Below are 384,324 nucleotides of genomic sequence, written 5' to 3' on the forward strand. Positions count from 1 at the left end.
CCACTCGTCAGCGGGAGCAAGCTCCCCTGTTACCGTTCGACTTGCATGTGTAAAGCATGCCGCCAGCGTTCAATCTGAGCCAGGATCAAACTCTTCAGTTCAATCTTTGCAAAACTGGCTGACGCAATTCTCAAAAGAACTTCTGAAAGTTCTTCCTTGACTGTGTAAGCCTTGCTTTTCAGCAAGCGCCTACACTTATCGGTTGTCTGTTTTGTTAAAGAGCGTTTTTCCGAACTGAATCAGCTACTTGCTGCTTCGTTCGGCGCTGCGTCGTGCAGCGAGGAAGCGAACTATACGTCCGCCCCTCTCTTCCGTCAACACCCGTTTTCCGCTTTTTTGTCACCGATTCGGCAAGTCGTTGAGAGAAAAAGGCTTTGTTTCAGCCTCAACTGCGGTAGTCGGCGTTGATGCGCACGTAGTCATAGGAAAAGTCGCAAGTCCACACCGTCGCCGACGCCTCGCCGCGGTTCAGTTTCACCCGGACGGTGATTTCCGGCTGGTTCATCACCCGCTGGCCGTCTTCTTCCCTGTAGGCCGGATTGCGCCCGCCGCCGGTCGCGACCAGGACGTCGTCCAGATACAGGTCCAGCCGGTCCACATCGAGGTCGTCGATGCCGGCGTAGCCAATGGCCGCCAGCAGCCGGCCCAGGTTCGGGTCGGAGGCGAAGAAGGCAGTCTTGACCAATGGTGAGCGGGCAATGGCATAAGCGACCTGCTTGCATTCGGCCCGGTCGTGACCGCCTTCGACGGTAACGGTCATGAACTTGGTCGCGCCTTCGCCATCACGGGCGATGGCCTGGGCCAGTTCGATGGCCACGTCACGGACTGCATCATGCAGTTCGGCGTAGCCGGCTGCAGAGTCCGCATCAATAGTCGCATTGCCGGCCTGTCCGCTGGCGATCAGCAGGAAGCTGTCATTGGTCGAGGTGTCACCATCGACGGTGACACAGTTGAACGACTGGTCGGCAACATCGCGCACCATCTGCTGCAATGCCTGTTGTCCGATATCCGCGTCGGTGGCGATAAAGCCCAGCATGGTGGCCATGTTCGGATGAATCATGCCGGCGCCCTTGGCAATGCCGGTCACGGTCACGGTCTTGCCGTTGACCATGACCTGACGCGAGGTCGCCTTCGGCATGATGTCGGTAGTCATGATCGCCTCGGCGGCATCCAGCCAGTCGGCATGCTGTCGTGTCGGCAGGGCGGCGATGATGCGGTCGGCCGGCAGCGGTTCCAGGATGACGCCAGTGGAGAACGGCAGGACCTGTTCGACATTGACACCCAGTTCCTCGGCCAGCGCCGCGCAGATGGCACGGGCACGCTGGCGGCCGTCCTCACCGGTCCCGGCATTGGCATTGCCGGTATTCACGACCAGCGCCCGGATCGGCTGGCCACTGGCCAGGTGCGCTCTGGACAGAATCACCGGCGCGGCACAGAAGCGGTTGCGGGTGAAAACCCCGGCCACCCGGCATGCCGGCGCCAGCTCCAGCACCAGCACGTCTCGTCGCTTTGCCTGTTTGACACCGGCCTCCGCGACCGCAAGGGTCACGCCGGGAACAGGGAAAAGCCGGGAACGGTCTGGTTGCTGCAGATTGACGGGCATGATGGCTCCAAAAGGTCTGACTTACAGAAAAGCGACCCATTGTAGCGTTTATCGGTCATGCGGCCAGCGTTGTTTCGTCATACAGCCCGCCGGGGACTACTGGTCGGAAAACTCGGCGATCACCGTCAGCAGGTCGTCGCCATAGCGCGCCAGCTTGCTGCCGCCAACGCCATAGACCTGGCGCAGGCCATCTTCGCTTTGCGGCCGTTGCTCGACCAGCTCGCGCAGGGTGCGATCGGAGAACACCGCGTAGGCCGGGACGTTGTGTTCGTCGGCCATTCGCTTGCGCCAGCTGCGCAGTCCCTGCCACAGCCGTTCTTCGCGTTCGGTACGCAACCAGCGTTCGGCGTCCTGACTGCCGCTGCGCGGGGTCTTCTTGTCTTCCCGCAGCGGGCGCAGCCACACCTGTTCCTGGCCTTTCAGCACCGGCCGGCACTTGTCGGTCAGGCGCAGCGCCTGGTAGTTCATCACGTCGACCTGCAGATAACCCTGTGCCACCAGCTGGCGCACCAGCGAGCGCCAGCCGCGTTGCGACAGTTCCTTGCCGACGCCATAGGTCGACAGGTGCTGGTGGCCACGGCTCATCACGTTCGCCGTTTCGCGCCCGAGCAGGATCTCGATCACATGGTTGGCCGCTGCGCGCTGGCTGACGCGATAGATGCACGACAGCAGCTTCTGCACCTGGGTGGTCATGTCCTGGGTCACAGGCGGATGCAGGCAGTTGTCGCACTTGCCGCACGGCTCGATCTGCTCGCCGAAGTGGGCCAGCAGCAACTGGCGGCGGCAACTGGCGGTTTCGCAGTAGGCCAGCATCGCATCCAGCTTGCCGAGTTCGACGCTGCGGCGGGTTTCGTCGACGTCGCCATCGAAGATCATCTGCTGCAGCTGGACCATATCGCTCAGTCCGTAGCACAGCCAGCTGGTCGCCGGCAGTCCGTCACGGCCGGCGCGCCCGGACTCCTGATAGAAACCTTCCGGGCTTTTCGGCAGGTCGAGATGGGCGACGAAACGGACATCGGGCTTGTCGATGCCCATGCCGAAGGCGATGGTTGCGACCATCACCACATTGTCCTCGCGGATAAAGCGGGTCTGGTGCTGTTCGCGGGTGCGTGCATCGAAGCCGGCGTGATACGGCATGGCGTCGATGCCGTTTTCGCGCAGGAAGGCGGCGGTATCTTCCACCCGCTTGCGCGACAGGCAGTAGACGATGCCGCTCTGCCCGGCATGCTCCTGCTGGATAAAGCGCAGCAACTGCTGCTTGGCCTGGTGCTTTTCGATGACGTGATAGGTCAGGTTCGGCCGGTCGAAGCTGGACAGGAAGACCCGCGCCTGTTCCAGCCGCAGGTAATGGCGGATCTCCTCGCGGGTATCCGGGTCGGCGGTGGCGGTCAGGGCAACGCGCGGCACGTTCGGGAAGCGATCGGCCAGTACGCCGAGTTCCCGGTATTCCGGACGGAAGTCGTGTCCCCACTGGCTGACGCAATGCGCTTCGTCAATGGCGAACAGGCCGATTTCCATCGACGCGATCCAGTCGAGAAAGCGCGGGCTGAGCAAGCGTTCCGGTGCGACGTACAGCAGTTTCAGCGTGCCGGCACGCGCGGCGCGCGCCACGGTGCGTGCCTGCTCGGCGTCCTGGGTCGAATTGAGGAAGGCCGCGGCGACGCCAAGTTCGGTCAGTGTGGAAACCTGGTCCTGCATCAGTGCGATCAGCGGACTGATGATGACGGCCAGTCCGCTGCGCATCAGCGCGGGAATCTGGAAGCACAGGGACTTGCCGCCACCGGTCGGCATCAGCACCAGCGCATGCTGTCCTTCGGCAACGTGGCAGACGATGTCGGCCTGCGGGCCGCGGAAATCCGGGTAACCAAATACGTCGCGCAGGATCTGGCTGGCGTGGGAAAGAGTGGTCTGGGGCGTGTTCACCGACCGGATTGTAAGCAAAAGCGCGCACCTTTGCCGTGCCGGTCGATGCACTGGGGCCGTCGCTGTGCCAAACTTGCAACCATTCTGTCCTTTTCATCGACTCAGTCATGACTGCTATCCGCCCGCTTATTGTCGCGTCCCTCCTCAGCCTGCTGGCCACCGGCTGCGCCACCCAGTCCGGCAGCACCTCGTCGCCGGGCAAGTCCGGCACGTCCACGGCGGTGCAGGACGCCGAATGGAAAAACCTCGGCGTGACGCCGAACGGCAATGTGATGAACGAGATCGACACGCTGTCGATCCAGCGTCGCGGTTCGCTGGTCACATTCCGCGACCGCAAGACGCTGTTCAATCCGAAGAAGGAAAACCTCGGCGACACGCCGCTGCACAAGCGTTCGATCAATACCTGGCAGATCGACTGCCAGTCGCAGACCTACCGGCTGGTGGCCATGCGCCTGTATGACGACGGGGGTCGCCAGATCGCCAGCTATTCGTACAATGACAAACAGATCAAACCGGCGGCGATCATTCCCAATTCGGCGAGCTATCAGCAAATGCAGTTCGTCTGCGGCAGGAAATAACGCCGACTACTGTCAACGCGCCCGGTCCGCCCCGGGCGTTTTTCATGCAGGTTCAACGGAGGACGCGGTATGGCGGCCATCAAGCGAGTCGTTTTCAATCAGAAGGGCGGCGTCGGCAAATCGACCATCGCCGCCAATCTTGCCGCGGTCGCGGCACATGCCGGACGCCGGGTACTGGTCATCGACCTCGATCCGCAAGGCAATCTGACTCACTACCTGCTCGGCACCGGGGCCGATACCGTCTCACCGACGCTGTTCGACTGGTTTGACCAGCAACTGAACTTCAGCCTGTTCTCGAAAGAGACGCGCGACTTCCTGCATGCCACGCCGTATCCGGGCCTGACGCTGATGGCGTCGCATCCGGAGCTGGGCGAACTCGCCGGCAAGCTCGAATCCCGCTACAAGATGTACAAGCTGCGCGACCTGCTGGTCGAGCTGGCGGCTGATTTCGACGAGGTCTGGATCGACACGCCGCCGGCGCTGAACTTCTTTACCCGCTCGGCGCTGATCGCTGCCGACCGCTGCCTGATTCCGTTCGACTGCGATGCGTTCGCACGTCAGGCGCTGTACCAGTTGCTCGCCAATGTCGATGAAATCCGTGGCGACCACAATCCGGGGCTGACGGTGGAAGGCATTATCGTCAACCAGTTCCAGCCGCGCGCCACCCTGCCCGGCCGCATGGTCGACGAGTTGCTTGCCGAGGGCCTGCCGGTGCTGGATGTCCGCTTGCAGCATTCGATCCGGGTACGCGAATCACACGAGGCGGCACGGCCGCTGATCCATTTCGATCCGCGTCACAAGCTGACCCAGGCATTTACGTCGCTGTATCAGCAATTGGCTGCGGCACCGGCAGTTCGCTGACGGTACGCACGGCCGGAAAGAAAAACGGGAGCCTGACGGCTCCCGTTTTTTGTTCCGGAGTGCCTTTTACAGGCGGAAGCGGCTGAACGCCTGCTGCATGCTGCCGGCCAGCCCGGTCAGCGTATCGAGCGTCCCCTTGGCCGATTGCAGCGCCTGATCGCTGTCGACGATGCGCAGATTGATGCTCTCGGTGCTCTGCGCCATGGCCAGTGCGGCCTTGTGCTGTTCACCGGTCGACAGCGCGATCGATTCAATCTTGCTCTCGACCTCGCGCATGGTGTCGCTGATGCGGCCGATGCGGTCGCTGGCTTCTCGGGTCAGCGCCACACTCTGGCTGACCGCCCCGCTGGTGACCTGCATATTGCCGGTCGCGCGCGTGGTCTCGCTCATGATGCTGCCGATCATGGCGCTGATCTCGATGGTCGCCTTGCCGGTGCGCTCGGCCAGCTTGCGCACTTCGTCCGCCACCACGGCGAAACCGCGTCCCTGCTCGCCGGCACGCGCCGCCTCGATGGCAGCGTTCAGTGCCAGCAGATTGGTCTGGTCGGCGATGTCGCTGATCACATTGGTGATCTGGCTGATCTGCTGCGAGCGCTGTTCCAGCGACGACAGCAGGGTCGACAGGTCATCGACCGCCGACGAGGTCTTGTCCATATCCGTGGCGATGCGCTCGATATGCAGTGCCCCTTCATGCGACGCGTCACCGGTTTCATGCACCATCGCGTCGGTATCGCGCGCGGCGTCGGCAATCTGCGAGATGCTGACCGACACCTGTTCGATGGTTGCGGCGTTGGCGCTGGATATATCGGCCAGCGCGCGCGAATCCCCCGCCATCTTGTCGAATGCGCCGCCCAGCGATACCACGCCGCCGGCCAGTTGCACCGCATCGTCGCGCAGTTCGCGGAACATGCCGTTCAGACGCTGGATGAACTGGTTGAATGCCTGTGCGGTCTCGGCCACTTCGTCTTCGCCCGGCACGTCGATCTGACGAGTCAGGTCACCCTCGCCGGCAGCAATTTCGCGCATCGCGTCGCGGACCTGGATCAGGCCACGCAGCAGGCGCTGCAGATAGCCGGTCACGAAACCGGTGCACAGCAGCAGCACCAGCAGCGTGGCGCCGACCATGGCACCGACCAGTTTGAGCAGCGGTCCGGTCAGCACGCTGCGGTCCATCACCATGCCCAGCACCCAGTCGGTCCCGGGCACATCGACCAGTCTGACCAGCGATGGCACGCGTTCGACCGTCATGTCGGTCAGACCCGGCTCGGCCAGCAGGGACTGGATCCGCGCCGCGTCCAGCCCTTCGGCCACTTCGGCGACGTCTTTCAGTTCCATGCCTTCGTGCGGATAGGCAATCAGCTTGCCCTCGCGCGTCATCAGGAAGGCAAAGCCGTCGCCCGGCAGCGCCACGGCACGGACCGATTTGACCAGCTGGCCGATGACGATATCGCCGGCCACCACTTTTTCACTGCCGTCGACCCGGTGCGCGATGCTGACCACCAGTTCCTTGATGTCGGCACTGGCCGGCTTGTACGGCGAGGTCACGATGGTGTCGTTGCCGGCACGGGCGCGCTTGAACCACTCACGGCTGGCCGGATCGTAGTCGGGGCTTGGCTTCTGCTTGCCCGGAATGGAGTAGACCATGTCCTTGCTGGCTCCGTCCCCGACGAACATCTGGGTAAAGCCCCCTGCGGCCGCCAGCGACTGCAGCGACGAGGACACATCCGGCGAGGTAGCGTGGCGCAGGCCGGCTTCGACCACCTGCTTGCGCACGTCGATCCATTCCTCGACGAAGTGACGCTGGCTGACTGCCACCAGCTCTACCTGCTGTTCCAGCCCGGTACGCAGATCGCCGCGCAGTTTGAAGAAGGCGACCAGCGTGACGCTGACCGTCGCGACAACGATGGCAACCGCCACCAGCACGATCAGCTTTGTCTTGATGGATTTCATGATCCTGATGCGACGCAAATTCGATTGGGATCGGGATTATGTCAGATCCTCTCAGCCATTTAGTGATTCATATCGTCGGGAGGAGCTTGTTATGTTCATAACGAATAAATCCATATTTTGTATGGGGTTATTCGTTTTCCGTCAGCGCGTTGGCAATGGCGGTTCCGGCTTTAACCGCACTTTTTCCGGTCCGGCATGCATTTTCCCGGACAGCAGGCTGGCGGCAATGATCAGCCCGCCCCCGATCCATTCCTGCAGGCTCATGCGCTCGGACGCGAGCAGGTAGGCCGACACGGCGGCGAACACCAGTTCGGTCAGCATCAGGGTCATGACCTGGTTCGCCGGCAGCAGGCTGACGCCATGCTGGGACACGATGCTGGTCGCCAGCAGGCAGGCGGCGATCAGCACGATTTCCACGCCGATGACCGGCGTCAGCAGGCGGATTTCCCCCATGCGGCCGGACAGGGTCAGCGTGACGGCGGCAAAGCCGGCCACACCGAGCCAGATGCAGGCCGACTTGACCGGCAGCGCCAGCGATTGTGCGCGCCGCGACAGTACGGTGCCGAGCGAGTAGGCGAAGCCGGCGGTCAGCGCAAACCATTCATAGCGCTCCGACAGCATCGCCGAGCCACTCCACAGGCCCGGCCGGTACAGGGTGATCGCGCAGCCGAGCAGCGACAGGCCGATCACCGCCAGCCCGGCACGGGTCAGCGTTTCCTTCAGGATCAGCCAGGACAGGAAGGCAGTCCACAACGGTGACAGGTAGAACAGCAGCATGACCCGCATCACCTGGCCTTCGGTCACGGCCCAGGTGTAGCCAAGATTGGTCCAGCCGAAGATCACCATCAGGACCAGCAGGCGGAACTCGGGGCGGAAATAGCGCTTGAAGTCGCGCCAGAACAGCGCAATGCCGACCGTGGCGCACAGCAGGTAGACCAGCATCGATGTCATCGACGCCGAGATGCCCTGCTCGGTCAGAAAACGGAACGGATACCACAGCAGCCCCCACACCAGCGCGGTGGTCAGGGTACAGAGGATGGGGAGGATTTTCAGACTGCGCATGACGGTGGGCACCAGCGGTTTTTGGGGGATCGGTGCAGGTCCGACGGAGACGGGAAACGGCCGGGCGCGGCATCGCTCCCCGTTGTGGTGGGGAGACCCCGCTGCGTGCTTCCGTTCGGCATGGTGTGATTTACGGACGGCCTGAGGATTTTCTGCTTGGCGGATGGCAGGGCGGGCTTTTAGTATCCAGTGTTTTGCAGTCGCACAAAATGAATCCGCCGCGATGAATCCTCACCTAGAGCGCCTTGAACCTTACCCGTTCCAGAAGTTGCGCGACCTGTTCGGCGAACTGAGCCCGAATACGGAATATTCTGCCATCAACCTGTCGATAGGCGAACCCAAGCACCCGACACCGGCGGTCATCAAAGAGACACTGGCCGCGGCGCTCGAGTGTCTGGGTGAGTATCCGCCGACGCTTGGCGGCCTGCCGCTGCGCGAAGCCTGTGCCGACTGGCTGGTTCGCCGCTACGGCATTGCCCGCCCCGATCCGGCCAGCCAGGTGCTGCCGGTGCTTGGCAGCCGCGAGGCGCTGTTCTCGTTTGCGCAGGCGGTCATTGCACCGCGCGCCGACGGCCAGCGGCCGGTGGTGATTTCGCCGAACCCGTTCTACCAGATCTATGAAGGCGCGGCGCTGCTGGCCGGTGCCGAGCCCTGCTATGTGAACTGCACGGCCGCCACCGGCTTCGTCCCGGACTGGGACAGCATCCCGGCCGAGGTCTGGGCCCGGACCCAGCTGGTCTTCGCCTGCAGCCCGGGCAACCCGACCGGCGGCGTGATGGGACTGGACGGCTGGCGCAAGCTGTTTGCCCTGTCCGACCGCTACGGTTTTGTCATCGCTTCCGACGAGTGCTACTCGGAAATCCATGCCGGCCAGCCGCCGCTGGGCGGGCTGGAAGCCGCAAGCCGGCTGGGCCGTACCGACTTCCGCCGGCTGGTCATGTTTACCAGTCTGTCCAAGCGCTCGAACGCCCCCGGGCTGCGCTCCGGCTTCGTCGCCGGCGACAGCGCCATCCTCAAGGGTTTCCTGCTGTACCGCACCTACCACGGCAGCGCCATGAGCCCGGCAGTGCAACTGGCCAGCCGCGCGGCCTGGAACGACGAAGCCCATGTCGACGACAACCGCGCGCGCTATGCGGAGAAGTTCACTGCCGTCACGCCGATCATCAGTCGCGTGCTCGACACGCGCCGGCCCGATGCCGGTTTCTACCTGTGGGCAAAAGTGCCCGGTGGCAGCGACACGGCTTTCGCCCGCGAGCTGTATGCGCGCTACCACGTCACTGTGCTGCCGGGCTCGTTCCTGGCCCGCCACGCGCACGGCATCAATCCCGGTGCCGGCTATGTCCGCATTGCGCTGGTCGCGCCGCTCGATGCCTGCGTCGAGGCGGCGTGGCGCATCGTCGATTGCGTGCATACTGCCACTAATTGAATTTTCGACCCCTTTTGCCATCCGATTGAAAAGGCCTGCCCCATGAATCCGAATCAAGCCCTGATCGAAGAAGCGTTTGAACGCCGCGCCGACATCTCTCCCGCCACCGTCACCGCCGAAGTGAAAGCCGCCGTCGACGCGGTCATCGCCGAACTGGATGCCGGCACGCTGCGCGTGGCAGAGAAGCTCGACGGCGAGTGGATCACCCATCAATGGCTGAAGAAGGCGGTGCTGCTGTCGTTCCGCATCCGCGACAACGCCGTGTCCGACGATGGCGTGAACCGCTTCTTCGACAAGGTCGATACCAAGTTTGCCGACTGGGATGCGGCACGCTTCCAGGCTGCCGGTTTCCGCGTGGTACCGGGTGCGGTCGCGCGCAAGGGCTCGTTCATCGCCCGCAATACCGTGCTGATGCCAAGCTATGTGAATATCGGCGCCTATGTCGACGAAGGCACCATGGTTGATACCTGGGCCACGGTCGGCAGCTGCGCGCAGATCGGCAAGAACGTCCACCTGTCCGGCGGTGTCGGCATCGGCGGCGTACTCGAACCGCTGCAGGCCAATCCGACCATCATCGGCGACAACTGCTTTATCGGCGCCCGCTCGGAAATCGTCGAGGGCGTGATCGTCGAAGAAGGTTCGGTCATCTCGATGGGGGTGTATATCGGCCAGAGCACCAAGATCTATGATCGCGAAACCGGCGAAGTCAGCTATGGCCGCGTGCCGGCCGGCTCGGTGGTGGTGTCGGGCAACCTGCCGTCGGCCGATGGCAAGTACAGCCTGTACTGCGCCGTGATCGTGAAGAAGGTCGATGCCAAGACCCGTGCCAAGACCAGCATCAACGAGCTGCTGCGCGGGATCTGAGCCCGGCCGCGACAGCAATATGACAATGCCGCCCCCCTGATCAGGGGGGCGGCATTTTTTGTGTGAACGCGGCCAGGTGGAGCGACCGCCACGCTACGGGGCGTCAGTGCGCCGGCGCCACCGCCCCCATCCACGGTGTGCCCAGCACCCGCGAGCGGAACCAGCCGATCGCCATCACCACCATGGTCAGCAGCGCGGTGCCGAATACCTCGATCCGGTGCTCCGGACGAATCAGCATCATCACCAGCACACCGCAGATGAACAGGATCACGCCCCAGGTCAGCCACGGATAGCACCACATGCGCAGCGTCAGCGGCTTGCCGCGCGCCAGCAGTTGCTTGCGCATCCGCAGTTGCGACACGGCAATGACCAGGTAGACCAGCAGCGCAATCGCGCCCGAGGTCGCCAGCAGGAAGGCGAACACTTCTTCCGGTACCAGGTAGTTGGCGATCACGGCGCCAAAGCCGACCACCATCGAGCCGATCACGGCCATCTGCGGCGTGCCGTTGGCGGCGGTGCGCTTGAAAATGGTGAACGCGTCACGACGCACCGACAGCGAGTACAGCATGCGCGATGCGGTATACAGCGCCGAGTTCAGGCAACTGGCGACCGACACCAGCACGATGACGTCGACGATGGCCTTGGCGTTCGGGATGCCGACCAGTTCCAGCGTGCGCTGGTAGGAGCCGACCAGCGGCAGTTGCGGATCGTTCCAGGCCACCAGCGCGATGACGATGAAGATCGAACCGAAGTAGAACAGGCTGATCCGCCAGATGACCGAGCGGGTAGCGCGGACGATCTGCTTTTCCGGGTCTTTCGACTCGGCGGCGGCAATGGTGACGATTTCGGTACCGAGGAAGGTGAACATGCTGGTCAGCATGGCGCCGATCACCGCGCCGAAGCCGTTGGGCATGAAACCGCCGCTGTCGAACAGCCGCGACACGCCGCTGACGCCGCTGCCGGGAATGAAGCCGAAGATGGCGGCCGCGCCGAGCGCCAGGAAGGCGACGATGGCAATCACCTTGATCAGGGCAAACCAGAACTCGAACTCGCCGTAATTCTTGACGCTGAACAGATTGGTCAGGGTCAGCAGGAAGGTGATGGCCAGGGCGAACGACCACATCGGCACACCTTCGAACCACGCATGCAGGATGGTGGCGGCGGCATTGGCCTCGAGCGGAATGACCAGCACCCAGAACCACCAGTACAGCCAGCCGATGATATAGCCGGCCCAGTGGCCGATGGCGCGGTCGGCATAGGTGGAGAACGAGCCGGTATCGGGATCGGCCACCGCCATTTCCCCGAGCATGCGCATGACCAGCACGACCAGCAGCCCGGCGAAGGCATAGGCGAGGATGACGGCGGGACCGGCTTCGGCGATGGCGTGACCGGAGCCGACGAACAGACCGGCGCCAATCACGCCGGCAATGGACAACATGGTGACGTGACGCGGCTTGAGCCCGTGGCTCAGCCCGGCGGAAGTGGACATGGCGGATTTTCCTCTTTCTCTGCGCCGCCACCCTGCGGCGGGGCGCGCTTTGTATGGTCCGCGGCGACTCGTCGACGCGCGGCTTTACTTTTTTCTTGCTTTTTTATGCAAATGAACTAATTGCACTTAAGCTCAGTTTAAGCAGCAATTGGCTGTAGAATGAGAGCCAATCCTGTTTTTTTGCTGGAGCCAATCCGGCAGCAAGTCCTTGTCACCATGACCAAACGCCCCAAGCCCGCCAGCACGCGCAGCCCGTCGATGCTGGTCGACCTGATCCAGCTTCGCTTCCTGCCGGGCAGCACCGAGTCGGACAATCAGCAACTTTATCGCCTGCTGCGCGACGCCATTCTCGGTGAGGAATTGCCGCACGGCCTGCGCCTGCCGTCATCGCGACAGCTGGCGGCCGAACTGGGCATTGCCCGCAATACCGTGATCCATGTTTACGAGCGACTGGCCGCCGAAGGCTATGTCAGCGCGGGCGTCGGCCGCGGCACCTTCGTGTCGGATACCCGGCCCGACCGCATTCCGCACCCGGCCGCGACGCGGGAAACCGCACCGGTCCCCGCCTCCCGTCATGCGTCCGGCGTGTCGCAGCGCGGCGCGGCACTGATGGCCCGGGCCGGCGCCGGCGAGCGCCAGTGGGGCGCCTTCATGCCGGGGGTACCGGAAGTGCGGGCGTTCCCGGCCCGGACCTGGATGCGGCTGCAGAACCGGCACTGGCGCCGGCCGCCACCGGACCTGCTCAGTTATGGCGTCGGCCTGGGTTATCCACCGCTGCGCGCCGCACTGGCCGACTATCTGCGCTCATCACGCGGCGTTCTCTGCGATCCGGAGCAGATCGTCATTACCAGCGGTACCCATACCGCCTTGCAGCTGATCGGCCTGATGCTGTGTGATCCCGGCGCCCGCGCCTGGGTCGAGGACCCCGGTTACTGGGGCGTGCACAGCGTCTGGCGCGCCAACGGTATCGAGACCGTGCCGGTGCCGGTCGACGACGAGGGGCTGGATGTCGACCGCGGCGAGGGCCGGCCGCGTCTGGTCTTCGTGTCCCCGTCCCACCAGTACCCGCTCGGCTCGGTCATGAGTCTGGCGCGCCGGCGCCAGTTGCTGGCCTACGCCAGCCATCATGGCGCCTGGATCGTCGAGGACGACTACGACAGCGAGTTCCGCTATGGCCGCCCGCCGCTGCCCTCGCTGCAGGGCCTCGATACCGACGGGCGGGTGCTGTACCTTGGCACCTTCTCGAAGGTGATGTTCCCGGGACTTCGGCTGTCATACATGGTGGTGCCGGCCCCGCTGGTCGATGCTTTCCGCGTTGGCCTGTCCGAGGTCTATCGCGGCGGTCAGTCGCTGACCCAGGCGGTACTGGCCGACTTTATCGTCGACGGCCATTTCGTGTCGCATATCCGCCGCATGCGCAATCTGTATGCGGCACGGCGCGAGGCGCTGCTGTCGGCCATCGCAACCGGCTTTGGCGATTCGCTGCCGATCCATGACGGATCGGCCGGCCTGCATCTGGTGCTCGGCCTGCCCGGCCGGGACGATCGGGCCATCGCCCGGGATGCGCTCGGACACGGCATCATCACCCGGGCACTGAGCCGCTATTACCGCGCGCCGGCCAGCAGCGCCTCCGGCCTGCTGCTCGGCTATTCCCATGTCGACGAGGACGAGATCAGTCGCCATTTCGCCACGCTGGCAGGCTGCATTGCCGATGCGCCGGGCTGAATCGCTCAGACTTCACTAAGATGGAATGGGCATAGTCGGTTGACACCTGTTCCGTCATTTCTCTTGCATTTAGTCCTAACACGAACTAAATTCCCGCCATGCACTCCCGAGTGCCACTGGAAGTCCACGCATGACCGCCACACCTGCACACCGTTTCCTCCCCGTGATTCGCGAGCTCGCCCGCACCTACCAGGTGTTCGAGCAGCTGTCCGGCAACCATATCCGCGAACTGGGACTGACGCCGCCGCAATTCGACGTCATTGCCACGCTCGGCAACACCAGCGGCATGAGCTGCAAGCTGCTGAGCGAGAAAACCCTGATCACCAAGGGCACGCTGACCGGCGTGGTCGACCGGCTGATCGACAAGGGGCTGGTCAGCCGTCGCATACCGGACGAGGACCGCCGCAGCGTGTTCATTGCGCTGACAACGGAAGGCGAAGCGCTGTTTGCCCGGGTGTTCCCGGCTCATCTCGACCATATGCAAAAGCTGTTCGACACCTTCAGCGAGACGGAGCTCGAGCAGATCCAGCACATGCTGGCCCGCCTGCGCACCGGCCTCGATACCGCACGGAAAACCGCATCATGAATACGTCCCCCCGCTACCACGGCCTGTCCATTGCCCTGCACTGGCTGATGGCGCTGCTGATACTCGCCGCGATCGGCGTCGGCCTGTCGATGGGCGAAATGTCGCTGTCGCCGCTGAAGATCAAGCTGATCAACTGGCACAAATGGGTCGGCATCACCGTGCTCGGCCTGGCTGCCGTGCGCCTGCTGTGGCGGATGTACGCCCGGCCGCCGGCACTGCCGGCCACGCTGCCGGCCTGGCAGACCGGCGCCGCGCATGCGATGCACCTGCTGCTGTATGTACTGATGTTTGCCATCCCGCTGTCGGGCTGGGCGATGAGTGCCGCCAAGGGCTTCCCGGTGGTCTATCTCGGCCTGTTCCTGCTGCCGGACCTGGTGGCACCGGACGAAGCGCTGGGCGACACCCTGGCCGATGTCCATTCCGCACTCAGCTATGGCCTGATCGCGCTGCTGGTCGCCCATGTCGCCGCCGCCCTGAAGCATCACCTGATCGATCAGGACGACATCCTGTCGCGCATGCTGCCGGCCTGTCGTCGTCCCCGCTGACCCTCTCTGGAGAACCCCATGCGCCGTACCCTGTTACCGCTTGTCGTCGCCGCCGCGCTGGTCGCCCCGCTGACCCAGGCGCAAGCCCCGGTCAGCAACAAGAGCCGCATCGGCTTTGTGTTCAAGCAGTTCAATGTGCCGGTCGAAGGCCAGTTCAGCGCCTTCAAGGGCGATATCACTTTCGACCCGGCCAGACCAGAGGCCGGCCATGTCGACCTGACGCTCGACATCAACAGCCTGCATCTGCCAAGCAAGGAAGCGACCGGCGAAGCCCGCAAGAAGGAATGGTTCAACGCCGCCGGCTTCCCGACCGCTCGCTTCGTCTCCACCCAGATCAAGTCGCTGGGTGGTGGCCGCTACCAGGCTGACGGCAAGCTGACCATCAAGGGCATCACCCGCGACGCGTCGGCGCCGCTGACGCTGCGCGAGGAAGGCCCGCTGCGCATTGCCGACGGCGCGCTGACCATCCGCCGGCTCGATTTCAATATCGGCGAAGGATCCTGGCGCGACACCGACACGGTGGCCAATGACGTCCAGATCAAGTTCCGCGTCGCCCTGCCCAAGTAAAACCCGTTCATCCCAGGAGAAAACCACATGAAAAAACTGCTGATCGCTTCCGCCCTGAGCGCACTGGCCGCCTCGGCCTTCGCCGCCCCGGTCACCTACGCCATCGACCCGACCCACACCTATGCCACGTATGAAGTCAGCCACATGGGCTTCTCGACCCAGCGCGGCACCTTCGCCAAGACTGACGGCAAGGTCGTGCTCGATGCCAAGACCAGGAAGGGTGAAGTGGACATCACCATCGACAGCAGCTCGCTGCAGACGCTGAACGCCAAGCGCGACGAACACCTGAAGGGCCCGGATTTCTTCAATGCCGAGAAATTCCCGTCCATTACCTTCAAGTCGACCAGCCTGCAGTTCAGCGGTGACAAGCTGACGGCGGTCAAGGGCAACCTGACCCTGCTCGGCGTGACCAAGCCAGTGACGCTGAAAGTGACCCGCTTCCATCATGGCAAGCACCCGATGATCGGCAAGGACACCTATGGCGCCGATGCCGAAACGGTCATCAAGCGCAGCGAATTCGGCATGAATACCTATGTGCCGGCCATCAGCGACGACGTCAAGCTGGTGGTTTCCATCGAAGCCATCGACGCCCAGTAAGCGCTGATCCGCAGGCCCGGCGCGCCACCGCGCGCCGGGCCTGCGGTCGCGGCAGTCACGACAGCAGTGCGTTTTGCTACCATCGCAGCATGACTGCCCCGATTTCCGCTCCCCCCACCACGCTGAAGAAGCTGGCCAAGCTTGGCATCCACAGCCGCTTCGACCTCGTGCTGCACCTGCCGCTGCGCTATGAGGACGAAACTCACCTGACGCAGATCCGCGATGCCCGCGCCGGCACGCCGGTCGTGGTCGAGGGCACCATCACCGATGCACAGGTACAGTGGAAACCGCGCAAGCAACTGATCGCCACGCTGGAAGACGACACCGGCCAGCTGCAGTTGCGCTTCCTGCATTTCTATCCGAACCACATCAAGCAACTGAGCAAGGGCGCACGCATCCGCGCGCTTGGCGAAATCCGCCACGGCTTTCACGGCGACGAGCTCGTGCACCCGAAGGTGCGCGAAGTGGTCGACGGCACGCCGCTGGCCGACCACCTGACCCCGGTCTATCCGGCACTGCAGGGCATTACCCAGCCGATGCTGCGCCGGCTGGTCAGTCAGTCGCTCGATGACCTGATTCTGGCCGACACGCTGCCGGACGCGCTGCGCGACAGCCTGCACCTGCTGCCGTTTCGCGACGCGATCATGACCCTGCACCGCCCGCCGCCCTCGCTGTCGGTCGCCCAGCTGTCCGACGGCGCACTGCCGGCATGGCAGCGACTCAAGTTCGACGAGCTGCTGGCCCAGCAACTGTCGATGCGGCTCGCCTACCGCGCCCGCCGCGCGCACAACGCGCCGGTACTGACCGGCACCGGCACGCTGACCCGCGCCTTTCTGGCGCAGCTGCCGTTCTCGCTGACCCGGGCCCAGGCACGGGTCATGGCCGAGATCAGCCATGATCTGGCCGAATCCCATCCGATGCACCGGCTGCTGCAGGGCGATGTCGGCAGCGGCAAGACCGTGGTCGCCGCGCTGGCGGCACTGACCGCGATCGAGGCCGGTTACCAGGCCACCCTGATGGCACCGACCGAAATTCTGGCCGAGCAGCATCATCTGAAGCTGGCCGCCTGGCTGGAACCGCTGGGCGTACACGTCACCTGGCTGACCGGCAGTCTGAAAAAGTCGCACAAGCAGGCCGCCATCGCCGATATCGCCGCCGGCGTCACCCGGCTGGCGGTCGGCACCCATGCGCTGTTCCAGGACGATGTCGCCTTCGAGCGCCTCGGTCTGGCCATCATCGACGAGCAGCATCGTTTCGGTGTCGGCCAGCGGCTGGCGCTGACCGACAAGGGCGCCGCACCGCACCAGCTGACCATGTCGGCGACGCCGATCCCGCGCACGCTGGCCATGAGCTATTACGCCGACCTCGACGTGTCGGTCATCGACGAACTGCCGCCCGGCCGTACGCCGATCACCACCAAGCTGATTTCGACCGCGCGCCGGGGCGAGGTGGTCGGCGCCATCCGCGCCGAGATCGCCCAGGGCCGACAGGCGTACTGGGTCTGCCCGCTGATCGAGGAATCGGAGACGCTGGAACTGCAGAATGCAGTCGCGACCTTCGAGGCCCTGCAGCAGACCCTGCCCGAGCTGCGGGTCGGCCTGGTGCACGGACGGATGAAGGCGGACGACAAGGCCGCGATGATGGCGGCCTTCCAGGCCAACGAGGTCCAGTTGCTGGTGGCGACCACGGTGATCGAGGTGGGTGTCGACGTCCCCAATGCCACGCTGATGGTCATCGAACACGCCGAGCGCATGGGACTGGCCCAGTTGCACCAGTTGCGCGGCCGCGTCGGCCGCGGCGCGCATGCCAGCCGCTGCGTGCTGCTGTTCGAGGAGCCGTTGTCCGAACTGGCCAAGGCGCGGCTGAAAGTGATCTACCAGCACACCGACGGTTTCGAGATTTCCCGCCAGGACCTGCTGATCCGCGGCCCCGGCGAGTTTCTCGGCGCCCGCCAGTCCGGTGCGCCGCTGCTGCGCTTTGCCGATCCGGAGCAGGACGATGCGCTGCTGGAAGCGGCCAAGGACTGGGCGCCCCGCTTGCTGTCGGACTACCCCGAATACGCCGAGCGCCACCTGGCACGCTGGCTGTCAGGGCGCGAGCAGTTCCTCAAGGCCTAGGCGCCGCTGAATACCTGCCACAGCAGCACCATGTTCAGCGTAACGATCACGCCGGCAATCAGCCACGCCAGCCACTGCAATGGCCCGCTCAGCCGCCACTGCCCCATCAGTCCGGCACTGGAGGCAAAGCGGACCAGCGGGATCACGGCAAACGGCAGTTGCAGGCTGAGGATGACCTGACTCAGTACCAGCAGCGACGTCGTCTCGCTGTCGCCGCCGAGAATGGCCACCGCCATTGCCGGGATGATGGCCAGGCTGCGGGTCAGCAGTGCCCGCTGCCAAGGCTTGATGCGCAGGTTCAGGAAACCTTCCATCACCGCCTGCCCGGCCAGCGTCGCGGTAATGGTCGAACTCAGGCCGCAGGCGAGCAGCGCGCCGGCAAACAGCAGGCCGGCCCAGTGGTTGCCGAGCAGGGGCGACAGCAGCCGGTGAGCGTCGCCCAGCGACTCGACGTCGGCATAGCCGTGATGGTGGAAGACGGCGGCGGCAAGAATCAGCAGCGACGCATTCAGGCAGAACGCGAAAGCCAGCGACAGCGAGGTATCCCAGTGCGTGGCCCGCAGCGCCTGCTTCATGTGCTCGACCGTGCGCGAGGCCATGGCCTGGCCGCGCGTGCGCAGCAGGTTCGAGTGCAGATACAGATTGTGCGGCATCACCGTCGCGCCGAGGATGCCGCAGGCAATCCACAGCAGGCCGGCATTGGCGATGATTTCACTGCGCGGCACCAGCCCCTGCGACGCCGCATGCCAGTCCGGATTGGCCATCGCCAGCTGGGCGATGAAGCAGCCGCCGGCGAACAGGATCATCGCGGCGACGACGCTTTCCAGGCTGCGCTGGCCGATCAGCTGGATGGCGAGCATCGCGAACGCCAGTGCACTGGCCAGCAGCACCCCGACCGGCAGCGACACGCCGAACAGCAATTGCAGTGCGACCGCGCTGCCGATGATCTCGGCCAGATCGGTCGCAACGATCGCCACCTCGCACAGCAGCCACAGCGCCAGCGATGTGCGCCGACCGTAGCGGGCACGGCACAGCTGGGCCAGATCCTGGCCGCTGACCAGCCCGACCCGGGCGGCAATCCACTGCAGGAACAGCGCCATCACGCTCGACAGCAGCACCACGCTGAGCAGCGTATAGCCGTAGCGCGCCCCGCCAGCGATGGCGGTCGCCCAGTTGCCCGGATCGGTATAACCCACCGCAACCAGGCAGCCGGCGCCGACAAAGCCGAACCAGCGTCGTGGACGACGGCCCGGTTTCGGGGGATCCGCCATTTTGGCGGCGGTCATTTCGGCGGACAGGCTGGACATGATGGCTCCTGCAACAGTAAGGCGATCAGTTCATAATAATCATTCTCATTTGATGTTTACAATGGAATTTTGTCATCCCGACGATTGGGCGACGCAATCGCTAACGGCTACGCCGCTGCCCGCAATCGCATCCCGTCATAAGCAAGTTCCACCCCCGGCGGGCACAGCGCATTGGTTGCGTGGTATTCCAGTTCGTGGGTCATGTGGATCAGCACCGTACGCCGTGCGCCGATGCGTGCAGCGGCTTCCAGCGCCTGGTGGAAACCGAAGTGACTCGGATACGGCGCCATTTTCAGGCAGTCCAGCAACAGCAGGTCCAGTCCGTCCAGCAGGCCGTAGCTGTCGTCGGGAATGGTCGACACATCGGTCAGATAGGCGAAGCGGCCGACGCGCCAGCCGAGGATCGGCCAGCGGCCATGAATCAGTGGTACCGGCGTGACCTCGATGCCGGCAATCACGACCGGCACGCCGGCCTCGACCGTATTCGGCACCAGCACCGGCTTGTCCCAGAACGCGCCCGGCGGCAGCAGGCAGTAGCCGAAGCGCTCTTCGATATTGCGCATCATGAACGCATTCCCGTACAGCGGGATCGGCCCCTGCCGGACGTAGCAGAAGGCGCGCAGGTCGTCGATGCCGTTCAGGTGGTCGGCATGCGGGTGGGTGTACAGCACGGCATCGACATTGCTGATGCCTTCGCGCAGCGCCTGCTGGCGCAGGTCCGGCCCGGTATCGATCAGCAGCGTCTTGCCGCCCACCTGCAGCAGCGAGCTGGCGCGGGTGCGGTGATTGCGCGGGTCTGTCGAGCTGCAGGTGGCGCAATGGCAGCCGATCGCCGGCGTGCCCGAGCTCGATCCGCAGCCAAGAACGGTGACATCAATGTGCATGCCGTGCCTTTGCAAACAGGCGGTAGAAGTTCTCCGTGGTCGCCTCGGCCAGCGCTGCCAGCGTCATGCCCCGCAGCTCGGCAATGTGCTCGGCCACGTGGCGCACATAGGCCGGTTCGTTCTGCTTGCCGCGATACGGCACCGGCGCCAGATACGGCGAGTCGGTTTCCACCAGCAGCCGGTCGAGCGGGCATTTCTGCGCGACGTCCTTCACCTGCTGCGCATTCTTGAAAGTGACGATGCCGGAGAACGACAGGTAAAAGCCGAGGTCCAGCGCCTGACGGCCGATCTCCCAGTTTTCGGTAAAGCAGTGCATGACGCCGCCCGGCTGGTCGGCGTGGGCTTCGCGCATCACGCGGACGGTATCCTCGGCCGACTCGCGGGTATGAATCACCAGCGGCACCCGGGCACGGGTGGCGGCACGGATATGTCGCCGGAAGCGTTCACGCTGCCATTCGAGATCGCCCTTGCACCAATGGTAGTCGAGGCCGGTCTCGCCGATACCGATGATTTTCGGGTGCGCGGCCTCGGCGACCAGAAAGTCCTCGTCCATGTCCGGCCCATCCTCGACATCGGGATGGACGCCGACCGTGGCCCAGAACATGTCGTGCTCCAGCGCCAGTGCCCGGACTGCCGGGTAATCGGGGACATTGACGGAGATCACCAGCGCCCGGTCGATGCCGTTGGCGAGCATATTGGCCTTGACCTCGTCGATGCGGCTGGCGAGGTCGGGAAAATTGATGTGGCAGTGCGAATCGATCAGCATGATGGCCTGCGCGGCGCCATTGGCCGCGTGATATTCGGTTTCAGGGAGGGTCAGCGCGTGCCGGCAAACAGTTGCTGATAATCGAACAGCAGCTTTTCCACCTGCAGGCGCACGTTCAGCGTGTGCTGCCCGTACGGTGCCAGCGCCACGATCTCGTGGTCGAAGCGGGCAAAGCGCACGGCAGGCGCACGGTGCGACAGGCGCTCGATGGCCGCCGCATGGTCCGGATAATAGCGGACCGGCGACGCGGTGCCGGCGGCCAGCAGGTCGTGCAGCCATTTGCGCAGCCAGTCCAGCGGCTCGGCCAGTGCCAGTTTGGCGCGGTCCAGCTCGCCGGACAAGGTCAGGATGGCCTGGGCATCGGGATGGGCCAGTACGGCGGCAAATTTCTCCCGCAGCGGTACCCGCGCCCCGTCGGTCAGCGCGAATGGCGCACCGCCGGCCCGGGCCAGCTCGATCTCCGGGTTGTCGACGCCGGCCGTTTCCAGCCATGCCAGCGCCACGTCGGCCGCCGGCGGGGTCAGCGGGAAAGCGCGGCAGCGGCTGAGTATGGTCGGCAGCAGGCGGTGCGGACGGTGCGCCACCAGCACGAAGTGCACGCCTTCCGGCGGTTCTTCGAGGATTTTCAGCAGTGCGTTGGCCGAGGCCAGGTTCAGGGTTTCGGCCGGCTCGACCAGCACCACGCGCCGGCCGCCACGGTGGGCCGACAATTGCGCGAACTCGATGATGTCACGCACGGCTTCGACCTTGATCAGCAGCAGCTTGCGCGTCGGCTTGTCGTCATCGCGTTCGTCGTCCGGAGCCAGCAGGCGGTAATCGGGGTGGTTGCCGGCCAAGAACCAGCGGCAGGCCTCGCACTGCCCGCACGCGGCGTGGTCGGCTGCCGGTGCCTCACACAGCAGCGACTGGGCGACAAAACGGGCGAAGCGATCCTTGCCGATGCCCTGCGCGCCGGTCAGCAGCAGGGCACCGGGCAGGCGGTCGAACTGCTGGGCAAGTCGTGCCCAGTCGGCTTGTTGCCACGGCAGCAGCATCAGCGTCGCTCCAGCAGGCGGCCAAGGTCGCGGGCCAGTTCGGCCTGCAGGGTTGCCACCGGCAGTTCGGCATCCAGCACGCGTATCCGTTCGATATCGGCCTCGGCCCGGCTCAGGTAGGCATTGCGCACCCGCTGGTGGAATGCCTCGCGCTCGCGCTCGAACCGGTCCAGTGTCCGCGTGGCCGACATTCGTGCCCGCGCCACGTCGGGCGAAATGTCGAACAGGAAGGTCCGGTCCACCTTCAGGTCACGCTGCACCCAGCGCTCCAGTTCAGCGATCCGCTCGAACGGTACGCCCCGGCCACCGCCCTGATAGGCGAACGTCGCGTCGGTAAAGCGGTCGGACAGCACCCAGCGACCGGCAGCCAGCGCCGGACGGATCACGCCATCGACATGCGCCTGGCGGGCGGCAAACATCAGCAGCGTTTCGGTATCGAGCGAGATGTCCGACTTCACGTCCAGCAGCAGCGTGCGCAAGGCTTCACCCAGCGGCGTCCCGCCCGGCTCGCGGGTGACGACGACGTCGATGCCGCGCGCGGTCAGCCAGTCGCGGATAAAGTCGACGTGGGTGGATTTGCCGGCACCGTCGATGCCTTCAAGAGTCAGAAAGAGTCCAGTCACTGCGATTCCGTTCCGGGCGCGGCCACGCGCCCAATGCTATTTCTTGCCGAGAATGTATTCATGCACGGCGCTGTTGTGCTCGTCCAGCGTTTCGGAGAAATGCGACGAGCCGTCGCCACGGGCGACGAAGTACAGCGCCTTGGTCGCCCCCGGGTTGGCCGCCGCTTCCAGGGCCGCCCGGCCCGGCAGGGCGATCGGCGTCGGCGGCAGGCCGGCACGGGTATAGGTATTGTAGGGGGTGTCGGCACGCAGTTGCCGCCGGTTCAGCGGCCCGCGAAAGTCCGGGCTGACACCGTACATGACGGCCGGGTCGGTCTGCAGGCGCATGCCGATGCGCAACCGGTTGATGAACACGCCGGCAATCTGCGGCCGGTCCTCGACATGGCCGGTCTCTTTCTCGACCAGGCTGGCCAGGATCAGCATCTCGTACGGTGACTGGTATGGCAGGTCACCGGCGCGGATCTGCCAGCTGCGTTCCAGTTCGGACTGCATCTTGTCATAGGCGCGCTTCAGCACGTCCAGGTCGCTGGCCCCCTTCAGGAAATAATAGGTGTCGGGGAAGAACAGCCCTTCGGCGTGGCTGCCGTCCGCGCCCAGCTTCTGCAGGATGCGTTTTTCCGACCAGCCGGCGGTGTCATGGCGCAGGGCCGGATGCTGCTGCAGCATGGCGCGGAACTGGCCGAAGGTGAAACCTTCGGGAATCGTCACCACGTACTCGCTCTTCTCGCCCTTGCGCAGTTTGGCCAGCCAGTCGAGCATCGACAGCGGCTTGATCATCCGGTAGTCGCCAGCCTTGATTTCACTAGCTGCGCCGCTGACCTTGGCCAGCAGCAGGAACAGCGTGCCGGAGCGCACGGCGCCGGCACGGTCCAGCGATGCCGCGACGGTGGACAGCGACTGGTTCGGCGCGACTTCGACCGTAACCGGCAACTGCGCCGGCCGGTACGGCGCGACGATCAGGCAGGCCAGCACGGCAACGGCAACGAGCGCCAGCAACACGAACGCACGCAGGCGGTGGCGGGACGCAGAAGGTTTCTTGGGCATGGGGGAGAAGGCGCGGAAAAATCGTCAGATGATAACGGCGCACCGGGTGCACCGCGTAGCAAAAACGAAAAAAAGCCGCCTGATGGCGGCCTTTCTTGAATGGGAGCGAACGGAATCAGGCTTCCGGGCTCACCACGATCTGGACTTCGACCAGCACGTCGTGATGCAGCGCCACTTCGACGCTGTATTCACCGATGGCCTTCAGCGGGCCGTTCGGCAGACGCACTTCAGCCTTGACCACTTCGACGCCATGGCCGGCCTTGATCGCGTCAGCGATGTCGGCGTTGGTCACGGAACCGAACAGACGACCGTCAACGCCGGCCTTCTGCGAGATGGCGATCACGGCACCAGCCAGCTTCTCGGCGCGAACTTGCGCGTCGGCGAAGATCTCGGCCTGCTTCGCTTCCAGCTCGGCGCGGCGGACTTCGAATTCCTTCAGGTTGACTTCCGTCGCGCGCTTGGCCTTGCCTTGCGGGATCAGGAAGTTGCGGGCGTAGCCGTCCTTGACCTTGACGACGTCACCCAGTTGACCCAGGTTGGCCACTTTTTCCAGCAGAATGATTTGCATGATTTGGCGGCTCCCGAATTAATGCTGGTCGGTGTACGGCATCAGAGCCAGGAAGCGAGCGCGCTTGATGGCGGTCGACAGTTGGCGCTGATAGCGGGCTTTGGTACCGGTGATGCGTGCCGGGATGATCTTGCCGTTTTCAGCAACAAAATCCTTCAGCAGATCAACAGCCTTGTAATCGACGACCTTGATGCCTTCGGCAGTAAAGCGGCAGAACTTGCGACGCTTGAACAGTTGGCGTGCCATGTTTAAACCTTTATCAATTCAACGTGTTGCACATGCAGGACCAGGCGGGGATTGCGCAGGCTTTTCGCGGCGAGGAAACCGTCAACGCGGACGGTGTTTCCTTCAAGCTGCGGGGCCGTTTGCGGGGCTTCGGTTCCGACCATCTGCGCACTGATGACACAGTGCACGGCGCGTTCGAAACCACCGGCCTGCTGTTTCGATTCGTGTTCGAGCTCAAACGACAGAACCGGAATGCCGGCCGGGGTGTAGCGCACAGGTTCGACCCGGCGCGCAACGCCCTCAATCCTTACCTGATTTCGCAATTAGGCGGCGGCGACTTCACCAGCATCCGATTGCGGGGCGAGCAGGTTTTTGGCCTTCTCTTCCTTCATCATCGGCGACGGTTCGGTCACGGCTTCATCCATCTTGACGGTCAGGTGACGCAGCACGGCGTCGTTGAACTTGAACGCGTGTTCGATTTCTTCCAGCGCTTCCTTGCCGCACTCGATGTTCATCAGAACATAGTGAGCCTTGTGGATCTTCTGGATCGGGTAAGCCAGTTGACGGCGGCCCCAGTCTTCCAGGCGGTGGATCAGACCTTGCTGGCCCAGAACCATGCCCTTGTAGCGTTCGATCATCGCCGGCACCTGCTCGCTTTGATCAGGATGCACGATGAATACGATTTCGTAATGACGCATGTTGACTCCTTTTGGATGACAGCCTTCCGCCATGCGCTCGCGGGAAGGCAAGGGTTTAAAGGGGGAGGATTATACGGAGAACCGGGGGTGTTGACAAACCCGATTGCGCTGCAGAAAAGCGAAAGGCCGGCGTTTGCCGGCCTCTGCGGGGAGATCCCACCATATGGGCTTGCTGCCGTCAGGAGTTTTCCTGTCGGTACAGTGACACGATCAGCTCGGCCTCGGCGCGGGTCAGGCCGCACTGCCTGGCGACTTCGGCCGCCAGTACGCCCCGGCGCACCAGTTCGATCGCCTGGTTGTAAGGCGAGCCACCGCCAGACCGGCCACGACCCATATTGTCCTCGACCGCTGCACGCCGCAGCGCCTGCAGCTCGGCGGACAGCTGCCGTACCTGCAGCCCGAGTTCCGCCAGTTGCGTCCGCACTGGCGCCAGCTCGTTGCGCGCATCGCGCAGCCGGCGCCGCCAGTCGCGCACCAGCGCGACCAGAACCAGTACACCCACCAGCGTCACGCTGGACAGGGCCAGCCACAACGTCGGCAGCGTGACCTGTGACGCTCCCATGATCCCCTCTTCTTCCCAATGCCTGCGCATTGCAGTCTAGCCAGCGGTGGCGCATCCCGCCATGCCGGCGCGACGGGCGATCAGGTCAGCTGAAATAGGCGCGGTTGATGCGCACCTGCTGACGGCCGCTGGACATCAGTCCATCGATTTCGACCTGGCGCAGCCGCATCAGCGTCTCCAGACGCTGGCTTTGCTGGTAGGCCTCGTTCAGTTGCTGGCGCAACGCTTCCGGCACCGGCACGGCAAGCTGCCAGGCAGCGACCAGTTCCGGCTCGATCTGGTCGCGCCGGGCGATGCAGTCGATCAGCGCGTCCCAGTCGCCGGCGTCGGCCAGCGCCAGGCTCTCGGCGGTCAGGCCGCAGTACGCATCCAGCCGGGCGGCCAGCGTGGGCTCAGACGGCGATGCCACCATTGCGGCCCCCGTTGCTCCCCTTGCTGCGGACATCGCGGCCGATGATTTCCCAGGCGCCGCGAATCTCGTCAAGCTGGCTGATGACTTCGGTCAGCGCAGCCTGGTCATTGCTCAGGCCGGCATCCATCAGGCGCCGCTTCCAGTAGTCGTACAGCGAGGCCAGCTGGCTGGAAATCTGCCCACCGGCCTGGTGGTTCAGCGCCATGTTCAGGCTGCCGATAATGTCGGTCGCCTTGTTCAGTTGCTGGCTCTTGCGGGAGAAGTCCCCACTGGCAATGGACAGTGCCGCCTCGTGCAAGGAATCGATCGCCCCCCGGTACATCAGCTCGACCAGCTCGGCCGGATTGGCGCCCAGCACTTTCGCTTCCAGCGCGTCGGACTGATACGCCTTGACGAACTGCTGCATGTTTCTCGACACAGACACGTTACTTCCTTCCGCTACGGCAATGCCGGCGGAAACCGCCGGCACGTCGCCGTCTAGATCAAAAACCGTATGCTATCAGCTAATGCCCAGCATGCTCTTCATGTTGGCCAGAGACGACTGCATTTTGGTCAGCGAGGCATCCAGCGCGCCGTACTGCGCGCGCAGCCGCGCCTCGGTCTTCACCAGTTGCGCCGACATCAGCTCCTGCTTGCTGCTGTTCGCCTTCACGTTCGCATCGAGCGTGCTCTTGCGGTTGGTCACCAGGCCCTTGTCCGGATCGGTCAGGGTATTGACCGTGCCGGTCACGCCTTCCGCATTGCTGGCAAACGCCGCCTTGACCCCGTCAGCATCCTTGGCCAGCGCCTTGGTGAAGTCGGTCTTGTTGAACACCAGGCTGCCGCCGACACCGAGCTTGATGCCGAGACTGGCCAGCGGCGAATAGTCCGCCGGGCCCGGAGCGGCATTGGTCTTGTCGGTCGGCGCGGACACAGCAGCGTACAACTGATCCTTGACCGAGCGCAGCAGACTGTCGTTGCCGAACGAACCGCTCTTCATCGATGTCAGTTGCGAGACGACGGCATTGTACGAGGTAACGAAATCGTCGACCTTCTTGGCGATCGCATCATCATCGCGCCCCACCGTCACCGATCCAATACCTTCTTTTTGCAGGGTGAAGGTCAGGCCGCCGATCACGCCCGAAACACTGTTGCTCTGACTGACGGCAGAGATGCCGTTGATGGTGAATTCGGCATTTTTCGGTGCCTTGGAGTCAGTCGCGTTCAATGCGGCACTGCCGCCGGTCAGCGAGGCAAAGCTGGTCGTCCCGATTACGCCGTCGATCGCGCCAGTCTTCTGACCGCTGATCACCAACCGTTGCTGGCCGGTCTTGTCGGTAATCGGCATTGCGGTCGCGCCGACACCGGCGCCATTGATTTTCGCCGCCAGCTCGGCCGGGGTCAGCTTGACCTCGCCGGTGCCGAGATTGACGGTCTTGCCATTGACAGTGATGGTCGCCGGGTTCGTGCCTGCGGCACCGAACGTCAGCTTGCCGTCGGTCATCCCCCCCAGGTCGTACACGTCGGCCTGCGCGCTGGCCATCTGCGTCGTCTGGATCGCATAGGTGCCGTTGCTCGCCGTACCGTCGGCCTTGACCGTGATTGCGGTCAGGTCACTGCTGGTTGCCGTGTTTGCATCGAGAAAATCGTAGCTGGACAGTTTCTGCGCAGCCGTCTTCAGGCTGGACAGTGCGGACGTCAGCTTGCCGATATCCGATACCTGCGTGTTGTACTTGCTTGCCTGCGTCTGCAGTTTGGTCAGCGGTTGCCGTTCAACCGACATCAGACCACTGACGATGCTTTCGATATTCAGGCCGGAGCCCGCGCCGGCGGCGGTAATGGAAGCCACGTTATTTCCTCTCGACTAGCCGCATGTCGTGCGATATGAACCGGCCGGACCTCGCCGACCGGACAGCCCGACATACGATCGGACCCGGCACGCCTGCATGATGAATGATGATATCCCGGATCAAGCCTTGTCCGAGAGCAGCAGCCCGCGCAGTTCGTCAAACACTTTGGCGAACTGGACGATCTGCTCATTGGGTATCTGGCGAATCACTTCATTGGTTTCGCGATTGACGACCTTGACCAGACGCATCTTGGTGTCTTCATCGACCGAGAACTCGAGATCGCTCTGCATGAGTTGCATGGTCTGATTGAACTGCTGGACCGACTTCTGCAGCGCATCCGGCTTCTGCTGGTCCTTGGCGCGAGCGGCATCGGCGTCATTGCGCAAACTCTCGGCACCATGAACAGGCGCAACGGCGGTGCTGGTCAGCACGGGCGTCGCGGGCGCATGGCCGGCAAACTGCGGCAATGTGGACGGTTGTCGCGCGTCTGCGACAGCCGGCTGTATGGGTGTTGCCGAGGGGTTGATCTGCATGGATCTCTCCTGACGTCAATAGGCCCCGGACACAGACTGGCTGGCCGGGGCCCCGTTCACGCTACGGGGATCAGATCCCCGTTACCGAAATTACTTCAGCAGGGACAGCGCGGTCTGCGGCAGCTGGTTGGCTTGCGACAGCATGGCGGTACCAGCTTGCTGGATGATCTGGTTACGAGTCATCGTAGCAGTTTCCGAAGCGAAGTCGGCGTCAACGATACGGCTCTTCGAAGCCGAGATGTTTTCAACGTAGTTTTGCAGGTTGCTGACCACGGCGCTGAAGCGGTTTTGCGTGGCACCCAGGTCGGCGCGAGCGTTGGCCAGGGTCTTCAGGTCGTTGTCAAACTTGGTCAGCAGGGCGCGAGCGTTGGTGTTGCTGCTAAGGGTGGCAGCGCTAGCAGCTTGCGAGAAGGCCAGTTTGGCGATGGTCACCTTGATCTGGTCGTTGGCCGAGCTGTTGGCACCTACCTGGAAGTTGAAGCTCTTGGCGGAAGCAGAGCTAAACAAGGTCTGGCCGTTGAATTTGGTGCTGGACACCAGACGCTTGTTTTCCGCGCCCAGGGCATCCATTTCCTTCTTGATTTGTTTCAGGTTAGTTGTCGACACGGTGCTGTTCGACGCTTGTACAGTCAATTCGCGCATACGCTGCGTGTTTTCCTGGATTTGCGACAGCGCGCCTTCAGCGGTTTGCGCCAGCGAGATGCCGTCGTTCGCGTTACGGATAGCCTGGTTGCTACCGCGAACTTGCGAATCCATGCCCGAAGCGATGGCCAGACCGGCGGCATCGTCCTTGGCGCTGTTGACGCGCAGGCCCGACGACAGGCGTTGCAGCGAGGTAGCCAGTGCGCTGCCCGAGGTGGTCAGGTTACGTTGCGCATTCAGCGACGAAATATTGGTGTTGACGTAGATTGCCATGATGATCTCCAAGCAGGCGACGGTTGTTCGGTGGGTTGGGTGCCGGTACTTCCTTCCGGGTCACAAGCTTTATCGGAGCCAGTTGCGTTGGCTTTAGGGGTCTTTTGCAAATTTTCTAGTTGGGCATCAAATTTGATTGCAACAGGCCGATAGAGTGACGGAACATTCGATCGGCACTGTCAGCCGAATCCGCCATAGAATGCCTTCCGGGTGAGACCATCTATATAGGTTTTACGCGCACACTCCACTCCTGACCGAGAACATGATGTCCAACTGCAAGACCCCCGCCCCGACAATTTCCGATCTCGCCATCCTGAAAACGACCGCCGACCTGGCCGAACAGGGCCAGCTCCCTGAAGCAGAGGCCTTGCTGCACGAGCAACTGGCACAGGACCCGGCCGACCCGGTGGCCTTGCTCGGGCTGGGGCAACTGGCGGCGCATGCCGGACTGGTGGATGACGCGCACGTGATTCTGGAAGCCGCACTGATGGAAACCCGTGCCCGCTGGCCGGATCAGGGCAATGCGCCGCTGCAGGCGGAAATCCAGCGCAGCATCGCCCGCACCCATGACAGTACCGGCCAGATCTACCGTGGCGTGTCGCACTGGCTGGACAGCCTGGTCTGCGAAGACACGGCGGAAGCCCGCGAAGCGCTGGCGCGCGCGCGCCAGGTCGACGACTCGAACAAGACCACGCTGTTCAAGGACATTCAGGCACCGGCCGGTCTGCTGGAGCAGGCCGGGCGGGTGTGTGGCGAAGAGCTGGCCCGCCAGCCGGACGATGCCGAAGCCAGTTTCCAGCTCGGCAACGTCAAGCTGCTGCAGAAAAAATACGATGAGGCGCTGCCGCTGCTCGAACGTGCCAGCCAGCGCCTGAGCGAACGCGCCGATGTGTTCTACAGTCTGGCGCTGACGGCCATGGGTCTCGGCAAGACCGAGGCTGCCCGCACCGCCCTGCTGCGCAGTCATGAGCTGGCGCCCAGTCTGGACACCTGCCTGGAACTCGGCATGTACTATGCCGCCCGTGGCGAACACGCCGAGGCCATCGACATGCTGCGTCTTGGTGCCCAGGACCATCCGGACGGTGCCGCCCTGCTCGCCGGTCTGCTGTCACGCGAACGCCGCTATGACGAAGCAATCGCAGTGGCACAGTACATCTGCGACAAGTTCCCGACCTCGGCGCGCTGCTGGGTGCTGCTCGGCCGCGCGCATTACACCGCCGGCGATCCCGAGCAGGCAATGTATGCCCTGATGTTCGCCATCCACCTGGCACCGGACGATGACGATATCCATACCGACCTCGGTTCGCTGCTGAGCAAGCTCAACGCCCATACCATGGCCGAAGTCGCCTACCGGCGCGCCATGGCACTGAATCCGGAAAACCTGTGGGGCTATACCTCGCTGATCGCCTGCCTGTCGCAGCAGCAGAAGTACGATCAGGCGCACGATGTTTTCGATCAGGCCGAAAGCAAGTGGCCGGACAACCCCGAGCTGTACCTTAACGTGTCGGTGGTCGAGTGCGAACAGGGCGATATCGAGAAGGCGTTCAGCTCGGTCCACCATGCCATCGAACAGAAGCTGATCGAACTGGCCGAATTGCCGCCGGAGCAGATGTTCGAGGAGAAGAAGGAACAGTACATGGTCGTCCATGACGCCCATGTCGCCCTGCTGGCCGCCCACGAGACCCTGACCCGGGCCGGGGTGCCGTTCTTCCTGATCGGCGGCACGCTGCTCGGCATCATCCGCGACGGCGACCTGCTGCCGTTCGACAAGGACATGGACTTCGGCCTGTGGTCGGACGTGTCGCGCGAAGCCATTGTCGGCGCCTTCAACGACGATCCGGACTTCATGGTGCCGGACACCATGCTCGCCCCGAACGCCTGGGTGTCCGCGCTGCACCACAAGCCGACCGACATCATCATCGACATGTTCTTCTTCCACCGCGACGGCGACAGTTGCCTGGAGGGCTTCGACCGGGGAGCCATGAAGCTGCGCTGGCGCTACCGCGGTTTCGAACTGAAGCCGCTGCCCTTCCTCGGTGTCGAGTTCCTGGCACCGGAATCGCCGGAACGCTTCTTCGAAGACATCTACGGCAGTGAATGGCGGATTCCGGACCCGGGCTTCGATGCCGTGGTCGCCGGCTACTGTCTGACACCGGAATCGAAGGACCTGTGCAGCTTCTATGGCTACGAGCGGCTGTTCTCGGCATTGCGTTCGCGGCGCTGGGCCAAAACGCTGTCCTACGCGAAGCAGATCCGCAAATGGGGCCCCCATCCGATTCTGGACCAGGTCGAAGCCTTTATCCGCGAACGGGATCTGGCATGAAAACGGTCCTGACCTACGGCACCTTCGATCTGTTCCATATCGGTCACCTGCGCCTGCTGGAACGCCTGAGTTCGCTCGGCGACCGGCTAGTGGTCGGGGTGTCGACCGACGAGTTCAACGCGACCAAGGGCAAGGCCACCTTCATTCCCTACGCGGAACGCGCCGAGATTGTCGCCAATATCCGCTGCGTGCACAGCGTGATCCCGGAAAACGACTGGGCGCAAAAGCGCCACGACATTGTCCGGCTGAAGGCTGACGTGCTCGGCATGGGGGACGACTGGGTCGGCAAGTTCGACGAGTTGAAGGACGCGTGCGAGGTCATCTACCTGCCGCGCACCGCCGGCATTTCCAGCACCACGATCAAGGACACGCTGAAGGCAGTCGACAGGGACAACCTGCTCAAGATCAAGGATGCGCTGGGACTGCTGGAAAGCATTGTCAGGAATTTCGAGTAACCCTGCGCAAGATACCGTCCCGCACTGGGAAGTACGCAAAATATCAAATCCAAGGTAGCGCTATGCAGTTGAATGTTCTGGAGTATCTGGAAGAGGGAGCCCTCAAGCACTCGCCTGACCGGATTGCGGTCATTGATAATGCGCGAGAGTATACATTCCGTGAGCTTGAGCAACGGGCCAAGAGCTGCGCATGTCAGATCATGAAAGCAGCAGACCAGATCGGGCGTCCCATTGCGGTATTCCTGCCCAAAGGGGCCGGCACGATCATTGCCAATTTGGGCATACTCTACAGTGGCCATTGCTATACCAATCTCGACAGCAAGTCTCCGGTTCAACGACTGGAGAAATTGCTGGCCAATCTTGATCCGGTATTGATCATCACGGATGCCAGCATGGCGGCGGCCCTGCTGGCCATAGGCATCGACAGACAGAAGCTGATTTTCATTGATGAAATATTGACGTCTGCCCCGCAGCATGATGCAGAACAGCTAGCAGCCCGGCGTCATGCCGTCATTGATACGGATCCGGTTTGCATCATCAATACATCGGGATCAACAGGCACGCCAAAAAGTGTCGTGATGCACCATCGCAGCATCATTGACTTCATCGACTGGTGCCTGACGCGTTTTGAATTCAGCTCATCCGATGTTATCGGGAGCCTCTCTCCGTTTTATTTCGACATTTACTCCCTGGAACTCTACGTTAGCCTGGCTCGGGGTTGCACCATCGCCATCATCCCGGAGCATTTGGCCGCATTCCCGGCCAAGCTGGCACAATTTCTGGAAGACCAGCAAACTACATTCTTGTTCTGGGTACCCACCATCATGGTGACCATGGCAAACATGAATTTGCTGGAAAATCGGAATCTGAGCTGCCTGCGTCGCATATTTTTTGCCGGAGAGGTTTTCCCGACAAAGCATTTGAATTACTGGCGAAAAAAACTGGTCAACGCTGAGTTCGTGAATCTTTATGGCCCGATTGAAATCACGGTCGATTGCACGTATTTTGTTATTGATCGTGACTTTTCCGACGACGAGTCAATCCCTATCGGGTTGCCTTGCCGGAACTCCGACATCCTGATTATCAAGGAAAACGACACGCTCGCCTCGGGCAGCGAGCAGGGTGAGCTTTGTGTGCGTGGCAGCTCTCTCGCGCTTGGCTATTACAACAACCCGGAACAGACGGCAAGGGCTTTCACGCAAAACCCGTTAAACCCGCATTATCCGGAGCGGATTTATCGAACCGGTGACCTGGTTTATAAAAACGAGCATGGCGAGATCATGTTTGCGGGTCGCAAGGACTACCAGATAAAGCATCTGGGCTACCGCATCGAGCTTGCAGAAACAGAATCTGCAGCACTCGCCATTACAGAAATAAAAAATGGTTGTGTGCTATACAATGCGCCCAAAAAAGAGATTACTCTGTTTTTTGAATCTGACATTGCGCTCTCCCCGGCTCAAATCCGTACCAAACTTGTAGCACGTCTGCCCAAGTACATGATACCGACCGCATTCCATCAACTCGGTGCACTGCCAATGAATCCAAACGGAAAAATTGATAGAAAAAAACTGGCTGACTCGTACTTTGGTGAATGATGAAACTACTGACTACCCCGCAGGAGGTTCAGCTGATTATCAGTGAGGGCAAGCGGTCGGCTACTCACTACATAACGAATTTTTTCCCATCACGGGAAAAGCTGGACATGTGGCTGAAAAACGAAGAACTCTTTGAAGCTTCGCGGGGAGCTGCTGCTCTCATTCTGAGAAAAAGCGACGATTTCTTCCATGTCCATTTTTCAGCCGGTGCGCCGGCCGAGCTACAGGCAGCGTTGCAGGACTTGCCGGCAGAAAATCTCCTGGTGTGCGACCTTGTTGGATCCAGCGAGGCCACCGCAGAACTGGTCAGTGTCTTTGAGCAGGCAGGTTTTTATAAATACAGAAACCTGCGGCGATTAGTACGGGTAAACAGCAGGTCAACACCATCCATCAGAGACAAGACCGTTGCTGTCGCTCGCGAGGATGAGGCGAATGCTGTTCATGCTATTTTGCAGCATGCATTTGACCGACATAGCGAGCAAATCCCCGCTTTTGATGAATTGCAGGCAGCAGCACGACAAGGGGAGATTTTTGTTGTTCGAAAGAACAATGACCTCGCCGGTTTTCTTTATTTTCAGCAACAAGGTGTGACGGCAAGTGTTCGCTACTGGTTTGTGGACGAAAGATACAGAAATGAAGGCATCGGTTCAAAATTGATGCATGCATTTTTTGATCACACTGCCACGGCCAAAAGAATTTTACTATGGGTTGTCGAGGACAATGAAAATGCAATTGCCAAATATGAACACTACGGCTTTGCCCCCGACAATCTGATTGATCAAGTCATGCGCAAGGATGCGGCCAAATGAAAAATCGGATTATTGAAATTCTCATTAATATCAGACCCGAATCTGACTTTACCCAATCGACCGATTTCATTTCAGATGGCTTGCTGGATTCGTTTGACATGATCATGCTGGTTTCAGCCCTTGATAAAACCTTTGGCATCTCCATTGATGGTGCAGATATCGTGCCAGAGAATTTTTCCCAAACGGAAGCCATTGAAGCCTTGCTGATCAGAAGCGGGGCCATTTAATGGACTTCAAATATCACGACAAGACCTGCTCAGGCCTGCTGCTCGTTCTTCCCGCGAACGAGCGGACTTTTGTCGATGACATGAAGCAGTTCAACTTCCCTGAGTCGCGCTCCATGAAACTCAAGGAAGTCATGGGCTATGATCGTCACCGTGTGGTGGATGACAATACTTGCGCATCTGATCTTGCCGTGTTTGGCCTTGAGCACCTGTTCAGCAATGGCCTGCTGGGCAAGGAAGATTTCGATGCCATGATCGTCGTGACCCAGTCGCCCGACTACCTCATGCCATCGACCAGCAGCGTTATTCAAGGCCGCCTGAAACTCAAGCAGGATCTTTTTTGTCTGGATATCTGCCAGGGATGCGCCGGATTCCTTGTCGGCTTGATGCAGGCCTTCATGATGCTGGAGCAAGACAGCATCCGCCGCGTCGTGCTGATAAATGTTGATGTTCTCAGCAGAAAAGTCTCTCCAAAGGACCGTAATAGCTACCCGCTTGTTGGCGATGCTGCCTCTATTACCCTCGTGGAGAGAGGGGGGCAACAAGATATTTTCGCCAATCTGAAAATGGATGGCACCGGCCGCGAGGCACTAATGATTCCTGCAGGTGGATTCAGGCTTCCGTCATCCAGTGAAACAGCAGCACTGGAAGATGTCGGCGACAACAATCTTCGTGCCAAAGATCATTTGCGGATGGATGGTAGTGCTGTTTTCAATTTTGTGCAGGTAGAAGTCCCCCCAATGATTGAATCGTTGCTGACTTCAGCCCAGGTGTCGCATGATGACATCGACTATTACGCATTCCACCAACCCAATCGCTTCATGCTGGAAAAATTGGCACACAAGATTGGCATCCCGTTTGATAAAATGCCAAGCAATATTGTGGAAAATTTTGGCAATAGCAGCGGCGTGACCATTCCTGCCGTACTGGCTCACAACCTCAAGAACGAACTGCTGAATGGTCAGCTTCGCCTTTGCCTGGCAGGCTTTGGTGTCGGGCTGACATGGGCCTCAATGTACATGCGCATGGGCAACCTTCGCTTCTGCGACACGATTGATTACCGATAAGAAAGATCAAGATGAACACACTTTATGCAAAATTGGCTGAAATTCTTGAAGTCGGCATTGAGGAAGTCAGCGCAGATGCCGTTCTGCGTGATTTCGAGCTGTGGGACTCGCTGACGGTGCTTAGCATTCTGGCCATGCTTGACCAGGATTACCATGTCAATATTCTGGCCACGGATCTGGTGCCCGTCATTACGGTCGGAGATCTGGCTGCGCTGGTGCAGAGTCGAGCCAAATAATGGCAAGGGGTGAAGGGGATTTCTGCCTTGTTACCGGGGCTTCATCCGGTATAGGGCGAGCCCTGGCAGTGCGCCTGTCAGAGGAACGCAGGCTCATTCTCCATGGCCGCAATGTCGCCCAGCTGGAAGAAACGCGGCAGCTTTGTCATGGTGACGACCATTTGATCTGGGCCCATGACCTCAGTCATGCAGATGATCTGGGCCAGAGCCTTGCCGATTTTCTGGCAGAAAACCAGATCGCGGCAGACAGCTTTGTTCACTGTGCAGGCATCGTGAAAATCTTGCCAGCCCGCAGCCTGACCCATGCTGCAGCCCAGGAAATAATGACAGTCAATTTCACGTCGGCCATGGAAATAACAGGTGTGCTGACCAGGAAAAAAGTCAATCAGGGAAAGCTCAGAAACATATTGTTTGTTTCCAGTATATGGAGCCAGTTCGGCGCAAGAGGCTACACGCTTTATTGTGCCAGCAAGGGCGCGCTGGATTCAGCGATGCGGGCGCTCGCCGTTGAATTGGCGCCTGCGGTCCGGGTCAATTCCATGGTACTGGGGGCGATTGAAACGCCACTGGCAAAAATGGCATTTTCCGACCCCCAAATCATGGCCAATCTGGCCCAGCAATATCCGCTAGGCAGCGGAAAGCCGGAAGACCCCGCCGCCGCCGCCGCCTTCCTGCTTTCCGATCAGGCTCGCTGGATCACAGGGCAGCAAATTGTAGTGGATGGCGGCCGCACTGCAAATATGTCTTTGAAGTAATTATTTTAATATGTTCTGGAATAAATGAATGAAAAGCCAAAGATTATTCAACAGTAATGGCTGCTGGCTAACCCGAGGCGACCTGCTGGAAGCGCTAAAAGCAGTCGGAGCCAATGACTGCAAGATTCTTTATATGCATTCCGCATTGTCATTCGGCACACCCAACCCGGAATTGAAACGTTCGGCGCTCCTGCAGGCACTGTATGAAACCCTGCAAGAACTTGGCGTCGAAACATTGTGCGTGCCCACGTTCACATTCAGCTTCTGCAATGGCGATGTCTATGATGTCGAGAAAACGCGCTCGCACATGGGCGCCCTCAACGAATACATTCGCCAGCGCCCAGAAGCCATTCGCTCCGTCGATCCCTTGATGTCGGTGGCGATGGTAGGACGCGATCGGGATCTGGTAGAAAATCTCGGCCACGACTCTGTCGGCAAGAACTCCACATTCGACAGATTGAGCAACAAGGATGGCGTCAAATTTCTTTTCCTTGGCGTAGATCTGGGCGACTGCTTCACCTATATGCACTATCTGGAATGGCTTGCACAGGTTCCATACCGCTACCAGCGGAATTTTAACGGCACCATTATCGAGAACGGCACATCTATCGAAGATACTTATTCGCTATTTGTACGTTATAACAATGTGACGGCTAACGAGGCAAGCTATACATACGGTCGAATGTTGACATCCAGGGGCTTGCAACGAACGGTGCCATTCGGCGACACCACGATTGGTTGTGTCAGCGAGCCGGATGCAAAGCAGCTTTACCTGGCGCTGCTGAAAGACAATCCGGATTATTTCATTCACGAATGTTTTTCGGAAATTGTTCCTGACCCGACATTTGTCCCCCGGAAGATGGTGGCACTCTGATCATGAAAATCGAGCTTATCGACATCGATTCAAAGGTTCTGGGCAGAAATGTCCTCTCCCTGCAGGACCTTGTCGTCGATGACAATTTTGCCGCAGAAGAAGCTGCTTACCAGGCTCAATTCCAGCCGATCTACGTTTCTTGCCGGGTGGGAATGGAGAATTTGCCGCTTATTCATTTACTGGAAAGAAACGGGTTCAATTTTGTCGAGTGCCAGATAAAATCCAGCATCAGATTCACGCGGCAGCATGACGTTTCTCGGTTTCCTTATCAATACCAGCGCGTCACAAGCGAGGAGATGTTGTCCTCTGTTCTGGATATTGCAGGCAAGACGATTACCCATGACCGGTACACAACGGACGTCAATATGGCCCCGGGTGTATCAGGCACCCGCTATCGCGAGTATGTACTGAAATCCTTCAACAGTGCCAGTGAAGAAGTCTGGCGCCTGTATGATCCGGTATCGGGCACCACGCTCGCCTTCAGGACCCACTGCCATACGGCCCCCGGTGAAGTACGCCTGCTACTTGGTGGCGTTCACCCTGATTACAAAACGCTTGGCCTTGGCGTCATCTCGTCTTACTACTGTTTCAATCAGATGCTGGCCGATGGTATCCGCCGTGCAACGACACATATCTCTGCCATCAATTACGCAGTGTTCAATCTGGAGATTGGAAAGTTAGGATTTCGGGTGCTGGAAACCTATGCAGTGATGAGGAAATTGTACCAGTAGTTTTTGATTGACAGATATCGCAACCCTAGCCAGATCAATGATGAGTGGTCATTAAAATGAATAATGCAAAAATTGAGTTTAACCGTCCTTACATGACAGGCAAGGAATTTGAGTATATCACTCAGGCCAAGCTCAACAATGCATTATCAGGGGATGGGCCGTTCACCAAGCGATGCCATCATTGGATCGAAGAGAATACGGGCTGCAAGAAAGCGCTATTGACCCACTCTTGCACGGCGGCACTGGAGATGGCAGCACTGCTGCTGGACATCTGCCCCGGAGATGAAGTCATCATGCCCTCTTACACCTTTGTGTCCACAGCCAATGCATTTGTGCTTCGGGGTGGCGTTCCCGTTTTTGTTGACATCCGGCCTGACACTCAAAATCTGGATGAAAATCTGATTGAAGATGCCATCACGCCAAAAACCCGGGCCATTGTTGTGGTTCATTATGCCGGGGTTGCTTGTGAGATGGACCGCATCATGGAAATTGCGCGTACTCACAATCTGAAAGTGGTGGAAGATGCCGCACAAGGATTGATGGCGACCTATAAAGGGAAAGCCCTGGGCAGCATCGGTGATTTTGGCGCATACAGCTTTCACGAAACGAAAAATGTCATTTCAGGAGAAGGTGGCGCTTTACTGCTAAATGATAGCGCCACGGTCCTTCGCGCGGAAACCATCCGTGAAAAAGGAACGGATCGCAGTCAATTTTTCAGAGGTGAGGTAGACAAATATACCTGGCAGGAAGTCGGCTCCTCCTTCCTGCCTGGTGAGCTTGTTGCCGCTTTTCTGCTGGCACAACTTGAAGAAGCCCATGCCATCACGGATCATCGGCTTGCCATCTGGGATCGTTACCATGCCGCATTTGAGCACCTTGAATCAAAGGGCAGACTGCGCAGACCTTGCATCCCGGAATCTTGCCAGCACAACGCCCACATGTATTACATATTGCTTGCCCCTGAAATCGACCGGCAGGGCGTTATCGCACAGTTAAAGCAGCACAGCATTCACTCGGTTTTCCATTATGTTCCCTTGCACAATTCGCCGGCAGGCAAGCGCTACGGCAAGGTTCATGGAACGCTGGCCGTTACTGACAGCAATTCGGAATGCCTTCTGCGATTGCCTCTGTGGGTGGGGCTCAGTGAAGCACAGCAAGAGGTTATTGTGGACGTATTGACTAGCGCGATAAGCTGATCAATTCAGAAAATTACGCGCAATCATTTCAGTCAGGAAAATAATGAGCACCTTCAAGAACGATATTGAGTACATGTTGTCCCTTGCTCACAGGGACAATATTGACGCGATCAAGTCTTTATTTTTTACCATCATATCCAGCCCCAATGAGTTTTCACTGGATGAAATGGCAAAAATATATTACACAACTTATCGCATATGGTTTTCTCTGAGTCAGGAAAACAGCTTTGATGATCAAAAAATATTGATGTACAAAGCTTATGAAACACTATTTATCCGGAGTGAACGGCTAGCCTGCAGCGATGCGCCGCCTCCATGCAGGGCTGCAGAAAAGAATACGGCTGATATTGTTGTACTCACGGGCCAGTTCCTTGACTCCCAGCATGCCCCGACCATTGCGGCATTGACTCACTGCATCTATCTGAAAAAACTCGGCTTCAACCCCATCATTATAAATTGCGACACTTATTGCATCCCCGACCCTTTTTTCTCCGGGCTTTTTTACGCCACTAATATCCCGCAATTTTCAAATGCCGGGATTGATATAAACCTGCACACCGGAATGGGCTTCACACTGCAGGAAAATGGCAGTCAGACAAGCCAGGTCATATTTGAAGATAACCAGTTCGAATTCTACCAACTGGCAGGAAGTCTGGAAGAGAAAATCAGCAACTTCAACGGAATTTTCCAGGACATAATCGCTCAGAATGTTGATATCATTTCTGTTGGTGATGCCAATATATTCGCCGACCTGCTGGCAAGAACCAACAAATGCATTGTTTATCACACCTCAGTAGAAACACCTGTTGCCTCTGTCCGTGCCCCGGCCATTTTCCCCAAAAAACTGAACAACAATGAGCACGCACTGCTGGAGAAGCTTGGTGTAACAGACAATGTCATCGAAGTTGAAATTCCTCTATTTCATCACATGAAGAATGCCAACCGCAGCAATAATCTTGACATGCGGGAAGACGAAATTGTTTTTGCCATTGTTGGACGGCGTTTGGCGCGAGAGGTCAACAAAAACTTCATCCTGCTGATGCGGAAGATAAAAAACACCATCAGCAATGCCCGTTTTGTTTTTGCGGGCGAAGCACTGGATGAGAATATATTGAACTATGCTGACGAGCATGCCCTGCTCGACTGCATGACACAGATCGGCTTTGTACCAGACACCGCAGAGATGTACCGCTCGGCTCACTTTTATGTCAATCCTTCGCGGCGAGGTGGCGGCTCGTCTGCGTTTGAAGCGCTCTATCAGGGCGTCCCTGTCATTACCTACTGCTATGGGGACGTCCACAGCATTGTTGGCTCTGATTTTTCATTTGAAAGCGATGAAGATATCCTGGCCTATCTGAGTACCTGCATCAATGACCAAGGGTTTTACCTGCAACAAAAGAAACTGGCCAAAAAAATAGCGGCAGAAAAAGATGGCAGCAATGACGCGTACAGAAAATTCCTCACCGAGATTGGAATTCCTTCTTTGGCCTGATCCAGTCCTTGTCTGCCGCACAAGAAAAACCCCGGTCAGCAACTGCTGACCGGGGTTTTTCATTGACTGCAGATTACTGGTATTCGCTCATCGGCGGGCAGCTGCACACCAGGTTGCGGTCACCATACACATCGTCGATACGGTTCACGAACGGCCAGAACTTGTTCTCTGCCACATACGGCAGCGGGAACAGGCCCTGTTCGCGCGGGTACGGGCGCGTCCATTCGCCGGTCACGTCGGCAATGCTGTGCGGCGCATGCTTCAGCGGATTGTCGTCACGCGGCCATTCGCCATCGCCGACCTTGCGGATTTCCTCGCGGATCGCCAGCAGCGCGTCGATAAAGCGTTCCAGCTCGGCGCGCGATTCGCTTTCGGTCGGCTCGATCATGATGGTGCCGGCCACCGGGAAGCTCATGGTCGGCGCGTGGAAACCGTAGTCCATCAGCCGCTTGGCGACGTCGACTTCGGTGATGCCGGTTTCCGCCTTCAGCGGACGCAGGTCGACGATGCACTCGTGGGCGACACGGCCGTTCGCATCGCGGTACAGGATCGGGTAGGCCCCTTCCAGCCGCTTGGCGACATAGTTCGCGCTCAGCAGGGCAACCTGGGTGGCGCGACGCAGGCCGGCGCCCCCCATCATGCGGATGTACATCCAGCTGATCGGCAGGATCGAGGCGCTGCCGAACGGCGCGGCCGACACGGCACTCTGGCCTTCCGAGCCATTGGCGATCGGCGTCACCGCATGGTTCGGCGCGAACGGCGCCAGATGCGCCTTCATGCCGATCGGGCCCACGCCCGGGCCGCCGCCGCCGTGCGGGATGCAGAAGGTCTTGTGCAGGTTCATGTGCGACACGTCGGCGCCGATATCGGCCGGACGCACCAGACCGACCAGGGCATTCAGGTTGGCACCGTCGAAATAGACCTGACCGCCGTGCGCATGCACGGTGTCGATAATGTCGCGGATCGCCGCCTCGAACACGCCGTGAGTCGACGGGTAGGTCAGCATCAGGCAGGCCAGCGTGTCGCGGTACTGCTCGGCCTTGGCCTTCAGATCGGCAACGTCGATATTGCCGTTGTCGTCGCAGGCGACCGGTACCACTTCCATGCCCATCATCTGCGCGCTGGCCGGGTTGGTGCCGTGGGCCGAGGTCGGGATCAGGCAGATCCTGCGCGCCTGTTGACCCTTGCTGTCCAGATAGCGGCGGATGCACAGCAGACCGGCATATTCACCCTGGGCACCGGAGTTCGGCTGCAGGCTGATGGCGTCGAAACCGGTTATGGCCTTCAGCTGTTCGGACAGGCCGTCGACCAGCTCCAGATAGCCCTGAACCTGTTCGCGCGGGGCGAACGGGTGCACGCCACCGAAGGCCGGCCAGGTGATCGGCGTCATTTCGCTGGCGGCGTTCAGCTTCATGGTGCAGCTGCCGAGCGGGATCATGGCGTGATCGAGTGCCAGGTCGCGGTTCTGCAGTTTCTTCAGGTAACGCATCATTTCGGTTTCGCTGTGATGCGAATTGAAGACCGGATGCGTCAGATAGGCCGACTCGCGCTTCAGCGCGGCCGGGAACTGGTCGGCGACGCGGGCGTCCAGTGCGGCCACATCGACCGTCTTGCCGGTAATGAAGCGCACCAGTTCGACCACATCGGCGCCGGTGGCGACTTCGTGGAAGGCGACGGCAACGGTGCCGGCATCGACACGGCGCAGGTTGTAACCGGCGGCACGCGCGGTGGCGAGCACCGATTCGGTGGCGGCGCCGGTCTGCACGCGCACGGTGTCGAAGAAGGTCTGGCTGGCGACATGGCCGCCGCTGGCGCGCACGCCATCGGCGAACAGGCAGGCCAGGCGGTGCACGCGCGCGGCGATGCGCTTGATGCCGGCCGGGCCGTGATAGGTGGCGAAGAAGCCGGCCATATTGGCCAGCAGCACCTGCGAGGTGCAGATGTTCGAATTGGCTTTCTCGCGACGGATATGCTGTTCGCGGGTCTGCAGTGCCATGCGCAGGGCGCGCTTGCCCTTGGCGTCGATCGACACGCCGATCAGGCGCCCCGGGGTCGAACGCTTGTGTGCGTCGCGGCTGGCGAAATAGGCAGCATGCGGGCCGCCAAAACCCATCGGAATGCCGAAGCGCTGGGTGGTGCCGACGGCGATGTCGGCCCCCATTTCGCCCGGCGACTTCAGCAGCGCCAGCGCCAGAATGTCGGCCGCCACGGTGACGATGGCGCCCTTCTGCTGCGCCGCCGCGATATAGGCGCTCAGGTCGCTGACTTCACCGTCAGCGCCCGGGTACTGGAACAGCGCGCCGAACAGCTCATGATTGACCGCTTCTTCCGGATGACCGCTGACCAGCTCGAAGCCGAATTCGGCCGCACGCGTCTTCAGCACATCGAAGGTCTGCGGCAGCACCTGGCTGTCGACAAAGAACACCTGCCCGCGTGCCTTCGACACCCGGCGCGCCATCGCCATCGCTTCGGCGGCGGCCGTGGCTTCGTCGAGCAGCGAGGCATTGGCCAGTTCCAGCCCGGTCATGTCGATGACCATCTGCTGGAAGTTCAGCAGCGCTTCCAGCCGGCCCTGGGCGATTTCGGCCTGGTACGGCGTATAGGCGGTGTACCAGCCGGGGTTTTCCGTCACATTGCGCAGAATCACGTTCGGCGTCAGCGTCGGGTGGTAGCCGAGCCCGATAAAGGACCTGGCCAGGACATTCTTGCCGGCGATGCCGGCCAGCTCGGCGAGGGCGACATGCTCGGGGATGGCGCCGGGCAGCGGCAGCGGATCGGCGCGCAGGATGTCGGCCGGCACGGTCTGGGTAGTCAGCTGGTCCAGCGAATCGAGGCCGAGGACGGCGAGCATGGCGCTCACGTCAGCATCGCTCGGGCCGATATGCCGCGCGACAAAGGCGTCGGTGTGTTCGAGTTGTTGCAGCGTAGTCATGGCGGAAACAGTACGTTCGTGGTCGGGGCAATCGTGCGGGCAACGTGCAACGGGCCGTGCAACAGCACGGCCCGCCAGGCGTTTTAGCCCACTTCCTTCGCGTAAGCGTCGGCGTCGAGCAGCGCGTCGACGTCGGCGGCATTGGCCGGCTTCATCTTGAAGAACCAGCCTTCGCCATACGGGTCGGTGTTGGCGGTGTCCGGCGCGCTTTCCAGCGCGGCGTTCACTTCGATCACTTCACCGGCCAGCGGGCTGTACACATCGCTGGCGGCCTTGACCGACTCGACCACGCCGGCGCCGGCGCCATCGGCCAGCACGCTGCCGACGGCCGGCAGCTCAACGTAGACGATGTCGCCCAGCAGTTCCTGTGCGTGATGGGTGATGCCGATGGTCACGGTGCCGTCGGCTTCGCGACGGATCCACTCGTGACTGGCAACGTACTTCAGATCGGCGGGGATGTGGCTCATGGATAACTCCGTTAGATTCGATTTTCGACCGGCGGGTACTGCCCGCCCGCCATACTGACAAAAAAGGGGGCGCCGTGACAGCAGTCACGGCAGAGACAGCAAAACGGCGCCGTCACCGGCACCGTTTCCGTTTATTCGCAGACTTTCTTGCCGTTGCGGACGAACGGCATTTTCACCACCCGGGCCGGCACGCGCTGGCCACGGATATCGACCGCCACCGTGGCACCGGTCGCGGCCGGCACGCGGGCAATCGCAATCGACTGCTTCAGCGTCGGCGAGAAGGTCCCGCTGGTGATCACGCCCTCGCCGAGGCCGTCGACCAGCACGGTCATGCCTTCGCGCAGCACGCCACGGCCCTCGAGCATCAGGCCGACCTGCTTCAGCTTCGGGCCGGCGGCCTTCAGCGCCTCGACCGGCTTGCGGCCGACAAAGTCGCGCGCCGGGTCTTTCAGGTCCAGCGTCCAGCCCATGCCGGCTTCGAGCGGACTGACGTTGTCGTCCATGTCGTGGCCATACAGGTTCATGCCGGCTTCGAGACGCAGGGTGTCGCGAGCGCCAAGACCGGTCGGCTGCACGCCGGCTGCCAGCAGATCGCGCCACAGGCCGGCGGCTTCGGCCGCCGGCAGGATGATTTCCAGTCCGTCTTCGCCGGTATAACCGGTACGGGCGATAAACCAGCCATCCGCGCCATTGTTGAACGGCAGGCCCTGGAACACGCTCAGCGCGCGGACCCGCTCGGCCATGGCCGGCTGAGCGGCACAGAAGCGGTCGATGGCGGTCGGGCCCTGGACGGCGAGCATCGCCAGGTCCGGGCGTTCGGTCAACGTGGCGGCATAGCCTTCGATCTGGCGGCGCATCCACGCCAGATCCTTGTCGTGGGTGCCGGCGTTGACGACCACGCGGTAGCCCCAGTCGGTCAGATAGACGATCAGGTCGTCAATCACACCGCCGGCTTCGTTCAGCATGCCGGCGTACAGCGCCTTGCCGACCGGCGCGAGTTTGTCGATGTCGTTGGCGATCAGGTGACGCAGGTAGTCGCGCGCGCCCTCTCCGGTCAGGTCAACCACGGTCATGTGCGATACGTCGAACATGCCGGCATCCTGGCGGACGATCTCGTGCTCCTTGAGCTGCGAGCCGTAATGGATGGGCATGTCCCAGCCGGCGAACGGAACCATTTTGGCGCCGGCTTCGATATGCAGGGCGTGGAACGGGGTGGTGAGGAGCGATGCGGTCATGTCGGGCCAATATCAAAGGGGCAATGGACGATTGACACCCCTCTGTCCCGGCACCTGAGATTTTCCGGCGGGGCGAACCGTTTTCAGGTCCGGCGTCCCGTCGTTAGCCCCTTCGGTGTGCGCCGTGCTGGCGGCGCCGCTCTCCAGAGTGATTGGCACAATGCAGCCGTGCCGTGCATGCAGTCCATTTGCCTGAGCGATTGTGCGGGTGCGCTTGCGCCTTCGGCGGTGGTCGTGTTTCCACGCCACACTCTCCTGCATGCCCGCGCATTATCGGGCCGGTCCGGTCGCGATGCAACCGTCTCAGTGCGCGGCGGCGATCTGCTCGAAAAAGTGCTGCATGGCGGCCTGCTGCTGCGCGTATTGCCACGGTCCGAGCTGGCTGGCCAGCGCCAGCGCCCGGGCCTCGGACCCGGCCTGATCGGCAACCGAATCACGTATTGCCTCGGCCCAGCGTGTGCTGTCGGCAGCCGGCAGGATGCGCTGCTGCCATTCAGGGGTAGCCGGCAGCAGCTCGGACGCGCCGACATGGTCGCCAAGCAGCACCGGCGTACCGCAGGCCATCGCCTCCAGCGCCACCAGACCGAACTCCTCGATATGGGCCGGCAGCACGAACAGGTCCAGCGCCGGATACAGCATGGCCACATTGTCCATGACCGGCGAGTGGATGACCCGGTTGCCGATGCCGAGCCGCTCCGCCTGCTGGCGGTAGCTGTCGAAGCGGTCCTTGCCGACCACCAGGAAGCGCCAGTCCCGGTCCGGCGCCAGCGCCACCAGTTTCGCCGCTGCGTCGATAAAGCCGGCAACATTGCGCTTGCTGAAGTCACCGGACGTCACCAGCCCGACCAGAGTGGCCGACGGATCGACGCCGACTGCCGCACGCCCGGCCAGACGCCGGGCCGCGCGATCATCGGTGTTGAACTGCCCCGCGTCATAACCGGGGTGGAATACCCGGACCTTGTCGGCGGGGATGCCGTAGCGACGGATGACCTCGTCGCCCATCATCCGCGAATTGACGCCGATAACGTCGAACGCCTGCGCCGACAGGATGCGGTCGTGCAGCAGCGCAACCTCGTGCCCGGCCGGCAGCGGCTTGCCGTGAATCTTCTGCGAGGCCAGATGCACGCAGTTGTGCAGGAACAGTACGTTCGGGGTTTCGGCATCGCCATGACTGATCAGCAGGTCGGGGTGATGACGGCGGCACCATGCCTGCACGCGCCGATTGAACCACTGGCGGCGAAAGGCACCGCGCAGCGGCCAGCGCCAGAGGCGAACCAGTTCGCAATCGCGCTCGGCCACCAGCGCCTCGTTGGCGCGTTCGGCCAGCAGGGTCACCCGGTAGCCCGCCTGTCGCAGCAGCGCCGCCTGTGAAAAGGCAACCCGGCTGGCGCCGGTGTTCTTCTCCAGCTGGCGAATGGCGATGACGGCGTGTCTGGCGGACATGGTGTGACCCGGTAAAGAGTGGAATGCGGCGGTGATTCTAGCACCCGGGAAACAAAAACCGCGCCAGCAGGCGCGGTAAAGAGGTCAGCCAGGATAGGCCGGAAGGTACTTAGTAATACTCGATGCCGTCGATCTCGGTCGTCACGATGGTGCCGGCCTGACCCTCGACGATCTTCTCGATGTCCTCAAGCGCACCGATAACCGCGCGCTTGCCGGTCATCGTGGCGAACTCGGCGGCGGCTTCGACCTTCGGCCCCATCGAGCCGGCCGCAAAGCCGAGCTTGATCAGCGCGTCCGGGTTCGCACGCTTGATCGCCTTCTGGTCCGGCTTGCCCCAGTTGATGAACACGGCCTTCACGTCGGTTGCGACCACAAAGTAATCGGCCTCGACTTCACGCGCCAGCAGCGACGATGCCAGGTCCTTGTCGATCACCGCTTCGACGCCTTCCAGTTTCTTGCCGCCTTCGTCGTACATGGTCGGAATGCCGCCACCACCGGCCGCGATCACCACCACACCCTTTTCAATCAGCCACTTGATCGGGCGCATTTCGAAAATGCGCTTCGGTTTCGGGCTCGGCACCACGCGACGGAAGTATTCGCCATCGGCCTTGACCGTCCAGCCATTCGCGGCGGCGACCTTGTCCGCTTCTTCCTTCGAGTACACCGGGCCGACGAACTTGGTCGGGTTGGCGAAGGCCGGGTCTTTCGGATCGACCTCGGTCATGGTCAGGATGGTGGCCAGCGGCACTTCGAACGGCAGTTCGTTGCCCAGCTCCTGTTCCATCATGTAGCCGATCATGCCTTCGGTCTGGGCACCGAGCACATCGAGCGGATACGGCGTGACCTTGTCGTCGACGTGACGGGCATAGGCCTCGTTCTGCAGCCCGAGCAGGCCGACCTGCGGCCCGTTGCCGTGGGCCAGGACGAGCTCGTGGTGCTTGGCGACCTGCGCCAGTTGCTTGGCGGCGACTCTGACGTTCTTCCGCTGGTTGTCGGCGGTCATTACCTCACCGCGGCGTTGCAGGGCGTTACCGCCCAGTGCGACCACAACTCTGCTCATGTCCAACTCCTTTGTCGAAGGGCAACGATGCCCACCTGTCCGTCACCGCACCGGCTGGTGCGGGAAAGGCTTGCGGAAACCGGCCCGTCGGCGGTTGTCTGCCATACCCTGAACGCATTCTAGGGGGCGCCGGCCGACTCCCGGCAGGCCGGCCGCGACAATCGCTTGTCCCGGCGCGACACTGGCCGGATCACCGGCGTTCTGCCCCCTCCCGACCGTTTCCGGTCAGGCGCCGAGCGTGGCCACCATGATGGCCTTGATGGTGTGCATGCGGTTCTCGGCCTGCTCGAACGCAATGCACGCCGGGCTTTCGAACACGTCATCGGTCACTTCAATGCCCTTGGCGAACTCCGGGTACTGCTGCTCGATCTGCTTGCCAACCTTGGTCTCGGTGTTGTGGAAGGCCGGCAGGCAGTGCATGAATTTTGTCTGCGGATTGCCGGTCGCTTCCAGCAGTGCCTTGTTGACTTGGAACGGCTTCAGGATCGAGATGCGCTCGCCCCATTTTTCGATCGGCTCGCCCATCGACACCCAGACGTCGGTGTGGATAAAGTCAACGCCCTTGACCGCGGCTTTCGGGTCATCGGTCACCAGCAGGCGCGCGCCGGTTTCCTTGGCGATTTCCCTGGCCCTGACCACCAGTTTTTCGTCCGGCTGCAGATCCTTCGGGCCACCGATGCGCACGTCCATGCCCAGCAGGCAACCGATGATCATCAGCGAATGGCCCATATTGTTGCGGGCATCGCCGACATAGGCGTAAGCGATCTGCGACAGCGGCTTGTCGCTGTGCTCGGTCATGGTCAGCACGTCGGCCAGCATCTGGGTCGGGTGCCATTCGTCGGTCAGGCCGTTGTAGACCGGCACGCCGGCATAGTCGGCCAGTTCCTGCACCAGTTCCTGGCTGAAGCCGCGGTACTCGATGGCATCGAACATGCGCCCCAGCACGCGGGCGGTGTCCTTCATCGACTCCTTGTGGCCGATCTGCGAACCGCTCGGTTCGAGATAGGTCACATTGGCGCCCTGGTCATGGGCCGCCACTTCGAACGCGCAGCGGGTGCGGGTCGAGGTCTTTTCAAAGATCAGCGCGATGTTCTTGCCCTTCATGCGCGGCTGCTCGGTGCCGTTGTACTTGGCGCGCTTCAGGTCGCGGGCCAGGTCGAGCAGATAGCGAATTTCACGCGGGGTGAAATCGAGTTCCTTGAGGAAGTGGCGATTGCGCAGATTGAAAGCCATGTTGTTTCTCCAGAATGAGCGGATGGGCGGGATATGCCGCGATGCCGCGGGCAGCGGCAATCGCGGCAGGAGTGCCGGAAATCAGAAGTTGACCGGATCGCGCACGATCGGGCACGTCATGCAGTGGCCACCACCACGGCCGCGGCCGAGCTCGGATGCCGGGATCTCGATCACCTCGACACCGGCGTCGCGCATCAGCCGGTTGGTATAGGTGTTGCGATCGTAGGCAACCACCACGCCGCGATCCAGTGCCACGACGTTATTGCCGTCGTCCCACTGTTCGCGCTCGCGCTGGAACGCGTCGCCGCCGGTCGCCAGCGTCTTCAGCTTGCCGATGCCGAGCGCACTGGCCACCACGTCAAGGAAGGATTTGCCCTCGTGACGTTCGAAACGGATCTCGCCCGGCTTGTCGCCGGCGTACATGCTGGTGCAGACGATTTCGTCGACCACGTCCGGGAACACCGACACGAAATCGTAGTCGAGGAAGCTGAACACGGTATCGAGGTGCATGGCACCGCGGCTCTTGGCCATCTGGCAGGCGATGACGCGAGTCGGGCCGCCGGGTTGCCCCAGTGCATTCTTCGCCACCTGCACCACGGCCTGCGGGCTGGTGCGCTCGCCCATGCCGATCAGGGCGACCCCGTTGCCGATCGGCATCACGTCGCCGCCTTCCAGCGTCGCCGCGCCATGATCCTTGTCGCTGTCGCCCCACCAGACGCGGACCTTGCCGGCGAAGAACGGATGGAACTGGTAGATCGCCTGCATCAGCAGGGTTTCCTGACGGCGGGCCGGCCAGTACATCGGGTTCAGCGTCACGCCTTCGTAGATCCAGCAGCTCGGGTCACGCTGGAACAGGCTGTTCGGCACCGGCGGGAACACAAAGTCGGACTGGTCGAGATAACCGCCGAACAGCCCCTTCGGGTCGAACGGCAATTCGGAACGGGCAATGCCGCCGACCAGGTGTTCGGCCAGTTGCTGGGCCGGCATCTCGTCCAGCCAGCGACGCAGATCGCCGAGCATGCCGACGCCGACATAGTCCGGCTTGATCTTGTGGTCGAGAATCCACCCGCGAGCGGCCCGGTCCTCGAGCAGCTTGGTCAGCAGATCGTGAACCTCCAGCACCTCGATGCCGCGCGACTCCATCTGGCTGACGAAGTAGGCATGGTCCTTCTGGGCGCGCTCGACCCAGATCACATCGTCGAACAGCAGGCTGTCGCAGTTGCCCGGGGTCAGTCGCTTGTGGGCCAGGCCGGGACGGCACACCATCACCGTTCGCAGCTTGCCGCATTCGGAATGAACGCCAAACTGGGACATGGAGAACTCCTTCTCTGAGTGCTTTTCAGCGGGGACAAAAAATAGCGCCGGGGCGGGGACCGCCGACAGCGCTATCTGGTGGACTCATCTCGTTGCCGCACGACGCAGCCAGCCGCCGTGACGCCGTGACACGACGCGGAACGGACGGGGGTGGCGGGCATGTTCCCGCCGGGGCTGGACGTTCTGAATTCTGCTCTCATCACGCCACGGTATAGAACACCCGCCCCGCTCCGTAAAGGGCCATCCATCGCGCGAGCCCCCCGGCAGCAGGACGCAAAACACCCCGGAAAGTTACTTCCCGGGGTGTTTTGTTGACGGCCCTCCCCTTCGCCACGAAGCACGGACGAGCGAAGCGAGGTTTCCCCGCGGCGGCGGGGACGGAAGGGGCAGGATTCAAACAGGCAGACTGCCGTGCTCACGACCGATCCTGTCAGTCGGGCGTGCACCGACGCCACGCTGACCGCCGGTGCCCACCTTTGCAAGCACTCCCCTTCGCCACGAAGCACGGACGAGCGCAGCGAGGTTTCCCCGCGGCGGCGGGGACGGAAGGGGCAGGATTCAAACAGGCAGACTGCCGTGCTCACGACCGATCCTGTCAGTCGGGCGTGCACCGACGCCACGCTGGCCACCGGTGCCCACCTTTGCAAGCAGTCGACAAAACACCCCAGAAGGATGCCTTCCGGGGTGTTTTGCGCAACCCGCCGCAGGGCGGGTGGCAGACCTTACAGCGACAGTGCGCCGGTGCCCAGTTCGTATGCGGCGTAGGCGCCGAGCACGAGAACAATGGCAGCCAGGATGCCTTCCAGCGACGTGAACGGACGTTCCTTCTGTTCACGTCGGGCCCAGAGGTAGAACGGCAGGCCAACCGCGTACAGGATCATCGACAGGAACAGGTACTTCGGACCTGCTGCGTACACCAGCCAGACACCGTAGACGGTAGCGACCAGGCCGATGACGATGTCTTTCAGACGCTTGGAGTCACCCGCCTCATAGCCATCGGACTTCAGCACGATGATCAGTGCATACAGCGCGCACAGGAAGTACGGGATCAGGATCATCGACGTTGCCAGCGACAGCAGCGCCAGATAGCCCGCCGAGTTGAACAGCGTGATGATCAGGAACACCTGGATGCAACCGTTGGTCAGCCACAGGGCATTGGCCGGCGAACCGTTCTTGTTCAGACGACCGAAGGTAGCCGGCATGGTGCCGTCCTTGCCCGCCAGGTAAGCCGCTTCACCTGCCAGCAGCGTCCAGGCCAGCAGCGCGCCACCCACCGAGATCACCAGGCCGATGTTGATCAGCGCAGCACCCCAGTCACCCACGGCAGCCTTCAGCACGCCAGCGGTAGACGGGTTCTTCAGTGCAGCCAGTTCCGGTTGCGTCAGCACGCCCATCGACAGCACCGACACGGCGACCAGCAGTACCATCACCAGCAGGAAACCGATCACGGTTGCCTTGCCGACGTCGGCCATCTTCTCGGCACGGCCGGAGAACATCGACGCGCCTTCGATACCGATGAACACCCACACCGTCACCAGCATGGTGCTCTTGACCTGGTCAACCACGCTGCCCAGCGTCGGCGAGCCCCAGAAACCCAGGTTGAAGGTTTCGACGTTGAACGCGAAGATCACGATGCCGATGAACAGTGCCAGCGGGACCAGCTTGGCCACGGTGGTCACGGTGTTGATGAACGCCGCGCCATGCACGCCACGGCAGACCATGAAGTGCAGTGCCCACAGCAGGATCGATGCGCAGACCACGGCCGGCATGGTGTTGCCGTCACCGAAGAAGCCCAGTGCATCGAACGCGCCCAGCGCCGAGAAGAACACGACGAAGTACGACACGTTGCCGATCCACGCCGAAATCCAGTAGCCCCAGGCCGAGTTGAAGCCGACGTACGGACCGAAACCGGCACGTGCGTACCCGTACACGCCGCCTTCGATTTCCGGCTTGCGGAAGGCCAGCGTCTGGAACACGAACGCCAGGGTCAGCATACCGAAGAAGGTAATGACCCAACCGATAATGATGGCGCCGGCACCTGCACCCGCTGCCATATTCTGCGGCAGCGAGAAGATCCCGCCGCCGATCATGGAGCCGACGACCAGCGCAGTCAGTGCGCCGAGCTTCAGCTTTTGCGAACCAGCTTGAGTCCCGTCAGACATTTTGACTCTCCGTAGGTTAGTTAATTAAGGAATTCTTATTCTTGTTTATCGCAAAACGACAGCCCCTTGTCCAAACCTGCCAGCTGTCGCCTTTGATTCAGATCAAGCAGAAAATCCACAATGAATGTTCCATGCCGCAGGGACTACGTTTTGGGTGAACGGAACGCGAAACCTACCGCGAACCCCGCCTGGCAAATCACGCTGATGCCATTACGGGTTAGCCCACCCTTACGCGTATTGCAACGATAAATGTTCGTATCGTTGTCCTAAAAAAGGCGCCAAAAGCGCCTTTTCCAGGAGTCAAACGATCAATACCACTCGATGCCGCTGGCTTCGGTGCTGATGATGGTGCCGGCTTCGCCTTCGACGATCTTGGCAATATCACCCAGCGCGCCGATCACGGCACGCTTGCCGCTCTTGCGGGCAAACTCGCAGGCTGCTTCGACCTTCGGGCCCATCGAACCGGCTGCGAAGCCGAGTTTTTCGATTTCGTCCGGGTGAGCGCGCTTGATCGCCTTCTGATCCGGCTTGCCCCAGTTGACGAACACGGTCGACACGTCGGTGGCGATGACGAAGTAGTCAGCATCAACTTCGCTGGCCAGCAGCGACGAGGCCAGGTCCTTGTCGATCACGGCTTCGACGCCAACCAGCTTGCCGTCTTCATACATGGTCGGGATGCCACCGCCGCCAGCGGCGATCACAACGGCACCCTTTTCGATCAGCCACTTGATCGGGCGCATTTCGAAAATGCGCTTCGGCTTCGGGCTCGGCACCACGCGGCGGAAGTATTCGCCGTCAGCCTTGACCGTCCAGCCGTTTGCAGCGGCCAGGGTTTCGGCTTCTTCCTTGGTGTACACCGGGCCGACGAACTTGACCGGGTTGGCGAACGCCGGATCCTTCGGATCGACTTCGGTCATGGTCAGAACAGTGGCCAGCGGCACTTCGAACGGCAGCACGTTGCCGAGCTCCTGTTCGATCATGTAGCCGATCATGCCTTCGGTCTGCGCGCCGAGCACGTCGAGCGGGTACGGGGTCACGGCAGCATTGACGTGACGGGCGTAGGCATCGTTCTGCAGGCCGAGCAGGCCGACTTGCGGGCCGTTGCCGTGGCACATGACCAGGTTGTGACCCTTCTTGGTCACTTCCGACAGTTGCGCGGCAGCGATTTTGACGTTGTTACGTTGGTTTTCGGCGGTCATTGCTTCACCGCGACGTTGCAGGGCGTTACCACCCAGGGCGACTACAACACGCATGATCTATTTCCTTCAAGCGGCAGGAATTCGGAAACAAAAGGGGCCGGTCGGTCTTCACAGCCGACCGGCCCCTGAGAGGGGACGCGACGTAACACGTCGCGACGGGCTACTCTTCGAGGCGCAATGCGGCTATCAGGCCAGCGTTGCCACCATGATTGCCTTGATGGTGTGCATGCGGTTTTCCGCTTGCTCGAAGGCCACGTTTGCCGGGCTTTCGAACACTTCTTCCGTCACTTCGATACCGTTGGTGAATTGCGGATACTGTTCCGAAATTTCCTTGCCAACCTTGGTTTCGCTGTTGTGGAAGGCCGGCAGGCAGTGCATGAACTTCACGCTCGGGTTCTTCGCGGCAGCCAGCAGCGCCTTGTTCACCTGGAACGGCGACAGCAGCTTGATGCGTTCTTCCCAGACTTCCTTCGGTTCGCCCATCGACACCCAGACGTCGGTGTGGATGAAGTCGGCGCCGTCAACGGCAACCTTCGGGTCGTCGGTCAGGGTCAGACGAGCGCCGGTTTCGGCAGCGATCTTCTGGCATTCTGCGACCAGCCATTCTTCCGGCCACAGGTTCTTCGGGCCGCCGATACGGACGTCCATGCCCAGTTTGCAACCCACAACCATCAGCGAGTTGCCCATGTTGTTGCGTGCGTCACCCACGTAGGCGTAGGCGATTTGCGACAGCGGCTTGTCGCTGTGTTCGGTCATGGTCAGCACGTCGGCCAGCATCTGGGTCGGGTGCCATTCGTCGGTCAGGCCGTTGTAGACCGGCACGCCGGCGTAGTCAGCCAGTTCCTGAACGATGTCTTGCTTGAAGCCACGGTATTCGATCGCGTCATACATGCGACCCAGCACGCGGGCGGTGTCCTTCATCGATTCCTTGTGACCGATTTGCGAACCCGACGGCCCGAGGTAGGTCACGTTGGCGCCTTGATCGTGCGCAGCCACTTCGAACGCGCAACGGGTACGGGTCGAGGTCTTTTCGAAGATCAGGGCGATATTCTTGCCGGTCAGGCGTTGCTGTTCGGTGCCGTTGTACTTGGCACGCTTCAGGTCGCGGGACAGGTCGAGCAGGTAGCGGATTTCACGCGGGGTGAAGTCGAGGAGCTTCAGATAGTGACGGTTCTTCAGGTTGAAGGCCATGATGTGTTGTCCTTGGTCGTACTTTGCGTAACTTCAGGATGTCCCGGCCAGCTGCTGCCAGCCGGGATGTTCTTTCAATGCGTCAGGTCGATTACAGCTTGACTTCGTCGCGAACGATCGGGCAAGTCATGCAGTGACCACCCCCACGGCCGCGGCCGAGTTCGGATGCCGGGACTTCGATCACTTCCACACCACGGTCACGCATCAGCTTGTTGGTGTAGGTGTTGCGGTCATAGGCAACCACGACACGACGGTCCAGAGCCACGACGTTATTGCCGTCGTCCCACTGTTCGCGTTCACGCTGGAATGCGTCGCCGCCGGTCTTCAGCAGTTCGATGCTCGGCAGGTTCAGTGCCTGGCGCACGACTTCGCTGATATGCACGCCGTCGTGACGTTCGAAGCGGATTTCGCCTTCCTTGTCACCGGCGTACATGCTGGTGCAGACGATTTCGTCGACCACGTCCGGGAACACCGACAGCAGATCGATGTCGAGGAAGCTGAACACGGTATCCAGGTGCATGGCGGCACGCGACTTCGGCATCTGGCAAGCGATAACGCGGTTGGCGCCACCCTTCTTGCCCAGCACGCTCTTGGCCACTTGCACGACAGCTTGCGGGCTGGTGCGTTCGCCCATGCCGATAAGCACGACGCCATTGCCGATCGGCATCACGTCGCCGCCTTCCAGCGTAGCCGGACCGTGGTCCTTGTCGCTGCCACCCCACCAGATGTTGGCCTTGCCGGCGAACGTCGGGTGGAAGCGGTAGATGGCTTCCAGCAGCAGGGTTTCCTGACGGCGAGCCGGCCAGTACATCGGGTTGACGGTCACACCTTCGTAGATCCAGCAGCTCGGGTCACGCTGGAACAGGCTGTTCGGCACCGGCGGCAGCACGAAATCGGACTGGTCGAGGTAGCCACCGAACAGACCCTTCGGGTCGAACGGCAGTTCGGACTTGGCGATACCGCCGAACATGTGTTCGGACAGTTGGGCCGACGGCATTTCTTCCAGCCAGCTGCGCAGATCGCCCAGCATGCCGATACCGACGTTGTCTGCCTTCACCTTGTGGTCCAGCAGCCAGGCACGAGCGGCCTTGTCGTCCAGCACCTTCGCCAGCATGTCATGTGCTTCCAGCACTTCGATGCCGCGAGCGCGCATCTGACTGACGAAGTAGTCATGGTCTTTCTGAGCCCGTTCAACCCAGATCACGTCATCGAACAGCAGGCTGTCGCAGTTTGCCGGGGTCAAGCGCTTGTGAGCCAGACCCGGGCGGCAAACCATCACCGTGCGGAGCTTACCGCACTCAGAATGAACACCAAACGTCGTCATGATGACTTCCTTTCCATAAAGAGACTTGGTCGCACTTGTCAGTGCGCTGCCGAGAAGTGAGAGCAACCCGGCCAGCCGTTAATGAACGCTGATCGCTTTGTGCATCAGCGTTCTTGAGTTGAATTATATTAGCGCACACTCATATTGCAAGCCGCTACTATTCCATCCAGATCAGTATTGGCGCTGCGCCGCCTCGTCATAAAAATTAGAAAACAGTGATAAACCTTTTGGGATCAAGGTCTTAGTCCGCTTTCCCGCCCTGGCGCCCCGCTTCGCACCATGACACGCAAGCCTTTGATTCAAAATGGTTTGGCTGGGAACCGACACCGATTTATGTAAAACGGCCCGAGGGTCGGAAAGCATCAATTCCGGCCGAAAAGGCCTCAATAAAGAGAAGGCCCGGCATTCGCCGGGCCTTCTTTTCGGGGTGTCTGCGGTCGCAGGCACCCGCTGATCGCCACCGTCAGCCGAAGAAATCCTTCAGCTTGTCCATGAACGACTTCGCCTTCGGGTTGTGCGTACCCGGCGCATCGAGGCTGATCGACTCGAACTCGCGCAGCAGTTCCTTCTGCCGCTCGGTCAGCTTGACCGGCGTCTCGATCAGCACATGGCACATCAGGTCGCCATGCTGGCTGCCGCGCAGCGCCTTGATACCCTTGCCACGCAGGCGGAATACCTGCCCGGACTGGGTTTCCGGCGGAATGCGGATCTTGGCCGCCCCATCCAGCGTCGGGATCTCGATCTCTCCCCCCAGCGCCGCGCTGGTGAACGAGATCGGCATTTCGCAATGCAGGTCGGTGCCGTCACGCTGGAATACCGCATGCTGGCGGATCTGCGTGACCACGTACAGGTCGCCATGCGGGCCGCCATTGGTGCCCGGCTCGCCTTCTCCGGCCAGGCGGATGCGGTCACCATCGTCGACGCCGGCCGGAATCTTCACGTTCAGCGTCTTCTGCTTCTTCACCCGTCCGGCGCCATTGCAGGCACGGCACGGATCGGTAATCTGCTTGCCGCTGCCATGGCAGGTCGGGCAGGTCTGCTGGATCGAGAAGAAGCCCTGCTGCATGCGCACCTGGCCCACGCCGCCGCACGTCGAGCAGGTCTTGGCCTCGGTGCCCGGCTTGGCGCCGCTGCCGTGGCAGACATCGCACTCATCCATGGTCGGAATGCGGATCTGCTTCTCGCAGCCGCGCGCCGCTTCTTCCAGCGTGATTTCCAGGTTGTAGCGCAGGTCGGAGCCGCGGTACACATTGCTGCGCCCGCCGCCACCGCCGCCGGCACGTCCGCCACCGAAGATGTCGCCGAAGATGTCGGCAAAGGCATCGCCAAAGCCACCGAAGCCGGCACCGCCCGCCCCGCCAGCCTGCGGGTCGACCCCGGCGTGGCCATACTGGTCATAGGCCGCGCGTTTCTGTCCGTCGGACAGGATCTCGTACGCTTCCTTGGCTTCCTTGAACTTCTCTTCCGCTTCCTTGCTGTCCGGATTGCGGTCCGGGTGATACTTCATCGCCAGCTTGCGGTAAGACTTCTTGATTTCTTCTTCTGACGCATCCCGGTTCAGGCCCAGTACGTCATAGCAATCTTTTTTCGCCATCGCTTCATTCACCACGGAGTCACGAAGCGCGTGCTGTCGCTCCATGCATGAGATTGACCAACAAAGAAAGGCACAGAGGCCGGGACCAACGACCCCGAGACTCCGTGCCTCTTTGACTCGGACAAGATCAGTTCTTGTCTTTTTTCACTTCTTCGAACTCGGCATCGACCACATTGCCGTCGTCATTGTGACCGGCTTCGGCCTTCTCCGCACCCGGCGCACCGGCGCCTTCGGCCTGGGCCTGGGCGTACATGAGTTCGCCCAGCTTCTGGCTGGCCTTGGCCAGGGCTTCAGTCTTGGCTTCGATCACGTCCTTGTCGTCGCCACCGGCCACGGCTTCGGTTTCCTTCAGCGCGTCCTCGATCTTGGCCTTTTCGTCGGCGGCGATCTTGTCACCGTATTCGGTCAGCGACTTCTTCACGCTGTGGATCAGGGCTTCGGCCTGGTTCCTGGCCTGCACCAGCGCCACCAGCTTCTTGTCTTCCTCGGCGTTGACCTCGGCGTCATTGACCATGCGCTGGATCTCTTCCTCGGACAGACCCGAGCTGGCCTGGATGGTGATCTTGTTTTCCTTGCCGGTCGCCTTGTCCTTGGCCGATACGTGCAGGATGCCGTTGGCGTCAATGTCGAAAGTGACTTCGATCTGCGGCATGCCGCGCGGTGCCGGCGGAATGTCCGACAGGTTGAACTGACCCAGCGACTTGTTGGCACCGGCCTTTTCGCGTTCGCCCTGCAGCACGTGGATCGTCACCGCGTTCTGGTTGTCGTCGGCGGTCGAGAACACTTGCGATGCCTTGGTCGGAATCGTGGTGTTCTTCTGGATCAGCTTGGTCATCACGCCACCCAGCGTCTCGATGCCGAGACTCAGCGGGGTCACGTCCAGCAGCAGCAGGTCCTTGCGGTCGCCCGACAGCACCGAGCCCTGGATCGACGCACCAACGGCAACGGCTTCGTCCGGGTTCACGTCACGGCGCGGTGCCTTGCCGAAGAAGGCTTCGACGGCGTCGATCACCTTCGGCATGCGGGTCTGGCCGCCGACCAGGATCACGTCGTCGATGTCGCTGACCTTCAGGCCGGCATCCTTGATCGCCACGCGGCACGGTTCGATCGAGCGTTCGACCAGCTCTTCGACCAGCGATTCGAACTTGGCGCGGGTGATCTTCATCGCCAGGTGCTTCGGACCGCTGGCGTCCATGGTCACGTACGGCAGGTTGATTTCGGTCTGCTGCGAGCTGGACAGTTCGATCTTGGCCTTTTCCGCCGCTTCCTTCAGGCGTTGCAGCGCCATCACGTCCTGCTTCAGGTCGACGCCCTGTTCCTTCTTGAACTCGGTCACGATGTAGTCGATCAGGCGCTGGTCGAAGTCTTCGCCACCGAGGAAGGTGTCACCGTTGGTGGCCAGCACTTCGAACTGCTTTTCACCGTCGACATCGGCGATCTCGATGATCGACACGTCGAAGGTGCCGCCGCCGAGGTCATACACGGCGATCTTGCGGTCGCCCTTCTCGTTCTTGTCCATGCCGAACGCCAGCGCGGCAGCGGTCGGTTCGTTGATGATGCGCTTCACGTCCAGACCGGCGATGCGGCCGGCATCCTTGGTCGCCTGACGCTGGCTGTCGTTGAAGTAGGCCGGCACGGTGATGACCGCTTCGGTGACTTCTTCACCGAGGTAGTCTTCGGCAGTCTTCTTCATCTTGCGCAGCACTTCGGCGCTGATCTGCGGCGGTGCCATCTTCTTGCCGCGCACTTCGACCCAGGCGTCGCCATTGTCGGCCTTGACGATGGAGAACGGCATCAGGCTGATGTCCTTCTGCACTTCCTTTTCTTCGAACCGGCGACCGATCAGGCGCTTCGATGCGTAGATGGTGTTTCTGGCGTTGGTGACTGCCTGGCGCTTGGCCGGGGCGCCGACCAGGATTTCGCCATCTTCCATGTAGGCGATGACCGACGGCGTGGTGCGTGCACCTTCGGCGTTCTCGATCACCTTCGGCTGGCCGTTTTCGACCACCGACACGCAGGAGTTGGTGGTGCCGAGGTCAATACCGATGATTTTGCCCATTGTTCGATCCTTCCTAGAATTTTGCTTTTGGTACGGCGCCATGCGCGCCGCATCTCATTAACCATGTTCGGGATATGGGGAGGCGATTTGCGCTTTCAAGCCCCCCGCTGGCGGGACATTGCGCCGTTTATGCTTTCGGTCTGGCGACAATGACCATTGCCGGGCGCAGCACGCGGTCGGCGATCAGATAACCCTTCTGCATCACGCGCACCACGGTGTTCGCATCCTGTTCGCTGTCTTCCATGCTCATCGCCTGGTGACGGTGCGGATCGAGCTTCTCGCCCACTTCCGGGTTGATGTCGATGATCTGCGCCTTGTCGAAGGCCGTGACCAGCTGTTTCAGCGTCATGTCGACGCCCATCTTCATCGCTTCGATATTGCCCGACGTGTCGAGCAGTGCCATTTCCAGGCAGTCCTTCACCGGCAGCAGTTCGACGGCAATCTTGCCAACGGCGTACTTGCCGGCGGCGGCCACGTCCTCGGCGGCGCGGCGGCGCATGTTCTCGGTATCCGCCTTCGCGCGCAGGAACTGGTCCTTCAGCTCGGCGATCTGGGCTTCCAGTTCAGCAATGCGGGCGTCCGGTTGCTGCGTGCCCTCGTCGGCGGCGGTGTTGTCCACGAGTTCTTCCGGCGTCACTTGATCCTGGTTCTGCATGATTCACCTCAAATCGGAAAGTCGCACCCTAAGTAGGGACATCCCCGCCGCTTTCAAGCCCCGCCCGGGCCGCGCACTGCAACAATCGACAGCCGGACAGTCGCCATCCCGCCCGCCGCCGCCCTGGCGGCAGGGTTCGTTTACGACCGCCTGCCCGGCTCCTTTCCGCGCATGACTGGTCGTGAGCAACCCATTAAAAGTCCAAGATTTTTCACTTGCGAACAGAAGGCAAAAAGGGTTTGCTGCATTGCACACAACTATGCTTGAATCATTTGCACATCCCCACCGGGAGCGTGCCAGCGCCGGCAAAAACGGCCGGTTACGCTCCCACCGGCGCATCGCTATCCGCGGTGCGCCCACCCGCCCCGCCGGAACCGGCGCGGGTGCATGGCGAAGGCCAGGGAGACGGGGTCACCCCGCCGGACGTACAAAACATAATAGAGGTCAAACTGTCATGACGACTCGCGAACAACGCATTGCAGCCATCGAAAAAGAATGGGCCGAAAACCCGCGCTGGAAGGGCATCAAGCGCGGCTACTCCGCCGCCGACGTGGAGCGTCTGCGCGGCTCCTTCCCGATCGAGTACACGCTGGCACGCCGCGGCGCGGAAAAACTCTGGAACCTGGTCCACGACGAACCGTTCATCAACTGCCTCGGCGCCCTGACCGGCGGTCAGGCGATGCAGCAGGTCAAGGCCGGCATCAAGGCCATCTACCTGTCCGGCTGGCAGGTCGCCGCCGACAACAACAGCTACATGTCGATGTACCCGGACCAGTCGCTGTACCCGGTCAATTCGGTACCGGCCGTGGTCGAACGCATCAACAACACCTTCAAGCGCGCTGACGAGATCCAGCATGCCAAGCAGATCGCCGAAGGCGACAAGGGTTACACCGACTACTTCGCCCCGATCGTGGCCGATGCCGAAGCCGGCTTCGGCGGCGTGCTGAATGCCTACGAACTGATGAAGTCGATGATCAAGGCCGGCGCGGCCGGCGTTCACTTCGAAGACCAGCTCGCCTCGGTGAAGAAGTGTGGCCACATGGGTGGCAAGGTGCTGGTGCCGACGCAGGAAGCCGTGCAGAAGCTGATCGCCGCCCGTCTCGCCGCCGACGTGCTCGGCGTGCCGACACTGATCCTGGCCCGTACCGATGCCGAAGCCGCCGACCTGTGCACCAGCGACGTCGACAGCAACGACAAGCCGTTCATGACCGGCGAGCGCACGGCCGAAGGCTTCTACAAGACCAAGAAGGGTCTGGAACAGGCGATCAGCCGCGGCCTGGCCTATGCCCCGTATGCCGATCTGATCTGGTGCGAAACCGGCACGCCGGACCTCGAGTTCGCCCGTGCCTTCGCCGAAGCGATCCACGCCCAGTTCCCGGGCAAGCTGCTGGCCTACAACTGCTCGCCGTCGTTCAACTGGAAGAAAAACCTCGACGATGCGACCATCGCCAGGTTCCAGCGCGAGCTCGGCGCCATGGGCTACAAGTACCAGTTCATCACCCTCGCTGGCATCCACAGCATGTGGTACAACATGTTCGATCTGGCACAGGACTATGCGCAGCGCGGCATGTCGGCCTATGTCGAGAAGGTGCAGGAGCCGGAATTCGCCGCTCGCGATCGTGGCTACACCTTCGTGTCGCACCAGCAGGAAGTGGGCACCGGTTACTTCGACGACGTGACCACCGTGATTCAGGGCGGCGCCTCCAGCGTGACCGCACTGACCGGTTCCACCGAGGAAGAACAGTTCCATTGAGAGTGGCATAGTTCGGGTACCGGCGGTGCGTGCGCCGCTGGAACACGCCCGACGTAGTGTAAGGGGGCTGCCGGGAACGGTAGTCCCCTGTTTCATTTCAGCCTCTTTGATCACGAAGTTCACATCCTTCGTGTTTTTCATTCGCGCCGGCGCACACCTTTGTCGTGGGAAAGTGACAGCAATACCGATGAAACCTGCTCCGGATAGTCCACGCGTTCCCTCCCCCCGCATCTGGCATCACGCCGGCCAGTGGGAGCTGCGCGATGTCAGCGATTCCGCCGCCTGCTACGCCCCACATGTGCACGACACGTTCTCGCTGGGACAGATCGTGGCCGGCGCCAGCCAGTGCCTGATCGACGGCCTCGTCCGTCCGATTGCGGCCGGAGCGGCGGTGCTGGTCCGCGCCGGTGACGTGCATGCGTGCAATCCCGATCCGGGCCGGCCGTGGAGCTACCGGATGCTGCATGTCGACCCGGCCTGGCTGGCGCGTCTGGCACTGAACGAACCGGCATCGGCCCTGCAGCCGGACGCGCCCGGCATCCACGATGGCTTCCAGCAACTGGTCGCCGCGCTGGAACGGCAGGACAGCGTGCTGGCCATCGACGAGATCCTGTATCGCCTGCTGCGGCCACTGGCGCCCGCCGTCCCGTCGCGGCCTCGCGACCAACCGCACCAGGTCGGCCGCGCCTGCGATTACCTGCACGAACATGCGTGCGATGCGGTCGATCTGGCCACGCTGGCCGATCTCGCCGGCCTGAGCCCGTGGCAGCTGATCCGCGCGATCCGTCGCCAGACCGGGCTGACACCGCATGCACTGCAACTGAACCTGCGCATCCAGCGCGCCCGGGTCTGGCTGCGCCAGGGCATGGCGCCGGCCGACGCCGCCCAGCAGGCCGGTTTTGCCGACCAGAGCCATTTCACCCGCCAGTTCAAGCGCCAGACCGCCCTGACCCCGGGGGGCTACCGCCAGGCCTTGCGCACGGCCTGAACGCGCAATTTCGTTCAAGACCCGCAGCAGCCGCCATCACACACTGGGCACCCCTTGTCCTTCCGATGGCGGTCCCGATGCATGAATTCCTGTTGATGGCGCTGGCGCACTGGCTGGCACTGCTCAGCCCCGGTCCCGATTTCCTGTTGCTGAGCCGCACCACGCTGCGCCACGGCTTTCGTCCCGGCACCCGGGTCGCCGCCGGCATCGCCGTCGCCAACGGCCTGTGGATCGTGCTGGCGCTGTCCGGTGTTGGCTACCTGCAGCGCTGGCCGGCGGCCACCCGCATCATGCAGACCGGCGGTGCGCTGTTCCTGCTGTATGTCGGGTGGCATTTCCTGCGCGCCCGCCCGGATGGCAGTGACGAGGCCACGCCGCTCGCCGCGCCCGCGTCGCCCGCACCGTTCCTGCTCGGCCTGGCATCCGGTCTCGGCAATCCGAAGAACGGGCTGTTCTACACCGGCCTGTTCTCGATCGGTATTGCCGCCAGTACGCCGTCATGGCAGCAGGCGCTGTACGGGCTGTGGATGTTCGCACTGGTCTGGGTGTGGGATGTCGGCATGGCGTGGCTGATCGGCCGGCCGGCCAGCCGGCGCGGCCTGCACCGCTGGCAGTGGAAGCTGGAGCGGCTGGCCGGTGCGCTGCTGATGGCGCTCGGCATCGGCCTGCTGCTCGGCTGAGGCAAGAAGCCCTTGCCACCCCCGGCGGGCAGCGGCAATGATGCTGACCTTTCCGCCCCTCTGTCACGGTCTCATGTCCCCGATCCGCAAACCGCTTGATGGCACCGCCATCGGCCTGATGATTCTGCTGTGCGCCTGCTGGGGCATGCAGCAGGTAGCGATCAAGGCCGCCTCCCCGTTCCTGCATCCGGTGTTGCAGAACGGGCTGCGCTCGCTGATTGCCGCGCTGCTGATCATCGGCGTCATGCGCTGGCGACGGCAGGGCTTCTCGTTCCGCGACGGCCGTTTCTGGCCGGGCATTGGCGCCGGGCTGCTGTTCAGCGGCGAGTTTCTGCTGGTCGCGCTCGGTCTGTTGCACACCACGGCCTCGCACATGGTGGTATTTCTCTATACCGCACCGATTTTCACCGCGCTCGGCCTGCACCTGCTGGTGCCCGGAGAGCGGCTGTCGTTCAGCCAGTGGAGTGGCGTGCTGCTGGCTTTCTCCGGCATGGCGCTGGCGTTCTCCAACGGTTTTTCGACCGGCGTCGACCCGAACACGCTGCTCGGTGACGCGTTCGGTGTGGGTGCCGGCATGCTGTGGGCCGGCACTACCGTGCTGATCCGCGCGTCAGTGCTGTCCGAGGCGCCGCCGACACAGACGCTGCTGTACCAGCTCGGCGTCGCGTCGCTGTCACTGCTGGCCACCAGTGCCATCATGGGTTACTGGCGCGGGGCGGACATGAACGGTATCGCCTGGGCCAGCCTGCTGTTCCAGGGCTTCGTCATTGCTTTCGCCAGTTTCCTGGCCTGGTTCTGGCTGCTGCGCCGCTATCTGGCATCCAGACTGTCGGCGTTCTCGTTCCTGACCCCGCTGTTCGGCGTCGCCCTCGGCGTGCTGCTGATGAACGACCCGCTGGACCCGCGCTTTGTCGCCGGCGCGGTACTGGTGTTCGCCGGCATCGTGCTGGTCAATCTGCGCCGCGGTTGAGCGACGGCCACTGCAGCCGTTCGATCAGCGCGGTGGCGGCATCCTCCATGTCCTGCCGGCCGTCACCGGCCAGTGTCTGCCGGTCGTCGCTGGACATCGGGCTGGCGCCGCCGGCGGTCACGCGCAGGGTCATCACCCCGACCCGGACCGGCTCGCGATAGTCGCCCGGATAACCGAGACCGGCGCCATAGCCCCAGCCACCTCCGCCACGCCAGCCGCCGTAACCACCGTAGACGGTGGGTGCCGGCACCGAACGCCAGGCGGTTTCGCTCTGCAGACCGAAGCACAGGCTGACTGCCGGATGCGCGTTGTCCTCGCGCCAGCCACGCAGTGCCAGCCGGGTCTTGATCCATTCGCCGAACTGATAGCCGGCCGACGGCGCGCAGCGCAGTGCATAAGTCGGTGCCCCGCTGTCGGCAGCGGCCACTCCCGGCAGACCGGCCAGCAGACCCGCCAGCAGCAGCCAGCCATATCGCTTGCTTCCCATGGTTTCAGTCCCAGTAGTCCGGGTCGGCATAGACCGCCCGCAAATGATCGACAAAGGCGCGTACCCGCTGTGGCAGGAATTTGCGCTGCTGTACCACGGCGCAGACCGGATAGTCGGGTGACGAGTAGGCATCGAGTACCGTCATCAACCGCCCGTCGGTCAGGTCGTCCTTCACTTCCCACAGCGAACGCCACGCCAGCCCGTAGCCCTTCAGCGCCCAGTCGTGCAGTACCGCGCCATCATTGCATTCGAGCCGCCCCTGAACCCGCCAGTTCACCAGCCGGCCGTCTATCATGAAGGTCCAGCCCCGGGCACGGCTCGAGCCCAGGGTCAGGCAGTCGAACTGGTCGAGATCGGCCGGCGAGGCCGGAATGCCGCGCCGCGACAGATAGGCCGGTGACGCCACCACCACCCGGCGGTTTTCCGCCAGCCGCACCGCGACCAGGCTGGAGTCGGCCAGGTCGCTGATGCGGATGGCGACGTCGACGCGCTCGGCCACCAGGTCGACCAGCCGGTCGGACAGGTCGATGGTCACGCGCACGTCCGGATTCGCCTGCTGAAAGGTAGCCACATGCGGCGCAACATGCCGTCGACCGAACCCGGCCGGCGCGCTGACGCGCAGATGGCCGCGTGCGCGGCTGGAACCGCTGGCGACGGCCGCCTCGGCCGCCGCCAGTTCACCAAGCAGGCGCTGGCAGTCTTCGTGGAAAGCGCCACCTTCCTGCGTCAGGGTGACCCGGCGCGTGGTGCGCACCAGCAACCGGACGCCGAGGCGTTCTTCCAGCGCGTCGATGCGGCGGCCGATGACGGCCGGCACGACGCCCTCGGCCCGCGCCGCCGCAGACAGGCTGCCGAGGTTGACCACGTCGACAAAGGTCTGCATCTGGCGAAAATCACTCATTAGCTACTTAAAAGTAAAAAGTGTGATGCGATTCTAGCCATTTTTCTGTACTCGCCATAGCTATAGACTGCATTCATCGCATCACAGCGCCCCGCACCGACTGTCTGACCGGTTCCCCGCCGCTGTGCATGCGCCAATACGACTACAACAGGAGAAAGTGTCATGTCGCAATTGCCCGCAGGCGTGGAAGTCCTTGCCGAAATCACCCCGGCCTATGCCGAGATCCTGACCCCCGAAGCGCTGGCCTTCATCGCCAGCCTGCATCGCCAGTTCGAAGGCCGTCGCCGCGAACTGATGGCTGCCCGCGATGTGCGCCAGAAGGAACTCGACGCCGGCAAGCTGCCGGACTTCCTGCCGGAAACCGCCGCCGTCCGCGCCGGCGACTGGACCATTGCGCCGCTGCCGCATGACCTGCTCGACCGTCGGGTGGAAATCACCGGCCCGGTCGAACGCAAGATGATGATCAATGCGTTCAACTCCGGCGCCAAGAGCTTCATGGCCGACTTCGAGGACTCGAACTGCCCGAGCTGGGACAACCAGCTGCAAGGCCTGATCAACGTCCGTGATGCGTATCGCAAGACGATTTCCTTCACCTCGCCGGAAGGCAAGGTCTACAAGCTGAACGAGCAGATCGCCACTCTGGTGCTGCGCCCGCGTGGCTGGCACCTGACCGAGAAGCACATCAAGGTCGACGGCGAGATCATCTCCGGTTCGATCTTCGACTTTGCGCTGTCGTTCTTCCACAACATCGACTATCTGGTTGCCAACGGCTCCGCCACTTATTACTACCTGCCGAAGATGGAAAGCCATCTGGAAGCCCGGCTGTGGAACGACATCTTCGTCGCCGCCCAGGACGCGCTCGGCATCAAGCAGGGCACCATCAAGGCCACGGTGCTGATCGAAACCATTCTCGGCGCGTTCGAGATGGACGAAATCCTGTACGAACTGCGCGAACACAGCTCGGGCCTGAACGCCGGCCGCTGGGACTACATTTTCAGCTGCATCAAGAAGTTCCGCACCAACCGCGACTTCTGCCTGGCCGACCGCGCCAGAATCAACATGACCGTGCCGTTCATGCGCGCCTATGCGCTGCTGCTGCTGAAGACCTGCCACAAGCGCAATGCGCCGGCGATCGGCGGCATGGCCGCGCTGATTCCGATCAAGAACGATCCGGTCAAGAACGAAGCCGCCATGGCCGGCATCCGTGCCGACAAGAACCGCGACGCAACCGACGGCTACGACGGCGGCTGGGTTGCCCACCCGGGCCTGGTGCCGGTGGCGATGGCCGAATTCGACGCCGTGCTCGGCGACCGTCCGAACCAGATCGGCAAGCAGCGCGACGACATCAATGTCACCGCCGCCGAACTGCTCGACTTCCGTCCGGAAGCCCCGATCACCGAAGCCGGCCTGCGCATGAACATCAACGTCGGCATCCAGTACATCGGTGCCTGGATCTCGGGCAACGGCTGCGTGCCGATCCACAATCTGATGGAAGATGCGGCCACGGCGGAAATCTCCCGCTCGCAGATCTGGCAGTGGATCCGCTCGCCGAAGGGCAAGCTGGAAGACGGTCGCAAGGTCACCACCGAGCTGTTCCGCGAACTGCTGGCCGATGAAGTGGCCCAGCTGGAAGTCGCTTACGGCGCCAAGTGGACCAAGCAGTACCAGGACGCCGCGCGGATGTTCGACCTGCTGACCACGGCGGATGACTTCGTCGAGTTCCTGACCCTGCCGGGCTACGAATACATCGACTGATACCGCCTAACGGTTCTGGACGACGCCCGCTTGCGCGGGCGTTTTTGCGTCCGCCTTTTCCGCACAATGGCCCCGGCCGTAGGCCAGGTTCCTGATGATCAGCGCCGGCAGCGCCACCACTTCGTCATCGAAACCCGGCTCGACGTCAAACGGACCGGCGTACACGCTGCCAGGCACCCGCCACTGTTTCGCCTCGGACACCGATGCCGCGTCCTTCGGACGCTGCCTGCCGTCACGCCCCCATGCGCCATGCCCGTTCGGGCCATGCGAGATCAGTGCCGCCGCCACCGTGACCGGCGTGTAACTGGCGGGCTCCGGCAGCGGCCGGAACCGGATCGAGGCGGCCGGCTTGCCGTGCAGTCCGCCCGCTTCGGCATACGCCGGACTGACCACATAGCTGTACAGATTGCCATGCCGGTCATGACCATACGGCAGCCCCAGCGTCCTCCACGGCAGGATGCCGATACCGGTGCATGCCCCCTTGTCCTCCGTGCCGGCTGCCCCCCCCGCACGGGCCGGGCACGGCAGCCGGCACGCCTCGATTGCGAACTGCTCCAGTGCAGCCACCGCGTCGTCCGCGCGCAGACTGAACGCAGCGGTACCGGTCCGGTGCCGCAGCAGGTTCAGCGCCGGCAGGGCAAACATGCCGAGCAGCAGACCGACGATGGCCAGGCTGATCGCCAGCTCGATCAGCGTGAAGCCGCGCGGGACCGGCTCAGCAGGGCGTGCCATCGTGCCCCAGCCGATAGTTTCCCGCCGCCGGCCCCGACCAGCGCGCCGCCGTGCCGTCCTCCGCCTGCAGCGTATAGCGGCGACGGCAGCCCTTGAAGCGGAAGCCGTCCTGTCCGGCGACCTCCTGCAGCGTGTCCCGCCACGCCAGTGGCCACAGGCAACCGCGCCCCGGCTTGTTGCTCCCCTGTTCCTGATCAGTGCGGCACGACGCTGGCAGCGCGGCCAGCCACGGCTCGCTCCGGTCTCTGGCGACGGCATCCAGCCAGGCGTCATAACCCTGCCCGTCAACGCAGCCGCGCGGCTTGTCCACCTGTTGTGCCGCCCAGTTGCGGCAGGCGACCAGCGCCGCAGCTGCCGCATCGGCCATCGGTGTCAGCGCGGCCAGGTACTCGTGGCGGCGGATCACCGCCCAGCGGCCGGACGGCGGTGCCAGCTTCCTGCCGATCTCCAGCCCTCCAGCCCGACTGGCCCAGTCGGGAATGTCGCGCGCGCCCAGTTTCCGTTCATGAATGCCGGTAGGCTGCTGGTCAATCACCAGTACGACCATGGCGTCATCGATGCCATGGTCGGGCAGTTGCAGGGCCGGTGCCTCTTTCACCGCCTGCGCGGTCAGCACGATGTCACCCGGCGTCCTGACCAGCATGCTCACCGCCGCATACCAGACCGTACGTCCGCTGCCGGGACGGGCAGACGGCGCCAGATCGGCCAGCGGATACAGACCCAGCCCGAACGGGTAAGGCGGCTTGTAGAGATTGTGGCTGCAGTCCTGCCGCGCCCCCGAGACCAGGCAGTTGCCGCCGACATAGGGCCGCCGCAGCCAGCCGGACCAGGTGCGCTTCTCCAGCGTGCTGCCGCCGCGCACCACATCCAGCAGTCGCTGGCGCAACATGCCCAGCAGCCGCGCATCGTGGAGGACCGCCGCCCGGCGCGCCTCGCCGGCAAGCGCGTACAGCCATGATGTCGCCAGCGTGACCAGCAACACGAACAGCATCGGCAGCAGCACCTGTCCGCGCTGCCGCCGGACAGGGTCGACGTGCATGACTGTCTTCCTGGAACGGGACCACACCATCATGCCCGGATGGCGACGACGGCAACGACCTGCCCACGCCGCCGGGCCGCCCGCGTGGGCGAAATACCACAGCCGGCGGGCCTTTCGACCCACTTGCCGGTAGAATGCCGGCCTCATTACTTCGATCCGCCCGGCCAACCCGAAAGGTGGCCGGCGTTGCTTTCTATTTACGGAATCCGTGCATGAACGCCGTTGTCATTGCCGTTGTCGTCATGCTGGCGCTGAGTCTCGCCCGCGTGAATGTCGTTATCTCCCTTATCGTCGGCAGTCTGGTCGGTGGCCTGACCGGTGGCCTGACCATCGCCCGCACGCTGGAAGCCTTCAACGCCGGCATCGGCGGTGGTGCCGGCGTGGCGCTGTCGTATGCGCTGCTCGGCGCGTTTGCCCTGGCGCTGGCACAGTCCGGCCTGCCGCATGCGCTGGCCGACTGGCTGCTGGGCAAGGCTCGCCACGGTCGTGGCAGCGGACTGAAGTGGGGGGTGCTCGGCTCGCTGACCCTGCTGGCGATCTCGTCGCAAAACGTCCTGCCGATCCACATTGCCTTCATTCCGCTGGTGGTGCCGCCGCTGCTGTATGTGTTCGCCCGTCTCCGGCTCGACCGCCGCGCGGTGGCCTGCGTGCTGACCTTCGGTCTGATTACGCCGTACATGGTGCTGCCGGTCGGTTTCGGTGAAATCTTCCTCAAGCAGATCCTGCTCGGCAATGTGGCCAAGTCCGGGCTCGACGTAACCGGGCTCGATGTCAGCCAGGCGATGCTGATCCCGGCGCTCGGCATGCTGGCCGGCCTGCTGATTGCGCTGTTTGTCAGCTACCGCAAGCCGCGCGACTACGACGAGGCGCGCATCCGCGATGTCGAACGCGAAGATATCCGTTACAGCCGCCGCTCGCTGACCGTGTCGCTGCTGGCGGTCGCGGTCGCCTTCGGCGTGCAGTTGTGGGTCGACTCGATGCTGATCGGCGCCCTGGCCGGCTTCCTGGTGTTCGTGCTCGGCGGTGTGGTCAGCTGGCGCGAAGCCGACACGGTGTTTTCCAACGGCATGAAGATGATGGCGACCATCGGTCTGGTGATGATCGCTGCTGCCGGCTTCGCCGAAGTGCTGAAGGCGACCGGCGACATCCAGTTGCTGGTCGAGCAGTCGGTGTCGGTGATCGGAAACAGCCGCGGGCTGGCCGCGCTGCTGATGCTGCTGGTCGGTCTGCTGGTGACGCTGGGCATCGGCTCGTCGTTCTCGACCGTGCCGATTCTGGCCGCGATCTATGTGCCGCTGGCGATGGCACTGGGCTTCTCGCCACTGGCCATCGTCAGTCTGGTCGGCACTGCCGGCGCGCTGGGCGATGCCGGCAGCCCGGCCTCGGACTCGACCCTCGGCCCGACCTCCGGCCTGAATGTCGACGGCCAGCACGACCACATGTGGGACACCGTGGTGCCGACTTTCCTGCACTACAACCTGCCGGTACTGGTGGCTGGCTGGATCGCCGCCATGGTGCTGTAGGCCGGGACGGGCACAGCGCCAGTCCGGCTCAGTCTTTGTCGCGCGGCTGCCAGTAGCGCGGCGCGCGCTGCCGCCAGGCGCTGACCCCGACCTCGCGCCCGAGACGGATGTCGATCGCACCGTGGCGGTCGGTGCGCCAGCGGGTCATGCCGTGATCGGCATAGCGTTGCCAGACAGCGGCCTGCGGATGGCGATAGCGGTTCAGATAGCCGGCGCTGACCACGACATGCTGCGCCGCCACGGCGGCCAGAAAATCGTCGCCGGACGAGGTGCGGCTGCCATGGTGTGGCGAGATCAGCACATCGGCGCGCAGCGGCAGACCGAGCAGCGCCGCCTCGCTGGCGCGACCGATATCGCCGGTCAGCAGTATCGACCGGCCCGTCGCGCCGGTCACTTTCAGTACGCAGCTGGATGCATTGGTTTCCAGCGCCGCCGCGTCGTTCCCCGGCCAGAACACCTCGAAATCGACCCCGTCCCAGTGCCAGCGCTGCCCGGCCCGACATGCGCCGCAGGGCCAGCGCGCGTCCAGCGCTTCCGGCTGGCTGACCTGGCACTGGCTGTGCGGCCAGCGCGGCGCCAGCGCCGGCCAGCCGCCGGCGTGGTCGGCATCGGCATGCGACAGCATGACCCGGTCCGGTGCGGTGATCCCGCGTCCGGCCAGATACGGCAACAGCGTGCTGTCGGCCACATTCCAGTCGGCGTTGCCCGGCCCGACGTCATACACCAGCACATGGCGCCGGGTTTCCACCACCATCGCCAGTCCCTGACCGACATCCAGCACGGTCGCCCACACCTCGCCCGGTGGCGGCCGCTCGGCGCGCGCCAGCAGCAACGGCAGCCAGCACGGCAGCAGCAACAGCCGCAATGGCCACAGCGGCAGCAGCATCAGCAGCGCGGCAATGCCGGCCAGCCAGAGGGTCCAGACCGGCGGCGTCGGCAGTGTCCACGGCGGCCACTGCGCCAGCCAGTCCAGCGGCGACATCGCCAGCCCGATCAGGTCCGCAGCCCAGCGCAGTGGCGGGTCGAACGGCTGGGCGACCGCCAGCAGTGACAGCGGGGTCAGCAGCAGGCCGATCAGCGGCAGCTCCCAGGCATTGGCCAGCGGCGACATCCATGGCAGCTGGCCGAACCAGCCGGCCAGCAGCGGCACCGACAGGACACTGACCGCGCCCTGTGCCTGCAGGTTTCCCGCCAGCCAGCCGGGGCGACACAGGCGGCCGCTGCCGGCCAGCAGCAAGGCAGCAACCAGACCGAACGACAGCCAGAAACCCGGCTGGGTGACCGCCCACGGGTCGGCCAGCGTGACCAGCGCCAGCGCGCTGAGCCAGATTTTTCGCGCCGGCCAGCGCGACCGCAGCGCCAGCGCCAGCCCGCAGGCAGCCAGCATCAGCAGCGCCCGCTGCGCCGACACGCCAAAACCGGCCAGCAGTGCATAGACGCCGGCTGCCGTCAGCCCGGTCGCGCAGGCAAGCAGTCGCGGCGGCCACCGGCCACGACCAAAGCGGCGAGCCAGTCGCAGCGCGGCCCAGGCGGCCAGCGCGGCGACAAAGCCCAGGTGCACGCCGGAGACGCAGACCAGATGGGTGGTGCCGGTACGGGCGAACACGTCCCACTGTGCACGGTCGATGCCGGTCCGCTCACCGAGCGTCAGCGCCATCAGCACGCCGGCTGCCGGATGGTCGCCCAGCACGCGGGCGAACCGGTCGCGCAGGCGCTCCCGCATCTGCCCGATGCCGGCCTGCAGCGACGACCGTGCCGGCAGCGCCCTCCGTTGTCTGACACTGCAGTTCGCCAGCCGCCGCTGGGCGATCAGCCAGCGCTCGGTATCGGCGGCATGCGGATTGGCATACGCATGCAGGCGCTTGCAGCGCAGTTCGGCACGCCAGACCGAGCCGGCCGGCCAGGCCCGTCGCTCCCGGTCGGCGACCGAAAAGGTGGCCGGCAGCGCGGCGTCCGGCGTATGCAGCTGCAGCCGCTGCGCATCGAAGCGGGTCGAGATCAGGCCGTAATGGGCCAGACCGATTACCTGCAGCTCGACCGACTGCGAGCGGTTCTCCCAGGCCGGCGGCAGCATGTCATCCAGCCGCAGCCGGATGCGCAGCGCGCTCAATGCCAGTCCGGCGCACAGTGCGACCAGCAGGCCGGTGCGCCAGCCAGGCCAGCGACCGGACAGCGCCAGTACGGCCACGGCGGCCGGCGCGTGCCACGGCAGCGGTGCCGGCAGCCACGGCGGGATGGCCATGCCGAGCGTGAACAGCAGCAGGGGATACATGCCGTGCTCCGGGCAGAAACATCGCTCCATTTCACGCCAGCGATCGCCGCCCGCCTAATCGGCTTTGCCTGCACTGTGGCTTTCCCGTCACAATGCCGGCCTTACGCCATTCCCGCCTCCCCCATCATGTTCCACGGTCTGTATGCCCTTCCCGACGCCGACACCGCGCGCGCCGACGACCTCGCCGCCCGCTTCGCGCTGCCGCGCCTGAGCGCGCCGCCCGCCGACGGCTACTGGCTGGCGCTCGGCGACACGCGGCTGGAACTGGTGACGGCCCATGGCCATGGCGCGGTCTACGCCGATTTTGTCGAGGGTGCCGCCCGGCACCGGCGCGAGCACGGCGGCGGCAGCGGCCAGCCGGTGGCGCGGGCGATCGGCATCAAGGGCGGAAATCGTCCGAGTGTGGTCGATGCCACTGCCGGTCTTGGCCGCGACGCGTTCGTGCTGGCCACCCTGGGCTGCGAGGTCACGCTGCTGGAACGTTCACCGGTCGCCGCCGCACTGCTCGACGATGCGCTGTCGCGCGCCGCCGCCGATCCGGCTACCGCCGCGATCGCGGCGCGCATGCGGCTGGTGCATGCCGATGCCGCCGACTGGCTGGCCGCGCTGGACCCGGCGGTGCGCCCCGATGTGGTCTACCTCGATCCGATGTTCCCCGATACCGGCAAGAGCGCGGCGGCCAAGAAGGACATGCAGGCCTTTCAGGTCGTGATCGGTGACGATACCGATGCCGGCAAGCTGGTCGCCGCCGCACGCGGCGCGGCGAAAAAACGGGTGGTGGTCAAACGGCCGCGCCTCGGCGTGCTGCTCGGCAACGACAAGCCGTCAACGCAGCTGGTCGGCAAGAGCACCCGTTTCGATCTCTATACGCCGTCGCGCTGAACCGTCCGACCGACGCGGTCGAGGCGGAATGATGCCAGCGCCCAGGCCCACAGCTCGTCCAGCCCGGCGCAATCGGCCGGCGGCCGGTGATTCAGCCGGCACAGCGCCCGGCGCAGCTCGTCCGCGGCATGGTCGATGGAAATGGCCGGCGCCAGCGTCTGCTTGGACAGTTTCTCGCCCTCGGTATTGCATACCAGCGGCAAATGGGCATGGCGGGGTCGCGCATGGCCGAGCGCGTCGATCAGCACCAGCTGACGCGGTGTCGAATCGAGCAGGTCGGCCCCCCGGACCACGTCGGTCATGCCCTGTGCGTGGTCGTCGACCAGCACCGCAAGCTGGTAGGCCCAGAAACCGTCGGCACGCTTGAGCACGAAATCGCCGACCTCCTGCGCCACGTCCTGCCGCTGCAGGCCGAACACGCGATCCTCGAAGCTCACCTCGCCCGCCGGCACCCGCAGCCGCCAGGCGCGCGGCTGGCGACCGGCCGGCAGCCCGTCACGGCAGGTTCCGGGATACACATGACCGTCCACGCCGCGTCGGGCGACGGCGGCAATCTCCTTGCGCGTGCAGGCGCACGGATAGGCATCGCCGCTGGCGACCAGTTGCGCCAGCGCAGCGGCGTAGCGCGGATGGCGGTCATGCTGGTAGACCACTTCGCCATCCCACTCGAAGCCGAAGGCTTCCAGCGTGCGCAGGATGTCGGCGCTGGCACCGGGCATTTCGCGCGGCGGGTCGAGGTCTTCGATCCGCACCCACCACTCGCCGCCCTGGACGCGGGCATCGAGGTAGCTGCCGACGGCGGTCAGCAGGGAGCCGGCGTGCAGCCGGCCGGTCGGGCTGGGGGCGAAACGCCCGCGGTAGGCGGGCGTCATCGGCTGCCGCCCCCGTTCACCCGGGGACGAAGGCAACGGCAGCCGCCACACGGGCGGCTACACTGTCTGGGAAGGTGAGTCACTTTAGTTGTTCCGGTCACGGCGTGCGGCAGGATGCCCGCACGCGAGAACGTAAAGGATACGCAACCATGGCCTATATCGTCACCGAAGCCTGTATCCGCTGCAAGTACACCGACTGCGTCACGGTCTGTCCGGTCGACTGTTTCCACGAAGGGCCCAATTTCCTCGTCATCGACCCGGACGAGTGCATCGACTGCATGCTGTGCGTGCCGGAATGCCCGGTGGACGCCATTTATGCCGACGACGATGTCCCGGCCGACCAGCGCCACTTTATTGCGCTGAACGCCGAACTGGCCGCCAATCCGAAATGGAAACCGATCACGCTGCAGAAGCCGCCACTGCCCGACGCCGCGCAGTGGGCACAGGTCAGGGACAAGTTCGACCAGCTCGATCGCGGCTGAGACTCACCGGCCGACAGTGAACGGCAGGCGGTATTCGTGCCCGTCTACCACGAAGCTGCCGATCCAGTCGCTGGAGCCGGTCACGCAGACCGGCAGCGTGATCCTGGCGCGCCAGCGACCGTCTCCCGCCGGCACGAAGCGGTAGCGGGCAACGCCCATGCTCATGCCGACCATGTCGAAACCGGCGGTCGGCGTCGCGTCGGCGCCGGCGATCTCGACCACGAACGGCGCGCTGTGCTGTGGCGGCGACACGAAGGTCAGGGTTGCGCCGCTGTCCCCCAGCGCACAGGCCTGCGCAAGATCCGGGCAGCGCAGTTCGACCGCAGCGACCGTGTCGGTGCGGTTGTGCCACCAGTACCAGGCGACACCGGCCTTGATCAGCGCCAGCACGATCAGGGCCAGCGCGACCAGCAGCAGTTTGCGTCTCGGAACCGGGCCGCTCATCGCCAGGCACTCCGCATGCAGGCGACGCCGTGCGCGCCCGCTTCGCGGGCACGATCGAGGTCCGTGACGGACAGACCGCCGAGCGCGTAGACCGGCAAGGGCCAGCGGCCGCCGGCCAGTTCGGTGAAGCGGTCCCAGCCCAGCGGCGGCAGGTCCGGGTGCGAGGGCGTCGGCAGCACGTGGCCGAGCATCACGTAGTCCAGTCCCAGGCCGACAGCCTGTTCGATATCGGCCTGACCGTGTACCGAGGCGCCGACCCAGTCACCGGCCGGACGCGCGTCGAGCGCATGCAGCTGGCGGCTGTTCAGGTGCAGGCCGTCGAACGGCCCCGCATCGCTGGCCCCGGCCAGCAGCACCCGTCCGCCGTGCGGGCGGGTCAGGGCGGCCAGCTCGGCGGCCAGTGCATGCTGCTGTGCGGTACTCCAGCCGGGTTCGCGCACCACGATCAGCCCGAATGCGGCCGGGTCGGCCGCGACGCGGGCAATCACGGTGTCACGGCCAAGTTCCTGCGCGCAGGTGATCGCCAGCGTGGCCGGCAGCGACAGCGCGCGAAAAATCGGCGTATTGGCCGGCAGCACCGGCGACACGCTCAGCGCATCGGCTGCCCGTTGCCAGGCCCAGGTCTGCCTTTCGCGCGCCTGCGGCTCGCCGCTCCAGCCGGTCACCCGGTGGAAGTCGAGCCGGACATCGGCGTGTTCATAGTGAAAATGCTGGGTCAGCCACGGTGTGGCGTGGGTGACGGTCAGGCCGAGTTCCTCGTCCAGCTCGCGGCACAGCGCCGCGTACGGGGTCTCGCCGGCTTCGATCTTGCCGCCGGGAAACTCCCAGTACCCCGCATACGGCTTGCCTTCGGGGCGGCTGGAAAGAAAAAAGCCGCCGTCGGGCCTGACCAGCACCCCGGCGACGACCTGTGTCCATTTGCGCATGCTGCTTACTTGCCCTCGAGCCGGCGGCGCTCGTATTCGCGCAGCCGCAGGTAAACCGGTTCCGGCACGTACTGGTGGATGACGTCTTCCCAGCCCTTCGGGCCGACCAGTCCGCGCACCATGGTCGAGCTGACCTCGGCGTATTCGCGCGGCGGCAGCAGGAAGATGGTGGTGATGTTCGGATACAGGTCCGAATTCACATAACGCATCGCACGTTCGTATTCGTAATCGCTTGCGGTACGGATGCCGCGCACGATGTAGTTGGCACCGATGGATTGTGCGTAATTGACCAGAAACTGGTTGTCGAACAGCTCCACCCGCAGGTTGTTGTACTGGCGGGTGGTCTCGCGCAGCATGGCCGCGCGGTCCTCGGCGCTGAACGTGCAGAACTTGTCCGGGTTGACCCCGATGGCAACGACCAGTTCGTCAAACAGCTCGACCGCCTGCTCGATCATCCACAGGTGACCATTGGTCACCGGGTCGAAACTGCCCGCATAGACGGCGCGCTTCAATGGACGCTTTCCTTTATGTGACATACGCAACAATCTGCAAAATGTAATCGCTTCACAGGGTCAGCGGCAAAGAATTTTTTGCATTGCGTCATAAGACGCCAGCCGGAAAACCCGAAAGGAATGCCGTCAGCCGCGCCGCAACGCGGCACGCAGGGCGGGAGAATCGGGAAAGGCCTGGTCCTGGGACGGCAGCGACCACCAGGCCCCGCGACGTTCCAGCGCCACAACGAGGCGGGCGCCGACCTGCGGCGCGCGATCACCGCCGAAGCCGCTGATCTGGATCACGTCCCCGCGCCGCAGCGGCGCGCGAAAGACTTCGTCCACGGTCGCCCAGATCGTCCATGACGGACCGTCGCGGCGAACGGCATCGAGGCGGACGGCCACGACGGCGTCGGCGCCGACATTGAGCAGCTGCCCCGCCTGCGGTGGCGGCAAGGCCTGCGCCGGCAGGGCCAGCCCGCCAGCCAGTGCGGCAATCAGCAGCATGAATCGGGCGCGAGTCGCTATCATCGATCAATCTCCGGGGGACGTCAGGGTCGTGCCGGCAGTTCCCGGCGACGACGGATTCCGCATTATCACGGAGGACGCGGATACAGACAAAGCAGGCTTCCGGACTGCTCATGGGCAGGAGGCAGGTGGTCAGCGCAGCGCCGGGACTCGGGATGGCGTGCAAACGGCAGCCCGCCGGATGGAATTCCGTCCTTTCCGTCCCCGCCGTCGCAGGGCCAGGACCAGTCCGGACCGGCGCTTCCCCCCTGCCGTTTTCTGCTGACGGTGACCCGGCTTCACGCAAAGGGTAGGCAGTCGCGTCATTTTTCACCACAATCCGTCTCTGTCCGATGCGGTCGCCCTGAACACAGGCCTCATCCCATGACATTATCGTGACAAATCCGTTCCGCGCCCGGCACTCTGGAGGAAAGCTATGTTAGATGTCTCGCAGGCCATGCGACGCTGTTGTCTCGCCGTCCTGTCGACTCTGTCCACCCCGGTTTTCGCCGACGATTTGTCCACTGCCCCCCTGACCACATGGATCTCGCTGTCCGCCGTTCTCGCCCTGCTGCTGGCCGCCACGCTGCTGTACCTGCGCCACCAGGGGCAGCGGCTGGGCGATTTGCAGACCAACCATGACGCGCTGATCGAGCAATCGCTGGCCGGCATCTACATCGTGCAGAACGAAATTGTCGTCTACTGCAACCCGCGCGCGGCCGACATGCTCGGCTATACCCAGGACGAAATGACCGGCCTGCCGACTTCCGCGCTGCTGGACGCGGAAGAGCGCGAACGGGTCCGCCTCCAGCTGCAGCGCCGCCGGCGGGACCAGATCATCGACATGCGCTTTCAGCTCCGCCTGCGTCATCGCAATGGCCGCCGCATCGACACCGAGGTCCACAGCCGGCTCGCACCATACCGCGGCGCCGACGCCACCATCGGCATCATGATCGACGTCAGCGACCGGACCGAGGCCGAGCACAAGCAGCGCCTGTCCGACATCGTGTTCGACAACGCCGCCGAAGGCATCCTGCTGACCGATGGCGATGCACGCATCATCGCCGTCAACCGCGCATTCACCCGCATTACCGGCTACGAGGCCGACGAGGTGGTCAACCGCCGTTCGCGCCTGTTCCGCGTCGACCACATGGGCCGGGCGATCAACCGCCAGATGCTGCAGTCCCTGGATGAGCAGGGCTGCTGGCAGGGCGAGTTCCTCGATCGCCATCGCAATGGCCGCCTGTATCCGGTCCGGCTGTCGATCAGCGCCGTGCATGACCCGGAAGGCGAGCTGATCAACAACGTCTGCGTATTCAACGACATCAGCCAGCACAAGGACGCCGAGGACCGGCTGGTCTTCCTCGCCACCCACGACCCGCTGACCCGGCTGACCAACCGCGCCGAATTTCTCACCCGGCTGCAGACCACCTGCGAAGGGACATCGGCCACGGCATTCGCCCTGCTGTTCATCGATCTCGACCGCTTCAAGCTGGTCAACGACGGCTTCGGCCACAGCGGCGGCGACGACCTGCTGCGCGTGATCGCCGCCCGGCTCAACTATGCGGTCGGCAAGGATGCACTGCTGAGCCGGGTCGGCGGCGACGAATTCACCGTGCTGACCAATACCGGCGATCGCGCGAAGCTGGCGCTGCAGGTCGAGCACCTGCTGGACGAACTGGCCCAGCCCAGCGTGCTCGACGGCAAGGAACTGACCGTCACCGGCTCGATCGGCATCGCCGTCTACCCCGAGGATGGCCACAACGCCCAGACGCTGCTCCGCCATGCGGAAGTGGCGATGTACCGTGCCAAGACCGCCGGCAAGAATACCTATGCGTTCTTCAATGCCAGCATGGTCAGCCAGGCCAGCGAGCGGCTGACCATGGAAAATGCGCTGCGCAACGCCATCACCCGCCAGCAGCTCGAACTCCACTACCAGCCGCAGGTCGATCCGGACTCCGGGCTGATCGTCGCGGTCGAGGCGCTGGCGCGCTGGCACCACCCGGAATGGGGCATGATCCCGCCGTCGCGCTTTATCCCGCTGGCGGAAGAAACCGGTCTGGTGCTGGTGCTCGGCCACTGGGTGATCCGTGCCGCCTGCGAACAGATCGCCCGCTGGGACGCCGCCGGCATTCGCGTGCCCCGGGTGGCGGTCAACCTGTCCGCACGCCAGTTTGCCGACTCCTCGCTGTGCCAGGTCCTGACCGACGCGCTGACCAGTGCCGGCATCGCCCCGCAGCGGATCGAGCTGGAGGTGACCGAAAGCGCGCTGATCGAACAGCCCGACGCGGCGGTCGCCCTGCTGAACGAATTGAAAGCACTGGGCGTGCATCTGGCACTGGACGACTTCGGTACCGGCTACTCCAGCCTGTCGCAGCTGAAGAACCTGCCGCTCGACGCGCTGAAAATCGACCGGACCTTTATCGACGGCGTGCCGAACGACCCGAACGATGTCGCCATTACCGAGGCCATTGTCGCCATGGCCCGGAAGCTGGCGCTGACCGTCGTGGCCGAGGGGGCGGAAACCATCGAACAGCGCGATTTCCTCGCCGCCTGTGGCTGCGACCTGATCCAGGGTTTCTACTACAGCCGGCCGCTGCCGCCGGAAGCGCTCGCCGCCTATATCCGCAGCGGCACCTCGCGGCACAGTGCCACCCGGATGGATCTCTGAGCAACGGCCAGCCGCAGCACGTACAATGCCGGCTTTACCGCCCGGCGGGGCCCCGCCCCGCCGGCCATCACGCAGGATCGTCCGCCCATGTCGCAGAAAAAACTCATTCACGGCTTCCACGCCGTCAACGCCCGGCTGTTCCAGTCGCCGAAAAGCCTGGTCGAGCTGTTCGTCGCCGCCGGCCGTGACGACCGTCGCATGCAGGACGTGCTCGACAAGGCCGCCAGCGAGAACGTGCGCGTGATCAGCGTCGATACCGCCCGGCTCGACGCCATGACCGGCCGCGCGCGCCACCAGGGCGTGGCAGCGGTCATCGACGTCAGCCACCGCATCGTCAATGTCGACGACGTGCTCGACACGCTGAACGAACCGCCGCTGCTGCTGATCCTCGACGGCGTGACCGACCCGCACAATCTCGGCGCCTGCCTGCGCGTGGCCGATGCGATGGGCGTCCACGCCGTCATCTCGCCGAAAGACCGCTCCGCCGGCCTGAACGCCACCGTCAGCAAGGTGGCATGTGGCGCGGCCGAGGTCGTGCCGTACGTGCAGGTGACCAATCTGGCCCGCTGCCTGCGCGACATCAAGGACCGCGGCATCTGGATCGCCGGCACCGACATGGACGCCAGCACCGACCTCTACCACTGCGATGCCGCCGGTCCGCTGGCCTGGGTCATGGGCTCGGAAGGTGAAGGCATGCGCCGCCTGACGCGCGAACATTGCGATCTGCTGGTCAGCATCCCGATGTTCGGCACGGTGGAAAGCCTGAACGTGTCGGTCGCCACCGGCATGGTACTCAGCGAATCGCGCCGGCAGCGCGTACTGGCCGCCGGCTGAGCCATACTGAAGCCATGAAACGCCTTCTCGATCCCGTCATGCTGCTGGCCGCCATCGTGTGGCTGGCGGCGCTGGCCATCGCGCCCGACGCGTTTGCCGGCATGCAGCCGATGCCCCGCGCATCGGTGTCGACGCAGATCGGGCACCCCCAGGCCGCCGGCCGCTGCCACAGCCCGTCGGCCATGGCGGCGGACGACACCACGCCGTCATCCTGCGCGACCCATGCCGGTGGCGGCACCCACGCCTGCTGCCCGCAGGCGGTACCGATGGCGGGCGGCATGGCCGTCTCGCTGCCCTTCACCCCGCAGCGGCGCACGGCCCCGACCCCGCCGCTGCGCTCGCGCGCGCTGCCGCCGCCGGACGAACCGCCCCGCGCCTGATCTTTCCTGCCTGCCACTGCCTGCCGTCCTGACGGCAGGGATTCGACTCTGAAAGGAATGATCATGCAAAGACGCACTCTCCTCGCCGCCCTGGCGAGCGCCCCGCTGTGGCCGCTGGCCGCCCGCGCCAATCCGCACGCCGGTCACGGCATGCCGATGCACGACAGCATGCCGATGAACGGCATGACCGCCATGCATGCCCCCTCGTCGTCGCCGGACGCCCTGCCGCCGGCGGGGCAGCCACTGGCTACCCTGCCCCGGCTGGCCAACCGCAGCACCGAGGCCGGCACGTTCAGCGGCGTCATCGATATCGCGGAAACCCGGCATGCACTGCTGCCGGGTGCGCCGACCCGGCTGTGGAGCTACAACGCCGGGCCGCTTGGCCCGCTGATCGAGCTGAATGCCGGCGACCGGGTCGCCATCACGCTGAACAACCGCCTGCCCGAAGAAACGACCGTGCACTGGCACGGTCTGCCGGTCGATCCGCGCGTCGATGGCCATCCGCGCGATGCCATTGCACCGGGCGGCTCGTTCCGTGCCGGATTCACCCTCCCCGACGACCTGTCCGGCACCTTCTGGTATCACCCGCATCCGCATGGCCTGACTGCGCGCCAGGTAGCGATGAGCCTGGCCGGTCCCGTCATCATCCGCCATCGCAACGATCCGTTCGCCGGCCTGCCGGAGTCGCTGCTGGTCATCAGTGACCAGCGCTTCGATCGCGACAACCAGGTGGCCGCGCACACGCCGGCCGACTGGATGGACGGCCGCGAAGGCGAAGTGGTGCTGGTCAACGGCCAGTACCGGCCGCGACTCGATGTCGCGCCGAACGAAACCCGCCGCCTGCGCGTGCTCAATGCCTGCGCGGCACGCTATCTGCTGCTGTCGCTGCCCGGCGCGACCCTGACCCGGGTCGGCACCGATGGCGGCGCGCTGGCCCGGCCGGAAACCGGTCTGTCGCAGTTGCTGCTGACCCCGGGCGAACGCACCGAACTGCTGGTGACCTTCCCGGCCCGGGTCGGCCAGTCGCTGCAACTGGTTTCGCTGCCGTATGCGCGCGGCAAGATGATGCAGCCGGAGCAGACCGCGGCACTGCCGCTGATGACCGTCGCCGTCGCCGACCGTGCACCGGCAGCGGCCTTCAGCCTGCCGGCGCAGCTGGCGACGATCGTGCCACTGGGCCGGCCGGACATCCGCCGCCGCGTGGTGCTGTCGGAGCGGCCGATGGACCACCGCATGGCCGGTGGCGGCATGATGGCCATGATGAAAAACATGTTCCTGATCGACGGCAGAACCTACGACATGAACCGTGTCGACCTGAGCGGCAAGGTCGGGCAGATCGAGGAATGGGAAGTGGTCAATGACAGCCATATGGATCATCCGTTCCATCTGCATGGCGGCCAGTTCCAGCTGATCGCCCGCAACGGCAAGCCACAGCCGCCGAGCTGGCGCGATACGGTCAATCTGGCACCGCGCGCCAGCCTGACCCTGCGCGTGCGCTTCGACACCCCGGGCGAGCGCCTGTACCACTGCCATATCCTCGAACATGAGGATCTCGGCATGATGGGCACACTGGCCGTGCACGCGTAAACCGGAAACGGCTGAACTTCCCCGCGCGGGAGTCGATAAACTACCGGGAAGGCCGCCTGCGCGGCGGCCTCTCCCGATACCCGTCGTCCGCCCCGGGGTTAGCCGCGGACCGCCCGGACCAGTACAATCCCGGCACCTGACTCTGACCGCCCGCCATGCTACCGATCCAGCCCACCCTGACCATCCGGGACTTGTCCCCGGGCCAGCTCGGCCAAGTCCTTCGCGACGTCCGGCCGATCCTGGAGGTCAATCCGACGCCGGCCCGCCTGCCCGACCTGAAGCCGGGCGAGCAGGTATCGGCACGCGTGGTGGACAACCTCGCCGGCAACCGTTTCCTGGTGCTGGTCAAAAACCAGTTACTGACCCTGAACCTCGGCCGCGGCCAGATGCTGGCGGCCGAACCGGGCGCCACGCTGAAACTGACCGTGGCGCAGGTCACGCCGCGGCTGTCATTCCGGCTGGAAAGCGAACCGGTCCAGGAGCAGAGCGACCGCCAGCTGTCGCGGGTGACCCTGTCCGGCGCCTCGCGCTATCTGGGTGCCCTGCTGACCCAGGCCAGTCGTGGCGCCGAGCCGGTGGTGCGCGAACCGCTGTTGCCGCAACCGGGCCAGCGCCCGGCGGCCGGCGGCGCCAATGCCGCGCCAACGCCGGCAGCCTCGCAACTGGGGCCGATCATGCTGGCCAACGGCCAGGTCAACACCCGGGCACTGGCCGGCGCGCTGCAGCAGATGCTGTCCGGCAGCGGCACCTTCTACGAGGCGCATCTGGCCGAGTGGGTGCAGGGCAAGCGCACGCTGGAGCAGGTCCGGGCCGAGCCGCAGGCGAAGCTGGAACTGCCAAAGGCCACACTGGCACTGCTGCACCAGCAACGCACAGACGACGATCCGGCCCAGGCCACCGGCAAGGCCGGCGATGAGGTCGACAGCGCCCGCCACCAGAACGCCAATGCCGCACTCGGGCAGCTGGTCGCACGCCAGCTCGACACACTGGAACACCGCCAGGTGCTGATGCAGGGCGCGGCTTGGCCGGAGCAGCCGTTCGAGTGGCTGATCGAGGAAGACAAGACCGCGCCGGACCGCGAAGCCGACGGCCGCGAGGAGGCCCCGCGCCGCTGGGTCAGCCGGCTGGCACTGAACCTGCCGTCACTCGGCGCCATCGAGGCACGCATCACGCTGGACGGTCAGGGTGTACAGATCCGCATGGATGCGCTCGACCCGCGCACGGCAGCCCGCATCGCCGCCGAGCGCGACCGCCTCCAGCATCAATTGAGCGAAACCGGACTTACCCTGCTGCAGTACTCCGTGAACCGGGAGGCAACATGAGCCGCCGCGACGCCGAACGCCAGAGCGCCGTGGCGCTGGCCTACCGCCAGGGCTCGGTCGCGCCGCGCGTGGTGGCCAAGGGCCGGGGCGAGATGGCCGCCCGCATCATCGAACGCGCCAGGGCGTCCGATGTCTTCGTCCACGAGTCGCCGCAACTGGTCAATCTGCTGATGCAGGTCGATCTCGACAGCCAGATCCCGTCCGAGCTGTACCAGGCTGTGGCGGAAGTACTCGCCTTTGTCTACTACCTGGAACGGCAGGCGGCCGGTGCCGACGAAGAAAACCCGCCGCAACTCCCCGACTGGATATCTCCGCCGACGACCCCATGATGTACTGGTCCGATGCGCGGTCGCGGGCGACCGCATCGGTATAATCCCCGCTTCGTCCGCCCCACCCGGTCCAGAATCGCAGCCCATGTCGTCAGTCCTTCCCGTTCCCGGTCAGAAACACTCCCTTGGTCATCTGCCTCCCGGCGCCGACAGCGCCCGGCTGGCGGCCATCGCCCGCGATGGCGGGCGCCCGCTGCTGGTCCTGACCGCCGACGCGCACAGCGCACGCCGGCTGGCCGACGAAATGCTGTTCTTCGCGCCGTCATTGCGGATCGCCTATCTGCCGGACTGGGAAACCCTGCCGTACGACCACTTTTCGCCGCACGCCGACCTGGTGTCGGAGCGGCTGGCGACACTGTGGAAGCTGCGCCAGGGCCAGGCCGACGTGGTGGTCGCCTCGGCGGCCACGGCGATGATGCGGCTGTCGCCGTTCGAATACCTGGCCGGACGCACCTTCTTCCTCAAGGTCGGCGACACGCTCGATGTCGAGCGCCTGCGCGCCGATCTGACGCGGGCCGGCTATACCCATGTGACCCAGGTCTATGCACCGGGCGAGTTCTCGATTCGCGGCGGGCTGGTCGACCTGTTCCCGACCGGCAGCAATCTGCCGTACCGCATCGACCTGTTCGGCGACGAAATCGAAACCCTGCGGACCTTCGACGTCGATACCCAGCGCACCGTCTACCCGGTGCAGGATATCCGCCTGCTGCCGGCGCGCGAGTTCCCGACCGACAACGATGGCGTCACCACCTTCCGCCAGCATTTCCGCGAGACCTTCGAGGGCGATCCGTCGCGCTGCCGGCTGTACAAGGACATCTCGGCCGGCAGCGTGCCGGCCGGCATCGAGTACTACCTGCCGCTGTTCTTCGACACCACCTCGACGCTGTTCGACTATCTCGGCGACAACGCCGCCATCGCCATGCACGCCGACACGCTGGCGACCGCCGAGGGCTTCTGGCGCGAGGTACAGAGCCGCTACGACCTGCTGCGCGGCGAAACCGCCCGCCCGTGCCTGCCGCCGGACCAGCTTTATCTGCGCCCCGATGCACTGATGAGCGCGCTGAAGCCGTATCCGCGGCTGGCCATCGACACCGAAGGCGCGCTGCCGGACGATGTCGCCCTGCTGCCGGACCTGAACGTCGACCGCCGCGCCGACGTGCCGGTCGCCCGCCTCAAGCAGTTCGTCGACAGCACCGACACCCGGGTACTGCTGATCGCGGAAAGCCTGGGCCGGCGCGAAACCATTTACCAGTTGCTGGCCGAATACGGGCTGAAGCCGACCCCGCTGGACAGCCTGGCCGACTTCGTCGACGGCAACGTCCGTTGCGCGCTGCTGGCCGGCACGCTGACGCGCGGCTTTGTCGACCGCGCGGCCGGTCTGTCCTTCATCACCGAATCCGACCTGTACCAGACCGTGGCACGCACGCCGCGCCAGCAGCGCAAGCGCAGCAACACCGACGCCATGCTGCGCGATCTGGCCGAGGTCAAGGTCGGCGATCCGGTCGTGCATGAAACCCACGGCATCGGCCGCTACCTGGGGCTGGAGTCACTCGATCTCGGCGAAGGGCTGACCGAGATGATGACCATCGAGTACGCCGACAGCGCCAAGCTGTACGTACCGGTGGCGCAACTGCACATGATCAGCCGTTACGCCGGCTCGGCCAGTGACAATGTCCAGCTGACCCGGCTCGGCAGCAGCCAGTGGGACAAGGCGCGCAAGCGCGCGGCCGAAAAGGCGCGCGACACCGCGGCCGAACTGCTGAATCTGTACGCCCAGCGTGCCGCCCGCGCCGGCCACGCCTTCACCATCAGCCCCAACGACTACGACGCCTTTGCCGCCGGCTTCGGCTTCGAGGAAACCGCCGACCAGCAGGCCACCATCGAGGCGGTCATCGCCGACATGAGCGCGGAGAAGCCCATGGACCGGCTGGTCTGTGGCGACGTCGGCTTCGGCAAGACCGAAGTCGCGTTGCGCGCCGCCTTTATCGCCGCCATGGCCGGCCGCCAGGTCTCGGTACTGGTACCGACCACGCTGCTGGCCGAACAGCATGCACAGAGCTTTGCCGACCGTTTTGCCGACTGGCCGGTCAAGGTCGCCGAACTGTCGCGCTTCCGCTCGGCCAAAGAGCAGAAGGCCACCCTGGCCGGGCTGGCCGACGGCTCGGTCGACATCGTCATCGGCACCCACCGGCTGGTCCAGCCGGACGTGGTGTTCAAGCGCCTGGGGCTGGTCATCATCGACGAGGAGCACCGCTTCGGCGTGCGCCAGAAGGAACAGCTGAAACGGCTGCGCGCCAATGTCGACGTACTGACGCTGACCGCAACGCCGATTCCGCGCACCCTGGCCATGTCGCTGGAGGGGCTGCGTGACTTCTCGGTCATTGCCACGGCGCCAAGCCGCCGGCTGTCGGTCAAGACCTTCGTCAGCCCGCTGTCCAATGGCGTGATCCGCGAAGCCGTGCTGCGCGAACTCAAGCGTGGCGGCCAGGTGTTCTTCCTCTACAACGAGGTCGAAACCATCGAGAACATGCGCGAGAAGCTGGTCGAGCTGCTGCCCGAGGCCCGGGTCGGCGTCGCCCACGGCCAGCTGCGCGAGCGCGAGCTGGAACAGGTGATGCGCGACTTCAACCAGCAGCGCTTCAACGTGCTGCTGTGCTCGACCATTATCGAAACCGGCATCGACATCCCGAATGCCAACACCATCCTGATCCACCGCGCCGACAAGTTCGGTCTGGCGCAGCTGCACCAGCTGCGCGGCCGGGTCGGCCGCTCCTACCACCAGGCGTATGCCTACCTGCTGACACCGGAGAACATCAGCCGCGATGCGCAGAAGCGGCTGGAGGCGATCCAGGCGATGGAAGACCTCGGCAGCGGCTTCTACCTGGCCATGCACGATCTGGAAATCCGCGGCGCCGGCGAAGTGCTCGGCGAAGGCCAGTCCGGCGAAATGCAGGAAGTCGGCTTTGGCCTGTACACCGAAATGCTGAAGGCGGCGGTCAAGGCGCTGAAGAAGGGCCAGGAGCCCGATCTCGACCAGCCGCTGGGCGTAACCACCGAGATCAATCTGCACGCGCCGGCACTGCTGCCGGACGACTACTGCCCGGACGTTCATGAACGGCTGGTGCTGTACAAGCGGCTGGCCAGCTGCGACACCGGTGCCGACATCGACGAAATCCACGAGGAGCTGATCGACCGCTTCGGCCTGCCGACGCCGCCGGTCAAGCTGCTGATCGACAGTCACCGCCTGCGCCTGCTGGCGCGCGATCTCGGCGTCAGCCGCTGCGACGCGTCGGACACGGCAATCCAGCTGACCTTCTCCAGCCAGACGCCGGTCGAGCCGATGAAGATCATCGGTCTGATCCAGAGCAAGCGGAACTACAAGCTCGCCGGCCAGGACAAGCTGCGGGTCGAAGCCACGCTGAACGACCCGGCCATGCGTGCGGTGCGGGTCAAGGAACTGCTGAAGGAGCTGGCAGCGTAACGCCACCAGCGCCCTGCACGGCTACGCCGCCGCAAACACCCAGCAGTCGTTGGCCGGAAACTCGACCCAGTACTCTCCGGCCTCTCGTGGCGTGTGGCCAAAGGCGCGGAAGCGCAGGTCGCCACGGTCGAACAGATACTCCCAGCGGTCGCCGAGGTACATGGCCGTCACCAGCCGGGCGCGGACCCGGTTGTCTCCGGGGCCGTCGGCCACGCTGACACGTTCGAGCCGGATCACCGCCTGCGCACCGGCGCCGACGGTGACATGGTCGATCGCCTGCCCGGCCAGTTCCCAGTCCGCGCCGGCTATGCGCACCCGGCGGCCGTCGACCGCGACCACCCGTGCCGCCAGCTTGTTGTTGCTGCCCATGAACTCGGCGCTGTACAGCGATTTCGGCGTGGCATACAGCTCGGCCGGCGTGCCCTCCTGCTCGATGCGGCCGTTCTTCAGCAACAGGATGCGATCGGACATCGCCATCGCCTCGGTCTGGTCATGGGTCACGCACAGCGCCGACAGCCCGAGTTCGATGATCAGCGCGCGCAGCCAGGCACGGGCCTCCTCGCGCAGCTTGGCGTCCAGGTTGGACAGCGGCTCGTCGAGCAGGATGACCGGCGGGTTGTAGACCAGCGCACGGGCAATGGCGACCCGCTGCTGCTGGCCCCCCGACAACTGGAACGGAAAGCGCCCGGCCAGTTGCGCCAGCCCCAGCTGCGTCAGCACCTGGTCGACGCGCTGGCGGATTTCGGCCGTGCCGACCCGGCGCAGTTTGAGGCCATAGGCCACGTTGTCGAATACCGAACGGTGCGGCCACAGCGCATAGGACTGGAACACCAGCCCGAGTGCGCGCTGCTCAACCGGCAGGTTGTGCGCACTGGCGCCGTCATACAGCAGTTTGCCATCGAGCAGGATCTTGCCATCCGACGGTTGTTCCAGCCCGGCCACGGCGCGCAGCAGCGTGGTCTTGCCGCTGCCGGACGCGCCGAGCAGCGACACCACTTCTCCGGCCTTGAGCTGGAATGACACACCATTGAGAATCGGATGGGCGTCGTAGCTCAGGTGCAGATTTTCGACAACAAGCTTAGTCATGAAGTTTCACTCCGAAACGCAGGGCGACCGCCAGACCGGCGCCGACCATGGCAATGTTGATGACCGACAGGGCAGCGACCTGATCGACCGCGCCGGTTGCCCACAGCGACACCAGCAGCGAACCGATCACCTCGGTGCCCGGCGACAGCAGATAGACCGCCGTCGAGTATTCCCGCTCGAAAATCATGAAGATCAGCAGCCAGCTGGCTAGCAGCCCGTAGCGGATCAGCGGCAGCGTGATATCGCGGCTGGTTCGGCCGCGGCTGGCGCCGACGCTGCGCGCGGCCTCCTCCAGTTCGGGCCCGACCTGCATCAGCGCGCCCTGGACCAGCCGCATCCCGTAGGCCAGCCAGACCACGGTGTAGGCCAGCCAGATCGAGAACATCGAGTTCCGCAGCTCCTTCAGCCCCGGCACGAACAGGAACACCCACAGGAAGGCCAGGCCGGCGAGGATGCCCGGCACTGCGCGCGGCAACAGCACGATGTAGTCGAGCAGCCGGCTGCCGCCATCGGCACGCCGGTGGCCGGCAAAGCCGATCGCGGTATACGCGGCCACCGCCACCAGCCCGCCGATCACGCCGACCCCCAGGGTATTGGTGATGGCGCGCACCATATTGTCCTGCTCGAACAGGTCAGTGAAATTGGACAGCGTCAGCGAGTCGAGCAGCGATACGCCATCGCCCCAGTGGCTGACGAAAGCGCGCAGCACGATGCCGGACAGGGGCACCAGCACGGTCACTGCCAGCCACAGGCCGATGATGGCGAATGCCAGCCAGCGCCAGTTGCCGAGCGGCAGCGGCTGCTGGCGTGCGGCCTTGCCCTTGATCGACACATACTTGCTCGCGCTGCGCAGCAGCCGGCGCTGCAACAGCACCAGCGGGAAAGTGGCCGCCACGATGCACATCGCCACCGCCGCCATCAGGTGATAGGACGGAATGCCGAGCTTGTTGGTCAGCTTGTACAGATAGGTCGCCAGCACCAGGTGCCCCTCGGGGTCGCCGAGCACCAGCGGCAGGCCGAAAATCTCGAAGCCGAGGAAGAACACCAGCACGCCGGAGAACATCAGCGAGGGCATCACCATCGGCAGGCTGACATCGCGCGCCACCCGGAACGGCGTCGCTCCGGAGATTCTCGCCGCCTCCTCGACATCGGCGCCAAGATTGCGCAGCGCGGCCGAGGCATACAGGTACACGTGCGGAACATGGGTCAGGCCGGCGATCAGCGCGATACTGGACAGGGTGTAGATGTTCCACGGCACATCGCCGAACAGATTGCGCCACCACAGCGAGTAGAAGCCGACCGGACCGGTGGCGACCACATAGCCGAATGCCAGCACCATCGGCGACACGAACACCGGCGTCAGCAGCAGGGGTTCCAGCCAGCGACGGCCGGGCAGATTGGTGCGCACCATCAGGAAGGCCAGCAGCCCGCCCAGCGGCACGGCGATGACCAGCATGCCGGCGGCAATGGCGACCGAATTGCCCAGCGCCGACCAGAAGTCCGGGTCATCGAAAATGAAACGGTAGGCATCGAGACTCAGTGTCTTGTCCGGCATGAAGAACGGTGCGGACAGCAGGCTCTGGTACACGATCAGCGACAGCGGCATCAGCACCGCCACCAGCACCAGGCCGATGGTCAGCCAGCGCGAGGGGGTCAGCCGCCGCAGAACGGGCGGCAGGCGCAGCGGGGCCTGCGCAGGCGCCAGGGTCGGCGCCGACGGGAGAGGGGAAGTCATGGGTGTGTTCCTGGTGGACGCCGCCGCGGACATCCGGCCGCGCGGCGGGCGTCGATCGGTGTTACTTGGCGAGAGCCTGCTTCCAGGTCTTCAGGAATTCCAGACGCTTGGCCTGATCCAGATACACCAGCAATCCGGTGCCGACCTGGATCGGCTTGAGGCTGTTGCCAAGCTGGCGCGTCAGGCCCGCCATCGACGTCTCGCCGGTCACGTCGGCACGGATGGCAAACAGGTCGGCCTGGTTGGCGAGCAGGGTCTGTCCGCGCTTCGACAGCAGGTAGTCGGTCCACAGCCGCGCCGCATTCGGCGAGCGTGCGCTCTTTGAAATCACCGACAGCCGGCTGACCACCAGCGTGTAGTCCTTCGGATACACATAGCCGATCGACGGGTCCTTCTTGGCCTTGGTGAACGCATAGGAACCGATGATGTTGTAGCCGATCAGGTTCTCGCCGGACGAGATGCGTTCCAGCATCGCCCCGGTACTCGACTGCACCTTGAGACCGGTCGCCCCCAGCGCGCGGATCAGATCCCAGGTGGCATTGCCGGCCACGCGATAGTCCTGGGTCAGGTAGTTGAAGCCGACGCCGGACTTCTCGATATCGTAGGTGGTGACCTTGCCGGCGAATTTCTTCGGATTGGCACGGACGATGCGGGCCAGATCGGCATGGGTCTGCGGAATTTCGGCAGCGGTCAGCAACCGCTTGTTGTAGACGATGGCAATCGGCTCGAAGGTGGTGCCATAGGCAAGGCCCTGGTAATGCGCCCAGCCCGGCAGGTTCGCCACTTCCGGTGACGCATAGCTGGCGGCAAAACCGTCATTGACCAGCTTGACCTGCAGGTCCATCGCCGAGCTCCACAGCACGTCGGCGGAGCCGCCGCCTGCGGCAGCCTCGCTGATGAAGCGGTTGTACAGCTCGGTGCTGTTCATATCGTTGTATTCGACCCGGACGCCCGGATAGAGCGCTTCGAAGTCCTTGATCAGCGGACGGACGGCGGCGGTATCGGTCGTCGAGTAGACCACGACCTTGCCTTCCTTGCGCGCGGCGGCGATCTGGTTGCTGTAGCTGGCCGGATAGCCGGGCGGCAGCGGATCGGCCAGGGCAGTGGCGGCGGTACAGGCCAGCGCAGCGGCCAGCGCGAGTTGCTTGAATCGCTTCATGCAGAATCTCCTTGTGGGCTGACGACCGGCCGCCGTTGTGCCCGGCGATCGCGGCCCCGGCGGCACCAGCGCCGCCCGGAATGTCAGTTGTGTGACACGAGAATAGGCAGTCGCCGCTTTCGATTCGCTTTCAACCCGGCCCGCCTGCGGATTATTTTCATTGTGCATTGCGGGAGTCGCTACACTGGATTTCCCGTTTTTCCATCGCTCCGTCACCATGCGCATCCTGCTTGTCGAAGACCACCTGCCACTGGCCGAATCGCTGACCCGCGCCCTGACCCAGGCCGGCTTCAGCGTCGACTGCATGCACAACGGCGCCGACGCCGACCATGTACTGCACACCCAGGACTACGCACTGGTCATCCTCGATCTGGCGCTGCCGCGGCTGGACGGCTGGGAAGTGCTGCGCCGGCTGCGCGCACGTCGCAACCGGGTGCCGGTCATGATCCTGACCGCACACGGCGCGGTCGGCGACCGGGTGCGCGGGCTGGACCTCGGTGCCGACGACTACCTGCCCAAGCCCTTCGAGCTGGCCGAGCTCGAAGCGCGCGCCCGGGCACTGATCCGCCGCAGCCATGGCCAGGAAAGCAATGTCCACCACTGCGGCCCGCTCAGCTACGACAGTGCCGGCCGCCAGTTCACGCTGGCCGGTGAGCGACTGCAGCTGACGCCGCGCGAACATGCGGTACTGGAAGTGCTGATCCTGCGCGACGGCAAGGCGGTCAGCAAGGACACGCTGTCGGAGAAGATCTTCGGACTGGACGAGTCCAGCAGCGCCGATGCCATCGAGATCTACATCCACCGGCTGCGCAAGAAACTCGGCCACGCCCCGGTCGCCATCGTCACCCTGCGCGGCCTCGGCTATCTGCTGGAAGCGAAATGACACTGTCCAGCCTGCGCCTGAAGCTGGCGGTCTGGCTGCTGCTGCCGCTGCTGGTCCTGCTCGGTTTCGACGCCTGGCTGACCTACCAGCGCGCCATGGGCACGGCAAACATGGCTTTCGACCGTACGCTGTTCACCTCGGCCAAGGCCATCGCCGAAGGGGTGCGGCTGGATGGCAACCGCCTGCAGGTCGATCTGCCCTATCTGGCACTGGAGCTGTTCGAAGCCAATTCCCAGGGGCGGGTGTTCTACCGGGTGGCCGAGGACAACGGCAGCACGCTGACCGGCTACGCCGACCTGCCGCTGCCGGCCGGCAACGGTCCGCCCGACTTCCGCCCGCAGTACTACGAAGCCCCGTTTCGCGATGACACCCTGCGCCTGATCGCGCTGCGCCAGCCGGTCTACGACGTCAGTCGCGGCAGCCACCGCAGCGTGTGGGTGCTGGTCGGCGAAACCCCGGAACTGCGCCGCCAGCTCGCGCGCGAAATCCTGATCGGCTCGCTGCAGCAGGAAGTGGTACTGGTCTCACTGGCGCTGGCCATCGTGCTGTTCGCCATCGGTCATGGCCTCAAGCCGCTGGACCGGCTGTCGGCAGCGCTCGGCGCGCAGCGGGGCGACAGGCTGCAGGCACTGGACACCCGCGATCTGCCGACCGAAATCCGCCCACTGGTCACCGCGCTGAATCGGCATGTGGAACGGATGCAGCAGATGCTGAGCGCGCGCCGGCGCTTCTTCGACGATGCTGCCCACCAGCTGAAGACACCGCTGGCGGTCATCCAGGCCCAGACCGAACTGGCACTGCGCGAATAGGACCCGGCCGTGCTGCATCAGCGGCTGCGCGGCCAGCTGCACACGCTGCATCAGGCCTCCCACGGCGTCCAGCAACTGTTGTCGCTGTCACGACTGGAGCCGGACAGCGGTCTGGTGGCCACCAGCGAGCCGGTCGATCTGGCGGCGCTGGCGCGCGACGTGGCACTGGAATGGTCGCCGGTCGCCCGCCGGCATGGCATCGACCTCGGCTACGACGGCGCGCAGCACGCCTGGATGGAGGGCCAGCCGGCCCTGCTGCAGGAAATGATCGGCAACCTGATCGACAATGCCATCCGCCACGCCGGCCCGCGCCTCACCGTCGCCGTCACCACCAGTTCCGACGGGCCCCGGCTGGCCGTGATCGACAACGGCCCCGGCATCGCGCCGGCCGAACGCGACAAGGTCTTCAGCCGTTTCTACCGCGTGGCCGGCACCCGGGCCGACGGCAGCGGACTGGGGCTGGCCATCGTGCGCGAAATCGCCCACCGCCATGCGGCCCGCATCCGGCTCGACGATACGCCAGGCGGCGGGCTGACGGTGCACGTCAGCTTTGCCGGTCATCCTGCGCCGCCCTGACCCCTGCGGCCGACAATGGCAATCGGCATGCAATCCGGCCCGGACATGACACAATGCGCGGACCTCAATCCAAAAGTCATTGCGCCATGCGCCGTCTGCTCGCCATTGTCCTGTTCGCCACCTGCCTGATCCGCCCCGCGCTGGCCGCCACGCCCAGTGTCGAGTCCATCGACACCCTGCTGGATGTCACCGGTGCCAGACAGCTGGCCGTGCAGATGTCCGACCAGGCCGGCCAGGTGCTGGAAAACATCAACCAGGAGCTGATCACGGAAATGCAGCTCGATGCCGACCAGCAAAAGGCGCTGCGCCTGTATGCCAGCAAGTCGCTGGAAACGATCCGTACCGAACTGAGCTGGGAGGCGCTGCGCCCTGGCTATGTGAAGCTGTACCAGGAAGTGTTCACCCAGGACGAGATCGACCAGCTGATCGCCTTCTACCGCACGCCGACCGGCAAAATGCTGACCACCAAAATGCCGGAAGTCTCGAAGCGGACCACGGCGCAGATCCAGGAGCGCATGAGCGTCATCGTGCCGCGCCTGCAGGCCGCGCTGGCCGAGTCGGTCAAGCAGATGCAGGAAGACAAGGCCGCCCGCAAGCACTGAGCGTCATCGCCGGCCCACGCAATAACGCCACCCCGAGGGGTGGCGTTTCTGTGTCAGGACATGGCAGTTGCCCGCTTACACCTTGTCGTACAGCTTGCCGCCGCCCTTCTTGAACTCGATGGCCTTGGTCTCCATGCCCTGGCGCAGCGCGTCCTGTTCGGCGATACCCTGACGGGCGGCGAAATCGCGCACGTCCTGGGTGATCTTCATCGAGCAGAAGTGCGGGCCGCACATCGAGCAGAAATGCGCGACCTTGGCACTGTCCTTCGGCAGGGTTTCGTCATGGAACTCGCGGGCGCGGTCCGGGTCGAGGCCGAGGTTGAACTGATCTTCCCAGCGGAACTCGAAGCGGGCCTTGGACAGCGCATTGTCGCGGATCTGCGCGCCGGGATGGCCCTTGGCCAGGTCGGCGGCGTGCGCGGCGAGCTTGTAGGTGATGATGCCTTCCTTGACGTCGGCCTTGTTCGGCAGCCCCAGGTGCTCCTTCGGCGTCACGTAGCACAGCATCGCCGTGCCATACCAGCCGATCTGCGCGGCACCGATCGCCGACGTGATGTGATCGTAGCCGGGGGCGATGTCGGTGGTCAGCGGGCCCAGGGTGTAGAACGGCGCTTCGTCGCACCATTCCAGCTGCTTGTCCATGTTCTCCTTGATCAGCTGCATCGGCACATGGCCCGGGCCTTCGATCATCACCTGCACATCATGTTTCCAGGCAATCTGCGTCAGTTCGCCCAGAGTCTTCAGTTCGGCCAGTTGTGCCTCGTCGTTCGCATCCCAGACCGAGCCCGGACGCAGGCCGTCGCCAAGACTGAAGCTGACGTCGTAGGCCTTCATGATCTGGCAGATATCGTCGAAGCGGGTGTACAGGAAATTTTCCTGATGGTGGGACAGACACCACTTGGCCATGATCGAGCCACCGCGGCTGACGATGCCGGTCATGCGGTTGGCGGTCAGCGGCACGTGGGCCAGGCGCACGCCGGCGTGGATGGTGAAATAGTCGACCCCCTGCTCGGCCTGCTCGATCAGCGTGTCGCGGAACAGCTCCCAAGTCAGGTCCTCGGCTTTGCCGTTCACCTTTTCCAGCGCCTGATAGATCGGCACCGTGCCGATCGGCACCGGGCTGTTGCGGATGATCCACTCGCGCGTTTCGTGAATATGCTTGCCGGTCGACAGATCCATGATGGTGTCCGCACCCCAGCGGATGCCCCAGGTCATCTTGTCGACTTCCTCGTTGATCGACGACGTGACGGCCGAATTGCCGATATTGCCATTGATCTTCACCAGGAAATTGCGGCCGATGATCATCGGTTCGACTTCCGGGTGATTGATGTTGGCCGGGATGACGGCGCGGCCGCGGGCGATCTCGTCGCGCACGAATTCCGGCGTGATCTCGGCCGGAATGCTGGCGCCGAAGCTTTCGCCCGGGTGCTGGCGGGTCATGAAGGCCGCCATCTTTTCACCCTGCGGGCCGCTGGCGCGCAGGCTTTCCAGATACTCGCGGCGGCGCAGGTTCTCGCGGATGGCGACGAATTCCATTTCCGGGGTGACGATGCCCTGGCGCGCATAGTGCATCTGGGTGACATTGCTGCCGGCGCGGGCGCGGCGCGGCGTGCGCACCAGTTCGAAGCGCAGCGGATCGAGACTGGCATCGGCCAGCCGGCTGCGGCCGAAGGCGCTGGTCAGTTGCGCCAGCCGCTCGGTGTCACCGCGCTCGTCGATCCACGGTGCGCGCAGCTCGGGCAGCCCCTTGCGGATATCGATGCGCGCATCCGGATCGGTATAGAGCCCGGACGTGTCATAGACCGTCACCGGCGGATTGGCTTCGACGCCACCGTTCAGCGTGGTATCGGTCAGGCTGATCTCGCGCATCGGCACGCGCAGGTCGGGACGCGAGCCCTGCACATAGATTTTCTTCGACGCGGGCAGCGGCTGGATGGCGGCCTGGTCGACATGGGCGTCGTCGGCACGGAAATCGCGGGCGGTCATGGGCAGTTCTCTCTCGGTTTCTGGGTGGCGTTCAGGCCACCCGGTTTGCAGACGCCAGCAGTTCGCGATGCGCTGTCGCGCGGCCGGCCGGGCGTCGGAATGGCGTTACCACCAGGCATGGAAATGATGGACCGGGCCGATACCGTGTCCGACCTGCAGCCGGTCGGCCGCTGTCAGCGCCTCGGTCAGCCAGTGCTTGGCGTCGTGAACGGTCTCGGCCCAGTTGCGTCGCTGCGGCCGCAGCGCCGTCAGCGCGGCGGACAGGGTGCAGCCGGTACCGTGGGTATTGCGGGTGACAACGCGTACCGCCGGGAAGCGTTCGGCGCCATCGCGGGTCACCAGCCAGTCCGGGCTGTCCGCCGTGTTCTCCAGATGACCGCCCTTCATCAGCACCGCGTCAGCCCCCAGCGCCAGCAGGCGCTCGGCCTGGGCCAGCATGCCGTCCTCGTCGCGCACCACCGGCTCGCCCAGCAGCGCGGCGGCCTCCGGCAGGTTCGGGGTGATCAGCGACGCCAGCGGCAGCAGTTCGTCGCGCAGCGCCGCCACGGCATCGGCGGCCAGCAGCGGATGGCCGCCCTTGGCGATCATCACCGTATCCAGCACCAGCCACTTCGGCCGGTACTGGCGAACGCTGGCAGCAACGGCATGGATGATGTCGGCCGTGGCCAGCATCCCGCACTTGGCGGCGTCGATGCGGATATCGCTGAACACCGCGTCCAGCTGGGCGGCGACAAAAGCCGGCGGCACCGCGTGCACGCCGGTGACACCGCGCGTGTTCTGCGCGGTCAGCGCGCTGATGACCGACAGGCCATAGGCGCCAAGCGCGGAAAAGGTTTTCAGGTCGGCCTGGATACCCGCGCCGCCGCCGGAATCGGAGCCGGCGATGGTCAGGGCATGCGGAATGAAGGCGGGATGTTCGGGCAGGGACATCAGGACTCGCTGGCGGACGGGATGACGGGAACGTGGCTCAGCGCCCGCAGGGCGGCGGCAGCGGCACGCGGGTCGGCAGCGGCACAAATGGCCGACACCACGGCAATGCCGTCGGCACCGGCCGCATAGACGGCAGCAGCATTCGCGGGGCCGATGCCGCCAATGGCGACCGCCGGCAGCGTTTTCTGCCGCATCAGTTCGCCAAAACCGGCCAGGCCGATCACCGGCGACGCATCCGGCTTGGTGCCGGTCGGGTAGACCGGACCGACGCCCACATAGTCGACCACCCCGGCGTCGACGGCGGCCAGCTGGGCGGCGTTCGACGCCGACAGGCCGACAATGCGCGACGGACCGAGCAGGCGCCGGGCTTCTGCCGCAGGCAGGTCCTGCTGGCCGACATGGACGCCGTCGGCGTCGACCGCCAGCGCCACATCGACCTGGTCATTGATCAGCAGCGGGACATTGGCACAGCGGCACAGCGGCAACAGCGCGCGCGCGGCGTCGACCCACTGCCGTTTCTTCCACTGCGGCGCACGCAGCTGCACCAGGGTGACGCCGCCTTCCAGCGCGCTCTCGGTCACCCGGCACATGCCGTCGATGCCGCCGCACAGGTCGGGGTCGAGTACCAGATAGACGGTCAGATCGAGTTCGCGCCTCATGCCGGCAACCTCCGTTCCAGGGTCGGGGCATCGAGTCCGGCCAGCGCATCGAGCAGCGCCACGGCGAAACTGCCGGGACCGGCGGCCTGTTCGGCAGCCTGTTCGCCGGCAATGGCCATCCATGCGCAGGCACTGGCGGCGGCATGCAGCCGGTCCGGCGCCCCGGCCATGCTGGCGGCGACCAGCGCCGACAGCGAGCAGCCGGTACCGGTCACCCGTTGCAGCAGCGGGTGGCCATTGGCGACCGACAGCAGTCGTTCGCCATCGGTAATGTAGTCGGTGGCACCGGTCACCGCGACGACGGCGCCGGTCCGGCGCGCCAGTGCCACGGCGGCACTGACCGCCTCGTCGCTGCCGGCGGTGCTGTCGACGCCGCGGCCGCCATGACCGAGTCCGGCCAGCGCGATGATTTCCGACGCATTGCCGCGGATTGCCGCCGGCGCAAACGCCAGCAGCTCATGGCTGAATGCCGTGCGATAGGCCAGCGCGCCCACAGCGACCGGGTCCAGTGTCCACGGCGTACCGGCCTCGGCAGCGGCGCGAACCGCCAGCAGGATCGCCTCGGCCTGGTGCGAATCCAGCGTCCCGACATTGACCGACAGTGCCGAGGCCACGGCGGCGAACGCGGCAACCTCTTCGCGGGCAACCACCATGGCGGGCGCACACCCGCACGCCAGCAGCACATTGGCGGTAAACGGGGTGACCACGGAATTGGTCAGGCAATGGACCAGAGGCGCCGCGGCGCGGACACGGACGATCTCGTGCGCGGCACGGGAGGAAGTGAGTGGCGTCGATTCCGACATGCGGTCCCTTCGGGCAGCATGACAGCGGAAGCGCGAGCGGCGCACGGGCGAAAGCCGGCGCGGCATCGTGACCTCCCTACGCTGGCATGACCCAGATCAGGTGATTGCGGGACTATCTCAGCCGACGGCAAACGCCGTCGACACCCCGAGTCACGGTTGAAACGAGCGCCGATTGTGCGGCCAGCGGCGCGGGCCGTCAATGCACTGCCGGCGCCGGCCGTCGTCGCAGCGGCCTCAGTCGGCCGGGCTTTCCAGCGCTTCCAGATCGATGCGGATGCGGATGGTGTCACCGACGAAGGGCAGGCCATACTTCATGCCGAACGCCGAGCGCCTGAACTCGGTCGTGACCTTGGCGCCACAGGCATTGCGGCCCCAGTACGGATGCCGGCCGCAAGTCAGCCGCTCGATTTTCAGCGCAACCGGCAGGGTGATGCCGGTCAGGGTCAGCTCGCCGTCCGCGGCCACCGGCTGATCCTTGTCGAAGCGCAACTGCGTGGAATGAAAGCGCAGCACCGGATACTGGCTGACCTGGAAGAAATCCTTGCTGCGCAGTACGGTATCGCGCGCCGGCAGGCCGGTGTCGATCGACGCGGCGTCGATGCTCACCTCGATCTCGCCGCGCTGCGCCTCGCGGTCGAGCACGATAAAGCCCTGGGTCCGGTTGAAGCGCCCGATCAGTTCGGAAAAGCCGAAATGGCTGACGGCGAAAGTCGGATAGCTGTGCGTCGATTCGATGTCATAGCGCACCGGCGCGGCCGCGGCCGCGGCCGCCAGTGGCAGCAGGCAAAACAGCAGCGCGTATTTCATGATGGCCTCCGGGCGACAACGATAAGTGAGTTATACCGTTGCCGCCCGCTGCCTGTCAGCGCATGGCGAAAAATTCGCGATGGAAATGCGCCGGAGGCAGGCCAAGCGCGGCCAGTCCGTTCTGCAGCTGCTCGGCAAACGGGGCCGGTCCACAGAACCAGACCGGCGGCCGCTCGCCATCCCGCCAGCCGCTGGCGATATGCGTGGCATCCAGCCGCTGACCGTCGCCGGCAATGCACAGGTGCAGGTTCACGCCGGCAGCCCGGCAACGCGCATCGAGATCCGCCGGCCACATCTGTTCGCGGCTGCGGCAGCAATAGTAGAAATCGACCACTCCCTGACTGCCGCCTTCGCGGGACAGCGCCTCCAGCCGTGCCAGGAACGGCGTGATGCCCACGCCACCGGCCACCCACACCTGCCGGGCCGGACCGCTGAAATCGAAGCCGCCATACGGGCCTTCGACCTCGACCGGCTGGCCGGGGCGAATCCGGTCCGACAGTGTGCCGGTGTAGTCGCCGAGCGCCTTGATGCCGAAGCGCAGCCGGCCGTCCTCACGGGTTGCCGATGCAATCGAGAACGGGTGAGCACCCTCGGCCGGATCGAAGGTCACGAAAGCGAACTGACCGGCCGCGTGAGCGAATGCCTGCGAGTCCAGATCGACCTCGACCTCCAGCATGCCGGCCGCCGGGGCATGCCGCACCGCGACCACCTGGCCGGCATGACGACGCTGGCGGCCGATACGGCCGGACAGCGACAGCAATGCCGCCACCGAGCCCGCCAGCGCACAGGCCAGCGTCCACAGGCCGGCCGGCTGGCTCCACCACGCCGACGGCATCAGTTCAAGCCCGTGCAGCACGAAGGCAATGAACACCAGCGGAAACACCTTGTGCACGTAGCGGAACCAGCGGTACGGCACCAGCTTCAGCAGCGCGATCAGCAGCAGGGCGGCAACCAGATACAGGCCCCACTCGCCGATGCCCTTGGCCAGTTCGTGCAGCAGCGCTGGTTCGCCACCGCCGCCCTTTTTCGCCGGACGGAACAGCCAGCCGGCCTGCACCATCCACTTGGGAAATTTTTCCGCGCCCCAGTGCAGTAACAGCAGCACGGCACAGCCGATGCCGGTCCACTTGTGCAGCCGGTAAATACGGTCCAGCCCGCCGACCTGGCGCTCGAGCCAGCGCGAACGCACGGCCAGCACCAGGCTGAAGGCCATGGCGGAGAACAGTACCAGTCCGCTCAACAGCACCGCCTGCTTGCGCCAGGCCCAGAAATCAGCCGCCATCAGCACGGACCAGTCCACACTGCCCGCCCACATCGCCACACTGATGGCGATCAGTCCCGCCAGCCACTTGCCCATGGGATCCTCCCGTCGGTCATCTCATTGTTGATGCCGACATTAACGCGCGGGGGATTTAACCATGGATTAATCGCGCGCCGTCTCAGCAGCCGGTCAGACCTGCCATGTCCAGCAGATTGAAGCCGGACGGGGTATCGACTTCGACCTTGGCCGTGACCGTGCGCGCCTTGTCATCGACGATCCCGGTCGGCGTCAGCGTCAGGTGGACGCTGACCATGCCGGTTGCATCGACGAACGACTGCCGTTCGCGCTGACCACCCGGCAGCGTGTCGCCGTCAGCCGACTTGCGCTTCAGCTTCAGCAGTTCCTTGCCCAGACGGATGCGCGCATCCCCGCTCTGGCTGACCACGAACAGCGTGCCGCCCTTGGGCTGGGTCAGCGTCAGCCCGCAACCCTTGACATCGATGTCCTTCGCCGCCAGCGGCATCACCTGCGCGGAAGGCCCGCTGTCGGGCGTGCTGGCGCAGGCGCCCAGCAACAATACGGTCAGGGACAGGCAGATTCGCGATAGCGGCTTCATGGACAGCTCCGGTTTGACAGCAAACCCGGATTTTCGCACAGCCGGGAAACGAAGAGCAGACGAGCGAAGCGAGGTTTCCCCGCGGTGGCGGGGACGGAAGGGGCAGGATTCAATCAGGCAGACTGCCGTGCTCACGACCCATCCTGTCAGTCGGGCGTGTACCGACGCCACGCTGACCGTCGGTGCCCACCCTTGCCAGCAGTCTGAAACGAAGAAAGCCCCAGTCGGAGGCTTTCCCAGACTGCCCGCGAAGAACGGACGAGCGAAGCGAGGTTTCCCCGCGGCGGCGGGGACGGAAGGGGCAGGATTCAAACAGGCAGACTGCCGTGCTCACGACAGATCCTGTCAGTCGGGCGTGTACCGACGCCACGCTGACCGTCGGTGCCCACCTTTGCAACCACGAAGCACGGACGAGCGAAGCGAGGTTTCCCCGCGGCGGCGGGGACGGAAGGGGCAGGATTCAATCGGGCAGACTGCCGTGCTCACGACAGCTCCTGTCAGTCGGGCGTGCACCGACGCCACGCTGACCGTCGGTGCCCACCCTTGCCAGCAGTCTGAAACGAAGAAAGCCTCCAGTCGGAGGCTTTCTCTGTACTGCCCTGCCGCCTTACTTGCCGGCGGCGGCTTCCCTGGCCAGATACAGCCAGGTTTCGACCACGGTATCCGGGTTCAGCGAGATGGTCTGGATGCCTTCATCCATCAGCCACTTGGCCAGATCCGGGTGATCGGACGGGCCCTGACCGCAGATGCCGACATACTTGTCCAGCTTGTTGCAGGTGCGGATCGCCATCGACAGCATGGCCTTCACTGCCGGGTCGCGTTCGTCAAAGGTCGACGCAATCGGGCCACCGGAGTCGCGGTCCACGCCCAGCGTCAGCTGGGTCATGTCGTTCGAGCCGATCGAGAAGCCGTCGAAATGCTCGAGGAACTGTTCGGCCAGCACGGCATTGGTCGGCAGTTCGCACATCATGATCAGGCGCAGGTCGTTCTTGCCACGCTCAAGGCCGAAGCCCTTCATGATGTCGACCACGGTCGACGCTTCATTCAGCGTGCGAACGAACGGGATCATGACTTCGACGTTGGTCAGGCCCATCACGTCGCGCACCTTGCGGATCGCACGGCATTCCAGCTCGAAGCAGTCGCGGAATTCCGGAGCGACGTAGCGTGCGGCACCGCGGAAGCCCAGCATCGGGTTTTCTTCATGCGGTTCGTAGCGGCTGCCGCCGATCAGGTTCGCGTACTCGTTCGACTTGAAGTCGGACATGCGCACGATCACCTTCTTCGGGTAGAACGCGGCAGCGATGGTGGCGATGCCTTCGGCGATCTTGTCGACATAGAAGTCGACCGGGCCGGCGTAACCGCCGATGCGATCGGTGATGGTCGCCTTCAGGTCAGCCGGCAGGCTGTCGAATTCGAGCAGCGCCTTCGGGTGGATGCCGATCTGGCGGTTGATGATGAATTCCATCCGTGCCAGACCAACGCCATCGTTCGGCAGCTGGGCGAAATCAAACGCCAGTTCCGGGTTGCCGACGTTCATCATGATCTTGACCGGGCTCTTCGGCATCGAATCCAGTGCCAGATCGATGATTTCGATGTCGAGCAGGCCGTCATAGATGTTGCCGGTGTCACCCTCGGCGCAGCTGACCGTCACCTTCATGCCTTCCTTCAGCACGCTGGTGGCGTCGCCGCAGCCGACCACGGCCGGGATGCCGAGTTCGCGGGCGATGATCGCCGCGTGGCAGGTACGGCCGCCACGGTTGGTGACGATGGCGGCGGCACGCTTCATGACCGGTTCCCAGTCCGGGTCGGTCATGTCGGTCACCAGCACGTCGCCGGCCTTGACGCTGTCCATTTCGGACGCATCGCGCACCAGACGCACCACACCCTGGCCGACCTTCTGGCCAATGGCGCGGCCTTCGACCAGCACGGTGCTCTTGTTCTTCAGGCGATAGCGGCGCAGCGTATCGACACGGCCTTCCTGCGACTTCACCGTTTCCGGACGGGCCTGCAGGATGTACAGCTTGCCGTCGATGCCGTCACGGCCCCACTCGATGTCCATCGGACGACCGTAGTGTTTCTCGATGATCAGCGCGTAACGGGCGAGTTCTTCGATCTCGGCATCTTCCAGCGAGAACACCGCACTCTGTGCCGGATCGACATCAATGGTGCGCACCGAGCGGCCGGCCTGCGACGCATCGGTGAATTCCATCTTGATCAGCTTGGAGCCGCGGTTCTTGCGCAGGATGGCCGGGCGGCCGGCGCGCAGCGTCGGCTTGTGCACGTAGAACTCGTCCGGGTTCACGGCGCCCTGCACCACGGTTTCGCCCAGGCCATACGACGACGTGACGAACACGACGTCCTCGAAGCCCGATTCGGTGTCGATGGTGAACATCACGCCGGCGGCGCCACAGTCCGAACGGACCATGCGCTGAATGCCGGCCGACAGCGCGACCACGTCGTGGGCAAAGCCCTTGTGGACGCGATACGAGATGGCGCGGTCGTTGTACAGCGACGCGAACACATGCTTGATGGCGTCCATCACGTGTTCGAAGCCACGGATGTTGAGGAAGGTTTCCTGCTGACCGGCAAACGAAGCGTCAGGCAAATCCTCGGCAGTCGCCGACGAGCGGACAGCGACCGAGATGTCGCTGCCGGCATCTGCCAGCATCTTTTCGTAGGCGGCCCGGATCTCGTCTTCCAGCTTGGCAGGGAACGGGGTGTCGACGATGAGCTGACGGATCTGCTTGCCAACGCGAGCGAGCTCGGTCACATCATCCACATCCAGTTTGGCCAGCGTCTCATTGATGCGATCGGACAGGCCGTTATGGGCGAGGAAATCGCGATAGGCCTGTGCGGTCGTCGCAAAACCACCGGGGACACGCACGCCGGACTCCGCCAGTTGGCTGATCATCTCGCCAAGCGACGCGTTCTTGCCGCCAACGTGTTCGACGTCGGTCATGCGCAGCTTGTCGAACCAGACAACGTAATTCTCTGCCATTACTGAAAATTCCTGTTGGGAGGGGTGGGAATCGGTAAAGGCCGGATTCTAGCCGAAAGATGACAAAAAAAATATTGCTCTGCCGCAGCGCAGCACGTTCGCGGCGACAGGCGTACAGTCCGGCCCAGCACAATGACGACGTTCTGACCGCCGCCGGCAACATGCATCGCTAGCGTTTCGCGGCGCACGGCGTTCGTTATACTCCCGACCATCGCCACACGGAGATTGTTTCCATGCCGCACCGTCGTTCCGCCTTCTTCATCTCCGACCGGACCGGTATTACCGCGGAGTCCCTGGGCAATGCCCTGCTGACCCAGTTCGACATGCTGGAGTTCAAGCGCGAGACCATACCGTTCATCGACACGATAGAAAAAGCCGAAGAAGTCGCCCGCCATATCTGCGCACGGGCGGAGAGCGACCAGCACCAGCCGATCGTGTTCATCTCGGTGGTCAATGCCAAGGTGCGCAGTTCGCTGCACGTCGAGGACAGCGCGCTGGTCATCGATTTCTTCGACTCGTTCATCGGTCTGCTGGAAACCGAGCTGGGTCACAAGGCCACGCAGACGGTCGGCAAGAGCCACGGCATCGTCGACAACGAGCAGTACGACCACCGCATCGAGGCAGTGAATTTCTCGCTGAACCACGACGACGGCGTCAAGCTCAAGGACCTCGACGAGGCCGACGTGATCCTGGTCGGCGTGTCGCGTTCGGGCAAGACCCCGACCTGCCTGTATCTGGCGCTGCAGTACGGCGTCAAGGCCGCCAACTACCCGCTGACGCCGGAAGACCTGGACAGCCCGACGCTGCCGCGCATCCTGCTGCCGTTCAAGCAGAAGATCTTCGGCCTGACCATCGATCCGCAGCGCCTGCACCACATCCGCAGCGAACGCCGGCCTGACAGCCGCTATGCGTCGATCGACAACTGCCGGCGCGAAGTCAACGAAGCCGAGTCGATGTTCCGCCACCACGGCGTGCCGTTCATCAGCACCACGCACAAGTCGATCGAGGAGATCGCCAGCACCATTCTGCACAAGACCGGCATCTCCCGTCGTTTCTGACGGTTGACAAGCCGGCCGGCGGGCGCGACGATGCGGCCATGACTACCGCATTGCAACGCACGTTCCATTGGTGGCGCCGTCCCTGACAGCGGCGTGCGTTTTCGTGCATCAAAAACCATGCCGCCGCGAAAGGCGGCATTGTTTTTTTCCCCTCTCGCGGCGGCTCCCCCTTTCTACCCGGAGCAAGCCCATGACAGATTCCCGCCCCATCGTCCTGACCGGTGACCGGACCACCGGCCCGCTGCACCTCGGCCACTACATCGGCTCACTGGTCAACCGCGTCGCGCTGCAGGACAGCCATCGCCAGTTCCTGCTGCTGGCCGACGCGCAGGCGCTGACCGACAACATGGGCAACTACCTGAAAGTGCGCGACAACGTACTGCAGGTCGCGCTCGATTACCTCGCCGTCGGCATCGACCCTACCAAAAGCACGATCTTCATCCAGAGCCTGGTGCCCGAGCTGTCCGAGCTCGCGTCGTACTACCTGAATCTGGTGACCGTCGCCCGTCTGGAACGCAATCCGACCATCAAGGACGAGATCCGCCTGCGCGGCTTCGAGCGCGACATCCCGGCCGGTTTCCTCACCTACCCGGCGGCACAGGCCGCAGACATTACGGCGTTCAGGGCCACCGTGGTGCCGGTCGGCGAGGACCAGATCCCGATGATCGAGCAGACCAATGAAATCGTGCGCCGCTTCAATGCCAGTGTCGGCCAGGAAATCCTGGTCGAGTGCAAGGCCGTGGTGCCCAGGGTCGGCCGCCTGCCCGGCTTCGACGGCAAGGCCAAGATGAGCAAATCGCTCGGCAATGCACTGCCGCTCGGCGCCAGCCCGGATGCGATCCGCCAGGCAGTGAAGATGATGTACACCGACCCCAATCACCTGCGGGTCGAAGACCCGGGCCAGGTCGAGGGCAATGTGGTGTTCACCTATCTGGACGCGTTCGAACCGGACACGGCCATGGTCGAGGACCTGAAGGCACGCTACCGTCGCGGCGGCCTGGGCGACATGGTGATCAAGAAACAGCTCGAAGCCCGCCTGCAGGCACTGCTGGAACCGATCCGCACCCGCCGCGAAGACTATGCGCGCGACCCGGCCCAGGTGATGGCCATCCTCAAGGACGGCACCGCCCGCGCCCGCGAGGCCGCCGCGCAGACGCTGGGCGACGTCAAGCGCGCCATGGGACTCAACTACTTCTGAGCCAGCGCTTTCAGCCCTTTGCAGTGACCGGCGCCACGGCGCCGGTCGGGCTGTCATACACCGCCAGATCCAGTTCACCCTCGCTGCGGGCGACCAGCACCGCGGCCAGGGTATCGCCGGAAACATTGGTCGGGGTATTGGCCATGTCGATGATGCGGTCGACGGCCGCAATGGCGGCGATGACTTCCAGCGGCAGCCCCACCGAGCCCAGAACCATGCTCATCACCACCAGCCCGGTGCCGGGCACGCCGGCCGCACCGATGGCCGACAGGGTGGTGGTCAGCACCACGGTCACCTTCTGCATCAGACTCAACTCGATCCCGTAGGCATTGGCGGCAAAAATCGCCACCGCCCCCAGATAGGTCGCCAGCCCGTTCATGTTGATGGTCGCCCCCAGCGGCAGCACGAAGGACGCAATGCTGTTGTGGACGCCGAGCCGCCTTTCCGCCGTGTCCAGCGCCAGCGGCAGGGTCGCGTTCGAACTGGTGGTCGAGAAGGCGAACAGCTGCACCGGCAGCATTTTCTTCAGGAACGGCCAGGGCCGCAGTCCGGCCAGCATCAGCAGCAGGCTGTAGCACACCGTCAGCAGCAACAGGCAGGACAGCCAGATCGAGCCGACCAGGGCCGCCAGTTGTTCGATGACGGCAAAGCCGTTGTCCGCGGTCACATAGGCCATCAGCGCGAAGACGCCGTAGGGCGCAAACGCGAGCACCATGCTGATCAGCCGGAACACGACCTGGTTCAGCGAATCGAACAGGCGCCGGACCGGCTCCCCCGCCTCGCCGGACAGGTTGATCGCCATGCCGAAGAACAGCGCAAACACGATCACCTGCAGCACATTGCCGTCGACGAAGGACTTGAACGGGTTGGCCGGAAACAGGTTCAGCATCGTGTCGAGCATCGACGGCGGCGTCGGTACGCTGCCGGCCGTGCTGCCGAGGCTGTAGTTCAGCCCGGCGCCGATATTGAGCAGATCGGCCAGCAGCATTGAACTGCTGGCCGCGAACGCCATGGTCAGCATGTACAGGAACAGGGTCTTGCCGGCCACGCGCCCCATCTGGCGCACATTCTTCATCGCCGTCACGCCACAAACCAGCGAGACGAAAATGACCGGCATCACCACCATGCGGATCAGGGTGATGAATATCGTGCCGACCGGCTGCAACAGCCGGGCCGACTCGCCCAGCGCCAGGCCGGCCAGAACGCCCAGCAGCAGCCCGATCAGGATCTTGTGCCACATCTGCAGCGGAAAGGGGATACGCGCGACCATCTGCCTCCGGAAGTATCAATTGCGAACAACCGGTAATTCTTTGGTCAAAAACATCGCCAAGTCAAACAACAACAGTTTAATTTATTGCATTCGCGCATTTTTTAACGAATTTGCACCGAATCAATACAAAAAAGGAGGCCGAAGCCTCCCTTGTGTGCAGGAGCGGGTCGAACCCGCCCGGCTGACCGGTCCTACTTCAGCTTGATCTCCGACCACATGCGGTTCAGGTCGCGACGCTGCTTGGTGTTCAGGTCCTTCAGCTGCTGCAGGCGCCCCAGCGATGCCTTGTCCGGGAAGATGGCCGCGGTTTTCGCCAGGTCCTTCTTCACATAGGCCATCGCTGCCTGGTTCGGCGAACCGGTGCCCATCTCGTTCGACAGCTCGGCGCCGTTCTTGCCTTCCAGCATGAAGTTGATGAACTTGTACGCCAGGTCCTTGCGCGGCGCGTCCTTCAGCACCACGAAGTTGTCGATCGACATCGTGTTGCCTTCCTTCTGCAGACCGAAGCCGATCTTGAACGGGCGCCGGGCCTTCAGCGCATCCTGTTCCGCCTGGTACAGGTCGTTCGAGTAGCCGAGCGCGACCCACATGTTGCCAACCGTCAGTTCCTTGATATAACTCTGGTTGTTGAACGCGGCCCAGTACGGCTTCGCCTTCAGGATCACGTTGCGGGCAGCGGCCCAGTCCTTCGGATCGGCCGAGTTGGCCGACTTGCCGAGATACATCAGCGCAGCAGCCATCAGTTCGCGCTGCGAATCGAGCACGATGACCTTGCCCTTGATCTTCGCCAGCACCGCCGGATCGAAAATCAGCGCCCAGCTGTTGACCTTGTCGGCCACGCCGGCCTTCTTCAGCGCGGTTTCGTTGTAGCCGAGCACCGTGGTCGTCACTGCGTACGGGATCGAGTACTGGTTCTTCGGATCGAAGAAGCCGCCCAGATAACCCGGGTTCAGGTTCTTGAAGTTGCTGATCTGCGCACGGTCGAGCGGTTGCGCCGCTCCCTTGCCGATCAGCGTCTGCACCGCGAAGCCGGTCGGCACGACCAGGTCGTAGCCCTTGGCGCCGGCGGCGAGCTTGGCGAGCATTTCTTCATTGTCGCCGTAGTAGTCCTGCACCAGCTTGCACTTGCACGACGCCTCGAAACGCTTCGCCGTCGCATCGGACAGGTAGTTGTTCCAGTTGTAGAGATGCAGTTCGTTCGCGGCAAAAGCAGTCGAGCTTGCCGCGAGCGACGCGGCCATCACCAATTTTTTCCACATGTACATTTCCCCCTTGCATTGGGTGGAAGGAAAACCGCGCGGCGTCGTGGCCGCCGCACGGGGCGACAGCGGGCCTTTTTCACCCCGCGCCCGTCAGGGGCGAAGCGGCTTGTTGTGACGATCACCGGTTTCCCGACGCTCGCGTTTGTAGCGGCCCTTGAAAACGGGGTGTCCTGTCTGGCCACCCCGTGTACTGCACCGGCCCGCAGCGGGGCCGAATCGTCATCCGTCAGGCGTTGGTCTTCATGGCCGACGGAGACAGTTTGGTCGCGATTGCAATCAGCGCCAGCGTCAGCAGCATCAGCAGCGTGCTGATCGCGTTCACTTCCGGCGTCACGGCAATCTTGATCATCGAGTAGATCTGCAGCGGCAGCGTCGAGGCACCGACCCCGGCTACAAAGAAGGTGATGACGAAGTCGTCGATCGACAGCGTGAACGCCATCAGCGCACCGGCGATGATGCCGGGCAGGATCTGCGGCAGCGTGATCAGCCGGAACGCCTGCCACGGCGACGCGCCGAGGTCGCGTGCAGCTTCGACCAGGCTGTCATCCATGCCCTGCATCCGCGCCCGCACCACGATGGCGACAAAGCCGATGCTGAACGCCACGTGGGCAATGATGATCGACACCAGGCCCAGTGTCATGTTGATCAGCACGAAGAAGATCAGCAGCGACACGCCAGTCAGCAGCTCGGGAATCGCAATCGGCGTCAGCACCAGGAACGGCAGCAGCCGCAACCTGAAGCGATGCATGGCGATGCCGGCCAGCGTGCCGAAAATGGTGGCGAAGAAGCTCGACACCAGACCGATCATCAGCGAGTTGCCGGCCGCCTTCAGCATGGCCGCGTCCTCGAGCAGCATCACGTACCACTTGGTAGTGAAGCCGACCCACTCCGCATTGAGCTTGGAGTCGTTGAACGAATACACGACCACGATCACCAGTGGCAGGTACAGGAACAGGTAGGCCGCGAACGCCGCGCCCCACAGCCATAGCGATTGCTTTCTAGCCATGTTTCTTCTTTCCTCCGCGCGCCACCGCCATGCCCAGCCCGGCGATGACCAGCACGCCGACCGTCAGCATGATCGACAGCACCGAACCGAATGGCCAGTCACGCGTTTCCAGGAACTGCTGCTTGATCAGGTTGCCGATCATGATGCCTTCGGTACCGCCAATGATGTCCGGAATGGCAAACATGCCGAGCGCCGGAATGAACACCAGCGCCCCGCCGGCATACACGCCGGGCAGGCTCAGCGGCCAGGTGATGCGCCAGAAGCGCTGCCAGGCCGACGCCCCCAGATCCTGCGCCGCATCGAGCAGCGCCATGTCGTGCTTTTCCAGATTCGCGTACAGCGGCAGCACCATGAACGGCAGGTGCACGTAGACCAGGCAGAGGATCACCGCGAACGGCGTGAACAGCAGCGACACCGGTCCGGCGCCGAATACTGCCAGCACGGCATTGATCGCCTTGGTGAACGCCGACGACGGGCCAAGGATGATCATCCACGCATAGATGCGGATCAGGAAATTCGACCAGAACGGCAGGATCACCAGCAGCAGCAGCAGGTCGCGGTATTTCTTCGAACTGCGGGCGATCAGCCACGACAGCGGATAACCGATCACCACGCATGCCACGGTGGTCACGGCAGCGTACAGCGCCGATTTCAGGAACAGCTCCAGATACAGCGGTTCCTCGAACAGCCGGCTGAAGTTGTCCAGCGTGAAGAAGTCGTGCCAGTTGTCGCGGTTGATCAGCACGGTGGTCACACCGGCGTCGTCCGTGCTCCACAGCGGATACAGCCCGCCGTAGTCGCCCGGCCAGCGGAATGCCGCCAGCGCCATGATCACCGACGGGACCAGGAAGAACACGACCAGATAGACGAGCGGCGGCCAGCTGAGCAGCCACTTGCCCAGATTCCTTTTAACCCAGTTCATTGCTTACTCCGCCAGGAAGCTGCCGGCGTCGTAACGCCAGGTGATCTCGACCGGATCGTCGTCATCAAACAGTTTGGCCAGGCCGGGTGCCGAGTTCGGCAGCATGGCCTCGATCTTCACGCCATCCCCGACCTCGACGATGTAGATGGTCACGTCGCCAAGATACAGGCAGTCATGCACGCGGCCCTTGAAGTGCGCTTCGCCATCGACGCCGCCCGGCAGTTCGCGGTCGAGCTTGATCTTTTCCGGGCGCATCGAGAACCAGCCCTTCTGGCCGACGGTCAGACCGTCGCGGGCCAGGGCCTTCATTTCCCCGCAGCCGTTGATGGCGATGGTCATGGTGCCATCACCGTGCAGGGCGACGATCTCGCTGGCCAGCACGTTGCACTGACCGATAAAGTCGGCCACGAAGCGGTTGTTCGGGTACGAATAGATGGTTTCCGGGATGTCGAGCTGTTCGACCTTGCCGGCGTTCATCACCGCGATCCGGTGCGACAGCGCCAGCGCCTCGCCCTGATCGTGGGTCACGTAGACGAAGGTCACGCCGACTTCCTTCTGCAGGTCGATCAGTTCGATCTGCATCTGCTCGCGCAGCTTGGCGTCCAGTGCGGACAGCGGCTCGTCGAGCAGCAGCAGGCGCGGACGGTCGACCAGGGCACGGGCGATCGCCACGCGCTGACGCTGGCCACCGGACAGCTCGTGCGGGAAACGGGCGCCAAACTGGGTCAGGCGCACGTCCTCCAGCAGTTCGTCGACCTGGGCCTGCAGCTTGTCGGCCGGCCACTTGGCCATCTTGAGCGGAAAGGCGATGTTGTCGCGCACCGTCATGTGCGGAAACAGCGCATAACTCTGGAACACGGTATGCACCGGGCGCTTTTCCGGCGGCACGGTCGACACATCCTGGCCGTCGAGCAGGATCTGCCCGGCATCGGGTTGTTCAAAGCCCGCGAGCATCCTCAGCAAGGTGGTCTTGCCACATCCCGACGGACCCAGCAGCGTGAAGAATTCGCCCGCTTCCACCGAGATGCTGACGCCATTGACTGCAGTAAAGTCGCCAAACCGTTTGACGACGTTGCGGATCTCAAGCAGAGCCATGTTTTCCCCCGCCCAAAAAGGTCGAAATTGTAGGCAAAAACCCCCGCGGATGAAACCGCAAATTTATTGCAATTCCATTGATTTACACTTTATTTTCCCATTACCCCATGGATTCGCACATTTTTCCTGCCGCGACACCCTGCCGGACGACGCCAGAGCACGAATCGCAGGCCGGAAATGCACGGCGTGCTCAGCCCTTTTCGTACAGCGGCCGGCCCGCCTCGATCCAGCCACCGGCCTGGCGCATGGTCAGCCGGTACAGTGCACAGTTGTGCTCGCCCAGCCGCTCCAGGTCCGCGCGCGCCATCCGCTCGAACGCCGCACGGTCCTGCGCCGGCACCGCCACCTCGTCCACCGCCTGCGACAGCGCAACGCGGTCGCGCACCACCCTGCGCACGACCTCGCCGGCCTGCTCGCGGTACCCGGCCCGGAACGGGTCCGGCTGGCCGATGGCAGCCATCAGGGCCGCATACTTGCGAATCGAACGACGATAACTGCGGGTGAACAGCTCGCCAGCGGCGGACGGGTCCTGCTGCTCGCGGATCGCCACCATCGCCTGCGCGTAGTCATGCGGGGCCACGTCCAGAAACGCCTGCGGCGCACAGTTGCACAGCATCAGCGGGATATTGGCGGCCAGCCGGCTGGTACGCTCGTTGCCATCCTCGAACGGCAGCAGATAGGCCAGCGACACCCAGAGGAAAAAGGCGGCTTCCACCGGGTTGCGGGTACGCCGCGCCTTTTCCAGGATCTGCTCGAACATCTCGCCGAGCAGCAGCGGCGCATGCGACGGAATGTACACGCTATCGCCGATGCAGATCACTTTCTCGCGAATCGTGCCGAGCCCGTCCTCGTCGGCCAGCAGCCCCTGCATCAGTACCGCGTGCAGATTGCGCACCACCAGCGTGGTCATGCCGTAGCGCGGGACGCTGTCGACCAGGAACTCGATGGCCGCCTTGTGGTTGAGCAGCATGATCGTGTCGCGATCCAGCACGTCGGGCCGGACCGCCCGGAACAGCGCCTCCGTGGCCGGCAGCGTGTGCCGACCGCCATCGAGCCGGGATGACGAGCAGGACAGATCGGTCAGCAGCGGACCGAGCACGGCGCTGGCATAGGTGCCGGCCGGCTGCCGCCCCGTCAGTCTCGCCTCGTCGTACAGGGTGCCGGCCAGGCTTTCCGGCAGCAGGAAGGTCTGGTTAGGCTGGTAGTCGTCGATAAAGCGCCGCTGGAAGGCGACCGGAGCGTGCGCACCGGGCGATGCCGGCAGGCGGTAGCGGGTCGCCGCAGTCCGCCCGTGCCGTTCGACCAGGCCCTCGTCGACCAGGCGGTCGAGATAGCGGCGAACCGTCGCGGCGGATGCGCCGACCTGGAAAACGATTTCCCGGGGCGTGACATCGGGATGGCCTGCCGACGCCAACTGGTGCAGCAGACCGAGGATCGTGTTACGGAGATGGGCCTTGGCCATTATTCACTCGAAAATGATGCAAAACCGGCGCGACCCCCATCCTAAACCAGAAAGCATGAAAAACAAAAAATTGCTGCAAACCTGAGCGAAAATTGAGCGCAGATTGCCGCAACAGGAAAAGTGCCGGGCGGCGACATGACGCTGCCCGGCCGGTCCGGTGGCTCAGCCGTCCCACTCGCCGGTGGTAAAGAAGCGCTGATAGCGCTCGACCCACGGCGCAATGTCGATCCCCTGCGCGGCCAGCCAGTCCTGATTGAAATAGCTGTCCAGATAGCGTTCGCCGGAGTCGCAGATCAGCGTCACGATCGCGCCTTCACGTCCGTTGCGGTGCATCCCGGCCGCCAGTTCGCAGACGCCGAACAGGTTGGTGCCGGTCGACCCGCCGCATTTGCGCCCGAGCACCGACTCGAGAAAATGGATGGCACCGTAGCTGGCCGCATTGCGCACCTGGATCACCCGGTCGACGACTTCGGGAATGAACGATGGCTCGACGCGCGGCCGGCCAATCCCCTCCACCCCAGAGCCGCCTTCGCAGGTCAGGTGGTCGTCGCCGGTGTAGTAGCTGTCGTAGAACACCGAATTTTCCGGGTCGACCACACAGATCTGCGTCGAACACTTCTGGTAGCGCACATAGCGGCCAAAGGTCGCCGAGGTGCCACCGGTACCGGCGCCACAGACGATCCAGTCCGGCACCGGGTGCGGCTCCAGCGCCATCTGATGGAAGATGGTGTCGGCGATATTGTTGTTGCCGCGCCAGTCAGTAGCGCGTTCGGCATAGGTGAACTGGTCCATGTAGTGGCCGTTCAGTTCCTGTGCCAGCTGGCGCGAGACGGCGTAGATCGACTTCGGATCGTCGACCAGATGGCAGCGCCCCCCCTGAAACTCGATCGCCCGCACTTTCTCCGGCGAGGTGCCGCGCGGCATCACGGCAATGAACGGCAGGCCGAGCAGCCGGGCGAAATACGCCTCGGAAACTGCCGTCGAACCGCTCGACGCCTCGATGATGGTCGTACCTTCGCGCACCCAGCCATTGCACAGCCCGTACAGGAACAGTGAGCGCGCCAGCCGGTGCTTCAGGCTGCCGGTCGGGTGGGTCGACTCGTCCTTGAAATACAGGTGGATGCCCGGCAGCGCCGGAATGGCGAGCGGAATCAGGTGCGTATCGGACGAACGGTTGAAATCCGCTTCGATCTTCGACAGCGCGGCATTGACCCAGGCGTTCATGATTCAGCGTTCTCTTATATTTCAAAAAACGCTATTCTAATACCCGCCAACGCAATTGGTAGTAATGAATGCACGCCGTTTGTCCGACGTCGTGCCGGCCGCCGGCCGCTGGCGGTCAGCCATAAAAAACGGCGCAGGAATGCGCCGGAAAGGACAACACGAGAGGAACCGAATATTCGGTTGGCGGACCGGCGCAAGGCCGGTCCAGGGCGGTGTTTGGCGAGCATTGCGAACAGGTCCGGCAGCCCACCGTCCCTGTCCTGTCGCCGGCACCGCCGTTGAATCAGAACTTCATGCCAACGCCGAGGCCGAACACCCACGGGTTGATGTCCAGGGTGCCGAGCTTGACGCCATTGATCGCGCCGCTGGTGCCACGCACGTCGGTGCTGATCCACAGCTTCTTCACGTCGACGTTGATGAACACATTCTTGGCGATCGGGAAGTCGGCACCAACTTGCAGTGCACCACCCCAGCTGTTGCGGTCCACGTCAACGCGGCCCACTTCGGTGTTCAGGCCGACATTGTAGAAGCGGGTGTAGTTCACACCGGCGCCCACGTACGGACGGAACACATCGTGTTGCGGCATGAAGTGCCATTGCAGGGTCAGGGTCGGCGGCAGCACGCTGACCTTGCCGATATCGCCGCTACCACCACCAAGGGCGGTACGGTTGGCCGAAACCTTGTGACGCGACGTACCCAGGATCAGTTCGGCGCCGATGTTGTTGGTGATCATGTAGGTGAAGTCGAGTTCCGGGACGGTTGCGTCCTTGACATCGGCATCAAGCGGGTTGCTCAGCAGCCCGGAGGTGCTGACGTCCGGGTTCACATTGATCGCACGGAAACGGGCAATGATGTCGCCCGCATCGGCCATCGCCACCACCGGCGCGAACGCCGCCCCCACCAAAAGCGCAATCGCCAGTTTTTTCATGGCTTTATCTCCAGGATAAGTCTGCAAAAAAAGAAGTGTCGTGCCGTCGCAAAACGGCTTTTTTCTTAATATTCGCGCAATCTACCCCATGGTTTTCAAAACGGAAACATCCCATGCGCACATCATGGTCCTGATCTGCGATTGTTCTGATCCCAGTCAAATACAATTCTGTTTTCCGGCGCTCCGCCTGCCGATTTCTGCCTTCGCCGGATGTGGCTGGATAAGGCGTGAATTGACACACCCGTGCCCGAACGCCTAGCCTCCCGCGCATTCCGGAACGACACCATTCTCATATAAGGTTCGGCATGCAATACCGTGATCTGCGCGACTTCATCGCCACGCTGGAACAGCGCGGCGAACTCAGGCGCATCAGCCACCCGGTCTCTCCGCGACTGGAAATGACCGAAATCTGCGACCGCACCCTGAAAGCCGCCGGGCCGGCGCTGCTGTTTGAACAGCCGACGCATGACGGCCGGCGTTACGACTTCCCGGTACTTGGCAACCTGTTCGGCACGCCGCAGCGGGTGGCGCTGGGCATGGGCGCGGACAATGTGCTGGCGCTGCGCGAGATCGGCAAACTGCTGGCGATGCTGAAGGAGCCGGAACCGCCGAAGGGGCTGCGCGATGCGTGGGACAAGTTCCCGCTGTACCGGAAGGTGCTCGACATGGCACCGAAGCAGATCCGCCATGCGCCCTGCCAGCAGATTGTGGAAGAAGCCGGCGACGTCGATCTCGGCCGCCTGCCGATCTGGCACTGCTGGCCCGGCGATGTCGCTCCCCTGGTGACCTGGGGCCTGACCGTCACCCGCGGCCCGCACAAGAAGCGGCAAAATCTCGGCATCTACCGCCAGCAGGTCATCGGCCGGAACCAGTTGATCATGCGCTGGCTCGCCCACCGCGGCGGCGCACTGGATTTCCGCGACTGGCGCCGGGTGAATCCGGGCCAGCCGTATCCGGTCTCGGTCGTGCTTGGCTGTGATCCGGCAACCATCCTCGGTGCGGTCACGCCGGTGCCGGACACGCTGTCGGAATACCAGTTCGCCGGCCTGCTGCGCGGCGCACGCACCGAGCTGACCACTTGCATCGGCAATGACCTGTCGGTACCGGCCTATGCCGAGCTGGTGCTGGAAGGCGCGCTGACCCCGGCCGAACCCGGCCATGCCGGTGTCAGCGAGCACGGCATTCCGGTCAAGGAAATCGACGGCTATCTGCATGCGCTGGAAGGCCCGTACGGCGACCATACCGGTTACTACAACGAGCAGGACTGGTTCCCGGTCTTTACCGTCGACCGTATCACCCGGCGCGAGAACGCGCTGTACCACAGTACCTATACCGGCAAGCCGATCGACGAGCCGGCCGTGCTCGGCGTGGCGCTGAACGAAGTGTTCGTGCCGATCCTGCAGAAGCAGTTCCCGGAAATCGTCGACTTCTACCTGCCGCCGGAAGGCTGCAGCTACCGGATGGCGGTGGTATCGATCAACAAGCAGTATGCCGGCCATGCCAAGCGGGTGATGATGGGCTGCTGGAGCTTCCTGCGCCAGTTCATGTACACCAAGTTCATTATCGTGGTCGACGACGACGTGAACACCCGCGACTGGAACGAAGTGATCTGGGCCATCACCACCCGCATGGACCCGGTCCGCGACACGGTGCTGGTCGACAATACGCCAATCGACTATCTGGACTTCGCCAGCCCGGTTTCCGGCCTGGGGGGCAAGATGGGACTGGACGCGACCAACAAGTGGCCGGGCGAAACCGCGCGCGAATGGGGCACGCCGATCGTCATGGATGCGGCGGTCAAGGCACGGGTCGACGCCATGTGGCGCGACCTCGGCCTCTGAGCTACAGCATCAGCCGCGCCCCCGAGTGCGGATTGTGCTTTTTCATCGCCGGCACCATCGCTGCCAGGTCCAGGCCAACGGCAGCGCCGGCGGCCTGCGCCCGCTCGGTCAGCGCATCGAAGCGCAATGCATTGCCGGAAAGGCCACCCAGCGCGAAGGCGACGATATTGCCGTGCGTTTCTGCCGGCAGCGTCAGCACCTTGCCGTCGAACGCCAGCCGCATCGCCTCGACATGCTCGTGGAAGCGCGGATGGCGGCTCCACAGGTTCACCGCCAGCACCCCGCCTTCGCGCAGCGCCATGCGGCAATCGTGCAGGAACGGCTCCGCCACCATGGCGGTAATGATGTTGCGACCATCGAAGGCATCGATAACGATGACGTCGAATGCCTGTGTCTGCCGGCTGACATAGTCGATGCCGTCGTCCACCACCACCTGCATGCGCTCGTCGTCCGGCAATGCGAACTGCGAGCGGCACAGTGCCACCACCTGCGGATTGATCTCGACCGCGACGTTCTCCGCCCGCGGCAGCCTGGCATGGCAGAAACGCGGCAGCGAGCCGCCGCCGAGCCCGACATGCAGGATGCGGCGCGGATCGGGCTGGAACAGCAGGAATGCCATGGTCGCCCGGGTATAGGCCAGCACCAGATCGCACGGGTCCTTGACCCGCATGGCCGACTGCATGGTGTCGGAGCCGAGATACATCGCCCGGATGCCGTCGGCCTCGCTGACCATCACCTCGGCCAGGTCCGCCTGCGCGGGGCGCGCCTTGCGCCGCCGCAACGCCAGGAAATCACTCACCACAGCCCCCGGCAACGCGCGTATCGAGAATATTGATGACCGGCCGGCGCACGGTGGCCGGCGCCGCCTCCTCGTCATCGAACACCGGAGCGGTCGGATCGCTGAAGGTTTCGCTGTCGAACGCGGTGTCACCGCCCTCGTCCGGCAGGGCTGCGCCGACACACAGGCCGGCGAAATCGTACAGCCGGGTATCGGCCAGATGCGAGGGCACCACATTGCGCAGGCTGCGGAACATGTTCTCGATCCGGCCGGGGAAGCGACGGTCCCAGTCGTTGATCATGTCGCGGATCACCTGCCGCTGCAGGTTCGGCTGCGAGCCGCACAGATTGCACGGGATGATCGGGAACGCCTTCTGCTCGGCGTAGCGGATCAGGTCCTTCTCGCGGCAGTAGGCGAGCGGGCGGATGACGATATGCCGGCGGTCGTCGGAAATCAGCTTCGGCGGCATCGCCTTCAGCTTGCTGCCGTAGAACATGTTCAGGAACAGCGTGTGGACAATATCGTCGCGGTGATGGCCGAGGGCGATCTTGGTCGCGCCCAGCTCGTCGGCCACCCGGTACAGGATGCCGCGCCGCAACCGCGAACACAGACTGCAGGTGGTCTTGCCTTCCGGCACCAGTCGCTTGACGATGCTGTAAGTGTCTTCCTCGATGATGCGATACTCGACCCCGAGCGATGCCAGATAGCGCGGCAGCACGTCTTCGGGGAAGCCCGGCTGCTTCTGGTCGAGGTTGACCGCCACCAGCGAGAAATCGATCGGCGCGGACTTCTGCAGCCCGAGCAGGATGTCGAGCAGCGCGTAGCTGTCCTTGCCGCCGGACAGACAGACCATGACACGGTCGCCCGGTTCGATCATATTGAAGTCGTTGATTGCGTCGCCGACTTCGTGCCGCAGCCGTTTAGCGAGTTTGAGCGCGTTGCGCCCGGCTTTCTGCGCCGGCGTGTCCGCCGCGGAGAGTGAGGTATCAGTCATGTCCAGCCACCAGCAAATTCAGCGAATTGCGCGATTTTACCGTGAAACCGCTGGTCGCGCCGGACCGTTCCCCTTGACGTCGACGACGGCTGCGCGCCTAATTTCGGGTATCATCGAATAATTACTCTAATTTTCTCCTTGCCAAGAAGACCTATGACCGAGACCCCGTTATCCCCGTTGGTACTGAAAAGCCATTCGCTCAAGCCCGTTGTCCAGGGGGGCATGGGGGTGGGTATTTCCGCCCACAGGCTGGCCGGTACCGTGGCGCGGGAGGGTGCGGTCGGCACCATCGCCAGTGTCGACCTGCGTCACCTGCACGAGGACCTGGTCGAGGAATCGAAGCATGCGACCGGTACCGAGGACTATGACCGTCTGAACCTGATTGCGCTCGACCGCGAGATCAAGCAGGCGCTGACCCTGGCCGACGGCAACGGCATGGTATCGGTCAACGTGATGAAGGCGGTCGACGCCCACGCCAAATACGTGCGCCAGGCGTGCGAGTCCGGCGCCCAGGCGATCACCATGGGCGCAGGGTTGCCGCTGGACCTGCCTGACATGACCGCCAACCACCCGGACGTCGCCCTGCTGCCGATTCTCAGCGAATCGCGCGGCATCGGCATCGTGCTCAAGCGCTGGATGAAGAAGAACCGCCTGCCCGACGCCATCGTCATCGAGCACCCGGGCCACGCCGGCGGTCACCTCGGCGCCGCCCGCAAGGAAGACGTCAACGACGCCCGCTTCGATTTCGCCCGCGTGCTGGAAGAAACCTTCGAAGTGTTCAAGAGCCTCGGCCTGGAACGGGAAAAAGTCCCGCTGATCGTCGCCGGCGGCATCAACAGCTTCGAGAAGGTCAAGCACTACCTCGGCCTCGGCGCCAGCGGCGTCCAGGTCGGCACCGCCTTCGCCGTCACCACCGAGGGCGATGCGCACGACAATTTCAAGAGCGTGCTGGCCGGTGCCAAGAAGGAAGACATTGTCGAATTCATGAGCGTGGCCGGCCTGCCGGCACGCGGCGTGATGACGCCGTTCCTGAAAAGCTACCTGAAGCGCGAATCGACCCTGCAGGCCAATGCCAAGGCCGATCCGGCCCGCTGCACCCAGGCACTGAACTGCCTGTCGGTGTGCGGCCTGCGTGACGGCCTGTCCAAGGTCGGCCAGTTCTGCATCGACCTGAAGCTGGCCGCCGCCTACCGCGGTGAAGTCAGCAAGGGCCTGTTCTTCCGCGGCTCGGAAGCGCTGCCGTTCGACAGTGCAATCCGCTCGGTCAAGGAGCTGCTCGACTACCTGACCACCGGCCTGCGTCCGGCAGACCTGCCGCAGCGGGCCTGAGCGCCAGATACCGGGGGGGGGCTGGCGCACGTTGAGAGTGGCTTCCGGCCTGGCTCCGGCCCCTGCCGTCCCCGCTGCAGCAAAGAGAGCTTGCTGACGCTTGCCCATGCCTGGCCGCAAGATTTGCGGACGGTCGGAAAGACGCCCCTGGCGTCTTTTTTCATGCCCGCGCCCATGGATTCCCCCTCCCCGCGATGGCGGCGGAACGGTACACTTTCGGCATGGAATTCCTAAGCTGTGATCCGTCGACCGGCGAAACGGTCTACACCCGCCCCGGCTGGTCTGTCGACCGGCTGCAACAGGCGATATCCCGACTCCGGCAACACCAGCACGCCTGGCGCGGCCGGCCGATTGACGAGCGCGTCGCGCGCATCCGCCGGCTCGGCGAACTGATCGAGGCCAATGTCGACCGGCTGGCGCCGGTGATCACGCTCGAAGTCGGCAAGCTGATCCACGAGGCGCGTGCCGAGCTGGAAAAGACCGCCCGCCTGTGCCACTACTACGCCGATCTGGCCCCGACCCTGCTGCAGCCGCAGACCATCCCGACCAGCGCCAGCCGCTCCGGCGTCAGCTTCGAGCCTCTGGGACTGGTATTCGCGGTCATGCCGTGGAACTACCCGGTCTGGCAGGCGCTGCGCTTCGCCGTGCCGGCGCTGGCCGCCGGCAACGGCTGCCTGCTGAAGCCGGCCCCGACCGTGCCACAGTCGACCGCGCTGCTGCTGGAGCTGATGCAGGAAGCCGGCATCCCGGTGTTCGATGTGGCATGGATCGATGTCGATGCGGTCGAGACCGCCATCGCCGGCTGCGATGCCGTCGCGTTCACCGGTTCGACCCGCACCGGCCGCCTGATCGCCAGCCTGGCCGGCAAACACATCAAGAAGACCGTGCTGGAACTGGGCGGCAGCAACCCGGTGCTGATCCTGCGCGATGCCGATCTGGCCACGGCCGCCCAGGAATGCGCAATGAGCCGCTTCCGCGATGCCGGCCAGTCGTGCAATGCCGCCAAGCGCCTGATCGTGGTGCCGGAAATCGCCGACGACTTCCTGCAGGCGTTCATGGCCGAAGTCACCCGGCTGACGCCGGGTGACCCGCGACTGCCCGGCACCACGCTGGCCCCGCTGCACCGCGCCGATCTGCGCGCCCAGCTGCATGACCAGATCACCGATGCCTGCCGGCACGGCGCCCGCTGCCTGAGCGGGGGACAACTGCCTGACGGCCCCGGTTTCTACTATCCGGCCACGGTGCTGGACCACGTCAGCCCGGCCTGCCGCATCTATCATGAAGAAGCGTTCGGCCCTGCCGCCAGCATCCTGCGCGCCGAGAACGAAGCCGATGCGGTCCGGCTGGCCAACGATACCCCGTTCGGCCTTGGTGCCGCCGTCTATAGTCAGGATCTGCCCCGAGCCGAACGACTGGCACGCGATATCGAGGCTGGCAGCGTGTTCATCAACCGCCATACCAGCTCCGACCTGCGCCTGCCCTTTGGCGGCGTCAAGGCGTCCGGCTACGGGCGGGAGCTGTCCGAGTTCGGGCTGTATGAATTCGTCAATGTAAAGACATTCTGGCAACGATGAGCACTCTGACTCGCGCGGCCGATATCGTCGGCGCCGCCCATCTGCTGACCGACACGGCCGATACCGCCGCCTATACCACCGACTGGCGCCAGCGCTTCCATGGCCGGCCACTGGCAGTCGCCCTGCCCGCCACCACCGGGCAGGTCGCCGCCCTGGTGCAGCTGAGTCGCGACACCGGCACGCCGCTGGTGCCGCAGGGCGGCAATACCGGTACCGTCGGCGGCGCAACGCCGGATGCCAGCGGCCGGGCCCTGGTCATCGCACTGCGGCGCATGAACGCCATCCGCGCCGTCGACCGCGACAACGCGACCGTGACTGCCGAGGCCGGCTGCACGCTGGCCGAGGTCCAGGCCGCCGCCGCCGGACACGGCCTGCTGTATCCGCTGAGCCTCGCCAGCGAGGGCAGCTGCCAGATTGGTGGCAATCTTGCAGCCAATGCCGGCGGCCTGGCCGTGCTGCGCTACGGCAACACCCGCGAGCTGACGCTCGGTATCGAGGCGGTACTGCCTGACGGCCAGGTCATTCATGCCCTGAAGGGGCTGCGCAAGAACAACAGCGGCTTTGACGCCAAACAGCTGTTTATCGGCACAGAAGGCATTTTCGGCATCATCACCGCAGCCACACTGAAGCTGTATCCGCAACCGAATGCCCGTGCGACCGCACTGGTCGGTATCGACTCCCCGGCAGCGGCCGTTGCCCTGCTGCACGAACTGCATGATCGCTTCGGCGACCGCCTGACCACCTTCGAGCTGATTTCCGGCCAGTGCCTGAGCCTGGTCGCCCACCATGTTCCGGAAGTGCGGCTGCCGTTCGATTGCGCCTGGTCAGTGCTGTTCGAACTGTCCGACGGCGGCGAGCAGGCCGCGCTCGACGCACAACTGTTCGACTGGCTCGATGGCCGCGACGCCTTTGTCGATGCCGTGCTGGCGCAAAGCGGGCGGGAGCGGCGCGAACTGTGGCGGCTGCGCGAGGAGATTTCCGAAGCACAGCGGCGCGATGGCCCAAGCATCAAGCACGATATCGCCGTGCCGGTTTCGGCAATCCCCGCCTTTCTCGACAGTTGCGGCCGGCAGCTGGAAACGGCTTTCCCCGGCTGCCGCATCGTCACCTTCGGCCACCTCGGCGACGGCAATCTGCACTACAACATCAGCCACACCCGACCAGGCAACACCGCGCTGTTCGACGACGAGCAGCGCGTGAACGAAATCGTCTTCTCGTGTGCCTATGCATTCGACGGTACGCTGTCGGCCGAACACGGCGTCGGCCAGTTGCGCCGGCACTGGCTGGCCCGCTTCCACGACCCGGCCTCAATGAGCCTGATGCGCACGCTGAAAACCGCGCTCGACCCAGCCGGCCTGATGAACCCCGGGAAACTGCTATGAACATGTTGCGCTGGCCCTACCCGCACCTGATCGCCCATCGTGGCGGCGGGCGCTTCGCGCCGGAAAACACCGCCGCCGCCCTGCTGGCCGGCTCGGTGTTCGGCTACCGGATGGCGGAATTCGACGTCAAGCTCAGCAGCGACAATATCGCTTTCCTGCTGCACGACGATACGCTGGACCGCACCACCAACAGTTGCGGCCCGGCGGCAGACTGGCGCTGGGCCGAGCTGGCCACCCTTGATGCCGGCAGCGGTTTCGATCCCCGCTTTGCCGACGAGCCGCTGCCGACGCTGGCCGATGCCGCGCGCATCTGCCTTGAGCACGGCATCCACGCCAATGTCGAGATCAAGCCCTGCCCCGGCCGCGAAGTGCAGACCGGCAAGCTGGTCGCCCAGGAATGCCTGCGCCGCTGGGGACGCGCCACCATCCCGCCGCTGCTGTCGTCATTCTCGGCTGACGCACTGTCAGCCGCGCGCGAGGCCGCGCCACCGCTGAACTATGCCTGGCTGATCGAGGACACGCTGCCGTCCGACTGGCTCACCACTGCGCAACAGCTCGGCGTGATCGCACTGGACATCGACCACACCCTGGTCGATGCCGACCTTGTCACAGCCATCCACGACGCCGGGCTGGCCCTGATGTGCTGGACCGTGGACGACCCGGCGCGGGCCGCCAGCCTGTTCCGGCTGGGCGTGGACGCCATCTGCACCGATGCGCTGGATGCACTGCAGCCCTGAGAGGGCATCGCCATTCCCTCCGAAAGCAAGAGCGCTGCCCGGCCAAAACCGGACAGGCTTGATATGCTGTTCATTTCACCCCCGACAGACAAAGCAGACTAGTGAAACTCGCCACCTGGAACGTCAATTCCCTGAAAGTGCGCCTGCCGCACGTCATCGACTGGCTCGCCGACAACCCGGTCGACGCGCTGTGCCTGCAGGAGCTGAAGCTCGACCAGGACAAGTTTCCGGTCGCCGAACTGGAAGCCGTCGGCTATCACGCCGCCTGGTCCGGGCAGAAGACCTACAACGGTGTCGCCATCCTCACCCGCGCCCCGCAGCAGCCGCAGGACGTGATCGCCGGCATTCCCGGCTATGACGACCCGCAGCGCCGCCTGCTCGCCGCCACCGTCGGCGACGTGCGCGTCATTTCGGCCTACTGCGTCAATGGCGAGTCGCTGAGCAGCGACAAGTATGCGTACAAGCTCGACTGGTATGCACGGCTGGCAGATTTCGTTGCCGACGAGCTGAGCCGGCATCCGCGGCTGGCGCTGGCCGGCGACTTCAATATCGCACCGGACGATCGCGATCTGTACGATCCGGCCGGCTGGGCCGGTCAGGTGCTGTGTTCGGACGCGGAGCGGGCCGCCTTCCAGCGCCTGCTCGGTCTGGGACTCAGTGATGCGTTCCGGCAGTTGAACGACGAGGCCGGCTGCTACTCGTGGTGGGACTACCGCCAGGGCATGTTCCGCCGCGACAAGGGGCTGCGCATCGACCATGTGCTGCTGTCGGCGCCGCTGGCGGCCGGACTCGACGCGTGCGTGATCGACAAGACGCCGCGTCGCTGGGAGCGCCCCAGCGACCACGCGCCTGTCGTCGCCTCGTTCTAGCGGAACAGGGCGAAGTCGATGCCGGCCGGCCGGCCACTGATGATGTCGGCCAGCAGGCGGCCGGACCCCGGGCCCTCGGTCCAGCCGAGCGTGCCGTGGCCGGTATTCAGGAACAGGTTGCCATAGCGGCGCACCCGGCCGATCAGCGGCACATTCGATGGCGTCGACGGCCGCAGTCCGGTCCAGTACTGCGGCCGGGTGTAGTCCGCCGCATCCGGGAACAGCGCCTGCGCCCGGGTGGTCAGCGCCGCGCAGCGCACCGGGTCAAGGTGACTGGAGTAACCGCTGAGTTCTGCCGTGCCGGCCACGCGCAGGCGGTCGCCAAGCCGCGAGAACACGATATGGTGGGATTCGTCGGTGATGCTGAGCTGCGGCGCCCGCGACGGGTCGCTCACGGCAAAGGTGGCCGAATAGCCCTTGGTCGGATACACCGGCAGGTGCACGCCCAGCGGCTGCGCCAGCAGCGGTGAATGGCTGCCCAGCGCCAGCACGTAGGCATCGGCATGTTCGCTGCGATAGAAGCCGTCCGGCCCGGTCACCGACACGCCGGTCAGTTGCTGCCCGTCATGCTCCAGCGCATTGATGCGGGTGTTGAACAGGAAGCGGACCCCGTTGTCGGCACACAGGGCAGCCAGCTTGCGGGTGAACAGACCGGCGTCGCCGCTCTCGTCGTCCGCACAGTAGGTCGCGCCGGCCAGGGTCGGTGCAACGTTCGCCAGCGCCGGGTCGAGCGCGGCCAGTTCCCCCGGTTCGACCAGGCGACGGTCGATGCCGAACGGGCGCATCCACTCGGCGCATTCGGCGGCGTGGTCCAGTTCCTTGCGGGTCTGGTACAGGCAGACAATGCCCCGGGTGCACTGGTCATAGTGGATGCCGGTTTCCTCACGCAGCGCCTGCAGGCTCTGCCGGCTGTACAGGCCGAGCGCCAGCATCTGGCTCATGTTCCGCCGCAGGCGGCTGTCGCGGCACTCGAGCAGGAAGCGCACGCCCCAGTCCCACTGCCGCGGGTCCGGCTTCGGCCGGAACAGCAGCGGTGAATCAGCCCGCCCCAGCCAGCGCAGGATCTGCAGCGGCGCGTCCGGCGAGGCCCACGGCACCGACTGGCTGACCGAGATCTGGCCGCCATTGGCAAAGCTGGTTTCCAGCGCGGCGTCGCCCTGGCGGTCGATCACGACCACCTCGTGCCCGGCCCGGGACAGATACCAGGCTGTGCATACGCCGACCACGCCGGCGCCCATCACGATGACTTTCATTCCTTGTCCGTAAACCTTGTCCGCGTTACCGGGGGGCACTGCCCGCCGCCGGCTCCAGCGAATACACGGTCTTGCCGCGCAGACGGAAGCGCGGATTGGCCTGGTGGAAATTCTCCGAGTGGCCGACAAACAGCAGGCCATCCGGGCGCAGCAGCGGCGCAAACTTGTTAAGGACTTCCAGCTGGGTCGCGCGATCGAAATAGATCATCACGTTGCGGCAGAAGATGGCATCGAAGCCGCTCTTCAGTCCCCAGCTCACCGGTGATTCGATCAGGTTGATGCGGCAGAAGCGCAGGCGCTCGCGCAGCGCCGCCTTTGCCTTGCCACGGCCATCGGGCAGGCGGTCGAAGTAGCGGGCCGACAGCCCCGGCGGCAGCTTGGCCAGCACGTCGGCGGCATACACGCCTTCCGCTGCCGTCTTCAGCACCTGGGTATCCAGGTCAGAGGCGACCACTTCGATGCGCGGCGCCCGCGCCATGCCGGAGACGGCTTCCAGCGCGGTGATGGCGATCGAGTACGGTTCCTCACCGGTCGACGCCGCGCTGCACCAGATGCGCAGCTCGGTGGCGCCGGCGGCCGCACGGGCCTTCAGGTGTTCGGCCAGCAGCGGGAAATGATGCTCTTCGCGGAAGAAGTAGGTCAGATTGGTCGTCAGCGCGTTGACGAACAGCTCCAGTTCGCTACGACCGGCCGGCGATTCCAGCAGATCCAGGTAGACGGCAAAGCCGCCGAGCCCGAGGCTGCGGATGCGCTTGACCAGCCGGCCATAGACCATGTCCTTCTTGCTGACGTTCAGCGAAATGCCCGCATAGTGGCGAATGGCGTTGCGGATGCGTTCGAAATCACGCTCGGTAAAATCGAACTCACGCGAAAAAGCGGACGAGGCGGACGGCAGGGAAGAGGCATTCATACAGGCGGTTCGATCCCGGTTAGACAACGATCACAAACGAAAAGCCCAAGCAAGCTTGGGCTTTGCTAAAGGGAATATCGACCACGAATGATATCCCCTTGATGTCCAGTCAGTAAGAGGCTTACACCGAGAACGACGACCCGCAACCGCAGGTCGAGGTGGCATTCGGATTCTTGATCACGAACTGCGAGCCCTCGATGCTTTCCTGATAATCGATTTCCGCGCCGACCAGATACTGGTAGCTCATCGGATCGATCAGCAGCGTGACGCCACCCTTCACGAACTGGGAGTCGTCTTCGTTGGCGATTTCGTCAAAAGTGAAACCGTACTGAAAACCGGAGCAACCGCCGCCGGTCACGAAGACGCGCAGCTTCAGATCAGGGTTGCCTTCTTCTGCGATCAGTTCGCTCACCTTGGACACCGCGCTGTCGGTAAAAACGAGCGGCAGCGGCATTTCGGTTACAGCGTTCATGTGTTCCATCTCCAGTAAACGTCAAGATGGATTATCCGCTGTCGATCTGGCAAAAGCAACGAGGCCGGCAGTAGGGTTTTGCCATCAGGACAACGGCTTAGCGCCGTAGCCCCGATGGTGCCCCGGCTCAGGGCATCAGCGGCACGATATCCAGCCCGGCCGCCTCGTCGAAGCCGAACATCAGGTTCAGGTTCTGCACTGCCTGCCCGGCCGCGCCCTTGACCAGATTGTCGATGACGGACAGCACCACCACGGTATCCCCGCCCTGCGGCCGGTGCACGGCAATGCGGCACAGGTTGGCGCCGCGTACCGAACGCGTTTCCGGGTGACTGCCGGCCGGCAGTACGTCGACGAACGGTTCATCGTGATAGCGCTGCTCGAACAGTGCCTGCAGGTCGATGTCCCGGTCCAGCCGGCCGTACAGCGTGGCGTGGATGCCGCGCACCATCGGCGTCAGGTGCGGCACGAAGGTCAGCCCGACCGGCGCGCCCGACACCCGCGACAGGCCCTGACGGATTTCCGGCAGGTGGCGGTGCCCGGCAACGCCATAGGCCTTGAAGCTGTCGGTCGACTCGGCAAACAGCGCGCCGACCTCCGCCTTGCGCCCGGCGCCGGACACGCCGGACTTGCAGTCGGCGATCAGCGTCGCGGTATCGATGACGCCAGCCTCGATCAGCGGCAGGAAGCCCAGTTGCACCGCCGTCGGGTAACACCCCGGGTTGGCAATCAGCCGCGCATCGCGGATGGCCTCGCGGTTGACTTCCGGCAGCCCGTACACGGCCTCGGCCACCAGCGACGGCGCAGCATGCGTCATGCCGTACCACTTTTCCCATTCAGCGATGTCGCGAATGCGGAAGTCGGCAGCCAGGTCGATCACGCGCACGCCGGCATCGAGCAGGGCCACCGCCTCGTTCATGGCGATGCCGTTCGGCGTGGCGAAGAACACCACGTCGCACTGCGCCAGCCCGGCCGACTCCGGCGCCGAAAACGCCAGATCGACCCGGCCGCGCAGGCTCGGGAACATGGCATCGACTCGCAGGCCGGCTTCCTTGCGCGAGGTAATGGCTTTCAACTCGACCCCGGGGTGCCTGGAAAGCAGGCGCAGGAGTTCGACTCCGGTATACCCGGTGCCGCCGACGATGCCGACCTTGATCATCTGATGTCCTTGAAAAGTAAATTTGCGTCGTAAAAAAGCAATAGTAACGCGCAATCGGCAATGAAAAAAGCCACCCGGAGGTGGCTTTTCTGGTGTCCCGCATTCTGCGAGCGATTAACGCTTGGAGAACTGTTTGCGGCGACGGGCCTTGTGCAGACCGACTTTCTTCCGTTCAACTTCACGAGCATCGCGAGTCACGAAGCCGGCGGCCGACAGGGTCGGCTTGAGTTCGGTCGAGAAGTCGATCAGAGCACGGGTGATGCCGTGACGCACAGCACCGGCCTGACCGGTTTCGCCACCACCGACGACGTTGACAAGGATGTCGAACGAGTCGAGATGTTCGGTCAGGGTCAGCGGCTGGCGGATCACCATGCGGCCGGTTTCGCGGGCGAAGTATTCGTCAACCGGCTTGCCGTTGACGGTGATCTTGCCCGAACCCTTGATCATGAACACACGTGCTACCGCGCTCTTGCGGCGGCCAGTGCCGTAGTAGTATTTGCCGTTCATTTACTGAGCCTCAGATTCAGATTGCCAGCGCCTTGGGCTGCTGCGCGGTGTGCGGGTGCTCGGTACCAGCGTACACCTTGAGTTTCTTGATCATTGCGTAACCAAGCGGACCCTTCGGCAGCATGCCCTTGACGGCTTTTTCCAGAACGCGCTCAGGGAACTGGTTTTGCAGTTCGGTGAAGTTGCGCTCGTAGATGCCGCCCGGGTAGCCGGTGTGACGGTAATACTTCTTGTCGAGTGCCTTGTTGCCGGTCACACGCAGCTTGTCAACGTTGACGACTACGATGTAGTCGCCGGTATCGACGTGCGGAGTGTATTCCGGCTTGTGCTTGCCACGCAGGCGGTGGGCGATCTCGGCGGCCAGGCGGCCGAGCACCAGGTCAGTAGCGTCGACGACGAACCAGTCGCGCTTCACCTCATGCGGCTTGGCAGAGAAGGTCTTCATGGATCTCTTCCAGTCGAAATTCTTGAAAGCTGCCGATTCTATACAGCCGTCCTGCCACTGTCAAACCGCGACGAGAGAAGGAAACAGGGAAATTGCCCGAAAAATCGCGGGCTTGCGGGCGATCGCCCGTCAACGCCGCCCGCTGGGCGCTTTCGCGACGCAACATCGTCGATACCGCAGCATGACCGCCCCGGAATGGCGGGAAAAAAAAGCGCAACCGGCGTTGCCAGCTGCGCATAAGTTCCACCTAAATAAGGAGGATGGAGGAGACAACACCAAAACGCCATATTGCATGGAACGTCTTGATGCACTGCAAATTATGGTAATGCCTTACGCACTTGGCAAGGCTTTTTTGTGCAGTGCAGTATAACTGTCTCCGTTTCACCGGATTCGTGCCCTTTGCCGGCTCAGACCCGCCTGGCCTCCAGCACGCCGGGCACGTCCTGCACCCGCGCCAGCACCCGTTGCAGATCCGCCACCTGCCTGACTTCCAGCGTGAACCGCATGCGGGCGTGGTGGTCGCGGCTCAGCGTGTTGACCGCGGTGACATTGAGTTTTTCGCGCGACAGCACATCGGAAATGTCGCGCAGCAGGCCGGAGCGGTCCATGGCCATGACTTCGAGGTCGATGGCGAACACGCTGCCTTCCTGACGCCCCCAGTCGGCGGCGATCAGCCGCTCGGGCACGCTGGCCGACAACCGCTTCAGGGTGACGCAGTTGGCGCGATGGATGGACACCCCGCGTCCGCGGGTCACGAAGCCGACCACCGGGTCCGGCGGAGCCGGCTTGCAGCATTTGGCCAGTACCGTCATCAGGTTGTCGACGCCCTCGATCAGGATGCCGCCGGCGTCATGCTCGGCCCGGCTCTTGTGCACCAGGTCTTCCGGCGCCATCTCGCCCGGCGTTACCGGCACGAAGGCATTGATCGCGTTCTGCACCGCGCGCATCGACAGCTCGCCATGGCCGAGCGCGGCGTACATCTCTTCCGGATGGGCAAAATTCAGCCGGTCGGCCACAGCCTCGATATTCGGGTTGACCGCCGGCGGCAGCTTGGACAGTTCCTTCTCGAACAGCGTGCGCCCGGCGTCGATCGCCACGTGCGCGTTCTGCTGGCGAATGTACTGACGGATCTTGCCGATCGCCTTGGAGCTCTTGACCCAGCCATCGTGCAGCCAGTTGATCGATGGTCCGCCTTCCTTGACCGTCATGATCTCGATGCGCTGGCCGTTTTCCAGCGGCGTCGACAGCGGCACGATCTGGCCGTCGATCTTCGCTCCGCGGCAGCGGTGGCCGAGGTCCGAATGCAAGGCATAGGCAAAGTCGATCGGCGTCGCACCGGCCGGCAGGCTCAGCACCCGCCCCTGCGGGGTCATCACATAGATGGTGTCGGAGAACAGCGCAGTCTGGAAGGCATTGGCCAGCCCTTCTTCCTTCTCGCCGACTTCTTCCCGCCAGTCGAGCAGCTGGCGCAGCCAGGCGATCTTGGCCTCGTACTGCGCATCGCCCTGCCCGCCCTCCTTGTAGCGCCAGTGCGCAGCCACACCGAACTCGGCATGCTCGTGCATGTCGAAGGTCCGGATCTGCACTTCGACCACCTTGTCCTGCGGGCCGATCACGGCGGTATGCAGGCTCTTGTAGTCGTTCGCCTTCGGGTGGGAGATGTAGTCGTCGAACTCGCCGGGAATCGGCTGCCAGATACTGTGAATAAGACCGAGCACGGTATAGCAGTCGACGGTACGGTCGACCAGCACCCGCACGGCGCGGATATCGTACAGCTCGCTGAAATCCAGATGCTTCTTGCGCATCTTCTTCCAGATCGAATAGATGTGCTTCGGCCGCCCGGCGACGTCGGAATGGGTAATGCCGGCCTTCTGCAGTTCCTGCCGCAGGGTCGACAGCACATCCTCGATATACTGGATGCGCTCGACCCGGCGCTCGTCGAGCAGCCGGGCGATCTTCTTGTAGTTGTCCGGTTCCAGGTGACGGAAAGCCAGATCTTCCAGTTCCCACTTGATCTGCCAGACCCCGAGGCGGTTGGCCAGCGGCGCGAAGATATCGTAGGTTTCCTGGGCGATCAGCCGGCGGGAACGTTCGTCCGCCACTTTGGACAGCCAGTGCATGGTCTGGGTGCGCCAGGCCAGCTTGATCAGCACGATGCGGATGTCGGCCACCATCGCCAGCAGCATCTTGCGCATGACCTCGGCCTGCTGCGAGCGCGCCTCGGGCGACACGTGCTCGTCGCGGCGGCCCAGCTCGGCAATGCGCGACAGGCGGCCGACACCGTCGACCAGATCGGCAATCTCCTTGCCGAATTCCCGGGTCAGCCATGGCAGGCAATCGTCGCGATACTGGGGTGCACCGGCCAGCAGGGTGGCGGCGATGGTCGAGGCCGGCAGGTTGAGGTCGGCGATGATCGCGGCGGACGACACCGCATGACCAAAGGCATCCTCACCGGTCAGCGGGATGATTTTGCCGGCGTACAACTCGCGGGCGGCGCGGAAGGCGCGTTCGAGGACCACCAGCTCGTCGGGAGACAGTCCGGACTTGACTCCGGCCAGCCAGGCGTTGGGATCGGCGGCATCGGCTAAAGAATCTGCAAGCGGGCGTGTGACGGAAACCATAGAGTGCTTATGCGTATCCTGCGCAAGTCAGGCATTGGCCCTGGGTACAACGCAGCCGGCCGGTGCGGGCGCCGTTTCCGGTCGCGCCGCAAGCCCACCACGTTAGGTAAAAAAGGTTGCCATTGTAGGACGGGAATCCCGCTTCCGGCAGTTTAATCCCTTTGGCGGTTCATGGCCCGCACCAAGCCAGACGGTGTCAAAACAGCGTGCCGGATGGCGCATCAAGCAGGCGGCGTACCGGCGCCGGCAGGCCCATGGTCAGCGCTTCCGCCGGCAGGAACCAGCCCTGCCGCCCATCCTGCCGTTCTCCGTGTGCGGCAACCCGTACCGGCAGCGGCAAGGCCAGCAGGCGGAAATGGGTGAACACATGCTCGATTTCGTGCCAGGCCGGTTCGATCTGATCGACTTTAAAATCATACTGCGCGGCGGCTGCGTCGACGGCATCGCTGGACGCCAGCTCCGGCAGGCTCCACAGCCCGCCCCAGATGCCACTTTCAGGCCGCCGTTCCAGCAGAACGCGTCCGCTGCTGTCCCGCGCCAGCAGCCACACCGCATCCCGTGTCGGCTGCGCTTTCTTCGGTCTGGGCGTCGGCAGGCTGCCGACCCGGTCATCCCGCAGCGCGACACAGTCGGCCGCCAGCGGACAGCGGCCACAGGCCGGCTTGCCCCGGGTGCAGACCAGGCTGCCCAGGTCCATCAGGCCCTGGGTATAGGCCACCATATCGGCCGATGCCGCAGGCAGCAGCGACTCCGCCAGCGTCCACAGCCGGTTTTCGACCGCCTTCCCGCCGGTAAAGCCTTCGATGCCGCCCCAGCGTGCCAGCACGCGACGAACGTTGCCGTCCAGAATCGCGCGCCGCTCACCCCGGGCAAACGCGCAGATCGCCGCCGCGGTCGAACGGCCGATGCCCGGCAGATCGAGCACCTGCTCGAAGCGCTGGGGAAACACGCCATCATGTTCGGTCACGATGCGCTGCGCCGCCTTGTGCAGATTGCGTGCGCGGCTGTAGTAGCCGAGTCCGCTCCACAGCGCCAGCACTTCGTCCAGTGCCGCACGGCCCAGCTCGCCCACGGTCGGGAAGCGCGCCATGAAACGCGGGTAGTAATCGAGTACGGTTGCAACCTGGGTCTGCTGCAGCATGATTTCCGACACCCAGACCCGGTACGGGTCGGCGACCTGCCATGGCAGCCCGCTGCGGCCGTGCCGGCGCTGCCAGTCAACAAGACGGGTGGCGAAGGCGCTCATGATTCAATCCCCAGTGCGCGCAACAGGCCGCGCGCCTTGTGCCGCGTCTCGTTCAATTCACGTTCCGGATCGGAATCGGTGACGATGCCGCCGCCGGCCCGGAAGCGCAGCCGGTCGCCTTCGCGCATGAAGCTGCGGATCAGGATATTGCAGTCGAGGCTGCCGTCACGATTGATGTAGCCGAGACTGCCGGTATAGGCGCGGCGCGGCGCGGTTTCCAGTTCGCGGATGATCTGCATGCAGCGCACTTTCGGGCAACCGGTGATGGTGCCGCCGGGAAACAGGGCGCGAAATACGCCGGCCGGTCCGACCGCATCACGCAGGCGGCCGCGCACGCTGGATTCAATATGGTGGACAGTCGCGTAACTGGCCACGCTCATCAGCTCGTCGACCTCGACACTGCCCGGCACGCAGACCCGGCCCAGGTCGTTGCGTTCGAGGTCAATCAGCATCACATGCTCGGCGCGCTCCTTGCGGTCGGCAATCAGCCGCGCCTTCAGCGCGGCGTCCTCGACCGGATCGGTCGCGCGCGGATGAGTGCCGGCAATCGGCCGGGTGTCGATGACCCGTTGCGGCGACACCCGAGCCAGCCGTTCCGGCGACGAGCTGACGATCTGCCAGTCGCCAAAATCGGCCAGTGCCGAGAATGGTGCCGGATTGGCCTGGCGCAGCGCGGCGAACACATCGGCGGCACTGGCGTCAGCATTCAGGCGGGCGCGCCACTCGCGCGACACATTGACCTGGAAGACATCACCTTCACGAATATAGTGTTTGATGCGTTCGACCGCATCGACATAACGCCCCGGCGCATCCTCCTCCAGCGCCAGCAGCTGCAGCGGGGCGGGCTGCCAGGCTGGCGCCGCGTCGACCTGTGCGGCCAGCTCGGCCAGTTGCGCAGCAGTTTCCGCCACCAGCGTCGCCGTGCCGGCGGCACGGTCGACCACGATGGCGGCAGGCACACGTACCAGCGCTGCCAGCGGGAAGGCATCGGCAATCGGTGCCGGCACGCGGGGCTCGAAGGTGTGCAGCATTTCGTAGCCGAGATAGACGAACCAGCCGCCGACAAACGGCAGGCGCGGGTCCGGCCGTTCGATCGCCCGCAATTCCAGCGCGGCCAGATCGGCGAGCAGGCGGGCGCCGTCACCATCAAAATACAACTGCTGCGCCTGCGGCAATGCGAACAGAATATCGAAGCCGCTGTCGGCGGACGACTGCAGCAGGAAAGGAAATGACTGCGGTGCGCCAGCGGTCAGCGCGAGCAGGTCCGGCACGGCCGGCAGAGAACGGGTAAGCAGCATGTCCTCATCCACGATGGCAGGCCCTGAAGAAAACGGCCGAGCCTATCATGGCATGCGCTGCTGTCAACGGCTGCGGACGCATGCCGTCAAGGCAAACGGCACCACAAAGGGTGCCGTCAGTCTGCCCGCACCTCCCGCGATGAAGAGCGGACGGGCGAAGCGGGGGCGGAGGGTGCCGGGGTCACGGTGCCCCCGGCGCCCGCCTTTATCCGCTTACAGGCCGGCGTCGGCGCGCAGCGCGGCGGCCTTGTCGGTCGCTTCCCAGGTGAATTCCGGCTCTTCACGGCCGAAGTGACCATAAGCGGCGGTCTTGGTGTAGATCGGGCGCAGCAGGTCCAGCATCTGCACGATGCCCTTCGGGCGCAGGTCGAAGTGGCGCTTGACCAGTTCGACGATCTGCTCGTTCGGAATGCGGCTGGTGCCAAAGGTGTCGACCGAAATCGACGTCGGCTGGGCGATGCCGATCGCGTAGGACACCTGGACCTGGCACTGGCGGGCCAGACCGGCGGCGACGATGTTCTTCGCCACGTAGCGACCGGCATAGGCGGCCGAGCGGTCGACCTTGGACGGGTCCTTGCCCGAGAACGCGCCGCCACCGTGCGGCGCAGCGCCGCCGTAGGTATCGACGATGATCTTGCGGCCGGTCAGGCCGCAATCCCCCATCGGGCCGCCAATGACGAAACGGCCGGTCGGGTTGATCAGGAATTTGGTGTCGCGGGTCAGCATTTCAGCCGGCAGCACCGGCTTGACGATGTCCTCGATAACCGCTTCGGTCAGCATGGCATGATCGATATCCGGCGAGTGCTGGGTCGACAGCACCACGGTGTCGATCGACTTCGGCAGGCCGGTCTCGCTGTCATAGACGCAAGTGATCTGGCTCTTGGCATCCGGACGCAGCCACGACAGGCGGCCGTCCTTGCGCAGTTCGGCCTGACGCTGCACCAGACGGTGCGCGTAGTAGATCGGGAACGGCATCAGCGTTGGCGTTTCGTCGCAGGCATAGCCGAACATCAGTCCCTGGTCACCGGCACCCTGGTCGAGATCGAGGCCCTGGCCTTCATTCACGCCCTGGGCGATATCGGGCGACTGCTTGTCGTAGGCGACCAGCACCGCGCACCCCTTGGCATCGAAGCCGAGATCCGAGCTGTTGTAGCCAATGCGACGGATGGTGTCGCGGGCGACCTGGATATAGTCGATGTTCGCATGCGTGGTGATCTCGCCGGCCAGCACTACCAGCCCGGTATTGACCAGGGTTTCGGCCGCGACACGCGCGTGACGGTCCTGGGTAAAGATCGCGTCCAGGATCGCATCGGAAATCTGGTCGGCGACTTTGTCCGGGTGTCCTTCGGAAACGGATTCAGAGGTAAAGAGGTATTCGCTCACAAGGATTTCCTGAAATCGGGAGATCGGAACGTTTAGAATACGTGGTTTGATTCGTATCCGTCACGCTCCCCTATCATGTCAAACCTGCTCTCTGCCCTGGTCTGGCTGATCAGCCGTCTCCCGCTGGGTGCGCTTCAGCGCATCGGTTGGGTCAGCGGAAGACTGGCACTCGTCCTCTCTCCGCGCTTCGGACAGAAAACCCGCAACAGTCTGAAACTGGCGGGTTTCGCAGAAAATGCGCCCGATTATAGGCGTTTAATTCGCGACAGTGCAGCCCATACCGGCATGTCGGCGCTGGAGCTGGCAGCGGCCTGGTGCCAGGACACGCGCCGGGTCGCCGGCATGGTCCGTGCGTGCCAGGGCTGGGACGCGGTCGAGGCGTCGATCGCCGCCGGTCGCGGTCTGCTGTTCATCACCCCGCACCTCGGCGCCTACGACATCGCCGGCCGCTATCTGGCCAGCCGGCTGCCGGTGCCGCTGACCGCCATGTTCCGCCCGCCCAAGGTCAAGTGGCTGCAGCCGCTGATGCAGCGTGGCCGGATCCGCGACAACGGCAATACCGCACCGGCCACGCCGGCCGGCGTGCGCCAGATCATGAAGGCGCTGAAGCACGGCGAGGCGACCATCGTGCTGCCGGACCAGGTGCCTGGCAGCGGCGAAGGTCTGTGGGTGCCGTTCTTCGGCCAGTGGGCCTACACCATGACGCTGGCCTCGCGCCTCGGCGAGATGAAAGACGTCGACACCTATTTCTTCTACGGTCGCCGGCTGCAGATCGGCGAAGGCTTCGAGGTCCGCATCCGGCCGCTGAGCGTGCCGTTCACCGGCGACCGCTACCAGGACACCCGCCGCATCAATGCCGAGGTCGAGGCGCTGGTGCGTGAAGCGCCCGAACAATATTTGTGGGGCTACAGTCGTTTCAAACACCCGGCCGGCGCCGACGAGCGCCCGACCACGGACGTCCCTCTGGAGTAACCGCCACGTGCGTTTTGCCTTTTTCATTCTCTGGCTGCTGCATTTTCTGCCGCTGTCCGCCATCAATGCCATCGCCCGGCCGGTCGGCTGGCTTGCCTACCACCTGGTCGCGCCGCGTCGCCGCGTCGGCCGCCGCAACCTGGAGGCCTGCTTTCCCGACTGGACCCCGGCTGCACGCGACCGCCTGCTGCGCGATCACTTCCACGCCATGGCGCGCTTCATGCTCGAATACGGCATCGTCTGGTACTCCCCCGATGCACGCTTCAGGGAACTGGTCAGCTACAAGAACCTGCACTACCTGACCGACCTGAAGGACGAGAACGTCATTATCCTGTACCCGCACTTTGTCGGTTTTGAAATGTGCGTCTACCGGCTGAACCAGGATGTGCCGCTGGTCAGCATCTACGCGCGGCAGAAGAACGAAGTGCTCGACCGGCGCATCTACCAGGGCCGGCAGCGCTTCAGCAACGCCAAGATCATTTCCCGCACCGAAGGGCTGCGCCCGCTGCTGAAGGCGATGAAGGACCACACGCCACTGCTGTACCTGCCCGATCAGGACATGGGCGCCAAGGAAGCGGTTTTCGTGCCATTCTTCGGCGTACCGGCAGCCACCATTACCGCGATGAGCCGCATCGCCCGCCTGACCCGGGCCAGGATCGTGCCGGTCATCCCGCGCCGGGTCTCGCCGGACCGGTACGAACTGGAAGTCTTCCCGCCGTGGGACGACTTCCCGTGCGGCGACGAGACCGAGGACGCCGCCCGCATGAATGCGTTTATCGAAGCGCGCGTCCGCGAGCAGCCGGAGCAGTACTTCTGGCTGCACAAGCGCTTCAAGACCCGGCCGGACGGCGACAAGCCGTTCTACTGACATCACGCCCCGCGAAACGGAAGCCGCCATGATCGACCTGTACTACTGGACCACCCCGAACGGCCACAAGATCACCCTGTTCCTCGAGGAAACCGGTCTCGACTACACCATCAAGCCGATCAACATCGGCGCCGGTGAGCAGTTCGCGCCCGACTTCCTCGCCATCGCCCCGAACAACCGCATTCCGGCCATTGTCGACCACGCACCGGCCTTCGGCCGCGGCCCGGTCAGCGTGTTCGAATCCGGTGCGATCCTGATGTACCTGGCGGAGAAAACCGGCCAGCTGCTGCCGGCCGACCCGCACCGGCGGCTCGCCGCGACCGAATGGCTGTTCTGGCAGATGGGCGGCTTCGGGCCGATGCTTGGACAGAATCACCATTTCAGCCAGTTCGCACCCGAGAAAGTGCCGTACGCCATCGAGCGCTACCAGAAGGAAACCGAGCGCCTGTACGGCGTTCTCAACCGGCGTCTGGCACTGCACGAGTTTCTGGCCGACGAGTTCTCGATCGCCGACATCGCCTGCTACCCGTGGGCCGTGCCGCACCAGAAGCAGCACATCGATCTGGCCGACTATCCGCACGTGCAGCGCTGGTTTGACGCCATCGCCGCCCGACCGGCCACGGCCCGTGCCTACGCCCTGGCCGAAAAGGTGAATCCCGCCCGTTAGCTCTTGTATTCAAACCCGATAAGTGGCTATTGAAAACCGTTCTCACTCATGCAAGAATGAGAACGTATTTCATTCACTGGGTGACCTCCATGTACGTGTGCGTGTGCAAAGCGGTAACCGATCGCCAGATACACAGGGCAGTCGAGAACGGTGCGTCCACCTTGCGCGAACTGGCCCAGGATCTCGGCGTCGCCACCCAGTGTGGAAAATGCGCGAAATGCGCCCATTCGGTGCTGTGCGAAGCGAAAGCGCAACAGCAATCGTCACGCCAGACTGTTCTGCTGCAGCCCATGGGCGCCCGCCTGCCACTGGCTGCCTGATCCCGCCCGCCCCCCCATTCCTGTGCCCGCACTGACCCTTCGTGAGTGCGGGCATGGCTGTGTGTGCCGTAATGACTGATAATGCATGCTGGATTTCCGGATGGGAGAACACTATGCAAGGCAACCCGCAAGTCATTGCCGCCCTCAACGGCGTGCTCAAGTACCAGCTCACGGCGATCAATCAGTCATTCCTGCATGCCCGCATGGGCCGCAACTGGGGCTACAAGCTCCTCGACCGCGCCGAATACAAGTGGTCGATCAAGGCGATGAAGCACGCCGACGAAGTGATCGAACGCATCCTGTTCCTCGACGGCCTGCCCAACCTGCAGGAACTCGGCAAGCTGTTCATCGGTGAAACCGTGCCGGAAATGCTGTCCTGTGACGAGAAGCTGATCCACGGCGGCCTGGCCGACATGCGCAAGGCGATCGCACTGGCGGAAAGCGAGCAGGACTACGTGACCCGCGACATCGTGACCGAGCTGCTGGAAAGCGAAGAAGAGCAGCTGGACTGGACCGAAACCCATCTGGGCCTGATCGGCGCCGTCGGCCTGCCGAACTTCCTGCAAAGCCTGACCGGCGACAACGAATAAGGAGAACACCATGCAAGGCAGTGCAAAAGTCATTGGCGCCCTCAACCACCTTCTGGTTGGCGAGCTCGCCGCACGCGACCAGTACTTCATTCACTCCCGCATGTATGAGGACTGGGGCTACGGCAAGCTGTTCGAGCGCATCGAGCACGAAATGCAGGAAGAAACCGAGCATGCGGCCTGGCTGATCCGCCGCATCCTGTTCCTTGGCGGCACGCCGGCCATGGTGCCGTCGGCACTGAATATCGGCAGCGATGTGCCGTCGATGATGAAAAGCGACCTCGAACTCGAATATCAGGTCGTCCGCGATGTCCGCGCAGCCATGGGGACCTGTGAACAGGAACATGATTACGTGAGCCGCGACATTCTGCTGAAGATGCTCGACGATACCGAAATGGACCATGCCCGCTGGCTGGAACAGCAGCTGCGCCATATCGACCAGATGGGTCTGGAAAACTATCTGCAGTCGAAGATCTGAAACGCAGTCACGGAAAAAGCGCCCCGCGGGGCGCTTTTTTCAATTCCGCCAGAGGCGGACGGGTCAGCCCAGGCGCATGCCACGGCGGTGCCAGAAATGGCGACCGACAAAGCCCGGGAAAGCGAACACCAGGAACAGCGCCAGATTGGTTACATAGAACTGCCAGTTCTGCGGATGCACGGCCGATTGCCGGGCCTCGAGACCGTAGGCCAGCACGGCGACCACGCCGAACATCACCAGCAGTTCCAGCGCCTGCCAGCCGGCATGCTTGGCCCTGGCCAGCGTCACGACGCCGAACAGTTTCCTGGAGACAAAGGGAAGATTCGCCGCCAGAAAGGCAACCAGCAGCAGCGCGACAACGTTCCAGTTCATCGGGGGCAGCCCAAAATGAAAACAGCCGCCATCATGCCATAGACGGCGGCGTTCGGTGAGACGGGATCAGGCGGCGCCGAGGTTGCGGCCACCGCCGACAATGCTCTGCTTGCCGCCATCGCGGCCATAGGACAGCGTGCTGCCCTCGGACGACATCAGCGCCGAAAGCGCCTGATTGACATTCAGCAGGCGATCCGAGATCAGCTTGCCGTTCAGGTCATTGGCGGCACGGGCTTTTTCCGACACCAGTTCCAGGTGCTGCCAGATCGACAGCAGTTCCAGCCGGTCGGACAGCCAGCGGTACAGTGCCGTACGGCTGTCGATGCCGAAGGCGCGCAGTGCCTCGGCACGCAGACGGGCACTGTGATCGATCTGCTCAAGCAGCTCCAGCTTGCCGGAGGCGAACTTCTCGATATCGGCGATGTTGCCGCCGATCAGCGCACGCTGCTCTTCATCCAGCAGTTCGAGCATCTGTTCGAACTGCCGGGTTTCGGCAACGACCAACTCGGTCAGTGACTGGATCTGGGTATCGGTCATGAAGTGGACAACTTACAAAAAACGGAACGCTGTCAGCCCTGACTCTGCGTGGACAGCAGTTCCTGCGAGCTGCGGACCAGACCGTCGGCAATGCCTTCCGGATTGATCTTGTACTCGCCATTCGAAATGGCGGCTTTCAGCGACGCAACCTTCGCAGCATCAAAAGTTATTTCGCCGGCGCCGTCCTGGGCCAGCGACTGAATCTGGCTGGCAAGCGGGTTGATGGCCACACTCTCGCCGGCAGCAGACGGCGTCGTCAGCGACGGCTTGACCGGCTTGCTTCCGGCGTTGCCGCTCGGGGGTGCAGTATGCACCATGTTGGATTGGATTTTCATCGCATTGAGTCCGTGTATCGCCCTTGTTACAGCAGTTATCGGCGGATTGTCATCCAGCTTTAGCCTTTATTGTCTTGCCGTTACACAGTAGATCATTTCTTCAATACCTGATGGCAACGCTGCCGTCCGCGCGTGCCGTCCCGCGCAGAATCCGGCCGTTCGGCATGCGCACACCGACCGACTGTCCCTCGCTGCCGGCGGTCATTGCCACCCCCTGCGCGGACACATTGAATGCCGGGTTGTCCGCCACGATGCGGACCGGCTGCCCCTGGCGAACGACCAGCGGCAGGGCCAGCATTTCCCGCCGCAGCATGAGGCCCGGCACGACCGTGCGCGCCATCGGCTTGCCGACCACGTCCTCGATCCGGGCGAACGCACCGAGCGGCACATTGCCGTCGCGCGATTCGACCAGTTCCAGATCCTCGGCGACCAGCTTCTGCCCGGTGGCCACCGTACGCTTGATCATGACCACGGTCTGGCTCGGAATCGCCCGCACCGGCAGCCGGATCGACCACTTCGGTGACACGCAGGAAATTTTCACTCCGCGGGCGGCCTCGCGGCCGGGACCATCCCAGGCATAGACCGGCGACGGGCAGGCAGGCAGGCCCAGCCTGCGGTCAAGCTGACCGTAGCTGAGCCGCACCGCCGCGCCCTGCCAGCCCTGCAGCGCGAACGCGCGCGCCTGCGCCTCGATCAGGGCGATGTCCTGGCGCGAGGCCAGGACCGGAAGTGCCGGGAAAACCGACAACAACAGAAACAGCGACAATCTGGACATGCGCGGATTGTAGCGTTCGAGCCGCCGCAGACTCAAACCCGCGACGGCCGGTCAGGCGTCGATGTGTTCGGACAGGTAGCGCTTGATCAGCTCGGCACTGGCATCGACCACCTCGACCCGCTTCGGCAGGGCTTCGATATTGTCCAGCCCGGCCGGTCGAGCCGGCTTGCGCCCCAGCGCCTCGACGATGGTGTCCTCGAACTTCGCCGCCTGCGCGGTTTCCAGGCACACCATCGGCACGCCGTCCTCCCGCCATTCCTCACCGACCTTCAGCCCGTCGGCGGTATGGGTGTCGATCACCACGCCATAGCGGGCATCGGTGCGACGAATGGTCTCCAGCCGGTCGGCATGCGTGCTCTTGCCGGACTGGAAGCCGAAGTCGGCAATGCGCGCGAATGCCGGTGTGCCGGCCAGATCGAACCCTTCACCGGCATCCACCCGCGCCCACATCCCGGCTACGGCCTTCGGATCGCGGCCGACCAGATCGAACACGAAGCGCTCGAAGTTGCTGGCCTTGGAAATGTCCATCGACGGGCTGGACGTGATATGGGTATCGGCCGTGCCACGCGGACGGTAGCGGCCGGTACGGAAGAATTCGTCCAGCACGTCGTTTTCGTTGGTGGCAACCACCAGGTGGCGGATCGGCAGCCCCATCATCCGCGCAATGTGACCGGCGCAGACATTGCCGAAGTTGCCCGACGGCACGCTGAAGCTGACCTGCTCGTCGTTGCCGGCCGTGGCGGCGAAATAGCCCTTGAAGTAGTACACCACCTGCGCCACGACCCGCGCCCAGTTGATCGAATTGACCGTGCCGATCTTGCGCCGGGCCTTGAACACGTGATCCCGGCTGACGGCCTTGACGATATCCTGGCAGTCGTCGAACACGCCGCGCACCGCCAGATTGTGAATGTTGTCATCCTGCAGGCTGTACATCTGCGCCTGCTGGAACGGACTCATCAGACCGTACGGGCTGAGCATGAACACGCGGATATTGTGCTTGCCGCGCATCGCGTACTCGGCGGCCGAACCGGTGTCACCGCTGGTGGCGCCGAGAATGTTCAGCGACTCGCCGCGCTGGCCGAGCACGTACTCGAACAGGTTGCCGAGGAACTGCATCGCCATGTCCTTGAACGCCAGAGTCGGGCCGTTGGACAGTTCGAGAATGCACAGGCCCGGTTCCAGCACTTTCAGCGGCGTGATGTCGGCCGAGCCGAACACGTCTTCGCGGTAGGTGTCGAACACGAGGCGGCGCAGGTCGTCGGCCGGAATGTCGTCGGCAAACAGGCGGATGATCTCGAAGGCCAGTTCCGGGTAGGACAGCGCACGCCATGTGTCGAGCGTCGCCCGGTCCACTTGCGGGTAGCTTTCCGGCAGGACCAGCCCGCCATCCGGGGCCAGGCCCATCAGCAGGATGTCGGAGAAAGGGGCCGGCGCCATGCCGCCACGGGTGCTGATATATTTCATGATGTCTGACTAAGGTTTGGGCTGCGGCAGCGCCAGCCCGAGGATGACGAGCGAACGGCGGACACCATCGAGTTCCGCCACATCGGGAAAGTGACCCCAGGTACTGAAGCCCCGGCGCTCGAACAGCGCCATGCTGGGGGTATTGTGCGCGAAGATGAAGCCGAGCAGCGTGCGGATGCCGAGCGCCGGACAGGCTTCGAGCGCGTAGTCGAGCGCCAGCCGGCCGAGACCGCGGCCGCGCGCGCTTTCGGCCAGATAGATGCTGACCTCGGCCGTCGCCGCGTAGGCCGGCCGGCCGTAGAACGCGCTGAGGCTGATCCAGCCCAGCATGACGCCGGCGGCGTCCTCCAGCACCCACAGAGGATAACGCGCCGGCGAATGGGCGTCGAACCACGGCTCGCGCGATGCGACCGTCACCGGCTCGGTATCCGCCGTCACCTGGCGGGACGGCACCGTGCTGTTGTAGATGTCAACGATGCCGGGAAGGTCGGCACGCACCGCGTGCCGGACACGCATCCCGGCGCCGGTGTCAGCCATTGAGCGCCTCCATGCGCAGCCGCACCACCTTGTCGGTCACGCTGGCGAGCGCCTCGATGCGCGCAATCGCCGACTGCACGCGTCGTTCGACCACGCGATGGGTCAGCAGCACGATCTCCGCCTGGCCGTCACGCTCGCTGCCCTTCTGGATCAGCGCTTCGATCGAGATCGACTCGTCGGCAAGGATATGGGTCAGTTCGGCCAGCACGCCCGGCTTGTCGATCACGCACACGCGCAGGTAATAGCTGCTTTCGACAGCCTCGATCGGCAGCAGCGGCAGGTCGGCGATCCGGTCCGGCTGGAAGGCCAGGTACGGGACGCGGTGTTCCGGGTCGGCCGTGGCCAGGCGGGCGATGTCGACGATATCCGCCACCACCGCGCTTGCGGTCGGCAGGGCGCCGGCGCCGGCGCCGTAGTACAGGGTCGGGCCGACTGCATCACCCTTGACCAGCACCGCGTTCATCACGCCATTGACGTTGGCGATCAGTACGCTTTCCGGAATCAGCGTCGGGTGCACGCGCAGCTCGATGCCGGCAGCGGTACGGCGGGTGATCCCCAGCAGCTTGACCCGGTAGCCGAGTTCCTCGGCGTAGCGGATGTCCTGCGCGGTCAGCGTGCTGATGCCTTCGAGATAGCACTTGTCGAACTGCATCGGGATGCCGAAGGCCAGCGCCGCCATGATGGTCAGCTTGTGGCCGGCGTCATGGCCCTCGATATCGAAAGTCGGGTCGGCTTCGGCATAGCCGAGGCGCTGTGCCTCGGCCAGCGCATCGGCGAACGGCAGCCCCTTCTCGCGCATCTCGGTCAGGATGTAGTTGGAGGTCCCGTTGATGATGCCGGCGATCCATTCGATATGGTTTGCCGCCAGCCCTTCGCGCAGCGCCTTGATGATCGGGATGCCGCCGGCCACCGCGGCCTCGAACGCGACCATCACGCCCTTTTCGCGCGCCCGGGCAAAGATTTCGTTGCCGTGCTCGGCCAGCAGCTTCTTGTTGGCCGTGACCACGTGCTTGCCATGATCGATGGCGGTCAGCACCAGGTCCTTGGCGATGCCGGTACCGCCGATCAGTTCGATCACGATGTCGATATCCGGATGGGTCGCGACCACGCGGGCATCGCTGACGATCTCGATGCCGTCGCCGACAATTTCGCGCGCCCTGGCAATATCGAGATTGGCCGCCATTTTCAGCACGATCGCACGCCCGGCACGCCGGCTGATTTCTTCCGCATTGCGTTTGAGAACGGTCGCGGTGCCGCCGCCGACCGTGCCGACGCCCATGATGCCTACATTGATCGGCTTCATCGTCACTCCTGCTATCGATTGTATGTTCCGGGAATAGTCGCCGAATATGCCACACATTGGGCATGTCGCGCAGTGCAGCACACGCCCCCGTTCGCCAAATTGTGCAAAAGGGTGGCGCGGTTCCGGAACGATCGATCAGGGGGCTAGGACGGGAAGCCCTTGAACGGCTGGCGCCGCAAGCGGTCGCGGTAAGCGCATTCGCGCTCGTAGATGGTGCGGTTGTGGACGTCCTTGATCTTCTTCACCAGCACGCGGCCGCTGAGGGTGAAGTAGTAGACCTTGCGCGGATAGCAGTCGAGCAGGTCCTCCGCCAGCACCGGAACGCTCTCCTCGGCAAGAAAGCGCCGGACGAAATCGACATTGCGCTCGCCGATATTGGATTTCAGCATCCCGCGCAGCACGCTGCCGCCGCCGAATACCTTGGCCTCGAAGCGCCGCCGGTCGCCGCCGAGCCGCACCATTTCGTCGATCAGCACTTCCATCGCATGCTGGCCATAGCGTTCGGGCAGATTGGTCAGCGCGTCCTGATCGGACACGCCATCGGGCAACGAAAAGTGATTCAGCCCGGCCACGCCGGCCACCGGATCGCGCAGGCACACCGACACGCAGGACCCCAGCACCGTCACCAGCAGCATGTCGCGATTGGTGGCAATGAACTCGCCCGGCAGCACCTTGGCCGCCTCGAGCTGGAAATTGGCGTCGTAGTAGGAGGCTCCTGGCATGGCTGCACTGGTCTTGGTATTGCCTGTGTTCATGGTGGTCTCGCATGTGGCCGCAAGCGGACACCGGGCCGGAGACCGGTCCGCGGCTGCGGGAAGAACGGTCACTGCCGCCCTGCCGGCAAGGCAATGACATCCGTATGTCTTGTCTAGATATAGACCAGTGGAATCCCGCTGCGCGATCCCTTCGCGGTGCCCGCTTGCATTCAGTCGTCGGCCAGCGGCAGGGACAGCACGAAACACGCCCCCGGTGCATGGCGCGCATCCAGCCGCAACTGTCCGCCCTGCTGCTGCGCCACCCGGGCAGCAATGGCCAGCCCGAGACCGGTACCCTCGCTGCGCGTGGTAAAGAACGGCTCGAAAATGCGCGAGGCGATCTCGGCCGGCACGCCCGGTCCCTGGTCGCTGACGGCGAATTCGACGCCGGCCTCTCCGCGGCGGACCGCCAGTGAGACCTCGCTGCCCGGGGACGAGTAGGCGAACGCATTCTCGATCAGGCTGACCAGAGCGCTGACCAGCGCCCTGGCATCGGCCCGTACCCGCGTCACGCCCGTGTCCTGCCGGCAGGCAAACGTCACGGCGCGGGCGCGGGCTCCGGCCAGCACCGCATGCTCGACCTCGTCCAGCACGTCGGCCACGGCGACGTCGTGCAACTCGAACGCCTCGCCGCGCACATAGCCGAGCGTGTCGCGGATCAGGCCTTCGAGCTGGCGCAGACGGTCCAGCGCCTTGCCGGCAAAGCGCTCCCGGTCTTCCCGGCCCAGTGGTTCGCGGGCCAGATTGGCGGTGTAGAGCATGGCGGTGGCCAGCGGCGTGCGCAGCTGATGCGCCAGCGATGCCGCCATCTGCCCCATCGCCACCAGTCGCTCCTGATCGGCCAGTTGCCGCGCCAGCGCCTGCTGGCGCGAGATGTCATGCAGCAGCACGATGGTCGAACCGTCCGGCAGCGGACGCTGCTCGACAATGACTTCACGCGGCGCGGCCCCGGATGGCAGCAGCCAGGCGTCGCCGACATCCGCCGGTGTCATCGCGGCCGATACCTGCGCCCAGTCCAGTCCGGTCCAGTCGGCCCCGGCCATGTCCTGCGCCGCCGGATTCTGCCGCAGCACGGTGCCGTCTGCCGCCAGCTCGACCACGCCGGCCGGCAGCGCGTCGAGCAGCAGCGCCAGCCGCTCGGCCAGGCTGGCACGCTGCGCGCTCTGGCTGGCCAGCGCCAGATTGGCCATCTCCAGTTGCGCCGACAGGGTCGCCAGTTGCTTCTGCAGATCGGAGTACGCGTGGATCAGTTCACCGGACGCGCGGCTGAACAGACCGAACGCCTCTTTCAGCTGCTGCACGTCAGGAGAATTCTCCTGTGGACCGAGTTGATGATTCTCATGGCTCATGGCAGCCCCTATGACAGCACTAAGGGAAATGTGGTAGTAATCTACTCAGGAAATGTTCCGCACAACTGCGAGAAAAATCCTAACGAACGTCTAGAGTCACTTATGATTCTGCAGTTGTTGTCGATAGTATTCCTGACAGCCCCCCGGGCTGGCGATTTGAATTTGCAAAGATGAGCGGAGCACCTTGTGTCTGAACTACTGAAAAGCATTGACGCGCGAACCAAACTCGCGGGTGCAAACAAGCTGGAGATCCTGCTTTTCTCGCTAGGGGTCGACCAGCGGACCGGCCGTAAGGAAACTTACGGCATCAATGTATTCAAGGTCCGTGAAGTGATGCGCACCCCCGAGATCACGACGGCGCCGGAAATGGCCAGCTCGGTCGAAGGCATGGTCAGCCTGCGCGGTCACCTCGTTCCGGTCATCGACCTGGCGAAGTATACCGGCGTGATCACCGAGAAGACCCCGGAAGTCATGATCGTGACCGAGTACAACGGCCACACCCAGGGCTTCCTGGTCGAGGCGGTCGATACCATCCTGCGCCTGGACTGGTCGGCGATGCGCGTGCCGCCGGAAATGATCTCGAACCGCATGGGCGGTCTGGTCACCGCCGTGACCGAGCTCGACAACAATAATCTGGTGATGATGATTGACGTCGAGCGCGTACTGGCCGAGACCACCGATATCGACGACTCGTTCCAGTTCGTCAATATCGAGCCGATCAAGGAATCGCGGATGGTGTTCTTCGCCGACGACTCCGCCGTGGCCCGCAAGCAGATCGAGAAGACGCTGCAGGCGATGAACGTGAATTACGCATACGCAATCAACGGTCGCCGCGCCTGGGAAGAGCTGCAGCGCATGGCCAGTCAGGCCGAGCAGGCAGAGAAGCCGTTGAAGGATATGGTGAACCTGGTGCTGACCGACGTTGAAATGCCGGAAATGGACGGGTTCCTGCTGACCAAGATGATCAAGAGCGACCCGCGCTTCGCCGGCATTCCGGTGCTGATGCACTCGTCGCTGTCTGGTCAGTCGAACCAGCGTTTAGGCCAGTCGGTCGGTGTCGACGACTATGTGTCGAAATTCGAGCCGCAGAAGCTGTCGCTGAAGATGCGCGAATTGCTGAAGCTCTGACCCTGCTACGAGAATAATGGCCATGCAAGACATATCCCTGATCGATAACATCGATGCGCGCACCAAGCTCGCCGGCTCGAACAAGATGGAAGTCCTCCTGTTCTCGCTCGGCACCCGCGAAACCTTCGGCATCAACGTGTTCAAGGTGCGCGAAGTGTCGCAGACGCCGGAAATCACCAAGTCGCCGAACATGCCGTTCGGTGTCGAGGGCGTGATTTCCCTGCGCGGCAACATCATCCCGGTCATCTCGCTGGCCCGCTTTACCGGCGCGCAGGATGCGGACACCCACAAGTACGAATCGATGATCGTCACCGAATTCAACAAGAGCACGCAAGCGTTCCTGGTGGAGTCGGTCGACCGCATCATCCGCATCGACTGGGACCGGATGAAGGCGCCGGACAACATGATGCCGCAGGGACAGGCCATGATTACCGCCGTCTCCGAACTGGACGACGGCAAACTGGTTTCCATCCTCGACGTCGAGCAGATCCTGGCCAGCGTCGTCGGTGAAACCCGCATCCCCGACATTCCCAAGGCCGGCACCGGCAGCGACGAATTCATTTTCTTCGTCGACGACTCGGTGGTCGCCCGCAAGGAAATCACCCAGGTGCTCGACAAGATGGAAGTCAAATACCATCAGGCCACCAATGGCCGCGAGGCCTGGGAACGACTGCAGGCCTTCGCCAACCGTCCGTGGATGGATGGCGCCACGCTGCACGACACACTGAAACTGATCCTGGTCGATGCCGAAATGCCGGAAATGGATGGCTACGTTCTGACCCGGCACATCAAGGGCGACAAGCGCTTCGCCAATATTCCGGTGGTCATACACTCGTCGCTGTCGTCCAATGCCAACCGGGCGATGGGCTCGAGCGTCGGCGTCGACAACTACGTCGCCAAGTTCGAACCCGCGCTGCTGGCGGAAACGATGTTGCCGTACCTGCAACGCTGAGCGCAGCATTCGCAGTGAGCGCCGCCATCGTTACGATCCGGCTCGACCCACGGTCTACCAGACAGAACCGGCTCCGGGCCCATGACCGGCAGCTTTGACAAAGCCACACATACGCAGGACAACGCCCCATGATCGAGGCAGCAGACAAGAACACACGCTTTCTGGTCGTCGACGATTTCTCGACGATGCGACGCATCCTCCGCAATCTGCTCAAGGAGTTGGGTTTCACCAACGTCGATGAAGCCGAGGACGGCCAGGCCGCGCTGCACAAGCTCAGAAGCCAGACATTCGATTTCGTCGTGTCCGACTGGAACATGCCGAACATGACTGGCATCGAGCTTCTGCGCAATGTACGCGCCGACGCCCAGCTCAAGCATCTCCCCTTCCTGATGATTACGGCGGAGGCGAAGCGCGAGAACATCATCGAAGCGGCCCAGGCCGGCGCTTCGGGCTACATCGTCAAACCCTTTACCGCTGCCACATTGGAAGAAAAGCTGGGCAAAGTCTTCCAGAGCGTGGCCAAGTAAGCAGAAAACCGAGGGAGGCTACGTGCCGGATAATCACTTGGAAAACGGCGATTCGCCCGAACTCGAGGCCCTGTTCGATCGTGTCGCTCACGACACGCATGTACAGGAAGCCCCGGCCGCGCCGATCGCTGCCGTCGTGCCCGCCCCATCAGCAGATGGCGACAGCGCCGAATTGCAGGCACTGTTTGACAGTGTCGCCGCCGCACCCGTTGCGCCACCCGTCGTACCGACGCCCGCCCCCGACCTGAGTGCCGCCGGCGACAGCCCGGAACTCGAAGCGCTGTTCGACAGCGTGGCCGCCAGCGTGGCCCCGGTCGCGCCCCCGCCCCCGGTCGTCGCGCAGGTGACCGCCGCCGGCGACAGCCCGGAACTCGAGGCGCTGTTCGACAGCGTGGCCAGCCAGGCCGCGGTCAGCGCAGACGCGCCAGCCGCTGCGGCACCCGTTGCCTCCGCTGACAACATGTATTCGCGAGTGGGCCAGCTAACCCGCAAGCTGCATGATGCGCTGCACGAACTCGGCTACGACAAATCCCTCGAACGCGCCGCCAGTGCCATTCCCGACGCGAAAGACCGGCTGTCCTATATCGCCACGCTGACGGAAAACGCCGCCGAGCGCGTGCTGAACGCCACCGACCGCGCGCAACCGCACCAGACCCGTCTGGAGAGCGGCGCCGCCGCCCTCGCCAGCGACTGGGACAAGGTGTTTGCCAACCAGTCGTCGCTGGAAGCCTTCAAGGCACTGGCGAAGTCGACGCGCGGCTACCTGGCCGAAGTGCCCGAACATACGCATGCCACGTCTTCCGAGCTGATGGAAATCGTCATGGCGCAGGACTTCCAGGATCTGACGGGTCAGGTGATCAAGAAGGTCGTGGAGATGGTCCAGCACATGGAGCAGGAACTGCTGTCGTTCCTGATGGAATACCAGCCGGAAATCAAGCCGGACCCGACCGAGCTCCACTCGCTGGAAAACGGCCCGGTCGTCAATCCGGCCAACCGCACCGACGTGGTAACCGACCAGAAGCAGGTCGACGACCTGCTGGCAAGTCTGGGTTTCTGATGCATACTGCATACACAACACTTTTCTCGCAGAGGCTGTCATGAGCGACTTCGCCGGAATGGAAGAACTGCTTCAGGATTTCCTGACAGAGTCTCTCGAATTGCTGTCCGATGTGGACAACAAACTGGTTGAACTGGAAAAGCGTCCCAACGACAAGGGACTGCTGAACGACATTTTCCGGGGCTTCCATACCATCAAGGGCGGTGGCGGTTTCCTGAACGCCACCCCGCTGGTGAATCTGTGCCACCGCACGGAAAACCTGTTCGACAAGCTGCGCAATGGCGAGCTGACGCTGTCCAGCGAGATCATGGACGTGATCCTCGACGCCACCGGCGTGGTTCGCGACATGTTCAGCTACATGGCGCAGGGCCGCATGCCGTCGCCGGCCGATCCGGCCATCCTGTCCAATCTCGACGCCGCACTGGCCGGACAGACGCCTGCCGTTGCGGCAGCAGCACCGGCAGCGGCCCCGGCAGCGCCGGCCGCCCCGGGCGAGCCGAACTGGCAGCAGCTGTACCAGGCCGTCGTCGTACCGGCAGACAGCGTCGCGCAGATTGCCGGTGGCGGTACGGCCGTCGTGCCGACCTCGGCCCCGGTGGCGCCAGCCCCCGCTCCGGCACCAGCCCCGGTGCCGGCCGCCCGCGATCGTGCGCCGGCCAAGGCCAATACCCAGGTCGCCGCACCGCAGGAAACCACCATCCGGATCGATACTCACCGTCTCGACCAGGTGCTGAACCTGTCCGGTGAAATCGGCCTGACCAAGAACCGCCTGACCACGATCCGTACCGAGATCATGCAGGGCAACCTTGGCACGAACACGCTGCGCGCACTTGACGAAGCGGTCAGCCAGCTCGACCTGCTGGTCGGCGACCTGCAGAACGCGGTCATGAAGACGCGGATGCAGCCGATCGGCCGCCTGTTCCAGAAGTACCCGCGACTGGCCCGCGATCTGGCCCGCCAGCTCGGCAAGGAAGTGGAACTGGTGCTGTCCGGTGAGGAAACCGAACTCGACAAGACCATGATCGAGGATCTGAACGATCCGCTGGTCCACCTGGTGCGCAACGCGGTCGACCACGGTACCGAATCCACCGAGGAGCGCATTGCCGCCGGCAAGCCGGTCAAGAGTATCGTGCAGTTGTCCGCCCGTCAGGTCGGTGACCACATCGTCATCGAAATCGTCGACGACGGTCGCGGCATGCGTGCCGACATGCTGCGCAAGAAGGCCGTCGACAAGGGCCTGATCGACAGCGAAACCGCACAGGCACTGGACGACAAGCAGGCTCTGCAACTTATTTTCCTGCCCGGCTTCTCGACCAAGGACCAGATTTCCAGCGTCTCCGGCCGTGGTGTCGGCATGGACGTGGTGCGGACCAACATCCAGCGCCTGAACGGCCGCATCGACATCACCTCGGTGCCGGGCGAAGGCACCCGCCTCAGCGTCTCGCTGCCGCTGACGCTGGCCATCCTGCCGGTGCTGGTGGTCAAGGTCTGCCAGCAGGCCTTTGCCGTGCCGCTGGCCATGGTGCGCGAGATCATCCCGATCGACCCGAACAGCATCCAGGAAGTCTCGGCCCGCCCGACCATCGTCGTCCGCGACGAGATCCTGCCGGTGCGCGGTCTGGCCGACCTGCTCGGCTGGCCGGCAACCCAGGAGCCGGCATTCGGCGTACTGATGCAGTCGGCGGAGAAGACCTTCATCCTCGCCATCGACGCTTTCGTCGGTCGGGACGATGTGGTGATCAAGCCGCTGCAGAACATCCGTCCGAAGGGGGTGGCCGGTGCCACGCTGTCCGGCGATGGAGCCGTGGTGCTGGTGCTGGACATGGAAGGTCTGCTGTCGGCCGAGTCCAAGGAAAAGGGCGGCCATCTGAGCCCGGCCCTGCTCGACCTGGCCATCTGACCGGCCCCGGGAGATCACCGCTTCACCGGCGATCTCCCGGCCGTTTCCCCGTCCCGCACCGCTGCGGGACGCTGTCGTTTGCCTTCCCGTGATTTCAGCAGAGTCGCCATGCAACCCTCCCCGGCCTTTATCGGTCGCCAGCCGGTCCTGAACCGGAACCAGCAGATCATCGGTTACCAGTTGCTGTTCCGCCCGGTAGCGACCGGGTCGATGCCGGCGGCCGACGACGAACCGGCCAATGGTGCCCACGTGCTGGTCAACACCCTGTCCAGCATGGATGCGGCGGCACTGATCGGCAACAAGTTCGCCTTCATCAAGGTCGGACAGGGTCTGCTGGTCAGCGAATTCCTGGAACTGCTGCACCCGCGCCGCGTCATTCTCGAGCTGTGCCCGTCGCTGCCGGCCAGCGCCGAAATGCGCCGCCGCGTCATGCATCTGCGGCAGCACGGCTTCGGGCTGGCACTGGACGACTATCAGCCCGGCGGCGAGCAGGACAGCTTCCTGCCGGCCATCAATTATGTGAAGCTGAACCTGGCGAGGCTTGGCCAGGAACGGCTGGAAAAGACCGCCGCCACGCTGCGACAGCACCCGGTGATCCTGATCGCCGAGCAGGTCGAGAGCCATGATGACTTCCGCTGGTGTCGCTCGATCGGCATCGACGGTTTCCAGGGCCACTACTTCACCCGCGCCGAAACCCTGAACAACCGCAGCGTCCACCCGCAGCTGGCCAATATCATCAACCTGCTGAACATGCTGCGCGGCAACGCCGACCTGGACGAGATTGAACTCGGTTTCCGCCAGGACGTGGCAATGAGCTACAAGCTGTTCCACTACATCAATTCGGCCGGCTTCGCACTGGTCAACGAAGTCGCTTCGTTCCGCCAGGCCGTCACCCTGCTCGGCTACCAGAAGCTCTACCGCTGGCTGACATTGCTGCTGGTCACGGCCAGCGAGGAAGTCGGCGCCCCGTCGGCCCTGCTGAAAACCGCTGTCACCCGTGGCCGTTTCATGGAGCTGCTGACGCGCAATATCGGCCACGGTCATGAAAGCGACAACGGCTTTATCGTCGGCATGTTCTCGCTGATCCATGTCCTGCTGGAAATGCCGCTCGAGTCGGCACTCGACAATCTGCTGCTGCCGGAAATCGCCCGCCATGCGCTGCTGGAACAGTCCGGCTGGCTGGGTCAGCTGCTGCAGCTGGTCATTGCCTGCGAAGATCCGGCGCTGCGCGATGTGCAGGTGCTGGCCGAAGCGCTCGGCCTGTCGGCCCAGACCCTGAGCAGCGCCCATGTCGCCGCGCTGGGCTGGGTGGAAGAGCTGCGGATTTAACCGGACAGGTGCCGGGGCCGGCGAGCCGGGCCGGCAATGTGCTACGCTACGCGCTGTCCGTCATCGCCACACACACGTCCCTGTGCCCTGCGGGACGTTTTCGTTTCCACGCGGCCGGCCCGACCGGCGGCGTTCTGTTCAGCTGCCCCGATAATGAATCTGATCGCGCTCGATACCTCGACCGAATACCTGTCCATCGCCGTCCGTTTTGACGGCGTGGTCCACGCCCACCACAGCCATGTCGGCCAGAAACACGCCGAAGCAACCCTGCCGCAACTGGCCGAACTGCTGGCTGAAGCCGGACGGCCGCTGGCCGACGTCGATGCCATCGTGTTCGGTCAGGGACCGGGCTCGTTTACCGGACTGCGCATCGGCTGCGGCCTCGCGCAGGGACTGGCCTTTTCCTGTGCCAAATCGCTGATCGGCATTCCGACGCTCGACGCACTGGCGGCAACGGTCGACGCGCCGTGCGTGCTGGCCTGTCTGGATGCGCGGATGGGCGAGGTCTATGCGGCCGGTTACGACCGCCGCGACGGCAGCCAGCCGATCCCGATGGGCCTGTATGCCCCGGATGCCCTGCCGGTGATCGACGGCATTCGCTGGGTCGGCGCCGGCAGTGGTTTCGATGCCCATGCCGAAGCGCTGGCAAGCCGGCTTGGCAACACGCTGGCGGCCGTCGAGCCCGGGCGTCAGCCATCGGCGCTGGCCATGCTGGCACTGGCCGACAGTGGCCGCTATCCGCTGGTTCCGCCCGAGCGGGCCGAACTGCTGTACCTGCGCAACAAGGTGGCACTGACCACCCGCGAACGGGAAGCGCGATGAATCCGCAGTTCCGGCCGGCGACCGATGCCGACACTGAGCGGCTGGCAGCCATTGCCGCCGGCGCCCGGGACGGCGCCTGGACGCGCGGTCAGATCGCCGGCTCGCTGCACGGTGGCAGCCAGGTGCTGGTGGCACAGATTGACGCCGACATTGTCGGTTTCGCCGTGCTGCAGACCGTGCTCGACGACGCCGAGCTGCATGAAATAGTCATTGCCCGTGACTGGCAGCGCCGCGGTCTCGGTCGTCAGCTGCTCGATACCGTACTCGCCGCAGCCCGCACGGCAGGGGCGACCCGACTGCTGCTTGAAGTCCGCGCCGGCAACGGTGCGGCACTGGCGCTGTACACCGCCCGCGGCTTTGTCCGCTGTGGTGTGCGCCGCGACTACTACCGTACCGATAACGGCCGTGAAGACGCCATCCTGATGGAGATCGCCCTGTGAGCCGCCGCGACTTGCTGTTGAAGGAACTGGGACTGACGGTGTGGCGCCAGCGCCCCGGCTGTGCCGCCACCGCTGCCGAGCCGGATGACGACGTGCAGCCGGACGCCATCGGCACGCCCGCGCCGGTCGTTACGGCCGCTGAAACCGCCATGCCCGCCGCGCCCGCAGAGGTCCCCGACCTCCCGGTCATGCCGGAAACCCGGCACGAAGCGCCGGCCCTGCGCGACTGGGCAGAGCTGGAGCAGCAGGTGCCGGCATGCCAGCGCTGTCCACTGAACGAAACCCGCACCCGGACCGCGCTCGAGCGCGGCAATCGGCAGGCTGCGTTGATGATTGTCGGTGAAGCGCCCGGCGAACAGGAAGACCGCCTTGGCCAGCCGTTCGTCGGTCCGGCCGGCAAGCTGCTGGACGCCATGCTGACCGCCACTGGCTGGGACCCGGAGCGGGATGTCTATATCGCCAACGTGCTGAAGTGCCGGCCGCCAGGCAACCGCAACCCGCAGCAGGCGGAAATGGTTGCCTGTGTCGATTATCTGGCCGACCAGTTGCGGCTGGTCCGGCCAAGGCTGATCCTGTGCGTCGGCCGCATTGCCACCCAGGCACTGCTGGACAGCGAACAGGCGATCTCACGGCTGCGCGGACAGGTTCACCACTGGCACGGCGTGCCGCTGATCGTCAGCTACCACCCGGCCTATCTGCTGCGCAACCTGCCGGACAAGGCACGCGCCTGGCAGGACCTGTGCTTTGCGCGCAAGACCCTGGCCGGGTTGATGGCCGCCGGCTGACGCGCCCGGCTCAGTCCAGCGTCGGCAGCACGTCCGGCGCCAGCATCACCTGATTCTTGCCGCCGACCTTGGCCTTGTACATGGCATGGTCGGCGCGCTCGATCAGGTCGAGCTCGTTTTCACCCGGCATCCAGCGGGCGACGCCGGCCGAGAAGGTGATCACCACATGGTCTTCATGGGCCATGAAGAAGGTCTTGGTCAGTTCGCGCTGCAGGCGCTCGATGATTTCACAGCCGCTTTCCGCGTCGGTCCCCGGCATCAGGATGATGAATTCCTCACCGCCGAAGCGCGCCACACCGTCACTGGGGCGCACGCGCGACTGCACCACCGATACCACATGTCGCAGCGCATCATCGCCGACCAGGTGGCCGTAGTGGTCGTTCAGCTGCTTGAAATTGTCGATATCGATCAGCGCCAGCGACAGCGGCGAGCGTTCGCGCTGCGCCCGGTCACTTTCGCGCGAGAACAGCTCATCCAGCCCGCGCCGGTTCAGGGCGCCGGTCAACTGGTCTTCCTTGACCCGGGCACTGGCTTCGACCAGCTCGCTTTCCAGCTGGCGGATGCGTTCGTTGACCACGCCGACCTGCAGCCTGGCGTCCACCAGCTCGTCACGGGCATTGACCAGGTCGAGGTGGACAGCACGCGTGTCGGCCATCAGGCTGTCGACGATGCCATGCAGCGCCAGCGGGTCCCGGCTGGCATTGATCGCTTCGGCATAGCCGCTGAAGCGGGTCTGGTATTCATCAGTGTTTTCGGACAGCAGGCTGACGCGGTGGATAAAGCTGTCGAGCATGTGCCGCATCGAATCGGTCGCCTCGTCGAGGCTGTGGCGCAGCAGGCCCTGGCGATAGACCGCTTCCTTCAGTCCGGCCTCGACCTGATACAGCTTGCGCATCGACACCGGCGAATCGGCCAGCAGCGCACGCACGGCGCTGATCTGGCCCTGCACGTGCGCGTCGGAGCCGATAAAGTCGACCAGATTTTCCAGCAGCAGGTCCAGAATGCGGGTAATGGCGGTGGTCAGCCGCTCGTCCTGCTGGGTCGCCAGTTCCAGCCGGATCCAGAAACGCTTGAGCCGGCGCGACACCATGACCAGATCCTCGTCGCGCTCGCCACTGTCCAGTCCCTGCGCCAGCTGGACCAGTTCATGCTGCAGCTCCGGATAACCGGCCAGGCGCGGATGCACCCCCAGCGTCAGCGCTTCGCGCAGCGCGGCCAGACAGGCCTGCACGGCCGGGCTCGCCTCGGTGGCCGCTCCGCCGGCAGCCGGCACCGCATCGATGGCGTCGAACAGCAGGTCGCCATCGGCGCTCTGCACTGCCGCGCCCATGCTCCAGCTGCTGACCAGTCCCTGCAGCTTGTCATACAGCTGCGCCGGCCGCGCGCCACGGCTGGCCAGCACCCGGTCCAGCGTATCGCGCTTGTGACTCTGGGTCACCGCCAGCGGCATGTCCCAGGCCCGGATCAGACCGCGCAGCAGCGCGCTCCAGTCCTGGCCGGCCAGTTGCTGCTCGATCAGCATCTGCATCAGTTCGAGCAACTGGTCTGCTGCTTCATCCCACTGCTGCCGTTCGATCTGCTGCTGCAGGCGGCTGAAGCGCGGCGCCAGATCGATGGCACCGGGCAACAACTCCATGCGGGCCAGCAATGGCGCCGACAGCGGAGCCACCGGCGCCGGAAACTCGCCGATTTCGTCGTAGACGCGCTGATAGTTTTCCGGCGTGGGCGGAAGCTTGCGCGCAGCAAGCGTCAGCAGGGTTTCACGGGCTAGCTCGGTAGGCGTCATTAACGGAAAATTTCACAAGCATGTGGACAGACGATTATAGGGGAGTGTCTTCATGCAAAGCGGTTTCCGACAGCGAAAAACACTCTGGCGCGACGGACTGCAGCAAGAGACTCAACGTCCGGACGGACGGCCCAGCACCTGGAAAAAGACTTCGCCGGGCTTGACCATGCCCAGCTCGTTGCGGGCACGTTCCTCGACGGCTTCGTGCCCCTGTTTGAGGTCGCGGACATCGGCCGCCATCGCCGTATTGCGCGCGAGCAGCCGCTCGTTCACCGTCCGTTGCTCGGACAGCTGGCTTTCGATCTGCATGACGCGGATCCAGCTGCCCTTGCCGAACCACATGGGCCACTGCAGGACGAGGATGCCGACGACAAGAATGAGGGTGACGGAGCGCATGGGCATTGAAGAGGCACCACCGTATTCCGGTGGTGCCTGCAGTGACATTACTTCAGATGATAGAACGCGGCGCGGCCCGGGTAGTACGCGGCAGCACCGAGTTCCTCTTCGATGCGCAGCAACTGATTGTATTTCGCCATGCGATCGGAGCGCGACAGCGAGCCGGTCTTGATCTGCATGCAGTTGGTCGCCACCGCCAGATCGGCAATGGTGCTGTCTTCGGTTTCACCCGAGCGATGGCTCATCACGCTGGTGTAACCCGAACGCTTGGCCAGATCCACCGCCTTCAGCGTTTCGGTCAGCGAGCCGATCTGGTTGATCTTGACCAGCAGGCTGTTGGCGATGCCCTGGCGGATGCCTTCGCCGAGGATCTTCGGGTTGGTGACGAACACGTCGTCGCCGACCAGTTGCACGTCACGGCCCAGCTTGTCGGTCAGGATCTTCCAGCCGGCCCAGTCGTGCTCGCTCATGCCGTCCTCGATCGAGATGATCGGGTAGTTCGATGCCAGGGTGGCCAGGTAGTCGGCGAAGCCTTCGCTGCTCAGTTGCAGCCCTTCGCTGGCCAGATGGTACTTGCCGTCCTTGTAGAACTCGGAGCTGGCGCAGTCGAGTGCCAGCAGCACGTCTTCGCCCGGCACATAGCCGGCCGCATCGATCGCGTCGAGCACCATCTTCAGCGCGTCTTCATTGCGGGCCAGGTTCGGTGCAAAACCGCCTTCGTCGCCAACGGCGGTCGAATGGCCGGCCTTGTTGCACAGCTTCTTCAGCGCATGGAACACTTCGGCGCCGCAGCGCAGCGCTTCGCGGAAGCTGCCGGCGCCCACCGGCATGATCATGAATTCCTGGATGTCGAGCGTGTTGTTCGCGTGCGCGCCGCCATTGATGACGTTCATCATCGGCACCGGCAGGCTCATCGGACCGGCGCCGCCGAGGTAGCGGTACAGCGGCAGCCCGGCTTCCTGGGCTGCGGCCTTGGCGGTCGCCACCGAGACGGCCAGGATCGCGTTCGCGCCGAGGCGACCCTTGTTGTCGGTGCCGTCCAGCGCCAGCATGGTCTGGTCGATATAGCCCTGGTCGGCGGGATCGAGGCCGATCAGCGCTTCGCAGATTTCACCGTTGACATGCTCAACCGCCTTCAGCACGCCGCGGCCGAGGTAGCGTCCTCCGTCACCGTCGCGCAGTTCGAGCGCTTCCTTCTCGCCGGTCGAGGCACCGGACGGCACCGCCGCACGGCCCATCACGCCGCTGTCGAGCCATACATCGCACTCGACAGTCGGATTGCCGCGCGAATCCAGCACTTCCCGGGCGATCACATCAACGATCGAACTCATCAAGACTCCCCTTCAATTTCGGACGTAGTTGTAGAGCAACACAGTATTTGCGGCAGCCGCCCACCCGGAGTGGTACAGGCTGCCGCATCAGCAAACGCCCTCGCAAACGCGAAGGCGGAGAATACAAACCGGCCGGCATGACGCCGGCCCGTTCCGGTATTGCCGACCGGCAACACCCTGATACCCGATTACAGACCGGTCTCGGCCAGCGGACGGGACTTGACCAGGCGGTCAAGCTCGACCAGCGTGGCCAGCAGTTCATACAGCCGCGGCAGCGGCCAGGCGTTCGGCCCGTCCGACATTGCCCTGGACGGCTCCGGATGGGTTTCCATGAACAGCCCGGAGATGCCGGCCGCAACGGCGGCACGCGCCAGCACCGGCACGAACTCGCGCTGACCGCCGGAACTGGTACCCTGCCCGCCCGGCAACTGCACCGAGTGGGTCGCGTCATACACGACCGGGCAACCGGTATTGCGCATGATCGCCAGCCCGCGCATGTCGGACACCAGGTTGTTGTAGCCGAACGACGCACCGCGTTCGCACACCATCACCGTATCACCGTCATGGCCGGCTTCACGCGCCGCGTGACGGGCCTTGGCCACCACATTCAGCATGTCGCCCGGGGCGAGGAACTGCCCCTTCTTGATGTTGACCGGCTTGCCGGTCGCAGCGACGGCGCGAATGAAGTCGGTCTGCCGGCACAGGAAGGCCGGCGTCTGCAGCACGTCGACCACGCTGGCGGCGATCGGCGCCTCGGCTTCGGTATGCACATCGGTCAGGATCGGCACGCCAACCTGCTTGCGGACCTTCTCCAGAATGCGCAGCCCTTCGTCGATGCCGTAACCGCGGAACGACTGGTCCGAACTGCGGTTGGCCTTGTCGTAGCTCGACTTGTAGATGAACGGAATGCCGAGGCTGTCGGCAATTTCCTTGATCTGCCCGGCTGTGTCGATGGCGAACTGCTCGCCTTCGATCACACACGGCCCGGCAATCAGGAACAACGGCTGGTCGAGGCCAGTTTCGAATCCGCACAGTTTCATGGATAGCGTCCTTGTCGGTACGGCACGGCCGCCTCGCAGTCGAGAGCGGCCCCGGGGTGCCGGATTAGCGGTTCTTTTCCGCCTGGTAGGCCAGTGCGGCTTCGATGTACGCGGTGAACAGCGGGTGGCCGTCACGCGGGGTCGAGGTGAACTCGGGGTGGAACTGGCAGGCGAAGAACCAGCGGTGATCCGGCAACTCGACGGTTTCCACCAGTTGCTCGGCACCGGTCGAACGGCCACTGATCTTCAACCCGGCGGCTTCGAGGCGCGGCACGTAGTAGTTGTTCACTTCGTAGCGGTGGCGATGACGTTCGACAATGGTGTCGGCGCCGTACACCCGTGCCGCCAGCGAGCCCTGCTCCAGCCGGCATTCCTGCCCGCCCAGACGCATGGTGCCGCCGAGGTTCGAGTTTTCGTCGCGGGTTTCGACCTTGCCGTCGTGGTTCACCCATTCGTCGATCAGCGCCACAACCGGGTATTCCGTTTCCGGATCGAACTCGGTCGAATTGGCACCGGCCAGGCCGGCCTTGTCGCGTGCGTATTCGATCAGCGCGATCTGCATGCCGAGACAGATGCCGAGATACGGGATGTTGTGCTCGCGGGCGTAACGGACCGCCTTGATCTTGCCTTCGACACCGCGCTTGCCGAAACCGCCCGGCACCAGGATCGCATCCATGCCGCGCAGTGCGGCGCAGCCGTCGCGCTCGACTTCTTCGGAGTCGATGTAGTTGATGTTCACTTCGCTGCGGGTGTGGATGCCGGCGTGCTTCAGCGCCTCGGACAGCGACTTGTACGATTCGGTCAGGTCGACGTACTTGCCGACCATGGCAATATTGACCGAACGCGACGGGTGCTCGATCGCATCGATGATGCGGTCCCAGGCCGACAGGTCGGCCTTCGGCAGATCGAGCTGCATGTGCTCACAGATGATGTCGTCGATGCCCTGGGCATGCAGCATCGCCGGCACCTTGTAGATCGAATCGGAGTCGTAGCAGCCGATGACGGCGTTTTCTTCCACATTGCAGAACAGCGCGATCTTGCGCTTTTCGTCGTCCGGCAGCTCGCGGTCCATCCGGCACAGCAGGATGTCCGGCTGGATGCCGATCTCGCGCAGTTCCTTCACCGAGTGCTGGGTCGGCTTGGTCTTGATTTCGCCGGCGGTGGCAATGAACGGCACGTACGACAGGTGGACGTACAGCGTGTTCTTGCGGCCGAGATTCGAGCGCATCTGGCGGATGGCTTCCAGGAACGGCAGCGACTCGATGTCGCCGACCGTGCCGCCGATTTCGACGATGGCGACGTCGACATTGCCGGCGCCTTCGCGCACCTTGAGCTTGATCTCGTCGGTGATGTGCGGGATCACCTGCACGGTCCCGCCGAGATAGTCACCGCGGCGTTCCTTGCCGATGACGGCCTCGTACACCTGCCCGGTGGTGAAGTTGTTCGACTTGCGCATCTTCGACTTGATGAAGCGCTCGTAGTGGCCCAGATCAAGGTCGGTTTCGGCCCCGTCCTCGGTCACGAACACTTCGCCGTGCTGGAACGGGCTCATCGTGCCCGGGTCGACGTTGATGTAGGGGTCCAGCTTCAGCATGGTGACTTTGAGACCACGCGATTCGAGGATAGCCGCAATGGACGCGGCGGCGATGCCTTTACCCAGTGAGGAGACAACGCCGCCGGTAACAAAGATGAACTTGGTCATGGGAATACAGACTCAACGGAATCCGGGATTGTAGCCGTAAAGCGCGGGCCACTCAATTGACAGCTGGTCAACACATTGACTTTAGACGACAATCGGAACCGCCCGCGCGTCGTGTTGCGAACCGCCGGGCTGCAGTCCCCGTCCCGAGACCCCCGCCGCAACACCTGCTCTGGCAAAGGCTTGAGCAGGCAGGTCTTTTTATGCTATAAAGCCCGCTTTTACCGGATTCTGGAGATTTAACATCATGGCGCGAGTTTGCAAAGTGACCGGCAAGCGTCCGATGGTGGGCAACAATGTTTCCCACGCCAATAACAAGACCAAGCGTCGGTTCCTGCCGAACCTGCAGTACCGTCGCTTCTGGGTTGAGAGCGAGAACCGCTGGGTTCGCCTGCGCGTGTCGAACGCTGCGCTGCGCACCATCGACAAGGTCGGCATCGAAGTCGTGCTGGCCGATCTGCGCGCTCGCGGCGAATTCTGATTTCGCCTCTCCCCAAGTTTAGTTAAGGAACGCCACCATCATGCGTGACAAGATCAAGCTGGAATCGACCGCTGGTACCGGTCATTTCTACACCACGACCAAAAACAAGCGCACCATGCCGGAAAAGATGGAAATCAAGAAATTCGATCCGGTTGCGCGCAAGCATGTGATCTACAAGGAAACCAAGCTCAAGTAATTGAGCGGGTTGCCGAGTGGATTCGGCTCACACCACCTCTCGGCAGGTCACGCCCATTCGTTGGGAATTGCCCGGCCGGTCGGGTAAGAAAAACCGCCCCTGCAGCGATGCGCGGGCGGTTTTCATTTTGTGCGGTGACGGACGGCTCAGTGCCCGGCCTCGCGGCGCTTGACCGGGCGATGCTCGCGATAGATGGCGGCCCGGCTTCAGGCAGCTCCAGTGGGTCATGGCGGCCTACACCCTCGCCATGACCACCATCCTGATGGCCGCCGGGACGCTGGCCGACCGCTATGGCCGCAAGCGCCTGTTCCTGACCGGCATCGTCGCCTTTGCCGCGACATCGCTGGTATGCGGCCTGACCGCAAGCGCCCCGGTCCTGATTGCCGCACGCTTCCTTCAGGGCCTGAGCGCGGCACTGATGCTGATCTGCCAGGTCGCCATCCTGTCCAGCCAATTCCGGGCCAGGCGCGAGCGTGGCCGGGCCTTCGCCTGGTGGGGCATCATTTTCGGCATCGGCCTGGGCTTCGGCCCGATCATCGGCAGTGCCATCCTGACGCTGGCAAACTGGCGATGGGTCTTCCTGGTCCATGTCGTTCTGGCCGTCGTCACGCTGTTCCTGGCCCGGGCTGGCGTGCGTGAATCGCGCGACCCGCACGCCCTCAGTCTGGACCTGGCCGGCATCATCAGCCTGTCGGCCGTGAGTCTCGCCGGCATCGGCCTTGGCCTGACCAACACACCGGTCAGCAACACCATTACTGCGGCAGTACGCAGCGAGCGCGCGGGCATGGCGTCCGGCGTGGACATGAGTGCACGCATGACATCGCTTGCCTTCAACATTGCCCTGATCGGGTTCATTCTGGTGGAGGACGCCATGAGCAGCCTGCGCGACACGCTGAAAATGCAGGATGACGCCGGACCGCGCCTGTTCGCGGAAATGATCCTCGCGGCCGCCGACCCGACGGCACAGGCCGCACTGCTGGCGCAGTCGACGGTCCCGGCCGACGCCATTCACGCCGCCCTGGCATCCGGCTTCGGCTGGGTCATGAGCTATGGCGCCGGCAGCGCCTTCCTGCTGTCACTGGGCAGCCTCATCCTCTTTGCGCGAAGAACGGACGAGCGCAGCGAGGTCCCCTCGCGGCGGCGAGGGCGGAGGGTGGCGGGGTGAAACAGGGGACTGCCGTGCTCCACCGCCCCCGCAATCAGTCGGGCGTGCACCGACGCCACTCCCCTCCCCCGCGCTCATCAAAGGAGGCAGTCAAAACCGGTACTGGCCCTTGACCCACCAGGTCCGGCCCGGCTCATTGACACGGCTGGTCTGCTCATAGCCGGCCACCATGGCACCGGCCTTGCTGACCGACTCGGCATAAGTGCGGTCGAACAGGTTGTCGATGCCGGCGGTCAGCTGCAGGTTCTTCAGCGGCTTGTAGCCGGCATTGATCGACAGCGTGGCAAAGCCCGGCGTCGTGCCCAGGTCGCGGCCGATGATGTTGCCGGTACCGATGTCGACCCGGTCCTGCGCCGACACCACCCGCCACAGGCCACCAGCCGACCAGCGGTCATTGTCGTAGTTCAGCGTCACCCGACCTTCCAGCGGCGGCGTCTGCCCCAGCGGGCGGCCTTCGCTGTCGTTCTCGGCCCAGACATAGGCCAGCGCACCACCCAGCGTCCAGCCGGGCAGGAAGCGCCATTTCACATCGGCCTCACCGCCACGACGGTTGGCGTCGACATTGCGTGCCGTGGTCTTGGCCGCGCGATAGTCGACCAGGATGTAGTCATCGATGCGGCCGGCAAACAGCGACAGCGACGCGGACAGACTCTCGCCCTGCCACAAGGCGCCCACGTCGAGCTGGTTCAGCGTTTCCGGCTTCAGGTTGAAGCGCGCATTGCGTTCCCAGTAGTCGGCGCCGCGCTCGGCGTGACCAAAGCCGGCATACAGCGTCAGCGGATCGGTGAAGCGCTGTTCGAGACGAATGAAGCCGCTGTCCAGATTGTTGCGCTGGGTCACCCCGTAGTTCGGATTGGCCGTGCCATTCACAAGCTGCTTGTCGTCGCGGGCCTCGTCGCGATCGCGGCGCAGGCCGGCGATCAGCCGGGTCCGGGTGGCCAGCGGGTACGACAGCTCGCCATACACGCCGCGCCGTTCCAGCGACATGTCGGCCGCGTACGGCTTGTCGTGGTAGTCGGCGCCCATCATGCCCATGCGGCTGCGGTGCTGGTCATCCTGCCAGTCAAAACCGACATCCAGTTCGCCATCGCCAACGGCAAACTGGGTATAGGCGCGGCCACCGGTCACGGTGCGGTCCGGATTCATCGCCGCCTGCTTCATCTTCGGCGTGCTGCGGAAAGTGTAGTTGTCCATCACGTGGTCGACGTAGCTGCGGAACACCTGCACCCCGACCTTGTTCAGCCAGCTGGTGAGGTTGCGCTGTTCGAACTTGAGATTCCACGCATTGCGATCGAATTTGCTGCCGTCCATGCCACGGTCGGCATAGGCGGCCTCGGCGCGACTGATGTCGTAGCTGGCTTCCAGCGTGGTGTTCTCGGTCGGCGTGATGCCGATCGTCAGCGAACCGGCGCGGCGCTTGCTCTCGCTGTGCACCGCATTGCCGTTGCCGTCGTGATAATCGTCGCTGTCATTGGTCTGGGTGCTGATGCGCACATAGGCCTGCGAGCTGCCGGCGGAGAAGTTCAGCCCGGAGTCGACCCGCCCGTCACGACCGACCAGCAGACTGGCCTGCCCCTCGATGCCCGGCTCGACAAACGCCGGCGCTTCGCGCTCGAACAGCACCGTGCCGGCAAAGGCGACCGGCCCGTGCTTGACTGTCTGCGGCCCTTTCAGCAGCGTCACGCGGTCAAACGTTTCCGGGTTCAGGTACGCGGTCGGCGGGTCCATGCGACCGCCGCAGCCGCCATACAGGCCGGTGCCGTCGGCCTGGATATCCAGCCGCCCGCCACCAAGACCGCGAAACAGCGGGTCACCGCCGCTGCCGCCCTTGCGGGTGACGTTGAAGCCGGGAATCGCTTTCAGCAGGCCGGCGCCATCTGCCGCCGGCGCCGGCTGATAGGTCGCTCGCGGGTCCAGCGTCACCGTCAGCGGTGCCGTGGTTGGCGCGGCCGTCACCACGACCTCGTCCAGTTGCGTCGCCGCCCCCGCCTCGGGGGAATTTGCAAAAACAGCCGGCGAAACAGCCAAGCCGATAAGAATAGTTTGATTCCGTAAAAACATGACGACATCAATCCGAATAAGAACGGCCGCATGGTAAGCCCATGCGGCCGTTCATCCCTGCGACATAGCGTCGCAGCCGGACCGGTTTCATGTCATTGCGTTGACCGGCATCAACCGGGTTACAGCCCGAGCCGCTGGCACAGCGTCGACACGCTGCCGGCGGCATTCAGCGTATAGAAGTGCAGGCCCGGCGCGCCATTCGACAGCAGCCGGTCGCACAGCTCGGTCACCACATCCAGCCCCAGCGCGCGGATCGAGGCGACATCATCGCCATAGGCCTGCAGCTTCAGCCGCAGCCAGCGCGGAATTTCGGCGCCGCACAGGTCGGAGAAGCGGGCCAGCTGGCTGAAGTTGTAGATCGGCATGATGCCCGGCACGATCGGGATGTCGACGCCGCGCGCGCTGGCTTCGTCGACGAAGGCGAAGTAGGCGTCGGCATTGAAGAAATACTGGGTGATCGCCGAGTTGGCACCGGCACGGACCTTGCCGGCGAAGGCATCGAGGTCGGCACGGGCATTGACCGCCTGCGGGTGATAGTCCGGGTAGGCCGCCACCTCGATATGGAAATGATCGCCGTGGGTATCGCGGATAAACGAAACCAGCTCGTTGGCATAGCGGAACTCGCCGACTTCGCCCATGCCGGACGGGATGTCACCGCGCAGCGCCACCACGTGGCGGATGCCCTTCTCGCGGTATTCGTCGAGGATGGAGCGGATATTGTCCCGGGTCGAGCCGATGCAGGACAGGTGGGGGGCGGCGGCATAGCCGGCGTCACGGATATCGAGCACGGCACGCAGGGTGCCCTCGCGCGTGGTGCCACCGGCGCCAAACGTCACCGAGAAGAAGGCCGGCTTGAAGTGGGCCAGCTGCTTGCGCGCCGTGGCCAGTCTGGCATGCCCTTCTTCGGTCTTGGGCGGAAAGAACTCGAAACTGATGGTGGGTTTGACCGACGACATACCTGAATCTCTGCGAATGATTGCACTTATCCTGAACTGTGCCTAAAGCGCCCGCCATAGACAAGGCATCCGTTCGCATAACGATATGGCAGGCCGACGCAAAAACGCCCGCGGGAGCGATCCCGCGGGCGTCTGTCGGTTGCTGGCAGCGCTTACATGCCGCCCAGCGACTGGCGCATGGCTTCCAGGCAGGCGGCGTACAGGCCGTTCGGCAGCACGCCGAGGACCAGCAGGGCCAGGCCGTTCAGGCCGAGCACCAGTTTCATGTCGCCACCGATGGTGAGCTTGTCGCCACTGCTGGTGTCGGTCGCGTCGTCAAAGTAGACCACCTTGACCACCCGCAGGTAGTAGAACGCACCGATCAGCGACATCATCACGCCGACCACGGCCAGCCACAGCAGACCGGCGTCGACGGCAGCCTTCAGCACCGCAAACTTGGCGTAGAAGCCGACCATCGGCGGAATGCCGGCCATCGAGAACATGGCAAACAGCACCAGCAGCGCGTACCAGGCATTCTTCTGGTTCAGACCCTTGAGGTCATCCATGGTTTCGCATTCGAAACCAGCCCGCGACAGCGCCACCAGGATGCCGAAGCTGGCCAGCGCGGTCAGCATGTAGGTGATCGCGTAGAACAGCGCGGCGGTGTAGCCGGACGGGCTGGCCGCCAGGATGCCGATCAGCAGGAAGCCCATGTGCGAGATGGTCGAGTAGGCCAGCATGCGCTTGATGTTGGTCTGCATGATCGCGGCCAGGTTGCCGAGTACCAGCGAGGCCACGGCCAGGATGACCAGCATCGGCTGCCATGCCACCGCTGCCGGCGCCAGGGCCTGGGCCAGGAAGCGGAAGGTGAACACGAAGGCCGCCAGCTTCGGCGCGGAGCCGATCAGCACGGTGACCGCCGTCGGCGCCCCCTGGTACACGTCCGGCACCCACATGTGGAACGGCACGGCGCCGAGCTTGAACGCGAGGCCGGCAATGATGAACACCAGACCGAAGCTGACCAGGGTGGTATTTGCCTGACCGGCGCCGATGGCGTGCGCCACGTCACTGATCTGCAGCGAACCGGTTGCGCCGTACACCATCGAGATGCCGTACAGCAGCAGGCCGGACGCCAGCGCGCCAAGCACGAAATACTTCATCGCCGCTTCGGTGGCCGGAATCGATTCGCGCGACATGGCGATCATGGCGTACAGCGACAGCGACAGCAGCTCCAGACCGATGTACAGGGTCAGGAAGTGGCTGGCCGACACCATGACGAACATGCCCAGCAGCGAGAACAGCCCGAGGGTAAACAGTTCGCCCTTCAGGAAGCCGCGGTCATGCGCATACTGCCGCGCATAGACGAAGGTGGCACCCACGGCGACCAGCAGCCCCAGCTTGGACAGGCTCGACACCGGGTCGGCAATGTACATGCCGCTGAAGGTCAGCACCGGGTACGGGACCCAGGACGCGACCACGGCGACGGCGGTGCCGATCAGGGTCAGCATCGACAGTGCATAGGTGACGCCGCGGCGTTCGCTCTTCACGAACAGGTCGATGATGAGGATCGCCAGCGCCGCGCACAGCAGCACGATCTCCGGCAAGGCCGGCATCAGATTCAAATCAGCCCAACTCATTTGATGTGTTTCCTTGTTGCGGGTTGGCGACTTACATCAGCTTGCTCTGAGCCACGTGGCTCAGAAGATCGTTGACGCTGGTGTGCATCACCTCCACGAACATCTGCGGATAGAGGCCCATGCCGAGCACCGCGATGGCCAGCACCGCCAGGATCAGGAACTCGCGCTTGTTCACGTCTTTCAGCTCGGCCACCTTTTCGTTGGCAACGTCACCGAAGATCACCCGCTTGTACATCCACAGCGTGTAGGCAGCGCCGAAGATCAGCGTGGTGCCGGCGAAGAACGCGAACCAGAAGTTGACCTGCACCGCGCCCATGATGACCATGAACTCGCCGACGAAGCCCGACGTGGCCGGCAGGCCGGCGTTGGCCATCGCAAACAGCAGCGCGAACGCGGCATAGATCGGCATCTTGTTGGCCACACCGCCGTAGTCGGCGATATTGCGGCTGTGCAGGCGGTCGTACAGCACGCCGATGCTCATGAACATGGCGGCGGACACGAAGCCGTGCGAGATCATCTGCACCAGCGCGCCTTCGACTGCCCACTGGTTCAGCTGGCCGTCAGGCGTGAACATGAAGAAGCCCAGGGTGACGAAGCCCATGTGCGCGATCGACGAATACGCGACCAGTTTCTTCATGTCGGTCTGCACCAGCGCCACCAGGCCGATATACACCACCGCAATCAGCGACAGCACAATCATCAGCCACTGCAGTTCGCGCGCGGCATCCGGCACGATCGGCAGCAGGAAACGCAGGAAGCCGTAGGCGCCGAGCTTCAGCGTGATGGCGGCCAGCACCATCGAACCGCCGGTCGGGGCTTCCACGTGCGCGTCCGGCAGCCAGGTGTGCACCGGGAACATCGGCACCTTGACCGCGAACGAGAAGAAGAAGGCCACGAACAGCAGGATCTGCGCCGTCATCGACAGCGGCACCATGTGGAACTTCAGGATCTCGAAGCTCCCCTGGGCCTGGAAGTACAGGTAGATGAACGACACCAGCATCAGCAGCGAGCCGAGCAGCGTGTACAGGAAGAACTTGATCGACGCATACACGCGACGCGGTCCGCCCCATACGCCGATCACCAGGTACATCGGGATCAGCATCGCTTCGAAGAACACGTAGAACAGCACGGCGTCCAGTGCGGCGAACGCACCGTTGATCAGCCCGGACATGATCAGGAAGGCGGCGAAGTACTGCGCGACGCGCTTCTCGACCACCTGCCAGCCGGCCAGCACCACCAGTACGGTAGTGAAGCTGTTCAGGATGACCAGCCACATCGAGATGCCGTCGACACCCAGATGGTAGTTGATGTTAAGACTGGCGAACCACGGGGTGAACTCCTCGAATTGCATGCCGCCATGCAGCGGCGTGAAATCGAAGTACAGCGGCAACGACAATGCGAAGCCAGCCAGTGCACCGACCAGCGCGATGACTCGCGCCAGCGATGCGTTCCGGTCCCCTCCGGTAGCCAAAGTCAGCAACCCGGCCACGATCGGGACCCAGATCACCAGACTGAGCAGATTCTCACTCATTTTCGAACCTAGCTTTTCTTTCTAAATCGTCTACAGGTCTTAGAAGCCGACCACGAATAGGGTGAGCAGCACCAGCACGCCGATGACCATGGCGGTGGCGTAGCTGTAGATGAAGCCCGTCTGCACCTTGCGTACCACCGCGGCCAGCGAACCGACCACGCGGGCCGAGCCGTTGACGATCAGTCCGTCAATCAGGGTCTGATCGCCGATCTTCCAGAAGCCGGTACCGAGCAGGCGCGAGCCCTTGGCGAATACGGCAAAGTACAGATCGTCCATGTAGTACTTGTTGTCCAGCAGGGTGTAGATCGGGCTGGCGGCTTTGCGGATCGCGGCGGGAATCTGCGGCGCGACCATGTAGAACACGTAGGCAGTTGCCACCCCGGCGATGGCCAGCCACAGCGGCAGCGTCGACAGGGCATGCATGCTCATCGCCGCCGCGCCATGGAACTCTTCGGCGATGACGGACATCGCAGGGTGGAGTTCGGCGTTGACGAAGATGGCCTGCTTGAAGAAGTCGCCATACAGCATCGGTTCGATGGTGAAGTAGCCGATCAGCAGCGACGGGATCGCCAGCAGCACCAGCGGCAGCGTCACGACCCACGGGCTTTCATGCGGCTTGTCGTTCGGGCCCAGACCGTGGTGATGCTCGCCGTGGTCGTCGCCATGATGGTCATGGTGGCCCTTCTGCATCCAGCGTTCCTTGCCATGGAAGACCAGGAAGTACAGGCGGAAGCTGTAGAACGCGGTGACGAACACGCCGGCGATGACGGCGAAGTACGCGAACTGCGCGCCCGGCAGCGTCGAGGCATGCACGGCCTCGATAATCGAGTCCTTCGAGTAGAAGCCGGAGAAGAACGGGGTGCCGATCAGCGCCAGCGAACCGATCAGGCTGGTGATCCAGGTAATCGGCATGTACTTGCGCAGGCCACCCATGTTGCGCATGTCCTGATCATGGTGCATGCCGATGATCACGCTGCCGGCGGCCAGGAACAGCAGCGCCTTGAAGAACGCGTGCGTCATCAGGTGGAACACGGCGACGTTGTAGGCCGAGGCGCCGAGCGCGACGGTCATGTAGCCGAGTTGCGACAGCGTCGAGTAGGCGACGACACGCTTGATGTCGTTCTGCACGATGCCGAGGAAGCCCATGAACAGCGCCGTGATCGAGCCGATGACCAGCACGAAGGACAGCGCGGTATCAGACAGTTCGAACAGCGGGCTCATGCGGGCGACCATGAAGATGCCGGCCGTCACCATGGTGGCGGCGTGGATCAGCGCCGAGATCGGCGTCGGACCTTCCATCGAGTCAGGCAGCCACACATGCAGCGGGAACTGGGCCGATTTGCCCATCGCGCCGATGAACAGCAGGATGCAGGTCACGGTCATCAGCGACCAGTCGGTGCCAGGGATCAGCTGGATGGTCGCGTCCTTCAGTACCGGCGCGTTGGCAAACACTTCGGTGTAGTTCAGCGAACCGCCGAAGTAGTACAGCACCATGCCGATGCCGAGCGCGAAGCCGAAGTCACCGACCCGGTTGACCAGGAAGGCCTTCAGGTTGGCGAAGATCGCGGTCGGACGCTTGAACCAGAAGCCGATCAGCAGGTAGGACACCAGGCCCACCGCTTCCCAGCCGAAGAACAGCTGGACGAAGTTGTTGCTCATCACCAGCATCAGCATCGAGAAGGTGAACAGCGAGATATAGCTGAAGAAGCGGTTGTAGCCGGGGTCTTCCGCCATGTAGCCGATGGTGTAGATGTGCACCATCAGCGACACCGAGGTCACCACGACCATCATCATCGCCGTCAGCGAGTCGATCAGGAAGCCGACCGAATAGGTATGGCCGGCAACGGTCAGCCAGGTGTAGACGTCACCGTTGAACGGTTGCGCGCCGTTCAGGATGCCGCTCAGAACGCTGATCGAACCGACGCACGACACGGCCACCCCGAGGATGGTCACCATGTGTGCGGCGCGCCGACTGATCGCCCAGCCGAACAGGCCGGCAATCGCGGAACCCGCGAGAGGCGCCAGCGCGATCAGCAGATAGAGGCTTTTCATGTCCATTTTTTTGTCTCTATTCCCTGTGTGCTTAGCCCTTCAGGCTGCCCAAGTCTTCAACGTTGATCGTGTTCAGGTTGCGGAACAGCACAACCAGAATCGCCAGACCGATCGCGGATTCCGCCGCGGCCACGGTCAGGATGAAGAACACGAAGATCTGCCCTGCCGTATCACCGAGGTAATGCGAGAAGGCGATGAAGTTGAAGTTGACCGCGAGCAGCATGAGTTCGATCGCCATCAGCAGCACGATCACGTTCTTGCGGTTCAGAAAGATGCCGAGCACGCTTACCGCAAACAGAACCGCGGCCAGCACGAGGAAGTGCGTCAGTGTGAGCATGTGTTTTTCCTCCCTTTCGCGCCTTAGGCGTTGTTGTCGGTTGTCGGCGCGTCTTCGGCGTCGTCGCGCTTTACGGCCGCCATCTTGACGAGGCGGACGCGGTCATCGCGTTTGACCACTACCTGGGTAGCCGGATCGACCCACTTGGTTTCCTTGCGCTGGCGCTGGGTCAGCGCAATCGCGGCAACGATACCGACCAGCAGCAGCACGGCGGCCAGCTCGAACGGATACAGGTAGGTGGTGTACAGCTGCAGGCCGATGTCGCGGACGTTGCTGTAGTCGGCAGCCAGCGGCGCCGGCGCTTCGAGTCCGAGCTGGGCATTCGGGCCGCCGAGCACGTAGACCATCTCGGCGATCAGCACGACGGCCACCACCAGCGCGAACGGCAGATGCTTCCAGAACCCTTCACGCAGCTTGTCGAAGTTGATGTCGAGCATCATGACCACGAACAGGAACAGCACCATCACTGCGCCGACATAGACCAGCACCAGCGCGATGGCCAGGAACTCGGACTGCAGCAGCAGCCAGTGGCCGGCGGACACGAAGAAGGCGAGCACGAGGTTGAGCGCCGCGTGCACCGGGTTTTTCGAGGTAATGACCCTCACCCCGGCGAACAGCAGCAGCGCGGACAGCGCGTAGAACAGAATCAGCTGGAACGACATGCTTTCCCCTTAGCGGTATTTCGCGTCGAGTTCGCGGTTCTTGGCGATCTCGGCCTCGTAGCGGTCGCCGACGGCGAGCAGCATCGGCTTGGTGTAGTAGAGGTCGCCGCGCTTTTCGCCATGGTATTCGAGGATGTGCGTCTCGACGATGGAGTCCACCGGACAAGATTCCTCGCAGAAGCCACAGAAAATGCACTTGGTCAGGTCGATCTCGTAGCGGGTGGTACGGCGCGTGTTGTCCTCGCGCTTTTCCGACTCGATATTGATCGCCATCGCCGGGCAGACGGCTTCGCACAGCTTGCAGGCAATGCAGCGCTCCTCACCGTTCGGGTAGCGACGCAGCGCGTGCAGGCCGCGGAAACGCGGGCTGATCGGGGTCTTTTCTTCCGGGTACTGCACGGTGATCTTGCGGGAGAAGAAGTGGCGGCCGGTAACCGCCAGCCCCTTCACCAGTTCCGTCAGCAGGAAGGTCTTGAAAAAGTTCTTGATCATGGTCTTTTCTCCCGCCTCAGTTCCAGATGGACAGCGGGCTCATCATCCACACACCCACCAACACCAGCCACACCAGGGTCACCGGGATGAACACTTTCCAGCCCAGACGCATGATCTGGTCATAGCGATAGCGCGGGAAGGTGGCGCGGAACCACAGGAAGCAGAACAGGATGAATGCGATCTTTAGCACCAGCCAGTGGAAACCGCCAGCGCCCAGGAACGGAACCGATGCCGGGAACGGCGACAGCCAGCCGCCGAGGAACATCAGCGAGGTCAGCATCGCGATCAGGATCATGTTCGCGTATTCGGCCAGGAAGAACACCGCGAAGGCCATGCCCGAGTATTCGACGTGGAAGCCGGCAACGATTTCCGATTCGCCTTCCGCAACGTCGAACGGCGCGCGGTTGGTTTCGGCCACACCCGAGACCAGGTAGACCACGAACATCGGGAACAGCGGCACCCAGTTCCACGACAGCAGCGAACCGCCTGCCATGCCGTGGCCCTGCTGGGTAACGATGTCGACCAGGTTCAGCGAGCCGGTCACCATCAGCACGCACACCAGGGCAAAGCCCATGGCGATTTCATACGACACGATCTGCGCCGCGGAGCGCATGGCGCCGAGGAATGCATACTTCGAGTTCGAGGCCCAGCCGGCCACGATCACGCCGTACACGCCGATCGACGTGATGGCCATGATGTACAGCAGGCTGGCGTCGATATTGGCCAGCACCAGTTCCGGCGAGAACGGGATCACCGCCCAGGCGGCCAGTGCCGGTCCGATCGACAGCAGCGGACCGAGGATGAACAGGCCCTTGTTGGCCTTGGTCGGGAAAATGATTTCCTTGGTCAGCAGCTTCAGCGCATCGGCGATCGGCTGCAGCACACCCTTGATGCCGACGCGGTTCGGGCCGATCCGCAGCTGCATGTAGCCGATGACCTTGCGCTCGGCGAGCGTCAGGTAGGCCACGCAGCCCATCAGCGGCAACACGATGACCACGATCTTCAACAGCGTCCAGGCGGCCAGGCCGAGGTCCTGACCGAGCAGGCTTTGCAGGAGTTCCACGGCTTACCCTCGCTTCAGTTCAATGGTGTCGAAGAAACCGCCGAGCGCGGCCGTTTCCGCCAGCGCGGCCGCCAGGCGGACCACGCCGGGCGGGACGCCGGCATCGGCCTCGATCGTCACCCGGGCTTCGCCACCCTGCTGGACCGCCAGCGCTTGCGCGCCGTGTTCCAGACCGAGTTGCGCCAGCGTGTCCGGATGGACGCGGGCCAGGGCGGCTTCGCGCGCTTCGCGGGTCTGCTGCAGGCTCGGGGCGCGGCGGACCAGCGCATCGGTCGCATACAGCGGCACGTCGGCCAGGCGTTCCAGCCCCGCCGCTGCCGGCACGGCCAGCGACACGGCAACGCCGTTCACGCCATTGTTCAGGCGGGCGGCGAGGTCGCCGGCGACTTCGAGCGCTTCGACGCGAACGTCTTCGGCCGTCTCGTAGTCGAAGCCGGCAGCACCGAGCAGATTGCCCAGCACGCGCAGCACCTTCCAGGCCGGACGGGTTTCGCCCAGCGGACGCACCACGCCGTTGAAGGTCTGCAGGCGGCCTTCCATATTGATGAAGCTGCCGGCGGTTTCGCTGAACGGCGCGATCGGCAGCAGCACGTCGGCGTATTCGAGCAGTTCCGGCGTCCTGAACGCGGTCAGGGCGGCAACCATCTTCGCATTGGCCACGGCGGCGCGCGCCTGGCGGGCGTTCGCGGTGTCAAAGTCGAGTTCGGTATTCAGCAGCACATAGGCCTGACGCGGCTCGGACAGCATCACACCGGCATGACTGCCACCCGTTGCCGGGCGGCAGACCAGTTCGGCGCCGACCGAGTTGGCAGCCTGGCCGAGCACACCGGCGGTGGCGCCGCTCAGGCGGGCGATGTCGTTGGCCAGCGCCAGCAGTTCGGCGAAGCGCGGATGATGTTCGGCCTGGGCACCCAGCAGCACGGCGGCATCGCCTTCGGCGGCGATCAGGCTGGCGGCAATGGCGCGGGCATCGTCATCGGCTTCGATATTGCGCACGTCAACCGTCGGCGAGGCATCTTTGGCTTCGGCCACGGCACGCAGCACGCGGGCCAGCGTGTCGACCAGCGCCGACGGCTTGACCACGGTCTTGACCCGGGTGTCGCACAGCAGCGCGTCGTCGGCCAGCGCAACCACATTCAGTTGCGTGCCCTTCTTCACCGCCTGGCGCAGGCGGGCAGCGATCAGCGGCTGCTCCTTGCGCAGATTCGAGCCGATCAGCAGCGCAGATTTGAGCGTGCTCAAACTGGCGACGCTGCGGCCGAGCCACAATGCGCCCTGCTGTTTGCCATCGGCACGGAAGTCGGCGCGGCGGCCACGGGTATCGACGTTGCCGGTCCCGAGCGCACTGGCCAGTTTTTTGACCAGCAGCAATTCTTCCAGCGTCGAATGGTTCGAGGCCAGGAAACCGATGGCGTCGGCGCCGTCGCGGGCGACGATGTCCTTCAGCGCATGCGACACGTAGTCGAGTGCGCCTGCCCAGTCGGTCTCAAGCCATTTGCCATCCTGCTTGACCATCGGACGGGTCAGGCGGTCGGCGCCATTCAGGGCTTCGTACGAGTAGCGGTCGCGGTCAGCGAGCCAGCACTCGTTCAGTTCTTCGTTTTCCAGCGGCAGGACGCGCTTGACCTCATGGCTCTTGACCTGAACGATCAGGTTGCTGCCGAGGCCGTCGTGCGGGCTGACCGAACGGCGACGCGACAGTTCCCACGGCCGGGCGCTGTAGCGGAACGGCCTCGAGGTCAGGGCGCCGACCGGGCACAGGTCGATCACGTTGCCGGAGATTTCCGAGTCCACGGTCTTGCCGAGGAACGGCAGGATTTCCGAGTGCTCGCCACGGTTGGCCATGCCGATTTCCTGCAGGCCGCCGATTTCCTCGGTGAAGCGGACGCAGCGCGTGCAATGGATGCAGCGGCTCATTTCTTCGGCCGAGACCAGCGGACCCATGTCCTTGCCTGCGACGCTGCGCTTCTCTTCCTGATAGCGCGACGCGCCGGCACCGTAGCCGACCGCCAGATCCTGCAACTGGCACTCGCCGCCCTGGTCACAGATCGGGCAGTCGAGCGGGTGGTTGATCAGCAGGAATTCCATCACGCCCTTCTGTGCCTTGGTGGCCAGATCGGAATGCGTGAACACCTTCATGCCGTCGGTCACCGGGGTGGCACAGGCCGGCAGCGGCTTCGGCGCCTTTTCCACTTCGACCAGGCACATGCGGCAGTTCGCAGCGATCGACAGCTTCTTGTGGTAGCAGAAGTGCGGGATGTAGGTGCCGACGGAGTGGGCGGCTTCCATCACGGTGCTGCCTTGCGGCACCGTCAGTTTCTTACCGTCAATTTCGATTTCAAGCATCGCTCAACACCATTTGTGATTCACCAGCGGCTTCTTGTGTTCGATCAGGTACTCGAACTCATTGCGGAAGTGCTTGGTGAAACTGCGAACAGGGAACACGGCGGCATCGGCCAGCGCACAGATGGTGCGACCTGCCATGTTGTTGCCGACCGAATCGAGCAATTCAAGATCGCCCGGACGGCCTTCGCCGTTGGCGATGCGATGAATCACGCGGTAGAGCCAGCCGGTGCCTTCACGGCACGGTGTGCACTGGCCGCACGATTCCTCGTGGTAGAAATAGGCCAGACGCTCGAGCGCCCGGACCATGCACACGTCCTCGTTCATGACGATGACCGCGCCGGAACCGAGCATCGATCCCGCCTTGGCGATCGCGTCGTAGTCCATCGTGCAGTTCATCATGATCTCGGCCGGCAGCACCGGAGCGGACGAACCACCCGGGATCACCGCCTTGAGCTTCTTGCCATCGCGCATGCCGCCGGCCATTTCCAGCAGTTCGGCGAACGGCGTGCCGAGCGGGACTTCGTAGTTGCCGGGGCGGTTGACGTGGCCGGATACCGAGAACAGCTTGGTGCCACCGTTGTTCGGCTTGCCCTTGTCGAGGAAGTTCTGCCCGCCGTCGCGCATGATGAACGGCACCGACGCGAACGATTCGGTGTTGTTGATCGTGGTCGGCTTGCCGTACAGGCCGAAGCTGGCCGGGAACGGCGGCTTGAAGCGCGGCTGGCCCTTCTTGCCTTCCAGCGATTCGAGCAGCGCGGTTTCCTCGCCACAGATGTAGGCGCCGTAACCGTGGTGACCGAACAGGTCGAAGCAGAAATCGGAACCGTTGATGTTGTCGCCGAGCAGGCCGGCCGCGCGGGCCTGGTCCAGTGCGGCTTCAAAGCGCAGGTAATCCTCGAACACTTCGCCGTGGATGTAGTTGTACGCGCGTTTCACGCCCATCGCATAACCGGCGATGATCATGCCCTCGATCAGCGCATGCGGATTGAAGCGCAGGATGTCGCGGTCCTTGAACGTGCCCGGTTCGCCCTCGTCAGTGTTGCAGACCAGGTACTTGTCGCCCGGGAACGAGCGCGGCATGAACGACCACTTGAGGCCGGTCGGGAAACCTGCGCCGCCACGGCCGCGCAGGTTGGATCCCTTGACCTCGGCGATCACGTCTTCCTGCGGGATCTTGCTGTCGAGGATCTTCTTCAGCGCGACATAGCCGCCGCGCTGCAGATACGCGTCGAGCGTCCAGCAGTTCGGATCCGAGGTGTCCACGCCGTCGAAAATGACGCCGGAAGTGTAGACGGCCATTATTCGAACTCCGCCAGTTTCTTGTCGATGGCTTCACGATTCATGAAGCTGCACATCTTGTGGTTGTTCACCAGCATGACCGGTGCGTCGCCACAGGCGCCCATGCACTCCCCTTCCACCAGCGTGAACTTGCCGTCGGCGGTGGTCTCACCATAACCGATACCGAGCTTGTGCTTCAGGTAGTCGCCGGTGTCCACACCACCCGACAGCGCACAGGGCAGGTTGGTGCACACGGTCAGCTTGTACTTGCCGACCGGCTTGAGGTCATACATGTTGTAGAACGTTGCGACTTCGTAGGCGGCGACCGCCGGGATGCCGAGGTAATCGGCAACGAACTCGATCAGTTCGGTGGTCAGCGCGCGCTCCGCCGGCGTGCTGCCGGTGGCGTGACGCTCGGTCTGCGCGATGCGCAGCGCCGACATGACGGCCGAACGGGCCTGGTCGGCCGGGTATTTGGCGACCTCGCGGTCGATCTGCTTGAGGGCTTCTGGCGACAACATCAGCGGTCAATCTCCCCGAATACGATGTCCTGCGTGCCGATGATCGACACCACGTCGGCCAGCATGTGGCCGGTGGACATTTCGTCCATGCCGGCGAGATGCGCATAGCCGGGGGCGCGGATCTTCAGACGATAGGGTTTGTTTGCGCCGTCGGAAACGAGATAGATGCCGAACTCGCCCTTCGGGTGCTCGATGCCGCAGTAGGCTTCGCCTTCCGGCACGTGCATCCCTTCGGAGAAGAGCTTGAAGTGGTGAATCAGCTCTTCCATGTTGGTCTTCATCGACTCGCGCGACGGCGGCGCAACCTTGTGGTCGTCGGTGATGACCGGGCCCGGATTCTTGCGCAGCCAGTCGACGCACTGCTTGATGATGCGGTTCGACTGACGGAATTCTTCGATACGGACCAGGTAGCGGTCGTAGCAGTCGCCGTTGACGCCGATCGGGATGTCGAAATCCATGCGATCGTAGACTTCGTACGGCTGCTTCTTGCGCACGTCCCAGGCGATGCCCGAGCCACGCAGCATCGGACCGGTAAAGCCCAGTGCCAGTGCACGCTCCGGCGATACCACGCCGATGCCGACCGTACGCTGCTTCCAGATCCGGTTGTCGGTCAGCAGCGTTTCATATTCGTCGACACAGGCCGGGAAGCGGCGGGTGAAATCGTCGATGAAGTCGAGCAGGCTGCCCTGACGATTTTCGTTCAGGCGTGCCAGTTCGCGATCATTCTTAAGCTTGGAGAAAGTGTACTGCGGCATCGTGTCCGGCAGGTCGCGATAAACGCCGCCCGGACGGTAGTACGCCGCGTGCATCCGCGCGCCGCTGACGGCTTCGTAGCAGTCCATCAGGTCTTCGCGTTCGCGGAACGCGTACAGGAACAGCGTCATCGCGCCAATGTCGAGCGCGTGGGCGCCGATCCACAGCAGATGGTTCAGGATGCGCGTGATTTCGTCGAACATCACCCGGATGTACTGGGCGCGCAGCGGCACCTCGACCCCGATGAGTTTTTCGATCGCCATCACATAGGCGTGCTCGTTGCACATCATCGACACATAGTCGAGACGGTCCATGTACGGCACGCTCTGGATGAAGGTCTTCTGTTCGGCCAGCTTCTCGGTGCCGCGATGCAGAAGCCCGATGTGCGGGTCGGCACGCATGACGACTTCGCCGTCGAGTTCGAGCACCAGCCGCAGCACGCCGTGAGCGGCCGGGTGTTGCGGACCGAAGTTCAGCGTGTAGTTACGGATTTCAGCCACCGTAGTTCTCCTCGCGGATGATGCGCGGCGTGATTTCACGCGGCTCGATGGTCACAGGCTGGTAGATGACGCGGCCTTCGGTCGGGTCGTAGCGCATTTCCACATGCCCGGAAACCGGGAAGTCCTTGCGGAACGGGTGGCCGACGAAACCGTAGTCGGTCAGGATGCGGCGCAGGTCCGGGTGACCGTCAAAGACGATGCCGAACAGGTCGAACGCTTCGCGCTCGAACCAGTTGAGGCCCGGCCAGATGTCGACCAGCGACGGCACGACCGGGAAACTGTCGTCTTCAGCGAAGAAGCGCACGCGAACGCGCAGATTGTGCGCGACGGACAGCAGGTGGAGCACGACCGCGAAACGGGCGCCGTCGTAGGCGCCGTCCTTGTAGGTGCTGTAATCCATCCCGCACAGGTCGATGCACTGTTCGAAACCGGCTTCGTCGCGCAGCAGGCGACAGGATTCGACGATGGAGGAGGCTTTGCAGACGAGCGTCAGCTCGCCGAGGGCAGTGGTCGCCGACACAAGCCGGTCGCCAAGAAGCGATTCGGTCTGCGCCTTCAACGCGTCCAGGTACGATGCCATGGGCGTTTACCTTTTAACGGGCGATGGTACAGGTACGTTTGATCTTGCTTTGCAGCTGAATGATGCCGTAGAGCAAGGCTTCGGCCGTCGGCGGACAGCCGGGCACGTAAACATCCACGGGAACGATGCGATCGCAACCGCGTACCACCGAGTACGAGTAATGGTAGTAGCCGCCGCCATTGGCACAGGAACCCATGGAGAGTACCCAGCGCGGCTCGGCCATCTGGTCGTACACCTTGCGCAGGGCCGGAGCCATCTTGTTGCACAGGGTGCCGGCGACGATCATCAGGTCGCTCTGGCGGGGACTGGGCCGGAAGATGATGCCGAAACGGTCAAGGTCGTAGCGCGCCGCGCCGGCCTGCATCATTTCCACAGCACAGCACGCCAGGCCGAACGTCATCGGCCACAGAGAGCCGGTGCGGGTCCAGTTGATGACCTTGTCGGCCGACGTGGTGATGAAGCCCTTTTCCAGTACGCCTTCTATTCCCATTCCAGCGCTCCTTTTTTCCACTCGTAGATAAAACCGACCACGAGAATCGCGAGGAACACCAGCATGGCGACAAAGCCGAACATGCCGATTTCCCGCAGCACGACGGCCCACGGGAACAGGAAAGCAATTTCGAGATCGAACAGAATGAAAAGAATGGCCACGAGGTAGTAGCGGACATCGAACTTCATGCGGGCGTCTTCAAACGCCTCGAAGCCGCACTCGTAAGGAGAGTTTTTTTCCGGGTCAGGACGGCTGGGAGAGATCAGCTTGCCCAGAAGCATTGCAACGACACCCACCACGACGCCAATAATGACGAACATGAGGATGGGAAAGTAGTTCTCCAACATTTCCCGTGTTACCCCCAAAAAAAAGGGAGCCTGGCTCCCTTTATTTGCACACCGGTCAATCCGGCTTTGATTTTTGGTGCCGACAGTGAGACTCGAACTCACACAGCCTATGGCCACTACCCCCTCAAGATAGCGTGTCTACCAATTCCACCATGTCGGCATCAGAAAAACTTGTCAGTCCGGAATTTTTCCGTTCTGCACAGGATTCTGATTGTTTGTCGCGCCAGCCGGAGCAGTCGACGGCGCAACAGTCTGTTCAATCGGTTTGGCCATCACACCGAGGTCTTGCTGCTTGCTGCCGCTCGACAGCAGCACAAGGGCCAAACACGTCGCAAAAAAGATCGTCGAAAGGACGGCGGTCGTGCGACTGAGGAAGTTCGCAGAACCGGTCGCACCGAACAGGCTGCCGGAAGCCCCACTCCCGAAAGCTGCACCCATGTCCGCGCCCTTGCCGTGCTGCATCAAAACCAGCACGATTACCGCGAAGGCCGAGATGAGATTAACGATCCAAATCAGCGTCTTAAGAATTTCCATATTCTATCTATTCAGCTGCCGCATGACAAATATTTTTGCACTGCAGCGGATCCAGAAATGCCCCGCCAACCAATGCACCATCTACTTGCGGCAGCGTGAAAATTTCCACGACGTTATCAGCCTTGACTGACCCGCCGTAAAGGAGCGTGATGTTACACGAACCCCCGACGATGTCAAAGAGTTTCCGCCGTATTGCCTCATGCATTTCCGCCACCTGGGCGACCGTTGCGACCTGTCCGGTACCGATCGCCCAGACCGGTTCGTACGCGACCAGAACCGACTCGCGACCACGCAGTGCATCAGCCACTTCATCCAGTTGCGCAAGCACGGTTTCGACCGGATGACCGGCCTGGCGATCCGCCAGTGACTCACCGACACAATACACCGGAAGCATGCCCGCATCGTAACAGCACAACAGTTTTTGTGTCAGTGTCGTAGCCGACTCGGCAAAGTACTGCCGCCGTTCGGAATGGCCGACCAGCACATAGCGGCAGCCGACATCGGCCAGCATCGCGGCGGACGTTTCGCCGGTGAAGGCCCCGTCGTTCGCGAAACGGCTGACATCCTGTGCCGCCAGCCCCATGTTGCGGCCGGCCAGCAGGGCGCCGACCTGCCCCAGATAGGCTGCCGGCACCGCGACCGCCACGTTGACTGCGTCGCATGCCGGGTCGGCCAGAAGTTCGGACAGCAACGCCGCATTCTTCGCCAGACGGCCATTCATCTTCCAGTTCCCGATCACGAGTTTGGTCATCGTTGCGATCTCTCCTGCATCAAAGGCAAATTCAGTAAACCGCGCATTATATAGATGAGTCCCTCCCTGCTTGCAAAGAGTGCGCCGGGGCGACGGCGGCATTCCACATTGCACATGACGACAAAGTTGTAATATTTCTGAAAAGGCCACCGCCTACCATGCGTTTCACCTCAACCTGGTTCTCCACGGGAGCTCAACCGATGAAACTGACGATTCGCCTGGCCGCATCAGCCGCCCTTGCCAGCAGCTTCGCCACCGCCTACGCCGCCGACATCACTGGCGCCGGCGCCACCTTCCCCTACCCGCTGTACGCGAAATGGGCTGAAGCCTACAAGGCCAAGACCGGCAACGCGATGAACTACCAGTCGATCGGCTCCGGTGGCGGCATCAAGCAGATCAAGTCGAAGACGGTCGATTTCGGCGCCTCCGACATGCCGCTGAAGCCCGAAGAACTGGAAAAGGAAGGCCTGACCCAGTTCCCGACCGTGGTCGGCGGTGTGGTGCCGGTCTTCAACGTGCCGGGCGTCGCCGCCGGCCAGATCAAGTTTACCGGCCCGCTGCTGGCCGACATCTACCTGGGCAAGGTCAAGAAGTGGAATGACCCGGCCATTCGCCAGTTGAACCCGAGCGTGAAGCTGCCGGACCAGGTGATCACCGTGGTACGTCGCTCTGACGGCTCCGGCACCACTTTCGTCTGGACCAACTACCTGTCCAAGGTCTCCAGCGAGTGGAAGCAGAAGGTCGGCGAAAACACCGCCGTCAACTGGCCGATCGGTGTGGGTGGCAAGGGTAACGAAGGTGTTGCCAACTATGTGACCCGCATCAAGGGTGGCATTGGCTACGTCGAATACGCGTATGCGAAGCAGAACAAGATTTCCTACGGCGCGCTGAAGAACAAGGACGCTCACTTCGTCGTTCCGAGCGAAGACAGCTTCAAGGCGGCCGCCGCCAACGCCACCTGGAGCCCGAAGGACGGCTTCTACCAGATCCTGACCGAACAGCCGGGCAAGGGTTCGTGGCCGATCACCAGCGCCACTTTCATCCTGATGCACAAGAAGGCCGACAAGCCGACCCAGTCGGTCGAAGCGCTGAAGTTCTTCGACTGGGCCTATGGCAACGGCGGCAAGATCGCGCTGGATCTCGACTACATCCCGCTGCCGGACAATGTCCAGAAGATGATCCGCGACAGCTGGAAGAGCCACATTACTGACGCTGCCGGCAAGCCGGTCTGGAAGTAAGCGCCGGACGCGGCGCAGCCCGATGACACATCGTCATGCGCCGCGTTGAGCCGCCTGGGCCGGGGAGGTATGCTTCCCGGCTTTTTCGCTGCACTGTTCTGCCGATTGCAACACCCCGCGCCCGTCGCGGAGCCGGTTCCGCCCTGTTGCCTCGGCCCGCGGGCCCTGTGCGGCTTCCGTCCAACCTGATGACAGGCTCTTTGAGAACCCTATGGACCTCAGCCAATTCGAACGCCAGCTGGCCACCCAACGGCGGCTGGATCTGGTCTTCCGCACCGCCACCCGATTTTTCGCCTTTCTGGTCCTGGCCCTGCTGCTCGGCATTCTGCTGTCGCTGGTCATCGGCGCCATGCCGTCGATCGACAAGTTCGGCCTCGGCTTTCTGACCAGCCGCACCTGGGACCCGGTCAACGAGGAGTTCGGCGCACTGGTGCCGATTTTTGGCACGCTGGTCACCTCCTCCATCGCCCTGCTGATCGGCGTACCGGTCAGTTTCGGCATCGCCCTGTTCCTGACCGAGCTGTGCCCGGCTGCATTCAAGCGCCCGCTCGGCATCGCCATCGAACTGCTGGCCGGCATTCCGTCGATCATCTACGGCATGTGGGGCCTGTTCGTGTTCGCCCCGTTCTTCGCCGAGCACATCCAGCCCTGGATGCTGGACCATCTCGGCCCGATCCCGATCATCGGTGCGCTGTTCCAGGGACCGCCGATGGGTATCGGCATTTTCACCGCCGGCCTGATCCTCGGCATCATGGTGATCCCGTTTATCGCCTCGGTCATGCGTGACGTGTTCGAGGTGGTGCCCCCCATGCTGAAGGAATCGGCCTACGGCCTCGGCGCCACCACCTGGGAAGTCGTCCGCTACGTCGTGCTGCCGTATACCAAGACCGGTGTCATTGGCGGCATCATGCTCGGCCTCGGCCGCGCGCTCGGCGAGACCATGGCGGTGACTTTCGTCATCGGCAATGCGTACCAGATCTCCCCGGCCCTGTTCGAAGCCAGCAACTCGATTGCCTCGGCGCTGGCCAACGAATTCGCCGAAGCCGATGGCGAGCTCTACCTGTCCTCGCTGATTGAACTCGGTCTGATCCTGTTCTTCATCACTTTCGTCGTGCTCGGTTGCTCGAAACTGCTGTTGCTGAAGCTCAAGCAGTCCGAAGGCAAGCAAAGCTGATCCGGAGCGATATCCCATGAACAAAGCGCTCTATCAACGTCGCCGCCTGCTGAACCTGTTCAATCTGGCCATGTCGATGGCGACCGTCGCCTTCGGCCTGTTCTGGCTGGCCTGGATTCTCTACACGCTGCTGTCGCACGGGCTGGCCGGCATCACGCTGGACACCTTCACCAAGGTCACGCCGCCACCGGGTTCGACCGGCGGCCTGGCCAACGCCATCTACGGCAGCCTGCTGATGACTTTCTTCGGCACGCTGATCGGCACGCCGATCGGCATTCTGGCCGGGGTCTATCTGGCCGAATTCGGCACCCGTGGCTGGCTGGCTCCGGCGACGCGCTTCATCAATGACATTCTGCTGTCGGCACCGTCCATCGTCATCGGCCTGTTCATCTACGAGGTGTACGTCGTCAGTGTCGGCCACTTCTCGGGCTGGGCCGGCTCGCTGGCGCTGGCGCTGCTGGTGATCCCGGTTGTGGTCCGCACCACCGAGAACATGCTGCGTCTGGTGCCGAACAGCCTGCGCGAGGCGGCAGCGGCACTGGGTGCCCCGCAGTGGAAGATCATCATGCAGGTCACGCTGCGCGCGTCGAAGACCGGGGTGCTGACCGGCATTCTGCTGGCGATTGCCCGCATCTCCGGCGAAACCGCTCCGCTGCTGTTCACCGCGCTGAACAACCAGTTCTGGAATTCGAACATGAATGCGCCGATGGCCAACCTGCCGATCGTGATCTTCCAGTTCGCCATGAGCCCGTACGAGGACTGGCACACGCTGGCCTGGGCCGGCGCGCTGCTGATCACCTTCAGCGTCCTCGCCCTCAACATCGTCGCCCGCGTACTCGGCAGCAAGAACGCATTGAAATAAGGCCCCGAAATACCATGATCGACAGCAATACCATCAAGCTCCAGGTCAAGGACCTGAACTTCTACTACGGTGCCTTCCACGCGCTGAAGCATATCGACATGACCATCCCCGAGGGCAAGGTCACTGCGTTCATCGGCCCGTCCGGCTGCGGCAAGTCGACCCTGCTGCGCACTTTCAACCGCATGTTCGAGCTGTATCCCGGCCTGCGCGCCGAAGGGGAAATCCTGCTCGACGGCAAGAACCTGCTGGCCAGCGATATCGACGTGAACCTGCTGCGCGCCAAGGTCGGCATGGTGTTCCAGAAGCCGACTCCGTTCCCGATGTCGATCTACGACAATGTGGCCTTCGGCGTGAAGCTGTACGAGCGGATGAACAAGAGCGAGCTGGACGAACGGGTCGAATGGGCGCTGCGCAAGGCGGCCATCTGGGAAGAGGTGAAGGACAAGCTGAACCAGTCCGGCAACTCGCTGTCCGGCGGCCAGCAGCAGCGGCTGTGCATCGCCCGCGCGGTCGCCTCGAAGCCGGAAGTGCTGCTGCTCGACGAACCGACCTCGGCGCTCGACCCGATCTCGACTGCGCAGATCGAGGAACTGGTGCACGAGCTGAAAGAGAACTACACCATCGCCATCGTCACCCACAACATGCAGCAGGCGGCCCGGGTGTCGGACTACACGGCCTATATGTATCTCGGCGAGCTGATCGAGTTCGGCCACACCGATTCGATCTTCACCACGCCGAAGCAGAAGGCGACCGAAGACTACATTACCGGCAAGTTCGGCTGACGACCCGCGGCTTCGCACTCCAGCCGGCCCCGCAGGCCGGTTTTTTCATGCCTGTGAGGACCTCTCTTGCAACACAGGGGCCGCGCCGTTATCCGCCACCTGACACCATGGCATACCCTGCCCGCTACGGGTATGGCCAAAGAGGTGCAGCCTGGTGGCCGGCATTCTGAAACGCAAGGATTTTGCACGATGGCAGGCAGGAGAAGGCTTTTCTGACTCGGCTTTATGCAAGGCAGTCGCGGAAATGGAAAATGGCCTGATTGATGCAGACCTCGGCGGTTGACTGTTCAAAAAGCGCGTTGCGCGTGCCGGAGGAGGAAAGCGCGGAGGCTATCGCCCCCTGCTGTCGGCAAGGATCGGCTCGCGTTACGTGTTCCTGCGCGGGTTCCCGAAAAATGCCACGGCAAACATCACGTCGGGTGAGAAAAAAGCCCTGCAGTTCGCAGGCAAGACATTCCTGGCGCTGCCTGCGGCCGCGTTGTCCACGGCATTGCAGGCAGGCGTTTTGCTGGAGGTGCATTGTGACAAGCAAGATCATTGAATCACTGCGCAGCGATCTGGAAGCGCTGCACGCAGCGGGCGCAATCAGCAAGGTGACAATGCGCGAGTTCGACACGATCTGTCCCTCCCCGGTGAAGGCGTTCAGCGCCAGCGACATCAGGCATCTGCGCGAGGTGCTGAAATTCAGCCAGCCAGTGTTCGCACATCACCTGCACACCTCGACATCGACCGTCCGCAAGTGGGAGCAAGGTGAGACCCGGCCGGCCGGGCCGGCGCTCAAACTGCTCAACATCATCGCCAGCAAGGGTCTCAAGGCCATTCCCTGATCGCAATGGCAGGTGCCTATGGTGCCTTGCCCCCGCTGGGCGTGTCGAAGAACAGCGTGTAGTAGAAATCCAGCGCATTGTCGTCACCGGCCCGCGCCACGGCGGACCAGCGGCGCGACAACTGGTAGGTCAGTTTCACCGTCTGGGTCGCATCGGCCAGCCCCTGCTCGTAGCTCAGGTACAGCTTGTCGGACAGGCGCTTGCCGAGTGTCACCACCTGGGTCGTCACCGAGTCCGATTCGCCGCCGCGGTACGAGAAGCCGCCGGTGCTGCCGGTGGTCGACGACGTGGTCCGGCTTGAGACCGAAATCTCGTCCAGGCCGACCGCGTTGGCAATCTGCTGCTGCACCGGCACCGCATCGGCATCGGACAGCAGCACGCTGGCGGCGGTGAACAGCACATCGGCATCCTCACTGCCGCCGCTCAGCGTCGGCTTGCCAAGTACCAGCCACGCCAGTTTCTCGGTATCGGACACGTTCGGGCTGGAGACCAGCCGCACCAGCGGCCGGTTGACCGTGCCGGACACCTGCACCCCGGCTTCGACCGCCAGCCCCTTGCGCACGGCAAGAATATCCAGGCCCGGATTGTCGATCGGCCCCTGGAAGGTCACGACGCCATGGTCGATGCTCAGGTTCTGGCCATAGGCGCGATAGGCGCCCTCGGTCACCCGCACGGCGCCGGTCGCCGCCAGCGGCTCGGTCGGCGTTGCCCGCACCCGGATCGCTCCACCCAGCGAGGCATTCAGCCCGCGCCCGGACAGTTTGAGCCGGCTGCCGAGGTCGATCATCACGTCCAGGAAGTACGGATAGGTCTTGCGCTTGCGGGCTTCGGCCTCGGTGCGCCCGACCACGATCACGTCATCACCGAGTTTCGGCTTGTCGCCCTTCGGAATGTCAATCCGCCCCTTGTCGACATTCAGCTTGCCGTCGATCACCACCCCGCGCGGTTCCAGCCGGGCCTGCAGCCCGCCGGACACGGTCAGGTTGCGTTCCGGTCGCGCCAGCGCGTCAAAGTGCTCGAACTGCAGCGCCAGCAGCCCTTCGGACAGTTCCCGCTCGCTGAAACCCAGCCAGCCGGAACCAGTCATCTTGCCGCGGCCACCGGTGAACTCCAGCCCGGACAGCAGCAGGCGACGATCGGCCAGCGTGACATGGAACTGGCCATCGCGCGCCGCCACGCCCAGCTCGGCATCGCGGTAACTGAGACCGGCGCCATCAAAGCTGCCGCTCAGCCGTCGCGCCTTGCCGCTGCCGCTCGCGCGCAGATCCAGCGCCAGCCGGCCATCGACGGTGGACGTCGGGCCGGCGAACACGCTGGCCCATTTCAGGGACGGCATATTGGCGCTCAGGTGGTAATCGGGCATGCCCATCTCGGCCCAGCGCCAGACGCCGTCACGGCGCGGCACCCGGCTTGTGGCTTCCAGATCGGCCTGACCGAACTGGGTCGACCGCAGCGAGGCCCGGGCCTGGATCCGGTCGCCAGCCAGCTCGCCATCCAGACGCGCGGCGCTGAGTGCCAGCGCGATCGGTCGCGCCAGATCACGATCTGTCACGGTCAGGTCGCCCGCGCTGCGTTCGATGCGGAAGCGTCCCTGCAGTCGCTCGGCAATGCGGATATCCCAGTCGGCGCCCAGCACCAGATCGGTCCGTACCGGCGGCGGTGACGGCAACTTGCCCAGCCACTGGCCGACGTCGACCCGTGTCGCCGAGCCCCGGCTGACAATAACGCCACCGGGCGCCCAGCGCGTTTCGGCCAGGTCCAGCCGTGCATCGAGCACGCCGATCTGCAGACGCCCGATATGCCCCTGGTCGGCGGCCAGGTCCAGCTCGGCCGGCGCGGCCAGTGCCAGACGCCAGCTGCCCCGGTTTTCCAGTTGTTCGACCCGGCCACGCCAGCGCAGCGCCTTGTCGTCCAGTCCGCCGCGCAGGGCCAGCATGGCATCCAGTTGCTGATCGGCAATCCGGCCGCGCACGGCGGCGCGCAGCCGGTGCACCAGCCGGCTGCCGTCCAGGTCGATCGTGGCACTGTCGATGCGCTGGCCAGCCGCCTCGATACCGGCGGCATTCAGCTTGAGCAGCAACGGCGCCGTGGCCGCCCGCGCCACTTTGGCGCTCAGGTCCAGATGGCGCACGCCGATGCCGAACGGGGTGGCGACGCCGTCGGCTTTCAGCGTGGCATCGACTTGCGGCGCATCCAGTGTGCCAACCAGCCGGCCCTGCCCCTGCGCCTTGCCGGCAAAGCCCTTGCCGAACGAGGCCAGACGTGGCGCGTCGAGGCGGAAGTCCAGCACGTCACCCCGGCGACCGAAGGCCCCCTTGGCCGCCAGCCGGTTGCCGGCAGCCAGCAGGCCGATATCGACATCGGACAGGCGGGCATCCTGCCAGGTCAGCTTGCCCTTGCCGGTCAGCGACTCGCCAGCCAGCCGGCTGTCGAGCAGGTCGAGGGCAAGCTTCAGTGTCAGCGGCGTGATGGCGCCATCGACATTCAATCGGGCGTTCAGGTCGGTTTGCGGGACTGCAGGCGAGTAACGTGACAGGTCCAGATGCGCCATGGCCGCCCTGGCAGTGAAGCGCTGATCGTCAACCAGCGACAGCTGCCCGCTGGCATCGAGCCGGCTGTTGCCTTCATGGAAGGCAATTTTCGGAATCCGCAGCTGACGCGCGGCACCGATGCCGCTCAGCGCCACCTCCATGTCCAGCCGGCGCAGCCCGTCTCGCAGCGCTGCGCGCATGGCCGGTTCGGACAGGGTGCCGCGCAGTGACAGGGTGCCGTCGATCGCGCTGCGATAACTGTCGACCACTTCGGCGGCATCAATGCCGGCCAGCGAGACATCGAGCGCCAGCTTCTGCTCGCGAATGCCACCGCCAAGCGTGATCCGGCCCCCGGCAGCATCGACATGGCTCGGCTGCAGCTGCAGCGACTGTGCATCAATGGTGAATGCCAGCCCCGCCGAACTCAGCGGCAGCCGTTGCGCAGAAAACGAACCCGGCTGCGCATTGGTCAGCGTCATGCGGCCTGCCGCGCGCAACTTGCCCGGTTGCGGCGCGATATCGGCCGCCAGCGTCAGCAGACTGTGCGGTGCGCTGGCCAGGAATTCGGCCAGGTCGAGATGATCGACCCCCAGCTGGACCTGGCGCACGCGCTGGTACGGCAGGGTGGCGAACGGGGCCAGGGTGGCCACCAGCGAACCACTGGCACTGCCGGCGGCAAACGCGCCGCCGACATGCAGCTCGGTCAGCGAGCCGGTCAGTGCCAGCCGCGTGTCGATCGGTTTTTCCACCGGCGCCGGCACCTGGCCCAGGGCAAACAGGCTGGCCGTCAGCGCAAACGGCTTGCGACCATCCAGCGTGGCTTCACCATGCGCCTGCGCCCATGGCGTGCTCAGCGTATCAATCACCAGCCGGTGACGCCGGCCATCACTGTCCAGCCGCAGTGACAGCTGGCTCATGACCGGGGCAGCGGTCGACGACAGCGCCAGCGACTTCAGGGTGAACGATTGCAGGCTGACGCCCAGCGGCAGGGTCAGCGACGCCGGCGGCGGGCTCGGCGGTTCGTCCGGGCTGGGCCGCAGGTCCAGCTTCAGCGCTCCCAGCGCCAGCGTGTCGATCCGCAACTCGCGCTGCCACAGCGCGCGAGGCTGCCAGTCCAGCGTCAACCGGCTCAGGTCGACGTCGGTGTAGCGGGTGTGGACCCGGATATCGGTCAGGGTAAAGCGCGACAGCAAGTCGCCCTGTGCACCGCCGATCGACAGCGTGTCGCCGGACAGGCGGCTGGCCCAGCCGGCCAGACGCTGCAGGCCGGCACTGTCGCGGGCACTGAACGCCAGTCCGGCCACCAGCAACGGCGGCAGCACCAGCAATACGGCAATGGCACCCAGCAGCCACGGCCAGAGACGGCGGCGCCGGGCAGGCGCGGCTGCCGGGGATTCGGTCGGGGGCGGCGGCGGAAGGGTCGGCATCAGAAGCTCATGTCCAGCGAGAAGTGGAGCCGGATCCTGGCGTCACGCTGGCCATAGGCCAGGTCGAGAGCCAGCGGTCCGACCGGGCTGCTCCAGCGCGCGCCAACGCCATAGCCGACGGCAACGTCGAAATTCTGCCAGTTTTCGGCCGCGTTGCCGGCATCGGCAAAGACGGCGGCGGCCCAGTCCTTGATCACCGGATACTGGTACTCGGCACTGACCACGCCCAGCACCCGTCCGCCCACGATGGCATTGCCTTCCTTGACGCCGAGATCCTGATAACCGTAGCCGCGTACCGAGCCGGAGCCACCGGTACGGAACAGCACGTCGTTGGGCACGTCGTTGCCGTCCCGGGCAAAGACCTGACCGACTTCGCCACGCAGGATCATGCGCCCCATCTTCTTGCCCAGCGGCAGGTACCACGCGCCCTTGCCGTAGCTGCGGATGAACGAGGTATCGGTCAGTACCCCCTCAACCGCCCCGGCCAGCTCGACCCGCCATGCATAACCCCGGCGCGGATTCAGCGGATTGTCGAGGTCGCGCCTTGTCCAGGCCCAGCCCAGCATCAGCGCTTCGCGGTAATTGCTGCCTGGTTCGCTGTCGATCGAGGCCCGTTCGCCGACGTAGGTCAGGGAAATGCTGCGATCGATATCCCTGCTGGTACGCGAACGGCTGACGCCATAGCGATACAGATCGGTGGTCAGATTGTTCGCGTCTTCATGTTCATAGCGGGCAAAGCCGCCCCAGGTGTACAGCTTCTCGTCCAGCGGCAACGCCAGTTGCACGCCAGCCGACTGCTTGTCACGTTCCAGCCGCGCGCCGGCATCGAAGATCCAGCCGCGATCGAGCACATTCACGTGCCGATAATTCATTTCGCCGCGCTCGCCGGAGTCGGTACTGTAGCCAAGACCAAAGCTGACTTTCTGCTGCGGTCCCTCGACCACATCGACATTGACCGGCGCCGCATCGGCGGTGGCCGGGTCCAGATCGGCACGAACGAAGACACTGGCGAAATACGGGGTGTTCTGCAGCCGGGTCTGGAAATCGAGCAGGGTCTGCTGCCGGTACGGGTCCCCTTCGGAGAAGCCGGCCAGTCGTTCGACGATCTGGCGCGGGTAGCTGTTGAGTCCGGTGACCGACAGCGCGCCAAGCGCATAGCGCGGCCCGCTGTCGTAATGTGCGGACAGTTGCGCCTTGTCGGTACCCGGGTCGACCACCGCCCGGCTTTCCGCCAGCTTTGCCGTCGGATAGCGGTCTGCCAGCAGGGTCAGCAACGCGGCCTTTTTCGAACCGTCCCAGCCGGGCTGGCTGAAAGTTTCGCCTTCCTTCAGTGTCCATGCCCGCAGGGCGCGGCGCTCGCGGCGCTCGATATCGTCGTCATTGCGGATCGGGCCGTCGAGACGCAGGTCGACCTTGTCGATGACGACCGGCTCGCCCGGCTCGACCGTCAGGGTGATCTCGGCCGGCGTACTGCCGCTGGCCGGGGTGAAGGCCGTCTCGATCCGGGGGTTGAAATAGCCACGAGTCGACAGCAGGTCCTTCGCATCAGCCGGCATTGCCTGGTACAGCCGTTCGAGCTGTTCGGGCGTCATATCGTCGTATTCACGCCATTTCATGACGTCGAGATGCTCGGCCAGCAGATCGCGGACATCACCCGGGGCCGTGACGGCGACCTCGTACACCGGCGCGGCGACTGCCGGCACGGCCAGGACGAGCGAAACGACAAAAAGGGGAATCGGCGATCGTGCCATGCGCAGGAAAGGGAAGTGGCAGGATAGCTAAAAATACAGGCCGATGGCCAAGCGGTCAAAGACACGGCGCAATCCCGGGCCAGATAGCGTACGCAATTCCGGCTTGACAGCGGGTTGCGCCTTCGACCACACTGGGTGTCATGAACTCCGTGACTTTCCAGACCTATTCCTTTTATTGGTACCGCACCTCCCCGGGGCGGCTACCGCGTTAAGTCACGAGCAACAGATTTAACCGACATGAATGCCGCCGCGGTCAGGCGGCGTTCGTGTTTTCAGGCAGTGGCGAATACTCCAGACCGCGCGGTTCACAAAAACCGAAGTGGAGCACGCCATGACCGACCCCATCCTCACCCGGCTGATGACGCCGGCAACACCGCAGGCCCTGTCCCGATTACGTGCCAATCCGGCCCGCACCGTCCTGATCGACGATGCCGCGTTTCTTGACCAGGCCCCTGACCGCGTCAGCGAGTGCCGCGCCCGTCTGCTCGGCACCGTCACCCACCTGATTACCCTTGGTCTGCACCAGCCGGATCACCATGCACTGGCCGCAACCAGCCGCCTGCCCGAGCTGTACACGCTGACCCATACCCTGCGCGCCCGCCTGCCCGGCCTGGCACCGGCCACCGCCCGCCTGGCCGCAGCCTCGCTGGTCGCCGGCGGCCTGCCGGCCGACGAATGCGAACGCCTCGATGTCATTGACGTCCTGAGCGCAGCCGGTATCGACCTGCCGGAAGGCGAAGCCTTCCACCTGCTGTCGCTTGACGCCCTGCCCCCCGCCGCCCTGGCCTTCGATGCCGCCGACGCCCTGTCGCTGCTCGAAGCCGGCCGCACCCGCCTGACCCGCTGATTTTCCGGCCGCCGCCCCGGTCATGGCGGGGCGGCGGCTGTTTCCGTCTTCACACCACTCGTATCAAGGATCACCTGATGACCCGCTCGCAATGGGGTTCCCGCCTGGGCTTCATTCTCGCCGCTGCCGGTTCCGCCGTCGGACTTGGCGCTATCTGGAAATTTCCGTTCGTCGCCGCGCAAAATGGGGGTGGCGCCTTCCTGCTTATCTTCCTTGCCATTACCTTTACCCTTGGTCTTGCGCTGATGCTGGCAGAAATGTCCATTGGACGCGCCACCCAGCAAAGCATCGTTGGCGCCTTGCGGACACTGAAAGGCGGCGGCTGGCCGGTGCTCGGCTATCTCGGCGTGCTCGGCGGTTTCATCGTTTTCAGTTTCTACAGTGTGATCGGCGGCTGGACCATCGCCTACTTCGTCCGCGCCCTGCAGGGTGACATCATCACCCGCGACACGGTGCAGCTCGGCCACATGCTCGACAGCTTCATTGCCGATCCGGTCTGGCCGATCGCCGCGCTGAGCGCCTTTATCGGTCTGACGCTGGCGGTCGTGCTCGCCGGCGTGCAAAAGGGCATCGAGCAGATGAGCAAGCTGCTGATGCCCTTGCTGTTCCTGCTGATGCTGGCGCTGATCGTCCGCGGGCTGACCCTGCCCGGTGCGATGGCCGGCCTGCTGTACTTTGTGCGTCCGGACTTCAGCAAGGTCACGGCCGACATGCTGATCAGCGCGCTGGGCCTGTCGTTCTTCTCGCTGTCGCTGGGCAATGGCACGCTGCTGGCCTACGGCTCCTATCTGCCGAAGGAGGTGCGCCTGGCAAATTCGGCCGCCTGGGTGGTGGGCCTGGCCACGCTGGCATCGCTGCTGGCCGGGCTGATGGTGTTGCCGGCCGTGTTCGCCGTCGGGCTCGACCCGCAGGCCGGCCCCGGGCTGACTTTCATGACCATGCCGGCGGTGTTCGCCACCCTGCCCGGTGGGCAGGGCTTCGCCATCGCTTTCTTCGCGCTGCTGATCGTCGCCGCGCTGACGTCATCGGTATCGATGCTGGAACTGGTGTCCTGCTTCCTGATCGATGAGTTCCATCTCAGCCGCCGCAGCGCGTCATTGCTGGTGTCCGCACTGGTGTTCTGCTTTGCCGTGCCGGCTTCGCTGTCATTCGGCATGCTGAACGGCGTGCGGCTGGGCGACAAGACAATCTTCGACTGCATGGACTTCCTCGCCTCGAACATCCTGATGCCGGCCGTCGGTGCCGGGGTCGCACTGTTCACCGCCTGGATTTCCTGGCCACGACTGGCGAACGAGCTGGCCGGCCCCGGCCAGCGCCCCCTGTGGCTGCACGGCATGTGGCTGCTGTGCGGCCTGGTCGCCCCGGTCGCCATCGGCATTATCTGGATCAACGGTCTTTGAGGAAGCCAGGGAGGGCCGCCCCTCCCTGACCCGCGTCAACATGCACAGCCGGATTTGTTTCAAAACAATGACAAAGTGATAAAATGATTGATTCACTTTACCCCATCCGTATGGCGCTTGATGCCTGGCCGTCTGCTTCCCCTGTTCTTGCTCGCGTTCTGCAGCCTGCTCCCCTGTCTGTTCATGCTCGGTCATACCGGCAACAGTGTGGTCCTGAAAATTTACGTGACCAGCATCACCATGCTGCTGCTGTGCGCCCTGCTGTGGCGGCATAGGCTGACCCAGCCCCTGTCGTTGCTGCTGTGTGCGCTGCTTGCCGCCAATTTCGGTCTTTCGCTGTTCAGCTACAGTCTCTACCAGGCGCCGTTTAATGATGGTTTCGCCCTGAGCATCCTTGAAACTCACCCTGACGAATCCTTCGAGATGCTGGCGATGTACTGGCCTTACCTCGCCGTCACCACCGTATCCGCCATCGGCCTGATGCTTCTGACCCGGAAACTGTCCCGCCGTCTGCCGACACGTGTGCTGCAGGCCGGCTCACTGCTGCTCGCCGCTTTCATGTCGGTCACCTACGCCAAGGCGGCGTACCACGATGACTCGTCCCAGCCCCGGCGCTGGGTACCCAGTGCTTACCTGATGGAAAAAAGTGCACAGTTCAATGCCAGCTACTTCATCGCGGCATTGAATGACAGCCAGTTGATCGGGGAAATCAGCCAGCGCAAGGTCCGGCACCACATCGAGCAGCGGCCTACCGGCATCGATACCTATGTAGTCGTGATCGGTGAATCGGCCCGGCGTCAGAGCATGAACCTGTACGGCTATCCCCAGCCCGACACGCCGCAGGCCAATGCCCAGCGGCAAAACATGCTGCTGTTCAACGATGCCATCGCTGCCGCGCCGCTCACGGTACTTGCCGTGCCACTGTCGCTCAGCATCGCATCGCCGGCCCGCTTCGAACTGCATGACTACGCCGACAACATCATCGGCCTGGCGGGTGAGGCCGGCTACCGGACCTACTGGCTCAGCGCGCAGGACGCCTACGACAGCTATGCCAATGCCGTCACGGCCATTGCCCTGAATGCCCGGGAAAAAGCCTGGGTCTCCGGCGACCATGACTTTTCCCTGCTCCCCCATCTGGACAAGGCACTGCAGCAGCCGGGCCGAAAGGTCATCTTCCTGCATCTGATGGGCAGCCACAGTTCGGCCTGCAAGCGGTTTCCGTCCGGGGCTGCCACACTGCACGAGCAAGGCGCCTACGACAGCTGCTACGTGAATTCGATCCGCTATACCGATTCCCTGCTCGGGCAGGTCTTCGCACGGCTGAAAGGCCAGCGGGCCTCCGTGCTGTACTACTCGGACCATGGTCAGGAAAGAACCCCGGACAATGGCGGCACCTATTATCACGGCGGCGAGTATCCCAGCCAGGAGGCCTATCGCGTCCCGCAGTTCATCTGGTACAGCGACGCCGTTCCGCGTGACCGGACCAGGACCGGACAGGTCAATGCGCCGTATTCGACCGCGGACAATTACTACCTGATGATGAACTGGCTCGGCATCCGGACCGGCGTCAGGGATTGTGCGTCACCGCTGTCGGACTGCTACGCGCCACCATCGTCCATCACCGTATTGAATGCGGCCAGACGCAAGCTGGACTATCACCGGCTGCCGGACAATGTCCGCCTCGCCCGGGCCGCACGCTAAGCCTGCATGCTGACCCAACACGACAAAGGGACCCGCGGGTCCCTTTGTCGTTGCTGGCTGCGTGCCCCTTACACCTGGAAGCGCGACACCGTTTCCCGCAGGCGCGAGGTCAGCTGATGCAGTTCGACGGTAGAGGTCGCCGTCTCCTTGGCCACCAGTGCATTGCTGGCTGCGCCTTGCGCGATCCGCTCCACATGCTGGGCGATATCGTTGCTGGCCTGGCTCTGCTCCTGCAGCGAGTGCGAGATATCGTTGACCACGCCGACCACCGAGGCGGAACTGGCACGGATGCGCCCGATCGCCTCGCCGCCCTGCCCGGCCAGTTGCACCCCGGTCTGCGCCCGCTTCACCGCATCGGCAATATTGTTGCGTGACGCATCCGACGTGGTCTGGATCGCACCGATCATGTTGCCGATTTCCTGGGTCGCCTGGGTCGTGCGCTCGGCCAGCTTGCGCACTTCGTCGGCCACCACCGCAAAGCCGCGACCGCTTTCACCTGCCCGTGCCGCTTCGATGGCGGCATTCAGCGCCAGCAAATTGGTCTGGTCGGCCACATCGCGGATCACGCTCATGATGCTCTTGATCGATTCGGTCTTCTCGGCCAGTTCGCGGATCGAATCCGATGCGACTTCCACTTCCTGGCTGATGCGGGTGATCTCGTCCACCGTGCCGTTGATGACCGTCGCGCCCTGCTCGGAAATTTCGCCCGAGGCCGCCGACTGCTCCCGCGCCAGCTGCGCGTTGTCGGCAATATGGGTGATGCTGGTGGTCAGCTGCTCGATGGCGGCAGCCATCGCTGCCGCGGCCTGGCTCTGGTTTTCCGAGTTCTCTGCATTGACGTCGGCATGCTTCTCGATTTCACCGGCCATCTGTCCGAGACTGTCGGCACTGTTGATGACGTCGGAGATCAGTGTGCGCAGCTTCTTCTGCATCCCGGCAATCGACGCCAGCAGGCTGGTGGTGTCATTGGCGGCCAGTTTCACCGGGTAACCGAGGTGGCCGTCGGAAATGGCGTGGACGATTTCGGCGGCATAGGCCGGCTCGCCACCCAGGCTGCGGATCACCCGCCGCGAGATCATCAGGCCGGCGGCCAGCAGCGCGCCGGTCAGCAGGGCGATAATCGGCAACAGCTCCAGGGCGCTCTTCCAGAATGCCGCGTCCACGTCGTCGACATAGACGCCGGTACCGACCACCCACTTCCATTCCGGCGTGGTCACCACAAACGAGACTTTCGGCACCGGCTTGTCGGCGCCCGGCTTGCCCCAGACATACTCCATGCGGCCATGATTCTGTGACAGCGCATTGCGGAACATGTCGCCCATCGGCTGGCCGTCCGGCGTCTTGACCTTCTCGATGCTGGTGCCGAGCAGTTCCGGACGCGGCCCGATCGCCGCATAGTTGAAGTCCTTGTCGAGCATGAAGATATAGCCGGTCTGCCCGTCATAGCGCTGTGCCGACACGGCAGCCTTGGCCTGGCGCTGGGCCTCGGCCAGCGGCAACCGGCCGCTTCTGGCCTCGTTCTCGTAATACCCGACCAGCGTGACCGCGGCCTCGACCAGGTTGCGGGTCTTGGCAACCCGGTCCTCGAGCATGGTGTCACGCTGCCCCTTGAGCGCAATCACGCTCAATATCACCATGCCGGCGCAGGCCAGTCCGACCAGCGCGCCCAGCTTGGCGCGCATGGATAATTCTCGTTTCGCCGACATAATTTTTCCCCTTGATTCTTTGTCGTGTTCTGCATGGAGCGGTTCGCCCACAACGAACCGGACCTTGATCCGGCGCATTGCACGGCAGGCAAAAATGGTTGCCAGCCTGAGATACATCGGACCCGGCTCGGGTTTATTTAATCTGGATGCCGATTATTCACTAAAAATTAAAGGCTGGCGCGACATGTTCTGTCGCGCCAGCCTCATGATGCGGGCCTGTCGACCAACGGCAGGCCGGCCAGCCTCAAGTCAGGGGGAAAACCGCTTACTTCATCGTCGGCATGGAAAACTCGGCCGTCAGCCGTGCAGGCCAGCGCGAGGTCACCGTCTTCATCCGCGTATAGAACCGTACGCCTTCGTGGCCATGCACGTGATGATCGCCAAACAGCGATGCCTTCCAGCCGCCGAAGCTCATGAATGCCATCGGCACCGGAATCGGCACATTGACCCCGACCATGCCGACCTGGATGCGACGGGTGAATTCGCGCGCCGCGCCGCCGTCGCGGGTAAAGATGGCAGTGCCGTTGCCGAATGGGTGGCCGTTGATCAGTCCGATGGCCTCGTCCAGCGACGCGACCCGCACCACGGCCAGCACCGGGCCGAAGATTTCTTCCTGATAAATGCTCATGCCCGGTGTGACATGGTCGAACAGGGTGCCGCCGACAAAGAAGCCATTCTCGTGACCGGCCACCACATGGCCACGGCCATCAACCACCAGCGTCGCCCCCTCGGCCACGCCGGCCGCGATATGGCTTTCCACCCTGGCCTTGTGCTCGCGGGTGACCAGCGGTCCCATGTCGGCGTCGGCCTGGCTGCCCGGGCCGATCTTCAGCGAACGGGTCCGCCCGGCCAGCTCGGCAACCAGTGCATCGGCCGCATCACCGACCGCCACCGCAACCGAAATCGCCATGCAGCGCTCGCCGGCCGAACCGTAGGCCGCCCCCATCAGCGCGTCGGCGGTCTGGGCAATATCGGCGTCCGGCATCACCACCAGATGGTTCTTCGCCCCGCCGAGCGCCTGCACCCGCTTGCCGGCGGCAGTGCCGCGGCTGTGGATGTAACGGGCGATCGGTGTCGAGCCGACAAAGCTCACGGCCGCCACGTCGGGATGGTCAAGCAGCGCGTCGACGGCGGTCTTGTCGCCATGCACGACGTTGAACACGCCATCGGGCAGACCGGCCTCGTGCAGATAGTCGGCCAGTTTCAGTGCGGCTGACGGATCACGCTCCGATGGCTTGAGCACGAAGGTATTCCCGCAGGCCAGTGCGACCGGAATCATCCACAGCGGCACCATGGCCGGGAAGTTGAACGGCGTGATGCCCGCCACCACCCCCAGCGGCTGGCGCAGATTGTAACTGTCGACCCCGGTGCCGACCTGATCGCAGTATTCACCCTTCAGCAGTTGCGGGATGCCGCAGGCGAATTCGACCACCTCCAGCCCGCGCGTGACCTCGCCCAGCGCATCCGGCACGGTCTTGCCATGCTCGGTCGAGATCAGGGCAGCCAGGGCCGGGGCTTCGCGTTCCAGGATCTCCTTGAACCTGAACATCACCCGCGCCCGCTTCAGCGGCGGCGTTTCCGCCCACGCCGGCCACGCCGCCTGCGCGGCGGCCACCGCCGCGTCGACATCGCCCGCATCGGCCAGGCACAGCCTGGCGGTCACTTCACCCCAGGCCGGGTTGTACACGTCGCCGCGCCGCACGCCGCGGCCGGTCGTCCGCTGGCCGGCAATGTAATGGGGGATTTCCTGCATGGTTTTCTCCACGATTCCAGTGTTCTCAGTTGATTTCACGCAGCACGTCACCAATGGTGGCGAACAGCCGTCCGATCTCGGCGCTGTCGATGATCAGCGGCGGCGAGCAGGCGATGACGTCGCCGGTAAAGCGCACCATCACGCCCTTTTCCCAGCATTTGAGGAACACATCATAGCCGCGCGCGCCCGGCTCGCCGGGTCGCGACTCCAGTTCGATGCCGGCCACCAGGCCGAGGTTGCGGATGTCCTTGACGAACGGCGCGCCGCGCAGGCTGTGCGCCGCTTCCTCGAACGCCGGCGCCATGCCGGCGCTGCGCTCGAACAGTTGCTCGTCCCGGTACAGTTTCAGTGTGGCGATCGCCGCCGCGCAGGCCAGCGGGTGGCCGGAGTAGGTGTAACCGTGCGGGAATTCGATGGCGCGCTCGCCGACGGCCGCGGCCATGAACGCATCGTGAATGGCCGGTTTGACCAGTACGGCACCCATCGGCACCGCGCCATTGGTCAGCCCCTTGGCGCAGGTCAGAATGTCCGGCACCACATCGAAGCGCTGCGACGCCCACGGCGCGCCCAGGCGGCCGAAGCCGGTAATGACTTCATCGAAAATCAGCAGGATGCCGTATTTGTCACAGATCTCGCGCAACCGCTTCAGATAGCCTTTCGGCGGCAGAATCACGCCGGTCGAGCCCTGCATCGGCTCGACGATCACCGCGGCAATGGTCGACGGATCATGCAGGGTGACGATGCGCGACTCCAGTTCGTCGGCCAGCTCGATGCCGAAGGCCGGCTCGCCACGGCTGAACGCGTTGCGATCGATATCGAGCGGATGGCGCAGATGGTCCACCGCAGCCAGACCGACCGGGAAGTGCTTGCGGTTGCCGGCGATGCCACCGACCGCCACACCGCCGTAGTTGACGCCGTGATAGCCGCGCTCGCGGCCGATCAGCTTGACCCGCGCCGCATCGCCGCGTACCCGGTGATAGGCCTGGGCGATCTTCAGCGCCGTATCGGCGGCTTCCGAGCCGGAGTTGACGAAGAACACCTTGTCCAGCCCCGCCGGTGCCATGCCGGCCAGCGCGGTCGCAGCCTCGAACATCTGCGGATGGCCCATTTGGAATGGTGGCGCGTAATCGAGCACGGCAGCCGCACGCTGGATCGCCTCGACGATCGGGCGCCGGTTGTGGCCGGCATTCACGCACCACAGGCCGGAGGTGCCATCCAGCACCTTGCGGCCGCTGTCATCGGTGTAATACATGCCGTCGGCCGCACACAGCAGGCGCGGACTGGCCTTGTAGTGGCGGTTGGAAGTGAACGGCATCCAGAGCGCGTCGAGGTCGGCGGGTTTCATGTTTCTCTCTCTCATGTCGGTTTGCGCTGCGATGGCGCGGGCATTGCCCGCTCAGCGGCTGCCGGGGCAATGCCTGCAATCTAGGTTGCATGCCGGGACAAAAACAGAGACAGTTCGCACAAATTGCAACGGTACTGTACTGGCCAATCCACCATGACACTCGAACACTACGTGCTGCCGGAGATGGCGCATGCCACGCTGGTCGAACGCGTCATCGCCCTGTTCGACCAGGCGATCAAGACCCGGCGGCTGTCACCTGGCCACCGGGTGCCGTCGATCCGCAAGCTGGCGGGCGAACTGGCCATCAGCCCGTTCACCGTGACCGACGCCTATCAGCGGCTGGTCGCGCGCGGCCTGCTCGAATCACGGCGCGGTTCCGGCTACTTTGTCGCCGGCGGCCGCCCGGTCAGCACGCCGGCCGACCCGCCGCCGGTGCGCGAGCTGGCCATCGATGCCTACTGGCTGTCGCGCAATGTGTACGAGTCCGGCGACATGCTGCTGCCGGTCGGTGGCGGCTGGCTGCCATCGTCATGGTTCGAGGCAGTGCCGCTGGCCCGCGCCCTGCGGGCACTGGCGCGCGACGGCATGCCAACCACACGCTATGGCCAGCCGCAGGGCTGGCTGCCGCTGCGCGAGCATATCGCCGACCGGCTGGGTGATGCGGAGATCACCGCCAGCCCGCGCGATATCGTACTGACCCACGGCGCCAGCCAGGCGATCGACCTCGCCGCCGCCGTGCTGGCGCGGCCCGGCGATACCGTGCTGGTCGACGACCCCGGCTACTGCAACCTGATTTCCTGCCTGCAACTGCGCGGACTGAACGTGATCGGCGCGCCGTGGACGCCACAGGGACCGGATCTGGCCGAACTGGCCCGCCTTGCCGCCCTGCATCGTCCGCGTGCGTTCTTCACCAATCCGTGGCTGCAGAATCCGACCGGCTGCTCATACACGCCGGCCACGGCATTCGGCGTGCTGCGACTGGCTGGCGAATTCGACTTCACCGTGGTCGAGGACAATGTGTCGGCCGATTTCGTTTCCGGCCGGCAGACAGCGCTGGCGGCCCAGGGCGGGCTCGGGCGGGTGATGTATATCGGCAGTTTCTCGAAGACGCTGTCCCCGGCGCTGCGGGTCGGCTTCGTGGCCACCGACCGCGCCCGGGCCGACGAGCTGGCGCACGTGAAGATGATCACCGGCCTGACCTCCAGCGAATACGGTGAGCGCATGGTGCTGAGTCTGCTGGAGGATGGCAGCGCCCGCCGTCAGATCGAGCGCCTGCGCGCCAGGCTGGCCGAGGCGCAGCCGCGCGCACGCGCCAGGCTGGAAGCCGCCGGCTATGAGTGCTTCGGCAGTGAATCGGGCGGCATGTTCATCTGGGCACGCCGGCCGGGCCACGATCCGGTCGCCCGGGCCGAGCACGCCGGTCGGGCCGGGGTGCTGCTGGCACCGGGACGGCTGTTCCGCCCCGGCCAGACCGGCAGCGAATGGCTGCGTTTCAACGCGGCGTACTGCCTTGATGCACGGCTGGATGGCGTGTTGTGAGCGGCGTCAGCATCCGTCGCAGCTAGTTGGCAAGAAAACGATTGATCTCGGCCAGATCCTGCGTCTCCAGCTGGCCGACCGACTGCGCCAGTTGCAGTCGCGACAGCAGATACGCGTACTTTGCCTGCGCCAGGTCGCGCCGGGCCTGGAACACGCTCTGCTCGGCATTCAGCACGTCGAGGCTGGTCCTCACGCCGACATCGCGACCAAGGCGGGTCGAGGCCAGCTGGGTTTCCACCGACTTGACCACGTTCTGCCGCGCCACCACCTGCGAGGCGCCGGCGGTCACGCCCAGATAGGCAGTCCGGACCTGCTGCTCGGCGGTGCGGCGGCTGGTCTCCAGATCCTCGCGTGCGGCGTCGCGCAGCGCGGCTTTCTCCCGCACCTGCGACTGCACGCCACCACCGGCAAACAGCGGGATGGTCAGGGTCAGACCGACGCTGTTGCCCTCGGTCTTGTTGCCGCCGAACAGCGGCGACAGGTTGCTGTCGTTTTTCTGCCACCCGGCATTGAGGTTCAGGGTCGGCAAGTGACCGGCCCGGCTGACGTCGATGCTCTTGTCGGCGATCAGCACCTGCTTGCGCCGCACCGCCACGTCGAGGTTGCCGCCATCGACGCGACTGATCCACGCCTCGACATTGGCCGGCGACGGCGTTTCCAGCGGCAGCTTCGGCGCCAGCGGTTTCAGCGAGTCACCGGGCAGATTGGTCAGCAGCAGGAAGGCGTTGCGCTTGATGGCGAGGTCGTTCACCGCCTGGATTTCCACCGCCACCGCATTGTCGAAGTTGGCCTGCGCTTCATTGGTGTCGACGATGGTCGCGCTGCCGACTTCAAAACGCTTTTTCGCCTCGGCCAGTGACTGGGCAAAGGCGTCCTTCGCGCCTCGGGTATAGGTCAGCGTGTCTTCCGCCAGCAGTACGTCGAAATAGGCGCGGGCAACGCGGACGATCAGGTCCTGGTCGGCGGCTTTCAGCTGGTCGTCAGCGATCAGCGCCTGCTGTTCACCGATCGAGTAGCCGGCGAACCTGGCCCAGTCGAATACCGTCTGCGTCAGCTGGATGCCGCCGACACGGGTGGTGTAATCGGGCAGACCGTTCGGGGTCTTCGGGTAGTTGCGGGTCGCGCTGTAGCTGCCATTGATCTGTGGCAGCAGCGGCGCCCGGCCCTGCACGCGCGCCTCGACGCCCGCTTCACGCCGGGCACGGGACGAGGCAATGCCGGAATCGTAGTCACGCGCGGCCCGCCAGGCATCCATCAGGTCGGCGGCACCGGCGCCGGTCGTCGTCACGGCGATCATCAGCGCCAGCCAGCGCGGGGAAAAACTCGTTTTCACTCCAGTATCCTTCTGTGTTGCATTTGCACACGAATCCCTTGTCTCAGTCAGCGGCCGGTGCCGGCCGCGGCACCCGGTACCAGGCCGCATACAGCGCCGGCAGGAACAGCAGCGTCAGTACGGTCGCCACCAGCAGCCCGCCCATGATGGCGACCGCCATCGGCCCCCAGAACGTGCTGCGCGTCAGCGGCACCATGGCCAGGATCGCCGCCGCGGCCGTCAGCATGATCGGCCGGAAGCGGCGGACCGTACTGCCGATCACGGCCTCCCACGGCGCAATGCCCTCGGCAAGGTCATGCTCGATCTGGTCGACCAGGATCACGCTGTTGCGCATGATCATCCCGGCCAGCGCAATCACGCCGAGCATGGCAACGAAGCCGAATGGCGCACCGAACAGGATCAGCGTCAGCGACACCCCGATCATGCCCAGCGGCGCGGTCAGCAGCACCATGACCGTGCGCGAGAAGCTCTTCAGCTGCACCATCAGCAGTGTCACCACGATCAGCAGCATCACCGGCGCGATGGTGCCGATGGCCTGCTGCGACTTCATGCTCGACTCGAGCGAACCGCCAAGCTCGATATGATAGCCGGGTGGCAGCGTTTTCCCGAATGCCTGCATGGCCGGCCACAGCGCCAGCGACACATCGGACGCCTGGATGCCGTCGCGCACGTCGGCCCGCACCGAGATGGTCGGCTGCCGGTTGCGCCGCCAGACGATACTCTCCTCGGGTGCATAACTGATGTGCGCAACCTGCGATACCGGCACGAAACGCCCGCTGGCAGTCTGCACGGTCAGGCCGCCGAGTGCGGCCACATCATGTCGCTCGTCGGCGGACAGCCGCACCATCACGTCGATGCTGCGGTCGTTGTCGCGGAAGTCGGTGACGGCGGCACCGGAAATCTGCATCGCCAGCTGTCGCGCCAGCGCCTGCGAGTCGATGCCGAGCGCCCGCGCCCGGTCCTGATCCACCGTCAGCCGCATCGCCTTGACCTGCTCGCCCCAGTCATTGTTGACGTGCCGGGTATCGGTGTGCGCCCGCACCTTCTGTTCGACCTGGGCCGCAATGCGACGCAGCTCGACCGGATCGTCACCCATGACCCGGAACTGCACCGGATAGCCGACCGGCGGGCCGTTCTCCAGCCGGACCACCCGGCCGCGCACCAGCGGAAAGTCGGTCTCGAACGCGCGTTCAAGCTTCTTCTTCACCGCTTCACGCGCAGCGAGATCGCGGGTCATCACCATCAGCTGCGCATAGTTCAGGTTCGGCTGCTGCTGGTCCAGCGGCAGGTAGAAGCGCGGCGAGCCATTGCCGACATAGCTGGTGACCGACAGCACGTGCTCGTCATTGGCCAGGCGCGCCTCGACCGCCTTCACTTCGCGCTCGGTCGCCGCATAGCTGGCCCCCTGCGGCAGCCACAGGTCAACCAGCAGTTCGACCCGGTTCGAGGCCGGGAAAAACTGCTGCGGCACGAACAACCTGAACGCGACCAGCGACAGCACGAAGGCCGCCAGCGTCAGCGCAATGACGGTCTTGCGGTATTCCAGGCACCATTCCAGCGTGCGCCGGAAGCGCAGGTAGAACGGCTTGCGGTACACATCGACGTGCGGCGCGTCCTCGCCATTCTTGTGTTCCTTCAGCAGCAGGAAACCGAGGTACGGCGTGAACAGCACGGCGACAAACCACGAAATCACCAATGCCAGCCCCACCACGGCAAACAGGCTGAACGTGTATTCACCGGCATTCGAGCGGGCGAGGCCGACCGGCAGGAAGGTCGCCGCCGTGATCAGCGTGCCGGTCAGCATCGGGAAGGCCGTGCTGGTGTAGGCAAAGGTCGCGGCACGGAAACGGTTCCAGCCCTGCTCCAGCTTCAGCGACATCATTTCCACGGCGATGATCGCATCGTCGACCAGCAGGCCCAGCGCGATGATCAGCGAGCCGAGCGAGATGCGCTGCAGGTCGATGCCGAACGCCAGCATCGCCAGGAAGGTGATGGCCAGCACCAGCGGGATCGACAGCGCGACCACGACGCCGGTACGCAGGCCGAGGCTGACAAAACTGACCGCCAGCACGATGGCCACCGCTTCAAGCAGGGAACGCATGAATTCGCCGACCGCCTCATGCACGACTTTAGGCTGGTCGGACACGGCATGGATCTCGATGCCGTGCGGCATGGTGCGCTTGAGGTCGAGCACGAAGGCATCCAGTGCCTGGCCGAGCTTGAGCACGTCGCCGCCCTGCTTCATCGAGATGGCCAGGCCGAGCGCCTCCTTGCCGTTGAAGCGCATCTTGAAAGTGGCCGGGTCGACATAGGCGCGTCCGACCCGGGCGATGTCGCCGACGGTGAACGATCGCCCGCCGGCGGCAATCGGCGTGCCGGCCACGGCGGCCACCGAGTCGTACGGACCGCTGACGCGGACGAAAATGCGGTCGCTGGCCGTTTCGTAAGTGCCGGCCGGCTCGACGCTGTTCTGCTTCGCCAGCGCTTCCCACACCGTCGACAGGTCGATGCCGAGGTTGGCCAGCCGGGCAGTGTCGATATCGACATAGATCTTCTCTGCCTGGTCGCCGACGATCTGCACCTTGGCCACATCCGGCAGCCGGGTGGCGGCCAGCCGGGCGTACTCGACGTAGCGGCGCAGCGCCTCGGGGCTGAAGCCGTCCGAGGTGAACGCATACAGATTGCCGAAGGTATCGCCGAATTCGTCATTGAAGAACGGCCCGCGCACGCCGGACGGCAGGCCGCCCTGCGCTTTCAGGTCCCCGATCTTCTTGCGTACCTGATACCAGGCATCAGTGACGGCACGGCCGCGCACGTCCTCGCGCAGGCTGACGATCAGCTGTGCCTCGCCCGGCTTGGAGTAGCTGCGCACGAAGTCCAGCTCGGGCATTTCCATCAGCTTCTGCTCGACGCGGTCGGTCACTTGCTGCTCGACCTCGCTGGCCGTCGCCCCCGGCCACACCACCTGCACCAGCATGGCCTTGAAGGTGAACTCGGGGTCTTCCTTCTGGCCGAGATGGGCATAGGCCCAGACGCCGGCCATCAGCAGCACCACGATCAGGTAGCGCGTCAGCGGCGCATTGCTCAGCGCCCATTCGGACAGATTCGGACCGCGCATCATGGCTGGCCACCGCTGGCCGTCGCCTTGTCAGTGCCGACCTGGGCCAGTGCCGGCTTGCCGGGGCGCGGCGACGGATCGAGCCGCCTGACGCGCATGCCGTCGCGCAGCAGGTGAACACCGGCCGTCACCACGGTTTCGCCGGCCCGCACCCCGCTGGCCACGGTCACGGTCTGGCTGTCGATGCCGGCCAGCGTTACGGCCCGTTTTTTCACCCGCAGCGTCTTGCCGTCCAGCACCCACACCGCATGCCGGCCCTGCTCGTCGAGCACGGCAGTCAGCGGCAGGCGCATCTGTGCCGGCTGGTCGCGCCCGGTCACGAACACGGTCGCGCTCATGCCAAGCTTGACCGCGTCGTCGGCGGCGGGAATCGACAGCCGCGCCTGATAGGTCCGCGAGACCGGATCGGCCACCGGCGCCAGTTCGCGCAGGGTCGCCGGATAGCGGCGCCCGTCATTCCACAACTGCACGCTGTAAGCGCTTGCGGTGCGGAATGCGGCCAGCCGTGCCTCCGGCACATTGACCACGGCTTCGCGCTCACCCGGCACGGCCAGGGTCACGACGGTCTGGCCGGCCTGCACCACCTGGCCGGGTTCGGCGTCGATGCGACTGACCACGCCATCGCGTTCGGCGGTCAGCGTCGCATAGGCGCGGCGGTTCTGGCTGACGGCCAGGTCGGCACGCGCCTGTTTGACCTTTTCACGGGCAACCACCACCCCGCTGGCGCGGCGGTCGAATTCGGCCTGGCTGATGAAGTGCTGGGCCAGCAGGCCCTGATAGCGGGCCAGATCGGTTTCCTGCTGGCGGTAGTCGCTTTCCGCCGCCGCCAGTTGCGCCTGTCTGGCGGTCAGTTCCAGGCCAAGGTCGGCCGGATCGAGCCGCAACAGCGGCTGGCCGGTGCGAACCATGGCGCCGGGGTCCACCAGCCGTTCGGTCACCTTGCCGGCCACGCGGAAGCCTTGCGGCGATTCATGCCGGGCCCGGATGTCGGCAGCAAAGCGCTGGGTGGCAGCAACGGCATCCTCGCCGACGACAGTGGTGCGGACCGGGCGGATTTCTTCTTCAACGGCAGGTCGGTCCTTGCAGGCCGCCAGTATCAGGCTGGCCAGCAGGACGGGAATGAGCAGGATTCGCTTGGGCATGGTGTCTCAGCCGCGGGTGCAGAGGCCGCGGGTCAGCAGGTCGTGGATATGGTCGATATGGCGCACCATATCGATCGGTTCGGCTTCGAAACGGGCGAACGAGTGTTCCCACAGCAGGGCCATCACCAGCGGGGCCAGCGCAATCTGGACCGTTTCGTCGAGGTCGAGATCGGCGCGGAACTCGCCGCTGGCCATGCCGCGCGTCAGCAGTGTGCGCAACAGCGCCCGGGCACGCTGGATGACTTCGTCGTAATAGAAGCGCGCCAGATCGGGGAAGTTGCACGCTTCGGCCACCATCAGCTTGACCAGCCCGCTGCTCTGGCTGGCCTGCACGTCCTCATTCCAGCGCTGCATCAGCAGGTGCATCTGCGCGGCGACCGGACCGGCGCCGTTCTCGGCCGCCGCCTCCAGCCGGGTGATATTGGCCAGCAGGCCGTTGCGGACTACCGCTTTCAGGATTTCGGCCTTGTTCTCGAAATACAGATAGGGCGTGCCCTTGGTCACGCCGGCGGCGCGGGCGATGTCCTCAAGCTTGGTCGCCTTGTAGCCATGTTCGATAAACAGGATCTGTGCAGCGGCCAGGATCTCGTCCGGCCGCGCGTCCTTGCGCCGGTGCCAGCGTGTGCCATTCTGGTTTTGCATGGTCGGAAACGTCCGTCATGAATCACGATGACGCGGGAGACTACCGGCATTTTTCCCTGTTGTGCATAAAAAATAAATACTGGTTCATTAATTGATGCAGCAATCTGCGCTCCTCGGGCAGACACGAGTTGCCGGGATACGGCTAGAATTTGCATTTTTGCGACAGCAAGGATTCGCCATGCCATTCGATGCCCAGGAGCAGGCCGCCATTCTGGCCGAGGCCCTGCCGTATATCCGCCAGTTCAGCGGCAAGACGCTGGTCATCAAGTACGGCGGCAATGCCATGACCGACCCGGCGCTGAAGGAAGGCTTTGCCCGTGATGTGGTGATGCTGAAGCTGGTCGGCCTGAACCCGGTCGTCGTCCATGGCGGCGGCCCGCAGATCAATGACCTGCTGACCCGCCTCGGCAAGCACGGCGAATTCGTCGCCGGCATGCGCGTGACCGACAGCGAGACCATGGACGTGGTCGAAATGGTGCTCGGCGGTCTGGTCAACAAGGAAATCGTCAACCTGATCAATCAGGCCGGCGGCCATGCCATCGGACTGACCGGCAAGGACGGAGGCTTTATCCGCGCCCGCAAGCTGTATGTCGCCGCCGACGGCAACCCGGCCGTGGATATCGGTCAGGTCGGCGAGGTCGACTCGATCGACCCGGCCGTGGTCGCCCTGCTGTACGAGAAGGACTTCATCCCGGTCATCGCCCCGATCGGCGTCGGCCCGGATGGCGCGGCATACAACATCAATGCCGATCTGGTCGCCGGCAAGCTGGCCGAAACGCTGCATGCGGAAAAGCTGGTGCTGATGACCAACACCCCGGGCGTACTCGACAAGGACGGCAAGCTGCTGACCAGCCTGACCCCGGCACAGGTCGACCTGCTGTTCGCCGACGGCACGCTGCACGGCGGCATGCTGCCGAAAATCAGCTCGGCTCTGGACGCGGCCCGCAACGGCGTGAACTCGGTGCACATCATCGACGGCCGGGTCAAACATGCGCTGTTGCTGGAAATTCTCACCGCAGCCGGCATCGGCACCATGATCCGCGCCGCTTGATCCGGGCCGGCGGGCGCGGGCGCACTATAGTGGAAACACCCCTACTGTCCGACAGGAGACCACCATGAGCGCCACCGCCCGCCAAATGCTGAAAGAGAAACACACCGCCGCCCTGATCTCGATTGCCCCGGATGCCAGTGTGTTCGAAGCCCTGCAACTGCTCGCCCAGCGCGATATCGGCGCCGTGGCGGTCATGGACAACGGGCGGCTGGTCGGCATTTTCTCCGAACGCGACTACGCCCGCCGCATCGTGCTGCAGGGCCGGACGTCGAGCAATACGCTGGTGTCCGAGATCATGACCGCGCGGGTCCACGTGATCAGCCCCGACCGCACGGCCGAGCAGTGCATGGCGCTGATGACAGCGGAACGCATCCGCCATCTGCCGGTGGTGGAAAACGAACAGGTAATCGGCATGATCTCGATCGGCGACGTGGTGCATGCCACCATTGCCGACCAGCAGATCGCGATCGACTCGCTGAGCAAGTATGTGATGGGGTGCAGCCAGCTCGGCTGTCAGTAGCGCCAGCGCGTTGCACATTGCAGCGCGCCCCGCTCCGCTCCTATCATGTCGCCCCGCCCATTGCGGCCGCCGTCGTCCCCGTCGGCGGCCTTTGTCTGCCGTATGCCCCCGATCTGGATCTTCGACCTCGACAACACCCTGCATCACGCATCACCCGGGGTGTTCCCGCATATCAACCGCATGATGACCGCCTATATCATGCGTCACCTGGATATCGCCGAGGACGAGGCGCAGCGGCTGCGCGCCGCCTACTGGCGCCGCTACGGCGCGACGCTGACCGGGCTGGTCCGCCACCATGCCGTCGACCCGCTGCACTTCCTGCAGGCCACCCACCCGATTGACGAGTTGCTGCCACTGGTCCGGTTCGACCCGCAGCTGCAGCGCACCTTTGCCCGCCTGCCCGGCCGCAAGGTGCTGCTGTCCAACGGCCCGTCGTGGTACTGCGCCGGTATTCTCGAACGACTCGGCATCGACCGGCATTTCAGTGCCCAGTTCGCCATCGAGTCGGCCGATTTTCTGCCCAAGCCCGATGTGCGCGGCTACCGTGCCGTGCTGGCCCATCTGCGCGCTCCCGCATCACGCTGCATCATGGTCGAGGATGCCCGGGTCAACCTGCGCACGGCCAAGCGGCTCGGCATGCGCACGGTATGGATCGCGCCCGGCCAGGTAGCGACACCGGGCTATGTCGACCATCGCATCGCTCATATCGCCCAGCTGCTCGGACTGCCCCACACCGCCACGGCAAACAGCAAACGGCCGTAGCGGGGTTTCCCCGCGAGGGCGGGGAGCAATCCGGGCTAGCCGATCGGGTCCGGGCGCGGCGGCCGGAAGCGCGACCACAGGATGCGCCACAGCGCCAGCGACAGGCAGCCAATGGCGGCCCACGGCCACCAGCGCGAGGCAAAGTCGGCCAGCGCATTGAGATTGCGCAGATGGCCCTCGTTCCAGCGGAACAGCGCCAGTTCCTCGCCGCTGTCACCGGCTTCGGCCAGCGGCCACAGCTCGGTCAGCCAGATGCTGCCGGCCAGCGCCAGCAGGGCCAGCAGCAATTGTCCGCCGCGCGGCAACCGGGTGCACAGCCAGGCGGCCAGCAGGCCGGATACCAGCCCCAGCGCCACGTTGTGGTTCATCCATTCAAAGAACGCCATCGGCTTCAGCAGCATGCCGGCAGCCAGCATCTTGACCAGCCAGGCGGCGGCAAGAAACAGCAGCACGGCGCGCAACTGGTAGCGCCGGCGTGACAGGAAGGCGGTAATGAACAGCAGGGTGGCGGTCAGATGCAGCATCGCCCCGCCCGCCTCCAGCAGCATCAGGAACAGCACCGGATCGGTCAGCGGCGACAGGAAAGGCTGCGGCAGGCCGCGCGGCATCACCACCACGCCGAACAGCGGCACCGCCGGATTGATCTGGGTCAGGAACCAGACCGCCAGCAGCATCAGCGCATAGTCCGCCGTCGAGTCGGGCACGAACCAGCGATAGCGCCGTGCCAGCAGCCAGGCGCCGATGCGCCGGCACAGCGGCACGGTGGCAATGGTGGCACCGATGGCACCGCCAAGGGCGTTGCAGATCAGGTCGAGGTTGGACGAGACGCGGTTGGGCAGGAAGTTCTGCGTCAGCTCGACCGCAAAGCTGGTCGCACTGGCGGCGACGCAGGCAAACAGGAAACCCAGCCAGCGCCGGCGTGACATTCGCGCCAGGGCAAAACCGTATGGCAGGTAGGCCAGCACATTGACGACATTGTCGAAGTCGCGCTGGTAGTAAGGCAGCGGGTAGGTGAGGAAATCGAGCAGCGGCTCGCCGCTCCACTCCCAGCCGGAGAACGGGTACAGGCTGACGACGACGATCACGCCAAGCCAGATCAGCGCAAACCAGCGCGACACCAGATGCCGGGCCGGTTGCAGCAGGTGCAGACCGTAATCAGACATGTGCGGAAACATCCATCATTGCCAGACTCCGCCGTCAATGCACCGCACGCAGGCGCATGTACACCACGCCGGGCAGCAGCAGCGCACCGGCACTGGCCCCCGCCCGCACCTGGCGGAACACGTACTGCCCCCTGTCACGGCTCAGCAGCAGGGTCGTCGGCGTGCCGCCATCGTCCAGTCGCAGGCTGTCGCCGCGGGTTTGCGCCAGACAGTCGCCGGCCAGGCACAAACGGTAGTGGCGGAACTTGTTGGTGCCCTGCAGCGAGCCATCCGGATGGAAGGTGACGATCTGTCCGGTGCCACGACCGCGCGCGGTCAGCACTTCCCAGCGCCCCGGAAACATCGCCGCATTGGCTGCGGCGCGAAAGGCACCGTCCGTCCCGGCCGCCACATCGCCAGCCGGAACGAAGCGTGCCCCGCCCGGCGACATCAGTTGCCCCCCGGCCAGCGGCCACGCCTGCTGGTCGATCAGCAGCCGCTCGCCATCGCGCTGCCAGCGGACCGGCGTCCAGCGCTCGCCATCACCGCGCTCGGCGCGGCCATCCGGCTGCAGCAGCAGCTCGGCTGCCGGCTGCGACGCCAGCGCCTGGCGTGGCGAGCCGGTCTGACGCAGCGTGTCCAGCGCACTCAGGTTGATCCAGCGTGATGCCACCGGGGGCGGAGCGACCGGGGCCGGTTCCACCTGCGCCGGTGCCACGCCCGAGCAGGCGGTCAGCAACAGCATCGAGGCAAACGGCAGGGACAGAAGGCGAAAGGACATGGCTGGCTTTCCGGGTCAGTGGATTGGGGAACGAACGCCCATTGTCCCGCAACTCTCCCGTCGCGGCGAGGCGGTTCCCGAAAGGAAAAGGCCGGCGGAGACTCCACCGGCCTTGGCAAGGACCTGATCCTGACCGATGCTACGCGGCCATTTCCAGCATCAGGCTGTTGACGCGGCGCACGAAGCTGGCCGGGTCATCGAGCTGGCCGCCTTCGGCCAGCAAGGCCTGGTCGAACAGCACGCGGGCCAGCTCGCCGAAGCGGGTGTCGCTCTGCTCCGCGTCCAGCTTCTTCACCAGCGGGTGGGCCGGGTTCAGTTCCAGCACCGGCTTCTGGTGCTCGATTTCCTGTCCGGCCGACTTCAGCAGCCGTTCCAGATGGGTGCTCATGCCGTGCTCGCTGGCAACCAGGCACGCCGGCGATTCGGTCAGACGGTGGGTCACGCGGACTTCACGCACCTGTTCGGTCAGCGCCTTGCCCACACGCTCGATCAGCGGCTGCAGGGTTTCCTCGACCTGTTTCTGCGCTTCCTTCTCGGCCTCGTCCTCGAGCTGGCCCAGGTCGAGTTCGCCCTTGGCGACCGATACCAGTGCCTTGCCGTCGAACTCGGTCAGATGGCCGGTCACCCATTCGTCGACGCGGTCGGACAGCAGCAGCACTTCCACGCCCTTCTTGCGGAACACTTCCAGGTGCGGGCTGTTCTTCGCGGCGGCAAAGCTGTCGGCGGTGATGTAGTAGATCTTGTCCTGCCCGTCCTTCATCCGCGCGACGTAGTCGGCCAGGCTCACGTTCTGCACATTGCTGTCATTGCTGGTCGACGCGAAACGCAGCAGCCTGGCGATGCGGTCCTTGTTGGCGAAGTCCTCGCCAATGCCTTCCTTCAGCACATTGCCGAAGGCCTGCCAGAAGGTCGCGTACTTGTCCGCCTCATTGCTGGCCAGGTCTTCCAGCACGCCCAGCACCTTCTTCACGCAACCGGCGCGGATGGCGTCGATATCCTTCGAGCCCTGCAGGATTTCGCGCGACACGTTCAGCGACAGGTCGGCCGAGTCGATCACACCCTTGACGAAGCGCAGGTACAGCGGCATCAGCTTGTCGGCGTCGTCCATGATGAACACGCGACGGACGTACAGCTTGACGCCGTGCTTGCGTTCGCGGTCCCACAGGTCGAACGGTGCCCGCGACGGGATGTACAGCAGTTCGGTGTATTCCTGGCGGCCTTCGACGCGGGCATGGGTCCAGGCCAGCGGGTCTTCGAAATCATGGGCGACGTGCTTGTAGAACTCGCGGTACTGCTCGTCGCTGATCTCGCTCTTCGGCCGTGCCCACAGCGCGGACGCCTGGTTGACCGGCTCGAACACGGCAGCGGGCGCCGGTTCGTCACCGTCAGCAGCTTCCGGCGTGCTCAGCATCTCGATCGGGATGGCGATATGGTCGGAGTACTTGCGCAGGATGCTGCGCAGGCGCCAGTCGTTCAGCAGCTCACCCTCGTCTTCGCGCAGGTGAAGCACGATCTCGGTACCGCGGCCGGCCTTGTCGACCGCCTCGATGCTGTACTCGCCTTCGCCGGCGGATTCCCAGCGCACACCGGCATCGGCCGGCAGACCGGCACGACGGGTGGTCAGCGTGACCCGGTCGGCGACGATAAAGGCCGAGTAGAAACCGACGCCGAACTGGCCGATCAGGTTGGCGTCCTTGCGGGCGTCGCCGGTCAGGCTGTCGAAGAAGGCACGGGTGCCCGATTTGGCGATGGTGCCGATATGTTCGATCACCTCGTCGCGGCTCATGCCGATGCCGTTGTCGGCAATGGTCAGGGTGCGGGCGTCGGCATCGAAGGTAATGCGGATCTTCAACTCGGCGTCGTCTTCATACAGTGCCGGGTTGGCGATGGCTTCGAAACGCAGCTTGTCGGCAGCGTCGGACGCGTTGGAGACCAGCTCGCGCAGGAAGATTTCCTTGTTCGAGTACAGGGAATGGATCATCAGCTGCAGCAGCTGTTTGACTTCGGCCTGGAAGCCCAGAGTTTGCTTCTCGCTCATAGGTCGCTCTTGCATCGGAGTAGGGTTGCCAATGCACAGGCAGATGGGAACGGAAGACCCCGTTTTCAATAGGGCCGGATCCGCGGCGATGAATATGCCGTCAGACTGTCCGTCAATCCCCCCGCGAAAAACGACTGAGACCGTTGCTGCCCACCTTCATGAGCAGTCTGGCGGTAGCGAATACGCCATCATTGCAGTGTGGCGGCGATGGCCGCGGACTCGCGCCGCTTTGCCTGCCGCTGCGCCGACAGCACGATGGCGGCCACGATCAGCCCGCCGCCGATCAGCATGCGTACAGTCGGTGTTTCGCCGAACAGCCACCAGGCAATGGCGATGCCGTAAACCGGTTCCAGCGCAAAGATGGCAGCGGCCGTGCGCGCATTCAGCACCGCCAGGCTGGTGACGAACAGACCGTGGGCCAGCCCGGTGCACAGCACGCCGAGCAGCGCCAGCCACAGCCAGTCGGCCGCGCCCAGCGCCGGCAGGCCGGTCGCGGCAAACGGCAGCACGCACAGCAGCACGGCGCAGTTCTGCCACCACGCCACCACCAGCGGCGCGACACGTGCCGCGATCACCCGGTTGCTGAGTGACAGCAGCGCAAACAGCAAGCCGGACAGCACGCCCCAGGCCAGCCCCGCCAGCCCGCTGCCGGCCTCGAACGACGGCGTGACCAGGATCAGGCCGAAGGTCACCACGGCGACCACGGCCATCTCGTCACGACGGATGCGCTCACGGAACAGCAATCCTTCCAGCAGCACGACCAGCGCCGGAAAACTGGCGAAACCGAGTGTGGCCAGTGCCACGCCCCCGGTCTGTACTGCATGGAAAAAGGTCAGCCAGTGTCCGGCCAGCAACACGCCGCCGAGCGCCAGCCAGGCCAGGCTGCGCCGCGACACGTTCTGCCACGGCCGCTGGCCGGCCCAGACCGAAGCGGGTGCCAGTGCCAGCAGCGCAAACAGCGCGCGGCCGCAGACAATGACCACGGCCGGAGCGGCCACCAGTTTGCCGAAGATGCCGGTCAGACCGAACAGCAGCGCGGCGACATGCAGCATCGACAAAGCAAGGCGGGGCGTCATGGCAAGGCTTCCGGAACGGGAAACGGCCAGTCTAGTGCGGGTACGGCCGGTCGGTCTGTCGCGCCACTATTGTCGTTTGCCGGCAGACTCGCGTCGGCGGATATCGCGCGGCGTCAGGCCATGCGCGCGTACCAGTGCGGCGGTAAACGCGCTTTGCGACGCGTAGCCGACCCGGGCGGCGACCTCTCCGACCGCCAGTGTCGTCTGCTGCAGCAGGTCGATGGCCAGCGCCAGCCGGTGGCGGCGCACATAGTCCATCGGCGTCAGTCCGGTTTCGGTCAGAAAGCGCTGATGCAGGCGCGACACCGACAGCCCGGCCAGACGGGCCAGATCGGCAACCTGCAGCGGTCGCGCCGCACAACGGTCGATATGGGCGTCAATGGCCGCCAGCGGCAGCGCACCCGGCGCCTCGGCCGGCCGGCTCAGGCCGGACAGCAGCAGGGCGGCGGCATGGCTGCCGAGAGTGCTGTCGTGCAGTGGCTGGGTCGACAGCCAGCGCACCAGACCGTCGAGCCCGGCCGGCAGTGACAGCACGCGCGGCTGGTCGAGCAGGCGCTGGCCGGCATCGGCTTCCGGCCCGAGCGCGGCACCGAGCCAGATGGCGTCGGCCGGCAGATCGGCCACCAGACACAGTCCGTCGCCGGCATAGGCGTGGCGGCAGGCGGGCGGGATGACCGCCGCCTGGCGCTCGCCGACGCAGCCGCCGTGCCCGTCGAGTTCCAGCCGCAGGCCACCACGGAGGCCAAACACCAGTTGGGTGTGATCATGGTCGTGCACGCGCACTTCCGCATCGTAGCGGCGGATGGACAGGACGGGGGTCATGGCGGGCACTCCGGAAAAACCGGCACCCAGCTTACCGCGGCCGGACGCCGGCCACCATTCAGTCGAACAGGCGGACGATCAGCGCGCCATCAGCCGGGCCGCCGAGATCCATCCAGACGCGGATGCCGTTGCCGGCGGCCACGTCGAGCGGGCTGCCATCGTCCTTGTGCAGCGCGGTGATGGTCAGCGTGCGGTTGCCGGCCCGATGAACGATCTCGATCCGGTCGCCGACGGCGAAGCGGTTCTTTACGTCGACCAGCGCACGGCCGTCGGCCGCGATCTCCAGCACTTCGCCCACGTACTGGCTTTTCTTCGCCTGCGAATGGCCGGTCAGGTAGTTCTGGTAATCCTGGGTCTGGTGGCGTTCGAGGAAGCCCGGGGTATAGCCGCGATTGGCCAGGCCATCGAGGTCGGCCAGCAGCGACAGGTCGAACGGCCGGCCGGCCGCCGCATCGTCGATGGCCTTGCGATAGGCCTGGGCCGTGCGCGACACGTAATAGACCGATTTGGTGCGGCCTTCGATTTTCAGTGAATCGACGCCGATCTTCACCAGTTTCTCGACCTGCTCGATGGCACGCAGGTCCTTGGAATTCATGATGTAGGTGCCGTGCTCGTCCTCGATGATCGGCATCAGTTCACCGGGACGGCTGCCCTCTTCGATCAGATAGGTGCGATCGGCCAGCGGGTGGCGCTCGGCCCCGCCGCAGGCGGCGAAGTTCCGGTTTGCCTCGTCCATGGCCTGGCCGAAATCGAACTGGATGCGCTGCACGTCGCCGGCGTCGTCGTCGCGGGTATCGTGCATCTTGTAGTCCCAGCGGCAGGCATTGGTACAGGTGCCCTGGTTCGGATCGCGATGATTGAAATAACCGGACAGCAGGCAGCGTCCCGAGTAGGCGATGCACAATGCACCGTGAACGAAGACTTCCAGTTCCATGTCCGGGCAGGCCTGGCGGATCTCGGCGATTTCGTCGAGGCTCAGCTCACGCGACAGGATGACCCGGGTCAGACCCATTTTCTGCCAGAACTTCACGCCCATCAGATTGGTGGTATTGGCCTGCACCGACAGATGGATCGGCACCTCCGGCCATTTCTCGCGCACCATCATGATCAGCCCCGGATCGGCCATGATCAGGGCGTCCGGCTTCATGGCAATGACCGGCTCCATGTCGGCCATATAGGTCTTGAGCTTGGCGTTGTGCGGCAGAATGTTGCTGGCGACAAAAAACAGCTTGCCGCGTGCATGCGCCTCGTCGATCCCCTGCCTGAGTTCGTCCAGCTTGAATTCGTTGTTGCGCGCGCGCAGCGAGTAGCGCGGCTGGCCGGCGTATACGGCATCGGCGCCGAAATCGTAGGCAGCGCGCATCTTGGCGAGGTTGCCGGCGGGCAGCAACAGTTCGGGAGCTTTGGTGGTCATGGCGGGAAACGGCGAAAACGGCGGAAAAGACAAGGCCCGCAAGGCTTGCGGGCCGGCTCGATCGCGCGGAGTATCCGCGCCGGGCGCGCAGGCGTCAAGCGCAGCCCGGCAAAAACCCGTACGCAAACAGGGGTTTAGCCGCGCCGGCCGAGCAGTGCCACCAGCGACACCGCCTGCAGCAGAAAGCCCGCGGCCATGGCCGGCAGCGCGAACACGCGCCAGGCACCCCACTCGGGGGTCTGCAGGGCCGCGCCGCTGAAGCCGAACAGCAGCGTGCCGACGAGAAAGGCCAGCACCAGCAACAGTCTGGGCAGGCGGGACAGGCGCAACATCAGTGTTTTCATCAGGCGGGGATCAGCCGCGAGGCGGATGCCGGATCAGGCCGGCCCGCTCGCGCGCGGTCTCAGGGTGAGCAAGACCACGATTGTAGCCGAGACCGCCTGGCGCGCAGCCTGTCGGCGTTCACGATTGCATGGGACAATGCCGTTTTGCTGCACACTGACCCTGAAATCATGCCGATACCGTTTTCCCGTGCGCCACGCTGCCGGGCAAACCGTCCCGCCGGGTCTCTGCCCGGCGTTGCCGCTGCGACACTGCTGTGCCTGCTTGCACCGTCCGTTCTCCATGCCGCCACTCCCGCTGCCCCGCCAGCAAACAGGGTGTCCCCCGCCAGGCCGGCATGGCGGCTGGTTACCGATTCCGTCACCCTCCGCACCCGCGCCCTGAAACTCGATGCGCGGATTCCGCGCGTGATCGGCCTGAGCGACAGCACACGACAGCGCATCAACCAGGCGCTTGAACTGCCGCTGCGCGCCGATATCGCTGCCGTCCGCCATGACTATCGCGCCGAGCCTGCCGGCCGCAACGGCCGGGGCACGCCGGACGAATTCCTGTATGACTACACCGCCAGGCCCAATCCGCGCGGACTGGTCAGCGTCAGTCTGGTGTCGTGGAGCTATACCGGCGGTGCGCACGGCAACGGCAATCTGGCCACCCGTCACTTCGACAGCAGCACCGGCGCACCGGTCAGCCTGCCCGGCCTGTTCAAACCCGGTGTGCAGTGGAAGCCGCGCGTGATGGGCGAACTGGCGCTTCAGATCCGGACCCGCAACGCCGATGAACGCAAGAAGGCGCCAGAGATGCCGGCCGACTGGCAGCCGTTCGAAATGCCGCGGGACCTGAATGCGCAGCAACCATTCTGGTTCTCGCCCGCCGGCGATCTGGTACTGGCGTTCGGGCAGTATGAAGTCGCCGCGTACGCTTATGGCATGCCACAATTCACCATTCCGGCAGCCCGCATCGCCGATCTGCTTGCACGCTGATTTACCTTCATCCACGACGACTCAGGAGCTTGCCATGCTGTTCCATTCCCAACTTCTCGGCCAGGTCGACATCGACGAGCATTCCGTCCTCACCCTGGCCGCCCCGCTGGCCGGGCTGGAGGACTGCACGCGCTTCAAGCTGTTCCATGACGAAGGGACCGACGACACGTCGCGCCATGTGTACTGGATGCAGTCGCTCGACAATCCGGCGGTCACGTTCAGCCTGACCGATCCGGCCTGCTTCGGCATCCGCTACGAACTGGATCTGGAAAACGAGCGCGACGCGCTGCAGCTCGAACGGGCCGAGGATGCCGTGGTGCTGGTCATGGTCTACAAGGACGTGCAGCAGGCAACGCATCCGGCACTGGCGCCGCTGAAGGCAAACCTGTCCGCTCCGCTGGTGATCAACACCGCTTCGCGGCGGGCACTGCAACTGCCGGGGCTGATCGTCGATGTGTGCATGCGCCGGGTAGGCTGAAGACTGCGCCGCCTTTGTACAGGAAAAGGCGGCGCCCTCAGACGGACTGGCAGCAGGCGCCGCCATGCGGCGGATCGGTGACCGGCTCATCCCGCCAGCGGTTCGCCAGCCACTCCATTTCGGCAAACAGCCGGTTGCGACGGCTCTGGCGGCGAAGCTCGACCACATACGGGGCCAGGGCGTCCCAGTCGCGAATCAGCAGCGAGCGCTTCATCCGCTTGTACACCCCTTCATCGAAGGCGCCCTCCCGGATGCCGGCGGCAATGAATTCATACTGGTTCAGCACCGCCAGGATCGTCCGGTTCTGCTCCGCATGGTCGACCAGGTCCCGGCAGGCAAACGGGGTGAAATTCACCTGATCCTCATGCATGCCGGCAAAAACGGCACGCGCCGCTTTCAGCTCCGCATCACGGTTTTCGTTGATCACCACATCGACCGTGGCCCGGCGCCGCGCCTGGACCTCGTTGCGGTCGGACTGGATTCTCAGCAGCCGCAATTGACGCGCGGCGTACAGGCACAGGCCGGCCGTGGCCACGGCGGACAGGAAAACGGCTCCTGTATGGAGCCAGAAGCCGAGGGTTTCGCCAAGGTAAAGTGCGACATCCGTCGCCCGGGAGGAAGACATCCGCCAGGCGCCCCCTTACAGGTCCCAGCCTTCATCGGGCACCAGGCTGACAAATACACGCATGATTCTCTCCTTGTGGAATGAAACCGTCGCGGACAACCCGACCGCACGATGAGTCTAGACGGCTTCTTCCCGCGGTGACAAATCCGGCGCAAGAGCGGCGGATGCCACGGACAAAATCCGTGGCATCCGCGCCACTCAGTCGAAGTGCAGCTTGCCGTCCTTCGCGTCGACCACGATCACCGCTTCCGGCAGGTACTTGCCGGCCAGGATCGCTTTTGCCAGCGGGTTTTCGATCTCGCTCTGGATGGCCCGCTTCAGCGGTCGCGCCCCGTATACCGGGTCGAAGCCGGCTTCGGCGATCAAGGCCAGTGCGGCGTCGGTCACCTGCAGGTTCAGGTCCAGCTTCGCCAGACGGCGTTCCAGCAGCTTCAGCTGGATGCCGGCGATCGACTTGATCTGGCTGGAATCCAGCCCGTGGAACACCACCACCTCGTCGATGCGGTTGATGAACTCGGGGCGGAAATAGGTCTTCACCTCGGCCATCACCGCCAGCTTGATCAGTTCGTAGTCGTCCTGCTCCATCGCCTGGATCTGCTGGCTGCCAACGTTCGACGTCATCACGATCACGGTGTTCTTGAAGTCGACGGTCCGGCCCTGGCCATCGGTCAGCCGGCCATCATCCAGCACCTGCAGCAGGATGTTGAACACGTCCGGGTGCGCCTTCTCGATTTCGTCGAGCAGGATCACGCTGTACGGCTTGCGGCGAACCTGTTCGGTCAGGTAGCCCCCCTCTTCGTAACCGACATATCCCGGTGGCGCACCAATCAGGCGGGCGACCGAATGCTTCTCCATGTACTCGGACATGTCGATGCGGATCAGGTGATCCTCGCTGTCGAACAGGAACGAGGCCAGCGCCTTGCACAGTTCGGTCTTGCCGACACCGGTCGGGCCGAGGAACAGGAACGAGCCATACGGCCGGTCCGGATCGGACAGACCCGAGCGCGAACGGCGGATCGCGTCGGACACCGCCCGCACCGCCTCATGCTGGCCGACCACGCGGGTATGCAGCACGTCTTCCATCCGCAGCAGTTTGTCGCGCTCCCCTTCCAGCATCTTGCTGACCGGGATGCCGGTCGCCCGGCTGACCACCTCGGCGATTTCCTCCGCACCGACCTGGGTCCGCAGCAACTGGTTTGGCCGCTGCAGGCTGCCCTCGCCCTTTTCCGCCGCTTTCAGCCGCGACTCCAGCTCCGGCAGCTTGCCGTACTGCAGCTCGCTGGCCTGGCCAAAATCGCCACGACGCTTGGCATCCTCGATCTGGTTGCGCAGCTTGTCCAGTTCGTCCTTGATCGACTGGGTGCCGACCACCTGGGCCTTTTCCGCCTTCCAGATTTCCTCGAGGTCGGAATATTCCTTGCTCAGCCTGTCGATTTCTTCCTCGATCAGCTGCAGGCGCTTCTTCGAGGCCTCGTCGGTTTCCTTCTTGACCGCCTCGCGTTCGATCTTCAGCTGGATCAGCCGCCGGTCGAGCTTGTCCATCGATTCCGGCTTGGAGTCGATTTCCATCTTGATCCGGCTCGCCGCCTCGTCGATCAGGTCGATGGCCTTGTCCGGCAGGAAGCGGTCGGTGATATAGCGGTGCGACAGCTCGGCCGCCGCGACGATGGCCGGGTCGGTAATGTCGACGCCATGGTGGATTTCATACTTTTCCTGCAGACCGCGCAGGATGGCGATGGTGTCCTCCACCGACGGCTCGTTGACCATGACCTTCTGGAAGCGGCGCTCCAGCGCGGCATCTTTCTCGATGTACTTGCGATATTCGTCCAGCGTGGTGGCGCCGAGGCAGTGCAGTTCGCCGCGCGCCAGCGCCGGCTTCAGCATGTTGCCGGCATCCATCGCCCCTTCCGCCTTGCCGGCGCCGACCAGGGTGTGGATCTCGTCGATAAAGATCAGCGTATTGCCTTCATCCTTCGACAGTTCCTCCAGCACGCTCTTCAGCCGCTCCTCGAACTCGCCGCGGTACTTGGCGCCGGCCAGCAGCGAGGCCAGGTCGAGCACCAGCAGGCGCTTGTTCTTCAGCGACTCCGGCACTTCGCCATTGACGATGCGCTGGGCCAGCCCCTCGACGATGGCGGTCTTGCCGACGCCCGGCTCGCCGATCAGTACCGGGTTGTTCTTGGTACGCCGCTGCAGCACCTGGATGGCACGGCGGATTTCATCGTCGCGACCGATCACCGGGTCGAGCTTGCCTTCGCGCGCGCGTTCGGTCAGGTCCATCGTGTACTTGGCCAGCGCCTCGCGCTTGCCTTCGGCATCCTGGCTGCCGACATTCTCGCCACCGCGCACTGCGTCGACGGCGGCGACCAGTGCCGCTTTCTGGCCGCCGAACTGCTTCAGCAGCCGGCCGGCCTCGCCCTTGTCGTCCGCCAGGGCCAGCAGGAACAGCTCGCTGGCGATGAACTGGTCGCCGCGCTGCATGGCGGCCTTGTCGGTCAGGTTCAGCAGGTTGCCCAGATCGCGGCCGACCGTGACTTCGCCATCGTTGCCGCTGACCTTCGGCAGGCGCGCCATCGCGTCCTTCAGCGCCGGCTTCAGCGCGCCGACGTTGACGCCGGCACGCGCCAGCAGGCTGACCGCGCCGCTGTCGGCATCGTCGAGCATGGCGGCGAACAGGTGGACCGGCTCGATGGCCGGATTGTCATTGGCGAGCGCCAGACTTTGCGCGTCGGCGATCGCCTGCTGGAATTTGGTTGTGAGTTTGTCAAAACGCATGACTGCCCCTTTCAACAACGGATGACCGATACATGGGTAGGGTTTTCGGGCATTTCAAGGCCACGGGCAGCGATCTGCCGCACAAACAGGCAAACCGGGCCCGCCATGCACCCGGCCCGGCCTGCCTTCATGCTAGACGCGAAACTGTTCGACTTCCGAGCGCAGGTCGGCGGCCAGCCGTTCCAGTTGCCGCGCGGTGCTCGCGGTGTAGGCCGCAGCGGCATCGTTCTCGCCCGCCATGCGCACCACACTGTCGATACGGGTACCGATATTGCGCGTGGTCTGTGACTGCTGGTCCAGGCAGGCGTTGATATGGTCGATGATCTCCGCCACGCCCACCACCTGGGCACGGATGGCGTTCATGGTCTCGCCCACCCCGTGCGTGGTCTGCACCCCGCTCTCGACCTGACGCACCGACTGGCGCATCACGCCGGCGGCCTCTTCGGCCGACTGCTGGATCGCGGCAATCATGCGTCCGATTTCCACCGTCGCCTGCCCCGAACGTTCGGCCAGCTTGCGTACCTCGTCGGCAACCACGGCAAAGCCGCGTCCCTGCTCACCGGCGCGCGCCGCCTCGATCGCCGCATTCAGCGCCAGCAGATTGGTCTGGTCGGCAATGTCGCGAATCACTTCGACGATGGAGCGGATCTCCTGTCCACGTGCCTCCAGCCCTTCGATGGTGGTGGTGGCATTGCCCAGCGCCTCGGCGATGCGACCGACCTCGGCCACGGCAGTGTCGATCGCCGTCTGGCCGGATACGGCCGCATCAGCCGCCGCACGCGACGCCCCCATCGCGCGGCTGGTCTCGCCGCAGATGGTGTCGTTGTCGGCATTCAGCTGGCTGACGGCGGCGGACATCGCCTGTGCGGCGTCGTTCTGCTCCCCGGCCCCCCGAGCCAGCTGCTCGGCATTGTCGGCCATGCCGTGCACGGCCGTGCTCATTTCCCCGGTGCCCTGATGCGTCGCCACCACCGCCTGGCGGAACGACCCGAGCAGGCCGTTCAGCGCCCGGGCAATGTCGCCGATCTCGTCACGTCGCGACTCCGGCAGCCGCTGACCCAGATTGCGCTCGGCCCCCATTTTTGCCACGGCATCGACCAGCTGGCGTACCGGGCGGGTGACCAGGAAACGTGCCGACAGTGCAACCGACAGACCGACCAGCAGCAGCATGACCAGCGCACCGCCGGCCACCCAGCCGAGCATGGCCCGGTTGTCGGCGGCCAGCTCATCGACCCGCTCCATGCTGACCAGCGTCCAGTGCCAGTCCGGATAGCTGGCGTAGCGCACCAGATGCTCGCCCCCCTCGGCCAGCGTGACACGGGTTTCACCGTCCTTGCCCAGCAGCGGGGCGTAGACCGGCTGGCCGTCGACATCCTTGTCGCCGAGCGCGGATTCGCCCATCCGCGTCGGATGCTGCAGGAAGTGGCCGCGCTGCCTGTCTTCGCCGGCGTCAATAATGGCCAGCATGCCGCTGTCGCCTATCCTGACCTTGCGGATGCGGGCCAGCAGTTCGGACATGCCGAGATTGACGTCGATGCCGACCTGGGTCGCACCGATGACCTTGCCGCTGCCGTCGCGCAGCGGGTTGTAGCTGGTGATGTACGGCTTGCCGTAGAACGCGTCCTGGCCGACATACGGCGAGCCGTCGAGCAGGCGGCGCCAGGCCGGATCGCCATGCGGCATTTTTTCACCGAGCGCACGGCCGCCATCGTCCTTCAGCAGCGAGGTCGACACCGATACGAAATCGTCACCGTCGCGCACGTAAATGGTCGACACATTGCCGGTGCGCAGCAGAAAGCGGTCAACCTGCTCGCTCTGGTTGTTCAGCAGATGGCCTCCCAGGGTCAGACCCGGCGCCTGACCGCCAGCGGGCAGTGCCACCGCCTGGCCACTCAGCGCAAACACGCCGGACAGCTCGCTCTGGAACGCGCGGTCGAATTGCTGGGCCGACAGCTTCAGCGCCCGGTGATAGGCATCGATCATGTTCAGTGCGTCGCTGACCAGCTGGGTCTGCACTTCGCCGGAGCGGCGCAGCAGCAGGCGGTCCATCTGCACCGACAGGACGGCGACCGCCGCACCGATCAGCACCGCCAGCAGCAACATCTGCACGACGATCAACTTGCCACCGATGCGTAAACGGTTGAGTGGATACATCGGCGTTTCTCCCTGATTTGTTATGGGTTTTATGGCACGGGCACGGCCGGGCAGCGAAAACGGCCGCGTCATGTGCGGTGGACAGCAGTATTGACGTTTGAATAAGACATGCGCAACTAGAGACTGTATGTTTGTGTCGCTATTGCGGATGACAGCCCATTGCCGCTACGCTGGGCGTCCGTCATATCCACTGTCCAATCCCATGCAGAACCGATCCGCCCGCCTGTATGCCGCCGCCGCGATCCTGATCTGGGCATCTCTTGCCGCCCTGGGCGTCAAGCTCGCTCATCTGCCGCCGTTCCTGCTGGTCGGTGCCACGCTGACCTTCGCCGGCCTGATCACGCTGCCGACCCTCCGTCAGTGGCGGGTGCCGGCCTCGACCTTCGCCATCGGCGTCGCCGGCCTGTTCGGCTATCACTTCTTCCTGTTCGTCGCCTTCCGCAATGCACCACCGGTCGAAGCCAATCTGCTGAACTACCTGTGGCCGCTGCTGATCGTGCTGCTGGCGCCGCTGCTGCTGCCTGGCACCCGGCTGACCCGCCGCCATCTGCTGGCAGCCGCTACCGGCTTTGTCGGTGCCATGCTGGTCGTCAGCAAAGGGCATGCCGGATTCGATAGCAGTTATCTGGGTGGATATGGCGCCGCCGCTTTTGCCGCGCTGCTGTGGGCCAGCTATTCGCTGCTGACGCGCCGGGTGCCGCCGTTCCCGACCGCGGCGGTCGGCGGGTTCTGCCTGGTGTCCGGCCTGCTGTCGCTGAGCTGCCACTTTCTGCTCGAACCGGCCACGCCGCTGCAGGCTGGCGATCTGCCCTGGATCCTGCTGCTCGGCGCCGGGCCGATGGGCGGCGCCTTCTTCCTGTGGGACAAGGCGATGAAAACCGGCGACGCCCGCGAGATGGGCCTGATGGCCTTCCTGACGCCGCTGCTGTCCACGGTCATCCTGGTGCTGGCAGGTGGCGGCACGCTGGACAGCTGGGCACTGGCTGGCGGGCTGCTGATCGTCGGTGGTGCACTGGCAGGCACACGGCCGACGGCCAGCGCCTGAGACAGGCATGAAAAAACCGGCCATGACGGCCGGTTCTTTCTGATGGCAATCCCGGGCGGGATTACAGGTAATTCAGCAGCGACAGGCCCTGGGTCTTGGTGAACGCTGCCATCGAGCCCTGCAGGGCCAACTGGGCCATGGCCATGTCGCTGACCGCCTTCGGCAGGTCGAGGTCTTCGAGCTTGCTCAGCGTCGCCGCATAAGCGAGCGACAGGTCGCCGTTGCCATTGCGGGTCGCCTCGGTTTCATTCATCCGCGAACCGACAGCGGCATTGGCCGTGGTTACCCGGGTCATCGCGCTGTCCAGGCCACCAATGGCACTCTGCAGGTCGGACGTGAAATTGTAGCCCGGGGTGTCGGTGCCGAGCTGCAGGGCCTTGTGCAGGGTATTGACCGCATCGAACAGGCTGCCGCCGCCCACCGAGCCGAACACGCTCGGACCGGTATCGGTCACCGGCACCTGCCGCGTGGAGGAGATCGGAATGGTCTTCTGGCCGTCATTGCCGTTATAGGTGACGTTCCAGCTGTCCCAGGTCATGCCGCCGCTGGTATTGGACACCTGCTGCGACACATACGGCGGCGTGGTCGAGTTGGTGCCGGAGAACAGGTACTGACCATTGCCGTCGACCTGGTTGGACGCGCCGATCAGCTGGCCGAACATGCCCTGCAGCTGGGCGTCGATCTGCTTCAGGTTGGCCGCGCTGTTCTGGCCGCTGCCGGCCTGGATCGCCAGCGTCTTGATCTGCGAAATCAGTTCGGTAGTCGACTGCATCGCTTCGTCGCTGAAACTCAGCGCCGAATCGGCGGCATTGGTGTTCTTGATGAACTGCTCGTTGCGCCCGTCAGCCTGACGGATGTCGAGAATGCGTGAGGCCGCGACCGGATCATCGGACGGCGTGTTGACCCGCTTCATGGTCGACAGTTGGGTCTGCATCTGGCTCTGCAGCGCCTGCTGGTAGCTGACGTTGCTGCCACCGAGAATATAGTTGGTTGCCGTACTGATACGCATGATTCATTAGCTCCCGCTATTAGCCGCCGACCGCATTCAGGATGGTGTCGAACAGCGTCCCGGCGGTCTGGATCACCTTGCCGGATGCCTGATAGGCCTGCTGGTACTTGAGCAGATTGATGGTTTCTTCATCCAGGTTCACGCCGGATACGCTTTCCCGCGCCAGCGTCACCTGCTTCAGCGAGTTGGTTTGCGCATCGTTCATGACCTTGGTTTCATTGGTGATGCTGCCGACCGAGGTCACCGTCTGGCCCAGCGCGCCCTGAAGGGTCATGGTGCCGGTAGCGCTGCCATTCGTGCCCTGCACCAGGTTGGCGGTCTGCAGGTTGGTGAACTCCAGCAGGTTGCTGTTGTCGGCTTTCTCGGTAAAGCTGGTGTTCTTGCCGAGCTGGAACGTCCCGCCACCGGCCAGTGTGCCGTTCATGGTGAGGTTGACGCCAGTCTCCTCGGGCGGGGTGCCGTTGCTCATGATCTTGTAGCCGCCGGTCACGCCCGGGCGGGCGACAACGGTATAGCCGCTGTAGCCCGCCGGCGCGGAGATGCTCAGACCGGTCGCCGTGTAGTTGATGGTCAGCGAGGCGGGGCCGGCCATCAGGTCGTCGGCCAGGGTGTTGTCCTGGGCGGTGGCGCGGCTGATCGAGGTGGCGCTGACCGTGGCGGCGCCGGTCGTGCCGGTGGCTTTCAGCGGCGATGCGGCAGCAATCTTGTCCGGCTGGGTAATGGCCAGCGACAGCGCGTTGATCGCGTCGCTCTCGAAGGCCGAGCGGGTCGCATCATCCATGCCGCCATTGGCGAACGTCTTGCTGTAGCTGTCGAGCAGCGCCGCGTTGGCAGCCGGCGTCGCCGCACTCCACGGCGGGAAATTGAAGTTCAGCGTGAACATGTCGGTACCCTGGGCACCATTCTTGTCCAGACCGGCCTTCTGCTGATTGTTGAAGTTGATCGCCATGCCGAGCGCCGTGGCGCCGAGCTCTTCCTGCGACTGCACCAGCGTCTTGCGCACGCTGAGCGCGCCGCCGAGCGAGCCGCCGGTCAGCAGGTCGGACGGCAGGGGCGAACCATCCTTGTAGCCGATCTGCAGATCCTTGCCCGAGCCCGGCATCACCTGCAGCTCGAACGGGGTCCCGCCGAGCACCATGCTCTGGCCGCTGCCGATGAACACGTTGACCTTGCCGCTGTCACTCGGCACCGACGAGGCTTTCACGTACTTGTTCAGTTCGGTGATCGCCTGGTCGCGCTGGTCGATCAGGTCCAGCGGCTGCTGGGTATCGCCCTGCCACAGCTGGCTGATCTGCTGGTTCAGCGACGCAATCTGCTTGGCCAGCGCATTGATCTGGGTAACCGACGACTTGACCTCGGTATTCACGCCATTGCGCAATTCCTCGATCCGGTCATTGGCGGCCTTGAAGCTGTTGACCATCGACGACGCCTGATCGAGCATCGCCTGCCGCGACGGCACCGAGTTCGGGTCGGTCGCCAGGGTCTGGATCGCGCTGAAAAAGGTCTGCAGCTGGCTGGACACGCCGGTCGACGAGTTGGCCAGCGTGGAATCGAGCTGGTTCAGGTAGCTGAGCTTGCTGCTGTAATAGTTGCTCGCCGAGGTCGCCGTCTGCACCTGCTTGTTGAGAAAGCCGTCGTACACCCGGCGCACATCGGTCACCTGCACGCCGTTGCCCGGATAGCCATAGCCAGCCGATTGCGGGTACAGGGTCTGCTGGATGATGTCCTTGCGGGTGTAACCAGCGACGTTCATGCCGTTGATGTTCTGCCCGGTGACGCTCATGCCGGCTGCGGCCGAATTCAGGCCGGACAGACCAATGTTGAAGAGGCTCATAATGGACTCGGTCTTTCTCGTATGACTGTTCTATCGACCGCGCAAACGCACTCTTGACCCGGATTGCGGATCAGGAACGGGTGCCGGTCGCGACGCGGGCCAGCTTCTCGGCGTAGGCCGGGTCGGTGGCATAGCCGCCGCGCGCCAGGCCGCGGGCAAAACTCACCGCGTCGGCGCCGGTATTCAGTGCGCCGGCGTAGCGCGGGTTGTTCTGCAGCAGTTTCGCGTAGTCGGCAAACGCTTCGCCGTAGTTGTCGTAGGCGCGGAAGCGTTCGACCTTCTTCTTCGGCGAGCCGTTTTCGTATTCGGTAGTGACGATGTCGGTGGTCTTGCCCTGCCAGCTGCCACCGGCCTTGATGCCGAACAGGTTGTGGCTGTTGCTGCCGTCGGCATTGCGGATATTGCGCTTGCCCCAGCCGGACTCCAGCGCGGCATGGGCGACCACCAGGTTCGGCGTGACGCCGAGATTTGCGGCAGCCTGGCGCGCATGCGGTGCAATCTGCTGGACAAAGTCCTCGCGGCCGACCGGAGCGGCCAGCGGGGCTTCCAGCGCGTCGAGCGCTCGCATCGGCTCGTAGCGCTTTTCCTCGCCCTGGGCGCGGCTCAGCGCGGCCTGCAGTCGCGGCGAAATCACCGAATTGAACTTGACCGGCTCGGCATTGCGCGTGACCGGCGCATCGGCATCGGCAGCCTGGCCGGACGCCTTCAGGATCTGCTGGTACAGCGCCTCGCCAAGCCCCATGCCACTGCCCTTGGCCATTGTCTGTGCCAGTTGCTGGTCGGCCATGCCACGGTAGGTGTCCAGCGCGTTGCTGTCTTCCTCACCATCGAAGCGGGTTTCGCGCATGGTCTTCAGCAGGGTCTGCAGGAACAGCGCCTCGAATTCGGACGCCGCCTTGCGCGCGGCGACCTTCGGGTCATCCTTGGCCAGGACCTTCAGGTTGCCCAGCCGCTGGGTATCGTAGGCCAGGCTGACATCGGCCTGGCTGATCGGCGTCGACGCCATCAGATCACCTCCAGTTCGGCACGCAGTGCGCCGGATGCCTTCATCGCCTGCAGGATGGACAGCAGATCCTGCGGCGTGGCGCCGACCGCATTCAGCGCGCGCACGATCTCGTTCAGGTTGGTACCGCGCGGCACGCTGACCAGACGACCGCCATCGCTCTGGATGCTGGTACTGGTCTGGTTGGTCGTGGTGGTCTGCCCCTGGCTCAGCGCATTCGGCTGGCTGACTTCCGGCGTCGACTGTACGGTAACCGTCAGGTTGCCGTGGGCGACGGCGCACGGTTCGACGCGCACGGTCTGGTTCATCACCACCGATCCGGTCCGCGCGTTGACGATCACCCTGGCCACCGGCGACGACATCGCCACATCCAGGTTTTCCAGCTTGCCGAGGAAGGCGACGCGCGCATTCGGGTCGGCCGGCGCCCGCACGTCGATGCGGCCGGCATCGACGGCGCGGGCCACCGAGCCCATCGCCCCGTTGATGGCATTCACCACCCGGCTGGCATTGCTGAAATCGGCGGTCTTCAGCTCAACCGCAACGATATCGTTCTGGCCGACGGTGGTCGGCACTTCGCGCTCGACCGTGGCACCGTTCGGGATGCGGCCGCCATTCAGCTGGTTGATCTTGGTACTGGAACCGCCGCCACCGGCGCCGGCGCCACCGACCATGATGTTGCCCTGCGACATGGCATAGATCTGCCCGTCGGCGCCCTTCAGCGGTGACAGCAGCAGCGTGCCGCCGCGCAGGCTCTTGGCATCGCCCATGGCGCTGACGACGACGTCGATCTGCTGGCCCGAGCGCGCAAACGGCGGCAGTACCGCCGTCACCATCACGGCGGCGGCGTTCTTCGGGTCGATCTTCTGGTCCGGCGGCACCATCACGCCGAGCTGGTTCAGCATGTTCGACATCGACTGGCGCATGAACGGTGACGAGTTGGCCTTGTCACCGGTGCCGTCGAGACCGACGACCAGGCCGTAACCGACCAGCTGGTTGACGCGCATGCCGCCGATATTGGCGATTTCTTTCAGCCGTTCGGCGTGAACGGCCGGGGTCGCCAGCACGATGAGCGCCAGCGACAGGGAAGCGAGGAGGCGGGAGGCGTGGGTCATCAGAACGGCGAAATGGTCAGGAAGAAGCGGGTCAGCCAGCCAGGCTGCGAGAACAGGTTGTTGTTGCCCTGGTTCTGCTGCTCGACGCGGGCGTCGGCCAGGCGGGTTGACGAGATGTAGTAGCCCTGCTGCAGGCCACGGTCACGCGAATACGGCTTGATGTCGCGCGGATTGACCACGCCGGACAGGCGGATGAATTCGAGTTCGCCGTTGATGCGCACCTGCTTTTCGCCACTGATCGACAGGTTGCCGTTCGGCAGCACATCGATGACCGTCGCGGTGATGGTGGACATGAAGCTCGACGACGCCGCCGCCTGGCCACTGCCCTTGCTCGATGCGCTCAGCGAGCCGGAGGTGTTCAGCGGATTCAGGTACTCGTTGGAGAACGGCAGGTTGAAGCCCGGAATGTTCATCTTGGCGTCGACGCCCTTGCTGCCCTGCGACGATTCCTGCTGCTTGGTCGTGGTCGATTCCTCGATCACCACCGTCAGCGTGTCGCCGACCTGGCGCGGGATGCCTTCCTCGAACAGCGGCCGGTTGCCGGCAGCCTGGAAAATCGCGCCGTTGCTCGGCCGCGACAACGGCTGCTGCTGCGGACGCGCCGTCAGCGGTTGCTGGACGATGCTGCCGGGCGGCAGCGCGCACGCGGCAAGCAGCGCGCATACGGCGCCGGTGGTCAGGGAGCGGCAAATGTTCATTCGGATACACTTCACAAGGCAAACCCGGAGATTGTCGCGCAACTCCAAGTCGCTGACAAACCTCGCCTTCCTGCCCGTGAACGGGCCGGCGGCGATGCCGGGATTGAGGAACATGACGGGGAACAGGCCCCGTGGCGGCCGGTTTCGGCCACGCGAACGGGTCGCGTGGCAAAACCCTTCCTCCGCTTTGTCGACCATCCGGCCCGCCGGTTTAGGCGGCAGCCGCAAAAAAACCGGATCAGAGCTGCGCCAGACGCTGCAGCATTTCATCGCTGGTCTTGACGCCGCGCGAGTTCAGTTCGTACGAACGCTGCGCCTCGATCATGTTGATCAGTTCTTCGGTCACGTTGACGTTACTGGCTTCGAGATAGCCCTGCATGATCGTGCCCAGACCATCTGCCGTCGGGTTGCCGGTCGTCGGCGTGCCGCTGGCAGCGGTTTCCAGATACATGTTGTTGCCGATCGACTCCAGACCCTGCGGGTTGATGAAGTCCGAAATCTGCAACTGGCCGATCTGCTGCGGCGCCGTCTGGCCCGGCATTTTCACCGTCACGATGCCGTCGCTCGACACCGAGAAGTTCTGTGCGCCCTGCGGCACGGTGATCGCCGGGTCGACCAGGAAGCCCAGCGACGTGACCAGCTGGCCCTGATCGTTGGTGTGGAAGGTGCCGTCGCGGGTATAGGCGATGGTGCCGTCCGGCTGCTGGACGTTGAAGAAGCCGCGGCCGTTGATGTCGAGGTCGAAGCTGTTGGACGTCTGCTGCGGGTTGCCCTGGGTGAAGATCCGCTCGGTCGCGACCGGCGTGGCACCGGTACCGACCAGCAGGCCGGTCGGCAGCATGGTGTTCTGCGAACTCTGCGAGCCCGGCTGGCGCACGACCTGGTACATCAGGTCGTTGAAGTTCGCCCGGCCCTTCTTGAACGCGGTGGTGTTGGTGTTGGCCAGGTTGTTGGTCACCACATCGAGCTTGAACTGGCTCGAATCCATCCCGGTCTTGGAAATATAGAGGGAGCGTAGCATCGGAATCCCCGGCAAGCGCGCCGTTGCCGGACGCGCTCACTGTATTAAGCGGTTTTAGTTGTTCACGGACATCAGTTGCGTGGCACGCTGGGCGTCCTGGTCGGCAGTCTGCATCAGCTTGACGCTCATGTCGAAGTGGCGGGCATGGCTGATCATCTTGGTCAGCGAGTCGACCATGCTGACATTGCTCTGCTCGATGACGCCGGTCTGCACCCGCACGCCGTCGTCGGCCTGCGCCGGCTGGCCGTCATTGCGGCGGAACAGACCGTCGGTCCCCTTGTAGAACTCGCCGTTGGTCTCGCCGACCAGCTTGATGCGGTCGAGGATATCCACCGTGCGCGGGGTCTGGTCGGTCTGCACCGACGACACCGTGCCGTCCTCGCCGATCATGATCTTGGTGTTCTGCGGCACGGTGATCGGGCCGCCACCTTCGCCAAGAATGACCCGGCCCAGCGGCGTGCGCATGATGCCGTTCTCGTCGACGACGAAACCGCCGCCCCGGGTATAGGCTTCCTGCCCGGTCGAGTCCTGCACGGCAAACCAGCCCCGCCCCTTGATGGCGAAGTCCTGGTCGTTACCGGTGGTCATCATCGCGCCTTCGCTGCTGTCGTGACCGATGGTCGAATCGACGCTGTACGCCCGTGTCGGCGTCCCGTCGCCGACGACCGGCAGCGCGCGGAACGCGCTGAGTTCGGCCTTGAAGCCCGGCGTATGCACATTGGCCAGATTGTTCGCCGTGACCTGCTGTTGCAGTTCCACATGCTTGGCGCCATTCATGGCGATATACAGCATCTTGTCCATGCGTCAGATCCGCTTTTCGGTTAGCGCAGCGAAATCAGCGTCTGCATCAGCGCGTCTTCGACCTTGATGGTCTGCGCGTTGGCCTGGTAGTAACGCTGCGCGGTAATCATGTTGACCAGTTCGCCGGTCATGTCGACGTTCGAGTCTTCCAGCGCCTGCGACTGGATCAGGCCGACGTTGGTGCTGCCCGGCTTGTTGATCACGGCGTTGCCGGACGTGTACGACTCGATCCAGCGGTTGCCGCCGATCGGCTGCAGACCCTGCTGGTTGGCGAAGTTCGCCAGTGCGACCTGGCCCAGCGTCTTGCTCTGGCCGTTCGAGTAGCGCGCAGTCACCGTACCGTCCTTGGCAAACTGCAGGTTGGTCATCACCGACGGCGCATAACCCTGCTGGGTCGTGCTGTTGACGGCAAACTCTGTACCGTACTGGGTGGTGCCGGTGAAGTCCAGCTTGATAGCAAGACTGGCAGCACCCAATGAACCTGAATAGGAGCCGAAGTCAAGCGGCGGTGCAGAGGTATCCATATTCCCTAAATTGTCAAACGTCAACTTCGCAGGGCTAGGAGTAGGAGTGAGGGTTGTCTTGATGCCATTTGGGTCGGTGATTTCAGCGTGTACATCCCAGCTTGCTACAGATGGGGTACCTGATGCCCCTTTGTAAACATAGTAGGTAGACAGCGTCAACGGATTGCCAAGACTGTCGTAAATCTGTGTCGACGTCGTGCTGTTGTACGTCTTCGGGTCGTTGGCAGCGAACGGAGTCTTGCTCGGCACCGTCGATCGCGAATCGAGGTTCAGGCCGAACTTGACAGGATCTGCATCCGCCCACACTTTGCCCCCGTCACTGGCACGCGGCGCGAGCAGGCTGGTGTCGACTTTCAGGCGCGACATCGCGCCCTTCAGCACATTGCCGTTCTCATCGACCCCCCAGCCCATCAGGTAGTCGCCGTTGTTGTTGATGTAGCCCTCGCGGTTGATCTGGAACTGGCCGTTGCGAGTGTAGGCCGTGCCGTTGGCATTCTGCATGACGAAGAAGCCGTTGCCGGAAATGGCCAGGTCGAGCTGGTTGCCGGTGGTGGTCACCCCCCCCTGCTTGAACTGCTGGGCGATCGCGGTGGTCGACACGCCGATGCCGTTCTGGGTCGCGGCCACGCCGTAGAAGTTGGCGGCGAACATGTCGGCGAACTCGGCACGCGAGCCCTTATAGCCGACGGTGGAGGCGTTGGCGATGTTGTTGCCGATGGCGCCGAGCTGATTGTTTGCGGCGTTGATGCCGGCCAGACCGTGTTGGAAAGCCATGATGAATCCCTTGTAAACCTGATATTCGGTAAATGCGTAACGCGTGGACGGTCGTGACCGCTTACATCAGTTCGCGGACCTTGCTGATATCGACGTTCTCGCCGGTCGACAGTGCCAGCAGGACATTGCCGTCCTTCCAGGTCAGTGCATCGACGCGCGAATAGGCCAGTGCCGTCGCCGTGGTCGCCGCGCCGCCCTTGGTGGCGCTGACGCTGAACGTGTAGTTGCCGGAATCCAGTTGCGTGCCATCGCTGGTCTTGCCGTCCCAGACGAAGTGGGCGGTGCCCGCTTCCTGCGCGCCCATGCTGACCTTGTCGACCAGGTTGCCCTTGCTGTCGTAGACCGACACCACGACGGCATCGGCGCCGTTCGGCAGCTCGACGGCACCGGCCGACGAACCGCTCTTGGTGCCGTCCTCGGCCGTCTTGACCGTCAGCGGCAGGCCGGACCCCGGGGTCAGCGCGACGTGACCGATCATGCCGGCGGCCGCGAAGCTCTGGCTGGCGGCATAGGCCGACGACAGCGAGGTCATGGTGGTGTTCAGCTTCTCGATCCCTTCGACCGTGCTCAGCTGGGCCATCTGGCTGGTAACCTGCGAGTTGTCCATCGGGTTCAGCGGATCCTGCGACTGCAGCTGGGCCATCAGCAGTTTCAGGAACTGGTCCTGGATCGCGCTGGAACCGGATTTGGTCGTCGTGCTCGACGTATTGAACTTGTCGTACGGGTTGGTGGTAACGGCGGTGGTCATCTGGGTTCGCTCCGGGATCAGGCTTGGCCGATGGTCAGCGTCTTTTGCAAGAGCTGCTTGGTCGTGTTCATCATTTCAACGTTGGTCTGGTACGAGCGCGATGCGGAAATCATGTCGGTCATTTCTTCGACCGGGTTGATGTTCGGCATGGTCACGTAACCGTTCTTGTCGGCCAGCGGGTTGCCCGGGTCGTAGCTCATGCGCGGCGGCGACTGGTCTTCGACGATTGCGGTCACTGCCACCTTGGCGATTTTCGGTTCGGCGCTGTCGACCGGGATCGGGGTGAACACGATGCGCCGGGCCTTGTACGGCTCGCCGTTGCTGGACACCGCACTGTCGGCGTTGGCCATGTTGCTGGCGACGACGTTCAGGCGCTTGGACTGGGCCGTCAGCGCGCTGCCGGCGATATCGAGGACGCGACTAAGCGACATGATTATTGACCCTTGATGGCGTCGGACAGACCGCTGATCCGACGGTTGAGGAAAGTCAGCGTGGACTGATAGTGGATGGAGTTGTCCATGAAGGCGGAGCGCTCCTGGTCCATGTCCACGGTGTTGCCGTCAATCGACGGCTGTACGGCCTGGCGATACTGCACTTCCACGCCGTCGCTGCCGCTGGTCTGCTTGCCGCTCAGGTGGCGGCCATCGGTGCGGTTCATGCCCAGGCTCGACTGGGTACCGGCCAGCTCGGCCTTCAGTGCCGAGGCGAAGTCGAAGTCGACCGCCTTGTAGTTCGGCGTATCGGCGTTGGCGATGTTCGAAGCAATGACCTCGTTGCGCCTGGCGCGCAGGTCGAGTGACTTCTGCTGCAGTTCGAAATGTTTGGCGATCTTGTCGAGCATGGGTATCCGCTGCGATGACAGTATGAACGGGACACATTAAAGCAGGTTTCGTGCCAGATGCAACCCGGCGTATCGGGCCAGCCAGCCCCCTGATTTTGCTGGGTTTTCAAACGCGACAAAAATCCGGCACAGCGAATGCCGCAGTGCCGGACGTGCCAACGGCAAATCTTGCCGCCCCGCTTTCCGGGCGGAGCCGGAACGACAACGCCCGGCGCAGGATGCGCCGGGCGTCATGCTGTCGCGGGCTGCGCGCGGCTAGCCGACCAGCAGTCGCGCGCTCTGGTAGAACACGAAGCTGACCACCCAGGCCAGGCCCAGCGACCACGCTACCGACAGCGTGGTGAAGCCGAAACTCTTCGACTCCTTGTAGATCGCGGCCACGGTGGCGACGCACGGCACATAGATCAGCGTGAACAGCATGAAGCTGTAGGCCGAGATCCAGTCGATGTGGCGGACGACCACGTCACCGAGGTTGTTCTCCTGCACGCCATAGATGACCGCCATCGAACCGAGCAGGATTTCCTTGGCGACAAAGCCGAACATCAGCGCCACCGCCAGCCGGTCCTCGATGCCGATCGGTGCCAGCAGCGGCCGGAAGAAGTGCCCCAGCGCTTCGGCAAAGGTCGGACCGTTCGCCCCGATATGGAAGGTGGTCAGCGCCCAGACCAGCACCACGCCGATCAGGATCATGGTCGATGCCAGCTTCAGGAACGCCCGCACTTCACCCCAGGCACGCAGCAGCAGATGGCGTGGCGTCGGCAGCCGGTACGGCGGAATTTCCAGCACGAACAGCTCGTGACTGTGGAAACCGCGCTTGAACAGCCAGGCCGACAGCATGGCGACGGCAAAGCTGACCAGGTACAGGCTGAACAGCACCCACGGCGCGGCCAGCGGCGAGAACATCGTGGTGGAGAAGAACAGGAATACCTGCAGCCGTGCCGAGCAGACCGAGAACGGGATGGTCAGCATCGACAGCAGCCGCATCTTGCGGTCGCGCATGATGCGCGTCCCCATGATGGCCGGCACATTGCAGCCGAAGCCCATCAGGTGCATGACGAAGCCGCGGCCGTCCAGGCCGAGCCGGCTCATCATTGCGTCCATCAGGAAGGCGGCGCGGGCCAGGTAGCCGGCATCCTCGACAATCGCCATCAGCACGAAGAACACGAACACCAGCGGCGCAAAGGTCAGCACCGTGGTCATGCCGGTCCAGACCCCGTCGAGCAGGAAGCCCGACAGCCAGGACGGCGCACCGGACAGCAGCGGGTCGAGCACCGCGCCGCGCAGGGCGCCCAGCCCCTCGTCCAGCCCGTCCTGGATCGGCGTACTGATCAGATAGGTCAGCTGGAACAGAATGGCCATCAGCACGAAGAACAGCGGCAGGCCCAGCCACGGATGCAGCAGCCAGCGATCGACCTTCTCGGTCGTGCTTTCGGACAGCCGGGGCGGCACATGGAAGGTGGCGTCGGCCAGCGCACGCTGCGCCAGCGACCAGGCGACGGCGTCGCTTTCGTCGGCCAGTTGCGGCGGCAGCACCGCATGACGGGCCTCGTCGCTGCCATTGGCCAGCCGGGCCAGCGCCTCCAGCACGGCCGGCCAGTTCTCGCCGCGCCGCGCGCTGGTCATCAGCACCGGCGCGCCCAGTTCCTTCGACAGCCGGGCCTCGTCGACGGTGATGCCGAGCTGGCGCGCCTCGTCCGACATGTTCAGCAGCACCAGCAAGGGCACGCCGGTCGCGCGCAGCTGCAGCGCCAGCCGCAGCTGCCGGTCGAGCTGGGTCGCATTGAGGATGACGACGAAGGCGTGAAAATCGCTGTCGGTCAGCATCTGCCGCACTACCGCCTCGTCCTCGGCATAGCCGGACAGGTCGTTGATGCCCGGCAGGTCGATCAGGTCGACCATGTGGCCGCCAAGCAGGATTTTGGCGCGGGCGATCTCGACCGTCAGTCCCGGCCAGTTGCCGACCCGTTGCGACAGCCCGGTCAGGCGGTTGAACAGCGTGGACTTGCCGGTATTCGGCAGACCGATCAGGGCGAAGCGCTTCATAGCGGCGTCACCTCGATCTGGCGCGCCACGTCACGGCGCAGGATCACGTCCGTGCAGCCGATACGGACCAGCAGCGGTCCGCCCAGTACCGCACGACGCACGACCTGGATATGGGCGCCGGTTTCGATACCGAAACAGCGCAGGCGGCCCGCTGCGTCCCGGGGAAGATTCAGCGCCGAGACCGCGGCCGGGGTGGCGGGGGCAAGCGCAACAAGCGATGACATGGCAATTCCGACAGAAAGAGGTGGGATGGGACACATTCTCATTATCAGCAAACACTGATGCAATCGTGTGACAGCCCGGAGTTGACCCCGGTCAAGCTTTGCAGGATGACGACCGCGCCGGCGCGTGGATGTCATCAGGCAATGCCACGCCCAATGACATCAACATTGCCGGATCGGTGCTAGACACGCACGACTGCATGCGGCCGGGCGTACTGCCAGATGCAGACCCCGAGCGCGACCAGGTAGAAGGCCAGAAAAATCAGTACGGCCAGCGCCACGCCATGGGTCAGCGCCAGCGACCAGCCAAAGGTCTTGGGAATGAAAAAACCGCCGAATGCCGCCATCACCGACGACACGTTCATGGCAGCCGTACCGGCACGGCTGCCGTCCGCATAAGCGGTATTCACGTCCAGTCCTTCACGCGCAGCCCGCCGGCCGGCCTCGATCAGGAACACTTTCGGCGCCATCTGGTAAGACGAGCCATTGCCCAGCCCGGCCGCGGTGAACAGCACCAGCGACACGCAGACAAAGGCAGTGAAATGCCCCGCGTCGCTGCTGGACGGCAGCGTCAGCAGCAGCGCCACCAGCGACAGCGCCATTACCGCATAGGCACCGCAGGTCACCACGCTGCCGGCAATCCGGTCGGACAGCCAGCCGCCGAACGGGCGCGCCAGAGCTGCCAGCATCGGGCCGACGAACAGGTAGCCGGTGACGTCCTCCAGCGGGAACATGCGACTGGTCAGCAGCGGGAAAGCGGCGGCGAAGCCAAGGAAAGTGCCATAGGTGCCCATGTACAGCAGGCACACATACCAGGTATGCGGGATGCGGATCACGTTCAACTGGTCGCGCGGCGTCAGCCGCACGCCGGCCATATTGTTGCCGTAGCGCCAGGCGGCCCAGGCCCCCAGCAGGATCAGCGGCACCCACATGAAACCGGCGTTCTGCAGCCACACCTGGCGCACTTCCTCGCCATGGCCCCAGATCTGCGGTGCGCCGGCCAGATGGCCGAACAGCGGCACGCTGATCGCCAGCGGAATCAGCAGTTGCGCGACCGAGACGCCAAGATTGCCGATGCCGGCATTCATCCCCAGTGCGTAGCCCTTGCGCGCGGCCGGAAAGAAAAAGCCGGTATGCGACAGGTGCGACGCCGAGGCACCGCCGCCGAAGCCGCACAGTGCCGCCATGGCGAACAGTACCCAGAACGGGGTGGAGATGTCCTGCACCACGAAGCCGACGCCGATCGCCGGCAACAGCAGGATCAGCGTGGACAGTGCCAGCCAGGTTGCGCCGCCGACCCAGGACCACACCATCGAGTAGACGATGCGCAGCATGGCGCCGAACAACGGCGGCGCCGCCACCAGCCAGAAGCGCTGGTCGTCGGACAGCTGGAAACCGACCGCCGGCAGATTGATGACGACAATGCTCCACATCATCCAGACATTGAAGTTCAGATGCAGGGCGAAAATGGAGCAGACCAGATTGCGGCGGGCGACGAAACGGCCGCGCGTCAGCCAGAAATCCAGGTTCTCGGGGTACCAGCGGGTCAGCGTCGCAGCCATGTCATCGGATGCCCTCGGCATTCATCAGCAATTGGATTCGCGCGATTGTCGTCGCACACGGGCAGATGCACCAGTCTTTCTCCGGATAAATGTCGCATTGCCGGACATGCACGGCTATCCCCTTGGCAAAGTCCCGGCTTTGCGTTCAGATACGCGCTTCTCCGCTTTCTGGCTGTTGCCCGTGTCCCTGCTGCATCGCGCGTCCTGTCTGCTGCTGTCCCTTCTTGCCGTGCCGGCCCTGTCCGCCCCCCTGCCCCCGCTGGGCCCGATCGATGCCGGCACGCTGGCGCTGTGGGTCGCGCCACTCGACGGCGGGCCGCCGGTCTACACCCATCGTGCCGACGCCGCGGTCAATCCGGCATCAACCATGAAGCTGGTCACCAGCTTTGCCGCCCTGGACACACTGGGCCCCGATTTCCACTGGCAGACCGGTCTGTACAGCAGTGCGCCGGTCAATGGCACCAGCCTGGCCGGCGATCTGTACTGGCGCGGCAACGGCGACCCGGCGTTCGATTTCGACGCCCTGGCCGACCTGACCGGACAACTGCGCGATCGCGGCATCCGCCGTATCGACGGCGCCCTGCTGCTGGACAAGTCGGCGTTCACCTCGCTGGGCAGCTCCAGCGAGCAGGACCCGGACGAAGGGCGCACCTATCAGGTCGGCCCGGACCCGCTGCTGACCCAGTACAAGACCGCCGCCGTCCGCCTGTACGCCGGCGACAGCGGCTGGCAGGTCGTGCTCGACCCGCCGCTGCGCGGCATCGACACCCGCAACCGGCTGACCCTGACCCCCGGCGCCTGCACCGGCGGTGTCGGCCGCCATGTCAGCGCCAGCGCGCAGGAACGCAATCTGGTGCTGAACGGCAAGGTACCGGCCGGCTGCGACGGCAGCGTGCTCTATGTGCCACTGCTCGACCACGACACCTTCCAGGCTGCCGCCTTCGACGCCGTCTGGCAGGAGCGCAGCGGTCAGACCGGACTGCCGGTGCGGCGCGGCAACGCGCCGGCCGATGCACGCCTGCTGGCCAGCCACGAATCCCCGCCGCTGTCCGAAGTGCTGGTCGGACTGAACCACTACAGCAACAACGTGATGGCACGTCAGGTGTTCCTGACCCTTGGCGCCAGCGACGGCAATGGCGGCGATACCGTGCGCAATGCCGAAGCCGCCGTCCGCGCGGCGCTGACCCGCCACGGCATCGACAGCCGCGCCTTCGTGTTCGAGAACGGCGCCGGTCTGTCGCGCCGCGAGCGGGTAACGGCCGGCGCCCTCGGCGAATTGCTGCGCGCCGCCCAGCGCGCGCCGTTCTGGGGGGAGTTTGCCGCCCTGCTGCCGCGCCCCGGAGGCGCCGGCACCCTGCACCAGCGCTTGCCGGCACTGGCCGGCCGCGCCCGCTTCAAGACCGGCACGCTGAATGACGTGCATGCCCTGGCCGGCTACCTGGATGCCGGAGGCCGCCGCTATGCGCTGGTCGCCATTGTCAATGCGTCGGGCATTCGCAACAGCGCACTTGATTCGCTAGTTGAACGCATCGCCGCCGCACTGGACGCACAGCAGGTTCAAGACCGCCCCGTCGCGGGCCGATAAGGCCGGAGCCGCCTTGCATTTCCGGCGGCAACCGCCATCGTTAACAGGGCGCCGGCCCTCTCCGGCCGGCATCCTGTTCAGCACACTGTAAGGAACGCCAATGCGGCGCCTGTTAAGCTTGTCACTGCTGTTGCTGCTGCCCTTGCTGGTGCAGGCGCAGAATGTGACCTGGTACATCAGCCCCGGACGTTCACTCGCCTTCATCAAGCCGGCGTGCAGCGAAGAAGACCTGCTGCGCGACTACGGCGACTGGAACGTGGAGCGAACCACCATCCCGCTCGACGGGGCATCCGTCCCCGCCACCGTGCTGTTTCCGCACGATGACGCCAAGCGCGTCGTCCTGCTCTGGCATGACGACGCCGCGCGCCGGCAACTGAAGGCGGCCATCCTGCGTGGCAACCATTCGTTCTGGCGTCTGCCCGGCAATGTGACGCTCGGCACTCCGTACCGCAAGCTGGTCGAAACCAATGCCCGGCCGGTCGGCGTCAGCGCCTTCGGCGAGCAGGGCGGCGTCCAGGTCAGCGACTGGCAGAACGGCCAGTTCGCGCGTTTCGGCCGCTTCCTGGATGTCCGACTCGACGGCTATCCGGCAGCCCCCGTCAACGGCAAGTCCCGGCCGCTGACCCACAATACGATCAACGAGATACGCGTTTTTTTCCCCGAACCCAAATAAGCGACCCCATGCAGCCCGTCACCCTGTACGCCACCGCCACCTGTCCCTACTGCCATCGCGCCGAGCAATTGCTGGCGCAGAAAGGCGTGGCCGATGTCACGCTGATCCGCGTCGACCTCGATGCCGACGCGCGCCAGCGCATGGTGACCGTGACCGGCCGCCGCACCGTGCCGCAGATCTTCGTCGGCGACACCCACGTCGGCGGCTACGACGACCTGGCCGCCCTCGAGCGCGCCGGCAAGCTGGACCTCCTGCTGGCCGGCGCCTGAACGCACGCGGCCCCCGTCCGGGCGTATTGGCATATCCGCCACAACAGCCTGTGCCGCGTGGCACTCGGCGCGGCTTTCTGCGATCATTCGCCCCAGTGTCAACTTACGTTTTCGAACGACTCAACGAAAGATCATCATGAGCGAACAGCAGGATCAGCTGGATCAGCAGCCCGTTTTCTCCATCGAAAAAATCTATGTCAAGGATCTGTCGCTCGAGATTCCCCATGCACCGGGCATCTTCCTTGAGCGCGCCCAGCCGGACATCGACATGCAGCTCGGCACCTCGGCCCAGCAGCTCGAAGACGGCATCTATGAAGTGTCGATCACCGTCACCGTGACCGCCAAGGCGGAAGAAAAGGTGATGTTCCTGGTCGAAGCCGGCCAGGCAGGCATCTTCCAGATCCGCAACGTCCCGGCAGAAGACCTCGAACCGATCCTCGGCGTCGCCTGCCCGAACATCCTGTTCCCGTACCTGCGCGAAACCGTGTCCGACATCGTCAACCGCGCCGGCTTCCCGCCGGTCCTGCTGTCGCCGATCAACTTCGACGCCCTCTTCGCCCAGCAGCGCGCCCAGACTGCCGAAGCGAGCAATGAAACCCACTAAGACCACCCGCGTCACCGGTATTGCCGGCCTGACCAGGTTGTCCCTGTTTGCCGTGCTGGCCCTGGTGGCCGGCGCGGTGCAGGCGCTGGAATTCCGGTCGGTCAAGGACACCGGCGTGGCGTTCTACGACTCGCCGAGCCTGGCCGGCCGCAAGCTGTTCCTGGTCAGCCGCTACTATCCGGTGGAAGTGCTGACCCGGCAGAACGAATGGGCGCGCATCCGCGATGCCAGCGGTGCGATTGCCTGGGTCCAGTACGCCAGCCTGTCGCCGACCCGCACCGTGGTGGTCACCGCGCCGGAAGCGGTGATCCGCACCAGCCCCGACGTCAAGTCGTCGGTGTCGTTCAAGGCGACCAGGGACGTGGCACTGCAACTGCTGGAGCCGCCGAAATCCGGCTGGGTGAAGGTCAGGCATCGTGATGGCGTCAGCGGTTACGCGCCGCTGGCCGCACTGTGGGGACTGTAATGACCGGACAGACCGCTTCCCGGCTGGCGGTACTGGGTGCTGGTGCCTGGGGCACCGCGCTCGCCATCGCCTTCTCCCGCCAGCAACCGACGGTACTGTGGGCACGCCATGAAGCCCAGGTTGCCGACATGGCGGCCCGGCGCGAAAACGCGCGCTACCTGCCTGGCGAACCGTTTCCCGATGCGCTGGCACTGACGTCGGACCTGGATGCAGCGCTCGAACATGCCGACCTGATCCTGATCGCCACGCCGATCGCCGGCCTGCGCGCCACGCTGACCGCCGTCTGCGAGCGCCGGCCGGTGCCGCCGCCGGTCCTGTGGGCCTGCAAGGGCTTCGAGGCCGACAGCGGCCTGCTGCCGCATCAGGTCGTCGCCGGCATCCTGCCGCCCGGCGTGCCCTATGGCGCGCTGTCCGGCCCGAGTTTTGCCCGTGAAGTCGCCCGGGGTCAGCCGACTGCCATCACGCTGGCCTCCGATGACAGCGCCTTCGCCATTGCCACTGCCGCCCGCCTGCACTGCCCGCGCTTCCGCGTCTACGCTAACGACGACCTGATCGGCGTCGAGGTCGGCGGTGCAGTCAAGAACGTCATGGCCATCGCGGCCGGCGTCAGCGACGGACTCGGCTTCGGTCACAATGCCCGCGCCGCACTGATTACCCGTGGTCTGTCTGAAATCACCCGGCTGGCCACCGCACTGGGCGGCAAGCCGGCCACGCTGATGGGACTGGCCGGGCTCGGCGATCTGCTGCTGACCACGACCGGCGACCTGTCGCGCAATCGCCAGGTCGGTCTGAAACTGGCCGAAGGCAAGCCGCTGGAGCAGGTATTGCTCGAGCTGGGCCATGTCGCCGAAGGCGTGCCGACCACGCGCGAAGTCCAGGCCAAGGCCGAGCGCCTCGGCGTCGACATGCCGATTACCGCCGCAGTCTGCGCGATGCTGTTCCATGGCAAGGCCCCGATGCAGGTCGTGGAAACCCTGCTCGGCCGGGCGCCAAAGGTCGAAAACCCCTGATGGACAATCTGAACGACGCCGCTTCCGCGGCGTCGTTTCCAGCAATGGTTTTCATCTGAGCGTCATCTGCGTCATCCACTCCGGCTGGGCTTCCAGCGCCAGCGCCACCTCGCTCCAGTCAAAACTCCCGCCGGTGTCCGGCAATCGTGCCGAGTACTGCACGACATCGAACGGGTCAGCCACCAGCACCGCCGGCGCGGTCAGTCCGGCGAACGGGTGTTCGACCACCATTACGCCATAGTCGCGATGGAAATCGCGCCCGCGCAGGGTCGACAGCAGCACCACGCCATGCCAGCCGCGCTGTGCCGCCACCCGCTTCAGCGTCAGCGGCGTATCCGCACTGACCACGATCAGCACCGGTGCCACCAGTGCCGGCGCACTCGCTGCTGGCACACTGCTCGCCACCAGTTCGTCGACCAGCCGCGCGCTGTCCTCCAGCTCGACCGACAGCACGGTCATGATCACCTTGATCCGGTCGCGGAAGCTCTCCAGCGAAATATCGTTGAAGTGCTCGTTGACCAGCATGAAGCCGGGCAACTGCATGCCGGCCTGCGGCAGATCACCGGTAACATGAACGGTATCGCTGCGGCAATACAGCAGATTGAGATTCACGGAACACCTCCCCTTATTCGCTCCGGTGCGATTTCAGTGTAGGCAGGCCGGGTTTCATCCCATCAGGGTGCTGGATGGACGGTAGCGAAAACGGCGGCGGATGACGCACCGCCCGATTGGCGGGTCGGTAACGTTCCCTCTTGCCCTGCGGCCAAACTGGATACATGATCCATATATGATTCATATATGGTGACCAGTATGGGTATTGTGAATATCGACGATGATCTGCACGACCAGTTGCGCAAGGCAAGCGCCGTATCGTGCCGATCGATCAATGCGCAGGCAGCGTTCTGGATCAAGGTGGGCCTGCTGTGCGAGATGGATCCGACGCTGAGTTTCAATGAAATCATTGCTCGCGAACTGCGCGCCGCCGGCGTCGAGGCGCAAGCGGTCAAGGTGGCGGCAACATGATCAAGCGACCGGAAGAAATTGCCCTGCTGGCGGAATCCGGCCGCTTGCTGGCCAGCGTGTTTGCCCGGCTGGATCAACTGGACCTGGCCGGCATGTCCACCCTGCAGGTCAATGATCTGGTCGACAGCTTCATCGTGAATGAACTTGGCGCACGGCCGGCCAGCAAGGGACAGTACGGCTACGCCTACGCCCTGAATGCCTCCCGCAACCATGTGGTCTGCCACGGCGTACCGGCCGCGACCGAGATCCTGCAAAGCGGGGATATCGTGAATTTCGACATCACGCTGGAGAAAAACGGTTATATCGCCGACTCCAGCAAGACCTGTCTTGTCGGAGAAGTGTCACCGCAGGCGAAGCGACTGGTGCAGGTGACCTGCGAAGCCATGTGGAAAGGCATCAGGGCCGTGCGTCCGGGTGCCAGACTGGGCGATATCGGCCACGCCATCGAGCGGCATGCGCGGCGGAACGGCTATTCGGTCGTCAGGGAATACTGCGGGCATGGCATCGGTCGGGACATGCACGAACCGCCCGAGGTACTGCACTGGGGAAAGCCGCACACCGGTCTGCTGCTGCAGGAGGGCATGGTGTTCACCATCGAACCGATGATCAACCAGGGCAGGCGTGACGTGGAAACCGAAAGCGATGGCTGGGCAGTGGTCACCTGCGACGGACAGCTGTCTGCCCAGTTCGAACATACCGTTGCCGTCACCCGCAACGGAGTCAGGGTCCTGACCCTGCGTGCCGGAGAAAAGGGGCCGGACTGAACTGACAAAGAGCCGTGGATGGCGGGGAAAACAAAAAAACGGCTGCCGGTGGATGTTCTCCATCGGCAGCCGTTGCAGCAAGGCGCTCCTCAGCGCGTGCGTACCAATTGCCAGGCACGACCGAGGTAGCCGACCGAACCGAACCCGCTCCACACATGAACCATGCGGGTGAACGGGAAGATCAGGAAGAAGGTCATGCCGAAGAAGATGTGCAGCTTGTACGCCAGGCTGACGCCGCGAATGTAACCGGCGGCACTGCTGTCGAAAGTCACGATGGCCTGGGCCCAGTCGCACAGCAGCAGCATGACGCTGCCGTCCATGTGATGACTGCTGGCGAAAATCGTCGACAGGCCGAGCAGCAGCGTGAACAGCAGCCACGGCAGCAGGATCCGGTCGCGCATCGGCGTGACCGCCAGCAGACGCTCATTGCCGAAGCGACGCACCAGCAGGATCAGCAGGCCGATCAGCGCCACGCCGCCCATCACGCCGCCGGCGACCATGGCGATCAGCTGCTTGGTCTCTGCCGCCATGAACGGCGCGTACAGCGCATGCGGCGTCAGCAGGCCGACCAGGTGACCGAAGAACACGCCGAGGATACCGACGTGGAACAGCGGGCTGCCGATGCGCAGCGCGCCACGGTGCAGCAACTGGCTGGAATCGGATTTCCAGGTGTATTGCTCGCGGTCGAAGCGGATCAGGCTGCCGAGCAGGAACACGGCCAGCGCAATGTACGGGTAAATCCCGAACAGGAAGTTGTGCAGGTAATCCATCATTCACTCCTCAGGGACGCGGGGTCGCCGCAGCGGCGGTCCGGCGGGGGTGGAAGTTCAGCGGGCTGACCCCGGACGGGTCGGCGGCGGGTTTAAGCAGTGGCTCGGTGCCATCCGCACCCGGTCCGAAGGTCTCCAGCATTTCATCCATGTCGCGAATCGGCGGCTCGGCCAGCGGCAGCGGCGCGACCGGCGACAGCTGCGCCAGCGCATCCAGTACACAGGCATACGGGCTGTCATTGCCGGCCAGCTTGCCGGCGACATAGGCCACCACATGCACGGCATCGCCCAGCAGCACGTCCGCTACGGCCGGCTCGACCACGCCGAGCAGTTCCAGGAACTGCGGCAGGTAGTCGGGCAGTTCGTCGACCGCCGGTTCGAGCCCGTGCTTGCGGTACTCTTCGATCAGGTCGACCATCGCCTGGCCGCGATCGCGGCTTTCGCCATGGATATGCTCGAACAGGTGCAGGCTGTGGACCGGCACGCGGTCGAAGGTGGCAACATAGGTCTCTTCGAGCTCGATCAGGTCGTGCCCGGCCAGGTGCGCAAACAGCGGGCGCAGCTGCGCCTTCACCGCCGGTTGCGCGTCCAGCACCGCATCGAGTTCCGGCAGCGCGTCGACCAGCTCGGCGCTCGGGTAGCTCAGCAGCGCGGACATCACGCGAAAGTGATCAGTCATGATTTCTCCCGTCCTCAGGCCGCATCGCGCTTCTTGCGCGACCTGGGCATATCGACATGGATCACCGAGCCCTTCTTGCGGCTGCCGAACAGGCTGGGTTCGGACACGCCATCCGAGCAGCCGTTGCCGAAGCTGAAGCCACAGGAGCCCTTCTCGTTGAAGCTGTCCTCGACGATTTCCTTGTGGCTGGACGGCACCACGAAACGGTCCTCGTAGTTGGCGATCGCCAGGGTCTGGTACATGTCATCGGCCATCGCCGGCGTCAGCCCGACCTGCTTCAGCACGGCGGTGTCGTCAACCTTGTCCACCGTCTTCGAGCGCATCCAGGCGCGCATCGCCAGCATGCGGTCGAGCGCACTCAGCACCGGTGCTTCCTTGCCGGCCGTCAGCAGGTTGGCCAGGTAGCGAACCGGAATCCGCAGGCTCTTGGTGTCCGGAATGATGCCGTTCATGCCCATCACGCCGGCTTCGGCCGCCGACTGGATCGGCGACAGCGGCGGGATGTACCAGACCATCGGCAGCGTGCGGTATTCGGGATGCAGCGGGAAGGCGATCTTCCACTCCATCGCCATCTTGTAGACCGGCGAGCGCCTGGCCGAGTCGATCCACGACTGCGGAATGCCCTGCTTCAGCGCTTCCTCGGCAATGCCGGGGGCGTTCGGGTCAAGGAAGCAGCCCAGTTGCGCCTCGTACAGATCCTGTTCGTCCTCGACCGAGGCGGCGGCTTCGATCCTGTCGGCGTCGTACAGCACCACGCCCAGATAACGGATGCGGCCGACACAGGTTTCCGAGCACACCGTCGGCTGACCCGCTTCGATGCGCGGATAGCAGAACGTGCACTTCTCGGCCTTGCCGCTCTTCCAGTTGAAGTAGATCTTCTTGTACGGGCAGCCGGACACGCACATGCGCCAGCCACGGCACTTGTCCTGGTCGACCAGCACGATGCCGTCGTCCTCGCGCTTGTACACCGAGCCGGACGGGCAGCTGGCCACGCAGGCCGGATTCAGACAGTGTTCGCACAGCCGCGGCAGATACATCATGAACGTGTTCTCGAAGGTCGAGTACATGTCCTTCTGCACCCCTTCGAACAGCGCGTCCTTGCTGCGCTTGGCGAACTCGCCGCCAAGGTCGTCTTCCCAGTTCGGGCCCCACTCGATCTTGTCCATCTTCTTGCCGGTAATGACCGACACCGGACGTGCGGTGGGCGGCGTTTCCGACAGCGGCGCGTTCTGCAGCCGCTCGTAGTCGTAGGTGAACGGCTCGTAGTAGTCGTCGATCTCGGGCAGATTCGGGTTGGCGAAAATATTGGCCAGGATCTTCAGCTTGCCGCCCTGACGCGGCTCGATGCGGCCATCGTCGCGGCGGCGCCAGCCACCCTGCCATTTTTCCTGGTTTTCCCATTCTTTCGGATAACCGATGCCGGGCTTGGTTTCGACGTTGTTGAACCAGGCGTATTCGACGCCGTCGCGGCTGGTCCAGACATTCTTGCAGGTGACCGAACAGGTGTGGCAACCGATGCACTTGTCCAGGTTCAGCACCATGCCGATTTGGGCTCTGATCTTCATTTGCGATTCCTTGTACGGAAGGGCGTCAAGGGGCGCCGGTACGTATGCACAGTGTGCAGTCCGGCGGCGCCCGCCACCATTCGCCGCTCGCGCTAGTCCTTCCGGGACTCCTGTCCGCCGGAAGAACTAGTCGCGATCAGGCGGCGGTCAGGCCTCTTCCTTGAGCGGGCCTTCCAGCCAGTCGACGTTCTTCATCTTGCGCACCACGACAAACTCGTCGCGGTTGGCGCCGACCGTGCCGTAGTAGTTGAAGCCGTAGCTGAGCTGGGCATAGCCACCGATCATGTGCGTCGGCTTGGTCACCGTGCGCGTCACCGAGTTGTGAATGCCGCCACGCTTGCCGCTGACCTCCGCCCCCGGCACGTTCACGATCTTTTCCTGGGCGTGGTACATCAGCGTCATGCCTTCCGGCACGCGCTGGCTCACCACCGCACGGGCCGTCAGCGTGCCGTTGGCGTTGAACACCTCGATCCAGTCGTTGTCGACGATGCCGGCCTTGCGCGCATCGACCTCGGACACCCACACGTGCGGGCCACCGCGCGACAGCGTCAGCATGCGCAGGTTGTCGGAGTAGGTGCTGTGGATGCCCCACTTCTGGTGCGGCGTGATGAAGTTCAGCACGATCTCCGGATTGCCGTTGCCATGCTGGCCCAGCACCGAACGCGTGGTCTTCAGGTCGATGGCCGGCTTGTAGACGCAGAAGCCCTCGCCGAAATCACGCATCCACTTGTGATCCTGGTAGAACTGCTGGCGACCGGTCAGCGTGCGCCACGGGATGTACTCGTGGACGTTGGTATAGCCGGCGTTGTAGCTGACCTCCTCGCTTTCCAGACCGGACCAGGTCGGCGACGAGATGATCTTGCGCGGCTGTGCCTGCACATCGCGGAAGCGGATCGAATCGTGTTCGCGACCGATGGCCAGGTGGGTATGGTCGCGACCGGTGATCTTGCTCAGCGCATCCCAGGCCTTGACCGCGACATGGCCGTTGGTTTCCGGCGCCAGCGACAGAATCATCTCGGCGGCGTCGATGGCCGTATCCAGCCGCGGCTGGCCTTGCGACACACCCGGCTCGGTCACGGTCTTGTTGATGCCGCGCAGGATGTCGATCTCGTGACCGGTCTTCCAGGCAATGCCCTTGCCGCCGTTGCCGACCTTCTCCAGCAGCGGGCCGATGGAGGTGAACTTGCGGTGGATGTCGCCGTAGTTGCGCTCGACCACCGTCATCGCCGGCATGGTCTTGCCCGGCACCGGTTCGCACTCGCCGAGCTTCCAGTCCTTCGGATCGAAGGCCTGGCCCAGTTCCTGCGGCGTGTCGTGCATCAGCGGCGTCAGCACCAGATCCTTGCGGGTACCGATATAGTCACCGGCCAGTTCGCTGAACTTGGCGGCGATGCCCTTGTAGATTTCCCAGTCGCTCTTCGACTGCCACAGCGGCTGCACTGCTTCCGACAGCGGATGGATGAACGGGTGCATGTCGGACGTGTTCAGATCGTCCTTCTCGTACCAGGTAGCGGTCGGCAGCACGATGTCGGCGTACAGACAGGTGGTCGACATGCGGAAGTCGAGCACCACCAGCAGGTCGAGCTTGCCTTCCGGCGCCGGGCGGACCTTGATGTCGTGCGGCTTGATGCAGTCGGCCTCGTTGCTGAGCACCGCGTTCTGCGTACCGAGCAGATACTTCAGGAAATACTCGTGCCCCTTGCCGCTGGAACCGAGAATGTTCGAGCGCCAGACAAACAGGTTGCGCGGGAAGTTCTGCGGATCGTCCGGATCATGGCAGGCCATGTCCAGGCTGCCGTTCTTGAGCCGGTCGACCGCATACGCGATCGGGTCGCGACCGGCGGCCTCGGCGGCGGCAGTCACGTCGAGCGGGTTGGCGGACAACTGCGGCGCACTCGGCAGCCAGCCCATGCGTTCGGCCTTGGCGTTGTAGTCGATCAGTGTCATCGACTGCATCTCGCCACCGGCGGTCGGCGCAAGGATTTCATTCACGCCGAGTTTTTCGTGCCGCCACTGGCCGGTATGGGCATAGAAGAAGCTGGTGCCGTTCATCTGCCGCGACGGACGGTGCCAGTCGGCGCCGAACGCCAGCGGGGCCCAGCCGGTCTGCGGGCGCAGCTTTTCCTGGCCGACATAGTGGGCCCAGCCGCCACCGGACTGGCCGACGCAACCGCACATCACCAGCAGGTTGATGATGCCGCGGTAGGTCATGTCCATGTGGTACCAGTGGTTCAGACCGGCGCCAACGATGACCATGCTCTTGCCATGGGTACGATCGGCGTTGTCGGCGAACTCGCGCGCCACCTGGATCACCAGTTGCGGATCGACACCGGTGTGCTTTTGCTGCCAGGCCGGGGTGTACGGTACGTCGTCCTGATAGCTCAGCGCTACATTGCCGCCGCCAAAGCCGCGGTCGATGCCATAGTTGGCCAGCATCAGGTCATAGACGGTCGCAACCAGCGCTTCTTCGCCATCGGCCAGGCGCAGCTTGCGCACCGGCACATTGCGTTCGAGCAGTTCTTCATGTTCGCTGCCGAAATACGGGAAGGACACCGCCACCATGTCGTCGCGGCCGTGTTCCAGCGACAGCAGCGGATCGATATCGCGCGGCGTGCCGCCATCCCTCATTTCCAGGTTCCAGCGGCCGACCTTGTCGCCGCTTTCGCCCCAGCGGAAACCGATCGAGCCGTTCGGCGCGACGATTTCGCCGCTGCGCTCGTCAAAGCACAGCGTCTTCCATTCCGGGTTGTTGTCCTCGCCCAGGTTGCCGTCCAGATTCGACGCGCGCAGGAAGTATCCCGGGATCAGTTTGCCGTCCTTTTCCTCGATGCGGACCAGCATCGGGAAGTCGGTGTACTGCTTGCCGTAATCGCGGAAATATTCGCTCTTGCCGGTCTTGTGGAATTCGTTCAGCACCACATGGCCCATTGCCAGCGCCAGCGCGGCGTCGGTGCCCTGCTTCGGCGCCAGCCAGATGTCGCCGAATTTGACCATTTCGCCGAAGTCGGAGCTGACGGCGACCGTCTTGGTGCCCTTGTAGCGGACTTCGGTATAGAAGTGCGCATCCGGCGTCCGCGTCATCGGAACGTTGGAACCCCAGACCATCAGGTAGGTACTGTTGTACCAGTCGGCCGATTCGGCCACGTCGGTCTGCTCGCCCCAGACCTGCGGGCTGGCCGGCGGCAGGTCGCAGTACCAGTCGTAGAACGACAGCGGCACGCCGCCGATCAGCGACAGGTAACGCGAACCGGACGCATACGACACCATCGACATGGCCGGAATCGGCGAGAAGCCGATCACCCGGTCAGGACCGAAGCGCTTGACGGTAAACGCGTTGGCGGCAGCGATGATCTCGTTGGTTTCTTCCCAGTTCGAGCGCACGAAGCCACCCAGGCCGCGTACCTGCTTGTAGGTCTTGCTCTTGGCCGGGTCCTGGCTGATCGCCTCCCAGGCTTCGATCGGTCCCATGGTCTTGCGTGCCTCGCGCCACAGTCGCGCCAGGCGACCACGGATCATCGGGTGCTTGACCCGTTGTGCCGAGTACACATACCAGGAATACGACGCACCGCGCGGACAGCCGCGCGGCTCATGGTTCGGCAGGTCGGGACGGGTACGCGGGTAGTCGGTCTGCTGGGTTTCCCAGGTAATCAGGCCGTTCTTGACGTATACCTTCCACGAACAGGAGCCGGTGCAGTTCACGCCATGGGTCGAGCGCACGATCTTGTCGTGCTGCCAGCGGCTGCGATATCCGTTTTCCCAGGTCCGGTCTTCGTCGACGACGGCGCCGTGACCATTGGAAAAGGTGCTTTTTGTTTTGCTGAGGAACTTCAGCCGGTCGAGAAAGTGACTCATCTTGCCTCCGTGCGCATTCGCCGAACGACACCGCCACAGCAGGCCGTCCAATGACTTTGATGACGAACAGAAGGCTACGCGGGCCGGGCGCCAGCGATAACTGGCCGGACGGTGGTCCGGGCCAAGGCAAGAGAACTAAACGGGACTAGACCGAAAGAGCTATGGCATGCGGTCTGCCCATGGCGGGCATGGCAAAAGGAGGTCCCCGATGGTCTGGACAGCCGGGAATTCCGCCACCGGGAACGGACAAGTAAAGCAGCGGCCTGCCCCGCAGGCGCCACTCACGCTGCAGCAGTCACTGCGCGGCCAGACGCCGCGTCGCCCGCTCGACCCGGCGCGCCTCGACCCGCATCGCCGCCAGGGTATTGGCGACAAAGTCCAGATGCGTCTCTGCCGCAGCGCGGGCACGGGCCGGGTCCCGGCCGTCGATCGCATGCCAGATCGCCCGGTGCTGGGCCAGCAGATCGCTGGCCACCGGCTTGATATTGAACAGATTGGCGATGTTGTCGTGGATATTGCTTTGCAGCATGCCGAGCAGGCTGGTGGTCAGGTGGGCGAGCAGCACATTGTGCGCCGCATCGGCCAGCGCACTGTGGAAGGCGACGTCGGCCGTCGACTGCAGCACCAGGTCACCGGTCGCGTAGCTGGCTTCCAGCTCGGCGAACAGCTGCGCCAGCCGGGTCCGGTCGGCATCGGTCGCCCGCACCGCCGCCAGCGCGGCGACTTCGCCTTCGAGCATGCGCCGGAACTCCAGCACGTCGTCGCGCAGATCGACATGCTGGCCAAGCAGCTCTTCCCACGGGCCGCTGAAACTGCGCTCCAGCCGGTCGGTCACAAAAGTGCCGCCGCCCTGCCGGCTGTCGACCATGCCGCGCGCAGACAGTTGCTTGATGGCTTCGCGCAACGAAGCGCGCGATACGCCGAACTCGTCGGCGAGTTGCCGTTCCGGCGGCAGACGATCACCGGGCTTGTACACGCCATCGAGGATGCTGGCCTCCAGCTCGCGCACGATCGCATCGGCCAGCCGGGGCACGTTGATGGGCAGATGACTCATTTTTTCTCGCATTTTCAGCCACAGGCGGCGCGAAGCCGACCAGTCGGTCCGACGCCCGTCGCGTGGTGGCGCATTGTAACGACATATCCGCACCCCGACGAGGGACATTGAAATTGGTCTTACCTTTACATAAACAATAACTTATTCACTGCCAAATGGGGTAGATCCCGATTGACAAGACCCTGCGAATCTTAATAGATTGCCAAACCAGAATAAATAATTGGTCATACCAATTAGCCAACCACAGAGGAACCTATCATGACGGCAAGCTGTCCCCGGCCGCAGGACGTGTATTTCTTCGGCACCTGCCTGCTGGACCTGTTCCTGCCGGATGCCGGCGTCGATGCCGTCGCCCTGCTCGAGCGCGAAGGCATCCGGGTCCACTATCCGCAGGGCCAGAGCTGCTGCGGACAGCCGGCCTACACCACCGGGGTGCCGGACGAGGCGCGCGAAGTGGCCCGGGCGCAGCTGGGGCTGTTTCCGCAGGACTGGCCGATCGTGGTGCCGTCCGGTTCCTGTGGCGGCATGATCAGGCATCACTGGCCAACGCTGTTCGCCGGCGACCGCGACGAGGCCCTGGCCTGTACGCTGTCGGCCCGCGTGGTCGAGCTGTCCGATTTCCTGCTCAATGTGCTCGACTGGCATCCGCAGGACCAGGGCGCGCCGGCAAAAGTCGCGGTCCACACCTCCTGCAGTGCGCGCCGCGAGATGGGCACCCACCTGAACAGCTGGGCGCTGGTCGACCGCCTCGCCAACGTCGAGCGCGTGGTCCATGGCCATGAGTCGGAATGCTGCGGCTTCGGCGGTACCTTCAGCATCCGTCACCCGGATATCGCCGGCGCGATGGTCGAGGACAAGGCCGCCTCGCTGCAGCAGAGCGGCGCCACCGAGTTCGTTACCGCCGACGCCGGCTGTCTGATGAACATCAACGGCAAGCTGTGCAAGGACAATGCCCCGTTCAACGGCAAGCACCTGGCCACCTTCCTGCTCGAACGCACCGGAGGCAAGGCATGAGCGCACGCAACAGCATTCTCGGCAAGCTGCGCGCCGCCCCGGCAGCCGCAGCGGTCGAACCCGATATTGCGGCGTTCTACGCCGCCCGCCTGCAACGCCCGCTGACGGCGATGATTGCCGAATGGGCGATGATGATGCGTGCCGTGCGCACCGAGGTGGTGTTCTGCCGCGAACCGGACTGGGACGCCGCACTGGTGCGCGTAGTCAGCGACAAACAGATCGGCCGCCTGCTGCTGGCACCGGCGACGGCGCACGGCAAACGGGCGATGGACACCCTCGCCGCACAGCCGAAGCCGCCGCGCATGCACGGTTACGACCGCGCCATCGACGAATGGAAGGCCGAACTGTTCAACGAGGTCGATGCCGGCTTCACCAGCGTGCGCGCCGGCATCTGCAGTACCGGCAGCCTGATCGCCTGGCCGACGCCGGACGAGCCGCGCACCATGAGTCTGGTGCCACCGGTCCATATCGCGCTGTTCGACGCCAGCCGCATGTACGACACCCTGTACCAGGCCATGCAGGTCGAAGGCTGGAAAAACGGCCTGCCGACCAACTCGCTGCTGATCTCCGGTCCGTCCAAGACCTCGGACATCCAACAGACCGTCGCCTACGGCGCCCATGGTCCGCGCGAACTGATTGTATTGTGCGTGCTGCCGACTGACGTTTCCGTCAACGACGTGGAAGGAACCGCGCAATGAACGCCCAGCCGATTACGGTCTATCCCGGCACCGCCTTCCGTTCACGTTCGCACGAGGCGGTGAACGATCCGCTGTTGCGCCAGAGTTTCCGTGGTGCGATGGACTTCCTGATGAGCAAGCGCGCGGCCATGTTCCCGGACGAGGCCGAGCTGCAGCAGCTGCGCACGCTGGGCGAAGCCATCCGCCAGCGCTGCCTGGCCAAACTGCCCGAACTGCTGGAAACGCTGGAAGCCAACCTGACCCGCAACGGCGTCCAGGTGCACTGGGCGGAAACGCCGGAAGAAGCGAACTCGATCATCCAGGGCCTGATCGCCCGCCGTGGCGGCAAGCTGGCGGTCAAGGGCAAGTCGATGGTCAGCGAGGAAACCGAGCTCAACCATCATCTGGCCGAACACGGCATCGAGGCGATCGAATCCGACATGGGCGAGTACATCGTCCAGCTTGCCGGCGAAAAGCCCAGCCACATCATCATGCCGGCGATCCACAAGACCAAAGAGCAGATTGCCGGCCTGTTCCATGAACACATTCCCGACACCCCGTATACCACTGACGTCGACGAACTGATCCAGATCGGCCGCCATGTGCTGCGCGACAAGTATGTCAGCGCCGACGCCGGCATTTCCGGGGTGAACTTCGCCGTGGCCGAGACCGGCACGCTGTGTCTGGTCGAGAACGAAGGCAATGGCCGCATGTGCACGACGGTGCCGCCGATGCACATCGCCATCACCGGCATCGAAAAAGTGGTCGAGCTGCTGGCCGACGTGCCGCCGCTGTATACGCTGCTGACCCGCTCCGCCACCGGCCAGCCGGTGACCACCTACTTCAACATGATCTCCGGCCCGCGCAAGCCCGGCGAGCTCGACGGCCCGGAAGAAGTCCACCTGGTGCTGCTCGACAACGGCCGCAGCCAGGCCTACGCCGACGAACAGCTGCGCAAGACGCTGCAGTGCATCCGCTGCGGCGCGTGCATGAATCACTGCCCGGTCTACGCCCGCGTCGGCGGTCACGCCTACGGCACGGTGTACCCGGGTCCGATCGGCGAAATCATTTCGCCGCACCTGCTCGGCCTGGAAGCGACCGCCAGCCTGCCGACCGCCTCCAGCCTGTGCGGCGCCTGTGGCGAGGTCTGCCCGGTCCGGATTCCGATTCCCGACCTGCTGATCCGCCTGCGCACCGAGGCCATCCGCGATCCGCACGAGCACCCGGCCCATCCGCTGCGCGGCCAGGGCGCAGGGCGCGATACGCGCCAGCTCGCCGCCTGGCGCCTGTGGCGCTTTATTCTCACCAGTCCCGCCCGCTACCGGGTGTTCAGCTGGCTGGCGACCCGTTTCCGCATGCTGACGCCGGCAAAGCAGCTGGGCTGGACCCAGAACCACGTTCCGCTGAAGCCCGCTGCCCGGACCCTGTCCGAGCGCATGGCCAACCGTCGTTAAGGAAGCCGATCCGATGATGTCCGCCTCGCATCAGGCGTTTTACACCGCCGTCCGCCAGTCGATCCCCGACGAACGGCTGATTACCGACCCGACCCGCACCCTGGCCTACGGGACCGACGGCAGCTTTTACCGGCTGGTGCCGAAGATCGTCATCCGCGCCGAAAGCGAAAGCGAAATCCGCACCGTGCTGCGCGAGGCGCATGCGGTCGGCGTGGCCGTCACCTTCCGCGCCGCCGGTACCTCGCTGTCCGGTCAGGCGGTCAGCGACTCGGTGCTGGTCACGCTGGGCGACAACTGGAACGGCCAGCAGATCCTCGATGGCGGCGCGCGCATCCGGCTGCAACCGGGCGTGATCGGTCAGCACGCGAACAACACCCTGGCGCCGCTGGGCCGCAAGATCGGCCCGGACCCGGCATCGATCGCCACCGCAAAGATTGGCGGCATGGCGGCCAACAACTCCAGCGGCATGTGCTGCGGCACCAAGCAGAATGGCTACCACACGCTGTCGGCAATCCGGGTCGTGCTGCCGGACGGTGCCGTGCTGGACACCGGCGACGCCCTCAGCGTTGCGGCCTTCCGCGAATCGCATGCCGTCCTGCTGGCCGGGCTGGCGCAGCTGGCGGCCGACATCCGCGCCAACCCGGCGCTGGAACAGAAGATCCGCCACAAGTACCGGCTGAAGAACACCACCGGCTACGGCATCAACGCCCTGGTCGACTTTGATGACCCGGTCGACATGCTGGCCCACCTGATGATCGGCTCGGAAGGCACGCTGGCCTTTATCAGCAGCATCACTTACGACACCGTGCCGGATCATCCGCACAAGGCCAGCTCGCTGACCCTGTTCCACGATCTCGATGCCTGCTGCCGTGCGGTGACGGCGCTGCGCGAGCAGGCGCCGGTCGACGCGGTCGAGCTGATCGACGCCAAGAGCATCCGCGCCGTGCAGGACAAGGCCGGTCTGCCGGACTTCCTCTACGGCGAGATTCCCGATGCAGCCGCCGCGCTGCTGATCGAAACCCGCGCGCCGAGCGCCGCCATCCTCGCCGACCAGTGCGCGGCCATCAACGGGCTGGTGGCCGGATTTACCCCGGCGGCGGAAAGCGGTTTCGCCACCGATGCCGGCGTCACCGCCATCTACTGGTCGGTGCGCTCCGGGCTGTTCCCGGCGGTCGGCGCGGTACGCCCGGTCGGCACCACGGTGGTGATCGAGGATGTCGCCTTCCCGATCGAGCACCTGGCCGATGGCGTGCGCCGGCTCAACGTGCTGTTCGAGCGCTATGGCTATCACGAGGCGCTGCTGTTCGGCCATGCGCTGGAAGGCAATCTGCACTTCGTCTTCACCCCGAGTTTCGACACCGCTGACGAAGTCCGCCGCTACAGCGACTTCATGGACGCGGTCAGCGAACTGGTTGCGGTCGAATTCGGCGGCTCGCTGAAGGCCGAGCACGGCACCGGCCGCAACGTTGCCCCGTTCGTCAGGCTGGAGTGGGGCGGCGATGCCTACGACATCATGCTGACCATCAAGCGCCTGTTCGATCCGCATGGCGTACTGAACCCGGACGTGATCATCAGCGCCAACGAGCAGGTCCACCTGCAGAACCTGAAGGCGATGCCGGCCGCCGACCCGCTGGTCGACCGCTGCATCGAATGCGGCTTCTGCGAACCGGCCTGTCCGAGCAACGGCCTGTCACTGACGCCACGCCAGCGCATCGTGCTGTGGCGGGCGATCAACGACCTGCGCCGCAGCGGCGCCGACGCCGAACGGCTGGAAGCCTTCGAGCGCGACTACCCGTATTACGGCATCGACACCTGCGCCGCGACCGGCATGTGCGCGACCCGCTGCCCGGTCGGCATCAACACCGGCGAGCTGATGAAAAAGCTCAAGGGACCGACGCGCAGTCCGGGCATGGCGACCTGGTCGGCCACCCACATGCGCACGCTGACCGCTGCCGCCCGTACCGGGCTCGGCGCCTTCCATGCCGCCCGCAGCGTGCTTGGCGACGACACTGCCATCGGCGCCACCCGGCTGGCGCACAAGCTGTTCCCGACCATCCCGATCCTGCCGGCGTCGACACCGCGCCCCGCCGCCGCCCTGCCGGCCCCGGCCGCGCATGGTGAGCCGGTCGTGTACTTCGTCAGTTGCGTGAACCGCACCCTGGCCGAGGGCAGCCACGGTCGCGACAGCGTGGCCGCCAGCACCGTCAGCCTGTTCGCCAAGGCCGGCCTGCGCGCGATCTACCCCGAGCAGCTGGCCAGCCTGTGCTGCGGCCAGCCCTTCGATTCCAAGAACGCCACCCAGGCCGCCAACCGCGCCAGCGCCGACACCAACGCCGCGCTGCTGGCCGCGTCGCGCAATGGCGAAATTCCGGTCTATGTCGACAACGGACCGTGCGCGCTGCGCCTGCTCGACGCACAGAAAGCCGGTCTGGTCGACCCGCGACTGAAGCTGTACGACGCCGCCAGCTTCCTGACCAAGTTCGTGGTACCAAAGCTGGACTTCCCGCACAGGGTCGCCAGCCTGGCGGTCCACGTACCGTGCAACGCCAGCAAGATGGGGGTCGGCCCTCAGCTGGTGGCGCTGGCCCGGCAGTGCGCCGAGCGGGTGACCGTGCCGGACATCGCCTGCTGCGGTTTTGCCGGTGACAAGGGTTTCACCACCCCGGAACTGAACGCCAACAGCCTGAAACGGCTGAAGCCGGCCATTGGCGGCTGTGATTCCGGCGTGTCGATGAGTCGTACCTGCCAGATCGGACTGACGGCGCACGGCGACATCGAATACCAGAGCATCGAAGCACTGCTCGACCAGTGCAGCTGTACACGGCAGACCGATACTCTCCCTGCCTGACGATAACAAGAGGCCTCGCGCCCCGCCACTACACGACCTACAAAGGAGAACACTGCCATATGGCATCAGAGTCATACCCGGACAGCCGCTGACGACGTCACCCGATGACGAACACGTCGACTGCCGCCACACAAGATCACAACAGGCGGCTTCAACGACTTAAATGACCAAATGACTGCGCTGCGCGGCCCTGCCCCGCAGCCAGGGAGAAATTTTCAAGATGCAGACCTGGACGCAAATCTACGAGCCGCTCGGCAGCCTCGGCCTTTCGGCCGCCGTCGCCGTGCTGCCGATCGTGTTCTTCTTCATCGCGCTGGCGGTACTGCGCATGAAGGGGCACATCGCCGCCACCCTGACCACGCTGATCGCTCTGGCCGTGGCGATTTTCGCCTACAACATGCCGGTCGGCATGGCGCTGGCCTCGATCGGCTACGGCTTCCTCTACGGCCTGTGGCCGATTTCGTGGATCATCATCACGGCCGTGTTCCTGTACAAGATCACGGTCAAGACCGGTCAGTTCGAGATCATCCGCGCGTCGGTGGTATCGATCACCGATGACCAGCGGCTGCAGATGATTCTGGTCGGCTTCTCGTTCGGCGCCTTCCTGGAAGGCGCGGCGGGCTTCGGCGCACCGGTGGCCATCACCGCCGCGCTGCTGGTCGGCCTGGGCTTCAACCCGCTGTACGCCGCCGGCCTGTGCCTGATCGCCAACACCGCACCGGTGGCCTTCGGCGCGATGGGCGTGCCGATCATCGTCGCCGGCAAGGTGACGGGCATCGATCCGCACCTGATCGGCCAGATGGCCGGTCACCAGTTGCCGCTGCTGTCGCTGCTGGTTCCGTTCTGGCTGGTGTTCATGATGGACGGCCTCAAGGGCATCCGCGAAACCTGGCCGGCCGTGCTGGTGGCAGGCGCCACCTTCGCCGTCACCCAGTTCCTGACCGCCACCTACCTCGGGCCGGAACTGCCGGACATCACCTCCGCCCTGGTGAGCCTGGTGTGCCTGACCGCCTTCCTGAAGGTCTGGCAGCCGAAGAACACCTTCTCCTTCGCCACCATGTCGGTGTCGGCAGGGGGCGCCGCGACGCTGGGCGGCAGTAGCGCCAGCCGTCCGAAGGCCGACAAGCCGAAGCTGCAGTACACGATGGGTCAGGTCATCAAGGCCTGGTCGCCGTTCATCATCCTGACCGCCGTGGTGACCATCTGGAGCCTGAAGCCGTTCAAGGCCCTGTTCGACAAGGATGGCGTACTCGCCGGCCTGACCATCAAGTTTGAAATGCCGTACCTGCACAATCTGGTGATCAAGGCCGCGCCGATCGTCGCCGAAGCCAAGCCGATGGATGCGGTGTTCAAGTTCGACGTGATCTCCGCCACCGGTACCGCCATTCTGCTGACCGCCCTCATCTCGATGCTCGTGCTGAAGATGAAGCCGGCCGATGGCCTGAAGACCTTCGGCGAAACGCTGAACGAACTCAAGCGCCCGGTGTTCTCGATCGGCATGGTGCTGGCCTTCGCCTTTATCGCCAACTACTCGGGCCTGTCGTCGACGCTGGCCCTGGTGCTGGCCGGTACCGGCGCGGCGTTCCCGTTCTTCTCGCCGTTCCTCGGCTGGATGGGCGTGTTCCTGACCGGCTCCGATACCTCGTCCAACGCGCTGTTCGGCTCGCTGCAGGCCACCACCGCGCACCAGATCGGTGTCCACGACACGCTGCTGGTCGCCGCCAACACCACCGGTGGCGTGACCGGCAAGATGATCTCGCCGCAATCGATCGCCGTGGCTTGCGCCGCCGTGGGCCTGGTCGGCAAGGAATCCGACCTGTTCCGCTTCACGATCAAGCACAGCCTGCTGTTCGCGACCGTGATCGGCATCATCACCTACCTGCAGGCCTACTACTTCACCTGGATGATTCCGGGCTGAGCGTAGCTGGCTGACGCAGAAAGCGCCCGACGGATTCTCGCCGTCGGGCGCTTTTTCATGGCGGCCCTTCGACGGCCGGCACGGCGGCCACATGCATCGGCACCGGTCCGCCGGCCTGCCCGGCGGCATCGCGCGGGATCCACGCCCCCTGGCGACTGCCCAGCGCTGCGAAATCCGCCTGCCGGTACAGCAGGTCGAGCACACGTTGCACCGCATCACCGCTCAGGGTGTCGCGTGCCACCAGCAGCGCCGGCACCGCCAGTGTCGCCACTGCCTGCCGCTGCCCGTCATAGCTGTCGGCCGGAATGGAAAACGCCAGATACACCGGATTGTCCCGCCGCATCGCCTCGATCACCGCGTTGTCCAGGGGCAGCAGACGGATGCGCTGGCTGCGCGCCAGCACGGCCAGATCGGCGGACGGCACCCCGATGGTGTGAATGATGGCATCGAGCCGGCCCGCGGCGAACAGGGTCAGCGCATCGCGCAACGCCATCGATTCGGCCTTCAGTCCATTGGCCGCGGTCAGGCCATGCCGGCGCAGCACTTCCACCACCGTCTGCCGGGCGCCGGAGTCGGTCGAACCGATCGCCACCCGTCGCTGGCGCAGGTCGGCGATCCGGTACACGGGCAACCCGTCACGCACGATGACATGCACCGCCTCCGGATACAGCCGCGCCAGCAGGCGCAGCCCGCCATCCGGCCGCCGCCCGCTGAACACGCCCTCGCCCCTGGCGGCCGCCAGCAGCACGTCGGCCTGGACAATGGCGACGCCGACCGTCCCGTCATCCAGCAGTTCCAGGTTCGCCACGCTGCCACTGGTGGCGATATTGACCACTGCCGGTGCGCTGCCACGCACGGTCGCCATGGCCTCGCCGATGCGCCAGTATTCGCCGCCGCGTTCGCCGCTGGCCAGGGCAAGTCCCTGCTGCAGCCGGGCCAGCCGGTTCTCGATATTCTGCAGTGCGGAGCCCAGCTCCTCTTCGACAATGCGGTCCGATGCCGGTCGCGCCGGCCCGGACAGCGCATGTACGGCAGTCGACAGCGCATGGGTCAGCCGCTCGACGGTGTCGGGCGGTACCGGCCTGCCCGCTGGCGGCATGGCTCTCTCCGCCACCGGCGTGGCCACGACCTGCCAGCCCTTGCCGGCACGGCGATAGCTGATGCGGCCAAAGGCGCGCAGCGTATCGCCGGCCCAGTTGCCACCGGCGCGCACCCCGTACAGCCCGCGCGGACCGCAGCCGATCAGTTCGGCCAGCCGGGCCACATTGTGCGTCCGCCAGGCGCCGAAGTCGTATGGCTGGCCCAGCCGGAGCGCGACGCGAAAGTAGACCACCCGCTGCGCGGGAGCCATGCGGTCCGGCGCACTGCCCAGCCGGTCCAGCGTCTCTACCACCAGCCGCCGCTCGCCAAAGTCCCGGTCAAGCCGCTGCTGCAGATCGTGGACGAGTTGTGCCGGTGGCGGTGACGGCGAACAGCCGGCCAGCAGCAGGAGCAGAAGCAGGCAGACGGGTTTCATGGCATCCGGAAGGCAGGCAGGGACAGAAAACCGGTCAGGACCAGCGCATTGACCAGGCTGACGCAGAACTCGCCAACCAGCGGCACGATCAGGAACGCCAGCGGCGACGGTCCGTAGTGGCGGGTGACCGCCTGGATGCCGGCCACGGCGGTCGCGGTCGATCCAACCATGAATCCGCAGAAACCGGCCGACAGCACGGCTGCATCGTACTGCTGCCCCATGCAGCGAAAGCAGACCCGGATCGCGTAGAGGGTTGCCACGCCGGTCTGGATCACGACCATCAGCAGCAGCGGGAAGGTCAGCCCGAGCTGTGCCCAGCGCTGCAGTGACAGCATCGACAGGGCCAGGAACAGGGACAGAAACAGCGCTGACAACATCTCCAGCGTCGGCCCGTGCACGCGGAACAGATGCAGGCGCGGCCCGGTGTTGCGCAGCAGTACGCCGATCAGCAGACACCAGACGAAGGCCGGCACCTCGAAGGCGCGGTCGGCAAACTGCTGCGCCACAGCCGGGCCGCCCGCCACGCAGGCCAGCACCAGGGCCAGCGTGACCAGCACCCGCGCACCGTCGGGCCGCTCATGGTCGCCGGCGGCCGGGCTGGCACCTGGCAGCCGGTGGCGCTTCATCAGCCAGCGCGCCACCGGCCCGCCCGTCAGCCCGCCAACCAGCAGCCCGAATGTCGCCATGCTCATGGCCACTTCCTCGGCGCCCTGCAGATTGAACTGGTCAAGAAAGCGTTGCGCATACGCCTCGCCACTGCCGTAGCCGCCAACCAGGGTGATCGAGCCGGTCAGCAGCCCCATTGCCGGCGGCAGATCGAACACCCAGGCCAGGCCGAGCCCGATCAGGTTCTGCAGCAGCACGTACGGCACGATCAGCGACAGGAACAGCAGCAGGCGCGGCCCGCCACGCCTCAGCAGCGTCCAGTCCGAGTCGAGCCCGACGGTAGAAAAAAAGGCCAGCAGCAAGGGCCCCCGCGCCGACGGATCCAGCACGATGCTGTGGCCTGAAACGGAAAAAAACAGGCTGACGAGCGCAACGAACACAATGCCGCCCGTTACCGGCTCCGGAATGTTGCAGCGGGCCAGAAGCCCGACACGACGGTTGATCGCCGCCCCCAGCAGCAGGATCAGCACGGCCATCAGCAGCGTTGTCACACTGTCCAGTTTCCACGACATTTGTCTCTCCCCTGCCACGCCAGCCCTGTCGTCCGGCCGTCGGCGACCGGATGCCATCGTCGTCGCCGGCCACCTCGCCCGGCGCTTTTTTCGCTTTAAGCCACCGGCCAGAACGAGGCAAGATCATGCCGGCGGACGGTCCGTGCGGCGCGCAGAAATGCACGCGCCAAACCCATGCCGCGAGTATGGAAAACCATGACGGGCCGGTCCGTTTTACCGGCGCGGCGCAGGGCGTACCGTTTGTCGGCCCGGGCATCGCAGCTGACGGCACGCGGATATTTTTACAGCGAGGGGACACACAAAGACGATCTGCCCGGCGAAGCGGGCGCCGGGCAGATCGCGGGATGGAGAAACCGGGGGTCAGTCGTCGAGCGCGTCCGGTGTCGGCGCCGGCAGGTCGGCGCTCGCATCATCGGCCGCTTCCAGCAGCCCGGCCGGCAGCGTCTTGTTCGGCTTGACGCCCAGCTCGCGCAAGCGCTCGGCCTGGCGCACCAGATTGCCACGTCCGGCCACCAGCTTGTTGCGGGCGGCATCGTACGACTTCTGCGTCAGCGCCAGCCGGCGACCGACCTCGTCCAGATCGCCGACGAAGCCGGCAAACTTGTCGTACAGCTGCCCGGCCTGGCGGGCGATATCCTGGGCATTGCGGGTCTGCTGCTCCTGCCGCCACAGGTTGGCGATGGTGCGCAGCGTTGCCAGCAGCGTGCTCGGGCTGACCAGCAGCACATTGCGCTGGTAGGCATCGGAGAACAGATTGCGGTCCGAGGTCACCGCCAGCATGAAGGCCGGTTCGACCGGCACGAACAGCAGCACGAAATCGAGCGATTTCAGCTGGTACAGGTCATGGTAGTTCTTGCCGGACAGCCCCTTGATATGGGCGTGCAGTGAATCGAGATGCTGACGCAGCGCCAGCGCACGGCCGGCATCATCGTCGGCCTCGGTATAGCGCAGGTAGGCGTTCAGGCTGACCTTGCTGTCGATGACGATCTGCTTGCCTTCCGGCAGTTGCAGGATCACGTCGGGCTGGTGGCGGCTGCCATCCTCGCGATTGAAGCTTTCCTGGATGGTGTATTCCTCGCCCCGGCGCAGCCCGGACGACTCCAGCACGCTTTCCAGCACCACTTCGCCCCAGTTGCCCTGGGTCTTGTTGCCGCCCTTCAGCGCACGGGTCAGGTTGACCGCATCCTCGCTGATCTGCCGGTTCAGATCGGCCAGCCGCATCACTTCCTGCTGCAGCGAGAAGCGCTCCTTCGATTCGCGCGCATAGCTGTCGCTGACCTGCTTCTGGAACTCGCCGAGCTTGTCCTTCAGCGGGCCGAGCAAGGCGCCGATGTTCTGCTGGTTCTGCTCGGTAAAGCGACGCGACTTTTCCTCCAGCAACTCGTTGGCCAGATTCTTGAACTGCTCGCCCATCTGCGAGCGGGCATCGTTCAGCGTCTGCAGTTTGTCGTCGTGCGCATTGCGCTCGCCTTCCAGCCGGGTCCGCAATTCGCTGAGTTCGGCCATCAGCCGGGCGACATCCTGCTCGCGGGTCGCCCGGGCCTGCTCGGCCGCGACCCGCTGCGCTTCCAGCTGCGGCAGCCGCGATGCCCGCTCGACCAGCTGCGCATGCTCGATGCGCAGGGTGTCGATTACCGCCTGGCTGGCGGCCAGATCCTCGTCACGGTTCAGCAGCGCCTCGCGCAGACGTGCGCATTCGGCCTCGCGCGACGTCACCCGCTCGCGGGCAGCGGCCAGTTCGGCCACGAAGTCGGCCTCCTGTTCGGCCAGCGCCTGGGCGGTGCGGCTGCGCAGGGTCAGGAAAACCGGCACTGCGCCCAGCAGCGCGGCGAGAAGGGCTATCAGCAGAACGGAAACGGCAGACATCGGACGATCGGGCGGCAGGAACAAGGCGCCAGCCTAGCATGACCGGCCGCACTGCGGCGCACCGGCCCGACCGTTTATGTTGCATTGCCGCAAGCGCCATGGCCGGCCGGGGAGGATTGCCGGCCCGGCCTGATGCAGGATCACTGAAATATCCTTCCGGCCACGCCGATGGCGAGGGGATCGACCGGCCAGCCGTTCAGGAAAAACCGCCTGATAAATCATGCTAGTATCGCCGCTGTCCCCCCTGATCCCGTCGCGCTTTCATTCATGCCGTATTTTTGTCGGGCAATCTGCCTGGCACGGCTGGCGGGGTTGATTCGTTTCACTTCCATCGGGAATGGTTTTTCCAGATGACGTCTTGCCTCATTGCTGCCCCCCGCCGCTGCACGCGGTCCTTTCCCCGCCGGGCCCTGGCCCTGTCCGCCATCGCCGCGCTGTCACTGACCGCCGTGGTGCCAGCCCATGCCGCACGCGCGACGCCGGCCACCCGGGCCGAGCCGACACCGGTCGAAGCGCTGAAGCCGGGCCAGTTCCTGTGGCATCCGGAATTCTCGCCGGACGGTCCGGTCACCATCGTTGTCAGCCTCGACGAGCAGCGTGCCTATGTGTATCGCAACGGCATCAGCATCGGCGTGTCGACCGTCAGCACCGGCAAGCCGGGCAAGGACACGCCGACCGGCGTGTTCACCATCCTGCAGAAAAAAGTGACCCACAGTTCCAGCCTGTACAACAGCGCACCGATGCCGTACATGCAGCGACTGACCTGGGACGGCATTGCCATGCATGCCGGCAACCTGCCCGGCTATCCGGCCTCGCACGGCTGCATCCGCCTGCCGATGGATTTCGCCAGGGCGCTGTTCAGCGTCACCGGCTTCCAGTCGACCACGGTCATCATCGCCAACACCCGGTCGGCGCCGAGCAATATCGGCAGCCCGGGCTGGCTGGCACCGACCGTGGTCGACGGCAAGCCGGTCGCACCGAACGAGGGGCGCGAGTTCTGGAATGATCCCGACCCGGCTTCCGGCACGCTGTCTCTGCTGGTCAGCCGTGCCGACCAGCGCCTGTACGCCTATCGCAACGGCCAGCAGGTCGGCGAGGCCGTCGTCGGCTTCGACGACAGTACCGGCAGCGGCAACACTTCGGTCTTCACCCTGCTGAACCAGCCGACACCGGGCATGTCCCTCGGCGAGGCCGCGCAGGCCCTGCGCTGGTCCACGGTCAGCGTCGGCGCGCCGGCGCGCGGCGACACCCCGGCCGCCGTGCTCGGCACCGTCCATGTGCCCGAAGCGCTGGCCAGCAGGATCCTGTCCACCCTCGGCACCGGCAGCACGCTGATCGTGACCGACTGGCCGGCTTCCCGCGACAGCGGACGCGGCCAGGACATGACCGTCATCACCACCGATGAAGTCGAGGAGAGCCCGGCCGCCGCCACGCCGGTTCCCACCCGCTGATTCCATCCAGTCCGCCCCCTGAACCGGGTGCGGTTTTTTTTCTGGCTTTTTCTGGAGCGTTGCCAACATGACGCTGAGTCGTTGCAAGAAAACCCTGTTGTCCCTGGCCGGCATGGCCTCATTGCTGCTGCTGCCGCTGCAGGCCTCCGCCGGCGGCCTGCCGACGCCCGAGCAGTTGCAGCAACTGGCGCCGGACATCAGCCTGAACGTGCTGCAACTGGCCATGGGCGCGGTCAAGTGCGCGAATGCCACCCTGGGCGACAAGGAGAACTTCCTGACCGTCATCGACTTTTCCCGCCCGTCACGCGAAAAGCGGCTGTGGGTGTTCGACCTGCGCGCCATGCGGCTGGTATTCGATGAATGGGTCACCCACGGCAAGAACAGCGGCGGCGACGTCGCCACCGACTTCTCCAACCAGCCGAACAGCTACCAGACCTCGCTCGGGCTGTACCGCACCGGGGAAACCTACTACGGCAAGCACGGCAAGTCGCTGCGGCTGGCCGGTCTCGAACAGGGCATCAACAGCAACAGCGAAGCGCGCGGCATCGTCATCCACTCGGCCTCCTATGCCGATCCGAGCGTGATCCCCAGCCTCGGCCGCCTCGGCCGCAGCGAGGGCTGCCCGGCCGTACGCCCGGCCGTGGCCCAGCCGCTGATCGACACGCTGCAGCAGGGCAGCTATGTCTTCGCCTACTACCCGTCGCAGCAGTGGATCAACAGTTCGCGCTTTCTGAACAACGACTACTGCCCGGCCGGTCGCGGCACGCAGCGCGCGGCGCTATAGGAAGGTCGGTACCGGGGGCAGGGAGATGGGCCGGGGGCTGCGCAAGCCACTGCCCCTGACCTGCCGCCGGCGCAAAAAAGAAAGCCAACCCCGTGCAGAGGTTGGCTTTGCTGTCTGGTGGGCCCCCCGAGAGTCGAACTCGGCACCAACGGATTCTGGTTTGTGTGACTTTCGCCACTCCCCGGACTATGCCTTCACCATAGCTTTCGCCTTAGGTGGGTGCCGTCTAGTCTCTACACCTTCAACAGGACTTTCGACCTGAAGCTTGGCTCGGCATTGCCATACGCATCGCTGCGCTTAGGTTTCACCGAATTTGACACCATCCCATGCGCAGTTTCCACGCGCATGGCACAAATTTTATGAGTCCGCTGCTCTAACCAGGCATGAGCTAGAGGCCCGAAAACCGGATGGCCCGGCATCAAGCCGGGCACGGCGTGATTCTAGCATACGTGTCGGCAACATGCGTTTCGCGCGGGCCGGTGGCATGCGCCATCCGCATCAGGTACGGAAATGCCCGACCAGTTGCTGCAAATCGGTCCCCAGCCGCGCCAGTTCGACGCTGGAAGTGGCAATCTCGACACTGGCCTGCGCCGACTGGTCGGTGGTTTCGCGCACGTTCAGGACGCTGCGGTTGACCTCCTCGGCCACACAGCTCTGCTGTTCTGCCGCGGTGGCAATCTGCGTGCTCATCAACTGGATGTCGGCCACCTGGCGGGTGATCGTCGTCAGGGCCTCGCCGGTATTGCGCACGCCATCCACCGTGGCCCGGGTCTGGGCCACGCTGGCCTGCATCATGCGCGCGCTTTCCTCGGTAATGTGCTGCAACCCGGTGATCAGCGCATCGATCTCCTCCGAAGACTGCTGGGTGCGCAGCGCCAGCTTGCGCACCTCGTCGGCAACCACGGCAATGCCGCGGCCGGCCTCGCCGGCCCGCGCGGCTTCGATGGTTGCATTCAGCGCCAGCAGATTGGTCTGTCCGGCCACTTCCTTGATCACCTCGAGCACGCCGGCAATGCGTTCGCTCTCACGGTGCAAGCGGGTCAGTGACGCGGCCGACTGGCCGACCTCGCCGGCCAGTGCCTCGATCTGCGTGACCGCCTGCCGCGATACGGCCAGCGCGCTGCAGGCCTCGTCATCGGCCTGACGGGCAGCCAGCGCGGCCTCCTCGGCGCTGCGCGCCACCTCGCGCACGCTGGCGGTCATCTGGCCCATGGCCGTCGCCACCATGCCGGTTTCGTTCTTCTGGCTGTCGATGCCGGCCCGGGTCTGGCTGGTGATGGTGGCCAGCTGGGTGGCGGACGCTGCAAGCTGGTGCGAGCCGCCCCGAATCTGGCCGATGACCTCGCGCAGCCGGTCGTTCATGTGCCCGATGGCGCGCAGCAACTGCCCGAGTTCGTCCGTGCGCCGGCTGTGCAGCTCCACCGTCAGGTCACCACTGGCGATGCGCTCGGCGGCCAGCAGCGTCTGCTGCAGCGGCCGGGTAATCTGGCGTCCGATAAGCCAGGCGATCAGTCCGCCCAGCAGCAGGGCCAGCGCGGTAACGGCAAGCAGCACGATCTGCACCTGATGCACGCTGACGGCGGCCCGCGCTTCTTCGGCCAGATACAGCGTGTTGATATCGGCCTGCAACGTCGACAACAGCGCATTCGGCCGGATGACCGCCTGCGGACCGGCACCGGTCGCATCCAGAGCGCGCTGGCGGGCGTCGACATAGCGGTCGAGGGCGCCGCGCAGGTGATCGATCGCCGCCAGGTCTTCCCGTGGCCAGCTGCCGTTGTCGATCTCCGCCCTCACCGCCATCAGGGCCTGGCGCAGGGTCTGCACATGCTTGTCCTGGGCCGCGCGCCGGGCCGGATCCGCCGTCAGCGCATAGGCGTAGTTGGCTTCCCGCGCGTAAACGGTCTCGTCGAACAGCGCACCAAGCCGGTTGATGCGTGTCAGCGACTGCCCGTCACTGCGCAATCCGTACAGCCCGGTCAGGGCCAGCAACACGGCCAGTGCCAGCAGCAGGCCAAAGCCCAGTGCCAGCTTGCGGCTTACGGTCAGGTTTTCCAGCGAGAATCTGCCAGCCATGTCGACATGCTCACTTTGCAAAAAAATTACAATATTTGCATAGTTTGGTGAGTAATGCCTTGATTGAAAAGTCAATAATCCTGACCGGATTACCGAGGAAACCCGCCTGCGCGCCGTGGCATCAGGGCATTCCCGTGTCCGCGCCCCCGGGCAGACATGAATGAAACAGGGGATTGCCGTGTGTCGGCAATCCCCTGTTTCCGTGTGCAGCATGGCGACGGCCATGCCGACCGCCGCCCCGGCCCGCCTTACGGCGTGCTCGGATCCGCGTCGAGGAAGCTGCGCAGGCGTTCCGAACGGGTCGGGTGACGCAGCTTGCGCAGGGCCTTGGCTTCGATCTGGCGGATACGCTCGCGGGTGACATCGAACTGCTTGCCGACTTCTTCCAGCGTGTGGTCCGTGTTCATTTCGATGCCGAAGCGCATGCGCAGCACCTTCGCCTCGCGCGGCGTCAGGCTGTCGAGCACTTCCTTGGTCGCTTCCTTCAGGCTCGAGTACATGGCCGCGTCCGACGGAGCCATGGTCTGCAGGTCTTCGATGAAGTCGCCCAGATGCGAATCGTCGTCGTCACCGATCGGCGTTTCCATCGAGATCGGCTCCTTCGAGATCTTCATGATCTTGCGGATCTTGTCCTCGGGCATTTCCATGCGCTTGGCCAGTTCGGCCGGATCCGGCTCCAGGCCGGATTCCTGCAGGATCTGACGGCTGATCCGGTTCATCTTGTTGATCGTTTCGATCATGTGCACCGGGATACGGATCGTGCGCGCCTGGTCGGCGATCGAACGGGTGATGGCCTGACGGATCCACCACGTCGCATAGGTCGAGAACTTGTAGCCGCGACGGTACTCGAACTTGTCCACCGCCTTCATCAGGCCGATGTTGCCTTCCTGGATCAGGTCGAGGAACTGCAGGCCACGGTTGGTGTACTTCTTGGCGATCGAGATCACCAGACGCAGGTTGGCCTCGATCATTTCGCGCTTGGCCTTGCGGGCCTTCGCTTCACCGGTGGCCATCTGCCGGTTGATTTCCTTGATTTCCTTGATCGGCAGCATCGTGCGGTCCTGCAGATCGCACAGCTTCTGCTGCTTTTCCATCACGGCGTGCTTGTAACGTTCCAGCGTCGACACGAACGGCTTGCCGCTCGAAATCACGTCCTCGACCCACTGCGGGTTGCTTTCGTTGCCCGGGAAGGTGGCGATGAACAGGTCACGTGGCATGCGGCACTTGGTCACGCAGATGTCGAGGATCTCGCGCTCATGGCGACGGATCTCGTCCACCTCGGTACGCAGCATGTCGCACAGGCCTTCGACCTGGCGGGCAGAGAAACGCACCAGCATGAAGGCATCGGTGATTTCCTGCTGCACTTCCAGGTACTGCTTCGACTGCGGGCCATGCTTTTCCAGCTGCTTGATCAGCTTGTCGAAGTTCTTCTGCACGCCGCTGAAGTGTTCCAGCGCCTGACGACGGAGTTCCTCGAGGTTGGCGCCGGCCACGGCCGCAGCGGCCTCGGCGTCGTCTTCCTCTTCTTCTTCCTCGTCGACTTCCTCGTCACCTTCGGTTTCGGCGGCGGCGAGCGCTTCCTCGGCCTTGGTGGCTTCGGCCAGCGCGGCGGCAGCGGCGGCTTCCGCCTCTGCGTTCGGGTCGATGATGCCGTCGATGACTTCGTCGATGCGGATTTCTTCCGCTGCCACGCGATCGATCTGGGCAAGCAGGTCCCGGATGATGCCCGGGCAGGCGGAAATCGCCTGGATCATGTGCTTGAGGCCGTCTTCGATACGCTTGGCGATTTCGATTTCGCCTTCACGCGTCAGCAGCTCGACCGTCCCCATTTCGCGCATGTACATGCGCACCGGGTCGGTCGTGCGACCGAATTCGGAATCCACGGTCGACAGCGCGCTCTCGGCTTCTTCCACCGCGTCTTCGTCGGCGACCACCGGTGTCGAGTCCGACATCAGCAGTTGCTCGGCATCCGGCGCTTCGTCGTACACCTGGATGCCCATGTCGGTGATCATGCCGATGATGCTTTCGATCTGCTCGGCATCGAGCACGTCCTCGGGCAACGAGTCGTTGATCTCGGCATAGGTCAAAAAGCCGCGCTCTTTGCCCTGAACGATCAACTGCTTGAGCCGCTTGCGGCGCTCTTCGGTGTTGTCCTGGGCTGCCGCCGGATTCTTCGCGTCAGAATCTTTGTTGCTGTTGGGAGTGGCCGCCATTGTGCAATCCTGCAAAATTGAGCTGGAAAAACATCAAATTGTATCAGATTTCTCGTCTCACGTCAGGACGTGGGACGAATCCGCACGAGCAAGTCAAGCAGCTCGCGCTTTTCATCCGGACTCAGGCCCTGCTCGGCATCTTTCTGCTTCAGCCGGTCAAAGCGTTCACCCGCGATTCGTGCACCGAGCTGGTCGATCGCCCCGGCAAATTCCTCCGCCGGCGGCGCCTGCAGCGCAGCCGGATCGACCAGCAGCTCGGCAACCAGCGGCTCGATGCGCTGGCCAAGATCAGTATCGCGCAAGCGCTCCAGCAGACCTGCACTGTCGCTTGCGCCTGTTGTCTGGATGAAACACACCAGTTCGCCCAGCAACTGGGCATCGCCGGCCAGTTGCGCCGGCGGCGGCAATACGGTGTCGCGGGCCAGCGCCGGGTCGAGCATCAGCGCGCGCAGCAGCCAGCGCGGCAGCGACACTTCCACCCGCCGGCTGCCGATTGCCTTCGAGCGCACGCCCTGCCGCCCGCTCAGGCCGCGCCGCAGCCCCCACAGGCGGTCGAGTTCGTCGACGTCGAGGTGGGCCATCTCGGCCAGCTTCTTGCGCAGCAGGATGGACAGCGCCTGGGCCTTGACGGCCAGTGCCAGCGGCTTGGCCAGGTTCAGGAACTCGGCCCGCCCCTCGTCGCTGCCAAGGTCCACCCGCTGCGACAGCTCGCGCGTCAGGTAGGCCGACAGCGGCACGGTTTCGGCATCCAGGATCGCCTCGAAACCTTCACGCCCGTATTCACGGATATAGCTGTCCGGATCGTGTTCGCTCGGAAGGAACAGGAAGTCGACCCGTTTTCCGTCACGAAGTTCCGGCAATACGTTTTCCAGCGCCCGCCATGCGGCACGCCGGCCGGCCTTGTCGCCGTCGAAGCAGAAAATGACCCGGTCGGCATGGCGGAACAGCTTGTGCACATGGGTGGCCGTGGTCGCGGTGCCCAGCGTGGCCACCGCGTACGACACCCCGTGCTGCGCCAGCGCCACCACGTCCATATAACCTTCGACCACCAGCACCCGGTTGACCTCGCGGATCGCCTCGCGCGCCTCGAACAGGCCGTACAGCTCGCGCCCCTTCTCGAACAGCGGCGTTTCCGGCGAGTTCAGGTACTTCGGCTCCCCCTTGTCGAGGATGCGGCCGCCGAAGGCGATCACCCGTCCGCGCACATCGCGGATCGGGAACATGACCCGTTCGCGAAAACGGTCGTAGCGGGTACCGTCATCGCGGACGATCAGCAACCCGGCCTCGTCCAGCTTCGGGTCCAGGTAGTCGGAAAACACCGCCTGCAGGCCGTTCCAGCCCGCCGGCGCATAGCCAAGCCCGAAGCGGCCGGCGATTTCACCGGTCAGCCCGCGGCGCTTCAGGTACTCGACCGCCACCGGCGACGACTTCAGCTGCTGCTTGTAGAAGCGGGCCGCCTCGACCATGACCTCGGACAGCGAGTCGACGGTCCGGCGGGTTTCCGCCTCTTTCGCCGCCAGCTCGGCCGCGACCTGCGGCACCTGCATGCCGGCCAGCTGCGCCAGTTCCTTGACCGCATCGACAAAGCCGTAGCCGGCATGTTCCATCATGAAGGTGATCGCCGTGCCGTGGGCGCCACAGCCGAAGCAGTGGTAGAACTGCTTGGTCTGGCTGACCGAGAACGACGGCGATTTCTCCTTGTGGAACGGGCAGCAGGCCATGTAGTCACGCCCGGCCTTCTTCAGCGGCACGTAGCGCTCGACCACATCGACGATATCGGTGCGCGACAGCAGCTGGTCGATGAAATCCTGCGGGATCATGCCCGGCGCCCGGCTCAGCGGCCGGCCAGCGCGGACTTGATGCGGGCCGACACGGCGCCCATATCGGCCCGACCGGCCAGTTGCGGGCGCAGCACGCCCATGACCTTGCCCATGTCGCCCATGCCGGCGGCAGCGGTGGCGGCGATCGCGTCATGGATCAGTGCATCGATCTCGGCATCGGTCAGCGGCTGCGGCAGGTAGGCGGCGAACACATCCATTTCCGCCTTTTCCTTGTCGGCCAGATCCTGGCGGCCGGCCGCTTCGTACTGCGACACCGAGTCGCGGCGCTGCTTCATCTGCTTGTCGATCACGGCGATGATCGCCGCGTCGTCCATGTCCGCGCGCTCGTCGACTTCCTTCTGCTTGATGGCGGCCAGCAACAGGCGGATCGCGCCCAGCCGGGCGGTGTCCTTGGCCTTCATCGCGGTTTTCATGTCTTCGGTAATGCGTGCTTTCAGCGTCATGGCGGTCTCGATCATTCAACAATGAGGACAATGTGGGGCCAATGCAGCGCGACGACAAGACGACGGTCATCGCTGATTTTGCCAGCCCGGAAACGGCGAAACCGCAAGCTTGCGCTCGCGGTTTCTTGCTTTGCTTCTCGCGGTACCGAAAAAATCAGTAGAGCTTCGGCGGCAGCATCTGGCTGCGCAGGCGCTTGTAGTGGCGCTTTACGGCAGCAGCTTTTTTGCGCTTACGCTCTGCGGTCGGCTTCTCGTAGAACTCGCGGGCGCGAAGTTCGGTCAGCAGACCGGTTTTTTCGATGGAGCGCTTGAAGCGGCGCATTGCCACTTCGAACGGCTCGTTCTCTTTCACGCGAACGCTAGGCATGAAGAATCACCAATCCTTTGGATGTGTTTGATCAAAATAAAACAACCGAAGAATTCGGCTGAGTCCGTAATTGTAGCCGGGCACCGTCCAAAATGTAAAACATTGTTTTTTCAGACGGTCCACGAGCTGCGCCCGCGCTAGTTGCCGCTGCCGATGCGGCCGTCAACCGGCGAGCTCGGGCTGGCCTGGTACGGCTTCTTCGCCATGCGCCCGGCCAGCCAGGCTTCGCGCCCGGCCTCGACCGCCAGCCTCATTGCCCGCGCCATCCGCACCGGCTCGCGCGCGGTGGCAATGGCGGTATTCATCAGCACGCCGTCACAGCCGAGCTCCATGGCGATGGCCGCATCGCTGGCCGTGCCGACCCCGGCGTCGACCAGTACCGGCACCTTGCATTCGTCGATGATGATCTGCAGGTTCCACGGATTGAGAATGCCCATGCCGGAACCGATCAGGCTGGCCAGCGGCATGATCGCGCAGCAGCCGATCTGTTCCAGCTCGCGGGCGACGATCGGGTCGTCCGAGGTATAAACCATGACGTCGAAGCCTTCCGCCACCAGCACTTCGGCCGCCTTCAGCGTTTCGCGCACGTTCGGGAACAGCGTTTTCGGGTCGCCCAGCACTTCCAGCTTGACCAGCCGGTGGTCGTCGAGCAGTTCGCGCGCCAGCCGCAGCGTGCGCACGGCGTCGTCGGCGCTGTAGCAGCCGGCGGTATTCGGCAGCAGCGTGTAGCGGTCGGCCGGCAGGGCGTCGAGCAGGTTCGGCTGGCTCGGGTCCTGACCCAGATTGACGCGACGAATGGCCACGGTAACGATCTCGGCACCGGACGCATCCAGCGCCCTGGCGGTTTCGTCGAAGTCCCGGTACTTCCCTGTGCCTACCAGCAGGCGCGAAGCGTAGCTGCGGCCGGCGATAACGAGTGAATCCATGCTGTCCTCGGAATGAAATGGGCGAATGCGGGTGCGGCGGCAGGTCAGCCGCCGCCGACGGCGACGACGATCTCGACCGCATCGCCACTGGCCAGCGCCGTGTCGGCATGGCGGCTTTTCGGCACGAGTTCGCCATTGACCTCGACCGCCACGCGGCGTTCCCGCAAGGACTCATGGGCCAGCAATGTCGCCACGGTCTGCGGCGCAGACACTTCGCGCCGGACACCGTTGACGGTAAGCACCAGGATATTCATGGGTAGTGTGACTTGGCGGACGATGGAAAGCGGGAAAGTGTAATCACCGGTGCAGCGCAACCCAAGCGTTTTGTCGCCGCGCCGGCTCAGCCGCGCACGGCGCGCTCGACCAGCGGCTGCGCCAGGATGTGGTTCAGTACTTCGTTCAGGTGCTGGGCGCTGCCGACCTGCAGGCGGAAATGAATCTGCACATAGCCTTCGCCATGGTGCGCGTCCTGCATGTCGACGCTCTCGATATTCGCCCCGCCCTCGCTGATGGCGGCGGCAACGCTGGCCAGTGCGCCACGCGCACTCTGCGCCAGGATGGTCACCGGCACGCTGAACAGGCGCGGCGTGCGGATTTCCCACTCGGCATCCAGCACCCGGTCCGGGTCGAGCCGTTTGAGCTGGGCGCAGTCGCGGGTGTGCAGCACCATGCCCTGGCCCTTGGTCAGCGCGGCGGCGATGCGTTCGCCCGGCAGCGGCGAGCAGCAGGCCGCGTACTGGATCGAACTGCCCTCGTTGCCGCGAATCACCAGCGGCCCGCTGCGCGCCGGACCACCGAGCACTTCGCCGGCCAGTTCCAGCAGCCGGGCCGCGACGACCATCGCCTGCTGCTTGCCGGCGCCAATGCTGGCCAGCACGTCGGTCGACTTGACGTTCTTGTCGCCGACTTCCTTCAGGTACGCACTCCACACGCCATCGGACAGCACGAACGGCTGCGCGGCCAGCGAATGGATCGACTGCTTCAGCAGGCGGTCGCCCAGCACGCGCGCTTCCTCGCGATGCAGGGTCTTCAGATAGCTGCGGATCGCCGAGCGCGCCCGGCCGCTGACGACGAAGTTCAGCCAGCTCGGGTTCGGCTTCGAGTGTGCGGCGGTGATCACTTCGACCGTGTCGCCGTTTTTCAGCTCGGTGCGCAGCGGCACCAGCTCGTGATTGACCTTGGCGGCGATACAGCGATGGCCGATGTCGGTGTGGACCGCATAGGCGAAATCGACCGGTGTCGCCCCCTGCGGCAGCACCAGGATCTTGCCCTTCGGCGTGAACACGTAGACCTCGTCCGGGAACAGGTCGATCTTGATGTGTTCGTAGAACTCGACCGCATCGCCGGTTTCGGCCTGGATGTCGAGGATGTCCTGCAGCCACTGGTGGGTGCGCTGACGCGCCGCGTCCATGGTCGGGCCACCGGACTTGTACATCCAGTGGCTGGCCACGCCGGTTTCGGCGATCTTGTGCATTTCCCGCGTGCGCACCTGCACTTCGATCGGCGTGCCGTACGGACCGAACAGCGTGGTGTGCAACGACTGGTAGCCATTCGACTTCGGAATGGCGATGTAATCCTTGAACTTGCCGGGAATCGGCTTGTACAGCCCGTGCAGCGCGCCCAGCGCCAGGTAGCAACCGGGCACGTCGTTGACGATGACACGGAATGCGTAGATGTCCAGTACCTCGGAGAAGCTCAGGTGCTTTTCCTGCATCTTGTGATAGATGCTGTACAGGTTCTTTTCGCGGCCCCGGATGGTGGCCTCGATATTCGCTTCCAGCAGCTTGCGCGCCAGCGACTGCATGATCTTGCCGACCAGTTCGCGCCGGTTGCCGCGCGCGGCCTTCACCGCCTTGGACAGCACGTGGTAGCGGTTCGGGTACAGGTGCTTGAAGCACAGGTCCTCGAGTTCGCGGTACACCTTGTTCAGGCCGATGCGGTTGGCAATCGGGGTATAGACGTCCAGCGTTTCCTGGGCGATGCGCCGGCGTTTTTCCTCGCGCATCGAATCCAGCGTGCGCATGTTGTGCAGCCGGTCGGCCAGCTTGATGATGATCACGCGGATGTCGCGCGCCATCGCCAGCACCATCTTGCGGAAGTTTTCCGCCTGGCGCGATTCCTTGCTCTGGTATTCGAGCCGCTCCAGCTTGGACAGCCCGTCGACCAGTTCGGCCACCTGCTTGCCGAAACGCTCGGCCAGCGTCGCCTTGGCAACGCCGGTGTCCTCCATGGTGTCGTGCAGCAGCGCAGCAGCCAGGCCCTGCGCGTCCAGCTTCCATTCGGTGAGGATCTGCGCCACCGCCAGCGGATGGGTGATGTACGGTTCGCCGCTCTTGCGGGTCTGGCCGGTATGCGCGTCGCGCGCGAACTCGAAGGCCGTACGCAGGAACGGTACGTCGTCCGGCTTCAGGTAGGTCGCGGCAGTGGAAAGCAGCGCTTCCGCCTGGGCATTCACCATGGCGTCATAGTCGATGGTGTGGGCGTCGGCGCTGTTCATGCTGTTATCGTTCGCGGTCGGTGATCAGCTGCGGGCGCGGTCGAGCAGTTCGCGACCGACATGGCCGGCGGCGATCTCGCGCAGGGCCACCACGGTCGGTTTGTCCTTGGCGCCGTCGATCAGGGTCTGGCCGCCGTTGGCGATCTGGCGGGCGCGGTAGGCCGCGGCCAGCGTCAGGTCGAAGCGGTTCGGGATGCGCTTGAGGCAATCGTCTACAGTTACTCGTGCCATCTGTTTGTCCTGTTCGTGTCGTGTAAGGGTGGGCGGATCAGTCCAGCGACTGCATGGCGGCGATCTGCCGGCCACGGCGCTCCATCTGCTGCAGTTGCGTCAGGCGCTCGGCGCGAACCACGGACACCAGGTCCCTGACCGCTTCATCGAGTTCTTCATTGACCACAACATAATCGAATTCGGCCACATGGTCGATCTCGCTGCGCGCGGCGGCGAGCCTTTTCTGCATGGTGGCCTCGTCGTCCTTGCCCCGGCCGCGCAGGCGGTGCTCCAGCACTTCGACCGACGGCGGCAGGATAAAGATCCCGATCGCTTCCGGAAACGTGCGCCGTACCTGCTGCGCGCCCTGCCAGTCGATTTCCAGCAGGATGTCGCGTCCGGTCGACAGCTGCTCGCGGATCCAGGTTTCGCTGGTGCCGTAGTAGTTGCCGTAGACCTCGGCGTATTCGAGGAAGTCGCCACGGTCGATCATCGACTCGAACGTGGTCCGGTCGACGAAATGGTAGTGACGGCCGTGCGTCTCGCCGTCCCGCGGTGCGCGCGTGGTATAGGACACCGAGAGCTGCACCTGCTTGTCGGCTGCAAGCAGGGCTGCGACCAGCGTGGTCTTGCCGGCGCCGGAAGGCGCGGTGACGATGAAGATATTACCGCTCTGCATGGGATTGGAAGGCAAGGATTCGAAATTGTCGAATTTTCCAGATTATCACAAAAGGCCATCGCCGCCGACACCGGCCGCCATGCCGATCACATGATCCAGCGCAGTCCCGTGCGATAACAGCGCGTTGGCGCAGGCATTTTTTGCGTAGAATACGCGCCTTCCTCCTTATCCAAACCTTATGGGATGCGCCGAGATGGCTTCTCTCGATTCGTTTTTCAAGCTGAAGGAACACGGCACGTCGGTCAAAACCGAAGTGATTGCCGGCCTGACCACCTTCCTGACCATGGCCTACATCATCTTCGTCAATCCGGCGATCCTGTCCCAGACCGGGATGGACTTCAACGCCGTGTTCGTCGCCACCTGCATTGCCGCCGCCCTCGGCACCATGGTGATGGGGCTGGTGGCCAACTACCCGATCGCACTGGCTCCGGGCATGGGCCTGAACGCCTACTTCACCTTCGCCGTGGTCAAGGGCATGGGCGTACCGTGGGAAACCGCGCTGGGCGCGGTGTTCATTTCCGGCGTGATCTTCGTCGCCATCACCAGTCTGAAAATCCGCGAGCTGATCGTCAATGCGATTCCGCATTCGCTGAAGCTGGCGATTTCGGCCGGCGTCGGCCTGTTCCTCGCCATCATCGGTCTGAAGGGCGCCGGCGTGATCGCCGCGTCGCCGGCCACCATGGTCACACTCGGTGACATCCAGTCGCCGAGCACGCTGCTGGCCGTATTCGGTTTCATCGTCATCGTCGCGCTCGAATACCGCAAGGTGACCGGCTCGATCATTATCGGCGTGCTGCTGGTCACGCTGCTGTCGGTGCTGCTGAACCTGACCGAATTCAAGGGTGTATTCGCCGCACCGCCGTCGATCGAACCAACCTTCATGAAGATGGACCTGGCCGGCGCTTTCCACAGCGGCCTGATCGGCGTGATCTTCATCTTCTTCTTCATTGACCTGTTCGACACCACCGGCACCCTGGTCGGCGTGTCGCACCGTGCCGGACTGCTGGACAAGAACGGCCGCCTGCCGCGACTGCAGAAGGCGCTGTTCGCCGACTCCACCGCCATCATGGCCGGCGGCATCCTCGGCACTTCCAGCGTGACCGCCTATGTCGAATCGGCAGCCGGCACCGCCGTCGGCGGCCGCACCGGCCTGACCGCCGTCGTCGTCTCGCTGTGCTTCCTGGCGGCGCTGTTCCTGTCGCCGCTGGCCGGCACCGTTCCGGCCTTTGCCACCGCGCCGGCCCTGTGCTACGTCGCCGTGCTGATGGCGCGCGGCCTGTCGGAAATCGACTGGGATGACCTGACCGAATCGGCGCCGGCGGTGATCACTGCCGTTGGCATGCCGTTTACCTACTCGATTGCCGATGGCATCGCGTTCGGTTTCATCAGCTATACCCTGATCAAGATCCTGTCGGGACGTTACCGCGACATCACCCCGACCGTGGTCATCATTGCGGCATTGTTCGCGGTCAAGTTTGCGTTCTTCCACTGACCACCACACTACCGACGGGACTACCATCGTCCGCTGCGCCCGCCACCAGGCGGGCGCCAGACAGCTGGAAAATTTTTATGGCCGAGTTGCAACACCTCACTTACGCCGACTATATCAAGGCGCATATCCGCACCGTTTCCGACTGGCCGCAGCCAGGCGTGCAGTTCCGCGACATCACGCCGCTGCTGCAGGATCCGAAAACCTTCCGCGTACTGGTCGACATTTTTGTCCATCGCTATATGGACCAGCGCGTGGACATGGTGGCCGGGCTCGATGCGCGCGGGTTCATTCTCGGTTCGGTCGTTGCCTATGAGCTGAACGTCGGCTTCGTCCCGATCCGCAAGAAGGGCAAGCTGCCGTTCACCACCATCGCCGAGCAGTACGAACTCGAATACGGCAGTGCCACGGTCGAGGTCCATGCCGATGCCTGCACGCCGGGTCAGCGCTTCGTCGTCATCGACGATCTGATCGCCACCGGCGGCACCATGACCGCCGGGGTCAAGCTGCTCCGCCGGCTCGGTGCGGACATCGTCGAAGCCGGCGCCATCGTCGATCTGCCGGAACTCGGTGGTTCGCAGGTGATCCGCGATGCCGGTATCCCGCTGTTCACCGTCTGCGATTTCGCCGGCCACTGATTCGCCCGCTCCCCGGCGCGGATGACGCCGGGGTCCCCTGTCCAGAACCAAAGATGGTCAGACCACCGCCTCATACAGGAGAGCGAGAATGCAGCAAACTCCCCCCACTACCACGCCGCCGGCCGCCGGGCCGGAAGGGCTCCACCGCAGCCTGAAGGCCCGGCACCTGACCATGATCGCCATCGGCGGTTCCATCGGCACCGGGCTGTTCGTCGCCTCCGGAGCATCGGTGGCCCAGGCCGGCCCTGGCGGCGCACTGGTCGCCTATGCGCTGATCGGCCTGATGGTCTATTTCCTGATGACCAGCCTCGGCGAACTGGCTGCCTACATGCCGGTTTCCGGCTCGTTCGCCACCTATGGCGAACGTTACGTCGACCCGGGCTTCGGCTTCGCGCTCGGCTGGAACTACTGGTTCAACTGGGCGGTCACCATTGCGGTCGAACTCGCCGCGGCCCAGATCGTCATGCATTACTGGTTCCCTCACGTTCCCGGGATGTACTGGAGCGTGATCTTCCTCGCGCTGATGTTCCTGCTGAACTTCATTTCGGTGAAGGGCTTCGGCGAAGCCGAATACTGGTTCGCGATGATCAAGGTCATTACCGTCATCGTCTTTATCGGCGTCGGTCTGGCCATGATCTTCGGCGTGATGAGCGGCCACACGTCGCCGGGACTGAGCAATTTCTTCATTGCCGACGCCCCGTTCGCCGGCGGACTGCCGGCCATGGTCGGCGTGGCGATGATCGCCGGCTTCTCGTTCCAGGGCACCGAACTGATCGGCGTTGCCGCCGGCGAATCGGAAAACCCGGAAAAGAACATTCCGCGCGCCATCAAGCAGGTGTTCTGGCGCATCCTGCTGTTCTATGTGTTCGCCATCTTCATTATCGGCGCCCTGCTGCCGTACACCGATCCGCTGCTGCTGAAGAACGACGTGACCGACATCGGCACCTCGCCGTTCACGCTGGTCTTCCAGCGCGCCGGGCTGGCCTTCGCCGCCGGGCTGATGAACGCGGTGATCCTGACCGCCATCCTGTCGGCCGGCAACTCCGGCATGTATGCGTCGACCCGCATGCTGTACAACATGGCCACCAACGGCATGGCGCCAAAGATCTTCGCCCGGCTGTCCAGCGGCGGCGTACCGCGCAATGCGCTGTATGCCACCACGGCCATCGGCATGCTGTGCTTCACCTCGTCGCTGTTCGGCGACCAGGTGGTCTACCTGTGGCTGCTGAACACGTCCGGCATGTGCGGCTTCATCGCCTGGCTCGGCATCGCCATCAGCCACTACCGCTTCCGCAAGGGCTTCCTGCTGCAGGGCCACTCGCTGGACGAGCTGCCGTACCGCTCGCCGTACTTCCCGTTCGGCCCGCTGTTCGCGTTCTTCCTGTGCATGGTGATCACGCTGGGACAGAACTACGAGGCCTTCCTCGGCAACCGGATCAACTGGAGCGCGATCGTCGCCACCTATGTCGGCATTCCGCTGTTCCTCGCCATCTGGTGGGGCTACCGGATCAAGCACAAGACCCGCTTCGTCAAGTACAGCGAAATGTCGTTCCCGACCAGCGCCCACGAGCGTTCCGGCGACAAGCACTGACAGCAGCTGCAAAAAGCCCCCGGCCAGGCAGGCCGGGGGCTTTTTCGTTGCCAGCGCAACCGGGGTCAGGACTCGGAGCTATCCTCGCCGTGGCGGTGCTTCTCCGCGGCCATCCACACATAGATCGGCAGGCCCAGCATCAGCAGCAGCATGCCCCACATGATGGTTTCCGCCCCGGCGCCATACAGCGCCCAGACCGAATAGGCGAAGCCCAGCGAAGCAATGGCCACCGCACGGCCGACATGGCGCGCCGGCTTGCGGCCGGTGGCGATGAACAGCAGCTCGGCCGCAGCGGCAAACGCGTACGGCAGCAGGGTGGTCATGGTCGCCAGCAGGATGATGAAGTTGAAGATTTCCACCATGCCGCGGCTGCCGGAGTAGTTGCAGATCAGCAGAATGGTCACCAGCACCGACGACACCAGCAGGCCGAAGGCCGGCACCCGGCGCTTGCTCAGCTGGGCGAAACGTTTCGGAAACAGTCCGTCGCGCGCGGCGGCAGCCGACACGTGGCACGGCATCAGCGACCAGCCATTGATCGCGCCGAGGCAGGACACGGCCGCACCGATGCCGACCACGGTATAGGCCCAGTCACCCCACATCACCCGGGCGGCATCGGCCATCGGCGCCGGCGAACTGGCAAGCTGGTCGTGCGGCAGCACGCCCATGACCGCAACGGTCACGCCGATATAGACCACGGCAGCGATCAGCGTGCCGATCAGTGTGGCGCGCGGGATGGTCTTTTCCGGGTTTTCAACATCGCCGGCCGGCACCGCCGCCGATTCGAGGCCGAGGAAGGCCCACAGCGTCAGTGCGGCGACCGAGCTGATGCCCTGCCCGACAGGCAGGTTGTTCGGATTGAAAACCAGGTTGTCGGCATCGAACCAGAACAGGCCGAGGGTCGCGATGGCCACCAGCGGCAGCAGCTTGATCACGGTGGTCACCACCGCCACCCCGCCGGCGCTCTCGACCCCGCGCAGATTGATGCAGGTCACCAGCCACACCAGGCCGATCGAGCACAGACCGCCGGCGTAATGGTTGCTGGCCAGGATCGGGAAAAAGCCGGACAGATAGCTGGTGAAGGCGACCGCAATGGCGGCATTGCCGGCCCACAGCGCAATCCAGTAGCCCCAGGCGATCCAGAAGCCGGCAAAGCTGCCGAACGCATCATGCGTGTACGCATACGGTCCGCCGTCGCGCGGCATCCGCGCCGTCAGGCTGGCGAACACCAGCGCAATCAGTACCGCCCCCATCGCCGTCAGCACCCAGCCCACGATCGCCATCCCGCCATACGGTGCCAGTGACGATGGCAGCAGGAATACCCCGGACCCGATCATGTTGCCGCAGACCAGTGCAATGCACATCCACAAGCCGAGGCCCTTTTTCTTCTCAGCCATCATTAGCTTTCTCTGATTTACCTACCCAGAGGGTAATGGCATTGCCGCTCGTTTTCCAACAAAAAATGCACAGAAAGTAAAAAAGCCGGCATGTCATAACATGCCGGCCCGGACTGTCCATCCACCCCTAACCCGCGAAGAACGGACGAGCGAAGCGAGGTTTCCCCGCGGCGGCGGGGACGGAAGAGGCAGGATTCAATCAGACAGACTGCCGTGCTCACGGCAGATCCTGTCAGTCGGGCGTGTACCGACGCCACTGCTGCCGTCGGTGCCCTCCTTCATGAGCAGTCTGGGCCGGCATGTCATAACATGCCGGCCCAGTTTCTCCTGCCGCGATTTTTCCCTGCTTATGCTGCCGGTTTGGTGTCCCTGGACAGGAAGAAGGCATCGGAGAAAAACGCATCTTCCGGCAGCCCGCGCTCGCGGATAAAGCTGCCGTGCGCCGCCTCAACCATGACCGGCGCGCCGCAGGCGTAGATCTCGTGGCCGGACAGGTCACTGAAGTCGTCGAGCACCGCCTGGTGGACGAAACCGGTCCGTCCGGTCCAGCCGTCCGTCGCCAGCGGTTCGGACAGCACCGGCACATAGCGGAAGTCCGGCAGCCGGGCTTTCCACGCTTCCGGCAGCGCCGGCATGTACAGGTCGGCCAGGGTGCGCGCGCCCCAGTACAGCACCATCGGCCGCGTCACGCCGATATGGATCGCATGCTCGATAATGGCCTTGACCGGTGCAAAGCCGGTGCCGCTGGCCAGAAACACGATCGGCTTGTCGGAGTGTTCCTGCAGGAAGAAGCTGCCCATCGGCCCCCGGAAACGCAGGATTTCCTTTTCCTTCATCTGGTGGAACACGTACTCGGAAAAAGTCCCGCCCGGCATGTGGCGGATATGCAGTTCCAGCAGGCCGTCCTCGTGCGGCGCATTGGCCAGCGAGAAGCTGCGGGCCTTGCCATCCTTCATCAGGATGTCGATGTACTGGCCGGCGAGGAACTGCAGCCGTTCGGACACCGGGATCTTCAGCTTGAGCACGGCGACGTCGTGAACACGTTCGATTTTTTCGACCCGGCACGGCAGGGTCTTGATCTGGATGCTGCTGGCCGCTTCGACCTCGCGCACCGAGACGGTGACATCGCCGACCGGCTCGGCACAGCACAGCAGTGCCATTCCGTCCTGGCGTTCGGCATCGGGCAGCGCCTTGGCCTGGTGCGGACGGTGACTGACCTCGCCGGACAGCACCTTGCCCTTGCAGGCGCCACAGGCACCATTGCGACAGCCATACGGCAGCGCCACGCCCTGGCGCAGTGCGGCCTCGAGAATGGTTTCCTGCGCTTCGACCGTCAGACAGCGGCCACTCGGTTGCAAAGTCACTTGGGACATAAACGATCCAGATGCGGTGCGGACAGCGGGTGACGCGGCAAACCCCACGCATCACGGCGACAGCCATCCGGGCTGATTGCGATAAAAAAGCCCCGTGTTCGGCGGTGGCGGTGGCGACCGGCTACAATGCCGGCATGCCCGATTTCCCGACCCTGCTCGTCGTCGGCGCCGGCGATGTCGCCCGGCGCGCGCTCCCTCGTCTGACCGGCCGCTACCGCGTGCTGGTGGTTCACCGCCGGGCGGAACAGGCCACCATGTGGCGGGCACTGGGCGCGCTGCCAATCCACGCCGATCTCGACGATCGCGCGTCGCTGGAGCGGCTGGCCGGGCTGGCCGACTGCGTGCTGTACACCGCGCCGCCGGACGAATCCGCCAGTGGTGACAGCCGGGTCGCGCGGCTTGCCAACGTACTCAAAAGGCGGGCAAGCATACCACGCCGGATAGTCTATATCAGTACCAGCGGCGTGTACGGCGACCGCCACGGGGCGCCGACACCGGAAACGGCGCCATGCCGTCCGGACTCGGCGCGCGGCATGCGCCGGCTGACGGCAGAACGGCTGTGGCGACAATTTGCCCGCCAGACCGGTGCCAGCGTCACCATACTGAGGGCACCGGGCATCTATGCCGGTGACCGCCTGCCGCTGGCACGGCTGCGCGCCGGCACGCCGTGCGCGATCGCCAGCGAGGACACGCCGGCCAACCGCATCCATGCCGACGATCTGGCCCTGCTGTGCGTGGCCGCGCTCGAACGCCATGGTGGCATTCGCTGCTACAACGTCTGCGACGACAGCCAGCTGGCCACCGGCGAGTGGCTGGATGCCATCGCCGACCGTTACCGGCTGACCCGCCCGCCGCGTCTGCCGCATGCCGAACTGGCCACGGCCGTGTCGCCGGCGCAATGGTCGTTTCTGCGCGAGTCTCGCCTGCTGCTGAATGCGCGCATGCATGCCGAACTGCCCGTTGCCTTGCGCTATCCGACCCTGGACGCCTTTCTGGCGTCCGCTGATGCCACCATCGAACTGGTCGCCGACGCGGCCGCCGGGTAACATCGCCGGCTTTGTCATTCCCCGCGTCCCGCCACATGGAAAATCCCGACTTCCAGCGCCATATCAAGAGCTTCGTCCTGCGTCAGGGGCACCTGACCCCGGGACAGAAGCGCGCCTACGACACGCTGTTCCCGCGTTTCGGCATCGAGTACACCGGCCAGCCGCTGGACCTGGATGCCGCCTTTGGCCGCCAGGCAGCGAAAATCCTCGAAATCGGCTTCGGCATGGGCCAGGCCAGCGCGGAAATCGCCGAGCGCCATCCCGAACAGGATTACCTGGGCATCGAGGTTCACGGACCCGGTGTCGGCAGCCTGCTGAAGCTGGTCGGCGAGAAGCAACTGGAAAACATCCGCGTCATCCGCCATGACGCGGTCGAAGTCGTGCGGGAAATGCTGCCGGCCGACAGCCTGGACGGCATCCATATCTTCTTCCCCGACCCGTGGCACAAGAAACGCCACAACAAGCGCCGGCTGGTGCAGCCCGGATTCGTCGCCCTGCTGGTATCGCGACTGAAGCCGGGGGCCTACCTGCACCTGGCGACCGACTGGGAAGACTACGCCATCCAGATGCTGGACGTGCTGTCCGCCAATCCGGATCTGGTCAACACCGCCGCCGGTTACGCGCCACGCCCCGACTACCGGCCACTGACCAAGTTCGAGCAGCGCGGCCTGCGCCTCGGCCACGGGGTCTGGGACCTGGTGTTCCGCCGGAAACCACTCGTCAGTCCGCAATGACAGTCATGCAACCCCTGCCTAGATCTAGATAAAGACCAGGCAGAGAGTGCTACCGGACACCACGGTACGGCCTCGCTCCCCGCCGGCCAGCCGTGGAGATCATGATGCCTGCAGTTCAGAATGCCCAGTCCCCGGCTACCCGCCCGCGCCTGACTGCGGCGGTGTCACCCGCCCCGCTCACGCGGGTCGGCATGCATGGTCAGCTGGTAGACCGGATCGGCACCCGCCAGTGGTATCACCTTGGCAATGGCGCACGCAGCTACGACCCGGTTTCCCAGCGTTTCCTGCGTCTGGACCCGCACAGCCCGTTCGGCAGGGGCGGTATCAATGCGTATGCATTCTGCAGCGGTGATCCGGTCAACCGGCGCGATCCATCCGGCTATTACGTGCTTGGCACCACCACCGACATCACTGGCTACATTGCCAACGCCACCGGCATCCTGGCCAGTCTGGCCGGCATCATCCTCAACTTCATGAGTGGCGGCACGCTGGCCCTCATCATCGCCTCGGTCGGCCTTGTAGTGGCAGTGACGGGCATGTCGCTGCAAAGCGCCGGCAGCGCACTGGGAGCGGACTCCGCACTGGGCAATGCTCTGTCGCTGGCCGGCAATATCCTGGTCGCCATCGGCAACACCATCGGTTTTGCCACGGCGGTTCATGGCATCAAGACGATGGTCGCCCTCCACAAGATACAACTGAGACAGGCGAATCTCGCGGCACTGCAGCACTTGCGGCGCAGACCCGCACGAACGGTGTCCATGCTGTCAGAAAGGTTCAGCACCACGCGGCAGTGGGTCTCGCAGCATTTCCACAGATTACCCCCCCAGCACGCGCCATTCAGAACGCGGTCTGCCCCGGCATCGGTGCCGGTGTCATCTGGCCAGAGCAATGCGGCATTCCATGCCGAGACCGCTGCCGGGTCCCTGTTTGAACTCAACGTGCGGGGTCTCCAGTTCACCAGCGGGCTGCCGCGCTCCCTATCCTGGCACAGCAGCCTCTCACAACTGCCAGGCACTCTGGTCTGAGCGCGGCAGCAGGCGCTCGATGGCGTCGACAAGCGCTGCCGGCCTGGTCGCAGGCGCATAGCGATCGACCACCGCGCCCTGCGGGTCGACCAGAAACTTGGTGAAATTCCACTTGATGCGCTCGGTGTTCAGCACGCCGGGCTTCTCGTGCGTCAGGTAGGCGTACAGCGGATGCGCCTGCGCGCCATTGACATCGATCCTGGCAAACATCGGAAAACTCACCCCGAAGCGGGTGGTGCAGAACTGGCCGATTTCCGCCTCGTTGCCCGGCTCCTGTCCGCCGAACTGGTTGCATGGAAAGCCGAGCACGCTGAACCGGCGGTCATGGAAACGCTCTTGCAGCGCCTGCAGGCCAGCGTATTGCGGGGTAAAACCGCACTCGCTGGCGGTGTTAACGATCAGCAGGACCTGGCCCGCATAGTCGGACAGTTTCTGCTCGCTGCCGTCGAGACGCACGGCGGAAAAATCATGGACACTCGGCATCGCTGCTCCTTGGCAATGGGTCACAGGGTATAATCCCTACCAATCTACTCAAGTTATCCCCTGGCCGCTGCATGTTCAATCCCAGCCGTGACGAAGCCCGCCGTTTCCTGTTCGATACCTGGCAGAAGCATCATGCCGGACAGCCGCTGACCGACCTCGAACGGATCGCGCTGGCCATCGAACTGGAACACCCCGAATACCAGCCGATGCTGGCCGACCCCGACCGCTACCTCGACCGCGACTGGCGTCCGGAGGGCGGCGAAACCAACCCGTTCCTGCACATGATGATGCATCTGTCGATCGAGGAGCAGGTGTCGATCGATCAGCCCGCCGGCGTCCGCGATCTGGTCGACCGCCTCGCGGCCCGGCTCGGCACCCGTCACGATGCCCAGCATGCGGCGATGGACGGTCTGGCGGAGATGATCTGGCTGGCCCAGCGCAACGGCAGCATGCCGGACCCGAACGTCTACCTGAACGTGCTGCGCCGCCGGATCGGCGAGGGCGAAGCCTTCGACCTCGCCCGGCCGGGCGACGAACCCTGAACCGATGGAGAACGGCATGACCGGTGAGCGCTGCCCGTGGTGCGGGACCGACCCGCTGTATATCGCCTATCACGACGAGGAATGGGGGCGCCCGGTCCACGATGACCGCAAGCTGTTCGAGATGCTGATCCTGGAAGGCGCCCAGGCCGGTCTGTCGTGGATCACCATCCTGCGCAAGCGCGACGGTTACCGCCGCCGCTTCCATCAGTTCGACCCGCAGCGGGTCGCCGCGATGAGCGACGAGGAGCTGGAGGCCGCACTGCAGGACCCGGGCATCGTGCGCAACCGGCTCAAGGTGGTCAGCGCCCGCCGCAATGCACGGGTCTTCGTCGCCATGCAGGCCGAGCACGGTTCGTTTTCCGACTGGCTGTGGTCGCACGTGGACCGGCAGCCGGTCGTCAGCCGTTTCACCCGCTACACCGACGCGCCAGCCTCGACCCCGCTGTCTGACCGGATCAGCAAGGCGCTGAAAAAAGCCGGCATGAATTTCGTCGGCAGCACGGTCATCCAGGCGTACCTGCAGGCAGTCGGCGTGGTCAGCGACCACCAGGCCGATTGCCCCTCGCACCCGGACCACGTCCGGCCACCGTCGGTCTGAGGACAGCGCCAGCCCATTCGTCGGGAATTGCAACCGGCGCCAGACCAGCCCTTACTATGCAGGAAGAAGGAAACGTTCAGACACCAGTCCATCGACCGCGAATTGATGTGCGGCCAGGAACTCCACGAGGAGGAAACGCCATGCCATCACGTTCCCCGTCTCCGGCAACGGCCAGGGCAGCAGCGCAAGCCGTCAGAATCTGGAAAAAGCGTCCACGGCTCGGCCTGCATGGCATGCTTTCAGACTATGTCGGCAACAAAAATTACTACCATGTGGGTAATGGTGTACGCAGCTACGACCCGATAATTCAGCGCGTCCTGCAACCGGACCCATTGAGCCCGTTCGGGACGGGAGGCATCAATCCCTATGCATTCTGTCTGGGCGACCCGGTCAACAATCGTGATCCTTCCGGTTATTCAGCGATTTCCAACACCGGAATCGCCCTCGGCCTGGTCAGTCTGGTCCTCTCCATTGCCACCTTTGGCACGGCATCCATACTGGCCAGTCTGGGGCTGGCGCTGGCGATCATCTCCGTCGCTACCGGCGCGGCCTCCAATCTGCTGGCCGGCTCAAGCCCTGGACAGGCAGCAACGCTGGGAAGGGTATCCTACGGCCTGGGGGTCGCCGCGAGTCTGGTTAGCCTGGTCCTGGGCGCCATCGGTTTCGGCGCATGGCGGTTGGGCAGACATCTGCGGAAAAACCCCGATTTTGACATGTCACTGAGAGTCTGGAACAAGGGGCCGGGCGTACAGACAGTCGGCATCCATGGCTCACCCCATGTGACGATCGCCGCAAACAAGCTGTTGCGCGCCCCCCAACTGGCCAGACGTATCCGCCCGCTGCTCGACGCCGACACGGACACCGTGTTGCTGGGGTCGTGTCACGCAGGCCAGGGCAACAGCATGTCCTCCGTCGCCCAGGTTGTCGCAAACCGGCTGGGCAAGACTGTCGTGGCCGGCAAGGGAACCGTTTCACCCGAGTACCTCTGGAAGTCGTTCACGCTGCACAAGCTGCCGTACGAGGACGTCCGGGTCTTCCAGGCTCAGGGCATGTGGACCTCTGCGCGCACCAGCCTGGTCAATACGGTCCGGTTCGAACAGCAGAGCACAGCGATTTACCTGAGGCAGCTGTACGCACACCATTGATACGGCGTCAGCGGCTCAGATCGTCTTCGAGTAGCGGGCGTGGGTCTGTTTCTCGCGCAGATAGCGGTCGAACACCATGGCAATGGTGCGGATCAGGAAACGCCCCTGCGGCGTCACGGCGATCCACTCGTCATCCAGCTCGACCAGTCCGTCAGCCTCGTATTCGGCCAGCCGGGCCATTTCCGGCGCGAAATACTGCTTGAAGTCGATGCCGAAACCCTCGCCCATCGCTTCCATCGACAGCGAGAAGCGGCACATCAGCGCCTGAATGATTGCCCGGCGCAGCAGGTCGTCGGCACTCAGCAGCAGACCGCGGACGATCGGCAGCCGACCTTCGTCCAGCATCGCATAATACTGTTCGAGGTCTTTTGCGTTCTGGTGATAGCTGGCGCCGACCTTGCCGATGGCCGAGGTCCCGATGGACACCAGATCATGGTCGGCATGGGTCGAGTAGCCCTGGAAGTTCCGTTGCAGCCGTCCCTGGCGCAGGGCCACGGCCAGATCGTCGTCCGGCAGGGCGAAGTGGTCCATGCCGATGAATTCGTAACCGGCATCGGTCAGCATCTGCACCGCCATCTGCAGGATGTCGAGCTTGACCTCGGCCGACGGCAGATCCGCTTCGTTGATGCGCCGCTGCGGCATGAAGACCGTCGGCAGGTGGGCGTAGTTGTACAGCGCCAGCCGGTCCGGACGGATGCTGAGCACCGTCTCCAGCGTACGCCGGACCGAGTCGACGGTCTGGTGCGGCAGGCCGTAGATCAGATCGAGGCTGACCGACTTGAAGCCGGACGACCGCGCGGCGTCGATGACCGTCAGCGTCTCCTCGACACTCTGTACCCGGTTGACGGCCTTCTGCACCTGCAGATCAAAATCCTGCACCCCGACCGACATGCGGTTGAAGCCCTGGGTCGCCAGCAGCCGCACCGTGTCGGCGCTGACCTTGCGCGGATCGATCTCGATCGAGTATTCGCCAGTGGGCAACAGGTTGAAATGGCGACGGATCGCGTCCATCAGCCGCTGCATCTGCTCGTCGGACAGGAAGGTCGGCGTGCCGCCGCCGAAGTGCAGCTGGATCAGGTCCTGGCGCGGCCCCAGCCCTTCGGCATGCAGCGCCAGCTCGCGTTCGAGATAACCCAGATAGGTATCCGCACGCGTCTTGTCCTTGGTAATGACCTTGTTACAGGCGCAGTAGTAGCAGACTGTATTACAGAACGGTATATGAGCGTATAATGATACTGGCTTGGCGCTGGCGCCGATTTGCCTTTGCTCAAGGCAGTGGCGATAATCTACGCCGTTGAATTCGGTGGTAAAACGGTCTGCCGTCGGATACGAGGTGTAGCGAGGACCGCTGCCGTCGAGGCGTTCGATCAACTCTCGGTCGAAAATGAACTGGGCGGGAGCCACGTTGTCGTGAATTGCTGTCGTCATAAATGGATAAACCTCTCAGGCAGTGAACCACTTTGCCTGAATCGTGCAGGGGCGCCTTTGATAGTCGTCAAGCCTGGCATGATAACAACCTGAACGGATCATCATGGCCGAACACAATCCGCTTACTGCCCACACGCTGAAGATCTCCTGCTCGAACTGCAGTCTTCGCGAATTGTGCCTGCCCATCGGACTCAATCGCGAGGAGATGAGCCAGCTCGACGCCGTGATCCGGCAGAGTCGGCGCCTGAAGCGCGGCGAGTACCTGTTCCGCGCCGGCGAGGCGTTCAAGTCCATGTTCGCCATCCGGACCGGCTTTTTCAAGACCTGCATTTCCAGCCATGACGGCCGCGAGCAGGTCACCGGTTTCCAGATGTCCGGCGAGCTGCTGGGCCTGGATGGCGTCTCCAGCAGCCTGCACGGCTGTGATGCGATCGCGCTCGAGGATGCCGAGGTCTGTGAACTGCCGTTCTCGCGCATGACCAGTCTCGGTCGTGACATCCCGACCCTGCAGCATCATTTCTTCCGGTTGATGAGCCGTGAAATCGTCCGTGACCAGTCGGTCATGCTGCTGCTCGGCAACATGAAGGCGGAAGAACGTCTGGCCGCCTTCCTGCTCAACCTGTCCCAGCGCTTCTCCGCCCGCGGCTTCGCCGCCAACGATTTCATCCTGCGCATGAGCCGTGAGGAAATCGGTTCCTTCCTCGGTCTGAAGCTGGAAACCGTCAGCCGCACGCTGTCGAAATTCCAGGCCCAGGGCTGGATCATTGTCGAACACAAGCACATCCAGCTGATTCAGCCGGAGAACCTGAAGACCCTGGTCGGCGGCTGCCAGCAGAGCATGCCGATCGCCACCACCTGAACCCGGTTCAGAACAGTCCCAGCGACAGGCCGAGCGCCAGCGTCGCACCGACCTCGGCCGCGCGCTCCAGCGCGGCCTGGTCGGGCTCCCCATGCACGATCAGCGGCTCGCAGGCCGGCGTCAGCGGATAGCCGCGCGCAATGCGTTCGATCGCGACTCGCGCCCCGCTGCCGTCATTGCCGGCACAGATCAGGATCGCATACGGCAATCCTTCCACCCGCCCCTGGGCCGGGTAGAACGTGCGATCGAAAAAATCCTTCAGCGTGCCGGCCATGTAGCCGAAATTTTCCGGCGTGGCGACAATCAGGCCGTGACAGGCCAGCAGATCGTCGATGCCGGCCTGCTGCGCCGGCAGCAGCCGCACGTCGATCTCCCCCTCGCCCGCCTCACTGGCCGCCGCCGCCGCGGCCCGCGCCAGCTGCAGGTTGCGCCCGGTCTGACCGGCCCACAGGATCAGCAGCTGCTTCATCATTCCTTCTCCCCGCCATCCAGCGCCGCGATGCGCGCCATCAGGGTGGCCAGCCGGCCGGGCTCCGGCCAGTGCGCCGGCACCACGAAGCCGCGCGACACTTCCTGCCAGTCGTCATCGCCGACGGCCTGCATTTCCGCCACCATCAGCGCCTCTCTCCTGCCCGCCAGCCGCGCCTGCAGCTCGGCGGCGGTCTGCACGTCGGCCCGGCCAGCCCGGGCCGGGGACAGCCAGTCGAGCCGGAGCAGGTGCAGATAGCGGCTGTCGGCCGCCCGTGCCGGCCAGGCCTCCCCCTGATGCCGCCACCAGTGCACCGGTTCGCCGCTGCCGGCCGGCCGGAACAATTGCCCGCGCAACACGGTAAAGGCCGGGCAGCCGGCGAAACCGGGCGGGAGGGTCGCCGCCGCACGCGCATCGCCGGCCAGCGCCAGCTGGCGCACCAGTTGCGCACGTTTCAGCGCCAGCGCATCGCGCAGGTCGGTCCCGACCCAGCACTGCGGCGCGACTTCCAGATAGAACTTGCACGCCATTTCGACATGGAGCGGCCGTCCGTCCAGCCGCAGCAGGAAATCGAACTCGCCGAGGGTATGCGCCTCGACCCGCACCGCGCGGTTGGCCGCCACCAGTTCAAGCTGCGCACTCCGCTGTGCCAGCCAGAAGGCCAGCAGCGCCTCGGCATGGGCGCCAAGGCGCCCGGTGCGCCGGGCCGCCAGCCAGTCCAGCAATACGGCAGGGCGGCGGTCCAGTGCCAGCAGCCGTTCGGCAGCCCGCGGTCCGGCCAGCAGGGCCCGGTCGAACTCGACACCGCTGTCCCACGGCGACGGCCCGAGCAGCAGTGACGCCAGTGCCCGCACCGCCGGTTCGCGCAACGAGGCCAGCAACGGCAGCAGGCGGGGATCGGCGGCGCAGTTCACGCGACTCAGTCGTGTCGGTACGGGTCCGGCCCGCAGCGGCGTTCGATCTGCTTCAGCATGCCGCGCAGGATATCGATCTCCTGCCGCTCCAGGCTGGCGCGGTCATACAGGGTGCGCAAGCGGCGCATCAGCCGTTCGCCATTGCGCCGGTCATAGAAACCGATACCGTCGAGCACCCGGTCGAGATGACCATAGAACCCTTCGACCTCTTCATGACTGGCCAGTTCGGCATCGGCCCGCAAATGATCAAGCGGGAATGCCAGCTGGCTGAACAGCTCATAGCACATGACCTGTACCGCCTGGCCGAGGTTCAGCGAAAAATAGTCCGGGTTGCCGGCAATGGTGACCAGCCGGTTGCAGCGCGCGACCTCGTCGATCGACAGTCCGTAGGTTTCGTTGCCGAACACCAGTGCAACCTCGACCCCGTCGCGGGCCGCCGCCAGCAGCTCGGCACAGGCGTCGCGCGGCGCGGCCAGCGGCGTGGTCAGCTCGCGCTTGCGGCTGGTCAGCGCACAGGCGATGGACACGCCTTCCAGCGCGGCATCGAGCGTGCCGGTCACCACGGCGTTCTCCAGCACATCGGCCGCGCCGGATGCCAGCGTGGTCGCCTCGGCATCGGGAAAACGCTTTGGCTCGACCAGATACAGGCGGGTCACGCCCATGGTCTTCATCGCGCGCGCGGCGGCGCCGATATTGCCGGGATGGGAAGGACGCGCCAGAACGACGCGCACATTACGCAAAAAATCAGGGACTTCGGGTTTCGACATTGAGAAAACTGCGTTAAAATTCCGGCCATCAAAAGGCCCGGAACATCCAACTGTCCGGGTCTTTATCGTTCCTTAAACCCGGACTATCCAGACGCGCGGCGGCAAGAATTCGCGGCGCGCCCCCTTTGCCAGAGAGGCTCCCATGCATCCGATGCTGACCATCGCGGTCAAGGCCGCGCGTCGCGCCGCCAACATCATTCAACGCGCGTCGAACAACCTCGACCTGATCCGCGCCGAGCAGAAACAGCACAACGACTTCGTCAGCGACGTCGACCGTGCGGCCGAAGCGGCCATCATCGACATGATCCGGGATGCCTACCCCAAGCACGCCATTCTAGCCGAGGAATCGGGCGGGGCCTCGCTGTCCGACGCCGAATACCTGTGGATCATCGATCCGCTGGACGGCACCACCAACTTCCTGCACGGCTATCCGCAGTATTGCGTATCCATCGCCCTCGCGCACAAGGGCCAGATCCAGCAGGCCGTGGTCTATGATCCGAACCGCAACGACCTGTTCACCGCCAGCAAAGGCGGCGGCGCTTTCCTCAATGATCGCCGCATCCGCGTCAGCAAGCGCATCAGCCTGGCCGACAGCCTGATCTCCACCGGCTTCCCGTACACCGACGTCAGCTATCTGGACCAGTACCTGGCCATGTTCGCCGACATGATCCGCAAGACCGCCGGCGTGCGCCGCGAAGGCTCGGCCGCGCTCGACCTGTGCTATGTCGCCAGCGGCCGCGTGGACGGCTACTGGGAACTGAACCTGAAATCGTGGGACATCGCCGCAGGCAGCCTGATCGCCCAGGAAGCCGGCGCCATTGTCACCGACGTGTTCGGCGAGCAGGGCTGGCTGGAATCCGGTGACGTGGTCGCCGCCAACCCGAAGGTGCTGGCGCAGATGCTGCACACGCTGGCACCGCACGTCCGGTAATCATTTCCGGCAGTTTGCGATCCGCCCCATGGCAGACCTCCGGTCTGCCATTTTCATTTATCGACGGCTGCCAGCCGCTCGGCCAGCCCCCATGTTCCGACAAAATCCAGGAAGGCGCGCAGCGCGGCCGACACGTGGGTGCGGGTCGGATAGACAGCGAAATACTGGTTCGGCAACGGCGGATACGCTGCCAGCAGTTCGACCAGTTGCCCGCTGGCCAGCTCGCACCGGCACATGAACGCCGGCAGCATGGCAATGCCGGCACCATGAACGGCAGCCTGCTGCAGATACATCAGGCTGCTGCTGCGCATGCCCGGCGACGGCACGACCCGCTGCAGGCCATCCGCCCCCGTCAGCGGCCAGTCCGGGGCCGGATGATGAACCAGACAGGCATGAGCGGCGAGATCGGCCGGTGAAACCGGCAGGCCGGCGTGCGCCACATAGTCCGGGGCCGCCACCAGAGCACGGCGCACCTCGCCGACATGCCGGCTGACAAAGCTCGAATCCGCCAGCCGCCCGGTACGAAACGCCAGGTCGATGCGCTCGCCGATCAGGTCGAGATGGGCATCGGTCACCAGCATGTCGACGCTGATCAGCGGGTAGCGGCGGCGAAATGCCGGCACCAGCCCGGCGAACAGCAGCGCGCCGGAAGCCTCCGGCGCAGTAATGCGCAACTGGCCGGCCGGCGCATCGCGCAGCCGGGAAACGGCCGCATCGGCGGCACGACCGGCTTCGACCATGCGCTGGCAGTGGCCGACATACAGCTGCCCGGCGGCAGTCAGACTCAGCTTGCGCGTACTCCGCTGCAACAGCCGCACACCCAGCGAGGCTTCCAGCCTGGCCAGTTGCTGACTGACCGTGGATTTGGGCAGGCCGAGCGCCTGCGCCGCAGCAGTAAAGCTGCCGCTTTCCACCACCTGCACAAAGACTGCCATCCGGTCGAATTCCGGCGTCATTGTTCATCCTGACGGACAAAGTTTCCACATTGGGCAGTCTAATCGGCGAATCCACCGCCGACTACACTTCCGGCATCACTCATCGTCATCGCCTGGAGACACCACCATGAAAGCCGTCGGCCTGTACCGCTACCTGCCCATCGACCACGCCGAGTCGCTGCTCGATATCGAGTTGCCACTGCCGGAACCGGGACCGAATGACCTGCGCGTCGCCGTGCGCGCCATTGCCGTCAATCCGGTCGATACCAAGGTGCGCGCGCCAAAAGCACAACAGGAAAGCACGCCGCGCGTGCTTGGCTGGGATGCAGCCGGCGTGGTCGATGCCGTCGGCCGCGATGTCACGCTGTTCAAACCCGGCGACCGGGTCTACTACGCCGGCGACATCACCCGTCCCGGCTGCAACGCCGAGTTCCAGCTGGTCGATGAACGCCTGGTCGGCCCGATGCCGGCCAGCCTCGACTTTGCCGCCGCGGCCGCTCTGCCGCTGACCGCCATCACCGCCTGGGAGGCCTGCTTCACCCGTCTTGGCATCAGCCCGGACGGGCAGGATGCCGGCAAGACGATACTGATCGTCGGCGGTGCGGGAGGGGTCGGTTCGATCGGCATCCAGCTGGCCAGAACGCTCGGCCGGCTGACGGTGATCACCACCGCCTCACGAACCGAATCCGCAAGCTGGTGCCGCGAGCTCGGTGCCGATCATGTCATCGACCATCGCGGCGACCTGGTCGCACAGGTTCGGGCACTGGGGCTGGACACGGTTGACTACATCGCCTGCTTCAACGACACCGACCAGCACTTCCCGGCACTGGCCGAGCTGATCCGGCCGCAGGGCACCATCGTCACCATCGTCGAGAATGCCCGCCCGCTGCCGGTCGAGCTGCTGAAAAGCAAGAGCGCGGCCTTTGCCTGGGAGTTCATGTTCACCCGCGCCATGTTCCGCACCGACGACCGCATCGAGCAGCACCGCCTGCTGGCACGCATCGCCGACGGCATCGACGCCGGCCGGCTGCGCTCCACGCTCGGCGAAGTGCTCGGCCCGATCGACGCCACTACCCTGCGTCGCGCCCACGCCCGGCTCGAGGCCGGCCACACCATCGGCAAGCTGGTACTGGAAGGCTGGTCCTAACGGAAAAACACACTCGGGGCGACACCAAACTGGCGCTTGAACATGGCGGTGAACGCACTGGGGCTGTCGTAGCCGAGGCCAAGGGCGACATCGACCACCTTGCTGCCGGTGGCCAGTGCTTCCAGCGCTGCCTGCAGCCGGGCCTGTTGCCGCCACTGGCCGAAGGTCATGCCGGTCTCGCGCACAAAACGCCGGGCAATGGTGCGCGGATCGAGCGCCAGTCGCGCCGCCCACTGCGCCAGTGTGGTGGCATCGTCGGGGCTGGCCACCAGTGCCGCGCACAATTGCTGCAGGGCCGGGTCCGACGGCAGGGTCAGTTGCAACGGCAGGGTCGGAATCTCGCGCAGCTCATCCAGCAGCAACCGCATCAGCCGCCCGTCGCGAGAGTCAGACAGATAAGGTATCCGGACATCGATGGCAGCCAGGATCAGCTCGCGCAGCAGCCCGGAAATGCCGAGCACCCGGCAGCTGTCCGGCAAGTCCGGCGCGGCATCGCAGCGGATAAAGACCGTGCGCATGCGCACATCACCAACCATGCGCACCCAGTGCGAGGTGCCGGCCGGCATCCACAGCCCGCGCGTCGGCGGCACCACCCACTGTCCATGCGCGGTGCCGACCACCAGCACCCCCTGCACGGTATGGATCAGCTGTGCGTTCGGGTGACTGTGCGGCGGCGTGACATGACCGTCGGCATAATCGATCGCCATCGCAATCACCGGCACGTCACGCCGGTCGTAGGCCAGATAGCGGGGAGGGAGCTGCATCGATGACCTTTCGCTGGCATCGGTGCAGTCCACCTGCCCGATTTGCGCCAGTTGCTGCCTGATTCTCGCAGGACGGGCAGCAGGTCGCCAGTTATGATCAGTCGCTATCGCCACCCACCCTGCGCTCCGACGTCATGACCACCACCACCACTGCCCCGCCCCGGGCCGACAGCGAACGCACCGGCTTTCGCGTGCTCGGCGCCATCAGCTTCTCGCATTTCCTGAATGACATGATCCAGTCGCTGATCCTGGCGATCTATCCGCTGCTGAAAAGCAGCTTCCATCTGAGCTTTGCCCAGATCGGCCTGATCACCCTCACCTACCAGATCACCGCCTCGCTGCTGCAGCCGGTGGTCGGACTGTATACCGACAAGCGACCGCAGCCGTACTCGCTGGCCATCGGCATGGGCTGCACCCTGGTCGGCCTGCTGACGCTGGCGGCGGCGACCGATTATCCGACGCTGCTGCTGGCTGCCGCGCTGATCGGCACCGGTTCATCGATTTTCCACCCGGAATCGTCGCGCGTGGCACGCATGGCATCCGGTGGCCGCCACGGCCTAGCCCAGTCGATCTTCCAGGTCGGCGGCAATGCCGGCAGCGCAATGGGCCCGCTGCTGGCCGCCTGGATCATCATTCCGCAAGGCCAGCGCAGCGTCGCCTGGTTCTCGGCCGCCGCCCTGCTGGCCATGGTCGTGCTGTGGAAAATCGGCGGCTGGTATCGCCGCCAGCAGCGCGCCCGCAAGACCGCTGCCCGCACCGCACCCGGCCATGCGCTGTCGTCGCGCCAGGTCACACTGGCCGTCGGCGTGCTGTTGATGCTGATCTTCTCGAAGTATTTCTACCTGAGCAGCCTGACCAGCTATTACACCTTCTACCTGATCCACAAGTTCCAGCTGTCGGTGCAGTCCGCGCAGCTGTACCTGTTCGTGTTCCTGTTTGCCGTTGCCGCCGGCACCCTGCTTGGCGGCCCGATCGGCGACCGCATCGGCCGCAAGCGGGTGATCTGGGGCTCGATCCTTGGCGTGGCGCCGTTCACGCTGCTGCTGCCGCATGCCAGCCTGGCCTGGACCGGCCCGCTGACCTTCATCATCGGCTTTATCCTCGCTTCGGCCTTCTCGGCCATTCTGGTATTCGCCCAGGAACTGCTGCCGGGCAAGATCGGGGCGGTATCCGGCCTGTTCTTCGGCTTTGCCTTCGGCATGGGCGGCATCGGCGCGGCCGCCCTCGGCCGGCTGGCCGACGTGTACGGTATCGACATGGTGTACCAGCTGTGCGCGTTCCTGCCGCTGATCGGCCTGCTGACCGCCTTCCTGCCCGACCTCGGCCGCCGGGCGGAAAAACGCTGAGGTCCCGCCACCCGGTCCCGGGTGGCGACCGTTCCCTCCGCCGTCTGATGCACTTTTGCGACATTGTGCCTGCAACCCTGTGGAGGGATTTGCTGCAGGCACGTCGCAGGAGGACGCTTGCCCTCTGCGGGTGACCCCACACGCGGCCACTGATCGTGGTATAAAATTTTATACATGACGTATCATGGAAATCGACAAGGAAATTCGCTGGGCAGGCTCGGCCTACACCGATTTGCTGGATTTCCCCGAGGACGCCCGCCGGCAAGCCGGCTTTCAGCCGAGCAGGGTGCAGGCAGGGCTCGACCCTGCCGACTGGAAACCGTTCGACGAGATCGGTCCCGGCACACGGGAAATACGCATCAGGGAGAGTGATGGCATCTACCGGATCATGTACGTCGCCAAGTTCGAGGAAGCGGTTTATGTCCTGCACAGTTTCCGGAAAAAAACGCGGGCGACCAGCGAGCGCGACAAGCACATCGCCAGGCTGCGTTACCGCGCCGTGGTCAATGCCAGAAAGTTCGAGCGATGAAAATTGATACCGAAATCCGCCATGTGACCAGGGCAGACGCCAACCTCTTCTCCGAACTCGGCTTTTCGCCAGAGGAGGCCGGGCGTCTGCAGGCCGCCGCCGCCAGGGAAATCAACGAGACACAGCGTCTCAAGGTGCAGTTGATGACCGAGCTGGCATCGTGGATTGAACATCATCACCTCAAGCAGACAGAAGCAGCCAGCATCCTGAGGGTTTCTCGCCCGCGCGTCTCGGATGTCATCAACAGGAAAACGTCGAAGTTCTCCATCGACACCCTGATCGAGATGCTCGGTCGCATAGGAAAACCGGTCAGGCTGGAGATTGACTGACCTCCAGACGGCTCATGAAGGCGGGCACAGCCGGTCACAGAGGCGTCGGCACACACCGACCGGCAGAAAATATCGTGAACACGGTACACCGGTGTGCACGCAATCCCTCCGCCGTCTGATGCACTTTTGCGACATTGTGCCCCCCGACGCCGGCAGATTCTGCCGGCGTTCTCGCATCCGGGGTATGTGTTCCGCGGCGCGGCATTGCACAATAGCGGTTTGCATTCACGTCCCGTCCGCCCGGTAAACCGACGGACGGTCGCTTATTGAGGACACGATGGCCGGCAAGCCGACACCCACCCCCGCAACCGATTCCGCCAGCACGCCGCAGCACACCCCGATGATGCAGCAATATCTGGGGCTGAAGGCCGACCACCCGGACAGCCTGCTGTTCTACCGCATGGGCGACTTCTACGAGATGTTCTACGACGACGCGGTCAAGGCCGCACGGCTGATGGACATCACGCTGACCGCCCGCGGCCAGTCCGGCGGCCAGCCGATTCCGATGGCCGGCGTGCCGTTCCATGCCGTCGAGCAGTACCTGGCCCGACTGGTGCGTCTCGGTGAATCGGTGGCGATCTGCGAGCAGATCGGCGACCCGGCCACCAGCAAGGGACCGGTCGAGCGCAAGGTGGTCAGGGTGGTCACCCCGGGCACGCTGACCGATGCCGCACTGCTCGACGACAAGCGCGAAAGCCGGATCGTTGCGCTGGCCTGGCGCAAGGGGCGGCTAGGCATTGCCGCGCTGTCGCTGGCCAGCGGCGATTTTCGCGTGCTCGAAACCGATGCCGAGCGGCTGACCAGCGAACTGGAACGACTGAAGCCGGCCGAAATGCTGGTCGCCGACGACAGCGCCACGCCGGCGCTGCCCGGCGGGCTGGCTGCCAGTCTGAAGCGGCTGCCACCCTGGCACTTCGACGAGAGCAGCGCCCGCCAGCGGCTGGCACGGCACTTCGCCGTGCAGGATCTGGCCGGTTTCGGCGCCGAGGACCTCGGCGTGTCGCTCGGTGCTGCCGGTGCCCTGCTCGAATATGTAAAGAATACCCAGTCGGGCGAACTGAGCCATGTCGGCGGACTGACCGTCGAGCATACCGGCCAGTATCTGGACATGGATGCGGCCACCCGCCGCAACCTGGAACTGACCGAGACCATTCGCGGCGAGTCGTCGCCGACACTGGCTTCACTGCTGGACCGCTGTGCGACCAGCATGGGCAGCCGCCTGCTGCGCGAGTGGCTGCACCACCCGCTGCGTGATCCGGCCGCCATCCGTGCACGGCTGGATGCGGTAGCTGCCCTGCAGTCATCCGGCAGCGAACTGCACGCCACGCTGGACGGCGTGGCCGATATCGAGCGCATTACCGCCCGCGTCGCCCTGCGCAGCGCCCGCCCGCGCGACCTCGCCAGCCTGCGCGAAAGCCTGCTGCGCCTGCCGGCGCTGCGGGCGCAACTGGCCGGCGGTCAGCCGGCCGCACTGCTGGCCGTGCTGCACGATGCCCTGCCGGCGCAGTCGCCGATCGCCGAACGGCTGGCACTGGCCATCAGTGCCGAACCGGCGGCCATGGTGCGCGACGGCGGCGTCATCGCCGGCGGTTTTCATCCGGAGCTCGACGAGTTGCGCAATATCCAGCACAACTGCGGCGAGTTCCTGCTGGCGCTGGAAAACCGTGAGCGCTTGCGCACCGGCATCACCACGCTGAAAGTCGAATTCAACAAGGTCCACGGTTTCTATATCGAGGTCAGCCGCGCCCAGGCCGACAAGGTGCCCGACGACTACCGTCGCCGCCAGACGCTGAAAAATGCCGAGCGCTACATCACGCCGGAACTCAAGACCTTCGAGGACAAGGCGCTGTCGGCCAACGAGCGCGCCCTGGCGCTGGAAAAACGCCTGTACGAGGCACTGCTCGACGAACTGGCCCCGCACATTCCCGAGCTGCAGCGCATTGCCCGCGCCGTTGCCACGCTCGACGTGCTGGCCAATCTGGCCGAGCGTGCCACCACCCTCGGCTACTGCAAGCCGGTGCTGACCAGCAGCAGCGTGATCGATATCCAGGCCGGTCGTCACCCGGTGGTCGAGTCCCAGGTCGAGCGTTTCATCCCGAACGACACCCGGCTGGCGGCCGACCGGAAACTGTTGCTGGTCACCGGGCCGAACATGGGCGGCAAATCGACCTATATGCGCCAGGTGGCGCACATTGCGCTGCTGGCGCATATCGGCAGCTTCGTGCCGGCGCAGCAGGCGTCGATAGGGCAGCTGAGCCGGATTTTCACCCGCATCGGCGCCTCGGACGATCTGGCCGGCGGTCGCTCGACCTTCATGGTCGAAATGACAGAAACCGCCAATATCCTGCACAACAGCGACGCAAACAGCCTGGTGCTGATGGATGAAGTCGGACGCGGCACGTCGACGTTCGACGGCCTGGCACTGGCCTGGGCCATCGCCCGCCAGCTGATCGAGAAAAATCGCGCCTATACTCTATTTGCAACCCACTACTTCGAACTGACCCGGCTGGCATCGGATTACCCGACGGTGGCCAATGTCCATCTGTCCGCCGTCGAGCACAAGGATCGCATCGTCTTCCTGCACCATGTCGAAGACGGGCCGGCCAGCCAGAGCTACGGTATCGAAGTCGCCAGTCTGGCCGGCGTGCCGGCCCGGGTTGTTCGTGAGGCCAGGAAAAAACTGGCCGAACTGGAAAACCAGGCAGCCAGACATGACGGGCCCGACCTGTTCTCGATGGCAACAGCGCCAGCAACGGTTCCGGAAGAGGTTTCCGCCGTGCTCGATGCCCTGTCCGACCTGGACCCGGATGCGCTGAGCCCGCGCGAGGCACTGGCGTTCCTGTTCCGAATCAAACAAAAAATAGGAAAATTCTGATTTTTCCGAAAATTCCCAGCAATTATCCAACAGTTTTCTATATTGGCTATGTCAACGGACCCGGAACCCCCAGCAAAAGCGGTTTTATACTCCGTGATGACAGCGAGAAATTGACACCCATAATGGGTAGAAAACACAAAAACAAAACCCATTAGTCAACATTCATAACCATAACCCAGGGGCCCTCCCTTCCAGGTCCCTTGCACTGAAGGAAAACAGCACATGTCCGCGCAACCTGGAGCCACGGCCCCTGCCTTGCAATCCTTGCTTTGCCCCGATGACAACCATGTTGCTCCGTCGCTGGCCGAGGTACGCAGCCTTGCCCAGCGCTGTCTGGGCAAGTTTTCCCGACATGCCATGTCGCTGATCGGCGCGCACGGGATCAGCCTGCCACCGGCACTGGACCTGTTCGGCACTTCGGAAGGCAATATGGCAATCCACGGTGCTCACCCGGATGCGGACCTGATCGATGCCGTGCTGTGTTGCGATATCCAGGCAGCCCAGTATTTTAAGGAAGCCGAAGTCCTGTTCGAAACGGTCAGGACACTCGAAACCTCATCGGCCTGTGCGCCCCGTCAGGACAATGAGCGCTTCCACATCGGCCTGACGACGACCGGCCCGGTCGCCTACTTCACGACAGGTGCCTGACACCATGTCGAACCCTGTCGCGTAGCCGGAAACGGCTACGCCGACACGGCGCCCCTCCCCGATTTTCCTCATGCCTTCCCGCGCCGGCGCCAGCCGTCCTGCGCGCGTGGCATCGACGGCCGCTGCCTGTCCGCGGCCGGCTGCAGCCACGCCTGACGCCAGGCCGGCGGCAGGGCCTCCGGGCTGGCCTCGCGCCACGCCCCCGGCAGCAGGCCATCGAGACGCAGCGGCCCGATGGCTGCCCGCACCAGCCGCAATGTCGGCAGCCCGACACTGGCCGTCATCCGCCGCACCTGGCGGTTCTTGCCCTCGCTGATCACGATCTCCAGCCATGCTGTCGGCACCGACAGCCGGTGACGTACCGGCGGCACCCGCTCCCACAGTCCGTCCGGCGTGTCGATCAGCCGCGCCTGGGCTGGCGCGGTCACGAAATCGCCGAGATCCACGCCCGCCCGCAGTGCATCAAGCTGTTCCGCCGACGGCGTGCCTTCCACCTGCGCCCAATAGGTCTTGGGCGATTTGGCGCGCGGATGGGCAATCACATGCTGCAGCGGACCGTGATCGGTCAGCAGCAGCAGACCTTCGCTATCGGTATCCAGCCGCCCTGCCGGATACACGCCGGCCACCGGCACCCACTGGGCCAGTGTCGCGTGCGGCGGGCTCGGGCTGAACTGGCAGATGGTGCCAAACGGCTTGTTGAGCAGGATGAGGCGCGGCATGGGCCGGCTCCTTGCAGAAACGGGAGCCGGATTGTAATCGGATTGCACGGGCAGCAAGTGACGGCGCGCGAAGACTACTTGCCGCCTTCAAGCACCGGAACGGCCACCTCGGCACCGGGAGAGACCGTCATCGGCCGCCGCCGACGCTGGCGACTGAAGCGCATTTCCTCCGGATACGGGAAGAAATCGTCAAGGATGCCCGCCCGGATCCGGTCCTGCTTTTCACGCCAGAACTGCGGCGTCAGCAGATCGCGGTGATAGTGGAGAAAGGTGCGGCGCACCACCGGATCGCCGAGCAGGAAGCGACCGAACTCCTCCGGGAACACGTCGTTGCGGGCAACCGGATACCACGGTTCGGCCGCCATTTCCTGTTCCGGCGTCTGTGCCTCGGGAATGTCCCGGAAGCAGCAGTCGGTCATGTATTCGATTTCGTCGTAGTCGTAGAACACCACCCGCCCGTAGCGGGTCACACCGAAGTTCTTGAACAGCATGTCGCCGGGGAAAATATTGGCGGTGGCCAGGTCCTTGATCGCATTGCCGTACTCGCGCACCGCTTCGATTTTCTGCTCGTCGGCCGCCTCGTCGAGGTAGATGTTCAGCGGCTTCATCCGCCGCTCGATGTACAGGTGCTTGATGATGATCTGGCCGTCGTCCTCTTCCAGCATCGACGGCGCCAGGCGGCGGATTTCGTCCAGCAGCGCCTGGTCGAAGCGCCCGCGCGGAAAGGCCACATTGGAGAACTCCAGCGTGTCGGCCATGCGGCCGACCCGGTCGTGATGCTTGACCAGCAGGTACTTCTGCTTGACCGTCGCCCGGTCGACTTCCTTGGTGCCGCCAAACACGTCCTTGATGATCTTGAACACGTACGGAAACGACGGCAGCACGAACACCAGCATGACCAGCCCGCGAATGCCCGGCGCCACGACAAAATGGTCGTCCGAGTACTGCAGGTGGTGCATGAAGTCGCGATAGAAGATGTTCTTGCCCTGCTTGCCGAGGCCCAGCATGGTGTACAGCTCGGCCGACGACTTCATCGGCAGCATGCTGCGCAGGAAGCGCACATAGGCTGACGGTACCGCCATGTCGACCAGGAAATAGGCACGGCTGAAGCTGAACAGGATGCCGATCCGCCAGACCTCGAGCAGGATGGTATCGAGGTACAGCAGTCCGTCGTCATCATGACGCACCGGGATCGCGAACGGCCAGCTCTGCCCGCCGTTGATGACCTTGCCGATGATGTAACCGCTCTTGTTGCGGTAGAACGCCGAGTACAGTACCTGGATCTGGTAGTTGGCTTCGAGTCGCGGCCACTGGCCGCCAAGGAAGTCCTTCGCCATCCGCAGCAGGCAGACAATGTCATGGCGCAGGTCGGCAAACGGCCGCTGCCAGCCGAAATCGGCGACGATGCGCTCGATGGTGGCACGGATGCCCGCCGCTGCCGGATAGTAGCTGCGGTAGGTCGGCGGGTCGGATTCGAGATACTCCGTGCTGATCGCCGGCCGGACAAAAATGAAGTCGTTGTTGAAGTAATCGCGATGCAGCACGCGGCAGAACACCGAGTTGAAGAAGGTCTCGGCCAGTTCCGGCTGGCGATGGTTGGTCAGCAGGCCGATATAGTTGAACTTCGCCTGCTGCCAGATATCGTCGTCGAGCAGATCGGCATGAAACTCGGTGCGCAGCCGCTGGATGGTCTCCTCGACCCGGTCGTCGTAGAACTGGATCCGGTCGCGGATGCCCTGCTGCATGCCGGCCCAGTCACCTTCCTCGAACCAGGCGCGCGAACGGGCCGAACTGGCGCGAAACAGGCTGTAATGCTTGTCGAAACCGTCCACCAGTGCCTGCGCGATGTCGCGGGCAACCGGATTGCTCTCCTCGGGGATGCGCATGTTCGCCTTCTCTGCCCGCCGTGCGGGGCCTGCTGTCGGATAATGACCGTGACCGGCGGGGCGCCGCCGCGGCCCGGCTTGTGCGCCGTGTCATGGGCCGGAACGCCGCCGTCATGCCGGTGTTTTCCTGCATGGTCGGGCATTTGTCGGACAGCGGCAAGCCGTCAACATGGCGCGATATTGCATCGCAACACCGCTGTTTTTCGCCGGTTGACGCCCGGCTTTTCGGATACAGACAAAGCACGGGCGCGCCTCTAGCAACCGCTCGCTTTTTTTCGGATAATGATGCTCGACGAAGAGAAGCCGAAAATAACGAAAAGATGTAAAAAACCGACTGCGGCGCTCGCCCGTTTCCTTCCGTATCCGGCCCGCGCCTGCCATTTCTCCTTCTCTGGCATTCCGTCCGTCCCGCCGAAGCCCTCCCCTGCGGCGGGGTCACTTGTCATAACCGTTCAACAAAAGATGGAGCAGGCATGAGCACGTCCCACATTCAGGTGCCACAAGGCGGTCAGAAAATCATCGCGGGTCAAGCGATCCCGAACAACCCGATCATCCCGTTCATCGAGGGTGACGGCATCGGCATCGACATCACCCCGGTGATGAAGAAGGTCGTCGACGCCGCAGTGAAGAAGGCCTATGCCGGCCAGAAGCAGATCCACTGGATGGAAATCTACGCCGGCGAGAAGTCGACCCGCGTCTATGGCGGCGACGTCTGGCTGCCGGAAGAGACCATGGCCGCCCTGCGTGACTACGTGATCTCGATCAAGGGCCCGATGACCACGCCGGTTGGCGGCGGCATCCGCTCGCTGAACGTGGCGCTGCGCCAGGAACTCGACCTGTACACCTGCCTGCGCCCGGTGCGCTACTTCACCGGCGTGCCCTCGCCGCTGAAGCGCCCGGACCTGACCGACATGGTGATCTTCCGTGAGAACACCGAAGACATCTACGCCGGCATCGAGTGGGAAGCCGAAAGCGACAGCGCGAAGAAGATCATCGCCTTCCTGCAGAACGAAATGGGCGTGAAGAAGATCCGTTTCCCGGAAACTTCGGGCATCGGCATCAAGCCGGTGTCGCGTCAGGGCACCGAGCGCCTGGTGCGCAAGGCCATCCAGTACGCGATCGACAACGGCAAGCCGTCGGTGACCATCGTGCACAAGGGCAACATCATGAAGTACACCGAAGGTGGCTTCCGTGACTGGGCCTACGCACTGGCACAAAAGGAATTCGGCGCCAAGCCGATCGACGGCGGCCCGTGGTGCTCGTTCAAGAACCCGAAGACCGGTGGCGACATCATCGTCAAGGACGCGATCGCTGATGCGTTCCTGCAACAGATCCTGCTGCGTCCGGCCGAATACAGCGTGATCGCCACGCTGAACCTGAACGGCGACTACGTGTCCGACGCGCTGGCCGCACAGGTTGGCGGCATCGGCATCGCCCCGGGCGCCAACCTGTCCGACGCCGTGGCCATGTTCGAAGCCACCCACGGTACGGCACCGAAGTACGCCGGCCAGGACAAGGTGAACCCGGGTTCGCTGATCCTGTCGGCCGAAATGATGCTGCGCCACATGGGCTGGACCGAAGCCGCCGACCTGATCATCAAGTCGATGGAAGCCGCCATTGGCGACAAGGTCGTGACCTATGACTTCGCCCGCCAGATGGAAGGCGCGCAGGAAGTGTCTTGCTCGGCCTTCGGCGACGCGATGATCGCCCGCATGTAATACCGACGGCCGGCAACTGCCGGCCGGCCCGGACAGACGCGCCCTCTCATGAGGGCGCGTCTGTCCGGGCCCCTGTCAGGCCGCTGCGAACTTTCGCGCGCCCATCACGCAGGCCACGGCACCGAGCGTCACCATCAGCATCGCCCAGCTGACTGCCTCGTGCAGCAGCAGCGCGGCCAGCGCGAGACCGAAGAACGGCTGCAGCAACTGCAACTGGCCGACCGCCGCAATGCCGCCCTGCGCCAGACCGCGATACCAGAACACGAAACCGATCAGCATGCTGAACAGGGCAACGTAGCCGAGCCCGAGCCAGGCCGGCACGCCAACCGCGTCCAGCGATGCCGGCAGCGTCCACGCGGTCATCGGCAGCATGACCGGCAGCGACAGGACCAGCGCCCAGCTGATGACCTGCCAGCCCCCGAGCCGGCGCGAGAGCCGCGCACCCTCGGCATAGCCCAGACCGCACACCCCAATCGCCGCCAGCATCAGCATGTCGCCCGGCAGCGATGCCGCAATGCGGCCCAGCAGCGCATAGCCGATGACAAAGGCACTGCCGAGCATCGAGAACAGCCAGAAGGCCGGCCGGGGACGCTCGCCACCGCGCAGCACGCCAAAGATCGCCGTGCACAGTGGCAGCAGCCCCACGAAGACCATCGAGTGCGCGGACGTCACGTGCTGCAGCGCCAGCGCGGTCAGCAGCGGAAAGCCGACCACGCAGCCCAGCGCCACCAGCACCAGCGAGGGCACATCGCCTGCCGCCGGGCGACGCTGCCGCAGGACCAGCAGCAGCGCCAGCCCGAGCAGGGCGGCGATGCTCGCCCGGGCACAGGTCAGGAACACCGGATCGAGATCCCTGACCGCGACCCGCGTCGCCGGCAATGAGCCGGCAAAAATCACCACCCCGATAAACCCGTTTATCCAGCCACTCGTCGTCTTGTCCACAGCCCGCCCCTTTGAGATTGGGCTCAAGTAGAGCATGGGGCTGCCGGCTTACCCAGATACAATCCAGTACAATTCAAAAGAACTGTTATCCCGCAGCAAGCAATACAGTCAGGAATGAAATGACGCCACACAGCACCCGGATCGATGTCGTCATGCACGCGATCCGGACCGGCATCGCCTCCCGCACCTACCTGCCGGGAATGCGGTTGCCTTCCGTCCGGGCGCAGGCAAAGGCCATGCAGCTTTCGGTCTCGACCGTCGTCGAAGCCTATGAGCGCCTTGCGGCCGAAGGCATCATCTGCCCGCGGCCGGGCTCGGGATTCTATGTCACCGGGCCGGCGGCCCCGCTGGCGCTGGCGGAGATCGAACCCAGACAGGACAGGGATGTCGATCCGCTGTGGATTTCGCGGCAATCGCTTGAAACGGATGCCGGCATACTGAAGCCCGGCTGCGGCTGGCTTCCCGCCTCGTGGATGTACGAAGCGGGAATGCGCCGCGCGCTGCGGGCCATGGCGCGCGCCGACACGGTGGAGCTTGCGGAATATGCCACGCCGCCCGGCCTGCCGGCGCTGCGCCTGTTCCTCGCCCGGCGGCTGGCCGCCACCGGCATCGACGTCCCCGCCGAGCAGATCATGCTGACCGAATCCGGGACCCATGCCATCGACCTGATCTGCCGCTTTCTGCTGGAACCGGGCGACACCGTACTGGTCGACGACCCCTGCTACTTCAATTTCCGCGCCTTGCTGAAAGCGCACCGGGTCAAGGTCGTCGGCGTGCCGTACACGCCGGCCGGGCCGGATGTCGAGGCCTTCGGCGCCGCCCTGCAGGCGCACTCGCCCCGGCTCTACATCACCAACTCCGGCATCCACAACCCTACCGGCGCCACGCTCACGGCAGTCACGGCGCACCGGCTGCTGAAGCTGGCCGACCATTCGGACCTGGTGATCGTCGAGGATGACATCTTTGCCGATCTCGAAACCAGCCCGGCACCGAGACTGGCGGCCTTCGACGGGCTCGGCCGCGTAATCCATATCGGCAGCTTCTCCAAGACCATCTCGGCTTCGTTGCGCTGCGGCTACATTGCGGCACGGGCAGACTGGATCGACGGCCTGACCGACCTCAGGATCGCCACCAGCTTCAGTGGCGGGCGGCTGGCCGCCAACATCCTGCTGGCGGCGCTGACCGACAGCGGCTACCGCAAGCACATGGACACGGTGCGGCTGCGGCTGGCGGAAGCCATGGACCAGACCCTTCCACGGCTCGAAGCGCTCGGCATCACGCCCTGGCACGTTCCCCGGTCCGGCATGTTCCTCTGGTGCCGGCTGCCGGCCGGCGCCGAGGCGCCCGCCGTGGCCCGTGCCTGCCTGCAGGAGCAGATGGTGCTGGCACCGGGCAACGCATTCAGTCACTCGCCGGATGCCGGTCGCTACCTGCGCTTCAATGTGGCACAGTCGATGGATGGCCGGGTCTTCGAGGTACTGGCACGGGCACTGCGCGGATAGCGGGCTGCGCGTGCGCTCACGGTGGCCGGCTCCGGGCGCAGGGCAACAAAAAAGCCCTGCAGCGACGCAGGGCTTTCTACATTCACCAACGACTCAGGAAGCGGCCTGGATATTGCTGGCCTGCTTGCCCTTCGGACCCTGGTTGACCTCGAAGGAGACGCGCTGGCCTTCCTTCAGGGTCTTGAACCCGTTCATGTTGATGGCCGAGAAGTGGGCGAACAGATCTTCCCCACCGTCATCCGGCGTAATGAAACCGAAACCCTTGGCGTCGTTGAACCACTTTACGGTACCAGTTGCCATCTGAAACGTTTCCTTGCTTATATGTTGCCTAACCGGGTGACGCACCCATTTACGTGTGTCATTCGAAGCCAGACATGACGGCGTTGCACGGCGTCAAGCCGATCGCTTCATCGACCACCGCTAAACTTTCTACGCGAGTACGATGTTACCGTCAAGCCATATTGCATAACTTCATCAGCGCTTGAAAAAGGTCCCCGGCGGGACAAAATTGAAAGCATAGTGCTGTGAGAAAGTCCGTCGTATGCCTAACCAGCACCAACCCGGCACAGAGCTGGCTCCCGAGCGGACCCGCCTTGCGCCTCCGCCCATGTACAAAGTGGTTTTGCTCAACGACGATTTCACGCCAATGGATTTCGTGATAATCGTACTGGAGCGCTTTTTTCATATGGACCGGGAACATGCGACCCAAGTCATGCTCAAAGTGCATACAGAAGGTCGCGGTGTGTGCGGCGTCTACAGCAAGGATGTCGCCAGTACCAAAGTGGTCCAGGTAACGGAATACGCCAAGGTGCACCAGCACCCGCTACAGTGCGTGATGGAGGAAAACCAATGATCGCCCAAGAACTCGAAGTCAGCCTCCACATGGCGTTCATGGAGGCGCGCCAGAAACGGCACGAGCTGATCAGCGTCGAGCACCTGCTGCTCGCCATGCTCGACAACCCGTCGGCCGCGGAAGTGTTGCGCGCATGCAATGCGAACATCGACCAGTTGCGTCGGCAGCTGGCCGAGTTCATCGACCAGCACACCCCGACCGTGCCCGGTACCGAGGACGTCGAAACCCAGCCCACGCTGGGCTTCCAGCGCGTGATCCAGCGCGCCATCCTGCATGTCCAGAGTTCCGGCAAGAAGGAAGTGACCGGCGCGAACATCCTGGTCGCCATCTTTGGCGAGAAGGACTCGCACGCGGTGTATTTCCTGCACCAGCAGAACATCAGCCGTCTCGACGTGGTCAACTACATCTCGCACGGCATCACCAAGAACAAGAGCAGCGACGCCACGCCGGCACGCGGCGCCGCCGCGCCTGCCCCCGAGGGCGAAGCCGAGCAGGAAGCCGAAGCGACCGCAGCCGGCGGCGCGCTGGAGAACTACACCCAGAACCTGAACCAGCTGGCCCAGGCCGGCAAGGTCGACCCGCTGATCGGCCGCGACCACGAGCTTGAGCGCGTGATCCAGATCCTGTGCCGCCGGCGCAAGAACAACCCGCTGCTGGTCGGCGAGGCCGGTGTCGGCAAGACCGCCATCGCCGAGGGGCTGGCACGCCGCATCGTCAGGGGCGAAGTGCCGGACGTGCTGTCGCAGGCCACGGTGTACTCGCTGGACATGGGCGCGCTGCTGGCCGGCACCAAGTACCGCGGCGACTTCGAGCAGCGGCTGAAGGCAGTGATCAAGCAACTGGCGGACGACCCGCACGCGATCCTGTTCATCGACGAAATCCATACGCTGATCGGCGCCGGTGCGGCCTCCGGCGGCACGCTCGATGCATCCAATCTGCTGAAGCCGGCGCTGTCGAACGGCAGCATGCGTTGCATCGGCGCCACGACCTACACCGAGTATCGCGGCATCTTCGAGAAGGACAATGCGCTCTCGCGCCGCTTCCAGAAAATCGACGTGGTCGAGCCGACGGTCGAGCAGACCATCCAGATCCTCAAGGGGCTGAAGTCACGCTTCGAGTCGCACCACGGCGTCAAGTACACCGTGGCGGCCCTGACGTCGGCGGCGGAGCTGGCGGCGCGCTACATCACCGACCGCCACCTGCCCGACAAGGCGATCGACGTGATCGACGAGGCCGGCGCTGCGCAGAAGATCCTGCCGAAATCCCGGCAGAAAAAGGTGATTTCCAAGCACGAGATCGAGGAAATCATCTCCAAGATCGCCCGCATCCCGGCCAAGACGGTCTCGAACGACGACCGCAATGCCCTGCGGACCCTCGACCGCGACCTGAAGAACGTCGTGTTCGGTCAGGACCAGGCCATCGATGCGCTGGCTGCGGCCATCAAGATGTCGCGCTCCGGACTCGGCAACCCGCAAAAGCCGATCGGTTCGTTCCTGTTCAGCGGCCCGACCGGTGTCGGCAAGACCGAGGTCGCGCGTCAGCTTGCCTACACACTGGGCATCGAGCTGATCCGCTTCGACATGTCCGAATACATGGAGCGCCATGCAGTCAGCCGACTGATTGGCGCCCCGCCGGGCTATGTCGGCTTCGAGCAGGGCGGCCTGATGACCGAGGCCATCAGCAAGCACCCGTACTCGGTGCTGCTGCTGGACGAAATCGAAAAGGCGCACCCGGACATCTTCAACGTGCTGCTGCAGGTGATGGACCACGGCACGCTGACCGACAACAACGGGCGCAAGGCCGATTTCCGCAACGTGATCATCATCCTGACCACCAATGCCGGCGCGGAAAACCTGAGCAAGGGCAGCATCGGCTTCACGTCGACCAAGGCGGCCGGTGACGAAATGGCCGATATCAAGCGCCTGTTCACGCCGGAGTTCCGCAACCGGCTGGATGCGATCATTTCGTTCAAGACGCTGAACGAGGACATCATCCTGCAGGTGGTGGACAAGTTCCTGATCCAGCTCGAAGCGCAACTGGCGGAGAAGAAGGTGGAAGTTCACTTCACCGAGCCGCTGAAGAAGCATCTGGCCAGCAAGGGCTTCGATCCGCTGATGGGCGCGCGGCCGATGGCGCGCCTGATCCAGGACACCATCCGCAAGGTGCTGGCCGACGAGCTGCTGTTCGGTCGCCTGGCCGACGGCGGCAGCGTCACCGTCGATCTCGACCAGGAGGGCGGCGTGGTGCTGCTGTTCGACGAACCGGAAACGAAAAAACCGCAACCGGCCCCGGCGGCAGCAATCTGATCGATCCTGCAGTGCAACAGAAAACGCCCGGCAAGCCGGGCGTTTTCGTTCACGACACCAGTGGCAGCAGATAGCCTTCATGGCCAAGCAGCCACAACTTGATGTCGAGCCGCTCGCCGTCCTGGCGATGATCGAAGCCGCCGAGCCCGCGCGCGGCCAGCACGCGATGACAGGGCACCAGCAGCGGCAGCGGGTTGCTGCCGCACGCCTGGCCGACCGCCCGCGCACTCGACCCCAGCTGCACCGCCAGCTCGCCGTAGCGCAGCACGCGGCCAGCCGGAATGGCCACCAGCGCCGCCCATACCCGCTGCTGGAACGGCGTGCCACCGCGCCGTTGCGGAACGCTGAACGTTGCTGACGGGTCGCTGAAGTAGTGTTCCAGCTCATGGCAGACCTGGATGGCCAGTTCGCCCCGTGGCGGCTGCACGGCGGTCGGCGCCGGCAGGAAATCGAGCCCGGTCAGCACGGCGCCATCGTCACGGATGCCGAGCCGGCCGCCCCAGGGAGCGGGTATCACGGCGCTGTACATGCAGGCCTCCTTCTTGCTGTGCATGGTCTGGACAAACAAAAAGCGCGAACTGAGTTCGCGCTTTTTGTTCGCTGCATCGCCATCGACGGATCGACGGCGCCGGCATTACGCCGCCGGTTGCACGCGCTTGGTCAGCTTTTCCTTGATGCGAGCCGACTTGCCCGAACGTTCGCGCAGGTAGTACAGCTTTGCACGACGGACATCACCGCGACGCTTGACGTCAACGGCGACGACCAGCGGCGAGTAGGTCTGGAACGTACGTTCCACGCCTTCGCCCGACGAGATCTTGCGCACGGTGAACGCGCTGTTCAGACCGCGATTGCGCTTGGCGATGACCACACCCTCGAACGCTTGCAGACGTTCGCGGTTGCCTTCCTTGACCTTCACTTGCACCACAACGGTGTCACCCGGGCCGAAGGCGGGAATGGTTTTGTCGAGGCGGGCGATTTCTTCCTGCTCGAGTTGCTGAATCAGATTCATGGTTAACTCCTGTTGTTTTCCGGGGCTTGTTCCTGCTGGTACTGAGCCAGCAGCCGAGCCTCCTGTTTACTGAGCTGCTTGTTCGCCATCAGGTCGGGCCGTCTTTCGAGGGTCCGCCCCAGCGACATTTTCAGTCGCCATTTGGCGATTTCGGCATGGTTGCCCGAAAGCAACACATCCGGTACGCGCTGGCCGTCGTATTCCTCGGGCCGCGTGTAGTGCGGACAATCGAGCAGTCCGGTCGCGAACGAGTCCTGCTCGGCGGATTGCGCGTCGTTCAGCACGCCGGGCAATCTGCGCACGATCGAATCGATCAGCACCATGGCGGGGAGTTCCCCGCCGGACAGTACGTAATCGCCGATCGAGATTTCCTCGTCGATTTCGCGTTGAATCAAGCGCTCGTCCACACCTTCGTAGCGACCGCACAGCAGCACGATACCCGGCGTCGCCGCCAGTTCGCACACTCTGGCATCCGTCAGCGGCCGGCCTTGCGGAGACAGGTAGATGACCCTGGGCCGCTCGACCCCCAATGCCTGCTGTCGCCGCCGCGCGGCATCGAGCGCCTGCGCCAGCGGGTCCACCAGCATGACCATGCCGGGCCCACCGCCATACGGACGGTCATCGACCGTCTTGTAATTGTCGGTGGCGTAGTCGCGCGGGTTCCAGGCCTGAAAGCCCCAGATGCCCTGCTCGACTGCCCGTCGCGTCACACCGTGCTGCGTCACCGCGTCGAACATCGGCGGAAACAGCGTGACGACATCGATCTGCATCAGTAGTCGCGTTCCCAGTCCACTGTCAGGCGCTTGCCCGGCAGGTCGACATCAAGAACATAGACGCCGACAAACGGAATCAGGTGCTTGGTATCGGTGTCGCGGACGACGATGACGGCGGACGCGCCGGTCTCGAACAGGCTTTCGACCTGCCCGAGCGACTCGCCTGCCCGGTTGAACACCGCCAGACCGACCAGGTCGTTCCAGTAGTATTCGCCGTCGGCGGGTGCGGGCAACTGCGCCCGCGGCACGGCCACCTGACAGCCGCGCAGGCCAAAGGCCACATCGCGGTCGTCAACGCCTTCGAGCTTGGCGGTAATGCCCTTGTTCTGGGCTGCGCCTTCCTCGAGGCGGTATTCGCGCCACTCGCCGTTACGTCCCAGCCACCAGACCGGGTAGTCGAACAGGCTGTCATCGAACTCGGTGTCGGCATGCACGCGCAACCAGCCGCGAATGCCGAAAACGCCGGAGACATACCCCATGACGACCAGATCTTGTGTATCCACTAATGCCGAACCTTGCTGCAATTCAATTCAATTCGAAATCAGGTTGCCTGAATCAGGCAGCCTTTTGTTGCTGGAGCAGCTTGGCGACAGCATCGCTCACTTGGGCGCCGACGCTGGTCCAGTGGTTCAGACGGTCCAGGTTCAGACGCACGCGTTCGGTGCCTTCGGTCGCGACCGGGTTGTAGAAACCCACGCGCTCGATGAAACGGCCGTCGCGGCGATTACGCGAGTCGGTAACGACCACATTGTAAAACGGACGGTCTTTGGCACCGCCACGGGCAAGACGAATCACAACCATTGAGTTGCCTCTTTCTAAAAAACCGGGTGAACGTGAAACAGCGGATTTTACTGGGTTTTTCCGCTCAGAGGCAAGCAGAAGACGTACGTGTCGTCAAGCGGTGGCTTTGGCCTTGCTGGCCTCGTCCAGCTGGACCGTGCACAGGGTCAGGGCACGATCCTCGGGATGCGGCTCGATCTTGAAGCCCAGCTTGTGCATCAGCTTCAGCATGCCCTTGTTGCTGGCAAGCACTTCGCCATACATGCTCTTGAGGCCCTGCTCGTGCGCCGCGGAGAAAATCGCCTGCATCATGATCGGCCCGATCCCGCGCCCCTGCCATGCATCGCCAACCACCAGCGCGAACTCGCAAGTCTCGTTGTCCGACTCGGTAAAGTAGCGCGATACCGCCAGTTGCTCGACTTCGCGCCCCTCGACTTCACGCATCATGACGAAGGCCAGCTCGCGGTCGTAGTCGAGCTGGGTGAAGCGGACCAGCAGCTGCTGCGACAGCTGCTTGATGCTCGACATGTAGCGGTTGTAGCGGCTCTCCTCCGACAGCCCGCGCACGAAGGTCTGCTGCATCTCGGCGTCTTCCGGCCGCATCGGGCGGATGGTGACGATGGTGCCGTCGTTGAGCTTGGCGCTGTGGACGCGGTCGCTCGGATACGGCATCACCGACATGTGCGAGTAGCGGCGCGCGCGCTTGGCCTTGCGCACCACGACCCGCGCATCGAGCGCGATCACGCCGTTCTCGTCGGCAATCAGCGGATTGACGTCCATTTCGTACAGCTCGGGCAGCTCGCAGACCATTTCCGAGACACGCAGCAGCACCTGGGTCAGCGCCATCATGTCGATCGGTGGCATGTTCTTGAACGCGCCGAGGATTTTCGACACCCGGGTGCGCGCAATCATCTGCCGCACCAGGTAGTCGTTCAGCGGCGGCAGCGCCAGGCTGGTGTCGTCCAGCACCTCGACGGCAATGCCACCCATGCCGAAGGTCACCACCGGACCGAACGACTCGTCGTGGGTCACGCCAATCATCAGTTCGCGGCCATAGCGCGGGCGGGTCATCGGCTGGACCAGAATGCCGTTGATGACCGCATCCGGCCGGTTCAGCCGCGCACGCTGCAGGATGGCATCGAACATTGCCCGCACGGCCGCTTCGGTGCGCAGGTTCAGCTCCACGCCACCGACATCGGACTTGTAGATGATGTCCAGCGAGTCGATCTTCAGCACCACCGGATAGCCGAGTGCCTGCGCATGAGCGACGGCCTCGTCGGAATCGTGCGCCAGTCGCGCCTCGTTGACCGGGATGTTGAATGCGGCCAGTACCGCTTTCGACTGCTGTTCGGACAGCACGGTGCGGCCTTCGGCCAGCGCTTCCTGGATGATCTTGCGCGCCCGGTTCGGGTGGGTCGGCACTTGTGCCACGTATTCGAGCGGCCCCGGCGTCTGCATCAGCAGCTGCTGGTTGCGGTGGAAGGTCGCCAGCGCGCGGAACACCTCGACGGCGAACTCCGGCGCGTGGAAGTGCACGATGCGGTTCTGCACGAACAGCGCACGGCTTTCCGCCACCTTGGTGTCGCCGAGCCAGCACAGGAACAGCGGCTTGTGGATTTCTTTCTGCAGTCCGACCATCAGCTGGGCGGTGGCAAAGTGATCGGTACCGATCTGCGGTGTCAGGATGGTCAGCACGCCGTCGACGCCGGGGTCGTCCAGACAGGCCTTGACCGCCGTGCGGTAGCGGGCCGGGCTGGCGTCACCGATGATGTCGACCGGATTGCGCCGCGACCAGTTGACCGGCAGCACATCGTTCAGCAGCTTGATGGTGTCCTCGGACAGCGTGGCCAGTTCGACATGATTGGCGCGCGCGCTGTCGGCGGCGAGAATCCCCGGCCCGATGCCGTTGGTCACGATGGCCAGCCGGCCACCCTGCACCCGGTAATTGGCCGCCAGCACCCGCGCGGCGGTGAACAGCTGGGCGATGGTGTTGACCCGCAGCACGCCGGCCCGCTCCAGTGCGATGTCATAGACGTCCTCGCTGGCGACCAGATGGCTGGAATGGGTGACGCCGGTCAGCGGCGCATCGTCGCGCCGCGACTTGATGACCACCACCGGCTTGGTACGCGCGGCCATGCGCAGCGCGCTCATGAAGCGGCGGGCGTCATGCAGGTGATGGACGTGCAGCAGGATGCCCTGGGTCTGCGGGTCCACCACCAGATAATCGAGGATTTCACCGAAGTCGAGGTCGACGCTGTCGCCCATCGAGATCACGCTGGTAAAGCCGATGCCCTTGGCGTCGGCCCAGTCGAGCATTGCCGCGCACAGCGCCGACGAATGCGACACCAGCGCCAGGTTGCCGCTGCGGACACGTCCGGAATAGTTGCTGGCGTTCAGGCCGATGACCGGCCGCATCAGACCGAGCATGTTCGGGCCGAGCACGCGGATGCCGTAATGGCGGGCAATCGACACCGCCTCCTGCATCACTTCGCTGGACAGCGGGTCGGCGTCGGCAAACTCCTTGGCCAGCAGCACCGCCTTGACGCCTTTCTTGCCACAGTCCTTCATGATGCCCGGCCAGCTGCGCACCGCCGTGGTCACCACGGCCAGGTCGACCGGTCCCTCTATCGAGCGCACCGAACTGACGGCGGCCATGCCGCCGACCACGCGGTGGTTGAGGTTGACCGGATACAGCTTGCCCTTGAACCCGCCGGCCATCAGGTTTGTGAATACCGCCTGCCCCACCGAACCCGGCGTTTCGCTGGCCCCGATGACGGCAATGTGTTTGGGAGAGAGCAGTGGCGTGAGGTAGTGCGGCTTCATGGTGATCCTGATAGGCGGACTTGCGTTATGGGGCTCAACAGTTTCAGTGGCGTCGGGCGCCTGCCCGGCTGATTGAAAGGATCGTGAGTGTGGCGGCCTGCCTGTTTGTCCAACACTCGCCGCGTCCGGACAGGGCCTGGGCCCCGGTATCCGGACGGATGACGAACATGCACAATGCCAGCCGCCGCGACATCATGCCAGAGCATCATTACTGCAATATGGCCTGACAGCGCTTGCGCGCCGTCAATTGTCCGGCGCCCGTTCATGCATATGGGCTGCAGCGCTGTGGTTTTTTTGATAATGTTTTCCGGTTTTGTCCGTCCGGATGGCCGTGCCTGGGCGCTGGCGGCGAACGTCCGCCCGGCCAGACGGTCTGACTTCTGCATTCGATTCACTAGCTGCCGGCGCCTGCGCCGGCCGGAGAGTAGCACCATGACCCGCGTTGTCACGCTGGCACACTATTACACCCAGCCCGAAGTCCAGCAGATGGCGGACAAGGTCGGCGACAGCCTGGAGCTGTCGCTGTACGCCCGTGACGCCGAAGCCGACATCATCGTGTTCGCCGGTGTCCGCTTCATGGCCGAAACCGCCAAGATCCTGAACCCCGGCGCGACCGTGATCCTGCCGGACAGCGGCTCGACCTGTTCGCTGGTCACCCAGACCGATGTCGGTGCCCTGGCGGCCTGGCGCGCGCGCTACCCGGACCACGTGCACGTGTCGTACATCAACTCGTCGGCCGAGCACAAGGCGCTGTCCGACTGGATCGTCACCAGCCGCAACGTCGACGACATCATTGCCGACCTGTACAGCCAGGGCAAAAAGGTCATTTTCTCGCCGGACCGCAATATGGGCGCCTACCTGAACTTCCAGTACGGCTACGACATGCCGCTGTGGAGTGCGGTGTGCGAGGTGCACGACAAGTTCAACGAAGCGGCACTCGACGAGGCGTTTGCCGCCATCGACGGCAAGGGCACCCGCTTCCTGATCGCCCACCCGGAAAGCCCGCTGCCGGTGCTCAAGCGCGCCGACTACATCGGCTCGACCTCCGGCATGCTGAACTGGGTCAGGGATTACGCCGGCGACCCGTCCGCCGTGCTGTTCGTCGCCACCGAGGACGGCATTCTGTACAACATGCATCAGGCGCGCCCCGATCTGGACCTGCGCCAGGCGCCGATCTATACCGGCTGTCAGTGCAACTCCTGTCCGTACATGAAACTGAACACGGTTGACGCAGTGCGCCGCGCGCAGGCGGGCGCAGGCACGGTCATCGATTACCTGACGCCGGCACAGATGGATGCCGCCCGTCTGCCGATCGAACGCATGCTCGAATTCAGCCAGCAGCGCTACCGCGCCTGATACAGGTCATGGCGGCGCGGAACCGGGGCCGGTCCCGCGCCATCAATAGCTGCAGCGGGGGTTCTCTTGCCGGCCGGGACGGTTACAATCGGACAAGTTCAATTCGAGGTTCCGCATGAAATTCCTGCTCAGCAATGACGACGGCTACTTTGCACCCGGTATCGAGGCACTGGCGGCGGCGTTGCGCCCGTATGGCGACGTGACCGTGGTCGCGCCGGAACGGGACAGGAGCGGGGCCAGCAACTCGCTGACACTGGACCGTCCGCTGTCCCTGCGGCGTGCCCCCAACGGTTTTTACTTCGTCAACGGCACGCCGACCGACTGTGTGCACCTGGCGGTCACCGGCATGCTCGACAGCATTCCCGACATGGTGATCTCCGGCATCAACCACGGTGCCAACATGGGCGACGATACCGTGTACTCCGGCACGGTCGCCGCGGCGACCGAAGGTTTCCTGCTCGGCGTGCCGTCGATCGCGGTGTCGCTGGTCAGCAAGCCCGGCGCCTGGCTGGACACGGCTGCCCGCGTGACCCTTGATCTGGTCGAGCGGCTGATCGAACAGCCGCTGTCCGAGCCGACGCTGCTGAATGTCAATGTGCCCGACCTGCCGTATTCGGCGCTGAAGGGCATGAAGATCACCCGCCTCGGCCGCCGCCACCATGCCGAGCCGGTGGTCAGGAGCGTGAATCCGCGCGGCGACACCGTGTACTGGGTCGGCGCGGTCGGCCCGGCGCAGGATGCCGGTCCGGACACTGATTTCCACGCGGTGAAGAACGGCCATGTGTCGGTCACGCCGCTGTCCATCGATCTGACCTCGCATCGCCAACTTCCCGGACTGACCCAATGGCTGACCCGCTGAGCCTCGCCCCGGGCGGGGGCTACGGCATGACTTCCGAGCGCACCCGCCGGCGCATGATCGACCGCCTGCGCGAGAACGGCATCCGTGACGAACGCGTGCTGGCGGCCATGTACGAGATTCCCCGCCACGTCTTCGTCGATCCGGCGCTGTCGTCGCGCGCCTACGACGACACGTCGCTGCCGCTCGGTCACGGCCAGACCATTTCCCAGCCATGGACCGTGGCGCGCATGAGCGAGCTGCTGCTTGCCGACGGCCGCCAGCCGCAAAAGGTACTGGAAATCGGTACCGGCTGCGGTTACCAGACCGCCGTCCTGGCCCGGCTGATCCGCGAGGTCTACTCGGTCGAACGGATTGGTGCCCTGCTCGATCGCGCCAGAATGAACTTGCGCACCGTTAAGCTGGTCACACCCCGGTTGGTGCACAGTGATGGCCGGCTCGGTCTGATCGAGGCCGCACCGTTCGACAGCATCCTGATGGCCGCCGCCGCACCGGCGCTGTCCGAGGAACTGATCAACCAGCTTGCCCCCGGCGGCCGGATGGTCTTGCCGATCGGCAACGAGCAGGAACAGTATCTGTGGGTGGTCGACAAGACCGCACACGGGGTCAACCGGACCCGCTACGACGCGGTCAAGTTCGTCCCGCTGCTGCCAGGCAAGTCCTGAGCCTCCCACCCGCCGCGAACGGTCCGGCAGAATGCACCGGCACGGGAAAAGCCGCCATTGCTGAATCCCGATTTAGTGCTGGACATTTGCCCAATTCGCCCTTACACGTATCAGCCCAAAAGATTCTATGCACGGCGCACACCCTATTTTGAAACGAATTGCATTGATTATCGGCAGTGTCACGCTGCTGGCAGCCTGCTCGTCGATGACGCAGCCCGCCGCACCGGTCGTCCAGTACGGCGGCCGCGCGGCGACCACCAGCGCGCCGGCCCCGGACACCGGCGCCAGCAGCTCGGATGTCTACGCGGTCAAGCCGGCCGAGCGCATTGCACCGATCGGCGGCAGCCGCACGTCGACAATCTCCGCCCCGGCAGCGAACGCCTCCGACGCGCCGGAGTCCTATACGGTCAAGCCCGGTGACAACCTGTTCCGGATTGCATTGAACAATGGCCTCGGCTACCGCGAGCTGGCCGAACTGAACGGCATTGGCAATCCGGCCGACATCAAGGTCGGCCAGGTACTGAAATTGCGTGCCTCCGAACAGGAGGCCAGCCCGACCCCGCACACGCAGGCAGCAACGGCAGCGGCCGAGGTGCCGGCAGAGACCGCCAGCGCGTCGTCAGCCCCCATCAGCAGCGGCAATGGCGAGTCCAGGCAGTACCCGAAGGCGATCAAGCTGCCGTATGGCGACAATGCCGCCACCCGGCTGGCACAGTTGAGTGAAGGCCAGAACGGCAATGGCACGGCGGCTGTCGCCAGTGCGCCGGCCAGAACGGCGCCGGAAGAACACAAGGCGGCGGCCGACAAGCCGGCAGCCACGACGCCCGCCCCGGCAGCGGCAGCAGGCGATGAACAGGTGGCCGGCGGCTGGCTGTGGCCGACCGATGGCAAGATCGCTGGCCGCTACAACGCGACCAGCAAGGGACTGGATATTACCGGCAAGAGCGGACAGACCATCGTCGCGGCGGCCGACGGCAAGGTTGTCTACAGCGGCAGCGGACTGCGCGGCTATGGCAAGCTCGTCATCATCAAGCACAACAAGACCTTCCTCTCCGCCTACGCGCACAACAGCGCGCTGTCGGTGAAGGAAGGCCAAGCCGTGAAGAAAGGGCAGAAGATCGCCGAAATGGGGAATACGGACGCCGACCAGGTGAAGCTCCACTTCGAGATTCGCCGCTACGGCAAGCCCGTAGACCCCGAAAACTATCTGGCCAAACGCTAGTAGCTGGAGACTGACCGACTCCGGACTGCGTGGCCAAATGAGGGGAAACGCATGGACAGCAACGAAACCGACCGCCTGGAAGAAAACCTGGACGACATCGCGGAAGCACAAGAAGAAGCCAGCGATGCGGACGAAGAAGAAGCCAGTACCCCCGCCTACGAGGAGATCGCCGATGTCACGCAGATCTACCTCAACGACATCGGCAATAACGCGTTACTGACGCCGGATCAGGAGCGTGCGCTTGCCCGCCGCGTGGTACAGGGCGACTTCGAGGCGCGACAGCGCATGATCGAGCACAACCTGCGCCTGGTGGTGAATATCGCCAAGCATTACATCAACCGCGGCATGGCCCTGCTCGATCTGATCGAGGAAGGCAATATCGGTTTGATGCATGCGCTGGAGAAATTCGACCCCGAGCGGGGCTTCCGCTTCTCGACCTATGCGACGTGGTGGATTCGCCAGTCGATCGAGCGCGCGATCATGAACCAGTCGCGAACCATTCGCCTGCCGGTCCATGTGATCAAGGAGCTCAACGTCTACCTGCGTGCCTCGCGCCATCTGGAGAGCCAGATCGGCCGCGAGCCGACCGTGGAAGAAATTGCCCACATGGTCGGCAAGTCGCCGGACGAGGTGCGCCGGGTGATGAGCCTGAACGAGCGCATGGCATCACTGGATGCGCCGCTGGACATCGACCCGATGCTGACCATCGGCGAGTCGATTCCGGACGAGCAGCACGAAGAGCCTGACGTCCAGCTGCACAGCAATCAGGTCACCCGCTACGTGCGGGCATGGCTGAAGCAGCTGACCGACAAGCAGCGCATGGTCATCGAGCGCCGCTACGGGCTGAACGGCTACGAGATCTGCACGCTGGAGGAACTGGCCGAAAGCCTGAACCTGACCCGGGAACGGGTGCGCCAGATCCAGATCGAAGGGCTGGAAAGCCTGCGCCGCATCCTGCGGCGCAAGGGCGTGACCAAGGACATGCTGTTCTGATTGCGTCCACGTACGTCACTCCGGGTCGCCGCCGGCCTTCAGCCAGCGGCGTTCCGGAGTGTCAGCCTGCACTGATCGCCCGCACGGCGATCAGTGATTTCCGGCCTTGATCAGGCGCGCGGCGTCCAGCGCGTAATAGGTCAGGATGCCGTCGGCACCGGCACGCTTGAAGGCCAGCAGACTCTCCATGATGCTCTTGTCACGATCGAGCCAGCCGTTGAGGATCGCCGCCTGCAGCATCGCGTACTCGCCCGATACCTGGTAGGCGAACGTCGGCACGCTGAACTGGTCCTTGACCCGGCGAATGACATCCAGATACGGCATGCCCGGCTTGACCATGACCATATCGGCACCTTCGGCCAGATCGGCAGCCACTTCCTGCAGGGCCTCGTCGCTGTTGGCCGGGTCCATCTGGTAGGTCTTCTTGTCGGCGCGTCCCAGGTTTGCCGACGAGCCCACCGCGTCGCGGAACGGGCCATAGAAACACGAAGCGTACTTGGCGGCATAACTCATGATGCGGACGTGGATATGGCCTTCGGCCTCCAGCGCCTGGCGCATCGCGCCAATGCGGCCGTCCATCATGTCGGACGGCGCGACCACGTCGACGCCGGCCGCAGCATGGCACAGTGCCTGGCGAACCAGCACTTCGGTGGTCACGTCATTGATCACGTAGCCGTTTTCGTCGATCACGCCGTCCTGGCCATGGGTGGTGTACGGGTCGAGCGCACCATCGGTGATGATGCCCAGCTGCGGGAACTCGCGCTTCAGCGCGCGCACGACGCGCGGCACCAGCCCGTCCGGGTTGTAGGCCTCGGCGCCATCCAGCGACTTGCCGTCCTCGATGACCGGGAACAGCGCCAGCGCCGGTACGCCGAGCGACACCGCCTCTTCTGCCGTGCGCAGCAGCAGATCCAGGCTCTGGCGCTTGACGCCGGGCATCGATTCGACAGCCTGTTCGCGATTCTGGCCATCCAGCACGAAGACCGGGTAGATCAGGTCATTGGCAGTCAGCACGTTTTCCCGCATCAGGCGACGGGAGAAATCGTCGCGGCGCATGCGGCGCGCGCGCCAGGCCGGGAACGGGCGGTCGATCGGGGTCATTACGCTTTCCTCAGTTTTTTTTCAGTAAACGGATCATCGTGCACAGCGTCAGGACCAGCTTGGCGCCGATGAGCAGGATCCAGAACCAGGTGTTTTCGAATACGGTCATATCCGGTTCGCATGGCAACGAAAGTATACGCCCGGGGACCTTAAGCGGCGCTGTGGGCGGCGGTTTCGATGGCGTTCGCGATCTCGCGCGCCCAGCGGGCGGCCAGCTCGGCATCATCGGCCTCGACCATCACCCGGACGACCGGTTCGGTGCCGCTCGGCCGCAGCACGACCCGGCCGCGTCCGGCCAGCGCCTGTTCGGCTGCCGCCATCGGCGCCACGGTCGCCGGCTTCCAGTCGGTCCCCTTCTGCACCCGGACATTGATCATGGTCTGCGGGAACGGCTGCCAGTCACGGCAGATGGTCTCCAGCGACGCATCCAGCGTTTTCATCGCGGCGAACACCTGCAGCGCCGACACGATGCCGTCGCCGGTCGAGTGTTTGTCCAGGCACAGGATATGCCCGCTGGCTTCGCCGCCGAGCAGCCAGCCGCGCGCCTTCAGCATTTCCAGCACATAGCGGTCACCGACCCTGGAGCGGGCGAACTCGATGCCGCGGTTCTGCAGCGCCAGTTCCATGCCGAGGTTGGTCATCACCGTGCCGACCACGCCGCTGCCCTGCAGTTCGCCGCGCTGCATCCGCGCCCGTGCGATCACGTAGATCAGCTGGTCGCCGTCATACACGCGGCCGGCATTGTCGACCATGATCAGCCGGTCGCCGTCACCGTCCAGCGCCACGCCGATATCGGCGTCGTGCTGCAGCACGGCGGCCTGCAGATGGCGCGGGTGGGTCGCACCGCAGCCGTCGTTGATATTGAAGCCGTTCGGGGCGGCGCCGGTGGCGATGACCTGGGCGCCGAGTTCGTGGAATACCGACGGCGCGATGTGATAGGTCGCGCCGTGCGCGCAGTCAACCACGATGCGCAGCCCGCGCAGGTCGAACTCGTTAGGGAACGTGCTCTTGCAGAATTCGATATAGCGGTCGGCAGCCGTGTCGATGCGCTTGGCGCGGCCCAGTTCCCGCGACGGTTTGGTGTCCATCGGTGCATCGATCAGCGCTTCGATTTCGGCTTCCAGCGCATCGTCGAGCTTGTTGCCACCAGCGGCGAAGAACTTGATGCCGTTGTCCGAATACGGGTTGTGCGATGCCGAGATCACCACGCCGGCATCCAGGCGCAAGGCCCGGGTCAGGTAGGCGATGCCCGGCGTCGGCAGCGGGCCGGTCAGCCGGACATTGACCCCGGCCGCCGTAAACCCAGCCTGCAGTGCGGCTTCGAGCATATAGCCGGAGACCCGCGTGTCCTTGCCGATCAGCACGGTCGGATGCGGGCTGTCGGCCTTGACCAGTACCCGCCCGGCCGCATAGCCGAGCTTGAGTACGAAATCGGGGCTGATCGGGTGCTTGCCGACTTCGCCGCGAACACCATCGGTACCGAAATACTTGCGTTGCGCCATGAGTTTCTCCGGATGCGGGCTGGCCGCACGGGGGGTAAGGGGAAGAAGGAAACGACCTAGCTGGCGGCCCGGGTCGCGCGCCAGACCGCCAGTGCTTCGCAGGTTTCACGCACGTCGTGCACGCGCAGAATGGCCGCGCCGCGCCCGGCGGCGATCAGCGCCCCGGCCACGCTGGCGCTGACCCGTGCCGCGGGCTCGGCAATGCCGGTGACCGCACCGAGCATGGTCTTGCGCGACAGCCCGGCCAGAACCGGCGCGATGGTCGCAAAGCGGTCCAGATGTGCCAGCAGCGCATAGTTGTGGTCGACGGTCTTGCCGAAACCGAAGCCCGGGTCGACCAGCAGCCGCTCGCGGCCGATGCCGGCAGCGATGCAGACGGCGACCCGTTCAGTCAGGTAGGCCTGCACTTCGTCGACCACGTCGCGCTGATAGGACGGATCGTGCTGCATGTTCTGCGGCTCGCCCTGCTTGTGCATCAGGCACACCGCGGCGTCGCTGCCGGCCAGCAGCGCCACGGCGCCGTCGTCCTCCAGCGCCGCCACGTCGTTGATCAGATCGACACCGATCGCGAGTCCGGCCTGCATCACTACCGTGTGCCGCGTATCCAGCGACAGCGGTACGCCGATGTCGCGCAGCCGTTCCAGCAGCGGCAGCACCCGGTCCATTTCCTGCTGGACCGTTACCGGCGCCGCATCCGGCCGGGTCGATTCGCCCCCGATGTCGAGGATGTCGGCGCCGTCGCGCACCAGCTTCAGTGCATGGTCAAGCGCCTGGTCCGGAAGCGCATGGCGACCGCCGTCGGAAAAGGAATCCGGTGTGACATTGACGATGCCCATCACCAGCGGACGTTCGAGCGACAGCGTGAAGCGGCCGCAGTGCAGAGTATTCATAGGCAGTAGGGGAAGGCTAAATGAAAACGCGACAGCCAGGCTGTCGCGTCATTATCCACTGAATTTCGTACCCGGTCTCAAACCGGGCAGCCCGTCAGGACTAGATTTCCTGTGCCGGCGTGGAACTCGGCGCCGGGGTCGGGCCAGCCGGCGGCGTCGGGCTGCTGCCGCCGACACTGGCGGTCGGCTTCGGCGGCCGCGGCGGCTTGCCATCCATGATGTCGTTGATCTGCTCGGCGTCGATGGTTTCCCATTCCAGCAGCGCCGCAGTCATCGCCTCGACCTTGTCGCGGTTCTCGTCGAGCAGCCGGCGCGCCAGCGCATACTGCTCGTCGATGATGCGGCGGATTTCCTGGTCGACCTTGCGCATCGTGTCTTCGGACATGTTCTTGTGCGTGGTCACCGAGCGGCCGAGGAACACTTCACCCTCGTTGTCGCCATAGACCATCGGGCCCAGTGCATCGGACATGCCGTAGCGGGTCACCATGTCGCGCGCCATCTGCGTTGCACGCTCGAAGTCGTTGCTGGCGCCGGTGGTCATCTGGTTCATGAACAGCTCTTCGGCGATCCGGCCCCCGAACAGGATGGCAATCCGGTCCATCAGGTAGCCACGGTCGTAGGCAAAGCGGTCCTGCTCCGGCAGCTGCATGGTCACGCCCAGCGCGCGACCGCGCGGGATGATGGTGACCTTGTGCACCGGGTCGGACTTCGGCAGCAGCTTGGCCACCACGGCGTGACCGGACTCGTGGTACGCGGTGTTCTTCTTTTCCTCGTCGGTCATGACCATGCTGCGGCGCTCGGCGCCCATCATGATCTTGTCCTTGGCGGATTCGAAGTCTTCCATGTCCACCAGTCGCTTGTTGCGACGCGCGGCAAACAGCGCGGCCTCGTTGACCAGGTTGGCCAGGTCGGCGCCGGAGAAACCCGGTGTGCCGCGGGCAATGATGTCCGGCGCCACGTCGTTGGCGATCGGCACCTTGCGCATGTGCACGTTCAGGATCTGTTCGCGGCCGCGGATGTCCGGCAGCGGCACCACCACCTGGCGGTCGAAGCGGCCCGGGCGTTGCAGCGCCGGGTCCAGCACGTCCGGCCGGTTGGTGGCGGCGATGACGATGACGGTCGAGTTGGTGTCGAAACCGTCCATCTCCACCAGCAACTGGTTAAGCGTCTGTTCGCGTTCGTCGTTGCCACCGCCGAGGCCGGCGCCACGCTGGCGACCGACCGCGTCGATTTCATCGATGAAGATGATGCACGGCGAATTCTTCTTGGCGTTCTCGAACATGTCGCGAACGCGCGCCGCACCGACACCGACGAACATTTCGACGAAGTCGGAACCCGAGATCGAGAAGAACGGCACCTTGGCTTCGCCGGCGATGGCCTTGGCCAGCAGCGTCTTGCCGGTACCCGGGCTGCCTGCCAGCAGGATGCCGCGCGGCACGCGGCCGCCGAGGCTCTGGTAGCGACTCGGGTCGCGCAGGTAGTCGACAATTTCCTTCACCTCTTCCTTGGCCTCGTCGCAACCGGCGACATCGGCGAAGGTGATGGTGTTGGTGTCCTGGTCGAGCATCTTGGCGCGGCTCTTGCCGAAGCTGAACGCGCCGCCCCGACCGCCGCCCTGCATCTGGCGCATGAAGAAGACCCAGACGCCGATCAGCAGCAGCATCGGGAACCAGCTGATGAAGATATTCATCAGCATCGACGGTTCCTCATCCGGCTTGGCCTGGAAGCGGACGTTGTTCTTGATCAGGTCGTCGACCAGTTTCGGGTCGTACGGCGCGTAGGTGGTGAACGCGCCGCCGCCGGTGAACTTGCCTTTCAGCCATTGTCCGCGCAGCGGATGGCCTTCGATGGTCACGCTCTGCACGCGCCCCGACTCCAGGTCACTGATGAACTGCGAATATTCGACCAGGTTCTGCGTGTCCTGACGCTTGCTGAACTGATTGAACACAGTCATCAGCACCAGACCGATGATCACCCAGATGGCGATGTTCTTGCCGATGTTGTTCAAGTGAAGGCTCCTTTACGCCACTGGGCGCACGCCAGCTTTCAAAGCAAAGATGATTCGATTGTAATCATGAGCTAGTGGCCTGTCAGCGCAAACCCTTGCCCAATAGGTATATTTCTGTCGATCGGTCCCGCGACGCTTTTGGCTTGCGGGACACAACCTGGGTAAAGCTGCTTCTCATTTCTGCCAGGTAAGCATTGAATTCGCTGCCCTGGAAGACTTTGACGAGGAAATGACCATCCGGTTTCAGATGCTGCCGGGCAAATTCCAGCGCCAGTTCGCACAGATACGCGGAGCGGGCCTGGTCGGTCGCACTCATCCCCGTGATGTTGGGGGCGATATCCGAAATCACAAGATCAAGCGGACGTCCGTCCAGCAACGCTTCGAAGCGTGCCAGCACCTCGTCCTCGCGAAAGTCGCCCTGGATGAAGTCTACGCCAGGAATCGCCGCCATTTCGAGGATATCCAGCGCAAAGATCCGTCCGTGATCGCCGACGATGCGGGCGGCCACCTGGGACCAGCTTCCCGGCGCGCTGCCGAGGTCGGCCACGGTCATCCCCTGCCTGAGCAGCTTGTCCTTTTCATTGATCTCCAGCAGCTTGTAGGCGGCACGCGAACGGTAGCCATCCTTCTGGGCCTGATGGACCCAGTGATCGTTGACATGCTCGTGTAGCCAGGCCGCACTGGTCTTGGATCGGGCCATACCGTAAAATCACCTTTTGAAACCGCAATTTGCAGAATATGAAAATCGAACTGACGCCGGAACAACGCCAGCATCTCAAGGGTCTGGCCCACAACCTGAACCCGGTCGTGATGATCGGCAACAACGGGTTGACCGACGCCGTGGTCCGCGAGATCGCCATCAACCTCGACGCGCACGAGCTGATCAAGATCCGCGTACTCGGCGATGAGCGCGAAGCCCGTCTCGCCATTTACGAACAGATCTGTGACGATCTCGATGCCGCGCCGGTCCAGGTCATCGGCAAGCTGCTGGTGGTCTACCGTCCGTCGGACAAACAGCGCATCGTGCTGCCGGCGGCAAAAAAGCCCCGCGGCCGCTGACTGCCGTCCGGCCTGAGCCATGCCGCAATCCGAAGGCGCAGCCTAACCGCTGCGCCTTTTATTTTGCTTAGATTTGCTTAGAAACGGGACAGCTCAGCCGTGCCGGGTCACAAAAAGCAGCCCCATCAGGCTCTGCACCAGCAGCAGCAGGCTGGAAATCGCCTGCCAGGTGCCAAAGCCGCCGCCGAACATGCCGGTCGCGGCACTGGCCGCGCTGGCCTTGACTCCGACCAGGATCGGCGCAATGGCGAAATGGTTGACCAGCGTGCAGGCAAGCATGCCGACAATCAGCCAGAAGCCGCCGTCACGCATGCCGGCCAGCCCCTGCCGCCACAGCCAGTCGATCAGCAGCACCAGGCCGCAGACCAGGCCGATCCAGCCCATCACCCCCAGCACATGCCAGGTGATCGCTCCGGCCGCTCCGCGCTCCAGGCGCGTGAACAGCACCGGCGCCACGATCAGGCCAATGGCCCAGATGCCGCCGATCCACAGGGTCTGCGCCACGCGGCGCAGCCAGTCCAGTGTTCCATCCATCGCCATCCCTCCGCTTGCGGCCAGGATCAGGACGTCAGAGGTATTTGACGTCGAGCACTTCGTATTCGCGGATGCCGCCCGGCGCGACCACTTCGGCCACGTCGCCGGCTTCCTTGCCGATCAGGGCACGCGAGATCGGCGAATTCACCGAGACCTTGCCCAGTTTGATGTCGGCTTCGTCGTCGCCGACGATCTGGTAGGTGACCTGGTCATCGCTTTCCAGGTCGACCAGCTGCACGGTGGCGCCGAACACGATGCGGCCATCGGCATCGAGCTGCGCCGGGTCGATGACCTGCGCGTTGGACAGCTTGCTTTCCAGATCGGCGATCCGGCCCTCGATAAAGCCCTGGCGTTCCTTGGCGGCGTCGTATTCGGCGTTTTCCGACAGGTCGCCGTGGCTGCGCGCCTCGGCGATGGCGGCGATCACTTCCGGACGGGCCACGGACTTCAGGTTCTGCAGTTCGTTCCGGAGCTGCTCGGCGCCAAACTTGGTCAACGGCACTTTGATCATTTCACTCATCCTCCTTCTCGTCCGTCCGGCACCCGCGGTGCGACGGTCGCGACATAAAATGCAAGCCGCCGTCACGGGGACGGCGGCTTCTCTCGATTCAATCGGTTGCCGACGATTCTAGCGGCAAACGCCGGTCAATCCAAGCGTTTGCCAACGTCATCGTCATTGCGGCCGATTCAGCCCTTCAACTGGGTGTGCAGATCCTGCAGCGGATAGACGTCCAGCGCCTGGCTCTCGCTGAGGCCATGCGCCACGGCGCGCGCACCGGCCAGCGTGGTATAGAACGGCACCCGGCCCTGCAGGGCACTGGAACGGATCGACTGGCTGTCGATGATGGACTGGCGCTTTTCTTCCACGGTGTTGATCACCATGGCGATTTCACCATTCTTGATCATGTCGACCACGTGCGGACGACCCTCGGTCACCTTGTTGACCCGCTGCACACCCATGCCGGCGTCGGCCAGCACCCTGGCCGTGCCGCGCGTCGCGCACAGGCCGAAGCCGGCCCGCTGCAGTTCGCGCGCCACGTCGACGATGCCGTGCTTGTCGCCGTTGCGGACCGAGATGAACACCTTGCCCGATGTCGGCAGGCGGTCGCCGGCCCCCATCTGCGCCTTGACGAAGGCTTCGGCAAAGTTGCGGCCGACCCCCATCACTTCACCGGTGGACTTCATTTCCGGCCCGAGGATGGTGTCGACGCCCGGGAACTTGATGAACGGGAACACCGCCTCCTTGACCGCGGTGTACGGCGGCACCACTTCGCCGGTGATGCCCTGCTCGGCCAGCGTGATGCCGGCCATGCAGCGCGCGGCCACCTTGGCCAGATCCCGGCCGGTCACCTTGGACACGAACGGCACGGTCCGCGAGGCGCGCGGGTTCACTTCCAGCACGAAGATGGTATCGCCCTGGATCGCGAACTGCACGTTCATCAGCCCGACCACGTTCAGCGCCCTGGCCATGGCCACGGTCTGGCGGCGGATCTCGTCCTGCAGCGCCGGGAACAGGCTGTACGGCGGCAGCGAGCACGCCGAGTCGCCGGAGTGCACCCCGGCCTGCTCGATGTGCTGCATGATGCCGCCGATCACCACGTCCTTGCCGTCGCCGATCGCGTCCACGTCGACTTCGATCGCGTCGTTCAGGAAGCGGTCGAGCAGCACCGGGCTGTCGTTCGATACCTTGACTGCTTCACGCATGTAGCGTTCGAGGTCGGCCTGTTCGTGGACGATTTCCATCGCCCGGCCGCCCAGCACGTAGCTCGGGCGCACCACCAGCGGATAGCCGATCTCGGCCGCCAGCCGCAGCGCGTCCTGCGGATTGCGCGCAGTGCGGTTGGCCGGCTGCTTCAGACCGAGGTCCTGCAACAGTTTCTGGAAGCGCTCGCGGTCTTCGGCGGCGTCGATCATGTCCGGCGAGGTGCCGATGATCGGTACGCCGTTGGCTTCCAGCGCGCGCGCCAGCTTCAGCGGCGTCTGGCCACCGTACTGGACGATCACGCCCCACGGCTGCTCGACATTGACCACTTCCAGCACGTCCTCGAGCGTCAGCGGCTCGAAGTACAGCCGGTCCGACGTATCGTAGTCGGTGGACACCGTTTCCGGGTTGCAGTTGACCATGATGGTCTCGAAGCCGGATTCGCGCAGGCTCAGCGCCGCATGCACGCAGCAGTAATCGAACTCGATGCCCTGGCCGATACGGTTCGGGCCGCCGCCGAGCACCATCACCTTGCGCCGCGACGTCGGCCGCGCTTCGCACTCTTCCTCGTAGCTCGAGTACATGTAGGCGGTGCTGGTGGCGAACTCGGCCGCGCAGGTGTCGACCCGCTTGTAGACCGGACGGACGCCCAGCGCCCAGCGGTGCTGGCGCACCACGCTCTGGTCGACGCCGAACAGCGCAGCCAGGCGGCGGTCGGAGAAGCCCTTGCGCTTCAGCGCGCGCATTGCGCCGGCATCCAGCGTGCCGAGCGTGCGGCCGGCCAGTTGCTGTTCATCGCGGATCAGATCCTCGATCTGCACCAGGAACCACGGATCGATGCGGCTGATGCCGTACACCTCGTCGACCGACAGGCCGGCACGGAAGGCATCCGCGACGTACAGCAGCCGGTTCGGGCCCGGCGCGCCCATTTCGGCACGGATGGTGTCCAGGTCAGTGGTCTGCGGGTCGAAGCCGGCCAGGCCGGTTTCCAGGCCGCGCAGCGCCTTGTGCAGTGATTCCTGGATCGAACGGCCGATGGCCATCACTTCGCCGACCGACTTCATCTGCGTGGTCAGGCGGTCGTTCGCCATCGGGAACTTCTCGAAGGCGAAACGCGGAATCTTGGTGACCACGTAGTCGATGGACGGTTCGAACGAGGCCGGGGTCGCGCCACCGGTGATGTCGTTTTTCAGCTCGTCCAGCGTGTAGCCGACCGCCAGTTTGGCCGCCACCTTGGCGATCGGGAAGCCGGTCGCCTTCGACGCCAGCGCCGACGAGCGGCTGACGCGCGGGTTCATTTCGATCACGATCAGGCGGCCGGTTTCCGGCTCGACGGCAAACTGCACGTTGGAACCGCCGGTATCGACGCCGATCTCGCGCAGCACCGCGAGCGACGCGTTGCGCATGATCTGGTATTCCTTGTCGGTCAGCGTCTGCGCCGGGGCAACGGTAATCGAGTCACCGGTATGCACCCCCATCGGGTCGAGGTTCTCGATCGAGCAGATGATGATGCAGTTGTCGGCGCGGTCGCGCACGACTTCCATCTCGTATTCTTTCCAGCCGAGCATGGATTCTTCGATCAGCAGCTCGTGGGTCGGGCTGGCCTCGAAGCCGCGCTCGCAGATGGTCAGGAATTCTTCGCGGTTGTAGGCGATGCCGCCACCGGAGCCGCCCATGGTGAACGACGGGCGGATAATGGTCGGGAAGCCGAGTCCGGCCTGGATTTCCAGCGCTTCGTCCATGCTGTGGGCGACGCGGGAGCGCGAGCACTCGAGGCCGATCTTCTGCATCGCCAGCTTGAACTTGTCGCGGTCTTCCGCCTTGTCGATGGCCTCGACCGAGGCGCCGATCAGTTCGACATTGAACTGTTCCAGCACGCCGTGGCGGGCCAGTTCGAGCGCGCAGTTCAGCGCGGTCTGGCCGCCCATGGTCGGCAGCACGGCGTCAGGACGTTCCTTGTCGATGATCTTGGCCACCATCTGCCAGGTGATCGGCTCGATATAGGTGACGTCGGCCATGTTCGGGTCGGTCATGATCGTGGCCGGGTTCGAATTGACCAGGATGACCCTGTAGCCTTCTTCGCGCAGTGCCTTGCACGCCTGGGCGCCGGAATAGTCGAATTCGCACGCCTGGCCGATCACGATCGGGCCGGCGCCGATGATCAGGATGCTCTTTATGTCGGTACGTTTGGGCATGGCTGCTTCCGCTGAATCTGTAGAAATCTTAATGGATGCTCGCCGTGGCGAGCTTGGCACTGAAGCCGAGGAACATGACACCGACACCGCCGACCACGCCGGATGCCAGCCGCTGCCGGCGACGGAACGCGTCCGCCAGCCGGCTGCCGGCCAGGATCAGCACGGTCAGGTAAGTGAAACTGCATGCCTGCAGGATGGCCGCCAGCGCCAGGAAGGTGACGGCCGGATGCGGATAGGCCGGATCAACGAACTGGATGAAGAACGACAGGAAGAACAGGATGGCTTTCGGGTTCAGCAGGCTGATGACCAGCGCCTTGCGGAACGGCTGCCCGCCCTGCACGGCGGCGGCCGGCGGCGCGATCGGCGCGGCGGGCCTGCCGGCCTGCCGCCAGGCGCGCCACGCGGCGCGCAGCATGTTGCAGCCGAGCCAGGCCAGATAGCCGGCACCGACGTATTTCAGCCCCCAGAACAGCACCGGATAGGCTTTCAGCACCGCTGCCATGCCGGTCGCGGCCAGCGTCATCAGCACGGCATCGCCAACGAACACGCCCAGCGCCCCCTGATAGCCGGCGCGAATGCCGCGCGATGCGGCGATCGACAGCACGTACAGTGAGTTGGGGCCTGGCAGCAGCACGATGAAAATCGTGCCGATCAGGTAGGTGGCGGGATCGGTGATGCCGAACATGCTGTTGTCTCCCCGGGTCCGTCCTAGCGCGTACGCGCTTCGATCAGGCCGATGAATTTGTCGAACAGGTAGGCGACGTCATGCGGGCCCGGGCTGGCTTCCGGGTGCCCCTGGAAGCTGAACGCCGGCTTGTCGGTCAGGGCGATGCCCTGCACGGTGCCGTCGAACAGGCTGCGGTGGGTGACGCGCACATTGGCCGGCAGGCTGGTCTCGTCGACCTGGAAGCCGTGGTTCTGGCTGGTGATCATCACATGGCCGGAATCGAGATCCTGCACCGGGTGGTTGGCGCCGTGGTGACCGAATTTCATCTTGCTGGTCTTGCCGCCGGTGGCCAGGCCGAGCAGCTGGTGGCCGAGGCAGATGCCGAACACCGGCACGCCGCTGTCCAGCAGTTCGCGGATGGCGGCGATCGCGTAGTCGCACGGTTCCGGATCGCCAGGGCCGTTGGACAGGAACACGCCGTCCGGGTTCAGCGCCAGCACGTCGCGGGCCGGGGTCTGCGCCGGCACCACGGTGATGTCGCAGCCGCGTTCGGCCAGCATGCGCAGGATGTTGTACTTGACGCCGAAGTCGTAGGCGACGACGCGGAAACGCGGGGCAGTGCTGTCGCGATAACCGCTGCCGAGCTGCCATTCGGCCTGCTTCCACGGATACGCTTCGCTGCAGGACACGACGCGGGCCAGATCCTGGCCGGCCATCGAGCCGAAGCCGCGCGCCAGTTCCACCGCGCGCCCGGCGTCGATGTCGCCGGCCATGATGCAGCCCGGCTGGGCGCCGCCTTCGCGCAGCAGGCGCGTCAGCCGGCGGGTATCGATATCGGCGATGGCGACGGTGCCATTGCGGGTCAGGTAGTCGCCAAGCGACTCGGTGGCGCGGAAGCTGGAATGGATCAGCGGCAGATCGCGGATGATCAGGCCGGCGGCGAACACGCCGCGCGACTCGACGTCTTCGGCGTTGGCGCCGACGTTGCCGATATGCGGGTAGGTCAGAGTGACGAGCTGGCGGGTATAGGACGGATCAGTGAGGATTTCCTGATAGCCGGTCATCGAGGTATTGAACACCACCTCGCCGACCGTGACGCCTGACGCGCCGATGGCGCGGCCGCGGAAAAGGGTACCGTCGGCAAGCGCGAGAATTGCTGGGTGATCGGACACGGGCTGCTCCTGTGTGTGATGCAGAATACGGACGCTAGATGCGCCAAACGGGACAAGCAGGCTCGTCGGCCGCTCATCCCGTTCGGTCAAACCTTCGGATTTTACTGCGTCGCAATATTTTCAATCAAGCGACATGAATGTTTCAATTTGCAAATAAGGTCTTGCGAATATTCTGCAAAACCGCTCTGCATCGATCATTCCGTCGCCATCACCCTGTCATCGCAGGCCGCTAGCGTTTCTCCGCCAGCGCCGCGCGGCGCACCCGCCAGTCCGACAGCGCCAGCCAGGCCTGGGCACGCCGGGTCTCGGCGCGCAGCGCTTCCGGCACATTGGCACCGGCCGGCTGCAACTGGTCGCCATTCCAGCGCAGATAGGCCGGCCGGGTCAGGTTCTGGGCGGCGCCGTCGTCGCTGATGACGATGCCCTGCCCGCCCTCGTCCTGGATAAAGCTGACCGCCGTCGGCCGGCTGGCCGGCGCCAGCAGATTGCGACCGGCCCACCACGACGGCGCCATGCCCAGCGCCTGCGCATACAGGGTCGGGAAAATGTCGCGGTGGCTGGCCCAGGCCCGGGTGTCGACCTTGCCGTGCGGTCGCATGGCCGGCGGCAGGTACAGATAGATCGGCACGCCGTATTTCAGCGGCAGGATGCTGGAGTCCGGGTACTCGAAAATCGAGCGCGAGTTGTGGTCGCCGGTGGCGGTGACAATGGTGTGCGACGCCAGTGCGCTGCCCTTGACCCGGTCCATGAAGCCGCCGAGGCTGTCGTTCGCATACTGGTAGGTTTCCATGATGCTCTGCGCCAGCCGGGTGTCGGCCGTCCGGTGCGCCGGCAGCCGGTTCACGTCCAGCGGCCGCTTCCGGTAGTCGGCCGGCAGCCGGTACGGTGGATGATTGGTCACGCTGAGCGTGAACAGCATCAGTTTCTCGCCCTTGCGGTCGGCCTCGGCCAGCCGCTCGCTGGCGAAGCGGAACATGTAGTCGTCGTCGACGCCCCAGGTGCCGGTGGTCGCATTGGGGAAGCGCTGGAGGATGCGCTGCATGCCGTCCACTTCGTCGAAGCCCTGCACTTTCAGCGAGCGGTCCAGCCCGCGCCAGCTGGCGCTGCCGGAGGTGATGAACACCACCTTGTAGCCGGCGTCCTTGAACGGCTTGACCGCCGAGAACGGGAACGGCTTGTAGCCGTAGCCGCTCTGGGTCAGCGGCGAGATCGGTGTACCGTACAGCAGGCCTTCCAGGCTGGGGAAGGTCCCGTGCTCGATGGAGATCGCGCGCGAGAAGTAATAATCCTGGTCGAAATGCGGCGCCAGCCGGCCGAGCACGTCATTGGCGACCGGGTCCTGCGTATTCAGCAGTTCGCGGCCGAACGACTCCATCAGCGCGAACACCACGTGCGGACGCGGCGCCGACAGCGACGGTTTCGCGAAGGTCGAGACCGAGCGGGCCAGTGCAGCCTCGTCGTCGCCCTGCCAGCCCAGTGCGTGTGCGGCTTCCAGCGGCGTCTTGAAGCCGAAGCGCTTCAGGCCGGCATACGGATCGCGGCCGAGGTCCATTTCCTTGCGGATGCCCCAGGCGGTATACAGCGCCTGCGGGCCGTTCGGCACCGTCGAATTGATGAAGGAGTTGGTCGATACCGCCACATCGGTTTCGCGCAGCGGGAAAGTGCCGAGGCTGCCGCGCGCCAGCAGGGTGAAGCCGAGCACGGTCAGCACCACCATCAGCGCCTGGGCGGGCTTGCCCCAGCCGGCAATGGCCGAACGGCCGCGGCTGCGGCCGGCCAGCCACAGGATCAGCGCGGTGGCGGCCAGCCAGGCCAGCGTGCCGCTGACCACCGGATAGTCGCGCCACACCGTCGACAGGATGGCGCCGGTATCGTCCTCGAACAGCCCGAACACGATCGGATTGATCGGGCTCAGATAGAAACCGAAATAGAAATGATTGACGATCGACACCAGGGTCAGGGCCGCCACCGCCAGCGGCGCATAGACCCGCACCACCAGTTGATCGAGCAGACGGCGCAGCCCGCCCGGCAGCGCCTGGGCCAGCGCCAGCAGCAGCCAGGCCGGCAGCAGCGTCGAGGCGACCCATTTGGCGTCGAAGCGCAGCCCCATCAGCAGGGCATGCAGCCAGTCCTGCTTCAGCGCGGCGGTATCCGCCGGCGCATAGCCAAGCACCAGCCAGACCCGCATTCCGGTCAGGAACACCAGCAACAATACCGCCAGCAGCAGCCCCTGGCGGCAACGCCCCCAGAAACCCGCTTCGGCGGACGACTCAAATTGGTATGTGCGCATTTCCCGAACCAGCGACCAGCGGCATAAAGGCGCGAGTGTAGCAGGCCGCCGGTCGGCAGACCTTGCTCCCCGGACGAAAAAACCGCGTCACCTTGCGGCGACGCGGTTTCAGCCTGTCCATAAACCCCGCCCGCAGCGAAGCGGCGTTTCCCCTGCGGCGGCGGGGATGGAACGGGCAGGATTCAATCAGGCGGACTGCCGTTCTGGCGGCAGTTTCTGTCAGTCCGGCATGCACCGACGCCATTGCTGCCGCCGGTGCCCGCCTTTATGAGCCGACCCGCTCAGAATGCAGCGTCGTCCAGCGCCAGCACCGAGTCGGCACCGCCAGTGATCGCAGCGGCCAGGCCCGGCACCTGCGGCAGCAGGTGTTCGCCAAAGAAGCGCGCAGTGATCTGCTTGGCGTCGATAAAGGCCGTGTCGGCATCGGCATTCTGGCGCTGGGCGTCGACCACCAGCGCGGCACGCGCCAGTTGCCAGCCGCCAAGCAGAATGCCCATCAGCTTCAGGAACGGTACCGAGCCGGCGGCCGGGCCCTGCGGCGCGGTGGCGAAATTCGCCAGCACATAGTCGACGCACGCCTCGGCGGCAGCCACACCGGCTTCCAGATGCGCGCGGGTGGCGGCGAACGGCGCGCCCAGCGCATCGAGGCGCGCGGCGTCGCCCTTGACCGCTTCCAGCAGCGCCCGGGCGGTCACGCCGTTTTCGCTGGCCAGCTTGCGGCCGATCAGGTCCATGGCCTGGATGCCGGTCGTGCCTTCGTAGATCGAGGTGATGCGCGCATCGCGGTAGTACTGCGCTGCGCCGGTTTCCTCGATAAAGCCCATCCCGCCATGCACCTGCACGCCGAGCGAGGTGATTTCATTCGCCTGTTCGGTGTTCCAGCCCTTGACGATCGGAATCAGGAAATTGACCAGCGCCTGGTTGCGCGCCTTTTCCGCCGCCACCGGGTGATGGGACGCACGGTCCAGCGTCGCGCCAGCCAGATAGGTCAGCAGGCGCTGCGCTTCGATCTGGGCGCGCATGGTCATCAGCATGCGGCGCACGTCCGGGTGACGGATGATCGCCGCCGGTGCCGGATTGGGGCTGCCGAGTTCGCGCGACTGCACGCGGTCACGCGCATAGTCGACCGCCTGCTGGTACGCACGCTCGGAGATCGCCATGCCTTCCACCGCCACGCCGAGGCGGGCGTGGTTCATCATGGTGAACATGTACGACAGGCCCTTGTTGGCTTCGCCGACCAGATAGCCGACCGCACCGCCCTCGTCGCCGAAGCTCATCACCGCCGTCGGCGAGCCGTGGATGCCGAGCTTGTGCTCGATCGATACACAGCGGGCGTCATTGCGCGCGCCGAGGCTGCCATCGGCATTGACCAGGAACTTCGGCACCACGAACAGCGAGATGCCCTTCACGCCGGCTGGCGCGTCCGGCAGGCGGGCCAGCACCAGATGGACGATATTGTCGGCCATGTCGTGCTCACCCCAGGTGATGAAGATTTTCTGGCCGGTGATCAGGTAGCTGCCGTCGTCGGCCGGTACGGCCCGGGTCTTGACCTGGGCCAGGTCGGAGCCGGCCTGCGGTTCGGTCAGGTTCATGGTGCCGGTCCAGATGCCGGCACACATGTTCGGCAGATAGACCGCCTGCAGTTCGGCATCGGCATGATGGGCCAGGGCCTCGATCGCGCCGAGCGTCAGCAGCGGTGCCAGGCTGAACGACAGGTTGGACGCGCACCACATTTCCTCGGTCGCCATCGCCACCAGCGCCGGCAGCCCCTGGCCACCGAATGCCTGCGGCGCGCGCAGACCGCCCCAGCCGCTGTCGCGGAACTGGGCATACGCCTCGCTGAAGCCTTCGGCGGTGGTCACCGCGTAGTCGGCCCAGACGTTGCCCTTGTCGCCGGCACGGTTGATCGGGTCCAGTACGCCTTCGGCAAACTTGGCGGCTTCGTCCAGGATCGCATCGGTCAGTTCGACGTTGCAGTCCTCATAACCCGGCAGGGTGCAGACGGCGGTCAGTTCCGCCTGTTCCAGCGCGAAGCGGATCTCTTTCAGCGGGGCCTGATAGCTCATGATGTACTCCTTTGTTTCTCGTCTGTTCGGGATGCCGGCCGTAATCGGCGGCAAAAAGGCGGCGACCCGGTCCGTTACCGGACAGGGTGGCGCCGCCTCGTGAAATCGGGTGGGCAGGGCCTGAGGCCCCGTCCCGACCGGGCCGTCTGTGCGACCCTGGTCATGGTGCTTACTTCGACAGCTCGGCCATCAGCTCCGGCACGGCGGTGAACAGATCGGCCACCAGCCCGTAGTCGGCGACCTGGAAGATCGGCGCTTCTTCGTCCTTGTTGATCGCGACGATCACCTTGGAGTCCTTCATGCCGGCCAGATGCTGGATCGCACCGGAGATACCGAGTGCCAGATACAGTTCCGGCGCCACCACCTTGCCGGTCTGGCCGACCTGGTAGTCGTTGGGCGCGTAGCCGGCGTCGACCGCGGCGCGCGACGCACCGACGGCGGCACCGAGCTTGTCGGCCAGCGGCTCGATCACGGCCTGGAACTGCTCGGCCGAACCGAGGGCACGACCGCCGGATACGACGATCCGGGCTGCGGCGAGTTCCGGGCGATCGGACTTGGTCAGCTCCGAACCGATGTGGACCGACAGGCCGGCATCGCTGCCCGCCGCCACGGCTTCAACCGCGGCACTGCCGCCGTCGGCGACCGGCTCGAATGCCGTCGTCCGCACGGTAATGACCTTGATCGGGTCGATCGACTGCACCGTGGCCAGCACGTTGCCGGCGTAGACCGGACGCACGAAGGTGTCGGCCGATTCCACGGCAACGATGTCGGACAGCTGCGCCACGTCCAGCAGGGCGGCCACGCGCGGGGCGAGGTTCTTGCCGAAGGTGGTGGCCGGGGCCAACACGTGGCTGTAACCGCCACGGGCGATTTCCGCCACGGCCGGGGCCAGGTTTTCCGCCAGCGCATGGGCGAAGGCGGCGTTGTCGGCCGTCAGCACCTTCTGCACGCCGGCCAGCGCGGCAGCCTGGGCGGCCACGGCGCCGACGTTCTGGCCCAGGACCAGCACGTGGATGTCGCTGCCGAGCTTCTGCGCGGCGGCGACGGTGTTGCGGGTTGCCGACTTCAGCGCGGCGGTGTCGTGTTCTGCAATAACGAGGATGGCCATGCTCACAGCACCTTTGCTTCGTTCTTCAGTTTCGCCACGAGTTCGGCAACCGAACCCACCTTGATGCCGGCGGAGCGCTTGGCCGGCTCGGCGAATTTCAGCGTCTTCAGTCGCGGGGCGACATCCACGCCCAGATCGGCCGTGGTCAGTTTTTCCAGCGGCTTTTTCTTGGCGGCCATGATGTTCGGCAGCTTGACGTAGCGCGGCTCGTTCAGGCGCAGGTCGGCAGTGATGACCGCCGGCAGGCCGAACTTGACGGTTTCCAGCCCGCCGTCGATTTCGCGGGTCACGGTCACCGATTCCGCCGACAGTTCAACCCTGGAGGCAAACGTGCCCTGGCCGGCACCGATCAGCGCGGCCAGCATCTGGCCGGTCTGGTTGGCATCGTCGTCGATGGCCTGCTTGCCGAGGATCACCAGTTGCGGCGCTTCCTTCTCGACCAGTCTGGCCAGCAGCTTGGCCACGGCCAGCGGCTGCAGCTCGGCATCGGTCTCGACGTGGACGGCACGGTCGGCCCCCATCGCCAGCGCGGTGCGCAGGGTTTCCTCGCACTGCTTGACCCCGAAGGACACGGCGACGATTTCGCTGAGCTTGCCGGCTTCCTTGAGGCGCACGGCCTCTTCGACGGCGATTTCATCGAACGGATTCATCGACATCTTGACGTTGGCGATATCGACATCCGATCCGTCCGCCTTGACGCGGACCTTCACGTTGTAATCGACAACGCGCTTCACGGCGACTAGTGCTTTCATATTCCTCCAGCAGAATTCAGTGAGCGTCGACCGACAGACCGGCGCGGCTCCGCGACTCTCAAACGAGCGTTTGAATTTATACCCGACTTTTTGCTGGCCGACAATCGCATCTTGCGCTGAACGGCCACTCTGACGCATAAGTGGGTACACATGGTAATGTGCTGCATTGCAACATCGCAACTTTTGCCCGACAAACCAACAAAGGAGTAATGGAATGACCCTCTACTTTGAAGACCTGGAAATCGGCCAGTACGCCGAATTCGGCAAGACCATCACCGATGCCGACGTGCTGATGTTTGCAGCCGTTTCCGGTGACACCAACCCGATGCACCTGAATGCCGAGTATGCCGAAGCCACGCCATTCAAGTCGCGCATCGCTCACGGCATGCTGACCGCCAGCTTCGTTTCCACCATCCTCGGCACGCGTCTGCCGGGCGAAGGCACGATCTTCCTGTCAAACAGCTGCAAGTTCAAGGCGCCGGTGCGCATCGGCGACACCGTCAACACCCGCTGCACCGTCACCACCCTGGACCCGGTCAAGAAGCGCGTGACGCTGAAGACCGAATGCCGGGTCAAGGATACGGTAGTGCTTGAAGGTGAGTCACTTGTGATTGCTCCCAGCCGGGGCTGAGCATGATCGACATCATAGACGTCACCGACGCGGTCGGCGCGCTGCTGCGCCCCGATCTGCTGGCGCAGGCGGCGGATATCCATCGCGAACTGCGTCCGGAACTGCCGGCCGACTACCCGGCGTTCATAGCCGGGCTGTTTGCTGGCGGCGGCCGCATGCTGGTCGCGCTGGATGCGGAACGGCGCGTGCTCGGGCTGGCGGTGTGGCGCTGCCACATCAATACCTGGGCCAACGGACCGTTTTTCTATGTCGATGATCTGGTCACCCGGGCCACGCAGCGCTCACAGGGGGTCGGCCAGCAGCTGATCGCCGCGCTCGAAGCCCGCGCCCTCGCCGCCGGAGCCGACACGCTGCACCTGGATTCGGCCACGCATCGCCATGATGCGCACCGTTTCTACTTCCGCGAAGGCATGCATATCGCCACCTTCCATTTCGCCAAACCATTGACGAAATAGGCTGCCGTCGCGCAGTGCAGACAAAAAAACGCCGTCCCCGATACCGGGAGACGGCGTTTTCACACCGGCTTGCTGCTCAGGCAGTTGCCGTCATGCCGTTGTGGCGCAGCAGCGCATCCAGCGCCGGTTCGCGACCGCGGAAGGCCTTGAACGACACCATGGCCGGCCGCGAGCCGCCAACGGCCAGAATCTCGCGCCAGAATGCCGCGCCGGTTTCCGCATTGGCGCCGCCGTGTTCCTCGAACGCCGCGTAGGCATCGGCCGACAGCACTTCCGCCCACTTGTAGCTGTAGTAACCCGCCGCATAGCCGCCGGCAAAGATATGGCTGAAGCTGTTGACGAAGCGGTTGTACACCGGCGGGAAGTTCACCGCCACTTCGCGCCGGACCTCGTCGAGCAGCGCACGCCAGTCGCCACCGACCGGGTCGAAATCACTGTGCAGCAGCATGTCGAACAGCGCGAACTCGATCTGGCGCACGGTGATCATCCCGCTCTGGAAGTTCTTCGCCGCCAGCATCTTGTCGAACAGCACGCGCGGCAGCGGCGCACCGGTCTCGACATGGGCGCTCATGCCGGACACCACATCCCATTCCCAGCAGAAGTTTTCCATGAACTGGCTCGGCAGCTCGACCGCATCCCACTCGACGCCGGAAATGCCGGCCACGCCCGGCACGTCGACCTGGGTCAGCAGGTGGTGCAGGCCATGCCCGAATTCATGGAACAGCGTGATCACTTCGTCATGAGTGAAAGTTGCCGGCTTGCCGGCCACCGGGGCGGAGAAGTTGCAGGTCAGGTAGGCGACCGGCGTGGTCAGCGTCGCGCCCTTGCGGCGACGGCCGCGCGCATCGTCCATCCAGGCGCCGCCGCGCTTCTGTGCGCGGGCATACAGGTCGAGATAGAACTCGCCGAGCTTGCTGCCGTCCTTGCGGATCTCGAAGAAGCGCACGTCCGGATGCCAGACCTCGGCCCGGGTTTCGGCCACGTCGATGCCGTACAGGGTGCGTACCACGCCGAACAGGCCGTCCAGCACGCGGGCTTCGGGGAAGTAGGCCTTCACTTCCTGTTCGCTGAAGGCGTAGCGTTGCACGCGCAGCTTCTCGGCCGCGAACGACACATCCCAGGCTTCCAGCGTGTCGAGGCCGAGCGTGTCGCGGGCGAACGCCTCCAGTTCCTCGCGGTCCTTGACCGCGAACGGCCTGGCGCGCGCGGCCAGATCACGCAGGAAGGTGGTGACCTGGACCGGGGTATCGGCCATCTTCGCCGCCAGCGACAGTTCGGCAAAACTGGCGAAACCGAGCATGCGGGCCTCTTCGGCACGCAGCGTCAGCATTTCGCGGATCAGCGGACCGTTGTCCCATTTTTCATCGCCGAACTCGGACGCGCGCGTCACATAGGCACGATACAGTGTCTCGCGCAGTGCCCGATTTTCGCCATACTGCAGCAGCGGGTAGTAGAACGGAAACTGCAGCGTGATCTTGTAGCCGGCCTTGCCGTCGTTCTCGGCCGCCTCGCGGTACATGGCCTTGACGTCATCGGGCACGCCGACAATTTCGCTCTCTTCGGCGTAGTAGGCAAAAGCGTCGGTGGCGTCGAGCAGGTTCTGCTCGAAGCGGGCGTCGAGGTCGGACAGCTTGAGCTGGATTTCGGTAAAGCGCGGCTTCTGCGCTTCCGGCAACTCGGCGCCGGACAGGCGGAAGTCACGCAGTTCGTTTTCCAGCACCTTGTGCCGCGCCGGGCTCAGCTTTGCATACTCCGGCGAGGCCACGAGGGCCTTGAACTTGTCGAACAGTGCCAGGTTCTGCCCGAGTTCGGTGAAGAACGCCGAAATTTTCGGCAGGTTTTCGTTGTAGGCTTCACGCAGCGGCGGCGTATTGACCACCGACTGCAGGTGCGACACCGGCCCCCATACCCGGCCGATGCGCTCGGTCGCGTCGTTCAGCGGTTCGACAAAGGTGTCCCAGCCCGGCGTCGACGTCCCGGCGGTCAGCGACGCCACCACCGCGCGGGCATCGGCCAGCACCTGCTCGACGGCAGGGGTCACGTGTTCGGGGAGAATGGCGGCGAACGGCGGCAGGTTCGGGTAGTCGATCAGCGGGTTGGGTGCGGTCATGGCGGCTTCCTGGCGACGGCGGCATGGCTTTTTTGCCGCGTCACGGTCAACATTGAGAATGATTCACTTCAGATTAGGCAAATGGGGTCCGCATGGAGAAACGCAATATCCGCCGCTTTGACGGCATCACGCCCACCGTTCCCGATAGCTGTTTCGTCGACGACACCGCGCTGGTAATCGGCGACTGCGTGCTCGGCGAGGACAGTTCGGTCTGGCCGATGGCGGTCGTGCGCGCCGACGTCAACGCGGTGCGCATCGGCAAGCGCAGCAATATCCAGGATTTCGCCATGCTGCACGAAAGCCACCGTCGCCCGCCGGAAGACCCGGAAGGCGCACCGCTGGTGATCGGCGACGACGTCACCGTCGGCCATCATGCGACGCTGCACGGCTGCACGGTCGGCAATCGGGTGCTGATCGGCATCGGCAGCGTGGTGCTGGACCGCGCCATCATCGAGGATGACGTGATCGTCGGCGCCGGCAGCCTGGTGCCGCCGCGCAAGCGCCTGCTGTCCGGCGGCCTGTACGTCGGCAGCCCGGTCAAGCGCCTGCGCGACCTGACCGACGAGGATCGCGCCTTCCTGCCGTATTCCGCCGCCCACTATGTCCGCCTTGCGGCCAAACACCGCTCGGGGGAGTAAGCGATGGACTACCTGGCACTGAAACACGCGCACGCCGGACTCGGTTACCTGACCGCGCTGTCGTTCTTCATTCGCGGCCTGCTGATGCTGGCGGGCTCGCCATGGCGCAGTTCGCGCCTCGCCCGCATTGCGCCGCATGTCATCGACACCTTCCTGCTGGTGTTCGGCGTGATGCTGGCCTGGCAGGCGCAGTACAACCCGCTGGAACAGCCGTGGCTGATGGCCAAGATCGTGCTGCTGGTCGTCTATGTGCTGCTCGGGGTCTGGGCGCTGCGCCGCGGCCCGACCCGGTCGCAGCGCAGCATCGCCTTCGTGCTCGGCCTGTTCGTGGTGATGTGGATCATCGCCATCGCCAAGACCAAGATGGTATTGCCGTTCTTCTGACCCGGCGCGCCCCGGCCTAGCGGCCGGCGGCGCTGACCCGGAAACGGCCGGCCAGCAGTGCCAGCCAGCCGATGGTGTGCCGCGTCTGCGCGGCACTGACCGTCAGGCTGTACTGGGCCTTCTGCATCGAACCGGCCACGGTGCCGATCATGCCGGTCTCGCCGGCATGGGCGCGTCCGGATTCGGTCAGCTGGTCTATGGTCGACAGCAGCGTGCCGACAATCTGCCGGACCTCGGCATTCTCCCCTGCCGAGGCTTCAGCCAGCGCCAGCCCCTCCTCCAGGTTTTCCATGCCGACCTGCATGGTATCGACCGCATTCTGCGCCTGTCCCTGCACCCGCTCGATCATGCTGCCGATCTCGTGGGTCGACTGGCTGGTCCGTTCGGCCAGCTTGCGCACCTCATCGGCGACCACGGCGAAGCCGCGCCCGGATTCGCCGGCGCGCGCCGCTTCGATGGCGGCATTCAGCGCCAGCAGATTGGTCTGATTGGCAATGCCCTGAATCAGCTCTACCACCAGGCCAATCTCGCGCGTGCTGTCGCCGAGGGCGACGATGGTTCGTGCCGATTCGCCCACGGTTTCACGGATATGCAGGGTACGTTCGCTGACGGCGGCCAGCTGCAGGCGGGCGGCCTCGCGCTGCTGCACCATCGCCGTTTCCATCTGCCCGGCATCACGGCTGGCCTCGTCCAGCGCAAGCAGTTGCTGGGCAATGCCGTCGCGGGTGCGTTCCACCGTGCTGAATACCTGCCCGGCCGCCACCACGGCGGCGGTGTTGTGCGCCTCCATGGCCCGGTTGTGGTGTTCCAGCACATGGCTGACCCGCACCACCTGGCCGATGGTGGTATCGAGATGATCAATCAGGCTGTTCACCCACTGCGCCATCCCGCCGGTTTCGTCGGCCTTCAACCGGCTGCGGTCGATGCGCAGGGTCAGGTCGCCATCGCCCTCGGCAAGATTGCGCACCATGCCGATGGTGTCTTTCAGCCGCAGCGCCAGCGGCCGGGCAATCACCTGGCGAAAACCGATTGCGCCGAACAGCAGCAGCACGCCATGCACCAGCGCCATGCCCCAGACCGACGGCGACCACTGCGCCTGCACCGCCAGACCGATGATGGCCAGCAGCGCCTGCACCAGAATGAAGCCGCACATCAGCTGGAAGCTGATCGAACGGTAGCGGTAGACCTCTTCCAGATCGGCCTCGCACATCATGCCCCAGCGGTCGGGCGATCCCGGCAGCTGGAACACCATGCCCTTGCCGATCACCGGGATATGGCGGTAATCGGCATAGCCCGGATAGGCTACGAACAGGTTTTGCCCGTTGCGGATGGTCTCGCGCACCCCGGGGTGCAGCCGCCCGGTCGCCGGGTCGTTGAACACCAGCTCGAACTCGGTGTGATTACGCACCATGACGGTGCCATAGGCGGTGCGCACGCCATCTTTCAGGTTGTCGCCGCTGCTGAAAGTGCGGTCCTCGAAGCGGGAACGCGACAGCGCCGTGCCCGGCGCAATGGCAGGATCGAAGCGCGACTCGACCATGAACAGATAGTTGTCGCCCGACTCGTGGAAGATATGCCCGGCTTCGCGCTGGATCAGGTCACCCAGCACATCGTTCGGTACCCGTGCGCACAGGCAGCCGATGCACTCGCCGTCTCGCTGGACCGGACGCAGGAACAGCAGGGTCACCTCGTCGTGAAAGCGCGACGAGCGCGGCCCCAGCGCCACGGTGTCCGCATCGCAGTACGGCCCGTACAGGAACGGGCGCCCGAGCCCCTGTTCCAGTGCCTGGGCGTTTGGCCCGCTCCGGCCAGTGCGGCCGGGCGCGCTCGACGCCAGCACGCAGTTGTCGGCACCGAGCAGAAACAGCTCCGTCACGTCGGACAGCTCGGCCAGCTGGGATGACAGGGTATCGGCACACGACGCCGGCGGCAGGCTGGCCAGACGTTCGGCCGCCCCGTCCAGGTACTGCCACAGCTGCTCGGTCCACTGGGTCAGCAGGGCCACCCGGGTGCGCGAGAACGCATCGAAAGTGCTCTCGATGGCCGGACAGCGGTCGCGGTTCAGCCAGCAGGCATGGCGCATGGCCAGCTTGCCGGTCCGGCCGGACCACGGCAGCCAGCGCCGTTCGGACGCGCTCAGCGCCATGCGTTCACTGAATTGGCTCATGGCGTTCCATCCCGTTCATGCTCGATATCGTCACACTGCTATGCAATATGCGTACCAAGAATGCCCGCGGGTGAACCGCCCGGCCGGGGTCAGACGATCTCGACCAGCCGCAATTCCAGCGCGTTGAAGTCGTCGGCCAGCTCATTGCCGAACTCGACGATGGTGTCGTCTTCCGGATCATGGTGCCAGTTCAGTGACACGTCGTTGCCAGCCAGCGCTGCCTGGTTCAGGTGGTCGAACAGGCTGAACAGCAGCTTGGTGCTGGAGCTGTTGAAATAGGCCAGCGCGACATCGACGGTAATGCGCGTTTCCTGCAACTGGCCGATGTACTGCACCACGGCGTCGATCAGCGGCTGGTAGAACAAGGCGGCGTTTTCCGGATACGACTCGCCGCGCAGCGACAGACGATGGGTGGAGAAGTCGAAATCGACTTGCGGCGTATAGGCCGTGGCCGGCAGATGGATGGCTTTCATGGGCAACCTCAAATGATGGCTTGCAGGTAAAACATCACATGGCCGGGATGCGCCGGGCTGGCGGCAAACCGGTACTCGATGGGTTCGGCGGCATCGCGGGCGACGGTCAGGAAGCCCAGCCCCGCGCCCTTGCTGGTCGCTTCGTTTTCCGCGCGCAGCGCCTGGCGGTACTGCGCGCGGATTTCCTCGCTGCTCATGCGTCGCAGCGGTTCCAGCCGCGCGGTCAGCCTCGGCACTTCCAGTGCATCCATCAGGTTGCCGCAGACGATCACGTGCTGGCCGTCACGTTCGCCGACATACAGCGCCCCGTCGCGCAGCTCGTGATCGCGCTGGTCAGGGCTGCCGACGCAGGCGGCCGAGTAGTGGACGATGTTCTGCGCCATCTCGATGAAGCTGGAGAACAGCTTGCGCTGGCGCACGCCGGCCGCGCCCTGCACCGTCAGCCGGGCGCGCAGTGCATCGGCCATCGCGGCGATAACCGGCTGGGAAAAGGTACCGTTGTAGAAGAACACCACCTGGTGCTCGGCGGCGAGCTCACGGAAACGGGCAAAATGCTGCAGCATGATCAGTCCGTAGTGGGAAGGGGACGGCGCCATCAGGGCAGCCGGAAACCGAAGACGGTCACGTCGTCGCGGCGGGGCTCGCTGCCCTGCCAGCGGTCGAAGGTCTCGAGCAATTCCGCCTGCTGGGCCGGCAGCGGCTGATCGCGGCAGCGCAGCAGGGTTTCGCGCAGCCGGCGCTTGCCGAAGGCGATGCGCTTGCTGCCGCCGATCTGGTCGATCAGCCCGTCGGTACTCACATAGACCGTCGTGCCCGGCGCCAGCGTCACTTCGCGGTTGTCCCAGCAGTAATCGTCCGGCGTGGCCACATAGCCGACCCCCATCCGGTTGCCGTCCAGCACCTCGAACGCATCCGAGCCCGGCGTCAGCAGGAATACCGGCGTCTTGGCGCCGGCAAAGGTCATGCGCCGGGTCTGGCTGTCGACGAACAGGAACGCCGTGTCCATGCCGTCATCCGACTGCTGGCTGTCGGCGGCGGCGACCTCGTCCGCCTGCTGGCCCAGCGAGGCCTTGACCATGCGGTTGATCTCGCCCAGCAGCCCGGCCGGATCGCGCAGATCGGCGTGGCGCAGCACCTGGTTCAGCGCACTGGCCATGATCAGGGTCATGAACGCACCGGGCACGCCATGACCGGTGCAGTCGATCACGGCGGCAAAGAAGCCTTCCGGACGACGCACGAAGTAGTAGTAGTCGCCACCGACCACATCGCGCGGCGCCCAGTGCATGAAGTAGTCGTCCAGCGTCGCCGCCATGTCGCGGCGCGAATGGCGCAGGAACGACTGCTGGATCACGCTGGCGTAGTGGATCGACTCCATCACCTGGCGGTTCTTTTCCGCGGTCAGGTCGGTCATGGCACGCATCAGGTCGACGCCAAGCCCGACCCCGGCATAGCGGTCGTGGTCGGTGACGATAAAGCCGTCATTCAGGGTCTTGTCGCCATTGGCCAGCGCCAGGTACGACAGGTCGGTCAGCGGCGTGTCGTGCGCTACCACCAGCGGTGTGTTGTCCATGAAGGCAATGCAGCTCTTGCGGCCGAAAATCTCGCGATGGAACGGTCGCGCCAGGTGGTTCATGAACTGGTTGCGGTTGATCAGGCCGATCGGGCGGTCATTCTCGACCACCGGCAGGCCGCTCAGGTGCGGATGGCGGGTAAAGATCGACAGGATGTCGTCGTTGGTCTGGCCCGGGGTGGCGGCCGGCGCCACCGACATCAGGGCAGCAGCGGTCTGGCGGTTGGCAGGGGTCTGGCGCATGGCTAGGTTCACTGCGGCAATGGGATGGACAGGATGGTAGGCAGCGCGTGTTAAATCGCCTTGTCCGTTCAATGACAGGCAGATGAACAGATTCGCGGCAGATACGACATCCGCAAGCCTGTTGGAATTGATGTGACTCAATGGCCCGGCGGGCCGCCTTTGCTACGCTCATTCCCATTTGCCCGCCCGGACGCCAGAACATCCCGCTTATGCGCAAAAAACCCGAACTCGTCTGCCCTGCAGGCAGTCTGCCGGCCCTGAAGGCCGCGATCGATCATGGCGCGGATACCGTGTACATGGGCCTGAAGAACAACACCAACGCGCGCAATTTCGCCGGTCTGAACTTTGACGACAAGTCGGCGCGCGACGGCATCGCCTATGCCCATGCGCGACAGCGCAAGGTGCTGATGGCCATCAATACCTATGCCCAGGCCGGAGAAATGGCCAAGTGGCACCGCGCCATCGACGAAGCGGCCGAACTCGGCATCGACGCCATCATCGTCGCCGACCTCGGCCTGCTCGACTATGCCTCGCGCCGTCATCCCGAACTGCGCCTGCACTTGTCGGTGCAGGGCTCGGCCACCAATTACGAGGCGATCAACCTTGCCCGCGAGCTGTACAACGTCCAGCGTGCGGTGCTGCCGCGCGTGCTGACGCTCGACCAGGTGCGCCACGTGATCGACCATACCGAGGTCGAGATCGAAGTATTCGGCTTCGGCAGCCTGTGCGTGATGGTCGAGGGCCGCTGCCTGCTGTCCAGCTATGCGACCGGCGAATCGCCGAACACCCACGGCGTGTGCTCGCCGGCCAAGTTCGTCAAATGGGAACGGACCGCCACCGGTACCGAAGCGCGTCTCAACGGCATCCTGATCGACCGCTACGGCAAGGACGAGGCCGCCGGCTATCCGACCCTGTGCAAGGGCCGCTTCGACGTCAACGACGAAACCTATTACGCCCTGGAAGAGCCGACCAGTCTGAACGTGCTGGAGATGCTGCCGCAGATCATGTCGATCGGCGTGTCGGCGATCAAGGTCGAGGGCCGCCAGCGCAGCCCGGCCTACGCGGCACAGGTGACCCGCGTGCTGCGCACCGCCATCGACGCCGCCTGGCAGGACGACTCGCGCTTCGTCGTGCGACCGGCGTGGCAGACGGAGCTCGGCAAGCTGTCCGAAGGCCAGCAGCAGACGCTGGGCGCCTACAACCGCCCATGGAAATAATCGCGGCCCCGCCGCCGCGATCTCCCCAACCGGATTCGATGCCCCCCATGAAACTCTCTCTCGGCCCCCTGCTGTTCTTCTGGCCACGCGAAACGGTCATGCAGTTCTACGCCGATGTCTCGCAATGCCCCGACATCGACACCATTTACCTCGGCGAGGTGGTCTGTTCCCGCCGCCAGCAGATCCGCACCGACGACTGGCTCGGTCTGGCACGCGACCTGGCCGACGCCGGCAAGGAAGTCGTGCTGTCGGCACAGGCACTGCTGGAAAGTGAATCCGACCTCAAGCGCCAGCGCAAGTTCGTCCAGCATGGCGAGTTCGCCATCGAGGCCAATGACCTCGGCGCACTGAAACTGGCCCGCGATGCCGGCTGCCGGGTCATCGCCGGCCCGCACCTGAATATCTACAACGAGGACACGCTGGCCCAGGTAGTCCGTCTCGGCGCCTTCCGCTGGGTGCCGCCGGTGGAAATGCCGCGCGAGCGCATCGCCGCCGTGCTGGCGACCCGGCCGGCCGGCCTTGAATGCGAGGTATTCGCCTGGGGCAAGCTGCCGCTGGCGTTCTCGGCACGCTGCTTTACCGCCCGCCACTTCAATCTGAACAAGGATGACTGCCAGTTCCGCTGTCTGGAACACCCGGACGGCATGGAACTCGATACCCGCGAAGGCCAGGACTTCCTGACCGTCAACGGCATCCAGACCCTGTCCGGCGGCGTGATGAACCTGTGCGGCGACCTGCCCGGTCTGGCCGACGCCGGTGTCGACATCGTCCGCATCAGCCCGCAATCGCGCGATACGCTGGCGGTGGCCGCCGCGTTCCGTCAGGCCATGGCGCACGGCGCCCCGGCAGCCGGCACCGATCTGGCCGCGCTGGCGCACGCCCCGCTGGTCAACGGCTACTGGCATGGCCAGGCCGGCATCATGCAATCAGGAGCCTGAGATGAGCATTCCCGACATTACCCTGCCGGCCCCGCTCGGCAAGCTGGCCCGCAAGCTGCCGCAGCGCCCGCTGTCGATGGCGCTGGTCGCCGCGCTGAACCTGGCCGGCCGGCGCGGCATCCTGCCGGCCGATTCGCTGGAGCTGCTCGAAGAGCGCACCTTCGTGGTCGAGTCCAGCGATGCCGGCCTGACCGCATCGTTCACCGTCCGCAATGGTCAGTTCGTCGCCATTGCCCGGCCGGACACGCCGGACCTGCACTTCACCGCCCGCGCCTGCGACTTTGCCCGGCTGGCGCTGCGCGAGGAAGATCCGGACACGCTGTTCTTCAACCGCAAGCTCGATATCGAGGGCGATACCGAACTGGGACTGATCGTGAAGAACATGCTCGATGCGATCGACTGGAGCGGCACGCCGCTGGCGCGTTTTATCGCCGTGTAAGGGCCTGCCAGAATGAAAAAAGCGCGACAGTGTCGCGCTTTTTCATGCCTGCTGATACCTGGCCTTACTCCGCGTCGCGCCAGGTTTCCTGCATGCCCCACGCCAGCAGCGCCGCCACGACCAGCAGTGCGAAATACGGCCAGAACGCCAGCTGGTAATCGGCCAGCGACGGTTCGGTACTGGCCAGCCAGCGGTTCGGCAGCGCCATCAGCAGCCCGGCGGCAATGAACTTGGCACCGTTGGCGATGGCGGCCGAGGTGCCGATCAGTCGCGGCTCGACCAGTTCGGCCGCGGTCACGAACGACAGCATGTGTCCCCCGGTGGCCAGCCCGATGACAAAGCAGACCACGCCGGCACTGAGCGCCGTCAGCGGCAGGAACAGCAGTGCGGCCATGCCGAGCACCAGCAGCACGGTCATCAGCAGCATCGGCAGCCGGCGCGAGTGCACCGCGTCCGACCAGCGCGCGGTCAGCGGTGCACCGACGGCCAGGCCCAGCCACAACACCGATGTCGCATAGCCGGCTTCGGTCCCGCTCAGGCCATGGGCGGCCAGGATCTTCGGCGTCCACAGCACGCCAAGCGCCAGCAGCAGACCGAACAGTACCGCCCCGGCGATCACGCCGAACCAGACTTGCGGAATGCGGCATACCGACAGGATGTCGTGCAGCACGCCGGTCACGAAACCGGCGACGCCGCCACTGGAGCGAGGCTGAGGCTGCGGGTCGCGCACCACGGCCAGCGCCACCAGTGTCAGTGCGGCACCGGCGCCGGCGGCCCACCACGACATCGCCCGCCAGTCGACATGGGCGAGGGCGGCCTGCAGGCCGGCCTGGCCCAGGGTCGAGCCGATGGCGGCGATGGCCTGCACCATGGCGAACATCAGGCCGAACCTGGCAAAACCGAACCAGCGTCCGCCCAGGAAGCCGGCGCCGACGAAACCGAACGACGAACCGATCGCCACCACCGCCTGCGCCCAGGCCAGCATGGCGAACGAATCGGCCATCGCGAACAGCGCTGCGCCGAGTGCGAAGCAACCGATCGCCAGCGGCAGCATGATGCGCGCGCCGGCCCGGTCAAGCAGCGCGCCGGAGAACAGCTGGCTGACGGCGAACACCCAGGTGTAGATCGCGCCGAGCGCAACGACGTCGCCCAGTCCGAGCCCGGTATCGCGGGCAAGGTCGCTGTTGACGATGGCATAGCCGGTCTGGAAGTCGAACAGCAGCACGACGAACAGCGTGCCGACGATCCAGTTGGCCCAGGCGGCGGGGCCGCCGAGGCGGGGAGTAACGGTCATGGGGAAGACTCTGGCTGGGAGAGAAAATGCAACGCGCCGGACTGGGCCGGCGCGAAAGGGGTATCAGTCGAAGTGGACGCGGTTGTCGTCGAAGCTCTTGATCACCGCGAGCGACTCGACCCGCACGCCGGCATCCTGGACCTTGCTGCGCCCGGGCTGGAAGCCCTTTTCGATGACGATGCCGACCGCGACCGGTACCGCACCGGCCTGGCGGACGATGTCGATCAGCCCGGTGGCCGCCGCGCCGTTGGCGAGGAAGTCGTCGATGATCAGCACGCGCTCGCCGGCACGCAGATAGCGCTTGGACACGCGGACCTTGTAGGTGGCCTGCTTGGTATACGAGTAGACCGACGATTCGTAGGCTTCGCCATCCAGGTTCAGACTCTGGGTCTTCTTGGCGAACACGACCGGGGCATGGTCGAAGTGCGGGCTGGCCGCCACGGCGACGGCAATGCCGGAAGCCTCGATGGTCAGGATCTTGTCGATGGCCTCGCCGTCGAAACGACGGGCGAATTCGGCGCCGATGGCGTCGAGCAGGCGGACATCGATCTGGTGGTTGAGAAAGTTGTCGACCTTGAGAATGTGGCCGTCGAGCAGGCGACCCTCGTCGAGGATCTTGCGCTTCAGGGTTTCCATGGCGGGAGTTGGGAAATCGCGTAAAGCGCGCGATTTTACAGCAGCCACCGCTTTCGTGGGCAGGAATGGGATCAATGGCGGCGAAAAGGGCTCATGGCGGTGGGCACCGACAGCCACCGTGGCGTCGGCACACGCCCGACGGGCAGAACCTGTCGTGAGTACCGCAGTCTGGCGGATTGATTGCGCCCGGCCCCTTCCGGCCCCGCCGTCGCGGGGCTCGTCCGTTCTTCGCTACGCTGAATCAGCGCCGCCGCCGTCTGCCCGCAAACAGCCCCAGCACCAGCAGCGCCAGCACGATGACCGGGCCGTTGCCGAGCCGCATGTAGGGCGTCAGCCCGGTGCGGCCCTGCACCGTGCTTTCCAGCACCCCGCGCTGGAACTGCGGCAGGCTGGCGACGACACGACCGCGATGGTCGACCACGGCCGTCAGGCCGGTATTGGTCGCACGAATCATCGGTCGCCCGGTTTCCAGCGCGCGTGCCTGTGCCAGTTGCAGGTGCTGCCAGGCAGCATTCGAGTGACCGAACCACGCCATGTTGCTGACGTTGGCCAGCAGGGTCGCCTCGCGCGCCGGGCCGATCAGTTCTTCGCCGAAGCTGTCCTCGTAGCAGACGTTGAAGGCCACGCGCTGTCCGGCCAGCGTCATCGGCGCCTGGTTGGCGCCGCCCGGGGTAAAGCCGGCCAGCGGCATGTTCATGTAGCGGTACAGCCAGCCGGTCAGCCACGGCAGCGGGACGAACTCGCCAAACGGCACCAGGTGGTCCTTGCTGTAGCGCTGCTGCCCGCCGGTCACGCTGACCACGCTGTTGTAGTAGCGGTCGCCATCGCCCCGGTCCGGCACGCCGGACACCAGCTCGGCCCCGCGCGACTCGACCAGCTTGCGCATCGCCTGCAGGTACTCGGGCGGCATCTGGTCGTACATCAGCGGGAAGGCGGTTTCCGGCAGCACGATCAGTTTGCCGCGCGCGGCCACCACCTGCTCCGCATAGACCTGCAGCGTCAGTTCAAACGAGGCCGGGTCCCATTTCATCGATTGCGGGATCGCACCCTGGGCCAGCGACACGGTCAGCGGCGCCCCCACCGGACGGGTCCACTCCACCCGGGCGAACGACGCGCCACCGGCCCACAGCACGGCGACCAGCCCGGTCGACAGTGCCGCCTGCCACGGCCGGCGCACCGTGGTCTGGCCGCCGCCGAGCAGCGACAGCAGCCAGCCGAGCACCGCGCCACTGGACGCCACCGCCCAGCTGACACCGAAGATGCCGAGCACCGGCGCATAGCCGGCCAGCGGGCCATCGGGAATCTGCGTATAGCCGAGCGAGCCCCACGGGAAACCGGTGATGAGCCAGCCGCGTACCCACTCGAAGATCGTCCACAGCGCCGGCCAGCCCAGCAGCCAGGCGCCGCTGCGACGGCCGCTGGCCTGGGCCAGCCACGCCGCCAGCGCCGTGGCGACAGCCGGGAACAGCGCCAGCCAGGCCGGCAGCAGCAGGGTCAGCGGACCGGCAAACACCGCCGGCAGGCCGGCAATGTCGTGCAGGCTCAGATAGGTCCAGTAAAAGCTGGCGGTAAAGCCGCTCAGCGCCCACAGATAGGCCAGCACGAAGGCGCGGCCGGGACGGGCGGTGAACACCTGCGAGAACAGGATCGCCAGCAGCGGCAGGACCAGCCAGCCATGTCCGTACGGTGCGAGGGTGGCAGGATAGGCGAGACCGACAAGGCCGGTGAACAGAAAGGGCAGCAGACGCTTCACGGATGGGGTTCAAACAAAAAGGCCGCGCGGCCAGCCGCGCGGCGGATTGCAGACAGGGAATGACGGGCGGGCAAGGTACACCCCTGCCGGCCGCTCATTCGTCGGAAGAAGCCAGAAGCGACATCTGCTCGGGCAGGCGCTCGACCAGCAGCACCTGTACCCGCCGGCTGTCGGCCCGCTGGACGGTGAAGCGCCAGCCGGCAAACTCGACCACTTCGCCACGCTTCGGCAGATGGCCAAACTGCGCGACCACCAGGCCACCGATGGTATCGACTTCGTCATCGGGGAAATCGGTGTGGAACGCCTCGTTGAAGTCCTCGATCTCGGTGATCGCCTTGACCCGCCAGCGCCCGTTGCGGCCGGGGACGATATAGCCCTCGGTCTCGTCGAAGTCGTATTCGTCCTCGATATCGCCGACGATCTGCTCGATCACGTCCTCGATGGTCACCACGCCGGCCACGCCGCCATACTCGTCGACGACGATGGCCATGTGGTTGCGCGTCTGGCGGAACTCGCGCAGCAGCACGTTCAGGCGCTTGGATTCGGGGATGAACACCGCCGGCCGCAGGCTGTCGCGCAGGTCGAAGCCGGCCGGATCGGCGAAGTACTGCAGCAGTTCCTTGGCCAGCAGGATGCCGATCACCTCGTCCTTGCTGTCGCCGATGACCGGGAAGCGCGAGTGCGCGCACTCGAGCACGAACGGCAGGAAGGTCTCGACCGAGTCGTCGACCTGCACCACGTCCATCTGGCTGCGCGGGATCATCACGTCGCGCACGGCCAGCTCGGACACGGCCAGCACGCCCTCGATCATCGACAGCGCTTCGGCATCGAGCAGGTTGCGCTCGAAGGCGGAATGCAGCAGCGTCACGAGTTCCTTGCGGTCCTCGGGTTCGCGCAGCAGCATGGCGGACAGGCGTTCCAGCCAGCCGGGTTTGTGACTACTACTGGGGTCGTCCATAAGCGGGGTTCAACGCTCCTCGGCGTAAGGGTCGGGGTATCCCAGGCGGGCCAGGATGCGGGTTTCGAGCGACTCCATCGCTTCCGCTTCCTCGTCCGACTGGTGGTCGTGGCCCTGCAGGTGCAGGACACCGTGCACGGTCAGGTGGGCATAATGCGCTTCGATGCTCTTGCCCTGCTCTTCCGCCTCGCGCGCCACCACCGGCGCGGTCAGCACGATGTCGCCGAACAGCGGCAGGCCGGCGATGCTGTCCTCGCCCTCGTTCAGCGCAAAGGTCAGCACATTGGTCGCGTAGTCCTTGTCGCGGTACTGGTGGTTCAGCGCGCGGCCTTCTTCTTCATCGACCACGCGCAGCGACAGCTGCGCACGGCGGGTGTTGCCGAGCGCGGCGCTGATCCAGCGCGCAAAGGCCGACGGCGACGGCGTGCCGGGCGGACAGACGCTGAGTCCGACATCGAGGTCGAGTTGTTTCGGGGCGGGACGGAAGCGTGTCCTGGCAAGTTTCATGCGTGTCTTTCTTCTGCTGCGTCGCCGGTTTCGTTCCAGCGGTCGTAAGCGTCGACGATCTTCTGCACCAGCGGATGGCGCACGACGTCTTCGCTGTTGAAATGGTGAAAGGCAATGCCGCGCACATTGCTGAGAATGCGTTCGACCTCGACCAGCCCGCTCTTCTGGTGCCGGGCCAGGTCGATCTGGGTCACGTCGCCGGTCACCACCGCGCGCGAGCCAAAGCCGATGCGGGTCAGGAACATTTTCATCTGCTCCGGGGTGGTGTTCTGCGCCTCGTCGAGGATGATGAAGGCATGGTTCAGCGTCCGGCCGCGCATATAGGCCAGCGGCGCGATCTCGATCAGGTTCTTCTCGAACAGTTTGGCCACCCGGTCGAAGCCCATCAGGTCATACAGCGCGTCGTACAGCGGCCGCAGATACGGGTCGACCTTCTGCGCCAGATCACCAGGCAGGAAGCCAAGCTTCTCGCCGGCCTCGACCGCGGGACGGACCAGCACGATGCGCTTGACCGCGTCGCGCTCCATCGCGTCGACCGCACTGGCGACCGCCAGATAGGTCTTGCCGGTACCGGCCGGGCCAATGCCGAAAGTCACATCGTGATTCTGGATGGCACGGATATAGACGTTCTGCCCCGGTGTGCGGCCGAACAGGTCGCCCTTGCGCGTCATCAGCGCCGGCGTACCGCCCTCGACCTCGGCCGTGGTCTCAGGATCCATGCCGCGCTTCAGTTCGATCAGCCCGAGCTGGATGTCCTCGACATCCAGCGCCCGCTGCGCGCGCAGGTAGAACGACTCCAGCACCTGCACCGCTTCACGGGCACGGCTGCCGGCGATCTTGAATTTCTCGTTGCGGCGCGAGATGGCGACATCGAGCGCGGTTTCGATCTGCTTGAGGTTGTCGTCCAGCGCGCCGCACAGATTCATGAGCCGCGCGTTGTCGACCGGATTGAAGGCGATATGTTCAATATGGGGCATACGACCAGCCCCCCGCTGTGGCGAGGGAACGATGGGGTTAATCGGACTCGACGGTGAGGATTTCTCCACGCACGCTGTGAGAATAGGCTTCCGTGATGACAACTTCGATCATCGAATTCAGCAAACGCGGATGACCGACCACATTCACCACGCGATTGTTGGCGCTGCGCGCCGCCAGCTCGTTGCCGTCGCGGCGGGATATGCCCTCGACCAGCACCCGCTGCACGGTACCCACCATGGCTTCGTTGATCGCCAGTGTATTGCGGTCCAGCACGTCCGTCAGCGCCTGCAGGCGCCGGATCTTGACCTCGTGCGGCGTCGTGTCCGGCAGGTCTGCCGCCGGCGTGCCGGGGCGCGGCGAGTAGATGAACACGAAGCTGGCGTCGTAGTCCAGTTCCTCGACCAGCTTGAGGGTGCGGGCGAAGTCGTCGTCTGTCTCGCCGGGGAAGCCGACGATAAAGTCCGAACTCAGGCACAGGTCCGGACGTACCGCGCGCAGCTTGCGCACGATCGATTTGTATTCGAGCACGGTATAGCCGCGCTTCATCGCCGCCAGCAGGCGGTCGGAACCGGACTGGATCGGCAGGTGCAGGTGTGACACCAGCTTCGGCAGCCGGGCGAAGCAGTCAATCAGCCGGTCGGTGAATTCACGCGGGTGGCTGGTGGTGAAGCGGATGCGTTCGACGCCGGGCACCTCGTGCACGCAGTCGAGCAGGAAGGCGAAGTCGGCGATTTCGCCATCGTCCATCCGCCCGCGATAGGCGTTGACGTTCTGCCCCAGCAGCGTGATTTCCTTGACGCCCTGCGCGGTCAGCCCGGCGATTTCGGCCAGCACGTCGGCCAGCGGCCGGCTGACTTCCTCGCCGCGCGTGTACGGCACGACACAGAAGGTACAGTACTTGGAACAGCCTTCCATGATCGACACGAAGGCGGCACCACCGTCGACCCGGGCCGGCGGCAGGTGATCGAATTTTTCGATTTCCGGGAACGAGATATCGACCTGGGCCCGGCCTTCGGCGCGGCGTGCGGCAATCATTTCCGGCAGACGGTGCAGGGTCTGCGGCCCGAACACCACGTCGACGAACGGTGCGCGCCGGACAATGGCGTCCCCTTCCTGCGAGGCCACGCAGCCACCGACGCCGATCACCAGATCCGGGTTCAACTGTTTCAGGTGGCGGACGCGCCCCAGATCGGAGAACACTTTCTCCTGGGCCTTTTCCCGCACCGAACAGGTGTTGAACAGGATGATGTCCGCGTCTTCCGGCGAGTCGGTTCTGGACAGTGCCTCGCCTGCGCCGAGCACATCGGCCATCTTGTCCGAGTCATACTCGTTCATCTGGCAGCCGAATGTCTTGATATAGAGCTTTTTCATGCGACTTTATGAAAATAAGAAGGCAAAACCGGCCAATGCCGGTTTTTGTGCCTCGAAATGAATTCGGTTACGCGAATTGTAGCATCTGCATCAACCGGGCGAAAAACCGCCGGCCGGACAAAATCCCGTCTCTGGCGCGCAGCCCCGGCCCCGGCACGGTTGATCTGCAGCAAACGGCATGCATTTGTCCGCCTGCGGCGCAGAACGACGACATTTCATGAAACCGCATCAGAATCAAACAGTTGCTTCAACCCCCTGACTGGCTAGCACATTTCCGCCTACCGGACAATTGTGTTGATCGCCTAGCCGGGTTGCGCGTCTCCCCCATGCCGGCCGGCGGGCCGATGGATAGATTGGCGGCATTCCATAGCGATTCATCCAGGGGGGTGCCATGCGACATTCAGGACTCAGCGCCGCGCTCATGCTGCTGTTGCTGCCTGCCTGCGTGCAGGCCGCGTTCAGCACGGATTCGATCAGACGCGGTCAGTACCTGGCCCGGGCCGGCGACTGTATCGCCTGCCATACCCGGCCGGGTGGCGCCGCCTACGCGGGCGGTCTGCCGTTCGACACGCCGGTCGGCCGCATCTACGCGACCAATATCACGCCCGACCGGAAAACCGGCATCGGCAACTACAGCTACGACCAGTTTGCCCGCGCGGTCCGCGAAGGCGTGGCCGCCAATGGCGACCCGCTGTACCCGGCCATGCCGTATCCGTCGTATGCCAGCGTCAGCGACGCCGACATGCGCGATCTGTACGCGTTCTTCATGGCCGGCGTGCCGGCAGTCAGCCAGCCAAACCGGGGCAGCGACATCCCGTGGCCGCTGAGCATGCGCTGGCCGCTGAAGGTCTGGAACTGGCTGTTCGTCGACGCGCGGCCTTACAGGGTCCAGGCGGACAGGAGTGCGGCATGGAATCGTGGCGCCTATCTGGTCGAGGGGCTGGCCCACTGCGGTTCCTGTCACACGCCACGCGGCCTCGCCTATCAGGAAAAGGCACTGAGCGCGCGCGACGGCAGCGAGTTCCTGGCCGGCAACAATATCGGCGGCTGGTTCGCCAAGAGCCTGCGCGGCGACAAGGGCCGCGGGCTCGGCGACTGGAGCGAGGCCGATATCGTCGAGTTCCTGAAAACCGGCCGCAATGACAAGAGTGCGGCATTCGGCGGCATGGCCGAGGTCATCGAGCACAGCAGCAGCCATCTGGAACGGACTGATCTGGCCGCCGTGGCGACCTATCTGAAGGCCCTGCCGGCCAGTGCCGGTGCGCCAACGGTCTATTCGGCCGCCCGCGCCCATGTCACCCGGGGCCAGTTGCGCAGCGGCGACTACCGTCAGCCGGGCGCCAGTACCTATGTCGAGTTCTGCGCCAGCTGTCACCGCGATGATGGCGGCGGCTTCCCGCGCATCTATCCGGCGCTGGCCGGCAACTCGGTACTGCTGACCGACGATACGCGCTCGCTGATCCGCATCGTGCTCGAGGGCGGGCGCATGCCGCATACCGTCGCCGACACCATGGCTTTTGCCATGCCTGGCCTGCCGCAGCTCAACAACCGCGAAACCGCCGAGGTCCTGTCCTTTATCCGCTCCAGTTGGGGCAATCACGCAAGCGCGGTCAGCGAGGCCGATGTCGCCGCTGTCCGCGAATCGCTGGAGAAATCGCATGAACGCCGCTGACCGCATCTCCGTCCTCGCCGGCTGGGCCGGCGCCGCCACCCTGGCGTTCTGCCTGGCCGCGTCGCCCACCTGGGCGCAGCCGGCCGGCGCACGCCCGTTCTCGCCGCCGCGCGACAGCAGCATGCCGCCCGGCGAGGCCGGCGCGCAGATCCGGCTCGGACAGCGGCTGACCAATGAGACCGCGCGCCTGCTGCCGGGCAATGTCGGCAACGCGCTCAACTGTTCGAGCTGCCACCTCGGCGCCGGCAAGGTGGCGAAGGCTTCGCCATTCGTCGGCGTCTGGAACGACTATCCCGGCTACAACCCGCGCGCCGGTCGCGACGTCACGCTGACCGAACGCATCAACGGCTGTTTCCGCCGCTCGATGAACGGCAAGCCGCTGCCGCCCGATTCGCGCGAGATGCGCGCAATGCTGGCCTATATGCGCTGGCTGTCGGCCGACGTGCCGCGCGGTGACAGGACCGGTCGCGGCATCGGCAAGATCAACAAGGATCTGGTTCCCGATCCGGTACGCGGCAAGGCGGTATACGCAGCCAGTTGCGCCAGCTGTCACGGCGACGACGGGCAGGGCAGGAAGCGGAATGGCGAGTTCGTGTTCCCGCCGCTGTGGGGCCCCCAGTCCTTCAATATCGGCGCCGGCATGGCCCGGACCTATACCGCCGCGGCCTTCGTGCTGCACAACATGCCGATTGCGCACGGACTGAATGCCCCGCTGGGTCAGGGCGGCGCGCTGAGCCCGCAGGACGCCGTCGACGTGGCCGAGTACTTCACCCACCAGCCGCGCCCCGATTTCCCCGACCGATTGAAAGACTGGCCGAAAGGAGGCAAACCCAAAGACGCCCGCGATTGATTCTCCAGGTTTTTTTCAAGGTTACTTTTCCCGCCAGCCATGGCGGGTTTTTTTTGCCCGGCGCCCGCCCGGCGCAAAGGATTTTGCAGTGCATGGCAAAGCCGCATGCTATTGTCGTAGTTACTCCAACCGACAATGAAAGAGCGGCATGCGGCTGTCAATGAATCGGGTCGGGCCCCTGTTGAAGGGTTTCATGCTGCTCAGCATCGGTCTGATTCTGGCGCTGACCATCGTCCCGCTGCTGCGTCTGCAACAGTTGTCCGCCCTGTACGATACCAACCGCAATGTGGTCGAGCCGCTGGTCGCCGGTCTGGCCGAAGTCCGCTACGACTTCGTGCAGATCCAGCAGTTCATGACCGACACCGCCGCCACCGGCAACGCCGACAGCCTGAAAGAAGCCGCCAAGGCCCGCGATGATGCGCTGGCCCGCCTCGACGATATCGCCAGGCTGGCCCCGCCCCTGCGCGACGACAGCCAGGCACTCGCCAGCGCGGCCCGGCATCTGTACGACACCGGCATCCGCATGGCCGCTGCCTACCAGCAAAGCCGTGAAGCCGGCAATGCCATCATGCAGGCGCCCGATGGTTTCGATGCCCAGACCAGCGCGTCGGACCAGCGCCTGCAGGCCCTGCGCGAGAAAATTGTCACCGAAGCCCGGGACAGCGGGGCAAAACAGCTCAACGCACTCGACATGACGCGCTACGGGCTGATCCTGCTGTGCCTGATCTCGCTGGCGGTGGTCATCATCGCCTCGTGGGGTCTGTACCGCAGCATTTTCCGCCAGCTCGGCTGCGAACCGGTCACGGCACGCAAGCTGACCCAGTCGATTGCTGATGGCGACTTTACCCACACCATCAAGACCGGCACCTCCAGCGAGAACAGCCTGCTGACGGCACTGGTCAATATGCAGTCGCGCTGGCGCGACATTCTGTCCCGGCTGAACCAGCAGGCGCAGGTACTGCAGCGCGTCTCGGTCGATGTCGGTGCACACGCGCATTCGCTCAGCGGCAACAGCCGCCAGCAAACGCTGGCCACCGATGCCATCGCGTCGGCGACCGAGCAGTTGTCGGTCGCCATCGACACCATGCTCGACGCGACGCGCAAGGTCGAGGAAAGCGGCGAATCGGCACTGCAGGGCGAGGCCAGCATCCGCAGTGTGGTCAATCTGGTGACCCATGCCGCGACAACGGTCGGCCAGGCTGCCGACGAGATCCAGCAACTCGACGAGAAGATCGTCGAAATCGACCATATCGTGCAGTTGATCCGCGACGTGGCCGACCAGACCAATCTGCTGGCGCTGAATGCCGCCATCGAGGCGGCGCGCGCCGGCGAATCCGGTCGCGGTTTCGCCGTGGTGGCGGACGAAGTCCGCAAACTGGCCGAGCGCACGGCGACCGCGACCGAATCGATCAACCGGGTCACCATCGACGTGACCGGCCTGACCCGCCAGGCGGTCAGGAGCATTCATGACGGGGCCGAGCAGGTGCAAAGCACCGTCAGCGACGCAAACCAGGCGCTGGCCATCATGAGCGATGTCCGCCAGGACGCCGACACGGCGCGCAGCGAGCTGGGCCGCATCCTGGCCGCCCTGAGCGAAACCCGGACCGGCGCGCTCGATATCGCCAGGCGTGTCGAGCAGGTCGCCAGCATGACCGCCAACAATCACCAGGCCACGGAGAATCTGGCCAGCACCACCGACACGCTGAATGCAACGGTCGAGGCGCTGGAGCAGACCGTCGCCATCTTCCGCCTGCCGGCCAGCCACACCTGATCAGCGTTCCTGCAGGCTTTCGTCCCGGTACTGCTGCAGCGGGCTGAGGAAGAAATCGATCACCCGGCGCGTGCCGGTCCTGATCTCGGCCGAGACCGCCATGCCCGGCGCCAGCCCGACCTCGCGCCCGTCGACACGGATCGACGTCCGGTGCAGCCGGATCCGGGCCGCATAGACCAGCCCGCGCCGCTCATCGTTGATCGCATCGTGCGACACCGAAACGACCGTTGCCGGGATCGTGCCGTAGCGGGTGAACTGGAAGGTCTCCACCTTGATCTCGGCCAACTGCCCGGCATGGACGAAACCGACATCCTTGTTGGCGACAAACGCCTCCACCTCCAGCGCGCCGTCCCGCGGCACCACCAGCATCAGCGGCTGGGCCGGCGTCACCACCCCGCCGACGGTATGCACTGCCAGTTGCTGGACCGTCCCGTCCACCGGTGCGGTCAGCGTCATCCAGCGGGTTCGCATGTCGGCCTTGATGCGGTCCTGCTCCAGTGCCGCGGTTTTCTGCAGGCTGTCGTTGATGCCCTGCAGCTGAATCCGGCGCGTCTCCGTGTCCAGCTCGACCAGGCGCGCCCGCGCCTCGCCAAGCGCTTCCGTCGTTTCCTGCTGCCGGCTGCGCTGCGCCGCCAGATCCGCCTCCAGCTCTATCCTGGCCTGCTCGCGCTCCATATAGCCATGGCGGGAGACGAACTGCCGTTCGGCCAGATCCTTGTACGATGCCTCGCGCTGGCGGGCAAACGGCAGCGTCAGCTCCAGCTTGTGAACCAGGGCCTGCGAGGCTTTCAGTTCGGCCTCGCGCCGCGCCACTTCCGCCTCGATCCGCCGCCGCCGGGCAACAAACTCGTCGAACTGCCCCTGTGCCAGCCGGATGGCCTCGCTCCACAGCGCATCATCCACACCGGCAGGCCGTGCCATGGCCGGCAGACGGCCCAGCCCCAGCCCCGCCAGCATGGCCTGGCTGCGTGCGAGCTGCGCACTGACCACGGCCAGCTCGCCCCGGATCCGGTCCCGGTCGGCATGCACGCCGGTCGTGTCCAGCGCAATCAGCACCTCGCCGGCCCTGACTCGCTGCCCGTCGGCGACCCGGATCTGGCGAACGACCGCCGCCTCCATCGACTGGATGGTCTTGGTATGCCCGTTCGGAATGACCTTGCCGCCCGCCACCGCCACCACGTCGACCTGGCCGATGCAGGACCACAGCAGGGCGATCAGCAGGAATCCGATCAGCAGCCACATTGCCAGCCGCGGCAGCGGCGACACCGGGGTGTCCTGCAGGGCCAGCGCAGCGGGCAGGAATTCCCTTTCCTGTGCCAGCCGCCGTGGCGGGTCCAGCAGCTTGCGCTGGCGCCACGTCAGCCGCCAGACATCGGCATGCTGCCTCAGGACCAGCAGTGCAGCCTGCAGGCCGACACGGATCCGGCCCCTCATGTTTCCCCCTGCTGCAGGCGGTGCAGCCCGGCATACACCCCGCCGGGGATCGCCAGCAGTGCCGCATGCGCCCCCTGTTCGACGATCTCGCCGTCATCCATCACCACGATGCGGTGGGCATCGCGCACGGCGGACAGGCGGTGCGCAATGATGATGACGGTTCGTCCCTGACAGATAGCCCGCATGTTTTCCTGGACGATGCGCTCGGATTCGTAATCCAGCGCGCTGGTGGCCTCGTCCAGCACCAGGACGCGCGGCCGGCCCATCAGCGCACGGGCAATGGCAATGCGCTGCCGTTGCCCGCCGGACAGGCTCGCCCCCTGTTCGCTGACCGGCGTGTCGTATGCCTCCGGCAGCGAAGCAATGAAGTCATGCGCGCCGGCCAGCCGGCTTGCGGCCATGACGGCTTCCAGGCTGGCACCGGGGTCGGCCAGCGCAATGTTTTCCCGGATGGACCGGTTGAACAGGATGTTCTCCTGCAGCACGACACCAATCTGTCGACGCAGCGATGACGCGTCGACCAGCGCCAGATCCATGCCGTCCACCAGCACCCGGCCGCGCGACGGCACATACAGCCGCTGCACCAGCCGGGTCAGCGTGCTCTTGCCCGAGCCCGAGCGGCCGACGATGCCGATGACCTCACCCGGCGCGATCGCCAGCGTGACGTTCTTCAGCACATCCGGCCCATCCGGCCCATAACGGAAGAACACCTGTTCGAAGCGGATGTCGCCACCCAGCGTCGGCATCATGGTCCTGTTGCCGGCCGCCTCGGTCGGCGCATTCAGGATGTCGCCCAGCCGCTGCATCGAAATGCCGACCTGCTGGAAATCGGTCCACAGCCGGGCCAGCCGCATGACCGGCTGTGCCACATGGCCGGCCAGCATGTTGAAGGCCACCAGTTGCCCGACGGTCAGCTGCTGCTCCAGCACCAGCCGCGCCCCGAGCCACAGCGTGGCGACGGTGACCAGCTTGCCGATCAGCCCCACCCCGGCATGCGCCAGCGTGCCGACGGCCCCGGCCCGGAAGCTGGATGTCACATAGGCGGCCAGTTGCCGGTCCCAGTGCCGGGTCAGTTGCGGCTCGACCGCCATCGACTTGATCGTCGCCACGGCGGAAACCGACTCGACCAGAAACGCCTGGTTCTCCGCGCCGCGATTGAAATTCTCGTCCAGTCTCGCGCGCAATACCGGCGTCACCAGCAGCGACAGCATGACGTAGCATGGCAACGAGGCCAGCACCACCAGTGTCAGCCAGGCGCTGTAGAACAGCATGACGACGATGAACAGCAGCGAAAAGACCAGGTCCAGGATCAGGGTGATCGCATTGCCGGTCAGAAATGCGCGGATATTTTCCAGCTCGCGCACCCGGGCCACCGAATCCCCCACCCGGCGGGCCAGAAAATAGGACAGCGGCAGTTTCAGCAGATGGCGGAACAGCACCGCGCCCAGCTCGACGTCGATGCGGCTGGCCGTATGGGCGAAGACATAATCGCGCAAGGCGCCCAGCACCGACTCGAAGATGACCACGACCAGAAACGCGGTGGCCACCACGTCGAGCGTCGACAGTCCGTTGTGCGGCAGCACCTTGTCCATCACCACCTGGAAAAACAGCGGCGTGATCAGGGCAAAGCACTGCAGCGCAACACTGACCAGCAGCGTTTCCAGCAGCAGCCGGCGGTATTTGACGATCGCCGGGATGAACCAGCTGAAATCGAAACGGCCGAGACGGGACAGCACCGACGCCCGCGAGGTGAACAGGATCAGCTCGTCGCAGCCCCGTGCCCGCAACGCCGCCAGCGACAGTCGTTCCGCCCGCGGCTGGCAAGGATCGTGGATCAGTGCGCTGTCCCGGTCAACGCGGGCCAGCAGATAGAAGCGCCCGTCCGCATCCTGGGCCAGTGCCGGCAGCGGTGTGCGCGCCAGTCTGTCGGCCGGAACCCGGACCGCGCGGGCATGCAGCGCCAGCGAGCGGGCCGCCAGCAGGATATCGGCAGTGCCGAAGCGCCCCCCGTCAGGCATGAACTGATGGGCCAGTTGCACCGGATCGGCAATCTTGCCATGCAGCCGGGCCATCATCGCCAGGCAGATCAGGCCGGTGTCGGGCAGCGCCTCGACCGCGGACTTATCCGGCATGGCGCAGCACCGGGCAGAGAGAAAGCGACGCCCTCATCGCCAGCTGCTGGCGACGAGGCTGGCCAGCACCGGATGATTGGCCATCGGCAGGCTCTGCTGTCCCATCGGCGGCGGCGCAAAGCGGGCCATGGCCTCGATCAGCTGATCGACCTGGTGGCTGAGCAACTGCTTGCCATTCTGGAGCTCGATCGCATAATCGTAGCGCACCGCCGCCGCCGCCGGCCCGGCGCCAGCCAGGGTGACGCTGTCGCCGGTACCGATCACGCCGACATTCACGTCCCCCGCGTCGCTCCGCCGGAACCAGAGCTGCTCCATGCCGATATCCGGACCAAAGCGCAGGATGTCATCGTCCCAGTCGAAATCGCCGATGACATCCCGCCCGTCCCCACGGCCGAACTGGAACACGTCGCCCCCCTCCCCGCCGTACAGAAGGTCGTCCCCCCGGCCGCCGCTCAGTCTGTCCGGCCCGTCCAGACCGTATATCCGGTCATCGCCGGCGCCGCCGGACAGCCGGTTTGCCAACGCGTTGCCGGTCAGGTTGTTGTCCAGATCATTCCCGCTGCCATCCTGCGAGGCCGATCCACTCAGCACCAGGTCTTCGACATGCGACGGCAGGGTGAACGAGAGCGTGGCGAAAACAGTATCGTGCCCCTGCCCGGCCAGTTCGATAACCCGGTCGGCACTGTCATCGACCCGGTAGCCATCGTTCCCCTCTCCGCCAAGCAGGGTGTCGCTGCCGGCACGGCCATCCAGCAGGTTGGCGGCGCCATTGCCGACCAGGCGGTTGCTGCCGGCATTGCCGGTGCCGTCGATGTCCCCGTTACCGGTCAGCTCCAGCCATTCGACCTCGTCCGGCAAGGTGAAATCGATGCGCGAACGCACCAGGTCATGGCCCCCGCCCGCCAGTTCAATCACCCTGTCGCCGGCATCATCCACGTCATAGGTGTCGTCGCCAGCACCGCCCTCCATCCGGTCGGCCCCCGGACCGCCAATCAGCCGATTGCCGCCGGCGTCACCAAGCAGCGTATCGGCAGCACCGGTGCCGGCAATGACCGGTACCGGCAATGCGGCAGGGGCGAATCGCTCAAGCAGCACAGGCGGCGCACCGACGCGCGGCGGGCCGGGGGGATGGTCGGGCGGCGGCACGGCGGTTCCGGGTGAGGCGAAGATGAAATTGCGTTCACTGAGGGCTTCCGGAGAAACGTTGTACAGATTCACTATCAGCGACTGCCCGCCCTGCTCGGCAGCCACCTGGGTCAACTGTCCATCCCAGCCAAACGTCCTGTATGCCACGCGTATGCGCAACTGTCCGATATCGTGCAGCCCGCCGAACTGGCTCAGGTCGATCGTATCGGCCTCCGGGTCGAAATCGATGATCAGGTTGGACACCCTGATGGTCACGGAGGCGAGCAGGCTGACCCACCAGTTCGGCCGTGTATTGGCCAGCACCAGAAAACGATCAGGCCCTTTTCCGCCGAGAAATGCACCGTCGCCAATCTCGCCGGTTTTATGATTGACACGTCCCCGGCGCGCATCCAGTATCCGTTCGCCCTCGATCAGTGGTGTCGCATGCCTTGCCTGTTGCCATTGCTGCAACTGCGCACGGTCGGCAAAATCGATGATTCTGCTGTCAGGCTTCATCAATCCGTCCATGATCAACAGTGTCTGGCCATTGCCCAGCTCAATCAGGGTTTCCGGTCCGGTTTCCTTCGTCCTTCGGCTGGTGTACTTCCTGCCCGCCAGCAGGTTCGGGGTGAACCCGACCAGCGCCACGATATCCCCCTCCCCAGCTTCGCTGGAGGTGAGATCCAGGATCACGTCCTGTGCATTCGCCTCCGGCTCAATGATGAACAGGTCGGCCCCGCCGCCGCCTGTCATCCGGTCGTTCCCCGGCCCGCCTTCCAGCGTATCCCCCCCGCCAGCCCCGTACAGCCGGTCATCACCACGCCCCCCGCGCAGCAGATTGGCGCCCTCGTTGCCATGAATGCTGTCGTCAAACCCGCCCGCCAGCACGTCTTCGATCTGCCGGCCGTCAATCAGGGTCAGCGCCGTACCGGCAAGCGTCGCCGTACTCCGTTTGAGATCGACCTGGCAGGCGCCGGACAAGGCGGCCAGGTTCAGCGTGTCATGCCCGCCATTGTCATCCGACAGGCGGTTGCGCAATGGATCTGATGCCAGCGCCGCATACTCGTCGGTGTACACGTAATGATCGTCCGCCAGCCCGGCAGACCCGAATACATTGAAGCTCCAGTGCTCCAGCGTGCCGGTATTCGCCGCCCCGCGGTCGCTGATTTCAAGTGTCCAGATGCCATTCGGGTCTTCGCCGCGATGGTGCGTGCTCGAAAACACGAAATCCAGATGGTTAGTGTCATTGAAGTGGCGGCTGCCGTGCTGCGTCCCTTCTCCAGGCCGCCTGCTCTTGCCAGGCCGGTCCATGAGGATCGATTCGGTCCCCGACGGTGACACCAGCTTCAGCACCAGATCGCCGGCATGCTCGTGCGTCAGCACTACCCTGACTGCCACCGTCTCGACCTGCAGGTCGAGGCCCGTCACCTGCAGGCTGTGGCGAACCCCGTTTTCCTGGTAATCGGGGATGGCCATGGCCAGCGTGCCGGAAGCCAGCGCACTGCTCATCGAGGATTCGTTGTAAGCGGTACGCTGCCTGTTCCAGGTTTCGGCCAGACGCACGGCAGCAAGGGCGTCCACCGAGCCAAAACCGTAGTCGTGGCTGACATGCATGCTGCCGCCATTCCAGCTTCGGCTGCCATTTTCCTGCCAGTCTCCCTGCCCGGTACGCCGCGCCGACAATGCCAGGATGTCCTGAACATCGCGATAGCCGAGATGCGGATTCGCCTCCAGCATCAGGGCCACCGTCCCCGCCACAATGGGGGCGGCAAAGCTGGTCCCTCTCACCGAGTCCAGCTCCGCCCCCGTAATCGAGCCATTGTCGAGCTGCACCCGGCGCTGGGCCGACACGATGCTCATGCCCGGCGCACTGACCAGCACATTGGCCCCGGGGTTGGAAAAGCGCTTGCCATCTGTCCGCAGGATGGACAGGTCGCTGGCCGGATCAAGCGCCGCCACGACGACGTTCGTCCGGCTGTTGGTCATGTTGGAGTAATTGGCATTGCCGCCGCCGGCCCAGCCATTGCCGGCCGACACCACGTTCGTCGTTCCCAGCCCGCCCCGGCCATTGCGGACCGCGGCCAGGTAATCGCTGAATATCCTGTCCACCTCCGCGGAGAAATAAGACAGGCTGAATGGCTGCCGCAGCGACCAGCTATGGTTGACCACATCGTATCCAGCCATGCTAGACAGTGACGCAAAGTCCCCCCCGGTGAGCCAGTGTCCGCCCATCGTGGCGCCATAAGCCACGCCGACACCGCCATCGCCATTGCGCGCTGCCACCATCACGCCGGCCACCTGGGTGGCGTGCCGGCTGTACTCCCCGTCGCTGCCGATCCCGGCCAGCCGGCCCGGACGCGCCTCGGCCAGCCAGACCGGATCCAGGCGGGCCCGCAGCTCCGGGTGGTGCATATCCATGATTTCCTTGCTGCGGGCATGAATGTCAGAGGGTTCGTACATGCCGATGCGCACCCCCCGGCCGGTGTAGTCGCGCCACACGGGCAGCACCCGCGCCTCTTGCAGATGCCATTGCCGGTACAGGGCCGGATCATCGGGCAGGTCCGGCGTCAGCAGCATGACCTCGGCAGCCATGCGCGCCGACTCATCGCCGGCGCCGCTCCGCAGGGTGGCGGCCCTGTGCCCCCGGGCATCCGCAATGGTGTACTTGAAGCGCATGAGGCCGCCGAAGCCGGGCTGCGGTACAAATGTCACGTCGCCATTCGGCTCCAGGCTGACCGTACCCCCGACCGCGCCGGACAGCGAACTGATCCGGAGCGCGTCCTGCTGCCAGTCGACATCGTTTCCCAGCAGTTGCCTGGCAGCCAGCACGAAGGCGCCCTGCCGCCCCAGCCGCAGGCCATCACGATCATGGGTCAGGACATCCGTGGCCGGGAGCGGGGCATCCGGCCCGCTGAGGGTCAGGTCCGGGATGTTGTTCATTCTAAAGTCGATGAAATGCAGCTTTTCGACATTCTTCAGCAGGTTGTCGCCATCCCGGCCGTTCACGGTATCAATAATGCGGATCCGCCCGGCGTCCTCCCGCGACAACCGGTACTCTGCAAACAGGCCGGACAACCGGACGATATCCTGCCCCTCGCCGCCATCAATGACATTGCAGCCCGGCCCGCCCTGCAGGATGTCGTCGCCAGCCCCGCCATACAGCCTGTCGTCGTCCAGCCCGCCATCCAGGTAGTCATGGCCCGCGCCACCATAAAGACGGTCCTGCCCCCGGTGCCCGCGCAGGATGTCGTTTCCGTCCCGGCCATGCAGCCAGTCTGCCCCTTCACCGCCGGACAGGGCATCGTTGGCCGCACCGCCATGCACCTGGTCATCACCATCACCACCGTGAACGAACAGGCTGTCCCGGTACTGATCATTGACCCACAGCACATCGGCACCGGCGCTGCCCAGTACCGCAAGTCCGGCCCCCGGGCCAACATTGCCCAGGTTCTTGCTCACGCCGGCATCACCGGTCAGCTGTACGATGCCGACATCGAGAACGGACCGGCTCGGTTCACCGGTCTGCCACAGCATGGCGTCGTGCCCCTCACTGCCGAGAAGAAACGGGGATGGCGGGAGGGGCAGCGGATTGCCGTTGTTGGGCTTCAGGCCGTCGGCCAGGATCCAGACGGCGGCGGCATGGCCGGCAAAGCGGGTCGTCGCCGACAGCCCCAGCTCCAGCCAGTCCCCATCCACAATCAGTCGCCAGCCAAAACCGCTTTCGAGCTGGCGCTGGCCCGGCCAGCCCGGCTGGTTGCGGCCGGCATAAACGTCAAATGCATTGATTACCGGAGAGGAAGGAACGTCTGGCACGCCCCCGGCCGTCTGCGCCAGACGGACCTGAATGTCGTCCGCCACTGTGCGTTCTGTCCGTTCGTTCATTGCTGCATCGCTCCTCAGTGCCACCGGCATCGTTACGCTGGAGGCATTAAAGGCCAGAGTCGTGCGGCTTTTCTATAGGACGAATCTGAAATTCGGCATAGCAGAAACTGCTTGAACCTGCGGCGAACAGACAGTGAACAGCACGAGGTCTGATATGACTCGTCCCGGCCGGGAGTAACTCTCTGTGTGCTGTTTATGAAAGGGCCTGGTCAGGGCATACTGCCCGTCCCTATTCATTCAGTATTTTCAGTATGCCAATACGCTTTCCGCAATTCCGTACTGTTTCGGCGCAGGCCATATGGGCACTGCCTCTCGTCGCCCTGCTTGTCCTGCCTGTTGCCACACTGCTGATGCAATTCGGCGATGCCAGCGGGCAAATGATGTGGTTGATGCTGCTGTGCATGGGGGCGGGTTACGGTTTGCTGGCGCTGGTCGCCCGCCGCCGTGCCTTCTACACCCGGGCCCGGCTGGTGATGGGCGGCCTGTTTCTGCTGTGGTCGGTGCTTGTCATCTCCAACCAGTTCCTGTTGCGTCAGGCATCGCTTGCGGCGCAGAAGAATCTGGCGGCGGCCAACCAGGGGGCAGCCACGGTGCCGGTGCCATTCCTTTCCCCCGTTGCGCTGACGGCACAAGACAAATGGCAGATGGCGAGCAATCAGCTGCTCAATGAACTGGCTGCGGCATTGCGCGCGATGAACAGCCAGACAAAAATGCTGGATGCCCGGATGGGCAAGATCAGTCTGGCGCAGAACATCAACCCTGCCCGTCTGAGCACGCGTGCCGGTGCGGCACAGTCCGTGGCTGACCTGAAAAGGCTCGGCGAGCTTCAGCAGCAATTTGTCCAGGCCAACCAGTCCGCCACGCTCGGGATGAAACAGATCATCGAAACCAGCCACGCACCGGAAGGCATCAAGGATGCATTGCGGATCGAGCTGCACAAGGCCATTCAGATCACGGAAGGATTCACGGTACAACAGGATCAGTTGCGGCATGACATGCTTGTCGAAGCGTCCACCATGGCCGCGCTGGCCGCGCAGCATCAGGGCCATGTCAGCCCGGACGGTCAGCAGCTGAACTTCAGCGACCCTGTCGTACAGGGCCAGTACCAGCAAGCACTGTCCCGTCTGCAGGCGCTGCTGCAACAGAATGATGCCGCGGTACGAAATGCCATTTCGGCTGCCGCCAGCGCTTCAGCACAGTAAGCCGGCCTCAGGGGGAGAGGCGTCCGGCCTTGCGTGGTTACGCCCCCTCCCCGCATTTTTCCGGCACAACGAAAAGGGGTTAGCTTGCGCTAACCCCTTGGAAATACTGGTGGCGAATCAGGGACTCGAACCCCGGACCTGCGGATTATGATTCCTTCTGAATAGCCACACTCTGATCGCCAATACGCGACATTTCAATGCCTTATGGCGGCTTAGGGCAACTGTGATCGACTTTGCACAACTATAGCGTCGACAGTCTGTTGACGATCAGCTGCTCAAGAAAATTCCACTAAATGGGCTTTAAGGCCACCGTTGAGACGGCCACGCACGGCACCGAAAATAGCCGCCAGGTTGTCCATGCTCGGATTACCTTTGGGGGAGAACCGCCGATGCAGGCTCTTACTTGGTATGTACCTTTGTCCGTGACTGCAGCTAGCCGCTCAAAGCCGAACGTAGCATTCACTAGATCCCGTAGGAACAAGCGTGTGGTCTCTAGCTCGCCATTAAGGTAGAGAGTTGCGGCTTCATCAAGAAGTGCTTTGGAAATACAGGTTCACACTCAATGCGCTCTGACCTTCCCCCGCCCGGTATCCCAGTCATAAATTAGCAATCAGGACTGGTTGGGGATGATTCTTCTCCCGGTATTCGACCGGGGTCAGGTAGCCCAGCGCACTATGTGGCCGAGCGGCGTTGTAATCCTGGCGCCAGGCTTCGATTTTCTGCTTGGCATCATGCAGGTTCCGAAAGACATGCTGGTTCAGACACTCTTCCCGAAACCGGCCATTGAAGCTTTCGATATGTGCATTGTCTACCGGCTTTCCCGGCCGAATGAATTGCAATCGAACTCCTCTTCGGCAGGCCCATTCATCAAGCGCCTTACTGGT

General features: G+C 64.3%; 344 protein-coding genes, 1 tRNA gene, 1 rRNA gene, 2 pseudogenes and 3 riboswitches. Of the genes and pseudogenes, 137 read left to right on the forward strand and 211 right to left on the reverse strand.

Going from position 1 to position 384,324, the window contains the following annotated elements; translation table 11 throughout:
• From Q352_RS0101830 to recQ, 3 genes are all read right to left on the reverse strand, one after another.
• Positions 1 to 101 (reverse strand): 16S ribosomal RNA (locus Q352_RS0101830); the annotation flags it as partial.
• Positions 102 to 385: 284 nt separating this feature from the next.
• Positions 386 to 1,603 carry a bifunctional glutamate N-acetyltransferase/amino-acid acetyltransferase ArgJ gene (argJ, locus tag Q352_RS0101835; RefSeq protein ID WP_028497853.1) on the reverse strand — a complete coding sequence of 406 codons (1,218 nt, stop codon included), beginning with the start codon at positions 1,601 to 1,603 and terminating at the stop codon, positions 386 to 388.
• Between the two features lie 96 nt (positions 1,604 to 1,699).
• Positions 1,700 to 3,526: a DNA helicase RecQ gene (gene recQ, locus Q352_RS0101840; protein ID WP_028497854.1), complete on the reverse strand. Its 1,827-nt coding sequence runs from the start codon at positions 3,524 to 3,526 to the stop codon at positions 1,700 to 1,702.
• 107 nt (positions 3,527 to 3,633) lie between these two features.
• Between recQ and Q352_RS0101845 the strand changes: the two genes are divergently transcribed.
• Together Q352_RS0101845 and Q352_RS0101850 are read left to right on the forward strand one after the other, a co-directional pair.
• Positions 3,634 to 4,104, forward strand: coding sequence for a surface-adhesin E family protein (locus Q352_RS0101845; RefSeq protein WP_036385045.1), 471 nt, complete (start codon positions 3,634 to 3,636; stop codon positions 4,102 to 4,104).
• Positions 4,105 to 4,173: 69 nt separating this feature from the next.
• Positions 4,174 to 4,965 (forward strand): ParA family protein, encoded by a 792-nt coding sequence (locus Q352_RS0101850; RefSeq protein ID WP_199489707.1) that lies wholly within the window; start codon positions 4,174 to 4,176, stop codon positions 4,963 to 4,965.
• A 66-nt stretch (positions 4,966 to 5,031) separates the two neighbouring features.
• On the opposite strand, the gene Q352_RS19490 is transcribed toward Q352_RS0101850, so the two are convergent.
• On the reverse strand, positions 5,032 to 6,915 hold the full coding sequence (locus Q352_RS19490) for a methyl-accepting chemotaxis protein (RefSeq protein ID WP_051528616.1): 1,884 nt from the start codon (positions 6,913 to 6,915) through the stop codon (positions 5,032 to 5,034).
• Positions 6,916 to 7,056: 141 nt separating this feature from the next.
• Positions 7,057 to 7,977 (reverse strand): DMT family transporter, encoded by a 921-nt coding sequence (locus tag Q352_RS19495; RefSeq protein WP_051528617.1) that lies wholly within the window; start codon positions 7,975 to 7,977, stop codon positions 7,057 to 7,059.
• Positions 7,978 to 8,200: 223 nt separating this feature from the next.
• On the opposite strand from Q352_RS19495, the gene dapC reads away from it, so the two are divergent.
• Both dapC and dapD read left to right on the forward strand, forming a co-directional pair.
• Positions 8,201 to 9,403: a succinyldiaminopimelate transaminase gene (gene dapC, locus Q352_RS0101865; protein WP_028497857.1), complete on the forward strand. Its 1,203-nt coding sequence runs from the start codon at positions 8,201 to 8,203 to the stop codon at positions 9,401 to 9,403.
• Positions 9,404 to 9,445: 42 nt separating this feature from the next.
• A complete protein-coding gene (gene dapD, locus Q352_RS0101870) occupies positions 9,446 to 10,267 on the forward strand; it encodes a 2,3,4,5-tetrahydropyridine-2,6-dicarboxylate N-succinyltransferase (RefSeq protein ID WP_028497858.1) in 822 nt (273 codons plus the stop codon).
• A 103-nt stretch (positions 10,268 to 10,370) separates the two neighbouring features.
• On the opposite strand, the gene gabP is transcribed toward dapD, so the two are convergent.
• The gene (gene gabP / locus Q352_RS0101875) at positions 10,371 to 11,756 is read right to left on the reverse strand and encodes a GABA permease (protein ID WP_028497859.1); all 1,386 of its coding nucleotides are present in this window, start codon (positions 11,754 to 11,756) and stop codon (positions 10,371 to 10,373) included.
• Positions 11,757 to 11,972: 216 nt separating this feature from the next.
• Here gabP and pdxR point away from each other — a divergent pair, with 216 nt between their 5' ends.
• From pdxR to recG, 6 genes are all read left to right on the forward strand, one after another.
• Positions 11,973 to 13,481 carry a MocR-like pyridoxine biosynthesis transcription factor PdxR gene (pdxR, locus tag Q352_RS0101880; RefSeq protein WP_036385046.1) on the forward strand — a complete coding sequence of 503 codons (1,509 nt, stop codon included), beginning with the start codon at positions 11,973 to 11,975 and terminating at the stop codon, positions 13,479 to 13,481.
• A 130-nt stretch (positions 13,482 to 13,611) separates the two neighbouring features.
• Positions 13,612 to 14,067 (forward strand): MarR family winged helix-turn-helix transcriptional regulator, encoded by a 456-nt coding sequence (locus tag Q352_RS0101885; protein ID WP_028497861.1) that lies wholly within the window; start codon positions 13,612 to 13,614, stop codon positions 14,065 to 14,067.
• Complete coding sequence (locus tag Q352_RS0101890) at positions 14,064 to 14,612, forward strand: cytochrome b (protein WP_028497862.1); 549 nt, start codon at positions 14,064 to 14,066, stop codon at positions 14,610 to 14,612. Before Q352_RS0101885 ends, Q352_RS0101890 begins: the two co-directional genes overlap by 4 nt.
• A gap of 18 nt (positions 14,613 to 14,630) precedes the next feature.
• A complete protein-coding gene (locus Q352_RS0101895; protein WP_028497863.1) occupies positions 14,631 to 15,179 on the forward strand; it encodes a YceI family protein in 549 nt (182 codons plus the stop codon).
• Positions 15,180 to 15,206: 27 nt separating this feature from the next.
• Positions 15,207 to 15,776, forward strand: coding sequence for a YceI family protein (locus tag Q352_RS0101900; RefSeq protein ID WP_028497864.1), 570 nt, complete (start codon positions 15,207 to 15,209; stop codon positions 15,774 to 15,776).
• An 89-nt stretch (positions 15,777 to 15,865) separates the two neighbouring features.
• Positions 15,866 to 17,893 (forward strand): ATP-dependent DNA helicase RecG, encoded by a 2,028-nt coding sequence (gene recG / locus Q352_RS0101905; RefSeq protein ID WP_051528618.1) that lies wholly within the window; start codon positions 15,866 to 15,868, stop codon positions 17,891 to 17,893.
• Here recG and Q352_RS0101910 read toward each other — a convergent pair.
• The 16 genes from Q352_RS0101910 to Q352_RS0101985 all read right to left on the reverse strand — a co-directional run bounded on the left by Q352_RS0101910 (position 17,890) and on the right by Q352_RS0101985 (position 29,293).
• Positions 17,890 to 19,200, reverse strand: a complete 1,311-nt coding sequence (locus Q352_RS0101910; protein WP_112691879.1) for an Nramp family divalent metal transporter — start codon at positions 19,198 to 19,200, stop codon at positions 17,890 to 17,892. The genes recG and Q352_RS0101910 overlap by 4 nt on opposite strands.
• 107 nt (positions 19,201 to 19,307) lie before the next feature.
• Positions 19,308 to 20,084 carry an MBL fold metallo-hydrolase gene (locus tag Q352_RS0101915; protein WP_036385047.1) on the reverse strand — a complete coding sequence of 259 codons (777 nt, stop codon included), beginning with the start codon at positions 20,082 to 20,084 and terminating at the stop codon, positions 19,308 to 19,310.
• Complete coding sequence (locus Q352_RS0101920) at positions 20,074 to 20,850, reverse strand: TatD family hydrolase (RefSeq protein ID WP_028497868.1); 777 nt, start codon at positions 20,848 to 20,850, stop codon at positions 20,074 to 20,076. Before Q352_RS0101920 ends, Q352_RS0101915 begins: the two co-directional genes overlap by 11 nt.
• Positions 20,851 to 20,900: 50 nt before the next feature.
• Positions 20,901 to 21,884: a DNA polymerase III subunit delta' gene (holB, locus tag Q352_RS0101925; RefSeq protein ID WP_028497869.1), complete on the reverse strand. Its 984-nt coding sequence runs from the start codon at positions 21,882 to 21,884 to the stop codon at positions 20,901 to 20,903.
• On the reverse strand, positions 21,884 to 22,507 hold the full coding sequence (gene tmk, locus Q352_RS0101930; protein ID WP_028497870.1) for a dTMP kinase: 624 nt from the start codon (positions 22,505 to 22,507) through the stop codon (positions 21,884 to 21,886). Before tmk ends, holB begins: the two co-directional genes overlap by 1 nt.
• 36 nt (positions 22,508 to 22,543) lie before the next feature.
• Complete coding sequence (gene mltG / locus Q352_RS0101935; RefSeq protein WP_084299754.1) at positions 22,544 to 23,551, reverse strand: endolytic transglycosylase MltG; 1,008 nt, start codon at positions 23,549 to 23,551, stop codon at positions 22,544 to 22,546.
• Between the two features lie 115 nt (positions 23,552 to 23,666).
• Positions 23,667 to 24,119 carry a 50S ribosomal protein L9 gene (gene rplI, locus Q352_RS0101940; protein WP_028497872.1) on the reverse strand — a complete coding sequence of 151 codons (453 nt, stop codon included), beginning with the start codon at positions 24,117 to 24,119 and terminating at the stop codon, positions 23,667 to 23,669.
• An 18-nt stretch (positions 24,120 to 24,137) separates the two neighbouring features.
• Positions 24,138 to 24,365: a 30S ribosomal protein S18 gene (rpsR, locus tag Q352_RS0101945; protein WP_028497873.1), complete on the reverse strand. Its 228-nt coding sequence runs from the start codon at positions 24,363 to 24,365 to the stop codon at positions 24,138 to 24,140.
• A 2-nt stretch (positions 24,366 to 24,367) separates the two neighbouring features.
• Positions 24,368 to 24,667, reverse strand: a complete 300-nt coding sequence (gene priB / locus Q352_RS0101950; RefSeq protein ID WP_028497874.1) for a primosomal replication protein N — start codon at positions 24,665 to 24,667, stop codon at positions 24,368 to 24,370.
• A complete protein-coding gene (gene rpsF / locus Q352_RS0101955; protein ID WP_028497875.1) occupies positions 24,668 to 25,042 on the reverse strand; it encodes a 30S ribosomal protein S6 in 375 nt (124 codons plus the stop codon).
• Positions 25,043 to 25,220: 178 nt separating this feature from the next.
• Positions 25,221 to 25,604 carry a DUF2802 domain-containing protein gene (locus Q352_RS0101960; RefSeq protein ID WP_028497876.1) on the reverse strand — a complete coding sequence of 128 codons (384 nt, stop codon included), beginning with the start codon at positions 25,602 to 25,604 and terminating at the stop codon, positions 25,221 to 25,223.
• Positions 25,605 to 25,689: 85 nt separating this feature from the next.
• The gene (locus Q352_RS0101965; RefSeq protein WP_169735625.1) at positions 25,690 to 26,013 is read right to left on the reverse strand and encodes a flagellar protein FliT; all 324 of its coding nucleotides are present in this window, start codon (positions 26,011 to 26,013) and stop codon (positions 25,690 to 25,692) included.
• Positions 25,997 to 26,440, reverse strand: coding sequence for a flagellar export chaperone FliS (gene fliS, locus Q352_RS0101970; protein ID WP_146744992.1), 444 nt, complete (start codon positions 26,438 to 26,440; stop codon positions 25,997 to 25,999). Before fliS ends, Q352_RS0101965 begins: the two co-directional genes overlap by 17 nt.
• A gap of 75 nt (positions 26,441 to 26,515) precedes the next feature.
• The gene (gene fliD / locus Q352_RS0101975; protein WP_028497879.1) at positions 26,516 to 27,844 is read right to left on the reverse strand and encodes a flagellar filament capping protein FliD; all 1,329 of its coding nucleotides are present in this window, start codon (positions 27,842 to 27,844) and stop codon (positions 26,516 to 26,518) included.
• A 120-nt stretch (positions 27,845 to 27,964) separates the two neighbouring features.
• Positions 27,965 to 28,378, reverse strand: a complete 414-nt coding sequence (locus tag Q352_RS19500) for a flagellar protein FlaG (protein WP_084299760.1) — start codon at positions 28,376 to 28,378, stop codon at positions 27,965 to 27,967.
• Positions 28,379 to 28,468: 90 nt separating this feature from the next.
• On the reverse strand, positions 28,469 to 29,293 hold the full coding sequence (locus Q352_RS0101985; protein ID WP_028497880.1) for a flagellin N-terminal helical domain-containing protein: 825 nt from the start codon (positions 29,291 to 29,293) through the stop codon (positions 28,469 to 28,471).
• Positions 29,294 to 29,555: 262 nt separating this feature from the next.
• Here Q352_RS0101985 and Q352_RS0101990 point away from each other — a divergent pair, with 262 nt between their 5' ends.
• The 12 genes from Q352_RS0101990 to Q352_RS0102045 all read left to right on the forward strand — a co-directional run bounded on the left by Q352_RS0101990 (position 29,556) and on the right by Q352_RS0102045 (position 41,050).
• Positions 29,556 to 31,616 carry a tetratricopeptide repeat protein gene (locus Q352_RS0101990; protein ID WP_028497881.1) on the forward strand — a complete coding sequence of 687 codons (2,061 nt, stop codon included), beginning with the start codon at positions 29,556 to 29,558 and terminating at the stop codon, positions 31,614 to 31,616.
• Entirely contained in the window at positions 31,613 to 32,071 is a 459-nt protein-coding gene (locus tag Q352_RS0101995; protein WP_028497882.1) for an adenylyltransferase/cytidyltransferase family protein, read from the forward strand. Before Q352_RS0101990 ends, Q352_RS0101995 begins: the two co-directional genes overlap by 4 nt.
• A 62-nt stretch (positions 32,072 to 32,133) precedes the next feature.
• Entirely contained in the window at positions 32,134 to 33,666 is a 1,533-nt protein-coding gene (locus tag Q352_RS0102000; RefSeq protein WP_028497883.1) for an amino acid adenylation domain-containing protein, read from the forward strand.
• A complete protein-coding gene (locus Q352_RS0102005) occupies positions 33,663 to 34,475 on the forward strand; it encodes a GNAT family N-acetyltransferase (protein ID WP_028497884.1) in 813 nt (270 codons plus the stop codon). Before Q352_RS0102000 ends, Q352_RS0102005 begins: the two co-directional genes overlap by 4 nt.
• The gene (locus tag Q352_RS0102010) at positions 34,472 to 34,702 is read left to right on the forward strand and encodes an acyl carrier protein (RefSeq protein WP_028497885.1); all 231 of its coding nucleotides are present in this window, start codon (positions 34,472 to 34,474) and stop codon (positions 34,700 to 34,702) included. The genes Q352_RS0102005 and Q352_RS0102010 overlap by 4 nt, the downstream gene beginning before the upstream one ends.
• The gene (locus Q352_RS0102015) at positions 34,702 to 35,766 is read left to right on the forward strand and encodes a 3-oxoacyl-ACP synthase III family protein (RefSeq protein ID WP_028497886.1); all 1,065 of its coding nucleotides are present in this window, start codon (positions 34,702 to 34,704) and stop codon (positions 35,764 to 35,766) included. Before Q352_RS0102010 ends, Q352_RS0102015 begins: the two co-directional genes overlap by 1 nt.
• A gap of 11 nt (positions 35,767 to 35,777) precedes the next feature.
• Positions 35,778 to 36,002, forward strand: a complete 225-nt coding sequence (locus tag Q352_RS0102020) for an acyl carrier protein (RefSeq protein WP_028497887.1) — start codon at positions 35,778 to 35,780, stop codon at positions 36,000 to 36,002.
• A complete protein-coding gene (locus Q352_RS22605; RefSeq protein WP_028497888.1) occupies positions 36,002 to 36,757 on the forward strand; it encodes an SDR family NAD(P)-dependent oxidoreductase in 756 nt (251 codons plus the stop codon). Before Q352_RS0102020 ends, Q352_RS22605 begins: the two co-directional genes overlap by 1 nt.
• Positions 36,758 to 36,785: 28 nt before the next feature.
• Positions 36,786 to 37,631, forward strand: a complete 846-nt coding sequence (locus Q352_RS0102030; protein ID WP_028497889.1) for an AAC(3) family N-acetyltransferase — start codon at positions 36,786 to 36,788, stop codon at positions 37,629 to 37,631.
• 2 nt (positions 37,632 to 37,633) lie between these two features.
• Positions 37,634 to 38,362 (forward strand): hypothetical protein, encoded by a 729-nt coding sequence (locus Q352_RS0102035; RefSeq protein WP_028497890.1) that lies wholly within the window; start codon positions 37,634 to 37,636, stop codon positions 38,360 to 38,362.
• Positions 38,363 to 38,418: 56 nt separating this feature from the next.
• Complete coding sequence (rffA, locus tag Q352_RS0102040) at positions 38,419 to 39,558, forward strand: dTDP-4-amino-4,6-dideoxygalactose transaminase (protein ID WP_028497891.1); 1,140 nt, start codon at positions 38,419 to 38,421, stop codon at positions 39,556 to 39,558.
• Between the two features lie 43 nt (positions 39,559 to 39,601).
• Positions 39,602 to 41,050 carry a glycosyltransferase gene (locus Q352_RS0102045; RefSeq protein WP_028497892.1) on the forward strand — a complete coding sequence of 483 codons (1,449 nt, stop codon included), beginning with the start codon at positions 39,602 to 39,604 and terminating at the stop codon, positions 41,048 to 41,050.
• A gap of 73 nt (positions 41,051 to 41,123) precedes the next feature.
• Here the strand turns inward: Q352_RS0102045 and gcvP are convergent, their stop codons facing one another.
• The 14 genes from gcvP to grpE form a co-directional block, all read right to left on the reverse strand.
• The gene (gene gcvP / locus Q352_RS0102050; RefSeq protein WP_028497893.1) at positions 41,124 to 43,982 is read right to left on the reverse strand and encodes an aminomethyl-transferring glycine dehydrogenase; all 2,859 of its coding nucleotides are present in this window, start codon (positions 43,980 to 43,982) and stop codon (positions 41,124 to 41,126) included.
• Between the two features lie 83 nt (positions 43,983 to 44,065).
• A complete protein-coding gene (gene gcvH / locus Q352_RS0102055) occupies positions 44,066 to 44,449 on the reverse strand; it encodes a glycine cleavage system protein GcvH (RefSeq protein ID WP_028497894.1) in 384 nt (127 codons plus the stop codon).
• Between the two features lie 131 nt (positions 44,450 to 44,580).
• Complete coding sequence (gcvT, locus tag Q352_RS0102060; RefSeq protein WP_028497895.1) at positions 44,581 to 45,684, reverse strand: glycine cleavage system aminomethyltransferase GcvT; 1,104 nt, start codon at positions 45,682 to 45,684, stop codon at positions 44,581 to 44,583.
• Between the two features lie 32 nt (positions 45,685 to 45,716).
• A riboswitch (glycine riboswitch) is annotated at positions 45,717 to 45,841 on the reverse strand.
• Positions 45,842 to 45,854: 13 nt separating this feature from the next.
• Positions 45,855 to 45,952, reverse strand: a riboswitch (glycine riboswitch).
• Positions 45,953 to 45,987: 35 nt separating this feature from the next.
• Positions 45,988 to 47,127 carry a glycosyltransferase family 4 protein gene (locus tag Q352_RS0102065; protein WP_028497896.1) on the reverse strand — a complete coding sequence of 380 codons (1,140 nt, stop codon included), beginning with the start codon at positions 47,125 to 47,127 and terminating at the stop codon, positions 45,988 to 45,990.
• 109 nt (positions 47,128 to 47,236) lie between these two features.
• Positions 47,237 to 48,187, reverse strand: a complete 951-nt coding sequence (arcC, locus tag Q352_RS0102070) for a carbamate kinase (protein ID WP_036385049.1) — start codon at positions 48,185 to 48,187, stop codon at positions 47,237 to 47,239.
• Between the two features lie 225 nt (positions 48,188 to 48,412).
• Positions 48,413 to 49,420 (reverse strand): ornithine carbamoyltransferase, encoded by a 1,008-nt coding sequence (locus Q352_RS0102075; protein WP_028497898.1) that lies wholly within the window; start codon positions 49,418 to 49,420, stop codon positions 48,413 to 48,415.
• Between the two features lie 81 nt (positions 49,421 to 49,501).
• Positions 49,502 to 50,734 (reverse strand): arginine deiminase, encoded by a 1,233-nt coding sequence (locus Q352_RS0102080; protein WP_028497899.1) that lies wholly within the window; start codon positions 50,732 to 50,734, stop codon positions 49,502 to 49,504.
• Positions 50,735 to 51,456: 722 nt separating this feature from the next.
• Entirely contained in the window at positions 51,457 to 52,896 is a 1,440-nt protein-coding gene (gene arcD, locus Q352_RS0102085; protein WP_028497900.1) for an arginine-ornithine antiporter, read from the reverse strand.
• A 308-nt stretch (positions 52,897 to 53,204) separates the two neighbouring features.
• On the reverse strand, positions 53,205 to 54,149 hold the full coding sequence (gene arcC / locus Q352_RS0102090) for a carbamate kinase (protein WP_028497901.1): 945 nt from the start codon (positions 54,147 to 54,149) through the stop codon (positions 53,205 to 53,207).
• A 132-nt stretch (positions 54,150 to 54,281) separates the two neighbouring features.
• Positions 54,282 to 55,286, reverse strand: a complete 1,005-nt coding sequence (locus Q352_RS0102095) for an ornithine carbamoyltransferase (RefSeq protein ID WP_028497902.1) — start codon at positions 55,284 to 55,286, stop codon at positions 54,282 to 54,284.
• A 91-nt stretch (positions 55,287 to 55,377) separates the two neighbouring features.
• Complete coding sequence (locus tag Q352_RS0102100) at positions 55,378 to 56,610, reverse strand: arginine deiminase (RefSeq protein ID WP_028497903.1); 1,233 nt, start codon at positions 56,608 to 56,610, stop codon at positions 55,378 to 55,380.
• Positions 56,611 to 57,073: 463 nt separating this feature from the next.
• Positions 57,074 to 58,204 carry a molecular chaperone DnaJ gene (gene dnaJ, locus Q352_RS0102105; protein WP_028497904.1) on the reverse strand — a complete coding sequence of 377 codons (1,131 nt, stop codon included), beginning with the start codon at positions 58,202 to 58,204 and terminating at the stop codon, positions 57,074 to 57,076.
• A gap of 127 nt (positions 58,205 to 58,331) precedes the next feature.
• A complete protein-coding gene (gene dnaK / locus Q352_RS0102110; protein ID WP_028497905.1) occupies positions 58,332 to 60,263 on the reverse strand; it encodes a molecular chaperone DnaK in 1,932 nt (643 codons plus the stop codon).
• Positions 60,264 to 60,390: 127 nt separating this feature from the next.
• Entirely contained in the window at positions 60,391 to 60,918 is a 528-nt protein-coding gene (gene grpE, locus Q352_RS0102115) for a nucleotide exchange factor GrpE (protein WP_028497906.1), read from the reverse strand.
• Positions 60,919 to 61,372: 454 nt separating this feature from the next.
• Between grpE and aceA the strand changes: the two genes are divergently transcribed.
• The 4 genes from aceA (at position 61,373) to Q352_RS0102135 (ending at position 65,309) form a co-directional block, all read left to right on the forward strand.
• Positions 61,373 to 62,671: an isocitrate lyase gene (gene aceA / locus Q352_RS0102120; protein ID WP_028497907.1), complete on the forward strand. Its 1,299-nt coding sequence runs from the start codon at positions 61,373 to 61,375 to the stop codon at positions 62,669 to 62,671.
• 187 nt (positions 62,672 to 62,858) lie between these two features.
• Positions 62,859 to 63,659, forward strand: a complete 801-nt coding sequence (locus tag Q352_RS0102125) for a helix-turn-helix transcriptional regulator (protein WP_084299762.1) — start codon at positions 62,859 to 62,861, stop codon at positions 63,657 to 63,659.
• A 77-nt stretch (positions 63,660 to 63,736) separates the two neighbouring features.
• The gene (locus Q352_RS0102130; RefSeq protein WP_036385137.1) at positions 63,737 to 64,339 is read left to right on the forward strand and encodes a LysE family translocator; all 603 of its coding nucleotides are present in this window, start codon (positions 63,737 to 63,739) and stop codon (positions 64,337 to 64,339) included.
• 73 nt (positions 64,340 to 64,412) lie between these two features.
• Entirely contained in the window at positions 64,413 to 65,309 is an 897-nt protein-coding gene (locus Q352_RS0102135) for a DMT family transporter (RefSeq protein ID WP_028497910.1), read from the forward strand.
• Here the strand turns inward: Q352_RS0102135 and Q352_RS0102140 are convergent.
• Both Q352_RS0102140 and Q352_RS0102145 read right to left on the reverse strand, forming a co-directional pair.
• Positions 65,290 to 65,796, reverse strand: coding sequence for a hypothetical protein (locus Q352_RS0102140; protein ID WP_028497911.1), 507 nt, complete (start codon positions 65,794 to 65,796; stop codon positions 65,290 to 65,292). The two genes, Q352_RS0102135 and Q352_RS0102140, sit on opposite strands and share 20 nt — an antisense overlap.
• Positions 65,797 to 65,800: 4 nt before the next feature.
• A complete protein-coding gene (locus tag Q352_RS0102145; RefSeq protein WP_028497912.1) occupies positions 65,801 to 66,697 on the reverse strand; it encodes a LysR family transcriptional regulator in 897 nt (298 codons plus the stop codon).
• 162 nt (positions 66,698 to 66,859) lie between these two features.
• Here Q352_RS0102145 and aceB point away from each other — a divergent pair, with 162 nt between their 5' ends.
• On the forward strand, positions 66,860 to 68,452 hold the full coding sequence (aceB, locus tag Q352_RS0102150) for a malate synthase A (protein WP_028497913.1): 1,593 nt from the start codon (positions 66,860 to 66,862) through the stop codon (positions 68,450 to 68,452).
• Between the two features lie 6 nt (positions 68,453 to 68,458).
• On the opposite strand, the gene Q352_RS19505 is transcribed toward aceB, so the two are convergent.
• On the reverse strand, positions 68,459 to 69,184 hold the full coding sequence (locus Q352_RS19505; protein ID WP_036385052.1) for a type II secretion system protein: 726 nt from the start codon (positions 69,182 to 69,184) through the stop codon (positions 68,459 to 68,461).
• Positions 69,168 to 70,223: a hypothetical protein gene (locus tag Q352_RS23700; RefSeq protein ID WP_028497914.1), complete on the reverse strand. Its 1,056-nt coding sequence runs from the start codon at positions 70,221 to 70,223 to the stop codon at positions 69,168 to 69,170. The genes Q352_RS19505 and Q352_RS23700 overlap by 17 nt, the downstream gene beginning before the upstream one ends.
• A 212-nt stretch (positions 70,224 to 70,435) precedes the next feature.
• On the opposite strand from Q352_RS23700, the gene Q352_RS0102165 reads away from it, so the two are divergent.
• On the forward strand, positions 70,436 to 71,746 hold the full coding sequence (locus Q352_RS0102165; RefSeq protein WP_028497915.1) for a Na+/H+ antiporter family protein: 1,311 nt from the start codon (positions 70,436 to 70,438) through the stop codon (positions 71,744 to 71,746).
• 28 nt (positions 71,747 to 71,774) lie between these two features.
• Here Q352_RS0102165 and Q352_RS19510 read toward each other — a convergent pair whose 3' ends face one another.
• Complete coding sequence (locus Q352_RS19510; protein WP_036385139.1) at positions 71,775 to 74,018, reverse strand: DNA internalization-related competence protein ComEC/Rec2; 2,244 nt, start codon at positions 74,016 to 74,018, stop codon at positions 71,775 to 71,777.
• Between the two features lie 126 nt (positions 74,019 to 74,144).
• Here Q352_RS19510 and Q352_RS0102175 point away from each other — a divergent pair, with 126 nt between their 5' ends.
• Positions 74,145 to 74,900: a class I SAM-dependent methyltransferase gene (locus tag Q352_RS0102175; protein ID WP_051528622.1), complete on the forward strand. Its 756-nt coding sequence runs from the start codon at positions 74,145 to 74,147 to the stop codon at positions 74,898 to 74,900.
• Here the strand turns inward: Q352_RS0102175 and gluQRS are convergent.
• Positions 74,882 to 75,772 (reverse strand): tRNA glutamyl-Q(34) synthetase GluQRS, encoded by an 891-nt coding sequence (gene gluQRS / locus Q352_RS0102180; protein ID WP_028497917.1) that lies wholly within the window; start codon positions 75,770 to 75,772, stop codon positions 74,882 to 74,884. The two genes, Q352_RS0102175 and gluQRS, sit on opposite strands and share 19 nt — an antisense overlap.
• Positions 75,773 to 75,921: 149 nt before the next feature.
• Here gluQRS and fdxA point away from each other — a divergent pair, with 149 nt between their 5' ends.
• Positions 75,922 to 76,254: a ferredoxin FdxA gene (fdxA, locus tag Q352_RS0102185; protein WP_028497918.1), complete on the forward strand. Its 333-nt coding sequence runs from the start codon at positions 75,922 to 75,924 to the stop codon at positions 76,252 to 76,254.
• Positions 76,255 to 76,257: 3 nt separating this feature from the next.
• On the opposite strand, the gene Q352_RS19515 is transcribed toward fdxA, so the two are convergent.
• The 4 genes from Q352_RS19515 to Q352_RS0102205 form a co-directional block, all read right to left on the reverse strand.
• Complete coding sequence (locus tag Q352_RS19515; protein ID WP_036385054.1) at positions 76,258 to 76,698, reverse strand: hypothetical protein; 441 nt, start codon at positions 76,696 to 76,698, stop codon at positions 76,258 to 76,260.
• The gene (locus Q352_RS0102195; protein ID WP_028497919.1) at positions 76,695 to 77,624 is read right to left on the reverse strand and encodes a Nudix family hydrolase; all 930 of its coding nucleotides are present in this window, start codon (positions 77,622 to 77,624) and stop codon (positions 76,695 to 76,697) included. The genes Q352_RS19515 and Q352_RS0102195 overlap by 4 nt, the downstream gene beginning before the upstream one ends.
• A gap of 5 nt (positions 77,625 to 77,629) precedes the next feature.
• Entirely contained in the window at positions 77,630 to 78,160 is a 531-nt protein-coding gene (coaD, locus tag Q352_RS0102200; protein WP_107888750.1) for a pantetheine-phosphate adenylyltransferase, read from the reverse strand.
• A 102-nt stretch (positions 78,161 to 78,262) separates the two neighbouring features.
• Positions 78,263 to 78,646, reverse strand: a complete 384-nt coding sequence (locus Q352_RS0102205; RefSeq protein ID WP_146744993.1) for a hypothetical protein — start codon at positions 78,644 to 78,646, stop codon at positions 78,263 to 78,265.
• A 493-nt stretch (positions 78,647 to 79,139) separates the two neighbouring features.
• On the opposite strand from Q352_RS0102205, the gene Q352_RS19520 reads away from it, so the two are divergent.
• The 7 genes from Q352_RS19520 to mfd all read left to right on the forward strand — a co-directional run bounded on the left by Q352_RS19520 (position 79,140) and on the right by mfd (position 89,226).
• Positions 79,140 to 81,293: a putative bifunctional diguanylate cyclase/phosphodiesterase gene (locus tag Q352_RS19520; RefSeq protein ID WP_211249585.1), complete on the forward strand. Its 2,154-nt coding sequence runs from the start codon at positions 79,140 to 79,142 to the stop codon at positions 81,291 to 81,293.
• 87 nt (positions 81,294 to 81,380) lie between these two features.
• The gene (rlmB, locus tag Q352_RS0102215) at positions 81,381 to 82,127 is read left to right on the forward strand and encodes a 23S rRNA (guanosine(2251)-2'-O)-methyltransferase RlmB (RefSeq protein ID WP_028497922.1); all 747 of its coding nucleotides are present in this window, start codon (positions 81,381 to 81,383) and stop codon (positions 82,125 to 82,127) included.
• A gap of 14 nt (positions 82,128 to 82,141) precedes the next feature.
• Positions 82,142 to 82,507 carry a hypothetical protein gene (locus tag Q352_RS0102220; protein WP_146744994.1) on the forward strand — a complete coding sequence of 122 codons (366 nt, stop codon included), beginning with the start codon at positions 82,142 to 82,144 and terminating at the stop codon, positions 82,505 to 82,507.
• 63 nt (positions 82,508 to 82,570) lie between these two features.
• Entirely contained in the window at positions 82,571 to 84,094 is a 1,524-nt protein-coding gene (locus Q352_RS0102225; protein ID WP_028497924.1) for a multicopper oxidase family protein, read from the forward strand.
• Positions 84,095 to 84,249: 155 nt separating this feature from the next.
• Positions 84,250 to 85,416 carry a flagellar hook-length control protein FliK gene (fliK, locus tag Q352_RS0102230; RefSeq protein ID WP_028497925.1) on the forward strand — a complete coding sequence of 389 codons (1,167 nt, stop codon included), beginning with the start codon at positions 84,250 to 84,252 and terminating at the stop codon, positions 85,414 to 85,416.
• Positions 85,413 to 85,745, forward strand: coding sequence for an EscU/YscU/HrcU family type III secretion system export apparatus switch protein (locus tag Q352_RS0102235; protein WP_028497926.1), 333 nt, complete (start codon positions 85,413 to 85,415; stop codon positions 85,743 to 85,745). The genes fliK and Q352_RS0102235 overlap by 4 nt, the downstream gene beginning before the upstream one ends.
• 85 nt (positions 85,746 to 85,830) lie before the next feature.
• Positions 85,831 to 89,226, forward strand: coding sequence for a transcription-repair coupling factor (gene mfd / locus Q352_RS0102240; protein WP_028497927.1), 3,396 nt, complete (start codon positions 85,831 to 85,833; stop codon positions 89,224 to 89,226).
• Between the two features lie 21 nt (positions 89,227 to 89,247).
• On the opposite strand, the gene Q352_RS0102245 is transcribed toward mfd, so the two are convergent.
• From Q352_RS0102245 to Q352_RS0102255, 3 genes are all read right to left on the reverse strand, one after another.
• Positions 89,248 to 90,312 (reverse strand): ABC transporter ATP-binding protein, encoded by a 1,065-nt coding sequence (locus Q352_RS0102245; RefSeq protein WP_028497928.1) that lies wholly within the window; start codon positions 90,310 to 90,312, stop codon positions 89,248 to 89,250.
• Positions 90,305 to 92,047, reverse strand: coding sequence for an ABC transporter permease (locus Q352_RS0102250; protein WP_028497929.1), 1,743 nt, complete (start codon positions 92,045 to 92,047; stop codon positions 90,305 to 90,307). Before Q352_RS0102250 ends, Q352_RS0102245 begins: the two co-directional genes overlap by 8 nt.
• A gap of 61 nt (positions 92,048 to 92,108) precedes the next feature.
• Positions 92,109 to 93,206, reverse strand: coding sequence for an ABC transporter substrate-binding protein (locus tag Q352_RS0102255; protein WP_028497930.1), 1,098 nt, complete (start codon positions 93,204 to 93,206; stop codon positions 92,109 to 92,111).
• Between the two features lie 217 nt (positions 93,207 to 93,423).
• On the opposite strand from Q352_RS0102255, the gene Q352_RS0102260 reads away from it, so the two are divergent.
• The 4 genes from Q352_RS0102260 to Q352_RS0102270 all read left to right on the forward strand — a co-directional run bounded on the left by Q352_RS0102260 (position 93,424) and on the right by Q352_RS0102270 (position 96,076).
• Positions 93,424 to 94,089, forward strand: a complete 666-nt coding sequence (locus Q352_RS0102260; RefSeq protein ID WP_028497931.1) for a response regulator — start codon at positions 93,424 to 93,426, stop codon at positions 94,087 to 94,089.
• Positions 94,086 to 94,898 (forward strand): sensor histidine kinase, encoded by an 813-nt coding sequence (locus Q352_RS23840; RefSeq protein ID WP_211249586.1) that lies wholly within the window; start codon positions 94,086 to 94,088, stop codon positions 94,896 to 94,898. Before Q352_RS0102260 ends, Q352_RS23840 begins: the two co-directional genes overlap by 4 nt.
• Positions 94,899 to 94,907: 9 nt before the next feature.
• Entirely contained in the window at positions 94,908 to 95,474 is a 567-nt protein-coding gene (locus Q352_RS23845) for a sensor histidine kinase (RefSeq protein WP_211249587.1), read from the forward strand.
• An 86-nt stretch (positions 95,475 to 95,560) separates the two neighbouring features.
• Complete coding sequence (locus tag Q352_RS0102270) at positions 95,561 to 96,076, forward strand: DUF2059 domain-containing protein (RefSeq protein WP_028497932.1); 516 nt, start codon at positions 95,561 to 95,563, stop codon at positions 96,074 to 96,076.
• A gap of 75 nt (positions 96,077 to 96,151) precedes the next feature.
• Here the strand turns inward: Q352_RS0102270 and thiC are convergent, their stop codons facing one another.
• The 8 genes from thiC to ppsA all read right to left on the reverse strand — a co-directional run bounded on the left by thiC (position 96,152) and on the right by ppsA (position 106,136).
• Positions 96,152 to 98,062 carry a phosphomethylpyrimidine synthase ThiC gene (gene thiC / locus Q352_RS0102275; protein WP_028497933.1) on the reverse strand — a complete coding sequence of 637 codons (1,911 nt, stop codon included), beginning with the start codon at positions 98,060 to 98,062 and terminating at the stop codon, positions 96,152 to 96,154.
• A 105-nt stretch (positions 98,063 to 98,167) separates the two neighbouring features.
• Positions 98,168 to 98,992 carry a bifunctional hydroxymethylpyrimidine kinase/phosphomethylpyrimidine kinase gene (gene thiD / locus Q352_RS0102280; RefSeq protein WP_028497934.1) on the reverse strand — a complete coding sequence of 275 codons (825 nt, stop codon included), beginning with the start codon at positions 98,990 to 98,992 and terminating at the stop codon, positions 98,168 to 98,170.
• Complete coding sequence (gene thiE / locus Q352_RS0102285; protein ID WP_028497935.1) at positions 98,992 to 99,651, reverse strand: thiamine phosphate synthase; 660 nt, start codon at positions 99,649 to 99,651, stop codon at positions 98,992 to 98,994. Before thiE ends, thiD begins: the two co-directional genes overlap by 1 nt.
• Complete coding sequence (gene thiM / locus Q352_RS0102290; RefSeq protein WP_028497936.1) at positions 99,648 to 100,454, reverse strand: hydroxyethylthiazole kinase; 807 nt, start codon at positions 100,452 to 100,454, stop codon at positions 99,648 to 99,650. The genes thiE and thiM overlap by 4 nt, the downstream gene beginning before the upstream one ends.
• Before the next feature lie 56 nt (positions 100,455 to 100,510).
• Positions 100,511 to 100,612: riboswitch (TPP riboswitch) on the reverse strand.
• A 76-nt stretch (positions 100,613 to 100,688) separates the two neighbouring features.
• A complete protein-coding gene (locus Q352_RS0102295; protein ID WP_028497937.1) occupies positions 100,689 to 101,261 on the reverse strand; it encodes a YceI family protein in 573 nt (190 codons plus the stop codon).
• 55 nt (positions 101,262 to 101,316) lie between these two features.
• Positions 101,317 to 102,618 (reverse strand): ferredoxin reductase family protein, encoded by a 1,302-nt coding sequence (locus Q352_RS0102300; RefSeq protein ID WP_036385061.1) that lies wholly within the window; start codon positions 102,616 to 102,618, stop codon positions 101,317 to 101,319.
• 82 nt (positions 102,619 to 102,700) lie between these two features.
• Positions 102,701 to 103,138, reverse strand: a complete 438-nt coding sequence (locus tag Q352_RS0102305) for a hypothetical protein (protein WP_028497939.1) — start codon at positions 103,136 to 103,138, stop codon at positions 102,701 to 102,703.
• A gap of 607 nt (positions 103,139 to 103,745) precedes the next feature.
• A complete protein-coding gene (gene ppsA, locus Q352_RS0102310) occupies positions 103,746 to 106,136 on the reverse strand; it encodes a phosphoenolpyruvate synthase (RefSeq protein ID WP_028497940.1) in 2,391 nt (796 codons plus the stop codon).
• 233 nt (positions 106,137 to 106,369) lie between these two features.
• Between ppsA and ppsR the strand changes: the two genes are divergently transcribed.
• Positions 106,370 to 107,194: a posphoenolpyruvate synthetase regulatory kinase/phosphorylase PpsR gene (gene ppsR, locus Q352_RS0102315; protein WP_028497941.1), complete on the forward strand. Its 825-nt coding sequence runs from the start codon at positions 106,370 to 106,372 to the stop codon at positions 107,192 to 107,194.
• Positions 107,195 to 107,384: 190 nt separating this feature from the next.
• A complete protein-coding gene (gene trpS, locus Q352_RS0102320) occupies positions 107,385 to 108,392 on the forward strand; it encodes a tryptophan--tRNA ligase (protein ID WP_028497942.1) in 1,008 nt (335 codons plus the stop codon).
• 10 nt (positions 108,393 to 108,402) lie between these two features.
• On the opposite strand, the gene Q352_RS0102325 is transcribed toward trpS, so the two are convergent.
• From Q352_RS0102325 to Q352_RS0102360, 8 genes are all read right to left on the reverse strand, one after another.
• Positions 108,403 to 109,662, reverse strand: a complete 1,260-nt coding sequence (locus Q352_RS0102325) for a dicarboxylate/amino acid:cation symporter (protein ID WP_028497943.1) — start codon at positions 109,660 to 109,662, stop codon at positions 108,403 to 108,405.
• A gap of 191 nt (positions 109,663 to 109,853) precedes the next feature.
• A complete protein-coding gene (locus tag Q352_RS0102330) occupies positions 109,854 to 110,921 on the reverse strand; it encodes an ABC transporter substrate-binding protein (RefSeq protein WP_028497944.1) in 1,068 nt (355 codons plus the stop codon).
• Between the two features lie 229 nt (positions 110,922 to 111,150).
• Positions 111,151 to 111,930 carry an ABC transporter permease gene (locus Q352_RS0102335; RefSeq protein ID WP_051528625.1) on the reverse strand — a complete coding sequence of 260 codons (780 nt, stop codon included), beginning with the start codon at positions 111,928 to 111,930 and terminating at the stop codon, positions 111,151 to 111,153.
• A complete protein-coding gene (locus Q352_RS0102340) occupies positions 111,923 to 112,852 on the reverse strand; it encodes an ABC transporter permease (protein WP_028497946.1) in 930 nt (309 codons plus the stop codon). The genes Q352_RS0102335 and Q352_RS0102340 overlap by 8 nt, the downstream gene beginning before the upstream one ends.
• 3 nt (positions 112,853 to 112,855) lie before the next feature.
• Positions 112,856 to 113,947 (reverse strand): ABC transporter ATP-binding protein, encoded by a 1,092-nt coding sequence (locus tag Q352_RS0102345; protein WP_036385064.1) that lies wholly within the window; start codon positions 113,945 to 113,947, stop codon positions 112,856 to 112,858.
• A gap of 190 nt (positions 113,948 to 114,137) precedes the next feature.
• Positions 114,138 to 115,409 carry a Fic family protein gene (locus Q352_RS0102350; RefSeq protein ID WP_036385066.1) on the reverse strand — a complete coding sequence of 424 codons (1,272 nt, stop codon included), beginning with the start codon at positions 115,407 to 115,409 and terminating at the stop codon, positions 114,138 to 114,140.
• Between the two features lie 162 nt (positions 115,410 to 115,571).
• On the reverse strand, positions 115,572 to 116,633 hold the full coding sequence (locus tag Q352_RS0102355) for a PLP-dependent cysteine synthase family protein (RefSeq protein ID WP_028497949.1): 1,062 nt from the start codon (positions 116,631 to 116,633) through the stop codon (positions 115,572 to 115,574).
• Between the two features lie 283 nt (positions 116,634 to 116,916).
• Positions 116,917 to 117,561, reverse strand: coding sequence for an OmpW/AlkL family protein (locus tag Q352_RS0102360; RefSeq protein WP_028497950.1), 645 nt, complete (start codon positions 117,559 to 117,561; stop codon positions 116,917 to 116,919).
• A gap of 305 nt (positions 117,562 to 117,866) precedes the next feature.
• Between Q352_RS0102360 and ubiD the strand changes: the two genes are divergently transcribed.
• Positions 117,867 to 119,402 (forward strand): 4-hydroxy-3-polyprenylbenzoate decarboxylase, encoded by a 1,536-nt coding sequence (gene ubiD, locus Q352_RS0102365; protein WP_028497951.1) that lies wholly within the window; start codon positions 117,867 to 117,869, stop codon positions 119,400 to 119,402.
• A 1-nt stretch (position 119,403) separates the two neighbouring features.
• Here the strand turns inward: ubiD and Q352_RS0102370 are convergent, their stop codons facing one another.
• Positions 119,404 to 120,201, reverse strand: coding sequence for a polyamine aminopropyltransferase (locus Q352_RS0102370; RefSeq protein WP_051528626.1), 798 nt, complete (start codon positions 120,199 to 120,201; stop codon positions 119,404 to 119,406).
• On the reverse strand, positions 120,194 to 121,174 hold the full coding sequence (ttcA, locus tag Q352_RS0102375; protein WP_036385069.1) for a tRNA 2-thiocytidine(32) synthetase TtcA: 981 nt from the start codon (positions 121,172 to 121,174) through the stop codon (positions 120,194 to 120,196). The genes Q352_RS0102370 and ttcA overlap by 8 nt, the downstream gene beginning before the upstream one ends.
• Positions 121,175 to 121,327: 153 nt before the next feature.
• On the opposite strand from ttcA, the gene Q352_RS0102380 reads away from it, so the two are divergent.
• The 5 genes from Q352_RS0102380 (at position 121,328) to xth (ending at position 127,065) form a co-directional block, all read left to right on the forward strand.
• The gene (locus Q352_RS0102380; protein WP_028497954.1) at positions 121,328 to 122,503 is read left to right on the forward strand and encodes an NAD(P)H-dependent flavin oxidoreductase; all 1,176 of its coding nucleotides are present in this window, start codon (positions 121,328 to 121,330) and stop codon (positions 122,501 to 122,503) included.
• A 221-nt stretch (positions 122,504 to 122,724) separates the two neighbouring features.
• Positions 122,725 to 124,077 carry an NAD-dependent succinate-semialdehyde dehydrogenase gene (locus Q352_RS0102385; protein WP_028497955.1) on the forward strand — a complete coding sequence of 451 codons (1,353 nt, stop codon included), beginning with the start codon at positions 122,725 to 122,727 and terminating at the stop codon, positions 124,075 to 124,077.
• Positions 124,074 to 125,459 carry an FAD-binding oxidoreductase gene (locus Q352_RS0102390; protein ID WP_028497956.1) on the forward strand — a complete coding sequence of 462 codons (1,386 nt, stop codon included), beginning with the start codon at positions 124,074 to 124,076 and terminating at the stop codon, positions 125,457 to 125,459. Before Q352_RS0102385 ends, Q352_RS0102390 begins: the two co-directional genes overlap by 4 nt.
• Positions 125,456 to 126,196, forward strand: a complete 741-nt coding sequence (gene ugpQ, locus Q352_RS0102395) for a glycerophosphodiester phosphodiesterase (RefSeq protein WP_028497957.1) — start codon at positions 125,456 to 125,458, stop codon at positions 126,194 to 126,196. Before Q352_RS0102390 ends, ugpQ begins: the two co-directional genes overlap by 4 nt.
• Before the next feature lie 101 nt (positions 126,197 to 126,297).
• Positions 126,298 to 127,065, forward strand: coding sequence for an exodeoxyribonuclease III (gene xth, locus Q352_RS0102400; protein WP_028497958.1), 768 nt, complete (start codon positions 126,298 to 126,300; stop codon positions 127,063 to 127,065).
• Here the strand turns inward: xth and Q352_RS0102405 are convergent.
• The 6 genes from Q352_RS0102405 to rplM all read right to left on the reverse strand — a co-directional run bounded on the left by Q352_RS0102405 (position 127,062) and on the right by rplM (position 131,808).
• A complete protein-coding gene (locus Q352_RS0102405) occupies positions 127,062 to 128,318 on the reverse strand; it encodes a D-amino acid dehydrogenase (RefSeq protein WP_028497959.1) in 1,257 nt (418 codons plus the stop codon). The two genes, xth and Q352_RS0102405, sit on opposite strands and share 4 nt — an antisense overlap.
• 25 nt (positions 128,319 to 128,343) lie before the next feature.
• Positions 128,344 to 129,228 carry a CheR family methyltransferase gene (locus Q352_RS0102410; RefSeq protein WP_051528627.1) on the reverse strand — a complete coding sequence of 295 codons (885 nt, stop codon included), beginning with the start codon at positions 129,226 to 129,228 and terminating at the stop codon, positions 128,344 to 128,346.
• A gap of 121 nt (positions 129,229 to 129,349) precedes the next feature.
• Positions 129,350 to 129,700, reverse strand: a complete 351-nt coding sequence (gene erpA, locus Q352_RS0102415; protein ID WP_028497961.1) for an iron-sulfur cluster insertion protein ErpA — start codon at positions 129,698 to 129,700, stop codon at positions 129,350 to 129,352.
• Between the two features lie 127 nt (positions 129,701 to 129,827).
• Positions 129,828 to 130,856, reverse strand: a complete 1,029-nt coding sequence (gene argC / locus Q352_RS0102420) for an N-acetyl-gamma-glutamyl-phosphate reductase (RefSeq protein WP_028497962.1) — start codon at positions 130,854 to 130,856, stop codon at positions 129,828 to 129,830.
• Positions 130,857 to 130,970: 114 nt separating this feature from the next.
• The gene (gene rpsI / locus Q352_RS0102425) at positions 130,971 to 131,363 is read right to left on the reverse strand and encodes a 30S ribosomal protein S9 (protein ID WP_028497963.1); all 393 of its coding nucleotides are present in this window, start codon (positions 131,361 to 131,363) and stop codon (positions 130,971 to 130,973) included.
• 16 nt (positions 131,364 to 131,379) lie between these two features.
• Positions 131,380 to 131,808, reverse strand: coding sequence for a 50S ribosomal protein L13 (rplM, locus tag Q352_RS0102430; RefSeq protein WP_028497964.1), 429 nt, complete (start codon positions 131,806 to 131,808; stop codon positions 131,380 to 131,382).
• Here rplM and Q352_RS23180 point away from each other — a divergent pair.
• On the forward strand, positions 131,807 to 132,178 hold the full coding sequence (locus tag Q352_RS23180) for a hypothetical protein (protein WP_156952453.1): 372 nt from the start codon (positions 131,807 to 131,809) through the stop codon (positions 132,176 to 132,178). The genes rplM and Q352_RS23180 overlap by 2 nt on opposite strands.
• Before the next feature lie 37 nt (positions 132,179 to 132,215).
• On the opposite strand, the gene Q352_RS0102435 is transcribed toward Q352_RS23180, so the two are convergent.
• From Q352_RS0102435 to metK, 4 genes are all read right to left on the reverse strand, one after another.
• On the reverse strand, positions 132,216 to 134,429 hold the full coding sequence (locus Q352_RS0102435; protein ID WP_028497965.1) for a RelA/SpoT family protein: 2,214 nt from the start codon (positions 134,427 to 134,429) through the stop codon (positions 132,216 to 132,218).
• A gap of 196 nt (positions 134,430 to 134,625) precedes the next feature.
• Positions 134,626 to 135,675 carry an A/G-specific adenine glycosylase gene (gene mutY / locus Q352_RS0102440; RefSeq protein WP_234412999.1) on the reverse strand — a complete coding sequence of 350 codons (1,050 nt, stop codon included), beginning with the start codon at positions 135,673 to 135,675 and terminating at the stop codon, positions 134,626 to 134,628.
• Entirely contained in the window at positions 135,672 to 136,973 is a 1,302-nt protein-coding gene (locus Q352_RS0102445; protein ID WP_036385144.1) for an aminodeoxychorismate synthase component I, read from the reverse strand. Before Q352_RS0102445 ends, mutY begins: the two co-directional genes overlap by 4 nt.
• Positions 136,974 to 137,186: 213 nt before the next feature.
• Entirely contained in the window at positions 137,187 to 138,356 is a 1,170-nt protein-coding gene (metK, locus tag Q352_RS0102450) for a methionine adenosyltransferase (RefSeq protein ID WP_028497968.1), read from the reverse strand.
• Between the two features lie 75 nt (positions 138,357 to 138,431).
• Here metK and Q352_RS0102455 point away from each other — a divergent pair, with 75 nt between their 5' ends.
• The 6 genes from Q352_RS0102455 (at position 138,432) to bfr (Q352_RS0102480) (ending at position 142,248) form a co-directional block, all read left to right on the forward strand.
• On the forward strand, positions 138,432 to 139,328 hold the full coding sequence (locus Q352_RS0102455) for a lysophospholipid acyltransferase family protein (RefSeq protein WP_028497969.1): 897 nt from the start codon (positions 138,432 to 138,434) through the stop codon (positions 139,326 to 139,328).
• Between the two features lie 7 nt (positions 139,329 to 139,335).
• A complete protein-coding gene (locus Q352_RS0102460) occupies positions 139,336 to 140,196 on the forward strand; it encodes a lipid A biosynthesis lauroyl acyltransferase (RefSeq protein ID WP_028497970.1) in 861 nt (286 codons plus the stop codon).
• Positions 140,197 to 140,224: 28 nt separating this feature from the next.
• Positions 140,225 to 140,863: a glutathione binding-like protein gene (locus tag Q352_RS19530; protein WP_051528628.1), complete on the forward strand. Its 639-nt coding sequence runs from the start codon at positions 140,225 to 140,227 to the stop codon at positions 140,861 to 140,863.
• An 89-nt stretch (positions 140,864 to 140,952) separates the two neighbouring features.
• Positions 140,953 to 141,183 carry a bacterioferritin-associated ferredoxin gene (locus Q352_RS0102470; protein ID WP_028497971.1) on the forward strand — a complete coding sequence of 77 codons (231 nt, stop codon included), beginning with the start codon at positions 140,953 to 140,955 and terminating at the stop codon, positions 141,181 to 141,183.
• Positions 141,184 to 141,296: 113 nt separating this feature from the next.
• A complete protein-coding gene (gene bfr / locus Q352_RS0102475) occupies positions 141,297 to 141,773 on the forward strand; it encodes a bacterioferritin (protein WP_028497972.1) in 477 nt (158 codons plus the stop codon).
• Between the two features lie 10 nt (positions 141,774 to 141,783).
• Positions 141,784 to 142,248, forward strand: a complete 465-nt coding sequence (gene bfr, locus Q352_RS0102480; protein ID WP_028497973.1) for a bacterioferritin — start codon at positions 141,784 to 141,786, stop codon at positions 142,246 to 142,248.
• A gap of 63 nt (positions 142,249 to 142,311) precedes the next feature.
• Here the strand turns inward: bfr (Q352_RS0102480) and Q352_RS0102485 are convergent, their stop codons facing one another.
• The 9 genes from Q352_RS0102485 to Q352_RS0102525 form a co-directional block, all read right to left on the reverse strand.
• The gene (locus Q352_RS0102485; RefSeq protein ID WP_028497974.1) at positions 142,312 to 142,620 is read right to left on the reverse strand and encodes a DUF2818 family protein; all 309 of its coding nucleotides are present in this window, start codon (positions 142,618 to 142,620) and stop codon (positions 142,312 to 142,314) included.
• 66 nt (positions 142,621 to 142,686) lie between these two features.
• The gene (locus Q352_RS0102490) at positions 142,687 to 143,157 is read right to left on the reverse strand and encodes a flagella synthesis protein FlgN (RefSeq protein WP_028497975.1); all 471 of its coding nucleotides are present in this window, start codon (positions 143,155 to 143,157) and stop codon (positions 142,687 to 142,689) included.
• 32 nt (positions 143,158 to 143,189) lie between these two features.
• Entirely contained in the window at positions 143,190 to 143,492 is a 303-nt protein-coding gene (gene flgM, locus Q352_RS0102495) for a flagellar biosynthesis anti-sigma factor FlgM (protein WP_028497976.1), read from the reverse strand.
• Between the two features lie 100 nt (positions 143,493 to 143,592).
• On the reverse strand, positions 143,593 to 144,267 hold the full coding sequence (flgA, locus tag Q352_RS22130) for a flagellar basal body P-ring formation chaperone FlgA (protein WP_146744996.1): 675 nt from the start codon (positions 144,265 to 144,267) through the stop codon (positions 143,593 to 143,595).
• A gap of 51 nt (positions 144,268 to 144,318) precedes the next feature.
• On the reverse strand, positions 144,319 to 145,731 hold the full coding sequence (gene thrC / locus Q352_RS0102505) for a threonine synthase (RefSeq protein WP_028497978.1): 1,413 nt from the start codon (positions 145,729 to 145,731) through the stop codon (positions 144,319 to 144,321).
• Between the two features lie 9 nt (positions 145,732 to 145,740).
• Positions 145,741 to 146,268: a GNAT family N-acetyltransferase gene (locus tag Q352_RS0102510; RefSeq protein WP_233495153.1), complete on the reverse strand. Its 528-nt coding sequence runs from the start codon at positions 146,266 to 146,268 to the stop codon at positions 145,741 to 145,743.
• Positions 146,261 to 147,571: a homoserine dehydrogenase gene (locus tag Q352_RS0102515; protein WP_028497980.1), complete on the reverse strand. Its 1,311-nt coding sequence runs from the start codon at positions 147,569 to 147,571 to the stop codon at positions 146,261 to 146,263. Before Q352_RS0102515 ends, Q352_RS0102510 begins: the two co-directional genes overlap by 8 nt.
• A gap of 143 nt (positions 147,572 to 147,714) precedes the next feature.
• Positions 147,715 to 148,326 carry a chemoreceptor glutamine deamidase CheD gene (gene cheD / locus Q352_RS0102520; protein ID WP_084299777.1) on the reverse strand — a complete coding sequence of 204 codons (612 nt, stop codon included), beginning with the start codon at positions 148,324 to 148,326 and terminating at the stop codon, positions 147,715 to 147,717.
• A gap of 170 nt (positions 148,327 to 148,496) precedes the next feature.
• Entirely contained in the window at positions 148,497 to 149,627 is a 1,131-nt protein-coding gene (locus Q352_RS0102525; protein ID WP_028497982.1) for a sensor histidine kinase, read from the reverse strand.
• A 234-nt stretch (positions 149,628 to 149,861) separates the two neighbouring features.
• Here Q352_RS0102525 and Q352_RS0102530 point away from each other — a divergent pair, with 234 nt between their 5' ends.
• From Q352_RS0102530 to Q352_RS0102570, 9 genes are all read left to right on the forward strand, one after another.
• Positions 149,862 to 150,803, forward strand: coding sequence for a chemotaxis protein (locus tag Q352_RS0102530; RefSeq protein ID WP_028497983.1), 942 nt, complete (start codon positions 149,862 to 149,864; stop codon positions 150,801 to 150,803).
• Between the two features lie 16 nt (positions 150,804 to 150,819).
• Entirely contained in the window at positions 150,820 to 151,755 is a 936-nt protein-coding gene (locus Q352_RS0102535) for a chemotaxis protein (protein WP_028497984.1), read from the forward strand.
• A 128-nt stretch (positions 151,756 to 151,883) separates the two neighbouring features.
• On the forward strand, positions 151,884 to 152,282 hold the full coding sequence (gene cheY / locus Q352_RS0102540; protein ID WP_028497985.1) for a chemotaxis response regulator CheY: 399 nt from the start codon (positions 151,884 to 151,886) through the stop codon (positions 152,280 to 152,282).
• Positions 152,283 to 152,319: 37 nt separating this feature from the next.
• Complete coding sequence (cheZ, locus tag Q352_RS0102545) at positions 152,320 to 153,339, forward strand: protein phosphatase CheZ (RefSeq protein ID WP_233495154.1); 1,020 nt, start codon at positions 152,320 to 152,322, stop codon at positions 153,337 to 153,339.
• A gap of 40 nt (positions 153,340 to 153,379) precedes the next feature.
• Positions 153,380 to 155,239 (forward strand): chemotaxis protein CheA, encoded by a 1,860-nt coding sequence (locus Q352_RS0102550; RefSeq protein WP_028497987.1) that lies wholly within the window; start codon positions 153,380 to 153,382, stop codon positions 155,237 to 155,239.
• 108 nt (positions 155,240 to 155,347) lie between these two features.
• Positions 155,348 to 156,568: an EAL and HDOD domain-containing protein gene (locus Q352_RS0102555; RefSeq protein ID WP_028497988.1), complete on the forward strand. Its 1,221-nt coding sequence runs from the start codon at positions 155,348 to 155,350 to the stop codon at positions 156,566 to 156,568.
• Positions 156,569 to 156,721: 153 nt separating this feature from the next.
• Positions 156,722 to 157,390: a tRNA (adenosine(37)-N6)-threonylcarbamoyltransferase complex dimerization subunit type 1 TsaB gene (gene tsaB, locus Q352_RS0102560; RefSeq protein ID WP_028497989.1), complete on the forward strand. Its 669-nt coding sequence runs from the start codon at positions 156,722 to 156,724 to the stop codon at positions 157,388 to 157,390.
• Positions 157,387 to 157,830: a ribosomal protein S18-alanine N-acetyltransferase gene (rimI, locus tag Q352_RS0102565; RefSeq protein ID WP_028497990.1), complete on the forward strand. Its 444-nt coding sequence runs from the start codon at positions 157,387 to 157,389 to the stop codon at positions 157,828 to 157,830. Before tsaB ends, rimI begins: the two co-directional genes overlap by 4 nt.
• Positions 157,827 to 158,615, forward strand: a complete 789-nt coding sequence (locus tag Q352_RS0102570) for a uracil-DNA glycosylase (RefSeq protein WP_028497991.1) — start codon at positions 157,827 to 157,829, stop codon at positions 158,613 to 158,615. The genes rimI and Q352_RS0102570 overlap by 4 nt, the downstream gene beginning before the upstream one ends.
• Positions 158,616 to 158,625: 10 nt before the next feature.
• On the opposite strand, the gene Q352_RS0102575 is transcribed toward Q352_RS0102570, so the two are convergent.
• From Q352_RS0102575 to pyrG, 5 genes are all read right to left on the reverse strand, one after another.
• On the reverse strand, positions 158,626 to 160,401 hold the full coding sequence (locus tag Q352_RS0102575; RefSeq protein WP_028497992.1) for a GGDEF domain-containing protein: 1,776 nt from the start codon (positions 160,399 to 160,401) through the stop codon (positions 158,626 to 158,628).
• Between the two features lie 111 nt (positions 160,402 to 160,512).
• Positions 160,513 to 160,803 (reverse strand): cell division protein FtsB, encoded by a 291-nt coding sequence (gene ftsB / locus Q352_RS0102580; RefSeq protein WP_308417828.1) that lies wholly within the window; start codon positions 160,801 to 160,803, stop codon positions 160,513 to 160,515.
• Between the two features lie 41 nt (positions 160,804 to 160,844).
• The gene (gene eno / locus Q352_RS0102585) at positions 160,845 to 162,128 is read right to left on the reverse strand and encodes a phosphopyruvate hydratase (RefSeq protein WP_028497994.1); all 1,284 of its coding nucleotides are present in this window, start codon (positions 162,126 to 162,128) and stop codon (positions 160,845 to 160,847) included.
• Between the two features lie 188 nt (positions 162,129 to 162,316).
• On the reverse strand, positions 162,317 to 163,168 hold the full coding sequence (kdsA, locus tag Q352_RS0102590; RefSeq protein WP_028497995.1) for a 3-deoxy-8-phosphooctulonate synthase: 852 nt from the start codon (positions 163,166 to 163,168) through the stop codon (positions 162,317 to 162,319).
• A 64-nt stretch (positions 163,169 to 163,232) separates the two neighbouring features.
• The gene (pyrG, locus tag Q352_RS0102595) at positions 163,233 to 164,870 is read right to left on the reverse strand and encodes a CTP synthase (protein WP_028497996.1); all 1,638 of its coding nucleotides are present in this window, start codon (positions 164,868 to 164,870) and stop codon (positions 163,233 to 163,235) included.
• 244 nt (positions 164,871 to 165,114) lie between these two features.
• Here pyrG and rpmB point away from each other — a divergent pair, with 244 nt between their 5' ends.
• The 3 genes and pseudogenes from rpmB to Q352_RS19540 all read left to right on the forward strand — a co-directional run.
• Positions 165,115 to 165,348 carry a 50S ribosomal protein L28 gene (gene rpmB / locus Q352_RS0102600; RefSeq protein WP_028497997.1) on the forward strand — a complete coding sequence of 78 codons (234 nt, stop codon included), beginning with the start codon at positions 165,115 to 165,117 and terminating at the stop codon, positions 165,346 to 165,348.
• Positions 165,349 to 165,388: 40 nt separating this feature from the next.
• Complete coding sequence (rpmG, locus tag Q352_RS0102605; protein WP_028453358.1) at positions 165,389 to 165,544, forward strand: 50S ribosomal protein L33; 156 nt, start codon at positions 165,389 to 165,391, stop codon at positions 165,542 to 165,544.
• Positions 165,545 to 165,764: 220 nt separating this feature from the next.
• Positions 165,765 to 166,709, forward strand: a pseudogene (locus Q352_RS19540) (MFS transporter); the annotation flags it as partial.
• Positions 166,710 to 166,799: 90 nt separating this feature from the next.
• Here Q352_RS19540 and Q352_RS0102615 read toward each other — a convergent pair.
• The 19 genes from Q352_RS0102615 to tpiA all read right to left on the reverse strand — a co-directional run bounded on the left by Q352_RS0102615 (position 166,800) and on the right by tpiA (position 185,579).
• The gene (locus Q352_RS0102615) at positions 166,800 to 168,665 is read right to left on the reverse strand and encodes a TonB-dependent copper receptor (protein WP_169735628.1); all 1,866 of its coding nucleotides are present in this window, start codon (positions 168,663 to 168,665) and stop codon (positions 166,800 to 166,802) included.
• Positions 168,666 to 168,889: 224 nt separating this feature from the next.
• Complete coding sequence (gene metF, locus Q352_RS0102620; protein ID WP_028497999.1) at positions 168,890 to 169,726, reverse strand: methylenetetrahydrofolate reductase [NAD(P)H]; 837 nt, start codon at positions 169,724 to 169,726, stop codon at positions 168,890 to 168,892.
• Positions 169,727 to 169,878: 152 nt separating this feature from the next.
• The gene (nuoN, locus tag Q352_RS0102625) at positions 169,879 to 171,342 is read right to left on the reverse strand and encodes an NADH-quinone oxidoreductase subunit NuoN (RefSeq protein WP_028498000.1); all 1,464 of its coding nucleotides are present in this window, start codon (positions 171,340 to 171,342) and stop codon (positions 169,879 to 169,881) included.
• A gap of 31 nt (positions 171,343 to 171,373) precedes the next feature.
• Positions 171,374 to 172,873: an NADH-quinone oxidoreductase subunit M gene (locus Q352_RS0102630; RefSeq protein WP_028498001.1), complete on the reverse strand. Its 1,500-nt coding sequence runs from the start codon at positions 172,871 to 172,873 to the stop codon at positions 171,374 to 171,376.
• A gap of 39 nt (positions 172,874 to 172,912) precedes the next feature.
• A complete protein-coding gene (nuoL, locus tag Q352_RS0102635; protein WP_028498002.1) occupies positions 172,913 to 174,931 on the reverse strand; it encodes an NADH-quinone oxidoreductase subunit L in 2,019 nt (672 codons plus the stop codon).
• A gap of 25 nt (positions 174,932 to 174,956) precedes the next feature.
• Complete coding sequence (gene nuoK / locus Q352_RS0102640; protein WP_028498003.1) at positions 174,957 to 175,262, reverse strand: NADH-quinone oxidoreductase subunit NuoK; 306 nt, start codon at positions 175,260 to 175,262, stop codon at positions 174,957 to 174,959.
• A 23-nt stretch (positions 175,263 to 175,285) separates the two neighbouring features.
• Entirely contained in the window at positions 175,286 to 175,924 is a 639-nt protein-coding gene (locus tag Q352_RS0102645) for an NADH-quinone oxidoreductase subunit J (RefSeq protein WP_028498004.1), read from the reverse strand.
• Positions 175,925 to 175,933: 9 nt separating this feature from the next.
• Positions 175,934 to 176,413: an NADH-quinone oxidoreductase subunit NuoI gene (gene nuoI, locus Q352_RS0102650; protein ID WP_199489725.1), complete on the reverse strand. Its 480-nt coding sequence runs from the start codon at positions 176,411 to 176,413 to the stop codon at positions 175,934 to 175,936.
• A gap of 19 nt (positions 176,414 to 176,432) precedes the next feature.
• Positions 176,433 to 177,479 carry an NADH-quinone oxidoreductase subunit NuoH gene (gene nuoH / locus Q352_RS0102655; RefSeq protein WP_051528632.1) on the reverse strand — a complete coding sequence of 349 codons (1,047 nt, stop codon included), beginning with the start codon at positions 177,477 to 177,479 and terminating at the stop codon, positions 176,433 to 176,435.
• Between the two features lie 3 nt (positions 177,480 to 177,482).
• A complete protein-coding gene (nuoG, locus tag Q352_RS0102660) occupies positions 177,483 to 179,825 on the reverse strand; it encodes an NADH-quinone oxidoreductase subunit NuoG (protein ID WP_028498007.1) in 2,343 nt (780 codons plus the stop codon).
• Between the two features lie 3 nt (positions 179,826 to 179,828).
• The gene (gene nuoF, locus Q352_RS0102665; RefSeq protein WP_028498008.1) at positions 179,829 to 181,124 is read right to left on the reverse strand and encodes an NADH-quinone oxidoreductase subunit NuoF; all 1,296 of its coding nucleotides are present in this window, start codon (positions 181,122 to 181,124) and stop codon (positions 179,829 to 179,831) included.
• Positions 181,124 to 181,624 (reverse strand): NADH-quinone oxidoreductase subunit NuoE, encoded by a 501-nt coding sequence (gene nuoE / locus Q352_RS0102670; protein ID WP_028498009.1) that lies wholly within the window; start codon positions 181,622 to 181,624, stop codon positions 181,124 to 181,126. Before nuoE ends, nuoF begins: the two co-directional genes overlap by 1 nt.
• On the reverse strand, positions 181,624 to 182,877 hold the full coding sequence (locus Q352_RS0102675; protein ID WP_028498010.1) for an NADH-quinone oxidoreductase subunit D: 1,254 nt from the start codon (positions 182,875 to 182,877) through the stop codon (positions 181,624 to 181,626). Before Q352_RS0102675 ends, nuoE begins: the two co-directional genes overlap by 1 nt.
• Positions 182,870 to 183,457 carry an NADH-quinone oxidoreductase subunit C gene (locus Q352_RS0102680; RefSeq protein ID WP_028498011.1) on the reverse strand — a complete coding sequence of 196 codons (588 nt, stop codon included), beginning with the start codon at positions 183,455 to 183,457 and terminating at the stop codon, positions 182,870 to 182,872. The genes Q352_RS0102675 and Q352_RS0102680 overlap by 8 nt, the downstream gene beginning before the upstream one ends.
• A gap of 13 nt (positions 183,458 to 183,470) precedes the next feature.
• Complete coding sequence (locus tag Q352_RS0102685) at positions 183,471 to 183,947, reverse strand: NuoB/complex I 20 kDa subunit family protein (protein ID WP_028498012.1); 477 nt, start codon at positions 183,945 to 183,947, stop codon at positions 183,471 to 183,473.
• Complete coding sequence (locus tag Q352_RS0102690; RefSeq protein ID WP_028498013.1) at positions 183,938 to 184,294, reverse strand: NADH-quinone oxidoreductase subunit A; 357 nt, start codon at positions 184,292 to 184,294, stop codon at positions 183,938 to 183,940. Before Q352_RS0102690 ends, Q352_RS0102685 begins: the two co-directional genes overlap by 10 nt.
• A 74-nt stretch (positions 184,295 to 184,368) precedes the next feature.
• Positions 184,369 to 184,454 (reverse strand) — tRNA-Leu (locus tag Q352_RS0102695).
• Between the two features lie 14 nt (positions 184,455 to 184,468).
• The gene (secG, locus tag Q352_RS0102700) at positions 184,469 to 184,828 is read right to left on the reverse strand and encodes a preprotein translocase subunit SecG (protein WP_028498014.1); all 360 of its coding nucleotides are present in this window, start codon (positions 184,826 to 184,828) and stop codon (positions 184,469 to 184,471) included.
• 7 nt (positions 184,829 to 184,835) lie between these two features.
• A complete protein-coding gene (gene tpiA, locus Q352_RS0102705) occupies positions 184,836 to 185,579 on the reverse strand; it encodes a triose-phosphate isomerase (RefSeq protein WP_028498015.1) in 744 nt (247 codons plus the stop codon).
• Between the two features lie 200 nt (positions 185,580 to 185,779).
• On the opposite strand from tpiA, the gene pstS reads away from it, so the two are divergent.
• The 6 genes and pseudogenes from pstS (at position 185,780) to Q352_RS0102730 (ending at position 190,462) form a co-directional block, all read left to right on the forward strand.
• Positions 185,780 to 186,817 (forward strand): phosphate ABC transporter substrate-binding protein PstS, encoded by a 1,038-nt coding sequence (pstS, locus tag Q352_RS0102710; protein WP_028498016.1) that lies wholly within the window; start codon positions 185,780 to 185,782, stop codon positions 186,815 to 186,817.
• Between the two features lie 211 nt (positions 186,818 to 187,028).
• On the forward strand, positions 187,029 to 187,991 hold the full coding sequence (gene pstC, locus Q352_RS0102715) for a phosphate ABC transporter permease subunit PstC (protein ID WP_028498017.1): 963 nt from the start codon (positions 187,029 to 187,031) through the stop codon (positions 187,989 to 187,991).
• Between the two features lie 16 nt (positions 187,992 to 188,007).
• Positions 188,008 to 188,853 carry a phosphate ABC transporter permease PstA gene (gene pstA, locus Q352_RS19545; protein ID WP_036385077.1) on the forward strand — a complete coding sequence of 282 codons (846 nt, stop codon included), beginning with the start codon at positions 188,008 to 188,010 and terminating at the stop codon, positions 188,851 to 188,853.
• A 14-nt stretch (positions 188,854 to 188,867) separates the two neighbouring features.
• Positions 188,868 to 189,635: a phosphate ABC transporter ATP-binding protein PstB gene (gene pstB / locus Q352_RS0102725; RefSeq protein WP_028498018.1), complete on the forward strand. Its 768-nt coding sequence runs from the start codon at positions 188,868 to 188,870 to the stop codon at positions 189,633 to 189,635.
• A 154-nt stretch (positions 189,636 to 189,789) separates the two neighbouring features.
• Positions 189,790 to 190,176, forward strand: a pseudogene (locus tag Q352_RS22615) (type II toxin-antitoxin system RelE/ParE family toxin).
• On the forward strand, positions 190,157 to 190,462 hold the full coding sequence (locus Q352_RS0102730; protein WP_028498019.1) for a helix-turn-helix domain-containing protein: 306 nt from the start codon (positions 190,157 to 190,159) through the stop codon (positions 190,460 to 190,462). The pseudogene Q352_RS22615 and the gene Q352_RS0102730 overlap by 20 nt, the downstream one beginning before the upstream one ends.
• A gap of 16 nt (positions 190,463 to 190,478) precedes the next feature.
• Here Q352_RS0102730 and Q352_RS0102735 read toward each other — a convergent pair whose 3' ends face one another.
• Positions 190,479 to 194,420, reverse strand: a complete 3,942-nt coding sequence (locus Q352_RS0102735) for a translocation/assembly module TamB domain-containing protein (protein ID WP_028498020.1) — start codon at positions 194,418 to 194,420, stop codon at positions 190,479 to 190,481.
• Positions 194,420 to 196,171, reverse strand: a complete 1,752-nt coding sequence (locus Q352_RS19550; protein ID WP_051528633.1) for an autotransporter assembly complex protein TamA — start codon at positions 196,169 to 196,171, stop codon at positions 194,420 to 194,422. The genes Q352_RS0102735 and Q352_RS19550 overlap by 1 nt, the downstream gene beginning before the upstream one ends.
• A gap of 331 nt (positions 196,172 to 196,502) precedes the next feature.
• On the opposite strand from Q352_RS19550, the gene Q352_RS0102745 reads away from it, so the two are divergent.
• The 3 genes from Q352_RS0102745 to Q352_RS19555 all read left to right on the forward strand — a co-directional run bounded on the left by Q352_RS0102745 (position 196,503) and on the right by Q352_RS19555 (position 200,119).
• Positions 196,503 to 197,018, forward strand: coding sequence for a hypothetical protein (locus Q352_RS0102745; RefSeq protein ID WP_028498021.1), 516 nt, complete (start codon positions 196,503 to 196,505; stop codon positions 197,016 to 197,018).
• A gap of 77 nt (positions 197,019 to 197,095) precedes the next feature.
• Positions 197,096 to 198,418, forward strand: a complete 1,323-nt coding sequence (locus Q352_RS0102750; protein ID WP_036385079.1) for a sodium-dependent transporter — start codon at positions 197,096 to 197,098, stop codon at positions 198,416 to 198,418.
• Positions 198,419 to 198,538: 120 nt separating this feature from the next.
• Entirely contained in the window at positions 198,539 to 200,119 is a 1,581-nt protein-coding gene (locus tag Q352_RS19555) for a phosphoethanolamine transferase (protein WP_051528634.1), read from the forward strand.
• A gap of 68 nt (positions 200,120 to 200,187) precedes the next feature.
• On the opposite strand, the gene Q352_RS0102760 is transcribed toward Q352_RS19555, so the two are convergent.
• From Q352_RS0102760 to aptA, 3 genes are all read right to left on the reverse strand, one after another.
• Entirely contained in the window at positions 200,188 to 201,801 is a 1,614-nt protein-coding gene (locus Q352_RS0102760) for a methyl-accepting chemotaxis protein (RefSeq protein ID WP_233495155.1), read from the reverse strand.
• A gap of 289 nt (positions 201,802 to 202,090) precedes the next feature.
• Entirely contained in the window at positions 202,091 to 203,578 is a 1,488-nt protein-coding gene (locus Q352_RS0102765) for a CoA-acylating methylmalonate-semialdehyde dehydrogenase (RefSeq protein WP_028498024.1), read from the reverse strand.
• A gap of 25 nt (positions 203,579 to 203,603) precedes the next feature.
• Positions 203,604 to 204,923: an omega-aminotransferase AptA gene (aptA, locus tag Q352_RS0102770; RefSeq protein ID WP_028498025.1), complete on the reverse strand. Its 1,320-nt coding sequence runs from the start codon at positions 204,921 to 204,923 to the stop codon at positions 203,604 to 203,606.
• 153 nt (positions 204,924 to 205,076) lie between these two features.
• Here aptA and Q352_RS0102775 point away from each other — a divergent pair, with 153 nt between their 5' ends.
• Positions 205,077 to 206,462 carry an aminotransferase-like domain-containing protein gene (locus Q352_RS0102775; RefSeq protein WP_051528635.1) on the forward strand — a complete coding sequence of 462 codons (1,386 nt, stop codon included), beginning with the start codon at positions 205,077 to 205,079 and terminating at the stop codon, positions 206,460 to 206,462.
• Between the two features lie 22 nt (positions 206,463 to 206,484).
• On the opposite strand, the gene Q352_RS0102780 is transcribed toward Q352_RS0102775, so the two are convergent.
• The 4 genes from Q352_RS0102780 to Q352_RS0102795 are packed head-to-tail and all read right to left on the reverse strand — an operon-like array spanning position 206,485 to position 212,697.
• A complete protein-coding gene (locus Q352_RS0102780) occupies positions 206,485 to 207,795 on the reverse strand; it encodes a TolC family outer membrane protein (protein ID WP_028498027.1) in 1,311 nt (436 codons plus the stop codon).
• Between the two features lie 43 nt (positions 207,796 to 207,838).
• Positions 207,839 to 210,916, reverse strand: a complete 3,078-nt coding sequence (locus Q352_RS0102785) for an efflux RND transporter permease subunit (protein ID WP_036385081.1) — start codon at positions 210,914 to 210,916, stop codon at positions 207,839 to 207,841.
• Positions 210,913 to 212,055, reverse strand: a complete 1,143-nt coding sequence (locus Q352_RS19560) for an efflux RND transporter periplasmic adaptor subunit (protein WP_084299783.1) — start codon at positions 212,053 to 212,055, stop codon at positions 210,913 to 210,915. Before Q352_RS19560 ends, Q352_RS0102785 begins: the two co-directional genes overlap by 4 nt.
• A 6-nt stretch (positions 212,056 to 212,061) precedes the next feature.
• Positions 212,062 to 212,697 carry a TetR/AcrR family transcriptional regulator gene (locus tag Q352_RS0102795; protein ID WP_028498029.1) on the reverse strand — a complete coding sequence of 212 codons (636 nt, stop codon included), beginning with the start codon at positions 212,695 to 212,697 and terminating at the stop codon, positions 212,062 to 212,064.
• 178 nt (positions 212,698 to 212,875) lie between these two features.
• On the opposite strand from Q352_RS0102795, the gene argB reads away from it, so the two are divergent.
• From argB to Q352_RS19565, 3 genes are all read left to right on the forward strand, one after another.
• On the forward strand, positions 212,876 to 213,748 hold the full coding sequence (gene argB, locus Q352_RS0102800; protein ID WP_028498030.1) for an acetylglutamate kinase: 873 nt from the start codon (positions 212,876 to 212,878) through the stop codon (positions 213,746 to 213,748).
• A gap of 64 nt (positions 213,749 to 213,812) precedes the next feature.
• The gene (locus tag Q352_RS0102805) at positions 213,813 to 214,268 is read left to right on the forward strand and encodes a CBS domain-containing protein (protein ID WP_028498031.1); all 456 of its coding nucleotides are present in this window, start codon (positions 213,813 to 213,815) and stop codon (positions 214,266 to 214,268) included.
• A 102-nt stretch (positions 214,269 to 214,370) separates the two neighbouring features.
• Positions 214,371 to 215,030 carry a pyrimidine 5'-nucleotidase gene (locus Q352_RS19565; protein ID WP_036385083.1) on the forward strand — a complete coding sequence of 220 codons (660 nt, stop codon included), beginning with the start codon at positions 214,371 to 214,373 and terminating at the stop codon, positions 215,028 to 215,030.
• 35 nt (positions 215,031 to 215,065) lie between these two features.
• On the opposite strand, the gene Q352_RS0102815 is transcribed toward Q352_RS19565, so the two are convergent.
• The 7 genes from Q352_RS0102815 to Q352_RS0102845 all read right to left on the reverse strand — a co-directional run bounded on the left by Q352_RS0102815 (position 215,066) and on the right by Q352_RS0102845 (position 222,647).
• The gene (locus Q352_RS0102815; RefSeq protein ID WP_051528652.1) at positions 215,066 to 216,193 is read right to left on the reverse strand and encodes a VanZ family protein; all 1,128 of its coding nucleotides are present in this window, start codon (positions 216,191 to 216,193) and stop codon (positions 215,066 to 215,068) included.
• Between the two features lie 34 nt (positions 216,194 to 216,227).
• Positions 216,228 to 216,953 (reverse strand): hypothetical protein, encoded by a 726-nt coding sequence (locus Q352_RS22135; RefSeq protein ID WP_028498033.1) that lies wholly within the window; start codon positions 216,951 to 216,953, stop codon positions 216,228 to 216,230.
• Between the two features lie 139 nt (positions 216,954 to 217,092).
• Positions 217,093 to 218,991, reverse strand: a complete 1,899-nt coding sequence (htpG, locus tag Q352_RS0102825; protein ID WP_028498034.1) for a molecular chaperone HtpG — start codon at positions 218,989 to 218,991, stop codon at positions 217,093 to 217,095.
• Positions 218,992 to 219,179: 188 nt separating this feature from the next.
• Positions 219,180 to 220,067: a DMT family transporter gene (locus tag Q352_RS0102830; protein ID WP_028498035.1), complete on the reverse strand. Its 888-nt coding sequence runs from the start codon at positions 220,065 to 220,067 to the stop codon at positions 219,180 to 219,182.
• 66 nt (positions 220,068 to 220,133) lie between these two features.
• Positions 220,134 to 220,889, reverse strand: a complete 756-nt coding sequence (locus Q352_RS0102835) for a helix-turn-helix transcriptional regulator (protein ID WP_028498036.1) — start codon at positions 220,887 to 220,889, stop codon at positions 220,134 to 220,136.
• A gap of 58 nt (positions 220,890 to 220,947) precedes the next feature.
• On the reverse strand, positions 220,948 to 222,303 hold the full coding sequence (gene trhP / locus Q352_RS0102840; RefSeq protein ID WP_028498037.1) for a prephenate-dependent tRNA uridine(34) hydroxylase TrhP: 1,356 nt from the start codon (positions 222,301 to 222,303) through the stop codon (positions 220,948 to 220,950).
• Between the two features lie 134 nt (positions 222,304 to 222,437).
• Positions 222,438 to 222,647: a hypothetical protein gene (locus Q352_RS0102845; protein WP_028498038.1), complete on the reverse strand. Its 210-nt coding sequence runs from the start codon at positions 222,645 to 222,647 to the stop codon at positions 222,438 to 222,440.
• Between the two features lie 315 nt (positions 222,648 to 222,962).
• Between Q352_RS0102845 and Q352_RS0102850 the strand changes: the two genes are divergently transcribed.
• Entirely contained in the window at positions 222,963 to 223,625 is a 663-nt protein-coding gene (locus Q352_RS0102850; RefSeq protein WP_028498039.1) for a DUF3298 and DUF4163 domain-containing protein, read from the forward strand.
• A 34-nt stretch (positions 223,626 to 223,659) separates the two neighbouring features.
• Entirely contained in the window at positions 223,660 to 224,103 is a 444-nt protein-coding gene (fliW, locus tag Q352_RS0102855; protein ID WP_028498040.1) for a flagellar assembly protein FliW, read from the forward strand.
• 37 nt (positions 224,104 to 224,140) lie between these two features.
• Here the strand turns inward: fliW and Q352_RS22620 are convergent, their stop codons facing one another.
• The 3 genes from Q352_RS22620 to Q352_RS0102870 form a co-directional block, all read right to left on the reverse strand.
• Positions 224,141 to 224,728 (reverse strand): DUF4760 domain-containing protein, encoded by a 588-nt coding sequence (locus tag Q352_RS22620; protein ID WP_084299787.1) that lies wholly within the window; start codon positions 224,726 to 224,728, stop codon positions 224,141 to 224,143.
• Between the two features lie 198 nt (positions 224,729 to 224,926).
• Positions 224,927 to 227,503 carry an ATP-dependent chaperone ClpB gene (gene clpB / locus Q352_RS0102865; RefSeq protein ID WP_028498041.1) on the reverse strand — a complete coding sequence of 859 codons (2,577 nt, stop codon included), beginning with the start codon at positions 227,501 to 227,503 and terminating at the stop codon, positions 224,927 to 224,929.
• Positions 227,504 to 227,635: 132 nt separating this feature from the next.
• Complete coding sequence (locus tag Q352_RS0102870; protein ID WP_028498042.1) at positions 227,636 to 229,657, reverse strand: methyl-accepting chemotaxis protein; 2,022 nt, start codon at positions 229,655 to 229,657, stop codon at positions 227,636 to 227,638.
• A 202-nt stretch (positions 229,658 to 229,859) separates the two neighbouring features.
• On the opposite strand from Q352_RS0102870, the gene Q352_RS0102875 reads away from it, so the two are divergent.
• On the forward strand, positions 229,860 to 230,702 hold the full coding sequence (locus tag Q352_RS0102875; protein WP_036385088.1) for a DMT family transporter: 843 nt from the start codon (positions 229,860 to 229,862) through the stop codon (positions 230,700 to 230,702).
• 61 nt (positions 230,703 to 230,763) lie between these two features.
• Here Q352_RS0102875 and flgL read toward each other — a convergent pair whose 3' ends face one another.
• The 14 genes from flgL to Q352_RS0102945 all read right to left on the reverse strand — a co-directional run bounded on the left by flgL (position 230,764) and on the right by Q352_RS0102945 (position 244,893).
• Complete coding sequence (gene flgL, locus Q352_RS0102880) at positions 230,764 to 231,711, reverse strand: flagellar hook-associated protein FlgL (protein WP_028498044.1); 948 nt, start codon at positions 231,709 to 231,711, stop codon at positions 230,764 to 230,766.
• 19 nt (positions 231,712 to 231,730) lie between these two features.
• The gene (gene flgK, locus Q352_RS0102885) at positions 231,731 to 233,545 is read right to left on the reverse strand and encodes a flagellar hook-associated protein FlgK (RefSeq protein WP_036385089.1); all 1,815 of its coding nucleotides are present in this window, start codon (positions 233,543 to 233,545) and stop codon (positions 231,731 to 231,733) included.
• 70 nt (positions 233,546 to 233,615) lie between these two features.
• On the reverse strand, positions 233,616 to 234,551 hold the full coding sequence (flgJ, locus tag Q352_RS0102890) for a flagellar assembly peptidoglycan hydrolase FlgJ (RefSeq protein WP_051528636.1): 936 nt from the start codon (positions 234,549 to 234,551) through the stop codon (positions 233,616 to 233,618).
• Positions 234,551 to 235,660, reverse strand: coding sequence for a flagellar basal body P-ring protein FlgI (locus Q352_RS0102895; RefSeq protein WP_036385090.1), 1,110 nt, complete (start codon positions 235,658 to 235,660; stop codon positions 234,551 to 234,553). Before Q352_RS0102895 ends, flgJ begins: the two co-directional genes overlap by 1 nt.
• Complete coding sequence (locus Q352_RS0102900) at positions 235,660 to 236,358, reverse strand: flagellar basal body L-ring protein FlgH (protein ID WP_028498048.1); 699 nt, start codon at positions 236,356 to 236,358, stop codon at positions 235,660 to 235,662. Before Q352_RS0102900 ends, Q352_RS0102895 begins: the two co-directional genes overlap by 1 nt.
• A gap of 238 nt (positions 236,359 to 236,596) precedes the next feature.
• Complete coding sequence (gene flgG / locus Q352_RS0102905; protein ID WP_028498049.1) at positions 236,597 to 237,379, reverse strand: flagellar basal-body rod protein FlgG; 783 nt, start codon at positions 237,377 to 237,379, stop codon at positions 236,597 to 236,599.
• A 54-nt stretch (positions 237,380 to 237,433) separates the two neighbouring features.
• Positions 237,434 to 238,180: a flagellar basal-body rod protein FlgF gene (flgF, locus tag Q352_RS0102910; RefSeq protein ID WP_028498050.1), complete on the reverse strand. Its 747-nt coding sequence runs from the start codon at positions 238,178 to 238,180 to the stop codon at positions 237,434 to 237,436.
• Positions 238,181 to 238,200: 20 nt separating this feature from the next.
• Complete coding sequence (gene flgE, locus Q352_RS0102915) at positions 238,201 to 239,478, reverse strand: flagellar hook protein FlgE (protein ID WP_028498051.1); 1,278 nt, start codon at positions 239,476 to 239,478, stop codon at positions 238,201 to 238,203.
• A gap of 61 nt (positions 239,479 to 239,539) precedes the next feature.
• A complete protein-coding gene (locus Q352_RS0102920) occupies positions 239,540 to 240,226 on the reverse strand; it encodes a flagellar hook assembly protein FlgD (protein ID WP_028498052.1) in 687 nt (228 codons plus the stop codon).
• 17 nt (positions 240,227 to 240,243) lie between these two features.
• Complete coding sequence (gene flgC / locus Q352_RS0102925) at positions 240,244 to 240,657, reverse strand: flagellar basal body rod protein FlgC (RefSeq protein WP_028498053.1); 414 nt, start codon at positions 240,655 to 240,657, stop codon at positions 240,244 to 240,246.
• Positions 240,658 to 240,659: 2 nt separating this feature from the next.
• Positions 240,660 to 241,067, reverse strand: a complete 408-nt coding sequence (gene flgB / locus Q352_RS0102930) for a flagellar basal body rod protein FlgB (protein ID WP_028498054.1) — start codon at positions 241,065 to 241,067, stop codon at positions 240,660 to 240,662.
• 255 nt (positions 241,068 to 241,322) lie between these two features.
• Entirely contained in the window at positions 241,323 to 243,110 is a 1,788-nt protein-coding gene (gene feoB, locus Q352_RS0102935) for a ferrous iron transport protein B (RefSeq protein WP_028498055.1), read from the reverse strand.
• On the reverse strand, positions 243,107 to 243,334 hold the full coding sequence (locus tag Q352_RS23705; RefSeq protein ID WP_028498056.1) for a FeoA family protein: 228 nt from the start codon (positions 243,332 to 243,334) through the stop codon (positions 243,107 to 243,109). The genes feoB and Q352_RS23705 overlap by 4 nt, the downstream gene beginning before the upstream one ends.
• 179 nt (positions 243,335 to 243,513) lie before the next feature.
• Positions 243,514 to 244,893 carry an MFS transporter gene (locus Q352_RS0102945; RefSeq protein WP_028498057.1) on the reverse strand — a complete coding sequence of 460 codons (1,380 nt, stop codon included), beginning with the start codon at positions 244,891 to 244,893 and terminating at the stop codon, positions 243,514 to 243,516.
• 181 nt (positions 244,894 to 245,074) lie between these two features.
• Between Q352_RS0102945 and dacB the strand changes: the two genes are divergently transcribed.
• From dacB to Q352_RS0102975, 6 genes are all read left to right on the forward strand, one after another.
• Positions 245,075 to 246,478, forward strand: coding sequence for a D-alanyl-D-alanine carboxypeptidase/D-alanyl-D-alanine endopeptidase (dacB, locus tag Q352_RS19585; RefSeq protein ID WP_233495156.1), 1,404 nt, complete (start codon positions 245,075 to 245,077; stop codon positions 246,476 to 246,478).
• A 100-nt stretch (positions 246,479 to 246,578) separates the two neighbouring features.
• A complete protein-coding gene (locus Q352_RS0102955) occupies positions 246,579 to 247,151 on the forward strand; it encodes a hypothetical protein (RefSeq protein ID WP_028498058.1) in 573 nt (190 codons plus the stop codon).
• 8 nt (positions 247,152 to 247,159) lie between these two features.
• A complete protein-coding gene (grxC, locus tag Q352_RS0102960; RefSeq protein ID WP_028498059.1) occupies positions 247,160 to 247,420 on the forward strand; it encodes a glutaredoxin 3 in 261 nt (86 codons plus the stop codon).
• Positions 247,421 to 247,556: 136 nt separating this feature from the next.
• Positions 247,557 to 248,024 (forward strand): protein-export chaperone SecB, encoded by a 468-nt coding sequence (gene secB, locus Q352_RS0102965; protein WP_028498060.1) that lies wholly within the window; start codon positions 247,557 to 247,559, stop codon positions 248,022 to 248,024.
• Positions 248,011 to 248,490, forward strand: coding sequence for an SH3 domain-containing protein (locus tag Q352_RS0102970; RefSeq protein WP_084299795.1), 480 nt, complete (start codon positions 248,011 to 248,013; stop codon positions 248,488 to 248,490). The genes secB and Q352_RS0102970 overlap by 14 nt, the downstream gene beginning before the upstream one ends.
• A complete protein-coding gene (locus Q352_RS0102975) occupies positions 248,490 to 249,500 on the forward strand; it encodes an NAD(P)H-dependent glycerol-3-phosphate dehydrogenase (protein ID WP_036385098.1) in 1,011 nt (336 codons plus the stop codon). The genes Q352_RS0102970 and Q352_RS0102975 overlap by 1 nt, the downstream gene beginning before the upstream one ends.
• A 51-nt stretch (positions 249,501 to 249,551) precedes the next feature.
• Here Q352_RS0102975 and Q352_RS0102980 read toward each other — a convergent pair whose 3' ends face one another.
• The gene (locus Q352_RS0102980; protein WP_028498063.1) at positions 249,552 to 250,112 is read right to left on the reverse strand and encodes a thioredoxin domain-containing protein; all 561 of its coding nucleotides are present in this window, start codon (positions 250,110 to 250,112) and stop codon (positions 249,552 to 249,554) included.
• Between the two features lie 186 nt (positions 250,113 to 250,298).
• On the opposite strand from Q352_RS0102980, the gene Q352_RS0102985 reads away from it, so the two are divergent.
• Both Q352_RS0102985 and map read left to right on the forward strand, forming a co-directional pair.
• The gene (locus Q352_RS0102985) at positions 250,299 to 250,523 is read left to right on the forward strand and encodes a ParD-like family protein (protein ID WP_234413001.1); all 225 of its coding nucleotides are present in this window, start codon (positions 250,299 to 250,301) and stop codon (positions 250,521 to 250,523) included.
• Positions 250,520 to 251,287: a type I methionyl aminopeptidase gene (gene map, locus Q352_RS0102990; protein WP_028498065.1), complete on the forward strand. Its 768-nt coding sequence runs from the start codon at positions 250,520 to 250,522 to the stop codon at positions 251,285 to 251,287. Before Q352_RS0102985 ends, map begins: the two co-directional genes overlap by 4 nt.
• Before the next feature lie 89 nt (positions 251,288 to 251,376).
• Here map and narI read toward each other — a convergent pair whose 3' ends face one another.
• The 5 genes from narI to Q352_RS0103015 all read right to left on the reverse strand — a co-directional run bounded on the left by narI (position 251,377) and on the right by Q352_RS0103015 (position 259,207).
• A complete protein-coding gene (gene narI, locus Q352_RS0102995) occupies positions 251,377 to 252,057 on the reverse strand; it encodes a respiratory nitrate reductase subunit gamma (protein WP_028498066.1) in 681 nt (226 codons plus the stop codon).
• 10 nt (positions 252,058 to 252,067) lie between these two features.
• Positions 252,068 to 252,736, reverse strand: a complete 669-nt coding sequence (narJ, locus tag Q352_RS0103000; RefSeq protein WP_028498067.1) for a nitrate reductase molybdenum cofactor assembly chaperone — start codon at positions 252,734 to 252,736, stop codon at positions 252,068 to 252,070.
• 14 nt (positions 252,737 to 252,750) lie between these two features.
• Positions 252,751 to 254,301 carry a nitrate reductase subunit beta gene (gene narH, locus Q352_RS0103005; RefSeq protein WP_028498068.1) on the reverse strand — a complete coding sequence of 517 codons (1,551 nt, stop codon included), beginning with the start codon at positions 254,299 to 254,301 and terminating at the stop codon, positions 252,751 to 252,753.
• Between the two features lie 147 nt (positions 254,302 to 254,448).
• Positions 254,449 to 258,153, reverse strand: coding sequence for a nitrate reductase subunit alpha (locus Q352_RS0103010; protein WP_028498069.1), 3,705 nt, complete (start codon positions 258,151 to 258,153; stop codon positions 254,449 to 254,451).
• A 295-nt stretch (positions 258,154 to 258,448) separates the two neighbouring features.
• Entirely contained in the window at positions 258,449 to 259,207 is a 759-nt protein-coding gene (locus tag Q352_RS0103015; protein WP_028498070.1) for an FCD domain-containing protein, read from the reverse strand.
• A 258-nt stretch (positions 259,208 to 259,465) separates the two neighbouring features.
• Between Q352_RS0103015 and Q352_RS0103020 the strand changes: the two genes are divergently transcribed.
• The 5 genes from Q352_RS0103020 (at position 259,466) to Q352_RS0103040 (ending at position 267,118) form a co-directional block, all read left to right on the forward strand.
• Positions 259,466 to 260,221 (forward strand): (Fe-S)-binding protein, encoded by a 756-nt coding sequence (locus Q352_RS0103020; protein ID WP_028498071.1) that lies wholly within the window; start codon positions 259,466 to 259,468, stop codon positions 260,219 to 260,221.
• A complete protein-coding gene (locus tag Q352_RS0103025) occupies positions 260,218 to 260,919 on the forward strand; it encodes a LutC/YkgG family protein (RefSeq protein WP_028498072.1) in 702 nt (233 codons plus the stop codon). The genes Q352_RS0103020 and Q352_RS0103025 overlap by 4 nt, the downstream gene beginning before the upstream one ends.
• A complete protein-coding gene (locus Q352_RS0103030; RefSeq protein WP_028498073.1) occupies positions 260,916 to 262,352 on the forward strand; it encodes a LutB/LldF family L-lactate oxidation iron-sulfur protein in 1,437 nt (478 codons plus the stop codon). The genes Q352_RS0103025 and Q352_RS0103030 overlap by 4 nt, the downstream gene beginning before the upstream one ends.
• Positions 262,353 to 262,365: 13 nt before the next feature.
• Positions 262,366 to 265,200, forward strand: a complete 2,835-nt coding sequence (locus Q352_RS0103035; protein ID WP_084299797.1) for an FAD-binding and (Fe-S)-binding domain-containing protein — start codon at positions 262,366 to 262,368, stop codon at positions 265,198 to 265,200.
• Positions 265,201 to 265,420: 220 nt separating this feature from the next.
• Positions 265,421 to 267,118 carry a lactate permease LctP family transporter gene (locus Q352_RS0103040; protein WP_028498075.1) on the forward strand — a complete coding sequence of 566 codons (1,698 nt, stop codon included), beginning with the start codon at positions 265,421 to 265,423 and terminating at the stop codon, positions 267,116 to 267,118.
• A gap of 55 nt (positions 267,119 to 267,173) precedes the next feature.
• On the opposite strand, the gene Q352_RS0103045 is transcribed toward Q352_RS0103040, so the two are convergent.
• From Q352_RS0103045 to Q352_RS0103055, 3 genes are all read right to left on the reverse strand, one after another.
• Positions 267,174 to 268,634 carry a TAXI family TRAP transporter solute-binding subunit gene (locus Q352_RS0103045; protein WP_028498076.1) on the reverse strand — a complete coding sequence of 487 codons (1,461 nt, stop codon included), beginning with the start codon at positions 268,632 to 268,634 and terminating at the stop codon, positions 267,174 to 267,176.
• The gene (gene gltS, locus Q352_RS0103050; protein WP_028498077.1) at positions 268,631 to 269,812 is read right to left on the reverse strand and encodes a sodium/glutamate symporter; all 1,182 of its coding nucleotides are present in this window, start codon (positions 269,810 to 269,812) and stop codon (positions 268,631 to 268,633) included. Before gltS ends, Q352_RS0103045 begins: the two co-directional genes overlap by 4 nt.
• A 360-nt stretch (positions 269,813 to 270,172) precedes the next feature.
• Positions 270,173 to 271,678, reverse strand: coding sequence for a DNA recombination protein RmuC (locus Q352_RS0103055; RefSeq protein ID WP_028498078.1), 1,506 nt, complete (start codon positions 271,676 to 271,678; stop codon positions 270,173 to 270,175).
• A gap of 350 nt (positions 271,679 to 272,028) precedes the next feature.
• Here Q352_RS0103055 and Q352_RS0103060 point away from each other — a divergent pair, with 350 nt between their 5' ends.
• Entirely contained in the window at positions 272,029 to 273,129 is a 1,101-nt protein-coding gene (locus Q352_RS0103060) for a L,D-transpeptidase (RefSeq protein WP_051528637.1), read from the forward strand.
• A gap of 67 nt (positions 273,130 to 273,196) precedes the next feature.
• The gene (locus Q352_RS0103065; RefSeq protein ID WP_028498080.1) at positions 273,197 to 273,913 is read left to right on the forward strand and encodes a murein L,D-transpeptidase catalytic domain family protein; all 717 of its coding nucleotides are present in this window, start codon (positions 273,197 to 273,199) and stop codon (positions 273,911 to 273,913) included.
• Between the two features lie 498 nt (positions 273,914 to 274,411).
• Here the strand turns inward: Q352_RS0103065 and Q352_RS0103070 are convergent, their stop codons facing one another.
• The 10 genes from Q352_RS0103070 to gmk all read right to left on the reverse strand — a co-directional run bounded on the left by Q352_RS0103070 (position 274,412) and on the right by gmk (position 285,162).
• The gene (locus Q352_RS0103070) at positions 274,412 to 275,986 is read right to left on the reverse strand and encodes a methyl-accepting chemotaxis protein (protein ID WP_036385100.1); all 1,575 of its coding nucleotides are present in this window, start codon (positions 275,984 to 275,986) and stop codon (positions 274,412 to 274,414) included.
• Between the two features lie 248 nt (positions 275,987 to 276,234).
• Positions 276,235 to 278,199 (reverse strand): RNA polymerase sigma factor RpoD, encoded by a 1,965-nt coding sequence (gene rpoD, locus Q352_RS0103075; RefSeq protein WP_028498082.1) that lies wholly within the window; start codon positions 278,197 to 278,199, stop codon positions 276,235 to 276,237.
• 62 nt (positions 278,200 to 278,261) lie between these two features.
• Positions 278,262 to 280,019, reverse strand: coding sequence for a DNA primase (gene dnaG, locus Q352_RS0103080; protein WP_028498083.1), 1,758 nt, complete (start codon positions 280,017 to 280,019; stop codon positions 278,262 to 278,264).
• Positions 280,020 to 280,033: 14 nt separating this feature from the next.
• Positions 280,034 to 280,483 (reverse strand): GatB/YqeY domain-containing protein, encoded by a 450-nt coding sequence (locus tag Q352_RS0103085; protein ID WP_028498084.1) that lies wholly within the window; start codon positions 280,481 to 280,483, stop codon positions 280,034 to 280,036.
• Between the two features lie 154 nt (positions 280,484 to 280,637).
• Positions 280,638 to 280,850, reverse strand: coding sequence for a 30S ribosomal protein S21 (gene rpsU, locus Q352_RS0103090; protein WP_028498085.1), 213 nt, complete (start codon positions 280,848 to 280,850; stop codon positions 280,638 to 280,640).
• Between the two features lie 137 nt (positions 280,851 to 280,987).
• Entirely contained in the window at positions 280,988 to 281,776 is a 789-nt protein-coding gene (locus Q352_RS0103095) for a thiazole synthase (RefSeq protein ID WP_028498086.1), read from the reverse strand.
• Positions 281,777 to 281,820: 44 nt separating this feature from the next.
• Positions 281,821 to 282,030 carry a sulfur carrier protein ThiS gene (gene thiS, locus Q352_RS0103100; RefSeq protein ID WP_199489709.1) on the reverse strand — a complete coding sequence of 70 codons (210 nt, stop codon included), beginning with the start codon at positions 282,028 to 282,030 and terminating at the stop codon, positions 281,821 to 281,823.
• 86 nt (positions 282,031 to 282,116) lie between these two features.
• Positions 282,117 to 284,273, reverse strand: a complete 2,157-nt coding sequence (locus tag Q352_RS0103105) for a RelA/SpoT family protein (protein ID WP_028498088.1) — start codon at positions 284,271 to 284,273, stop codon at positions 282,117 to 282,119.
• A gap of 24 nt (positions 284,274 to 284,297) precedes the next feature.
• Positions 284,298 to 284,504 (reverse strand): DNA-directed RNA polymerase subunit omega, encoded by a 207-nt coding sequence (gene rpoZ / locus Q352_RS0103110; RefSeq protein WP_028498089.1) that lies wholly within the window; start codon positions 284,502 to 284,504, stop codon positions 284,298 to 284,300.
• Positions 284,505 to 284,541: 37 nt separating this feature from the next.
• Entirely contained in the window at positions 284,542 to 285,162 is a 621-nt protein-coding gene (gene gmk, locus Q352_RS0103115) for a guanylate kinase (RefSeq protein ID WP_028498090.1), read from the reverse strand.
• A gap of 178 nt (positions 285,163 to 285,340) precedes the next feature.
• Between gmk and Q352_RS0103120 the strand changes: the two genes are divergently transcribed.
• The 3 genes from Q352_RS0103120 to Q352_RS19590 all read left to right on the forward strand — a co-directional run bounded on the left by Q352_RS0103120 (position 285,341) and on the right by Q352_RS19590 (position 288,880).
• A complete protein-coding gene (locus tag Q352_RS0103120) occupies positions 285,341 to 286,654 on the forward strand; it encodes an NCS2 family permease (RefSeq protein ID WP_373280108.1) in 1,314 nt (437 codons plus the stop codon).
• A 77-nt stretch (positions 286,655 to 286,731) separates the two neighbouring features.
• Positions 286,732 to 287,289: an adenine phosphoribosyltransferase gene (locus tag Q352_RS0103125; protein ID WP_028498092.1), complete on the forward strand. Its 558-nt coding sequence runs from the start codon at positions 286,732 to 286,734 to the stop codon at positions 287,287 to 287,289.
• Between the two features lie 88 nt (positions 287,290 to 287,377).
• The gene (locus Q352_RS19590) at positions 287,378 to 288,880 is read left to right on the forward strand and encodes an amino acid permease (RefSeq protein WP_051528638.1); all 1,503 of its coding nucleotides are present in this window, start codon (positions 287,378 to 287,380) and stop codon (positions 288,878 to 288,880) included.
• Between the two features lie 65 nt (positions 288,881 to 288,945).
• On the opposite strand, the gene Q352_RS0103135 is transcribed toward Q352_RS19590, so the two are convergent.
• Together Q352_RS0103135 and Q352_RS0103140 are read right to left on the reverse strand one after the other, a co-directional pair.
• A complete protein-coding gene (locus tag Q352_RS0103135) occupies positions 288,946 to 290,274 on the reverse strand; it encodes an amino acid permease (protein WP_036385175.1) in 1,329 nt (442 codons plus the stop codon).
• Between the two features lie 347 nt (positions 290,275 to 290,621).
• On the reverse strand, positions 290,622 to 291,647 hold the full coding sequence (locus Q352_RS0103140; RefSeq protein ID WP_028498094.1) for a CDP-6-deoxy-delta-3,4-glucoseen reductase: 1,026 nt from the start codon (positions 291,645 to 291,647) through the stop codon (positions 290,622 to 290,624).
• 110 nt (positions 291,648 to 291,757) lie between these two features.
• On the opposite strand from Q352_RS0103140, the gene Q352_RS19595 reads away from it, so the two are divergent.
• The 3 genes from Q352_RS19595 to Q352_RS22140 all read left to right on the forward strand — a co-directional run bounded on the left by Q352_RS19595 (position 291,758) and on the right by Q352_RS22140 (position 294,452).
• Positions 291,758 to 292,693, forward strand: coding sequence for an NAD-dependent epimerase/dehydratase family protein (locus Q352_RS19595; protein WP_233495158.1), 936 nt, complete (start codon positions 291,758 to 291,760; stop codon positions 292,691 to 292,693).
• Between the two features lie 35 nt (positions 292,694 to 292,728).
• Positions 292,729 to 293,427 carry a tRNA (guanosine(46)-N7)-methyltransferase TrmB gene (gene trmB, locus Q352_RS0103150; RefSeq protein ID WP_028498095.1) on the forward strand — a complete coding sequence of 233 codons (699 nt, stop codon included), beginning with the start codon at positions 292,729 to 292,731 and terminating at the stop codon, positions 293,425 to 293,427.
• 101 nt (positions 293,428 to 293,528) lie between these two features.
• On the forward strand, positions 293,529 to 294,452 hold the full coding sequence (locus Q352_RS22140; protein ID WP_084299801.1) for an RHS repeat-associated core domain-containing protein: 924 nt from the start codon (positions 293,529 to 293,531) through the stop codon (positions 294,450 to 294,452).
• Here Q352_RS22140 and Q352_RS0103160 read toward each other — a convergent pair.
• Positions 294,426 to 294,935, reverse strand: a complete 510-nt coding sequence (locus Q352_RS0103160) for a glutathione peroxidase (protein ID WP_028498097.1) — start codon at positions 294,933 to 294,935, stop codon at positions 294,426 to 294,428. The two genes, Q352_RS22140 and Q352_RS0103160, sit on opposite strands and share 27 nt — an antisense overlap.
• Positions 294,936 to 295,006: 71 nt before the next feature.
• Between Q352_RS0103160 and Q352_RS0103165 the strand changes: the two genes are divergently transcribed.
• The 3 genes from Q352_RS0103165 to Q352_RS0103175 all read left to right on the forward strand — a co-directional run bounded on the left by Q352_RS0103165 (position 295,007) and on the right by Q352_RS0103175 (position 297,220).
• The gene (locus Q352_RS0103165; RefSeq protein WP_028498098.1) at positions 295,007 to 295,477 is read left to right on the forward strand and encodes a DUF1841 family protein; all 471 of its coding nucleotides are present in this window, start codon (positions 295,007 to 295,009) and stop codon (positions 295,475 to 295,477) included.
• A gap of 16 nt (positions 295,478 to 295,493) precedes the next feature.
• Positions 295,494 to 296,075, forward strand: a complete 582-nt coding sequence (locus tag Q352_RS0103170; RefSeq protein ID WP_028498099.1) for a DNA-3-methyladenine glycosylase I — start codon at positions 295,494 to 295,496, stop codon at positions 296,073 to 296,075.
• Between the two features lie 140 nt (positions 296,076 to 296,215).
• Positions 296,216 to 297,220 (forward strand): RHS repeat-associated core domain-containing protein, encoded by a 1,005-nt coding sequence (locus tag Q352_RS0103175; RefSeq protein ID WP_211249589.1) that lies wholly within the window; start codon positions 296,216 to 296,218, stop codon positions 297,218 to 297,220.
• Positions 297,221 to 297,235: 15 nt separating this feature from the next.
• Here the strand turns inward: Q352_RS0103175 and hemN are convergent, their stop codons facing one another.
• The gene (hemN, locus tag Q352_RS0103180; RefSeq protein ID WP_051528640.1) at positions 297,236 to 298,648 is read right to left on the reverse strand and encodes an oxygen-independent coproporphyrinogen III oxidase; all 1,413 of its coding nucleotides are present in this window, start codon (positions 298,646 to 298,648) and stop codon (positions 297,236 to 297,238) included.
• A gap of 103 nt (positions 298,649 to 298,751) precedes the next feature.
• On the opposite strand from hemN, the gene fnr reads away from it, so the two are divergent.
• Positions 298,752 to 299,507, forward strand: a complete 756-nt coding sequence (gene fnr, locus Q352_RS0103185) for a fumarate/nitrate reduction transcriptional regulator Fnr (RefSeq protein ID WP_028498102.1) — start codon at positions 298,752 to 298,754, stop codon at positions 299,505 to 299,507.
• 7 nt (positions 299,508 to 299,514) lie between these two features.
• On the opposite strand, the gene Q352_RS0103190 is transcribed toward fnr, so the two are convergent.
• Genes Q352_RS0103190 through Q352_RS0103200 form a run of 3 tightly spaced genes read right to left on the reverse strand, consistent with a single transcriptional unit; the run spans position 299,515 to position 301,657 of the window.
• Positions 299,515 to 299,979, reverse strand: a complete 465-nt coding sequence (locus Q352_RS0103190) for a flavodoxin family protein (protein WP_233495159.1) — start codon at positions 299,977 to 299,979, stop codon at positions 299,515 to 299,517.
• Complete coding sequence (locus Q352_RS19605; protein WP_051528641.1) at positions 299,976 to 300,890, reverse strand: DUF1853 family protein; 915 nt, start codon at positions 300,888 to 300,890, stop codon at positions 299,976 to 299,978. The genes Q352_RS0103190 and Q352_RS19605 overlap by 4 nt, the downstream gene beginning before the upstream one ends.
• Before the next feature lie 5 nt (positions 300,891 to 300,895).
• Positions 300,896 to 301,657 carry an RNA methyltransferase gene (locus Q352_RS0103200; RefSeq protein WP_028498104.1) on the reverse strand — a complete coding sequence of 254 codons (762 nt, stop codon included), beginning with the start codon at positions 301,655 to 301,657 and terminating at the stop codon, positions 300,896 to 300,898.
• 142 nt (positions 301,658 to 301,799) lie between these two features.
• Here Q352_RS0103200 and Q352_RS0103205 point away from each other — a divergent pair, with 142 nt between their 5' ends.
• A complete protein-coding gene (locus Q352_RS0103205; protein WP_028498105.1) occupies positions 301,800 to 302,588 on the forward strand; it encodes an inositol monophosphatase family protein in 789 nt (262 codons plus the stop codon).
• Positions 302,589 to 302,641: 53 nt separating this feature from the next.
• Here Q352_RS0103205 and Q352_RS0103210 read toward each other — a convergent pair whose 3' ends face one another.
• A complete protein-coding gene (locus Q352_RS0103210; RefSeq protein WP_028498106.1) occupies positions 302,642 to 303,544 on the reverse strand; it encodes a LysR family transcriptional regulator in 903 nt (300 codons plus the stop codon).
• Positions 303,545 to 303,650: 106 nt separating this feature from the next.
• Between Q352_RS0103210 and Q352_RS0103215 the strand changes: the two genes are divergently transcribed.
• A complete protein-coding gene (locus Q352_RS0103215; RefSeq protein ID WP_028498107.1) occupies positions 303,651 to 304,670 on the forward strand; it encodes a zinc-binding alcohol dehydrogenase family protein in 1,020 nt (339 codons plus the stop codon).
• Here Q352_RS0103215 and Q352_RS0103220 read toward each other — a convergent pair.
• A complete protein-coding gene (locus Q352_RS0103220) occupies positions 304,667 to 305,434 on the reverse strand; it encodes an AraC family transcriptional regulator (protein WP_036385103.1) in 768 nt (255 codons plus the stop codon). The two genes, Q352_RS0103215 and Q352_RS0103220, sit on opposite strands and share 4 nt — an antisense overlap.
• Before the next feature lie 134 nt (positions 305,435 to 305,568).
• Here Q352_RS0103220 and Q352_RS0103225 point away from each other — a divergent pair, with 134 nt between their 5' ends.
• The 5 genes from Q352_RS0103225 to Q352_RS19610 all read left to right on the forward strand — a co-directional run bounded on the left by Q352_RS0103225 (position 305,569) and on the right by Q352_RS19610 (position 311,161).
• The gene (locus tag Q352_RS0103225) at positions 305,569 to 306,780 is read left to right on the forward strand and encodes an MFS transporter (RefSeq protein WP_036385105.1); all 1,212 of its coding nucleotides are present in this window, start codon (positions 305,569 to 305,571) and stop codon (positions 306,778 to 306,780) included.
• A 184-nt stretch (positions 306,781 to 306,964) separates the two neighbouring features.
• Positions 306,965 to 307,309, forward strand: a complete 345-nt coding sequence (locus tag Q352_RS0103230; RefSeq protein ID WP_028498110.1) for a type II toxin-antitoxin system RelE/ParE family toxin — start codon at positions 306,965 to 306,967, stop codon at positions 307,307 to 307,309.
• Complete coding sequence (locus Q352_RS0103235) at positions 307,306 to 307,638, forward strand: helix-turn-helix domain-containing protein (protein ID WP_028498111.1); 333 nt, start codon at positions 307,306 to 307,308, stop codon at positions 307,636 to 307,638. The genes Q352_RS0103230 and Q352_RS0103235 overlap by 4 nt, the downstream gene beginning before the upstream one ends.
• Positions 307,639 to 307,978: 340 nt before the next feature.
• Positions 307,979 to 310,513 (forward strand): DNA mismatch repair protein MutS, encoded by a 2,535-nt coding sequence (gene mutS / locus Q352_RS0103240; RefSeq protein WP_036385183.1) that lies wholly within the window; start codon positions 307,979 to 307,981, stop codon positions 310,511 to 310,513.
• A gap of 222 nt (positions 310,514 to 310,735) precedes the next feature.
• Positions 310,736 to 311,161 carry a hypothetical protein gene (locus Q352_RS19610; RefSeq protein WP_146744998.1) on the forward strand — a complete coding sequence of 142 codons (426 nt, stop codon included), beginning with the start codon at positions 310,736 to 310,738 and terminating at the stop codon, positions 311,159 to 311,161.
• Positions 311,162 to 311,229: 68 nt separating this feature from the next.
• On the opposite strand, the gene Q352_RS0103250 is transcribed toward Q352_RS19610, so the two are convergent.
• Positions 311,230 to 311,880, reverse strand: a complete 651-nt coding sequence (locus Q352_RS0103250; protein WP_028498113.1) for a pseudouridine synthase — start codon at positions 311,878 to 311,880, stop codon at positions 311,230 to 311,232.
• A 74-nt stretch (positions 311,881 to 311,954) separates the two neighbouring features.
• Positions 311,955 to 313,766 (reverse strand): bifunctional isocitrate dehydrogenase kinase/phosphatase, encoded by a 1,812-nt coding sequence (aceK, locus tag Q352_RS19615; RefSeq protein ID WP_051528643.1) that lies wholly within the window; start codon positions 313,764 to 313,766, stop codon positions 311,955 to 311,957.
• Between the two features lie 473 nt (positions 313,767 to 314,239).
• Between aceK and icd the strand changes: the two genes are divergently transcribed.
• Positions 314,240 to 315,484 carry an NADP-dependent isocitrate dehydrogenase gene (gene icd / locus Q352_RS0103260; protein ID WP_028498114.1) on the forward strand — a complete coding sequence of 415 codons (1,245 nt, stop codon included), beginning with the start codon at positions 314,240 to 314,242 and terminating at the stop codon, positions 315,482 to 315,484.
• 75 nt (positions 315,485 to 315,559) lie between these two features.
• Here icd and Q352_RS0103265 read toward each other — a convergent pair whose 3' ends face one another.
• Positions 315,560 to 316,426 (reverse strand): DMT family transporter, encoded by an 867-nt coding sequence (locus Q352_RS0103265; protein ID WP_028498115.1) that lies wholly within the window; start codon positions 316,424 to 316,426, stop codon positions 315,560 to 315,562.
• A 119-nt stretch (positions 316,427 to 316,545) separates the two neighbouring features.
• Here Q352_RS0103265 and Q352_RS0103270 point away from each other — a divergent pair, with 119 nt between their 5' ends.
• Positions 316,546 to 317,928 (forward strand): aminotransferase-like domain-containing protein, encoded by a 1,383-nt coding sequence (locus Q352_RS0103270; RefSeq protein WP_028498116.1) that lies wholly within the window; start codon positions 316,546 to 316,548, stop codon positions 317,926 to 317,928.
• 93 nt (positions 317,929 to 318,021) lie between these two features.
• On the opposite strand, the gene cspE is transcribed toward Q352_RS0103270, so the two are convergent.
• Positions 318,022 to 318,228, reverse strand: coding sequence for a transcription antiterminator/RNA stability regulator CspE (cspE, locus tag Q352_RS0103275; protein ID WP_028498117.1), 207 nt, complete (start codon positions 318,226 to 318,228; stop codon positions 318,022 to 318,024).
• Positions 318,229 to 318,469: 241 nt separating this feature from the next.
• Between cspE and clpS the strand changes: the two genes are divergently transcribed.
• Complete coding sequence (gene clpS, locus Q352_RS0103280; RefSeq protein WP_028498118.1) at positions 318,470 to 318,781, forward strand: ATP-dependent Clp protease adapter ClpS; 312 nt, start codon at positions 318,470 to 318,472, stop codon at positions 318,779 to 318,781.
• Positions 318,778 to 321,087 carry an ATP-dependent Clp protease ATP-binding subunit ClpA gene (clpA, locus tag Q352_RS0103285; protein WP_028498119.1) on the forward strand — a complete coding sequence of 770 codons (2,310 nt, stop codon included), beginning with the start codon at positions 318,778 to 318,780 and terminating at the stop codon, positions 321,085 to 321,087. The genes clpS and clpA overlap by 4 nt, the downstream gene beginning before the upstream one ends.
• A 49-nt stretch (positions 321,088 to 321,136) precedes the next feature.
• Here the strand turns inward: clpA and Q352_RS0103290 are convergent, their stop codons facing one another.
• From Q352_RS0103290 to Q352_RS0103315, 6 genes are all read right to left on the reverse strand, one after another.
• The gene (locus Q352_RS0103290; protein WP_036385189.1) at positions 321,137 to 321,616 is read right to left on the reverse strand and encodes a methylated-DNA--[protein]-cysteine S-methyltransferase; all 480 of its coding nucleotides are present in this window, start codon (positions 321,614 to 321,616) and stop codon (positions 321,137 to 321,139) included.
• A gap of 105 nt (positions 321,617 to 321,721) precedes the next feature.
• Positions 321,722 to 322,096 (reverse strand): 50S ribosomal protein L19, encoded by a 375-nt coding sequence (rplS, locus tag Q352_RS0103295; RefSeq protein WP_028498121.1) that lies wholly within the window; start codon positions 322,094 to 322,096, stop codon positions 321,722 to 321,724.
• A 2-nt stretch (positions 322,097 to 322,098) separates the two neighbouring features.
• Positions 322,099 to 322,866, reverse strand: a complete 768-nt coding sequence (gene trmD, locus Q352_RS0103300) for a tRNA (guanosine(37)-N1)-methyltransferase TrmD (RefSeq protein WP_028498122.1) — start codon at positions 322,864 to 322,866, stop codon at positions 322,099 to 322,101.
• Positions 322,866 to 323,372 carry a ribosome maturation factor RimM gene (rimM, locus tag Q352_RS0103305; protein WP_199489712.1) on the reverse strand — a complete coding sequence of 169 codons (507 nt, stop codon included), beginning with the start codon at positions 323,370 to 323,372 and terminating at the stop codon, positions 322,866 to 322,868. The genes trmD and rimM overlap by 1 nt, the downstream gene beginning before the upstream one ends.
• Positions 323,373 to 323,424: 52 nt before the next feature.
• Positions 323,425 to 323,670 (reverse strand): 30S ribosomal protein S16, encoded by a 246-nt coding sequence (rpsP, locus tag Q352_RS0103310; RefSeq protein ID WP_028498124.1) that lies wholly within the window; start codon positions 323,668 to 323,670, stop codon positions 323,425 to 323,427.
• 93 nt (positions 323,671 to 323,763) lie between these two features.
• Positions 323,764 to 326,472: a bifunctional acetate--CoA ligase family protein/GNAT family N-acetyltransferase gene (locus Q352_RS0103315; RefSeq protein ID WP_028498125.1), complete on the reverse strand. Its 2,709-nt coding sequence runs from the start codon at positions 326,470 to 326,472 to the stop codon at positions 323,764 to 323,766.
• Between the two features lie 432 nt (positions 326,473 to 326,904).
• On the opposite strand from Q352_RS0103315, the gene nadA reads away from it, so the two are divergent.
• The 5 genes from nadA to rpoS all read left to right on the forward strand — a co-directional run bounded on the left by nadA (position 326,905) and on the right by rpoS (position 331,564).
• Positions 326,905 to 327,828, forward strand: a complete 924-nt coding sequence (gene nadA / locus Q352_RS0103325) for a quinolinate synthase NadA (protein WP_028498126.1) — start codon at positions 326,905 to 326,907, stop codon at positions 327,826 to 327,828.
• A 115-nt stretch (positions 327,829 to 327,943) separates the two neighbouring features.
• Entirely contained in the window at positions 327,944 to 328,687 is a 744-nt protein-coding gene (gene surE / locus Q352_RS0103330; RefSeq protein ID WP_028498127.1) for a 5'/3'-nucleotidase SurE, read from the forward strand.
• Complete coding sequence (locus tag Q352_RS0103335) at positions 328,672 to 329,349, forward strand: protein-L-isoaspartate(D-aspartate) O-methyltransferase (protein ID WP_028498128.1); 678 nt, start codon at positions 328,672 to 328,674, stop codon at positions 329,347 to 329,349. The genes surE and Q352_RS0103335 overlap by 16 nt, the downstream gene beginning before the upstream one ends.
• A gap of 148 nt (positions 329,350 to 329,497) precedes the next feature.
• Complete coding sequence (locus Q352_RS0103340; RefSeq protein ID WP_028498129.1) at positions 329,498 to 330,571, forward strand: peptidoglycan DD-metalloendopeptidase family protein; 1,074 nt, start codon at positions 329,498 to 329,500, stop codon at positions 330,569 to 330,571.
• A 51-nt stretch (positions 330,572 to 330,622) separates the two neighbouring features.
• Positions 330,623 to 331,564, forward strand: coding sequence for an RNA polymerase sigma factor RpoS (gene rpoS, locus Q352_RS0103345; RefSeq protein WP_028498130.1), 942 nt, complete (start codon positions 330,623 to 330,625; stop codon positions 331,562 to 331,564).
• Positions 331,565 to 331,654: 90 nt separating this feature from the next.
• On the opposite strand, the gene hemB is transcribed toward rpoS, so the two are convergent.
• The 5 genes from hemB to Q352_RS0103375 form a co-directional block, all read right to left on the reverse strand.
• The gene (gene hemB / locus Q352_RS0103350; RefSeq protein WP_028498131.1) at positions 331,655 to 332,665 is read right to left on the reverse strand and encodes a porphobilinogen synthase; all 1,011 of its coding nucleotides are present in this window, start codon (positions 332,663 to 332,665) and stop codon (positions 331,655 to 331,657) included.
• 149 nt (positions 332,666 to 332,814) lie between these two features.
• On the reverse strand, positions 332,815 to 334,167 hold the full coding sequence (gene glmM, locus Q352_RS0103360; protein ID WP_028498132.1) for a phosphoglucosamine mutase: 1,353 nt from the start codon (positions 334,165 to 334,167) through the stop codon (positions 332,815 to 332,817).
• Positions 334,168 to 334,223: 56 nt separating this feature from the next.
• The gene (gene folP / locus Q352_RS0103365; protein ID WP_028498133.1) at positions 334,224 to 335,057 is read right to left on the reverse strand and encodes a dihydropteroate synthase; all 834 of its coding nucleotides are present in this window, start codon (positions 335,055 to 335,057) and stop codon (positions 334,224 to 334,226) included.
• Between the two features lie 100 nt (positions 335,058 to 335,157).
• Positions 335,158 to 337,065: an ATP-dependent zinc metalloprotease FtsH gene (gene ftsH / locus Q352_RS0103370; RefSeq protein WP_028498134.1), complete on the reverse strand. Its 1,908-nt coding sequence runs from the start codon at positions 337,063 to 337,065 to the stop codon at positions 335,158 to 335,160.
• A gap of 82 nt (positions 337,066 to 337,147) precedes the next feature.
• Positions 337,148 to 337,765, reverse strand: coding sequence for an RlmE family RNA methyltransferase (locus Q352_RS0103375; protein ID WP_028498135.1), 618 nt, complete (start codon positions 337,763 to 337,765; stop codon positions 337,148 to 337,150).
• Between the two features lie 38 nt (positions 337,766 to 337,803).
• On the opposite strand from Q352_RS0103375, the gene yhbY reads away from it, so the two are divergent.
• Complete coding sequence (gene yhbY / locus Q352_RS0103380) at positions 337,804 to 338,124, forward strand: ribosome assembly RNA-binding protein YhbY (protein ID WP_028498136.1); 321 nt, start codon at positions 337,804 to 337,806, stop codon at positions 338,122 to 338,124.
• A 93-nt stretch (positions 338,125 to 338,217) separates the two neighbouring features.
• On the opposite strand, the gene Q352_RS0103385 is transcribed toward yhbY, so the two are convergent.
• The 9 genes from Q352_RS0103385 to Q352_RS0103425 form a co-directional block, all read right to left on the reverse strand.
• Positions 338,218 to 338,658 (reverse strand): DUF4149 domain-containing protein, encoded by a 441-nt coding sequence (locus Q352_RS0103385; protein ID WP_051528645.1) that lies wholly within the window; start codon positions 338,656 to 338,658, stop codon positions 338,218 to 338,220.
• A 34-nt stretch (positions 338,659 to 338,692) separates the two neighbouring features.
• Complete coding sequence (gene greA, locus Q352_RS0103390; protein WP_028498138.1) at positions 338,693 to 339,169, reverse strand: transcription elongation factor GreA; 477 nt, start codon at positions 339,167 to 339,169, stop codon at positions 338,693 to 338,695.
• A gap of 176 nt (positions 339,170 to 339,345) precedes the next feature.
• Positions 339,346 to 342,555, reverse strand: coding sequence for a carbamoyl-phosphate synthase large subunit (carB, locus tag Q352_RS0103395; RefSeq protein ID WP_028498139.1), 3,210 nt, complete (start codon positions 342,553 to 342,555; stop codon positions 339,346 to 339,348).
• 28 nt (positions 342,556 to 342,583) lie between these two features.
• Positions 342,584 to 343,240: a leucine efflux protein LeuE gene (leuE, locus tag Q352_RS0103400; protein ID WP_028498140.1), complete on the reverse strand. Its 657-nt coding sequence runs from the start codon at positions 343,238 to 343,240 to the stop codon at positions 342,584 to 342,586.
• 23 nt (positions 343,241 to 343,263) lie between these two features.
• Positions 343,264 to 344,394, reverse strand: a complete 1,131-nt coding sequence (gene carA / locus Q352_RS0103405; RefSeq protein WP_028498141.1) for a glutamine-hydrolyzing carbamoyl-phosphate synthase small subunit — start codon at positions 344,392 to 344,394, stop codon at positions 343,264 to 343,266.
• 229 nt (positions 344,395 to 344,623) lie between these two features.
• Positions 344,624 to 346,684, reverse strand: coding sequence for an LTA synthase family protein (locus Q352_RS0103410; protein ID WP_028498142.1), 2,061 nt, complete (start codon positions 346,682 to 346,684; stop codon positions 344,624 to 344,626).
• A 281-nt stretch (positions 346,685 to 346,965) separates the two neighbouring features.
• The gene (locus Q352_RS0103415; protein WP_028498143.1) at positions 346,966 to 348,750 is read right to left on the reverse strand and encodes an acyl-CoA dehydrogenase; all 1,785 of its coding nucleotides are present in this window, start codon (positions 348,748 to 348,750) and stop codon (positions 346,966 to 346,968) included.
• Positions 348,751 to 348,919: 169 nt separating this feature from the next.
• Positions 348,920 to 349,858 carry an electron transfer flavoprotein subunit alpha/FixB family protein gene (locus tag Q352_RS0103420; protein ID WP_028498144.1) on the reverse strand — a complete coding sequence of 313 codons (939 nt, stop codon included), beginning with the start codon at positions 349,856 to 349,858 and terminating at the stop codon, positions 348,920 to 348,922.
• Positions 349,859 to 349,860: 2 nt separating this feature from the next.
• Positions 349,861 to 350,610 (reverse strand): electron transfer flavoprotein subunit beta/FixA family protein, encoded by a 750-nt coding sequence (locus tag Q352_RS0103425; RefSeq protein ID WP_028498145.1) that lies wholly within the window; start codon positions 350,608 to 350,610, stop codon positions 349,861 to 349,863.
• 214 nt (positions 350,611 to 350,824) lie between these two features.
• On the opposite strand from Q352_RS0103425, the gene Q352_RS0103430 reads away from it, so the two are divergent.
• Together Q352_RS0103430 and Q352_RS0103435 are read left to right on the forward strand one after the other, a co-directional pair.
• The gene (locus Q352_RS0103430) at positions 350,825 to 351,241 is read left to right on the forward strand and encodes a MaoC family dehydratase (protein WP_028498146.1); all 417 of its coding nucleotides are present in this window, start codon (positions 350,825 to 350,827) and stop codon (positions 351,239 to 351,241) included.
• Positions 351,242 to 351,243: 2 nt separating this feature from the next.
• Positions 351,244 to 351,696 (forward strand): GNAT family N-acetyltransferase, encoded by a 453-nt coding sequence (locus Q352_RS0103435; RefSeq protein ID WP_036385111.1) that lies wholly within the window; start codon positions 351,244 to 351,246, stop codon positions 351,694 to 351,696.
• Positions 351,697 to 351,772: 76 nt separating this feature from the next.
• Here the strand turns inward: Q352_RS0103435 and Q352_RS0103440 are convergent, their stop codons facing one another.
• Complete coding sequence (locus Q352_RS0103440; protein WP_028498148.1) at positions 351,773 to 353,806, reverse strand: M3 family metallopeptidase; 2,034 nt, start codon at positions 353,804 to 353,806, stop codon at positions 351,773 to 351,775.
• A 92-nt stretch (positions 353,807 to 353,898) separates the two neighbouring features.
• On the opposite strand from Q352_RS0103440, the gene Q352_RS0103445 reads away from it, so the two are divergent.
• Positions 353,899 to 354,444 (forward strand): gamma carbonic anhydrase family protein, encoded by a 546-nt coding sequence (locus tag Q352_RS0103445; protein WP_036385114.1) that lies wholly within the window; start codon positions 353,899 to 353,901, stop codon positions 354,442 to 354,444.
• A gap of 3 nt (positions 354,445 to 354,447) precedes the next feature.
• Entirely contained in the window at positions 354,448 to 354,828 is a 381-nt protein-coding gene (locus Q352_RS0103450; protein ID WP_028498150.1) for a SirB2 family protein, read from the forward strand.
• A 16-nt stretch (positions 354,829 to 354,844) separates the two neighbouring features.
• Here the strand turns inward: Q352_RS0103450 and Q352_RS24245 are convergent, their stop codons facing one another.
• From Q352_RS24245 to Q352_RS0103470, 4 genes are all read right to left on the reverse strand, one after another.
• Positions 354,845 to 356,995: a methyl-accepting chemotaxis protein gene (locus Q352_RS24245; RefSeq protein WP_028498151.1), complete on the reverse strand. Its 2,151-nt coding sequence runs from the start codon at positions 356,993 to 356,995 to the stop codon at positions 354,845 to 354,847.
• Between the two features lie 89 nt (positions 356,996 to 357,084).
• Positions 357,085 to 357,468, reverse strand: a complete 384-nt coding sequence (locus tag Q352_RS0103460; protein WP_028498152.1) for a DUF1987 domain-containing protein — start codon at positions 357,466 to 357,468, stop codon at positions 357,085 to 357,087.
• 8 nt (positions 357,469 to 357,476) lie between these two features.
• Positions 357,477 to 358,064, reverse strand: a complete 588-nt coding sequence (locus Q352_RS0103465) for a SiaB family protein kinase (protein WP_233495161.1) — start codon at positions 358,062 to 358,064, stop codon at positions 357,477 to 357,479.
• The gene (locus tag Q352_RS0103470) at positions 358,064 to 359,281 is read right to left on the reverse strand and encodes a SpoIIE family protein phosphatase (RefSeq protein ID WP_051528646.1); all 1,218 of its coding nucleotides are present in this window, start codon (positions 359,279 to 359,281) and stop codon (positions 358,064 to 358,066) included. Before Q352_RS0103470 ends, Q352_RS0103465 begins: the two co-directional genes overlap by 1 nt.
• A gap of 209 nt (positions 359,282 to 359,490) precedes the next feature.
• Here Q352_RS0103470 and ubiU point away from each other — a divergent pair, with 209 nt between their 5' ends.
• Genes ubiU through ubiT form a run of 3 tightly spaced genes read left to right on the forward strand, consistent with a single transcriptional unit; the run spans position 359,491 to position 361,875 of the window.
• Positions 359,491 to 360,498, forward strand: coding sequence for a ubiquinone anaerobic biosynthesis protein UbiU (gene ubiU / locus Q352_RS0103475; RefSeq protein WP_028498155.1), 1,008 nt, complete (start codon positions 359,491 to 359,493; stop codon positions 360,496 to 360,498).
• A gap of 38 nt (positions 360,499 to 360,536) precedes the next feature.
• Positions 360,537 to 361,436 (forward strand): U32 family peptidase, encoded by a 900-nt coding sequence (locus tag Q352_RS0103480; protein WP_373280109.1) that lies wholly within the window; start codon positions 360,537 to 360,539, stop codon positions 361,434 to 361,436.
• Position 361,437: 1 nt separating this feature from the next.
• A complete protein-coding gene (gene ubiT, locus Q352_RS0103485) occupies positions 361,438 to 361,875 on the forward strand; it encodes a ubiquinone anaerobic biosynthesis accessory factor UbiT (RefSeq protein ID WP_028498157.1) in 438 nt (145 codons plus the stop codon).
• A 64-nt stretch (positions 361,876 to 361,939) separates the two neighbouring features.
• Here ubiT and Q352_RS19620 read toward each other — a convergent pair whose 3' ends face one another.
• The 7 genes from Q352_RS19620 to miaB form a co-directional block, all read right to left on the reverse strand.
• A complete protein-coding gene (locus tag Q352_RS19620; protein WP_036385119.1) occupies positions 361,940 to 363,169 on the reverse strand; it encodes an MFS transporter in 1,230 nt (409 codons plus the stop codon).
• Between the two features lie 63 nt (positions 363,170 to 363,232).
• The gene (locus tag Q352_RS0103495) at positions 363,233 to 363,805 is read right to left on the reverse strand and encodes a xanthine phosphoribosyltransferase (RefSeq protein ID WP_028498158.1); all 573 of its coding nucleotides are present in this window, start codon (positions 363,803 to 363,805) and stop codon (positions 363,233 to 363,235) included.
• Positions 363,806 to 364,046: 241 nt separating this feature from the next.
• Positions 364,047 to 365,558, reverse strand: a complete 1,512-nt coding sequence (gene lnt, locus Q352_RS19625) for an apolipoprotein N-acyltransferase (RefSeq protein ID WP_036385120.1) — start codon at positions 365,556 to 365,558, stop codon at positions 364,047 to 364,049.
• Positions 365,559 to 365,652: 94 nt separating this feature from the next.
• Positions 365,653 to 366,516: a CorC family transporter gene (locus Q352_RS0103505; RefSeq protein ID WP_028498159.1), complete on the reverse strand. Its 864-nt coding sequence runs from the start codon at positions 366,514 to 366,516 to the stop codon at positions 365,653 to 365,655.
• A gap of 9 nt (positions 366,517 to 366,525) precedes the next feature.
• Positions 366,526 to 367,023 carry an rRNA maturation RNase YbeY gene (ybeY, locus tag Q352_RS0103510; protein ID WP_028498160.1) on the reverse strand — a complete coding sequence of 166 codons (498 nt, stop codon included), beginning with the start codon at positions 367,021 to 367,023 and terminating at the stop codon, positions 366,526 to 366,528.
• Positions 367,020 to 368,000 carry a PhoH family protein gene (locus Q352_RS19630; RefSeq protein WP_036385123.1) on the reverse strand — a complete coding sequence of 327 codons (981 nt, stop codon included), beginning with the start codon at positions 367,998 to 368,000 and terminating at the stop codon, positions 367,020 to 367,022. The genes ybeY and Q352_RS19630 overlap by 4 nt, the downstream gene beginning before the upstream one ends.
• A gap of 37 nt (positions 368,001 to 368,037) precedes the next feature.
• Positions 368,038 to 369,372 (reverse strand): tRNA (N6-isopentenyl adenosine(37)-C2)-methylthiotransferase MiaB, encoded by a 1,335-nt coding sequence (miaB, locus tag Q352_RS0103520; RefSeq protein ID WP_028498161.1) that lies wholly within the window; start codon positions 369,370 to 369,372, stop codon positions 368,038 to 368,040.
• Between the two features lie 391 nt (positions 369,373 to 369,763).
• Here miaB and Q352_RS0103525 point away from each other — a divergent pair, with 391 nt between their 5' ends.
• The 3 genes from Q352_RS0103525 to Q352_RS0103535 all read left to right on the forward strand — a co-directional run bounded on the left by Q352_RS0103525 (position 369,764) and on the right by Q352_RS0103535 (position 373,665).
• Positions 369,764 to 371,044 (forward strand): c-type cytochrome, encoded by a 1,281-nt coding sequence (locus Q352_RS0103525; protein WP_036385125.1) that lies wholly within the window; start codon positions 369,764 to 369,766, stop codon positions 371,042 to 371,044.
• Positions 371,031 to 371,894 carry a c-type cytochrome gene (locus Q352_RS0103530; protein WP_036385127.1) on the forward strand — a complete coding sequence of 288 codons (864 nt, stop codon included), beginning with the start codon at positions 371,031 to 371,033 and terminating at the stop codon, positions 371,892 to 371,894. Before Q352_RS0103525 ends, Q352_RS0103530 begins: the two co-directional genes overlap by 14 nt.
• A gap of 193 nt (positions 371,895 to 372,087) precedes the next feature.
• Positions 372,088 to 373,665: a methyl-accepting chemotaxis protein gene (locus tag Q352_RS0103535; RefSeq protein ID WP_169735630.1), complete on the forward strand. Its 1,578-nt coding sequence runs from the start codon at positions 372,088 to 372,090 to the stop codon at positions 373,663 to 373,665.
• Here Q352_RS0103535 and Q352_RS0103540 read toward each other — a convergent pair whose 3' ends face one another.
• The 3 genes from Q352_RS0103540 to Q352_RS22145 are packed head-to-tail and all read right to left on the reverse strand — an operon-like array spanning position 373,666 to position 382,238.
• Entirely contained in the window at positions 373,666 to 375,099 is a 1,434-nt protein-coding gene (locus Q352_RS0103540; protein WP_036385129.1) for an HlyD family type I secretion periplasmic adaptor subunit, read from the reverse strand.
• The gene (locus Q352_RS0103545; RefSeq protein ID WP_028498166.1) at positions 375,096 to 377,231 is read right to left on the reverse strand and encodes a type I secretion system permease/ATPase; all 2,136 of its coding nucleotides are present in this window, start codon (positions 377,229 to 377,231) and stop codon (positions 375,096 to 375,098) included. The genes Q352_RS0103540 and Q352_RS0103545 overlap by 4 nt, the downstream gene beginning before the upstream one ends.
• Positions 377,232 to 377,264: 33 nt before the next feature.
• Positions 377,265 to 382,238 carry a S8 family serine peptidase gene (locus Q352_RS22145; RefSeq protein WP_051528647.1) on the reverse strand — a complete coding sequence of 1,658 codons (4,974 nt, stop codon included), beginning with the start codon at positions 382,236 to 382,238 and terminating at the stop codon, positions 377,265 to 377,267.
• A 377-nt stretch (positions 382,239 to 382,615) separates the two neighbouring features.
• Here Q352_RS22145 and Q352_RS0103555 point away from each other — a divergent pair, with 377 nt between their 5' ends.
• Complete coding sequence (locus Q352_RS0103555; RefSeq protein ID WP_146744999.1) at positions 382,616 to 383,440, forward strand: hypothetical protein; 825 nt, start codon at positions 382,616 to 382,618, stop codon at positions 383,438 to 383,440.
• A gap of 596 nt (positions 383,441 to 384,036) precedes the next feature.
• Here the strand turns inward: Q352_RS0103555 and Q352_RS22635 are convergent.
• Positions 384,037 to 384,324 (reverse strand): integrase core domain-containing protein (locus Q352_RS22635; RefSeq protein ID WP_156952454.1); only part of this gene is annotated, 288 nt, incomplete at its 5' end.

The sequence above is a fragment of the Microvirgula aerodenitrificans DSM 15089 genome, assembly GCF_000620105.1.
In the GTDB taxonomy this organism is placed as follows: Bacteria; Pseudomonadota; Gammaproteobacteria; order Burkholderiales; family Aquaspirillaceae; genus Microvirgula; species Microvirgula aerodenitrificans.

Excerpts from the sequence above, each read along its gene's own strand:
- argJ (WP_028497853.1), bottom strand. The coding sequence starts at position 1,603 with ATGCCCGTCAATCTGCAGCAACCAGACCGTTCCCGGCTTTTCCCTGTT.
- Q352_RS0101845 (WP_036385045.1), top strand. The coding sequence starts at position 3,634 with ATGACTGCTATCCGCCCGCTTATTGTCGCGTCCCTCCTCAGCCTGCTG.
- Q352_RS0101850 (WP_199489707.1), top strand. The coding sequence starts at position 4,174 with ATGGCGGCCATCAAGCGAGTCGTTTTCAATCAGAAGGGCGGCGTCGGC.
- Q352_RS19490 (WP_051528616.1), bottom strand. The coding sequence starts at position 6,915 with ATGAAATCCATCAAGACAAAGCTGATCGTGCTGGTGGCGGTTGCCATC.
- Q352_RS19495 (WP_051528617.1), bottom strand. The coding sequence starts at position 7,977 with ATGCGCAGTCTGAAAATCCTCCCCATCCTCTGTACCCTGACCACCGCG.
- dapC (WP_028497857.1), top strand. The coding sequence starts at position 8,201 with ATGAATCCTCACCTAGAGCGCCTTGAACCTTACCCGTTCCAGAAGTTG.
- dapD (WP_028497858.1), top strand. The coding sequence starts at position 9,446 with ATGAATCCGAATCAAGCCCTGATCGAAGAAGCGTTTGAACGCCGCGCC.
- gabP (WP_028497859.1), bottom strand. The coding sequence starts at position 11,756 with ATGTCCACTTCCGCCGGGCTGAGCCACGGGCTCAAGCCGCGTCACGTC.
- pdxR (WP_036385046.1), top strand. The coding sequence starts at position 11,973 with ATGACCAAACGCCCCAAGCCCGCCAGCACGCGCAGCCCGTCGATGCTG.
- Q352_RS0101885 (WP_028497861.1), top strand. The coding sequence starts at position 13,612 with ATGACCGCCACACCTGCACACCGTTTCCTCCCCGTGATTCGCGAGCTC.
- Q352_RS0101890 (WP_028497862.1), top strand. The coding sequence starts at position 14,064 with ATGAATACGTCCCCCCGCTACCACGGCCTGTCCATTGCCCTGCACTGG.
- Q352_RS0101895 (WP_028497863.1), top strand. The coding sequence starts at position 14,631 with ATGCGCCGTACCCTGTTACCGCTTGTCGTCGCCGCCGCGCTGGTCGCC.
- Q352_RS0101900 (WP_028497864.1), top strand. The coding sequence starts at position 15,207 with ATGAAAAAACTGCTGATCGCTTCCGCCCTGAGCGCACTGGCCGCCTCG.
- recG (WP_051528618.1), top strand. The coding sequence starts at position 15,866 with ATGACTGCCCCGATTTCCGCTCCCCCCACCACGCTGAAGAAGCTGGCC.
- Q352_RS0101910 (WP_112691879.1), bottom strand. The coding sequence starts at position 19,200 with ATGTCCAGCCTGTCCGCCGAAATGACCGCCGCCAAAATGGCGGATCCC.
- Q352_RS0101915 (WP_036385047.1), bottom strand. The coding sequence starts at position 20,084 with ATGCACATTGATGTCACCGTTCTTGGCTGCGGATCGAGCTCGGGCACG.
- Q352_RS0101920 (WP_028497868.1), bottom strand. The coding sequence starts at position 20,850 with ATGCTGATCGATTCGCACTGCCACATCAATTTTCCCGACCTCGCCAGC.
- holB (WP_028497869.1), bottom strand. The coding sequence starts at position 21,884 with ATGCTGCTGCCGTGGCAACAAGCCGACTGGGCACGACTTGCCCAGCAG.
- mltG (WP_084299754.1), bottom strand. The coding sequence starts at position 23,551 with ATGCCCAAGAAACCTTCTGCGTCCCGCCACCGCCTGCGTGCGTTCGTG.
- rplI (WP_028497872.1), bottom strand. The coding sequence starts at position 24,119 with ATGCAAATCATTCTGCTGGAAAAAGTGGCCAACCTGGGTCAACTGGGT.
- rpsR (WP_028497873.1), bottom strand. The coding sequence starts at position 24,365 with ATGGCACGCCAACTGTTCAAGCGTCGCAAGTTCTGCCGCTTTACTGCC.
- rpsF (WP_028497875.1), bottom strand. The coding sequence starts at position 25,042 with ATGCGTCATTACGAAATCGTATTCATCGTGCATCCTGATCAAAGCGAG.
- Q352_RS0101960 (WP_028497876.1), bottom strand. The coding sequence starts at position 25,604 with ATGGGAGCGTCACAGGTCACGCTGCCGACGTTGTGGCTGGCCCTGTCC.
- Q352_RS19500 (WP_084299760.1), bottom strand. The coding sequence starts at position 28,378 with ATGCAGATCAACCCCTCGGCAACACCCATACAGCCGGCTGTCGCAGAC.
- Q352_RS0101985 (WP_028497880.1), bottom strand. The coding sequence starts at position 29,293 with ATGGCAATCTACGTCAACACCAATATTTCGTCGCTGAATGCGCAACGT.
- Q352_RS0101990 (WP_028497881.1), top strand. The coding sequence starts at position 29,556 with ATGATGTCCAACTGCAAGACCCCCGCCCCGACAATTTCCGATCTCGCC.
- Q352_RS0101995 (WP_028497882.1), top strand. The coding sequence starts at position 31,613 with ATGAAAACGGTCCTGACCTACGGCACCTTCGATCTGTTCCATATCGGT.
- Q352_RS0102000 (WP_028497883.1), top strand. The coding sequence starts at position 32,134 with ATGCAGTTGAATGTTCTGGAGTATCTGGAAGAGGGAGCCCTCAAGCAC.
- Q352_RS0102005 (WP_028497884.1), top strand. The coding sequence starts at position 33,663 with ATGATGAAACTACTGACTACCCCGCAGGAGGTTCAGCTGATTATCAGT.
- Q352_RS0102010 (WP_028497885.1), top strand. The coding sequence starts at position 34,472 with ATGAAAAATCGGATTATTGAAATTCTCATTAATATCAGACCCGAATCT.
- Q352_RS0102015 (WP_028497886.1), top strand. The coding sequence starts at position 34,702 with ATGGACTTCAAATATCACGACAAGACCTGCTCAGGCCTGCTGCTCGTT.
- Q352_RS0102020 (WP_028497887.1), top strand. The coding sequence starts at position 35,778 with ATGAACACACTTTATGCAAAATTGGCTGAAATTCTTGAAGTCGGCATT.
- Q352_RS22605 (WP_028497888.1), top strand. The coding sequence starts at position 36,002 with ATGGCAAGGGGTGAAGGGGATTTCTGCCTTGTTACCGGGGCTTCATCC.
- Q352_RS0102030 (WP_028497889.1), top strand. The coding sequence starts at position 36,786 with ATGAAAAGCCAAAGATTATTCAACAGTAATGGCTGCTGGCTAACCCGA.
- Q352_RS0102035 (WP_028497890.1), top strand. The coding sequence starts at position 37,634 with ATGAAAATCGAGCTTATCGACATCGATTCAAAGGTTCTGGGCAGAAAT.
- rffA (WP_028497891.1), top strand. The coding sequence starts at position 38,419 with ATGAATAATGCAAAAATTGAGTTTAACCGTCCTTACATGACAGGCAAG.
- Q352_RS0102045 (WP_028497892.1), top strand. The coding sequence starts at position 39,602 with ATGAGCACCTTCAAGAACGATATTGAGTACATGTTGTCCCTTGCTCAC.
- gcvP (WP_028497893.1), bottom strand. The coding sequence starts at position 43,982 with ATGACTACGCTGCAACAACTCGAACACACCGACGCCTTTGTCGCGCGG.
- gcvH (WP_028497894.1), bottom strand. The coding sequence starts at position 44,449 with ATGAGCCACATCCCCGCCGATCTGAAGTACGTTGCCAGTCACGAGTGG.
- gcvT (WP_028497895.1), bottom strand. The coding sequence starts at position 45,684 with ATGACCGCATCGCTCCTCACCACCCCGTTCCACGCCCTGCATATCGAA.
- Q352_RS0102065 (WP_028497896.1), bottom strand. The coding sequence starts at position 47,127 with ATGTCCGCCAGACACGCCGTCATCGCCATTCGCCAGCTGGAGAAGAAC.
- arcC (WP_036385049.1), bottom strand. The coding sequence starts at position 48,187 with ATGAGCAGAGTTGTGGTCGCACTGGGCGGTAACGCCCTGCAACGCCGC.
- Q352_RS0102075 (WP_028497898.1), bottom strand. The coding sequence starts at position 49,420 with ATGGCTTTCAATCTGCGCAATCGCCACTTCCTCAAGGAACTCGATTTC.
- Q352_RS0102080 (WP_028497899.1), bottom strand. The coding sequence starts at position 50,734 with ATGTCCCAGTTTGGCGTTCATTCCGAATGCGGCAAGCTGCGAACGGTG.
- arcD (WP_028497900.1), bottom strand. The coding sequence starts at position 52,896 with ATGTCTGACGGGACTCAAGCTGGTTCGCAAAAGCTGAAGCTCGGCGCA.
- arcC (WP_028497901.1), bottom strand. The coding sequence starts at position 54,149 with ATGCGTGTTGTAGTCGCCCTGGGTGGTAACGCCCTGCAACGTCGCGGT.
- Q352_RS0102095 (WP_028497902.1), bottom strand. The coding sequence starts at position 55,286 with ATGGCCTTCAACCTGAAGAACCGTCACTATCTGAAGCTCCTCGACTTC.
- Q352_RS0102100 (WP_028497903.1), bottom strand. The coding sequence starts at position 56,610 with ATGACGACGTTTGGTGTTCATTCTGAGTGCGGTAAGCTCCGCACGGTG.
- dnaJ (WP_028497904.1), bottom strand. The coding sequence starts at position 58,204 with ATGGCGAAAAAAGATTGCTATGACGTACTGGGCCTGAACCGGGATGCG.
- dnaK (WP_028497905.1), bottom strand. The coding sequence starts at position 60,263 with ATGGGCAAAATCATCGGTATTGACCTCGGCACCACCAACTCCTGCGTG.
- grpE (WP_028497906.1), bottom strand. The coding sequence starts at position 60,918 with ATGCAGAACCAGGATCAAGTGACGCCGGAAGAACTCGTGGACAACACC.
- aceA (WP_028497907.1), top strand. The coding sequence starts at position 61,373 with ATGACGACTCGCGAACAACGCATTGCAGCCATCGAAAAAGAATGGGCC.
- Q352_RS0102125 (WP_084299762.1), top strand. The coding sequence starts at position 62,859 with ATGAAACCTGCTCCGGATAGTCCACGCGTTCCCTCCCCCCGCATCTGG.
- Q352_RS0102130 (WP_036385137.1), top strand. The coding sequence starts at position 63,737 with ATGCATGAATTCCTGTTGATGGCGCTGGCGCACTGGCTGGCACTGCTC.
- Q352_RS0102135 (WP_028497910.1), top strand. The coding sequence starts at position 64,413 with ATGTCCCCGATCCGCAAACCGCTTGATGGCACCGCCATCGGCCTGATG.
- Q352_RS0102140 (WP_028497911.1), bottom strand. The coding sequence starts at position 65,796 with ATGGGAAGCAAGCGATATGGCTGGCTGCTGCTGGCGGGTCTGCTGGCC.
- Q352_RS0102145 (WP_028497912.1), bottom strand. The coding sequence starts at position 66,697 with ATGAGTGATTTTCGCCAGATGCAGACCTTTGTCGACGTGGTCAACCTC.
- aceB (WP_028497913.1), top strand. The coding sequence starts at position 66,860 with ATGTCGCAATTGCCCGCAGGCGTGGAAGTCCTTGCCGAAATCACCCCG.
- Q352_RS19505 (WP_036385052.1), bottom strand. The coding sequence starts at position 69,184 with ATGGCACGCCCTGCTGAGCCGGTCCCGCGCGGCTTCACGCTGATCGAG.
- Q352_RS23700 (WP_028497914.1), bottom strand. The coding sequence starts at position 70,223 with ATGCACGTCGACCCTGTCCGGCGGCAGCGCGGACAGGTGCTGCTGCCG.
- Q352_RS0102165 (WP_028497915.1), top strand. The coding sequence starts at position 70,436 with ATGAACGCCGTTGTCATTGCCGTTGTCGTCATGCTGGCGCTGAGTCTC.
- Q352_RS19510 (WP_036385139.1), bottom strand. The coding sequence starts at position 74,018 with ATGTATCCCCTGCTGCTGTTCACGCTCGGCATGGCCATCCCGCCGTGG.
- Q352_RS0102175 (WP_051528622.1), top strand. The coding sequence starts at position 74,145 with ATGTTCCACGGTCTGTATGCCCTTCCCGACGCCGACACCGCGCGCGCC.
- gluQRS (WP_028497917.1), bottom strand. The coding sequence starts at position 75,772 with ATGACGCCCGCCTACCGCGGGCGTTTCGCCCCCAGCCCGACCGGCCGG.
- fdxA (WP_028497918.1), top strand. The coding sequence starts at position 75,922 with ATGGCCTATATCGTCACCGAAGCCTGTATCCGCTGCAAGTACACCGAC.
- Q352_RS19515 (WP_036385054.1), bottom strand. The coding sequence starts at position 76,698 with ATGAGCGGCCCGGTTCCGAGACGCAAACTGCTGCTGGTCGCGCTGGCC.
- Q352_RS0102195 (WP_028497919.1), bottom strand. The coding sequence starts at position 77,624 with ATGCGCAAATGGACACAGGTCGTCGCCGGGGTGCTGGTCAGGCCCGAC.
- coaD (WP_107888750.1), bottom strand. The coding sequence starts at position 78,160 with ATGTCACATAAAGGAAAGCGTCCATTGAAGCGCGCCGTCTATGCGGGC.
- Q352_RS0102205 (WP_146744993.1), bottom strand. The coding sequence starts at position 78,646 with ATGATAGCGACTCGCGCCCGATTCATGCTGCTGATTGCCGCACTGGCT.
- rlmB (WP_028497922.1), top strand. The coding sequence starts at position 81,381 with ATGTCGCAGAAAAAACTCATTCACGGCTTCCACGCCGTCAACGCCCGG.
- Q352_RS0102220 (WP_146744994.1), top strand. The coding sequence starts at position 82,142 with ATGAAACGCCTTCTCGATCCCGTCATGCTGCTGGCCGCCATCGTGTGG.
- Q352_RS0102225 (WP_028497924.1), top strand. The coding sequence starts at position 82,571 with ATGCAAAGACGCACTCTCCTCGCCGCCCTGGCGAGCGCCCCGCTGTGG.
- fliK (WP_028497925.1), top strand. The coding sequence starts at position 84,250 with ATGCTACCGATCCAGCCCACCCTGACCATCCGGGACTTGTCCCCGGGC.
- Q352_RS0102235 (WP_028497926.1), top strand. The coding sequence starts at position 85,413 with ATGAGCCGCCGCGACGCCGAACGCCAGAGCGCCGTGGCGCTGGCCTAC.
- mfd (WP_028497927.1), top strand. The coding sequence starts at position 85,831 with ATGTCGTCAGTCCTTCCCGTTCCCGGTCAGAAACACTCCCTTGGTCAT.
- Q352_RS0102245 (WP_028497928.1), bottom strand. The coding sequence starts at position 90,312 with ATGACTAAGCTTGTTGTCGAAAATCTGCACCTGAGCTACGACGCCCAT.
- Q352_RS0102250 (WP_028497929.1), bottom strand. The coding sequence starts at position 92,047 with ATGACTTCCCCTCTCCCGTCGGCGCCGACCCTGGCGCCTGCGCAGGCC.
- Q352_RS0102255 (WP_028497930.1), bottom strand. The coding sequence starts at position 93,206 with ATGAAGCGATTCAAGCAACTCGCGCTGGCCGCTGCGCTGGCCTGTACC.
- Q352_RS0102260 (WP_028497931.1), top strand. The coding sequence starts at position 93,424 with ATGCGCATCCTGCTTGTCGAAGACCACCTGCCACTGGCCGAATCGCTG.
- Q352_RS23840 (WP_211249586.1), top strand. The coding sequence starts at position 94,086 with ATGACACTGTCCAGCCTGCGCCTGAAGCTGGCGGTCTGGCTGCTGCTG.
- Q352_RS0102270 (WP_028497932.1), top strand. The coding sequence starts at position 95,561 with ATGCGCCGTCTGCTCGCCATTGTCCTGTTCGCCACCTGCCTGATCCGC.
- thiC (WP_028497933.1), bottom strand. The coding sequence starts at position 98,062 with ATGACCGCCCGCGATTTCCGTGCCGACGACGCCCATGTCGACCAGGCC.
- thiD (WP_028497934.1), bottom strand. The coding sequence starts at position 98,992 with ATGTCCCTGCCCGAACATCCCGCCTTCATTCCGCATGCCCTGACCATC.
- thiE (WP_028497935.1), bottom strand. The coding sequence starts at position 99,651 with ATGAGGCGCGAACTCGATCTGACCGTCTATCTGGTACTCGACCCCGAC.
- thiM (WP_028497936.1), bottom strand. The coding sequence starts at position 100,454 with ATGTCGGAATCGACGCCACTCACTTCCTCCCGTGCCGCGCACGAGATC.
- Q352_RS0102295 (WP_028497937.1), bottom strand. The coding sequence starts at position 101,261 with ATGAAATACGCGCTGCTGTTTTGCCTGCTGCCACTGGCGGCCGCGGCC.
- Q352_RS0102300 (WP_036385061.1), bottom strand. The coding sequence starts at position 102,618 with ATGGGCAAGTGGCTGGCGGGACTGATCGCCATCAGTGTGGCGATGTGG.
- Q352_RS0102305 (WP_028497939.1), bottom strand. The coding sequence starts at position 103,138 with ATGAAGCCGCTATCGCGAATCTGCCTGTCCCTGACCGTATTGTTGCTG.
- ppsA (WP_028497940.1), bottom strand. The coding sequence starts at position 106,136 with ATGGCAGAGAATTACGTTGTCTGGTTCGACAAGCTGCGCATGACCGAC.
- ppsR (WP_028497941.1), top strand. The coding sequence starts at position 106,370 with ATGCCGCACCGTCGTTCCGCCTTCTTCATCTCCGACCGGACCGGTATT.
- trpS (WP_028497942.1), top strand. The coding sequence starts at position 107,385 with ATGACAGATTCCCGCCCCATCGTCCTGACCGGTGACCGGACCACCGGC.
- Q352_RS0102325 (WP_028497943.1), bottom strand. The coding sequence starts at position 109,662 with ATGGTCGCGCGTATCCCCTTTCCGCTGCAGATGTGGCACAAGATCCTG.
- Q352_RS0102330 (WP_028497944.1), bottom strand. The coding sequence starts at position 110,921 with ATGTGGAAAAAATTGGTGATGGCCGCGTCGCTCGCGGCAAGCTCGACT.
- Q352_RS0102335 (WP_051528625.1), bottom strand. The coding sequence starts at position 111,930 with ATGGCTAGAAAGCAATCGCTATGGCTGTGGGGCGCGGCGTTCGCGGCC.
- Q352_RS0102340 (WP_028497946.1), bottom strand. The coding sequence starts at position 112,852 with ATGAACTGGGTTAAAAGGAATCTGGGCAAGTGGCTGCTCAGCTGGCCG.
- Q352_RS0102345 (WP_036385064.1), bottom strand. The coding sequence starts at position 113,947 with ATGGCTCTGCTTGAGATCCGCAACGTCGTCAAACGGTTTGGCGACTTT.
- Q352_RS0102350 (WP_036385066.1), bottom strand. The coding sequence starts at position 115,409 with ATGGCCAAGGCCCATCTCCGTAACACGATCCTCGGTCTGCTGCACCAG.
- Q352_RS0102355 (WP_028497949.1), bottom strand. The coding sequence starts at position 116,633 with ATGAACGCCTGGGTCAATGCCGCGCTGTCGAAGATCGAAGCGGATTTC.
- Q352_RS0102360 (WP_028497950.1), bottom strand. The coding sequence starts at position 117,561 with ATGAAAAAACTGGCGATTGCGCTTTTGGTGGGGGCGGCGTTCGCGCCG.
- ubiD (WP_028497951.1), top strand. The coding sequence starts at position 117,867 with ATGCAATACCGTGATCTGCGCGACTTCATCGCCACGCTGGAACAGCGC.
- ttcA (WP_036385069.1), bottom strand. The coding sequence starts at position 121,174 with ATGACTGATACCTCACTCTCCGCGGCGGACACGCCGGCGCAGAAAGCC.
- Q352_RS0102380 (WP_028497954.1), top strand. The coding sequence starts at position 121,328 with ATGACCGAGACCCCGTTATCCCCGTTGGTACTGAAAAGCCATTCGCTC.
- Q352_RS0102385 (WP_028497955.1), top strand. The coding sequence starts at position 122,725 with ATGGAATTCCTAAGCTGTGATCCGTCGACCGGCGAAACGGTCTACACC.
- Q352_RS0102390 (WP_028497956.1), top strand. The coding sequence starts at position 124,074 with ATGAGCACTCTGACTCGCGCGGCCGATATCGTCGGCGCCGCCCATCTG.
- ugpQ (WP_028497957.1), top strand. The coding sequence starts at position 125,456 with ATGAACATGTTGCGCTGGCCCTACCCGCACCTGATCGCCCATCGTGGC.
- Q352_RS0102405 (WP_028497959.1), bottom strand. The coding sequence starts at position 128,318 with ATGAAAGTCATCGTGATGGGCGCCGGCGTGGTCGGCGTATGCACAGCC.
- Q352_RS0102410 (WP_051528627.1), bottom strand. The coding sequence starts at position 129,228 with ATGAATGCCTCTTCCCTGCCGTCCGCCTCGTCCGCTTTTTCGCGTGAG.
- erpA (WP_028497961.1), bottom strand. The coding sequence starts at position 129,700 with ATGAACGCTGTAACCGAAATGCCGCTGCCGCTCGTTTTTACCGACAGC.
- argC (WP_028497962.1), bottom strand. The coding sequence starts at position 130,856 with ATGATCAAGGTCGGCATCGTCGGCGGCACCGGGTATACCGGAGTCGAA.
- rpsI (WP_028497963.1), bottom strand. The coding sequence starts at position 131,363 with ATGAACGGCAAATACTACTACGGCACTGGCCGCCGCAAGAGCGCGGTA.
- Q352_RS23180 (WP_156952453.1), top strand. The coding sequence starts at position 131,807 with ATGGATCTCTTCCAGTCGAAATTCTTGAAAGCTGCCGATTCTATACAG.
- rplM (WP_028497964.1), bottom strand. The coding sequence starts at position 131,808 with ATGAAGACCTTCTCTGCCAAGCCGCATGAGGTGAAGCGCGACTGGTTC.
- Q352_RS0102435 (WP_028497965.1), bottom strand. The coding sequence starts at position 134,429 with ATGGTTTCCGTCACACGCCCGCTTGCAGATTCTTTAGCCGATGCCGCC.
- mutY (WP_234412999.1), bottom strand. The coding sequence starts at position 135,675 with ATGAGCGCCTTCGCCACCCGTCTTGTTGACTGGCAGCGCCGGCACGGC.
- Q352_RS0102445 (WP_036385144.1), bottom strand. The coding sequence starts at position 136,973 with ATGCTGCTTACCCGTTCTCTGCCGGCCGTGCCGGACCTGCTCGCGCTG.
- Q352_RS0102455 (WP_028497969.1), top strand. The coding sequence starts at position 138,432 with ATGTCAAACCTGCTCTCTGCCCTGGTCTGGCTGATCAGCCGTCTCCCG.
- Q352_RS19530 (WP_051528628.1), top strand. The coding sequence starts at position 140,225 with ATGATCGACCTGTACTACTGGACCACCCCGAACGGCCACAAGATCACC.
- Q352_RS0102470 (WP_028497971.1), top strand. The coding sequence starts at position 140,953 with ATGTACGTGTGCGTGTGCAAAGCGGTAACCGATCGCCAGATACACAGG.
- bfr (WP_028497972.1), top strand. The coding sequence starts at position 141,297 with ATGCAAGGCAACCCGCAAGTCATTGCCGCCCTCAACGGCGTGCTCAAG.
- bfr (WP_028497973.1), top strand. The coding sequence starts at position 141,784 with ATGCAAGGCAGTGCAAAAGTCATTGGCGCCCTCAACCACCTTCTGGTT.
- Q352_RS0102485 (WP_028497974.1), bottom strand. The coding sequence starts at position 142,620 with ATGAACTGGAACGTTGTCGCGCTGCTGCTGGTTGCCTTTCTGGCGGCG.
- Q352_RS0102490 (WP_028497975.1), bottom strand. The coding sequence starts at position 143,157 with ATGACCGATACCCAGATCCAGTCACTGACCGAGTTGGTCGTTGCCGAA.
- flgM (WP_028497976.1), bottom strand. The coding sequence starts at position 143,492 with ATGAAAATCCAATCCAACATGGTGCATACTGCACCCCCGAGCGGCAAC.
- flgA (WP_146744996.1), bottom strand. The coding sequence starts at position 144,267 with ATGTCCAGATTGTCGCTGTTTCTGTTGTTGTCGGTTTTCCCGGCACTT.
- thrC (WP_028497978.1), bottom strand. The coding sequence starts at position 145,731 with ATGAAATATATCAGCACCCGTGGCGGCATGGCGCCGGCCCCTTTCTCC.
- Q352_RS0102510 (WP_233495153.1), bottom strand. The coding sequence starts at position 146,268 with ATGGCTGACACCGGCGCCGGGATGCGTGTCCGGCACGCGGTGCGTGCC.
- Q352_RS0102515 (WP_028497980.1), bottom strand. The coding sequence starts at position 147,571 with ATGAAGCCGATCAATGTAGGCATCATGGGCGTCGGCACGGTCGGCGGC.
- cheD (WP_084299777.1), bottom strand. The coding sequence starts at position 148,326 with ATGAACACAGGCAATACCAAGACCAGTGCAGCCATGCCAGGAGCCTCC.
- Q352_RS0102535 (WP_028497984.1), top strand. The coding sequence starts at position 150,820 with ATGGCCATGCAAGACATATCCCTGATCGATAACATCGATGCGCGCACC.
- cheY (WP_028497985.1), top strand. The coding sequence starts at position 151,884 with ATGATCGAGGCAGCAGACAAGAACACACGCTTTCTGGTCGTCGACGAT.
- Q352_RS0102550 (WP_028497987.1), top strand. The coding sequence starts at position 153,380 with ATGAGCGACTTCGCCGGAATGGAAGAACTGCTTCAGGATTTCCTGACA.
- Q352_RS0102555 (WP_028497988.1), top strand. The coding sequence starts at position 155,348 with ATGCAACCCTCCCCGGCCTTTATCGGTCGCCAGCCGGTCCTGAACCGG.
- tsaB (WP_028497989.1), top strand. The coding sequence starts at position 156,722 with ATGAATCTGATCGCGCTCGATACCTCGACCGAATACCTGTCCATCGCC.
- rimI (WP_028497990.1), top strand. The coding sequence starts at position 157,387 with ATGAATCCGCAGTTCCGGCCGGCGACCGATGCCGACACTGAGCGGCTG.
- Q352_RS0102575 (WP_028497992.1), bottom strand. The coding sequence starts at position 160,401 with ATGACGCCTACCGAGCTAGCCCGTGAAACCCTGCTGACGCTTGCTGCG.
- ftsB (WP_308417828.1), bottom strand. The coding sequence starts at position 160,803 with ATGCCCATGCGCTCCGTCACCCTCATTCTTGTCGTCGGCATCCTCGTC.
- eno (WP_028497994.1), bottom strand. The coding sequence starts at position 162,128 with ATGAGTTCGATCGTTGATGTGATCGCCCGGGAAGTGCTGGATTCGCGC.
- kdsA (WP_028497995.1), bottom strand. The coding sequence starts at position 163,168 with ATGAAACTGTGCGGATTCGAAACTGGCCTCGACCAGCCGTTGTTCCTG.
- pyrG (WP_028497996.1), bottom strand. The coding sequence starts at position 164,870 with ATGACCAAGTTCATCTTTGTTACCGGCGGCGTTGTCTCCTCACTGGGT.
- rpmB (WP_028497997.1), top strand. The coding sequence starts at position 165,115 with ATGGCGCGAGTTTGCAAAGTGACCGGCAAGCGTCCGATGGTGGGCAAC.
- rpmG (WP_028453358.1), top strand. The coding sequence starts at position 165,389 with ATGCGTGACAAGATCAAGCTGGAATCGACCGCTGGTACCGGTCATTTC.
- metF (WP_028497999.1), bottom strand. The coding sequence starts at position 169,726 with ATGTCGTCGGTCAAACCCACCATCAGTTTCGAGTTCTTTCCGCCCAAG.
- nuoN (WP_028498000.1), bottom strand. The coding sequence starts at position 171,342 with ATGAGTTGGGCTGATTTGAATCTGATGCCGGCCTTGCCGGAGATCGTG.
- Q352_RS0102630 (WP_028498001.1), bottom strand. The coding sequence starts at position 172,873 with ATGAGTGAGAATCTGCTCAGTCTGGTGATCTGGGTCCCGATCGTGGCC.
- nuoL (WP_028498002.1), bottom strand. The coding sequence starts at position 174,931 with ATGGACATGAAAAGCCTCTATCTGCTGATCGCGCTGGCGCCTCTCGCG.
- nuoK (WP_028498003.1), bottom strand. The coding sequence starts at position 175,262 with ATGCTCACACTGACGCACTTCCTCGTGCTGGCCGCGGTTCTGTTTGCG.
- Q352_RS0102645 (WP_028498004.1), bottom strand. The coding sequence starts at position 175,924 with ATGTCGTTCCAGCTGATTCTGTTCTACGCGCTGTCCGCGCTGCTGCTG.
- nuoG (WP_028498007.1), bottom strand. The coding sequence starts at position 179,825 with ATGCTTGAAATCGAAATTGACGGTAAGAAACTGACGGTGCCGCAAGGC.
- nuoF (WP_028498008.1), bottom strand. The coding sequence starts at position 181,124 with ATGGCCGTCTACACTTCCGGCGTCATTTTCGACGGCGTGGACACCTCG.
- nuoE (WP_028498009.1), bottom strand. The coding sequence starts at position 181,624 with ATGTTGTCGCCAGAAGCCCTCAAGCAGATCGACCGCGAGGTCGCCAAA.
- Q352_RS0102680 (WP_028498011.1), bottom strand. The coding sequence starts at position 183,457 with ATGGCATCGTACCTGGACGCGTTGAAGGCGCAGACCGAATCGCTTCTT.
- Q352_RS0102685 (WP_028498012.1), bottom strand. The coding sequence starts at position 183,947 with ATGGGAATAGAAGGCGTACTGGAAAAGGGCTTCATCACCACGTCGGCC.
- Q352_RS0102690 (WP_028498013.1), bottom strand. The coding sequence starts at position 184,294 with ATGTTGGAGAACTACTTTCCCATCCTCATGTTCGTCATTATTGGCGTC.
- secG (WP_028498014.1), bottom strand. The coding sequence starts at position 184,828 with ATGGAAATTCTTAAGACGCTGATTTGGATCGTTAATCTCATCTCGGCC.
- tpiA (WP_028498015.1), bottom strand. The coding sequence starts at position 185,579 with ATGACCAAACTCGTGATCGGGAACTGGAAGATGAATGGCCGTCTGGCG.
- pstS (WP_028498016.1), top strand. The coding sequence starts at position 185,780 with ATGAAACTGACGATTCGCCTGGCCGCATCAGCCGCCCTTGCCAGCAGC.
- pstC (WP_028498017.1), top strand. The coding sequence starts at position 187,029 with ATGGACCTCAGCCAATTCGAACGCCAGCTGGCCACCCAACGGCGGCTG.
- pstA (WP_036385077.1), top strand. The coding sequence starts at position 188,008 with ATGAACAAAGCGCTCTATCAACGTCGCCGCCTGCTGAACCTGTTCAAT.
- pstB (WP_028498018.1), top strand. The coding sequence starts at position 188,868 with ATGATCGACAGCAATACCATCAAGCTCCAGGTCAAGGACCTGAACTTC.
- Q352_RS0102735 (WP_028498020.1), bottom strand. The coding sequence starts at position 194,420 with ATGCCGACCCTTCCGCCGCCGCCCCCGACCGAATCCCCGGCAGCCGCG.
- Q352_RS19550 (WP_051528633.1), bottom strand. The coding sequence starts at position 196,171 with ATGGCACGATCGCCGATTCCCCTTTTTGTCGTTTCGCTCGTCCTGGCC.
- Q352_RS0102745 (WP_028498021.1), top strand. The coding sequence starts at position 196,503 with ATGACCGACCCCATCCTCACCCGGCTGATGACGCCGGCAACACCGCAG.
- Q352_RS0102750 (WP_036385079.1), top strand. The coding sequence starts at position 197,096 with ATGACCCGCTCGCAATGGGGTTCCCGCCTGGGCTTCATTCTCGCCGCT.
- Q352_RS19555 (WP_051528634.1), top strand. The coding sequence starts at position 198,539 with ATGCCTGGCCGTCTGCTTCCCCTGTTCTTGCTCGCGTTCTGCAGCCTG.
- Q352_RS0102760 (WP_233495155.1), bottom strand. The coding sequence starts at position 201,801 with ATGCGCGCCAAGCTGGGCGCGCTGGTCGGACTGGCCTGCGCCGGCATG.
- Q352_RS0102765 (WP_028498024.1), bottom strand. The coding sequence starts at position 203,578 with ATGCAGGAAATCCCCCATTACATTGCCGGCCAGCGGACGACCGGCCGC.
- aptA (WP_028498025.1), bottom strand. The coding sequence starts at position 204,923 with ATGAAACCCGCCGACCTCGACGCGCTCTGGATGCCGTTCACTTCCAAC.
- Q352_RS0102775 (WP_051528635.1), top strand. The coding sequence starts at position 205,077 with ATGACACTCGAACACTACGTGCTGCCGGAGATGGCGCATGCCACGCTG.
- Q352_RS0102785 (WP_036385081.1), bottom strand. The coding sequence starts at position 210,916 with ATGATGCGCGGTCCGAATCTGTCCGAATGGGCGCTGAGCAATGCGCCG.
- Q352_RS19560 (WP_084299783.1), bottom strand. The coding sequence starts at position 212,055 with ATGCCCAAGCGAATCCTGCTCATTCCCGTCCTGCTGGCCAGCCTGATA.
- Q352_RS0102795 (WP_028498029.1), bottom strand. The coding sequence starts at position 212,697 with ATGCAAAACCAGAATGGCACACGCTGGCACCGGCGCAAGGACGCGCGG.
- argB (WP_028498030.1), top strand. The coding sequence starts at position 212,876 with ATGCCATTCGATGCCCAGGAGCAGGCCGCCATTCTGGCCGAGGCCCTG.
- Q352_RS0102805 (WP_028498031.1), top strand. The coding sequence starts at position 213,813 with ATGAGCGCCACCGCCCGCCAAATGCTGAAAGAGAAACACACCGCCGCC.
- Q352_RS19565 (WP_036385083.1), top strand. The coding sequence starts at position 214,371 with ATGCCCCCGATCTGGATCTTCGACCTCGACAACACCCTGCATCACGCA.
- Q352_RS0102815 (WP_051528652.1), bottom strand. The coding sequence starts at position 216,193 with ATGTCTGATTACGGTCTGCACCTGCTGCAACCGGCCCGGCATCTGGTG.
- Q352_RS22135 (WP_028498033.1), bottom strand. The coding sequence starts at position 216,953 with ATGTCCTTTCGCCTTCTGTCCCTGCCGTTTGCCTCGATGCTGTTGCTG.
- htpG (WP_028498034.1), bottom strand. The coding sequence starts at position 218,991 with ATGAGCGAGAAGCAAACTCTGGGCTTCCAGGCCGAAGTCAAACAGCTG.
- Q352_RS0102830 (WP_028498035.1), bottom strand. The coding sequence starts at position 220,067 with ATGACGCCCCGCCTTGCTTTGTCGATGCTGCATGTCGCCGCGCTGCTG.
- Q352_RS0102835 (WP_028498036.1), bottom strand. The coding sequence starts at position 220,889 with ATGACCCCCGTCCTGTCCATCCGCCGCTACGATGCGGAAGTGCGCGTG.
- trhP (WP_028498037.1), bottom strand. The coding sequence starts at position 222,303 with ATGACCACCAAAGCTCCCGAACTGTTGCTGCCCGCCGGCAACCTCGCC.
- Q352_RS0102845 (WP_028498038.1), bottom strand. The coding sequence starts at position 222,647 with ATGAAAACACTGATGTTGCGCCTGTCCCGCCTGCCCAGACTGTTGCTG.
- fliW (WP_028498040.1), top strand. The coding sequence starts at position 223,660 with ATGCTGTTCCATTCCCAACTTCTCGGCCAGGTCGACATCGACGAGCAT.
- Q352_RS22620 (WP_084299787.1), bottom strand. The coding sequence starts at position 224,728 with ATGTCTTCCTCCCGGGCGACGGATGTCGCACTTTACCTTGGCGAAACC.
- clpB (WP_028498041.1), bottom strand. The coding sequence starts at position 227,503 with ATGCGTTTTGACAAACTCACAACCAAATTCCAGCAGGCGATCGCCGAC.
- Q352_RS0102870 (WP_028498042.1), bottom strand. The coding sequence starts at position 229,657 with ATGTATCCACTCAACCGTTTACGCATCGGTGGCAAGTTGATCGTCGTG.
- Q352_RS0102875 (WP_036385088.1), top strand. The coding sequence starts at position 229,860 with ATGCAGAACCGATCCGCCCGCCTGTATGCCGCCGCCGCGATCCTGATC.
- flgL (WP_028498044.1), bottom strand. The coding sequence starts at position 231,711 with ATGCGTATCAGTACGGCAACCAACTATATTCTCGGTGGCAGCAACGTC.
- flgK (WP_036385089.1), bottom strand. The coding sequence starts at position 233,545 with ATGAGCCTCTTCAACATTGGTCTGTCCGGCCTGAATTCGGCCGCAGCC.
- flgJ (WP_051528636.1), bottom strand. The coding sequence starts at position 234,551 with ATGGCGTCGACGCCGATCAGCCAGGCCGATGTCAGCCTGGCCTACGAT.
- Q352_RS0102895 (WP_036385090.1), bottom strand. The coding sequence starts at position 235,660 with ATGACCCACGCCTCCCGCCTCCTCGCTTCCCTGTCGCTGGCGCTCATC.
- Q352_RS0102900 (WP_028498048.1), bottom strand. The coding sequence starts at position 236,358 with ATGAACATTTGCCGCTCCCTGACCACCGGCGCCGTATGCGCGCTGCTT.
- flgG (WP_028498049.1), bottom strand. The coding sequence starts at position 237,379 with ATGCTACGCTCCCTCTATATTTCCAAGACCGGGATGGATTCGAGCCAG.
- flgF (WP_028498050.1), bottom strand. The coding sequence starts at position 238,180 with ATGGACAAGATGCTGTATATCGCCATGAATGGCGCCAAGCATGTGGAA.
- flgE (WP_028498051.1), bottom strand. The coding sequence starts at position 239,478 with ATGGCTTTCCAACACGGTCTGGCCGGCATCAACGCCGCAAACAATCAG.
- Q352_RS0102920 (WP_028498052.1), bottom strand. The coding sequence starts at position 240,226 with ATGACCACCGCCGTTACCACCAACCCGTACGACAAGTTCAATACGTCG.
- flgC (WP_028498053.1), bottom strand. The coding sequence starts at position 240,657 with ATGTCGCTTAGTCGCGTCCTCGATATCGCCGGCAGCGCGCTGACGGCC.
- flgB (WP_028498054.1), bottom strand. The coding sequence starts at position 241,067 with ATGCTCGACAAGATCGCCAAACATTTCGAACTGCAGCAGAAGTCACTC.
- feoB (WP_028498055.1), bottom strand. The coding sequence starts at position 243,110 with ATGAAGCGCTTCGCCCTGATCGGTCTGCCGAATACCGGCAAGTCCACG.
- Q352_RS23705 (WP_028498056.1), bottom strand. The coding sequence starts at position 243,334 with ATGTCATCGCTTGTTGCGCTTGCCCCCGCCACCCCGGCCGCGGTCTCG.
- Q352_RS0102945 (WP_028498057.1), bottom strand. The coding sequence starts at position 244,893 with ATGGCTGCGACGCTGACCCGCTGGTACCCCGAGAACCTGGATTTCTGG.
- Q352_RS0102955 (WP_028498058.1), top strand. The coding sequence starts at position 246,579 with ATGCGGCGCCTGTTAAGCTTGTCACTGCTGTTGCTGCTGCCCTTGCTG.
- grxC (WP_028498059.1), top strand. The coding sequence starts at position 247,160 with ATGCAGCCCGTCACCCTGTACGCCACCGCCACCTGTCCCTACTGCCAT.
- secB (WP_028498060.1), top strand. The coding sequence starts at position 247,557 with ATGAGCGAACAGCAGGATCAGCTGGATCAGCAGCCCGTTTTCTCCATC.
- Q352_RS0102970 (WP_084299795.1), top strand. The coding sequence starts at position 248,011 with ATGAAACCCACTAAGACCACCCGCGTCACCGGTATTGCCGGCCTGACC.
- Q352_RS0102975 (WP_036385098.1), top strand. The coding sequence starts at position 248,490 with ATGACCGGACAGACCGCTTCCCGGCTGGCGGTACTGGGTGCTGGTGCC.
- Q352_RS0102985 (WP_234413001.1), top strand. The coding sequence starts at position 250,299 with ATGGTGACCAGTATGGGTATTGTGAATATCGACGATGATCTGCACGAC.
- map (WP_028498065.1), top strand. The coding sequence starts at position 250,520 with ATGATCAAGCGACCGGAAGAAATTGCCCTGCTGGCGGAATCCGGCCGC.
- narI (WP_028498066.1), bottom strand. The coding sequence starts at position 252,057 with ATGGATTACCTGCACAACTTCCTGTTCGGGATTTACCCGTACATTGCG.
- narJ (WP_028498067.1), bottom strand. The coding sequence starts at position 252,736 with ATGACTGATCACTTTCGCGTGATGTCCGCGCTGCTGAGCTACCCGAGC.
- narH (WP_028498068.1), bottom strand. The coding sequence starts at position 254,301 with ATGAAGATCAGAGCCCAAATCGGCATGGTGCTGAACCTGGACAAGTGC.
- Q352_RS0103010 (WP_028498069.1), bottom strand. The coding sequence starts at position 258,153 with ATGAGTCACTTTCTCGACCGGCTGAAGTTCCTCAGCAAAACAAAAAGC.
- Q352_RS0103015 (WP_028498070.1), bottom strand. The coding sequence starts at position 259,207 with ATGAGTCATCTGCCCATCAACGTGCCCCGGCTGGCCGATGCGATCGTG.
- Q352_RS0103020 (WP_028498071.1), top strand. The coding sequence starts at position 259,466 with ATGACGGCAAGCTGTCCCCGGCCGCAGGACGTGTATTTCTTCGGCACC.
- Q352_RS0103025 (WP_028498072.1), top strand. The coding sequence starts at position 260,218 with ATGAGCGCACGCAACAGCATTCTCGGCAAGCTGCGCGCCGCCCCGGCA.
- Q352_RS0103030 (WP_028498073.1), top strand. The coding sequence starts at position 260,916 with ATGAACGCCCAGCCGATTACGGTCTATCCCGGCACCGCCTTCCGTTCA.
- Q352_RS0103035 (WP_084299797.1), top strand. The coding sequence starts at position 262,366 with ATGATGTCCGCCTCGCATCAGGCGTTTTACACCGCCGTCCGCCAGTCG.
- Q352_RS0103040 (WP_028498075.1), top strand. The coding sequence starts at position 265,421 with ATGCAGACCTGGACGCAAATCTACGAGCCGCTCGGCAGCCTCGGCCTT.
- Q352_RS0103045 (WP_028498076.1), bottom strand. The coding sequence starts at position 268,634 with ATGAAACCCGTCTGCCTGCTTCTGCTCCTGCTGCTGGCCGGCTGTTCG.
- gltS (WP_028498077.1), bottom strand. The coding sequence starts at position 269,812 with ATGTCGTGGAAACTGGACAGTGTGACAACGCTGCTGATGGCCGTGCTG.
- Q352_RS0103055 (WP_028498078.1), bottom strand. The coding sequence starts at position 271,678 with ATGTCTGCCGTTTCCGTTCTGCTGATAGCCCTTCTCGCCGCGCTGCTG.
- Q352_RS0103060 (WP_051528637.1), top strand. The coding sequence starts at position 272,029 with ATGACGTCTTGCCTCATTGCTGCCCCCCGCCGCTGCACGCGGTCCTTT.
- Q352_RS0103065 (WP_028498080.1), top strand. The coding sequence starts at position 273,197 with ATGACGCTGAGTCGTTGCAAGAAAACCCTGTTGTCCCTGGCCGGCATG.
- Q352_RS0103070 (WP_036385100.1), bottom strand. The coding sequence starts at position 275,986 with ATGGCTGGCAGATTCTCGCTGGAAAACCTGACCGTAAGCCGCAAGCTG.
- rpoD (WP_028498082.1), bottom strand. The coding sequence starts at position 278,199 with ATGGCGGCCACTCCCAACAGCAACAAAGATTCTGACGCGAAGAATCCG.
- dnaG (WP_028498083.1), bottom strand. The coding sequence starts at position 280,019 with ATGATCCCGCAGGATTTCATCGACCAGCTGCTGTCGCGCACCGATATC.
- Q352_RS0103085 (WP_028498084.1), bottom strand. The coding sequence starts at position 280,483 with ATGACGCTGAAAGCACGCATTACCGAAGACATGAAAACCGCGATGAAG.
- rpsU (WP_028498085.1), bottom strand. The coding sequence starts at position 280,850 with ATGCCTAGCGTTCGCGTGAAAGAGAACGAGCCGTTCGAAGTGGCAATG.
- Q352_RS0103095 (WP_028498086.1), bottom strand. The coding sequence starts at position 281,776 with ATGGATTCACTCGTTATCGCCGGCCGCAGCTACGCTTCGCGCCTGCTG.
- thiS (WP_199489709.1), bottom strand. The coding sequence starts at position 282,030 with ATGAATATCCTGGTGCTTACCGTCAACGGTGTCCGGCGCGAAGTGTCT.
- Q352_RS0103105 (WP_028498088.1), bottom strand. The coding sequence starts at position 284,273 with ATGAACAGCGCCGACGCCCACACCATCGACTATGACGCCATGGTGAAT.
- rpoZ (WP_028498089.1), bottom strand. The coding sequence starts at position 284,504 with ATGGCACGAGTAACTGTAGACGATTGCCTCAAGCGCATCCCGAACCGC.
- gmk (WP_028498090.1), bottom strand. The coding sequence starts at position 285,162 with ATGCAGAGCGGTAATATCTTCATCGTCACCGCGCCTTCCGGCGCCGGC.
- Q352_RS0103120 (WP_373280108.1), top strand. The coding sequence starts at position 285,341 with ATGGGATGCGCCGAGATGGCTTCTCTCGATTCGTTTTTCAAGCTGAAG.
- Q352_RS0103125 (WP_028498092.1), top strand. The coding sequence starts at position 286,732 with ATGGCCGAGTTGCAACACCTCACTTACGCCGACTATATCAAGGCGCAT.
- Q352_RS19590 (WP_051528638.1), top strand. The coding sequence starts at position 287,378 with ATGCAGCAAACTCCCCCCACTACCACGCCGCCGGCCGCCGGGCCGGAA.
- Q352_RS0103135 (WP_036385175.1), bottom strand. The coding sequence starts at position 290,274 with ATGGCTGAGAAGAAAAAGGGCCTCGGCTTGTGGATGTGCATTGCACTG.
- Q352_RS0103140 (WP_028498094.1), bottom strand. The coding sequence starts at position 291,647 with ATGTCCCAAGTGACTTTGCAACCGAGTGGCCGCTGTCTGACGGTCGAA.
- trmB (WP_028498095.1), top strand. The coding sequence starts at position 292,729 with ATGGAAAATCCCGACTTCCAGCGCCATATCAAGAGCTTCGTCCTGCGT.
- Q352_RS22140 (WP_084299801.1), top strand. The coding sequence starts at position 293,529 with ATGATGCCTGCAGTTCAGAATGCCCAGTCCCCGGCTACCCGCCCGCGC.
- Q352_RS0103160 (WP_028498097.1), bottom strand. The coding sequence starts at position 294,935 with ATGCCGAGTGTCCATGATTTTTCCGCCGTGCGTCTCGACGGCAGCGAG.
- Q352_RS0103165 (WP_028498098.1), top strand. The coding sequence starts at position 295,007 with ATGTTCAATCCCAGCCGTGACGAAGCCCGCCGTTTCCTGTTCGATACC.
- Q352_RS0103170 (WP_028498099.1), top strand. The coding sequence starts at position 295,494 with ATGACCGGTGAGCGCTGCCCGTGGTGCGGGACCGACCCGCTGTATATC.
- Q352_RS0103175 (WP_211249589.1), top strand. The coding sequence starts at position 296,216 with ATGCCATCACGTTCCCCGTCTCCGGCAACGGCCAGGGCAGCAGCGCAA.
- hemN (WP_051528640.1), bottom strand. The coding sequence starts at position 298,648 with ATGACGACAGCAATTCACGACAACGTGGCTCCCGCCCAGTTCATTTTC.
- fnr (WP_028498102.1), top strand. The coding sequence starts at position 298,752 with ATGGCCGAACACAATCCGCTTACTGCCCACACGCTGAAGATCTCCTGC.
- Q352_RS0103190 (WP_233495159.1), bottom strand. The coding sequence starts at position 299,979 with ATGATGAAGCAGCTGCTGATCCTGTGGGCCGGTCAGACCGGGCGCAAC.
- Q352_RS0103200 (WP_028498104.1), bottom strand. The coding sequence starts at position 301,657 with ATGTCGAAACCCGAAGTCCCTGATTTTTTGCGTAATGTGCGCGTCGTT.
- Q352_RS0103205 (WP_028498105.1), top strand. The coding sequence starts at position 301,800 with ATGCATCCGATGCTGACCATCGCGGTCAAGGCCGCGCGTCGCGCCGCC.
- Q352_RS0103210 (WP_028498106.1), bottom strand. The coding sequence starts at position 303,544 with ATGACGCCGGAATTCGACCGGATGGCAGTCTTTGTGCAGGTGGTGGAA.
- Q352_RS0103215 (WP_028498107.1), top strand. The coding sequence starts at position 303,651 with ATGAAAGCCGTCGGCCTGTACCGCTACCTGCCCATCGACCACGCCGAG.
- Q352_RS0103220 (WP_036385103.1), bottom strand. The coding sequence starts at position 305,434 with ATGCAGCTCCCTCCCCGCTATCTGGCCTACGACCGGCGTGACGTGCCG.
- Q352_RS0103225 (WP_036385105.1), top strand. The coding sequence starts at position 305,569 with ATGACCACCACCACCACTGCCCCGCCCCGGGCCGACAGCGAACGCACC.
- Q352_RS0103230 (WP_028498110.1), top strand. The coding sequence starts at position 306,965 with ATGGAAATCGACAAGGAAATTCGCTGGGCAGGCTCGGCCTACACCGAT.
- Q352_RS0103235 (WP_028498111.1), top strand. The coding sequence starts at position 307,306 with ATGAAAATTGATACCGAAATCCGCCATGTGACCAGGGCAGACGCCAAC.
- mutS (WP_036385183.1), top strand. The coding sequence starts at position 307,979 with ATGATGCAGCAATATCTGGGGCTGAAGGCCGACCACCCGGACAGCCTG.
- Q352_RS19610 (WP_146744998.1), top strand. The coding sequence starts at position 310,736 with ATGTCCGCGCAACCTGGAGCCACGGCCCCTGCCTTGCAATCCTTGCTT.
- Q352_RS0103250 (WP_028498113.1), bottom strand. The coding sequence starts at position 311,880 with ATGCCGCGCCTCATCCTGCTCAACAAGCCGTTTGGCACCATCTGCCAG.
- aceK (WP_051528643.1), bottom strand. The coding sequence starts at position 313,766 with ATGCGCATCCCCGAGGAGAGCAATCCGGTTGCCCGCGACATCGCGCAG.
- icd (WP_028498114.1), top strand. The coding sequence starts at position 314,240 with ATGAGCACGTCCCACATTCAGGTGCCACAAGGCGGTCAGAAAATCATC.
- Q352_RS0103270 (WP_028498116.1), top strand. The coding sequence starts at position 316,546 with ATGACGCCACACAGCACCCGGATCGATGTCGTCATGCACGCGATCCGG.
- cspE (WP_028498117.1), bottom strand. The coding sequence starts at position 318,228 with ATGGCAACTGGTACCGTAAAGTGGTTCAACGACGCCAAGGGTTTCGGT.
- clpS (WP_028498118.1), top strand. The coding sequence starts at position 318,470 with ATGCCTAACCAGCACCAACCCGGCACAGAGCTGGCTCCCGAGCGGACC.
- clpA (WP_028498119.1), top strand. The coding sequence starts at position 318,778 with ATGATCGCCCAAGAACTCGAAGTCAGCCTCCACATGGCGTTCATGGAG.
- Q352_RS0103290 (WP_036385189.1), bottom strand. The coding sequence starts at position 321,616 with ATGTACAGCGCCGTGATACCCGCTCCCTGGGGCGGCCGGCTCGGCATC.
- rplS (WP_028498121.1), bottom strand. The coding sequence starts at position 322,096 with ATGAATCTGATTCAGCAACTCGAGCAGGAAGAAATCGCCCGCCTCGAC.
- trmD (WP_028498122.1), bottom strand. The coding sequence starts at position 322,866 with ATGCAGATCGATGTCGTCACGCTGTTTCCGCCGATGTTCGACGCGGTG.
- rpsP (WP_028498124.1), bottom strand. The coding sequence starts at position 323,670 with ATGGTTGTGATTCGTCTTGCCCGTGGCGGTGCCAAAGACCGTCCGTTT.
- Q352_RS0103315 (WP_028498125.1), bottom strand. The coding sequence starts at position 326,472 with ATGAAGCCGCACTACCTCACGCCACTGCTCTCTCCCAAACACATTGCC.
- nadA (WP_028498126.1), top strand. The coding sequence starts at position 326,905 with ATGACCCGCGTTGTCACGCTGGCACACTATTACACCCAGCCCGAAGTC.
- surE (WP_028498127.1), top strand. The coding sequence starts at position 327,944 with ATGAAATTCCTGCTCAGCAATGACGACGGCTACTTTGCACCCGGTATC.
- Q352_RS0103335 (WP_028498128.1), top strand. The coding sequence starts at position 328,672 with ATGGCTGACCCGCTGAGCCTCGCCCCGGGCGGGGGCTACGGCATGACT.
- rpoS (WP_028498130.1), top strand. The coding sequence starts at position 330,623 with ATGGACAGCAACGAAACCGACCGCCTGGAAGAAAACCTGGACGACATC.
- hemB (WP_028498131.1), bottom strand. The coding sequence starts at position 332,665 with ATGACCCCGATCGACCGCCCGTTCCCGGCCTGGCGCGCGCGCCGCATG.
- glmM (WP_028498132.1), bottom strand. The coding sequence starts at position 334,167 with ATGGCGCAACGCAAGTATTTCGGTACCGATGGTGTTCGCGGCGAAGTC.
- folP (WP_028498133.1), bottom strand. The coding sequence starts at position 335,057 with ATGAATACTCTGCACTGCGGCCGCTTCACGCTGTCGCTCGAACGTCCG.
- Q352_RS0103375 (WP_028498135.1), bottom strand. The coding sequence starts at position 337,765 with ATGGCCCGATCCAAGACCAGTGCGGCCTGGCTACACGAGCATGTCAAC.
- yhbY (WP_028498136.1), top strand. The coding sequence starts at position 337,804 with ATGAAAATCGAACTGACGCCGGAACAACGCCAGCATCTCAAGGGTCTG.
- Q352_RS0103385 (WP_051528645.1), bottom strand. The coding sequence starts at position 338,658 with ATGGATGGAACACTGGACTGGCTGCGCCGCGTGGCGCAGACCCTGTGG.
- greA (WP_028498138.1), bottom strand. The coding sequence starts at position 339,169 with ATGATCAAAGTGCCGTTGACCAAGTTTGGCGCCGAGCAGCTCCGGAAC.
- carB (WP_028498139.1), bottom strand. The coding sequence starts at position 342,555 with ATGCCCAAACGTACCGACATAAAGAGCATCCTGATCATCGGCGCCGGC.
- leuE (WP_028498140.1), bottom strand. The coding sequence starts at position 343,240 with ATGTTCGGCATCACCGATCCCGCCACCTACCTGATCGGCACGATTTTC.
- Q352_RS0103410 (WP_028498142.1), bottom strand. The coding sequence starts at position 346,684 with ATGCGCACATACCAATTTGAGTCGTCCGCCGAAGCGGGTTTCTGGGGG.
- Q352_RS0103415 (WP_028498143.1), bottom strand. The coding sequence starts at position 348,750 with ATGAGCTATCAGGCCCCGCTGAAAGAGATCCGCTTCGCGCTGGAACAG.
- Q352_RS0103420 (WP_028498144.1), bottom strand. The coding sequence starts at position 349,858 with ATGGCCATCCTCGTTATTGCAGAACACGACACCGCCGCGCTGAAGTCG.
- Q352_RS0103425 (WP_028498145.1), bottom strand. The coding sequence starts at position 350,610 with ATGAAAGCACTAGTCGCCGTGAAGCGCGTTGTCGATTACAACGTGAAG.
- Q352_RS0103430 (WP_028498146.1), top strand. The coding sequence starts at position 350,825 with ATGACCCTCTACTTTGAAGACCTGGAAATCGGCCAGTACGCCGAATTC.
- Q352_RS0103435 (WP_036385111.1), top strand. The coding sequence starts at position 351,244 with ATGATCGACATCATAGACGTCACCGACGCGGTCGGCGCGCTGCTGCGC.
- Q352_RS0103440 (WP_028498148.1), bottom strand. The coding sequence starts at position 353,806 with ATGACCGCACCCAACCCGCTGATCGACTACCCGAACCTGCCGCCGTTC.
- Q352_RS0103445 (WP_036385114.1), top strand. The coding sequence starts at position 353,899 with ATGGAGAAACGCAATATCCGCCGCTTTGACGGCATCACGCCCACCGTT.
- Q352_RS0103450 (WP_028498150.1), top strand. The coding sequence starts at position 354,448 with ATGGACTACCTGGCACTGAAACACGCGCACGCCGGACTCGGTTACCTG.
- Q352_RS24245 (WP_028498151.1), bottom strand. The coding sequence starts at position 356,995 with ATGAGCCAATTCAGTGAACGCATGGCGCTGAGCGCGTCCGAACGGCGC.
- Q352_RS0103460 (WP_028498152.1), bottom strand. The coding sequence starts at position 357,468 with ATGAAAGCCATCCATCTGCCGGCCACGGCCTATACGCCGCAAGTCGAT.
- Q352_RS0103465 (WP_233495161.1), bottom strand. The coding sequence starts at position 358,064 with ATGGCGCCGTCCCCTTCCCACTACGGACTGATCATGCTGCAGCATTTT.
- Q352_RS0103470 (WP_051528646.1), bottom strand. The coding sequence starts at position 359,281 with ATGCGCCAGACCCCTGCCAACCGCCAGACCGCTGCTGCCCTGATGTCG.
- ubiU (WP_028498155.1), top strand. The coding sequence starts at position 359,491 with ATGCGCAAAAAACCCGAACTCGTCTGCCCTGCAGGCAGTCTGCCGGCC.
- Q352_RS0103480 (WP_373280109.1), top strand. The coding sequence starts at position 360,537 with ATGCCCCCCATGAAACTCTCTCTCGGCCCCCTGCTGTTCTTCTGGCCA.
- ubiT (WP_028498157.1), top strand. The coding sequence starts at position 361,438 with ATGAGCATTCCCGACATTACCCTGCCGGCCCCGCTCGGCAAGCTGGCC.
- Q352_RS19620 (WP_036385119.1), bottom strand. The coding sequence starts at position 363,169 with ATGACCGTTACTCCCCGCCTCGGCGGCCCCGCCGCCTGGGCCAACTGG.
- Q352_RS0103495 (WP_028498158.1), bottom strand. The coding sequence starts at position 363,805 with ATGGAAACCCTGAAGCGCAAGATCCTCGACGAGGGTCGCCTGCTCGAC.
- Q352_RS0103505 (WP_028498159.1), bottom strand. The coding sequence starts at position 366,516 with ATGGACGACCCCAGTAGTAGTCACAAACCCGGCTGGCTGGAACGCCTG.
- ybeY (WP_028498160.1), bottom strand. The coding sequence starts at position 367,023 with ATGAAACTTGCCAGGACACGCTTCCGTCCCGCCCCGAAACAACTCGAC.
- Q352_RS19630 (WP_036385123.1), bottom strand. The coding sequence starts at position 368,000 with ATGCCCCATATTGAACATATCGCCTTCAATCCGGTCGACAACGCGCGG.
- miaB (WP_028498161.1), bottom strand. The coding sequence starts at position 369,372 with ATGAAAAAGCTCTATATCAAGACATTCGGCTGCCAGATGAACGAGTAT.
- Q352_RS0103525 (WP_036385125.1), top strand. The coding sequence starts at position 369,764 with ATGCGACATTCAGGACTCAGCGCCGCGCTCATGCTGCTGTTGCTGCCT.
- Q352_RS0103530 (WP_036385127.1), top strand. The coding sequence starts at position 371,031 with ATGAACGCCGCTGACCGCATCTCCGTCCTCGCCGGCTGGGCCGGCGCC.
- Q352_RS0103535 (WP_169735630.1), top strand. The coding sequence starts at position 372,088 with ATGCTGCTCAGCATCGGTCTGATTCTGGCGCTGACCATCGTCCCGCTG.
- Q352_RS0103540 (WP_036385129.1), bottom strand. The coding sequence starts at position 375,099 with ATGAGGGGCCGGATCCGTGTCGGCCTGCAGGCTGCACTGCTGGTCCTG.
- Q352_RS0103545 (WP_028498166.1), bottom strand. The coding sequence starts at position 377,231 with ATGCCGGATAAGTCCGCGGTCGAGGCGCTGCCCGACACCGGCCTGATC.
- Q352_RS22145 (WP_051528647.1), bottom strand. The coding sequence starts at position 382,238 with ATGAACGAACGGACAGAACGCACAGTGGCGGACGACATTCAGGTCCGT.
- Q352_RS0103555 (WP_146744999.1), top strand. The coding sequence starts at position 382,616 with ATGATGTGGTTGATGCTGCTGTGCATGGGGGCGGGTTACGGTTTGCTG.